The sequence below is a fragment of the Pseudomonas sp. JUb42 genome (genome assembly GCF_024807945.1).
In the GTDB taxonomy this organism is placed as follows: domain Bacteria; phylum Pseudomonadota; class Gammaproteobacteria; order Pseudomonadales; family Pseudomonadaceae; genus Aquipseudomonas.
Genome location: NZ_JANUFD010000002.1, coordinates 109,504 through 566,795, shown reverse-complemented (window position 1 = coordinate 566,795; position 457,292 = coordinate 109,504). Strand labels below are relative to the sequence as shown.

Annotated in this window: 422 protein-coding genes, 4 tRNA genes and 2 pseudogenes (2 of these 428 only partly in view); 253 read left to right on the top strand and 175 right to left on the bottom strand. The window is 59.3% G+C overall.

Annotated elements, in window-relative coordinates:
* Positions 1-481, bottom strand: partial view of a glycolate oxidase subunit GlcE gene (gene glcE / locus M2401_RS06465; protein WP_259100806.1) — the 5' end (the start) only. It extends 572 nt beyond the left edge of the window; only the first 481 of its 1,053 coding nucleotides appear in the window; its start codon is at positions 479-481; its stop codon lies beyond the left edge, outside the window.
* Positions 481-1,980 carry a glycolate oxidase subunit GlcD gene (gene glcD / locus M2401_RS06460; RefSeq protein WP_259100804.1) on the bottom strand — a complete coding sequence of 500 codons (1,500 nt, stop codon included), beginning with the start codon at positions 1,978-1,980 and terminating at the stop codon, positions 481-483. Before glcD ends, glcE begins: the two co-directional genes overlap by 1 nt.
* Before the next feature lie 228 nt (positions 1,981-2,208).
* Here glcD and maiA point away from each other — a divergent pair, with 228 nt between their 5' ends.
* Together maiA and hppD are read left to right on the top strand one after the other, a co-directional pair.
* Positions 2,209-2,844 (top strand): maleylacetoacetate isomerase, encoded by a 636-nt coding sequence (gene maiA, locus M2401_RS06455; protein WP_259100802.1) that lies wholly within the window; start codon positions 2,209-2,211, stop codon positions 2,842-2,844.
* Between the two features lie 144 nt (positions 2,845-2,988).
* Entirely contained in the window at positions 2,989-4,065 is a 1,077-nt protein-coding gene (gene hppD, locus M2401_RS06450; protein WP_259100801.1) for a 4-hydroxyphenylpyruvate dioxygenase, read from the top strand.
* A 118-nt stretch (positions 4,066-4,183) separates the two neighbouring features.
* Here hppD and M2401_RS06445 read toward each other — a convergent pair whose 3' ends face one another.
* Entirely contained in the window at positions 4,184-4,966 is a 783-nt protein-coding gene (locus M2401_RS06445; RefSeq protein ID WP_259100800.1) for an IclR family transcriptional regulator, read from the bottom strand.
* Positions 4,967-5,091: 125 nt separating this feature from the next.
* On the opposite strand from M2401_RS06445, the gene hmgA reads away from it, so the two are divergent.
* Positions 5,092-6,408, top strand: coding sequence for a homogentisate 1,2-dioxygenase (hmgA, locus tag M2401_RS06440; protein ID WP_259100798.1), 1,317 nt, complete (start codon positions 5,092-5,094; stop codon positions 6,406-6,408).
* Positions 6,405-7,700, top strand: a complete 1,296-nt coding sequence (gene fahA / locus M2401_RS06435; protein WP_259100796.1) for a fumarylacetoacetase — start codon at positions 6,405-6,407, stop codon at positions 7,698-7,700. The genes hmgA and fahA overlap by 4 nt, the downstream gene beginning before the upstream one ends.
* 142 nt (positions 7,701-7,842) lie before the next feature.
* On the opposite strand, the gene M2401_RS06430 is transcribed toward fahA, so the two are convergent.
* The 4 genes from M2401_RS06430 to M2401_RS06415 all read right to left on the bottom strand — a co-directional run bounded on the left by M2401_RS06430 (position 7,843) and on the right by M2401_RS06415 (position 12,854).
* Positions 7,843-9,300 carry an amidohydrolase family protein gene (locus M2401_RS06430; protein WP_259100794.1) on the bottom strand — a complete coding sequence of 486 codons (1,458 nt, stop codon included), beginning with the start codon at positions 9,298-9,300 and terminating at the stop codon, positions 7,843-7,845.
* Between the two features lie 3 nt (positions 9,301-9,303).
* Complete coding sequence (locus M2401_RS06425; RefSeq protein ID WP_259100793.1) at positions 9,304-10,164, bottom strand: MurR/RpiR family transcriptional regulator; 861 nt, start codon at positions 10,162-10,164, stop codon at positions 9,304-9,306.
* Positions 10,165-11,514, bottom strand: coding sequence for a GntP family permease (locus M2401_RS06420; protein WP_259100792.1), 1,350 nt, complete (start codon positions 11,512-11,514; stop codon positions 10,165-10,167).
* Between the two features lie 353 nt (positions 11,515-11,867).
* Positions 11,868-12,854 (bottom strand): GlxA family transcriptional regulator, encoded by a 987-nt coding sequence (locus M2401_RS06415; protein ID WP_259100791.1) that lies wholly within the window; start codon positions 12,852-12,854, stop codon positions 11,868-11,870.
* 173 nt (positions 12,855-13,027) lie between these two features.
* Here M2401_RS06415 and M2401_RS06410 point away from each other — a divergent pair, with 173 nt between their 5' ends.
* Entirely contained in the window at positions 13,028-13,708 is a 681-nt protein-coding gene (locus M2401_RS06410; RefSeq protein ID WP_259100790.1) for a DJ-1/PfpI family protein, read from the top strand.
* Positions 13,709-13,714: 6 nt separating this feature from the next.
* Here M2401_RS06410 and M2401_RS06405 read toward each other — a convergent pair whose 3' ends face one another.
* Positions 13,715-14,329, bottom strand: coding sequence for a TetR/AcrR family transcriptional regulator (locus tag M2401_RS06405; RefSeq protein ID WP_259100789.1), 615 nt, complete (start codon positions 14,327-14,329; stop codon positions 13,715-13,717).
* Positions 14,330-14,514: 185 nt separating this feature from the next.
* Between M2401_RS06405 and M2401_RS06400 the strand changes: the two genes are divergently transcribed.
* The 7 genes from M2401_RS06400 (at position 14,515) to M2401_RS06370 (ending at position 22,738) form a co-directional block, all read left to right on the top strand.
* A complete protein-coding gene (locus M2401_RS06400) occupies positions 14,515-15,633 on the top strand; it encodes an MBL fold metallo-hydrolase (RefSeq protein WP_259100788.1) in 1,119 nt (372 codons plus the stop codon).
* A 526-nt stretch (positions 15,634-16,159) separates the two neighbouring features.
* The gene (locus M2401_RS06395) at positions 16,160-17,428 is read left to right on the top strand and encodes an OprD family porin (RefSeq protein WP_259100787.1); all 1,269 of its coding nucleotides are present in this window, start codon (positions 16,160-16,162) and stop codon (positions 17,426-17,428) included.
* Between the two features lie 424 nt (positions 17,429-17,852).
* Complete coding sequence (locus tag M2401_RS06390; RefSeq protein ID WP_259100786.1) at positions 17,853-18,827, top strand: TRAP transporter substrate-binding protein; 975 nt, start codon at positions 17,853-17,855, stop codon at positions 18,825-18,827.
* A gap of 67 nt (positions 18,828-18,894) precedes the next feature.
* Positions 18,895-19,422 (top strand): TRAP transporter small permease, encoded by a 528-nt coding sequence (locus M2401_RS06385; protein ID WP_259100785.1) that lies wholly within the window; start codon positions 18,895-18,897, stop codon positions 19,420-19,422.
* The gene (locus tag M2401_RS06380; protein WP_259100783.1) at positions 19,423-20,703 is read left to right on the top strand and encodes a TRAP transporter large permease; all 1,281 of its coding nucleotides are present in this window, start codon (positions 19,423-19,425) and stop codon (positions 20,701-20,703) included. It abuts the gene before it with no gap.
* A gap of 148 nt (positions 20,704-20,851) precedes the next feature.
* The gene (locus tag M2401_RS06375) at positions 20,852-21,727 is read left to right on the top strand and encodes an aldose 1-epimerase (RefSeq protein ID WP_259100782.1); all 876 of its coding nucleotides are present in this window, start codon (positions 20,852-20,854) and stop codon (positions 21,725-21,727) included.
* 69 nt (positions 21,728-21,796) lie between these two features.
* The gene (locus M2401_RS06370) at positions 21,797-22,738 is read left to right on the top strand and encodes a LysR family transcriptional regulator (RefSeq protein WP_259100781.1); all 942 of its coding nucleotides are present in this window, start codon (positions 21,797-21,799) and stop codon (positions 22,736-22,738) included.
* Between the two features lie 170 nt (positions 22,739-22,908).
* Here the strand turns inward: M2401_RS06370 and M2401_RS06365 are convergent, their stop codons facing one another.
* Both M2401_RS06365 and M2401_RS06360 read right to left on the bottom strand, forming a co-directional pair.
* On the bottom strand, positions 22,909-23,586 hold the full coding sequence (locus M2401_RS06365; RefSeq protein WP_259100780.1) for a response regulator: 678 nt from the start codon (positions 23,584-23,586) through the stop codon (positions 22,909-22,911).
* On the bottom strand, positions 23,561-26,950 hold the full coding sequence (locus M2401_RS06360) for an ATP-binding protein (protein ID WP_259100779.1): 3,390 nt from the start codon (positions 26,948-26,950) through the stop codon (positions 23,561-23,563). The genes M2401_RS06365 and M2401_RS06360 overlap by 26 nt, the downstream gene beginning before the upstream one ends.
* Before the next feature lie 389 nt (positions 26,951-27,339).
* Here M2401_RS06360 and urtA point away from each other — a divergent pair, with 389 nt between their 5' ends.
* The 9 genes from urtA to M2401_RS06315 all read left to right on the top strand — a co-directional run bounded on the left by urtA (position 27,340) and on the right by M2401_RS06315 (position 36,116).
* Positions 27,340-28,584, top strand: a complete 1,245-nt coding sequence (gene urtA / locus M2401_RS06355; RefSeq protein ID WP_259100778.1) for an urea ABC transporter substrate-binding protein — start codon at positions 27,340-27,342, stop codon at positions 28,582-28,584.
* A 179-nt stretch (positions 28,585-28,763) separates the two neighbouring features.
* On the top strand, positions 28,764-29,681 hold the full coding sequence (gene urtB, locus M2401_RS06350; RefSeq protein ID WP_259100777.1) for an urea ABC transporter permease subunit UrtB: 918 nt from the start codon (positions 28,764-28,766) through the stop codon (positions 29,679-29,681).
* 10 nt (positions 29,682-29,691) lie between these two features.
* Positions 29,692-30,858, top strand: a complete 1,167-nt coding sequence (urtC, locus tag M2401_RS06345; RefSeq protein WP_259100776.1) for an urea ABC transporter permease subunit UrtC — start codon at positions 29,692-29,694, stop codon at positions 30,856-30,858.
* Positions 30,855-31,613, top strand: coding sequence for an urea ABC transporter ATP-binding protein UrtD (gene urtD / locus M2401_RS06340; RefSeq protein WP_259100775.1), 759 nt, complete (start codon positions 30,855-30,857; stop codon positions 31,611-31,613). The genes urtC and urtD overlap by 4 nt, the downstream gene beginning before the upstream one ends.
* Before the next feature lie 18 nt (positions 31,614-31,631).
* On the top strand, positions 31,632-32,321 hold the full coding sequence (gene urtE, locus M2401_RS06335; protein WP_259100773.1) for an urea ABC transporter ATP-binding subunit UrtE: 690 nt from the start codon (positions 31,632-31,634) through the stop codon (positions 32,319-32,321).
* 149 nt (positions 32,322-32,470) lie between these two features.
* Complete coding sequence (gene fmdA / locus M2401_RS06330) at positions 32,471-33,700, top strand: formamidase (RefSeq protein ID WP_259100772.1); 1,230 nt, start codon at positions 32,471-32,473, stop codon at positions 33,698-33,700.
* 182 nt (positions 33,701-33,882) lie between these two features.
* Positions 33,883-34,230: a zinc ribbon domain-containing protein gene (locus tag M2401_RS06325; protein ID WP_259100770.1), complete on the top strand. Its 348-nt coding sequence runs from the start codon at positions 33,883-33,885 to the stop codon at positions 34,228-34,230.
* A gap of 104 nt (positions 34,231-34,334) precedes the next feature.
* On the top strand, positions 34,335-34,805 hold the full coding sequence (gvpU, locus tag M2401_RS06320; protein WP_259100769.1) for a gas vesicle accessory protein GvpU: 471 nt from the start codon (positions 34,335-34,337) through the stop codon (positions 34,803-34,805).
* A 210-nt stretch (positions 34,806-35,015) separates the two neighbouring features.
* Positions 35,016-36,116: an XAC2610-related protein gene (locus M2401_RS06315; RefSeq protein ID WP_409033880.1), complete on the top strand. Its 1,101-nt coding sequence runs from the start codon at positions 35,016-35,018 to the stop codon at positions 36,114-36,116.
* Positions 36,117-36,309: 193 nt separating this feature from the next.
* Here M2401_RS06315 and M2401_RS06310 read toward each other — a convergent pair whose 3' ends face one another.
* On the bottom strand, positions 36,310-36,672 hold the full coding sequence (locus M2401_RS06310; RefSeq protein WP_259100767.1) for a response regulator: 363 nt from the start codon (positions 36,670-36,672) through the stop codon (positions 36,310-36,312).
* Positions 36,673-36,754: 82 nt separating this feature from the next.
* Positions 36,755-38,146: an ATPase domain-containing protein gene (locus M2401_RS06305; RefSeq protein ID WP_259100842.1), complete on the bottom strand. Its 1,392-nt coding sequence runs from the start codon at positions 38,144-38,146 to the stop codon at positions 36,755-36,757.
* A gap of 265 nt (positions 38,147-38,411) precedes the next feature.
* On the opposite strand from M2401_RS06305, the gene M2401_RS06300 reads away from it, so the two are divergent.
* Positions 38,412-39,338 carry a Gfo/Idh/MocA family protein gene (locus M2401_RS06300; RefSeq protein WP_259100765.1) on the top strand — a complete coding sequence of 309 codons (927 nt, stop codon included), beginning with the start codon at positions 38,412-38,414 and terminating at the stop codon, positions 39,336-39,338.
* A gap of 199 nt (positions 39,339-39,537) precedes the next feature.
* Here M2401_RS06300 and M2401_RS06295 read toward each other — a convergent pair whose 3' ends face one another.
* The 3 genes from M2401_RS06295 to M2401_RS06285 all read right to left on the bottom strand — a co-directional run bounded on the left by M2401_RS06295 (position 39,538) and on the right by M2401_RS06285 (position 41,555).
* Complete coding sequence (locus M2401_RS06295) at positions 39,538-39,780, bottom strand: hypothetical protein (RefSeq protein ID WP_259100763.1); 243 nt, start codon at positions 39,778-39,780, stop codon at positions 39,538-39,540.
* A 168-nt stretch (positions 39,781-39,948) separates the two neighbouring features.
* Positions 39,949-40,650, bottom strand: a complete 702-nt coding sequence (locus M2401_RS06290; RefSeq protein ID WP_259100761.1) for a DUF3053 domain-containing protein — start codon at positions 40,648-40,650, stop codon at positions 39,949-39,951.
* 278 nt (positions 40,651-40,928) lie between these two features.
* On the bottom strand, positions 40,929-41,555 hold the full coding sequence (locus tag M2401_RS06285) for a dimethylsulfoniopropionate lyase (protein WP_259100759.1): 627 nt from the start codon (positions 41,553-41,555) through the stop codon (positions 40,929-40,931).
* 152 nt (positions 41,556-41,707) lie between these two features.
* Here M2401_RS06285 and M2401_RS06280 point away from each other — a divergent pair, with 152 nt between their 5' ends.
* From M2401_RS06280 to M2401_RS06265, 4 genes are all read left to right on the top strand, one after another.
* Positions 41,708-42,508, top strand: coding sequence for a hypothetical protein (locus M2401_RS06280; protein ID WP_259100757.1), 801 nt, complete (start codon positions 41,708-41,710; stop codon positions 42,506-42,508).
* Positions 42,509-42,754: 246 nt separating this feature from the next.
* Positions 42,755-43,501 (top strand): SDR family oxidoreductase, encoded by a 747-nt coding sequence (locus tag M2401_RS06275; protein ID WP_259100756.1) that lies wholly within the window; start codon positions 42,755-42,757, stop codon positions 43,499-43,501.
* A gap of 152 nt (positions 43,502-43,653) precedes the next feature.
* Positions 43,654-44,505, top strand: coding sequence for a DJ-1/PfpI family protein (locus tag M2401_RS06270; protein ID WP_259100754.1), 852 nt, complete (start codon positions 43,654-43,656; stop codon positions 44,503-44,505).
* A gap of 49 nt (positions 44,506-44,554) precedes the next feature.
* Complete coding sequence (locus M2401_RS06265; RefSeq protein ID WP_259100752.1) at positions 44,555-45,037, top strand: nuclear transport factor 2 family protein; 483 nt, start codon at positions 44,555-44,557, stop codon at positions 45,035-45,037.
* Between the two features lie 33 nt (positions 45,038-45,070).
* Here M2401_RS06265 and M2401_RS06260 read toward each other — a convergent pair whose 3' ends face one another.
* Positions 45,071-46,018, bottom strand: coding sequence for a GlxA family transcriptional regulator (locus M2401_RS06260; RefSeq protein ID WP_259100750.1), 948 nt, complete (start codon positions 46,016-46,018; stop codon positions 45,071-45,073).
* 185 nt (positions 46,019-46,203) lie between these two features.
* Between M2401_RS06260 and M2401_RS06255 the strand changes: the two genes are divergently transcribed.
* The 3 genes from M2401_RS06255 (at position 46,204) to M2401_RS06245 (ending at position 49,193) form a co-directional block, all read left to right on the top strand.
* Positions 46,204-46,623, top strand: a complete 420-nt coding sequence (locus M2401_RS06255) for a Rid family hydrolase (protein WP_259100748.1) — start codon at positions 46,204-46,206, stop codon at positions 46,621-46,623.
* A gap of 122 nt (positions 46,624-46,745) precedes the next feature.
* Positions 46,746-48,200, top strand: coding sequence for an MFS transporter (locus tag M2401_RS06250; RefSeq protein ID WP_259100746.1), 1,455 nt, complete (start codon positions 46,746-46,748; stop codon positions 48,198-48,200).
* A gap of 63 nt (positions 48,201-48,263) precedes the next feature.
* Positions 48,264-49,193 (top strand): SdiA-regulated domain-containing protein, encoded by a 930-nt coding sequence (locus tag M2401_RS06245; RefSeq protein ID WP_259100744.1) that lies wholly within the window; start codon positions 48,264-48,266, stop codon positions 49,191-49,193.
* A 46-nt stretch (positions 49,194-49,239) separates the two neighbouring features.
* On the opposite strand, the gene M2401_RS06240 is transcribed toward M2401_RS06245, so the two are convergent.
* Positions 49,240-51,744 carry a DUF4214 domain-containing protein gene (locus M2401_RS06240; protein ID WP_259100742.1) on the bottom strand — a complete coding sequence of 835 codons (2,505 nt, stop codon included), beginning with the start codon at positions 51,742-51,744 and terminating at the stop codon, positions 49,240-49,242.
* A gap of 99 nt (positions 51,745-51,843) precedes the next feature.
* Positions 51,844-52,641, bottom strand: coding sequence for a phosphodiesterase (locus M2401_RS06235; protein ID WP_259100741.1), 798 nt, complete (start codon positions 52,639-52,641; stop codon positions 51,844-51,846).
* Positions 52,642-52,741: 100 nt separating this feature from the next.
* Here M2401_RS06235 and M2401_RS06230 point away from each other — a divergent pair, with 100 nt between their 5' ends.
* Both M2401_RS06230 and M2401_RS06225 read left to right on the top strand, forming a co-directional pair.
* Positions 52,742-53,647, top strand: a complete 906-nt coding sequence (locus M2401_RS06230; RefSeq protein ID WP_259100740.1) for a DUF6508 domain-containing protein — start codon at positions 52,742-52,744, stop codon at positions 53,645-53,647.
* A gap of 351 nt (positions 53,648-53,998) precedes the next feature.
* Positions 53,999-54,328 (top strand): DHCW motif cupin fold protein, encoded by a 330-nt coding sequence (locus tag M2401_RS06225; RefSeq protein WP_259100739.1) that lies wholly within the window; start codon positions 53,999-54,001, stop codon positions 54,326-54,328.
* Here the strand turns inward: M2401_RS06225 and M2401_RS06220 are convergent, their stop codons facing one another.
* Positions 54,329-55,237, bottom strand: a complete 909-nt coding sequence (locus M2401_RS06220) for an alpha/beta fold hydrolase (protein ID WP_259100738.1) — start codon at positions 55,235-55,237, stop codon at positions 54,329-54,331.
* Positions 55,238-55,410: 173 nt separating this feature from the next.
* On the opposite strand from M2401_RS06220, the gene M2401_RS06215 reads away from it, so the two are divergent.
* Entirely contained in the window at positions 55,411-55,890 is a 480-nt protein-coding gene (locus M2401_RS06215) for a MarR family winged helix-turn-helix transcriptional regulator (RefSeq protein ID WP_259100737.1), read from the top strand.
* Here the strand turns inward: M2401_RS06215 and M2401_RS06210 are convergent.
* The 3 genes from M2401_RS06210 to M2401_RS06200 all read right to left on the bottom strand — a co-directional run bounded on the left by M2401_RS06210 (position 55,882) and on the right by M2401_RS06200 (position 57,630).
* Positions 55,882-56,292, bottom strand: a complete 411-nt coding sequence (locus M2401_RS06210) for an ester cyclase (RefSeq protein ID WP_259100736.1) — start codon at positions 56,290-56,292, stop codon at positions 55,882-55,884. The two genes, M2401_RS06215 and M2401_RS06210, sit on opposite strands and share 9 nt — an antisense overlap.
* 307 nt (positions 56,293-56,599) lie before the next feature.
* The gene (locus M2401_RS06205; RefSeq protein WP_259100735.1) at positions 56,600-57,205 is read right to left on the bottom strand and encodes a TetR/AcrR family transcriptional regulator; all 606 of its coding nucleotides are present in this window, start codon (positions 57,203-57,205) and stop codon (positions 56,600-56,602) included.
* A 101-nt stretch (positions 57,206-57,306) separates the two neighbouring features.
* Positions 57,307-57,630: a cupin domain-containing protein gene (locus M2401_RS06200; RefSeq protein WP_259100733.1), complete on the bottom strand. Its 324-nt coding sequence runs from the start codon at positions 57,628-57,630 to the stop codon at positions 57,307-57,309.
* A gap of 203 nt (positions 57,631-57,833) precedes the next feature.
* On the opposite strand from M2401_RS06200, the gene M2401_RS06195 reads away from it, so the two are divergent.
* The 4 genes from M2401_RS06195 to M2401_RS06180 all read left to right on the top strand — a co-directional run bounded on the left by M2401_RS06195 (position 57,834) and on the right by M2401_RS06180 (position 61,311).
* A complete protein-coding gene (locus M2401_RS06195) occupies positions 57,834-58,592 on the top strand; it encodes a creatininase family protein (protein ID WP_259100732.1) in 759 nt (252 codons plus the stop codon).
* A gap of 119 nt (positions 58,593-58,711) precedes the next feature.
* Positions 58,712-59,317, top strand: coding sequence for a hypothetical protein (locus tag M2401_RS06190; protein WP_259100731.1), 606 nt, complete (start codon positions 58,712-58,714; stop codon positions 59,315-59,317).
* Positions 59,318-59,392: 75 nt separating this feature from the next.
* A complete protein-coding gene (gene chrA / locus M2401_RS06185) occupies positions 59,393-60,607 on the top strand; it encodes a chromate efflux transporter (protein WP_259100730.1) in 1,215 nt (404 codons plus the stop codon).
* Between the two features lie 455 nt (positions 60,608-61,062).
* A complete protein-coding gene (locus M2401_RS06180) occupies positions 61,063-61,311 on the top strand; it encodes a hypothetical protein (protein ID WP_259100729.1) in 249 nt (82 codons plus the stop codon).
* A 165-nt stretch (positions 61,312-61,476) separates the two neighbouring features.
* Here the strand turns inward: M2401_RS06180 and M2401_RS06175 are convergent, their stop codons facing one another.
* Both M2401_RS06175 and M2401_RS06170 read right to left on the bottom strand, forming a co-directional pair.
* Positions 61,477-62,382, bottom strand: coding sequence for a DMT family transporter (locus M2401_RS06175; RefSeq protein WP_259100728.1), 906 nt, complete (start codon positions 62,380-62,382; stop codon positions 61,477-61,479).
* Positions 62,373-63,029 carry a glutathione S-transferase family protein gene (locus M2401_RS06170; RefSeq protein ID WP_259100727.1) on the bottom strand — a complete coding sequence of 219 codons (657 nt, stop codon included), beginning with the start codon at positions 63,027-63,029 and terminating at the stop codon, positions 62,373-62,375. Before M2401_RS06170 ends, M2401_RS06175 begins: the two co-directional genes overlap by 10 nt.
* A gap of 83 nt (positions 63,030-63,112) precedes the next feature.
* On the opposite strand from M2401_RS06170, the gene M2401_RS06165 reads away from it, so the two are divergent.
* Complete coding sequence (locus tag M2401_RS06165) at positions 63,113-64,000, top strand: AraC family transcriptional regulator (protein WP_259100726.1); 888 nt, start codon at positions 63,113-63,115, stop codon at positions 63,998-64,000.
* A 123-nt stretch (positions 64,001-64,123) separates the two neighbouring features.
* A complete protein-coding gene (locus M2401_RS06160; protein ID WP_259100725.1) occupies positions 64,124-66,661 on the top strand; it encodes an HWE histidine kinase domain-containing protein in 2,538 nt (845 codons plus the stop codon).
* A 43-nt stretch (positions 66,662-66,704) separates the two neighbouring features.
* Here M2401_RS06160 and M2401_RS06155 read toward each other — a convergent pair whose 3' ends face one another.
* Positions 66,705-67,088, bottom strand: a complete 384-nt coding sequence (locus tag M2401_RS06155) for a RidA family protein (protein ID WP_259100724.1) — start codon at positions 67,086-67,088, stop codon at positions 66,705-66,707.
* A 253-nt stretch (positions 67,089-67,341) separates the two neighbouring features.
* On the opposite strand from M2401_RS06155, the gene M2401_RS06150 reads away from it, so the two are divergent.
* The gene (locus M2401_RS06150; protein WP_259100722.1) at positions 67,342-68,253 is read left to right on the top strand and encodes an AraC family transcriptional regulator; all 912 of its coding nucleotides are present in this window, start codon (positions 67,342-67,344) and stop codon (positions 68,251-68,253) included.
* Between the two features lie 189 nt (positions 68,254-68,442).
* On the opposite strand, the gene M2401_RS06145 is transcribed toward M2401_RS06150, so the two are convergent.
* Positions 68,443-69,456, bottom strand: a complete 1,014-nt coding sequence (locus tag M2401_RS06145) for an NADP-dependent oxidoreductase (protein ID WP_259100720.1) — start codon at positions 69,454-69,456, stop codon at positions 68,443-68,445.
* Positions 69,457-69,546: 90 nt separating this feature from the next.
* Between M2401_RS06145 and M2401_RS06140 the strand changes: the two genes are divergently transcribed.
* From M2401_RS06140 to M2401_RS06110, 7 genes are all read left to right on the top strand, one after another.
* Entirely contained in the window at positions 69,547-70,101 is a 555-nt protein-coding gene (locus M2401_RS06140) for a TetR/AcrR family transcriptional regulator (RefSeq protein WP_259100719.1), read from the top strand.
* A 377-nt stretch (positions 70,102-70,478) separates the two neighbouring features.
* Positions 70,479-71,027 (top strand): nuclear transport factor 2 family protein, encoded by a 549-nt coding sequence (locus M2401_RS06135; protein WP_259100718.1) that lies wholly within the window; start codon positions 70,479-70,481, stop codon positions 71,025-71,027.
* Between the two features lie 52 nt (positions 71,028-71,079).
* Positions 71,080-71,793 (top strand): SDR family oxidoreductase, encoded by a 714-nt coding sequence (locus tag M2401_RS06130; protein ID WP_259100717.1) that lies wholly within the window; start codon positions 71,080-71,082, stop codon positions 71,791-71,793.
* Positions 71,794-71,804: 11 nt separating this feature from the next.
* Entirely contained in the window at positions 71,805-72,110 is a 306-nt protein-coding gene (locus M2401_RS06125; protein ID WP_259100716.1) for a putative quinol monooxygenase, read from the top strand.
* Between the two features lie 507 nt (positions 72,111-72,617).
* Complete coding sequence (locus tag M2401_RS06120) at positions 72,618-73,043, top strand: MarR family winged helix-turn-helix transcriptional regulator (protein WP_259100715.1); 426 nt, start codon at positions 72,618-72,620, stop codon at positions 73,041-73,043.
* Positions 73,044-73,339: 296 nt separating this feature from the next.
* Entirely contained in the window at positions 73,340-73,636 is a 297-nt protein-coding gene (locus M2401_RS06115) for a hypothetical protein (RefSeq protein ID WP_259100714.1), read from the top strand.
* A 47-nt stretch (positions 73,637-73,683) separates the two neighbouring features.
* Positions 73,684-73,941: a hypothetical protein gene (locus tag M2401_RS06110; RefSeq protein WP_259100712.1), complete on the top strand. Its 258-nt coding sequence runs from the start codon at positions 73,684-73,686 to the stop codon at positions 73,939-73,941.
* Between the two features lie 402 nt (positions 73,942-74,343).
* On the opposite strand, the gene M2401_RS06105 is transcribed toward M2401_RS06110, so the two are convergent.
* Together M2401_RS06105 and M2401_RS06100 are read right to left on the bottom strand one after the other, a co-directional pair.
* Positions 74,344-75,666 (bottom strand): OprD family porin, encoded by a 1,323-nt coding sequence (locus tag M2401_RS06105; RefSeq protein WP_259100711.1) that lies wholly within the window; start codon positions 75,664-75,666, stop codon positions 74,344-74,346.
* A gap of 590 nt (positions 75,667-76,256) precedes the next feature.
* Positions 76,257-76,847: a TetR/AcrR family transcriptional regulator gene (locus tag M2401_RS06100; RefSeq protein WP_259100710.1), complete on the bottom strand. Its 591-nt coding sequence runs from the start codon at positions 76,845-76,847 to the stop codon at positions 76,257-76,259.
* A 102-nt stretch (positions 76,848-76,949) separates the two neighbouring features.
* Here M2401_RS06100 and M2401_RS06095 point away from each other — a divergent pair, with 102 nt between their 5' ends.
* Both M2401_RS06095 and M2401_RS06090 read left to right on the top strand, forming a co-directional pair.
* Entirely contained in the window at positions 76,950-77,699 is a 750-nt protein-coding gene (locus M2401_RS06095) for an SDR family NAD(P)-dependent oxidoreductase (RefSeq protein WP_259100709.1), read from the top strand.
* A gap of 44 nt (positions 77,700-77,743) precedes the next feature.
* Positions 77,744-78,631, top strand: a complete 888-nt coding sequence (locus tag M2401_RS06090) for an SDR family oxidoreductase (RefSeq protein ID WP_259100708.1) — start codon at positions 77,744-77,746, stop codon at positions 78,629-78,631.
* 302 nt (positions 78,632-78,933) lie between these two features.
* Here the strand turns inward: M2401_RS06090 and M2401_RS06085 are convergent, their stop codons facing one another.
* Positions 78,934-79,338, bottom strand: coding sequence for a helix-turn-helix domain-containing protein (locus tag M2401_RS06085; RefSeq protein WP_259100707.1), 405 nt, complete (start codon positions 79,336-79,338; stop codon positions 78,934-78,936).
* 103 nt (positions 79,339-79,441) lie between these two features.
* Here M2401_RS06085 and M2401_RS06080 point away from each other — a divergent pair, with 103 nt between their 5' ends.
* Entirely contained in the window at positions 79,442-80,170 is a 729-nt protein-coding gene (locus M2401_RS06080; RefSeq protein ID WP_259100706.1) for an SDR family NAD(P)-dependent oxidoreductase, read from the top strand.
* 204 nt (positions 80,171-80,374) lie between these two features.
* On the opposite strand, the gene M2401_RS06075 is transcribed toward M2401_RS06080, so the two are convergent.
* Positions 80,375-81,259, bottom strand: coding sequence for a LysR family transcriptional regulator (locus tag M2401_RS06075; RefSeq protein WP_259100705.1), 885 nt, complete (start codon positions 81,257-81,259; stop codon positions 80,375-80,377).
* Positions 81,260-81,338: 79 nt separating this feature from the next.
* Between M2401_RS06075 and M2401_RS06070 the strand changes: the two genes are divergently transcribed.
* Entirely contained in the window at positions 81,339-82,049 is a 711-nt protein-coding gene (locus tag M2401_RS06070) for an SDR family NAD(P)-dependent oxidoreductase (RefSeq protein ID WP_259100704.1), read from the top strand.
* Positions 82,050-82,102: 53 nt separating this feature from the next.
* Positions 82,103-82,378 carry a tautomerase family protein gene (locus M2401_RS06065; protein WP_259100702.1) on the top strand — a complete coding sequence of 92 codons (276 nt, stop codon included), beginning with the start codon at positions 82,103-82,105 and terminating at the stop codon, positions 82,376-82,378.
* Positions 82,379-82,426: 48 nt separating this feature from the next.
* On the opposite strand, the gene M2401_RS06060 is transcribed toward M2401_RS06065, so the two are convergent.
* From M2401_RS06060 to M2401_RS06040, 5 genes are all read right to left on the bottom strand, one after another.
* Positions 82,427-83,413: an NAD(P)-dependent oxidoreductase gene (locus M2401_RS06060; RefSeq protein ID WP_259100700.1), complete on the bottom strand. Its 987-nt coding sequence runs from the start codon at positions 83,411-83,413 to the stop codon at positions 82,427-82,429.
* Positions 83,414-83,426: 13 nt separating this feature from the next.
* On the bottom strand, positions 83,427-84,743 hold the full coding sequence (locus tag M2401_RS06055; protein ID WP_259100697.1) for an MFS transporter: 1,317 nt from the start codon (positions 84,741-84,743) through the stop codon (positions 83,427-83,429).
* A 60-nt stretch (positions 84,744-84,803) separates the two neighbouring features.
* Complete coding sequence (locus M2401_RS06050; protein ID WP_259100695.1) at positions 84,804-85,769, bottom strand: sugar kinase; 966 nt, start codon at positions 85,767-85,769, stop codon at positions 84,804-84,806.
* Positions 85,762-86,559, bottom strand: a complete 798-nt coding sequence (locus tag M2401_RS06045) for a sugar phosphate isomerase/epimerase (protein WP_259100693.1) — start codon at positions 86,557-86,559, stop codon at positions 85,762-85,764. Before M2401_RS06045 ends, M2401_RS06050 begins: the two co-directional genes overlap by 8 nt.
* 106 nt (positions 86,560-86,665) lie before the next feature.
* Positions 86,666-87,649, bottom strand: coding sequence for a LacI family DNA-binding transcriptional regulator (locus tag M2401_RS06040; RefSeq protein ID WP_259100840.1), 984 nt, complete (start codon positions 87,647-87,649; stop codon positions 86,666-86,668).
* A 367-nt stretch (positions 87,650-88,016) separates the two neighbouring features.
* Between M2401_RS06040 and M2401_RS06035 the strand changes: the two genes are divergently transcribed.
* From M2401_RS06035 to M2401_RS06025, 3 genes are all read left to right on the top strand, one after another.
* Positions 88,017-88,397, top strand: a complete 381-nt coding sequence (locus tag M2401_RS06035; RefSeq protein ID WP_259100690.1) for a hypothetical protein — start codon at positions 88,017-88,019, stop codon at positions 88,395-88,397.
* Positions 88,398-88,425: 28 nt separating this feature from the next.
* Positions 88,426-88,860: a DUF1810 domain-containing protein gene (locus tag M2401_RS06030; RefSeq protein ID WP_259100688.1), complete on the top strand. Its 435-nt coding sequence runs from the start codon at positions 88,426-88,428 to the stop codon at positions 88,858-88,860.
* 133 nt (positions 88,861-88,993) lie between these two features.
* Positions 88,994-89,446, top strand: a complete 453-nt coding sequence (locus M2401_RS06025) for a hypothetical protein (RefSeq protein WP_259100686.1) — start codon at positions 88,994-88,996, stop codon at positions 89,444-89,446.
* A gap of 12 nt (positions 89,447-89,458) precedes the next feature.
* Here M2401_RS06025 and M2401_RS06020 read toward each other — a convergent pair whose 3' ends face one another.
* Positions 89,459-89,902 (bottom strand): hemerythrin domain-containing protein, encoded by a 444-nt coding sequence (locus M2401_RS06020; protein WP_259100684.1) that lies wholly within the window; start codon positions 89,900-89,902, stop codon positions 89,459-89,461.
* 200 nt (positions 89,903-90,102) lie between these two features.
* Here M2401_RS06020 and M2401_RS06015 point away from each other — a divergent pair, with 200 nt between their 5' ends.
* From M2401_RS06015 to M2401_RS06000, 4 genes are all read left to right on the top strand, one after another.
* The gene (locus M2401_RS06015) at positions 90,103-90,753 is read left to right on the top strand and encodes a hypothetical protein (RefSeq protein ID WP_259100683.1); all 651 of its coding nucleotides are present in this window, start codon (positions 90,103-90,105) and stop codon (positions 90,751-90,753) included.
* A 224-nt stretch (positions 90,754-90,977) separates the two neighbouring features.
* Positions 90,978-91,727: an N-acetylmuramoyl-L-alanine amidase gene (locus M2401_RS06010; protein WP_259100682.1), complete on the top strand. Its 750-nt coding sequence runs from the start codon at positions 90,978-90,980 to the stop codon at positions 91,725-91,727.
* Between the two features lie 54 nt (positions 91,728-91,781).
* Positions 91,782-92,162, top strand: a complete 381-nt coding sequence (locus tag M2401_RS06005) for a lysozyme inhibitor LprI family protein (RefSeq protein WP_259100681.1) — start codon at positions 91,782-91,784, stop codon at positions 92,160-92,162.
* Between the two features lie 450 nt (positions 92,163-92,612).
* The gene (locus M2401_RS06000) at positions 92,613-93,041 is read left to right on the top strand and encodes a response regulator (protein WP_259100680.1); all 429 of its coding nucleotides are present in this window, start codon (positions 92,613-92,615) and stop codon (positions 93,039-93,041) included.
* Between the two features lie 154 nt (positions 93,042-93,195).
* On the opposite strand, the gene M2401_RS05995 is transcribed toward M2401_RS06000, so the two are convergent.
* From M2401_RS05995 to M2401_RS05980, 4 genes are all read right to left on the bottom strand, one after another.
* Positions 93,196-93,582, bottom strand: coding sequence for a hypothetical protein (locus tag M2401_RS05995; protein ID WP_259100679.1), 387 nt, complete (start codon positions 93,580-93,582; stop codon positions 93,196-93,198).
* Between the two features lie 206 nt (positions 93,583-93,788).
* The gene (locus tag M2401_RS05990; protein WP_259100678.1) at positions 93,789-95,162 is read right to left on the bottom strand and encodes a hypothetical protein; all 1,374 of its coding nucleotides are present in this window, start codon (positions 95,160-95,162) and stop codon (positions 93,789-93,791) included.
* Positions 95,159-95,659 carry a hypothetical protein gene (locus M2401_RS05985; RefSeq protein WP_259100677.1) on the bottom strand — a complete coding sequence of 167 codons (501 nt, stop codon included), beginning with the start codon at positions 95,657-95,659 and terminating at the stop codon, positions 95,159-95,161. Before M2401_RS05985 ends, M2401_RS05990 begins: the two co-directional genes overlap by 4 nt.
* 444 nt (positions 95,660-96,103) lie before the next feature.
* Positions 96,104-96,346 (bottom strand): helix-turn-helix transcriptional regulator, encoded by a 243-nt coding sequence (locus M2401_RS05980; RefSeq protein ID WP_259100676.1) that lies wholly within the window; start codon positions 96,344-96,346, stop codon positions 96,104-96,106.
* A 124-nt stretch (positions 96,347-96,470) separates the two neighbouring features.
* On the opposite strand from M2401_RS05980, the gene M2401_RS05975 reads away from it, so the two are divergent.
* Entirely contained in the window at positions 96,471-96,713 is a 243-nt protein-coding gene (locus M2401_RS05975; RefSeq protein ID WP_259100674.1) for a hypothetical protein, read from the top strand.
* A 137-nt stretch (positions 96,714-96,850) separates the two neighbouring features.
* Here the strand turns inward: M2401_RS05975 and M2401_RS05970 are convergent, their stop codons facing one another.
* A complete protein-coding gene (locus tag M2401_RS05970; RefSeq protein WP_259100672.1) occupies positions 96,851-97,099 on the bottom strand; it encodes a helix-turn-helix domain-containing protein in 249 nt (82 codons plus the stop codon).
* 109 nt (positions 97,100-97,208) lie between these two features.
* Between M2401_RS05970 and M2401_RS05965 the strand changes: the two genes are divergently transcribed.
* Positions 97,209-97,460, top strand: a complete 252-nt coding sequence (locus tag M2401_RS05965) for a hypothetical protein (protein WP_259100671.1) — start codon at positions 97,209-97,211, stop codon at positions 97,458-97,460.
* Positions 97,461-97,747: 287 nt separating this feature from the next.
* On the opposite strand, the gene M2401_RS05960 is transcribed toward M2401_RS05965, so the two are convergent.
* The 11 genes from M2401_RS05960 to M2401_RS05910 all read right to left on the bottom strand — a co-directional run bounded on the left by M2401_RS05960 (position 97,748) and on the right by M2401_RS05910 (position 112,284).
* Positions 97,748-99,160, bottom strand: coding sequence for a lipid II flippase MurJ (locus M2401_RS05960; RefSeq protein ID WP_259100670.1), 1,413 nt, complete (start codon positions 99,158-99,160; stop codon positions 97,748-97,750).
* A gap of 8 nt (positions 99,161-99,168) precedes the next feature.
* Positions 99,169-99,990: an acyltransferase gene (locus tag M2401_RS05955; RefSeq protein ID WP_259100669.1), complete on the bottom strand. Its 822-nt coding sequence runs from the start codon at positions 99,988-99,990 to the stop codon at positions 99,169-99,171.
* Positions 99,987-101,405, bottom strand: coding sequence for an O-antigen ligase (locus M2401_RS05950; RefSeq protein WP_259100668.1), 1,419 nt, complete (start codon positions 101,403-101,405; stop codon positions 99,987-99,989). The genes M2401_RS05955 and M2401_RS05950 overlap by 4 nt, the downstream gene beginning before the upstream one ends.
* Positions 101,405-102,505 (bottom strand): glycosyltransferase family 1 protein, encoded by a 1,101-nt coding sequence (locus M2401_RS05945; RefSeq protein WP_259100667.1) that lies wholly within the window; start codon positions 102,503-102,505, stop codon positions 101,405-101,407. Before M2401_RS05945 ends, M2401_RS05950 begins: the two co-directional genes overlap by 1 nt.
* Positions 102,489-103,712 (bottom strand): glycosyltransferase family 4 protein, encoded by a 1,224-nt coding sequence (locus M2401_RS05940; protein WP_259100666.1) that lies wholly within the window; start codon positions 103,710-103,712, stop codon positions 102,489-102,491. The genes M2401_RS05945 and M2401_RS05940 overlap by 17 nt, the downstream gene beginning before the upstream one ends.
* Positions 103,713-103,715: 3 nt before the next feature.
* Positions 103,716-104,996 (bottom strand): beta-galactosidase, encoded by a 1,281-nt coding sequence (locus tag M2401_RS05935; RefSeq protein ID WP_259100838.1) that lies wholly within the window; start codon positions 104,994-104,996, stop codon positions 103,716-103,718.
* Between the two features lie 266 nt (positions 104,997-105,262).
* Positions 105,263-106,444 (bottom strand): glycosyltransferase, encoded by a 1,182-nt coding sequence (locus M2401_RS05930; protein ID WP_259100665.1) that lies wholly within the window; start codon positions 106,442-106,444, stop codon positions 105,263-105,265.
* Between the two features lies 1 nt (position 106,445).
* Positions 106,446-108,437: an exopolysaccharide transport family protein gene (locus tag M2401_RS05925; protein ID WP_259100664.1), complete on the bottom strand. Its 1,992-nt coding sequence runs from the start codon at positions 108,435-108,437 to the stop codon at positions 106,446-106,448.
* Between the two features lie 15 nt (positions 108,438-108,452).
* Positions 108,453-109,259 (bottom strand): polysaccharide biosynthesis/export family protein, encoded by an 807-nt coding sequence (locus M2401_RS05920; protein WP_259100663.1) that lies wholly within the window; start codon positions 109,257-109,259, stop codon positions 108,453-108,455.
* 131 nt (positions 109,260-109,390) lie between these two features.
* The gene (locus tag M2401_RS05915) at positions 109,391-110,845 is read right to left on the bottom strand and encodes a mannose-1-phosphate guanylyltransferase/mannose-6-phosphate isomerase (protein ID WP_259100661.1); all 1,455 of its coding nucleotides are present in this window, start codon (positions 110,843-110,845) and stop codon (positions 109,391-109,393) included.
* Positions 110,845-112,284 (bottom strand): undecaprenyl-phosphate glucose phosphotransferase, encoded by a 1,440-nt coding sequence (locus M2401_RS05910; protein WP_259100659.1) that lies wholly within the window; start codon positions 112,282-112,284, stop codon positions 110,845-110,847. The genes M2401_RS05915 and M2401_RS05910 overlap by 1 nt, the downstream gene beginning before the upstream one ends.
* A gap of 434 nt (positions 112,285-112,718) precedes the next feature.
* Here M2401_RS05910 and yegS point away from each other — a divergent pair, with 434 nt between their 5' ends.
* Positions 112,719-113,633, top strand: a complete 915-nt coding sequence (gene yegS / locus M2401_RS05905) for a lipid kinase YegS (protein WP_259100657.1) — start codon at positions 112,719-112,721, stop codon at positions 113,631-113,633.
* A gap of 92 nt (positions 113,634-113,725) precedes the next feature.
* Here the strand turns inward: yegS and M2401_RS05900 are convergent, their stop codons facing one another.
* From M2401_RS05900 to M2401_RS05890, 3 genes are all read right to left on the bottom strand, one after another.
* Positions 113,726-114,385 carry a response regulator transcription factor gene (locus M2401_RS05900; protein WP_259100655.1) on the bottom strand — a complete coding sequence of 220 codons (660 nt, stop codon included), beginning with the start codon at positions 114,383-114,385 and terminating at the stop codon, positions 113,726-113,728.
* A complete protein-coding gene (locus M2401_RS05895) occupies positions 114,382-115,275 on the bottom strand; it encodes a sensor histidine kinase (RefSeq protein WP_259100836.1) in 894 nt (297 codons plus the stop codon). Before M2401_RS05895 ends, M2401_RS05900 begins: the two co-directional genes overlap by 4 nt.
* A gap of 418 nt (positions 115,276-115,693) precedes the next feature.
* Positions 115,694-116,158 carry a hypothetical protein gene (locus M2401_RS05890; RefSeq protein ID WP_259100654.1) on the bottom strand — a complete coding sequence of 155 codons (465 nt, stop codon included), beginning with the start codon at positions 116,156-116,158 and terminating at the stop codon, positions 115,694-115,696.
* Between the two features lie 546 nt (positions 116,159-116,704).
* Here M2401_RS05890 and M2401_RS05885 point away from each other — a divergent pair.
* Complete coding sequence (locus tag M2401_RS05885; RefSeq protein ID WP_259100653.1) at positions 116,705-117,634, top strand: chemotaxis protein CheV; 930 nt, start codon at positions 116,705-116,707, stop codon at positions 117,632-117,634.
* Positions 117,635-117,701: 67 nt separating this feature from the next.
* Complete coding sequence (locus tag M2401_RS05880; protein WP_259100652.1) at positions 117,702-118,508, top strand: MOSC domain-containing protein; 807 nt, start codon at positions 117,702-117,704, stop codon at positions 118,506-118,508.
* A 172-nt stretch (positions 118,509-118,680) separates the two neighbouring features.
* Here M2401_RS05880 and M2401_RS05875 read toward each other — a convergent pair whose 3' ends face one another.
* On the bottom strand, positions 118,681-120,609 hold the full coding sequence (locus tag M2401_RS05875; RefSeq protein ID WP_259100651.1) for a transglycosylase SLT domain-containing protein: 1,929 nt from the start codon (positions 120,607-120,609) through the stop codon (positions 118,681-118,683).
* 303 nt (positions 120,610-120,912) lie between these two features.
* Between M2401_RS05875 and M2401_RS05870 the strand changes: the two genes are divergently transcribed.
* Positions 120,913-122,829 (top strand): ATP-binding cassette domain-containing protein, encoded by a 1,917-nt coding sequence (locus M2401_RS05870; RefSeq protein WP_259100650.1) that lies wholly within the window; start codon positions 120,913-120,915, stop codon positions 122,827-122,829.
* A 123-nt stretch (positions 122,830-122,952) separates the two neighbouring features.
* Here M2401_RS05870 and M2401_RS05865 read toward each other — a convergent pair whose 3' ends face one another.
* Positions 122,953-123,396, bottom strand: coding sequence for a universal stress protein (locus M2401_RS05865; RefSeq protein ID WP_259100649.1), 444 nt, complete (start codon positions 123,394-123,396; stop codon positions 122,953-122,955).
* Positions 123,397-123,497: 101 nt separating this feature from the next.
* Here M2401_RS05865 and M2401_RS05860 point away from each other — a divergent pair, with 101 nt between their 5' ends.
* The 7 genes from M2401_RS05860 (at position 123,498) to M2401_RS05830 (ending at position 131,971) form a co-directional block, all read left to right on the top strand.
* Entirely contained in the window at positions 123,498-123,935 is a 438-nt protein-coding gene (locus M2401_RS05860; RefSeq protein WP_259100648.1) for a hypothetical protein, read from the top strand.
* A 694-nt stretch (positions 123,936-124,629) separates the two neighbouring features.
* The gene (gene fadB, locus M2401_RS05855) at positions 124,630-126,777 is read left to right on the top strand and encodes a fatty acid oxidation complex subunit alpha FadB (RefSeq protein ID WP_259100646.1); all 2,148 of its coding nucleotides are present in this window, start codon (positions 124,630-124,632) and stop codon (positions 126,775-126,777) included.
* Positions 126,778-126,798: 21 nt separating this feature from the next.
* Positions 126,799-127,974: an acetyl-CoA C-acyltransferase FadA gene (fadA, locus tag M2401_RS05850; RefSeq protein WP_259100644.1), complete on the top strand. Its 1,176-nt coding sequence runs from the start codon at positions 126,799-126,801 to the stop codon at positions 127,972-127,974.
* Between the two features lie 100 nt (positions 127,975-128,074).
* Positions 128,075-128,311 (top strand): DUF1653 domain-containing protein, encoded by a 237-nt coding sequence (locus tag M2401_RS05845; protein ID WP_259100642.1) that lies wholly within the window; start codon positions 128,075-128,077, stop codon positions 128,309-128,311.
* 116 nt (positions 128,312-128,427) lie between these two features.
* Entirely contained in the window at positions 128,428-131,034 is a 2,607-nt protein-coding gene (gene topA, locus M2401_RS05840; protein ID WP_259100640.1) for a type I DNA topoisomerase, read from the top strand.
* A gap of 106 nt (positions 131,035-131,140) precedes the next feature.
* Entirely contained in the window at positions 131,141-131,662 is a 522-nt protein-coding gene (locus M2401_RS05835) for a DUF6586 family protein (RefSeq protein WP_259100638.1), read from the top strand.
* A gap of 75 nt (positions 131,663-131,737) precedes the next feature.
* Positions 131,738-131,971 carry a hypothetical protein gene (locus tag M2401_RS05830; protein ID WP_259100636.1) on the top strand — a complete coding sequence of 78 codons (234 nt, stop codon included), beginning with the start codon at positions 131,738-131,740 and terminating at the stop codon, positions 131,969-131,971.
* A 182-nt stretch (positions 131,972-132,153) separates the two neighbouring features.
* Here the strand turns inward: M2401_RS05830 and sulA are convergent, their stop codons facing one another.
* Both sulA and lexA read right to left on the bottom strand, forming a co-directional pair.
* The gene (sulA, locus tag M2401_RS05825) at positions 132,154-132,627 is read right to left on the bottom strand and encodes an SOS-induced cell division inhibitor SulA (RefSeq protein ID WP_259100634.1); all 474 of its coding nucleotides are present in this window, start codon (positions 132,625-132,627) and stop codon (positions 132,154-132,156) included.
* 10 nt (positions 132,628-132,637) lie between these two features.
* Positions 132,638-133,246 (bottom strand): transcriptional repressor LexA, encoded by a 609-nt coding sequence (lexA, locus tag M2401_RS05820; protein WP_259100632.1) that lies wholly within the window; start codon positions 133,244-133,246, stop codon positions 132,638-132,640.
* A gap of 250 nt (positions 133,247-133,496) precedes the next feature.
* On the opposite strand from lexA, the gene M2401_RS05815 reads away from it, so the two are divergent.
* The 3 genes from M2401_RS05815 (at position 133,497) to M2401_RS05805 (ending at position 136,065) form a co-directional block, all read left to right on the top strand.
* The gene (locus M2401_RS05815) at positions 133,497-134,213 is read left to right on the top strand and encodes a TetR/AcrR family transcriptional regulator (protein ID WP_259100630.1); all 717 of its coding nucleotides are present in this window, start codon (positions 133,497-133,499) and stop codon (positions 134,211-134,213) included.
* Between the two features lie 76 nt (positions 134,214-134,289).
* On the top strand, positions 134,290-135,288 hold the full coding sequence (gene nagZ / locus M2401_RS05810) for a beta-N-acetylhexosaminidase (RefSeq protein ID WP_259100834.1): 999 nt from the start codon (positions 134,290-134,292) through the stop codon (positions 135,286-135,288).
* A gap of 9 nt (positions 135,289-135,297) precedes the next feature.
* Positions 135,298-136,065, top strand: a complete 768-nt coding sequence (locus M2401_RS05805) for an S-methyl-5'-thioinosine phosphorylase (RefSeq protein ID WP_259100628.1) — start codon at positions 135,298-135,300, stop codon at positions 136,063-136,065.
* 241 nt (positions 136,066-136,306) lie between these two features.
* On the opposite strand, the gene M2401_RS05800 is transcribed toward M2401_RS05805, so the two are convergent.
* The 3 genes from M2401_RS05800 to mfd form a co-directional block, all read right to left on the bottom strand.
* Positions 136,307-139,051, bottom strand: a complete 2,745-nt coding sequence (locus M2401_RS05800; RefSeq protein WP_259100626.1) for a DEAD/DEAH box helicase — start codon at positions 139,049-139,051, stop codon at positions 136,307-136,309.
* Between the two features lie 70 nt (positions 139,052-139,121).
* On the bottom strand, positions 139,122-139,646 hold the full coding sequence (locus M2401_RS05795; RefSeq protein WP_259100625.1) for a peptidoglycan binding protein CsiV: 525 nt from the start codon (positions 139,644-139,646) through the stop codon (positions 139,122-139,124).
* 11 nt (positions 139,647-139,657) lie between these two features.
* A complete protein-coding gene (gene mfd, locus M2401_RS05790) occupies positions 139,658-143,110 on the bottom strand; it encodes a transcription-repair coupling factor (RefSeq protein WP_259100624.1) in 3,453 nt (1,150 codons plus the stop codon).
* Positions 143,111-143,356: 246 nt separating this feature from the next.
* Here mfd and M2401_RS05785 point away from each other — a divergent pair, with 246 nt between their 5' ends.
* Positions 143,357-144,820: a glyceraldehyde-3-phosphate dehydrogenase gene (locus M2401_RS05785; RefSeq protein ID WP_259100623.1), complete on the top strand. Its 1,464-nt coding sequence runs from the start codon at positions 143,357-143,359 to the stop codon at positions 144,818-144,820.
* A 261-nt stretch (positions 144,821-145,081) separates the two neighbouring features.
* Here M2401_RS05785 and M2401_RS05780 read toward each other — a convergent pair whose 3' ends face one another.
* A complete protein-coding gene (locus M2401_RS05780; protein WP_259100622.1) occupies positions 145,082-146,383 on the bottom strand; it encodes an MFS transporter in 1,302 nt (433 codons plus the stop codon).
* 527 nt (positions 146,384-146,910) lie between these two features.
* On the opposite strand from M2401_RS05780, the gene sthA reads away from it, so the two are divergent.
* The gene (sthA, locus tag M2401_RS05775; protein ID WP_259100621.1) at positions 146,911-148,305 is read left to right on the top strand and encodes a Si-specific NAD(P)(+) transhydrogenase; all 1,395 of its coding nucleotides are present in this window, start codon (positions 146,911-146,913) and stop codon (positions 148,303-148,305) included.
* 42 nt (positions 148,306-148,347) lie between these two features.
* Here the strand turns inward: sthA and M2401_RS05770 are convergent, their stop codons facing one another.
* Both M2401_RS05770 and M2401_RS05765 read right to left on the bottom strand, forming a co-directional pair.
* Entirely contained in the window at positions 148,348-149,070 is a 723-nt protein-coding gene (locus M2401_RS05770; protein ID WP_259100620.1) for a glycerophosphodiester phosphodiesterase, read from the bottom strand.
* Between the two features lie 49 nt (positions 149,071-149,119).
* A complete protein-coding gene (locus tag M2401_RS05765) occupies positions 149,120-149,707 on the bottom strand; it encodes a PilZ domain-containing protein (RefSeq protein ID WP_259100619.1) in 588 nt (195 codons plus the stop codon).
* Positions 149,708-149,809: 102 nt separating this feature from the next.
* On the opposite strand from M2401_RS05765, the gene M2401_RS05760 reads away from it, so the two are divergent.
* The 3 genes from M2401_RS05760 (at position 149,810) to M2401_RS05750 (ending at position 153,070) form a co-directional block, all read left to right on the top strand.
* Positions 149,810-151,060 (top strand): lipoprotein-releasing ABC transporter permease subunit, encoded by a 1,251-nt coding sequence (locus tag M2401_RS05760; protein ID WP_259100618.1) that lies wholly within the window; start codon positions 149,810-149,812, stop codon positions 151,058-151,060.
* A gap of 7 nt (positions 151,061-151,067) precedes the next feature.
* The gene (lolD, locus tag M2401_RS05755; RefSeq protein ID WP_259100617.1) at positions 151,068-151,751 is read left to right on the top strand and encodes a lipoprotein-releasing ABC transporter ATP-binding protein LolD; all 684 of its coding nucleotides are present in this window, start codon (positions 151,068-151,070) and stop codon (positions 151,749-151,751) included.
* A 74-nt stretch (positions 151,752-151,825) separates the two neighbouring features.
* Entirely contained in the window at positions 151,826-153,070 is a 1,245-nt protein-coding gene (locus M2401_RS05750; protein ID WP_259100616.1) for a lipoprotein-releasing ABC transporter permease subunit, read from the top strand.
* Between the two features lie 17 nt (positions 153,071-153,087).
* On the opposite strand, the gene M2401_RS05745 is transcribed toward M2401_RS05750, so the two are convergent.
* Together M2401_RS05745 and M2401_RS05740 are read right to left on the bottom strand one after the other, a co-directional pair.
* Positions 153,088-154,440 carry a heavy metal sensor histidine kinase gene (locus tag M2401_RS05745; RefSeq protein ID WP_310504113.1) on the bottom strand — a complete coding sequence of 451 codons (1,353 nt, stop codon included), beginning with the start codon at positions 154,438-154,440 and terminating at the stop codon, positions 153,088-153,090.
* A complete protein-coding gene (locus tag M2401_RS05740; protein ID WP_259100614.1) occupies positions 154,440-155,120 on the bottom strand; it encodes a heavy metal response regulator transcription factor in 681 nt (226 codons plus the stop codon). Before M2401_RS05740 ends, M2401_RS05745 begins: the two co-directional genes overlap by 1 nt.
* Before the next feature lie 151 nt (positions 155,121-155,271).
* On the opposite strand from M2401_RS05740, the gene M2401_RS05735 reads away from it, so the two are divergent.
* Both M2401_RS05735 and queF read left to right on the top strand, forming a co-directional pair.
* Positions 155,272-155,787 (top strand): cupredoxin family protein, encoded by a 516-nt coding sequence (locus M2401_RS05735; protein ID WP_259100613.1) that lies wholly within the window; start codon positions 155,272-155,274, stop codon positions 155,785-155,787.
* A 46-nt stretch (positions 155,788-155,833) separates the two neighbouring features.
* Entirely contained in the window at positions 155,834-156,664 is an 831-nt protein-coding gene (gene queF, locus M2401_RS05730) for an NADPH-dependent 7-cyano-7-deazaguanine reductase QueF (RefSeq protein WP_259100612.1), read from the top strand.
* A gap of 104 nt (positions 156,665-156,768) precedes the next feature.
* Here the strand turns inward: queF and M2401_RS05725 are convergent, their stop codons facing one another.
* Together M2401_RS05725 and M2401_RS05720 are read right to left on the bottom strand one after the other, a co-directional pair.
* Positions 156,769-157,032: a DUF4404 family protein gene (locus M2401_RS05725; protein WP_259100611.1), complete on the bottom strand. Its 264-nt coding sequence runs from the start codon at positions 157,030-157,032 to the stop codon at positions 156,769-156,771.
* 113 nt (positions 157,033-157,145) lie between these two features.
* Positions 157,146-157,781, bottom strand: a complete 636-nt coding sequence (locus tag M2401_RS05720; RefSeq protein ID WP_259100609.1) for an HAD family phosphatase — start codon at positions 157,779-157,781, stop codon at positions 157,146-157,148.
* A 212-nt stretch (positions 157,782-157,993) separates the two neighbouring features.
* Here M2401_RS05720 and M2401_RS05715 point away from each other — a divergent pair, with 212 nt between their 5' ends.
* On the top strand, positions 157,994-158,695 hold the full coding sequence (locus M2401_RS05715) for a VacJ family lipoprotein (protein ID WP_259100607.1): 702 nt from the start codon (positions 157,994-157,996) through the stop codon (positions 158,693-158,695).
* A gap of 75 nt (positions 158,696-158,770) precedes the next feature.
* Here M2401_RS05715 and M2401_RS05710 read toward each other — a convergent pair whose 3' ends face one another.
* Positions 158,771-159,070, bottom strand: coding sequence for a PilZ domain-containing protein (locus tag M2401_RS05710; RefSeq protein WP_259100605.1), 300 nt, complete (start codon positions 159,068-159,070; stop codon positions 158,771-158,773).
* 260 nt (positions 159,071-159,330) lie between these two features.
* Here M2401_RS05710 and rssB point away from each other — a divergent pair, with 260 nt between their 5' ends.
* Positions 159,331-160,512: a two-component system response regulator RssB gene (gene rssB, locus M2401_RS05705; RefSeq protein WP_259100603.1), complete on the top strand. Its 1,182-nt coding sequence runs from the start codon at positions 159,331-159,333 to the stop codon at positions 160,510-160,512.
* A complete protein-coding gene (gene rssC / locus M2401_RS05700) occupies positions 160,512-160,997 on the top strand; it encodes an anti-sigma factor antagonist RssC (protein WP_259100600.1) in 486 nt (161 codons plus the stop codon). Before rssB ends, rssC begins: the two co-directional genes overlap by 1 nt.
* Before the next feature lie 120 nt (positions 160,998-161,117).
* Here rssC and tal read toward each other — a convergent pair whose 3' ends face one another.
* On the bottom strand, positions 161,118-162,050 hold the full coding sequence (gene tal, locus M2401_RS05695; RefSeq protein WP_259100598.1) for a transaldolase: 933 nt from the start codon (positions 162,048-162,050) through the stop codon (positions 161,118-161,120).
* 150 nt (positions 162,051-162,200) lie between these two features.
* Positions 162,201-163,211, bottom strand: a complete 1,011-nt coding sequence (gene dusA, locus M2401_RS05690; protein ID WP_259100597.1) for a tRNA dihydrouridine(20/20a) synthase DusA — start codon at positions 163,209-163,211, stop codon at positions 162,201-162,203.
* A 103-nt stretch (positions 163,212-163,314) separates the two neighbouring features.
* On the opposite strand from dusA, the gene M2401_RS05685 reads away from it, so the two are divergent.
* Positions 163,315-164,439 carry a tyrosine-type recombinase/integrase gene (locus M2401_RS05685; RefSeq protein WP_259100596.1) on the top strand — a complete coding sequence of 375 codons (1,125 nt, stop codon included), beginning with the start codon at positions 163,315-163,317 and terminating at the stop codon, positions 164,437-164,439.
* Here M2401_RS05685 and M2401_RS05680 read toward each other — a convergent pair whose 3' ends face one another.
* Genes M2401_RS05680 through M2401_RS05650 form a run of 7 tightly spaced genes read right to left on the bottom strand, consistent with a single transcriptional unit; the run spans position 164,440 to position 168,178 of the window.
* Entirely contained in the window at positions 164,440-164,715 is a 276-nt protein-coding gene (locus M2401_RS05680; protein WP_259100595.1) for a pyocin activator PrtN family protein, read from the bottom strand.
* Entirely contained in the window at positions 164,712-166,352 is a 1,641-nt protein-coding gene (locus tag M2401_RS05675; protein ID WP_259100594.1) for a DNA cytosine methyltransferase, read from the bottom strand. Before M2401_RS05675 ends, M2401_RS05680 begins: the two co-directional genes overlap by 4 nt.
* Positions 166,349-166,756: a hypothetical protein gene (locus M2401_RS05670; protein ID WP_259100593.1), complete on the bottom strand. Its 408-nt coding sequence runs from the start codon at positions 166,754-166,756 to the stop codon at positions 166,349-166,351. The genes M2401_RS05675 and M2401_RS05670 overlap by 4 nt, the downstream gene beginning before the upstream one ends.
* 52 nt (positions 166,757-166,808) lie before the next feature.
* Complete coding sequence (locus M2401_RS05665) at positions 166,809-167,135, bottom strand: pyocin activator PrtN family protein (RefSeq protein ID WP_259100592.1); 327 nt, start codon at positions 167,133-167,135, stop codon at positions 166,809-166,811.
* Positions 167,125-167,265 (bottom strand): hypothetical protein, encoded by a 141-nt coding sequence (locus M2401_RS05660; protein WP_259100591.1) that lies wholly within the window; start codon positions 167,263-167,265, stop codon positions 167,125-167,127. Before M2401_RS05660 ends, M2401_RS05665 begins: the two co-directional genes overlap by 11 nt.
* A gap of 25 nt (positions 167,266-167,290) precedes the next feature.
* Positions 167,291-167,575: a phage antirepressor KilAC domain-containing protein gene (locus tag M2401_RS05655; protein ID WP_259100590.1), complete on the bottom strand. Its 285-nt coding sequence runs from the start codon at positions 167,573-167,575 to the stop codon at positions 167,291-167,293.
* A 9-nt stretch (positions 167,576-167,584) separates the two neighbouring features.
* Positions 167,585-168,178, bottom strand: a complete 594-nt coding sequence (locus M2401_RS05650) for a hypothetical protein (protein WP_259100588.1) — start codon at positions 168,176-168,178, stop codon at positions 167,585-167,587.
* Positions 168,179-168,536: 358 nt separating this feature from the next.
* Between M2401_RS05650 and M2401_RS05645 the strand changes: the two genes are divergently transcribed.
* Positions 168,537-169,820 (top strand): hypothetical protein, encoded by a 1,284-nt coding sequence (locus M2401_RS05645; RefSeq protein WP_259100586.1) that lies wholly within the window; start codon positions 168,537-168,539, stop codon positions 169,818-169,820.
* 49 nt (positions 169,821-169,869) lie between these two features.
* On the opposite strand, the gene M2401_RS05640 is transcribed toward M2401_RS05645, so the two are convergent.
* Positions 169,870-170,511, bottom strand: coding sequence for a S24 family peptidase (locus tag M2401_RS05640; protein WP_259100585.1), 642 nt, complete (start codon positions 170,509-170,511; stop codon positions 169,870-169,872).
* 101 nt (positions 170,512-170,612) lie between these two features.
* On the opposite strand from M2401_RS05640, the gene M2401_RS05635 reads away from it, so the two are divergent.
* The 6 genes from M2401_RS05635 to M2401_RS05610 all read left to right on the top strand — a co-directional run bounded on the left by M2401_RS05635 (position 170,613) and on the right by M2401_RS05610 (position 174,900).
* A complete protein-coding gene (locus M2401_RS05635; RefSeq protein WP_259100584.1) occupies positions 170,613-170,846 on the top strand; it encodes a hypothetical protein in 234 nt (77 codons plus the stop codon).
* Between the two features lie 330 nt (positions 170,847-171,176).
* Positions 171,177-171,695 (top strand): phage regulatory CII family protein, encoded by a 519-nt coding sequence (locus M2401_RS05630; protein WP_259100583.1) that lies wholly within the window; start codon positions 171,177-171,179, stop codon positions 171,693-171,695.
* 140 nt (positions 171,696-171,835) lie between these two features.
* Positions 171,836-172,087, top strand: coding sequence for an ATP-binding protein (locus tag M2401_RS05625; RefSeq protein WP_259100582.1), 252 nt, complete (start codon positions 171,836-171,838; stop codon positions 172,085-172,087).
* A gap of 39 nt (positions 172,088-172,126) precedes the next feature.
* Positions 172,127-172,345 carry a TraR/DksA family transcriptional regulator gene (locus tag M2401_RS05620; RefSeq protein WP_259100581.1) on the top strand — a complete coding sequence of 73 codons (219 nt, stop codon included), beginning with the start codon at positions 172,127-172,129 and terminating at the stop codon, positions 172,343-172,345.
* Positions 172,335-174,551, top strand: coding sequence for a VapE domain-containing protein (locus tag M2401_RS05615; RefSeq protein ID WP_259100580.1), 2,217 nt, complete (start codon positions 172,335-172,337; stop codon positions 174,549-174,551). Before M2401_RS05620 ends, M2401_RS05615 begins: the two co-directional genes overlap by 11 nt.
* A complete protein-coding gene (locus tag M2401_RS05610) occupies positions 174,544-174,900 on the top strand; it encodes a hypothetical protein (RefSeq protein ID WP_259100579.1) in 357 nt (118 codons plus the stop codon). Before M2401_RS05615 ends, M2401_RS05610 begins: the two co-directional genes overlap by 8 nt.
* A gap of 479 nt (positions 174,901-175,379) precedes the next feature.
* Here the strand turns inward: M2401_RS05610 and M2401_RS05605 are convergent, their stop codons facing one another.
* A complete protein-coding gene (locus M2401_RS05605; protein ID WP_259100578.1) occupies positions 175,380-175,727 on the bottom strand; it encodes a hypothetical protein in 348 nt (115 codons plus the stop codon).
* Between the two features lie 81 nt (positions 175,728-175,808).
* Here M2401_RS05605 and M2401_RS05600 point away from each other — a divergent pair, with 81 nt between their 5' ends.
* On the top strand, positions 175,809-176,159 hold the full coding sequence (locus tag M2401_RS05600) for a phage holin family protein (protein WP_259100576.1): 351 nt from the start codon (positions 175,809-175,811) through the stop codon (positions 176,157-176,159).
* Positions 176,160-176,199: 40 nt separating this feature from the next.
* Here M2401_RS05600 and M2401_RS05595 read toward each other — a convergent pair whose 3' ends face one another.
* Entirely contained in the window at positions 176,200-176,943 is a 744-nt protein-coding gene (locus M2401_RS05595) for a hypothetical protein (protein WP_259100575.1), read from the bottom strand.
* A gap of 35 nt (positions 176,944-176,978) precedes the next feature.
* Here M2401_RS05595 and M2401_RS05590 point away from each other — a divergent pair, with 35 nt between their 5' ends.
* From M2401_RS05590 to M2401_RS05450, 29 genes are all read left to right on the top strand, one after another.
* The gene (locus M2401_RS05590) at positions 176,979-177,296 is read left to right on the top strand and encodes an HNH endonuclease (protein WP_259100574.1); all 318 of its coding nucleotides are present in this window, start codon (positions 176,979-176,981) and stop codon (positions 177,294-177,296) included.
* A gap of 182 nt (positions 177,297-177,478) precedes the next feature.
* Entirely contained in the window at positions 177,479-178,006 is a 528-nt protein-coding gene (locus tag M2401_RS05585; protein WP_259100573.1) for a P27 family phage terminase small subunit, read from the top strand.
* Positions 177,969-179,801: a terminase large subunit gene (locus tag M2401_RS05580; protein WP_259100572.1), complete on the top strand. Its 1,833-nt coding sequence runs from the start codon at positions 177,969-177,971 to the stop codon at positions 179,799-179,801. The genes M2401_RS05585 and M2401_RS05580 overlap by 38 nt, the downstream gene beginning before the upstream one ends.
* 187 nt (positions 179,802-179,988) lie before the next feature.
* Positions 179,989-181,260 (top strand): phage portal protein, encoded by a 1,272-nt coding sequence (locus tag M2401_RS05575; RefSeq protein ID WP_259100832.1) that lies wholly within the window; start codon positions 179,989-179,991, stop codon positions 181,258-181,260.
* A complete protein-coding gene (locus M2401_RS05570) occupies positions 181,257-182,228 on the top strand; it encodes a S49 family peptidase (RefSeq protein WP_259100571.1) in 972 nt (323 codons plus the stop codon). The genes M2401_RS05575 and M2401_RS05570 overlap by 4 nt, the downstream gene beginning before the upstream one ends.
* A 62-nt stretch (positions 182,229-182,290) precedes the next feature.
* A complete protein-coding gene (locus M2401_RS05565) occupies positions 182,291-183,610 on the top strand; it encodes a phage major capsid protein (protein ID WP_259100570.1) in 1,320 nt (439 codons plus the stop codon).
* A 54-nt stretch (positions 183,611-183,664) separates the two neighbouring features.
* Positions 183,665-183,892, top strand: a complete 228-nt coding sequence (locus M2401_RS05560; protein ID WP_259100568.1) for a hypothetical protein — start codon at positions 183,665-183,667, stop codon at positions 183,890-183,892.
* 2 nt (positions 183,893-183,894) lie between these two features.
* Complete coding sequence (locus tag M2401_RS05555) at positions 183,895-184,446, top strand: hypothetical protein (protein ID WP_259100566.1); 552 nt, start codon at positions 183,895-183,897, stop codon at positions 184,444-184,446.
* Between the two features lies 1 nt (position 184,447).
* Positions 184,448-184,768 carry a phage head closure protein gene (locus M2401_RS05550; RefSeq protein WP_259100564.1) on the top strand — a complete coding sequence of 107 codons (321 nt, stop codon included), beginning with the start codon at positions 184,448-184,450 and terminating at the stop codon, positions 184,766-184,768.
* Entirely contained in the window at positions 184,761-185,231 is a 471-nt protein-coding gene (locus tag M2401_RS05545; protein WP_259100562.1) for an HK97-gp10 family putative phage morphogenesis protein, read from the top strand. The genes M2401_RS05550 and M2401_RS05545 overlap by 8 nt, the downstream gene beginning before the upstream one ends.
* A 5-nt stretch (positions 185,232-185,236) precedes the next feature.
* The gene (locus M2401_RS05540; RefSeq protein ID WP_259100560.1) at positions 185,237-185,584 is read left to right on the top strand and encodes a DUF3168 domain-containing protein; all 348 of its coding nucleotides are present in this window, start codon (positions 185,237-185,239) and stop codon (positions 185,582-185,584) included.
* An 8-nt stretch (positions 185,585-185,592) separates the two neighbouring features.
* A complete protein-coding gene (locus M2401_RS05535; RefSeq protein ID WP_259100558.1) occupies positions 185,593-186,099 on the top strand; it encodes a phage tail tube protein in 507 nt (168 codons plus the stop codon).
* Complete coding sequence (locus M2401_RS05530; protein WP_259100557.1) at positions 186,077-186,541, top strand: phage tail assembly chaperone; 465 nt, start codon at positions 186,077-186,079, stop codon at positions 186,539-186,541. The genes M2401_RS05535 and M2401_RS05530 overlap by 23 nt, the downstream gene beginning before the upstream one ends.
* A gap of 23 nt (positions 186,542-186,564) precedes the next feature.
* A complete protein-coding gene (locus M2401_RS05525) occupies positions 186,565-186,864 on the top strand; it encodes a hypothetical protein (RefSeq protein ID WP_259100556.1) in 300 nt (99 codons plus the stop codon).
* A gap of 219 nt (positions 186,865-187,083) precedes the next feature.
* Complete coding sequence (locus M2401_RS05520; RefSeq protein WP_259100555.1) at positions 187,084-188,532, top strand: hypothetical protein; 1,449 nt, start codon at positions 187,084-187,086, stop codon at positions 188,530-188,532.
* A gap of 60 nt (positions 188,533-188,592) precedes the next feature.
* Positions 188,593-191,865 (top strand): tape measure protein, encoded by a 3,273-nt coding sequence (locus M2401_RS05515; protein WP_259100554.1) that lies wholly within the window; start codon positions 188,593-188,595, stop codon positions 191,863-191,865.
* Complete coding sequence (locus tag M2401_RS05510) at positions 191,865-192,215, top strand: phage tail protein (RefSeq protein WP_259100553.1); 351 nt, start codon at positions 191,865-191,867, stop codon at positions 192,213-192,215. Before M2401_RS05515 ends, M2401_RS05510 begins: the two co-directional genes overlap by 1 nt.
* Positions 192,212-192,895 (top strand): phage minor tail protein L, encoded by a 684-nt coding sequence (locus M2401_RS05505; protein WP_259100552.1) that lies wholly within the window; start codon positions 192,212-192,214, stop codon positions 192,893-192,895. The genes M2401_RS05510 and M2401_RS05505 overlap by 4 nt, the downstream gene beginning before the upstream one ends.
* A gap of 2 nt (positions 192,896-192,897) precedes the next feature.
* Positions 192,898-193,656 (top strand): C40 family peptidase, encoded by a 759-nt coding sequence (locus M2401_RS05500; protein ID WP_259100551.1) that lies wholly within the window; start codon positions 192,898-192,900, stop codon positions 193,654-193,656.
* Positions 193,656-194,246, top strand: a complete 591-nt coding sequence (locus M2401_RS05495) for a tail assembly protein (protein WP_259100550.1) — start codon at positions 193,656-193,658, stop codon at positions 194,244-194,246. The genes M2401_RS05500 and M2401_RS05495 overlap by 1 nt, the downstream gene beginning before the upstream one ends.
* Positions 194,247-194,255: 9 nt before the next feature.
* Complete coding sequence (locus M2401_RS05490; protein ID WP_259100548.1) at positions 194,256-197,564, top strand: host specificity protein J; 3,309 nt, start codon at positions 194,256-194,258, stop codon at positions 197,562-197,564.
* 2 nt (positions 197,565-197,566) lie between these two features.
* On the top strand, positions 197,567-197,869 hold the full coding sequence (locus M2401_RS05485; RefSeq protein WP_259100547.1) for a hypothetical protein: 303 nt from the start codon (positions 197,567-197,569) through the stop codon (positions 197,867-197,869).
* Positions 197,869-198,732, top strand: coding sequence for a hypothetical protein (locus M2401_RS05480; RefSeq protein ID WP_259100546.1), 864 nt, complete (start codon positions 197,869-197,871; stop codon positions 198,730-198,732). Before M2401_RS05485 ends, M2401_RS05480 begins: the two co-directional genes overlap by 1 nt.
* A 52-nt stretch (positions 198,733-198,784) precedes the next feature.
* Positions 198,785-199,453: a hypothetical protein gene (locus tag M2401_RS05475; RefSeq protein ID WP_259100545.1), complete on the top strand. Its 669-nt coding sequence runs from the start codon at positions 198,785-198,787 to the stop codon at positions 199,451-199,453.
* Between the two features lie 2 nt (positions 199,454-199,455).
* Complete coding sequence (locus tag M2401_RS05470) at positions 199,456-200,004, top strand: tail fiber assembly protein (protein WP_259100544.1); 549 nt, start codon at positions 199,456-199,458, stop codon at positions 200,002-200,004.
* A 72-nt stretch (positions 200,005-200,076) separates the two neighbouring features.
* Positions 200,077-200,622 carry a glycoside hydrolase family 19 protein gene (locus M2401_RS05465; RefSeq protein WP_259100543.1) on the top strand — a complete coding sequence of 182 codons (546 nt, stop codon included), beginning with the start codon at positions 200,077-200,079 and terminating at the stop codon, positions 200,620-200,622.
* On the top strand, positions 200,619-200,972 hold the full coding sequence (locus M2401_RS05460; protein ID WP_259100542.1) for a hypothetical protein: 354 nt from the start codon (positions 200,619-200,621) through the stop codon (positions 200,970-200,972). The genes M2401_RS05465 and M2401_RS05460 overlap by 4 nt, the downstream gene beginning before the upstream one ends.
* The gene (locus M2401_RS05455) at positions 200,969-201,226 is read left to right on the top strand and encodes a hypothetical protein (RefSeq protein WP_259100541.1); all 258 of its coding nucleotides are present in this window, start codon (positions 200,969-200,971) and stop codon (positions 201,224-201,226) included. Before M2401_RS05460 ends, M2401_RS05455 begins: the two co-directional genes overlap by 4 nt.
* A gap of 168 nt (positions 201,227-201,394) precedes the next feature.
* Positions 201,395-202,189: a DNA adenine methylase gene (locus tag M2401_RS05450; protein ID WP_259100540.1), complete on the top strand. Its 795-nt coding sequence runs from the start codon at positions 201,395-201,397 to the stop codon at positions 202,187-202,189.
* 93 nt (positions 202,190-202,282) lie between these two features.
* Here M2401_RS05450 and M2401_RS05445 read toward each other — a convergent pair whose 3' ends face one another.
* Both M2401_RS05445 and M2401_RS05440 read right to left on the bottom strand, forming a co-directional pair.
* Positions 202,283-203,194 (bottom strand): hypothetical protein, encoded by a 912-nt coding sequence (locus M2401_RS05445; protein WP_259100539.1) that lies wholly within the window; start codon positions 203,192-203,194, stop codon positions 202,283-202,285.
* 294 nt (positions 203,195-203,488) lie between these two features.
* On the bottom strand, positions 203,489-204,496 hold the full coding sequence (locus M2401_RS05440; RefSeq protein WP_259100538.1) for a phage antirepressor N-terminal domain-containing protein: 1,008 nt from the start codon (positions 204,494-204,496) through the stop codon (positions 203,489-203,491).
* 1,129 nt (positions 204,497-205,625) lie between these two features.
* Here M2401_RS05440 and M2401_RS05435 point away from each other — a divergent pair.
* Together M2401_RS05435 and M2401_RS05430 are read left to right on the top strand one after the other, a co-directional pair.
* Positions 205,626-206,378 (top strand): hypothetical protein, encoded by a 753-nt coding sequence (locus tag M2401_RS05435; protein WP_259100537.1) that lies wholly within the window; start codon positions 205,626-205,628, stop codon positions 206,376-206,378.
* 11 nt (positions 206,379-206,389) lie between these two features.
* Positions 206,390-206,746, top strand: coding sequence for a hypothetical protein (locus M2401_RS05430; RefSeq protein ID WP_259100536.1), 357 nt, complete (start codon positions 206,390-206,392; stop codon positions 206,744-206,746).
* 77 nt (positions 206,747-206,823) lie between these two features.
* Here the strand turns inward: M2401_RS05430 and M2401_RS05425 are convergent, their stop codons facing one another.
* The gene (locus tag M2401_RS05425) at positions 206,824-207,513 is read right to left on the bottom strand and encodes an SOS response-associated peptidase (protein WP_259100535.1); all 690 of its coding nucleotides are present in this window, start codon (positions 207,511-207,513) and stop codon (positions 206,824-206,826) included.
* Positions 207,514-207,612: 99 nt separating this feature from the next.
* Between M2401_RS05425 and M2401_RS05420 the strand changes: the two genes are divergently transcribed.
* Both M2401_RS05420 and M2401_RS05415 read left to right on the top strand, forming a co-directional pair.
* Entirely contained in the window at positions 207,613-208,044 is a 432-nt protein-coding gene (locus tag M2401_RS05420) for a LexA family transcriptional regulator (RefSeq protein ID WP_259100534.1), read from the top strand.
* A complete protein-coding gene (locus M2401_RS05415) occupies positions 208,031-209,311 on the top strand; it encodes a Y-family DNA polymerase (protein ID WP_259100533.1) in 1,281 nt (426 codons plus the stop codon). Before M2401_RS05420 ends, M2401_RS05415 begins: the two co-directional genes overlap by 14 nt.
* 252 nt (positions 209,312-209,563) lie before the next feature.
* Here the strand turns inward: M2401_RS05415 and M2401_RS05410 are convergent, their stop codons facing one another.
* From M2401_RS05410 to M2401_RS05380, 7 genes are all read right to left on the bottom strand, one after another.
* Positions 209,564-210,706: a helix-turn-helix domain-containing protein gene (locus M2401_RS05410; RefSeq protein WP_259100531.1), complete on the bottom strand. Its 1,143-nt coding sequence runs from the start codon at positions 210,704-210,706 to the stop codon at positions 209,564-209,566.
* A gap of 865 nt (positions 210,707-211,571) precedes the next feature.
* Complete coding sequence (locus M2401_RS05405) at positions 211,572-212,312, bottom strand: hypothetical protein (protein WP_259100529.1); 741 nt, start codon at positions 212,310-212,312, stop codon at positions 211,572-211,574.
* Positions 212,313-213,203: 891 nt separating this feature from the next.
* Positions 213,204-214,208 (bottom strand): HEPN domain-containing protein, encoded by a 1,005-nt coding sequence (locus M2401_RS05400; RefSeq protein ID WP_259100527.1) that lies wholly within the window; start codon positions 214,206-214,208, stop codon positions 213,204-213,206.
* Entirely contained in the window at positions 214,201-214,743 is a 543-nt protein-coding gene (locus tag M2401_RS05395; RefSeq protein WP_259100525.1) for a hypothetical protein, read from the bottom strand. Before M2401_RS05395 ends, M2401_RS05400 begins: the two co-directional genes overlap by 8 nt.
* Before the next feature lie 665 nt (positions 214,744-215,408).
* Positions 215,409-215,750 carry a type II toxin-antitoxin system RelE/ParE family toxin gene (locus M2401_RS05390; RefSeq protein ID WP_259100523.1) on the bottom strand — a complete coding sequence of 114 codons (342 nt, stop codon included), beginning with the start codon at positions 215,748-215,750 and terminating at the stop codon, positions 215,409-215,411.
* The gene (locus tag M2401_RS05385) at positions 215,740-216,012 is read right to left on the bottom strand and encodes a type II toxin-antitoxin system Phd/YefM family antitoxin (RefSeq protein WP_259100522.1); all 273 of its coding nucleotides are present in this window, start codon (positions 216,010-216,012) and stop codon (positions 215,740-215,742) included. Before M2401_RS05385 ends, M2401_RS05390 begins: the two co-directional genes overlap by 11 nt.
* Positions 216,013-216,248: 236 nt before the next feature.
* Positions 216,249-216,965 (bottom strand): MBL fold metallo-hydrolase, encoded by a 717-nt coding sequence (locus M2401_RS05380; protein WP_259100521.1) that lies wholly within the window; start codon positions 216,963-216,965, stop codon positions 216,249-216,251.
* Between the two features lie 201 nt (positions 216,966-217,166).
* Between M2401_RS05380 and selD the strand changes: the two genes are divergently transcribed.
* Together selD and mnmH are read left to right on the top strand one after the other, a co-directional pair.
* A complete protein-coding gene (selD, locus tag M2401_RS05375) occupies positions 217,167-218,201 on the top strand; it encodes a selenide, water dikinase SelD (RefSeq protein WP_259100520.1) in 1,035 nt (344 codons plus the stop codon).
* Entirely contained in the window at positions 218,201-219,301 is a 1,101-nt protein-coding gene (mnmH, locus tag M2401_RS05370; RefSeq protein WP_259100519.1) for a tRNA 2-selenouridine(34) synthase MnmH, read from the top strand. The genes selD and mnmH overlap by 1 nt, the downstream gene beginning before the upstream one ends.
* A 35-nt stretch (positions 219,302-219,336) precedes the next feature.
* Here the strand turns inward: mnmH and M2401_RS05365 are convergent, their stop codons facing one another.
* The 13 genes from M2401_RS05365 to M2401_RS05305 all read right to left on the bottom strand — a co-directional run bounded on the left by M2401_RS05365 (position 219,337) and on the right by M2401_RS05305 (position 233,022).
* On the bottom strand, positions 219,337-220,392 hold the full coding sequence (locus M2401_RS05365) for a permease (protein ID WP_259100518.1): 1,056 nt from the start codon (positions 220,390-220,392) through the stop codon (positions 219,337-219,339).
* An 81-nt stretch (positions 220,393-220,473) separates the two neighbouring features.
* Positions 220,474-221,199, bottom strand: coding sequence for a GntR family transcriptional regulator (locus tag M2401_RS05360; RefSeq protein WP_259100517.1), 726 nt, complete (start codon positions 221,197-221,199; stop codon positions 220,474-220,476).
* Positions 221,200-221,210: 11 nt separating this feature from the next.
* Positions 221,211-222,506, bottom strand: a complete 1,296-nt coding sequence (locus M2401_RS05355; RefSeq protein WP_259100516.1) for an amidase — start codon at positions 222,504-222,506, stop codon at positions 221,211-221,213.
* Entirely contained in the window at positions 222,503-223,630 is a 1,128-nt protein-coding gene (locus tag M2401_RS05350) for a M20 family metallopeptidase (protein WP_259100515.1), read from the bottom strand. Before M2401_RS05350 ends, M2401_RS05355 begins: the two co-directional genes overlap by 4 nt.
* 21 nt (positions 223,631-223,651) lie before the next feature.
* A complete protein-coding gene (locus M2401_RS05345) occupies positions 223,652-224,359 on the bottom strand; it encodes an ABC transporter ATP-binding protein (RefSeq protein WP_259100513.1) in 708 nt (235 codons plus the stop codon).
* Positions 224,360-224,362: 3 nt separating this feature from the next.
* On the bottom strand, positions 224,363-225,136 hold the full coding sequence (locus M2401_RS05340) for an ABC transporter ATP-binding protein (RefSeq protein WP_259100511.1): 774 nt from the start codon (positions 225,134-225,136) through the stop codon (positions 224,363-224,365).
* Positions 225,133-226,290 (bottom strand): branched-chain amino acid ABC transporter permease, encoded by a 1,158-nt coding sequence (locus M2401_RS05335; protein WP_259100509.1) that lies wholly within the window; start codon positions 226,288-226,290, stop codon positions 225,133-225,135. Before M2401_RS05335 ends, M2401_RS05340 begins: the two co-directional genes overlap by 4 nt.
* Before the next feature lie 2 nt (positions 226,291-226,292).
* Positions 226,293-227,228 carry a branched-chain amino acid ABC transporter permease gene (locus M2401_RS05330; RefSeq protein WP_259100508.1) on the bottom strand — a complete coding sequence of 312 codons (936 nt, stop codon included), beginning with the start codon at positions 227,226-227,228 and terminating at the stop codon, positions 226,293-226,295.
* A gap of 67 nt (positions 227,229-227,295) precedes the next feature.
* Positions 227,296-228,465: a branched-chain amino acid ABC transporter substrate-binding protein gene (locus tag M2401_RS05325; RefSeq protein WP_259100507.1), complete on the bottom strand. Its 1,170-nt coding sequence runs from the start codon at positions 228,463-228,465 to the stop codon at positions 227,296-227,298.
* 547 nt (positions 228,466-229,012) lie between these two features.
* On the bottom strand, positions 229,013-230,116 hold the full coding sequence (locus M2401_RS05320; protein ID WP_259100506.1) for a M14 family metallopeptidase: 1,104 nt from the start codon (positions 230,114-230,116) through the stop codon (positions 229,013-229,015).
* A gap of 67 nt (positions 230,117-230,183) precedes the next feature.
* Complete coding sequence (locus M2401_RS05315) at positions 230,184-231,023, bottom strand: phytanoyl-CoA dioxygenase family protein (protein WP_259100505.1); 840 nt, start codon at positions 231,021-231,023, stop codon at positions 230,184-230,186.
* A gap of 5 nt (positions 231,024-231,028) precedes the next feature.
* On the bottom strand, positions 231,029-231,808 hold the full coding sequence (locus M2401_RS05310) for an ABC transporter substrate-binding protein (protein ID WP_259100504.1): 780 nt from the start codon (positions 231,806-231,808) through the stop codon (positions 231,029-231,031).
* Between the two features lie 38 nt (positions 231,809-231,846).
* Entirely contained in the window at positions 231,847-233,022 is a 1,176-nt protein-coding gene (locus tag M2401_RS05305; RefSeq protein ID WP_259100503.1) for a M20 aminoacylase family protein, read from the bottom strand.
* 200 nt (positions 233,023-233,222) lie between these two features.
* Between M2401_RS05305 and M2401_RS05300 the strand changes: the two genes are divergently transcribed.
* A complete protein-coding gene (locus M2401_RS05300) occupies positions 233,223-234,137 on the top strand; it encodes a LysR family transcriptional regulator (protein ID WP_259100502.1) in 915 nt (304 codons plus the stop codon).
* Between the two features lie 149 nt (positions 234,138-234,286).
* On the opposite strand, the gene argE is transcribed toward M2401_RS05300, so the two are convergent.
* The 9 genes from argE to M2401_RS05255 all read right to left on the bottom strand — a co-directional run bounded on the left by argE (position 234,287) and on the right by M2401_RS05255 (position 242,270).
* Positions 234,287-235,432, bottom strand: a complete 1,146-nt coding sequence (gene argE / locus M2401_RS05295; RefSeq protein WP_259100500.1) for an acetylornithine deacetylase — start codon at positions 235,430-235,432, stop codon at positions 234,287-234,289.
* Positions 235,433-236,107 carry a DUF1028 domain-containing protein gene (locus M2401_RS05290; RefSeq protein ID WP_259100498.1) on the bottom strand — a complete coding sequence of 225 codons (675 nt, stop codon included), beginning with the start codon at positions 236,105-236,107 and terminating at the stop codon, positions 235,433-235,435.
* A 118-nt stretch (positions 236,108-236,225) separates the two neighbouring features.
* On the bottom strand, positions 236,226-237,158 hold the full coding sequence (locus M2401_RS05285) for a glyoxylate/hydroxypyruvate reductase A (RefSeq protein WP_259100497.1): 933 nt from the start codon (positions 237,156-237,158) through the stop codon (positions 236,226-236,228).
* The gene (locus M2401_RS05280; RefSeq protein ID WP_259100496.1) at positions 237,155-237,601 is read right to left on the bottom strand and encodes a type II 3-dehydroquinate dehydratase; all 447 of its coding nucleotides are present in this window, start codon (positions 237,599-237,601) and stop codon (positions 237,155-237,157) included. The genes M2401_RS05285 and M2401_RS05280 overlap by 4 nt, the downstream gene beginning before the upstream one ends.
* Positions 237,602-237,616: 15 nt before the next feature.
* Entirely contained in the window at positions 237,617-238,231 is a 615-nt protein-coding gene (locus tag M2401_RS05275) for a glutathione S-transferase (RefSeq protein WP_259100493.1), read from the bottom strand.
* A 27-nt stretch (positions 238,232-238,258) separates the two neighbouring features.
* Entirely contained in the window at positions 238,259-239,290 is a 1,032-nt protein-coding gene (locus tag M2401_RS05270) for an NAD(P)H-quinone oxidoreductase (RefSeq protein WP_259100491.1), read from the bottom strand.
* Positions 239,291-239,303: 13 nt separating this feature from the next.
* Positions 239,304-240,428: an ABC transporter ATP-binding protein gene (locus M2401_RS05265; protein ID WP_259100489.1), complete on the bottom strand. Its 1,125-nt coding sequence runs from the start codon at positions 240,426-240,428 to the stop codon at positions 239,304-239,306.
* A 28-nt stretch (positions 240,429-240,456) separates the two neighbouring features.
* Positions 240,457-240,882: a RidA family protein gene (locus M2401_RS05260; RefSeq protein WP_259100488.1), complete on the bottom strand. Its 426-nt coding sequence runs from the start codon at positions 240,880-240,882 to the stop codon at positions 240,457-240,459.
* A gap of 137 nt (positions 240,883-241,019) precedes the next feature.
* On the bottom strand, positions 241,020-242,270 hold the full coding sequence (locus M2401_RS05255) for an NAD(P)/FAD-dependent oxidoreductase (protein WP_259100487.1): 1,251 nt from the start codon (positions 242,268-242,270) through the stop codon (positions 241,020-241,022).
* Between the two features lie 318 nt (positions 242,271-242,588).
* Here M2401_RS05255 and M2401_RS05250 point away from each other — a divergent pair, with 318 nt between their 5' ends.
* The 5 genes from M2401_RS05250 (at position 242,589) to M2401_RS05230 (ending at position 248,076) form a co-directional block, all read left to right on the top strand.
* On the top strand, positions 242,589-243,563 hold the full coding sequence (locus M2401_RS05250; RefSeq protein ID WP_259100486.1) for a LysR family transcriptional regulator: 975 nt from the start codon (positions 242,589-242,591) through the stop codon (positions 243,561-243,563).
* Between the two features lie 416 nt (positions 243,564-243,979).
* Positions 243,980-245,503 carry an amino acid ABC transporter permease/ATP-binding protein gene (locus M2401_RS05245; protein WP_259100485.1) on the top strand — a complete coding sequence of 508 codons (1,524 nt, stop codon included), beginning with the start codon at positions 243,980-243,982 and terminating at the stop codon, positions 245,501-245,503.
* A gap of 34 nt (positions 245,504-245,537) precedes the next feature.
* The gene (locus M2401_RS05240; protein ID WP_259100484.1) at positions 245,538-246,410 is read left to right on the top strand and encodes a phytanoyl-CoA dioxygenase family protein; all 873 of its coding nucleotides are present in this window, start codon (positions 245,538-245,540) and stop codon (positions 246,408-246,410) included.
* Between the two features lie 27 nt (positions 246,411-246,437).
* Positions 246,438-247,271 carry an ABC transporter substrate-binding protein gene (locus tag M2401_RS05235; protein ID WP_259100483.1) on the top strand — a complete coding sequence of 278 codons (834 nt, stop codon included), beginning with the start codon at positions 246,438-246,440 and terminating at the stop codon, positions 247,269-247,271.
* 58 nt (positions 247,272-247,329) lie between these two features.
* Complete coding sequence (locus M2401_RS05230) at positions 247,330-248,076, top strand: class II aldolase and adducin N-terminal domain-containing protein (protein WP_259100482.1); 747 nt, start codon at positions 247,330-247,332, stop codon at positions 248,074-248,076.
* Between the two features lie 229 nt (positions 248,077-248,305).
* On the opposite strand, the gene M2401_RS05225 is transcribed toward M2401_RS05230, so the two are convergent.
* Complete coding sequence (locus M2401_RS05225; RefSeq protein WP_259100481.1) at positions 248,306-249,448, bottom strand: alpha-hydroxy acid oxidase; 1,143 nt, start codon at positions 249,446-249,448, stop codon at positions 248,306-248,308.
* A 226-nt stretch (positions 249,449-249,674) separates the two neighbouring features.
* On the opposite strand from M2401_RS05225, the gene M2401_RS05220 reads away from it, so the two are divergent.
* From M2401_RS05220 to M2401_RS05155, 14 genes are all read left to right on the top strand, one after another.
* Positions 249,675-250,859, top strand: coding sequence for an MFS transporter (locus tag M2401_RS05220; RefSeq protein WP_259100480.1), 1,185 nt, complete (start codon positions 249,675-249,677; stop codon positions 250,857-250,859).
* A gap of 403 nt (positions 250,860-251,262) precedes the next feature.
* Positions 251,263-252,264: an ATP-grasp domain-containing protein gene (locus M2401_RS05215; protein ID WP_259100479.1), complete on the top strand. Its 1,002-nt coding sequence runs from the start codon at positions 251,263-251,265 to the stop codon at positions 252,262-252,264.
* A gap of 67 nt (positions 252,265-252,331) precedes the next feature.
* Positions 252,332-253,477: a trypsin-like peptidase domain-containing protein gene (locus tag M2401_RS05210; protein WP_259100478.1), complete on the top strand. Its 1,146-nt coding sequence runs from the start codon at positions 252,332-252,334 to the stop codon at positions 253,475-253,477.
* Positions 253,478-253,536: 59 nt separating this feature from the next.
* The gene (locus M2401_RS05205) at positions 253,537-254,673 is read left to right on the top strand and encodes a phosphoribosyltransferase domain-containing protein (protein WP_259100477.1); all 1,137 of its coding nucleotides are present in this window, start codon (positions 253,537-253,539) and stop codon (positions 254,671-254,673) included.
* Entirely contained in the window at positions 254,663-255,421 is a 759-nt protein-coding gene (locus tag M2401_RS05200; RefSeq protein WP_259100476.1) for a trehalose phosphatase, read from the top strand. Before M2401_RS05205 ends, M2401_RS05200 begins: the two co-directional genes overlap by 11 nt.
* The gene (locus tag M2401_RS05195; RefSeq protein ID WP_259100475.1) at positions 255,414-256,505 is read left to right on the top strand and encodes a cysteine protease StiP family protein; all 1,092 of its coding nucleotides are present in this window, start codon (positions 255,414-255,416) and stop codon (positions 256,503-256,505) included. The genes M2401_RS05200 and M2401_RS05195 overlap by 8 nt, the downstream gene beginning before the upstream one ends.
* Positions 256,505-257,452, top strand: coding sequence for an HpcH/HpaI aldolase/citrate lyase family protein (locus M2401_RS05190; protein ID WP_259100473.1), 948 nt, complete (start codon positions 256,505-256,507; stop codon positions 257,450-257,452). Before M2401_RS05195 ends, M2401_RS05190 begins: the two co-directional genes overlap by 1 nt.
* The gene (locus M2401_RS05185; protein WP_259100471.1) at positions 257,449-258,204 is read left to right on the top strand and encodes an HAD family hydrolase; all 756 of its coding nucleotides are present in this window, start codon (positions 257,449-257,451) and stop codon (positions 258,202-258,204) included. Before M2401_RS05190 ends, M2401_RS05185 begins: the two co-directional genes overlap by 4 nt.
* Positions 258,205-258,206: 2 nt before the next feature.
* Positions 258,207-258,794, top strand: coding sequence for a TerD family protein (locus M2401_RS05180; RefSeq protein ID WP_259100468.1), 588 nt, complete (start codon positions 258,207-258,209; stop codon positions 258,792-258,794).
* Positions 258,791-259,957 carry a TerD domain-containing protein gene (locus M2401_RS05175; RefSeq protein WP_259100466.1) on the top strand — a complete coding sequence of 389 codons (1,167 nt, stop codon included), beginning with the start codon at positions 258,791-258,793 and terminating at the stop codon, positions 259,955-259,957. Before M2401_RS05180 ends, M2401_RS05175 begins: the two co-directional genes overlap by 4 nt.
* A 48-nt stretch (positions 259,958-260,005) precedes the next feature.
* Complete coding sequence (locus tag M2401_RS05170) at positions 260,006-260,455, top strand: tellurite resistance TerB family protein (RefSeq protein WP_259100464.1); 450 nt, start codon at positions 260,006-260,008, stop codon at positions 260,453-260,455.
* Between the two features lie 44 nt (positions 260,456-260,499).
* Complete coding sequence (locus M2401_RS05165) at positions 260,500-261,498, top strand: TerC/Alx family metal homeostasis membrane protein (RefSeq protein ID WP_259100830.1); 999 nt, start codon at positions 260,500-260,502, stop codon at positions 261,496-261,498.
* A gap of 31 nt (positions 261,499-261,529) precedes the next feature.
* Positions 261,530-262,105: a TerD family protein gene (locus tag M2401_RS05160; protein WP_259100462.1), complete on the top strand. Its 576-nt coding sequence runs from the start codon at positions 261,530-261,532 to the stop codon at positions 262,103-262,105.
* A gap of 35 nt (positions 262,106-262,140) precedes the next feature.
* Positions 262,141-262,719 carry a TerD family protein gene (locus M2401_RS05155; protein WP_259100460.1) on the top strand — a complete coding sequence of 193 codons (579 nt, stop codon included), beginning with the start codon at positions 262,141-262,143 and terminating at the stop codon, positions 262,717-262,719.
* A gap of 185 nt (positions 262,720-262,904) precedes the next feature.
* On the opposite strand, the gene M2401_RS05150 is transcribed toward M2401_RS05155, so the two are convergent.
* Positions 262,905-264,158 (bottom strand): VWA domain-containing protein, encoded by a 1,254-nt coding sequence (locus M2401_RS05150; protein ID WP_259100458.1) that lies wholly within the window; start codon positions 264,156-264,158, stop codon positions 262,905-262,907.
* A gap of 197 nt (positions 264,159-264,355) precedes the next feature.
* Positions 264,356-265,480: an AIM24 family protein gene (locus tag M2401_RS05145; protein ID WP_259100456.1), complete on the bottom strand. Its 1,125-nt coding sequence runs from the start codon at positions 265,478-265,480 to the stop codon at positions 264,356-264,358.
* A 488-nt stretch (positions 265,481-265,968) separates the two neighbouring features.
* On the opposite strand from M2401_RS05145, the gene mqo reads away from it, so the two are divergent.
* The 3 genes from mqo to M2401_RS05130 all read left to right on the top strand — a co-directional run bounded on the left by mqo (position 265,969) and on the right by M2401_RS05130 (position 268,934).
* Positions 265,969-267,621 carry a malate dehydrogenase (quinone) gene (gene mqo, locus M2401_RS05140; protein ID WP_259100454.1) on the top strand — a complete coding sequence of 551 codons (1,653 nt, stop codon included), beginning with the start codon at positions 265,969-265,971 and terminating at the stop codon, positions 267,619-267,621.
* 145 nt (positions 267,622-267,766) lie between these two features.
* Entirely contained in the window at positions 267,767-268,198 is a 432-nt protein-coding gene (locus M2401_RS05135; protein ID WP_259100452.1) for a universal stress protein, read from the top strand.
* 76 nt (positions 268,199-268,274) lie between these two features.
* Entirely contained in the window at positions 268,275-268,934 is a 660-nt protein-coding gene (locus tag M2401_RS05130; protein WP_259100450.1) for a hypothetical protein, read from the top strand.
* Between the two features lies 1 nt (position 268,935).
* Here the strand turns inward: M2401_RS05130 and M2401_RS05125 are convergent, their stop codons facing one another.
* The 9 genes from M2401_RS05125 to M2401_RS05085 all read right to left on the bottom strand — a co-directional run bounded on the left by M2401_RS05125 (position 268,936) and on the right by M2401_RS05085 (position 277,843).
* Positions 268,936-270,249, bottom strand: a complete 1,314-nt coding sequence (locus M2401_RS05125; protein WP_259100829.1) for an MFS transporter — start codon at positions 270,247-270,249, stop codon at positions 268,936-268,938.
* A gap of 399 nt (positions 270,250-270,648) precedes the next feature.
* Complete coding sequence (locus M2401_RS05120) at positions 270,649-270,873, bottom strand: DUF3077 domain-containing protein (protein ID WP_259100448.1); 225 nt, start codon at positions 270,871-270,873, stop codon at positions 270,649-270,651.
* Between the two features lie 365 nt (positions 270,874-271,238).
* Positions 271,239-271,994 carry a histidine utilization repressor gene (gene hutC / locus M2401_RS05115; protein WP_259100446.1) on the bottom strand — a complete coding sequence of 252 codons (756 nt, stop codon included), beginning with the start codon at positions 271,992-271,994 and terminating at the stop codon, positions 271,239-271,241.
* The gene (locus M2401_RS05110; RefSeq protein WP_259100827.1) at positions 271,991-272,791 is read right to left on the bottom strand and encodes an amino acid ABC transporter ATP-binding protein; all 801 of its coding nucleotides are present in this window, start codon (positions 272,789-272,791) and stop codon (positions 271,991-271,993) included. The genes hutC and M2401_RS05110 overlap by 4 nt, the downstream gene beginning before the upstream one ends.
* A 106-nt stretch (positions 272,792-272,897) precedes the next feature.
* Positions 272,898-273,569, bottom strand: coding sequence for an amino acid ABC transporter permease (locus M2401_RS05105; RefSeq protein WP_259100444.1), 672 nt, complete (start codon positions 273,567-273,569; stop codon positions 272,898-272,900).
* Positions 273,566-274,225, bottom strand: coding sequence for an amino acid ABC transporter permease (locus tag M2401_RS05100; protein WP_259100443.1), 660 nt, complete (start codon positions 274,223-274,225; stop codon positions 273,566-273,568). Before M2401_RS05100 ends, M2401_RS05105 begins: the two co-directional genes overlap by 4 nt.
* Before the next feature lie 68 nt (positions 274,226-274,293).
* Positions 274,294-275,133, bottom strand: a complete 840-nt coding sequence (locus M2401_RS05095; protein WP_259100442.1) for a transporter substrate-binding domain-containing protein — start codon at positions 275,131-275,133, stop codon at positions 274,294-274,296.
* 147 nt (positions 275,134-275,280) lie between these two features.
* Positions 275,281-276,657 (bottom strand): FAD-binding oxidoreductase, encoded by a 1,377-nt coding sequence (locus M2401_RS05090; RefSeq protein WP_259100441.1) that lies wholly within the window; start codon positions 276,655-276,657, stop codon positions 275,281-275,283.
* A 4-nt stretch (positions 276,658-276,661) separates the two neighbouring features.
* Positions 276,662-277,843 (bottom strand): alpha-hydroxy acid oxidase, encoded by a 1,182-nt coding sequence (locus M2401_RS05085; RefSeq protein WP_259100440.1) that lies wholly within the window; start codon positions 277,841-277,843, stop codon positions 276,662-276,664.
* 321 nt (positions 277,844-278,164) lie between these two features.
* Here M2401_RS05085 and M2401_RS05080 point away from each other — a divergent pair, with 321 nt between their 5' ends.
* Positions 278,165-279,127 carry an isopenicillin N synthase family oxygenase gene (locus M2401_RS05080; RefSeq protein WP_259100439.1) on the top strand — a complete coding sequence of 321 codons (963 nt, stop codon included), beginning with the start codon at positions 278,165-278,167 and terminating at the stop codon, positions 279,125-279,127.
* Between the two features lie 37 nt (positions 279,128-279,164).
* Here the strand turns inward: M2401_RS05080 and M2401_RS05075 are convergent, their stop codons facing one another.
* From M2401_RS05075 to M2401_RS05060, 4 genes and pseudogenes are all read right to left on the bottom strand, one after another.
* The gene (locus M2401_RS05075) at positions 279,165-280,004 is read right to left on the bottom strand and encodes a hypothetical protein (protein ID WP_259100438.1); all 840 of its coding nucleotides are present in this window, start codon (positions 280,002-280,004) and stop codon (positions 279,165-279,167) included.
* A gap of 246 nt (positions 280,005-280,250) precedes the next feature.
* Complete coding sequence (locus M2401_RS05070; protein WP_259100437.1) at positions 280,251-280,601, bottom strand: hypothetical protein; 351 nt, start codon at positions 280,599-280,601, stop codon at positions 280,251-280,253.
* A 249-nt stretch (positions 280,602-280,850) separates the two neighbouring features.
* A pseudogene (locus M2401_RS05065) lies at positions 280,851-281,042 on the bottom strand (helix-turn-helix domain-containing protein); the annotation flags it as partial.
* A 430-nt stretch (positions 281,043-281,472) separates the two neighbouring features.
* Complete coding sequence (locus M2401_RS05060) at positions 281,473-282,669, bottom strand: amino acid aminotransferase (protein WP_259100433.1); 1,197 nt, start codon at positions 282,667-282,669, stop codon at positions 281,473-281,475.
* 356 nt (positions 282,670-283,025) lie between these two features.
* On the opposite strand from M2401_RS05060, the gene uvrB reads away from it, so the two are divergent.
* Complete coding sequence (gene uvrB / locus M2401_RS05055) at positions 283,026-285,041, top strand: excinuclease ABC subunit UvrB (RefSeq protein ID WP_259100431.1); 2,016 nt, start codon at positions 283,026-283,028, stop codon at positions 285,039-285,041.
* Positions 285,042-285,191: 150 nt separating this feature from the next.
* Here the strand turns inward: uvrB and M2401_RS05050 are convergent, their stop codons facing one another.
* Positions 285,192-286,682 (bottom strand): DHA2 family efflux MFS transporter permease subunit, encoded by a 1,491-nt coding sequence (locus M2401_RS05050; protein ID WP_259100825.1) that lies wholly within the window; start codon positions 286,680-286,682, stop codon positions 285,192-285,194.
* A gap of 49 nt (positions 286,683-286,731) precedes the next feature.
* The gene (locus tag M2401_RS05045; RefSeq protein WP_259100429.1) at positions 286,732-287,787 is read right to left on the bottom strand and encodes an HlyD family secretion protein; all 1,056 of its coding nucleotides are present in this window, start codon (positions 287,785-287,787) and stop codon (positions 286,732-286,734) included.
* A 251-nt stretch (positions 287,788-288,038) separates the two neighbouring features.
* Between M2401_RS05045 and gltX the strand changes: the two genes are divergently transcribed.
* The 9 genes from gltX to M2401_RS05000 all read left to right on the top strand — a co-directional run bounded on the left by gltX (position 288,039) and on the right by M2401_RS05000 (position 293,185).
* Positions 288,039-289,520 (top strand): glutamate--tRNA ligase, encoded by a 1,482-nt coding sequence (gltX, locus tag M2401_RS05040; protein WP_259100427.1) that lies wholly within the window; start codon positions 288,039-288,041, stop codon positions 289,518-289,520.
* Positions 289,521-289,755: 235 nt separating this feature from the next.
* Positions 289,756-289,831: transfer RNA gene (locus M2401_RS05035), tRNA-Ala, on the top strand.
* Between the two features lie 92 nt (positions 289,832-289,923).
* Positions 289,924-289,999 (top strand) — tRNA-Glu (locus M2401_RS05030).
* Positions 290,000-290,052: 53 nt separating this feature from the next.
* Positions 290,053-290,128, top strand: a tRNA-Ala gene (locus M2401_RS05025).
* Between the two features lie 45 nt (positions 290,129-290,173).
* Positions 290,174-290,249 (top strand) — tRNA-Glu (locus M2401_RS05020).
* 210 nt (positions 290,250-290,459) lie between these two features.
* Entirely contained in the window at positions 290,460-290,999 is a 540-nt protein-coding gene (locus M2401_RS05015) for a TetR/AcrR family transcriptional regulator (RefSeq protein ID WP_259100426.1), read from the top strand.
* Between the two features lie 193 nt (positions 291,000-291,192).
* A complete protein-coding gene (locus M2401_RS05010) occupies positions 291,193-291,642 on the top strand; it encodes a thioesterase family protein (RefSeq protein ID WP_259100425.1) in 450 nt (149 codons plus the stop codon).
* A gap of 28 nt (positions 291,643-291,670) precedes the next feature.
* Positions 291,671-292,630, top strand: a complete 960-nt coding sequence (locus M2401_RS05005) for a tRNA-dihydrouridine synthase (protein ID WP_259100424.1) — start codon at positions 291,671-291,673, stop codon at positions 292,628-292,630.
* Positions 292,631-292,744: 114 nt separating this feature from the next.
* Complete coding sequence (locus tag M2401_RS05000) at positions 292,745-293,185, top strand: Hsp20 family protein (protein WP_259100423.1); 441 nt, start codon at positions 292,745-292,747, stop codon at positions 293,183-293,185.
* A 115-nt stretch (positions 293,186-293,300) separates the two neighbouring features.
* Here M2401_RS05000 and M2401_RS04995 read toward each other — a convergent pair whose 3' ends face one another.
* A complete protein-coding gene (locus tag M2401_RS04995) occupies positions 293,301-296,189 on the bottom strand; it encodes a GGDEF domain-containing phosphodiesterase (RefSeq protein WP_259100421.1) in 2,889 nt (962 codons plus the stop codon).
* 85 nt (positions 296,190-296,274) lie between these two features.
* Entirely contained in the window at positions 296,275-297,150 is an 876-nt protein-coding gene (locus tag M2401_RS04990; RefSeq protein ID WP_259100419.1) for a LysR family transcriptional regulator, read from the bottom strand.
* 147 nt (positions 297,151-297,297) lie between these two features.
* Between M2401_RS04990 and leuC the strand changes: the two genes are divergently transcribed.
* The 5 genes from leuC to M2401_RS04965 all read left to right on the top strand — a co-directional run bounded on the left by leuC (position 297,298) and on the right by M2401_RS04965 (position 302,474).
* Positions 297,298-298,722 (top strand): 3-isopropylmalate dehydratase large subunit, encoded by a 1,425-nt coding sequence (gene leuC / locus M2401_RS04985; protein WP_259100418.1) that lies wholly within the window; start codon positions 297,298-297,300, stop codon positions 298,720-298,722.
* Positions 298,723-298,732: 10 nt separating this feature from the next.
* Entirely contained in the window at positions 298,733-299,371 is a 639-nt protein-coding gene (leuD, locus tag M2401_RS04980) for a 3-isopropylmalate dehydratase small subunit (protein ID WP_259100417.1), read from the top strand.
* A 140-nt stretch (positions 299,372-299,511) separates the two neighbouring features.
* Positions 299,512-300,594, top strand: coding sequence for a 3-isopropylmalate dehydrogenase (leuB, locus tag M2401_RS04975; RefSeq protein ID WP_259100416.1), 1,083 nt, complete (start codon positions 299,512-299,514; stop codon positions 300,592-300,594).
* A gap of 55 nt (positions 300,595-300,649) precedes the next feature.
* Positions 300,650-301,762, top strand: a complete 1,113-nt coding sequence (asd, locus tag M2401_RS04970) for an aspartate-semialdehyde dehydrogenase (RefSeq protein ID WP_259100415.1) — start codon at positions 300,650-300,652, stop codon at positions 301,760-301,762.
* 355 nt (positions 301,763-302,117) lie between these two features.
* Positions 302,118-302,474: a hypothetical protein gene (locus M2401_RS04965; RefSeq protein ID WP_409033879.1), complete on the top strand. Its 357-nt coding sequence runs from the start codon at positions 302,118-302,120 to the stop codon at positions 302,472-302,474.
* Between the two features lie 19 nt (positions 302,475-302,493).
* Here the strand turns inward: M2401_RS04965 and M2401_RS04960 are convergent, their stop codons facing one another.
* Positions 302,494-303,123 carry a pyridoxamine 5'-phosphate oxidase family protein gene (locus M2401_RS04960; protein ID WP_259100414.1) on the bottom strand — a complete coding sequence of 210 codons (630 nt, stop codon included), beginning with the start codon at positions 303,121-303,123 and terminating at the stop codon, positions 302,494-302,496.
* Positions 303,124-303,330: 207 nt separating this feature from the next.
* On the bottom strand, positions 303,331-303,927 hold the full coding sequence (locus M2401_RS04955) for a glutathione S-transferase (RefSeq protein ID WP_259100413.1): 597 nt from the start codon (positions 303,925-303,927) through the stop codon (positions 303,331-303,333).
* Between the two features lie 191 nt (positions 303,928-304,118).
* Between M2401_RS04955 and M2401_RS04950 the strand changes: the two genes are divergently transcribed.
* The 5 genes from M2401_RS04950 to M2401_RS04930 all read left to right on the top strand — a co-directional run bounded on the left by M2401_RS04950 (position 304,119) and on the right by M2401_RS04930 (position 309,215).
* The gene (locus M2401_RS04950; RefSeq protein ID WP_259100412.1) at positions 304,119-305,111 is read left to right on the top strand and encodes a 2-dehydro-3-deoxygalactonokinase; all 993 of its coding nucleotides are present in this window, start codon (positions 304,119-304,121) and stop codon (positions 305,109-305,111) included.
* A gap of 1 nt (position 305,112) precedes the next feature.
* Positions 305,113-305,730, top strand: coding sequence for a 2-dehydro-3-deoxy-6-phosphogalactonate aldolase (locus tag M2401_RS04945; RefSeq protein ID WP_259100411.1), 618 nt, complete (start codon positions 305,113-305,115; stop codon positions 305,728-305,730).
* Between the two features lie 46 nt (positions 305,731-305,776).
* On the top strand, positions 305,777-306,925 hold the full coding sequence (dgoD, locus tag M2401_RS04940) for a galactonate dehydratase (RefSeq protein ID WP_259100410.1): 1,149 nt from the start codon (positions 305,777-305,779) through the stop codon (positions 306,923-306,925).
* Positions 306,926-307,036: 111 nt separating this feature from the next.
* The gene (locus M2401_RS04935) at positions 307,037-308,344 is read left to right on the top strand and encodes an MFS transporter (RefSeq protein ID WP_259100409.1); all 1,308 of its coding nucleotides are present in this window, start codon (positions 307,037-307,039) and stop codon (positions 308,342-308,344) included.
* A 58-nt stretch (positions 308,345-308,402) separates the two neighbouring features.
* Positions 308,403-309,215: an IclR family transcriptional regulator gene (locus M2401_RS04930; protein WP_259100407.1), complete on the top strand. Its 813-nt coding sequence runs from the start codon at positions 308,403-308,405 to the stop codon at positions 309,213-309,215.
* Positions 309,216-309,347: 132 nt separating this feature from the next.
* On the opposite strand, the gene M2401_RS04925 is transcribed toward M2401_RS04930, so the two are convergent.
* Positions 309,348-310,400 (bottom strand): NAD(P)-dependent alcohol dehydrogenase, encoded by a 1,053-nt coding sequence (locus tag M2401_RS04925; RefSeq protein ID WP_259100406.1) that lies wholly within the window; start codon positions 310,398-310,400, stop codon positions 309,348-309,350.
* Positions 310,401-310,578: 178 nt separating this feature from the next.
* On the opposite strand from M2401_RS04925, the gene M2401_RS04920 reads away from it, so the two are divergent.
* Entirely contained in the window at positions 310,579-311,532 is a 954-nt protein-coding gene (locus M2401_RS04920) for an AraC family transcriptional regulator (RefSeq protein WP_259100405.1), read from the top strand.
* A 24-nt stretch (positions 311,533-311,556) separates the two neighbouring features.
* On the opposite strand, the gene M2401_RS04915 is transcribed toward M2401_RS04920, so the two are convergent.
* Positions 311,557-313,212 (bottom strand): electron transfer flavoprotein-ubiquinone oxidoreductase, encoded by a 1,656-nt coding sequence (locus tag M2401_RS04915; protein WP_259100404.1) that lies wholly within the window; start codon positions 313,210-313,212, stop codon positions 311,557-311,559.
* Between the two features lie 540 nt (positions 313,213-313,752).
* Between M2401_RS04915 and M2401_RS04910 the strand changes: the two genes are divergently transcribed.
* The 9 genes from M2401_RS04910 to M2401_RS04870 all read left to right on the top strand — a co-directional run bounded on the left by M2401_RS04910 (position 313,753) and on the right by M2401_RS04870 (position 321,098).
* Positions 313,753-314,502, top strand: a complete 750-nt coding sequence (locus M2401_RS04910; RefSeq protein ID WP_259100403.1) for an electron transfer flavoprotein subunit beta/FixA family protein — start codon at positions 313,753-313,755, stop codon at positions 314,500-314,502.
* Between the two features lie 2 nt (positions 314,503-314,504).
* The gene (locus M2401_RS04905; RefSeq protein WP_259100402.1) at positions 314,505-315,434 is read left to right on the top strand and encodes an electron transfer flavoprotein subunit alpha/FixB family protein; all 930 of its coding nucleotides are present in this window, start codon (positions 314,505-314,507) and stop codon (positions 315,432-315,434) included.
* Positions 315,435-315,608: 174 nt separating this feature from the next.
* Positions 315,609-316,436, top strand: a complete 828-nt coding sequence (locus M2401_RS04900) for an ABC transporter substrate-binding protein (RefSeq protein WP_259100401.1) — start codon at positions 315,609-315,611, stop codon at positions 316,434-316,436.
* Between the two features lie 10 nt (positions 316,437-316,446).
* Positions 316,447-316,800, top strand: a complete 354-nt coding sequence (locus M2401_RS04895) for a DUF4398 domain-containing protein (RefSeq protein WP_259100400.1) — start codon at positions 316,447-316,449, stop codon at positions 316,798-316,800.
* Complete coding sequence (locus M2401_RS04890; protein WP_259100399.1) at positions 316,797-317,612, top strand: OmpA family protein; 816 nt, start codon at positions 316,797-316,799, stop codon at positions 317,610-317,612. Before M2401_RS04895 ends, M2401_RS04890 begins: the two co-directional genes overlap by 4 nt.
* Before the next feature lie 219 nt (positions 317,613-317,831).
* Positions 317,832-319,271: a PLP-dependent aminotransferase family protein gene (locus M2401_RS04885; RefSeq protein ID WP_259100398.1), complete on the top strand. Its 1,440-nt coding sequence runs from the start codon at positions 317,832-317,834 to the stop codon at positions 319,269-319,271.
* 109 nt (positions 319,272-319,380) lie between these two features.
* Positions 319,381-320,088 carry a translation initiation factor 2 gene (locus tag M2401_RS04880; RefSeq protein ID WP_259100396.1) on the top strand — a complete coding sequence of 236 codons (708 nt, stop codon included), beginning with the start codon at positions 319,381-319,383 and terminating at the stop codon, positions 320,086-320,088.
* A 90-nt stretch (positions 320,089-320,178) separates the two neighbouring features.
* Complete coding sequence (locus M2401_RS04875) at positions 320,179-320,436, top strand: YkgJ family cysteine cluster protein (protein WP_259100394.1); 258 nt, start codon at positions 320,179-320,181, stop codon at positions 320,434-320,436.
* Positions 320,437-320,492: 56 nt separating this feature from the next.
* Positions 320,493-321,098: an START domain-containing protein gene (locus tag M2401_RS04870; RefSeq protein WP_259100391.1), complete on the top strand. Its 606-nt coding sequence runs from the start codon at positions 320,493-320,495 to the stop codon at positions 321,096-321,098.
* Between the two features lie 177 nt (positions 321,099-321,275).
* Here M2401_RS04870 and gltA read toward each other — a convergent pair whose 3' ends face one another.
* On the bottom strand, positions 321,276-322,565 hold the full coding sequence (gene gltA, locus M2401_RS04865; protein WP_259100390.1) for a citrate synthase: 1,290 nt from the start codon (positions 322,563-322,565) through the stop codon (positions 321,276-321,278).
* Positions 322,566-322,915: 350 nt separating this feature from the next.
* Between gltA and sdhC the strand changes: the two genes are divergently transcribed.
* From sdhC to brnQ, 11 genes are all read left to right on the top strand, one after another.
* Positions 322,916-323,302: a succinate dehydrogenase, cytochrome b556 subunit gene (sdhC, locus tag M2401_RS04860; RefSeq protein ID WP_259100389.1), complete on the top strand. Its 387-nt coding sequence runs from the start codon at positions 322,916-322,918 to the stop codon at positions 323,300-323,302.
* A complete protein-coding gene (sdhD, locus tag M2401_RS04855) occupies positions 323,296-323,664 on the top strand; it encodes a succinate dehydrogenase, hydrophobic membrane anchor protein (protein WP_259100388.1) in 369 nt (122 codons plus the stop codon). The genes sdhC and sdhD overlap by 7 nt, the downstream gene beginning before the upstream one ends.
* A gap of 3 nt (positions 323,665-323,667) precedes the next feature.
* The gene (sdhA, locus tag M2401_RS04850; protein ID WP_259100387.1) at positions 323,668-325,440 is read left to right on the top strand and encodes a succinate dehydrogenase flavoprotein subunit; all 1,773 of its coding nucleotides are present in this window, start codon (positions 323,668-323,670) and stop codon (positions 325,438-325,440) included.
* Between the two features lie 11 nt (positions 325,441-325,451).
* Positions 325,452-326,156, top strand: a complete 705-nt coding sequence (locus tag M2401_RS04845; protein WP_259100386.1) for a succinate dehydrogenase iron-sulfur subunit — start codon at positions 325,452-325,454, stop codon at positions 326,154-326,156.
* A gap of 245 nt (positions 326,157-326,401) precedes the next feature.
* Positions 326,402-329,233 (top strand): 2-oxoglutarate dehydrogenase E1 component, encoded by a 2,832-nt coding sequence (locus tag M2401_RS04840; protein WP_259100385.1) that lies wholly within the window; start codon positions 326,402-326,404, stop codon positions 329,231-329,233.
* A gap of 41 nt (positions 329,234-329,274) precedes the next feature.
* Entirely contained in the window at positions 329,275-330,510 is a 1,236-nt protein-coding gene (gene odhB / locus M2401_RS04835; RefSeq protein WP_259100384.1) for a 2-oxoglutarate dehydrogenase complex dihydrolipoyllysine-residue succinyltransferase, read from the top strand.
* Positions 330,511-330,682: 172 nt separating this feature from the next.
* Positions 330,683-332,119, top strand: coding sequence for a dihydrolipoyl dehydrogenase (gene lpdA / locus M2401_RS04830; protein ID WP_259100383.1), 1,437 nt, complete (start codon positions 330,683-330,685; stop codon positions 332,117-332,119).
* A 191-nt stretch (positions 332,120-332,310) separates the two neighbouring features.
* Complete coding sequence (sucC, locus tag M2401_RS04825) at positions 332,311-333,477, top strand: ADP-forming succinate--CoA ligase subunit beta (protein WP_259100382.1); 1,167 nt, start codon at positions 332,311-332,313, stop codon at positions 333,475-333,477.
* Positions 333,477-334,358 carry a succinate--CoA ligase subunit alpha gene (sucD, locus tag M2401_RS04820; protein WP_259100381.1) on the top strand — a complete coding sequence of 294 codons (882 nt, stop codon included), beginning with the start codon at positions 333,477-333,479 and terminating at the stop codon, positions 334,356-334,358. Before sucC ends, sucD begins: the two co-directional genes overlap by 1 nt.
* A gap of 203 nt (positions 334,359-334,561) precedes the next feature.
* The gene (locus tag M2401_RS04815) at positions 334,562-335,971 is read left to right on the top strand and encodes a GAD-like domain-containing protein (protein WP_259100380.1); all 1,410 of its coding nucleotides are present in this window, start codon (positions 334,562-334,564) and stop codon (positions 335,969-335,971) included.
* Between the two features lie 301 nt (positions 335,972-336,272).
* Positions 336,273-337,586 (top strand): branched-chain amino acid transport system II carrier protein, encoded by a 1,314-nt coding sequence (gene brnQ, locus M2401_RS04810; protein ID WP_259100379.1) that lies wholly within the window; start codon positions 336,273-336,275, stop codon positions 337,584-337,586.
* Positions 337,587-337,658: 72 nt separating this feature from the next.
* Here the strand turns inward: brnQ and M2401_RS04805 are convergent, their stop codons facing one another.
* Entirely contained in the window at positions 337,659-337,910 is a 252-nt protein-coding gene (locus M2401_RS04805; protein WP_259100378.1) for a hypothetical protein, read from the bottom strand.
* 329 nt (positions 337,911-338,239) lie between these two features.
* Between M2401_RS04805 and htpG the strand changes: the two genes are divergently transcribed.
* Both htpG and M2401_RS04795 read left to right on the top strand, forming a co-directional pair.
* Positions 338,240-340,144, top strand: coding sequence for a molecular chaperone HtpG (htpG, locus tag M2401_RS04800; RefSeq protein ID WP_259100377.1), 1,905 nt, complete (start codon positions 338,240-338,242; stop codon positions 340,142-340,144).
* A gap of 88 nt (positions 340,145-340,232) precedes the next feature.
* Complete coding sequence (locus M2401_RS04795) at positions 340,233-340,964, top strand: dienelactone hydrolase family protein (protein ID WP_259100376.1); 732 nt, start codon at positions 340,233-340,235, stop codon at positions 340,962-340,964.
* Between the two features lie 201 nt (positions 340,965-341,165).
* Here the strand turns inward: M2401_RS04795 and M2401_RS04790 are convergent, their stop codons facing one another.
* From M2401_RS04790 to M2401_RS04765, 6 genes are all read right to left on the bottom strand, one after another.
* A complete protein-coding gene (locus M2401_RS04790) occupies positions 341,166-342,026 on the bottom strand; it encodes a pirin family protein (protein WP_259100375.1) in 861 nt (286 codons plus the stop codon).
* Positions 342,027-342,040: 14 nt separating this feature from the next.
* Positions 342,041-342,442 carry an OsmC family protein gene (locus tag M2401_RS04785; protein WP_259100374.1) on the bottom strand — a complete coding sequence of 134 codons (402 nt, stop codon included), beginning with the start codon at positions 342,440-342,442 and terminating at the stop codon, positions 342,041-342,043.
* Positions 342,443-342,701: 259 nt separating this feature from the next.
* Positions 342,702-343,922 carry a beta-ketoacyl-ACP synthase I gene (fabB, locus tag M2401_RS04780; RefSeq protein ID WP_259100373.1) on the bottom strand — a complete coding sequence of 407 codons (1,221 nt, stop codon included), beginning with the start codon at positions 343,920-343,922 and terminating at the stop codon, positions 342,702-342,704.
* A 10-nt stretch (positions 343,923-343,932) separates the two neighbouring features.
* Positions 343,933-344,448, bottom strand: coding sequence for a 3-hydroxyacyl-[acyl-carrier-protein] dehydratase FabA (fabA, locus tag M2401_RS04775; protein WP_259100371.1), 516 nt, complete (start codon positions 344,446-344,448; stop codon positions 343,933-343,935).
* 222 nt (positions 344,449-344,670) lie between these two features.
* A complete protein-coding gene (locus M2401_RS04770; protein ID WP_259100369.1) occupies positions 344,671-346,605 on the bottom strand; it encodes a response regulator in 1,935 nt (644 codons plus the stop codon).
* Positions 346,602-347,540 (bottom strand): ABC transporter substrate-binding protein, encoded by a 939-nt coding sequence (locus M2401_RS04765; protein WP_259100367.1) that lies wholly within the window; start codon positions 347,538-347,540, stop codon positions 346,602-346,604. Before M2401_RS04765 ends, M2401_RS04770 begins: the two co-directional genes overlap by 4 nt.
* Positions 347,541-347,715: 175 nt before the next feature.
* Between M2401_RS04765 and M2401_RS04760 the strand changes: the two genes are divergently transcribed.
* From M2401_RS04760 to M2401_RS04725, 8 genes are all read left to right on the top strand, one after another.
* A complete protein-coding gene (locus tag M2401_RS04760) occupies positions 347,716-348,741 on the top strand; it encodes an NAD(P)H-dependent glycerol-3-phosphate dehydrogenase (RefSeq protein ID WP_259100366.1) in 1,026 nt (341 codons plus the stop codon).
* Positions 348,742-348,824: 83 nt separating this feature from the next.
* Entirely contained in the window at positions 348,825-349,115 is a 291-nt protein-coding gene (locus tag M2401_RS04755) for a DUF4389 domain-containing protein (RefSeq protein ID WP_409033881.1), read from the top strand.
* On the top strand, positions 349,112-349,570 hold the full coding sequence (gene sixA, locus M2401_RS04750) for a phosphohistidine phosphatase SixA (protein WP_259100362.1): 459 nt from the start codon (positions 349,112-349,114) through the stop codon (positions 349,568-349,570). Before M2401_RS04755 ends, sixA begins: the two co-directional genes overlap by 4 nt.
* 60 nt (positions 349,571-349,630) lie before the next feature.
* Positions 349,631-350,074 (top strand): hotdog fold thioesterase, encoded by a 444-nt coding sequence (locus M2401_RS04745; RefSeq protein ID WP_259100360.1) that lies wholly within the window; start codon positions 349,631-349,633, stop codon positions 350,072-350,074.
* Between the two features lie 118 nt (positions 350,075-350,192).
* Entirely contained in the window at positions 350,193-351,011 is an 819-nt protein-coding gene (locus M2401_RS04740; protein ID WP_259100359.1) for an alpha/beta fold hydrolase, read from the top strand.
* On the top strand, positions 351,008-351,862 hold the full coding sequence (locus M2401_RS04735) for an alpha/beta hydrolase (RefSeq protein WP_259100358.1): 855 nt from the start codon (positions 351,008-351,010) through the stop codon (positions 351,860-351,862). The genes M2401_RS04740 and M2401_RS04735 overlap by 4 nt, the downstream gene beginning before the upstream one ends.
* 241 nt (positions 351,863-352,103) lie before the next feature.
* The gene (locus M2401_RS04730; protein WP_259100357.1) at positions 352,104-352,898 is read left to right on the top strand and encodes a DUF4892 domain-containing protein; all 795 of its coding nucleotides are present in this window, start codon (positions 352,104-352,106) and stop codon (positions 352,896-352,898) included.
* 203 nt (positions 352,899-353,101) lie between these two features.
* A complete protein-coding gene (locus tag M2401_RS04725) occupies positions 353,102-354,145 on the top strand; it encodes an AI-2E family transporter (RefSeq protein ID WP_259100356.1) in 1,044 nt (347 codons plus the stop codon).
* Positions 354,146-354,320: 175 nt separating this feature from the next.
* Here M2401_RS04725 and xopAW read toward each other — a convergent pair whose 3' ends face one another.
* The 3 genes from xopAW to M2401_RS04710 form a co-directional block, all read right to left on the bottom strand.
* Complete coding sequence (gene xopAW / locus M2401_RS04720; RefSeq protein ID WP_259100355.1) at positions 354,321-355,247, bottom strand: EF-hand domain-containing protein; 927 nt, start codon at positions 355,245-355,247, stop codon at positions 354,321-354,323.
* 113 nt (positions 355,248-355,360) lie between these two features.
* Positions 355,361-356,422, bottom strand: coding sequence for a HAMP domain-containing sensor histidine kinase (locus tag M2401_RS04715; protein WP_259100354.1), 1,062 nt, complete (start codon positions 356,420-356,422; stop codon positions 355,361-355,363).
* The gene (locus M2401_RS04710) at positions 356,419-357,174 is read right to left on the bottom strand and encodes a response regulator (protein ID WP_259100353.1); all 756 of its coding nucleotides are present in this window, start codon (positions 357,172-357,174) and stop codon (positions 356,419-356,421) included. Before M2401_RS04710 ends, M2401_RS04715 begins: the two co-directional genes overlap by 4 nt.
* A gap of 458 nt (positions 357,175-357,632) precedes the next feature.
* Between M2401_RS04710 and M2401_RS04705 the strand changes: the two genes are divergently transcribed.
* From M2401_RS04705 to M2401_RS04690, 4 genes are all read left to right on the top strand, one after another.
* Entirely contained in the window at positions 357,633-357,860 is a 228-nt protein-coding gene (locus M2401_RS04705; RefSeq protein WP_259100352.1) for a DUF3077 domain-containing protein, read from the top strand.
* 575 nt (positions 357,861-358,435) lie between these two features.
* Entirely contained in the window at positions 358,436-360,460 is a 2,025-nt protein-coding gene (locus tag M2401_RS04700) for a hypothetical protein (protein WP_259100351.1), read from the top strand.
* A gap of 330 nt (positions 360,461-360,790) precedes the next feature.
* The gene (locus M2401_RS04695) at positions 360,791-363,055 is read left to right on the top strand and encodes an autotransporter outer membrane beta-barrel domain-containing protein (RefSeq protein WP_310504108.1); all 2,265 of its coding nucleotides are present in this window, start codon (positions 360,791-360,793) and stop codon (positions 363,053-363,055) included.
* 128 nt (positions 363,056-363,183) lie between these two features.
* Positions 363,184-364,650 (top strand): hypothetical protein, encoded by a 1,467-nt coding sequence (locus tag M2401_RS04690; RefSeq protein ID WP_259100350.1) that lies wholly within the window; start codon positions 363,184-363,186, stop codon positions 364,648-364,650.
* Positions 364,651-364,761: 111 nt separating this feature from the next.
* On the opposite strand, the gene M2401_RS04685 is transcribed toward M2401_RS04690, so the two are convergent.
* From M2401_RS04685 to M2401_RS04665, 5 genes are all read right to left on the bottom strand, one after another.
* A complete protein-coding gene (locus M2401_RS04685) occupies positions 364,762-365,877 on the bottom strand; it encodes a fimbrial protein (RefSeq protein ID WP_259100349.1) in 1,116 nt (371 codons plus the stop codon).
* 50 nt (positions 365,878-365,927) lie between these two features.
* Entirely contained in the window at positions 365,928-368,444 is a 2,517-nt protein-coding gene (locus tag M2401_RS04680; RefSeq protein WP_259100347.1) for a fimbria/pilus outer membrane usher protein, read from the bottom strand.
* A gap of 37 nt (positions 368,445-368,481) precedes the next feature.
* The gene (locus M2401_RS04675; protein WP_259100346.1) at positions 368,482-369,237 is read right to left on the bottom strand and encodes a molecular chaperone; all 756 of its coding nucleotides are present in this window, start codon (positions 369,235-369,237) and stop codon (positions 368,482-368,484) included.
* Between the two features lie 111 nt (positions 369,238-369,348).
* Positions 369,349-369,900: a fimbrial protein gene (locus tag M2401_RS04670; RefSeq protein ID WP_409033878.1), complete on the bottom strand. Its 552-nt coding sequence runs from the start codon at positions 369,898-369,900 to the stop codon at positions 369,349-369,351.
* A gap of 432 nt (positions 369,901-370,332) precedes the next feature.
* Positions 370,333-375,318 (bottom strand): RHS repeat-associated core domain-containing protein, encoded by a 4,986-nt coding sequence (locus M2401_RS04665; protein ID WP_259100345.1) that lies wholly within the window; start codon positions 375,316-375,318, stop codon positions 370,333-370,335.
* 383 nt (positions 375,319-375,701) lie between these two features.
* On the opposite strand from M2401_RS04665, the gene M2401_RS04660 reads away from it, so the two are divergent.
* The 7 genes from M2401_RS04660 to M2401_RS04630 all read left to right on the top strand — a co-directional run bounded on the left by M2401_RS04660 (position 375,702) and on the right by M2401_RS04630 (position 393,037).
* The gene (locus M2401_RS04660; RefSeq protein ID WP_259100343.1) at positions 375,702-377,483 is read left to right on the top strand and encodes a hypothetical protein; all 1,782 of its coding nucleotides are present in this window, start codon (positions 375,702-375,704) and stop codon (positions 377,481-377,483) included.
* Positions 377,484-377,528: 45 nt separating this feature from the next.
* On the top strand, positions 377,529-379,943 hold the full coding sequence (locus M2401_RS04655) for a hypothetical protein (RefSeq protein ID WP_259100341.1): 2,415 nt from the start codon (positions 377,529-377,531) through the stop codon (positions 379,941-379,943).
* Between the two features lie 43 nt (positions 379,944-379,986).
* Positions 379,987-382,371 carry a hypothetical protein gene (locus tag M2401_RS04650; RefSeq protein WP_259100339.1) on the top strand — a complete coding sequence of 795 codons (2,385 nt, stop codon included), beginning with the start codon at positions 379,987-379,989 and terminating at the stop codon, positions 382,369-382,371.
* A gap of 65 nt (positions 382,372-382,436) precedes the next feature.
* Positions 382,437-384,731, top strand: coding sequence for a hypothetical protein (locus M2401_RS04645; protein WP_259100337.1), 2,295 nt, complete (start codon positions 382,437-382,439; stop codon positions 384,729-384,731).
* Positions 384,732-384,792: 61 nt separating this feature from the next.
* Positions 384,793-387,693, top strand: a complete 2,901-nt coding sequence (locus M2401_RS04640) for a hypothetical protein (protein WP_259100336.1) — start codon at positions 384,793-384,795, stop codon at positions 387,691-387,693.
* A gap of 22 nt (positions 387,694-387,715) precedes the next feature.
* Positions 387,716-388,228, top strand: a complete 513-nt coding sequence (locus M2401_RS04635) for a hypothetical protein (protein WP_259100334.1) — start codon at positions 387,716-387,718, stop codon at positions 388,226-388,228.
* Between the two features lie 93 nt (positions 388,229-388,321).
* Positions 388,322-393,037 (top strand): RHS repeat-associated core domain-containing protein, encoded by a 4,716-nt coding sequence (locus M2401_RS04630; RefSeq protein ID WP_259100332.1) that lies wholly within the window; start codon positions 388,322-388,324, stop codon positions 393,035-393,037.
* A 119-nt stretch (positions 393,038-393,156) separates the two neighbouring features.
* Here the strand turns inward: M2401_RS04630 and M2401_RS04625 are convergent, their stop codons facing one another.
* Positions 393,157-393,432, bottom strand: coding sequence for a response regulator transcription factor (locus tag M2401_RS04625; protein ID WP_259100330.1), 276 nt, complete (start codon positions 393,430-393,432; stop codon positions 393,157-393,159).
* A gap of 304 nt (positions 393,433-393,736) precedes the next feature.
* On the opposite strand from M2401_RS04625, the gene kdpF reads away from it, so the two are divergent.
* The 6 genes from kdpF to M2401_RS04595 all read left to right on the top strand — a co-directional run bounded on the left by kdpF (position 393,737) and on the right by M2401_RS04595 (position 401,748).
* On the top strand, positions 393,737-393,826 hold the full coding sequence (gene kdpF, locus M2401_RS04620; RefSeq protein WP_259100328.1) for a K(+)-transporting ATPase subunit F: 90 nt from the start codon (positions 393,737-393,739) through the stop codon (positions 393,824-393,826).
* A gap of 8 nt (positions 393,827-393,834) precedes the next feature.
* A complete protein-coding gene (gene kdpA / locus M2401_RS04615) occupies positions 393,835-395,529 on the top strand; it encodes a potassium-transporting ATPase subunit KdpA (protein ID WP_259100326.1) in 1,695 nt (564 codons plus the stop codon).
* A gap of 10 nt (positions 395,530-395,539) precedes the next feature.
* The gene (kdpB, locus tag M2401_RS04610) at positions 395,540-397,606 is read left to right on the top strand and encodes a potassium-transporting ATPase subunit KdpB (RefSeq protein ID WP_259100324.1); all 2,067 of its coding nucleotides are present in this window, start codon (positions 395,540-395,542) and stop codon (positions 397,604-397,606) included.
* A gap of 148 nt (positions 397,607-397,754) precedes the next feature.
* Positions 397,755-398,327 (top strand): potassium-transporting ATPase subunit KdpC, encoded by a 573-nt coding sequence (kdpC, locus tag M2401_RS04605; RefSeq protein ID WP_259100322.1) that lies wholly within the window; start codon positions 397,755-397,757, stop codon positions 398,325-398,327.
* 18 nt (positions 398,328-398,345) lie between these two features.
* Positions 398,346-401,003 carry a sensor histidine kinase KdpD gene (locus M2401_RS04600; protein ID WP_259100321.1) on the top strand — a complete coding sequence of 886 codons (2,658 nt, stop codon included), beginning with the start codon at positions 398,346-398,348 and terminating at the stop codon, positions 401,001-401,003.
* A 55-nt stretch (positions 401,004-401,058) separates the two neighbouring features.
* A complete protein-coding gene (locus M2401_RS04595) occupies positions 401,059-401,748 on the top strand; it encodes a response regulator (protein ID WP_259100319.1) in 690 nt (229 codons plus the stop codon).
* 27 nt (positions 401,749-401,775) lie between these two features.
* Here the strand turns inward: M2401_RS04595 and M2401_RS04590 are convergent, their stop codons facing one another.
* Positions 401,776-402,807 carry a patatin-like phospholipase family protein gene (locus M2401_RS04590; RefSeq protein ID WP_259100317.1) on the bottom strand — a complete coding sequence of 344 codons (1,032 nt, stop codon included), beginning with the start codon at positions 402,805-402,807 and terminating at the stop codon, positions 401,776-401,778.
* A 153-nt stretch (positions 402,808-402,960) separates the two neighbouring features.
* Between M2401_RS04590 and M2401_RS04585 the strand changes: the two genes are divergently transcribed.
* From M2401_RS04585 to M2401_RS04560, 6 genes are all read left to right on the top strand, one after another.
* The gene (locus tag M2401_RS04585) at positions 402,961-403,239 is read left to right on the top strand and encodes a hypothetical protein (protein ID WP_259100315.1); all 279 of its coding nucleotides are present in this window, start codon (positions 402,961-402,963) and stop codon (positions 403,237-403,239) included.
* Between the two features lie 292 nt (positions 403,240-403,531).
* Positions 403,532-404,449, top strand: coding sequence for a MoxR family ATPase (locus M2401_RS04580; protein WP_259100312.1), 918 nt, complete (start codon positions 403,532-403,534; stop codon positions 404,447-404,449).
* A complete protein-coding gene (locus M2401_RS04575) occupies positions 404,446-405,402 on the top strand; it encodes a DUF58 domain-containing protein (RefSeq protein ID WP_259100309.1) in 957 nt (318 codons plus the stop codon). The genes M2401_RS04580 and M2401_RS04575 overlap by 4 nt, the downstream gene beginning before the upstream one ends.
* Positions 405,399-407,390 carry a DUF3488 and DUF4129 domain-containing transglutaminase family protein gene (locus M2401_RS04570; RefSeq protein ID WP_259100307.1) on the top strand — a complete coding sequence of 664 codons (1,992 nt, stop codon included), beginning with the start codon at positions 405,399-405,401 and terminating at the stop codon, positions 407,388-407,390. Before M2401_RS04575 ends, M2401_RS04570 begins: the two co-directional genes overlap by 4 nt.
* A 137-nt stretch (positions 407,391-407,527) precedes the next feature.
* On the top strand, positions 407,528-408,295 hold the full coding sequence (locus M2401_RS04565; RefSeq protein WP_259100305.1) for a CHAD domain-containing protein: 768 nt from the start codon (positions 407,528-407,530) through the stop codon (positions 408,293-408,295).
* Between the two features lie 86 nt (positions 408,296-408,381).
* A complete protein-coding gene (locus tag M2401_RS04560) occupies positions 408,382-409,176 on the top strand; it encodes an acyl-CoA thioesterase II (protein ID WP_259100304.1) in 795 nt (264 codons plus the stop codon).
* A 136-nt stretch (positions 409,177-409,312) separates the two neighbouring features.
* Here M2401_RS04560 and M2401_RS04555 read toward each other — a convergent pair whose 3' ends face one another.
* The 3 genes from M2401_RS04555 to M2401_RS04545 form a co-directional block, all read right to left on the bottom strand.
* Positions 409,313-409,486, bottom strand: coding sequence for a hypothetical protein (locus tag M2401_RS04555; RefSeq protein WP_259100302.1), 174 nt, complete (start codon positions 409,484-409,486; stop codon positions 409,313-409,315).
* A gap of 87 nt (positions 409,487-409,573) precedes the next feature.
* The gene (locus tag M2401_RS04550; RefSeq protein WP_259100300.1) at positions 409,574-411,055 is read right to left on the bottom strand and encodes a methyl-accepting chemotaxis protein; all 1,482 of its coding nucleotides are present in this window, start codon (positions 411,053-411,055) and stop codon (positions 409,574-409,576) included.
* Positions 411,056-411,154: 99 nt separating this feature from the next.
* Complete coding sequence (locus tag M2401_RS04545; RefSeq protein ID WP_259100299.1) at positions 411,155-411,973, bottom strand: TatD family hydrolase; 819 nt, start codon at positions 411,971-411,973, stop codon at positions 411,155-411,157.
* A gap of 184 nt (positions 411,974-412,157) precedes the next feature.
* Here M2401_RS04545 and M2401_RS04540 point away from each other — a divergent pair, with 184 nt between their 5' ends.
* From M2401_RS04540 to greB, 4 genes are all read left to right on the top strand, one after another.
* Positions 412,158-413,585 (top strand): transglycosylase SLT domain-containing protein, encoded by a 1,428-nt coding sequence (locus tag M2401_RS04540; protein ID WP_259100296.1) that lies wholly within the window; start codon positions 412,158-412,160, stop codon positions 413,583-413,585.
* Positions 413,586-413,684: 99 nt separating this feature from the next.
* Positions 413,685-414,119, top strand: coding sequence for a DoxX family protein (locus M2401_RS04535; protein WP_259100293.1), 435 nt, complete (start codon positions 413,685-413,687; stop codon positions 414,117-414,119).
* A 353-nt stretch (positions 414,120-414,472) separates the two neighbouring features.
* A complete protein-coding gene (locus tag M2401_RS04530) occupies positions 414,473-414,781 on the top strand; it encodes a class I SAM-dependent methyltransferase (RefSeq protein WP_259100291.1) in 309 nt (102 codons plus the stop codon).
* Positions 414,782-414,838: 57 nt separating this feature from the next.
* Positions 414,839-415,318 carry a transcription elongation factor GreB gene (greB, locus tag M2401_RS04525; RefSeq protein WP_259100288.1) on the top strand — a complete coding sequence of 160 codons (480 nt, stop codon included), beginning with the start codon at positions 414,839-414,841 and terminating at the stop codon, positions 415,316-415,318.
* 120 nt (positions 415,319-415,438) lie between these two features.
* Here greB and M2401_RS04520 read toward each other — a convergent pair whose 3' ends face one another.
* The gene (locus M2401_RS04520) at positions 415,439-417,949 is read right to left on the bottom strand and encodes an ABC transporter permease (protein WP_259100285.1); all 2,511 of its coding nucleotides are present in this window, start codon (positions 417,947-417,949) and stop codon (positions 415,439-415,441) included.
* Positions 417,949-418,632: an ABC transporter ATP-binding protein gene (locus M2401_RS04515; protein WP_259100282.1), complete on the bottom strand. Its 684-nt coding sequence runs from the start codon at positions 418,630-418,632 to the stop codon at positions 417,949-417,951. Before M2401_RS04515 ends, M2401_RS04520 begins: the two co-directional genes overlap by 1 nt.
* Before the next feature lie 10 nt (positions 418,633-418,642).
* On the opposite strand from M2401_RS04515, the gene M2401_RS04510 reads away from it, so the two are divergent.
* The 3 genes from M2401_RS04510 (at position 418,643) to M2401_RS04500 (ending at position 420,676) form a co-directional block, all read left to right on the top strand.
* Complete coding sequence (locus M2401_RS04510) at positions 418,643-419,248, top strand: arylesterase (RefSeq protein WP_259100278.1); 606 nt, start codon at positions 418,643-418,645, stop codon at positions 419,246-419,248.
* Positions 419,249-419,313: 65 nt separating this feature from the next.
* Positions 419,314-419,595, top strand: a complete 282-nt coding sequence (locus M2401_RS04505) for a hypothetical protein (RefSeq protein WP_259100275.1) — start codon at positions 419,314-419,316, stop codon at positions 419,593-419,595.
* Positions 419,596-419,713: 118 nt separating this feature from the next.
* The gene (locus tag M2401_RS04500; protein WP_259100272.1) at positions 419,714-420,676 is read left to right on the top strand and encodes a L,D-transpeptidase family protein; all 963 of its coding nucleotides are present in this window, start codon (positions 419,714-419,716) and stop codon (positions 420,674-420,676) included.
* Positions 420,677-420,880: 204 nt separating this feature from the next.
* On the opposite strand, the gene oprI is transcribed toward M2401_RS04500, so the two are convergent.
* A complete protein-coding gene (gene oprI, locus M2401_RS04495) occupies positions 420,881-421,132 on the bottom strand; it encodes an outer membrane lipoprotei OprI (RefSeq protein ID WP_045491971.1) in 252 nt (83 codons plus the stop codon).
* Between the two features lie 587 nt (positions 421,133-421,719).
* Between oprI and M2401_RS04490 the strand changes: the two genes are divergently transcribed.
* Positions 421,720-422,001: a GNAT family N-acetyltransferase gene (locus M2401_RS04490; protein ID WP_259100265.1), complete on the top strand. Its 282-nt coding sequence runs from the start codon at positions 421,720-421,722 to the stop codon at positions 421,999-422,001.
* 71 nt (positions 422,002-422,072) lie between these two features.
* Here M2401_RS04490 and M2401_RS04485 read toward each other — a convergent pair whose 3' ends face one another.
* On the bottom strand, positions 422,073-423,149 hold the full coding sequence (locus M2401_RS04485) for a 3-deoxy-7-phosphoheptulonate synthase (RefSeq protein WP_259100262.1): 1,077 nt from the start codon (positions 423,147-423,149) through the stop codon (positions 422,073-422,075).
* Positions 423,150-423,368: 219 nt separating this feature from the next.
* On the opposite strand from M2401_RS04485, the gene M2401_RS04480 reads away from it, so the two are divergent.
* The 5 genes from M2401_RS04480 (at position 423,369) to cysB (ending at position 427,336) form a co-directional block, all read left to right on the top strand.
* Entirely contained in the window at positions 423,369-423,704 is a 336-nt protein-coding gene (locus M2401_RS04480) for a thioredoxin (protein ID WP_259100260.1), read from the top strand.
* 31 nt (positions 423,705-423,735) lie between these two features.
* Positions 423,736-424,692, top strand: a complete 957-nt coding sequence (locus tag M2401_RS04475; RefSeq protein WP_259100258.1) for a putative 2-dehydropantoate 2-reductase — start codon at positions 423,736-423,738, stop codon at positions 424,690-424,692.
* 36 nt (positions 424,693-424,728) lie between these two features.
* Positions 424,729-425,634, top strand: coding sequence for a 5'-nucleotidase (locus tag M2401_RS04470; protein WP_259100256.1), 906 nt, complete (start codon positions 424,729-424,731; stop codon positions 425,632-425,634).
* Positions 425,635-425,729: 95 nt separating this feature from the next.
* Positions 425,730-426,224, top strand: coding sequence for a universal stress protein (locus M2401_RS04465; protein WP_259100254.1), 495 nt, complete (start codon positions 425,730-425,732; stop codon positions 426,222-426,224).
* 137 nt (positions 426,225-426,361) lie between these two features.
* Complete coding sequence (gene cysB / locus M2401_RS04460; RefSeq protein WP_259100252.1) at positions 426,362-427,336, top strand: HTH-type transcriptional regulator CysB; 975 nt, start codon at positions 426,362-426,364, stop codon at positions 427,334-427,336.
* A gap of 151 nt (positions 427,337-427,487) precedes the next feature.
* Here the strand turns inward: cysB and M2401_RS04455 are convergent, their stop codons facing one another.
* Positions 427,488-428,222 (bottom strand): phosphoadenylyl-sulfate reductase, encoded by a 735-nt coding sequence (locus tag M2401_RS04455; RefSeq protein ID WP_259100250.1) that lies wholly within the window; start codon positions 428,220-428,222, stop codon positions 427,488-427,490.
* Between the two features lie 149 nt (positions 428,223-428,371).
* Here M2401_RS04455 and thrH point away from each other — a divergent pair, with 149 nt between their 5' ends.
* Positions 428,372-428,989 carry a bifunctional phosphoserine phosphatase/homoserine phosphotransferase ThrH gene (gene thrH, locus M2401_RS04450; RefSeq protein WP_259100248.1) on the top strand — a complete coding sequence of 206 codons (618 nt, stop codon included), beginning with the start codon at positions 428,372-428,374 and terminating at the stop codon, positions 428,987-428,989.
* A gap of 195 nt (positions 428,990-429,184) precedes the next feature.
* Here the strand turns inward: thrH and pabB are convergent, their stop codons facing one another.
* The 4 genes from pabB to M2401_RS04430 all read right to left on the bottom strand — a co-directional run bounded on the left by pabB (position 429,185) and on the right by M2401_RS04430 (position 433,777).
* Complete coding sequence (gene pabB, locus M2401_RS04445) at positions 429,185-430,528, bottom strand: aminodeoxychorismate synthase component I (RefSeq protein ID WP_259100245.1); 1,344 nt, start codon at positions 430,526-430,528, stop codon at positions 429,185-429,187.
* 183 nt (positions 430,529-430,711) lie between these two features.
* The gene (locus M2401_RS04440) at positions 430,712-431,698 is read right to left on the bottom strand and encodes an alpha-L-glutamate ligase-like protein (RefSeq protein ID WP_259100818.1); all 987 of its coding nucleotides are present in this window, start codon (positions 431,696-431,698) and stop codon (positions 430,712-430,714) included.
* The gene (locus M2401_RS04435) at positions 431,698-433,236 is read right to left on the bottom strand and encodes an inactive transglutaminase family protein (RefSeq protein WP_259100241.1); all 1,539 of its coding nucleotides are present in this window, start codon (positions 433,234-433,236) and stop codon (positions 431,698-431,700) included. The genes M2401_RS04440 and M2401_RS04435 overlap by 1 nt, the downstream gene beginning before the upstream one ends.
* 4 nt (positions 433,237-433,240) lie before the next feature.
* Positions 433,241-433,777 carry an ATP-dependent zinc protease gene (locus M2401_RS04430; protein ID WP_259100239.1) on the bottom strand — a complete coding sequence of 179 codons (537 nt, stop codon included), beginning with the start codon at positions 433,775-433,777 and terminating at the stop codon, positions 433,241-433,243.
* A gap of 252 nt (positions 433,778-434,029) precedes the next feature.
* Between M2401_RS04430 and M2401_RS04425 the strand changes: the two genes are divergently transcribed.
* The 5 genes from M2401_RS04425 to prpF all read left to right on the top strand — a co-directional run bounded on the left by M2401_RS04425 (position 434,030) and on the right by prpF (position 440,887).
* On the top strand, positions 434,030-434,737 hold the full coding sequence (locus M2401_RS04425) for a GntR family transcriptional regulator (protein WP_259100236.1): 708 nt from the start codon (positions 434,030-434,032) through the stop codon (positions 434,735-434,737).
* The gene (gene prpB / locus M2401_RS04420; RefSeq protein ID WP_259100233.1) at positions 434,734-435,621 is read left to right on the top strand and encodes a methylisocitrate lyase; all 888 of its coding nucleotides are present in this window, start codon (positions 434,734-434,736) and stop codon (positions 435,619-435,621) included. The genes M2401_RS04425 and prpB overlap by 4 nt, the downstream gene beginning before the upstream one ends.
* 179 nt (positions 435,622-435,800) lie before the next feature.
* Positions 435,801-436,928, top strand: a complete 1,128-nt coding sequence (gene prpC / locus M2401_RS04415; protein ID WP_259100230.1) for a 2-methylcitrate synthase — start codon at positions 435,801-435,803, stop codon at positions 436,926-436,928.
* Between the two features lie 75 nt (positions 436,929-437,003).
* Positions 437,004-439,589: a Fe/S-dependent 2-methylisocitrate dehydratase AcnD gene (gene acnD / locus M2401_RS04410; RefSeq protein ID WP_259100227.1), complete on the top strand. Its 2,586-nt coding sequence runs from the start codon at positions 437,004-437,006 to the stop codon at positions 439,587-439,589.
* Between the two features lie 122 nt (positions 439,590-439,711).
* The gene (gene prpF / locus M2401_RS04405; RefSeq protein ID WP_259100224.1) at positions 439,712-440,887 is read left to right on the top strand and encodes a 2-methylaconitate cis-trans isomerase PrpF; all 1,176 of its coding nucleotides are present in this window, start codon (positions 439,712-439,714) and stop codon (positions 440,885-440,887) included.
* Between the two features lie 152 nt (positions 440,888-441,039).
* Here prpF and M2401_RS04400 read toward each other — a convergent pair whose 3' ends face one another.
* A complete protein-coding gene (locus M2401_RS04400; protein ID WP_259100222.1) occupies positions 441,040-441,858 on the bottom strand; it encodes a pyruvate, water dikinase regulatory protein in 819 nt (272 codons plus the stop codon).
* Positions 441,859-442,041: 183 nt separating this feature from the next.
* Here M2401_RS04400 and ppsA point away from each other — a divergent pair, with 183 nt between their 5' ends.
* The 8 genes from ppsA to M2401_RS04360 all read left to right on the top strand — a co-directional run bounded on the left by ppsA (position 442,042) and on the right by M2401_RS04360 (position 450,161).
* Positions 442,042-444,417, top strand: coding sequence for a phosphoenolpyruvate synthase (gene ppsA / locus M2401_RS04395; RefSeq protein WP_259100219.1), 2,376 nt, complete (start codon positions 442,042-442,044; stop codon positions 444,415-444,417).
* A 107-nt stretch (positions 444,418-444,524) separates the two neighbouring features.
* Positions 444,525-445,511: an alpha/beta fold hydrolase gene (locus tag M2401_RS04390; RefSeq protein WP_259100216.1), complete on the top strand. Its 987-nt coding sequence runs from the start codon at positions 444,525-444,527 to the stop codon at positions 445,509-445,511.
* 170 nt (positions 445,512-445,681) lie between these two features.
* Complete coding sequence (gene rraA / locus M2401_RS04385; protein ID WP_259100214.1) at positions 445,682-446,170, top strand: ribonuclease E activity regulator RraA; 489 nt, start codon at positions 445,682-445,684, stop codon at positions 446,168-446,170.
* 11 nt (positions 446,171-446,181) lie between these two features.
* A complete protein-coding gene (locus tag M2401_RS04380) occupies positions 446,182-447,177 on the top strand; it encodes a zinc transporter ZntB (protein WP_259100211.1) in 996 nt (331 codons plus the stop codon).
* Between the two features lie 89 nt (positions 447,178-447,266).
* On the top strand, positions 447,267-447,512 hold the full coding sequence (locus M2401_RS04375) for a CrfX protein (RefSeq protein ID WP_259100208.1): 246 nt from the start codon (positions 447,267-447,269) through the stop codon (positions 447,510-447,512).
* A 2-nt stretch (positions 447,513-447,514) separates the two neighbouring features.
* Positions 447,515-448,339: a mechanosensitive ion channel family protein gene (locus M2401_RS04370; protein ID WP_259100205.1), complete on the top strand. Its 825-nt coding sequence runs from the start codon at positions 447,515-447,517 to the stop codon at positions 448,337-448,339.
* 87 nt (positions 448,340-448,426) lie between these two features.
* The gene (gene sigX, locus M2401_RS04365) at positions 448,427-449,017 is read left to right on the top strand and encodes an RNA polymerase sigma factor SigX (RefSeq protein ID WP_259100202.1); all 591 of its coding nucleotides are present in this window, start codon (positions 448,427-448,429) and stop codon (positions 449,015-449,017) included.
* 106 nt (positions 449,018-449,123) lie between these two features.
* Entirely contained in the window at positions 449,124-450,161 is a 1,038-nt protein-coding gene (locus tag M2401_RS04360) for an OmpA family protein (RefSeq protein WP_259100198.1), read from the top strand.
* A 201-nt stretch (positions 450,162-450,362) separates the two neighbouring features.
* On the opposite strand, the gene M2401_RS04355 is transcribed toward M2401_RS04360, so the two are convergent.
* The 6 genes and pseudogenes from M2401_RS04355 to M2401_RS04330 all read right to left on the bottom strand — a co-directional run.
* Positions 450,363-451,070, bottom strand: a complete 708-nt coding sequence (locus M2401_RS04355; protein WP_259100195.1) for an ABC transporter permease subunit — start codon at positions 451,068-451,070, stop codon at positions 450,363-450,365.
* A gap of 68 nt (positions 451,071-451,138) precedes the next feature.
* Positions 451,139-452,047: an extracellular solute-binding protein gene (locus tag M2401_RS04350; RefSeq protein WP_259100192.1), complete on the bottom strand. Its 909-nt coding sequence runs from the start codon at positions 452,045-452,047 to the stop codon at positions 451,139-451,141.
* Positions 452,048-452,131: 84 nt separating this feature from the next.
* Positions 452,132-452,884: a uroporphyrinogen-III C-methyltransferase gene (cobA, locus tag M2401_RS04345; RefSeq protein WP_259100189.1), complete on the bottom strand. Its 753-nt coding sequence runs from the start codon at positions 452,882-452,884 to the stop codon at positions 452,132-452,134.
* The gene (locus tag M2401_RS04340) at positions 452,881-455,643 is read right to left on the bottom strand and encodes a nitrate reductase (RefSeq protein ID WP_259100186.1); all 2,763 of its coding nucleotides are present in this window, start codon (positions 455,641-455,643) and stop codon (positions 452,881-452,883) included. Before M2401_RS04340 ends, cobA begins: the two co-directional genes overlap by 4 nt.
* Before the next feature lie 29 nt (positions 455,644-455,672).
* Positions 455,673-456,875: pseudogene (locus tag M2401_RS04335) on the bottom strand (NAD(P)/FAD-dependent oxidoreductase); the annotation flags it as partial.
* Between the two features lie 384 nt (positions 456,876-457,259).
* Positions 457,260-457,292, bottom strand: partial view of a bifunctional protein-serine/threonine kinase/phosphatase gene (locus M2401_RS04330; protein WP_259100183.1) — the 3' portion only. 1,626 nt of this gene lie beyond the right edge of the window; only the last 33 of its 1,659 coding nucleotides appear in the window; the start codon falls outside the window, past its right edge; it ends in the stop codon at positions 457,260-457,262.

Below are 457,292 nucleotides of genomic sequence, written 5' to 3'. Positions count from 1 at the left end.
ACAGGCCCAGGCAGCCAAAGCTGCCGGTGAGCAGGCGCGACAGGTCGTATCCGGCGACGTTTTTCATCACCTGGCCGCCGAAGTGCAGGTGCTTGCCCAGGCCGGTAATGACCCGCGTACCCAGGACGAAATCCCGCACCGACCCAGCCCAGGGCCGCCGTGGGCCGCTCAACCCTGCCGCGACCATGCCGCCCACCGTGGCGTCTTCGAAGGTCGGCGGCTCACACGGCAGCATTTGCCCGGCGGCATCGAGCACTGCGCACAGTTCGCTTAACGGCGTACCGGCCCGTGCGGTGATCACCAGCTCGCTCGGCTCATAGTTCACGATGCCGCGATGGCTACGGGTATCCAGCACTTCGCCGGCGACTTCACGGCCGAGAAAGGCCTTGCTGTTACCGCCCTGGATGCGCAGGGGCGTGGCGTTTTCCAGGGCGTCACTGACCTGCTGCAAGAGCTGCTGGCTGGCATCGAAGTCGGTCATCAGAAACGCTCCAGTTCCGGGAAGGGCAACTGGCCCTGATGGATATGCATGGCGCCGAACTCGGCACAGCGATGCAGGGTAGGGATGTTCTTGCCGGGGTTGAGCAGGCCGAGGGGGTCGAAGGCCGCCTTGACCGCATGGAACAGGGTCAACTCGTCGCTGTTGAACTGGGCGCACATCTGATTGATCTTCTCCCGTCCAATACCGTGTTCGCCGCTGATACTGCCGCCGACCGCGACGCACAGTTCGAGGATCTTGCCACCCAAGGCCTCGGCGCGCTCCAGCTCGCCAGGCTGGTTGGCATCGAACAGGATCAGCGGATGCATATTGCCGTCACCGGCATGGAACACATTGGCCACGCGCAGGCCGTATTCCCGAGCCAGCTCGGCAATGCCATTGAGCACCGCCGGCAAGGCCCGGCGCGGGATGCTGCCGTCCATGCAGTAATAATCCGGCGACAGGCGCCCGACTGCCGGGAAGGCATTCTTGCGCCCGGCCCAGAAGCGCACGCGCTCGGCCTCGTCCCTGGCCTGGCGTAACTCGGTCGCTCCGGCCGCGGTCAGTACCGCGCGCACCCGCTCACAATCGGCGTGCACATCAGCTTCGACGCCATCGAGCTCACATAACAGGATGGCCTCGGCATCGACCGGGTAACCGGCGTGGATAAAGTCCTCGGCGGCGCGAATCGCCAGGTTGTCCATCATTTCCAGGCCGCCCGGAATGATCCCGGCGGCAATGATCTCGGCCACCGCGTGCCCGGCGTTTTCCACGTTGTCGAAAGCCGCCAGTAACACCTTGGCGACCTGGGGCTTGGGCAGCAACTTGACCGTGACTTCGGTGATGATGCCGAGCAGGCCCTCGGAGCCGGTGAATAGCGCCAGCAGGTCGAAGCCAGGGCTGTCCAGCGCGTCGGAGCCCAGGCTCAGGTGCTCGCCTTCGATGGTGAGAACGTCGACCTTGAGCAGGTTATGCACGGTCAGGCCGTACTTGAGGCAGTGCACGCCACCGGCATTTTCCGCAACATTGCCGCCAATGGAGCAGGCGATCTGCGACGACGGGTCCGGTGCGTAATACAGGCCGTAGGGCGCAGCGGCCTGGGAAATTGCCAGGTTGCGCACGCCCGGCTGAACCCGTGCCAGGCGCGCATCCGGGTCGATATGCAGGATTTGGTTGAAGCGTGCCATGACCAGCAGCACGCCCTTTTCCAGGGGGAGGGCGCCGCCGGACAGCCCCGTGCCAGCGCCTCGGGCGACCACTGGCACCCGACGCTGATGGCAGAGCCTGAGCAGAACCTGCACTTCTTCCATATGCCGGGGCAGGGCCACCAGCATGGGCGTGGTGCGATAGGCGGGCAGGCCGTCGCATTCGTAAGGCCGCAGTTCCTCGGGGTTGGCGAGGATTTCCAGGGCGGGCAGATGCTGGCGCAGGTCATCGAGGAGCTGCTGTTTATCGACGTCCGGCAGTACGCCGTCCAGTTGTTCGTCGTAAAGAATATTCATGGCGGGCGGCTGACCCTGTGTTGTTCTTATGGGGTGCAGCATAGCTGGCCCTAATCCTGTGGGACCGGCTTTAGCCGGGAATACGCCTTCCCGGCTAAAGCCGGTCCCACAGATATCACCCATTCAAAGGACTGTGTGTTGCTTGACACCGCCCAGCCAATCCCGCAACTTACGTATTGCGTAAACGATTTACGATAAAAACAACAAGCGCTCGAGCAGGCACGATCCATGGACCTCTTCACCTATTACCGCTCAACCTCCAGTTATCGCGTGCGCATCGCCCTGGCCCTCAAAGGCCTCGACTACCAGGCGATCCCGGTCAATCTGCTTCGTGACGGCGGCGAACAGCTCAAGCCCGAGTACCGGGCGATCAATCCCCAGGGCCGGGTGCCGAGCCTGCGCACCGAGGCGGGCAGGGTGATCACCCAGTCCCCGGCGATCATCGAATACCTGGAAGAGCGTTACCCCGAAGTGGCCCTGCTGTCGTCAGACCTGATCGTGCGGGCGTCCCAGCGTGCGGTGGCGGCTCTGATCGGCTGTGATATCCATCCGCTGCACAATGTCGCGGTACTCAATCGCCTGCGCGGCATGGGCCATGACGAAACCGAAGTGATCGCCTGGATTGCTCACTGGATCAGCGAAGGCTTCAATGCTGTCGAGCAACTGATCGGTGATGACGGCTGGTGTTTTGGTGCGTCCCCCAGTGTCGCAGATGTCTATCTGTTACCGCAGCTGTATGCGGCCCGCCGTTTCAATGTCGAACTGAGCGCCTGTCCGCGGATCCTGCGGGTCGAGCAATTGGCCCTGGCCCACCTTGCCTTTCAGCAAGCCCATCCGGATGCACAATCCGACAAGCCGGCGTAGTCTCTGTCTTATGAAAAGTTTTGGTCTGCAACTGATCTTCGGTGATTTCCTCGCCCGCAGCGTGCGAGGGATCCCCTGTGCGCCGCCCGCAGGAATGTGAGTTTCGCCACCGCGCTTTCCCACTTTCCTGCAAGGAGCCAGACCATGGCTGATCTATACGAAAATCCGATGGGCCTGATGGGTTTCGAGTTCATCGAATTCGCCTCACCGATCCCCAATACCCTTGAGCCCGTGTTCGAAATCATGGGCTTTACCAAGGTCGCGACCCACCGTTCCAAGAACGTCAGCCTGTATCGCCAGGGCGCGATCAATATCATCCTCAATAACGAGCCCCACAGCATCGCGTCCTACTTTGCCGCCGAGCACGGTCCTTCGGTATGCGGCATGGCATTCCGCGTCAAGGACTCGCAAAAAGCCTACAACCGGGCGCTGGAGCTGGGTGCACAACCGATCGAAATCGCCACCGGGCCGATGGAGCTGCGCCTGCCGGCGATCAAGGGTATTGGCGGCGCGCCGCTGTACCTGATCGACCGCTTTGGTGAAGGCACCTCGATCTACGATATCGATTTCAATTTCATCGAAGGCGTTGACCGTCATCCGGTCGGCGCGGGCCTGAAATTCATCGACCACCTGACCCATAACGTCTATCGCGGGCGCATGGCCTATTGGGCGAACTTCTACGAAAAGCTGTTCAACTTCCGCGAGATTCGCTACTTCGATATCAAGGGCGAATACACCGGCCTGACCTCCAAGGCCATGACCGCGCCGGACGGCATGATCCGCATCCCGTTGAACGAGGAGTCGTCCAAGGGCGCCGGGCAGATCGAAGAGTTCCTCATGCAGTTCAACGGTGAAGGCATCCAGCACGTGGCCTTCTTCACCGACGACCTGATCAAGAGCTGGGACGCCCTCAAGGGCATGGGCATGCGCTTCATGACCGCGCCGCCGGAGACTTATTACGAAATGCTCGAAGGCCGCCTGCCCAACCATGGCGAGCCGGAAGCCGAACTGAAAAGCCGCGGCATCCTGCTTGACGGCTCCTCCGACAGCGGCGAACGCCGGTTGCTGTTGCAGATATTCTCGGAAACCCTGATGGGGCCGGTGTTCTTTGAGTTCATCCAGCGCAAGGGCGATGACGGTTTTGGCGAGGGTAATTTCAAGGCGCTGTTCGAATCCATCGAACGGGATCAGGTGCGGCGTGGGGTGTTGGCGACCGAATAAAACAGGCCATTGGAGCGAGTTGTGGGAGCGAATTCATTCGCGAATACAGTGGATATTCACCGACTTTACCGGCCCCTTCGCGGATGAATTCGCTCCCACAGTAGATCATCGCGAGCGGTTATTGCGTACCGCCCATCCGCGCACTGATCATCTGCGCCGTCGCTCGCAACCGCTGGGCGGCATCGTTCTGGCGCGCGTCGGTAAAGACCGACGCCGAGCCTACTACCGTAATCACTCCAGCCAGCTTGCGGCCCATGCTGAACAGCGGCGACGACACGGCATTGACTCCGGCCATCAGCAGTCCGTGAATCTGATGCACGCCGGTTGTGCGGATGTCCTCGCGGTGCTGCTCGACATCCTTGAGTTGCGCAGCTGTCAGCACGGCCGACTCGATGTCGCGCAGGCCGCCCGTCTCATGGGCGCCGAGGAAGGTGTCGAACACCAGCCCGGTGGACGAGCCCAGTAGCGGCAATACCGAACCGACCTGGGTCACCAGAGTCACGGCACCGCTGGACGGCTCGACGTAAACCACGGTGGGCCCCTTGTTGCCCCACACCGCCAGGAAGCAGGTTTCATTGAGTTCGTCGCGCAGGGCGGCCAGATGCGGGGCGGTGATTTTCAGCACGTCCAGATGGCCCAGCGCCGCCAGGCCGACATACAACGCCTCGCGGCCCAGCCCGTAGTGATTGGTCACCGCGTCCTGCTCGGCGAAACCGCTGGCGATCAACGCCTGCAGATAGCGGTGTACCTTGCTCGCGGGCATGTCGACGTGCTCGGCCAGTTTCGACAGCGAGGTCGAGGGCGCAAGTTCCGCCAAGGCTTTGAGAATGCCTACGCCAACTTCGGCGGACTGGACCTTTTGCTGGCGCGGGCCAGGGGGGAGAGCGATGTCGTCAGTCATGAAGAACGGTGCGCCGGTCTGGAAAGGCTGCTTTATAGCTTGACCCGCTTTCAAACTCAAATTACGTTATTCGTAATCTGTTTACGATAAATGCAATTTCATCTGGAAAATAACAAGAGGTCGAGATGTTCAGTCATCTATCCAGCGACTCGCCGAACGCCGAAATCAGTTACCAGAGCGGCTTCGGTAATCAGTTCAGCAGCGAGGCGCTTGCCGGTGCCTTGCCTCAGGGCCAGAACTCGCCACAGCGTCATCCGCTTGGGCTGTATGCCGAGCAGTTTTCCGGCACCGCCTTCACCGTGCCGCGCAGCGAAGCGCGGCGCACCTGGCTGTATCGCATCACACCGTCGGCCGCGCACCCGCAGTATCAACCCTTGGCCCGGCAGATCGTCGGGATGGAGCAGGGGCCGATCACGCCCAATCGGCTGCGCTGGAACGCCTTCGACATTCCCGCCGAACCTACGGATTTCCTCGATGGCCTGCTCGCCCTGGCGGCCACCTCGGCGGCGGATCAGGCCGATGGTGTCAGCGTTTATGTCTATCGGGCCAATGCCTCGATGCAACGGGCGTTTTTCAATGCCGATGGCGAGTGGCTGATCGTGCCGCAGCTTGGGCGTCTGAGGATCATCACCGAGCTGGGCCTGCTGGATATCGCCCCGCAGGAAATTGCCGTGCTGCCCCGTGGCCTGAAATTCAGCGTCCAGTTGCTCGATGCCACGGCCAGGGGCTATGTCTGCGAGAACCATGGCTGCGCCCTGCGCCTGCCGGATCTGGGGCCCATCGGCAGCAATGGCCTGGCCAATCCACGGGACTTCCTGGCGCCGGTTGCCTGCTTCGAAAACCGTGCCGAATCTGTGCCGCTGGTGCAGAAGTTTCTCGGTGAGCTGTGGGAAACCCGCCTCGAGCATTCGCCCTTTGACGTAGTGGCCTGGCACGGCAATAACGTGCCCTACAAGTACGATCTGCGCCTGTTCAACACCCTCGGCACGGTCAGCTACGATCATCCTGATCCGTCGATTTTTACCGTGCTGACCTCACCCGGCGCCGTTCATGGTCAGGCCAACGTCGACTTCGTGATCTTCCCGCCGCGCTGGATGGTGGCGGAAAACACCTTCCGGCCGCCCTGGTTCCACCGCAACTTGATGAACGAATTCATGGGCCTGATCGACGGCGCCTACGACGCCAAGGCCGAGGGTTTTATGCCCGGCGGTGCCTCGCTGCACAACTGCATGAGCGCCCATGGCCCGGACAACGCCACGGCAGAAAAGGCCATGGCGGTGGAGCTGGCGCCGCACAAGATCGAGCAGACCATGGCCTTCATGTTCGAGACCGGCAAGGTGCTGCGTCCCAGCCGCCACGCCCTGAGCTGCGGGCAACTGCAAACCGACTACGATGCCTGCTGGAATGGCATGGCGAGAACTTTCAAGGAATCCGCGTTATGAGTCAGATTTTTCCGCGCAGCTGGGTGGCTTCGGCCAACGGCCATCCCGACTTCCCGCTGCAGAACCTGGCCCATGGCGTGTTCAGCCGGGGCGACCTTGGCCCTCGGGGCGGGGTGGCCATCGGCGAGATGATCTTCGATCTGCAAGCGGCCCTGGCCCATGATCTGTTTACCGACGAAGCACGTACCGCAGCCGAAGCGGCAGGCGCCGATCATCTCAATGGCTTCTTTGCACTCGGCGCGGCACACCGCCAGGCTCTGCGCCGGGAATTGCTGGCGCTGTTCGATGAGGCCAGCCCGCACTTCGAGCGTCTGCTGGCCCTGAGCCCGGCTCTGCTGCACCCCATGGGCGAATGCCGCATGCATCTGCCCGCTCAGGTTGGCGACTACACCGACTTCTACGTCGGCATTCATCACGCCACCAATGTCGGCAAGCTGTTCCGTCCGGACAATCCACTGCTGCCCAACTACAAGTACGTGCCTATCGGCTATCACGGTCGCGCCTCGACCCTGCGCCCAAGTGGCACTGAGGTGAAACGCCCCTTTGGCCAGACCCTGGCGCCGGGCCGGGAAGTGCCGGATTTCGGCCCCTGCAAGCGCTTGGACTACGAGCTGGAAATGGGCGTGTGGATCGGTCCCGGCAACCCCGATGGCCAGCCTATCGTGATCGGCGAGGCGGCCAGCCATATCGCCGGTTTCTGCCTGCTCAACGACTGGTCGGCCCGGGACCTGCAAGCCTGGGAGTACCAGCCGCTGGGGCCGTTTCTATCGAAGAGTTTCGCCACGACGCTGTCGGCCTGGGTGGTGACTCCCGAGGCACTGGCGCCGTTTCGTCGCGCGCAGCCGCCGCGTCCGGACGGTGACCCGCAGCCGCTGCCTTACCTCTTTGATGCGGCAGACCAGGAGGGCGGGGCGCTGGATATCGAGCTGGAAGTGCTGCTGCAGACCGAACAGATGCGCGCGAAGGACCTGCCGCCACAGCGCCTGTCCTTGAGCAATACGCTGAATATGTATTGGACGGCGGCGCAACTGGTGGCCCATCACAGCGTCAATGGCTGCGTGCTGCAACCGGGCGACCTGTTCGGCACCGGCACGCTGTCAGGCCCGCAAGCGGGGCAGCATGGCAGCCTGCTGGAGATGACCGAAGGCGGCAAACAGGTGGTCGAACTGGCCAGCGGCGAAAGCCGACGCTTTCTGGAGCATGGTGACGAAGTGATCCTGCGCGCGCGCTGCAAGGGCGATGGGCAGGTCTCCATTGGGTTTGGTGAGTGTCGCGGGCGGATTGTCGGATAAGGTCGCAAGCAAAGTCTTTGGGAACGGTTAAGGGAGCCAATGGTGGGAGCGGATTTATCCGCGAAAAGGTCATGATCGTGCAGACTTCTTCGCGGATAAATCCGCTCCCACAGCAGCGGCTTCTACAAGGGAAACATACTGCCTAACGAAACCCCTCGCGCAACGACCCCGACCGGGGCAGAAACCGCCCCTGCCGCTCACCCCGGGCCTGGCCATCGGCATAGCTCAAGTGGCCATTGACCCACACCGCATCAATCCCTGCCGCTGCCCGCTTGGGCTGTTTGAAGTCGGCGATATCGATCACCCGTTCGGCGTCGAACAGCACCAGGTCGGCATGGAAACCTTCACGAATCAGCCCCCGCTCATGCAGGCCGAAGCGTGCTGCCGACAGGCCGGTCATCTTGTGCACGGCGCGGTGCAGGGGGAACAGGCCCTTGTCCCGACTGAAGTGCCCCAGCACCCGTGGAAACGCACCCCATAGCCGGGGATGGGGAAACGGATCTTCCGGCAGGCCATCGGAGCCGATCATGCTCAGGGGATGGCTGAGGATGCGTTCGACGTCCTGTTCGTCCATGCCGTAGTACACCGCGCCGGCCGGTTGCAGCTGGCGGGCAGCGTCGATCAGAGGCAGTTGCCAGTCGGCGGCGATTTCCTGCAGGTCGCGGCCGCTCTGTTCAGGATGTGGAGTCGACCACGTGATGGTGATGCGGAAGGCATCGGTGACCTGCTTGAGGTCCAGGGTCGAGGAACTGGCGGCGTAGGGGTAGCAATCGCAACCCACCGGGTGACTCTGCGCGGCCTTTTCCAGGGACGCGAGCAATTGCGGGCTACGGCCCCAGTTACCGGCGCCAGCACACTTGAGGTGGGAAATGATCACTGGCGCCCTGGCATGGCGACCGATGCTGAAAGCTTCATCCATGGCCTCGAGCACCGGCTCGAATTCGCTGCGCAGGTGGGTGGTGTAGACGGCACCGAAGGCGCCCAGTTCTTCGGCCAGTTGCGCCACCTCCGTGGTCTCGGCAGAGAAGGCCGAGGCGTAGGCCAGACCGGTGGAGAGGCCCAGGGCACCCTCTTCCAGGCTGTCGCGCAGCTGCTCGCGCATGGCGGCAATTTCGTCAGGGCTGGCACTGCGAAACAGGTCATCCATATGGTTATTACGCAGGGCAGTGTGGCCTACCAGGGCCGCGACATTTACCGCCGGACGTGCCTCGTCCACGGCATTGCGATAGTCACGAAAGCGCGGGTAGACAAAATGCTGTTGCGCGCCGAGCAGGTTCATCGGGTCCGGCGGCGCACCTTTGAGGCTGACCGGCGAGGCGCTGATGCCGCAGTTGCCGACGATCACTGTGGTTACACCCTGGCTGATCTTGGCGAGCATGTCGGGCTGGCGGATCACCACCGTGTCGTCATGGGTGTGCACATCGATAAAGCCCGGCGCCAGGACCCGGCCAGCCGCGTTGATTTCCTCGGCTGCCGACGCATCGTCGAGGCTGCCGATGCGCTGGATGCGGCCATCATGAATCGCAACATCGGCGTGAAAGCCCGGCGTATCGCTGCCGTCGATGACCAGTGCGTCGCGAATGATCAGGTCATAAAGCATGGTTCAGTCTCCAAGCGGCAGGCCGTCGTCACCGCCGCGATAGTCATCGAGGGCCAGCTTGATGCGCCGCAGCCGCTCCTGATTGTCCTCGGGGGCCAGCAGCGCCAGTTCCGTGGCCAGCACGTCGATGGTCAGCAGCATGCCGTAACGCGCCGCCGTGGGTTTATAGATGAAATTGGTTTCGACGATCTGCAACGGCAGCACCACGTTGGCCAGTTGCCCCAAGGGCGAGTCGGCCTGGGTGATGGCGAGGATCCTGGCGCCGTAGCTCTTGGCCAGGGTTACAGCTTCCAGCAGTTCCGGGGTCAGGCCGGTCAGGGAGCAGACCACCAGGCTGTGTTCCGGGCCCAGAGTGGCGGCGATCAGACGCATCATTACCGGGTCGCGACAGGCGGCGATGGGATAGCCCAGGCGCACCAGGCGGGTCTGCAATTCCTCGCTGCACAGGCTCGAACAGCCGCCCATGCCGAGGGCGTGGATCATTCGCGCATCACGCAGGATGGCGGCCGCGGCCGCGAAACGCGCCTCGTCAAAACCGGCCAGGTGCTGACGCAAGGTGGCTTCGATATCGCCGACGATCTGGCGGAAAAACGCCGACTGCTCGGGCGCCTGTTCCGGGGTGAGAAAGCGGCTACCGACGCTGCTGGCCTGGGCCAGTTGCAGGCGCAGATCGCGCAGGTCACGACAGCCGATGCTGCGGGCAAAGCGCGACAGGGTCGCACTGCTGACTTCGGCGCGGCCGGCCAGATCGTCGAGGCTGGCACTGGCGGCGAAGGCCACGTCGCTGAGGATCAGCCGGGCAATCCGGTTTTCCCCGGCGCTGAACGAGTCCTGGCGTGCGCGGATCTGGTAAAGGATGTCCACTCAGAGCACCTGCGCCAGGCCCAGGGTGAGGGCGAAGGCCACCACTGAAATCAGGGTTTCCAGCACCGTCCAGGTCTTGAAGGTCTGTGCCACGGTCATGTTGAAGTACTCCTTGATAAGCCAGAAACCACCGTCGTTGACGTGGGAAAAAATCACCGAGCCGGCGCCTGTCGCCAATACCAATAGCTCCGGGTGGGGATAGCCAAGGCCCATGGCGACCGGCGCGACAATCCCCGAGGCGGTGGTCATCGCCACGGTGGCAGAACCCGTGGCGACACGCATCAGCGCGGCGAACAGCCAGCCCATGAGCAAGGGCGACAGATGAAAGTCCTGGGCCAGGCTGACAATTTCGTTGGTCACCCCGCTGTCGACCAGAATCCTGTTCAACCCGCCACCGGCGCCGACCAACAGGGTGATGCTGGCGGTGGGGGCCAGGCATTCGTTGGTGAATTTCAGGATCGAGTTGCGATTGAAGCCTTGGGCAATGCCCAGGGTCCAGAAGCTTAACAAGGTGGCCAGCAGCAGGGCGATTACCGAGTTGCCGATGAACAGCAGAAAGCTGTTGAATCCACTGCCCGGCGTACTGATCAGGTTAGCCCAGCCACCCAGCAGCATCAGCACCACGGGCAACAGAATGGTGGCCATGGTCAGGCCGAAGCTGGGTAGTTGCTGACGCGGTTCGCGATCAAGAAACTGCTTGGCCAACGGGTTTTCGTCGGGCAGTTGAATGCGCGGCACGATGAACTTCGCGTAGATGGGCCCGGCAATGATCGCCGTAGGGATACCGATCAGGATCGCGTAGAACAACGTCTGCCCCACTGAAGCCTGATACGCCTGCACCGCCAGCATGGCCGCAGGGTGTGGCGGCACCAGCGCATGCACCACCGACAGACCGGCGACCATGGGCAGGCCAACCATCAGGATCGACACGCCAACACGCCGCGCCACGGTAAAGGCAATCGGTACCAGCAGCACGAAACCGACTTCGAAAAACAGCGGCAGACCCACCAGAAAGGCGATGCAGACCATGGCCCAGTGCGCATTGCGCTGACCGAAGCGGTCAATGAGTGTGCGCGCCACCTGCTCGGCCCCGCCGGATTCGGCCATCATCTTGCCGAGCATGGTGCCCAGCGCCACCACCAGGGCGATATGCCCCAGGGTCTTGCCGACCCCGGTTTCATAGGAGGCGACCACGCCACTGGCAGGCATCCCGGCGACCAGCGCCAGGCCGACGGAGACCAGAGTAATGACAATGAACGGATTGAGACGGTAACGGGCAATCAACACGATCAGGGCGATGATCGCGATGGCGGCGTAGACCAGCAGCGAAATACCAGCGGAGGGCGGCATGGAGCGATTCCTTGCAGAGAGTGGAGGGCGAAAGACTCGACGCAGACGGGGTTCAGCCCATCGGTGCAGAGGCGCTTCGGGTAAATCTCGGCAGAGGTGTCGCTAAAGCTTGCTGATACAGGGTGTGAGTGGGGCAAGGGCGATAACAGGCGTGCATTGTTTTTATCTCTGTTTTCGTGATGAAAACAAATTACACTAAATGCAAAATAAAAATCAATTTATGAAATTAATTTTCTTTCTGTGAAAATGATTTCCGTTGTGGGAGCCGCCTTGGTGGCGATCGAGTGCGAAGCGCTCGCAAAATCGGCGTCGACTGACCTGCCATTATCGCCAGCAAGCCGGTTCCCACGAACTCAATCCTGCACCGGCACACTAAACCGCTCTCGATACGCCTGTGGCGTCACCGCCACGCTGCGTAAAAAGCAGCGGCGCAGGGTTTCTTCGCTGCCGAAACCGCAGCGGGCGGCGATGCGCTTGAGGGGCTGATTGCTGTCGGCGAGCAGGCGTCGCGCGGCCTCGACCCTTAGTTGTTCGACGGCGCGGGCCGGAGTATTGCCGGTCTGGGCATGGTAGTGGCGGACAAAGCTGCGCTCGCTCATGCCGGCCTGGGCGGCGAGGGTGGTCACGGACAGATCCCCGGCGAGATTGTCCAGAATCCAGGCATGCAACTGGGCAAAACGATCATCGTTCTGCCGGGCGTGCAGTTGCTGCGACAACGCCATGCTGAACTGCGCCTGGCCTCCCGGTCGCTTGAGAAATACCACCAGATCCCGGGCCACCGCCAGGGCCAGGGCATGGCCCAGATCGGCTTCGACCAGGGCCAGGGTCAGGTCAATCCCGGCGGTGACTCCGGCGGAGGTCCAGAAACGACCATCATTGATAAAGATCGGGTCCGGCTCGACCTCCAGCGTCGGATGCCGCTGGGCCAATAGTTCACAGCTGTTCCAGTGCGTGACCACCCGACGCCCATCAAGCAGGCCGGTGGCCGCCAACAGGAATGCGCCGGTACACACCGAAGCGACGCGTCGGGCCTGACGGGCATGTTCGAGCAGCCACTGCTGCAACCGGCTGTCGGCGACAGCCGCCTCGACACCCCGGCCACCGGCTACCAGCAAGGTATCGCAAGGCAGTTCCGGGCCGGGCAGGGGCGCAGTCTGCAGGCCCAGACCCGCTGACGAAATCACCCCTTCGGCCTGGGCGGCGACTACCTGGGTCAGATAGGGCGTGTCCAGGCCAAGCTCCTGCGCCCGCAGATTGGCCGAGGCCAGCACCTGCAAAGGGCCGGAAATATCCAGCAGCTGCACGTTGGGGTAGGCCAGTAGATAGACGACTCGGGACATGGCGTTGATTCGCTTTGGCGTGAAAAGTGGGTCTTGTGGCGTACCCGCCAAATCCTCGCAGGATAGAGTTTGGTTGTCTACACGAGCCCTGTGGGACCGGCCTTAGTCGGGAAGGCGGTCTCGCGGCCGAAGGGGCTCCTGCGACAAATCCCATTCCAATCCGAGAGGTATTTATGACTATCAATATCGGCCTGCTGGTCTTCCCCAACGTCCAGCAACTAGACCTGACCGGTCCCTACGAGGTTTTTGCCAGCGTGCCCGATATCAAGGTGCACCTGCTGTGGAAGACCCTCGAGCCCATCGTCTCCAGCACCGGGCTGACCCTGCTGCCGACCTGCACCTTCGCCGATTGCCCACCGCTGGATGTGATCTGCATCCCTGGTGGCCTGGGCGTCGATCCCTTGCTTGAAGACTCGCAAACGCTGGCGTTCGTCCAGCAGCAGGCAAAGACCGTGCGCTACATCACCTCGGTCTGCACCGGGGCGCTGGTACTGGGTGCGGCGGGGTTGATGCACGGGCGGCGGGCGACTACCCATTGGGCTTCGCAGGAACTGCTGCAAGCCTTTGGCGCGACCGTGGTGCATGAGCGAGTGGTGCGGGACGGCAATATGATGACGGGCGGCGGCGTGACGGCGGGTATCGATTTTGCCCTGACCCTGCTCGCCGAGCTGTTGGATGATCACCTTGCTCAGGTGGTGCAACTGCATCTGGAGTACGCCCCGCAGCCGCCTTTCAACGCTGGCCATCCGTCCACGGCTCCGGCCGAGGTGCTGCAAAGCACCCGGCAACGCGGGGCTGCGGTTCTGGCCAATCGTCAGGCCATCGTCGAGCGTTGGTTGGCGCGGCAGGGGTAAGGCCGTTTACCTGGGGATTTCGTACCAACCCAGAAACATGTCCAGGGTCGCTTCCAGCACTTCGTCCTGGCGCGCTTCGGACAGGGTCGGCTCGTTCAGCGTGACCTGAGGCCAGAACGAGAAGGCCTTGAGCAGGGCGTGCAACTGATGGGCGGCGAAGCTGGGGTCCACCGGCTTGAAACGGCCGTCCTTCTGCGCATCCTGAACCCAGGTGGTGAAGCGTTCTTCGCGCTGGTTCAGGCGATTGACCCAGACTTGGGCGCGGTCGGGGGAATGGATAGTCGCGCCGATGGCCACTCGGGCCAGATCAAGGAAGTTGCTGTCGCTGAGGGTGTTCATCTTGACCCTCAGCTTGGCGCGCAACTGGCTGCGCAGGGATTCGCCGGGCTGGTAGGCAATCTCGTTCTGCTCATCGGCCAAGGACCACAGGCGCATGAGGATTTCGGCGAACAGCTCTTCCTTGCTCGGGAAGTGGTTATAGACGGTACGTTTGGAGACCCCGGCGGTGGCAGCGACCTTGTCCATGCTGGTGATTTCGAAGCCATTGCTGCGGAATTCGGCAATGGCAGCCTGGACGATGGCTTCGCGTTTACGGTCGGTGAGGCGTTCCGGGGCTTTCATAAGACTCTGCTTCAAACATGCGTTTCGAGAAAAATTACACTCAGCAGTTTACTTGCTGACGGCGATGATGCAAGCTATAAAAACTACACTGTGTAGTGTAATGCATTGTTACATTTCTTCAGGTCGGCAAACGAGCGAAACTCGACCGGCGATCTGAAGTGCAGGCACCCAGGAGTCCGCAGCGCATGGCCACGATAAAACGCACCCCCGACGCCCCTCAATTGCCCACCCTGCAACAACAGAACGGGCGCTATCGCAACCCTGCGCCGATGAGCCCGTCGGGCTTTCTCAGAACCCTGGGCATCTTCTGGGACATGACCTTCAACAAACCCAAACACACCCGTCCAGCGGGCAAGATCCCGGTCCAACCGCTGTCGCGCCAGCAACTGCTGGCGGCCCCGGACAACACTGTTTATCGCCTCGGCCATTCCACTGTGCTGCTCAAGCTGCGCGGCCAGTTCTGGCTGACCGATCCGGTCTTCGCCGAGCGCGCCTCGCCAGTGCAATGGGCCGGGCCGCAGCGTTTCCATCAGCCGCCCATTAGCATCGAAGAGCTGCCGCCGATTAAGGCGGTGATTCTCTCGCACAACCATTACGACCACCTCGACCATATGGCGATCAAGGCCCTGGAGGCCAAGGCTGAGCACTTTCTCGCGCCGCTGGGCGTGGGCGATACCCTGATCGAGTGGGGCGTGCCGGCCGAGAAGGTCTCGCAGCTGGACTGGTGGCAATCGGCGGAGATTGGCGGCATGCGCTTTGTCGCTACGCCATCGCAACACTTTTCCGGGCGCAGCCTCAGTGATGGCAACCAGACCCTGTGGGCATCCTGGGTCATGCTCAATGGCAACCAACGGATTTTCTTCAGCGGCGACACTGGTTATTTCGACGGCTTCAAGCGTATCGGCGAGCAGTACGGGCCGTTTGATCTGACGCTGATGGAAACCGGTGCCTACAACGTCGAGTGGCCCAATGTGCATATGCAGCCGGAAGAAACCCTGCAGGCGCATATCGACTTACGTGGCCGCTGGCTACTGCCGATCCACAACGGCACCTTCGACCTGTCCATGCATACCTGGCACGAACCCTTCGACCGCATCCTGGCCCTGGCCTGGGAGAAGAATATTGCCGTGACCACGCCGATGATGGGCATGCCGTTCTACCTGCAATTTCCCAATCAGGGCGAGACCTGGTGGAAGGGCGTGGATCAGCAGGCCGAGGATGTGCTGGAACTGGCCCCCGCCAATGAGACGTCGGACCATGGCTGCCGTCGCTGGCGCATGCGCAGGGAAGGGCGACACGCATAACCGGAAAAAACCCGCCAAGGCCTGGCGGGTTTTTTTTTGCCTTGAGGTTGCGGTGTTCCGTTCGCCATTGCCCGGCCTAGACGCTTTGCTTAGTTAGACCAAGGCCACGGCCAATTTAAGTAGCAAGCTTGCTATTGCGGTCATTCATCGCCAAAGGTGCATTTGCCGTTTTTCCCTGTTTGACAGCAGCCCAATAGCTGTCAATAATCCCTGAAAATGTTGTACGACGACGTATAACGACAATAAAAATAAAATAACAGGGAATGTCACCATGACCATTGAGTCCTCTGTCAGTGTTGCACCTTCTGTCCCCGGTAGTTCTCTTTCTCGCTTTAATTCTTCTCTATCCCGCCCGCTGATCCATCGCTATTCACGGCTGTTATGTAGCCGCGATTCTGCCTTCGGTTAGTTTCGACCGTCGACTTCGGTGCCCTGAATAACAGGGTCATCAAAATCTTTCTATTACCTGTCGCTTATTAATAACGACAGCAGGGTTCGCTTTGTCTAAAAAAGGAGCACAACAATAATGACAACTCCCACTACTCGTTCACTGGTTCTTCTGGGTGCCAGCGGCATGGCGCTGTTCATGCCTATGTTGAGCCAGGCCGAAGGTTTTCTGGAAGACAGCAAAGCCACGCTCAACCTGCGCAACGCCTACTTCAACCGCAACTTCACCAACCCGGCCTACCCGTCGAGTCGGGCGCCGCAGAACTACGCCGAGGAATGGACGCAGAACTTCATTCTCGACGCCAAGTCCGGCTTCACTCAGGGCTGGGTCGGTTTTGGTGTCGACGTACTCGGGCTGTATTCGCAGAAGCTCGATGGCGGCAAGGGCACCGGGGGCACGCAACTGCTACCGATTCACGATGACGGGCGCCCGGCGGACAACTTCGGCCGTCTGGGCGTGGCGCTCAAGGCCAAGGTCTCCAACACCGAACTGAAGGTCGGCGAGTGGATGCCGGTGCTGCCGATCCTGCGTTCGGACGATGGCCGTTCCCTGCCGCAGACTTTCCGCGGCGGGCAGATCACCTCCAAGGACATCGCCAACCTGACGGTCTACGGCGGTCAGTTCCGTGGCAACAGCCCGCGCAACGACGCGAGCATGGAAGACATGTCGATGAACGGCAAAGGCGCCTTCACCTCCGACCGCTTCAACTTCGGCGGCGGTGAGTACAGCTTCAACGACAAGCGCACGCAGATCGGCGTCTGGTACGCGCAACTGGAAGATATCTACCAACAGGAATTCCTCAACCTGCTGCACAAACAGACCTTCGGCGACTGGACCCTGGGCGCCAACCTGGGCTACTTCATCGGCAAGGAAGACGGCCGCAAACTGGCCGGGGAAATGGACAACAAGACCCGCTACGCACTGCTCTCGGCCAAGTACGGCGGCAGCACCTTCTACGTCGGCCTGCAACGCCTGACCGGCGACAGCGCGTGGATGCGGGTCAACGGCACCAGCGGCGGGACCCTGGCAAACGACAGCTACAACGCCAGCTACGACAACGCCCAGGAACGCTCCTGGCAGTTGCGCCACGATTTTGATTTCGCCGTGTTCGGTGTACCGGGCCTGACCCTGATGAACCGCTATATCAGCGGCGACAACGTGCACACCGGCACCATCACCGACGGCAAGGAATGGGGACGCGAGTCGGAACTGGCCTACGTGTTCCAGAGTGGCACGTTCAAGAATCTCAGCCTGCGCTGGCGCAACTCCAGCATGCGCAGGGACTTCAGCACCAACGAGTTTGATGAGAACCGGATCTTTATCAGCTATCCGATTTCGTTGCTCTGAGGAGCATTTGCCCTGCCCGACAGTGACGGTCGGCAGGGCAGAGTTTTGTGGGAGCGAATTCATTCGCGAAAGCGGTGTTACAGGCGACGAAGATGCATCGAATGTACCGGCCCCTTCGCGAATGAATTCGCTCCCACAGAATGAGCTCCCACAGTTAGCGCCCCCGCAGTATTTGTTTCTGGTCTCGTTAGACTTCGATATGAAAGCTGTTGTGTAACTAATTATTTCCGAAACTTGGCAGTTGTAACAGGATTGATACGCTCAATCTTGACAAGAACCTTATTGGCCGTGGCTGCAACCTTGGTCAATCAAGTGAACCAGTTCAATACGTGCCACGTTGACAAACTTCCGCACCCGTCAATAATCCACTGATGTCATACGACAACGGATGACGCACATAAAAATAACAACACCGGAGATATCCATGGACTTCAAACGCACCTTCCTCGTCGCTGCACTTCCCCTCGCCATGTGCCTGGCGGCGTCGGCCCAGGCCGAGACCAAGATCAAGTTCGCCGAAATCCATCCCGCCGGTTACCCCACCGTGGTCGCCGAAAGCAATATGGGCAAAGTCCTGGAGAAAGAGAGCAAGGGCGATATCAGTTTCAAGATGTTCGCCGGCGGCGTGCTCGGCTCCGAGAAAGAGGTGATCGAGCAGGTGCAACTGGGTGCCATCCAGATGGCTCGGGTCAGCCTCGGGGTAGTCGGGCCGGTGGTGCCGGAAGTGAACGTATTCAATATGCCGTTCGTGTTCCGTGACCAGGCCCATATGCGCAAGATCATCGACGGCGAGATCGGTCAGGAGATCCTCGACAAGATCACCAACTCCGATACGAAAATGGTCGCCCTGGCCTGGATGGACGGCGGCACGCGCAACCTGTACACCAAGAAGCCGGTGCGCTCCCTTGCCGATCTCAAGGGCATGAAAATCCGCGTTCAGGGCAACCCGCTGTTCATCGACACCATCAATGACATGGGCGGCAACGGCATTGCCATGGACACCGGGGAAATCTTCAGCGCCCTGCAGACCGGGGTGATCGATGGCGCCGAGAACAACCCGCCAACCCTGCTCGAACACAACCACTACCAGAACGCCAAGTACTACACCCTGACCGGGCACCTGATCCTGCCGGAACCGGTGGTCATGTCCAAAACCACCTGGGACAAGCTCAAGCCCGAAGAGCAGGCGCTGGTGAAAAAGGCCGCGCGTGATGCGCAGATGGAAGAGCGCACCCTATGGGACGCCAAGTCGGCCAGTGCCGAAGAGAAGCTCAAGGCCGCAGGCGTGGAATTCATCACGGTGGACAAGAAACCCTTCTTCGATGCCACCCAGCCGGTGCGGGACAAATACGGCGCGCAATTCGCCGAGCTGATCAAACGTATCGACGCCGTTCAGTAAGCCTGTCTCCCCTGACGCCTCTGCACGCCCGGCCCCGCGCCCGGCGTGCTTCTTACGGTGAAGCCTGATGAAAAACACGCTGCTACGCCTCAACGACAAGATCTACATGGCTTGTATCTGGGTCGCCGGTCTGGCGGTCCTGACTATCTCGCTGATCATCCCCTGGGGCATTTTCGCTCGCTACGTACTGGGCTCTGGCTCCGGCTGGCCGGAGCCCACGGCGATTCTGCTGATGATGGTGTTTACCTTTATCGGCGCCGCCGCCAGCTACCGAGCCGGTGCGCACATGGCGGTGGCCATGCTCACCGACCGCATGGAGCCGCTCGTCCGCCAGCGGGTCAGCATCCTGACCCAGGTCTTCATGGCAATCATCTGCCTGTTCATGACCATTTGGGGCATCAAGCTGTGCGCCGCCACCTGGAATCAGTTCCTGGGTTCGTTGCCTGCGCTGCGCGTCGGTGTCACTTACCTGCCGATTCCCGTGGGTGGTTTCCTGACTTTGATCTTCGTCCTGGAAAAGCTCTTTCTGGGCGACCAAAGCAATCGCCGGGTCGTGCGTTTCGACCTGGTAGAAGAAAGCGAAGGGGCGGCATAAATGGATGCGTTCATCCTGTTGGGCAGTTTTATCGCGCTGATCCTCATCGGCGTACCGGTGGCCTTTGCCCTGGGCATGTCTGCGCTGATCGGCGCTTGGTGGATCGACATTCCGTTCTCGGCGATGATGATTCAGGTCGCCGGGGGCGTGAACAAGTTCTCCCTGTTGGCGATTCCGTTCTTCGTCCTGGCCGGGGCGATCATGGCCGAGGGCGGCATGTCCCGGCGTCTGGTGGCGTTTGCCGGGGTGTTGGTGGGGTTTGTCCGTGGCGGCCTGTCCCTGGTCAATATCATGGCCTCGACCTTCTTCGGGGCGATTTCCGGTTCATCCGTGGCTGATACCGCCTCCGTAGGTTCGGTGCTGATTCCGGAGATGGAGCGCAACGGTTATCCCCGGGATTTTTCCACGGCGGTGACGGTCAGCGGTTCGGTGCAGGCCTTGCTGACACCGCCCAGCCATAACTCGGTGCTGTACTCCCTGGCAGCGGGGGGCACCGTATCGATTGCCTCGCTGTTCATGGCCGGGATCGTTCCGGGCCTGTTGATGAGCGCCTGCCTGATGGTGCTGTGCCTGATCTTCGCCAGGAAGCGCAACTACCCCAAGGGTGAAGTGATTCCTCTCAAGCAGGCGCTGAAAATCTGCGGCGAAGCCCTGTGGGGCATGATGGCCATGGTCATCATCCTCGGCGGCATTCTCTCGGGGATTTTCACCGCCACCGAGTCGGCAGCGATCGCTGTGCTCTGGGCGTTCTTCGTAACGATGTTCATCTATCGCGACTACAAATGGCGCGAGCTGCCCAAGCTGATGCATCGCACAGTGCGGACCATTTCCATCGTCATGCTGCTGATCGGCTTTGCCTCCAGTTTCGGCTACATCATGACCCTGATGGAGATCCCGGCGAAGATCACCACCATGTTCCTGACCCTGTCGGATAACCGTTATGTGATCCTCATGTGCATCAACGTCATGTTGCTGCTATTGGGCACGGTGATGGACATGGCGCCGCTGATCCTGATCCTGACGCCGATCCTGATGCCGGTGATCCTGGGCATCGGCGTCGACCCGGTGCAGTTCGGCATGATCATGCTGGTCAACCTGGGCATCGGTTTGATCACGCCGCCGGTGGGCGCGGTGCTGTTCGTCGGCTCGGCGGTGGGCAAGGTCAGCATCGAGTCCACGGTCAAGGCGCTGCTGCCGTTCTACGGCGTGCTGTTCATTGTGCTGATGCTGGTGACCTATATTCCGGCGATTTCGTTGTGGTTGCCGCATCTGGTTTTGTAATTGTTATCTTGATGAGTCTGGCTTTGCAGGAGCGAGGCTTGCCCGCGAAGGCGTTGTTTCTATCTCGAAATATAGGTCGGGTGTACCGGCCTCTTCGCGGGCAAGCCTCGCTCCAACGATCTTCATGCTGTTTAGGAAAATCTCATCCATGCCTCGTCTACCCCCGATCATCACCCTGGAAAACAGCATCACCCGCCTGACCCTCTCTCCTGAAACCGGCGGCAGTATCGTCAACTGGCTGGCCCTGGAAGGCGGTCACTGGTTGTTGCGTCACAGCAGCGAGGGCGACCGGACCGAACGCTCGCCTCGGCGGCTGGCCTGTTATCCGTTGCTGCCCTGGTCCAACCGTATTGGTCGTGGCGGTTTCCAGCAGCCCGATGGTTGGCTGGCATTGCCCGCGAACAGTCCGGGCGATCCGCTGCCGATCCATGGTAGTGCCTGGCAGCAAGCCTGGACGCTGGTCGAGCAGGACAGTTTGAGCGCCACCCTTGAGCTGGAGTCTACCCGGCCATTCTCCTATCGGGCGCGTCAGCGTTTCGAGCTGGAGGGCGGGGCGCTGCGCATCAGTTTGCAGGTCACTCATCTGGGTGAAGGCGCCGCCTGGTATGGTCTGGGCTTACACCCTTATCTGCCGCGCACCCAACACACCCGCCTGCAGGTGCGGGCCGGGGGCGTATGGTTGTGTGACGGTGACGGGCTGTCGGAGCGCCTGAGCGAAATACCGTCCGAGTGGAACTCCAAGCACAGCAACCCTCTACCGAGCACGGTGGATAACGCTTTCACCGAATGGGATGGCGAATGTCTGATCACCCAGGCTGACGCCGGTTATCAGCTATACGGCCAGGCCCGTGGCAGCGACTGCTTCATGCTGTTCTGCCCGCAGGGCAAGGACTTCTTCTGTTTCGAGCCGGTCAGTCATCCGGTCAATGCCCACCATTTGTCGGGCCGGCCGGGCCTGCGCTTATTGGCGCAGGGGCAGCAGGCCAGCCTGGAATGGAGCCTGACTTATCTGAGACTGGCGTGATTGCATTTTGATGTTATCGTGGGGACGGACTAGCCGATTTTCGGCTGCCGTGTCCATGAGGCGACTCTCATGCAAAACAATAATGCGAATGCTTTGAGAAAGCTGGATGTGCAGGACTTCCTGGTGTTTGCTGCGGTCTTCGAGCAACGCAACCTGACCCTGGCTTGTGATGCCCTGCATCTGAACCCATCAGTGGCCAACCACTGCCTGAAGAAACTGCGCATGCATTTTCAGGATGAGCTGTTCATCTGCACGCGCAACGGCATGCGCCCGACGCGCAAGGCCACGGCCATGCGCAGTCATGTGCAGTCGATCCTGCACCATATCGAATCCTGTGAGTCCGGCCTGAGCATGTTCGACCCGGTGCAGCGCCAGACCATGTTCACCGTCTACGCCCCGGAATACTTTGAGCTGCTGGTTCTGCCGCACCTGATGCGTAATTTCATTGGTTCAGGCTTCGACGTGACCGTGGAAGTACGCACCCTGGAGAAGCAGCTACCGGTAGGTGGCCTGCGCGATGACTATCTGGACCTGGCCCTGTGTTTTGGCCCGGACTTCCAGGATATCCCTACGGGGCTGTCGAGCCAGGTGCTGCTGGAGGACGATCTGGTCTGCGTGATGGATCGCAAGACTGCCTCCCACAAACCGGCCATCGATGTCGCCACCTTCGTTTCCCGACCCCATGTCTACCCCGTGCCCTGGACCTCCGACACCAATCTGGTCGACACCTGGCTGCAGAAACACGGTCAGGAACGCCAAGTGGTGGCCCGGGCCAACAGCTATGCAGCGGCCCTGCAGATGCTGCCTGACACCGACCTGATCCTGACCCTGCCGCGACGCATTCAGACTTTGCTTGGCAACGAGCCGTGGCTGGCGGTGTGCGAGCTGCCGGTGGACCTGCCGGGTTTCACTCTGGACATGGTCTGGAGTGAACATGCCGACAGCGACGATGCCAATGGCTGGTTTCGCGAGCAGGTGATCAAGGTGTGTGCCGAGCAGGGGCTTATTTAGAGTTCGGTGGATGGCAGCCTATCAAAACATCCTAACTAACTGAAATGGCTCTATTTTCTGTGGGAGCGAGGCTTGCCCGCGAAGCAGTCTCTGTGGTGTGTCAGATGTACCGAGTTATCGTTCTTCGCGGGCAAGCCTCGCTCCCACAGGATATGGGTGTGTCAGCAGCTCTACACCCGTTCCGTCATCGCCGCCAATGCCACTGACGTAGCCGCAGTGCGCGTCTCGACGCCCAGCTTGATGTAGATATGCTCCAGATGCTTGTTCACCGTGCGCGGGCTCAACTGCAGGATGTCGCCTATATCCTTGTTGGTCTTGCCGCACGAAACCCAGCGCAGCACTTCGATTTCCCGTTCGGTGAGTTGAAAGCGGCTCGACAGCTTGCCGTAGGCGGGTTTGTCGTCGAAGCCCAGGCTCACGGACTGCGAGGCCTGACGCGCGGCCTGGAGGATACGCGCGGTGCGCAGGTGCGAGGCGACCCGGGCCAGCACTTCATTGCACTGGATCGGCTTGGTCACGTAGTCGATGGCCCCGGCTTCGAAGCCTTTGACCACATGCTCGCTGTCGGTCAGGGCGGTCATGAACAGCACCGGGATATTCGCCGTTTCGGGTTGGGCCTTGATTCGCCGACAGGTTTCGAAACCGTCCAGCCCCGGCATCAGCGCGTCGAGCAGGATCAGGTCGGGACGGCGGCGCTGGATGCGGTTCAGCGCACTGTTGCCGTCCAGGGCCACCAACACCATGTAGCCCGCTTCGTCGAGGGCATCGGAGAGCAGCGCCAGGTTGTCCGGGGTATCGTCGACGATCAGGATCACGCCGTTATCAGTAGGTTGAGTCTGGGTGTCCATTGAGGGCCTCCTTGAGTTGCAGGCTGAGTTCATCCAGGCGAAAGCCCTTGGCAAGTTGGCGCAGGTCGGCGACGAAACCGGCGCTGGCGCTGCTGTCGCGTTCGATGGCGTCGAGTTTCTGCTGGATCCCGCGCACATAGCCCAGGCCGCAGAGTTCGTAGAGGTCTTCCAGATCCTGGCGCGGCGGCAGGTGCCAGGGCGCCTTGATCTGCGGGGCAGGGCGCAGTTGATGGCGCCAGTTCAGATGCAGGTGCTGCTGGATGCGCTCGAGCAGCTGCGGCACATGCACGGGTTTGGCCAGGTAGTCGTTGCAGACCTGGGGCAAGCCTTCGCTGAACGGGTTAGCGTTGGCCGAGAGAATGATGATCGGCGCCAGGGACAGGGCATTGCGGCGGATCAGGCGACTGGTTTCCCAACCGTCCATGTCCGGCATCGACAGGTCCATGAGAATCAGGTCCGGGTGCAGCAGCGAGACCTGGCGGATGGCCTCCTGACCGTTGGCCGCTTCTGCAATATCAAAGCCCAGAGGGGCGAGCATGCCGCTGATGATTCGTCGGTGTTCGATATGGTCGTCCACCACCAGTATCAAACGCTGCGGGCCGACGTAGCCGATCACGTCATGCTCGACATGGATCACCGCCTTGGGCACCCGGACTTCCGAGAGAAACAGCCGCACCTGAAAGCGCGTGCCTTCGTCGGGCTGGCTGGTCACCGACAGCGCGCCGCCCATCAGCGAAGTGAGCATGCGGGTGATGGTCAGGCCCAGGCCCACGCCGTTGTCCTGACGCACCAGGCCACCGCGCTCGAAGGGCTGAAAGATCCGTTCGATCTGCTCCGGGGCGATGCCGATACCGGTGTCGATGATGTCGAAGATCGCCGTTTCCCGGCGATAGCTGACCCGCAGGCAAACCTCACCGCTGTCGGTGAAATTCACCGCGTTGCCCAACAGATTGATGAGGATCTGCCGCACCCGCTTTTCGTCGCCGCGCACCACCGCCGGCATGCGCCCGAGCAGATCCAGACGAAAGCCCAGGCCTTTCTCCCGGGCGGTGGGGGCGAACATCTGCTCCAGGTCGTGGAGGAATTCCTGAAAGAGAATTTCCGAAGGCTCCAGACGCAGCTTGCCGGCTTCGATCTTGGCGACGTCGAGCAGACCATCGATCAAGGACAGCAAGTGCGAGCTGCTGCGCATGATGGTGGCCAGGGAGTCCTGATGCCGCGCCGGGGTGGCGGCGTCGCGTTGCAGGATCTGGGTAAAGCCGAGGATGCTATTGAGCGGCGTGCGCAGCTCATGGGACAGCCCGGTGACATAGCGGCTCTTGGCGGCATTGGCCGCCTCCGAGGCTTCCTTGGCCTGTTGCAGGGCCTGGTCGGTCTTGAAGTGGGCGTCGATTTCCTGCATCAGCAACACGGTCTGGCGCTCGGACTCTTCCAGGGCCACGCGGCGGCTTTCACGGGTCAGGATCACCCACCAGGCGAGGATCCCGGCGAACACGCAGAGGGTGAAAAACGCCTTGAGAAAGGCCAGTTGCAGGGTGTGATGAACCTGCGGCGACTGGTCGATCAGACCATGGGCAACCTGGCTGTAGATCAGCGCCAAGGCCCCGGAAAGCATCAGCACCAGCATGCTCATCAAGCCCAGATATTGCGCCAGACGGGTATGCAGGTACTTGCGCGGCAGGTGCGGTAACAGGCGGCTGACCAGGTCCTCGAACTGCATGGACAGCCGCGCGCGGCTCTTGCACTGGTCGGCGCAACGGGCATCCAGCGAGCAGCACAGCGAACAGATCGGCGAGCCATAGGCCGGGCACCACGCCATGTCCGGGGTCTCGAAGGCGTTGCTGCACAGGCCGCAGTGCAACGTGTTCTGCGGGCCGGTAGGAAATAGCAGCTCCGGCGCACTGGTGCGGGCAATGTAGTAGCGGCCCTTGGTCAGCCAAGCGATCAACGGCGCCACTACCAGCGCGGTGCACAGGGAAATCAGTGGCGGAGCGGCCTGGGCGAGGGCGCCGAATGCACCGAAGTGGGCACAGATGGACAGCAATGAGGCCACCGCCATGGCGCCGACGCCCACCGGGTTGATGTCATACAGGTGCGCGCGCTTGAACTCGATATGTTTTGGCGACAGGCCCAGGGGCTTGTTGATCACCAGATCGGCGACCAGGGTGCCGATCCAGGCAATAGCCACGTTGGCGTACAGGCCCAGCACTTGCTCGATGGCGTCGAACACCCCCAGCTCCATGAGAATCAAGGCGATGGCGACGTTGAACACCAGCCACACGACGCGTCCCGGATGGCTGTGGGTGACCCGGGCAAAAAAGTTCGACCAGGCCAGGGACCCGGCGTAGGCGTTGGTCAGGTTGATCTTGATCTGGGAAATGATCACGAACAGGACCATGGCTGCCAGCGCCCACTCCGGCGAGGCGAACACATAACGGAAGGCCACCAGGTACATCTGGGTCGGCTCGGCAGCGCGCTCGATGGGCACTTCATGTTGCAGGGCGAGAAAGGCCAGGAAGGCCCCGGCCATGATCTTCAGGCCACCGGGTATGACCCAGCCGGGCCCGGCCATGAGCAGGGCGGTCCACCAGCGGCGGCGGTTGCGCCGGGTCTTTTCCGGGAGGAAGCGCAGGTAGTCGACCTGTTCGCCGATTTGCGTGACCAGGGACAGGGCGACGCTGAACGCCGCACCAAAGAACAGCAGGTTAAAAGTGCCGCCTTCGCCTTCGCGCCCGGAAAAACTGGGGAAATCACCGAAGGCACTGGGATTTTTCCAGATCACGAACACGTACGGCACGATCAACAGGGTCAGCCATAGCGGTTGCGACCACATCTGCAGGCGGCTGATCAGGGTGATGCCGTAGGCCACCAGGGGGATGACGATGATCGAGCAGATGACATAGGCCAGGGCCAGAGGGATATGGAAATACAGCTCCAGGGCCAGGGCCATGATCGCCGCTTCCAGGGCGAAGAACAGGAAGGTGAAGCTGGCGTAGATCAGCGAGGTAATGGTCGAGCCGATATAACCGAAGCCCGCGCCACGGGTCAGCAGGTCCATGTCCACGCCATAGCGCGCGGCGTAGTAGCTGATCGGCAAGCCGGTGAGGAAGATCACCACCATCATGGCAATGATCGCCCACAGCGTATTGGTGAAGCCGTAGCTCATCACCAGTGCGCCGCCGATGGCCTCCAGCGCCAGAAACGACACCGCGCCCACGGCGGTATTGGCGATACGGAATTCCGACCATTTGCGAAACGACTTGGGGGTAAACCGGAGGGCGTAATCCTCCATGGTCTCGTCGGCGACCAGGCTGTTGTAGTCACGGCGAACCTTGACGATGCGTTGAGAGCCGGAAGGTCGCACTTGGGTGATTCCTGAGGGAGTGGGATCGAGCAGCAAGGTTCGTGCCTGGCAAGAGCTTGGAGTCGGCACATGACTCCCATGCGGTGAATTGTGGGAGCGAATTCATTCGCGAAAGCGGTCTTCCAGACAATAAAAGTGCGTTGGCTGCACTGGCCTCTTCGCGAATGAATTCGCTCCCACAATTTCTGCGGCATGGGCAAAAAACCGCCAGCGCGCACAGGCGCAATCATGCCCAAACCAATAGTTCCCCACCCTACGTCAAATGACGTACGCCGCTACGTCATGGTGCGTATACCCGCTTTTGCGGGTCGCCCCCATGCTTGCTCCAACCCCGCGACCGGGCCTTGACCGGCTCGGTCGTGGCGAACCACAAGCACAGGAGCGGCAACATGGATTTACGACTGACGGGCGCGAAACGTTTGTTCCCTCGGCGGCTGGCGTTGGGCGCGGCTGCGCTCTCGCTGATTGCCGCCGGGGTGTTCAGCCAGGTGACCATGGCCGATGACGCCAACACCACTGGGCTGGCGGTAACCCCCACCGAAGTGACGGTCGGCCAGCTGCACTCGGCCACCGGCACCATGGCCATTTCCGAGACCGGTTCGATCCAGGCCGAACGCCTGGCCATCGACCAGATCAATGCCTCGGGCGGTATCCTCGGTCGGCAGATCAAGGTGATCCAGGAAGATGGCGCTTCGGACTGGCCGACCTTCGCGGAGAAAGCCAAGAAGCTGCTGGTCGGCGACAAGGTCGCCACCGTGTTCGGCTGCTGGACCTCGGCCTCGCGCAAAGCGGTGCTGCCAGTGTTCGAGAAGGAAAACGGCCTGCTCTACTACCCGACCTTCTATGAAGGCCTGGAACAGTCGAAAAACGTTATTTATACCGGCCAGGAAGCCACCCAGCAGATCCTCGCCAGCCTCGACTGGATCGCCAAGACCAAGGGTGCCAAGTCCTTCTACCTGATCGGCTCGGACTACATCTGGCCGCGCACCTCGATGAAGATCGCCCGCAAGCACATCGAAAACGTTCTGCACGGCACTGTGGTCGGGGAGGACTACTACCCGCTGGGCAACACGCAATTCGGCTCGCTGATCAACAAGGTCAAGCTGAAAAAGCCTGACGTGGTCTTCGCCGCCGTAGTCGGTGGCTCCAACGTCGCCTTCTACAAACAGCTGAAAGCCGCCGGCGTCACCGCCGAGAAGCAGAACCTGCTGACGCTGTCGGTAACCGAGGATGAACTGCTGGGCATCGGCGGCGAAAACATGGCCGGCTTCTACGCCTCCATGAAGTACTTCCAGAGCCTGGACAATCCCAACAACAAAGCCTTCGTCGAAGCCTTCAAGGCCAAGTACGGCAAGGATTCGGTGATGGGTGACGTAACGCAGGCCGCCTACCTCGGGCCATGGCTGTGGAAAGCCGCCGTCGAGAAAGCCGGCAGTTTCGACGTCGACAAAGTGGTCGCTGCATCCCCAGGCATCGAACTGAAAACCGCGCCTGAAGGCTACGTGAAGATCCACGAAAACCATCACCTGTGGAGCAAGACCCGCATCGGCGAAGTCCTGCCCAACGGCCAGTTCAAGGTGGTTTACGAGTCGGATCTGATTGAGCCGAATCCATTCCCTAAAGGTTATCAATAACAGCAGATATGACCTGATAGGGGGCAATTGTGGGAGCGAATTCATTCGCGAAAGCTGTAGTTCAGACGGCGAGGACGCATTGATATACCGGCCTCTTCGCGAATGAATTCGCTCCCACACAATTCGCCCCACATAGGTCAATCGTGCCGCTCATCACCTCAACCTCGGAGACCATCATCATGCAATGGCTATCGGAATTTGGCGCCATCGCGGCCATGCAGGGGTTCAACGGGCTTTCCGTGTTCTGCGTGCTGCTGTTGATGGCCCTGGGACTGGCGATCATTTTCGGGCAGATGGGTGTGATCAATATGGCCCACGGTGAATTCCTCACCATCGGCGCCTACACCACCTACATCCTGTCCAGCCTGACCCTGCACTTCATGCCGTCGATGCAGCCCTACTACTTTTTCTTCGCCATCGCGCTGTCGTTCGTGGTGGCCGGTGCCATCGGCTGGGTGGTGGAGTGGGCGATGATCAGTCGCCTGTACCACCGCCCCCTGGACACCCTGTTGGCAACCTGGGGTCTGTCGCTGTTCATGCAGCAGGCCTTCCGCTCGATCTTCGGTGCCCGTGAGGTCAGTGCCACGCCGCCGGAGTGGCTGATGGGCGCGGTGAATGTCAGCGACACCATCGAGATCCCGCGCAACGGCCTGTTCGTCATGGGCCTGACGGTGCTGCTTACCGCGACCATCTTCCTGATGCTCTACCGCACCCGCTGGGGCCTGCATGTGCGCGCCACGGTGCAGAACCGGGTGATGAGTCGCGCCGTGGGGATCAATACCCGCAAGGTCGACCGCATGACCTTCGCCCTCGGCTGCGGCGTCGCCGGTGTCGCCGGTGCGGCCTTCACCACCATCGGCTCCACCGGCCCGACCGCCGGCTCCCTGTACATCGTCGACACCTTCCTGGTGGTGGTCTTCGGTGGCGCGCAAAGCCTGCTCGGCACCATTGCCTCGGCCTTTGCCATCGCCCAGACCCAGTCGATCTCGGAGTTCTTCATGAGTGGCTCCATGGCCAAGGTGCTGACCCTGTCCACCGTGGTCCTGATCCTGCTGATGCGCCCGCAAGGGTTGTTCGCAAGCAAAGTTCGTAAATAGGAGCAGGCAGATGAATGCGTTAAACAAACTCCTCGGCGGTCGGCAGGGCGTGATTGGCCTTGCGGTGCTCGCGGCGCTGATCTTTGTGGTGTTCCCGCTGTTGCTCGACGCCTTCCGCCTGAACATGGTCGGCAAATACCTGACCTACGCCTTCGTCGCCGTGGGCCTGGTGCTGTGCTGGGGCTATGGCGGCATTCTCAGCCTTGGCCAGGGCGTGTTCTTCGGTCTGGGCGGCTACTGCATGGCGATGTTTCTCAAGCTCGAAGCCTCGGACCCGCAAAGCACCAAGATCCAGTCTACCCCCGGCATCCCGGACTTCATGGACTGGAACCAGATCACCGAGCTGCCTGGCCTGTGGATGCCCTTTCACAGCTTCACCTTCACCGTGTTTGCCGTGGTCGCGGTGCCGGTGATCATGGCCCTGGTGATTGGCGTGGCGATGTTCAAGCGCCGGGTGGGTGATGTGTATTTCTCCATCGTCACCCAGGCCATCGCCCTGATCCTCACCGTGCTGATCATCGGCCAGCAAGGCCTGACCGGTGGCGTCAACGGCATCACCGACCTCAAGACCCTGCTCGGCTGGGACATCCGCACCGACAGCGCCAAGCTGGTGCTGTATTTCATCAATGCGATCCTGCTGTTCGGCTGCATCCTCATCGGCAAATTCATCCTCGCTTCCAAGCTCGGTCGCCTGCTGATGGCCATGCGCGACAAGGAAGAGCGGGTGCGCTTCTCCGGCTATGACGTGGCCAGTTTCAAGATCTTCGTCTATTGCGTGGCCGCCGGTTTCTCGGCCATTGGCGGGGCGATGTTCGCCTTGCAGGTGGGGTTCATGTCGCCGTCCTTCGTCGGCATCGTGCCGTCCATCGAGATGGTGATCTTTGCCGCCGTAGGCGGGCGTATGTCGCTGCTCGGTGCGGTGTGGGGCTCGCTGCTGGTCAACTACGGCAAGACCTACTTCTCCGAATCCTTCCCGGAACTGTGGCTGTACCTGATGGGCGGGCTGTTCATCGCCGTGGTCATGTACTTCCCCAACGGCCTGGCCGGTCTGTGGGAAAGCCACGGGCGTAAATGGCTGGCGCAGATCAGCAAATCCAGGACGCCCCCGGCGCCGCTGCCGACTAAATCTGCCGAGGCTGCCAAGCCAGTGGCGCCTGCCCTGGAGACTCAACCATGAGCGCCGTCGGCTTCCAGATGAACAAACCGGTATTGGCCATCGAGGGCCTGACCGTGTCGTTCGACGGCTTCAAGGCGGTCGATTCCCTCAACCTGTATATCGACCGCAACGAAGTGCGGGTAGTGATCGGCCCCAACGGCGCAGGCAAGACCACGGTACTTGACCTGATCTGCGGCAAGACCCGCGCCACCAGCGGCAGCATTCAGTTCGACGGTCGCGAACTGACCGGCATGCGCGAGTACGACATCGTCCGCGCCGGGGTAGGGCGCAAGTTCCAGACCCCGTCCATCTACGACAACCTCACCGTGTTCGAAAACCTGGAAATGTCCTTCCCCAAGGGCCGTACCGTGTTCGGCGCGCTGTTCTTCCAGCGCACCGCGCAAGTGGTGGCCAGGGTCGAGGAAGTGGCGGCGGATATCTTCCTCGGCGAGCTGTTGCAACAGCAGGCCGGGCTGCTGTCCCACGGCCAGAAGCAGTGGCTGGAGATCGGCATGCTGCTCATGCAGGACCCGGAACTGCTGATGCTCGACGAGCCTGTGGCGGGCATGAGCGTCAGCGAGCGGGCGCAGACCGCCGACCTGCTCAACCGCATCAGTCAGGGCCGCTCGGTGCTGGTCATCGAGCACGACATGGAGTTCGTCAAGAGCATCGCCCACAAGGTCACCGTGCTGCACCAGGGCAAGGTCCTGGCCGAAGGCAGCATGGAGTCGGTGCAGAAGAACCCGAAAGTCATCGAAGTCTATCTGGGCCACTGAGCCATCAAGGAGCACGGCATGTTCACTATCAGTCAACTGGCCTGCGGCTACGGCCAGAGCCAGATCCTCCATGGCCTGGACCTGAGCGTCGAGAAACGCGAGATAGTCGCGGTCATGGGCCGCAACGGCATGGGCAAGACCACTCTGTTCAAGAGCCTGATGGGCATCCTGCCGCAGTGGGCCGGGCAGGTGAAGGTCGAAGGCGTGGACGTCTCGGCCATGGAGACCCATTCCCGGGTCGAGCACGGCATGGCCTATGTGCCACAGGGGCGAATGATCTTCCCGGCCATGAGCGTGCTGGAGAATATCCAGACCGGCCTGCCTGCGTCGGCCAGAGGCATTGTGCCTGAAGACCTCTACGCACTGTTCCCGGTGCTCTACGACATGCGCGGTCGCCGTGGCGGCAACCTCTCCGGCGGCCAGCAACAGCAATTGGCGATCGCCCGCGCCCTGGCGACCAACCCCAAGGTCCTGCTGCTGGACGAACCCACCGAAGGCATCCAGCCGTCGATCATCAAGGACATCGCCCGCACCCTCAAAGAGATCCGCAACCTGCGCGACCTGACCATCGTCGTCTCGGAACAGGTGCTGTCTTTCACCCTGGATATCGCTGACCGCTTCCTGGTCATCGAGAAGGGCCGCTTCGTCGTCGAAGAGACCCGGGCCAATGTCGATGAAGCGACGATCAGTCGGTATCTCTCGGTTTAACGAGCAAGTTGAAACTTTGTTGTCTGTGCTGGCCTCTTTGCGGGCAAGCCTCGCCCCCACAAAGTGTGGGGTCTGTGGGAGCGAGGCTTGCCCGCGAAGGGGTCACCCAAAACCCATCGGTTTGAACCTCAACCTCAAGGAGCAACGCCATGACCGAAACCCTGATCAAAGTCGACCTCAACCAGCCGGTCACCGAGAACGAGCAGATCCACAACCGCTGGCACCCGGATATCCCCATGGCGTGCTGGGTCAAGCCGGGTGACGACTTCATCCTGGAAACCTACGACTGGACCGCCGGCGCCATCAAGAACGATGACGACGCCAGCGATGTGCGTGACGTCGATCTGTCCACCGTGCACTACCTGTCCGGCCCGGTCGGCGTGCATGGCGCCGAGCCGGGCGACCTGCTGGTGGTGGACCTGCTGGATATCGGCGCCCGTGCCGATTCCCAGTGGGGCTTCAACGGTTTCTTCTCGAAACAGAACGGCGGCGGTTTCCTGACCGATCATTTCCCGTCGGCACAGAAGGCCATCTGGGACTTCAAGGGCATGATGACCAGTTCGCGGCACATTCCCGGTGTCGAATTCGCAGGCCTGATCCACCCCGGCCTGATCGGTTGCCTGCCCGATCACAAGATGCTCGCCGAGTGGAACAAGCGCGAACAGGAACTGATCGACACCGACCCGACCCGCGTGCCGCCTCTGGCCAACCCGCCCCATGCCAAGACCGCGCACCTGGGCAAGCTCAAGGGGCCGGCCCGGGACATGGCCGCCGCCACCGGCGCACGCACCGTGCCGCCGCGCGAGCATGGCGGCAACTGCGATATCAAGGATTTGTCCCGGGGCTCCAAGGTGTTCTTCCCGGTCTATGTCGATGGCGCCGGGCTGTCGGTGGGTGACCTGCACTTCAGCCAGGGCGACGGCGAAATCACCTTCTGCGGCGCCATCGAAATGGCCGGCTGGGTGCATATGCGCGTCGAGCTGATCAAGGGCGGCATGGCCAAGTACGGCATCAAGAACCCGGTGTTCAAGCCCAGCCCCATCGTGCCCAACTACAACAAATACCTGATCTTCGAAGGTATCTCGGTGGACGAGCAGGGCAAGCAGCATTATCTGGACGTCAACATTGCCTACCGCCAGGCTTGCCTGAATGCGATCAACTACCTGACCAAATTCGGCTATTCCCCGGCCCAGGGCTACGCGCTGCTCGGCTCGGCACCGGTGCAGGGGCATATCAGCGGCGTGGTGGACATCCCCAACGCCTGCGCGACCCTGTGGCTGCCTACCGAGATCTTCCAGTTCGACATCAACCCCAACGCCAATGGCCCGACCAGGTTCATTGACGGGTTGGTTGATTTGCCGATTGCCTACGATTTGTAGGCTGTACACGTTCTAAAGCCAGAGCGCTGCAAAAGGTGGGAGCGAATTCATTCGCGAAGGCTGCATTCCAGGCAATACAAATACATCGAATGTATTGACCTCTTCGCGGATAAATCCGCTCCCACAGGTTTACCTTTGCAGACAACACGGTGCCAGGAAACCGAATAGTCAGGAGCCTTTCCATGCCCATGTACGAATACGACTGCCCCAGCTGCGGCGATTTCACCGCCCTGCGTCCCATGGCCGAAAGCGGCCTGGCCTGTGCCTGCCCCGAATGTGGTACTTCGAGCATGCGCGTGATCCTCTCGGCGCCGGGCCTGAGCACTGTTTCAGGGAATAAACGCCGGGCCATCGAAACCAACGAACGCAGCGCCAACGCGCCCAAGACCGTCGCCGAATATCAGGACAGCAAACGCCACCCCAGCGGGTGCAGCTGTTGCGGGCCGAGCAAGCCTGTGGCGCCCAGTAAAACCAACCCCCATGCCCTCAAAGGCAAGGCGGCCGGCAGACCCTGGATGATAAGCCACTGAGACAGATCGACTCGCGATAGTCATGAGCAGCGGCTATGGTTGGTATTCGTCCGGTCCGATGTTTGGCTTGGGCTCATTACTTTGCATGGCAAGGAGCTTTGAAAATGGCAGATGAAGATCAAGTACAACAATCACAACCGTTGCCCGGCCAGAATCACGATGACGTGATCGCCCAGTTCAAATGGCAAGGCAAGCAGATTGACTGGTTGTTGCAGTGGCTTGTGAAATTTGTCGCCAACACCAAGGTTGAAATGGGTATCACCCTGTCAGTGGGTGGCAACCTGGTGTCCGGTCATCTGATTTCCCACGACGCCTACTTCGAACAACTGGCCGAGGATATATCTGCGCCGTTCGGCAAGTTCCATAACGGCACAGATGCCTCGATGAAGGAAATGATCCTGTCCTTCAGACCCGGCGAGTCGGCGGAAGATACCCCGGCGTTCCACTTTATCCACTTGAAAGACTGCAAGACCTACTCGACCAACCAGGACCCGATCTGCGAAGCCGGCACCCTGTGGCGTGGGCGGATTGCGGCGGTGGACGGCTTTACCATTGGCCGTATCGTCAGGCAGTGATGAGTTGAATCACCCGAAGCCCTGGCCGTTGCCGGGGCTTTTTTATTGGGCCGGATCGCACAACTTATGTGGGGCCGGCGTTAGCCGGGAAGACAATATTGAAGGCTATAAAAATGCACCGATCATGCCGACGCCTTCCCGGCTAAAGCCGGTCCCACGAGGGGTCATCAGAAACCAATATACTGGGCAAAACAAACAGGAGTTCTTGTCGTGCCAGGTTCGATCATTAAACGGCTGTTGAGCAATAGCGCAGTGTTGTTTGGCGTGATATTTCCGCTGCTGGCCTCGGCGGCCCCGGAGCCTGATACCTATGGGGAAATGGACTCGGCAAAGTTCGAAGCGGCCGCTAAAACCACTTACAGCCTGCAGAAGTTTTCCGACAAGTACCGGGCAACCCTGGAAGTCTCCAGTGACGACGATGTATTTCGCCCCGGAATCATCAAGGTCTACGACCAGAAAAGCGGCGCGGTGCTGATCCAGGTGCAGTCTGACGAAATGGTGCTCGATACCAACCCCAAGACCGATGAGGTCAAGGCCAACGTCCATGAGCTGCCCTACGGCGAGCAAAGCGTGTTGATTTACGAGGATTTCAACTTCGACGGCATCAAGGACCTGGCCCTGATGGACGGCCAGAACAGCTGCTATCACGGCCCATCCTTTCAGGTGTTCATTGGCAACAAAGATGGCTTCACCCACAGTGATTCCTTTACCGATCTGGCCCAGAACTACTGCGGGATGTTCGGCGTCGATAACAAGACTCGGCAATTGAGCGTGATGACCAAGGATGGCTGCTGCCTGCATGAAATGGCCACCTACAGTATCCGCAACGGTGAGCCCTATGAAGAAACCCATACCGTGATCGACCAGACCTCACCCTCAGGTTTGATCGAGGAATCTCATTCGCAGAACAAAAACGGCAAAATGGTGGAAATCAATCGCACCATCTGGGAGGACGACGAGCAGCGCAAGATACTGCTGGCGTTCAAACTGGCGCCGTCGGGCAAGAAGATTGTCCTGTTTACTCCCGCAACCAGCGACTCGGTGTATTACGCCGCGGTCGATGGCAAGAGCGAGGTGAGCCTGGTCTACCCCGAGTCCGATGTCGAACAGTTCGACTATGACAGTGCCGGGCATGTTCTGAGTTTTGTCCGTGGCGACACCACCTATCGCATTCTTGGCGATAGCCGGGGCGCGCCGAACAGCATGCAGGTGGTGATACGCGGCAAGGTGACCGAGCTGAAATTGCTGCCGGAACCGGCACAGGGGTCGCTCGATGATGTAGCGGCGGCATTGAAGGCTGTTGCGCAATAAACGCCAGCTTGCTGGCTCTTCGCAAACATCGCAAAACGTCCAACTGGATCACCGAAACTCGGTGGGAGCGAATTCATTCGCGAACGCGTGATTACAGACGATAAAAATGCGTCGGATGTGATGCCTATTCGCGAATGAATTCGCTCCCACCAGATTTACTCCTTCCCACTGTCAAGTGTCCTCTGAGCAAGAGTCAATCCGGACTAACAATGCCTCGCACTTTATTGATCACCTCGTCGATATCAAATGGCTTTTGCAGTACATCGATAAACAGATCACTTCTTTCCACGCCCATATGCGCCTGGGCGCCGCTCATCAGCACCATGGGCGTCTGGCTGTGGCCGGGGCGCAGCCTGACGGCTTCGGCGAATTCCACGCCGGTCATGCTCGGCATCATGAAGTCGGTGATGATCAGGTCGGGGCGCTCGCGATCAATGATCTCCAGGGCTTTGAGCGGGTTACCGGCGGTCACAGTCAGATAGCCCTCTTCTTCGAGCGCAAAGCTCAAGATATCGGCAATCAGATACTCGTCGTCAACTATCAATACGGTCGTCATAAAGCGCTCGCTCGACAGAGCACTTGCACAACCCGCGATGACCACGGTAACGGTGGTGTGGACCTGGGTACCGATGACATCTTCAGACCTTTTTCACATCTAGCCCGGATTCGCCAATGACAACCTCCAGAAGGGAAGGGTCGTATGCGCTGTCTCGTATCTTCAGAATGGAGAGCTGTCGCTTAAGTTCAGATCCTTCATGGGCAAACCGGACCAGCAGCAGGTTATCGACAAGGCTGGACAGATCCGGTGCCGGTGCATCGATATTGCCGCCGAAAATGCTTTCCATCTCCCAGGATGCGATAACGGTAACGCCACGCGAGCGCAGTTCACCCATCAACGCGGTAAACATATCCAATACGCGGGTTTTATCCGCCGCCACGCGAGTCATGCCGCCCAGGCTGTCGATGAACACCCGCTTGATCCGGTAGCGGTCGACCGTCGCCAGCAGTTCGTATGCCAGCTTGTCGATAAGCCCTGCGGTAGAGGGGTGCCAGGACAGATGCAGCGCCCCGCTGGATTCCAGTGCCTTGAAATCATGGCCCATGAAACTGGCCTTGAGTCTCAGCCTTTGGGGCGACTCATAAAAGCCAAAATGCAGACCTGGTTCTTCAATGGTGGAGGCGCTGAGGAACTGCAGGCCAAAACAGGTTTTGCCCGCGCCCGACGGCCCGTACACCAGCGTAATGGACGAGTCCGCCAGGCCACCGCCGATCAAGCCATCCAGGGTCTTGATACCGCTGCTCAAGCGGGTGATGTCTTCGTTATCTTCATGGGATGGCTGGACGTGCACGCTTTCTATGCGGGGATAGACGGTGATGCCATTGGAGGTGATCTCAAACTCGTGGATGCCGGAAATCGCACCACTGCCACGAGTCTTGCGCAGTTTGATACGACGCACCGTGCGCGGTCCGATGGACTCTTCGCCCAATTCGATAACACCATCGACCATGGTGTGCTCGGGGCTGCCGTCGTCGAGCTGCGAGCTGGTCAAGAGAAGCACGGTACAACCGGCAAAAGCGGCGTGACCCTGCAGCTCAGAGATGAATTTCTTGGTATCCAGGGGCGACTCTGCCTTCGAGCGCGCATTCAGCAGCCCGTCAAGAATCATCACCGTGGATTTATGCCGGCTGATCTCTCGGCGCAGCAACTTCACGACTTCGTCCAGGCCATCGTTTTCCAGGGTGTCGAAGGCACTGACAAACTGGATCTTCGCGCCAATTTCGTTTTTGTCGAAAAAGCTCAGCGTCGACATGAACTCGAATAAACGATCATGGGGTTCGGCCAGCAGCGTGGCGAACAGAACGTGGCCACCATTCTTTACATGGTTGAAGCCGAGTTGATTCGCCAGAATGGTTTTGCCTGATCCCGGACGACCTTGAATGATGTAAGAGGCGCCAGCAACGAGTCCGCCTTTGAGTAGTGTATCCAGTCCTTCGATGCCACTATGAAGGCGCTTGAGCTGATCCAAAATTGAGCCCTCTGCCGGTGCTGACCGGCGCGTGTAAAGGTGCGAGCTTCTTCGCAAAAAGGTACGGCCTTGTATTGTTGCCGGTTTATCGGCGTTTTCCAAGCAAGGTCGCAGAACGAAGATGTGCACCAGACCAGAGCGTACGCCTGCCAGTAAGTTCAACTCGTGGGACCCATTCGGCTTTAATAGCGCAGAGGTATTTCTCTTTCCGGTGATTTACGTCTAGTTTGATGCCCCGACATAAATACAAAAAACTCAGGAGACATTGATGCAACCGATTCGTCTCGGTCTGGTGGGCTACGGCAAGATCGCCCAGGACCAACACGTTCCCGCTATCCGCGCCAACGCCGCGTTCCAGCTGGTAGCCGTTGCCACTCAGGGGCAGCCCTGCGCCAGGGTGGAGAACTTCACGTCCCTGGGGGAGCTGCTGGCAAATGGCCCTGAGGTTGATGCGATTGCCTTCTGCACGCCGCCGCAAGGCCGTTTCGCCCTGGTACAGCAGGCTCTGGCCGCCGGTAAGCACGTATTGGTAGAGAAACCGCCGTGCGCCACCCTGGGCGAGGCGATGGCCTTGGTCAGCCAGGTTGAGGCGCAGGGTGTCAGCGGCCTGTTTGCCTGGCATTCGCGTTATGCGCCGGGCATCGAAGTTGCTCGGAACTGGCTGGCCACGCGCACCCTGCAAAGGGTGCAGATCGACTGGAAGGAAGATGTGCGCAAATGGCACCCTGGCCAGACCTGGATCTGGCAGCCCGGTGGCCTGGGCGTCTTCGATCCGGGCATCAATGCCTTGTCCATCGTCACCCACTTGCTGGCGCTACCGCTATTCGTTGAGTCCGCCGCGCTGCGTGTGCCGGATAACTGCCAGTCGCCCATCGCCGCCAGCATCAAGATGTCGGACGCGCAGCAACTCGATGTGCGTGCGGAGTTCGATTTCGACCACGGTCATGACGAGCTTTGGAGCATTGAGATTCGTTGCGCCGAAGGTGTCCTGCGGCTGGACAATGGCGGTGCGCTGCTGAGTATCGACGGCGTGGCTCAGGCGGTGTCGGAGGAGGGCGAATACGCGGCGGTGTACCGGCATTTCCAACAGTTGATTGGCGACAAGGCCAGCGACCTGGACCTGCAACCACTGCGGCTGGTGGCGGACAGTTTTTTTGTCGGCAGCCGGACGTTGGTTGAGGCGTTTTACGATTGATTGTGGCAACGCACCTTTTGTAGGACTGGCTTTAGCCGGGAGGATGTCCTCGCGGCTGAGGCTGTTGCTTACTAGAGCGAAGGTGGGGCGAATTGTGGGAGCGAATTCATTCGCGAATGCGGTATTTCAGTCGCTGAAAATGCATTGCATGCCGCTTTCGCGAATGAATTCGCTCCCACAGCCTCAACCCCGACCTGGCCTAACCGTTAACCAGCTCCCCCTGCCCAATCATCCAGCGAATCATCTGTTTCAAGGGAATACGATGGTGCCGAACCAGGCACCAGGCTGCCTGTTCGTCGCCATACAGTTCGACGTAGCGGCTAAGCAAGAGGTGGCGGCCATCGTCGGCCAGGCGTAGTTCGATTTCGCGGCAATGCAGCGAGTCCTGGCTGGGCGTGCGGACTCTGCGGTGCAGCACCAGGGCGTGGTTTCTACTGGTCATGCGGGGATCTCGGCGGGGATTGCCGAGGATCCTGCCTGGCTTTTCTTGCCAGGGAATTTCCGGATTATCGCCTGTCGGTCGCTTTATTGCCGGGTTGCAATATCGCGATTGATAATCGGCACAAAAAAAAACGCCGGAAACGGGTTCCGGCGTTTTCATGAGCGTCGATCAGCGACCGAGCATGACCGTCTGCAGGCGCGTTTGTGCCTGCTGCACATTCTTGGCCTGGACGGTGAGGTCCTGCAGCAGCGTGTTCAATTCTGTCTGCACTTTCGGATCGCTGACTTTGACGATTGCGCCATTGATCTCGATCTTGTCTTTGTGCGCAGTCACATAGTCAGCAATTTTCAAGCTGCTATCGAAAGTGCTGTTGATCTGCGGCAGGATCTCCTTGAAGGTGTTGGCCGGCAGGCTCACGGTCTTCTCATAGGCCTTGTCGTACACCACTTTCAGGTCATCCGGCTGCTTGAGCTGGGCATGGGCGGCGTCGGCCTTGGCCTGCTCTGTGGTGAGCTGCGTGCCCATATCATTAAGGCCGGTCTGGATCTGCTTGAAGTCGTCGCGATGGGCGATCACGTCATTGAGCGAGCGCACGGCACCTTTTTGAATAAGGCCGTTGAGGGGTTTCACCGAGTTATCCATACCGGTATTGAAGTCAGTAATGATCGCGTATTGAGTGGCGTAATCACCGAACGACTTGGCTTCTTCCGGCGTCAGTTTGGGCACCCGTACGCCTGGCTTGTCGATGATGCGGGTCTGCAGGAACTGCGAGAAGGCAGCGCGCTGTTCCGGTTCCTTGTTACCGCAGGCGGCCAGTACCAGTGGAAGAGCCAGGACCAGCAGCAGGTGGGGGCGAAGCATGAACTTCATGTAAGTAATCTCCAGAGTACGACGATAACGACAGGCACAGATCGCCCCTGCCCAGGGTGCGCAGGCTTAAAGCGTGAGCTGAGATAAGCAGACCCTGTGATGGCTTTTCAGTTCACTGCCGACTGCTTTGTAACGGATTGTTTTACCAAAGCATCGATTTAATCAAAAAATCGCAACTATATGAATTGCAATGAGCTTTTTTGTAGGAGCAGCCAAAGGCGGCGAACCGGTGCTGGCAGATATATCGCTTTCGCAGCCTTCGGCAGCTCCTACAGGGGTTATCCGATCAACCCCCACAACGCCCAAAGCGGCCTGTCCAGTGACTTCATGGCATGCCGACAGTTTGCCGGGTTGAATACCACGCCATTGATACCCGGCGTCCACCATCCTGCGTCCTCCCGAAACCATTCTCCGGGGGACAGCACCAGATAGAACTCGGTCGGCGGATGTTGATGAAAGGGATAGGCCACATGGGGTTGCAGCAGCGAAAGTCCCAGGGCCATGGTTGTGCAGTCGATGGGCGCGCCGGGACCGACCAGCCAGCTATTGCGGTGCCGGGATACGAAGTGGTTGTCCTGATCGCGCTGGGCCTGCCGCGAACGCCAGCGCAGGGCAGGCAGTAGCGCCAGGAAGTGCTCGATCAATGTCGAACTCTGCGGGCTGTGGGTAGCCAGGGTATCGATCGCCGAAGCCAGATCACCGTGAAAGTCCATCGGCAATGACTCCCCAGGTGCTGCTTCGCTGGCTATCGAAAGGACCGCCTCAGACAGCGCCCGTTGGCATAAGCCGAGGTCTTGCGCCGCGATGCCACTGGCCTGCCCATGCTGTGACAGTTGCGAGCCAAGTGCTGCGAGCAAGCCATAAGCACTGCTCAGAAGAGGCTCATCATCGATTGCTTGAGTCATGCAGTAGCTCCAGTAAAGCACTGGCCAGTGCGGCAGATTAACGTGGAATGAGAGTGTGGATTTGTGAACTCGAGCAGACGCCTGAATATGAGTCAAAGCGAAGGCTGATGCTACTGTAAGAGGCGTGTTCTCATCGTCATGATGCCGTTCATATGAACCCAATCGATCTGTTGTCGTTTCAACGCATCATCAACGCCCACGGCAAGCCCGAGGGCGCGGCGTATTTCGATGAAGAAGAAAGCATCGTGCATGACCTGTTTTGCGAGCGCATCGTGTTCCAGACCAACTATATGGACAACTGTACCTACGCGGTCGATATCGCCGAGGGTGGAATTCGGGTGCGCAAGACGCGGCTGGATAACTATAACCGCGGCCACAAGGCGCAGATGATCGATGACGAAATGGATGACGAGGACTGGGCGGAGCTGGAGGGGCTTTGGCAGCGCCTGTCCAAGGACCTGGACACCCAAGAGCAGGGGCCGCAGCCCGATCTGGCCGAGACCCTGAGCGAGCTGTTTTATGGCCTGTTCGACGAAGCGCAGGCGCAGATCCTGATTCAGAATATCCCGGCGGCAACCGGGCAGAGGGATTGGGTCTGGACCCAGGTCGCGGCAGCATTGGCCGGGACCCAGCAGTTGGCGCAGTTCGAATGGAAGGAGTGGCCTTCCTGTGGCGTCGAGGCCGTCAATGCCCTGGCACCGCTGCGCAAGTCGGGAATCGAAATCCCTGCACCTGACGATAAGACCATCGCCGCCGTCAACCGCGCCAGCGATTGGGAGCGGGCACTGCTGCGCTACTTCAACGCGCAACTGGAGGCCCATGATTTGAAGCTGTTGGCGTTGGGCGCGCATTTCGATGAATACCAGACCTTTACCTGCCTGCCCATGAATGGCCTGGGGCTGGTCAATGCGCTGGAACTCATGGGCAAGTTGGGGATTGTCTACAAGTATTGAGTCATTCAAAGCTGTCCTGACATCGTGCGCTCGCACCGCATGTGGGAGCGGCTTAAGCCGGGAAAACTAAGGCAGGATCAATGCATTTCTGTTGCCCATCAAATGTCTTCCCGGCTAAAGCCGGTCCCCCATGGGTCTGCATATTATCTCGCGATGGCGTGACGTATTTTGAGGGTTATACGTCCTTTGAGCCATCTGCCTCGAGTTCCATAATCTGCGCAAATCAAGCAGAAAAAGGAACACAGGATGAGACTCAAGAATAAGGCTGCGCTGATCACCGGCGGCACCAGTGGTATTGGTCTGGCGACCGCAAGACTCTTCATTGCCGAAGGTGCCCGAGTAGCGGTTACTGGTCGTGATGAGTCGCTATTCGAGCAGGTGCAAGCCGAGCTTGGCGAGAACGCACTGGTGCTCAAGGGCGACGTGCGTTCCATCGAGGACATGCAGGCGATTGCTGCTCAGGTGAAGGACAGGTTCGGTGGCCTGGATATCGTCTTTGCCAACGCTGGCCGGGCTTTTCCATCGGCGGTCGGTGATATCGACGAGGCGCTTTATAACGAGATCATGGACATCAACGTCAAAGGCGTGGTGTTCACCCTTCAGGCGGTACTGGCGGATTTGCGCGATGGCGCCTCGTTCATTCTGAATACCTCCTTTGTCGCCCAGACCGGCAAGCACAACATTTCCCTGACCGCTGCGGCAAAGGCCGCCGTGCGCTCCCTGGCACGCAGCTGGTCGTTCGAGTTCCTCCACCGCAGGATCCGCTTCAACGCCATTGCGCCCGGCGGCATCGACACGCCGCTGCTCGGCAAATGGGGCATGCCGGACGCCGATCTTCAGCAGTTCAAGAGCGAGTTCGCCAGATTCGTCCCCGTGGGGCACATGGGCAAGGCCGAGGACATTGCCTATGCGGCGCTGTATCTGGCCAGTGACGAGTCCTCTTATGTAGTCGGCAGCGAACTGGTTGTCGACGGCGGCGCCTCGCAACTTTAAGTCCTCGGCTTCTGATTCCAGAGCCGGACGCGTCATCGCAACTTAATGCAGATATTGATCACGCCCCGCCACGCTTTTAGTTGTGGTGGTTGTTCAATCGTGCCTGACCCGGCGGTATTTCCAGGGCGGGCGAAGAGCAAGGAGAAGTTATCTTGACCGACAATAACGATAACAGCGGCGAGTCGCTCGCCAAGGCCGGCCATTCCCGCCGTAGTATTCTCAAGTTCGGCAGTGTCGCCACCGTCGGTGCGGTACTGGTCGGCAGCGGTTTGCTGGGCCAGGCCAGCTCGGTTCTGGCCCAGACCGCAGGCCGGGCAGCGGAGCTGGCTCCCAGTGATCCGCTGAATATCCTGATCGTCAATTACGACGGCGGCACGCTGCTGGATTTCGCCGGTCCCAGCGAGATTTTTCACCGCCTGCCCAATACCAACGTTCGCTATGCCAGCCTCAAGGGCGGCAACGTGACCCTGGAGTTCGGCGTCGTGTATGGCAGCACCGAGCGCCTGGCCGATATTGAGCGGACCGACGTGCTGTTGGTCCCCGGTGGCTCTGATCTGTCGGCGCCGATGGGGCCGGAGTACCAGGCGCAGATTCGCCGTCTGGCTGAGAGCGAAAGGCACATTACTTCGGTATGCAACGGCTCACTGGTGCTCGCTGCCACCGGCATTCTCAACGGCAAACGTAGCGCCTGCCATTGGGCCTTCATCAACAAACTGGCCGAATACGGCGCCATCCCGGTGGCGGATCGCTTCGTCGAAGACGACAACGGCCGCTTCATGAGCGGCGGCGGGGTGACGGCGGGCATCGATTTTGCCTTGCGTGTTGCCGCCAAGTTACGCGGTCAACAAGCCGCCGAATTCACCCAGCTCGCCATCGAATACGACCCCGCGCCGCCATTCCATTCCGGTCATCCGCGCGAGGCCCGGCCAGCGGTCATCGCCATGGTCGACAAGGAACTGCCGGGCGCGTCCAAGGGGCTTGCACGTATCCCCGGCGTTCGCTGACACCGCGTGCGGTCATCCGCAATCTAAACAACCAGACTGGACACTCCCTATGCGCTCCACCTTTGCCAAACTGATATTAATACCTGCCATTGCCGCGCTTGCCGTAACCTCTTTCAGTGCTTGGGCAGGAGGTCCGCAGCCATCCACCGAAGCTGCGATCAAGTCGGAAAACGCCCGTTGGGCCGAGGCCTTCAAGCAAGGCGATTACCAGGCCATCGGTCGCCTCTACACCGCCGACGGCGCCCTCTTGCAACCGGGAGGGGAGCGGGTCATAGGCCCGGCGGCAATCGTCAGCTACTTCGCCCAGGGTTACGCGGGGAAAACGCCGGATACGGTGTCTTTCAGTGACTTCGAGTTCTACGGTAGTGATGAGGTCGTAACAGAAGTGTCGAACGCCTCAATCCGCAGCCGCGATGGCCAGTTGAAAGTGCGCGCCAAGCAGATTCTCATCTTCGTCAAACGGGATGGCGCCTGGAAACTTCATCGTGATATGTGGAACGACAACAGCCTGCAGCAGCAGACTGGTCGCTGATCCACAAGGGCTGATGCCATGAGCGCTGATGGATCAGCGCTCATCACTCAATCGGCTCTCGCGCCGGATCGATTGCGGCGGATGCCCATGCAGTTTGATGAAGGCCCGGCGCATTCGCTCCGGATCGGTGAAACCTACCGCCAGGGCAATCTGCTCGATCGGCTCACTGCCATCCTTCAGGCGCAGGCGCGCGGCTTCCACTCGCAAGCGTTCGACCGCCTTGGCCGGGGTTTCCCCGGTTTCCCGGCGAAATGCCCGGCCGAATTGACGGGGGCTCAAGCGCGCCGCGTCGGCGAGTCGCTCCACCGGTAGCGCTTCGGCCAGATGCTCCCTGGCAAAGTTCAGGGCAATGCGGATGCGGTCCGATTCCGGTTCCATTTGCGACATGGCCGAGAATTGCGATTGCCCCCCAGGCCGGCGATAGGGAACGACCAACAGCCTGGAGACCGCGCGGGCAATATCTGCCCCCATATCCCGTTCAATCATGGCCAAGGCCAAGTCAATTCCGGAAGCAATGCCCGCCGAGGTCCAGATAGCCCCGTCTTCGGTGTAGATACTGTCACTTTCGACTCTGGTCAACGGGAAGCGCGTCTGTAATTGAGTCGCGTAGCGCCAGTGCGTTGTTGCTCTGCGACCGTTCAGCAAACCGGTTTCTGCCAGCAGGAAAGCCCCTGTACATACGCTGCCCACCCGCGACGCCCGGTTCGCCAGCTCGCTGGCTGCGGCGATGTTGTGCGGTGCCGACATCGGTGCGATATCCCCGCCGATGAACACCAGGGTGTCAAAAGTGCTCATGCCTGCCGCCGAGGTCTCGATCAGCAAACCGCTATTGCCGGGAACCGGCCCTCCGGCTCCGGAGATGACATGCAGTTCATAGGGGGAGTGAGCAACAGCTGTGGATACCAGATTGAACGTCGAAAGTGGCCCGCCAAGATCCAGCGCGTCATGGCCACGGCAAACAAAGAATCCAACTCGATGCATGATGAAGTAACTCTAGGCCCCGGGGAAAACCCTCGGATGAGTCATGGTAAATCATTCTTTTTGGTGCAGTGATTGGCGGTCCGGTGTTTGTCCGGAAATGAGGGAAAAACGTCGTTTGTGCCTGTGCGAATCAAACTTACAGTTGCTACCCGTTCGATGTACACAACATAACAAGGGCAGCTGACATGACCAAGAAAGTGCTTGAGATCCCTGCGGATCACCCGATGTTTGCCGCGACCCATGGCGGCTATGAAAGTTATGGCTACTCGCCGGCCGTGCGCGCTGGCAACCTGCTTTTTATTGCCGGCGAAGTCGGTTTTCGCGCCGATGGCTCGATTCCCGAAAGCGCTGCCGAGCAGACCGAAGTGGCTCTCGAACGGACCAAAGAAGTGCTGCGCTTGCAGGGGCTGACCATGGCCGATCTGGTCGAAGTGGTGAGTTATCACGTCAACCTGAAAGACACGGTGAACGAGTTCCTGCCGGTAAAAGCCCGCTACACCGAAAAGCCGTTTCCGGCCTGGTCGATCATTGGCGTCGAGGCGCTGGCCTTGCCTGAACTGAAAATTGAAATCCGCAGCGTCGCGGTTTTCCCCGAAGGCAAATAATCAGAGATCTGGTTTGGCAGGGCAGGAGCTTGTGCAGCCGAGCGGCACGTTTGTGGCAATCCCCCTGAACTCCTTCATTAACCGCCCACTCTCAACTTCACTGCACAGTGCGAGTGGCGACGATGGAAGCGCAAACAGATATCGGCCAGCAACGCGGCACGTTGTACGAAACCGATCTTCCGGCACGCCTGGACCGCCTGCCCTGGGGGCGGTTTCATAGCTTGCTGGTGTTTGCCCTCGGCATTACCTGGCTGCTCGATGGTCTTGAGGTAACGTTGGCAGGTTCCGTGTCCGGGGCGCTTAAGAGCAGCCCCGGCCTGCACATGAGCAACTTCGATATCGGGCTTGCCGGTGGCGTGTATATCGCCGGCGCGGTGCTCGGCGCCTTGTTTTTCGGCTGGCTGACCGACCGCCTCGGGCGGCGCAAGTTGTTCTTCATCACCCTCTGGCTCTACGTTGGTGCTACGGCGGCCACGGCGTTTTCCTTCAATCTGGAAAGCTTTCTGTTGTTTCGTTTCCTCACCGGCATGGGCATCGGTGGTGAGTACACGGCAATCAATTCGACCATCCAGGAATTTACCCCGGCGCGTTTTCGCGGCTGGGTCGACCTGACCATTAACGGCACCTTCTGGCTGGGCGCCGCCCTGGGTGCGGGCGGGGCGATTGTCCTGCTCGACCCGCAGGTGGTAGGCGGCGACCTGGGCTGGCGCCTGTGTTTCGGTATCGGTGCGGCGCTTGGCCTGTTGATCCTGATCATGCGTCTGTGGCTGCCGGAGAGCCCGCGCTGGCTGCTGATCCACGGCCAACCCGACGAGGCGCGGCGTATTGTCGAAGACATCGAGACACGTTTGCGCGAACAGGGCCATGATCTTCCTGCGGTGACTGGCGAGCCCCTGCGTCTGCATGCGCGCAGTCATACGCCACTGAGCGAGGTCTTTCACACCCTGTTCGTCAGTTTCCGACGCCGCGCGTTGGTCGGCATGACGTTGCTCACCGCCCAGGCATTTTTCTATAACGCCATCTTTTTCACCTACGCCCTGGTCCTTACCGACTTCTACCAGGTGCCCGCCGAGCATGTCGGTTGGTACGTGTTGCCGTTGGCATTGGGTAACTTCTGCGGGCCGTTGCTGCTCGGCCGCCTGTTCGACGTGATCGGGCGGCGGATCATGATCAGCCTGACCTACGCGATCTCCGCCGTGCTGCTGAGCATCAGCGGCTATTGCTTCGAGCAGGGCTGGTTTGACGTGACGCAACAAGCCATCGCCTGGATGGTGATTTTTTTCTTCGCATCGGCCGCCGCCAGCTCGGCCTATCTGACCGTGGCCGAGACCTTCCCCCTGGAAATCCGCGCTCTGGCGATTGCTGTGTTCTACGCCTTCGGCACTGGCCTGGGCGGCATCATCGGGCCGCTGTTGTTTGGCGAACTGATTCAGAGCCAGCAGCGCAGCAGCCTGTTTGTCGGCTATCTGATCGGCGCATTTCTGATGATGTCGGCGGCGGTGGTGCAGGCGATCTGGGGCGTGGCGGCGGAGCGCCAGTCACTGGAGCAGGTGGCGCGGCCGTTGTCACAGGCGTGACACAGCCTAGGTCGCCGACCGACGGTCTTGTACACTGGCTCGATATCCCCGCGAGCCACCCTCATGCGCCTCAAGTCCCAAGGTCGTTACCTGTTGATCGGGTTATTCACGGCACTCGTTATTACATTGGCGTTCATCGGCCAGTCCCAGCGTTTCTTCGAGCTGGCCTGGTTCTACCTGAACCAGACGTTTACCGGCGGGCCTGAACATTCCCTGGGGCTGGCCGACTATCGTGCGGTCATTCAGGGCAAGCCTATCGAAGGGCTGGCGGACGTGTCGGCGCTTACCTTCGACCCGCAACGCCAGACTCTGTTTACCGTAACCAACAAGCATTCCGAACTGGTCGAGCTGTCACTGGACGGCACGATTCTGCGGCGCATCGCCCTGGTCGGCTTTGGCGACCCTGAAGGTGTGGAATATATTCGGCCCGGCACCTTCGTGATCAGCGATGAGCGCCATCAGCGTTTGATGTCAGTGCAGATCGACGACCGTACGACATCGCTGGATGGCGCAACGGCGGGGCAGATGGTGCTGGACCTGGGTGGTCGCAGAAACCGTGGCTTCGAGGGTCTGGCCTTTGATCGTGCGCGCAATCGTCTGTACGTTGCCAATGAACAGTCGCCGATGTCGATCTATGAAATCAGCGGTTTTCCCGCCACAGGGGATGCGCCGCCCGAGATTCATATCGTGCAGAACCCTGGCCGTGACGCGGACCTGTTCATGACCGACCTGTCGAGCCTGGATTTTGATCAACGTAATAATCACCTGCTGGCCCTGTCGGATCAGTCGCGCCTGCTGGTGGAGTTGGGCGCCGATCACAAGCCGGTCGGCACATTGGTGCTGCGCAGTGGCTTTCACGGCCTGAGCCAGACCGTCCCCCAGGCCGAGGGTGTGGCGCTGGATGACGATGGCACTGTGTATCTGGTGAGTGAGCCGAATCTTTTTTATGTGTTCAGGAAGGCGGGGGAGGTTGGGCAGGGCTCGCGGAACTGAAGTCTTACGCGCCCGGTTGGGCGCGCAAGAGTTAACCACGCGGGGTTTAAAAGCTCAGCGCAGTGCCACTGGTATGCATCGTCGACAGATCGACAGTGCCAGACAGCTTGACCACGATATCGTCGGTACTCAAGGCCGTGGTTGTCTTGTTGAGCACGATATAAGTGTCGGTGTCGAACTGGAACCAGCTTGCTTGTTTGGCCGGGCTGGAAGCCGCCGTAGTCAGGGCTGCGAGCAAATCACCAGCGCCCGTTACATCGACTTTAGTACTCTGAAAAGTAATCCCGCTGGTCCCGAAGTCAATCTTGTCGGTCGCGGAAAAGTCCGTGATGGTGGTGTATTGCAGCGTCTGAGAAGTCGAAATGTTTTTCAAGGCCGCAATCGAGACGTTTACGGTATCAGCCCCCCCATTGGTAGTGACAGTGGCGCCGCTGGAATTGGCGACCGTGGAGGTCTCCAGGATGAAAGTGTCATCCCCCGAACCGCCGAGCAGCGTCATTGCCGACTGGCCACCTGTAGCGGTTGCCGCTATTACTTTGATCGTTAGCTGGCCCGTAGCCTGGGAGGCATCGACCTTGGTCAGTTGCGAGGCGGCGCCAGCACTGATACTGCCCTGGGCCTGTACCGTCAGGGAGTAAATTTGATCGCCGGTAATTTCGATCGTTTTGGCGGAATCATCCGTCAGATTCAAGCCATTGAAACTCCCAGCCTGGCCGCCCGAGGCGATCTTTAGGGTTTCGATACCCTGTACGGTCAGTGCACCGAGCTGATTCGACCCACTGCCGTTGTAGATCAGATTCAGTACGTCACTGCTGCCGTTAACGCTGGCACTGTCGAAGTTCAGTATTGTGTGAGAACCGGACGAACCACTAAGCACGGTGAGGCTGAAACCATCTGCCGTTTCGATCACGTTATTCAGTGTGGTAGTCGCGACTTTCGTGTTGTTCAAGATCACGCCGGTAAACGCGGAATTGCTCAACTGCGCAAAATCCTGAGTAACGGTCGTGCTCAGCCCTGTCAGGTCCAGCACTTCGAAACTCTTGAACGCCGCCCCATTTGTGCTGTTGATCAAGGTGGCCGACAGCGTATCGATGCCAGCGCCACCATCAATCACGGCTGTATCTGCGACCGGCACGGTGCCAACGACCGTGTCATTGCCTTTACCGCCAGTGAACGTCTGAATATTCCCGCTCAAAGCGACAGTCAATCCACCACTGTTGGCCGAGGCATCAATCGTGCTGCCATCGAAGCCCACGGTACTGCCCAGGTTGACCTTGCCCGCACCTGTCACGGTCAGTGCTGCCTTGGAGGCATAGTCGCTCGACACCAGTGTGGCGGTCAGATCGCTGGCTGCATTGATCGTGGCCGTGGTGATGGAGTTGGTAGCACTACCAGCCAGGGTGATCACGCCGAGGGTATTGGCCGCACCCGAGGAGGTGATGGTGGCCGTCGAGGCCGCGCCATTGACGTTGGTAACGGTGGTTTGTCCGATCAAGACGGTGTCTTGAAGGCCGCCATCGAGCACAAGGCTGACGGTGTCATTGGCATTGGCCATGGAGAATTGCACGTTGGCCACTTGTGTCGATTTGTCACCGAGCAAACTGACTGTTGCACCGGTGGTCAGATTGACGAATTGCAGACCGCCGCTGGCTGTGGATACGCTACTGGTTACATCGGTGATGCCCGTTCCAGATACGTCGTAGGTGGACAGCTTGCCGCTGATGTTTTGATCGCGTATCGACAGTTTTTCGACATTGCCGATGGTTAGACCGGGCAGCGCCGTGTTGCCTGTCCCGGTGACGGTAATCGACAGCGTATCGGTGCCCGCACCGCCGTCGATCTTGTCGGCTGCGGCGAGCGTGCTGTTGGCCGGTGTCGTGGTATCGATCACGCCAACGAAAGTGTCGTTGCCCGCGCCACCGGTAAAATTGTCGGTTGCCGTGGTAAAGGTAAAGACGGTATCGCCCGTTGGCGCCGACGGGGTCGTGGGGGCAGTGGGAGTCGTCGGGCGCACACCCGTGGCATCGGCCACGGAGTTGTTCAGCGCCGTGGTGGCATTGCTCACCGAGCCCGGCGTCGCATCCACACCGGCCAGATAGGCACGGCCATAGGCGGCTGGTTGCGCGCCGCTGTAACCGGCGATTTCTGCTGCGGTATCGACTTGTGCGGTAAACACATTGGCCATGGCCAGCTTGTTGGCGACCGAAGTAGCATCACCGGCACCAGCCTGATTGAGGATTTCCCATGCCGCCTGGGCCTGGGTGATGGCGCCGCTGTCGAGCTGATTCATCCAGTAGCTCAGGCCAGTACTTTCCGGCAAGCGGTTGAACAGATTCAGATAAATGGCGCTGATTTTCTGCGCACTGGGCAGGCCACCAAAGAGGTTGGTGGACTCGGTCGATGCGGCGAAACCGGCAATCGCAACGACCATGTTGCCGCCTGCTGCATTGACCTGACTGGCCCAGTAGTTCAACCCTGTAGGGTCGGCAGGGCGGCCGAAATAGGCGATATAGAGCTTTTGTACTTGATCCATGTAATCTGCAACGGCCATCTCTCGGTATCCTGAGCGAGTCTGAAAGTTAAGGGCAAAACGCTATCAAGATGTCGGATAACTGGCAAGTTGAAGGGACGACCGGACCTGACCCGGCTATCAGGCGAAGGGTAATGGCCCACGGAAATTGCCGATGGGCACCCAGTGGGTAATCAACCCCGTGTCAGGCTTCCAGTGATGCAACAACAAGGCGGGTGGCTCAACAAAGGAAGCTTCCAGCGCATCGGCTTGCAGCCTCAGGGCAATGGCGGTGGTGGTACTGGGGGCGGTGCACAGCAGGGAGCCGCCGAAGCGCAGTTGCATGGCACGGTGAATATGCCCGCACACGATTCGCTCGACCGCCGGATAGCGCTCGACCACCTGCGCCAGCCGCTGGGCATTGCGGCAGGCGTAGGTATCGATGTAGGGAATGCCGCTGAGGAACGGCGGTTGGTGCAGCATGATCAGAGTAGGGCGCTCGGGTTCCTGTGCCAGGGCCGCTTCAAGCCAATGCTGCGCCGCTTCGCTCATGTCGCCGTGATGCTCGCCGGGCACGGTGATGTCCAGGCCAATGATCCGCACCGGTCCGAGGCCTGACTCAACGAAGTGCAACGGCCCGTCGCCTGCTGCGCTTTGGGTTTGGGCGAAAGCAGATCTGAACAACGCGTGGTCGTCATGATTGCCGGGAATCAGCAGTAACGGTTGCTTGATTTTTGCCAGCAGCGCTTGCGCCATTTCATACTCGGCCGGTAGCCCTTCATCGACTATATCGCCGGTAATGATCACGACATCCGGGCAGGGGCGCAGAGCGTCAAGATGCTCAATGGCTTGCTCGCACATGGTGTTTGAGTCCACCAGGCCCTGATACAGGACGCCACGGGGTCTGATATGCAGGTCTGACAATTGGGCGATGAGCACTTAGTGTCCTCCAAGGTTTTCGGGGGCATTATTGGTCTTTCAAGTCATGGCGCCTTTCGCTGGCACGGCTTGCCACTCTATGTTCAGGGACGTTGCGATGATGAAACTTGTGCGCCGGATGAAGGCATTTTTCGCTCCCGCAGGGTGCACTGATGTACAGCTTGGAGTCACCGTATCGACAGCGTCGCTGTCCGCCATGTCTCCACCGGCATGCCCTCCATTAGGGTCGTCCGCTGAACCGTTGCGCAATCGTTATATGACGTATATCGCCCAGGCAGAGAGGCTTGCCATACCCTTGGTCGATCAAGCGCTACGAGAGACCGGGCAGCACTTGGCCAGGGACCTGCTGGCCAAGGCCATGGATCTGGGCAGCAGCAAAGCCCAGGAATTCTCCCCGGATATCTACTGGCTGGTCCAGAGCGCGGCGCTCGCTTCGCTATATGCCGATGGCCCGCAATCGAATGAATTTGCCGCTTATCGCGAGCATGTTCATTACTACAAGGACATGGCACCGACCACTGCCCGGGTCTGGGCATTCGACCTCTACGTCATTGCCCGCCTGCCTGAAGATCCGGCGCGGGATGAGGCGCTTCTGGCTCGCCTTGCGAGCTTTGTTCGAGAGCCAAACGAGCCCGTCCCTCAAGCAGCGGATATCGACGAATTGCTGCTCTACATCCCGCGTTTATATCCCGATGGCGTTGCCATCAAGACCTATGAAGTTCGTGAAGGCACCTATTGGCCGGACTATGACGCTGCGGTTGTCGGCTTCTATAAACTGCTGGCCAAGGAGTGTTGGGAAGATGTGCAGTACAACCTGCATGGCGCCGGAACCATGCTGAAAAGTCCGGCCTATATCGCCCAGGCCAATCTTGCTGAAATACAAAGCATGCTGACCTGGTGTACCAGAGGCGAGCGCTTTTGCGATGGGCATTGGGGGGCGATGATCGAGCAGGGGAGTGTGCTGCAGATTCTGCAGAGACTGGCGGTGCTGCGCGCGCAGATGTGAGCTGTCGCGCAGCTCCTGCAGATATCGCACTCCAATTGTGGCCAGGAGCCAACCGTGGGAGCGAATTCATTCGCGAAGGCGGTGTTCCAGGCGATGAAGATGCGTCGAATGTACCGGCCTCTTCGCGAATGAATTCGCTCCCACAAGATTGCTCCCTGCCCCGGTTAGTGTTTATGCGTGACAGCGCGGCGTCGTAGACGGGGCGGGATCTCCCACCCAACACTCGCCAACACCTTGGCGCCTACCCAAGCATTCATGCTGTATGCCGTGAAAGCAGCGTATCTGTGTCTACCGCCCACATCGCCCTGATTGCTACGGTCCCCCTCCATCGTTATTCAATGAGAGGCAGGCATGGAACTCACTGGCATTCCCTTCGGCACCACCGACTGGTCGACAATCGAGGCCGTCCCCCATCCCGGCGAGACCGGCACGGCCTTTTGGCGTACCTGCCAGTTCGGCTCGATCCGCGTGCGCATGGTCGAATACAGCCCCGGCTACCTGGCCGATCACTGGTGCTGGAAGGGCCATATCCTGCTGTGTCTGGAAGGTGAATTGCATACCGAGCTTGAAGACGGCAGACAATTCGTCCTGACTGCCGGGATGAGCTATCAGGTGGGCGACAAGGCCGAAGGGCACCGGTCGTTTACCGCGAGCGGTGCCAAGCTGTTTATTGTCGATTAGTCACATGGCAATGAAATCGCGCACCGCCTGAATGGTTTGCGTCGGCGCTTCTTCCATCAGCCAATGCCCCGCCCCTGGAATCACCACTTCCTTCACATTGTCTGCGGCGTTGCGCATCACGATCGCCTCGTTGCTGCCGAAGGACTTCTCGCCGCCCACCGCCATCACCGGCATGGTCAAGTGCTTCTGCATGACCGGCTTATTGTCGATTTCATCCTGGCGAATACTGCGGAACTGGGCGAAGGCCGCATGCATGGCGCCGGGGCGGGCGTAGAGTTTGGCGTAGTGCTTGCGCGTGCCTTCATCGATCTTGCTGGGCGTGCCGGCGAACTCATTCCAGAAGCGGTCAAGGTAGATGCGCTCACGCCCGGCCACCAGGCGCTCCATGTCCGGGCCGCCGAAATCGAAGTGCCACAGCATCGGCGAGCGCACGATGTCGTTCCACGGCGTGATGCCGGGCACCGGCGCATCCATCACCACCAGGCGATCAGTGCGTTGCGGATAACGCGCGGCATAGGCGAACGCGACCATGGTGCCGATGTCATGGCCGATGATCACCGAGTGCTCGATCTTCAGTACGTTCAATACCTCGCGTATATCACCGGCCTGGGTCCTCTTGTCATAACCGGCCTGGGGGATCGACGACAGGCCCATGCCCCGCAGGTCCGGCACCACCACCGTATGATCCCGCGCCAGATCGGCCGCCAGCGGCGCCCACATATCGCCGGTATCACCGAAGCCATGCAACAACACCACGGCCGGACCTTTACCGCCGACGCGAACGTGCATCGTCGCACCTTCGACGGCGATGTCCCGGGTTTGAAAGGCCGCGGGAAAAGGCGTTACGTCAGCATGGGCCTGACCGCTCAGGGCCATTAGTGCGAGAGCGCTCAACAGATAGCGGGTCATGACGGTGGCTCCAGTCGTGCAAGTGGGGGGCGGGCGGTGCTGGAGGGAGCGTAGACGCATTCCGGATGAACGGCGCATTACTTGATTTCGGCTGAGCGTGGATGCTTCGGCGGCGCCTGCGTATATTCATGCCAATGCCGCTTTTTGCGCTTCATCTGCCTTGAGGAACAGCCTTGTCTATCCCGGTAAAACCCGCTCAGCACTCTTCCCAGGCACCCCAGGCCGAACAGGTCGCTGAGCAACTGCGCTCAATCATTGGCACTCTGGTGCGCAAGGTCCGCGGCGAAGCCCAGACCCCTTCATCAGCTCAGTCGGAAACCCTGGGCTTCATCGACCGCAACGGCCCCGCCAGCATCAGCGAGATGGCTGCCTTTCGCCACGTCAAGCATCAGAGTATGCGCCTGGTCATCGACCAACTGGAGTCCCAAGGCCTGGTCGAGCGCGCACCTGACCCTGCCGATGGCCGCAAGCAACTGATCAGTCTGACCGACCTCGGCCGCGTTACCCTTGCGCAGCAACGCAATCAACGCAGCCAATGGCTGGCCGACCGGCTGCAGCAAAAGACCACCACGGCAGAGCTGCAGACCCTGAGCGATGCGGTCCACATCCTCGAGCGACTGGTAGCCGACGACGAAGCCGGGCCATCACGCTGAGCGCAAGGCGGCGAGTGCGCTGCCCAGCGAGTTGATCCCCCAGTGCTCGATGTATTGGCCGTCGCGAAGGCGCACGATATCCATCACCTCGATGACCACCTGGCGCCCGGTCGCCGCGATCCCCAATAACTCGCCAGTATGCTGGCCGGTGATGCGCTTGCGGGTCGTGACCTTGTCCCCCTCTGCCACCTGATCCAGCACCTCGACCTGCAAATCTGTCAGCCCCGCATGCAGCACATTCTTGAACGTATTCCAGAGACCTTCACGACCTTGAGGCTGACCCGAGGGCGCGCTGTGATTGACGAAATCCTCGTCGACCAACGCCTCGAACGCCTCGCGCCGACACTGGGCGATGACCTCCTGATTGAAGCGTTGGACGATGGTTTTGTTTGTTGTGGACATGGGGGCACCGTTGAGAGGAGGGTGCAATAAATATACAGTTGGACTGTATAAATGTAACTCGCTCATTAAGGCAATCATCGGACGGGGGGGGGGAGCAGTTTTCTTCGATCTGGCGCTCTCACGCAGCTAACACACTCTTATCAAACATCGCCGAATACAACGAATCGTCGAAACACAGTGGGATTCATCCGCGAAGAAGGTGGTGTAGCCGATGCAGCTTTCGCGAATGAATTCGCTGCCACAGAATCCGCTGCCACAGGTTATGCGTCCGGTCCTCGTCAAGGGTTTGCCGTGCGATCGCGCAGTGTCACTCAGCCGCCCAGCGCTGCACACCAAGTGCATGCAGCAACTGACTCAAATGCTGATTGAACACCGCCCCCGGATCTTCCTGAATCACGGCAAACGCCATCATCCCTTCCGCTGCGCCAAAGATGATCGGCGCGGCGACGGCACCGGTCATAACGGAGTCAACGCTGCCGTCTTTGCGGCCCAGATCCCAGGTGTCGGCAATCCATTGAATGTTCTGCCGAGAAAACACCCGCACCTCTTCCATGATCTCTTCGGGCAGTGCATTGCGTTCAACGGCCAGCATCAGCCCCAGGCACAGGCGGCCGCCGTCGCGCAGGGTGCGCACGAACAGCTGCATATAGTGATACAGACGGCTATCGGCAGTGGGGTGCTGGTCGATTTCGGCGAGGTTTTCCCGGTTATTCCGGTTATAGAGCTGCATGGCATAAAGGGTCAGGGCATTTTTCGATTCGAAGTGGCTGTACAGGCTGGCCGCCTTGATGCAAGCCGCTTCGGCCAATTCGCGCAGGCCCAGAGCGCTGAAACCGCGATCCTGCAACAGATCGACGGCCAGATGGGTCAAGGCTTCCTTGCGTGAACCGGGAATGTGCGCGGATTTTTTCATGGTGCTTTTCCAGGTTTGGTCGATGCAGGAAGAGGGGAGGCGCATGGTACAAGAAATCGCCTCGGCAGCGGGCGGGCCCACTCGCTGCCGGGGCGCAGACGTCAGGCAACCAGGGTGATGCCACCGTGATGGGCAACGAAAAACGTCGCGTCGGTCAGGGCCTGTGCGTCGTGGGAGTCAGAGGTATCGAGCAGCAGCGTATCACCGGCATTCAAGATCACATCACCGAAGCGAATCGTCCCTTCCAGCATCAGGATCTGCTCCCAGCCATTATGTTCGTGCAGCGGAAAGCACGTGCCCTTGGCGAACTTGAGGAAAAAGCTGCCGTCACCGTGCTCGCCGCCGACGTTCCAGACGTTCGAAATCTGCATGCCTTCGTAACCGGCACTTTCCCATGTACGTGCTGCTTGTCTGTCCAGAATCATGATCAGTCACCCGCAATAATTAATGGATGTCAGCACTGCTAACGAACGTTAGGTTGTGTGTTTGCAAGAGAGCTGTCAACTGCTTTTTTTAATGATGCTGTTGCTGCAGGTCGCTGCCGACAACGACTTCATCCTCTGTTATATCTGTGCCATGGCGCCCGCAACTCCGCGCGCCGCCCATTCCTGCCAGCACAGAGGCGTAGATGCTTTTACATCGATCGACCTGGATTGAAATCGAACAATTCCTCACTCACAGCCGCACCATCGTCGTGCCCATCGGTTCCAACGAGCAGCACGGTCCCACCGGTATGTTGGGCACCGACTGGATGTGTCCGGAAATCATCGCCCACGAGGCTCAGGCCAACGCCAATATCCTCGTTGGCCCCACCTTCAATATCGGCATGGCGCAGCATCACCTGGGCTTCCCCGGCACCATCTCCCTGCGCCCCTCGACCTTTATCGCCGCCATCGGTGACTGGGTCCGCTCCCTGGCCGGTCACGGGTTCGAGAAGATCCTGTTTCTCAACGGCCATGGCGGCAATATCGCCACCATCGAAGCCGCGTTCTCCGAACTGTACGCCGAAGCCAGTTTCGCCCGACGCCCGGCAGGCTTTGCCTTGAAGCTGTGCAACTGGTGGGATCTGGAAGGCGTGCACGCCCTGGCCAACCAGCAATTCCCGGTCGGCCACGGCAGCCATGCCACGCCTTCGGAAATCGCCATCACCCAATGGGCCTACCCGGACTCGATCAAGACCGCTGACTATCAGCCGCAAATCGCCCCCACCGGCCCCATCCGCGAAGCCCTGGACTTCCGCGCGCGCTTCCCCGATGGCCGCATGGGCTCCGACCCGGCCCTGGCCACCCCGGAAAAAGGTGGCGAACTGGTCAAGCTGGCGGCGCAAGGTCTGGTACAAGCGGTTGATACGTTCAGCCGGGAAGTGGCGCCGCAGCGAAACGCCTGAACTGCCAAGTCGGTCTCATCCTCGGTGTCTTGTGCCGTGCCATCAGTTGCTCAATCTGTGAGCGACGGGTATTCAAGACGCCGACAAAAAAACTTGCGCCCGATAAACAGGAGTTACCCGTGACGAATGACCGTTCCCGCGCCTGGCTGTTTGCCAGCCTGCTCGCTCTGCCCATGCTTGCCCATGGCGCCGCCGCCGAGAAAACCGAGCCTGCCGAGAGCAAATGGTCAAAGACCTTTCACGTCTACGGCTCCACTGCGGTGGACGGCGGCGAGTGCGTTGCCGGGGACGCCACCAAGGAAGGCATGGACGGTCGCGCTTACGTCTACCTCAAGGACAGCAAGACCCGCCAGCCGCGCTGGATGACCGCTATCCCGCTGGCGGACGCCGACATGTACCAGAACCGCGCCACCCATTGCTTTACCATGGGTGGTTCGCTGTTCGTATTGGTCCAGACCGATACCAATCAGGCGACTTCTCTGTCGCAGACGCTACTGAGCGTGACGGAGTTGTCCCCGCTCACCGGGAAAATAATTAGCAGTCAGGACGCGGATATTCCCGGCATAGACGATGCGTATTCGGCCTGGGTGGACAAGGGCAGCAAGGGCTTTCATGAGGAGGGCGGGCAAATCCGCATTGCCGGGCAGTATTTCCTGATGGAGAACTCCGAGAAACGTATGCCGTTTACCTTCACGGTCGCGGCGCATCCGGCGAAAAAACCGTGATCAGCGCGGCTGCATCCTCTATAAGCGAGCGGTGATTACACACATCTGAAATAGCCGCCTTGAGGAGCCCGTGTCGTGTCAGTCAACAGCATCAAGGCAGCTGCGCCTGATTCCGCCTGGGCGGTGTTCCTGATCTTCCTGCGCCTGGGGCTGACCTCTTTCGGCGGACCGATTGCGCATCTGGGCTACTTTCGTGAAGAGTTCGTCACCCGACGCCAATGGCTCAACGAACGCAGTTATGCCGATCTGGTGGCCCTCTGCCAATTCCTTCCCGGCCCGGCCAGCAGCCAGGTCGGCATCGGCCTGGGGCAGTCACGCGCCGGCTTTGCAGGCGCCATCAGCGCCTGGGCAGGGTTTACCTTGCCTTCAGCGGTCATCCTCGCTCTGTTCGCTCAGGGGTTGTCGATCTGGGGCGGCGCTTTGCCAAACGGTCTGTTGCACGGCCTCAAGATAGTCGCCGTCGCTGTGGTCGCGCAGGCTGTATGGGGCATGGCGCGTAATCTTTGCACTGACGTGCCTCGCGTAACGCTCGCCGTATTTTGCGCCTGTGCCGCACTCCAGTGGCCCGGTGTGGTGGGGCAGATTGGCGTGATTGTCTGCACCGCCATCATCGGTTTGTTGCTGTTCAAGCCCGCGCATCCACGGATTGAAGCGCCGATGTCGTTTTCAGTCAGCCGCAGGGCAGGGCTGATAGCGCTTTCGCTGTTCTTCGGGCTGTTGATCGGCCTGCCGTTGCTGATTCAGCTGTGGCCCTCGCGAACCCTGGCCATTGCGAATGCCTTCTACCGGGTGGGCTCATTGGTGTTTGGTGGCGGCCATGTCGTGCTGCCGTTGCTGCAGTCCGCCACGGTTGCCAGCGGCTGGGTAGCCAATGACACCTTTCTGGCGGGGTATGGCCTGGCCCAGGCTGTACCGGGCCCGCTCTTCACTTTCGCCGCATTTCTCGGTGCATCCATGAACGCGCCGCCATCTGGCTGGGCAGGTGCCATGGTTTGCCTCGTCGCGATTTTCGCGCCGTCATTCCTGCTGGTGATCGGCGTATTGCCATTCTGGGAGCAACTGCGTCATAGCGTTCGCATGCAAGCCGCCCTTGCCGGTGTCAACGCAGGCGTGGTCGGACTGCTTCTGGCGGCCTTGTATAACCCGGTCTGGACGAGCGCCATCATGCGGCCACTGGACTTTGGCCTGGCACTGATCGCCCTGGTGGCCTTGATGTTCTGGAAGATCCCGCCCTGGGCGGTCGTGCTCGGTGGTGGCATGTGTGGATGGCTGCTTGGTGCGGTTGGTTGAGACAGGTGCTCAGGCCAGTTTGCGCTGGCTCTTATCAAACAATGCAGAACCTGTGTAATTGCTGGAACTGTGTGGGAACGGCTATCCAATGCTGATAACTCCGGATTCTTGCAGATCATGATTTCACTGGGCGAGCGCGCTGCCGCGCAATTGAAACTGGCTGCTTGAGACAGGGCTGGCAAGGCCAACAGGCTCAGCAGAAATAGCCGGGCGACAGGAGGGGGATTGATCAACATGGCGAGTCCATCATGATCGAGCGCGAAGTTTAGATGGTCTGATCACAATTCAATTGCGTCTGCTTATCAACCGATTTAACGCGGTTTTTTGTCGGACCCAGACACCCAGCCCCGCACCCACTCACCAAATAAATTGAACGGCATTTGAAAGCATTCGCCTAATGAACAGCTTGGGGATACTCCCACAGGCAATGTGCAAATACGGGCATAGTCCGAGAGGTGGTTAACGTGGCTAAAGACGACAAGAAAAGCAAAGGCGACGCTTCGAAAGCCAGCAAGGAATTGAAGGATAAAAAGTCATCACCGGCCAAGAAAGCGGCTGCGGCCTCGGCTCTTTCGAAATCCTCCGAGAAGAAAGACAAGAAAAAAGACGTTGAGCCAAAGAAATCTGCAAAAAAAGCTGACAGCAAGCCAGATAAGGCCAAGAAGTCAGACAAGGCAGAAAAGACTGCGAAAAAGAAAAAGTGACGCCTGCTGCCTGCCAGGGCTCTACGCCCTGGCTTCCCCAACGTATTCATCATCGCCACGTTGAAGTTGATGATGAAAAGCGCAGTCCAGAGGATTGCAGTCACAAACATCGGTAACCCTTTATACGGCTGGGGGACGCTGCTGCCAGAACCTCTGCGCCTTTACTCAGCCTGCCTCTGACAACGCCTGCACTTTCTCCGGTGGCTTGATCGAACCGATATAGACCGCAAAGATCGTCAGTAACGCTCCGCATGCCTGGAGTGTCGAGCTGGCCTTGCCGAGAAAGGTTACGTCGATGAAATACGTGATCACCGGCTCCAGCAGCAAGATCAATCCCGCCAGCCCCAGGCTGATCGCACCGATCGAACGGTTGACCAGCAGCCATCCAACAAACTGCACCAGCACCCCGTAGATAACCAGCATCACCAACGTCTGGGTGTCGACGATCGCTAGGCTCTCGTCATTGGCCATCGCGTAACCGAGCAACACCAGGGCTGCGCAAATGCTCAGGTTGAGCATCTGGGCAATCGTGTCACCGCCCCCCTCAGGCAATTGCGTGTTGATTTTCAAAAAGTAAACGCAGATGGCGTAGGCCAGGCCCGACAACACGCCAAATACGATGCCCTTGATACCCACTGAGCTGGTCATCTCGGGAGCGACCAGCAAGTACAGCCCACCGAAGGCGAGGGTGATGGATATCAGGAAATAGATCGAAGGGCGTTCCTTGAGCAAGCACATGCCCAGCACGGTCATGAAAAATACCTGGCAGTTGGTCAGGATGGAGCCGATACCCGGCCCCACCACATAGATACTCTGATGCCACAGGACCAGATCGATGGCCAAAAATACCCCGGCCAAGCCGGTGTACAGTCGCGCGCGATGGCTTTTGAGCAGGACCGGAATCCGCCGGACCTTGAGCAACAGGAAAAACAGGATTGAAGCGAACAGCATCCGATAGAAGCCGGCCCCTCCAGCCCCGATATGGGCGAATGCCACTGTCAGCGCCGAGAGGCTGAGCATCAATCCACCGACCGTCAACTCGATAATGGCACGGTTGTTTTTCACCGACATGTGTCCTCCCTTTCCTGCACGCCCACCTCCTCTTCAGCCGCTTTAGCCAGCCATTGTTGAACCGGCCCGTAAGCCACCACCTGATCCACATAGCTTTGCAGGGTTGGCGGCACGCTGATCCCGTAGCGGCGCAAGCGAAACACCACAGGCGCGAACATCGCATCGACGATGCCGAACGGGCCGCACAGGAAGGTGGTGGACCGGCTCGCCGCTCGCAGGTCTTGCCAGATGGAAAAAATCCGCACTATCTCGCCTTGGGTTTCTACGCTCAAGTCGCCGGCATCGTCACCTGTGCCCAGGCCGAATGACATCTGCGTGCGCAGATGGGTAAAGCCTGAGTGCATCTCAGCGGCTGCGGCACGCGACAATGCCTTCAGCCGTAAATCCTGTGGCCACAAGTTGCTATCGGGGCAGGCTTCGGCCATGTATTCACAAATGGCTAGGCTGTCGTTGATCACCAGGTTGTCCAGCAACAGCACCGGGACTTTGCCTGAAGGCGAGTATTTGCCGATCTGGCGTGGCGTATCAGGCTGTTCCAGTTTGATGTGAATCGTGTCGAATGCTGCATCTGCGGTGACCATGACCAGCCACGCGCGCAGCGACCAGGAAGACTTGTTGAAGTCCCCTATAACCAGTTTCAGTGCCATATCCGTTCCTAGCGCCTGTGATGAGATAGGTGCTAACTTTACGACCGCATTTTTCAGCCGTATTGCACAAAACTGGACAGGTCATGGACAAGACAAAAGGCCGCACAGGCGCTCTCGATAAGGATTTCGTGCGTTTCTGGCGTATTCCCGAAGGCAACTGCGAGCTGTTGTCCGCACGCTACACCACGCAGTCTTTTGGCCGCCACTCCCACGACCGTTATGCGCTGGGCGTGATAAGCAGCGGTGTTGAAAAACTCTACTACCGTGGCAGCTATGCCCTGGGTGGGGTCGGCAGTGTTGTGACCATCACGCCTGGGGAGATCCACGACGGCCTGCCCGGGCATGACAATGGCTGGATGTACCGGATGCTCTACCTCGATCCGGACTGGGTGAATTGCAGGGTGTTCCAGGGACGTGTGGCCAGCGATCACGTGCATCTTTTTCAGCAGGCGATCCATACAAATCCGGTCTTGGCCCAGACCTTCCTGCAGCAACACCAGATGCTCGAACAGACGCCGCCCGGCCTCGAGCGCGAATCGATCCTGCTGGACCTGGTGTGCCAGGTGTTCGAGCGCAGTGGTGCCACGGCCTCATCGGCCCTGCCCGCAGAACAGCAGGCGGTAAGGTGCATCAAGGACAAGCTGGAAGAAGAGTTCGACCAGGACATCTCACTGGAGGCCCTGGCACAGCTGGTCAACCTGGAGCCGCTGTACCTGATCCGCGTGTTCAAAAAACACGTCGGCGTCTCCCCCCACAGTTATCAGATCCAAAAGCGCATCGCCCAGGTGCAGCAACTCCTGCGCGCCGGTGTCAGCCTCGCCGAGGCGGCTTTTGCCTGCGGCTTCTTTGATCAAAGCCACATGACGCGGGCTTTCAAGAAAGTGGTTGGCATAACCCCTGGCAATTTCCGTAATAGTGGGGAGTTTTTCGTGGGGCGCAAGGATTTACGACACGTCAGGGGTGATGAATGATCGCCAAACAGACGCTCGGTCCTGCGCAGCGTAGACTCGCGAGTGAATGCTTGATAAACACCCTATTCGCTTGAGGTTTAAAGGCGGTCCTCAGGCAGCCTCTTCTATAACCGGCGTAGCCTGATGAACCCTCAATCCCGCGTAGACCTGACCAATTGTGATCGCGAAGCGATACAGATTCCAGGCAACATCCAGCCCCATGGTTGTCTGCTGGCTTGTGATGTATCAGCCACTATTGTCATTCGCCATTCTGAAAATGCTCAGGGCATGCTGGGTCTGCCAGCCGATCTTAACGGCCAACGGCTCGAGACGATTCTGGGGGCCGAGGCGGCTCATACCATTCGCAACTCACTTGCTCGAACCAAAGAGGGCGGGCGAACTGCGCTCAGTTTTGGCCTGAGCCTTGCGGCGGGGCAGACCTTCGACGTGGCCGCCCATAGCTTCAAGGGGGTGGTGATCCTTGAGTTTGAACCATCAAGCGCGAGTATTGCCGAGCCCATTGAACTGGCCCGCACCCTTATCTCCCAAATTCGGGAGATCGACCAGACCGAGACACTGTTTCGCGACACCGCTCGTCTTGCACGCGCCATGCTCGGCTACGACCGGGTGATGATCTATCAGCTCGGGGCTGATGGCGCCGGTAAAGTCGTGGCCGAGTCCAGGCGGCGCGATCTCGAAAGCTTTCTGGGTCAATATTTTCCTGGGTCGGATATCCCGCAGCAGGCGCGAGCCCTCTACCTGCGCAACCCCATTCGCATCATTTCGGATGCCAAATTCAAGGCAGTGCCTCTATCGCCGGTGCTGGACTTATCCGGTGAGCCACTGGATTTGTCCTATGCGCACCTTCGCAGCGTTTCGCCGATTCACTGCGAGTACCTGTGCAACATGGGCGTAGGCGCCTCGATGTCGATTTCAATCATCATCAACGGGGTGTTGTGGGGGTTGATAGCCTGTCATCACTACGCACCGCGCATCCTGAGCATGGGCCAACGTGTCGCGGCTGAAATGTTCGGCGAGTTTCTTTCCCTTCATATCGAAACGCTACGCTCCAGGCAGACGCTGGAAGCTGCAGCCCATGCTCGTCGATTTCTCGACACACTCCTTTACGACGCCAGTCACGCGGGTGACGTCGGGGAGCTGCTGCGCTCACGCTTGTCCGAATTCAAGAAGTTGATCCCGTGCGACGGAGTCGGCATGTTGCTGGAGGGCCGGTGGGCCACCCAGGCGCTGACGCCGCCCCAGGCAGCGATACCGTCGCTGTTGCAGTTGGCCGAAGGTGTTGCTGAAGGCCAGACGTGGGCCTCCAACGGCCTCTCGATGACACATGCTCCGGCCAAAGACTATGCAGCCGACGTCTCTGGCGTTCTGATCATTCCGATGTCGCAGCTGCCCAGAGACTACCTCATGCTGTTTCGCAAAGAGGTGGTCGAGACCCTCGACTGGGCGGGCGATCCGAACAAGACCTACGGCACCGGCACTCACGGTGAACGCTTGACGCCCCGTAAGAGCTTTGCCGTGTGGAAAGAAACGGTCCATCAGCAATCGTTGCCCTGGACGGAACAGGACAGGCAGTTTGGTGAGGCTATTCGGACCGCGATCGTCGAAGTGGTGTTGCGTAACAGTGAGCTGCTTTCCAACGAGCGCTCAAAGGCTGCCGTGCGCCAGCGGATGCTCAATGAAGAGTTGAACCACCGGGTCAAGAATATCCTTGCCTTGATCGGCGCGCTGGTGGCGCATCCCACCGCGGAAAGCCAGACCCTCACAGGTTATGTCGCGACGTTGACGGGGCGGATCCAGGCACTGTCCATAGCGCATGACCAAGTCGTCAGGGGCGATGGCGGTGGTCGTCTTTCTTCGCTGCTTGATGCCGAGCTTTCACCTTATCGAACATCGCCTGACTCCATTCAGTTGAGGGGGCCGAATGTGGTCTTTGATGCCCGGGCTTATTCCGTCATGGCGCTGGTGCTGCATGAAATGTCGACCAATGCTGCGAAGTACGGCGCCCTGTCGCGGGAAAGCGGCAAGCTTTCAGTTGAATGGACGATTGATGCAGGCGGCGCGTGCGACATCGCCTGGCGCGAAAGCGGCGGCCCAATCGTGCACATCCCACACAAGCGCGGCTTTGGTAGCGTCCTCATCGACCGCAGCATTCCGTTTGACCTTGGCGGTACAAGCGCCATCGAGTACTTGCCGGAGGGCATCAAAGGCTTTTTCAGGATACCCGTCCGACACCTTTCGCTAGTCGACGTCGTTGAGGCCCCCCATGCAGAAGAGACCGTTGCTGCTAAGGAAATAGGCGGCGAGCGTTTAGCCAACACCCGTGTCCTCATCCTTGAGGATCAGCTGGTCATTGCCGTTGGACTTGAACAGATGCTGGCCAACGCAGGTATCGACGAAGTCTTTACCGCCAGTTCCGAGACGGAGGCACTCAGGCTGATCGCCACACAACAATTGGATGTCGCTGTGTTGGACGTCAATCTGGGGACAGGGACCTCAATGACCGTCGCAGAAGAGTTAATGCGCCGGCAGATACCGTTTCTCTTCGCGACCGGATACGGCGACAGCATCAGCATCCCGGTACACTTCAAGCAAGCCCCTGTCCTGCAAAAACCCTACGACGCCGCATCGGTGCTCAGGCACTTGCAGAATTTGCTGTCTTAACCCGGGGTTTGAGACTGGCGCGCAAAGCCGCCTCTACAGGGTGCTACAGCCCGAAAGTAGCTTCAATTTCGATATTCAGGTCCGGCGAAAACAACCTGGAAACCTCGACCAGGGAGCTGGCAGGAAAATGACCTTCATAATGCTGCGCCAGCACCTTGCGCAGTTCACCTGCCTGGCTGAAGTCGGTGATGAAGATAGTCACTTTAAGGAGTGAAGACATATCCGTGCCCTCATCGACAGCGACGGTTTTAATCTGCGCCAAAATGGCATTGGCCTGCTTTTCCAGGCTCTGTCCCTGGGCCTTGGTGCCGAAGGCAGTGAAGCCTGACAGATACAGCGTATTGCCGTTCTTTACCGCATGGGAATAAGGCCCCACGGCAGCAGGAAGTGTTGCGTAGGTTTTACGTTGGATAGAAGTGCCTGGCATATGAGTGCTTCCGAATTTTAAGGGGGTAGGGTGCCTGAAACTTCATGAAGTCAAAGGCTTGATCAATAGCTGTTTGAAGTGTCTATTCTCTCAGAGGCTGATAGCGGGCAATAGTCACGTTTCTCTATGATGACTGCCTGATTCTCTAAGTAGTGAGTTTTCAATATCCTGAGCTCGCCTGCGTATGTCATAATTTTTCCAGTCACGTGCAAGCCCAAGTCTTTTCCTGATTGATATGCCGGGGTAATAGTTGGTGAGGAACTACCGTTTTGCAGTTGAAGATGGCCGCGTGGCGCTCAGGGATATATTACTTGGCCTTCTCCCTGAAGCGGGTCGATTGCAAACGCCTATAGAGGGGTTTGCACTGCACCGCTATGACCATGCCGATACGGCAAAGCCGCATTTCTACAATCCGATACTTATCGTCGCCGTCCAGGGTAAGAAGTGGGTTCGTATCGGTATCAAGGATCTTTCATTTGGGGAGCACAACTGTTTTATCGCCGGTGTGAACATGCCCGTCACCAGCTGCTTGCTGGAAGCGACCCCGGAAACCCCCTATCTGTCGATGTCCCTGGACTTGGACAGGTCTTTGATGGCCGCTTTAGCGGCAAAAACTCCACAACCGAGCGACTACAACGCCAACACGGCAGTGGGCGCTGCGGTGCAGGAACTCGGCCCGGAATTGCTTGATGCCTTTTTACGCATGCTTGAATTACTCAATAAACCCGAGCAGGCGAAAATGCTGGGCGCGCTGATATACCAGGAAATTCACTACAGACTGCTTACAACACCCTTTGGGCATCAGCTGCGTCTGCTGAATACGGTGGGCGCGCAAAGTAATAAAATTGATCAGGCGATCTTGTGGCTGCGGGAGAACTACCATGAAACGCTACAGGTGGATAAATTGGCGGCAAAACTGAATATGGCATCGTCTACGTTATATAAGTATTTCAAGGAAGTCACGACACTCAGCCCTCTGCAATATCAGAAGCGCCTGCGCCTGAACGAGGCGCAGCGCCTGATGCTGGTTGAGAACTGCGATGTCATCCAGGCCGCGCTAATGGTCGGCTATGAGAGTGTCAATCAATTTGGTCGTGAGTATAAACGGCTGTTTGGCGAGCCGCCCAGAAAGAATGTTTTGAACATAAAGACTGGCAGGCGGTAGTGATGGGTGGCTATTGGCCCTTGAGCAACGCCTGTCCAGAGCGAAACCAAGTCAGAAGCTGGGGCCAGCACTCGGGCAGAGCTAGACAGAGTCTCAGTTGAGTACGCGGCCCCGGCATTGTCCATACTCCTACGACCTTTGCCCGATGCACCAGCCACCAAACGCTCGAACCTTGCGCAACAACTCCTATTAATCAACCCTCAGCACAATCTTCCCGCGAATATGCCCGCGCGCCGCGCGCTCATGGGCTTTAGCCGCATCCGCCAGCGCAAAGCGACTGTCGATCACCACGCGCAACGTCCCGGCATCGAGCAAACGGCCGACCTCTGCCAGCTGCGCACCGTTGGAACGCACCTGAGTCGCCGACACCGCAACGCCCAACTGCGACGCTTCCTCAGCACCGGAAAAGCCCAAGGGAAAGATCGGGAACAACGCGCCGCCGCGTTTGAGTGTGCGCAAAAAGCGCCCCGTATTTGGCCCGCCCACGGCATCAATGACCAGGTCAATATCGCGCACCACCTCTTCGGCGTCGGTCTGGGTGTAGTCGATAAACTCATCGGCACCCAACTCGCGCAAGAACGCCTCGTGCTCAGCCGAAGCCACCGCAATCACCCGCGCCCCCCGCCATTTGGCGATCTGCACCGCCAGATGCCCCACGCCGCCGGCCGCTCCATTGATCAGTACCGTCTTGCCTTGCAAGGGCACCGGTTGGTGCTTCGCGGGTTGCAGCGGGTTGGGTTCGTCATGGCCCAGTTCGATCATGAATTGCCACGCCGTCAGCAACGACATGGGCGCTGCGGCGGCGTGTTGGTGATCGATACCCGGCGGTTTGAGCGCAAGCTCCGTGGCGGGCACGGTGACGTACTCGGCATAGGCTTTACTCGGCCCGAAGCTGGGGAAACGGACCATTGCGTACACCTCGTCACCGACGCTGAAGCCGCTGACATCATCGGCCAGCGCCTCGACCACGCCCGAGATATCCGTGCCGAGGATGACCGGGAAGGGCACCTGCGGTTGCCATTCAGGCGGCAGCATCTTGTAGCCGTCGCGCAGATACCAGTCAGGAGGATTGACCCCGACCGCGTGCACCCGAACCAGCACTTCACCCGGCTGGATCTCGGGCCTAGGCGCGTCTTCGTAGCGCAACACCTCAGGACCGCCGAATTCATGTTGTCGCACTGCTTTCATTGTCTTGCCGACCATTGCTTTCTCCCTATCCAGGCATCGGATATGATTAACGGAACATAGCTCCGAATATACGGATCGGTGTTCCGTTTAGTCAAGAAGGCATTTATGAGAGCTGACGCGCAGAAAAATTACGCCCATATCCTGACCGTCGCCCGCGACGTGTTCACTGAGCAGGGCGCCGACGCCTCAATCCGCGATGTCGCGCGCAAAGCCGACGTTGGCCTGGGTACGCTGTACCGCCACTTCCCGACCCGGGAAGCGTTGTTCGAAGCCTTGCTGCGCAGCAGCTTCAACACCTTGGAGAGGCGCGCCGACGAGCTGCAAAGCCTGGAGCCCGCCGATCAGGCACTCGTGACCTGGCTGCGCGAAATCGTCGAAATCGCCTGCAGCCTGCGCGGCGTCATCGCCGCCATGGTCGCCGCCATCGAAGAACCCGACTCGGCGCTGCATGCCTCGTGCGTCACCATGAAAGCGTCCGGCACACGACTGCTGGAACGCGCCCAGGCGCAAGGGCTGGCACGCAGCGATATGGATGGGGCGGATCTGTTTGCGTTGGTGGGGGCGCTGACCTGGATACAGGATCAGCCATCGCTGGTGGAGCGGGGGGAGCGCTTGTTCGGGATTATTTCGGGGGCGATTTTGTTGGGTGGGGCTGTCTGAGGCAGTGTCCTGAACGGCACTCAGTACGGGACCATCAACGATCGAAGGCGGTTGTTTTCGACCCCTAGCGGACCCTGCTATCACATGCCATGCGCATCATCCTTGCTTGCGTTCTGGAACAAAAAACAAATGAGCGATTGACTGGTGTGCATATACACATATGATGGTTGTCATGAATATGTTCACCGGACCCGATCTTAGCCATTGCCTCGCAGAGCGGCGCACTGCGAGATGCCTCACTCGTCTTTACGATCGATATTTGGCTGCGGTGAATTTGTCAGTAGCGTCTATGGGGCCACGTTGCTGACAGTCATACCCGGAATCTGATTTTATTTATATGTGTAATTACACACTAGTAGTCGCACTGGAGGTTGAAAATGAATGCTTTTCCAAGAGCGGGGAGCGGTGCAGGTGTTGACCCGGCGGATCGAGTCAGCGCCATCGATTTTGTGAACCGAGTGAACTGGTGGTTCGAAACCTGGGATGTGGAATCGATGCTCGATGCGTTTCTGCCCGATGCAGTGGCTTATCACTTTCACGGCACGATCAGCGGACATGAGGAAATGCGACATTTCTTTGCTCACGACTATCCGTACCTGATTCCAGGCGTGAGCCGCCACGCCACCAATCACATCGTTGATCAGGACGAGGATGGTGTAGTGGTGCGTTACCAAAACTTGCTCGTGCGCTACGCATCGCCCGAATCCGCTGCTGCCCTCCAGGCCGGTGAGGTCATGAACAGCCCGGACGATCTGCCAGGGATCTGGCTTTACTCACCGATGGTTGATCGTCTGCGGCGCACTGACACCGGCTGGAAGATCACCGAGCGCTATATCGGCGGCTCAACCACAAATTCCCGTCTGGATCCACCCGTTAAGTCTGCGATCGAAGTTGCACCATACCTCCCTAAGGTCCCGAGCATTTAACCCATCTACCCCGGGGTAAATGCCCCGATCTTTCCCAGAAAAGGAGTATTCAATGAACATCGCAGGATCTGTGGTTTTTGTAACGGGTGCCAATCGCGGCATCGGGTTGGCTTTTGCGAAGTTGGCTTTGGCAAAGGGCGCTTCCAAAGTCTATGCAGGGGTTCGCAATGTTGAAGGTTTCAACGCTTCGGGGATCATCCCCGTGCAAATCGATGTCACCGATGAGGCATCGGTCGCTGCTGCTGCAAAGCTGTGCCAGGACACGAACGTGCTGATTAACAATGCTGGCATCGGTATTGTTCAGGACGGCGTACTGGCGTCGAACATGATCGAATTGTCTCGCCACCTGATGGATACCAACACCTTCGGCATCGTGCGAACTGGCCAGGCGTTTGCGCCGATTCTGGCCGCCAATGGCGGGGGGGCCGTGATCAATGTGCTGTCTGATGTTACCTGGTTCAGTTTGCCGACGATTGCGGCGTATGCAGCGTCCAAGGCCGCTGCGTGGAGTGTGACCAATGCCTTGCGCCTAGAGCTCAGGGCTCAACAGACCCATGTACTTGCGGTACACGTGGGGTTTGTTGATACCGATCTTACTCAGGGCTTCGATGTGCCGAAAATCGAGGCCCATGAGGTTGCTCGTGCGGCGTATGAAGGTCTGGAAGAAGGGGCGCTGGAAGTCCTGGTTGATGAAGGCACCCAGTTCATCAAGACCACTCTGTCGCAAACCGAAGCGTTCTATTTCAACCCGCCACAGTTTGCCTGAGGATAATGACCATGAGCGACGCACCTTACATTCTTCTGGTAAACGCCCGAGTAAAACCAGAGTTTTTGGCGCAGGTTCTGAGGGCTGCGGCGGTCACGCTGGCGCATACTTTGAAAGAACCGGGTTGCGTCGCGTTTTACCAAACGGCCCATACGCAGGATCCTGAGCATCTGTGCTTCTTCGAGTATTTCGCTTCGAAAGCAGCCCACGCCGAGCACTTGGAAAAGCCTTATACCAAAGCATTTTTTGAACTGCTGACGGACAAGCTCGTCTCCCCACCTGACATACAGCAACTGACGCCGGCCCATATTATGTGATTTGCGCGTCACGCTTTCCGTCTGGTTGGCACGGCGGATGCTGAGGAGCTGGCGGGTTATTGCCAGATGGTATTCAGCGGCTTGTGCGTCGAGGTTGCCGCTGGAAGTTCGCGAGCAGACCTCCAGAGCAGCCCAAGACTGGCGCTTGCAGGTCTGACTGAGCTCTGGAGCGGAGCGAGGCGAGCTTAAGAAACGGCTATACCAAGTTGGCTAGAGTTAGCGGCTTGCCTGGGTTGATCGCCTTCACTGAAAAAGCCCGGTAGGCATCGGCATGTTATTTGCCGACAGAGCTCAATCAAATTATGGCGGAACTCTCATGACCGATTAGATTGTGCGGGCCAGGGTGTCCTACAAACCTTCGAGAGTCAGCTTCTGGTCACGTTATGGCTCCCACTAAGGCAACTATCGACCCATGGCGGAGCTTGCCGCAGCTCTAGCGTTTCAACTGAACAGCGAAGAGCAGAGTTAAAGATTGACTGATGTGCTTATACACATAATATGGCTCTCATGAAGAAAATTACTGGACCTGATCTTTGCCATTGCCTCGCCGCCAGGCGCAATGCGAGATACCTCACTCGCTTTTACGACAGACACCTTGCTGCCGCGGGCCTCTCGGTGTCGCAATTTTCGCTGCTTGCGATGCTGGCCGAGCATTCGGATATCTCGATCTCGGACCTCACCGAGATCATGGTGATGGAGCGAACCACATTAGTCAGGGCACTCAAGCCGCTGCAATCGGCAGGCTTTATACACAGCCGCGTTGAAGGGCCACGCTCGGCTTTACGCTTATCCCTTTCTGCTGAAGGCCAGGCAAAGATCGAGCATGCGCAGCCGTATTGGGATTCGGCTCAAGAGGAGCTTGAGGAGCAGATCGGGGTGGATAGAGCGATAGCCATCCGTGCTTCATTACTGGCCGTGGTGCCTGGAATATGATTTTTTGATTATGGATGTGTAACTGCATACTGATTTGCCCTCAGCTTTGTATGTTAAGTATAAAAGCGTTTCCGAGATTTGGAGCTGGGAGGGTGGGGCAATCTTACCCAGAACTCAAAAGCCAATATTGCGGAAAACGGTTGCCGCTTCCGGTCAAAACTTGCCGTAGATGACGCACTGCGTGCTGACGAACACTATGTAAATCCGCTATATAGAGTCTTTTATTTGGTATTGTGGTTGGCATGCTAAGTGCTTCATTTCAATGTGTTCAACTAGAACTCATTTGATGGTCATACATGACTTATGTACCCGTTGTTAAACTGCCTGAAATTTTCACGCGCAGCTTTTTATCGTCTAACGAAATCGAGGTCAATATGTTGATATCGCAAACACCAGCCGCCCGCGTGACGGGTGCGACCGTCACCCGGATGCTGGAGCAAAAAAGGGCTGTCGATCAGATTCGCGATCCTGGATCCGCTGTTGCACGCTTAAATATGGTGCATAAGTGGGCAGATATATTCGCGGCGACAAGTACCCCTACAGAAACAGATGTGTCCAATCTCAAGCCGCCGACATTTCCTATCGAAGCCTGATTGGAAGGCGTGTCAGTACCACAGCCCTAATTACCCAGAGAACCTATATGACCAGTATCAGTTCGGCCAGCACCCTGATCTATTCTCGCCCGATAAACGAAAAGGACATACTCAATGTAAAACCAGGGAGCATAAGCAGCTCTCAGCCATTACTGCGAAACGGCATTCCGGTACTATCGCCAGAAAAATCTGCGCCTTTACTTTCGGTTCCTACTCAAGAGCAGCAGGCGTCGGCCAAACAGGTTGAACGGCAGCAAGAAGCATACGCCAGAATGCGCGTATTAAGTTTCGTGAAAGTTAGCTAGAGAAAGATGATCTGTTTGCATCATCTTTTTTGTGGCGAGGAGTAAAAATGGAAAACCGGTGATCGTTAATCAGGCGGGGCTCGTTAGTGTTTTAGTGAGGGCCCCCTTGAAAGATGCGTAACGGTAGATCGCGGCGTGCGATGAAGGAATCTCTTCCAGGTAGTCAATAACCGCAACTGCGGTTTCACCCGCGCTGCACCGGAGTAGCGAATGGATGAAGCTTTGTAGCGTATCAAAAATTACCCGGCCGCATTCGATGTCGCTGATTAGCAAGAACCAAACGCCTGCGAGGCTATGCTCTCGTTACATTCGTCTGGATAGACAAGGCTAATGATGAGGTGATGGAAATGGAAAAAATCTGGAGTCTCGATCAGACTCCAGATTTGTACCGCGCTACTTTCTTTACAGAATGGAAATCGGGTAGTCGACAATCAGGCGAAATTCATTAACGTCGCCCTCGTTCTCGTCAGTGTTGGCACGGTGGAATGCCTGACGGATACGGAACGACAGGTCTTTGGCCGGACCGGTCTGGACCACGTACTTGGCTTCGATGTTCGTCTCGTGGTGGCTGCCGTCTGCCCCATAAAGGCCGGTGTAAGTACTATTGGACGGCGTGTGTGTACCATCAATGTTGGTACCGCTGATATAACGAGTCATGAAACTCAGGCCCGGTACACCATAGGGTGCCATGTTCAGGTCATAGCGAGCTTGCCAGGATCTTTCGCCGGGGGCGTTGAAGTCGGAGTACTGGATAGAGTTCGCCAGAAAGATGGAGTCACCACCTCGGTTATTGTCGCCGATACCAATGTAGTCGAATGGCGTGTCGCCATTAACTTTTTGGAATGCCAGGGTCAGCGTATGCGCGGCCAGGAATGAGTACGCGGCGGACAACGAGTAAGCAGTGTTGCTGATATCGCCGGCTTTTTTACTGCCGGTGTCGGTGGTGCGGTAGATATTGAAGTCAAACGCCAAGGCCTGATTGTCGGTCAGCGGCAAGGCATAATTCACGTTACCGTAGTACTGGTTCCAGACGTCTTCGAGTTTGTTGTAGTAGAAACCGACGCCCAGATTGTCAGTCACGGCATATTTGCCGCCGCCATAGGTCGCCGATTTTGCCGTTACGCCAGCATAAAGTGCCCAGATATCGCCATCCCGGTTGGTTTCATCCTGGCTGGTGCCCGAAGTAAAACGGCCCGCCTCGACATCAAGACCTTTGATCTCGCTGCTCTGCAGGCTGACACCGCTTGCGGTCTGCGGCAACAGGCGAGAGCCGCCAACAGCAAATACCGGATTCTGCGGCTGCATGTCGCCGATTTTCAGCTCGGTTTTCGATACCCGGAATTTGACCGCGCCGCCAGCTTTGCCAAAACTGTCTTCGTTCTTGCCATTGCTGCTGGTCACCAGGTTGCCTGACCCGGAGTACTTATCGGAGCCGTCAAGTTTAAAACCGACGTAACCAAAGGCATCAAAGCCAACGCCGATCAAGCCCTGGGTATAACCGGAACTGAAAACGCCCCAGAAACCCTGGGTCCAATCTTTGTCGTCGACACTGCCGTTTTTCTTGTCGCGATTGTAATAGTAGTTCCGTGCTTTCAAGTCCAGCTTGCTACCTTCAACAAAACCGCTGGCTTCAGACTGGTCGCTGACGAAGGCAGCGGCTGTTGCCAGTTGGGTGCTTGCCGCCGTAACGGCCACGGCGATGGCGCTCCACGTTAATACTCTCATGCTGTTGACGCTCCTTTAGTCTCGGGAAATATAACTGTCCATCCGTCTAGATGCGGAGGTTCATTTTTGGTGAGGTTGAACTTATAGCACGAGGGATTTCAGCGCGGATAGTTCAAAAAGCAGTATTTTCATTCAATTATTTATGGGGGTGATATCGAGCATCGCATTATTAATATCAGCTCCATATTTTTACCCAAGATCAAGCCGACAAATTGATTGGTAGTTGCCCTCATAAGAACATGGCGCTATTCTCTTCGTGCTGCCGCCTATTCGGTAGTCGGGCTTGGTAACCCGTTTAACATCGGCGCAATAGTGGCCGTATCTCATCTGCGGTCACTATTGCGTTTGTTTTATGGCGGCTGCGTATTAGAGGCCCAGTCCTGCCGGTTCCCATGTCCCGGTTTACCAACTGATGCGTGGTCGCCACCTTATTATCCCTAAGTCTTATAATAGGGAGCGTTCTTTCAAGTGACGAGAGGTTGGTACAAGTATCAGAGTGCTCGTTCTACCGTTTGCTCAAGGGACGAGCCGCCAGGTTGCCAATCCAATAACTTGCGTGCAAGGGGCGCGTAATCGTGCACCTGCCGTGTTTAGCCCCACAGTTCGCTAAGCCCCGCCAAGGCCAAATGCGCGCTGCTCTGCAGCCCGGTTCGTGAAGTGCCCGCGGCAGCTTGTACACATAACCCACTGAATACCAGCTGCACGTAGTCGGCGAGCTGTGCTGCGTCTGCGGTATCGACCAGATTACCGTTGCTCTGTCCTTTCTCGAACAACGCCGTCAGCAACGCCGATACCCGACTGCGACGCCTGACCAATTCGTCGCAGACGTCCTGACTGGCAATACCGCTCGCAAGCCCTGATTGCACGAGCAGACACCCCGGCGGTTCATCGGGATCGGTCAGCCATTCAATCGCGCCGAACAGCATTCGCTCAGCCGCCTCACGGGCGGTAGCGGCAGTCAGTAGCGAGTCCTTGTGATGGCTGCGCCGCTCGTCATAGCGCTCCAGTACCGCATCAAACAGCCCGCGTTTACTGCCAAAAGCGAAATAGACGCTGGGCGCGTTCATGCCCATGGCCTTGGTCAGTTCAGCCATGGATGCACCGTCGTACCCGAGCGTCCAGAACACCACCATGGCTTGGTCGAGGGCCACACCCTCGTCGAATTTTCTAGGCCGTGGCAATTTCGCAGCTCCTTTAATTTAGCGATCATTCTATTTAAACCTTGACCGGGACGCCAGTCGCTCATAATTTATCGATCACTACATTAAGAAGAGGCAACGATCATGACTCATCAGCTGCTCGGAAAAGTCGCGCTCATCACGGGAGGAAGTTCAGGTCTGGGCCTGGCCACGGCCAAGCGATTCGTCGCCGAAGGCGCGAGCGTATTCATCACCGGGCGTCGGCAGGATGAACTGGACAAGGCGGTTGCCGAGATTGCTGGCGACATTACTGCCGTGCAGGCGGACTCGTCGAATCTGGCGGATCTGGATCGGCTGTATGAAACCATCGCGGTCAAGAAAGGTCGGCTGGATATTGTTTTCGCCAATGCCGGCATCCTTGAAAAAGGCGCGGTCGGCGATATATCCGAAGACTCGGTTGACCGCCTGTTCGATATCAACGTCAAGGGCCTGGTCTTCACCGTACAGAAGGCGTTGCCGCTACTGGTCGATGGCGGCGCGATTTTGCTTACGTCATCGATGGTCGCCAGCAAGGGGTTACCGGGTAACAGCATTTATGCCGCAACCAAGGCATCCATCCGCAGCTTGGCCCGCGGCTGGATGGTCGATCTGAAAAGCCGCAGGATCAGGGTCAACGCCATCAGTCCTGGCGCTATCGAAACTCCCGGCCTCAAGGGTGGCGCAGACGCCGATGCTGTCCAGGGCATGTTCGACCACTTCGCCTCGCTGATCCCGGCAGGACGTGTCGGAGAGCCGGATGACATCGCGAAAGTTGCCGTGTTCTTGGCGTCCGATAACGCCAGTTACATCAATGGTGCAGACATCGCCGTCGACGGCGGCTGGACGCAAGTCTGAGCGCGTTATCGCTTTGAAATTCCACAGAACACAAGGCAAACGCAATGAGCAAATTACTGGTTACAGGCGCAACCGGCGAACTGGGATCGCTGACTGTCGACGCTTTGTTGAAGCGCATCGATCCTGAGCAGGTTGTCGCCTTGGTGCGCGATCCTGCCAAGGCCGCCCGCATGGCTGAACAGGGTGTCGACGTCAGGCGTGGTGACTACTTTGACCTGGACTCACTGATCCGCGCATTTCAGGGCGTGGATAAAATACTGCTGGTCTCGACGGTGGCGTTTACTAATCGAATCACTCAGCACCTGAACGTCATCGAGGCCGCAAAAGCAGCAGGCGTCAAACACATCGTCTACACATCGATTCAGCGTAAGCCAGGTTCGACGTTGGAGATTTCGATGATCACGCAGTCCGATGAAGCGACCGAGGAAGCCTTGATCGACAGCGGTCTGTCCTACACGATTCTGCGCAATTCGCTGTATCTGGACGTGCTGCCTTTCATGTTGGGCAGTGATGTATTGGAGCGCGGGGTGCGAATGACCAAAGGTGATGGCAGGGCAGTGATCGTCGCACGCTCCGATCTGGCAGAGGCCAATGCCGTGGTACTGACCCAATCAGGGCATGAAAACAGGACTTATACGCTTGGCGCGAGCGAGTCCGTTTCCTTTGCCGATATTGCGGCAGAGCTCTCCAGGATAAGCGGGAAGTTGGTGGCGTTCATCGAAGTTTCGGCCGAAGAGCTTGCTGAAAGAGTCGAAGCGGCTGGATTGCCGAGACCGGCTGCAGACTTTATCAGTGAGTGGTCAAATGCGGTCTCAACAGGGGAGTTTGCTGAAATCACCAAGGAATTGGAGGGCCTGATCGGGCATGAGCCGGTCAGCTACAAAACATTCCTTCGACGAGCTTATGAGGCCTACGCTACATCGCGACACTAACGAGCGTCTTTGCGAATAGGTACTGACCGAGGCCGGGATCGATGTCCTGCCAGTGCTATCCATGATTGAAGGGTGGGGACAAAACATCTAGGGGATGGCTGGCGTTATCATGCGGTTCTCCGATGCCGAGACAGGCACCGCGCCGTTAGCTCGGCGATCATGCTGGTGTCTGCAGTTGCTGTACTGCTAACTATTCACTGACCAGAAGCATTGTCATGATGTTGAACAGCGCTGTGCGTGCCGCTGAGGAAATCGCCTGCGCAGATCTGAGCCAGCCGATCAGGGTCGACGGCAAAGACCAGTCATTGCTGCGGATTATCGGCCGATAGCTGCGGCAATTCGGTTGCCCTGCCATCGTAGCTGGCCTGTGCTTTTTCCATGCTTTGGCCGTGCTCCGTTGCCCATGCAACCAATACAACGAATGGGTCTTTCAACGTATGCCCCAGCGCCGTGATCGAGTATTCGACCGCGATTGGGGAGGATGCGATGACACGGCGATTGACCAGGCCGTTTCTTTCGAGCCTGCGCAGTGCCTCTGTCAACGCCTTGTGAGTGATGGGCGCGAGGCGCCGCTTGATTGCGTTAAAGCGCGCAGGCTGGCTACACAATACCGTAAGTATCAGGACCGACCATTTGTTGGCGATCTGTTCAAGCACCGGCCGCGTCAGGTTGATTTCTGCGAGCGGAGAAGTGTCTTCCAAGGCCATTGCGGTTTCCATCTGTATATCTAGGGTAGGGGAGGTGCGTAATTGACCCTAAATATACGGCGTGTATCTTCTTTGCTTCCAGTCAAATTGCAGTCAGGTTCATATGCTAAAGCTCGAAGGAAAGGTCGCACTGATTACAGGCGGCAACAGTGGTATTGGTTTGGCCACTGCTCAGCGTTTCGCCGAACAGGGTGCCCATGTGTTTATTACAGGGCGCCGTCAGGCTCAACTTGATGAAGCGATTGCATCGATCAAGGGGCAGGTTGATGCGGTGCAGGGGGATGTTACTTGCGCCGAAGACCTGGACAAGTTGTTCGAATCCATTAAGGCAAAGGCCGGACGGCTGGACATTCTCGTGACTTCGTCAGGCGTCGCTGCTTATGCCACGCTGGATGCAACGACACCTGAGCACTTTGATCAGACCTTCGATGTGAACGTACGAGGGATGGTGTTTACCGTGCAGCGGGCTGTGCAACTTATGTCTGAAGGCGCAAGTATTGTCCTGGTGGGTTCTATTGCAGGTTCGATCGGTAATCCGGGTTACGGAACATACTCCGCGACAAAGGCTGCGGTGCGGTCTTACTCACGAACCTGGGCGAAAGAGCTGGCTGGGCGTGGCATCCGTGTTAACACCGTAAGCCCGGGCCCGATCGATACCCCGATGATGGATGGCGCGAGCGAAGAGGTGAAGCAGGGGCTGACCAGCATGATCGCGATGAACCGGTTAGGTGCTCCAGATGAAGTTGCAGGCGCTGTACTTTATCTGGCATCCGCCGACAGTTCGTATGTGACAGGTGCCGAGTTGGTTGTCGATGGCGGGTTCATGACCTGAGACTCCAGAGCTACCACTCTCGCCCGAGCAAATCGCCGCGCTCGCTCCTGCCGACAGTGACGTATGCGGTTTGCTGATCAGTTGCTCGAACCGACGCCTGCGGGATATGAAAACTTTTGTTGTGCCCGCGCCTATGCTGGCTTTTTAAGCTGAAACCTCAGACCTTCCGTGCAGAGCACGCCTTATGCGGCGCAGTTTTGGTACTTACTCAAAAAGGCCATGTTCCTGCTCAAACATGTCAGCTACCTCATTGGCCACAACACGAATAGATGCGTCTTTTCGATCACGACTGCGGGTCAGTAGAAACACCTCCCGGCTGGAGGGTACTACGCCAAGATCGCATATCCGCAGTGTCGGGTCTGTGCGCCCGATATAGTGAGGAATCAAGGCCAGTCCGATACCAGACCGGGCTGCCACGGCATGGAGAGCCTGATCCTTGGCGCGAAAAGCGATGCGGGCGCGGGGGAAGTGCCGGGTCACCCATTTTTCCTGGGACAAATAAGCATCGGCCTCATTGAAGCCAATCAATACCAGGTTACCCCCAGCTTCGACCGCGCGACAGGCCTCGCCCGTCCCATAGAAACCGTATCCGACAGTGGCCAGCGGACGCGCGATGATCTCGCCGTCCTTGGGTCTGTCGAAGCGGATCGCAATATCCGCTTCATGTCTGTCGAGACTGACAGAGCGCAGGGCGGGGGAAAGATCTATGTCCAGCTTAGGGTAACGGGCTGTCAACACAGGCAGGCGCGATATAAGAAAGCCACTTGAGAGACCGGGCGAGGAGCTGATTCTGACAAGGCCCGACGGGGCACCGTCCTGCATTCCTCGGCCAAGAATTTGGGCCGCTTGCTCCATGTCACTTGCCGCTTCAAGTGCATGTGTACCCGCCAGAGTCAGGGCATAGCCATCAGGGCGGCGCTCGACGAGCTTCTCGCCAAGGCTATCCTCCAACGAGTGGAGTCGGCGTGCGATTGTCGCATGGTTGACCGATAGCACTCGCGCTGCGGCAGACAAGCTTCCGTGCCGGGCCAGCGCCAAAAAAATTCTGACATCCTGCCAATCGAGGTCTGTGCGTTTTTGATCAGTCATTGATCGAAGATAGGGAATTTTCGATCATCTGACAACGCTTTATCTTTCGCTCACCCAACGAGCATGAAGGAGTTAAGCGATGTCAAACATCAAGAAAGTTGCGATCGTCACCGGCGCCTCACAGGGGATGGGTGAAGCTATCGTCAACGCCTATCGGGCCAGGGGCTATGGAGTCGTCGCCACGTCGCGTTCGATCCAGCAGTCTACCGATCCGGACCTGGTTACCGTTGCGGGTGATATTGGCGATCCCGAGACGAGCAAGCGGCTGGTAGCAGCGGCGCTCGAGCGGTTTGGCCGTATCGACACGTTGGTGAACAACGCCGGCATTTTCATCGGCAAGGCGTTTACGGACTACACAGAAGAAGATTACCGCTTGAAGTTGAAGACTAATCTCGACGGTTTCTTCTTCGCCACCCAGGCAGTCATTCCGGTGATGCTGGAGCAAGGCAGCGGCCACGTCGTCCAGATCACCGCCTCTACGGCAGAGTTCGCCAGCTCCCGTTCGCCCGCCTTCATTGCCATGTTGACGAAAGGCGGCATGAACTCCGCCACCAAGAGCCTGGCGATCGAATATGCCACCCGCGGCATTCGCGTGAACGCCGTTGCTCCTGGCGTCATTCGCACGCCGATGCACAACCCGGAAATTGTTGAGCAGTTAGCAGCCTTTCACCCCATGAATAAGCTGGGCGAAGTCGAGGATATCGTGCGCGCGGTTCTCTACCTTGAAGATGCTTGCTTCTCGACCGGTGAAATCCTGCACGTCGACGGCGGCCTGATTGCCGGCCGTTGATTCCATCAGAGGAGAGCGCCCTCGGCGCTCCTCGTCGCCCTTGGATAACATCTATGCCAATCGTAAATATCCTTGTCACCCGCGAAGGCACCTCACCGGGTGCGGACCGCACCACTGTCGACCAGAAGGCAGCAGTCTATAAGGGCATCGCCGATCTGCTCTTCAACGTCATGGGTAAACCCCGTGAAGACACAACCGTGATCTTCCATGAGCACGAGATCGATGACATAAGCCAGGGCGGGCTGCCGCTGGCGGTTTATCGTAGGTTGGTTGACGCAAAAATATCCAGCGTCGACTCAATACCCGACTGGCCCTCGCGACTGGCCTGAGCCCAATCGCGAACGGCCAGGCTTCAACGTGAAAGCCAGCCTGCCCGGTCAGCGTTTGACTGACCAGGCATCCGGATTTACCAGATTCGCCGGCCGCTCGCCATTCAAGGCGCTGAGCAGATTGTCCACCGCACAGCGTGCCATCGCCTCACGGGTCTCAAAGGTTGCCGAGCCCATGTGCGGGGTGGCCACCACATTATCCAGTTGCAACAGCGCAGACCCTTTGTCCAAAGGTTCATGCCCAAACACATCCAGCCCCGCCGCGCGAATCCGTTGATTACTCAACGCATCAATCAGCGCCTGTTCGTCCACAACCTTGCCACGGGCAATGTTGATGAAGATCGTCTCCGGGCGCATCAGCGCAATTTGCTCGGCGCCGATCAGACCCTCGGTTTCTGCCGTCAGTGGTAACGTCAGGCAGACGAAGTCCGCTTCTTTGAGCAAGTCCTCAAGGCTTCGATACTCGGCATTGAAGCGGGCTTCAACGGCAGGCTTGGGCGAGTGGCTGTGATAGAGGATCGGCATGCCGAAGCCGAAATGGCCGCGCTGCGCCAGCGCTTCGCCAATTCTGCCCATGCCGATAATGCCCAGCTTTTTGCCGTGAACATCACTGCCAAAATGCGCAGGACCGATGTTTTGCGTCCATTGACCGCTGCGTACCAGGTTGGCGAGCTCGACCACACGCCGAGCAGTGGCCATGATCAAGGCAAAGCCGGTATCGGCCGTAGTTTGGGTGAGGACATCCGGGGTGTTGCTCAGCAGGATGCCGCGCTTTGTCAGGTAATCAATGTCGTAGTTATCGACGCCCACCGAGACGCTTGAAACCACTTTGAGCCTGGGCGCCAGATCCAGCAACGCGGCATCAAGCTTCAGGCTGGCGCCAAGCAAGCCATCGGCCTTGTGCAACGCATCACGCAGGCAGGCCAGGCCAGCGGCGGACTTGGGGTCATCAATCAACGTGACCTCAGTGTGTGCCTGCAAACGTTGCATCAGCGGTGCCGAGAGTTTTTTGTACAGTACAACATGGTTGTTCATGGGTCGGTTCCTTTCAGGAGTGCGCAGGGGCACGACGAACACTCGAATCATCCTGCAAGGGCTGCGGCTTATTGTCCGGCTTGAGCAGCAGCGTCAGCACCACCGAGACCAACAAAGCCCCGCTCATGAACAGATACGACGCACTCAGTGAACCGGTGGCCCCATTGAGGTAGCCCACCAGGTAGGAGCCGGCAAACGAGCCCAGTGCGCCAAGGCTATTGATAAGCGCCATGGCCCCACCCGCAACGTTGGCCGGCAGAATTTCCGGGACGATGGCAAAGAACGGACCATAGGGTGCGTACATACACGCGCCCGCGATCACCAGCAGTGAGTATGACCACCAGAAATGCTCGGTACCCAAGGCATACGAGCCATAAAATGCCACGGCAGCCAGCAGTAGTGGTGGCCAGACGAACGCCTTGCGTTTTTGCAATTTGTCCGACGCCCAAGACACCAGGATCATGCCGATAACGGCGGCCAGATAAGGCAACGCCGAAAGCCAGCCGGCCTCCACCATATCCATTTGCATGCCTTTTTTGATGATGGTCGGCAGCCACAGCACAAAGCCGTACACACCGATACTCCAGCAAAAATATTGGGCGGCCAGCAACAGCACCTTTGGCGAGCGGAATGCTTCGGCATAATTTTTTACCGGCTTGATGCCAACCTGCTCGGCGTCCAGTCGGGCCTGCAACTCATCCTTCTCTTCAGCCGTCAGCCACTTGGCCTGGGCCGGACGTTCGTCCACCAACCGCCACCAGATAAATGCCCAGATCACTGCTGGCAAACCTTCTACGATGAACATCCAGCGCCAGCTGAAGTGCGCTACCAGATAACCCGAGACCACCGACATCCACAGCATGGTCGTTGGGTTACCCAGGATCAGCACAGTGTTGGCCCGTGAGCGTTCGGCTCGCGTGAACCAGTAGCAGAGGTATACCAGCATGGCCGGCATCACGGCGGCCTCGACCACGCCAAGCATGAAGCGGATACCGATTAACATATAGGCGTTAGAGACAACACCGGTCAGGGTGGCCAGGCCGCCCCAGAGAATCAGGCTGACAAAAATCAGCTTTTTCACGCTTTTCTTTTGCGCGTAGATCGCCCCCGGCACCTGAAAAAAGAAGTAACCGAGAAAGAACAACGCCCCGAGCAATGAGGACATGCCAGGGGTGATGTGCAGGTCTTCGGCCATGCCCGACGCCGCCGCGAAACCGTAGTTGGCGCGGTCCAGGTAAGCCAGACTGTAAGTGATGAATACGATAGGCATGATCAGCAGCCAGCGGCGTTTGAGGCCGCCAGGCCGGGTGGTATCGAGTAGCTTTGCCATGTCAGGCTCCAGTGTTGTTATTGTTGAGCAGGTGGTGAATGACGCAGCCTCCCAAAAGGGTCAGGCGGTTTGTGTATGTGACATTTGCGCAAGCTGCGCCGCCTGCAAGGCAGCGCGGGTGGGCAGCCCTTCCATATCGCCCCGGCTTTGCACCGCCAGGCTGCCAATCCAGTTACCACGCGCGGTAGCCTGTGCAAATCCGAGATTTTCCAGTAACGCGCTGATCACACCGACGGCAAAACCATCTCCTGCGCCCACCGTGTCTACGACCTGCGCCACAGGCTGGCCGGGCACGAAAGCTTCAGCCAATTCAGTGCGGTAATACGCGCCACTGGCGCCGAGTTTGATCACTACAGCTTCAACCCCCTGGTCCAGATAGAACCGGGCGATGTCCGCCGGCGTGTCAAAACCCGTCAGCAACTGGCCTTCAGCCAAACCCGGCATTACCCAATGGGCCAGGCTGGCAAGGTGATTGATCTCGCGGATCATGATGGCCTCACTCGACCACAGCGACGGCCTCAGATTGGGGTCGAACGACACGCTGCGCCCGGCCTCACGCATCTGCCCCATCAGCTCCCGGGACAGCGCACGGCAGCTGTCGGAAAGAGCAGCCGGAATACCGGTGGCGTGCAGATGGCGCGCCGTGAGCAGCCTGGGGACAAGGTCGTCAACGCAGAGATGGCTGGCCGCCGAGCCGCGGCGGAAGTATTCGACGACCGGATCTGCGCCTCCAAGCTCCAGTGATTTGAACTGAAAACCGGTGGGATGGCGCGAATCGACGGTCACGTGCTGACAGTCCACGCCTTCCTGCCGAAGACTGTCAGTGACGAATCGCCCCATGGAGTCGTTGCCGACCCGGCTCAGCCACGCCACGTTGAAACCCAGCCTGGACAAACCGATAGCGACGTTACTGTCGGCCCCGGCGATTCGTTTTTCGTAATGACGGACTTGCGCCAGATCACCGGGTTGCTCAGCGACCAGCATGGTCATGGTTTCGCCGAACGAAAGGATGTCGATATCAGACATGACTGGCCTCCCCAGCACGGTGAACGGGCTGTTGATGGTCGAGGCCGGCGAGCAGTGCGACCTGTTCTCGCGTCACGCCAAGCAGGTCATCACCTTGTAGCGGGTATTCCACAGCACGGGGCAAACCTTGCGCGAAGTGCTCGAACAGCCGTTCCCAGAGTTGCAGGTCGGCCGGTTCTGGTGGCAAAGCGATCAATTTGCCAGCCGGGTTGCGGCGGACGGCTTTGCAGTGGACGTACTCGACATAACGGCCCAGCTGCTGCGCAGCGCCCATCACGGATTGTTCCTGCCAGAGCCAGTTACCAATATCGAACGTCATGCCGATGGGCAATTTAAGCCCCTGTACCGCGCTGAAAAAAGCCACGAGTGGCTCGATTCGACCGCCTTGCGCGGTTTGGTCGTTCTCCACCAACAGACGAACATCGTGGCGCGCCAGGTGCTCCGCCAACTGCGCAAGATCACAGTGCTCGGAAAAATACCCCAACGACACCTTGAGCCATGCTGCGCCACAGGCGATGGCGCGATTGAGGGTAGGTTCCAGCTCAGGATTAACCTGAGTCTGCCCTTGCAGCCACAGCTCGAGTGGCGCCGAGTACAAGCATTGCAGACCCTGTGCAGCGATCTGCTCGGCCATTGCGTAAAGATCCTCATCGACAAGCAGTTCTTCGCGCACCTCGATTCGCGTCACACCAGCCTCGCCCAACAGCGGAATAAAACTGGCCTGACCTCGTTCGCGAACCAGGTCGGCACCAAAGGCACCCAAGCTAATGGCAACGGGGTATTGATTCATTATTGTTGTCCTCTGAAACCGGTTTCATTTTTATTTGAATGGGCAGCATTACAAAAGTTCGTATAAATCCTGGCGGTAGACCTGCGGTATTAAAGGGGGGAGGGCGTCAGTGGACCGGGCGTGTAGAACCGCGCACGATCAGCTGTGCAGCAAAGTCGTAGGTTCGCGCCGGCGCCTGATCACCCGCCAGACGCTTGAGCAGACACTCAAACGCCGTGACGCCTATCTCATGAGTGGGCTGAGCAAGTGACGTGATGCCGCTTCCAACCAGCGGGTACCAATCCAGCTCATCGAGGGCGATCAGCCCCACCTCGGCAAACAACGGGCAGCCAAGTTCATGCAGCCGACGTGTGGTAATCAGCGTCGCCACACCATTACCTGTGAAGATTGCCTTGGGCCCGTGGCCGCTGGCCGCCAGGAATGCCTGCAACCGAACTTCCAGCTTGTCACTGGTTTCACAGACCTGCCCACGCATGTCCGAACGCAGCGCTATTTGCGCCATGAACGCCTCGACGCGCTCGATCCGCGAGCTGGTGCCATCCTGCGGTTCAGTCACCAGCAGAATGTCGCGATAACCCGAGGCGTGTAGATGGTCGAGGGCTTGCCTGACAGTTGCGATGTTGTCCAGCCCGACCAAATCGCTGTGCAATTCATCGACCTTGCGATCAACCAGAACCATTGGCAGTTCGTGATGCAGTTCGCGCAGTTCATCCAGGTGATGGCCGAGCGTGTTCACGATCAGCCCTTCGATGTTGTAGGAGCGCAACGCCGCCAGATGCAGGCGCTCCTGCTCATCGTCGCGATCAGTGTTGCACACCACCAGGCTGTAGCCGTGTTTGCGGCACGCGGTTTCTACGCCATGCATGACGGCAACGGAATAAGGATTGCGGATGTCGGCCATCAGCATGCCGATCAGGCGAGTACGCCCGCGCTTGAGCCCTCGCGCCATCTGATTGGGGCGATAACCGAGCGTATCGATAGCCTGTTCGATACGCCGGGCAATGGCGACAGACAGCAGTTGACGGTCATCACCGATAAACCGGGAGACGCTGGCCTTGGATACGCCCGCCAGATCAGCGACGTCATTCATGGTCACGCGTGCACGGGAAGAAGATGCTGGAAAACTGTTCACGGCCTGGTCCTTTTTGGTCTTGTCTGCAGGCTTGTACGGTTAGAGCATTGCGGCTCTGAAACCGGTTTCAGGAAACACCAAAGCTCGCCCATCGTCAATGCACAAGCGGATAAAAAGATGGATCGGAGGCCTCGCAAGTTGGTCAATATCTGCCATCACTTACCGAACCGTTTACATCCGTCACACTCAAAGGTGGTCTATCCGCTCAAATTTCACCGATCAAGAAGACGGAGTAGTCTCTGTGAAATCGTTATTCCACGGAAGTCGACGGGCCCTAACACTCGGCGTATTTGCTATGGCGATACAGCTTTCTGGTTGTGTTGGCATGTTCAATAAAGACCCACACGAAATCGCGCAATCCTGGGTGGGCTTTAACGTCAACTCATTGCTGCAGCAATGGCATGGCGACGGTTCAGAAGCTTTCCAGAACGGCAATGAAACAGGCTACTACTGGAGCTTTGGCGTCAACGGTGGTTACGTCAACACCTCTCACCAAGAGGCCCAGGGCTATGGCGGTAATGGCCAGATGGTCATGGGTGAAGTGGGGGGCGGTTACTACAAACCGGCGGTCAGCTATTGCGAGCTGACGTTCTACACCGATGGCTCGGGTACTATCACCCGCTACTCCCTGAAGGAGTACGACCACAATAACTGTGCGCGATACGTGAACAGTTGGGGCAGTCCGAGGGACAGCCGACACTCTTGAGGCGCCTGCCGGGTGCGGAGGGCGAGTCGTGAGCGATATGTTCGATTTGGGTCGTTTCGTCGAAGCACAGACCCCGGTCTTCAGCCGGGTACTGGATGAGTTGAGCGCTGGGCGCAAAGCGAGTCATTGGATGTGGTTTGTGTTTGCGCAGTTGCGCGGGCTCGGGCATAGCGAAATGGCCAAGCGTTTCGCCATCTCGGGGCTGGCTGAGGCGCGAGCGTATTTAGAGCACGATGTGCTGGGGCCACGGCTTGAGGAGTGCGTTAAAATCCTGCTAAGCCATTCTGAAAAGAGCGCCACCCAGATACTCGGTTCGCCGGATGATATGAAGCTGCGCTCATGCCTGACGCTGTTTCTGGCTGCCCATCCTAAATCTCCGCTGTATCAGCAGGCACTGGATCAGTTTTATTCGGGAGCGGTAGATGGCCGAACGGTTGCTCTGCTTCAAGGTCAGAATGGCTGAATTCATGCGCAGCAAGAATCCCTTTAACCACGGATAGTTGCGCTCAGTTGCACCAAAGCCCTGATCAACACGTTGGGGCTAGGTCAGTAGAAGGACGCCATTTTGCGTCCGCTAACAATCAGGGAAAGATGTCATGCGCTACCGTGAACGAAGCGACGAACATGCCGAGCGATTCCAGCAGGCGATCGCCAATCACCTCGGCATCACTGCTGAGGAACTGGACGAGTGGGTCGTATTGGAGCAGGAAGAGTTTACTGACGAAGGCGAGCTTGTCAGCCATTTCCTTGAGTTCGACAAGAATACACCATCGGGCATTCTGGCTCGGGTTGGACTGCCCCAGGACGGCACGAAAGTGAAGTATCTGGAACCAGGCAGTATTACCCTTCTTGATGATGACGTGCCCAGCCTGGGCAGCGCAGAGGGGGCTGAACCTTTGACGCAGGTCAGCGCAGCGACGTATCAGCCGTCGTCTTTTCCCAAAGTCGTGAAGTGGCTATTTATCAGCTTGCTAGTCGCGGTGAGTGCAGCCGCGGCAACGGTTGCATGGATCCTGCACTCTTTGGGCCCGATGCCTTCTTTTGGCTGATTATTGGTGGCATCAGGTGGGGGCGATCTGCTCCTGATATTCGGCCAGGTATTGTTTGGCCAGCGCTGTTTTTTGGCTTTCATCGAGCAGCTTGCCTGCTGCCTGGAAGAACTTCTGTTCTTCTTCCTTTAAATGATGATGCACCTTGTGCGTGAGTTTTTTGGCCGTCACTAACCAGGCAGGGCTCGACATCTCGGTCTCATCAAGCGTCTCCATCATTTCGTCCATTTCATGATGTTCTGAAATGGCATGCCGGCTCAGGTCAATACCGTTGTCATGGGCCATGAGGGGTATGTAAAAACAGCGTTCCTCCGCCGTTTCATGCGCCTGTAGCTCGGCTTTCAACCGTTCGTAAGCTTCTTTACGTTCGATGTTGTCACCATGAGTCACCGTCAATGCATCGGCATAGCCGCGCTGGCGATCGTGGCTTTCTCGCAGGGCTTCAAAAATGTTCATGATAAGTCTCGATTGCGCGTGAGTAGTGTCAGATAGACACAAGCCAGCGCAAGGGGTTCATGCTTTCGATGACACAGCCTTTCAATCCCTTAGTGGTGTGCGATTAGAGATTTGCTCGTTCTTGCAAATCGTTCATAGCGGCTTGTGCAGCGCGGCAAATTAATGAGAAAAAGCGCACTCACTCATCAATTAACGCGACCATGCCCATCAACTCGATTCAGGCGCAGAAGTTCAAGCGGTGCTGCCTTCGCTGGACCTTGTTTACCCTTGGCATGGCCGTCCTGTCATCGGCCTTTTCGCTATGGCGTGACTGGATCACCACCGATCCCCTTGACGTGCCGATCACGCTGTCTCAAGCGCAAATCATTGATGAGTCGGTGGAGATCCGCGCGCCAGACTATACCCAACTCATTATCCGTTTCACGGGCCTGAACCGACAAACGCTGAACACATTGGCGGCCTTCGACAAGGCTCATGTCCTGCCGCCTGTTACGGTGCAGTGGAAGCTGCTCACGCCTGATGGCGTAGTGATCGATCAAGGCGATGCGCACACGGGCAAGGTTGACGGATGGGCGAGTGATTTCGTCGATCATGAACTGGGCACGATTCATTACCCGCAACCTACCGGCCACTACCGCTTTCAGGCCCAAGTGGTGTCCCCTGACCCTGCGTATAGCCAGATTAATGCGCACTTGATGCTGGATGCCCATGCCAAAAGTGCAAGCGACTGGCGGTTCGAATTACTGTTCTTCGCAATGTACGCGCAAGTGTTGGTGATATGGCCACTGGGTGTGTTGAGCGGCATTTTCATGATCTACAACGCTGTGGCGTGGTGGCGATTTCGCGGATAGGCAGTCAGGTTGAGGCCTGCTTACCCGTTCGATTTATATACGGTAGCCTTGCACGAGGCCAAGACAGCAGGTCTGTTCAGGAAGGCGGATCAAGAGGGACATTCATTAAAAATCTGCGATTCCTGGCTTAACCAATCCAAGACTTGGGATGCATCCCCCAACTTTCGAAGGCCGGAATTCGCTACACTGCAAGCCGTACTGTCAGCGCCATTCAGGCGCAATGCATGTTGGATACGCCTCTGCGCTCTGATCGATGGCGCTCTATCAACCAACACCGTCGGCTAAATACAATGCTCAAAGTGCGGACTTCGAGAATTATTCCGTTTGTTTTCATATTGTGCACCTCGCCCTGCTACGCAGACCGGGTCATTGTCGATGCGGGACATACACCTGCTCACCCAGGTGCAACGGGGGCAAGCGGCAGGGTCGAGCATCTTTACAACTTGGATCTAAGCGCGGCAGTTGCACACGATCTTCAGGCCGACGGTGATCGCGTCACGCGTACAGGTGCCGACGATCGAGAAATCACCTTAGCCGACAGACCTAATGCCGAACCGGGCGCGAACCTGTTCGTTTCAATTCACCATGATTCGATGCAGCAGGCGTGGATCAACGCGGGTCGCCGTCGAGAGTTCAAGGGATACTCGATTTTCGTGTCGACACTGAATCCGCATTATCAACAAAGCCTCGCCTGCGCAAAGGCCATTGGTGAGAAGCTGCTCGCGGCTGGCGAAATGCCCTCTCTTTATCATGCTACGCCGATCAAAGGCGAAAACCGGCCGCTTATTGATCAGCGACTCGGTATTCACCGTTTCGACGATCTGATCGTGCTCAAAACGGCTCCGATGGCGGCTGTGCTTGTTGAAGCGGGTGTTATTGCCAATCCCGACGAGGAACCACGCCTACAGAACCCCGCGACGATTGCGAAAATCGCAAATGCAATTTCGCAAGGGGTCGTTGCTTGCCAGCCTTGATAGGCAGGAATATCTCTACTCAGCCAAGAATTTCAACCAAGAGAAGTGAGAGTGATGATGAAGAAAATCGCAATTGTCCTGATGGCTGTCGTTTTCCCCCTTGGGGCACACGCTGCAGGGTGTGCCAAGCCCCGTAATGCGTTCGATCAGGTTTATTGTGCAGGCAACCTGTTCTCGCAGGCTGACCGCGATCTGAATCAGGAGTACACCGGCCTGCGTAAACATCTCAATCCAACGCAGCAGACTTCGCTGAAAACTGGCCAACTCGCCTGGATCAAGCAGCGCGATAATCAATGCAGCGAAGAGAAGCCGAGCGGCTACTTTGTCAATCTGGACTGTGCGGTAGATATGACCCAGAAACGCATGGCATTCCTGCAGGAACGCGAACGCGAGTGCACCAGTACCGGCTGCGTTGAGTCGAAGCTCGGCGAGTAAGACCGCGACAGACCTCGTAACCCACGGGGTCATTTCCCCGCAGCTGCGGCGCCCGATTTCCAGCAGAGCGTCGCGCAACCGATCATTCTCGACGAGGGATAAGGGCGCTGCCGCTGTCGCGAGGTTATCAGTGGCTGCCCGTAATGCGCGTTGTATAGAGGCGACGAGACGAGGGATGCCAAGGCAGTATTGGACGCTGGTATTGCTTTTGGTGCAGTGACCTGGGGCTATAACCGCGCCGACGTATTGCTTGCCGGGCAGCCATCGAGAGTCTTTTGGAATCCTGCGGATCTTGCCCGGATAATTGACCCTATCCAGTGAACATATCGCTCAACCTGGAGTTAGCCGGCCGTGGTTTTAATCGCCAAGCTGTTTGCGGGTGCGAAGGTTCCGTTTGTCGGGACCCCGCGTTCGGTTTGAACGCACCCTTGATCGCTGGCTCACATGAACATGAATGAGCACACAGTAGTACCGTCAAAAGTGCCCTTGATCCTGCTGGTCGAAGACGACTGGGTTATCAACGGATTAATTCAGGACATCCTGGAATTTGAAGGGTTTAAGGTGCATGCGGTCGACACTGCGGACGAAGCCTGGCAGTTTTTGCTGGCAGACTCTTGCCAGGTTGATCTCATTTTCTCCGACATCCATTTCCCGGGTCTGCTGAGCGGTATCGACCTTGCGAACCTGACTTACGGGCGATGGCCTCACCTGCCTATCATCCTTTCTTCGGGAAGTCGGTACCCACAGCCGCTGGCGAGCGGCTGCTCTCCTGTTTTTGTGTCTAAGCCCTGGCATTCCATGGCCATAGGCGCCGTGTGCCGACATGTCTTGGCCAGGAGGCCGATACGGGGGATCGCGAATGAGCATATCCGTCAGTAACGGGTAGTCGGCAAGCGGTGAATGACAAAGGGGCGCGATAGCTGCGAATCTTCTTTCGCATAACGCCTGCGTTGTGCGACGGCACTGCCCCCCGTAACATCAACAGCCGCTATTCAAGAGCAACAAGAACGGTACAACAAGGCCCGATTGTAATCTATGTAGGGAACGCAATACCCACTGCACATACTGCGGCTGCCTTCAGAAGGTCAGGCGTCATGCTGTGTCCTTTATCTACCATGCAGTTGGCAATTTTAAGCGGTTGCATTGGATACCTTTTACAGCAGTCTGCAAGCTCATATGCAATTGTCCCTATGCCGTTAACTAAAAGACAGGTTACAAATGGAGTTAATTGTACGCCGAATCGGGTGGTTTTAATGCTTGTCGTTACCCCGTTATAGGTAAGCTTGGCGCTTGCATTTAGATGTCCGTATACGGATACGCAAAGTTCGGTAATAATTTCCTCGCCAGCTATTTCACATAACACCTTGAGGGAGTACTCCGATCCCTCGTCATCGGAAAGCTCTATCGTCAAAATATCCATACTCTTCTTCCTTTAAAGTCTATCCGCCCGGGACTACAGGCATGTCGTAATTGTAGCTGGCTGATGGAGTAGCATGGGAAGCGTTAGTCGTTAAAAAGCTGAGGCCCCTGACTGAAATTGAATGCCATAGTCCGACGGGTAGCGTATTTCGTATATATTAACGCCTGCGACGTCTCGTTCGCCGCTCACGTTTAGACGGGTTCAAGTTAGGTGCCAGCTAACAAAGCGTCTTTAATTCTTTTTAATGCCTTGTTTCTCAGCTGATCTCGTTTGCTGAATGACAAACATTCAGACATCTTTGAGCATCTAAACTCCGACACCTCGTCTATCCATTGATGAATTCGAGCATCAACAAGCTTTTCCGCCAAGTCACTTGCGTCTGGCGCTAGATTCAAGTCGGCGAACCGTCCTCTAAAGGGCAGACGCATCCTGAGATCTAGATCATTCCAATCCGTCCATAAACTCACGTCGCAGTTCTCACTCTTTGAACATAAGATGGCAAGATCCTTTAGTTTGGACATTTCGTTTTGGATTTCATCCGAAAGCATCATGGTTGACGACCTTGTGGTATCGACTGCGAGCAGCCAACCATTATCAGAGTTTGAGGCCGTCTGTGCATACGCAAGGATTGTCTTAAGTCTTGAGTACGCTCTTATAATTGTTTCTTGCGGGGTGAAAGATATTCGCTCCAAGTCGCCAGGCCAATTGCTAAGAGAGGAGTAATCTCTCACAATGATTTTTAGTGGTCTGGGAGACTCTTTGGCATATTGTGGGAGGCTCGTCAGTTCGGCATCCAATGCCTCCAATGTTGTAGAGAGGGTTTTATCATTCCCCCCAATGCTGTTCATATAAATATTAAGGCGGGCCGTGCTCTGAAAAGAGCTGACGGCTTGCTTTATACTTGCAGCTAAACCTCCGCCACCGGCCGAACCAGATACCGATAATCCGAGTGATTTCTTTTCTTCTTCTGAGGTGCCCGATATTTCAAGCACCGCTTTTATGATTGCTCCGGGCTGGATGGTAGCGACGAAACCGGTGCCACACTGCCTGTAAAATTCTGCGATATTAGACTTCGCTAAGTCTAGATGCTTGGAGGTCAAGGTTACGGCTCCCCCCGTGATTAGTTTTTCGTCGTTCTGATTGTTCGTGGTAGTTGTTACGATCAAAGTCGGTTTTGTTTTAGGGGCCGCGAATGTAGGACCTCGAATTACTTCGGCAAAAACCGATAAATAGGTTGACGTTGATTTTAAGTTGGTTGCGTGAACGAAGTCGGTTGATGCCGAGTAAGATCCCGTGATGGACTTAAAGCTGGCAGACGCTGAGACCTCTAGTGTTTTTTGTAGTGATTCATTGTCTACCACCTTTTCATAAGTTATTCGTTTGTCATTGTAATCAAGTGTCACTGTGTCGAAGCTTACGCATATAGAATCCGATTTTTCTGCTGCTTCGATATTCCACCCTTGGCCCAGAACGACGGGATTATAAGCAGGGAAGTCCACGAGCATCGGTGTTGTATCGGCATACAGATTTTGAATGACTGATAATGTTATTCCAGTAATAAAAGTGCTTGACTTATTCATTTTGGAAGCATCTCCGTCAAACATGCATCCAAAGCTTCGTTTCTGTCTATCTCCGTGGGAATTCGTTGTTCTGAAGCTCTTATTTCGCCGCTCACATTAATTTTGCCTTCACCACCACAGCCATGCCCATTACACCACGCTCGTCCAACGACAGCATTGCTATCCTGGCTAACAAGCGATACACCTGACCTGGTTGGAGTATCCCCTCCGGTCCGAACGACGCTTCCGGTGCCGGGAACTAATTGCCAACCAGCATTTGCTGGCATGGAAAAAGAAGTGTCTTTGTTTTCTATGCCAACGCAACCCTTGAACGTCTCGTTATGCCCAGGTGGGCAGCCTTCAGCTATTGATAATGTTCTCGGACGAGAAGACGATAACTTGAGTTCAGTGAGGCGGTTAGCGACGCAGCTTTTTATTTTTTCGGACGTAGGGTCGTCCGCATAAATTGTCCCGCTCATCGACACGCTTATTGTCAATAAAGCAGTCATGATTTTCATAAGATCACCCTTGCGAAATATTATTTTACTTGGCTTCCAGGGCTGACTACGTGCTCTCAGGAATGGGTTTAGCCCATCACGCAAATTTCGTCCAGGGCCGCTCGTCTATGTTGGGATATCTATTCCCCTTGCGGCAGAGCAACCGAAGGCACACGAGAGGGTCCCGTTCGTAATAATGACGGGTTATTCGGAAAGCCCGCGTCGACTGCCGAGGGGGAGTATTGATCGGTTATGTGTCGAGTCTTTTTACAAAGCTGAATTCAAACGCTAATTAGTTGTAACGGAAATGGACGAACGACTTCAAACGCCGTTATTTGAGTTCCATATAACTTATTTGCGTTGATTTGATGGTTTTTGTCAGTCGCTCGCTGTCATATTGAGTTACTTGTCCGCTTCCATCCAATGGTTTGGTAAATGAAAGGTGGATACGCTCCTCAGCAAAAGTCACTCGGCAGCCGTACCCTCTACCCGCCGAAGCATCCCACCCCAATCCGCCCCCAACACCCGACACACATCCATAAACTCAATCACATCCAACCGCCTTTCCCCATTCTCAGTCTTCGACACAAAAGACTGCGGTCGCCCGAGCTTGGTCGCCAATTCCTTCTGCGTCATGCCTGCCGCATTGCGCGCTTCCAGCAGGAGCGTCAGCAGGAATTGGTAGCGGGTGTTATGGATGCTTTTCACGTGGGGGATGCCGTTCAATGGTCCGGCAATCTAATTAAACCTAAATTGGGATTATCCCAAAATGGGTTTTTGGTTTAGAATGGCTACTGAGGCTGATCATGAATTCGCTACACAGGAGTCAACCATGGAAGAAGTCAACGCAATCACCCGCCAGCAGGTCGCCAGCGCCATGTACGCCCACATCATGCGCAACTGGGAAGACCTCCCCGAGGAAAGCAAATGTGCCTTGGGTTTCGACTGTGTGCCAGGCGGTGAAGGAGAGGAGCGAGCGCTACGGCATATGGCCCGTCTGTTTATCGAGTATGCCGAGGTGTCGTTTAGCCGGGCGTTGGCGGCACGGCGTCGGCGGCTTGGGTTGGAGGCTTGAGCCTGTTTGAAGCTGCTAGGGGCATGACGGGCTGCCACTGCAATTTCAGAGCCCCGGCATGTGTGTCGGATATTCGGGCCTCTTCGCGGGCAAGCCTCGCTCCCACAGGGGATTGGGATAGAGGTTTGGCATTGTGATCAGGGTGTCAGCAGCGCTGCTTCGTACTCTTCAACGAACTGCGGCAGGGTGTAGCCGAGTACAGCGCAGAGGTCGCGCAATTGGACCAGGTCCAGGCGGCGCAGGCCGGTTTCGACGTCGCTGATGTAGGACTGTGGGCGGCCCAGGGCTTTGGAGCAGTCGTTCTGGGTCAGGCCGGTGTTGCTGCGGATGGCCTTGAGCAATTTGATCAGGACCTGATGTTCGTTTCGGTAGATGGCTTTGGTCATGGGTGCTGCTCGTGATGGAACAGCGACTTACGCTATAACTGGTTTTCAGATATCTGATATTCAGATATTGTTGTGCTGTATTTGTTCAAACGGTCAAGGAGGCCAAAGGATGCAGAGTCGTAAAGCACGCATTCAAATGAATCGACACGAAGTGGCGAGTGCCATGTACACCCACATCATGCACACCTGGGAGGATCTCCCCGAAGACAGCAAACGCGCCCTGGGCTTTGACTGTGTGCACGGCAGTGAAAGCGAGGAGCGGGCGTTGCGGCATATGGCGCGGTTGTTTATCGAGTATGCGGAATTGTCGTTTGGCCGGGCGTTGATGGCGCGGCGGCGGCGGTTGGGGCTGCATAGGTAGAGGGCTCCCACATGGATTGCATTTCATGTGGGAGATCCCGCCCCGTTTACGACACCGCACTGTCACGCAGCAAACACTAGCCGAGGCAGGGAGCAAATCTTGTGGGAGCGAATTCATTCGCGAAGAGGCCGGTACATTCGACGCATCTTCATCGCCTGGAACACTGCTTTCGCGAATGAATTCGCTCTCACAGAGTCTTTGTGATTCAGTAAGTTGCGCGTTGTTTGATGAACGGTGGGGTGGTACGTTCGCAGCCTTCGGCGGCTCTTACGGGGATTGCATTCAGGTCATTGGCTGTTGCGCCACGGCTTTAGCCACAGGGCAAGGCCCACCAACAGGATCAGGCCGTAGCTGCAGCTCAAGCCCAGTTGCAGCCAGATGTTGTAGATCGGATGCAGTGCTACGGCGGCGAGCAGCATGACGACTGCTCCCAACGCCCACTGACTGCGCCACGGCACAACCCTCAATAGTTCCTGCCGCCGCATCAGCAGCAATCCGGTGACGATAGCCCCTGCCAGTGCGGCGATGGCGATGCCGATCAGCCCGAGGAAGAACGGCAGCACGGCCAATAGCAGCGCATTGCACAGGCTGCCGAGCAGTTCGCAGTTCAGCGGCATGCGGGTATCGCCTGCGGCGTAGGCGTAGCGGGCCAGCAGTGCGTTCCAGGCGCCAAACATCAAGGGCACGGCAAACCAGGCGAGCAGTTCCGGCAACGGGCCGTCGTGGGTCTGGTTGGGCAGGAGCAGGGCGACCAGAGCGCCTGCCGCGCCAATGAGCCCGGCGACGGCGGGCAGGGTGAGGAGGGTGGCGCTGGCCAGGCCTTTGCGCAGCAGGAGCAGGCGTTGGTCGCCAGCGCTGCCGCTCATCAGGCCGAGCAGAACCTGGTTGAGGCTCATCAGGGCAATCAGCGGCAGGTTGATCAGTTTGCGGGCCAGGTTGATCCAGGTGACGGCACCTTCGCCGAGCAGGGACGCGACCATGCGTTCGAGCAGGGCCAGGCCCTGGCTGGCGAGGTTGCTGCTGAGCAGCGGGCCGATGCGTTGCAGCAGTTCTTTGCTGGCGCCGGGTTCGCTGTGCCAGTGCCAGGGTTTCCAGCCCAGTCGAAACAGCGTTGGCAGGAGGACGCCGGGCATTAGCAGGCTGCCGAGCACGCAGGCGCTGGCAAGGCCCGTGGGCGTGGCGGCGTGATGGCTGATGGCGAGGTAGAGCACCGGCGGCAGGTTGAACAGCAGCGAGCCGAGCCCGGCGAGGACAAAGCGCGAATGGGCCTGTAACGGCACGCAGAGCAGGCCGTGGAGCAGAAAGCCCGGTGCGCACCACGCCAGCCAATGCAGGCTGTTGCCCGCCAGCAGGTAGCCGCTGTCATCCAGGCCGGGGCCGACGGCGCGCACCCATAGCGGTGCGCCGAGGCTCAGCAGCAGGCTGATGCCCAGGCCGCAGAGCAGCAGGCGCGGGGCCAGGGCGCCGAGCCAGCGTTGCTGTTGCCCGGCATCGCGCTGTTGATAGAGCGGCAGGGCGGCGGCGCTGAGCAGGCCGGCGGCCAACGCCATGCGCAGGGCTTCGGGGAGGAACATCGAGACGAGGAAGGCATCGCTCTGTGCCCCCGCGCCCCAGGCCGCGACCAATAGCCACTCACGGGCAAAACCGGCGGCCAGGCCGGTGAGGGTGGCCAGGGTCAGCCACAGGGTCGATCCGAGCATGGCGCGGCTCAATGGAACAACGTGAACAGGCCTTTGCCGCCCACTTTGTAGTTGAGGCCACGGGCGCGCTCGCCTTTGATTTCGGCGTTGGGGCCGCTGACGATGGCGTAGGGCGGTATCGGTTTGGACACCACGCTGCCACCGCCCACCACTGCGCCTTCACCGATATCGGCGCCGAAAGACAGCAGCGCGCGGCTGCAGATCCAGGCGTAGTCGCGGATGAAGACCGGCCCGCCCACGGCCCAGAACTCCGGCGCTTGCAGGTCGTGACCACCGGCGATGATCAGCACATGTGAGGCGATGGTTACGTGATCGCCAATGACCAGGCCACCGCGTGCATCGAGCTGACAGTGCCAGCCCACGGTGCTGTCGTTGCCGATGCGCAGGCTGTCGACGCCGAGTATTTCGGTGTTGCGCCATACCGACGAGCCCTTGCCGATTTTCGCGCCGCCCAGGCGCAGCCAGGCCAGGCGCACGTTATGGCTGGGAATCTTGCAGATCAGGATGTTGTAGGCCTGCTCCCAGGTGCGCAGCATGCGGTCGCGCAGGGTTGGCCAGTTGATGCCGTACAGCGGGATCAGCGGGCCGAGGGTCTCGCGGCTGAGCAGTTTGTAGAAGCGCCGGGCCAGGGGATGGTCGATGCGGGTTTCGATGTTCAGGTAGCTGATGAAGGACAGGGTGCGGTTTTTCAGCGGCTGCTCGAAGCACACTTCGTTGTCGAGCATCCATTGGTAGGCGGCTTGCAGTTCGTCCAGGGGCACGGCCATTTTCTGTGCGTAGTCGGGCAGCGCCAGGCGCAGGTCGTGGGAGTGCAGCATGCGGTGCTTCATGATTGGATTCCCATATCGGTGCGGGCAGCAGGAGTGGCGTAAGGCCGGACTACGCCGCTGGCCTTGAGGCGTTTGGCTTCGTGCAGGTTGATGCCCAGAAACAGCCAGAACAGCGCGACCAGCACGGTGGTGAAGCTGAAGTAGTGGTCGAAGACGCCGCTCAGCAGCGCCGCTCGCAGCCCGGCCAGGGTGCCGAGCCACAAGGCGTTGTCGTGGCTCAGGCGGATGCGCCCGCGGGCCGGGCGGGTTTCATTCCACCAGCTCCAGATCACGGCGATGTACAGCAGCATGCCGGGGATGCCGATCTTGTAGACGAAGTTCAGCCATAGGTTGGAGATGCCGAACAGCGTCGTGCCGGGCACCGGCGGGTCGATCTTGAAGCCGATGCCGAGGGGGAATTGGGCGACGGCTTCGGGGAAGTGTTCGTACTCGAGGAAGCGAATCGCGGTACTGGTATCGTCCTGGGTGAACAGGCCGAGCAGGCGCTCCTGCAACGGCGGGTAGAACATCAGCAGCAGCGCACCGGCCACGGCACCGGCCATGAGGATGCGGCCGACATGGGGCACGCGCTTGGCCGCCATCATGATCATCACCACCATCAGGCTGACCAGGGCGCCCCGGGAGCCGGTCAGCAGCAGGCCGATGCTGCCCAGTATCGCCACTGACAAGCCCAGCGACCGCGCCCAGCCGCTGCGGGTAATGCCGTAGCAGAAGGCCAGGGGCAGCGTCAGGGCCATGGCACCGCCCGCGACGTTGGGGTGCATCCACGGTGAGCCCATGCGTGTCGACAGTGCCGAGAGGCTGTCACCGAGTACGCCAATGCCACCGTAGCCGAGGGCGCCAAGGATCGGTGTCATCGCTGTGGCGCTGCGGTTGACCAGATACACCGGGATCGACAGCAGCAACAGCAGCAGCGTGCCAGCCATCATCGAGAAGACCATGCGGTCCAGGGTCTGGGCATTGATCAGCAGGCGCGGCACGAGGAATAGCGCCGACAGATTGAACAGCCAGCGCACCCAGTTGATCGGGCCGTTGCCCTCGGCAGTGATCATCAGTTGGCCGACGACAAAGGGCAGGGCGGTGTAGAGCATGAGGATGAACAGCCAGCGCTCGGTGCGCATCATCGGCGGCACCCGGGGCGGGTCGCCGAACATGTTGTGGGCCAGGTAGGCAGCCCAGGTCAGCATCAGCAGGGCTTCGGATACCGTGGTGCGAAAGCCGATATTCATGGTCGCGTAGGGCAGGAAGCAAGCAATCAGGCCGAACAGCAGCAGGCCGCGCACGGGTTGACGAATGATGGTGATGCCCGCGCCCAGGCCGGCCATCGCTACCAGCACCACGGGGGCCGGCAGCAGCCAGAACATCAGGCTGAAGATCAGGGCCAGAAACAACCCCGTGGGCAACGCAATGGGCATCAGCGCAGTTCCTCGAGCAAGACATTGAAGCGTTGCTTGAACGCATCGAGGGCGTAGTTTGCCGCCCAGTCCTCTAGGGGCTGGGGATCTTCCGGGGCGGCGCTCGCCAGTTGGCCCATCAGGCGTATCAGTGCGGAGCTGTCGGTGGGAGAAAAGCGCGGGCTGTGTGGCGGGCTGATCTCGTCGAGGGAGGATCCGCTGGCCACTGCCACCGGGGTGCCGACGCTCAGGGCTTCGATCACCGGCAGGCCGAAACCCTCGCCACGGGACGGATGCCACAGGCGCCCGGCGTGACGGTACACGGCGTGCAACTGCGCATCGCTGAGGTCGGTGAGGGCGTGCAGGCCCGGCAACTGGCGCTGACTCTCGGTCAGGCAGGCATCGCCGCCGACCAGGACCAGGTCCGGGGTAGAGGGAAATTGCATGCGCGCGCTCTGCCAGGCATCGACGAACCAGGGAATGTTTTTGCGCGGTTCACGCGTGCCGACACACAGCCAGTAACCCTCGGGCAGTTGCAGGTCGCTGATATCCGCCGGTTCGCCGACGAAGCCTTCGACCAGCAATGGCAACACCCGCAGCTTTGCGTTGGCCGACGGAAACAGCCGCCGCACTTCGCTGGCGGTGTACTCGGAAGCGACCCAGACCCGGTCGGCCACGCGCAGGGACCAGGCGATCGACAGGTAATCAGTGAACCGGTAGAAGGCCGCCTTGAGTCGCGAACCGTGGCTGTTTTTCTGGGTCAGTTGGAACACGTCGTGCAGTTGCAGCACGTAGCGCATGCCCGCCGGTTTGCGGCCGATGGGCAGGCCCATATTGAGGTTGGCCATGTAAATCTCGATTTCTGCATCCTGCAACGCGGTGGGCAGGAAGCAGGCTTCGAACCCCAGGCGATCCGGCAGGCGGTGCACGGCATTGAGCGGCGTAGAGCTGCGTGGGCAGTGGATCAGGCGGCGGATCGGGTGATCGAAAGGCGCCACACCGAACAACTGCAGTCGCACGTCGGGGTGGGCGCGCAGGGCGTGTTCCAGGGCGAAGTTCTGCCGGCCGATACCGGTGGTGGCGTAGCCCGCAGCCGGGCGGTAATCAAGTCCGATATGCATAGTTGGCCGTTTCCTTGGCTGGGGAGAGACGGGTATAGATGGCTTCCAGTTGCCGGGCCGACACGGCCCAGTCATGGGTCGCGCGCACGTAGGCACGGCCAGCTTCGCCGACCTGTTCCAGGCGTTCCGGGCGGTTGAGGCTGCTGGCGATGATCCGCGCCAGTTCGGCAGGGTATTCGCTGCCCAGGTAGTGCTCACCGTTGATCACCGCAAGGCCCGAGGCGCCCTGTTCGGTGGTGACCACCGGCAGACCTGCGGCCATGGCTTCCAGTACCTTGAGCTTGGAGCCGCCGCCCTGGCGCAGGGGCGCGAAGAAGATCGCCGTCTGGTTTTGCAGTACGCGCAGGTCGGGGACGAAGCCCAGCCAGTCGATGCGCGGATCGGTCCAGCGCTCACGCCATTGTTCGGGCAGGGCAAAGCCGCCGATACTGAAGCGCACGTTGGGCGCCAGTTGCCAGACGTGCGGCATGATTTCGTCCAGTGCCCATTCCACCGCATCGACATTGGGGCCGTATTCGTAGTTGCCGATAAACAGCAGGCGCTGGCTGGCGCGGTCCGGGCGCACCTTGGCGTAGTAGTCGCAGTCGACGCTATTGACGACGACGGCGGTAGTCTTGGCGCTGAGCCGGGCCAGGCCGCGGGCGTCGTCTTCGCTGACTGCAATCAGCTCACTGGCCTGACGCAGCACGCGGCTTTCCCAGCGCCGGTAGCGCCAGCGGTCATAGCGGGCGAACAGCCCGGCCCAGTTTGGCAGCAGGCTGTAGGAGGCGGCGCCGAGGGCTGATTCGATATTGTGCTCGGCCAGCACGAAAGGCTTGTGGGCCTTTTGCAGTGGCCGTTCGAAGGGCTGAAAACCGTAGCTGTGCTGGATCTGGATCACGTCCCAGTCCTCTGCCAGCAGTTGCTCGAACGTGTGCTGCAAGTCCGGGGCGAAACCATTGACGCTGGCCAGCATCGGCGGCGTGGCGAAGGCCACGGCGAGCAGGGTGCGGGCGCTGCGCAGGGGGCGGCGGGGCAAGACGATCAGGCGCTCCAGCCAGGGTTCCAGGGCGGCGCGGGTGGCATCGTCCAGGGCGACTTTGGATTGCACCAACAGGGTGATCCGGTGGCCACGGGCAGCGAGGTTGCGCAGCAAATGATATTCCCGGGTCTTGCCGCCGCTGGTGGTGGGCCAGGGCAGATAGGGCAACGTCCAGAGGATGCGCATGGCTCAGGGCCTCCACTCAAGAATTTGCAGGCTGGGTTTGAGCACCACGGTAATGCCCTGTGTCGCAGCCAGAGGGGTATGGGTGCCGCGCAACGGGTCGTGCACCGTCCCGGCCTTGATCCGCGGGAAGTTCAGGGTGGTGCCGTTGGCGCTCCACAGCATCAGCAGCTTGCTGCCGTCTGGCTTGAGCCAGGGGATGGCGTAGAGGTCATCGGGCAGGTTGCTGACGCCGGGCGGGTCATCGGGGATCAGGTTCGGGCCGGTGACGTCGAGGAAGTTCTTCAGCGCGGTATAGACCGGCTTCGGGTTGCCCGCCAGGTCCAGCAGGCCGTAGCCCTGGTCCCGGGCGCTGGCGCGGGTGTCGAGGTCACTCAAGTTAAACAGGAAGATGCGCTGGAAATCCATGGCGGCCATCAACGCCAGGCGGCGCAGGGTGAAGTCGGCCTGACCATTGACGCCAATGATTGCCTGCATTTCCTTGGGTCCGGCATAGCTGGACCAGCCCCACTCGGTGGCCCACACCTGTTGCACGCCATTGTTGTGCAGCAGTTCGTTCATGGCCCCGGCGCGGACCAGAAAGTCGCGGTCCGGCGGCGAATCGCCTTCGGGAAATTCCGAATAAGGGTGGTAGGCGGCGACGATGTTCTGCGAGCCGAGACCGCCATCGACCAGGGTTTGCAGCATATAGCCCGGCGTGCTGTGCATCTGGCTGTAGTAGGCCATGCCGGCGGTGACGATGGTGGTTTCCGGCACCGCAGTGCGCAGAGCGGCGGCGCTGGTGGTGAGCAGGCGGCCGTAGGCGGCGGGATTTTCCTTGGGCAGCCAGACGATATTCGGCTCGTTCCATACCTGCCAGTTGCCGACCTGCGGATAACGCTTGGCCAGGGCGACCATGCGCGAGGCGAACACGTTGTAGTCCTTGGGCGGGTACTGGTCGCGGCTGGCCGCCTTGGCCGGGGCACTGCTGGCAAAGGGCGCCGAGCCGACCAGATAGGCCAGGGTGTGGTAATTGTGTTTGGCGGCCTCGGTCATGGCGGCGTCAAGGTCGGTGAGGTCGTATTGCCCCTCTTTGGGTTCGATGATCGGCCAGTGGATGGTCTGGCGTACCCAGGTCAATCCAAGCCTGTCGAGCTGTTCCATTTGCAGGCGATAGATGTCTGCGGGGAAATACTGGAACTGCACGTTGACCCCGAGAAAGTCTTTCCAGGCGATGGGGCGCGGGCCTTTGAGCACGGTTTCGGCATCGGCGCTGCTGATACCCAGGAACAGCAGGGCGACGGCCATCAGGCCATTTCGCCAGCTATTGGCCTGGTGTGGTGTCGAGTTCTGCGGTGTCGAATTCTGTGGGAGCGAATTCATTCGCGAAGAGGCCGGTACATCCGACGCATTTGTGTCGTTTGTTACACCGCTTTCGCGAATGAATTCGCTCCCACAGAGTGCCGCGAATTGTGCGACGCGGTCTGTCAGGTCAACCGCGTCAGGGCATTCGCGGGCAAGCCTCGCTCCCTCAGGGCCGCCATGGTTCAGCAGGAGATCGCGATACCCTTCCATCAGTTATCCCCCTCGCAAGCCAGCTCAAACAATTGGCGAAAACGTTCCGCCGTACGGCTCCACACCCGTTCTTTGGCCAGGCTGGCGGCGCGGTCGGCCCAGGTGCGGGCCAGTTCCGGGTTGGCGCACAGGGTGCTCAGGGCCTGGGACAGCGCATTGACATCGCCTTGGGGAAAGATCATGCCGTTGCCGTGGGCGACTTCTTCGGCGAAGGAGCGGGCATCGGAGGTAATCGCCCCGCGCCCGCAGGCCACCGCCCAGGACAGCGCGCCACTGGTGCCGCGCAGCTTGCCCAGCAGCTTGAGTTTGCTCGACTCGCGGTACGGCAGCACCATCACATGATGGGCCTGGATGGTCGGCGCGATATGTTCGGCGGGCAGGTCGAGCTGCCAGTCGATCGAGCCGCTCAGGCCCAATTGGCCGATGCGCTCGCGCAATTCGTCGAGGTAGCTGCCGGAGGGGCCGAAGGCCATTTCCGGTTCGCTGCCCCCGGCCAGGGTCAGGCGCACCCGCTCACGCAGGGCGGGCTGCGCGCTGATGCAGTCGGCCAGGGCGTCGAGCAGGTCTTCGATGCCTTTGCCGCGATAGATAAAGCCGAAATACAGCAGGCGCAGGGGCTCCAGCGGTGGCAGGGGCAGGGGGGCGATGTCGAGATTGCCATGGGGGATCACCGCCATCTGCGCCTGGGCCAGGCCCATGCGTTCGCGCAATGCGGCACTGCCGGCGTGGGTCAGGGTGACCAGCCGGGTCATGCCTCGGGCCACCTGACGTTCTTCATGCAGGCACAACGGGTCACTGAGCACTGTGGCGACTTGGGGCAGCGGCGATGGCAGTTTGCCCGCTATGGACAGCGGCCAGGGCAGGCTGGCGCGACGCCAGACCAGCCGTTCCGGATCGTGCACCGTGGCCGTCAGCGGCAAGTGCGCAAAGCGCTGGCGCAACGCGCGCAGGGCATGGAACTCAGCCAGACGCCCGCCACCGAGTTCGGCATGGACCAGGTCGATGCCTTGCCAGTGGATCTGCGCCACATGGCGTTCGGCCTCGTGCGGGTCGTTGCCGATCCCGGCCAGGGGCGTGCTGATCTGCACCCCGAGCTTTTGCAGGGCCAGCTTGAGATGCCCGGCATAGTCGGCGATGCCGTTCTGTTCCGGTGGCAGCGGAGCGAGCAGGGCAATGTGCATATCACCCCCGGCGGAAACGGTTGAAGTAGTTGAGAACGCGCTCCGGCACTTCGAAGCGACGAAGATTGAGGACAACGCCATCGACGCGTTTGAACGCGGTATTGAGGGTGTTCAGGGCGATTTCCAGGGCTGGCACCGTGGTTTTTTCTGCGCGAATGACCAGGATGATTACGTCGGCTTCACGCAGCAGGACGAAGGCTTCCTGATTGCTGAAGAAGCTTGCCGCGTCGATCAGCAGGATCTCGCCGGGGGCTGCCGGGCCAGGGCCTTCAGTGCGGACCTGGTGGCCGTGGTCTTCGAACAGCGTGCGCATGTGTTCGATGACAAAGCTCACGCCATCGCCGTGGTTCAGCGAGGTCATGCCCACCGCCAGTCCGCGCTCGGGCACCTGGCCCAGCGGCAGAATGCCGTATAGCCGGTAGAGGCTGGCGGTGAAAGCGCTGTTGCGTTGCGGTTGGCTGCCCTTGACGTCGGGCAGGGTGCTCCACACCGACACGCCGAAGCGGCTCTCGATCTTGTCGCCGTCATGGATACGCTGGTCGAGCAGGTAGAAGAAGTACATCGCCAGTAAGCCGATGGCCAGGCTCAAGGGGAACGCCAGCACCACCATCAGCATGCTTTTCGGGAAGACCCGGCTGGGGTTGAGGGTGGCCTCTTCGATAATGGCGATGTTGCTGATCTGGCTCTTGTCCAGTTCACGGTCGATGCGGGCTTTTTCCAGGCTGTCGGTGTACAGGGCGTAGCTTTTTTCCGTGGCGCTGAGTTCGCTTTGCAGACGCGACAGCTCGGGCTCAAGGCTCAGGGCCAGTTGCCGGTCTTTCTCCAGTTGCGCCAGTTGCAGGTTCTGTTGTGTCAGTTGCGTCTGCAGGCGGGCGTAGCTGGTCTGTTGGTCGGCCAGTACGTTCTGCATACGGTTGTAAATCGGGTTGGGAGTGATGTTTTCCGTGCGCTGCACGGTGGCTTCTTCTTTGTTCAGCAGCGCCCTGAGGTTCTTGATTTCTTCGTTCAGGGCCAATACCGGCGGTGCCTGTTCCTTGAAGGAACGCAGCAGCTCCTGACGTTCGACTTCCTTGCCGTTGATGCGATTTTGCAGGTCCTGACGGTTAGGGTTTAGGGCCAGTTCGCGACCGGCAGAAACCGTTTTCGATTGTTTGCCCAGTTGTTGCTGGAGCATGTCCAGGCCGGCCTTGGTCGAGGCGATGGCGCGGATGGTGTTGTTGCGTTCGGTGCGCAGGTCGTTCAGGCCCTGGGAGGTATCGGCCAGGCGCTGACTGATGCTCACGGCGCCGAGCTGGTTCAGATAGCCCTGGATCTGCTGCTTGTGATCGACGATTTCGGCCTGGCTGTCCTTGACCTCGGCTTCGTAGAAGGCATACAGGCTGACCCGGCCCAGGGTCTGGGTGCGCTGGATCTGATATTGCTCGACCCAGGTGCGCAGCACGGTCTGGGCGACCACCGGATCATTCCAGACGAAACGCAGTTCCATCACCGCCGATCCCGGATCGTGATTGACCTTGAAGTTCTTCTCCAGATCTTCGGCCATGTGGTCTTCCGGCGAGCGCTTTTCCACCAGACCGATCAGTTGCAGGAAGCCGTGGCCGATGTCCAGCACGGAGCCGATGGCGTCCTTGATCAGGCGTTTGGTCGAGGCGAGAAAGCCCGTCTGTTGCGGCACCTGGGACAGCTCGGTGAGGTACTTCTCGGCCACCGTACGCATGATCGGGCGCCCGGTGAGCATGCGTTCTTCGTCGAGGATCGGGTCGCGCTGGGCGCTGGGGATGACGATGGCCTGGCGGTCGGAGAACTCGATCGGCACGGTGCTGCTGTCACGGCCGGGCTTGACCAGCAGCAGCGCCGTGGACTCGTAGCGGCTGGGCAGGAGGAAGGCGCCAAGCAGAATGATGATGAAGGACACCAGTACCGTTGCCTTGATTTCATCCTTGAAGATAAAAAACAGGCGCAACAGGTCGCGGAATGAACGGATATTAATCATGTCTGAGTCCCTGACTTATTGGCCGCTGCTGCGCAAGTTGTAATTCACACCGAAGCCCAGCGATTTGGCGAAGGGGATCAGCTGATTGAAATACAGGTCCACGCCTGCCGCCTTGTTGCCCACCGAGGACTTGGGCACGAACACCACATCGCCACGTTGCAGCAGCACTGGGGCCGTGGGGCCGCCGGCCGTACCTGCCCAGAGCAGCTTGCTGTAGTCGAAGAAGTAGGTTTTGTAGAGGCCGTTGTCTTCCTGACGCAGCAGGGCGACCAGGCTGGCGTCGGCATCCGGGGAGACGCCACCGGCGCCCATCAGCGCCTGCTCCAGAGTGGTGGCAACCGTGGTGGGCAGGGCCACCGGGTTACGCACGGCGCCGCCGATAAACACCGTGTTGCTCGGCGTCTGGGTGATATTGATGGTCAGGGCGGTCTCGCGATAGACGTGTTGCAAGCGGTCTTCAAGACCGGCAATCAACTGCGGCACGGTCAGGCCCGCCGCAGGCACCGAACCGATATAGGGGTAGGAAAAGGTGCCGTCATTGAGCACCTGGAACAGGGTCAGCTCATAGATGGAGTTTGCGGTGAACGCCGAGATCGACGGCGCCTCGCCGGTATTGCGCACGATCCGTAACGTGTCACCGGGACGGATACGCGTCGGTGGCAGGGGCTTGCCCGCCAGGGCACGACCGGCTTCCTGCCCGGCTTTGATCACTGCATCGTCCTCGGGCACGCCAATGCGCGCCGGGGTGTTGCAGGCACTGAGCATCAGCATCGCCAGTGTCAGCCCTACAGGCAACAAAATGCCCCTTGCTCTGTCATGCATGATTACCACTCCCTGTCGGGTAAAACATCATGTCGGCAGTTACGTTGCAGCGTGTTGCAATAAAACGCCCGGATACGTGCCAATGCGACAGGCCTCGGCCCGTCAGACCCGTATCCGGGCAGAAAACCCCGTCAGGTCTTGGCCGCCTCGGCAGGCACACGGCCGTAGATATCGGTAAAGCGCACGATGTCGTCCTCGCCCAGGTACTCGCCGCTCTGCACTTCGATCATCACCAGGTCGATCACCCCCGGATTGACCAGGCGATGGGTATGGCCGGGTTTGATAAAGGTCGATTCGTTGGTGTCGAGCATGAATTCGCGCTCGCCATTGGTGACCTGAGCCATGCCGCTGACCACGATCCAGTGTTCGCTGCGATGGTGGTGCATTTGCAGTGACAGCGAGCCTTGCGGGCGCACGACAATGCGTTTGATCTTGAAGCGTTTGCCTTCCTCGAGCACGGTGTAGGTGCCCCACGGCCGGGTCACGGTGCGGTGCAGGCGATAGGCGTCGTGGCCCTGGCGCTTGAGTTCCTGGGCGATCAGCTTGACCTCCTGGCTGCGCTTGCCGTCGGCAATCAGCAGCGCATCGGGGGTGTCGATGATGATCAGGTCGTCCAGGCCGATGGCGCCGACCAAGCGTTTGGAGTCGATGTAGCAGTTGCTGACGTCGTACAGCACGGTTTGGCCATTGCACTGGTTGCCATTGGCATCGGCCGGGACCAGTTCGCGCAGGGCCTGCCAGGAGCCGATATCGCTCCAGCCCAGTTGGCAGGGAATCACCGCGACTTTCTGCGAGCGTTCCATCAATGCGTAGTCAATGGAAATGTCTTCGGCCAGGGCAAAGGTGTCGCTGTCCAGCTCGATCTGCAGTTCGCGCTGGCCCTGTTTGGTCGCGCTATTGCTCAGGCAGGTGTCCACGGCGGCCAGTACTGTTGGGGCGTGCTCGCTCAGTTCACGCAGCAGCACATCGGCGCGCATGCAGAACATCCCGGCATTCCATAGATGCAGGCCGCCATCCAGATAGCTTTGCGCGGTGGCGGCGTCAGGTTTTTCGACAAAGCGCGCCACCTGATGGCCGTTATGGGCCAGCGCCGGGCCCTGTTCGATATAGCCGAAGCCGGTCTCGGCCTTGGTCGGGCGGATGCCAAAGGTTACCAGCCAGCCCTGATCCGCCAGGGCGCGGGCGTCCTGTACGGCCTGGGTGAAGGCGGGCAGGTCGCTGATCAGGTGGTCGGCGGGCAGGATCAGCAATTGCGCGTCGTCACCGTACAGGCGGGAGACGTGCAGGGCCGCCGCGGCAACGGCCGGCGCGGTGTTGCGGCCAAAGGGTTCGAGGATGAAGTCCAGCTGGCAGCGGCCTTTGTTGAGCGTGCGGTAGTCGTCCATCGTGCGGAAATACACTTCACGATTGGTCACGGTCAGCAACCGGTCGACGCCGGGCAGGCCGGTGGCGCGCAAGAAGGTTTTTTGCAGCAGGCTTTCGCCATCGGGAAGACGCATGAACGGCTTGGGCATGGCTTCCCGCGAGACTGGCCAGAGTCGGGTGCCGGAGCCGCCGGCGATGATGCAGGGGATGAGAGTACTCATCAGTAGGCCTCGCGAGTGAAGAGCACTGCCGGAACAGTGCGCAGAAGGATGTATATATCGAACCAGACGGACCAGTTTTCGATGTACTCAAGATCGAACTCCACGCGTTTCTCGATCTTCTCCACGGTGTCTGTTTCACCACGGTAGCCATTGATCTGGGCCAGGCCGGTAATGCCTGGCTTGACTCGATGGCGTGACGTGTACTCCTTCACCGCTTCCTCAAACAGAATCCCGGCCGCCTTGGTGGCGGTGGCGTGAGGGCGTGGGCCGACCATGGACATGCTGCCGGCGACCACGTTGAACAACTGGGGCAGTTCATCCAGGCTGGTCTTGCGGATAAAGCGGCCGACCCGGGTAACCCTGGCGTCGCCACGGGTGGTCTGTTTCTCCGCAGTCGCATCGGCCTGGTGCTGATGCATCGAGCGGAATTTGCACACCTGAATCAGGCGGTTGTTGTAGCCATAGCGCTTCTGCCGGAACAGCACGGGGCCGGGGGAGTCCAGCTTGATTGCCAGGGCCACCACCAACATGATCGGCGACAACAGCAGCAGCGCCAGGGATGAAAACACAATGTCCTCAGCGCGCTTGAAGAACGGCGACCAGCCGCTCAGTGGCATGTCCGAAGCATTGAACATCGGTAGCTTGGCGACTTCGGTGATGCGGTTGTGGGCATGGCGGAAGGCGATCATGTCCGGCACCAGCAGCACGTTAACCGGCAGCCGCCGCAGTTCGCGGATGATGTAGTCCATGCGGTTTTCCGCAGTCCAGGGCAGGGCCACCAGTACCTGGGTGACTTTCTCTTCGCGAATCAGCCGTTCCAGATCACTGGAGTTGCCCAGCATCGGCAGATTGGCCACGGTTTTGGGCAAACGGCCGATACGGTCGTCAATGAAACCCGAGACGCCGGAGCGGATGTCCTGGTTTTCCAGCATGTATTCGGCCAGGCGCTGACCGTTTTCCGTGGCGCCGAGAATCACCGCGTTCTGCAGGAAAAAGCCCTTTTTCATCTGATGCTTGAAAATGGCCAGCATGCCGACGCGCTCGACGTAGAAAAGCCCCAGGCTGGCGATGAACCAGACCACCAGTTGGTCAGGAGTGATGAAGATGAACAAGTTCAGGGCCTGGTGCATGAACAGCAGCATGACAAAGGCCGCCGACCAGGCAATCAGGATCAGGCGCAGGCGCAGGGCGTTGCTGAATACGGCTTCGGAGTACAGCCCAAGGGCCTGGAACAGCAGGACGCAGACAAAGCCGAAAAATGTCAGGGTGAAGTAGTAGGTGTCCGGGGGCGTGGCTGTGTTGGCGTCATGCCAGAGTGCGAGAATCAGCAGGCCCGGGACCAGTGCTGTGATGCCGTGCATCAAGCGCACGCCGAAGAGGAAGTATTCGATCAGGCTGGTACGTGTGAGCAAAAGACTGTCAACAGGTTGCAACCGCATAATGCTCCCCCCACTGCTTCGATCCATGAATGGCGCCGGGTGCCAGCTCCCGGAATCCAGACGCACGCATCAACTAAAGTCAATAAAATGACTATTTTTACGATTTTGTTAAATGTAGACGTTATTTTGTCGTGTCGAGTGTTTTTGCAGATTAATTTTTACGTGTGTTGTCAGGAAATTAATATTTGCGCCAAGGTACTAATGACTTAGTGAGTAGGAGTTTTCCACTCAGACAGCGGGAAAAGGCACTCAAACGGGTGTCTGGCTTGAGTAAAGCTGATGGAACAGCATCTGTCACATGGCTGGACGGATGAAGTGGATCCCGTTTTCATGATGGCCCAATGATTGCGGGGATTACTTTTTTCGTTGTATGGCTTTTTTCATGGCGGCTGCGGTCCACATCGCAAGCAACGGATTCTCCAGAGGGAGCGGTAATGAGCGAGCGCAGGGCAATTCTGATTCTTCACGGTAAACAATCCCTCAACGAAGAGGTGCGCGAGGCGGTCAACGCCAAGCGCAAGCAAGGTTGGGATATCGATGTACGCCTGACATGGGAGGGCGGCGACGCTCAGCGTCTGGTGGCTGAGGCCCTGGCTGCCGGGCATCGGCACATCATTGCCGGCGGCGGCGACGGCACGTTGCGCGATATCGCCGAAGCCATGGCCGGGTCAGAAGCGTCGATGGTGGCGATGCCGCTGGGTACGGCCAACGACTTTGCCCGTTCAGCCGGTCTTGGCCTGCTGCCAAAATCAGCGCTGGACCTGCTAGATGCGCCGGTTCACAGCGTCGATCTGGGGGCGGTAGACGGTAATCTGTTTCTGAATATGGCGACCGGCGGGTTCGGTAGTCAGGTGACCGCCAATACCTCTGAGGATCTGAAGAAGGTGCTGGGGGGCGCGGCCTATCTGTTTACCGGTCTGTCACGTTTCAGCGAGTTGCGCGCCGTTCATGGTGAGCTGAGCGGCCCGGACTTTCACTGGAGTGGCGAGTTATTGGCACTGGGTATCGGCAATGGCCGTCAAGCCGGTGGCGGGCATGTGCTTTGCCCTACAGCGCTGATCGATGATGGCCTGCTGGACGTCAGTATTCTGCCTGCGCCCAAGGAACTGGTCGGCACCCTCAAGGGGCTGCTGGAAGGCGGCCTCGGGTTGGACAATATGTTCGTCCGGGCGCGATTGCCCTGGGTCGAGTTGAAGTCGGAGCAGGGGCTGGATATCAATCTCGACGGCGAGCCGCTGTCCGGTGAGCATTTACGCTTTGAAGTACGCAGCGGGGCGTTGCGCATGCATTTGCCGAACCATTCGCCGTTATTGAAGCGGCATGCGCAGCAACAACACATCGCTCCCTGAATCGATGTCGACCCGTAGGACCGGCTTTAGCCGGAAGGGCAATCTCGCGGCTGAAGCCGCTCCTACGGTTTGCTGAGGAACTATCTGACCACTCAATCATCCAGACTGATGATCTGTTCACGCACGCAGAACAGTACCAACCCGGCAACGTCGTAGATCTGCAGGCGTTTCATGATCTGCGAGCGGTGGGTTTCCACGGTCTTGATGCTCAAGCCCAGGCCGCTGGCGATTTCCCGGGTGGATTTGCCGCGCACGATCAGGCGCAGGATTTCCAGCTGGCGACCGGTCAGGTTGTGGTTTTCGATGGCTTCAGGCTTGTTTGCCTGCACGCTGGTCAGGGCCTGGTTGATCACCGTGTGGGCGATGGCCGGGCTCAGGTAGCGCTCGCCGTTGCGCAGGGCTTCGAGGGCCTGTTCCAGCTCAGTGGCGGTGGCATCCTTGAGCAGGTAGCCGTGGGCGCCCATCTCCAGAGCGCGCATGATCAGATCCGGCTCGGTGTGCATCGACAGGATCAGCACCTTGCTGTCAGGCAGCACGCCGCGAAGTTTTTCCAGGGCATCGAGACCGTTGGTATCGCGCATGGAGATGTCCAGCAGGATGATGTCCGGTTGCAGTGTCAGTGCCAGCTCCGAGAGCTGACTGCCGTCGGCCGCTTCGCCGATCACCGCGTAGCCAGGGATATCCGCTACCAGGGCGCGCACGCCGGCCCTGATCAGCGAATGGTCGTCGATCAATAGCAAATTGCAGGTCATGTTGGCTTCTTGTTCGTGTGGGCTCTTTCATGGGCGCGTGGTGCCCAGGGGAACAGCACGTTGATCTGCGTGCCACGGCCGGGCTCGCTGTGCACCGACCAGGTGCCACCCAGCAGCGCGACGCGCTCGGCCATTCCGGCCATGCCGCGCTGGCCTTGCTGGCCGGGATTGGGCGCCGGGTCGAAGCCCAGGCCATCATCGGTCACCAGCAGGGTCAGGCCCTCGGGCAGACGTTGCAGGCGTACCAGCAGGTTCTTGGCATGGGCGTGGCGCAGCATATTGGTCACTGCTTCCTGGGTGATGCGAAAGGCCGCAATCGACATCTCTTCGGGAATTCCCGCCAGACGCTGATGGCATTCCAGGCTCCAGTGCACCTGGCTGTCGGCCAGGGTGCGCAGCAGATGGGCGCGCAGGCTGGCTTCAAGGCCCAGGCTGGCCAGCTGCCGCGGGTTGAGGATGGCCGACAGGTCGCGGACCTTTTCCAGGGTCTCGTCCAGGGTATTGGTAAGCTGAATGCTGTAGGTGCACAACTCTTCAGGCAGGCGCCGTTGCAGCCATTCGCACTGCATCTTGGCGGCGGTGAGCATCTGGCCGATATCGTCGTGCAGTTCGCGGCTGAGCCGGTGACGCTCGGTTTCCTGCACTTCGAGCATGCGGTCGGCCAGCTCCTGAGGCTGGAATTTGATCGAGTGGTCGGTGCGTAATTGGCTATGCAGGATGCTGGCAAGGGCGGCCAGGTTGAGCAGCAGCAGGCTCACTGGAAACTCTGAAGATGTCAGATAAAGCGCGATATTGCCTGCAATAGAACCGATACACAGGACAGCTGTGAGCCAGCGGGAGTTTTTCGTACTGAGCGGCCAAAGCCTTGAATATCGGGTGCTGACGTGCATAGCGGCTGGAGCCATCGGGTGGTCACTGCGGATAACCTGAATCAATCATTTCAGGTCAATGTCAGTCGCTGTGTCTTGGCACAGTTTCCGGAAAGCCGTGATCAATTCTCGGGTCGTGATATTACCTCAATGTTGCAACAATTCATCATATGATCGTATTAAATAAGACTATCAGTTAATCCGCCAAGCATTATCGAGAACTTATCTTGTCCGGCTGATCAAAAGTTTTGGTTCACTGCTATTGTTTTGAGTGGGCTAGATTCAGCCCGACTTATCGATATGTCTTCCGGCATTGGCAAGCAGGCTAATCATAAACTTGCTATTTCATGTCGTGATTGACGTCGATACAGCGTTATAACGGGTTGAAATGTCGTTTTTGGATAAATGCTGCGGGCATTGTTGCGCTAAGACGCGGCCCTCAGGCATGGGGCTGGCAGGTCAGGCTGTCGCTTTGCGACTGGCTGGCCCAGGCCTGTGGGCTGTCGAGGCCGCACTGGAAAGCCAGGCGTTCAAGCAGTTCGCGTTGTTCGCTGTCATCCAGCGGCATCTGCCCGCTGCGTCGATCAATGAACTCAATCTGCCAGGCCAGCAGGGTGATGCAGCTTTTCAGAGTATGCAGGGGGTCGCCTTGCAGGGCGACGCGGGGGCAGGCGGCGTCCAATAGATCGTGCAGTTGCCGGGTAAATGCGGCGATGCGTTCGACGCAGGCGACGTCTGCCTTGACTGTCAGATTGCGCAGCGATGCCAGCAGGCAATCGATTGCGTCGCGGTCATCAGCGATGAGTTCCAGATGCGCCAGGCACTCCTCCGAGCGCAATAGCAGGGTCTCGGATTCGCTGAGAAATTCGCAGTGTTCCTGCTGCCATTCTTGCTCGTTCAGCATGCTTCATCTCCACACGTCATGGATGGCGACCGACTTGGCGGCGCGGCGAGTGGCTGGAAGTTAATGCGGATTTCAAAGGAAAGTCTGTAGGACGATTCCGATTGTTGCCAGCTAATGGCATTCTGCATTGCAGCACTATTGCTAAGTGATGGCGTAATGATATTGTTTGCGAGCATTATGTGTTCTGCACAGGCAAGCATGGCATCAGCGGCGCCCTGTCGAGGACGCTTGAAGGTGTTGCTCGATTGGCTGGCCGTGAACGCAAACAAAAGCCTGACTCCATTCATGCAATGAGAATGGCGTCACAATAATGGCTATTAGATATTGGGAATATCGGGTCAGCCCCGATTGCTGGTAAGGCGTACCCCTAGGGGCAGTAAGGCCCACGCACTGAGCGTGTAGGTCGGAAGACGGATGCCAGTAGAGCATGATGTTAATGTGACATCAATGGGCTGGCGTGGCATTTTATAACAATTAAGGTCCGGCTGCTTTCAGCCGATAACAGGTTAGCGGACTCAACTGTATACCTCGCTTCAGGAGCTCTAAATGGCTGGCATTCTCGACTCGGTAGATCAACGCACACAGCTGGTGGGCGAGAATCGCCTGGAAATCCTCATGTTTCGCCTGGCCGGTCGACAGCTGTTCGCGATCAACGTGTTCAAGGTGCAGGAAGTCCTGCAACTGCCGAAACTGACCCTGATGCCCCAGCGTCATCCATTCGTTTGTGGTGTAGTCAACCTGCGTGGCCAGACCCTGCCGGTGATTGACCTGTCCCAGGCCATTGGCATGCGTCCTTTGGTGCCGGGTGAGAACAGCACCATTATCGTCACCGAGTACAACCGTTCGGTGCAGGCGTTCCTGGTCGGTGGCGTGGACCGCATCGTCAACATGAACTGGGAAGCGATCATGCCGCCGCCGACCAGCGCCGGTCGCCAGCACTACCTGACGGCCATCAGCAAGGTCGATGACCAGTTGGTTGAGATCATTGACGTCGAGAAGGTCCTGGCTGAAATCGTTCCTTACAATGCCAAGGTCTCCCGCGAAAAGCTCGAAGACCCGGTACTGGAACAGGCTCGCGGTCGGGAAATCCTCCTGGTCGACGACTCCAAGGTGGCTCTGTCTCAGCTCAAGGACACCCTGTCCCAGCTTGGCGTCAAGCTGCATACCGCCAGCGACGGCCTCAAGGCCCTGAATATGCTCAAGGCCTGGGCTGACAGCGGTGTGGTCATGACCGACAAGCTGCTGATGGTGTTCACCGACGCAGAAATGCCGGAGATGGACGGTTACCGCCTGACCACGGAAATTCGTGACGATCCGCGCCTGCGCAGCCTCTACGTGGTTCTGCATACCTCGCTGTCGGGCAGCTTCAACGAATCGATGGTGAAAAAGGTCGGCTGCGACAACTTCCTCTCAAAATTCCAGCCGGACAAGCTGGTCGATGTGGTGCGTGAGCGCATCATGCTGGTCAACGCTTGAGTATCAGCCCGACCTGTCATTAAGCTGCGACTTGCTTGTCGCAGCTTAAATTCTCAAGGATCAGGTCATGCATCTCAGTGCGCTCTATCGTTTCCCCCTTAAGTCATGCAAGCCCGAGCCGTTGCAGCAAGCAGCGTTCGATGGCCTCGGCCTGGCCGGGGATCGACGCTGGATGCTGGTGGATGAAGCCAGCGGACGCTTTTTCACCCAGCGCGCGCTGCCGCAGATGTCGCAGCTGGCGGTGTTGTGGAATGCCAAAGGCGGCGTGACCCTCTCGGCGCCGGGGCTTTCTCCCCTGGACGTGCCTCTCCCGCAAGATATCGAAACAAACCTGCGCGGTGTGACCGTGTGGCGCGATACCTTGCGCGTGCCCGATGCCGGTGACGAGGCGGCCCGTTGGGTCAGTGAGTTCCTCGGCAAGCCGACGCGTATGGTTCATTTGCCGGACGAGCGCGCGCGCTGGCTGCCCAGCGGTTACGGCGCCATCGAGGACCGCGTGAGCTTTGCCGATGGCTTCCCGCTGCTGTTGATTGGCCAGGGCTCCCTGGATGATCTGTCGTCACGCATCGGCCGGCCTCAGGAAATGTTGCGCTTTAGGCCCAATCTGGTGGTGGAGGGGGCCGAGCCTTTTGCTGAGGACAGCTGGAAACGCATCCGTATCGGCACCATGGAGTTCCGCCTGCTCAAGGGCTGCTCGCGTTGCATTCTCACCACCATCGACCCGGCGACCGGCGAGCGCAATGCCGACCGCGAACCCTTGACCACCCTCAAGACCTATCGCGAACGCGAAGGCGAGATCTGGTTTGGGCAGAACATGGTCAATGACGGGCCGGGTGTGCTGGAGGTGGGGATGGAAGTGGTGGTGTTGGAGTAAGCATCGCCCAGTTGTAGGTGGCAGCCCTGTGGGGGGCGAATTCTGTGGGAGCGAATTCATTCGCGAAGAGGCCGGTACATTCGACGCATCTTCATCGCCTGGAGCACTGCTTTCGCGAATGAATTCGCTCCCACAATTCGTACTACCGGGTCACGTCAGAAGTGACTCGACATCACAAGTCATCAAAAAAACGCTCATGCCAATCCACCAGCGGTTGCGGTGAGTTGAGCTTCTGCCCGTAGATCACCGAATACGACAATACGTTCTGTACGTACTGGCGGGTTTCGTCGAACGGGATGCTCTCTACCCAGACGTCGAAGGCCAGGTGGTTGGCGCCCTTGAGCCACTGACGGACGCGGCCGGGACCGGCGTTGTAGGCGGCAGAGGCCAGGACGCGGTTGCCGTTGAACTGGCTGTGCACCTGGCTCAGGTAGGCGGCACCGAGCTGGATGTTCTTGTCCGGGTCCAGCACCTGCTCGGAAGAGGCGAGGGGGATGCTGAACTTGCGCGCGGTTTCCTTGGCCGTGGCCGGCATCAGCTGCATCAGGCCGCTGGCGCCAACGCCGGAGCGAGCGTCGTCCATGAAGGCGCTTTCCTGGCGGGTAATGGCAAATACCCAGCTCGAGTGCAGGCCACGCACACCGGCCTCACGAACCAGGGTCTCGCGGTGGGCCATGGGGAAGCGGATATCCAGGTCATCCCAGTACTGTGCCTGGCTGATGGTACGAATCGCCGGGAAGTACCATTTCAGGTCGTAGGCCAGTTTGGCCTGGGCGACCATTTCGTCACGGTTGAACTGGCGGCTGGCGTAATACCATTCGCGGCGGCCATCCACTACCTGGCCGCGATCATGAAACTCCAGGGCGCGACGAATACCGGCGGTATTGCGCACCTTGGTGATGGTGGCCTGACTCAGCAGCAGCGGTTTGTTCAGCAACTGATACGGGCTTTGCGTACGGTCGGCGGCGAGGAAGCCGTAGAAGTCGCGCTCCTTGGCCACACCCTTGTACAGGCTCGGGATCAGCGGATTGTTTGGCTGGGCCAGTTCCAGGGCGCGGGCCTCCCAGTATTTCCAGCGATTGGTATCGGCCAGGTCCTTGGGCAGGCGGCGGGTCAGCTCGTAGGCATCTTCCCAGCGGCCCAGGCGCAACAGCAGGCGCAGACGCCATTCGGTGACGGTGTTGTCGCGCAGGTCCGGGTCATATTTGGTCATGATTTCCAGAGCCCGATCGTCGTAACGGCGGGCCAGAGTCAGACCAATTTCCTTGGCAATGGCGACTTGCTCCTCGCGGGAGAAGTGCAGGCGTACGGCATAGCCGTCGAGCATTTCCAGGGCTTTTTGCGGGTCCTGCTTGGCCAGGCGACGCAGGCCGAGGCCGACCACGTCGGACATGGCTTCATCCACCGGGGCGAATTGCGCCGGGTTGTTGAGCATGTCGGGCTTCTGCGCCACGGCGATCAGCAGGCGGCCTTGTGGCGCCAGGCTGTTGAGGCTGTTGACCAGCGCGTTGGCCAGGCTGTAGTTGCCTTCCTGGGCGGCCAGCTTGGCGCGCTGCCAGCGCTTTTGCTCGGTCAACTGGCCTTCGGCGGCCCACTGGCCGAACAGGCCGTCACAGGACGACGGCAGGGTCTTGCCGGTCATCCACAGTTTTTCGGCGTTGGCATAGCCTTCGGCGCGCTGGTTGTGGCTCATCTGGTACTGACCGTAGAGGCAGTCCAGTTCGGTGAAATTCATTTTCACGTCGTAATACTTGGCGAAGGTGTCCCAGTCGCCGCGGTCAGCCAGCCAGCGCAGCCACTTGAGCTTCATCCAGTTGGCCTGGGGCAGGTCGCCATGATCGGCAAGGAACTTCTCGATTTCCTCGTTGCTGGCGGTCTTCAGGCGCGCCGTCAGCTCGTCATATTCCAGATAGGGTTGCAGCGGGTAATCGGCCAGCGCCGCGCTGTACATGCGCATCGGACCGGTATCGCCCTTGGCCAGAGCGCGTTTGGCTTCGTCGTAGTATTGGCGCTGTTGGTTGAGATCGGCTGCCTGGATGGTCTGGGCAGCGGTTGCCGAGAGAAGCAGGCAGGAAAAAAGACTGAGCAAACGACTGCGCATGAGACTTCCGAGCAGATGAATCGTGAAAAGTGGCGCTAGCTTAGCCTTTTGCAGGGCGGGGGCGAAAGCACCGTTGACCGGGCGCAGAGCGCCATTCGCAGGAGCGAGGCTTGCCCGCGAAGGCAATGGCACGTGCGGCACATCTTTTGCGATCGGAAAATCGCCTTCGCGGGCAAGCCTCGCTCCCACAGGATTCGGGGTTGTCTGAGGGGCATGTCGTACCGAAATAAACCGCCGGTATAAAAGAAGGCTTTCGCGCACGATATCTCAGGTAGAATGCGCGCCCGGTTTTTGGAGAAGCTCATGACCCTGCTCAAATTCAGCGATGTGTCCCTTGCGTTCGGCGCCATGCCGTTGTTGGACAAGGTGTCCTGGCAGATCGCCCGTGGTGAGCGGGTGTGCATCATCGGTCGTAACGGCACTGGCAAGTCCAGCATGCTGAAGCTGGTCAAGGGCGTTCAGAAGCCCGATGACGGTGCGGTCTGGCGTGCGCCGGGCCTGAAGATCGGCGAGTTGCCCCAGGAACTGCCGGTGGCTGACGCCCGCACCGTGTTCGACGTGGTAGCCGAAGGCCTGGACGGTGTTGGCGCCTTGCTCGCCGAATACCATCACCTGGCGCAGAACTGCGTCACCGAAGAAGACCTGGACAAGCTGATGCACGTGCAGCAGGCGCTGGAAGCCCGTGACGGCTGGCGCTTGCAGCAACTGGTCGACAGCACCCTGAGCCGCCTGCAACTGCCGGCCGACAAGACCCTCGCCGAGCTTTCCGGCGGCTGGCGTCGCCGCGTGCTGCTGGCCCAGGCTCTGGTTTCCGAGCCGGATCTGCTGCTGCTCGATGAGCCGACCAACCACCTGGATATCGGTGCCATCGCCTGGCTGGAAGAAGCGCTGAAGGATTTTCAGGGCGCTGTGCTGTTCATCACGCATGACCGTTCCTTCCTGCAGAACCTGGCGACACGCATCCTCGAACTGGATCGCGGCGGCCTGATCGACTGGAACGGCGACTACGCCAGCTTCCTTGTACACAAGGAAGCGGCCCTGGCGGCCGAGGAGACCGCCAACGCGCTGTTCGACAAGCGCCTGGCCCAGGAAGAAGTGTGGATCCGTCAGGGCATCAAGGCGCGCCGCACTCGTAACGAAGGCCGCGTGCGTGCCTTGAAGGCCCTGCGTGTCGAGCGCAGTGACCGCCGTGAGCGCACCGGCAAGGCCAATATTCAGCTGGATACCGCCGACAAGTCCGGCAAGCAAGTCATGTCCCTGGAAAACGTCAGCTTTGCCCATCCGGGCGGGCCGATGCTGATCAAGGACTTCTCCATGGTCCTGCAGCGCGAAGACCGCATCGGCCTGCTGGGTGCCAACGGTACTGGCAAGACCACGCTGCTCAAGCTGATGCTGGATAACCTGCAACCGACCAGCGGTAAGGTCGAAGTGGGTACGCGTCTGGAAGTGGCTTACTTCGATCAGTTGCGTCACCAGCTCGATCTGGAAAAAACCGTGATCGACAACGTCGCCGAAGGTCGCGACTTCATCGATATCGATGGTCAGAGCCGCCACGTGCTGAGCTACCTGGGCGACTTCCTGTTCAGCCCGCAGCGTGCCCGTACGCCAGTCAAGGCGCTGTCCGGTGGTGAGCGTGCGCGTCTGCTGCTGGCCAAGCTGTTCAGCAAGCCGGCCAACCTGCTGGTCCTCGACGAACCGACCAACGACCTCGACGTGGAAACCCTGGAGTTGCTCGAAGAAGTGCTGTCGGCGTTCAAGGGCACCGTGCTGATGGTCAGCCACGACCGGGCATTCCTCGACAACGTGGTCACCAGCACCCTGGTCTTCGAAGGCGAGGGCAAGGTTCGTGAATACGTCGGCGGTTATCAGGATTGGCTGCGCCAGGGCGGTTCGCCGCGTCTGCTGGGTGTGACCGACACCAAGTCGGGCAAGGCCGAGCTGGCCAGCGCCGTGGTCGAGGCGGTGCCGGTGCCTGCCCAGGAGATTCCGGTGGCGTCGGCCAAGAAGAAACTCAGCTACAAGCTGCAGCGCGAGCTGGAAGCATTGCCGGGGCAGATCGACGAGGTCGAGAAGCAGATTGCTGCCCTGACCGCCGAGATGGCCGCGCCAGGCTTCTATCAGAAGCCGGCCGAGCAGACCGCCGCGACTCTGGCGCAACTGGAAAACCGCCAGGGTGAGCTGGATGCCCTGCTGGAACGCTGGGCTGAGCTGGACGAGTAAGCGATAAAAAAGCCCGATCGATGATCGGGCTTTTTCTTGGTTGTTGCGGTGATCCATGTGGGACCGGCTTTAGCCGGGAAATCGCCTTCCCGGCTAAAGCCGGTCCCACATCACGCAGTGCGGTCAGTTGGTCGGTTTGATCAGCCGCACCGCCAGCACATCACAAGGCGCGCCATGCAGCACGTCATTGGCGGTGGAGCCCAGCAGCAGAGACAGGCCGTGTCGGCCATGGCTGCCGACGACGATCAGGTCGCAGTGGTGTTCCTTGGCCAACTGGTGGATTTCCTGGCGCGGCTGGCCGTAGGTCAGGTGGCTGTCGCCCGCCTTGACGTCCGGGTACTTGAGCTTGATCGCCTCAAGCTTTTCCTTGGCCTGGTCGAACTGCTGCTGTTGCAGTTGCGACAGGTCCATCGGCACATCGCCACCAAAGGCCATGGCCATGGGCTCGACGATATGCACCAGGGACAGCTTGGCGTCGTTGGCCTGGGCCAGCTCCCGACCGCGCTTGATCACAGGGTCGCATTCTTCGGTCAGATCAACGGCGACCAGGATATGTGTGTAGGGCATGAGGAGTTCCTCCGGGGAATTGCGTTGATATGAGTATGGCTCTTTCATGCATAAACTGGCAGGCCATTGTTTTCGTTGTTTTAAGGCAAGGACATAGACATATGACGGTCTGGATAGTGCTGTCAATCATTGGCGTCATGTTGAGCCCGCTGATCTGGCTGCGGCCGTCGCGGCGACAGAATGGCAGGATGGCCCTGCGCCTGGAAGCCCGGCGTATGGGCATGGGCATGCAACTGGCGCCCCAGGAGTGGCCGCACTGGTTGCCGGTGGCGCCGCCGAGCCCCTGCCCGCAACTGCATCTGCCGCGACGCAACAAGGGCAATAAGCCTTGGGCCTATTGGCAGACCGAGCCTGGGACCTGGGTCAATCGCTGGCGTGAACCCTGTGAGAATGAGGCGCTGCTGGCGCAATTCAGCACATTGCCGGCCGACGTGTACAAGGTCGAACTGGATGAGCAGATGATTGCGCTGTACTGGGCGGAGCGGGGGGAGTCGGAAGTATTGCAGCGTATTGCTGCGGTGCTGAAAGCCCTGGCCTGAGGCCGCCCTCTGGAAAATATGCAAAACCGACCGAATCACCGCAACTCTGTGGGAGCGAATTCATTCGCGAAAGCGGTATGACGTACGATAAAAATCTATCGGATGAATCGGCCTCTTCGCGAGTGAATTCGCTCCCGCAGGATGTGCCCGCCAAATCCCGGGCATTAAAAAGCCCGATAACAACATCGGGCTGGGGTTGGCCAGGCAGGCCGATAATTCTGTAGGCGTTCCGGGAGGGCAGGCGATGCAAGGTTGCCGTGAATCCCTCGCTGAAGCAGTGCGCTGAATGTAGACCTTCTGCTCTGTTTTGTCGCGTATTGCCGAATAAATTTTCATTTATGTTCCTCGGCGGTGCAAAAAGTCGTGCGGACTTTGCCCTACACTTTTCGTTGTGGTCAGGCTTTGAGGCCCGTCCACGGGAGGCGAAGGGGCTCTATTACCCTGGGTGATACTGCTGCATATGCCCGGATTTATGGCCGTTCTGTCGAATTGACAATTCGTCTGTTTTGGCTGAAGGTGTGCGTACCCAAATCAAACGGGCGTATGAATTGAGCGTTTGGCTGTCAGACGGCTCTTACAGAACCCGGTACCACGTCAGCGGGTGTGCATGGTGATTTGGCGGTGACGTCTTAGTCTCGCCGGACGCTAGCGTTCGACGTGCATTGTTCAGCTTCCATATCGTGGAGATCAGTTGATGATTTACGAAGGTAAAGCCATCACGGTTAAGGCTCTTGAAAGTGGCATCGTCGAATTGAATTTCGACCTCAAGGGTGAGTCCGTCAACAAGTTCAACCGCCTCACCCTCAATGACCTGCGCCAGGCTATCGAAGCCATCAAGGCTGACGCATCGGTCAAGGGCGTGATCGTTACCAGCGGCAAGGACGTATTTATCGTCGGCGCCGACATCACCGAGTTCGTCGACAACTTCAAGTTGCCGGATGCCGAGCTTGTTGCTGGCAACCTGGAAGCCAACAAGATTTTCAGCGACTTCGAAGACCTTGCGGTCCCGACCCTCGTCGCGATCAACGGTATCGCCCTGGGTGGCGGTCTGGAAATGTGCCTGGCGGCGGATTTCCGCGTCATGTCCAGCACGGCCAAGATCGGCCTGCCTGAAGTCAAACTGGGTATCTACCCTGGCTTCGGCGGCACCGTGCGCCTGCCGCGCCTGATCGGTGCCGACAATGCCATCGAATGGATTGCCTCCGGCAAGGAAAATCGCGCCGAAGACGCCCTCAAGACCGGCGCTGTAGACGCTGTCGTCGCTCCCGAGAAGCTGCGTGAAGCGTCCCTGGACCTGATCCAGCGCGCCATTTCCGGCGAGTTCGATTTCAAGGCCAAGCGCCAGCCGAAACTGGACAAGCTCAAGCTCAACGCCATCGAACAGATGATGGCCTTCGAAACCGCCAAGGGCTTCGTCGCCGGCCAGGCTGGCCCGAACTACCCGGCCCCGGTCGAGGCGATCAAGACCATCCAGAAAGCTGCCAACTTCGGTCGCGAAAAAGCGCTGGAAGTCGAAGCCGCCGGTTTCGTCAAAATGGCCAAGACTTCGGCTGCCAAGAGTCTGATCGGCCTGTTCCTGAACGATCAGGAGCTGAAAAAGAAAGCCAAGGTCTACGACGCCATCGCCAAACCGGTGAATCAGGCTGCCGTGCTCGGCGCCGGGATCATGGGCGGCGGTATCGCCTATCAGTCGGCTGTCAAAGGCACGCCGATTCTGATGAAGGATATCCGCGAAGACGCCATTCAACTGGGTCTGAACGAAGCCTCGAAACTGCTGGGCAGCCGCGTCGAGAAAGGCCGTCTGACCCCTGCGAAGATGGCCGAAGCGCTCAACGCGATTCGTCCTACGCTGTCCTACGGCGATTTCGGCAATGTCGATCTGGTGGTTGAAGCCGTGGTCGAGAACCCCAAGGTCAAGCAGGCAGTACTGGCTGAAGTCGAAGCCCAGGTCGGTGAAAACACCATCCTCGCTTCCAACACCTCGACCATTTCCATCAGCCTGTTGGCCAAGGCCCTCAAGCGTCCGGAAAACTTTGTCGGCATGCACTTCTTCAACCCGGTGCACATGATGCCCCTGGTGGAAGTCATCCGAGGCGAGAAGTCCAGCGAAGAAGCCGTTGCCACCACCGTGGCCTACGCCAAGAAAATGGGCAAGAACCCGATCGTGGTCAATGACTGCCCGGGCTTCCTGGTCAACCGCGTGCTGTTCCCATACTTCGGCGGTTTCGCCAAGCTGGTCAGCGCTGGCGTGGACTTCGTGCGCATCGACAAGGTCATGGAGAAGTTCGGCTGGCCCATGGGCCCGGCGTACCTTATGGACGTGGTCGGCATCGACACCGGCCACCACGGTCGCGACGTCATGGCTGAAGGCTTCCCCGACCGCATGAAGGACGACCGTCGCTCGGCCGTGGACGTGCTCTACGAAGCCAAGCGCCTGGGCCAGAAGAACGGCAAGGGCTTCTATGCCTACGAAACCGACAAGAAGGGCAAACCGAAGAAAGTGGCCGACGCCGCCGTACTCGAAGTGCTCAAGCCGATCATCTACGAGCAGCGTGAAGTCACCGACGAGGACATCATCAACTGGCTGATGATCCCGCTGTGCCTGGAAGTCGTGCGCTGCCTGGAAGACGGCATCGTCGAAACCGCCGCCGAAGCCGACATGGGCTTGATCTACGGCATCGGTTTCCCTCCATTCCGTGGCGGTGCGCTGCGCTACATCGACTCCATCGGCGTCGCTGAGTTCGTTGCCCTGGCTGACCAATACGCTGATTTGGGCGCGTTGTACCACCCCACCGCGAAGCTGCGTGAGATGGCCAAGAATGGCCAGAGCTTCTTCGGTTAAGCGTCCTTGAGGAGTAATTTTATGAGTTTGAATCCAAGAGACGTCGTGATTGTCGACTTCGGTCGCACTCCGATGGGCCGCTCCAAAGGTGGCATGCACCGCAATACCCGTGCCGAGGACATGTCCGCGCACCTGATCAGCAAGCTGCTGGAGCGCAACAACAAGATCGATCCGGCCGAAGTCGAAGACGTGATCTGGGGCTGCGTCAACCAGACCCTGGAGCAGGGCTGGAACATCGCCCGCATGGCCTCGCTGCTGACCCAGATCCCGCACACCTCGGCGGCCCAGACCGTCAGCCGTCTGTGCGGCTCGTCCATGAGCGCGCTGCACACTGCCGCGCAGGCGATCATGACCGGCAACGGTGATGTGTTCGTCATCGGTGGTGTCGAGCACATGGGCCACGTCGGCATGATGCACGGTGTCGATCCGAACCCGCATATGTCCCTGTACGCGGCCAAGGCCTCGGGCATGATGGGCCTGACGGCCGAGATGCTCGGCAAGATGCACGGCATCACCCGTGAGCAGCAGGACGCCTTTGGCGTGCGTTCGCACCAGTTGGCCCACAAGGCCACGGTCGAAGGCAAGTTCAAGGACGAGATCATCCCGATGCAGGGTTATGACGAGAACGGTTTCCTCAAGGTCTTCGACTACGACGAAACCATTCGCCCGGAAACCACCCTGGAAAGCCTCGCGGCGTTGAAGCCGGCCTTCAACCCGAAAGGCGGTACAGTGACGGCCGGTACTTCCTCGCAGATCACTGACGGCGCTTCGTGCATGATCGTCATGTCGGCCCAGCGTGCCCAGGACCTGGGGATCCAGCCGATGGCGGTGATCCGCTCCATGGCCGTGGCGGGTGTGGACCCGGCGATCATGGGTTATGGCCCGGTCCCTGCTACGCAGAAAGCCTTGAAGCGTGCCGGCCTTGGCATTGCCGATATCGACTTCTTCGAGCTCAACGAAGCTTTCGCTGCACAGGCCCTGCCCGTGCTGAAAGATTTGAAAGTGCTCGACAAGATGAACGAGAAGGTTAACCTGCACGGCGGTGCCATTGCCCTGGGTCACCCGTTCGGTTGCTCCGGCGCCCGTATTTCGGGCACTTTGCTTAATGTCATGAAGCAGAATGGCGGCAACCTCGGTGTTGCAACCATGTGCATCGGTCTGGGCCAGGGTATTTCCACGGTCTTCGAGCGGGTCTGATTCGTTCGAGTGACACAAGCCGGGGCCAGGTGCCCCGGCTTTTGTATTTTTGTAAAAAAATAAATTGAAGTTTTTTTTCGTGTCTTGTGAGGGCCGCAATATGAAGTTACAGCCAGGTCTCTACCGCCATTACAAAGGCCCCGAGTACCGCGTTTTCAGTGTCGCCCGACATTCCGAGACCGAGGAAGAAGTGGTTTTCTATCAAGCCCTGTATGGTGATTACGGCTTGTGGGTACGGCCGTTGAACATGTTTCTGGAGTCAGTCGAGGTTGACGGCGAACAAGTGCCGCGCTTTGCTTTGGTCCAGGCCGAACCCAGTCTGTTTTCCAAGGGTTGAGGCGAGTTCGCACAACAGCCTGTGCTTGACCTCACCTTGTAGCCACTATATATAGCGGGGCCTCGACATCTGGCTCCAACTGTCATTCATATCTAGATTCAGGAATTTTCTGATCCATGGGCAAATCGCTGGTCATTGTGGAATCCCCGGCTAAGGCCAAGACCATCAACAAGTATTTGGGCAACCAGTACGTGGTGAAGTCGAGTATCGGCCATATCCGAGACCTGCCCACCAGCGGTTCGGCCAGTGCCGCCAAAGAGCCTGCTGCCAAGCGTGGCAAGGCCGCCGTGGGCGAAGGTCCGGTACTGACGCCTAAAGAGAAGGCTGCCAAGCAGCTGGTCTCGCGCATGGGCGTCGATCCTGAGCACGGCTGGAAAGCCAAGTACGAGATCCTTCCCGGCAAGGAGAAGGTGATCGAAGAGCTGCGCCGTCTCGCCAAGGATGCCGACACCATCTATCTCGCAACGGACTTGGATCGCGAGGGGGAAGCCATTGCCTGGCACCTGCGCGAAGCCATCGGTGGCGATGACAGCCGCTACAAGCGCGTGGTGTTCAACGAAATCACCAAGAAGGCCATCCAGGAAGCGTTCTCGCAGCCCGGCGAGCTGGATATCGATCGGGTCAACGCCCAGCAGGCGCGGCGTTTCCTCGACCGTGTGGTCGGCTACATGGTCTCGCCGCTGCTTTGGGCGAAAATTGCCCGTGGCCTGTCCGCTGGTCGTGTGCAATCGGTGGCGGTGAAACTGGTCGTGGAGCGTGAGCGCGAGATCCGTGCGTTCAACCCCGAAGAATATTGGGAAGTCCACGCCGATCTGGGCACCGCCAAGGGCGCCAACGTGCGCTTCGAAGTGGCCCGCGAGAACGGCGAAGCCTTCAAGCCGCTGAACGAAGCCCAGGCCATGGCAGCGCTGGAGAAGCTCAAAGCCTCCGCCTACAACATCGCCAAGCGTGAAGACAAACCGACCAGCAGCAAGCCGTCGGCACCCTTTATCACCTCGACGCTGCAGCAGGCCGCGAGCAACCGCCTGGGCTACGGCGTGAAGAAGACCATGATGATGGCTCAGCGCTTGTATGAAGCGGGCTACATCACTTACATGCGTACCGACTCCACCAACCTCTCAGCCGATGCCGTGAGCATGGCTCGTGACTACATCGAGAACGAATTCGGCAAGAAGTACCTGCCGGAGTCGCCGAACGTCTACAGCAGCAAAGAGGGCGCCCAGGAGGCGCACGAAGCGATTCGTCCGTCCGACGTCAACACCCACCCGAGCAAGCTGACGGGCATGGAGCGTGACGCCGAGCGCTTGTACGAGTTGATCTGGCGCCAGTTCGTGGCCTGCCAGATGCCGCCTGCGCAATACCTGTCGACCACCGTCAGCGTCATGGCCGCAACCTTCGAGCTGCGCGCCAAGGGTCGTATCCTCAAGTTCGACGGTTACACCAAGGTGTTGCCGCAGATAACCAAGCCGGGCGACGACGATGTTCTGCCTGACATGGCCCAGGGCGACAACCTCAAGCTGATTAAGCTCGATCCGACACAGCACTTCACCAAGCCGCCTGCGCGTTACTCCGAGGCAAGCCTGGTCAAGGAAATGGAAAAACGCGGTATCGGCCGCCCATCGACCTACGCGGCGATCATTTCGACCATCCAGGACCGTGGCTACGTGGCGTTGCACAACCGCCGCTTCTACTCCGAAAAGATGGGCGATATCGTCACCGAGCGTCTGTCCGAGAGCTTCTCCAACCTGATGGACTACGGCTTTACCGCCGGTATGGAAGAGAACCTCGATGATGTGGCCCAGGGCGAGCGTGACTGGAAGAGCGTGCTCGACGAGTTCTACGGTGACTTCAAGAAGAAACTCGAAGTAGCCGAAGCGCCGGACAGCGGCATGCGCGCCAACCAGCCGGTCATGACCGACATTCCGTGCAAGGTCTGCGGTCGTCCGATGCAGATTCGTACTGCGTCCACCGGTGTATTCCTCGGTTGCTCGGGCTACAGCCTGCCGCCGAAAGAACGCTGCAAGGCCACGGTCAACCTCACCCCTGGCGACGAGATTGCCGAGGATGACGAGGGTGAGTCGGAATCTCGCGTACTGCGTGGCAAGCATCGTTGCCCGATCTGCAGCACGGCGATGGACGCCTACCTGCTGGACGAGAAACACAAGCTGCACATCTGCGGTAACAATCCGGATTGCTCCGGCTATGAGATCGAAGAGGGCACCTACCGCATCAAGGGTTACGAAGGCCCGAGCGTTGAGTGCGATAAGTGCGGCGGCGAAATGCAGCTCAAGACCGGCCGTTTCGGCAAGTTCTTCGGCTGCACCAACTGCAAGAACACCCGCAAGTTGCTGAAAAGCGGCGAAGCGGCGCCGCCGAAGATGGACCCGGTGAAGATGCCAGAACTCAAGTGCGAGAAGGTCGACGACACTTATATCCTGCGTGATGGTGCTTCGGGTCTGTTCCTGGCTGCCAGCCAGTTCCCGAAAAACCGCGAGACCCGTGCACCGCTGGTCATGGAGATCGTGCCGCACAAGGCTGAGATCGATCCTAAGTATCACTTCCTCTGCGATGCACCGCAGAAGGATCCTGACGGTCGTGCAGCGGTGATCCGCTACAGCCGCAAGAGCAAAGAGCAGTATGTGCAGACCGAATTGGAGGGCAAACCGACTGGTTGGCGCGCCTTCTTCGACGGCAAGGCCTGGCAGGTTGAAGACAAGCGTTGATCGCTGACCGGTTAAATGGCTGAATGGACCCTCGGTGTACCCGTTACACCGAGGGTTTTTTATTTCAGGGGTGTGCTCGTCCCCCAACTTTAATGAGGCTGCCGCCATGGCCCACGAACTCTATACCCGCACCAACCAGAAGATTTACTTTGCCGGCCTCTCCCTGGAGGCCCTGGGCAAGGCTCAGGAGGGGCGGGCGATCAACTCTCAGGCGTTGTTGCAAGCCGAGCGCGAATCGGCCCTGTTCCACCTGTATGGCGCCTTGCTGGGCTTGTGCCATGAGATTGCCGGCTTTTATCGCCTGCCCCAGGCCAATTCCCCGCGTGCGGAAGACCTGCTGACGCCGGAAGTCCTCAAGACAGTGCAGATTCCGGAAATGGCCGAGCTGATCGAACTGGCCGGGCAGTCCGAGACCTGGCTGGCACGCCTGCTGAGCGCTTATCGCTCGCTGTACCTGCCGCCGAGTGCGCCGAAGAAGCCGAAAGGCGATGTCACTCAGCCGTTGATCGTTGCGGTCAATCTGGACGATGAACCGGAAGTGGAATTGACCCGCGAAGAGCTGGAAAGCTGGCGCCAACAGCTCAAGGGTCTGGCAATACGCTTCCGTGAAGGCTTGAGTGAATGCTGAGGCCGGACGACTACCGGGGTACGGTCAGGGACAGTGAGCTGCTACAATGCGCGCCTTTCGCGGAGAATTGTCCTGATGCCCACCTCTTTTCTTGAAATTGTCGAATTGCCTGACGGCCGTATCGAGTTGCGTCGCGCCGAAGACGAGGGCGCCTTGGTGACCCTTAACTTCTCCGAAGACGCCAAGGTTTTCCTGCACGGCCAGCATGTTGAAGTCGCCAAGGCGATGTTGAGCATGGGCGTGCAGATGGCTGGGCGTCTGGCAGAAGGCGATATCGAGAAGGACGGCGGGCCGCGGGTTTTGCACTAAGTCTACTGGCACCGCGCTCTTTTAACGTGCGGCTATAGATTTGAAATAAAACTCGTGGGAGCGAATTCATTCGCGAAAGCGGCGGCTCGGGCGCTGGAGATGCGTTGAGTGTACTGGCCTATTCGCGAATGAATTCGCTCCCACAATTCGCTCCCACAATTTGCCCCGGCGCTCGCCAGCTATTAGCCCAATCGAATATTCAGACTCTGCGCATCGCCGATTCGCGCGGCGGTGATCAGTTGCTGGCGCGAGGTTGAGTTGAGCGGGTTGATCCAACTGACCACGGTGTGGCTGCGGCCCAGGCGCAGGACTTCACGGGTCAGTTCCAAAGCGCTTTGAGTGCCACGGGGTTGCAGCAGCAGGATTCGCTCGCGATTGAGGCCGGCGTCCCGCAGCCAGGCCTGGGTCAGGCTCGATGGCGGCGCAATCAGCGTCAGCCAGCGCGAACCCTGGTCCTGGCTCAGTTCGCGCAGGACCGGAGCCATCAGGCTCAGGCAGCTCCCCGCCGCGCCGCGCAATGACAGCTCACTGAACACTTCCGGCTCGTTGGGCCAGTTTGTCTCGACCACGTCTTGCAGGTCCGGGGCGATAATGGGCTGGGCCATGAATACCTCGAACAGTGGCAGTTGGGCATGCGGTGCTTGGAGGAACTGCATAAACGTCTCCTTAACGGCGAATGACGCCGACACTCAAACCTTCGATCACCAGTTCCTGCTCCTTGAGGTTGACCTCAATCGGCGCGAAGTCGGGGTTCTCGGCAATCAACCAGACCTTGCTGCCTTCGCGCTTGAAGCGCTTGACCGTCACCTCGTCACCGATGCGGGCGACGACGATCTGGCCGTTGCGGGCCTCACGGGTGGTGTGTACGGCGATCAGGTCGCCGTCAAAGATACCGACGTCCTTCATGCTCATGCCGTGCACCCGTAACAGGTAATCGGCACTGGGATGGAAAAACGCAGGGTTGATGTTGCAGGATTCTTCTATGTGCTGTTGAGCGAGGATCGGCGCACCGGCGGCGACACGGCCGATGATCGGCAGGCCGGCTTCCTCGGCCTTGGCTTCGAAGCCGGGGATGCGAATGCCACGGGAAGCACCCGGGGTCATTTCGATGGCGCCTTTACGGGCCAGGGCCTTGAGGTGTTCTTCCGCCGCGTTGGGGGACTTGAAGCCCAGCTCCTGAGCGATCTCCGCGCGAGTAGGCGGGTAGCCGTTGTCTTCGAGGCAGCGTTTGATGAAGCCCAGAATCTCGGCTTGGCGTGGCGTCAGTTTGATCATGTCGGGCGCTCTGTCTTTTTATACAGTGACTGGGATTATATACAGTGAACGCGCCTTGGCAATCGTCGTTTTCGATCCGTTGGTCGGCGCAACGTTATGACGCCTCGTTCAAGGGGGCATGCGGCAGTCTGCAGTGCCCGTCTTGTATGGTTGAATACGTGACTGCGCGGCCAGATAATGAACAGCCGGGCTTGACAATCCACCTGTATGATACGTATGTTTCAAACAAGTGTTTGTCAGGCAGAGACCCATGGCCCAGTCGGAAACCGTTGAACGCATCCTCGATGCAGCTGAGCAGCTGTTCGCAGAAAAAGGCTTTGCCGAAACTTCATTGCGCCTGATTACCAGCAAGGCCTCGGTCAATCTGGCGGCGGTGAACTATCACTTTGGTTCCAAGAAGGCGCTGATTCAGGCAGTGTTCTCACGCTTCCTCGGGCCGTTTTGCATCAGCCTCGATCGCGAACTCGAGCGCCATCAGGCTAAGCCTGAACACAAGCCGACCCTGGAAGAACTGCTGGAAATGCTCGTGGAGCAGGCTCTGGCCGTGCAACCGCGCAGCAATAACGACCTGTCGATCTTCATGCGCCTGCTGGGCCTGGCCTTCAGTCAGAGTCAGGGTCACCTGCGGCGTTATCTGGAAGACATGTACGGCAAGGTGTTCCGCCGCTACATGACCCTGGTCAACGAAGCTGCACCGCGTATCCCGCCCATCGAATTGTTCTGGCGTGTGCACTTCATGCTCGGTGCTGCGGCGTTCAGCATGTCCGGGATCAAGGCGCTGCGCGCCATTGCCGAGACCGATTTCGGCGTCAATACTTCCATCGAACAGGTCATGCGCCTGATGGTGCCGTTCCTCGCCGCTGGCATGCGTGCCGAAACCGGCGTGACCGATGCCGCGATGATCTCCGCGCAACTACGCCCGCGCAGCAAAAGCACCTCCAGTGCGCCGAGCGTCGCCAAGGCCTGAGATTGCACCTGACTCAATGATCAAGCACCATGCCCGGATTGTTTTGGTAGGGTGAGTTACAGATATGAGTTCTGGCCTGCAAGGCTCGCTGATGGTGGATGTCGCCGGTACCTGGCTGACTGCTGAAGACCGTCAATTCCTGCGCCACCCCGAAGTGGGTGGCCTGATCATTTTTGCCCGCAATATCGAGCATCCGCGTCAGGTTCGTGAGCTGAGCGCGGCCATTCGTGCCGTTCGCCCGGATCTGTTGCTGGCGGTGGACCAAGAGGGCGGACGCGTCCAGCGCCTGCGCCAGGGCTTCTTGCGTCTGCCAGCGATGCGGGCGATCGCCGATAACCCCGATGCCGAGCAGCTGGCCGAGCATTGCGGCTGGCTGATGGCGACTGAGGTACTGGCCGTGGGCCTGGACCTGAGTTTCGCCCCGGTGCTGGACCTGGACTATCAGCGCAGCGCCGTCGTCGGCAGCCGCGCCTTCGAAGGCAACCCTGAGCGCGCTGCGCTGTTGGCCGGTGCCTTTATCCGTGGCATGAACGCTGCTGGCATGGCCGCGACCGGCAAGCATTTCCCTGGGCACGGCTGGGCCGAAGCCGATTCCCATGTGGCGATTCCGGTCGACGAACGCAGTCTGGCGGACATTCGCGCCAATGACCTGGTGCCGTTCGCCCGCTTGAGCAACCAGCTGGCGGCGGTCATGCCTGCCCATGTGATCTACCCGCAGGTCGATGCCAGCCCCGCCGGTTTCTCCCGTCGCTGGTTGCAGGACATCCTGCGCGGCGAGCTGGGCTTTGACGGGGTGATCTTCAGTGATGACCTGTCCATGGCCGGTGCCCATGTGGTCGGTGATTCCGCCAACCGTATCGAAGCGGCTTTCAGCGCCGGTTGCGACATGGGTCTGGTCTGCAATGACCGCGCCTCTGCCGAACTGGCCCTGAGTGCGGCCCAGCGCCTGAAAATCACTCCTTCGCCGCGCATTGCGCGCATGCGCGGCCAGGCCTATGCCACCACCGAATATCGCCAGCACCCACGCTGGCTGGCCGCGCTGTCTGCACTGCGCGATGCCCAACTGATTGATTAAGGATTACCCATGACTGTTTACGCGATTATCGGCGGCACTGGCCTGACCCAGCTCGATGGCCTGCATATCCGCCAGTCCCTGCCGATGAATACGCCCTATGGCGCGCCGTCGGGGGATATTCAGCTCGGTGAGTACGCTGGGCGCGAGGTGATGTTTCTCGCTCGCCACGGCCATCCGCACCGTTTTCCGCCGCATCAGGTGAACTACCGGGCCAATATCTGGGCCTTGAAGCAGGCGGGTGCCGAAGCCATTCTGGCAGTGAACGCCGTGGGCGGGATTCATCCGGCCATGGGCACCGGGCATTTCTGCGTGCCCCATGACCTGATCGACTACACCAGCGGGCGCCAGCACACCTTCTTCGCTGACGATCTGGAACAGGTCACCCATATCGATTTCAGCTACCCCTACAGCGAAGCGCTGCGGGCGCGTCTGATCGCGGCGCTGGCGGCGGAAAGTTGCCAGTTCAGTGATCGCGGCGTGTACGCCTGCACCCAGGGCCCGCGCCTGGAAACCGTGGCCGAGATCCTGCGCCTGGAGCGTGATGGCTGCGATATCGTCGGCATGACCGGTATGCCCGAGGCGGCATTGGCTCGCGAGCTGGAACTGGAATACGCCTGTCTGGCCCTGGTGGTGAACCCGGCGGCGGGCAAATCGGCGGCGGTGATTACCATGGCCGAGATCGAACAGGCGCTGCATGACGGTATGGGCAAGGTCAAGGCGACGCTGGCGCGGGTGCTCTCCGCCTACCCGTTGGAGCGAGGCTTGCCCGCGAACTGAACGCTGCGGTCTTTCAGATACCCGGCGTCGTTTCCTTCGCGGGCAAGCCGCGCTCCCACAGGAGTCAGCGATACCGGGCAATCGTGCAGCAAGCACTGAACCCGTTGGAGCGAGGCTTGCCCGCGAACTGAACGCTGCGGTCTGTCAGAGGCACCGCGTCGTTTTCTTCGCGGGCAAGCCACGCTCCCACAGGAGTCAGCGATGCGGCGCAATCGTGCAGCAAGCCTCGCTCCTATAGGAATTAGCGCTTGGCTTTCTTTGGTGGCAACGGCAGTGGCGCAAACAGCGCCGCGATATCTTCGCTTTGCAGCTTCCAGTCGCCGGTGCTGCGGCCATCGAGTACGCCTGCGGCCAGTGCTGACTTTTCCTGCTGCAGGCGCTGAATTTTCTCTTCCACCGTGCCCCTGGCAATCATCTTGTAGACGAACACCGGCTTTTCCTGACCGATGCGATAGGCGCGGTCGGTGGCCTGGTTTTCTGCGGCCGGGTTCCACCACGGGTCGTAATGGATCACGGTGTCGGCGGTGGTCAGGTTCAGGCCCGTGCCGCCAGCCTTGAGGCTGATCAGGAAGATCGGCAGCTTGCCTGCCTGGAAGTCATGCACCGGGGTGCGGCGATCGCGGGTGGCGCCGGTGAGCAGGGCGTAGCCGATATTGCGCTGTTTCAGCTCGGCCTCTATCAGGGTCAGCATCGAGGTGAACTGGGAGAACAGCAGGATCTTGCGACCTTCGGCGATCAGTTCCTCGATCATCTCCATCAGGCTCGCCAGCTTGGCCGAGCTGCCGTGGCGCGGGTTGATCGGCGTGTCGTTGACCAGGCGCAGGTCGCAGCAGACCTGGCGCAGCTTGAGCAGGGCTTCGAGGATGATGATCTGGCTGCGGGCCACGCCCTTGCGGCTGATTTCGTCGCGAACCTTCTTGTCCATGGCCAGGCACACGGTCTCGTAGACATCGCGCTGTGCGTCGTTGAGATCGACCCAGTGGATGATCTCGGTCTTGGGTGGCAGCTCGGTCGCTACCTGTTCCTTGGTTCGGCGCAGCAGGAACGGCTTGATACGGGCGTTCAGGTGATGCAGGCGCTCGACGTTGCCGTGCTTCTCGATGGCACTGCGGTAGTTGCTGTTGAATTCCTTGCTGCTGCCCAGCCAGCCCGGCATCAGGAAGTGGAACAGCGACCACAGCTCGCCCAGGTGGTTTTCCAGTGGTGTGCCGCTCAGGCACAGGCGTTGCCGCGCATTGAGCTCACGGGCGGCCTGGGCGGCCTTGCTGTTGGGGTTCTTGATGTACTGGGCTTCGTCGAGAATCAACACATGCAGCGGCTGCCTGGCGAGGATTTCGACGTCCCGGGGCAGCAGGGCATAGGTGGTCAGAATCAGGTCGTAGTCGGTCAGGTTGGCCAGGTCCTGATGGCGATTGGCGCCGTGCAGGGCGAGCACGCGCAACTGCGGCGTGAAGTGTTCGGCTTCGTCCATCCAGTTGGGGATCAGGCTGGTGGGCATCACCGCCAGGGCCGGGCGATCCAGGCGTCCGGCCTGCTTCTCGATCAGGAGGTGGGCCAGGGTCTGCAGGGTCTTGCCCAGGCCCATGTCATCGGCCAGCACACCGCCCACCTCCAGCTCGCGCAGGGCCTGCATCCAGCTCAAGCCTTCCAGTTGATAGGGCCGCAGCGTAGCGTTGAGGTCGGCAGGGACGCTGACTGCGGCGTCCTTGATTGAAGCCAGGCGGTCGGCGAACTGCCTTACCCGGTCACCGCCTTGCCAGGTCAGCGGGATCTCATCCAGCTCGGTCAAGCGCGTGGCGTCGGCGTTGTTCAGGCGTACCGAGGTATTGCCGTCTTCGCGCCAGTAGAAATCGCCGAGGGTGGCCAGTACCGGTTTGAGTCGGCCGTAGGGCAGGGCGACCTGTACCGGACCGCCGCCGCGTTGGGTGAAATGGTTGAGCTGGACCAACAACTGTTCGTCGTCACGGCGCTTGGCGATACCGGCGGCGCTCATCAATTCCGGATGGCTGCGCAACAGGTTGATCAGGATCGGCAGCAGGCTCAGGCGTTCGCCGTTGACGATGATGCCCAGCTCCAGGTCGAACCAGTCGCGCTGCGGTTCTTCGTCGACCACCGCATACCATTCTTCGACCGGGGTGACATCGAAGGCGAAGTGCTCATCGATCTCGATTTCCCAGTTCTGCTCCTGCAGGCGCGGCAGGTCGTTGAGCACGAAGTGCAGCCAGGCCTTGTCGTTGGGCAGCTCGAACATGTCCCCGGCGCTGTCGGGCAGGGCCTTGCTCTGCCGTGTGGCGACCTTGAAACCCAGGTCATGCAGCATCTGCCGGTACTGGCGCTCGATCTCGCCCTGGCGACGGATGCGCAGGGTTTCGGTTTCCCGGTGTTCGAGAATATCGCTCTTCTGGTTGACCAGATCACTGCCCAGGGAACTGACCAGCACGCTGACATTGGCCGTGCCGATGGCGTAGTGCCCGGCATAGTTGAACGCCAGCGCGGCACGATGCTGCATATGTCGCTGCATGCGGCCGTTACGCGGTTCGTAGGCACTGAACTCGATGCTGGCCAGGATCAGCCGCGGGCGCGGGATCAGGGTGTCGACCAAACGTTCCGGCAGCACCGGGGCCGGCTCGATACGTCGGGCTATCGCTGCGCTCAGGGCATGGTCGATGGCGGCCATGACTTGCGCCTGATTCTGCGGCTGTTGCAGGAAGTACAGGGCGGCGGCGGCGTGCTTGCAATTGCTGCCCACCGGGCAGGTGCAGCGGCAATTGAGGAAGGAGGTGAATTTGTCCGGGTCGCGGAATTTCAGGGTCTGTCGATAGCTGTTGCTACCTGAGCCTTCGCACACTGTGCTGACGGTCCCGGCATCGATCTCCTTGAGCCTGATGCGTTGTTGTCGGGCATAGCTCTGCCCGCGCTCAAGGGTTTGAGCGGTAAAGAATTGCGTCCAGGCCGAGGCCAGGACTTTTTCAAGGATGGACGACACCGTTCAGAACAGCCCTACGCCGAAGCGATACACAAAAGGGCAAGGAGCGCCCAGTGCGCTCCCTGATGAATTACAGGGGCGAGACTTTCACCAGCATGGCCAGGCTGCCGTTGTCCATAAAGGTCAACTCGCCGTTCTTGACCCGTGCGCTCTGGCTCATGCGTTCGCTGCTGAGCAGCACGCCGTGGGCATCGAGGCGGTTGACCCAGAACTCGGCGGCGATGTCGGTAAAGCGCGACAGGCCCAGGCTCAGGGTGCCCTCGATGGGAAAGTGGCCGAATTGCTCCTGGCCGCTGCTGATGGCCATTTTAACCGGATCGGCCTTCAGCTCCTGTTGCCAGGCACGATGCAGCAGCACCTGGTACTTGCCACTGGCGGTGAGCTTGTTGGCCATTTCGCCCAGCGCCGGGCTGCGTTCGTTCTCGGCGCTCAAGTGACTGGCGTTGGCCGACCAGTTCTCCGGCGCGTACTGCAAGGGGGCCGCAGGTTCGTCGAGCTGGCGGAACAGGATCATCTCGACCTGATAGTTGCCATCGGCGAAAGCCGCAGGCGCAATCAGCACCAGCAGCAGGAACAACGGGCGGAGCAAACGCATGGGTGAATCCTTCAAGCAGTTTTCGGGGTCAGACGTTCCAGCAGTGCTTCAAGGTTGTTGAAACGCTCTTCCGGGCGTTCCATGGGCACCATGAACTTGAACTGCGTGGCTCCTTCGAATTTATAGCGATTGGGCTGGCCCTGGATCAGCTTGATCAGGGTCAGCGGATCTACTGGAGTATCGGCGGCGAATTCGATTCGTCCACCCTGCGGCCCGGCGTCGATTTTCTTGATGCCCAGTTGCTCGGCCTGCAATTTGAGCAGGGTCAGGCGCACCAGGTTCTTGGTCGGTTCCGGTAACAGGCCGAAGCGGTCGATCATCTCCACCTGCAGATCCTTGAGACCCTCTTCATCCGCCGCGTTGGCGATGCGCTTGTAAAGAATCAGCCGCGTATGCACATCCGGCAGGTAGGCTTCGGGAATCAGCGCCGGCAGGCGCAGGTTGATTTCCGGACCGCCGCCCAGCGGCTTGTCGAGGTTCGGCTGTTCACCCTTGCGGATGGCCTTGACCGCGCGCTCGAGCATTTCCATATACAGGGTGAAACCCACCGCCTGGATCTGCCCGCTCTGACCGTCGCCCAGCAGTTCACCGGCGCCACGGATTTCCAGGTCGTTGGTGGCCAGCACGAAGCCGGCGCCGAGGTCCTGGGTATTGGCAATCGCTTCCAGACGCTTTTCAGCATCGGTGGTGATCTGCTTGCGTGGTGGCGTCAGCAGGTAAGCGTAGGCCTGGTGGTGACTGCGCCCGACCCGGCCGCGCAACTGGTGCAACTGGGCCAGACCGAACTTGTCGGCACGCTCGATGATGATGGTGTTGGCGCTCGGCACGTCGATGCCGGTCTCGATGATGGTCGAGGCGATCAGCACGTTGAAGCGCTTGTGATAGAAGTCGCTCATCACCTGTTCGAGGTCACGCTCGCGCATCTGCCCGTGCCCGATGCCGATCCGGGCCTCGGGCACCAGTTCGGCGAGGTCGGCGGCGCATTTCTCGATGGTCTTGACGTCGTTGTGCAGGTAGTAGACCTGGCCGCCGCGCAACAGCTCGCGCAGCAGGGCTTCCTTGACCGTGCTCTTGTTCTGCTCCATGACGAAGGTGCGCACCGACAGGCGCCGGGCTGGCGGCGTGGCGATGATTGACAGGTCGCGCATGCCCGACACTGCCATGTTCAGCGTGCGCGGAATTGGCGTGGCGGTCAGGGTGAGAATGTCGACTTCGCTGCGCAGGGCCTTGAGCTGTTCTTTCTGGCGCACACCGAAGCGGTGTTCTTCGTCGATGATCACCAGGCCCAGGTTCTTGATCTTGACATCGTCCTGCAACAGCTTGTGGGTACCGATGACGATATCGATCTTGCCTTCGGCCAGGTCGGCCACGGCCGCGTTGACCTCTTTGGTCGACTTGAAGCGGCTCATCACTTCCACGGTCACCGGCCAGTCGGCGAAGCGGTCGCGGAAGCTGTTGTAATGCTGCTGGGCGAGCAGGGTGGTGGGCACCAGGATCGCCACCTGACGGCCACCGTGCACGGCAATGAATGCGGCGCGCATGGCCACTTCGGTCTTGCCGAAGCCAACGTCGCCGCAGACCAGGCGATCCATGGGCTTGGGTGCGAGCATGTCGGCGCGCACGGCATCGATGGCGGTCTGCTGGTCCGGGGTCTCTTCAAAGGCGAAACCGGCGCTGAACGTGGCGTAGTCCAGGGTCGGGTCGGCAAAGGCATAGCCTTCCCGGGCGGCACGACGGGCATAGATATCCAACAGCTCGGCGGCGACGTCGCGGACCTGTTCGGCGGCCTTGCGCTTGGCCTTCTGCCAGGTCTCGGAGCCCAGGCGATGCAGCGGCGCCAGTTCGTCGTCGCTGCCGGTGTAGCGGGCGATCAGGTGCAGGCTGGACACCGGCACGTAGAGCTTGGCTTCGTCGGCGTAGGCCAGAGCGAGGAACTCGGCGACCTGGTTGTCCACTTCCAGGGTGATCAGGCCCAGGTAACGGCCGACACCGTGGTCGATATGCACCACCGGCGCGCCTTCGCGCAGCTCGGTAAGGTTTTTGATCACCGCGTCGTTGTTGCCGCCGTCGCTGCGTTTCTCCCGGCGGCGACGCTGCATGACGCGCTGGCCGAACAGCGGGCTCTCGGCAATCAACGCCAGGGCCGGGTCTTCCAGCACCAGGCCTTCGTCCAGCGGTGCGATGGTGATCGACAGGCGTTCCTTGCTGCTGACGAAATCCTGCCAGCCGTCGACGGTCTTGGGTCGCAATTTCAGGCGTTCAAGCAGTTCCAGCAGTACTTCCCGGCGACCGGCGGATTCGGCCGTGAACAGGATGCGGCCGGGGAACTGGTCGAGAAAGTTCGACAACGCCGCCAACGGTTGCGTGGCCTTGGCCTCGATGGCCAATTCCGGCAATGGCTGCGCCGGGAAGCGCTCGCGGCCGCCGCCCGCTTCGACGTCCTGCTGGCTGGCGACGACGCGCGGCCAGTTTTTCAGTCGGGCGAAGCAGTCTTCCACCGGCAGGAACAGCTCATTGGGCGGCAGCAGCGGGCGTTCCGGGTCGTAGCGGCGCTCTTCGTAGCGGTTGCGCACGTCGTTCCAGAAGTTCTCGGCAGCCTGCTCGATGCCCGGCAGGGAGAACACCTGGGTGTCCTGGGGCAGGTAGTCGAACAGGGTCGCGGTGTCTTCGAAGAACAACGGCAGGTAGTACTCGATACCGGCCGGGGTGATGCCGCTGCTCAGGTCCTGGAAGATCGGGCTGCGGCGGAAGTCCACGTCGAAGCGCTCGCGGAAACGCGCCTTGAAGCGCGTGACTTCTTCCTTCTGCAGCGGGAACTCCCGGGCCGGGAGCAGGCGCACGGAGTCGACCTTGTCCACGGAGCGCTGGTTTTCCGGGTCGAAGGTGCGCAGGGTTTCGATTTCGTCATCGAACAGGTCGATGCGGTAGGGCAGCTTGCTGCCCATGGGAAACAGATCGATCAGCGCACCGCGGACGGTGAACTCGCCGTGCTCGTAGACCGTGTCGACGTAGCGGTAGCCACTGGCTTCCAGGCGCGTACGCATGGCCTCGACATCCAGCTTCTGGCCCACATCCAGGACCAGGCTGGTGCCCAGCAGGAACTTGGTCGGGGCCAGGCGATGCAGGGCCGTGGTGATCGGCACTACCAATACGCCATGTTCCAGCTCCGGCAGCCGGTACAGGCTGGCGATGCGTTGGGAAATGATGTCCTGGTGCGGCGAGAACAAGTCGTAGGGCAGGGTTTCCCAGTCCGGAAAATGCAGGACCGGCAATGTCGGGGCGAAGAACCTCAGCTCCTGTTCCAGGCGCTCGGCGCTCTGGCTGTCGGCTGTCAGGAGCAGGGTAAAACGCTTGGCGGCGCTGGCAGCCTCGGCAATGGCCAGGCTGAGGGCGGCACCGGGCAGGTTGCCCCAGTGTTGTTTGCCTGCGGCGGCAGGAAGAAGCGGTAGACGCAGAACGGGCACGGAAGATAAAGCTCCAGGCGTTGCGACAGGGGCCGCGATTGTACCGGTGGAAGGTCAGGGCTGTCAGTCAGCCTGAAACTTTACGCTGTTTTCAGAATGTTTGTGTGGGCGAAAAGCAGCGGATCTTATGAAGGACAGCGCTGTCACAAGGGGGTGAAAATTATGTAGTGCCGTCAGATCTGATAGCCGTGCATTGCTCATAAACAAAGGCGCGGTCATAATGTAGCCCCTTTTTTCAGCCCCTACATGTGGAAGGTTCCCGTGACTCAGAAGCCCGACCAGTGTCTTGGTGAGTGGATTGATCGTGAAGCGCTCGCCGAAGCGATGATTCCTCTTATTGGACAGCTCTACCGCAATAACAATGTGGTGAGTTCGATCTACGGCCGTAGCCTGATCAACCGTTCAGTGATCGCGATTCTCAAAGCCCACCGCTTTGCCCGTCATCGCCAGTCCGATGCGAGTGAGTTGTCCGTCCACGAGACTTTCCCGCTCATCAAAGCGATGAGCGAGCTCAAGCTGGGTGCCGCTTCGGTGGACCTGGGCAAGCTGGCCGTGAAGTTCAAGTCCGAAGGCAATGGCCGCAGCGCCGAGCAGTTCGTCCGTGACGAACTGGCCGATGTAGTTGGCCAGCAGAACGCCAATGCCCGTAAAGGCACTGACGTTGTGCTTTACGGTTTCGGCCGTATCGGTCGCCTGCTGGCGCGTATCCTGATCGAGAAGACCGGTGGCGGCGACGGCCTGCGACTGCGTGCCATCGTCGTGCGCAAGGGCGCCGAGAACGATCTGGTCAAGCGTGCCAGCCTGCTGCGTCGTGATTCGGTGCACGGTCCGTTCGATGGCACCATCACCATCGACGAAGCCAACAACACCATCACCGCCAACGGCAACCTGATCCAGGTGATCTACGCGAAGAACCCGACCGAGGTGGATTACACCCAGTACGGCATCAGCAATGCTCTGCTGGTGGACAACACCGGTGTCTGGCGTGATGCCGACGGCCTCGGCCAGCACCTGGCCTGCCCAGGCGTCGACCGCGTAGTCCTGACCGCGCCGGGCAAGGGCAAGCTGAAGAACATCGTCCACGGTATCAACCATGGCGAAATCACTGCCGATGACAAGATCATCTCGGCAGCGTCCTGCACCACCAACGCCATCGTGCCGGTGCTCAAGGCAATCAACGACAAGTACGGCATCGTCAACGGTCACGTTGAAACGGTTCACTCGTACACCAACGACCAGAACCTGATCGACAACTTCCACAAGGGCGATCGCCGTGGCCGCAGCGCTGCGCTGAACATGGTTATCACCGAGACCGGTGCTGCCACTGCCGCCGCCAAGGCCCTGCCTGAGCTGGCCGGCAAGCTGACCGGCAACGCAATCCGCGTGCCGACGCCCAACGTGTCCATGGCCATCCTCAACCTGTACCTGGAAAAGAACACGACCCGCGAGGACGTGAACGAGTACCTGCGTCACACTGCGCTGTACTCCGACCTGCACAAGCAGATCGACTTCGTCAGCTCTCAGGAAGTGGTATCCACTGACTTCGTCGGCTCGCGTCACGCCGGTGTGGTCGATGCCGAAGCCACCATCGCCAACGATAACCGTGTTGTCCTGTACGTCTGGTACGACAACGAATTCGGTTACAGCTGCCAGGTGGTCCGCGTGATGGAAGATATGGCGGGCGTTAATCCACCAGCCTTTCCACGGTAAAAGCAGCGGCTGGCTTCGAGCTGCGGGCTGCAAGATGAAATGAAAACGCCCCGACTGTTGCCAGTCGGGGCGTTTTTTTTGCTGCGAAGTAGCCTTGTGGGAGCGAGGCTTGCCCGCGAAGAGGCCGGTACATCCAACACATAATCCGGCCCTGAAATACCGCCTTCGCGGGCAAGCCTCGCTCCCACAGGCAAAATGAACCGCTCATAAAAATGCCCCGACTGTCACCAGTCGGGGCATTTTTGTGTGGCTGGAGCTGAATCAGCCAGCAGCGACAGCGTTTTGTGCCGCCTTGTGTGCCTGGCCGCCCTTGCGGAACAGGACCAGGGTGGCGATCAGGCCGAGGATGGCGGCGCCACTGAGCCAGATGCCCGGTGCTGCCTTGTTGTCCAGGACGTGGATCAGATAGGTACAGGCCGCCGGAGTGAAGCCGCCGAAGGTTGCGGTCGCCAGGCTGTAGGCCAGGGAGAAGCCGGTGGTGCGGACTTCAATCGGCATGATTTCGGTCAGGGAAACCACCATCGCACCGTTGTACGAACCGTACAGGAACGACAGCCACAGCTCGACGATCAGCAGGTTGGCGAAGCTTGGGTTGGACGTCAGCCAGGACAGCGCCGGGTAGGCGGTGATGATGGCAAGGATGGTCGCGGCCAGCAGCAGCGGCTTGCGGCCGATCTTGTCGGACACGGCGCCCATTACCGGCAGCCAGATGAAGTTGGAAATACCGACGCATACGGTTACCAGCAGGCTGTCCAGGTCAGACAGGTGCAGTTCGTTCTTGCCGAAGGTCGGGGTGTAGGCAGTGATCAGGTAGAAGGACACAGTGGTCATGACCACCAGCGCCATGCCGGCGATGACCAGGCCGAAGTTCTGACCGATGGACTTCATCACTTCGCCCATGGTTGGGCGATGCTTGGCGGCGCGGGCTTCGAACTCGGGGGTTTCTTCCAGGGAGCGACGGATAACGAAGATCGCCGGAACGATCATGCAACCGATCAGGAACGGCACGCGCCAGCCCCAATCACCCATTTCCGCCGGGCTGAGCCAGTGGTTCAGGCCAACACCGAGCAGACCTGCGAAGACCACGGCAGCCTGTTGGCTAGCCGATTGCCAGCTGACGAAAAAGCCTTTGCGGCCCGGTGTGGAGATTTCTGCCAGGTAGACCGAAACACCACCCAGTTCGACACCGGCGGAGAAGCCTTGCAGCAGGCGGCCGACCAGGACCAGGATCGGTGCCGCAACGCCGAGCGTTGCATAGCCGGGGACGCAGGCAATCAGCACCGTACCCATGGCCATCATGGCCAGGGTAACGACCAGACCTTGTTTGCGGCCGTGGCGGTCGATGTAGGCGCCGAGGAAGATGGCACCCAGTGGGCGCATCAGGAAGCCGGCACCGAAGGTCGCCAGGGACAGCATCAGGGATGCGAATTCGCTATCGGCAGGGAAGAAGGTCTTGGCAATGGCCGTGGCGTAAAAGCCGTAGACCATGAAGTCAAACATTTCAAGGAAGTTGCCGCTGACAACGCGAAATATCGCCTTGCCTTTGCCCGTATTCGAGGCCATTTTTATTTACTCACTCAGGCTGTATCGATAGGTGCCGTCATCGTTTCAGCACGCACTGAAACGGCGCCAGCCCCTGTGGAATCCGTTGTATTTATGTTCCTGATTTGGCTCGGCCAAGGCTCCCTGCCTGCGCACAAGACATAGATGTAACAATATGTGTAATAGTGGCTAAAGACAACCATTACTGGTCGGATTTGGCCGTTATGTCGCCCCTTGCCTGAGTGGCGTGCTTGGTTATTACAGGGGTTGAAATACGCTTTCTTGAAGGCTGGGTGGTCAATTGCAGGATTTTTGGCGATTTGTGCCGATAAGCGTTCTATGATTCGCCGCAACCGGCTTTTCGACCGATGGCACGTCACAGACCGCGTGGTAAACAGTGGCTTGTGACACGACCAAGGGTTAATGTTCGGCGCTTTGGCGCAGGTTTAGACTGCGCCTCGAAATTTCGATCCTTCATGTCGCTGGCCGCGACATGATTTAGCCAGAGCTGCCAGAGTGGCGCCTCGGCCTGTTCTAAAGGAGTACGCATGGCTGTCTACAACTACGACGTAGTGGTATTGGGTTCCGGCCCTGCCGGTGAAGGTGCGGCAATGAACGCCGCGAAGGCGGGACGCAAGGTTGCCATGGTCGACAGCCGTCGCCAGGTCGGCGGCAACTGCACCCACCTTGGTACCATTCCTTCCAAGGCATTGCGTCATTCGGTCAAGCAAATCATCCAGTTCAACACCAACCCGATGTTCCGGGCCATTGGCGAGCCGCGCTGGTTCTCGTTCCCCGATGTATTGAAAAGCGCCGAGGAAGTCATCTCCAAGCAGGTGACTTCGCGCACGGCCTACTACGCCCGCAACCGGGTCGATGTGTTCTTCGGTGTCGGCAGCTTCGGCGACGAGCGCACCATCAATGTGGTCTGCGGCAACGGTGTGATGGAAAAACTGGTGGCGAACCAGATCATCATCGCCACCGGCTCGCGCCCGTATCGCCCTGCCGATATCGACTTTACCCACAAGCGAATCTACGACAGCGACACCATCCTCAGCCTCAACCACACCCCGCGCAAACTGATCATCTACGGCGCGGGCGTCATCGGTTGCGAATATGCGTCGATCTTCAGCGGCCTGGGGGTGATGGTTGAACTGGTGGACAACCGCGAGCAGCTGTTGAGCTTCCTGGACTCGGAAATTTCCCAGGCCCTGAGTTATCACTTCAGTAACAACAACGTCATGGTTCGCCATAACGAAGAGTACGAGCGTGTCGAAGGCCTGGAAAACGGTGTGATCCTGCACCTCAAATCCGGCAAGAAGATCAAGGCGGACGCCTTGCTCTGGTGCAACGGCCGAACTGGCAACACCGACAAACTGGGTCTGGAAAACGTCGGCCTCAAGGCCAATGGTCGCGGTCAGATGGAAGTCGATGAAACCTACAGCACCAGCGTGCCGGGTATTTATGGCGCAGGCGATGTGATCGGCTGGCCGAGCCTGGCCAGTGCTGCCTACGACCAGGGTCGTTCGGCGGCGGGTAGCGTGGTCGACAACGGCAGCTGGCGTTTCGTGAACGACGTGCCGACCGGGATCTACACCATTCCCGAGATCAGCTCGATTGGTCAGAATGAACACGAACTGACCCAGGCCAAGGTGCCTTACGAAGTGGGCAAGGCCTTCTTCAAAGGCATGGCGCGGGCGCAGATTTCCGGGGAACGGGTCGGCATGCTGAAGATCCTGTTCCACCGCGAAACCCTGCAAGTGCTGGGCGTTCATTGCTTCGGTGACCAGGCGTCGGAGATTGTTCACATCGGCCAGGCCATCATGAACCAGCCGGGCGAGGCCAACTCGCTGAAGTACTTCGTCAACACCACGTTCAACTACCCGACCATGGCCGAAGCCTATCGGGTAGCTGCTTACGACGGCCTCAACCGGCTTTTTTAAGCGGCTCCGGCCGGTGGCCTGAGCCGGCCGGGGAGACCGATTTCAGCGATTCCCGAGGGTGGAAGTGGCCAAACCGGGAAAGTCTGTAATCAGGCTGTCTACGCCGAAGTCGGCGAGCCTGCGCATCAGCGCGGGCTCGTTGACTGTCCATACCGACACATGCAGGCCCTGATTCTGTGCTTTCTTCAAGCGCTCCGGGGTGCACAGCGTCCAGTTCAACGCCAGAATCTCGCAACCGTAGTTCTGCGCAACTTTCAGCGGGTCCAGCCAGGCATATTCCGCCACCAGGCCACGGGAGATATCCGGGGTCAGCTCCTGGGCGGCGCGTAGCACTTCCCGCGAGCTCGAAGTGATGGTTACCTTGTCCAGCAAACCATGGCGCTGAACCATTTCGCGGATGGCCAGGACGGTGGTGGCGGCACGGGTGCGCGAGGCGCTTTTGACTTCCAGCTGCCAGTGCTCGAAATCGCACTTTTCGAACAGCTCTTCCAGGCGCGGAATCGGGCAGCTGTTGACCCAGCCCGGCCCGCCTTTGCGTGCGTCATAGGTCACCAGATCGGCGCCCAGGTGCTCGACCACCTTGCCACGGCGGTCGGTGGTGCGCTTGAGGGTCGGGTCGTGGATCACCATCAGCTCGCCGTCGCGAGACAGGTGCAGGTCCAGCTCGCAACGTCGTACGCCGTGCTTGAGACACTCCTGAAAGCTAGTGAGGGTGTTTTCGGGGGCTTCGCCTTTGGCGCCGCGGTGGCCGTAGATAAGGGTCACATTTACTCCTGGAGGCGGTGAGGCGCCGGTTGTGCACAATCTGGTCGATTCAATCGGGTTGCGGTTTTTCTTTTTCCAGTGCCTCGCGGCGCGCCTGGGCCTGGCGTTGCAGAATATGCCGGGCGAGCAGTTGGCGCTGGGTGTCGGGCAGGTCGATGAAATCGGTGCCGACATCAAAGCCGCCATCAGGTCTGCGCGAGCAGCGAATGACCTTGGCCTGCACCATCAGGCCCGACGCCTGGGGCATGAGCACCATCTTGAGCGACAGCAGGCCATCGACCGGCAACAGGACCGGCGAGCGAAACTGCAGGCCGCCTTCGGAAATGATCACCGGCTGCGGTGCACCGATATGGCCCATGATGGTCTGCGCCATGACTTTGCTGAGCAGGTCGATACGCTTGCTCAGGGCCTTGAGGAAGCTGTTCATGACCCTGTCGCGCTCATCCAGCTGACGCAGCAGGTGCTGGGATTCGAACTCGCTGATGTGCAATTCGCTGAGCAGATCAAACATGATCGAACGGCTCTGCACCTGGCTCGGATCCTGTGCTTCTTCATCCGTCAGCAGGTGAATTTCCAGTGCGACACTATCCTCGATACGGTAGTATTCGCGGCGTTCTTCTTCATCTAATGTCGACATGGTGAACCCATGGTGGCGGCGGTGGTCAGAGTGTTTTGAGTTTAAAGCGCTACGATTGGACCTGCTACAAGGACTTTCCCATTCCCTCGAACAAGCCACCACATGTTCAGACCTCTTTTTGTATTCATTGGCACGCGTTATACCCGTGCAAAACGCCGTAACCATTTCGTATCTTTCATTTCCTTGACTTCCATGATCGGCCTCGCCCTCGGTGTAGTGGTGATGATAGTCGTGTTATCGGTCATGAATGGTTTCGATCATGAAATGCGTACCCGCGTCCTGGGCATGGTGCCCCACGCCACCATCGAGGCCGGCGAGCCGATCAACGACTGGCAGGCCTTGGCCGCCAAGATCAAGCAGACCCCACAGGTCGAGGCGATCGCGCCTTTCACCCAGATGCAGGGTTTGCTGACCAACAATGGCAAGGTGCAGAAGATCCTCCTTAATGCCATCGACCCTGTGCAGGAGCGTAAAGTTTCGATCATCGATAACTTCATGCAGCAGGGGAAGCTCGATGACCTGGCCCCCGGCGAGTTCGGCGTAGTCCTGGGCGACAAGGCCGCGAACAAGCTGGGCGTGGTGCTGGGCGACAAGGTGACCTTCGTCGCGCCGGAAGTCACCGTCACACCGGGCGGGATGTTCCCGCGCATGAAGCGCTTTACCGTGGTCGGTATCTTCCATGTCGGCGCCGGTGAGCTGGATGGTTACCTGGGCATCACCAACCTCAGCGACCTGGCCCTGATGAAGCGCTGGAAGCCGGACCAGGTTCAGGGCGTGCGCCTGAAATTCCAGAACCTGTTCGATGCGCCACGGGTTTCCTGGGAAATCGCCCAGCGCCTGGGCGAGCACAATTACTACGCCCGTGACTGGACCCGCACCCACGGCAACCTGTACCAGGCCATCGGCATGGAGAAATCCATGATCGGCCTGTTGCTGCTGCTGATCGTGGCCGTAGCGGCGTTCAACATCATTTCGACCCTGGTCATGGTGGTCAACGACAAGAAGGGCGATATCGCCATCCTGCGCACCCTGGGCTCGACGCCGGGTCAGATCATGGCAATTTTCATGGTGCAGGGCACAGTGATTGGCGTGGTCGGCACCCTGATCGGCGCGGTCATCGGCATCTTTGCCGCCCTTAATGTCAGCGCGGCGATTGCCCTGCTGGAAAAGGCCATCGGCCACAAGTTTCTCAATGCGGACGTGTACTTCATCGACTATCTGCCGTCGCAACTGATGGCCCAGGACGTGTTGATGGTTTGTGGCGCCGCCTTGATCCTGAGTTTCCTCGCCACCCTGTACCCCGCCTGGCGTGCGGCGCGCACCCAGCCGGCAGAGGCGTTACGTTATGAGTGAGTCGGGCATGAGTGATAAAGCAGTTCTGAGTTGCCGCAACCTGGGCAAATCCTATGAGGAAGGCCCGGAGTCAGTAGTGGTGTTGTCCGGCCTGCAGCTGGAACTGCATCCAGGCGAGCGCGTGGCGATTGTCGGCAGTTCGGGCTCGGGTAAAAGTACTTTGCTCAACCTGCTCGGCGGCCTCGACACGCCGTCCCAGGGCAGCGTCTGGCTGGCCGGCGAAGAACTTTCGGCCCTGGGCGAAAAAGCCCGTGGCCTGCTGCGCAACCGCGCGCTGGGCTTCGTCTACCAGTTCCACCATTTGTTGCCTGAGTTCACCGCCCTGGAAAACGTGTGCATGCCGCTGTTGATCGGCCGCACGGCGATCCCTGAGGCGCGCAAGCGGGCCACGGCCCTGCTGGAGCGGGTTGGCCTCGGTCATCGCCTGGCGCACAAGCCATCGGAGCTGTCCGGTGGTGAGCGTCAGCGCGTGGCGATCGCCCGGGCGCTGGTCAACCAGCCGGGGCTGGTGATGCTCGACGAGCCTACGGGTAACCTCGACCACCATACCGCCCAGGGCATTCAGGACTTGATGCTTGAGCTGAGCACGTCCTCGCGCACGGCGTTTCTGGTGGTGACCCACGATATGAACCTGGCCACGCAGATGGATCGCGTGTTGCGTCTGGAAGACGGGCGTCTGGTCGCGGCCTGATTGCCTTTGCCCGGCGTGCTATCCGCGCCGGGGCTGTCCTTTTTTTCACGGTGCTTTTTTCACGGGCTTCACGAATGTTCAGACCGTTAGCGATATTCATTGGTACGCGCTACACCCGCGCCAAGCGTCGCAATCACTTTATTTCGTTCATTTCGATGACCTCGATGATCGGCCTGGCACTGGGTGTGCTGGCGATGATCGTGGTGTTGTCGGTGATGAACGGTTTCCAGCAGGAAATGAGTTCGCGAATCCTCGGCATGGTGCCCCACGCGGTCATCGCCGGTGTCAAGCCGGTCGACGACTGGAAACCGGTAGCCGCTGCGGCCATGAAGAACCCGGAAGTGACGGCGGCGGTGCCCTTCACCGAGATGGACGGCATGCTCTCCTACAAGGGCGCGATGCAGCCGATTCAGATCAATGGCATCGACCCGGCCCTGGAAAGCCAAGTGTCCATCGTCACCCAGCACATCGTCCAGGGCCGCCTGCAGGACTTGCGTCCCGGCGAGTTCGGCGTGGTGCTGGGGGAAATCACCGCGCGGCGTTTCCGCCTCAATGTCGGCGACAAGCTGACCCTGATCGTGCCCGAGTTGAGCGCTGCACCCGGCGGTATCACCCCGCGCCTGCAACGCCTGACCGTGGTCGGGATCTTCCGGGTCGGCGCCGAGCTGGATGGCTCCATGGGCCTGGTCAACGTCGCCGATGCCGCCGAAATCCAGCACTGGCAGGCCAATCAGGTGCAGGGCGTGCGTCTGGCGCTGAAAGACCTGTACGCCGCGCCTCAGGTGTCGTCAGCCATCGCCACGGGGCTGGGCGCCGATTATCGTGCCGATGACTGGACCCACACCCAGGGCAGCCTGTTCAGTGCGATGAAAATGGAAAAAACCATGATCGGCCTGCTGTTGCTCATGATTGTCGCGGTGGCGGCGTTCAATATCATCGCAACGCTGATTATGGTGGTGAACGACAAGGGCGCGGATATCGCCATCCTGCGCACCATCGGCGCCACGCCTCGGCAGATCATGACCATCTTCATGGTGCAGGGCACGGTGATCGGTGTGATCGGCACCTTGATCGGTGGCATTCTCGGGGTAATTGCGGCAATCAACGTCAGTGCGATGGTGGCCTGGGTCGAGCGAGTCAGCGGCCAGCACATCTTTACCTCTGATGTGTACTTCATCAGCAACCTGCCGTCGGACCTGCAAACCGGCGACGTGGTACTGATCTGCAGCGCCGGCTTTATCCTCAGCTTCCTCGCCACGCTTTATCCGGCCTGGCGTGCTGCGCAGATCGAGCCGGCGCACGCACTGCGCTACGAGTAATCACGCGGCGGTTTTGCTCAGGCAGGAAGCTCGATCAGGAAGCGCGTAGTGCCCACCGCGGACTCGCAGCGAATGCTGCCGCCGTGGGCACGAATGATCGACTGAGTAATCGCCAGGCCCAGACCGGCATGTTCAGTGCCTTCCTGGCGCGCCGGATCGGCCCGATAAAAGCGGTCGAACAGGCGCGGCAGGATCTCCGGTGCGATGGTCGAGCCGTCGTTGCTGATGCTCAACTCCACCCCTTTGGCCGTCTGCGCCATCTTCATTGTCACCGAACCTCCCGACGGGGTGAAGCGCAGGGCGTTATCCAGCAGATTGGATAGCGCCCGGCGCAGCATGGTGCGGTCGCCCTGCAACGTAGCCTGTCCCTCTCTTAGCAACTGAACTTGAGCCTCTTCGGCCAGCGGCGCGAAAAACTCCAGCAAGGCATCGGCTTCGTCTGCCAGGTGCAGGCTCTGCCGCGCCGGGGTGAGCAGGCCGTGATCGGCCTTGGCCAGATAGAGCATGTCATTGACCATCTGCGCCATGCCTTGCAGCTCTTCCAGATTGCCCAGCAGCGCCTCGCGATAATCCTCCACGGCCCGTGGCCGGGTCAGAATCACCTGGGTGTGGGTCAGCAGATTCGACAGCGGCGTACGCAGCTCATGGGCGATATCGGCGGAAAACGCCGAGAGCCGCTGAAAGGCATCGTCCAGGCGGGCCAGCATGGCGTTAAAGGCCTGGGTCAGTTCGGCGAGTTCACTGGGCATTTCGTTATCGGGCAGGCGCGTGGTCAAGGAGCTGGCCGAGACACTGGCGGCAATCTCACTCATCTGCCGCAACGGCCGCAGGGCGCTACGGGTCGCCCAGACCCCGAGCAGGGCGGTGGCCAGTGCCGACAGGCCGACGGTCAGCCAGATCAACTGCTGCATGCGTTGCAGGAAGTGCTGGTGATGGGTGATATCCAGCAGCAGCGTCAGTTGCGGGGAGTCGGCCGCGTCCGCTTGCAGGGGCACGTTATAGGTGCGGTAGGCCACCTCGGCGCTCATGAACGTATGCAGGCCGGAGTGGCTGGACAGGCTGCGCGGCGGGTTGGAAGAGCTATCGAACCATAGCGTGCCATCGGCGCCATTGACCCGCAGGGCCAGGTCCGGCTGGCGGCTGAGTTCGTGCTCTATGCGTGGTTGGCGCTGGGCGAAGTCCGCTGCGGTATGCACGTCTTGCAGCAGCGGACGCAGGATTGCCAGCTTGCTGTCGAGCAGTTGCTGATCGAGTTCGATGAAATGGGCTTCGCTGGCCTGATTGAACAGTACCCCGGCCAGCAGCGAGACCACCGCAGTAGCGGCGGCGAACAGCAGGGCCAGGCGGCTACCGAGGGACAGGCGGGCGATCATGCCGGGCGTTCTTCGAGGACATAACCCATGCCGCGTACGGTGTGGATCAGTTTGTTGCTGAAATCGTCATCGATCTTCAGGCGCAGGCGGCGGATCGCCACTTCGATCACATTGGTGTCGCTGTCGAAATTCATGTCCCACACTTGTGAGGCAATAAGAGACTTGGGCAGCACCTCACCCTGACGGCGCAGCAACAGCTCCAGCAGGTTGAACTCCTTGGCGGTCAGGTCGATGCGCTTGCCGCTGCGTTCGACACGCCTGCGCAACAGATCCAGGCGCAGGTCGGCCAGTTGCAGGCTGGTTTCCTGCGGGGCGCTGCTGCCCCGGCGCAACAGGCTGCGGACCCTGGCCAGCAGTTCCGAAAAGGCAAACGGCTTGACCAGGTAGTCGTCGGCGCCCAGTTCCAGGCCGCGAACCCGGTCTTCCACGGCATCCCGGGCGGTCAGGAACAGCACCGGTGTGTCCAGCCCAGCGCTGCGCACAGCCTGAAGAATCTGCCAGCCGTCGCGCCCGGGCAGCATGACATCGAGAATCAGCAGGGCATAGTCGCCGGTCAGGGCCATGTGCTGGCCGGTGATGCCGTCGCTGGCCAGTTCGGTGCTGAAACCGGCTTCACTCAGGCCCTGATGCAGGTAGTGGCCGGTCTTGGCTTGATCTTCGACGATCAGTAATTTCATGGATGACTCGTGGCTGGTCGCAATGGGGCTTTATACGCGGACAGCGCAGGCAAGGCGTCAAGCTGACAAAGTTGTAATCTCGCCGTCAGGTGACTGCCAGTCCCCGGCTATTAATCTCAGGCCATGATTGTCGCTCATTTGGAGAAAAACCATGAGATTGCTTGCATGCGCCATGTTGGTCGCTGGGTTGTTGTCTGTCAGCCTGCCGTCCCTGGCTTCATCAGCCACTGGCTTTGCGTTCGGCCATGCCGCGCCGGCCAGCCAGGCCACCCGTACCATCGAGCTGACCCTGGGCGACATGTATTTCGAACCCAAGGCGGTTGAGGTCAAGGCGGGCGAGACCGTGCGTTTCGTATTGGTCAACAAGGGGCAGTTGTTGCATGAGTTCAACCTGGGTGACGCGGCGATGCACGCCCATCACCAACAGGAAATGCTCAAGATGGTGCAAAGCGGCATGTTGACGCCCACCGGTATGCAGCACATGGATAGCGGGCATGGCGATATGCCCGGTATGAAACATGACGACCCCAATAGCGTATTTGTCGAGCCGGGCAAGACCGCCGAGCTGACCTGGACCTTCGCCAAGGCCGCCAATCTTGAGTTCGCCTGCAATATTCCGGGGCATTATCAGGCGGGGATGGTCGGGCGGCTGACAATTGATGACTAGAAGGCTATAAACTGCGCGGTCTATTTCGTTGCAATCCAGGTCCCGTATGCATCCCGCAGCCGAACACTCGCCGCTGGGCAAATCCAGTGAATACATCGCCACTTACACGCCGTCCCTGCTGTTCCCCATTGCGCGCGCCGCGAAATGGGCTGAACTGGGCCTGACGGCGCAGACCCTGCCGTATCAGGGTGTCGATTTCTGGAACTGCTATGAGCTGTCCTGGCTGCTGCCGTCGGGCAAGCCGGTGGTGGCTATCGGTGAGTTCAGCATCCCGGCAGACTCGCCGAATATCATCGAGTCCAAGTCCTTCAAGCTGTACCTCAACTCCTTGAACCAGACGGTGTTTGCCGATCGCGCGGCCTTGCAGGCGACGCTGGAGGCGGACCTGTCCGCCGCCGCAGCCAAGCCAGTGAGCGTGCGGATTCGCGACCTGGCCGATATCGAGGCTGAGGGCGTGGCGGCAATGCCGGGTGCCTGTATCGATGAACTGGATATTCAGGTCAGCAGCTATGATCGGCCGCAGCCTGAGCTGTTGCGCTGTGATGACTCACGGATTGTCGAAGAAAGCCTGCACAGTCACCTGCTCAAATCCAACTGCCCGGTGACCAGTCAGCCAGATTGGGGCAGTGTGGCGGTGGAGTACCGCGGCGCGGTATTGGATCACGCCAGCCTCCTGGCCTATATCGTCAGCTTCCGCCAGCACTCGGATTTTCATGAGCAGTGTGTGGAGCGGATCTTTCTCGACCTGCAACGTCTGCTCAAACCGGAGAAACTGACGGTGTATGCGCGCTACGTGCGCCGTGGCGGGCTAGATATCAACCCCTATCGCAGCACCGAAGCGCTGGTGGTGGATAACCGCCGGTTGGCGCGGCAGTAAGCACTGACAGAGGTGTGTTCGTTGGAGCGAGGCTTGCCCGCGAAGGCCTTGGTGCGGTGTTTCAGGTTTGCTTCGCGGGCAAGCGTCGCTCCCACAGATGCGGCCTAGACGCCGATATTGCCCAGAGTCATCACGATATTGCGCAAGGCGCCGGCGATGGCCGGGTGTTCTACCTCAAGGCGTTCGATGACCAGATTGACTTGATCGACCAGGTTGGACTCCTTGGTGGCCGCTTCCAGTTCGATTTCCGATTTGATCTGAGCCATCAGGGTCAGCAGGTTTTGGCGTTCTTCTTCGGAAAGTGGCGGATTTTGATCCAGTTGCTCGCTTAAAGCGTTGAGTTGGTCTTGTAGTTCGCGGGCAGACATGCGGTGCTCCTTCAATGATCAGTCAATCCATGGACCTTGGCCTGAGGCGAAAAGTCCATACAGGGGTTAAGACTAATCCACTCCGGGGGCGAGCGCATGATGTTGATCAGCAATCAGGGCTTTTCGCCCTTGCTGCGGCGCAGGGCGATATCGCTCAGGCAGTATTCCAGTTCGCCCAGGTGATCGATCACCGAGTGCACACCGAGCTTGTACAGCTGCACCGTAGCCTGGCCGCGCAGGTGTTCGCGTTCACTCTGGGGCAGGGCCTGCCACCGCTCCGGCGACAGCCCGCACAAGGGCCCGCAGGACGCCAGGCCAATGGTCCAGAGACCGGCGTTGAGCCCTGATTGCAGCAGGCGTGGGTCACCGCTGATGAGCACGCAGCCATCCAGTTGCGCCACCTTGAGTTCAATCAGCGCCTGCCAGCAGGCATCCGGCGCGGGCCAAGGGTTGCGGGCCGGGGGGGCGGCCTTGATCCAGATCGGCAAAGGTGCGGCCAAGGTTTGGGTTACCGACTCAGGCAGCTCATCCAGCCAGGCGCAGGGAATCTGCTGGCGGCTCAAACCTTGCAACGCATTCAACGCGCCGGGTGTGGCTTCGGCCTGGGATTGCAGCTCCCGGGGCGGTTGCCCGGGTGTTGCTTTGATAATCTGCCGTGCTGCCTGTGCGCCAAAGTCGACCAGGCAACCGCTCAGGCCGAAAAGCAGCGCGGTGAAAGCGGGCAGGGGAGCGGCGGCAGGTGCGAGCATGGTCATCTCTTGGAAAAAAATACCTCTGCACGCTACGGGACCTGGATGACAGTGGCGTGACCACGGCAAGTCAGATATTTAAACGCGGTTTGTTCAATTGACAGGCTTGAGCTTGCGCTAGTCTGCCTAATTACTCGCAGAAGGCTTTATACTTCGCGGCAACTTGAAGGGGCATGGCGCTCGCTTCGTACTGATAACTAGGAGTGTCGGCTATGCCCTTGACCGGTGCAGGCTTTTTCAATCGTCTTGCGCAACTGAGCTTTTGCGCAGCAGTAGCGCTGGTTCCCCTGGCCGCCCAGGCTGCAGACGAAGATCCATGGGAAGGCGCCAACCGCCTGATCTTCCGCTTCAACGACACCGTCGACACCTACGCCCTGAAACCCATTGCCCAGGGCTACCAGTACATCACCCCGCAATTCGTGGAGGACAGCGTACACAACTTCTTCCAGAACATCGGCGATGTAAAAAACCTCGCCAACAACGTCCTGCAGGGCAAGCCGGCGGCGGCTGGTGTTGATACTGCACGCCTGATTTTCAACACCACTTTCGGTCTGCTGGGCTTTATCGACGTGGGCACCAAGATGGGCCTGCAGCGCAGTGACGAAGACTTCGGCCAGACCCTGGGTCGCTGGGGCGTGCCGAGCGGTCCTTACGTAGTATTGCCGCTGCTGGGCCCAAGCACCGTGCGTGACGCGGTTGCCAAGTACCCGGACAGCTACACCGGTCCGTACCCGTACATGAACGACATGTCGGCCCGCAACACGATGTTCGGCATCAATTTGGTGGATACTCGTGCCAGCCTGCTGTCGGCTGAGCGCCTGATCACCGGCGACAAATACATCTTCATCCGCAATGCCTATTTGCAGAACCGTGAGTTCAAGGTTCAGGACGGCAACGTCAAAGACGATTTCTGAGTCGTGATGGCATAAAAAAGGCGACCCGAGGGTCGCCTTTTTTTGTCAGAAATTGTGAACCCGTTCCGCTTTCCCTCACTTCATGGCGAGAATATTCAGGCCCAGTTTCTGTGCACCTGCGCCGTCGTCAGTGAGCCAGACGACTTCAGTATCGGCTTCCAGACCACGTAATGCCGGGTGGTCGGAGTCGATACGCACGCTGACCTTGTCGCCGACCTTGAACGCCTTGGGCGCCTGAACCTGCATGCCCGAGCTCGATAGATCAATGCATACGGCAGGAATGATCTGGCCTGCATACAGCAGGTTGATGTCGGCATCAACGCGCATACGGATGTAATCTCGTTTTTCTTCGTAGTTGCGATCATTGGAGCTCATGATGCGTCCTTCACTTTTCATTGCTGATTTATGGGTTCTTATAACTCCCGGCGATTTGCGATGTAAAGACACAGGGCTAGGGTAGCCGCATGCTTGAAACGCCCGGCGGATGGGAGTACCGTCTGCGCCTTGAAGGGCACCTCTGAAACTTCGACGCAATGGGATCCAAAGTACGATCCCCGAAGTGACCGAGAGGCTAGAAGCGAATCCAGTAGACGGTCGGCCGTCTACGCCAACCTACTCTGGCGCCGTTTGCCCACATGCAAAAAACCAGTGCCACGCTACTGATAATCGATGACGACGAAGTGGTGCGCGCGAGTCTCGCCGCCTATTTGGAAGACAGTGGCTTCGACGTCCTGCAGGCCAGCAACGGCATCCAGGGCGTACAGATATTCACGCAGGAAAAGCCGGATCTAGTGATCTGCGACCTGCGCATGCCGCAAATGGGCGGGCTTGAGCTGATTCGTCAGGTGACTGAAATCGCCCCGGAAACGCCGGTTATCGTCGTTTCCGGTGCCGGTGTCATGAACGATGCGGTCGAAGCCTTGCGCCTGGGTGCTGCCGATTACCTGATCAAACCCCTGGAAGACCTCGCAGTGCTCGAGCACTCGGTTCGTCGGGCGTTGGATCGTGCGCGCTTGCTGGTCGAGAACCAGCAGTACCGCAAAAAGCTGGAAACGGCCAACCGTGAGCTGGAAGCCAGCCTGCACCTGTTGCAGGAAGACCAGGACGCCGGTCGTCAGGTGCAGATGAACATGCTGCCGACCAGCCCGTGGAGCATCGACGAGTTTCAGTTCGCCCACGAGATCATTCCGTCGCTGTATTTGTCCGGCGATTTCGTCGACTACTTCCGTGTAGACGAACGCCGCGTGGCTTTCTATCTGGCGGACGTGTCCGGGCATGGTGCTTCTTCAGCGTTCATTACCGTGCTGTTGAAGTTCATGACCACGCGCCTGCTGTTTGAATCCAGGCGCGGGGGCACCTTGCCGGAGTTCCAGCCTTCAGAAGTGCTGGGGCATATCAACCGTGGCCTGATCAGCTGCAAGCTGGGCAAGCATGTGACCATGGTCGGTGGGGTCATTGACGAGGAAAGCGGCAAGTTGACCTATGCGGTTGGCGGCCATTTGCCACTACCGGTTCTGTACACTCCGGGTGAATCCCGTTACCTTGAAGGCCGTGGCCTGCCGGTGGGGCTGTTCAACGAAGCGACTTACCAGGATCATGTACTGGACTTGCCTGAGTCCTTTAGTCTGACATTACTCTCAGATGGCATTCTGGATCTTTTGCCCGGTGATACACTCAAAGAGAAAGAAGCCATTTTGCCTGAACTGGTGAAAACGGCGGGCGGCAGCCTGGATGGTCTGCGTGAGATTTTTGGATTGGCCACGCTAGGGGAGATGCCGGATGATATCGCCTTGTTAGTGTTGAGCAGGAACCTTTAATGAGTACCGGTAGAATCCAGTTTGCCGAGCAGGAAGGCACCTTTGTCCTGAAGTTCGTGGGTGAAGTACGTCTGACACTGTGCTCGGCTTTGGATGCGACTATCGAGCGAATCTTCACCGCGTTGAATTTTTCGACCGTGGTGATCGATTTGACCGAAACCCGCAGCATTGACAGCACAACCCTTGGCCTGCTGGCCAAGCTCTCCATTTTGTCTCGTCAGAAGGTCGGGCTGCTGCCCACCGTTGTCACCACCCACGAAGACATCACGCGACTGTTGCAGTCCATGGGCTTCGATCAGGTGTTCAACATCGTCGATCGACCGATCCCGCGCCCAGAGTGCCTGACGGACCTGCCGTCCCAGGACCAGTGCGAAGACGTGGTCAAGGCCAAGGTACTGGAAGCGCATAAAATCCTCATGGGCCTGAACGACTCCAATCGTGAGGCGTTTCATGATCTGGTCAATGCTCTGGAAGGGCAGCGCTAGAACAGCTCTGCGCGTTACCTGTAGCAGCTGCCGATCATGATCATGTTATGGATGGATGCCAGATCAACAGGCACAAAAAAGGGCGGCACCCGCAAAGGTGCCGCCCTTTTTGTTATGCACTCAAGCCTTTGCGGAAAGCAGCGCTTCGAGTTTTTCCTGGTCACGGGCGAACTGACGGATGCCTTCAGCCAGTTTCTCGGTGGCCATGGCGTCCTCGTTCGAGGCCCAGCGGAACTGGCTCTCTGTGAGCTTCTGCGCCGCCTTGGCTTCACCGGTGGTGCCTGGAGTCAGTTTGCGCTGCAGGGTTCCAGTGTCTTCGGCCAGCTTGTGCAACAGGTCTGGGCTGATGGTCAGGCGATCGCAACCGGCCAGTTCTTCGATCTGGCTCAGATTACGGAAGCTGGCGCCCATGACCACGGTCTTGTAGTCATTTTTCTTGTAGTAGTTGTAGATGCGGGTGACCGACTGTACGCCCGGATCTTCAGCGCCTACATAGTCCTTGCCCTCGGCCTTCTTGTACCAGTCGTAGATACGACCGACGAAGGGTGAGATGAGGAACACGCCGGCTTCGGCGCAGGCTACGGCCTGGGCGAAGGAGAACAGTAGGGTCAGGTTGGTCTGGATACCGTCTTTTTCCAGACGCTCGGCGGCACGGATGCCTTCCCAGGTCGAGGCCAGCTTGATCAGGATGCGCTCGCGACCGATACCGGCTTCGTCGTACAGGCCGACCAAGCGGTTGGCGCGGGCGTAGCAGGCTTCTTCGTCGAACGACAGGCGGGCATCCACTTCAGTGGAAACACGGCCCGGCACGACCTTGAGGATTTCCTGGCCGATGGCTACACCGAAACGGTCGCAAGCCAGGCCGATATCGCCCTTGCTGCCGGCGAACGCGGCTTTCAGGCGTTCGGCGTTGCTTTCGCTGGACGCCGCCTTAAGCAGCAGGGACGGGTTGGTCGTCGCATCGACGGGTTTGATCTTCTCGATGGCAGCGAAATCGCCAGTATCTGCGACAACCGTGGTGAATTGTTTGAGTTGTTCCAGCTTGGAAGTCATGAGCGTGCTCTGTCCTATAGGTTGAGTGACATTACCCCAGCGTTATCGGTCGCTCAAGGCTGAAACCGACAACGGCATAACTGATTCTCGTGGCGCGCTTTTGCGCAAACGCAGACAGGGTTGGAGCCCCGTGCTCGCAACTTGTTCCCTTCACCGGCCTTCGAGCAGTTGCGCCGCCTGATCCAACAGACCGAGAGGGTCGTCGGTCTTGTGGATATCCACCGACAGCAACTGACGGAAACGCCGCGCGCCAGGGAAGCCCGTGCCCAACCCCAGCACATGACGGGTGATGTGATGCATGGCGCCGCCTGTGCGCAAATGCTCGGCGATATAGGGCCGCAATGCCGACAGCGCCTCGGCCCGGGAAATCACCGGTGCCGAACTGCCAAACAGCTGCTGATCGACCTCGGCCAGCAGATACGGATTGTGATAAGCCTCGCGCCCGAGCATCACACCGTCGAACACCTTCAAGTGCTCGTGGCATTGCTCCAGGGTCTTGATCCCGCCATTGAGAATGATCTCCAGGTCCGGGAAGTCCGCCTTCAGACGCGCGACTACATCGTAGCGCAACGGCGGAATATCGCGATTCTCCTTGGGCGACAGCCCCTCAAGAATGGCAATCCGCGCATGCACGGTAAAACTCGTGCAACCGGCCTCGTGCACCGTGCCGACGAACTCGCACAACTGCTCATAACTGTCCCGACCGTTGATGCCGATGCGATGCTTGACCGTGACCGGGATCGACACCGCATCGCGCATGGCCTTGACACAATCAGCTACCACCTGAGGATGCCCCATCAATACCGCGCCGATCATATTGTTCTGCACCCGGTCGCTGGGGCAACCGACATTCAGGTTGACCTCGTCATACCCGACATCCTGCGCCATCCGCGCACACGCCGCCAAATCCTCCGGCACACTGCCACCCAACTGCAACGCCAGCGGGTGCTCATCCTGGTGATAACGCAGAAAACGCTCGCTATCGCCATTGAGCAGCGCACCGGTGGTGACCATCTCGGTGTAGAGCAGGGTGTGCTTGGAGAGCAGACGCAGGAAGAAGCGGCAGTGACGGTCCGTCCAATCCATCATGGGTGCAACGGAGAACCGTCGAGACACTGAAAGCCTTGTACTGTCTGGGCTGGAGGCGATATTTGGTAACATATTGGTCAACGTGTTTGTACCACTTTTTAGGGCGATTTCGGACGTTTTTTGAGGGTGGTTGGTACAATGTACCAACCCACAACGGACGTGTACCAATTTCAAAATGGCAACGATTAGACCCAGAAAACGTGCTGATGGAACGATCAGCTATACGGCACAGATTCGAATTCACCGCGACGGACAGCAAGTCTATCAAGAGAGCCAGACCTTCGCCCGAAAACAGGCGGCCAAGGGCTGGATTACACAACGTGAAGCGGAGCTTGCTCAGCCTGGCGGTGTCGAGCGAGCGAACCGCAAAGGCTCCACGATCAAGGAAATGATTGATCGGTATCTGATTGAAATGGAGAAGGTGCGGCCGCTGGGCAGAACCAAGCGAGCCACTTTGACCGCAATCAAGGGCACCGAGCTGGGGAGCGTGGCCGACCAGGATATTACCTGTCAGCGCCTGGTCGATTACGCCATATGGCGAATGAGTGAGGAGGGCGGCAAGGTCCAGCCCCAGACAATGGGGAATGACCTGGCGCATCTTGGCTCGGTTTTGGCCATCGCGCGCCCAGCGTGGGGATACCTGATTGATCCCCTCGCCATGCCCGACGCCAGGCGGGTGCTCAAGAAGATGGGCTACAACATGCACAGCCGCGAACGTGATCGGCGCCCCACACTCGACGAGCTCGACAGGCTACTCACGCATTTTCAAGGCATCCAGTCTCGCCGACCTACCTCAATCAATATGCTCAAAATGACAGCCTTTGCCCTGTTCTCTACCCGTCGCCAGGAGGAGATAACGCGGATCCGCTGGGCGGACCTGGATGAAGTCGGATGCCGTGTTCTGGTGCGGGATATGAAGAACCCAGGCCAGAAAATCGGCAATGACGTGTGGTGTCATTTGCCGCCGGAAGCTTGGGCGATACTCAAAAGCATGCCGAAGAAGTGCAAGCAGATCTTTCCCTATAGCGCTGAATCAACGTCGACCTCTTGGACACGGGCCTGCCAATTTCTGGCTATTGAAGATTTGCACTTCCATGACCTTCGTCATGAAGGGGTAAGTCGATTGTTTGAAATGAATTGGGATATCCCTCGGGTGGCCAGTGTATCCGGCCACCGTGACTGGAATTCGCTCCGGCGGTACACGCACCTGAGAGGAAATGGCGATATCTACGCGGATTGGTCGTGGCTGGATAAAGTAGTGAAGGCGCCCGTTAAGCTGGGCGCCCTCACCCTGAAGTGATCAGCCAGCTCGACGCATACCGTTGAGCTGGTTGCATTCCTTGATTGCATCCTCGCGCCGAGCGTCGAGGTATGCAGCCAAGTCCGTTATGTGAATCCCTTTAGCGCTCTTCTGGCTTGGTTCCAGACGGGTGATCGGGATCTTGATCTGACCTGCCAGCACCTTGCGCTGGAACATCTCCGGCGTCAGGTGTGAAAAGTAGTCTTTGCAGACGCTGGCAAGCGGGATGACGGCCTGGCCGTTGTATTGGGCCATCAGGACAAAGGCTGTGTTCATGCCGCGACCTCCCCAACATCATCCTGCGCAATATTCGCCCTTACGAGTGCCGCAGCCACTGGCGGGCAAACGCTATTCCCCACCATTCGCACCTGTGCCTTCTTGCTGAGCCTGGTCCCGTCTGCCAACCGGTCATGTATGTAGTCGGCCGGAAAGCCCTGGGCCGCGTACAGCTCATGGGGCTCAAGCATGCGCATGCCGATATCGGCAATCCGCCACGGCTCGCCTTTGATCATCACCAGTCCCATGCGGTCATGGGTGGTGATGGTGTGCAGCGGGTCGTGCAGGGACTGGCCGCTGATCTGGCCGTAGTACTTGATCAGGAAGGCCTGGACCAGAGCCGCCTTGCCGCCACCGCCTGCGGTCACGGTGTGCAAGGGTTCATTAGCGGAGTGGCCGATGCTGTTGCCAAAGTCTCGCTGGATATGAGCAGTCACCAAGGCGTTATGGTCGATGGTAGTGACGGTAGGCGGCGGGTTATCCAGGCTGCTGCCCGGGCCGCTGTAGTTGCCGCCGTAGTGTTTGGCGAGGAATGCGGTCACCAGAGCGAAGTGGCCGCCTTTTACCTCGGCGCAGATGGTGCGCAGGGGCTCGTCGGCGGGCATATTGCGCTGGCTGCTGCCATTGGCATGCTCGGTGATGAAGACAGCCTTGTGTTTGACGATGTAGGGTTTCGGTGACTCGAGCACGTAGCGCTTCAAGCCACGGGCAATACGCTGCAGCGTTTTCTCGGCAATGGGTTTCTTGCGCGGTGCGAAGATTGAGCGGAATGGGATCGACCAGTCGATGATGTCACCTGCAGTACGCCAGGGTTTGAGTCGTCCCTGCTTTACTGCGTCGCTGTCGGGATGACCGTGGGTGGGTGCTGGCCAGACGATGGGCATGTGATCGCAACGGTTGATCATGAACAGCCGTTTACGGGTGGTGGCAGCTCTGTAATCACAGGCACGTAGTTCGGCCCAGTCCACGGCGTACCCTTGTCGCTGCAGCGCGTTCACGAAGCTTCTGAACGTACGGCCTTTCTGTGCGGGCACCGGCCGGCCGTCCTGGCCTAGAGGTCCCCAGGTCACAAACTCCTCGACGTTCTCCAGCATGATCACTCTCGGTTTGATAGTCGCGGCGTAGCGCAATGCGACCCAGGCCAGACCGCGAATCAGTTTGCTCACAGGCTTGCTGCCCTTGGCCTTGCTGAAGTGCTTGCAGTCGGGGCTGAACCAGCACAGATCAACCGGTAATCCGTTGGCTATTTCACGCGGGTCCATCATCCATACGGACTCACAGTAATGACGGGTGCGTGGGTGATTGGTGGCGTGCATGGCGATGGCGTCCATCGCGTGGTTTACGGCGACATCCACCGGGCGCCCCAGACCCATTTCGATACCGGTCGATGCACCGCCACCACCTGCAAAGTTATCGATCAGCAGGCCCTCGAAATTCATCGGCAGTTGCTGATGTGTCCGGTAGGTGTTGTGAGGTAACGCGGCAGCGGCTTTGCTTCCCAGAACAAGCTGCGCGGGCAAGCGGGTCGTAAGGGGCAGCAGTTCACCCCGGGTAGCGGCACTGCGCGGCCTTTGTTGTGCAGCGTGTACCCCATAAGCGTCATGAGCCCGGATCTGCTTCAACTGAACCTGGCTCATGCGGCATCCCCCATTTCAATGGGAGCCAACAGGCTGGCAATGATCAAGGTCTTGTTGCGCAGGGTAATGGTGGCGTCGACCTGGGATTGATCGGCTGGCAGAGCGCGGAATGTTTCCGCAGCAACTGTCAGCTTGGCCGCGACCTGCAGCAAGGTCTTGCGCTCTTCCTCGCCCATGCGAGATCGGGCGTCGACGGTTTCACAATGTCCCCGCATACGCCAGTTGAGGCGGCGGGCGTTACCCAGCGCCTCTTTCAGTCGCTTAACGGCTTGCTCGTGTGCGGCCTGTTCAGCATGTCGGCCCTGGATTCGTCCGTCGCTTCGGCCACACAGGTAGCCGATCCAGTACAGCAATGCGCTGGCTAGGATCAGAGAAACAAGGCTGTAGATTTGATGCGTTTCCATAGGTGTGCTCCTTGGGTTTACTTCGCTTGGCTGGTGGTGGCAGCGTTCGCGGTCAGTGGTCTTGCTCCGTGGTTTCGGGGTGCAGCTGGGCCATGGTTTCGTCGGCGCGATAGGCGCGAATGTCGATCAGCGCGGCGACATGGCGGATGTGCACGTATTTGGGTGCCTTTCGGCTGGTGTCCAGTGTGGTGATGGGCAACTGAATACGGCCGCTATTGAGTTCGGCGATAAACGAGTGCTCGTTGAGGTTGCGGAAGTACTGCACGCGCAGCTTGTCCAGGGGGATCAGCACATCACCGAAGGTGCGATACAGCAGCTCGATGGTGACCGGCTCCGGGGCGGGCAGCAGGCGCAGTGGTGCCTGGTTGTTATTGCTCACGGGGTTGGCTCTCCTTGCGTTTCTTCCTTGCGGGGTGGTTCCAGGCGTTCAGGCAGTGGCGCTTCACCAGTTCGCGCAGATGCTCCGGCACCTCAAGCAGCGCGGCGTTGCGCTGCTCTCGGGTCTTCATTGCAACAATCTGGCGAGCGAATTCCCTAGGCCACATCTCGGTGGTCTGCCGGTGGTGGCGGCAGATCAATGCCAAGCTGTTCGGCGAGCCAGGGCATGCCTGCCTGCCGCACCCGAGTGGACTGGCTGTACTGCAGGCCGAGTTCCGGGTGATACCAACGGCCTTCCTTGACGATCAGGTAAGCGCGGTCGCGAGTGGGGTAGGCGGGCAGGTTGCGGTCATTAAGCAATCGCTTGGCACGCATCTGCGTGATCAGTTGCTGTCGACCGAGGCCAAGGTAAGTGGCTGTCTGGGCGAGCGATCTATCCATCTGAGCCCCCTACGCCGCATGCTCTGCAGAAGCATTGCTGCTGATCAGATGCCCGATGGACTCCAGCACCAGGTCAAACACGTAGCTGTCCACGCCATACACGGTGAAGCACTGGGTATGCATGGGATGTTCACCCGAACCCACTATCGCCGTGACGCCCTGTCTGGAGCGAGTGCGGTGCAACGCTATGAGAATGGGTCGACCCATACCCAGATCAAGGCTGCCGAAACCGCCATTGGTGATCAGCGTGCGCAGTTTGCGCACGTGTTCGCCAGGGACCTTTTCTGCAGCCTGCTTGCGCTTTGTGGTGAGGGTAGGAGGCGACTGATCGCAAGGATCTATACGCCCGTTGGCAACGTTTTCGACAAAAGCCGCCAACAGCATTTCGATGCGTTTGGGCTGTTTCTTCAAGGTCGTGCTGTGCCGCTGACCCTGCATCTCGACGGTGAAGGTTGTCGCGTTGGCGGCACGCTCGACAGTGAGCTGGTAAGGGATTTTCTCTGCAGCCTGCAGAGAAAAACACTTGTGGTTGAAGGTGCCATTGAGATTGGCCTGAGCCTTGAATAACGGGAGGGACTGCTTTTCGACAAACCAGAGATTCATGCGGCCTGCCCTCCGTTTTTGCTAGGGGAGGCGCAGCGTGATGGCTTTGGAACAAGTATCGGTTGGCCGTCGCGAAAGATGACCGAACTGCGGGTGGTGTGCTGCAGCTGCTTGATCAGGTTCGGGTTGTGAAGGCACGTCGGGTGGATGTGCAGGGTTGCGGAGGTGTGCATTGGGTTTGCCTCGCTCTGTGGTGGAGAGATAGCAAAAGATAACCTTTGAGGTTAATAAGTCAATAAAAAACTACCAAAATGGTATTTTATAGTCGATGGCTCGATTTCCCTTCATTTCATGCTGGACACGATAGTGGCGAAGTAATAGCTTTTGTATCTGGTTCGGCCAATAAATGGAGTTTCAAATGGCATCCCCTCTCGCAGACCTTGATGAACTGGTACTTAAATGTCGAGACAAAAAAGCTAAAAGCTACATTCGCGAAGCAGTCGCGTGCTATAAGTCAGGAGCGTTTAGGTCCGCAATTGTTTCCACTTGGATTGCTGTTGCTTTTGATGTTATTGATAAATTTAAAGAATTATCCCTTGCTGGAGATAAGGCGGCAGAAGCGGAAATTATTGAGTTTGAAAGAGCTAGGGTCGCGAATGATATTGCCTCTTCATTAAAGTTTGAGCGCGAGCTTTTGACAAAGTGCAGAGATAAATTGGAAATCATATCGCACGTAGAATTTGTTGATTTAGACAGACTTCAGCAGGATCGAAATAGGTGTGCTCACCCATCACTCACGGCTGATAGTGAGATATTCAACCCTTCTGCGGAACTTGCTCGAGTTCATATTAGATCAGCGGTAGATCATCTGTTGCAGCATCCTCCGGCTCAAGGGAAATATGCTCTTGGTTTATTGCTTTCTGAGGTTGATTCTGAATACTTTCCGATTGAATTGGATAGGGCGCTTATTATTCTGAAAAATGGCCCATTGTTAAAGGCGAGACAGTCCCTCGTAACAAATTTCTTAGTGATGTTGTTAAAAAAAATATTAAAAACTCACGGCAGCGCAAAGGAGGTTTCGCGATGCCTGACTGCGTTAAGTGCTGTGGAGGTCATGTATCATGGGTGTTATGATGAATGTTTGTCTGAAAAACTGCCCAACATAATTAGAAGCCTCGAAGCAGGGGAGTTGCACCGGGTGTTACCATTGTTAATCGGACCCAATGATTGTTGGGAGCTGCTCGATGATGATGTTCAGCTCAAAATGTCTGCGTATGTTGAGGATCTTCCCTCTGAGCGGTTTGATCAGATACCAAGTCTAGTGGGTCACATTCATTTGGCCGCGAGTGTAAAATCGCGGATCAAAAAGGCAACGAAGCAAGAGCTTATTGATTCTCCGTTTATTGAAGATGATGGTGTTGTCAGTAAAGTGGTTGAGGAATATATTGGTTCTGGAAGTTTTGCTAGTGCTAATAATCTAGCCTCGGCCGTTATACGCTATGCAAGCTTGTTTTCTAAACAGCAAATCGAAAATGTGATCCGCGCTTGTGGAGATAATGATCAAATAACCTACAGTCGTGGTATAGGCAGCGTTATAAAAGCGCTGAGGTTAAATGCTAATGCCACTCGCGGAGAAGTGGATACCTGGCTTAAAGAAGTTAAGCTTCCTGAGTATGTAGAAGGGGACGAACCAAAGGAATAACGAAATTGCCCCCATCTCTAGATTAGATGATTAGGGATGGTTTCTTATATTATAAATTAGTGATTCGCCATTTTGCTCTCCCGCAAATCTTCCACTCGGAAGACATTCGTATAATTCTGTCAGGCCAAGCGTTATTAGTTGCGTACAAAAATTTCTCCTCTCCTTCATGCCTTAGTTGTCGTACTATCATTCTTCCGGTGGTTTCATTCACAACAGCAACGTAATTACCAGCGACTACTTCAGCTGAAGGATCAATGACGATTTTGTCGCCTTCGCTGAAGACTGGATCCATACTTATACCCTCAATTAGATATACGAATGCAGTCGGAGCAGTCAATCCAGGCGGCTGAAGCCATTCGGTTACAGAGCTTAAATCGAGTGTAGACGGGGCTTTGCACCACTCTGTAGCAGCGATGGCATCCAGAACAGGCAAAATTTGTGCGTTGCAGGCCGATTGCTTTGTTGATTTGCCGCCCTCATTAGGGAAATCAAGAGAACCAGGTGATAGGTCCAAGACCGATTCGATCTCCCGCGCGATTTTGTTTCCAATACCTTTTGTAGGGTTTTTCCCTCCAAATGCGCTCACCTGCGCCGGAGCCTTCCCTAAACGATCGGCAATGTCTGTGAGGCGGAGCTTTCGTTCGGCCAGGATGTGACGAAAATTACGGAGGCGAGTGCTGGAAATATTCATGTGCTGATTCTGGCGTGGTTAACCTTTAGGGTGAATGTCCTTTTTGGTATTGTTTTTATTAACCTTTACGGTTAACATTTAGCTTCGATTAGGGGACACACATGAAATTGCGCGAATACATAGACATGCTGAATCCGGAAGCTCTGATCGAGTACGCCGCGCGCTGCTCGATCGCAGTTAATTACCTGAGGTTGCACGTGAAATATGCGAGCAAAAACCCAAGTGTTCCGCTGATCAAAGCGTTGGCGAGCCAAAGCGAAGGCTATGTCTCGCTCGCCGAGGTTCTGGAACATTTCGGTCTAACTGAGGAGAAATCAAAACGTTCGGCGGCATAGCTAGAAAAAAGGCGACCAATAGGCCGCCCAGTTCCCCCGACACACACCACCACAGTGCTGCCGGGTCGCGACGAAGGAAGCGGGAGCACACCACGTACAGACGTTTCCTTTCATCGCGCTTTTCAGGATCACGGATGACCCTGAGTTGCTGCCGTCTCCACCACAGATAGGGCAGCTGTTGCGCCAGGGATGAACAACGGAGTGTTCGCCCCGGCACGGTGCCGGTTTCGATCTTGAGAATCTGACCGGCGTATTGGGCCTCTCAGCCACGCGGCAAATGTACCACCACTGCATTCCGCGCGGCACTGGCAACATGCAAGGATTAATGCCATGAGCCGAACAGCTCTGAACTGCGTTGATCGGGCGAAACGGGAAGTTTTGCCACTCGATCTGGCGCTCTACCACGCCGCACGGGACTACCCCGGCGGTGCTGCTGCCATCGCCGTCACCACCGGCCGGAATGTCAGCACTCTGCAGCACAAGCTGTCGCCCACTCACCCGAGCCACATCGTGAATATCCAGGAGTTCGGCGAGATCCTTGAATTGACCAAGGACCGACGGATTCTGGACGCCGTTCACGCACTGGTCGGCGACACGATCTGGCAGGAGCTGGCTGAGGCTTACACCGATGACATGCCGGAAACCCTGACTTCGGGTATCGCCTTGTTCTTCCATCAGGTCGCGGATCTCTCTGATACCTGGGCGAAGCACATAGGCGACGGGAAGGTTAGCGGCAATGAATTGGCAGAAATCCGGCAGCAGGTTTTCCGCGGTATTCAGGCTTTGCTCGGGATGTACAACCGAGCCTGCTACGTGAACCAGACGACTCGGGGGACTGACCGTGAATAGATCAGCCCGCGAGCCTGGTTCAGGTTTAGCCGACGTAGGTTTTGAGCAACAGCTGTTTGCTCAAAAGTTTCAGGGGGTGAGCGTAACGCCTATCTCCCTGGAACATCTTCAAAAATCTCTCTCATACGAGGTATTACAAAATGAAACCACTCATCGTCGTTGGACCACAGGGTTGTGGCAAAACTCAGCTCGCTCAAACCATGGCCGAATTCTTCGGCTGCGAGCACATCGTGGATCCGCTCGAGAGCCACGATCCTCTGCCATCGGGAACTTTGGCTCTGACAAATGTGGAACCGATTTTATCCGGGAATCCGCGCGTACTGTCATTCGATGCCGCCGTGTCGCAATTAATCGCCGCCGGGAAAATTGCGGCCGATTGGCATCCTTCCTGACCTCATTGAAACAAGGCTTTTCAGCGTGGGAGGTGGCACATGGCTGACCACGCCGACTTTGCCAATGACCTGACCCTGAAATACATGGAACTGGGCCTTGCCACACGCCGCCCGGCTAACTCCGATGAGGCGACGCGGTTCTGTGTCGATTGCCAGGGGCTGATTCCCTGGCAGCGGCGCTTCGCCGTGTTGGGCTGCATGCGGTGTGCGCAATGCCAAACAAAACTGGAGCTGAAAGGAGCGGGTCATGCTGGATGACGTGTTGAAACAGTTTGCCGATTGCGGCCTGGAGCCCGAGCAGCCCCTGGTGTTCGGCAAATTGACGCGGTGCAGAACGTCACTGGATAAAGGAAGTGAAAAGAACGGCTGGTATGTGGCACATGAGTACCTGACCGCGAAGGGCGAGACGCTGATTTTCGGCAGCTTCGGTGACTGGCGATCAGGCGATACCACCAAGATCAAGGTCAAGGCCGGGAGGATGACGGCGGAAGAGCGCGAGGTGATGCGTGCGCGCCAGGATGCTGCCAAGCGCAGGGCTGCGGACGTCGCAGCGAATCGTGCGCGAAGAGCAGCTGCGCGAGCAGCCGGGTTGTTCCAGCGCATGCCGGAGAAGGGGACAAGCGACTACCTGCAGCGCAAGCAGATCGTTGGCTTCCGCGTGCGGTATGCGCCTCGATCAGGAGCCGTCCTTGTTCCAATGAGCAATGTCCGCGACCAGATTGTCGGTCTGCAGGTGATCTTCCCGTGCGTACAGGAGAATACCGGCCGGGATAAATCCTATTGGCCATACGGCCTGTCAAAGGATGGCGCGTTTCACCTGATTGGTCCGGACCCCGAACCAGGAGAACCGCTGCTGATCTGTGAGGGGTATGCGACGGGGGCTAGCTTGCACATGGCGACATCGGCTGCGGTTGCCATTGCTTTTGACGCAGGCAATTTGCTGTCGGTTGCCAAAGTGATGCGCGATCGTTTCCCCGGCAGACCTTTGATTATCTGTCGTGATGATGATTGGAAAACCAAGCGGCCTAACGGCGAGCCTTGGAACCCTGGTGAAGAGAAGGGCGGTAATGCCGCGCTTGTCGTGGGCGGCCAGGTTGTGGGGCCAATTTTCACTAGCGAGCGGGAAGACAAGTGGACTGACTTCAACGATCTGCACTGTCACGAAGGACTCGAAGCAGTACGTCGGCAAGTCATGGCGTTGGTGAGGCCGCCTGCTGCCGGAGGCTGGAAGAATCAGTTGGCCCGAACGGAAGGCGGCAGTCTGATCCCGCATATGCAGAACGTAGAGTTGATCTTGGGTAACGATGAACGCTGGGGTGGTGTCATCAACTACTGCGCCTTCAGTTCCAAGATCGTCAAGCTCAGAGCTGCGCCCTACGGTGGTGACACTGGCGAATGGGCTGACATAGACGATGTGCGCGTGATGAAGTGGTTGGCCCAGTATTACAACTTCCGCGTCAAATCATCCAGCGTTATGGAGGCGGTCAGTGTGGTCGCCCATGATCACCGCTTCCACCCCGTGCAGGATTACCTGAGCCGCCTGGAGTGGGATCGCGTTCCGCGATTGGACACCTGGTTGACTGAAACCCTGGGCGTTGCCGCCAACGAATATTCAGCCAAGGTCGGCAAACGTTGGTTGATTTCTGCTGTAGCACGAGCGATGGAGCCCGGTTGCAAAGCTGACGCGGTAATGATCCTGGAGGGTGGGCAGGGGGCGGGCAAGTCCACAGCCTTGAGCATCATCGGCGGCAAGTGGTTTATGGACACCCCGTTCAACCTTGGGGACAAGGATGCCTTTCAGGCGATTCGGGGCAAATGGATTGTCGAACTGGGCGAGCTGGACAGCTTCAACAAGGCAGATACCACCAAGGCCAAGCAGTTCTTCTCTGCGTCAGTGGACACCTATCGCGAAAGCTATGGGCGCAGAACCTGCGACGTGCCACGCCAGTGTGTTTTTGTTGGCACGACCAATCAGGATGAATACCTGAAGGACGCTACTGGTAACCGCCGTTATTGGCCGGTTGCGTGCACCTCAATCAATCTCGATAGGCTGCGGGAGATCCGTGATCAATTGTTGGCCGAAGCAGTGTTTTGTTTTGAAGCGGGCGACCGCTGGTGGGTCAATCGTGACGAAGCGCCTTTGTTCACCGCTGCGCAGGAAGAGCGCTTTGTGGTGGATGAGTGGGAAGGGCCGATTCTTGCCTGGCTGGAGGAATCACAGATCGGCGAGACCACGACGGGCAGTGAGCTTCTGAGCCAGGCACTGAAGCTGGATTACGGTCACTGGGGCAAGCCGGAGCAGATCCGTGTGGGAGCGATTATGCATCGGCTGGGCTGGAGGCGTGTTCGCTTGCCTGCGCTATTCAAAAGCGGCAAGCGGCCATGGGCTTACAAGCGCCCTGAAGGCTGGGGCGGCGCAGGCCCGCTGAAGCGAAATGAAGTTGAGGAGCCGTGCTTTGATTAAGCGTATCGATGAAATGCTCAAGCTCTGGGCCGAGGACCTGCACAGCGATCATGAAATGCTGTCAGGGAGCGGGAATATGATTGCGATGTTGATGGAGTATAAAGGCGAGCTGATCAGGGGGACACGAGGAAGCCGGGTTTTGCTCGATGAGTCTGCTGATATCGAATTGATCGTGAACAAGCACCTGGATGCGCGTCTCAGCGTCGTGGTGTGCGAGCATTACTGCAATCACGATAGTAATCTCACCCAGAAGCTGAGGTTCTGCAGATGCAGTCTCAAGACGTACTATCAGCGGCTGCATGAGGCGCATGAGTGCATAGCAGCGCTGCTGATGAGAAAGGTGGCTTGATGCGTTATCTTTTGGCCCGTGGCGGCCGGCTATTGTCCCGGTTGACCCAAGTCGATTCACGTCGTGGGTCAGCTACAAGCCGCGCAATACGTACGTGTCCCACCGTCCCAGCCAAAAACCTCGCGCACATATGCGTGTGTCACATGCCCGTACACACGCGCGCACCGCGCTAGCGTGTATTTATATATCTCTACATGTGGAGAACTTATTAATAGATAGGACAGTGGGGCAGAGCCTTGTACTCAGGGGCTCTGCACTGACCCATCGACTTGCAGTGAGTATGGGTCAGTAGGACAGCGCCTTTGGCGCTATTGCCGAAGGGGTGTATTCACCGACATTGCCTAGGCGTAACACACCTATTCATGGGTGGCGTCAAAACAGGCTTGATGCCAGGAAAATCCACCTGTAAAAAGTACCCATCTTCGATAGGTGCGACAGCGAAAAGCGCAAAAACAGACCGGCCCAATGGGCCGGTTTTTTTATGGCTCGTTCGCGGGCTGCTGGTTTTCTGAGACTGCTTTGGCTTTTTGGTTTTGGCCATACCAATACGCTGCCAGACCAATGCCACAACCGGCATAAGCGATGGCGTTCCAAATGTTCAGGAGCAGCCAAAGCACATCGTGCCGTGTTAGCGGCGCGTCACTGATTCCAAATCCAATGACGTTCGTGATTGACGCCAATCCCACGGCTATTGCTGATAGGACCGCTGTCCCACGGTACAAAAGCGTTTTTGCTTCAGCCCGTTGGGCATGTGTGAGCCTCACATAAGTGAAAACCACCGACCCTATCGCCGCCACAATTTGAAATCCGCTAGCCAGAGTAATCATCACAGCTCCTTGATCGAAAGGAACTGATGATATTCGACCGATATGCCCGCGAACAGATGGGCCTGAGTGCAGGAGCAAGCAATGACTGATGAGCAACAAGCCCTGGTTGAAATGCCAATCTGGACAGTAATTATCCTTGCCCTGGTGGGCGGAGTGTCTGGAGAGATGTGGAGGGCTGACAAAGACGGTATACGCGGTTGGCCACTCATCAGGCGCCTGGCCCTTCGATCGGGCGCCTGTGTTGTCTGCGGATTGACCAGCATGATGTTATTGGTCGCTGCGGGGGCGTCGATGTTGATGGCGGGCGCGTTAGGGTGTTTGACTGCAATGGCAGGGGCGGACGTTGCCATCGGGCTGTATGAACGGTGGGCGGCTAGGCGGTTGGGATTGAACCGGAGAGCGGCTCGTAGGGGGCCTCCCGGAGCGGGTTGACCGGCTTGAAGAGCATTCAAGCCGTGTCAGCATATGGCGATTAGCCCAGATAATGGCCTTTAGAACTCAGCATTTTTTTCTCCCTTTCCTGCCGAGCAGTCATCTCCTCACTCGATTCGGGGAGGTAGAACTTATCATCAGTGTCAGGCGTGAGAGACATGGCGAACATTGCCAACAAGAATAAGTTGAATGTTCCAAAGGTACCCCTGATCAGAGCCGTAATCCAAAAACCCTTCAAGCTGTACAGCAGCGTCTGTGCGGTCTGGGTAAGTGATTGCAGATCGTCGTTGCCGAGGACTAGCATATTGATAACGAACATCAATACCAGGCCGAATCCGATATTCATGTTGGTCCTATGATCGTTCTTCGTCTCCTCCTGCTTGTCGAGCTGATCAATGATTAGCTTGTCCCTATCGATCAGCGCCTTATGGCGAACAATAGTAGCGTCACGCAGATTGTGATTTATGTCCTCTTTCGTAGGTGAGAATTGCTGACGAATCATCGAGACGATAAACAATGATACGTGACGTAGGACTGGGAAAAATAATGCCATGAGAAACGCAAATATCCCGAGGAACACCAGCGCGGCCGCTGCATTGACCTCGGGGCTGTCAAGGCTCCCGAAGGATTGCAGCAAGTTCTTTTGATAGAAAATCACCAGGCATGAATCGAGCGCCAATATAAATGAGCTCAGCAACATGAAATGCCGAAACTCAACTGCTTTGTCGACGAAGGTAGTGCTGGTGGTGATGACTTTGGCAATCGCGGAGTTGGGATCAGACATGGGCATCTCGATAGTGGCGAGGTTGAGGGATGTTCGTGGCTGTAGGTAATAAGTCGCACAATCAGGGCTCCCCCTACAACTACCGCTGGCAAAAAGCCCGCGAAGGCTGGCTCCGCAAGCACCCACTCTGTGCTCGCTGCCACCAAGGCGGGATCGTGGAAGCGGCCTGCATCGTCGACCACATCATCCCCCATCGCGGAGACATGGAGCTGTTCTGGGATCGCCGCAACTGGCAGTCGCTCTGTGGCCCCTGCCACAACTCCTACAAGCAGCGCCTGGAGAAGTCCGGGCGCGAGGCGGGGTGCGATCTGGGCGGTCGGCCGGTGGATCCTTGGCACCACTGGAATCGATGAGGGGTCGCACCAAAATGGTGCTGTCGAGACGCCCCCGAAGCTGCAGGGCAGGGGGGTATTCAAAGTTTTTCGCAAATTTCGTCTAGACCGATGTCCCCCCTAGGCTCGCAAAATGCGGGAAAAATGAGGGGGCGGGGGTATCGAGGATGGGGTTTGTGCTGTTCAAAATTCAAGGAGGATTCATGTCCGGCAATGCCAATTCCGGTCGCCCTGGCTTGCCTGCCACGCTGCATTTGCTCAACGGCAACCGGAGCAAGAAAAACGTCGATGCTTTGCTCGACGAACTGAAAACACCTGCGATTCCGGCCGAAGCGCCACCGATGCCTGACTGCCTCACACCCGAGGCCATCGTCGAGTGGCAGCGCCTGGTGCCGGATCTGATCCTGCTGGGTCTGATTTCCAAACTCGACATGATGGCGCTGGCCAGTTACTGCGAAGCCGCTGCGGACTGGATCCGCTTTCGGCGCAAGATCGCCGAGGCCAATGCCGCCCAGGATGACAAGGGCGACGTGCAGACCTTCGCCACCGGCGCGAAACAGATCTCGGTCTTGCGCCAATTGGCCAACGACGCGGAAAAACGCGCGAACGCCGCTGGCGCGCTGTTCGGATTCTCGCCGTTGACCCGGCGCAACTTGAAAGTCACGGCGCCGCCGCAAGGTGAGCTGTTCCCCCATGAGCCACGAGACGCCGCCGCCAAGTACTTCAGTTGAGCCGGACCGGGCCACGGATTTCGCCAAAGCGGTCAACAAGAAGCAGATTGTCGCCGGTCCTGATGTACGCAATGCCGCCCGACGCCACTTGCGTGACCTCAAACTTGGCCCGGAGCGCGGGCTGGTGTGGGATCCCGCTGCTGCCCGGTTCGCCATTGGCTTTTTCGAAGATGTGCTGTGCCTGAACGGCGGCGAGTTTGAAGGCATGCCGTTTGTGTTGGCACCCTGGCAGGCGTTTATCGTCGGTAGCCTGTTCGGCTGGAAGCGCGCCAATGGTTACCGGCGCTTCCGTACCGCATTTATCGAGACTGCCAAAGGCTCTGGCAAAAGCCCGCTCGCCGCTGGCATTGGCCTGCTTGGGCTGGTCGCCGATAACGAGGCTCGCGCCGAGGTATATGCCGCTGCGACCAAGCGCGATCAGGCGATGATCTTGTTCCGCGATGCGGTGGCGATGGTCAAGCAATCGCCGTCGTTGACCAGTCGCGTCGTGATGTCGGGCCGGGATGAAAAGGTCTGGAACCTGTTCTATCCCAGCACAAACTCGTTTTTCAAATCCATCAGCGCGGACGACGGCCAGTCCGGCCCGCGACCCCACGTGGCGCTGCTGGACGAGATCCACGAGCACCGCAATGCAAACGTCGTGAACATGGTGCGCGCCGGTACCAAAAGCCGCCGTCAGGCGCTGATCGTGATGATCACCAACAGTGGTTCGGACAAAAACAGTGTTTGCTGGGACCACCACGAGCTGGGCTCGCGGATTTGTAAGGGAGAGGTGGAGAACGATGCGTTTTTCGCCTTCATCTGCAGCCTGGACAAGCGCGACGACCCGTTCAAGGACGAAAGCTGCTGGGCCAAGGTCAACCCGAGCCTGGACTTCATTCTCGAAGGCCAGACCGATGGGATTCCTGGGCGGCAGTACCTGCGCGAGCAGGTCGATGACGCACGCGGAATGCCGAGCAAGGAATCGGTGGTACGTCGCTTGAATTTCTGCGAGTGGACCCAAGCGACCTCGCCGTGGATCTCCTGGGAGATCTGGAGCCAGGCCAGCCAGCGCGTGCCCATGTCGATGCTGCGCAACCGCGCCTGCGTCGGTGGCCTCGATCTGGCCAGCACCACTGACCTGACGGCCTTCGTGCTGCTGTTTTATCCGACGTATGAGGATCCGCACTGGCGACTGCTGCCGTACTTCTGGATCCCCGACCACGAGCTGGAAGAGCGCGAGCGGCGTGACAAGGTGCCGTACTCGGTATGGATCAAGACCCGCGATCTGGAGACAACGCCGGGCCGGGCGATCAGCAAGCTCCATGTACTACGCCGTTTGCAGACCATCTGCGGCTACTTCGATGTGCGCAAGATTGCCTACGACAGCTGGCGAATCGAGGATTTGGTGCAGTTGATGAGTGAACACGACATCACGTTGCCCACCATGGTCGGCTTTCGTCAGGGCACCAAGTCCATGGGGCCTGCGGTGGATGAGTTCGAGCGGCGGTTATTGGGCATGGAAAGCCCGCCTGCCGAGGTCGTCGATACCGGATCAGAGGGCGGCCAATTGGTCGGAGATGTACCGCAGCAGACCATCGAAACCCTGCGCCATGACGGCAACCCGGTCATGACCTGGTGCGCCAGTAATGCGGTGACGACCAGCGACGCCGCCAATAATCGCAAGGCCGACAAGTCCAAAGCCACTGGCCGGATCGACGGCATTGTCGCGGCCATCATGGCCACCGGCATCAGCGGTTCGGTATCAGCGGGCGGCAACAGCAAATCCATTTACGAAGAAGGGGTCGGGATATGACGTTAATCGCTTTCGCGGCATGGCTGGTTGGCGCCTTGGGCTTCGGCCTGTTGATTGGTGGAGTCGCCCTGATACATGTGCCAACGGCTTGCATCACTGCCGGTATCTGTCTTTTAGGCTGGGCATTTCTGGCGGATCGTGCGTCCGCCCGGCTGCAGCACAGACCCAAGCCAGGAGGTGGGTGAGTATGTTTTTTAGCAAACTCCTGAGTGCGGACGAAGGTCTGGTTTCGGATGGCAAGACCGGCTTCTGGCAAAGCCTGATCGGTTCCGGCCGGGCTGCAGCGGGCGTCATGGTTACGCCCGATAGCGCGTTGGCCCTGACGGTCTTTCAGAACTGCGTGACGCTGCTGGCCGAGAGTGTCGCCCAGTTGCCACTGGAGATGTACCGGCGGCTGGGGGAGGGCAAGCGCGAGCAGGCGATTCACCATCCGCTGTACGACGTGCTGCGCTATCAGCCTAATCCGTGGCAGACACCCTACGAGTACCGCGAGCATTCCCAGCTGGCGGCGGGAATGCGCGGCAATGCGTTCAGCTTTATCGAACGCACCGACAGTGGCGCCGTGAAAGGGCTTTACCCGCTGCACAATGACAAGGTGCAGGTGCTCAAGGGTGCAGACATGCTGCCCTGTTACCGCATCGGCGGGCACGATCCATTGCCCATGCGCTTGATTCACCATGTGCGCTGGCACACCAAGAATCACTACACCGGTTTGTCGCCGATCGAGCTGCATGCCGACGCGGTGGGTCTGGCCCAGGCGGTGCGGCAATACGCGGGCAAGTCTTTTGCCAACGGTACGGCCGTCAGCGGTGTGATCGAACGGCCCAAGGAGGCGCCGCCGATCAAGGATAGGGCGAGCATTGATCGCATCCTGGATCAGTGGGGCGAGAAATTCGCCGGGATCGATAACGCCAAGAAAGTCGCGATGCTGCAGGAGGGCATGACCTTCAAGCCCGTGTCCATGAACAACGTGGACGCCGAGCTGCTGGGCATCCTCAAGGCCACCGGCATCGACATCGCGCGGATCTACAAGATCCCGCCGCACATGGTCAACGACTTGGAGAAGGCCAGCTACAACAGCCTGGAACAGTTGCTGATCCAGTACGTGATCTTTGCGCTGATGCCATGGGTGAAGCGACACGAGCAGGCCATGATGCGCGACTTTCTGCTGCCCGCCGAGCGTAAGGAATACTTCATCGAATTCAACCTCTCGGGCTTGCTGCGCGGCGATCAGAAGAGCCGCTATGACGCCTATGCCGTCGGGCGGCAATGGGGCTGGCTGTCGATCAACGACATTCGTCGCCTGGAGAACATGCCGCCTGTGGCCAGCGGCGACAGCTACCTGCAGCCCTTGAACATGACTGACGTGACCAAAGTCATTCCGGACCCCAACAACCCAGACGTGCGCGCTCAGCTGGAGCAGCAGCGTGACGATATCCTGAGGATGCTTGCCGCATGAAACACCATCTACGGGCTGCCAGCCTGCTGTTCAACCAGCCGCTGCTGACCACGCCGGACATGCTCGATCTGGCCGTGCGTTGGGCCAATCAGACCATGAGCCTGAACATCATCAATCTGCACACCAATGGCTTCAGCGGCGCGCAGATGATGTTCGACGACGATGACCGCGAAAGCCTGGCAGGCCGCCGGGAAGAGCAGCGTCGCGCGGCCATTGCGAAATCGGGTACCGATGTAATCCCGGTCAGCGGCGTGTTGGTCAGTCGCGGCAGCCACTTGGCGGCGTGTGAAACCATGACCAGCTATGAGGATCTGCGTCGCGCCCTGAACAGGGCGGTAGCTGATCCCATGGTCGAACATATCGTTCTCGATATCGACAGCCCCGGCGGCAGCGCCGTGGGGGCATTCGAGCTGGCCGCCGATATCCGCGCCGCGACTCGGATCAAGCCGATTACCGGCCTGGTGAATTTCATGGCGTATTCCGGCGGCTACCTGATCGCGGCGGCATGCACCGAGGTGGTAGTCAGCCAGACATCGGGCATCGGTTCTATCGGCGTGATCGGCAGCCATATGGACCGCTCGAAAATGGCCGAAGGTATGGGCGTCAAGGTCACCACAGTATTCGCCGGGGCGCACAAGAACGATCTCAGCCCCCACGAACCTATCAACGAGCAATCGCTGCAGGTGCTCACAGAGATCGTGCAGGAGAGCTACCAGATGTTTACCACCCAGGTAGCCGATTACCGCAACCGTGACGTGGTGGAAATCATCGCCACCGAAGCGGCCTGTTATCGCGGTGCCAAAGCTATCGAGATCGGCTTGGCAGACCGTCTGGAGGCGCCGCAGCAGGCCGTGGACAACATAGCCCGGGCCGTGAGCCTCAACCGGCAGCAGCGCCACGGCAACGAGCAAAGCCGACAACGTATCCGCGTACAGGCTTCGGCCTTCGCCATTCAATCCCGACTCTGACCGCGTTCGCGGCAGTACATCTCGACCGCCAATTGGCGGTTTTTTTTCGCCCAGGAGGCAGCATGTCCCTAGTGACCCAATTGCGTAGCGAACGCGCGAAACTCAACGAGCAGATCCAGGCGCTGGCCCGTATCGAAGGCGAGGGCGGTGCGCTCAATGCCGAGCAGCTGAAACAGTTCGAACAGCTCGGCGTCGATTTCAACGTGCTGACCGATAAGCTCAGCCGCGCCGAGGTGGCCGAACGCATCGCCACTGAGAGCGCTGTGCCGGTGGACGAAAGCGCTCAGGGCATTGCCAGCCCGCCGAATGGCAGCCGTATCAGCGGCCCGTTTACTGACAAGCCGATTCCCGGCGCGAACATGGCACGCATGGCGCGAGTGCTGGCGGCTTCCCGTGGCGATCAGCACGCGGCTGCCAAGCTGGCTCATGACTCGGGTTACGACCCGGCCATCGCCATGGCGCTCAGCACCGTGACACCAGGGGCAGGCGGTGTGCTGGTGCCCCAGAGTTTTTCCAGCGAGGTTATCGAATTGCTGCGACCCAAGTCGGTGGTGCGCAAGCTGGGTGCGGTGTCCCTGCCGTTGCTCAACGGCAATCTCACCGTGCCCCGGATCAAGGGCGGTGCGGTGGTGGGCTATATCGGCACCGATGAAGATATGCCGGTGACCGATGTCCAGTTCGACGACCTGAAGCTGTCGGCCAAGAAACTGGCGGCACTGGTGCCCATCAGCAACGACCTGCTCAGTTATTCCGGCACCAACCCTAACGTGGATCGGCTGGTGGTCAATGATCTGACCGCTTCGGTGGCCCTGGCCGAGGATCTGTCGTTCATTCGCGGCGCCGGTACCGGCAACCTGCCCAAGGGCCTGCGTTTCTGGGCGCCGGATTTCAACGTAATTATCTGCCCTCCCGACAAGGAGCTGCACATCGTTGAAATGGCTCTGTCGTCGATCATTCTTCGCCTGGAAGAGGCCAACTCCGGTATCCAGATGCCCGGCTTCATCATGGCGCCGCGTACCAAACGCTGGCTAGCTGCTCTGCGTGACGGCAACGGCAACAAGGCATATCCGGAGCTGGATCTGAATCTGCTCAAAGGCTTTCCGGTGGCGACCACTACTCAGGTGCCGATCAACCTGGGCAACGATGGTGATGCCTCGGAAATCTACTTCGCTGATTTTGCCGACTGCTTTATCGGTGAGGACGACGCCATGGTCATCGATTTCAGCAAGGAGGCGACTTACAAGGACGCCAACGGCAATGTCGTCAGCGCCTTCCAGCGCGACCAGACCCTGGTGCGGGTGATCGCCAAGCATGACTTCGGCCCACGCCACGTTGAATCCATCGCCGTACTGACCGACGTGGTCTGGGGCAAAGGCCTGTAAGCCAACGCATGGCCCGGCCTGCCGGGCTTCTCTGCCACTTCACCGAGAACAATCATGAGCAAGACCATTGTTACCTTCGCCAAAAACTGGCGTGGCTACGCGGCGGGCGAAACCGCCGGTTTTAGCGATGCCACCGCTACCGCATTGATCGATGCTGCTTATGCCGAGGAGACAGGCAAGAAAGGCAAACGACCGCCAAGACCAGCAACGAAGCCGCTGGAGAGCAAGCCAGACTTGCCCTTGGTAAAAGTCGATACAGCTGACGATGACGAGAAACCCTGACCATGGCGCGCAGGATTGCGTATACCGGTGATCCGGTGCTCACCCTGGAGGAGGTCGCGCGGCAATGTCGGCTGGACGTCGAGGATCTGCAAGCGGAACTGATCGAGACCGTGATCATTCCCGGGGTCACTCAGCAGGGTGAGGTTCTGTCGGGCGCGGCGATCCGTACCGCTGAATATGAAGAGCGCTGGCCGCCGTCTCGTTGCTCCGGCCATGCGTTGGACATGGGGCAGGCCAACGAGATTATCGACATCTCGCATATTGCTGACGATGGGACTCCGCAGTCTTTGGAGGTCGTGACTCGCCTTCAGGAGGAGGGGCGTGAAACGCGTTTGTACTTTCCAGCCGGGCGTCCGGTCGGAGAATTGCTGATCCGCTATCGCGCGGGGACGGATCTTGAACGCTACCCCGGCGTGCGCTGTTGGCTGTTGATGCATGCGGCCACCGCGCACGAGTTTCGGGAAACGTTGATCTCAGGCCCAAACCTGTCGGCATTGCCTGATTCATTTCTCGATTCGTTGCTGGCCGATATCACCGTGCCGCCGAGGTTCTGATATGCGTGCAGGCAAGTTGAATCAGCGTTGCGCCCTGTATCGCGCCGAGCGCGCCAACGATGCCCTGAACGGCGAACAAACCCGCTGGGTAGAGGTGCGCAAGTTCTGGGGTGAGATCAGGGCTGTCAGCGGACGTACGTGGCTGTCGGCCTCTCAGGAGCAATCGGAAATCACTGTCGAGATCTACTCGCGGCCTCTGGCTGTCCTCGCTGGCATGCGGGTGACTTACGGCTCAGATACTTTCGAGGTGGTAGCGCCGTTGCTCAGTCGGTCCTTGAATCAACTGCAGATGATGTGCAAGACGGTGAAAGCCCATGGCTGAGATTTCCATTCAACTGCTCGGCCTGGACGATCTCAAGGCTGACTTCGAACGGCTGGCCAAGGCGACTGGTGACAAGATTGTTCGAGATGCAGTCATGGCTGGTGCGCGACTGGCCCGGGACAAAGTCCGGCAGGCGGCGCCGGTGCGGACTCGCAAGCTGCAGAAGAACATCACGGTCACCCGTGCCCGGCAGAGCGAAACCCCCGGCGGCGCTACGGCCGGCATTCGGGTCAAAAAGCCCAGCGGCAAGACAACGCGGCCGCTCAAGCGTAAAAGCCGCCCGGGCAAACGACTGAAAACCGAATATGCCGCTCCCTTCTACTGGAAGTTTCTCGAACTGGGCACCTCGAATATGCGCGCGCATCCGTTCATTCGCCCCACCTGGGACGGCAGCTTGTCTCAGATCGAGCAGCGTGTCCGCGAGAAGCTGGTCCAGGGCATCGACAGCGCCATTATCGGATAACTCTCATGATCGAAATTGCAATTGCTGCACGCCTCGGGGCGCTGGCGGGCGGTCGCGTGTACCCGGAAATAGCCCCAGAGGGTGCCGGTACCCCGCGCATCACCTGGCTGGGCGCCGGTACCGTCACTGGCTGGGTGCTGTCTGGTTGGGACGGCTCCGAGCAGGCCACGCTGCAGGTGGACTGCTGGGCCGATACCAAGCTCCAGGCCATCGAGCTTGGCGGGCAGGTGTTTGAAGCCATGGCCGAACCCGGCCCCGGCTTTACCGTAGGCCATGCCCAGCGGCTTGCGGATGACTACGAATCAGACACCCGGCTGCACCGGGTGAGCTGGGAATTCACGCTACAACCATAGGAGGCTCTATGCCAAAGCAAACGGCAACCCAGGCCAAGTTCGTCAAGACGCAGGGCACGCAGCTCGGCGTCTCCAAGGCCACAACCCTCGATCCCACTGACGCCACTATCGAATGGGCCGACCTGTCGGTGACCATCAAGCAGCCGCAGTTTCAGGGCGGTCAGTCCGACGAAATTGAGGTCACCACCCTGGCTAGCGAAGCCAAGGAATTTACGGTCGGTCTGGCGGACAACGGTACCTTCACCATGAGCGGCAACTGGAAGGCCGACGATGAGGCGCAGACCGTGTTGCGGGCTGCTCGGGACGATGGTGATCCGCGTGCCTTCAAATCGGAATTCGTCGATGGTAGCAAATCCACTTTCCTCGGTTTGGTCACCCAGTTCACTTGGGACGCCGCGCCCAACGGTACGGTAAATGGCACTTTCAACGTTCGCATCACCGGTTCAGTTACGTTTACGGTACCAATTATTCCACCGGTAGGAGGGGGCAGCCATGAGCAGAGCAAAGGTCGCTGAATCGAGTTTGCGCACTCTGGCCCTGGACCCGCTGCGCAACTTCAAGCACGAAGTAGTAACGGTCCCGGAATGGCTCGACGCCAAGGTCACCGTCCGCGCGCTAAGTGCTGGTGACTGGCTTGAGTACCGGCGCCGTGCCGTTGAGCTGGTAGAACAGGCGCGTATTGATGCCGGGCTCAGCCCGCAACATGCGACAGGCGATAACGAAGAGACGACTGAGCCCGCAGTAGAGTTTTCATCGTCCACGCTTTACGCCTTTGTCCTGGCCCGGACGCTGTTCGATGAAAAGCGCCTCCGTGTGTTTGAGGACGACGACGTACCGGAGATCGCCGAAGCCTTCAGCCCCGTTCATGACCGGCTGGTGGGCAAAGCCTTTGAGCTGAGCGGCGTCGAGATCGGCGCCGAGTCCTCCGATCCGGTGGACATAGCGGGAAACGTCTGACGGAGGAGCCAGAGCTGGCATTTATGCTGACCCTGGCCCTCCGCCTGGGCATGACTCTGCAGGACCTTCGCGAGCACATGAGCGCCGAGGAGTTGCTGCTATGGATGGCCTACAACCGCGATTCGCCATTGAGTGATGCGCGGGGCGATATCCAGGCTTCGATCATTGCGGCATCGGCGTTTCAGGCTCAGGGGGCGAAGATCACGGCGCTGGATTTGTTACCGAAGTGGCGGTCAGAGTCCGATGAACATGAAATTGAAGAGCATGAGGCAAGTGAGGGGGAGGCTTTGTTCAAGGCTTTCTTGATTGGCTCAGCGCAATAATAACTCTGTTAATCAACGACTTGTTTTTGTGATGTCAAACTATTGGCTTTACTAAAATATTTCCCTCTCTGTCGGGTGGACGAATTCTGAAACGTCACCCATGCTCCTTTTGTCCTGAACAAAACCAATGCACCAAACCGTCTTGGCTTTCGCTAGTCGGTGCCGGTGCATATCGAGTTTTGAAGGGAGTGCAACTTACTATGAAAAGGGGAGATGTCTATGAAGTATTTGATGCTGGTGCTTGCAGCGTTCTTGTGTGGTTGTGTTGGTAACTCACCCTTTCGGATGGATGAGTCTTCAGGTTGCGAACATTCAAGTGGTTGCGGGAAACCGTATGAAATAAATGATGGTTATGATATTGCCTTTTTTGAGTTTTCCGAGAGAGGTCATGATTTTAATCCGACGCAGACAAGCGCCCTGTTGAAAAGGATCAAGGCGGCGTCGGATAAGGAGGATATAGCCTTAGTTGTATTCGTTCATGGATGGAGACATAATGCATCTTCAGAAGATGAAAATGTCAAGAGCTTTAATAAAGCCCTTGCCCGTATAGTCAAGTCAGATGCTGCTAAAGGCAAAAAGCTTATTGGTGTGTACGTAGGTTGGAGAGGGATGAGTTTTCATGGGCTTGAACTGGAAGGTTTGACCTTCTGGGATCGAAAAGCCACTGCCGAACAGGTAGGAAGAGGGGGGGTTAACGAGCTCTTTCTGAATCTTGAGCATATTGCGGCTGCAAAGCCAAAGAACTTCATGTTAACTATTGGGCACAGCTTTGGTGCCGCAATAACCCTCACAGCGTTGCATGATACATTGCTAAGTAAAATGATGGCGATAGAACGGGGGGAACAAACCAAGTCATTCGGTGATGGTGTGGTTTTGCTTAATCCTGCAATTGAGGCCAATCAGGCGTTACTGTTGAAAGAGCACAGTATGAAGATTGGCGCTATGGGAAAGACAGTACCCTCGGTAATGTACGTCGTTAGCTCCAGAGCTGACTGGCCTACTAACTTTGCTTTCCCCATTGGGCAGAAGATGGGGATAGATGTGAGGACGAGTCAGGTGGATATACATCGGCGTTACCAAGGTCGTGATTATGTTATTTCGGAGAAAGATCTGGATTCGCAGACAGTTGGTAATTATGGGATGTTTACTACCAGCGTTATGAGTGACGCAGATCTGGAAAAGGTCGAGCTAAAATCACTTCAGGCAGTTGAGGTTATACGGCCTCATACAGTTATGGCGGCTATGGCCGCTATGGCGGTTGAACCTGCTAACAATTCCGCCATGATTGCTAATGAGGTCAATAAGTTCTCAAATAGCTATTACACGCTAAAAAAAGGCAGCCTTGCTGATTGGAAGCTAGAGGATAGGTGCTCTAGTGATAATGATAAGTTTGGAGTCGATTCATTTCCGTGTTCGCTAACTGATCCGATTGATTTTATTTCAGTGCCTGAATCATTTATCAGTGGTCATAACGATATTTTCGGTGATAGCGTGGTTTCACTTCTTTCTACTATTGTTATGAAGTCCTTGGTGGAGAAAAATCAAGATGCTCAGGTAGTAGAATATTGTGCCAAAAACGGTATTTTTTCATTCGAGCAATGTTTCTCCTATTACTACGATGTAAATAGAGTTTTAACTGTTGCGGAAGAGTACGCAGCTGCGAATTGAAACCCTCTAACGTTTTCCCAACCCGCCTCCGGCGGGTTTTTTTCGTCCGGAGAAAACCAAATGTCAGGCAACACCCTGCGTTCTCTGATCGTCAGCGTCTCGGCGGAAACGGGTGCATACCAACGAGAGATGGCCCGCGCCGCGAGAACCGGGCAGAGCTATCTGCGCACCATTGGCGATGGCAACCGGCAAGCCGCTGCAGGTTGGCGATCCCAGCAGGCGGCGATCAATGCGCAGAATGCTGCGATGGGCTCGCTGACCAGCACCGTTGGCAGTTATGCCAGTGCCATGCTCGGTGCGCTGGCGGTCAGCAATCTTTTGTCCCAGGCCGACAGTTGGAATCAGGTCAACTCGCGCTTGAAACTGGCCTCGCTAAGCACCGATGACTTTACCCGCAGCCAGCAAGTGCTGTTCGCCATCAGCCAGAAGACCGGCACTGCATTCAGCGATAACGCCAAGCTGTTCAGCCTGTCGGCGGGCTCCATGCGCGACTACGGTTATTCCTCGCAAACCGTCCTGCAGGTAACTGAGGCCTTAGCGCTCGGCCTGCAGATCTCCGGTGCGAACGCGGCGGCGGCATCCTCCGTCATCACCCAGTTCTCCCAGGCACTCGCCCAGGGCGTGCTGCGCGGTAACGACTTTGTCGCGGTCAACGCCAACGGCGACCGCGTTATGCGCGCTTTGGCAGCCGGGATGGGCGTTGCGCGAAAAGACCTCAAGGCAATGGCCAATGAAGGCCTGCTGACCATTGAAAAGATCGTTCCAGCCCTGGTCGGCCAGCTTGGCGTCCTGCAGCAGGAATATGCGGCGATGCCCAGTTCCATCAGCGGCTCCATGACTGGCCTGTCGAACGCATTTCAGCGGTGGGTTGGGGATGTAGATGGCGCGACCGGCACCACTCAAGGTCTGTCCAAGGCCATAGGCGTCGTCTCGGAGAACATCGATACCCTGGCCCAGGTGGCGGCAGTCGCGGGCATCGCGATACTGGCCCGCAAGGCTACCGGCGTTACCTCGGCGCTGATCGCCCAGGCGGCGGCTACTCGCGCGGCTCAGTCTGCAGAGATGGGTCGTGCCCGTGCCCAGCTCGATGTCACAGCGATCCTCGTCCGTAAAACCGCAGCCGAAGTGATCGATGCTCGCGCTCAGGTCGCAGCGGCCATTGGCACGCAGCAGCACGCGGCTGCACTGAGTCGGCTGCGCCTAGCCCGGCTCGCCGATCTGCAGGCGACTCAAGCCCACACGGCGGCCCAGGTCGCCAACGCCCGGGCCAGCTCACTCATGGGTAACGCGACACGGGGCCTGCTGGGTCTGGTGGGTGGGCCGTTGGGGTTGGGCTTTATGGTCGCGGCCACGGCGGCCAGCTTTCTGTTGTTTCGTGATGGCGCGGACAAGGCCGCGCAGGCGTCGGTCGACCTGCAGAAGCCGATACAGGAACTACGCAGTGAATGGGAGGCTCTTGGCGCCGCCCAGCAACGGCCGATCCTCGCCAAGCTGGCGCAGGAACAAGAGCAGGCCAAGAGGGCGGCCGCTTCAATTCTGGCGGATATGCGCGCCATCGCTCAGGGGCCAAGTGGCGACTACCTCGGCGGGAGTAACTTTTCTGCGAATCAGTATCAGCGTGCCGCAGCCGCCGGGAATTTCGGGCGGGGGATCAAGGGCGGTATCGATATTGACTCTGCCACTCAGAACCTGATCAACGCTATCGGCACCACGGAAGAACTACAAGGCAAGCTGGAAGGGCTCGCGGCTCAGTACCACACAACGGTCCAGCGGATCCATGCGGCGCGGGAACAGACGTCTTTGCTGACCAGCATTATGGGGTCTGCCCAGACCGCCGCTGAGGGGTTGGGCTCTGGGCTGGGGACTATTCGCGGTCCTGATGCCTCAATGGTCAAGTCCTGGGAGAAGCGCATTGAAGCGCTCAATGAACGGACTGCAAAACTCAAGGATCCGTCCGAGCTGGGCGAGATCAATCGCCAGGCTGAACGTGACAACCTCGGGCAAAGTGCCAAGGGCCAGCAATTACTGGAGCAAGCCCAGGCCGCCGCAAAACTAGCAGATGCCAGCACAGCAGCGCAAAAAGCCCAGGAAGAGCTGGCCCGCAAAGCCAAGGAAGCGGCGGCCGCAGTTGAGCGCGAAGCCCGGCAGCTGCAGGACAATTACAGCCGTACCCTGCGCAGCCTGAACGAACAGGTCGAGATGCATGGTCGCAAAACAGAATTGGCCAAGGTCGAATTCGAGACCCGTGAAGGCCAGCTAAAGCAGCTTGATCAGGCGAAGAAAACCGAGCTTGAGCGGGCTGCGATTGCCCTCGACCAGTTGAATACTCAGAAGTCCTATAAGGACCTGATGTCCGACCTGCAAAAGCAGGAGGACAGCCTGCTGGTCTCGACCCGCAAGCGCTATGAGGAACTGGCCAGGCTACAGAGCCAGGGCGGCTTATCAGCGGATCAGTATCGAGCCGGTGCCGATGCCATTTCCAAAGCCTCGATCGCTGAGGCTCCCAAGTTTGGAGGTCTTGATCCGTCGGTGGGGGGACCGATCGGCGAGATGATCAAGGCGGCCGAGGCCGAGGCCGAACTGAAAGCCTGGAATGAAAAGCAGCTGGCCATGCAGGCCGAACTGCATGCGCAAAAGCTCAGCAGCGAGCAGGAGTATCTGGATCGGGTGGCGGAGATCCACGAGATCAATCAGCAGAAACTGTCTGATATCCAGGGCAGCTACAAAGTGGCGATGTTCAGCACATTCAGTGAGCTGGCGGGCAATGCGGCGGAAATGGTGGGCAAGATCGCAGGTGAGCAATCAGGTGCCTACAAGGTGCTGTTTATGGCGCAGAAAGCCTTTGCAGTCGCCTCCATCATCATGAACGCGCAGATCGCGGCAGCCAAGGCCCCGGCTGAACTGACGGTTCTCGGCGGCATTCCAGTCGGCGCAGCGATTCTTGCAGCGGGTTACGCCAACGCAGGCATGGTCGCCGGTATGACCTTGGCGGGTATGGCCCACGACGGCATCGACAGCATTCCCAAGGAAGGCACCTGGCTGCTGCAGAAGGGTGAGCGTGTGGTTGATGGGCGCACCAACCGCGACCTCAAGCAGTTTCTCAGCAAGACCCCTGAAGCGGCCAATCAAGGCGAGACTGCGCCACAGATCCACATCACGATCAATGGCGATGGCTCCGACGGCACGGTCGATTCGACCCAGGGCTACGAAGCCATGGGACACGCGCTGTTGGCGACGGTGAGGGCCGAGATGCCGAAGATCGCGCGCGGGGTAATCATCAGCGAAAAGGGCCAGAACGGATTGCTTGATCCCAATAACAGGAGGGCCGGTTGATGGTCGAAGTCTTCATCTGGTCGCCGCGCGTGAGTTCCAGCGGCGACACCCAGGCCAACTTGCTCACTTCGCAGTTCGCCAATGGTTACAGCCAGCGATTGTCAGTGGGCATCAACAATCTCGCCGCAACCTGGTCGGTGTCGTTCACCGGTACCGAGACGTACCTGCAGCCGATTCAGGATTTCTTTGTCCGGCATAAGAGCGCTAATCATTTTTTGTGGACGCCACCGATGGCCAGGCAGGGGGCATTTATCACCACGGGTGGTTGGCAGCTGCAGCCCCATGGGGGTAGGAAATTCACCCTGACCACCACCTTTCAGCAAGTCTTTAACCCGCAGGCCGAACCATGATTACTGCCGATGACCAGAAGCTTGAGCCGGGCGCACTGATCCAGTTGATCGAGCTGGACGGCGAGTCGCGTGGCATGGGCATGTTGCGCTACCACGCTCACCAGCAGGCCGAGCCGATTTTCTGGAAGGGCGAGCGCTATGAGCCGCGCCCATTCGAAACCGCAGGCTTTGGGCGTGGTATGGAGGGCAACACCTCGATGCCGACGCTGAAAATCAGCAACCTGGACGGCCTGATAACGGCTTTGTGTTTACAGTTCCAGCACCTATGCGGCATCCGCCTGATCGTGCATCAGACTTATGCCAAATACCTGGACGCCGTCAATTTTCCCGGCGGCAATCCGGATGCGAGCACCCAGGAGCGGCTGGACATTTCCTATATCAACCAGCCCACCAGTATCAGCCGGACAGAAGTGGTTTTCGCCTTGGCGCCGCCCACAGCAGTGAAAGGCCAAAAGCTCCCCGGCGGCCAGATCATGAACCGCTGCGAGTGGTGTCTGTGGGGCGAGTATCGCGGCCCGGACTGTAACTACACCGGTAGCCTGATGTTCGATGCTGATGGTAACCCCGTGGACAACCCGGCGCTGGATCGTTGCGGCGGGCGTATCAGTGATTGCGAGAAACGCCACGGCAAAGGCAACCCGCTGCCTTTTGGTGGCGCGCCGGGAGCATCAATGATTTGAGATTGAACATGAATAACACGTTGCTGAAACAGATCCAGCGCCATGCTGCCGAGCAGTATCCCAAGGAATGCTGTGGCGTGATCATCGAAGAGAACGGCACGCAACAGTACGTCCCCTGCCACAACGATGCCACGACTCCCAGTGAGCATTTCATCATCAACCCCCATGACAAGGCTGCAGCTGAGGATCGCGGTGAGATACTGACCATTGTCCATAGCCATCCCGACGTTTTACCGCAACCGAGCATGGCCGATCGGGTCAGTTGTGAGTTGCACGAGCTGCCCTGGTGCATCGTCAGCTGGCCTTCCGGGGAGTACTTTGAGTTCGCTCCGAGCGGTTATCAGGCGCCGTTGATCGGCCGCGAATTCGCCCACGGCCTGCTCGATTGCTATGCCTTGTGCCGGGACTTCTACTGGCGTGAATGGGGGCTGGAGCTGCCGAACTTCCCCCGTCGTGACGGCTGGTGGAAAACCGGCGAGAGCTTGTATGAGCGCTACTACCAGCAGGCTGGATTCTATCCCGTCACTGAGCCGCAGTACGGCGACATGCTGGTAATGCAGATCGATGCCCAGGCTCCAAATCATGCAGGGGTCTTCCTGGGCGATGTAGGCCTCAACACCGAGCCGGGTCTACACCCGGTCAAGTACAGCTTCATTCACCATCGCTACAACAAAAAATCCAGCCGCGACGTATATGGCGGGATGTGGGCCGACTGCACGCGGCTGATGCTTCGGCATAAGTCTGTTTCGGAGGTGCGCTGATGGCCGCGTATGTCAGCGACTTTCCGCCTGTGGTCGAGGTTCGGCTATACGGAGTTTTGGGCACGCGCTTTGGTCGGGTTCATCGGCTAGCGGTTCGCTCCGGGGCTGAAGCGGTGCATGCCTTGTGCGTGATGGTGCCTGGCTTTCGACGCTTTCTGCGCCTGTCTGAAGAGCGCGGCCTGGTTTTCGCGGTATTTCGTGGCAAGCGCAATCTTCCGGAGGAGGAATTGAGCATGCGCTGTGACAGCAACGAGCCGATTCGTATCGCGCCGATTGTTGTGGGCAGCAAGTCTGGCGGGCTGTTCGCGGCCATAGCCGGAGTCGTCCTGATGGTCGTCGGGGCCTACACCGGTCAGTTCCAGTTGATGGCCGCTGGTGCAGGCCTGCTATTGGGGGGTGTGGCAACAATGATGTCGCCGTCGCCGGGCAGCCTGCTGAACAAGGAAGAGGAGGGCAATAAGCCTTCGTATGCGTTTGGCGGCGCGGTCACGACCACGGCTCAAGGCCGCTGCAAGCCGCTGCTCTACGGCGAGCGCGACATCGGTGGCGCCATCGGTTCGGCCGGGATCTACGCCGAAGACCAGCAATAAGGACTAACCATGAACAACGCATCCAGTGCGCACGTCGACGGACGTCAGCGCAACCGTTCGGCTGCGCCGGTTTCAGGCGCCAAGGGTGGTGAGCAGAAGCCTCATCAACCCTATAAGGCTCCGGACAGTGCGCTATCCATCGCCACGGCCAAGCTTCTGTACTTTCTGAGCGAAGGCCCCATAGCTGGCCCTGTGGATGGGCTTCGCTCGGTCATGCTCGACGGCACGCCGCTCATTTCACCGGATGGCAGTGAAAATTTCCCGGGCAGCCGCTGGGATTTCCGGCCAGGCACTGTCGATCAGGATCACATGGCCGGATTCCCGGCTGTGGAAAATGAGATCACCCAGGGCTTTCCGGTGGAACTGAAGTCGGATAGTCCCTGGACCCGTGGCATCAATGATCCGCAGTTATCAGCGGTACGTATCCGCTTGTCCTGGCCGCAGATCTGGCAGGTGCTTCCAAACGGGGATCAGATTGGCTACCAGATCGATTACGCCATTGATCTGTCGGTGGATGGCGGCAGCTACCTGCCGTACCTCAGTGCGACGCTCAACGACAAGGGCACCAGCGAATATGAGCGCAGCCATCGTATCGAGTTGCCAGCAGGGTTCAGCAGTGCCCTTGTGCGGGTGCGCCGCCTGACCCCAAATCGCAACGACAGCAACATTGCCGACATGATGCGAATCAAAGGGCTGACCGAAGTCATCGATGCCAAGCTGCGCTATCCCAATCTGGCGGTCGGAGCCATACAGTTTGATGCCTCGCAGTTCCAGAACATTCCCAAGTTCAGCCTGCGCGCCCGGGGGCGGATCATCCGCGTACCGAGTAACTATGATCCCGAAAGCCGCACCTATGTGGGCAACTGGGATGGCACCTTCAAACTGGCTTATTCGAACAACCCTGCCTGGGTCTGGTACGACCTGGTTTTGCACCGCCGGTATGGCCTGGGGCGGCGGATCACTGCCGATATGGTGGACCGCTGGACCCTTTACGAGATCGGTCGCAACTGCGATGTGATGGTGCCTGACGGTAAGGGCGGCACTGAGCCGCGGATGACCACCAATGTCTATATCCAGGATCAGATTGAGGGCTATGCGCTGCTGTCGGACCTGGCCAGCGTGTTCCATGGCAGCAGCTGTTGGAATGGCTCGATGGTCACCATGGTGGCCGACTTTCCCGGCAGCGATGACGGCTATGTGTTCACCCGTTCCAACGTTATCGGTGAGTTCGAGTACAGCGCCGCAGCCTGGCCGGACCGGCACACCCGCGCCAAGGTGTCGTGGGACAACCCGGCCAATGACTACAAGACCGAGCAGGCTGCCGTCACCAATGATGAGCTGATCAGCATCCTCGGCCATCGCCAGCTGGACGTTTCTGCCTTCGGCTGCACCTCGGAAGGCCAGGCCATGCGCCATGGCGTCTGGGCGCTGAAATCCGAGCAGTACGAGAGCTGGTCGGTGTCGTTCACCACCGGCATGGAAGGCCGCAACATCGAGCCGGGACATATCATCTGCGTGGCCGATGAGCTGTTCTCGGGGCGAACCAACGGCGGGCGGATTGTCGCCGCCACCACGCGGGTCATCACTCTGGACATGGATGCACCGGTCCAGCCCGAAGATCGCTTGATTATCAACCTGCCCAGCGGCAAGCCGGAGGGACGCATTGTCAGATCGGTGGACGGGCGGAAGGTCACCGTCATGGCGGCTTATTCCGAAGAGCCGCAGGCCGAATGCAGCTGGTCGGTAGAGAGCGCGGATCTGGCGGTCATGCGTTACCGGGTGCAGACCATCGAGCCGCAAGGCCTGCACCAGTACAAGATCACGGCGGTGCAGCATGAATCGCAAAAATACGACGCCATCGACAATGGCGCACGGATCGATCCGCAGCCGATCAGCATCATCCCGCCTGGCGTGATGCCGGTACCGACCAATATTGAAATAACCTCGCGCGACGTGATTTCCCAGGGTATCGCCATCACCACCATGCGCATCAGCTGGAATGCGGTAGAGGGTGCCGTGGCCTACAACGTCGAGTGGCGCAAGGACAGCGGCAACTGGATCCGTCTCCCACGTACCGGCAGCCTCGGCGCCGAAGTCGAGAATATTTATGCCGGGCGCTACCTGGCCCGGGTCAGTGCGATCAACGTCATGGACGTGGCTTCCGTCTGGGGCAACAGCCTTGAAGTCCTACTGGGAGGCAAAACCACGCCGCCGCCCGTGGTCTCGTTTCTGCGAGCCAGCAGCAAGGTATACGGCATCAATCTGGAGTGGGCATTCCCGCCGGGCGCGGAGGATACCCAGCGTACCGAGATCTGGCAGAGCGCAACCCCAAGCCTTGAGGATGCCAGGAAGCTTGCCGACTTTGCTTATCCCCAAGCGCGGCATTCGATTGAGGGACTGATGGCTGGGGCACGCTTTTTCTTCTGGGCGCGTTTGGTAGATCGGACCGGCAATATCGGTGGTTGGTATCCCGATGGAAACGGGGTCGATGGGCAATCCAGTACAGAGCAATCGGACTACGAAGAATACTTCGCAGGCCAAATCGGCGAATCCGCCCTCGGCCAGCATCTCACCGACCGTATCGATCTGATCGATGGCCCGGCCGATCTGCCCGGTTCGGTCAACGGCCGCCTGCAGGTGGTGTCCGGCGAAGTGGAGGCGATCTCCGAGCGGGTGGAGGGCGTGTTTGCTCAACTCGACCCGCCGCTGGCCGGTGATGAAGACGGCAATGCCGGTGACAGCCGGGCCTTTGTCGGCGTCTGGTCCGAGCAGTCGGCGCGGATCGAGGACGGGATCGCCATGGGCAAGCGGGTGGACACGGTGCAGGTGTCGGTGGATGAAACCAGCGCAGTGGTTCAGGAGGTCAGTCAGGCGGTGGTCGACCTGGAGGGCAAGGCCTCGGCCATGTGGTCGGTGAAGTTGCAGCTCAATCAGGACGGCCAATATGTGGCGGCCGGCATCGGCCTGAGCATCGAGAACACCGACGCCGGTTTGCAGAGCCAGTTCCTGGTCAGCGCCGATCGCTTCGCCGTGGTCAACAGCATGGACGGCGGTGCGATCACAGCGCCTTTCGTGGTGCAGAACGGTCAGACCTTTATCCGCCAGGCCCTGATTGGCACCGGCTGGATCACCAACGCCATGATCGGCGAATACATCCAGTCCAATGACTATCAGCCCGGATACCGGGGCTGGCGGCTCGACAAGGCCGGGGTCATGGAGCTTAACGGCAGCAGCGGCAACGGCCGCATGCGCATCACCAACACCTCCGTCCAGCTGTTCCATCCCAACGGCGTGCTGGGCATCAACCTGAGTTTGTAGCCATGACCGGTCTTTATATTACCGACGCGGCGGGCCGGGTCATGGTGGACATGACCATGAAGATCAGCCAGACCATGGGCAGCGTAGACACCTATGGTGCCAATGGCGCGACCACCATTCCATGGCCGCCGCCTGGCAAGACCGCCTATTTCATCGTCGTGCCCCTTGCCGACCTGCAGCGCGAAAAAGGCAAGCGTCCAGGCGTCACGTTGTCCGGTAATACCTTGTCCTGGAGCTATTCCTATCCCACTAACGGCTGGGGTTATTTCTCGGCCAATTGCCGGATCTACTACGGGTACTACTGATGCCATCCTTGATCGTCCACAAGGACAACGGCGAGCTGTTGTTCGACACCAACCGGATTTGTTACGGCCTGGTTAAAAGCGGCTACCTGGTCGCGGGGGAGATCTGGCCGCGCAAATATCTCAGGGGATCGAACGTTGATCCCAACGAAGGTGGCAGCTATCAGGATTCATTCCGGGAGGGCGACCGGATGTTCACTATTAGCGTGTCCAACGTCCAGTCCCCAGTCGTGTTTATCGTCGGCAAAGGCTGCCTGCAGGGCAGCTGGCGCAGTGGTGACAGCATCACCTTCATGTACAGCGCAGTGGATGCGGGGACGAAGGCCTATGTTTTCGACCTGATGGCGGACAATTTGCCGGGCTCGCCATTCCTGAAAACCTACACAGAACAGGGCGTATGCACCTTCAATTCGCTGCAACCGCCGCTGAACATTGAGGCAGCCATCCAGGCGCCTGGTCCGGGCGGGCTGGATATCTACGGCCGTTACCCGTCGCCCCATAACGGGGGATGGTGGGAAGTGGTGCGCCATCAGCAGGCCCACCTCGATCCCCAGGCGCATTTCGTCACCAACGTGAATCTTGCCGGTGGCGTCGAATATGCGGCTTGCCTGCCCTGGTCGAGGACCTGCATGGGGCATTGGGCGCCGCAGCTTACCGGCGTTAACACCCTGGCCGTGGGGATGATCGAAGGCGCGTATGGGCGGGTTGGCGGTATCAGCTTTATGTTTGCGCCTGCAGGTGCGACCACCCAGGTGACCAGCTCCACCGCCATCACTATTCCCGGCTCCGTTGACCGCTTGCCCACCGACCGCTATCCCCAGGCATTGGTGGTGCGAACGAGTAGCCTGCCGTTTCCCTATCGCTGAATCCGAACACTCAAACCAACCCGCCCCGGCGGGTTTTTCATTGGAGAAAATCATGACGCAACAGATCATCGAACTGGGCCAACTGCCCGACGGCGCGGGCGGCGACACCAACCGCAGCGCCAATGTGAAGTGCAACGAGAACTTCACCGAGCTGTACGAAACAGTGGCCGAGAAAATGGCCGAGAAGGGAGCCAACAGCGATATCACCTCGCTCTTGGGCCTGACTACGGCCCTGAGCGTTGCCCAAGGCGGTACCGGCGCGAAGGATGCGTCCGAGGCCCGCGAACAACTGGGTGCTGCCCACAGCGGCAAGAACGAAGACATCACCGAACTGACCGGCCTGACCACGGCCTTGAGTGTGGAGCAGGGCGGTACCGGCGCCAAAACGGGCGCCGATGCCTGCCACAACATAGGCGCGATGGCCCTGGCGGGGGTCAACCTGTCTGTAGGCACCATTCTGCGAAATGGCGATATGCCCCACATCGCCGCCATCGATGCCGACCGAAGCGTAATGGGACCTTTGATGTTCTCCAATGCGGGAAACATCAACGCCTCAGCCGTCATCACCTTCCATCGTGACGGGCATTTCGGCTGCCACTTCGGCATCGATACCGATAACCAGCTCAAGGTCGGCGGCTGGTCCATGGGCCAGGTCGCGCACAAGATCTTCCACGGCGGCAACAGCACCCGCGCCGCCGATGGCACGTTGAAGGTGGTGTGAGCATGGCCAACGCAGCAATCAACATCCTGGGCGATGGCTCGATCTGTGACATTTGTGCGGTGAATGGCTGTGTGAGCGATATCGTCGTTACGCGCACGCAAGTAGGGACCTATCAGCTCGAAGGCACCCTGGGCCTGGTTCCGCCTCCGGATGGTTGGGGGGTGGTGACCAATCCCATGGATGAGATCACTGCCAGTGTTCATTTCGCCGACGGCATCCTTACTCTGCAGACCGAAAGCGTCAATGGGAAACCCGCCGACATCATCAGCAGAGTAACTCTGCATATTCTGGTGAAGGATCAAGCCCCTCCCGAAATCCCCACGCTTTCATCGTCAGTGCTGCAGACAATGGCCGATGCGCAATATGCGCGCCTCAAAGGCCAGGCGGACGCTCAACTGCAGTTTTTGCAGGACCTGCTGGATATCGGCGCAGGCTCGCCCGAGATTGAAGCTCAGGTGCTGGATTTGAAACGCTACCGGGTAGCGTTGCGCAATGTCAGCAGCCAGCGGGGGTATCCGTCCACCATCGAATGGCCGCTGATGCCTGAGTGAAATCGATCCACCATCCCTAGTTTGCTCAATCAAGCCCGCATCTCGCGGGCCTTTTTTTGTCTGGAAAAGAACATGTCTATCACCCAGGCGCAGCTGTTGCGCATTCTTCCTCACGCCCGCCCAGTTGCGGGCGTTTTTGTACCTGTCCTCAACACCGCGATGGGGCATTACCAAATCATCACTCCCTCGCGCACCGCCGCCTTTGTTGCCCAGATCGGCCATGAGTCAGGGCATCTGCGTCATGTACGCGAGCTGGGTAGCGATGCCTACCTGAGCCGATATGACACCGGCCGGCTGGCTGCGCGCCTCGGCAACAGCCCGCAAGCTGACGGCGATGGCCAGAAATACCGGGGTAGGGGCCTGATCCATATCACCGGCCTGGATAACTACACCGCTTGCGGTGAAGCCCTGGCGCTGGATCTGATCAATCATCCCGAACTGTTGGAGATACCGCAGCATGCTGCAATGTCTGCAGCCTGGTATTGGTGGCGGCATGGTCTGAACAGTCTGGCGGACAGGGGCGATTTTGAAACCATCACCCGGCGAATCAACGGCGGCCTGAATGGTTATGACGACCGTAAGGCCCTATACGAGCGGGCCATCGAGGTGCTGATGTGAGCCCGCTGATTTGGCGGGGGGCCATCCTCCTGACGCTTGGCGCAGCCCTCGGTAGTGGGATGACTGCTCGCCATTACCGCACGCAGCTCGATGCTCTTCAGGACCAGCTCAGTAACGCCGTTACTGCTCGCGACAATCTGAAAGCCCTGACGCATGAGCAGGGACTCGCATTGGGGCGGTTGGTGCAGGCGGGAAGGGACCGAGAACGGCTCGCCGCGCTGGCGATGCAGCAAGCCAGGGAGGAGGCCAGGTCCGACTATGAGGCGGCCAGCCGGTTGCAACTGGAGCGCACCGGCGGTGACCCGGCCCGGGCCGCTGCTTTCGTTATCGATCAAGAGTTGGGGCTATGAAGATGCTGATTGCCGGATCGCTGCCGCTGTTGGCCAGCTGCATGGCGACGGTTCCCGAGGTTCGCACCGTTCGTGTGGAGGTACCGGTGCAAGTGCCTTGTCGGATGCCGGTGGTTACCGTCCCGGTCTTCGCCACGGCGGGATTGGTGAAAACCGATGCCTTGGAGGTGAAGGTCCGCGCGCTGCTGGCTGAGCGGTGGCAAAGGATCGCTTTTGAAAAGGAGTTGGTTGCTGCCCTTGCGGCTTGTGAATAGCAGCTGCAGCAGCTAATCAAAGGGAGCGGCAGGCCACGATGCGCCAACATCTCAGCCTGCCACCTAACCCGCAGAACCTACCTGCAAGTCCGGCCTAGGGCTCCCGCTTTGTGCACAAAGCATGCGGAGTCTACCGCCTGTCATTTTTATGTGAAGGCTTGCTTACAAATGTATCAACCCATTATCCCCTGGCTCGGCGGCAAGCGCCGTCTGGCCGATCGTCTCATCCCTCTTTTCCCACCCCATGAATGTTACGTCGAGGTCTTCGCCGGAGGTGCCGCGCTTTACTTCCTCCGTCCCCAGTCCGCGCCCGTTGAGGTGCTGAACGACATCAACGGTGACCTGATCACCCTTTATCGCGTGGTTCAGAACCACCTGGAAGAGTTCGTCCGCCAGTTCAAATGGGCACTCAGCTCACGGCAGATCTTCGAATGGCAAAAAATGACCCGTCCAGAAACCCTCACAGACATCCAGCGCGCCGCAAGATTTTTCTACCTGCAGCACCACGCTTTCGCCGGAAAGGTATCGGGCCAGACATTTGGCACCGCAACCACCGCACCGGCAATCAACCTGCTACGGATCGAGGAGAACCTGTCCTCAGCCTGGCAGCGTCTGGCGGGTACCTACGTCGAGAACCTGCCATGGCTCGACTGCGCAGAGCGCTACGACAGGGCACACACTTTCCACTACATGGACCCGCCTTATTGGCAGACCGCTGGCTACGGCATGGACTTCCCTTTCGAGAGTTACCAACGGATCGCCGACTTCATGCGTTCATGCAAAGGGAAGGTCATGGTCAGCATCAATGATCACCCGGATATCCGCCGGGTCTTTGAAGGCTTTCATGTCGAGGCTCTGGATATTCGGTATACCACTGCCAATCAGCGGCTGAGTAAGGCAGAGGTGACTGGGGAGCTGGTGGTCATGAACTGGCAACCGGAGGCATTGGGCAGGTTGTTCTAAACTGAATAGCTGCTCAAATTTTAAACGCCAAGATAGCGACTCTCCCTAGAGTTGCTATCTTGAACAAACCTTCGGGTGCTGATCAGTGGAAGGTTAAAGGACTAGAGGTACTGGATTGATATCAGACCATATACCATTTATTAAAGCATAATAGTTCCATTCGGTGCCCGTTTTTACTCCAAATATAAAGGCTCCTGACGTCGTTGATAGTATCCCAGGTAACGCTGCTTCTGTCGCGGTCCTGACGGCTCCCGCTATTATTCCAGCCTCGGCATCATCTTTTCCGGCCGTTTTCGCTAAGTGAGTTGCAGTAGCAACCATAGCGTTTATCGTGTCTGCAGAAGCCCCTTTCTCTTTATATATACCCCATAAGCTATCTGCTGCAAATGGAAAATCAGGTAACCTTTCAATCATAATATTCCTGGCGATACTTACCAATGCCTCTCCTTTACCAGCAATATAATTTTGAGAGCCAGGTCTTTCAGTTACTGAAACCCTTCTTCTGCTTTCGGGTGCTGTTCGTTTAAGCGCTGTATGCTCCGCGACGTCTCGCTTTTCGGCGCCGCTACGTCTATCGTGACTCACACCAACGTCTGCAGCAATATGAAGAACATAGGTGTCAGTTACGGTGAATCTGCAGCCGCTTAACTCAACGGTTATAAAGAAATTATGGTCTGATTCATATGCGTCACGACGAACGCAGGTAACCTGCTTTGCTGCATAATTCAGTAAATAGACTTGTGTCCAATCATGTCCATCCTGTTTGGACAGTTCCCATCGTGATTCCCCTGCTTTTTTTGCGCTCACATATATCGAGCCGCCGTGGCCCAGCCCTTTAATTCCGCCTAATAAAACTCCCCTTCCGCTTACTTGCTTGATTTTAACTTTGTCACTTTTCAATAGTTCCCAGAAAATAAGATTATCTCGTTTGTCCTCGCTTCCGGATGAACTGGAACTGTCGTCGCTGCTTCTGACTTCATCTTCTTTTTTAGCAAGGGGTATCATATGTTGAGCTCCAAAATTGATTGTTGCAGGCTAGTACATTTAAGCGTTCGCGCAAGGTGGGAATCCCGCCACGGGCTACTATTAGTTTTTTGGTTACTGTATCTGTCCGCCAGAGCTGCGGGCGTGCAGAATTGGGGGCGTTGGGCGACGCTAACGGACAGGCTTCGGAGCCTCGCACAACATGGGTTTGTTCGTCAGTCCGCCCCGGCCGAGCTCAGAGGACGCCGTTGAACATCCTGATAATCAGCTGGCGAGAGCTCGTTGCGGCGGTTTTTTCAAAGCCGCGATCTTTGGTCAACCCGTCTTCAAGCGTTCTCCGATGGCGCACAGCAACTGCGGAAGCAGCGTCACATCTGCGCCGTCGCTTTCACGCACCCAGCGAACCACATTTTCTGGCGTGAATACGCCCGCGTTCTGCGGCACGGGAGAAAACTGTGGGGTGCCGTCCTGCGAGAAGGTAAACAGCCAGCGTTGGTTGCGTATCAAAAGCCAGGGCAGATTTTTGGCGATCTCTTGGGCACGAGCCTCGTCCCATTCAACGGGCTCCAGACCAGCATCACGCATCTCTCCTCTCGCTCGTGCCAGATAGTCGAGAGTGGCATTGGCGCTCTCCAGGCGAATATAGGCATCAGGTGACGCTTCGAGTGCATGCCCGTCATTGTTCAGATTGGCCAACCACAGCCTCAGACGCTCCGTATAGTGGGGAGGGGCCATCAAATAGGCCCGGTTTAATCCGGCCTGATTGATCGTGATACGTCGTCTCCCGATGATTTGCTGTGTAAGCCGCATATTCTCTGGCAGCGATTGAAGTAAGGTCTCGGTGTCCCTGAGGCCTAATGCCGCTGCGACGTCGGTCGCGACATACCAGCATTCGCTGCCGATAGCCCTGAAGCGAAAGCGATGGCCTTCGTAGACCAGGTTCACTGCAGGTGCCGTGCATGCCCGATGATTTAGCCAATATTTCCAAAGCACCTCATCACAGCCGTTCTGATAGGTAATGAGGTTTTTACGTACGGATACCTTCACCGCACCCAGATCGATTGCCATTAGCCATGCGGCTAACTTGTTGAGTGATAGACACTGCATTGAACACCGGCAGTCGTTGTAGGTTATGGAAAGTTTAATCAGAGTGCTCTTGAATCTTTTCAGTGCTTCTCTGATGGCAGGACTTCGCGACTCCAGACCTATCCCCTCGAGTATCGGAACCAGAGGCACATATGGAGTTTCCTGATGTTCCACAAGCAGAAGCTGCTTGGAGTGAAATTCAATCACATGGTGAGCAGCGGCATAATTCATAGGCATGAAAGCCTCTCTACTTAAATGTTGATAGAACAAGCTATATTGTTGTTGGTGTCATATGAACACCTTTCATTAGGTGTCTCTGTCGAATTTACCTAGCCCTTGAGCGCAGTCAATAAATTTAATTTTGAGTCGAAAGTTGAGATGGTTGAAGTAGGTGATCGATATTTGTGTCTTTCTGTTTCTAGAATTGAGTTCAAGAGAACGATAGCCGCTGTTTAGGGCGGTGAGCACTGAAAATTCCTCAGGTCGAATGTCGCTGATAAAAAGAAGATTCCTACATGTAGGTGCTTGACATGAAAAAGCCTATAGGGTTGTCGGACATTACTGACCCAATCTGTCGGAGTTTGCTGCGGTGACTGTCGGATCATGAACCAATTAGAAACTTGGACATTGCGTATTTCTAGTCGTATGCACAGGTCGCAGATTGCTCAGTCTCACTGGTGAGCCAAAATGGTAAGTGATTTGCAGGATGCAGTTAATTAATTGATATATGATAAGGTGGCCTTACACTTTGGTTATGACGATTTGTATGTTTTAAATGTGTTTTTATCGTGAAAAAGACCATGGAAAGATGCTTGACCATCCTTAATTGTCCGCTAGTATTTAGTCAGAAGTTATTACGCCGCTCTCCAGTCAGAGACATGGCTATGAATAGTCTAATCAGTACGTCCCGATTTGCAGTTTTTCGTATTTTTCTCGCATCAATTTCATTAAGCTTTGCTGCGTTTTCTGCAGAAGAATCGGTGAGTTCGGTATTTAAATCATCCCTGCCGATGGTGACTATTGAGAGTGACAAGAGGATTGGCTGCGTAAGCCAACACACTGAGCGTCATTCTTCAGCCGAAACAGCGTTAAGAAATAGAGAGCCTAATTGCTGCGGGCAATGTACGACTCAAGGCTCCAACAAACAAGGCTGTTGGCTAAACCAGAATGGTCAAAATTATTGCTCGCCGTGTGAGCGGTGATTGAAATGATATCTAAAATAAAGCTCGTCCATCTGTTTATTTGTGGGGTACTGGCTTCATGCTTCAGTACCGCCCCAGATGGTCCGACCACGCCGCCCCCACAGTGCTCAGTTAGCCCGCCCGACAAATACTTGGTTGAGAAAACCAAGGTGTCTTCGGTAAAGATGGACTTGGATCGATTTGTTATGATTTCAGGATCGTCGGAGAAAGACTTTCATGAGAAAGTTGAGCAAGTCTATCAAGAGGTGCCTGATAAAGATGTCGTCTGTGCTATGTTACTTCAAACCGTTTCCTGTCTGAGCTCCCAAAAGAGAAGCGACCGTCAGATCAGTGACTTTCGTAATTACCTTGAAGGCACACGCTCTTGTCATGCTGTCGAAAAAGCGGTCGTGACGGTTGATAATATCGTTCAGTTTATGCCTGAGGACGCTATCTCTTATAAAAAGGCACCGGTGGTGTTTGATTTGTTTATACGTAATTCTGGGGATAGCCCTGCGTTTATTACAAAAGTAAGGGTCTACTTTGACGAAAGTACAAGAAAAGAGAGTGGACGGTTGCCTGCTGATATGCAGCAAGTTTCAGCAGTGTATACTATCGCTGTTGATGCCAAAGGGGCCAGAGTAACGGGTGCACAACTTGATACACCAGCAATGGCTTATTACCCCAGTCCCGGCTCAAAAGTCCTTATTGTTGATTCTCCGATTTCACAAACGCTTCCGCCTAGATCTACGGATAGATTTAGAATAAAAATTTCTTTTCTAGAAGATGCGGAACTTCGTGGCCCCTTAAAAGAGGTCCGTGCCGATGTCGAAGTCAATGGCGAACAAGCTGTGGAATCAAAACTAATAAATCTCGTAGAGTCTCGCCCTTGTATGCGGTACTACGTTTCAGGCGTACAAAAAGAAATTTGTAAATAACGGAGCTAATCATGAATATATCGTGTGGTTTATTGCTCATTGTGCAAACGACTCTGATTTGTGGCTGCTCTATGCCAACAAAAAAAATCGATTCGACGTGCAGCGTCTCAGTACCGGAAACTTATAAAGGTGACCGGAAGGCAGCGTTGGAGGTGGCGGCAGACCTCACGGCCTTTGCAAAAGCGCCTATCAACGCGAGCCTGAAAACTGAGATTTCAAGCACCGTCAATGCTACCTTTCAAAAGATAAGTGAGTCGTACGCTGCGTGTGCAATGTTAAACCAAACCTATGTATGCATCTCTGATGAAGGGCGAGCAAGGGAATATATGGCGTTTATGCGTGAAACACGCCAGTGCATTAAAGGATAAAGCATCATAGGTGTTCCGGTACGAGCCCATTGGCCGCCTTGTTTAAATCCTTATGCCCGCCAAATGGAATCAAACCGTCAGCGGGACTCGGATATCAACAATGATGCTCCTTGATTACGAACATTCCCCACCGCTTTGCCCACGACATACCACTCAAAGTCGTCTACCGGGCGGCTATGTAGTGCGATCTGCAGTGCTCGTTCGGTCGAGAGGCTTCGCTCAAGCCATTCCCGCGCGTGCTCCGGCCCAAGCACCACCGGCCGCCGATCATGGATATCAACCATCCCCGCATCACTGGCATCCGTGATAATCACAAACCCATCCCCGTCATGCGGTTCCAAACCCGTATGCACCTGAGCCAGCGCAGCAAAAAACATCGGCTCGCCACTTTTCAGCCTGATGAAGTAGGGCTGTTTCTTCTTCGGATCGTCAGGATCCTTCACCCATTCAAACCACCCATTTGCTGGTGCCAAGGCCCGGCCATTGGGCCATAGCTGCTTGAAAAACTTCCCCGTAGCCACGGTCTCAACCCTGGCGTTGATGGGGTCAGGCCGCTTGCCCTTTGCCCAGAACGGGCTCCATCCCCATTTGACCTTGTCCACTCGAATCCCGCCCTCAGCGGGGCGGATGATCTCTACGCGAGTCGAGGGCGCCACGTTGTAGCGGTTGATCTCTTCGTGGTCGTAGCCGTTGATAACCACCAGGTCCAGCGCGAGTTGGCGCAGGTAGTGGTCCATGGTTTCGTAGATCGAGTAGCGTCCGCACATGATGTCACCCGTCGAAATTTCCTACACAGGACATTGACCACAAGCGGCCTTCGTCGTTAACTGTATATGCATACAGTTATCAACTACAAGGTTCGCATCATGAGCGTCACCATCCTCGGGCCGTTGTCGGCCAGCGGCGAAAAATTCCCGCTTCACTCGTTCCAGGTTCCGGCCGGCTTCCCGTCGCCGGCTGCCGATCACATCGAAAAGCACATCTCCCTGGACGAGCTGTTTGAGCTTCGTGCGCCGCATGTTTACCTGGCCAAGATCGAAGGTGACAGCATGCAAGGGGCGGGGATCTATGGCGGCGATCTGGTGATTGTAGACCGCAGCCGGTATGCCGAGCATGGCGACATCGTGATTGCCGCGCTCAACTCCGAACCGGTCTGCAAGCGCCTGCACATGCGCGATAACGTCTTCATCCTGAAATCCGAAAACAGCAAATACCCACCGCGACACATCCTGGAGGGCGATGACCTGATCATCATCGGCGTGGTCAGGTTCAGCGTGCGCGACCATGACAAAACCTGAGCCGGTTTTTGCGCTGATCGACTGCAACAGCTTCTACGCCAGTTGCGAGCGAGTCTTTCGGCCGGACCTGGCCAGAACGCCCATTGTGGTGTTGAGCAACAACGATGGTTGTGTCATCGCCCGCAGTTACGACGCCAAGCCCTTCGTGAAAATGGGCGCGCCGTACTTCCAGATTAAAGACGTGCTCCGCCAGAACGGCATTATGGCCTTCAGCAGCAACTACGCGCTGTATGGCGACATGAGCGAACGGGTCATGAGCGTCATCGAATCCATGGTGCCTGCCGTGGAGATCTACAGCATCGACGAAGCCTTCGCCGACCTGAGCGGCATACCGGGCGATCTGACAGCGCTGGGGCGCCGCATCCGCAGCAATGTTCAGCGTTACGTCGGCATCCCGGTCGGGGTAGGCATTGCACGCACCAAGACCTTGGCCAAGCTTGCCAACCACACCGCGAAGCGCTTGCAAGCCCAGACGGGAGGTGTCGTGGATATCTGCGACCCGCACAAGCGCGACTGGGTGCTGCGCAATACCGCCGTCTCCGAGGTCTGGGGCATCGGCCGCAAAATGAAAGCCCATCTGGAAGCAATGAAGATCCTGTCGGCGATGGACCTGGCCAAGGCCGACCCGACGATGCTGCGGCAAAAGTTCAGTGTTGTTATCGAAAAGACTGCTCGGGAGCTGGCTGGCACACCCTGCCTGGAGCTGGGCGAAGAAGAACCACCCAAGCAGGAGATCTGCAGTAGTCGAATGTTCGGCAAGCGCCTGACCGACATCGCGCCCATCAAAGAGGCAGTGGCCACCTACACCGCCCGCGCCGCCGAGAAGCTTCGAGCCCAGGGCTCACTGTGCAAAAAGATGCGCGTCAGCATCCGCACGGGCATGTTCAACCCCGACGAAGCCAAATATGCGCAAGGCGCGCTGGTGGAACTGCCGTACCCCACCAATGACACGCTGATGATGACGCGGGCCGCCACCACTGCGGTGGATAGGGTTTTCAGGGAAGGTTTCCGGTACAGCAAGGCCGAAGTGCTGCTGCTCGATCTGCGGCAGCCGTGCGAGTTTACCGACGACTTGTTCGCCGTGACCCAGCCACAGACGAGCGACCGGATCATGAGCGTGATGGATGAGATCAATGGCCGCTGGGGCAGGGGAACTGTTCGTTCTGCTACCGTTCCGGCGGCGCCGGATTGGGGAATGCAGCGCAATCTGATGAGCCAGAGCTACACGACACGGATAGATCAGCTGTGGACCGTGAAGTGCAATTGACCAAATCAAATGCGCGCGGCCCCCGGTAAAAAGGGTCGGCTGGCTCGAGACTGCCAATTGACGGGGTGCCTTTCCTGCAGGTAGTAGTCCTGCTCACGGTTGATTTTGTTCTTGATCAATCTAGGTCTGCTTTCTGGACCTAAAGTCGTCTTCAATTTCACCTTATAGGCCCCACCGGCTCCTTGTGGTAGCAAATGCTCAGTTTTTCGGATCTTCGCTCATCGGCCATGGATCAGTGCGTGGGTAAAGGATTTAGTTCTCCAGATCTAGAACGTCATTGAAACCTAATGATATTTTTTCTTCTTGGATTTCAACCGGTATTTCTAATTGCATAGGCTTGCGAAGCTGGTCTGACAGTATCTTAACGCCAAGGGATGTTAAACCCTGTGGTGGCCTCTCCAATAAAATCTTTTCTGTAGATATTGTCTCGCCGGTCTGGATTTTTCCAATGTTGAATACAGCTACGATAGCGTCCGCTTCTAAAGCAATTGACACGGCTCGTCGTGAGGAATTGTAATATTCTGGTATTTGAATATTGTGATAGAGACTTAGGCTTTGGATTGGAGCAGCCAGGATTTCATTCTCGGTTATTAACCCGAGATTCTCTAGTCTAGGTGCTGATAAATATATTCGAACATCGTCGGCAAAGTTGGTGCCGATATTTGTCAGTAGTAATCTGATAGGGAGAAGTCCGTTTTGTTGCTGATGATATAATCCTATCTCTCTAAAATAGTCTTCGTTGTCTCTATTCATGCGTGGTATAAAGTTTAAGTAAGCGTCAGTTCTTTGTCGTGGTGCACTATAGTCTGGCCAGTTTTTGAAATCTTCAAGTTCATAGTTTTTATATGAAAATGTGATCTTTTGTATTGGTGTATTATCGAGTGAAATTATTTCTAGTTTTAAGTCGGGTGCATATACTTGTGATTCAGCTATCCTAGCCTCCCCCATCTTTGCTATTTCGTCCGGTTTGGCAATTGCCGTAGCCGATCCACGTCGGACATAAACAACATCAGGAATAACCTTGCCGTACTGCTGCTTTGCAAATATTGGACGTTCTTGTTTCAAGATCGTATATATACCCAGTTTCACACCTTTGTAGAACAGTGAGCGGTAGGAAAAATGCACAGGGGCGTTTGTTTTTCCGTTGATGAACTGTTGCAGCCGAGCATCATCAAGGTCATTATCTAACCCAACGAGTTCCTGATTGTCATTCACTCCAATCAAGATATATGCAGTTTCTTCTCTCCATGCATTTGAAAATGCCAAAATATCCTTGAGTAACTCTCCTTTTTCTTCTGGTGTAGCACCGTCGTGTGGGTATTGTTGAACCTTATAGTCGAGCGCTGCACCCTCACCTTTGTAAAGTAACATGTCAATTAGTTGGTCGTCGTTCATGCTTTCTCCGTGTCTGATTTAGGTGCTGCTAAGTCATCTATAGAACGTGAGGTTTTGGGTGGAGCAGCGGTGCTAGCGACTGCAGTAATTTGGTTCTTGAAGCTATGGACACAGACTATTTGCAATGGTTATTAGGATGTTTAGATAAAAAAATCAACCTTTTAGGTTCTCCAATTTGCGGGCTGGAATATAAAAATGAACCTACTTTTGAAACTTTATTTTGTCCCCTGCGTAGCTCGGTAGGTAGCTGTACATTTGTTAACGAAGCCTGCATTTTTTCCATGGCGGCAGTGCTACGATGTGCTAGATAATTTCGCACCGCTTTTGTGGTATCGATTATCGCATATTGAGATTTTGGCATTCCATTAAATAGTGCTTTATGCGTTGAGCTTAGCCACTTGCCTGCAAGTTCCTTTATATGGTGTTCATGCGTGAAAGCGAAGTTAAAATTATTTGGATCTAGTATTTTTCTAATGTGTTCGAGGGTTAGATGTGAGTTGATTTTGATTCTAAAAGCCCTTGGTCAAGTGCTCGCTTTGCGTGTTCGTCAAGCGAAGTAGTTGTAAAGCTTATATTTAGCTGCCCGGAAAAATTTCTTGAGTCTTTGTTAATATAGGCAATGAAGAGGTCGCTTATGAAACCCTCTAATAGTATTGAAGCACCTAGAAATGTATACTCCGCTAGCAGGTTTTTTTGCGCAATACTCATTTGCGTGTTCTCCACCGCATTGTATACATCGCGCACTTAATTGAGTCCTCGTAAGAAGTCATTCTTGATGTTCGAAGGGTCGGCTGTACGCATATGGGCTCCTATAGTTTGTTATATATTTATGTGTTTAAATTCATTTAATTCTGCTGCTGGGATGCTAGGTAAGTCCCATGTAAAACCATGTTTGAGCATTGGAGTCGAATATTACTCCGTCACCTGTCGAGTAGTTTTTCGTAATGTCTCTGAGGTTGCTTTCGTCGGTTTCAAATATTGTAAATCTCCAGGATTTACTTGCAAGGCATTTTCTATTTTCATCAAGCATTTCCATCTCCATTTCATATTCGCCACATGTGAGATAGAAGTTTTGTGAAAAAATTTTATTTATGTTATCTAGAGTTTTCGGTGATAAGGTTGGTCTCATCAAAATTTGTGGAGAAGTCGTAAAAGTGCCGATGGTTGGCTCTGCAATCTCTCTTCTGGCTGCTGATATTATTTCGCTCATCGCTTTTTCTTCTATGCGTTTTAATTTGTGGTGAAAGCCAAACGTATGAGTTGTCTCCTCGCCGGGTTTCAAGCTGATTGAGGAGAATAAAGAGGGGAATTGCGCATCAAAAGTACGGAAGAAATTTCTGACTGGAATGGTGCTGGAGCTGCCATCACGTTTCAAAGTGATAGTAATATCTTTGACCCTAATCGTCACGCCTCCATTGTTGATTAACGTTATCGACTGTTTTAAATTAGTGTATCCCCATTTGTGCGAGAGCATTACTCCATCTTGCGTTTCTATTGTTAGCTTTCTTCCCTTCCATCGGTTACGTATCGCGGGAAGTATCGAGATAATGAATGAGGCGAGCGAAACGATCAGTGCCCAGAATTTCATATCGCTTATAATTTCCATGATGGTTGCCTCAGTATTTCGTCTTTAGTATCACTAATCAGGTTTTCATAACATTATTGTATATAACAATTCTGCCGTAAAAGCGTCGTAGTTGCTGGAGAGGGTTTAAGATTTCTGTTCGATTTAATCAAGGTGGTATCATTGCAAACTTTAGCAATATTAGCTTTGGTACTAAGTCCTTTAGTTGCCATCAATAGCCATCCTTTGGTTATAGCTGCTAGCGATGTGCTAGCATGTCGGCTGATTGCAGACTATACCAACCAGACACTCTCGCCAAGGTGGTAGGTCGCCTCTGGCCTATAGAGGTAGGGATTGAGCAGTCGTTAGGCAGCCAGAGCCAGAGATGTGTCGTCGAGGATGATCCCTGAAGGTGGGAGCCGCAGCCGTTCAATAAAGTCGATTTGGAGGGGCTAGGCGGTACAAAATGGTACGAAAGACTTATGAGATGATTTCGCCCGACAAGTAAAAGGCCAGCTCAAAGATTGGTTGCAATCTAGCATGTGACTGGATAGGCCCAACCGATGCTACCGTCGTTGAGGGGGGAAGAACGGCTAACCTGCGGAGAGCATTTGATTATGGCTGGGATAGAGGCGTGCCACGATAGCGCAGGCGAGCAATATGAGTGAAAACTATTTTTTGTATAGAGGCATTTTGGAAGAAATAGATACCTAGGCTGAGCTGGTAGCAACGGAATAGTGCTTTCTTTATTTTTTGACGGTTGCTTAATATTTGCTTAAATGGTGAGGCAGTTTCTGCTAGCTTATTGATTTTAAATCATAAATTTTACATGTCGTCGCAATCCATCTTAATGATGATGGCCCGCCACGCCTCTCCCTAGAATCTGACGTGGGTGGCGAGTAGCAGACGCAGGTTACTTTTTTAATCAGCTGCTCAATGCCCTGCTTTACCCTGAGTGTTTTTGTTTTTGATCGCGTCGAGGCTGTGAATTATTGTATTGTGAACATCGCCGATATCTACGTTTTCTTCAAATGTGTCAGCTACGTGCTTTCTAAGCTCTGCAACAGTAGTACATCCTTTGAGTAGCGCATTTCGGACGTACGAAAGGCTACGGGAAGTGCTGAAAATCATGATGTGGTTGAATAAGTTAAGATCGTACTTTGTGAAGTCCGAGTTTCGGAAGCCATGGTGGACGGAATCGTTTCTCATTATTCGTATTTTTTCAAGCGAGCTCGTAATCTCTTTTTCCCAATAATTATAGCTCGGGTGGTTGGACAAATTAGAAATCATGGCTTTGGAAATTGTTGGCTTTCGTATGCCATTGGGGAATCCTAAAAACCACCTGGCCATGCTGGTAATTTTATCAGACTCGGTTTCGTTGACCAGGGCCTCTAGGGCAAAGCAGTGAAAAAGAATTTTTAGCTGCTTATTATTTTCGTGTCTGCTATTTCTCATCCAGTGAAGGTACTTGATGAAACGATTGCTTAAGTCATTATTTTGTTCGAGAAGATAGTTTACTATGTCGTATGTCTGGGTGTTGCCTTGGGCGACAACGAACATCATTGATGTTTGGTTCTCGGGGTCGACAAAAGGTTCGATGTCTCCTGTATCCACGTTTTTCACATATCCGATAGCAGAAGTCTGCATTGAGGAAATCGCAAATTCTGAAAATTTCAAGTCCAGGATCAGTGAAAATCTGTCATCGCTCTCCGATATAGCTTCAGATGCTGTGTTGCATTCAACAATTGTTGCAATTCTAGCGCTAAAAGCATATCTGTTAAAGTCGACCTGGGCCAGCAGCGCTGACTGTTTCAGTATTTCGATTTCAGCAGGGTTGTCTGAGGTGGCGGATCTCATTTCTACCGAGCCATATACTTGAGTTGATGGCAAGTTAATGCTGGTCGAGTCCAAAATTTTTAATACAAGGAAGTTAGCCAAGTTTTACACCTGCGATTACGTTCACTAGCTTTTGAAGTGCGATAGCACGAAGTTTGGCGGTGCCTCGAGGTTGAAGCCTGAGGTTGTGTGATGATAGGTATTGGCAAAGTATAGCTGTAGTTGGGTAGTTTTTATTGTTTAGGCAAAACTCTGTAATGGTGGTTAGGTATTCGGGTGGTAACTTAAGTTTCAGTAACCTTGCACAGATGTTTTCAGCTTGATTGTGGAGGTTTCTCGATTGGTAATATCTTAGTTGGTACCACTCAATTTCTCCTTTTTCGCTTTTTTGAGAGTCTATTAAAAGTCTATCAAATTTCTCAACTCCCTTGCTGTCGAATAATGCAATTGATAAGGTGTAGCCCAATCTTATTGTGATGGCGTTTGAAGCTTTTAAATTGTATAGTTTTTCAAAAATAAACTTGGCTTCGAGATATCTTTGTTTCTCAATCAGATAGTTTATAAAGATGGTCGTATGCTTTGCATATTTTCTGTCTGAAGGGAGTGTTTCATAAAAAATTCGTTCGGTCGGTTCCAAATCTAGAGCTCCATTCTATGATTTTGTTGTGTCATATTTTATCGATGTGTTGACGCGGAAACTATCATGACCTTGCGCTTAAGGGAAGAAAGACTGCGACGATACTTTTGTGGGACCAGGTATGGTTATTCAGCGGGAGCAGAGAGCACGTCCTGGATGGAGTCTGATTGGTTTTATCGGGGAAATGATTTTGTCAGAGGTAGTGGTACATAAGTGGTACAGGAAAAATAATAGTGCCTTACAGGTCTTTATATTCAATACTCTACGGTAAAGCCTGTCCAATCCATCATGGGTGCGACGCTGAAGCGTCTGGAAGGCTCAGGCCTTGTGTTACGTGGGCTAGCGGTAATATTTGGTGGCATTTTCGTCATTCGTTTTGTAGCAAAAATAACCCGTTTTCAGCAGTTTTTTGGCGTCGTTGCTGAAATTAAGCACTCGAAATCGGCAATGTAGCAACGGGGAATAGGGAACGATCACGCGACGCAAGAACAAAAACGGTGAGCGAAGTACTCGGCGCAGGTCAGGATACGGCGTAGCGGTGTCATAGTTTATCAGGAAGGCAGGAGCTTTGATCGCAAGCAAGCGGCACAGCGTGACGCAAACGAATGGAAACCGGGCTGGTTTCTCCGGGGGGTATCGAGCAAGCAGCCCCTGCGCTGAGGGCGCTACCTGTCGAACATCAAGCAGTAATGGATCAACTGATCTTCCACGCTCTGCTTCTGCGCCAGGATCAGGCCAACCACGACCAGCTTCTCGGGTTCGAAGCATTCATAGAAGATGCGGTAGCCGTCATGGTTCAGTTCTCGATATTGAGTGATACCGAACAGACTGGCTTGCGGGCTGATGGGGTAGGCGAGGGGATTGCTGGATAGCAGGCCTTCAACCTCCAGGATCAAGCGGGAGAGTTTCTGCTCTGCGCCGTTGTTCCCGATGTGCGGCTGGAGGTGTGTGATCTGGGAGTAAAGGCTTTGTTCGGCGGTTGAAGCGTATTGAATCTTAAACTTCACCATCGGTTTCCTCTTGGTATCGATGGCAACGCTGGGCCAGTCGACTCAAGAGGGTATCGCTCGAAATGAGCTTTCCCTGCTCCTTGTCGCGTGATGCGAAGGCCATCAGCTTGATCAAAGCGACGGCTTCATCCCGACGCTTGCGCTCTGCGTATGACTCGATCACATAGGCCGGCAGGCCATTCTGGGTAACCACCATGGGCTCAGAAACGTCCAGCGTCGCTGCGTTCTTTTTCAGGTAGCTGATAGTTTCGACTCGCATAAGTCGGTGCCTCTGATCATTCGTAATTAAGCCAAGCCGACCCGCTCATGGGGGGCGGTGCTGGTCCTGACGGTGAGGATTGGTCTGATAGTAGTCCAAATTCAGACCACGGTAAACGGCGTTAAAACGCCAGGCGTTCTCTCCGTGCAGGGAATGCTCATGTGTATTTTCAGTAACGCTACCGGGAAGCCAGGCACTCTAAAAACGCCGCTGCAAGCCTTAAAAACGTCCGCCCTTCACTTAAACCACTCATCAATCATCCCCTTCAAGCGCTCCCCGGAGAAACTCGCAAAGTGCCCGCCATGCACGGTACGCACCGGCAGCTTCCGCAAGCGCTGCAGACTATTGGCATAGTCGTTGAGGTCGGAGTGGTAGGCGTCGTCGATCAGGGGACCGTCGTAGATGATGTCGCCGCTGAACAGGGTCTGGGTGCTGGCTTCCCACAGGCTGATGCCGCCGGGTGAGTGGCCGGGGGTGTGCAGGACTTGCAGTACGCGGTCGCCCAGGTCGATGACATCGCCTTCGTCGATCAGGCGGGTGGCCGGTGCGGCCTTGACCTGGTACTCGGTGTAGCACAACGGGCCGTCCGGGTGGGCTTCGAACATCTCGTCGCCAACATAAGGATCGGCCAGTGTCGCGGCCCGGGTCGGCTCAGCGAGGATATGGGCTTCGGCCGGGTGCACCAGGCGTTCGCTGAATTCGTGATGCCCGGCGATATGGTCGAAATGGGTGTGGCTCGCCACTGCCAGAAGCGGTCGCTCGGTCAGCCAGGGCAATTGCTCGCGCAGGCTGACCACGCCCGACCCTGTGTCGATCAGTACGTCGCGGTCGCGGCCCTGTAGGTGCCAGAGGTTGCAGCGATAAAACGGGCGTATCCACGGCTCGTGGATCAGGCTGACGCCGTCGGCGCGTTTGTGCACTGCAAACCATTGGTCACGGGTAATGATTTTCACGGTTCTGCGCTCTGGCGGGGTAGGGGGATGCGGCCCATAGACGGTGACGGACCAAGGAAACAACTGTAGCAGGCCCAGGTACAGGAACGCCGCAAGTCTCAGGGTGATCGGCAGGCCTCAGCCCTGCCGCAGGGCGCATTCATCAAGGCACATTCCCCGCTCTGATAGAATGCTGCCCCTCGATAGACAAAGGGGTATCCCATGAGCGAACCGGTCCGTTTGACCCAGTACAGCCACGGCGCCGGTTGCGGCTGCAAGATCTCGCCCAAGGTGCTGGAAGTGATCCTCGCCGGCAGTGGCGCGCAGAACCTCGATCCGCGACTGTGGGTGGGCAATGCTTCGCGCGACGACGCGGCGGTGTATGCCATCGATGAGGAACGCGGCGTGGTCTCCACGACTGACTTCTTTATGCCGATCGTCGACGATCCCTATGATTTCGGCCGCATTGCCGCGACCAACGCCATCAGCGATATCTACGCCATGGGCGGTGATCCGATCATGGCCATCGCCATTCTTGGCTGGCCGGTCAATCTGCTGGCTCCGGAAATTGCCCGTGAAGTGATTCGCGGCGGCCGCGCCGTCTGTGATGCTGCCGGAATTCCACTGGCGGGCGGGCATTCCATTGATGCGCCGGAGCCGATCTTCGGTCTGGCGGTCACGGGCCTGGTGGAGAAGCGTTTCATGAAGCGCAACGACACGGCCACCCTCGGTTGCATCCTGTATCTGACCAAGCCCCTGGGCATCGGCGTGCTTACCACTGCCGAGAAAAAAGGCCTGCTGCGTGACGCCGATGTGGGGCTGGCCCGGGATCAGATGTGCACCCTCAATACCGCAGGAAGCCGCTTCGGCAAGCTGGCCGGGGTCAAGGCGATGACCGACGTCACCGGTTTTGGCCTGCTCGGTCATCTGGTGGAGATGGCCGACGGCAGCCAGTTGAGCGCGCGCATCGAGGCCGGCGCCGTACCGCGTCTGGCCAGTGTCGATTATTACCTTGAACAGGGCTGCGTACCGGGTGGCACCCAGCGCAATTTCGACAGCTACGGCGAGCGCATCGGCCCGTTGACTGAGGGGCAGAAAAATCTGCTCTGCGATCCCCAGACCAGTGGTGGCCTGTTGGTAGCGGTGGCGCCGGAGGGCGAGGCGGAGTTCCTGCAAGTGGCCGCCGGGCTGGGCCTGGCTTTGCGTCCCATCGGCACCCTGAACGAGCGACAGACCCATGCCGTCGAGGTGTTCTGATGCGCGATAACAGCGCCGACCTGCAGCACATCTTCCTCAACGACATCCCGCTGATGGACGTGCGTGCGCCAGTGGAGTTCACCAAAGGCGCTTTTGCCCAGGCCATCAATCTGCCGCTGATGAACGACGCCGAGCGCGAGGCGGTTGGCACTGCCTATAAGCAGCTGGGGCAGCAGAGCGCTATCGAACTGGGTCACCGCTTGGTCAGCGGTGATATTCAGCAGGCACGGATCGAGGCCTGGGCCGAGTTTGCCCGGCGCCAGCCTGAAGGTTATCTGTACTGTTTTCGCGGTGGCCTGCGCTCGCAGATCACCCAGCAGTGGCTCAAGGATATTGCCGGTGTCCCGTACCCTCGGGTGCTGGGCGGCTACAAGGCGATGCGGACCTTTCTCATCGAGACTACCGATCAGGCGGTGCAAGCGTGTGAGCTGTTACTGGTTGGCGGTTTGACTGGCTCCGGCAAGACCGAGGTGCTGGTCGAGTTGGACAATGGCCTGGACCTTGAAGGCCACGCCAACCATCGCGGCTCCAGTTTCGGCAAACGTGTCAGCGGGCAACCGGGGCAGATCGACTTCGAAAATGCCCTGGCCGTGGACATCCTCAAGAAGCGCCATCGCGGCGCCGAGACTCTCGTGCTCGAGGATGAAGGCCGTGCCATCGGCAGCCGTGCGGTGCCTTTATCGCTGTTCCGGCAGATGCAAGCCGCGCCGATGGTCTGGCTGCAAGACAGTGTCGAGCACCGCGTGGAGCGGATTCTCAAGGATTATGTGATCGACCTCTGCGCCGAGTTCATCACGGCCCATGGCGTGGAAGCCGGATTCAGTACCTTTGCCGAGCGACTGCGCCAGAGTCTGGCGAGTAATCTCAAGCGCCTGGGCGGTGAGCGCTATCAGCGCCTGGCGGCGATCATGGACAGCGCTCTACAGGTACAGAAGACGACGGGGCAGGTGGATGGCCACCGGCAGTGGATCGAAGTCTTGCTCAACGAATACTACGACCCGATGTACGCCTACCAGCGCGACAGCAAGGCCAAGCGCATCGAGTTTGCCGGCGATCATGGGGCGGTCAGGGAGTATTTGCGCCAGCGGCGCCGTGCCTGATGCTCATCTGGACCGTTGGATCACCTCGTGCTTTGCTACAGCAACAACCCACCCACAATCCCGCTGACAATGCCCACCAGCATGGTCAGCAGCGCCACGGCCACCAGCACCCGGCTATCAAAGGATTTACGCAGCATCAACAGCGATGGCAGGCTGACGCTCGGCAGGGTCATGAGCAACGCCACTGCTGGGGCGGTCCCGAGGCCCAGGCCCATGAGGGTCTGCACGATGGGGATTTCCGCCGCCGTAGGGATTACGAACAGGGTGCCGACAATCGCCAGGGGCACCAGCCACAGCCAGCCATTGCCCATGGCGCCGTCCACATGGGGAAACAGCCAGACCCGCGCTGCGCCGAGAATCAGCACTGCCAGCACATAGATCGGGATGGTAGTCCAGAACAGCTGCCACAGGGTGCGCATCCAGCGCGTCAGCAGGCTGCTGTTATCTGCCGCGCTGGCAACCTCGACGGCCTCGACGGCGGCTTCCGGCAGGATCTCTGGTCGAGAGATGCGCTGGGCGAATAGTGACACGCCCAGCACCAGCACGAGCCCGGCCACCAGGCGCAGGGCGCTGAATTGCCAGCCGAGCACGAAGCCCATGAAGATCAGGGTCGCGGGGTTGAGCACCGGGTTGGCGATCCAGAACGCCAGGGCCGCACCCACCGACACATTCTGCCGCCGCAACCCGGCCGCCACCGGCGCCGCGCAGCAACTGCACATCATGCCCGGCAGGGCGAACAGGCCGCCGCGTAGGGTGGAGCCAAAGCCGGCTTTGCCAAAGACTCGCAACAACCAGTCCCGAGGGATCAACACCTGCACCAGCGAGCCAAGGATCACGGCCAGTACCGCAGCTTTCCAGATCGCCAGGAAATACACCTGGGCATAGGCCAGGGCGGCCGCGATGGGCGAAGCCGGGTTGTCATTGATGATCGAGCCGCCAATGCTGTGGCTGTCTGCGGCGACGAAAGACTTGAGGTAATACGGCGACCACTTGACGTAGTACAGGCCGATCACCGCCACCAGCAGGAACAACACCGGTTTGTACCAGAAGGCCCAGGAGCGGGACGAGGAGGAGAGCGACTGGCTGGGCATGGCGAGGATCCGTGGCGTAGACAAAGGGCCATGATACGCCATTCGCGCAATTGCCCAGCCCAGTCTATGCAGACAGCGAGATTACAGCGGTTTCACTTCCTCACTGCGCACACGAGCGCTGTGCAACATATGCAGGGTGATCTTGCGCACCTCGGCCTTGCTCACTTCGATGTGCGCCTTGATCAGCCGTTGGGCTTCTTCCGAGCGGCGTTGCAGGGCAGCGTTGAGGATCTGTGTATGTTCGGCGTAGGTGGTGTCGATTCGCGCCTGCTGGGTGAAGTCGAGGCGGCGGATAACGCGGATCTTGTCGGACAGCTCGGCGTGAATACGCGCCATCTGGGCGTTACCGGCCAGGTTCAGCAGGCTGGCGTGGAACTGCTCGTCGAGGAGGATCAGCTCGTGGGCATCGCTTGAGCGCAGGCTGGGTGCTACGTCCCAGATCGCCAGCAAGGCCTGCAGGGTTTCCTGTTGGCCCGGGGCGTTGTGTTCGCAGATGCGCTTGAGGGCGGTCTGCTCCAGCACGATGCGCACGTCGTAGAGTTCTTCGAAAAAGGTGAAGTCGAACGGACGCACTTGCCAGCCGGCGCGAAAATGCACTTCCAGATAGTGCTCCTGTTCCAGGCGAAACAGGGCCTGACGCACTGGCGTGCGGCTGGCGTTCATGCGTTTGGCAATCTCGCCTTCGCTGAAGCGATCTCCGGGCAGCAGGCGGAACTCGAATATGTCCTGCTTGAGCTGGGCATAGATGCGTTCAGCGAGACCTTCCGGGCGTTCTTTGCCGGGGGCTGACGCGGAGGCGAGTTGCATGTTCAGTCCTTCTATTGTTTCAGGTGTTGTTCTGCCCAATGGCACAAAGCCAGGGTCTGCGCATCGCTGCCTTCGGGGCCGATCAACTGTACGCCCAGTGGCAGTCCCGCCGGACCAACGCCCGTCGGCAGTTGCAGGCTCGGCAAGCCGAGGGCGCTCCATGCCCGGGAGAACAGCGGATCACCGGTGCGTTGCAGACCGGCTTCGGCCTCACCGCAGGCACTGGGGGTAAGCAGCAGGTCGCAGTCGGCAAACACCAGCGACAGATCACTGCGCGCCTCGGCGAGGCGGGCGTGATTGTAACGGTTTTGCGCGAAGTCGATCTGCTCGCCGATGGCCAGGCGCTGGCGCAGGTTGTCGCTCAACAACTGCGGATGGCAGAGACGTTCAAAGGCCAGGGCCTTGAAGGCTTCGGCCCACATGATCAGGTCGTGGACTTCGACCAATGGTGTGAAGCTGGCGGGCAGCTCGATATCGACCACCTCGGCACCGGCCTGGCGCAGGTGTTCAGCCGCTAGTTGCAAGGTCTCGCGGCTGCTGGTAGCGGCGGCATGCCAGTTGGGGGTGCGGCACAGGCCGATGCGCGGTTTGCTGCTTACATGCAGTTCGCGCCAATGGGGCGCGTCGGCCATGACCGAGGTCAGCAGGGCGACATCGGCAACACTGCGGCCAAAGCCGCCAATGGTGTCCAGTGACTCGCTGAGGCTTTTGACCCCGGCGCGGGGGATCAGGCCGAAGCTCGGCTTGAAGCCCACCACGCCGCAATAGGCGGCGGGGCGAATGATCGACGCGGCGGTCTGGGTGCCCAGTGCCAGCGGCACCATCTGTGCGCCCACCGCCGCCGCCGAGCCGCTGGACGAGCCACCCGGCGTGTGCGCCGGGTTATGCGGGTTGCGGGTCGGGCCGGGGGTAAAGGTGGCGAACTCGGTGGTCACCGTCTTGCCCAGCACGATGGCCCCGGCCTGCCGGCACAGGGCAACGGCAGCGGCATCGGCCTGGGGTTGCTGCCTGTTATAGATCGGCGAGCCGTAGGTGGAGGGAAAGTCCTGGGTGTCGAACAGGTCTTTGACCGCCAGCGGCAGGCCATGCAGCGGGCCAGTGATGGGGCCGGCGTCGAGGGCGCGAGCCTGGGCCAGGGCGGCCTCGGCATTGAGGGCGCACCACGCCAGCACCTGGGGTTCGCGCTGGTCGATCTGTTGCAGGCAGGCCTGGAGCAGGCGTTCGGCGCTCAGGCTGCGTTGTTGCAGCAGTCGTGCGGCTTCGCTGGCGCTCAGGCGGACCAGATCGTCGTCGTGCCAGCCGCTCATGGCTGGCACCAGTCGAGGATCATGCGCTGATAAAGCTCGCAGGCCTTCTCGATTTTCGCCACTTCGCAGTACTCGTCTGTCTGATGCGCCAAGTGGGTTTCCCCCGGCCCGAGTATCAGGGTCGGCGGATTGCCCAGCGGTGCCAGCAGGGCTGCGGCATCGGTGAAATAGGTCACGGTGCCCGGCGTTTGTGTGGTTCCGCCCAGGGCCATGACCCGCTGCACCCAGGGCGACTCGGGCGGGGTGTAGACCGGTGGCAGGTCGATCATGATTTCCAGTTTGATGTCATTTCCCAGCAGTGTTTGTAACGTCTCCTGGATCTGCGCATGGGACTGCCCGGCGACGCTCCGGATGTCGATGGTAAGTTCGGCGGCATCGGGCACCGAATTGACATTCAGGCCGCCTTTGATCAGGCCGACGTTGAGGGTCGGGCTGCCCATCTGCGGATGCGGCGGGTAGTCGAAGGTAAAGGCTTGCAGGGCCAGCGCGGCCTTGGCGATCTTGTACACGGCGTTGTCGCCATGCTGCGGCATCGAACCGTGGGCGGTGATGCCCGTGGCCTTGGCCTTGAGCCACAACGCGCCTTTATGTCCGACCAACGGATTGTTGTAGCTCGGTTCCGCTACCAACAAGGCTCCGGCCGGTTGCAGCAGGCCCGGTTGTTCGGCCATGTGGAAGGCACCTTCGCAACCGGTTTCCTCGCCTGCGGTGATGATCAGCGTAACCCCTGCGGTCCCGGCCAGTTGCGGGCTGCAGGCGATGGCAGCGCAGACGAACGCGGCGACACCGCCTTTCATATCGCTGCTGCCGCGTCCGTAGAGCTTGCCGTCGACGATATCGCCGCCGAACGGCGCCTGGGTCCAGGGCGCATCGCCCAGGGGCACCACATCGACATGGCCGGTGAAGGCCAGGGGCAGGCCTTTGTCACTGTCGCCGATACGCGCGATCAGGCTGGCGCGGCCGGGCGTCAGCTCGGTCAGGGTGCAGTGGAATCCGTAGGGTTCGAGCAGTTGCGCCAGGTAGCGGGTGCAGTCGGACTCATCACCCGGAGTATTGCCGGCGTTGATGGTGTTGATCCTGACCAGCGTCTGGGTCAGCTGTACCGGATCGAGATTGAGGTTCATCACATGGACTCCTGGTAGAGGTCAGCCGAAATAGGCCGCCTGGACTTCGTCGTTTTCGCTGAGGCTGCGCGCATCGCCCTGGGCGACCATGCGCCCCTGGGACAGCACGAAGCCGTAATGAGAGATCGCCAGCGTCTGGTGCACGTTCTGTTCCACCAGCAGCACGCTGATACCCAGTTGGGCGATGTCGGCGATGATGCGGAAATTTTCCTTCACGTACAGCGGCGACAGACCCAGGGACGGCTCGTCAATGATCAGTAAGCGCGGTTTGGCCATCAGCCCTCGGCCAATGGACACCATGGCCTGCTCGCCACCGGACATGGTTCCCGCCAGTTGCTCGCGACGTTCCTTGAGGCGCGGGAACAGCTCATAGACCTCGTCGGCACGCCGGGCGATTTTCGCCGCATCGCTGATCTGATAGGCGCCGACGCGCAGGTTTTCCGCCACCGTCATCTTCGGGAAGATCTTGCGCCCTTCGGGTATGCAGGCGATGCCCTTGGCGATGATACGGTGGGTCGGCAGGCCCAGCAGGGACTCACCGTTGAACAGAATCTCGCCGCGATTGGGCGGGGTCAGGCCGAGGATCGAGCGGATCAGCGTGCTCTTGCCCGCGCCGTTGGCGCCGAGGATGCAGGTGATATGGCCTTCTTCCAGTTCCAGGGAGAGGTCATGGATGACGTCGATGCGGTCGTAGGCGGTGGCGATGCGTTGGACACTCAGAAGGGACATGGCTCACTCCTTGCCCAGGTAGGCAACCTGGACCTGCGGGTCCTTGATGATGTCGGCGTAGGGGCCCTCGGCGATTTTCTTGCCATAGTTAAGCACCACGCAGCGTTCGGAGATTCGTTGGATCAGGTTCATTTCATGCTCGATCAGGGCGATGGCGAAGGGCGCCACGCTTTGCCGGACCTTGAGCACATCGTCCATCAGCTCGTTGGTCTCGTCGTGGGTCATGCCCGCCGACGGTTCGTCGAGCAGCAACAGGCGCGGTTCGCTGATCAGCGCCCGGCAGATTTCCACCCGGCGCCGGTCCAGCATGCTGAGGTTGAGGGCCGGCTCCCAGAGCTTGTTGGCCAGCCCGGCATTGAAAGTCTGTAACAGCTGGTGCACGCGCTCGACCATCTCGCCGTGCTGGCGCTTGAAGGCCTGGCGGCGGAACAGGTTGAACCACAGGCTTTCGTCGAGGTGACGGGTATTGCCGATCACCACGTTGTCGAACACGGTCAGGGGCAGCGACAGGCGCAGGCGCTGAAACGTGCGGGTGATGCCGTGGCCGTAGACCGTCTGTGGCGAGCGGCCGCTGAGGTCTTCGCCGCCAAAGCGCACGCTGCCGGCACTGGCTTTGTAGAGCCCGGTGATAACGTTGAAACACGTGGTCTTGCCCGAGCCGTTGGGCCCCAGCAGGGCGAGGATTTCCTGGGGCGCGATGTCCAGATCCAGGCCGTCCAGTGCGGTAAGGCCGCCAAAACGCATGGTCAGGCCGCGAGTCTGCAACAGTGGTTTCATGATGGGCGCCCCGGGAAGAATTGACGAACCTTGCGCGGCAACAGGCCTTGCGGGCGGAACAGCAGGATGGCGATCACCAGCAGGCCGTAGAGCAGGAAGCGGTATTCCTGAATGGATTGCAGTTTCTCCGGCAGGATCATGACGATGGCCACCGCCGGAATGATTCCCCACGGATTGCCGATACCGCCCAGGATCACGATCGAGACCAGGATCAGTGAGTCACCGAAGGTAAAGTTGTTGGGCGCCACATAGCCGGTCATCAGGCCATAGCTGGCACCGGCGACGCCGATCAGGAAGTTGCCGAACACAAAGGCCATGACCTTGGTGCGGGCGATGCGAATGCCGAACGCCGACGCCGAGATCTCGTCGGTGCGCACCATGTCCATGGCCACTCCCAGCCAGGAGCGCTCGAGACGGCGAACCATCCAGAAGGCCGCGGTGCAGAGGATCAGCGCCAGGATCACGAAGTTGGCATAGAAGGAGATTTCACTGTCGCCCCATTCCAGGCTTTCGCCCAGGTCGATACCGAACAGGGTCATGCTGGGGATGCGCAGGCCTTGCGGGCCGCCGAAGCTGTCGTTGACCTCCATAAAGGTGCGAAACAGGATGCCGAAGGCAATGGTGACCAGTGCTGCGTAGTGCCCGCGAGTGCGCAGCACCGGCAGGATCAGCAGCGAGCCCAGGGCGGCGGCGACCAGCCCGGCGATAAGGATCGCCAGCAGATCCGGCACGCTGCTGTGCAGGGCCAGCATCGCGGCGGTGTAGCTGCCGATGCCGAAGAAGGCGGCGCCGGCAAAGTTGACGATGCCGGCATAGCCGAACTGCACGTTAAGGCCCAGGCAGGCAACGCTGTAGATCAGTACCGTGGCCAGCAGCAACAGGGCGAAGTGCTCGTCATGGAACACCGCGAGCAGGATCAGCACCCCGGCAATGCAGCCCATGCCCAACAGGCGCGGCTGCCCGGCGGCACTGCTACCCAGGGAGCGGGCCAAGCCCAGGCGACCCGAGAGCAGCGTAACGATGATGATGGCGATGCCGAGGAAGAGGATTTCGAGCTGGCTTTCGGCGTGCAGCAACGCCCAGGCGGCCACAAAGACCAGGCCCAGGGCGGCCAGCAGCAGGCCGCGAGACGGTTTGGAAAAGAATGTGCTCATGGTCAGACTCGCTCACTGCTGCGTTCGGCGATCAGGCCGGTGGGTTTCCAGGCCAGCAGGACAATCACCACCACGAAGGCGAAGACGTCCTTGTAGGCACCCTGGAAGCCGGGAATCAGATGCGGCAGGGCGACGGCGCCGAAGGTCTGCAATGCGGCGAAGAGAAAACCGCCGAGAATCGCCCCGTAGAAGTTGCCCAGGCCGCCGAGAATCGCGGCGCAGAAACCGATCACGCCCAACAGCAGGCCGACGTTGAAGTTGATTTCGTTGTAGTACAGGCCGTTCATCATCCCGGCCATGGCCGCCAGGGCCGAGCCGAGGGCGAAGGTCAGCAGCACGATGCGTTCGAAGTTGATGCCCATGACCCTTGCTGTCTCGCCGTCCTGGGCCACTGCGCGAATGGCCAGGCCCAGCTTGCTGCGATTGATCAACTGGTGGACGCCGAAGATGGTCAAGGCGCCCGCCGCCAGCAGGATCGCGCTGTCGGCGCGGATCGCCAGGCTGCCCAGGTGCCAGGTCGCGGTGGGCAGCAACTGCGGAAAGGGTTTGGAGTTGGAGCCGTCGGGGAAGAACAGGCGAATGCATTCGCGCAGGACCAGGCCGAGCATCAGGGTGATGAGCAACAGGTTGATCGGCGGTGCGTTGCGCAGGGGCAGGATCAGAAAGCGCGCGACCAGGGCGCCGAGGGCTGCGGTCACCGAGAGTGCGGCGATCAGCATGATCAGCAGTTGCAGCCAGGGATTGCTGATGCCGATGGCCTGTGCGCCAAGGTAGGCGCTGAGGCCGGCGAAGCCACCGATCATCAGCACATCGCCATGGGAAAACTTGATCACGTCGAGCACACCGAAAAACAGCGTGAAGCCCACCGCAACCATCGCGTAGATCATGCCGAGCATCAGCCCGTTGACCAGGTATTGACTGAGAATTTCCAGATTCATTGGCAAGGCCCGAATACAGGTGAGTCAGGGCTGCGCCGTAGCGGGCGCAGCCGGTCATGCGCGTGGCTTACAGGCCCTTGAGCTTGCGTGCACCGCTTGAGTATTCGCTGTCCTGCCAGGGCACCCATTTGCCGTCCTGCACCACATAACTGGTGATCAGCGGCACGATGTTCTGGCGATGATCGTCGAAGGTCACCGGGCCGATCATGGTGCTGGCGTCCTTGGTGTGGTTGAGTTCGTCGCGCACCTTGCGCCGGTTCGGCCCGACCTTGTCGATGGCGTCCATCAGCAGGTTGGTCGCGACAAAGGCGAACGGCCCGTAGGCTTCGGCGGGCTGGGCGTATTTCTGCTCGGCATAGGCGGAAAAGAAAGCCGGGCCCGCCGCCAGTTTTTCCCAGGGGGCGCCTTCGATGAACGACAGCGACCCTTCGGCCAGGGCTGCGCCGGTGCCTTCAATGTAAGCGTCCGACTTGATCCCCGAGGTGCCCTCGAACTGTGCCTCGATACCCAGCTTCTCCATTTGCGAGCGGATGCGGATGCCGATGGGTGTCAGGCCGCCGAAATAGATCACTTGCGGCTTGAGCTGTTTGATCTGGGTGAGTTCGGCGGTGAAGTCCTGCTGATCGGCGGTCACGCCGAAGGTGCCGACAATCTTGCCGCCAGCCTTTTCCAACGCTTCGCTGAAATACTTGTTGTGGCCCTTGCCATAGTCGGTGGTGTCATGGATCACCGCAAAGCTCTTGTAGCCATGCTCGACCATGAACTTCGCCGCTTCCTGGTTCTGGTTGATCATGGTGCCGTTGACGCGATGCACTTCCTTGAAGTCGTTGGCGTAGGTGATATCCGGCAGTACCGCGCCCCAGACAATCACCGGCAGGTTGAACTTGTGATAGACGTCGACCGCACTCATCGCCACGGCCGAACAGAAGTGGGTGATGCCGCCGACGATGTCCTTGTCCGACGCGATCTTGGTGGCGATCTGCACGCCGACGTTGGGTTTGCACTCGTCGTCCAGGGACACCAGTTCATATTCATAGGGGCTGTCGGTCTTGGCGTTGTGCTGCTTCACGGCCAGCTCACTGGAGTTGCGACCGCCCAGGCCGATGGCCGAACTGCCACCGGTCAACGGGCCGACAAAGGCGATCTTGACGACATCCTTGGCCAGCGCGAAAGGCGCGGTGAACAGGCAGGCCGAGAGAAGGGCAGGCAGCAGCGCAATGGTGATCTTGGTACTCATGACGTCTCCTGGGGAATAACCGCGCCGGCGGATGTCGGCTGTTTTATAGAAATACTATCTTGTATACAAGATGGTATTTATTAGAAAGCAACAAGGGTGCCAGGCCAGGTGTCTGGGTGTGGGAAGCAGTGTCCAGGGCTGAGCAGGTTGGGTGCAGGGGTATTCCGGGAAGAAGGAAGTTGCGGTTTTTGTCGACGAAACTGTCGCCAGGAAGGGCAATCGGGCACCGCTTTAGTGCCGGTGGTCGACGCTGGTGCTTGGGGTAGTCGACTTAGGTGTGGGCGCCGCCTTGGTCGCGATCGAGTGCGCAGCGCTCGCAAAAATGCCAGCACCTGATCCGACGCCATCGCCCGCGGTATCTCTGATACAGCGCTTTCGTGCGTAAAAAATTGACCGTAGGACCGGCTTTAGCCGGGAGAGCGTCGTTTGCCTCACAGGCGTCCTCCCGGCTAAAGCCGCTCCTACGGAATCGCTCTCCAATTCATATAGTTGCGCCGTGTTCAACAGGCGCGAGGATGGTGCCGGGGCGGTGGTCTGGGTGGGAATATCAACGTTTGCCCAACGCCTCCAACGCCCGCTCCCAAACCTGTCGCGTACGCAACCACACGACGTCCTGCCAATCCCTGTCGGCCGGGTAGAACTGTTCCAGCAAGCCGCGCTTGATCGAGTGCCCGGTGTCGTCGCAAGGATCGCCGTGCAGGTGCAGCCACTGGTCATCACGCAGGTGGCGGTGTACCTCGGGGCCGGGGTAGGTGCCGCACTCGATGACGAAAGGCATCAGTTGCACATTCGGCAGCGCTTCGATCAGCGCCTGCGAGGTGTAGCCGGTGGAGGTGGCCGCGACGCCGGTATCGCTGACAGTATTGGCGCCGGTGATCAGGGTGTAGAGCCAGGGGCCGAACAGGGCCTGGGCGGCGGGCAGGGCGGGGTAGGCGGCCTGGGTGATGGTCATCAGCATCGGGTGGCCGTAGTCACCGGCACCGGTATGCAGGTCGAAGGTCATGACCACCTGAGCATCGGCCAGGTGCGTGGCGATGATCTGGCGCAGGGTGCGATTCGACCAGCTGGCCTCGACGCCGCCGAAGAACAGGCCATCGGCGAACTGGTATTGCCCGGCTTCGACGATCGACATCAGTCCCGGCCAGCCGTGCTCTTCAATAAGCGCGGCGAAGCGTGCATCGGCCTGGTCGCGCTGCGGGCCGTGGAGCTGGGTGCAGCTGTAGATGTCATGCACCGCCGCGTAGGCAGGGTTGACGGGCAGCGCTCGGCTGAAATCGAGGTAGTTGCGATTGAGGTCGATATTGTCTTCGTTGACTCGGCGCATCCAGGCGGTGCCCCAGGGGTTGATCAGGTGGATCATCAGGATGGCCACGTCGTCGGGCAGGGGGCGGCCCTTGAGTGCTTCGAGCCAGATGCTCTGGCAGTCGGAGCCGTAATAACCTTCCACGCCGTGAGTGCCGCTCAACGCCACCAGCAACCGTTTGGCCTTGGGGTTTCCCAGCAGTGCCACATCGGTGCTCAACTCCTCGCCAAATGGCCCGGCCAGAGGATGGGCATAGCGGGTCAGGGTGGCTCCTGCAGCCGTGGCCGCCTGGAGAAAGCGCTCACGCAGGACACGGTAGCTGGGGCTTGCAAGGAACGGGCTGGGCATGGCGGGATCTCGCAGATGAACTAAAAGTGGCGTCTGGGAATTCTACAGGTGCTGGCCATGCCCAGGGTCAGCCGAGCAGCAGTGGAAATAATGGATGGTCCATCACCGCGCCGTCGGCCAGGGTTTCACGCAGCCCCGGAAACTCCGGCGAAGTCACCCACGGCCGTGGCGCATGGCGTACGTCGTCACCCAGCAGGCGCACCGAGAAAGCCCGGCGTCTGTAGTTGCCGTCGACGCCGGCGGATGCATGCAGGGTCAGCATATTAAAGCAGACCATGTCGCCGGGTTGCAGCGCCCAGCCGAGGATGGGGAAGTCCTCGCGGTGCTCTTCGATCTTTGGTAGGTCAGCCAGGCTGCCTTCGGCAAACCACTTGGCCTGGTTGTCCATGAACGAGCGCGGCATCAGCCACGGCCCCAGATGGGAGCCCGCGACAAACTCCAGGGTCGCGGCCCGGCTGACCGGGTCTACCGGGATCCAGAAGCTGATGGTGTCGGCGCCGCTGATGTTGTAGTAGGGCTGGTCCTGATGCCAGGGCGTGCGCTGGCGGGTATTGGGTTCCTTGACCAGTACATGATCGTGGTAGAGGCGTATCTGCTGGCTGCCGAGCAGGCGCTGGGCGATGGAGGCCAACGCCGAATCATGAATGAAGCGCTTGTAATGGGGGTTGTCCTGCCAGTTGCAGAAGTCCTCGAAAAACCAGCCCGGGTCATCGGCACTGCTCGCGACTTTGGCCCGGGGGCTTGGCCGGGCAAGGTTCTGTTCGATGCCGGCCTGCAGTTCGGCGACTTGCGCGGCCGTGAAGGCGTTGCGTATGCACAACGCGCCATGCTCGCGGAAGAAACGCTGGGCATCGCTGCCCAGATCATTGGTCGAAAAATCGCCATCGGTCAGCGCGAATCTATTCATCGCGGTCACTCACCCGAAACGTCGTAGCTGAAGTATTTACTGGCGATACGCTGGTATTCGCCGGAGGTATGCAGGGCGGCGATAGCGCTATCCAGTTGCGTGCGCAGGGTTGCGTCGTCCTTACGGATACCGATGGCGACGCCGTTGCCGATGATGCTCTTGTCGGTAATCGGCTCGCCGGCAAAGGCGAAGTCCTTGCCCTGGGTTTTTTGCAGCAGGCCGCTGTCACCCTGAGCCGAGGCCTGGAACGAGGCGTCCAGGCGTCCCGAGGTCAGGTCGGCAAAGACCTGGTCCTGGGTCTGGTAGGACTGGATGGTCGCTCCGGCCGGTGCCCATTCGCTCTTGGCGTAGCTTTCCTGCAACGAGCCCTGCACCACGCCAATGGACTTGCCCTTCAGTGCCGCCGGGGCCGGTAGTAGGCCGGAGCCTTTCCTGGCGATCAGCGAGGACGGCGCCACATACAGGCGTCGGCTGAAGTCGACCTGCTGACGGCGCGCAGGGGTGTCGCTGAAGGCCGACAGAATGCCGTCGAACTTGCGCGCCTTGAGGCCCGGAATCATGCCGTCGAAGGTCTGTTCGACCCACACGCAGCGGGCTTTGAGTTGCGCGCACAGGGCGTTGCCCAGGTCGATATCGAAACCGGCCAGGGAGCCGTCCGGCTGTTTCTGTTCAAAGGGCGGGTAGCTGGGGTCGACACCGAAACGGATGACCTCGGCAGCCTGGCCCGAGGAGGCCAGCACCAGCCCGCTGATCAGAGCGGCGTATTGCAGATTGATTCGCAGCATTTGAGGCCTCGTGAAGGTCGACAGGGTAGGTGAAGCAATCAGCTGCGTGGCGCCAGGTAGGCCTGGGTCAGTTTGATCCAGTAACCGGCACCGCGCATGAGTATGTCGTCGTTGAAGTCGTAGCGGGGGTCGTGAATCATGCAGCTCTGCTCACCCTCGCCATTGCCGATGATCAGGTAGCAGCCGGGCCGCTCGCGCAGGAACCAGGCGAAATCTTCGCTGCCATTGAACGGCGCAATATCGGTCAGCACTTGCTCATCGCCCAGCCAGTCCCGCGCGACTTGAGTGGCGAACTCGGTCATGGCCGGGTCATTGATCAACAGCGGGTAATCGGCGCTGTAGTGCACCTCGGCGCGGGCCCCGAAGGCGTCTGCCTGGGCGTGGATAAGATGTTTGATGCGGGCCTCCAGGCTGTCGCGCACGGCGTTGTTCAAGGCGCGCACGGAGATCAGCATGTCGGCGCTGTCAGGGATCACATTGGAGGCCTTGCCGGCAGTAATGGAGCCGACAGTAATCACGCTCATTTCCTGAGGTGAGACGTTGCGCGAAACGATGGTCTGCAAGGCCATGATGATGCTTGCGCAGACCACCACCGGATCGACGCACTGATGGGGCATGGCGCCGTGGCCGCCGTGGCCGTGCACCGTGACTTTGATCTGATCGGCCGAGGCCATGAACGCGCCGGCGCGAAAGCCCAGCTTGCCAGCAGGGTAACCGGGCATGTTGTGCATGGCGAACAGGGCGTCACAGGGAAATTGTTCGAGTACACCCTCCTGGATCATCCGCCGGGCGCCGGCCAGGCCCTCTTCGGCAGGCTGGAAGATCAGGCGCAGGGTGCCGTCGAATTCGATGTCGTCGGCCAGCACCCTGGCCGCTGCGAGGAGCATGGTGGTATGGCCGTCATGTCCGCAGGCGTGCATCTTGCCGGGAATCTGGCTGGCGTAGGGCAGGCCGGTCTTTTCCAGGATCGGCAGGGCATCCATGTCGGCACGCAGGCCCAGGATCCGGGAACTGCTACCCTTCTTCAACGTACCGATAACGGCGGTTGCGGCAATTCCGCGGTGTACCTCGTAACCCCACTGCTCAAGACGCTCGGCCACCAGGTCGCTGGTGGCGTATTCCTCGTAGCCGAGTTCGGGATGCGCATGGATGCGCTGGCGCAATTCGCGCATCTGCGCGTCGATGGTCTGCAATTTCTGCTGGAGGTGCGGCATTGGCAGGATTCTTCCATAGTCTGGGCGTGGCCGTGCATTGGCGGCCTGAACCGCTGCTTCACGCGCTCCACGGCGGAGCAGGCGCTTTGTTCTGGGGCGCCAATGCGGCGTCGCGTGGCCCAGCATAGGCGCGTGGGCCGGGGCCAAAAAGGCAATTGGCGTTGAACGCGGCAACCCAGGGTTAACAACGGCAGGTATCCATGAAGTTCTATCAACTCAACGCCCTGGTGGCTGTCGCCGACGCAGGCAGTATCCGTGGTGCGGCCAAGCGTCTGGACACCTCGCCAGCGGCGGTGACCAAGGCCGTGCAGAAGCTGGAAAGCGAGATTTCCCTGCAACTGCTGGTGCGCAACACCTCGGGCATTGATTTCACCGAAGCGGGCAAGCGCCTGCTGGTCCAGGCGCGGTTGCTGGTCGCGCAGATGGACAGCGCTACTCATGTGGTGGCCGACTGCAAAGGTGAATTGACCGGACGGCTGTCGGTGGCGGTCACGCCCTGGCTGGCCATGACCCTGTTGCCCCAGGTGATGGTGAAATTTCGCCAGCAGTTTCCCCATGTGCAACTTGAGCTGCACGAAGGCCTGCATTCGATTGCCTATCCACGGCTGCGCGATGCCAGCCTGGACCTGTTTATCGGGCGACTGGACAGCCAGTGCTCCAACGTCGATCTGAACTACGTGCCGTTGTTCACCGCAGATTGCGCCGTGGTGGCACGGCGCGGACATCCACTGGCGGATTGCCGCTCTCTGGACGAACTGGCCTTTGCCGACTGGATCATGTCCGCCCGCCACGATGGCGAGTTCGTCGCCCCGGGCCACGTGCATTTTTCCCACTCGCTGTCGATTACCCTGAGCCTGCTTCGCGATACCGATATGCTCAGCATCTTCCCCTGGCCTCTGGTGGAAGTCTGCGCCCAGCGCGAGGGTTTGTGCACGTTGCCCCTGCGCGATCCGGTGGGCAGCGCTCTGGTCGGCGCGATCAGCCGCAGCGGCCAACCCTTGCGCCCGGCTGCGGAAAAATTTCTGGCCTGCCTGATCGACACCATCGAGTTGGAAATGAATGCACCGCAGTCGCCTTATCGGCGGATGCTGCAGACGGTGGAGTGGGTGAGTTGAAGGTGATCGTCGTTGGCGCCGGGCTTGCCCGCGAAGGTAATATTCCGATTGATGAAGATGCATCGGATGTACCGGCCTATTCGCGGGCAAGCCTCGCTCCCACACGATTTATGTTTGTCGCATTTTGTGGGAGCCGGCTCCTACGGGATCTACCGCAACGCCAGGATCAACCGCTCCAGCATCCGGTCACAGCCCTCAAGCTGTTCGACACTGACAAACTCATCCGGCTTGTGCCCCTGATCCATGCTCCCCGGCCCGCATACCACGGTGGGAATACCGGCGGCGTCGAACAGGCCGCCTTCGGTGCCGAACGCCACGGTGGTGAATTCGCTTGAGCCGCAGCACTGGGCGATCAGTTTGGCGGCTTCGCTCTGGGCATCGGTAGCCAGGCCGGGATAGGACGACAGCTCGGAGAAACGGATACCGCTCGCAGCATTGACCGCCTGCATTTTCGGCACCACCTGTTGCTGTGCGTAATCCTGCAATTGCCGGGCGACGTCCTTGGCGTTCTGGTCGGGAAGGGTGCGGATCTCAAAATCGAAGCGGCAGTCTGCGGGGACGATATTCAGCGCTTTGCCGCCGGTGATCACGCCGGTCTGTACGGTGGAGAAGGGTGGATCGAAGCGCGGGTCCTGCAGGTGCTCGGCGCGCAGGCCGGAGCCGATGCGGCCGAGTTCGCCGATCAGCTCGGCGGCATACTCGATAGCGTTCACCCCTTGCGGCGCAAAGGCGGAATGGCAGGCGGCACCGTGTACGTCGCAGCGCATCGCCAGCTTGCCTTTGTGGCCGAGCACCGGCTTGAGTTCGGTGGGCTCGCCGATGATGCACAACGCCGGTTTATGCGGGCGCTGAGCCAGTTCGGCGAGCAGGCTGCGCACGCCCAGGCAGCCGACTTCTTCGTCATAGGACAGGGCGATATGCACCGGCATGCGCAGCGGCTGGGCCAGCAGTGCCGGGACGGCCGCCAGTACGCAGGCGATATAACCCTTCATGTCGGCGGCGCCACGGCCATACAGCTTGCCGTCCTTTTCGCTCATCTCGAACGGCGGCACCGTCCACGGCTGGCCATCCACCGGCACCATATCGGTATGCCCGGACAGCACCACACCGGGCCGATCATCGCTGCCGATGGTGGCGAAGAGATTGGCCTTGCTGCGTTCGTCATTGAAGATCAGCTCGCAGGGCACCTGATGACGGGCCAGGTAGTTGCGCACGAAGTCGATCAGTTGCAGGTTGGACTCGCGGCTGGTGGTATCGAAGCCGATCAGTGCGGCCAGAATCTCCTTGCTATTCATTCACTCGTCTCCCGGTACGCCATAGCTTGGTGCCTTGGTCGGGTCGAGGGCGCGGGTGAGGTAGTCCTGCATCTGCGGCTTGTAGTCGGTCCAGAGTCCGGCCAGTACGCCCACCGGGTCTTGCTCGGCCCAGTCGACGCGCAGGTCGATGATCGGCCAGCTCACATCGCCCACCACCTTCAGCGCTGCCGAGTGCACCGGGCCGGCTTCGCCACCGGCGGCAAGCGCGGCCTGCATGGCGGCGATCAGGCGATCGGCCAATGGCCCACCGGTAGTTTCAAAGGTCTTGACCAGGGCATCGATGACGCGGCTGTCAGCCAGCATGTTGCCTGCGCCGACGCATTGCTCTCCGGCGACCGCGTGGTAGCAGCCCAGAGTCTGGCTGCCGCTGAAGAACGCGGTGTTGCCTTGGCTGTCGATGCTGGTGACTTGGCGGAACTGGCTGTACCTGTCGTACGTCGGCACTGTGGCCAGGGCTTGTTCCGGGGACTGCCCGCTTTCCAGTTGATCCAGTACATGGCTGCCCAATGCCGGCAGTGTGATGTTCTGCGTCGACACCGCTCCCACGCCGGGACGCAACCAGGGGCAGCGAGCGCCCACGGCAATGCTCGATGAGCTGATGGCGATGCCCAGCTGGCCGGTTTCGGCACAACGGCCGATGATTGAAAACGTCATGGTCTGTGATCCTGTCGGGTACTGACCGCCATGATGGAATGGCACGACCGATCCGGTAAAACAGCCTTTGCCGGGGTTCTGCATCAGGATTTCCGATGCAGGTCCGCTATCCGGTTTTTCAGTAGCCGCGGGCCGGATCAACCTGATGCAGTACGGCCTCGCCACGGCCCAGGCGCAGGATATTGTCGGCCACTTGCCGGGCGGCACTGGCGGGGATGGCGATCGAGGCCAGATGCGGGGTGATCAGCACATTGTCCAGTGCCCAGAGTGGATCTTCCGGGGGCAGGGGTTCGCGGTCGAACACATCCAGGGTCGCTTCACCGATCTGCCCGCTGATCAGAGCGTCAGTCAATGCCTGCTGATCGACCACGGCGCCACGGGAGACGTTGATAAAGCAGGCACCTTTGGGCAGCAAAGCCAGGCGCTCGGCATCGAGCAGACCGCGGGTCTGTTCGGTCAGGGGCAGCATGACCACCAGAATGTTGCTGCCGCCAAGAAAACCGTCCAGCGAGTCCATGCCGTTCACGCAACTGACGCCGTCGAGTTGTTTTGGCGACCGCGACCAGCCCCGCACATCAAAGCCCTGACGCGCCAGTTCCAGCGCTGCATAGGAGCCCAGTTCGCCCAAACCCAGCACGCCGACCCGGACACTGGCAGGCAGGCGCGGATGCAGATAGTGCCAGCGGTGTTCCCGCTGGGCGCGTTCGAAGGCCGGAATGTCGCGGGCATAACGCAGTACGGCAAACAGCACATAGCTGGCCATCATGCGGCCCATGTCCGGATCGGAGACGCGGGTGATGGGCACGGCAGGCAGGTCATCGCGCTCGACCAGGGCATCGACGCCCGCGCCGAGGTTGACCAGCAGTTTCAGGTTGGGGAAGCGTGCGAAGAAACCGTGGGGCGGCTTCCACGTCAACACGTAGTGCACGCTGTCCGGGTCTTCGATCTCATCGTCGCGGCAGATATGCACGCCCGGCAGCAGCGGTGCGAGCAGGGCGCGCCATTCGGTGAAACTGTCGAACTGACTTTGGAACACCAGGGTCGAGGTCATGCTTTGTGCTCCAACAGTTCGGCCACCGCCGTCAGCGCCAATCGATAACCCAGGGCGCCGAGCCCGGCGATCACCCCGGTGGCGGCCTTGGACACGTAGGAGTGATGACGGAAACTCTCGCGCTTCCAGATATTGCTCATGTGCGCTTCGATGATGGGGCCGTCGAAGGCCAGCAGGGCGTCGAGAATCGGTACCGAGCTATAGGTCAGGCCAGCGGCATTGATGATCACGGCGTCGGCGTTCAAGCGTGCTTCCTGAATCCAGTCGACCAGCACGCCTTCATGGTTGCTCTGGCGAAACTCCAGTTGCAGGCCCAGCTCGCTGGCATGGCGCTGGCAGCGTGCTTCGATACTGGCAAAACTTTCGCTGCCATAGGTGCCGCTCTTGTCCAAACCGTAGAGGTTGGCGTTGGGGCCGTTGAGGAAAAATACGGTGCGGGGCATGACGGACTCCAGGGCTTACTCAAAAGGGCGGGTGGCGACCATCGCCGGATGCTGATCGAATTCGGCAAACCAGGCGGCGGTGGCCGGGTGCCCGGCGCGCCAGTTCAGGCTGGCAAAGCGAAAATCCAGATAGCCCAGGCCGCAGCCAAGGCTGATCAGGCCGATATCATCGGGAACATGGCTGAAGTGCGGCGCTTGTTTCTCGATTTCCGCGAGGGCGGCCCAGACCTTGGTCAGTTGTCCGTCGAGCCAGCCATCCCATTGCTTGTCGGCGGGCCGGGCGACCGTTTCGTAGCGGGCCAGCATGGCAGCATCCAGCAGGCCATCACCGAGAGCCTGGCGGGTCAGGCTCAGCCAGCGTGGCTGGCCTTCGCGGGGAAACAACGAGCCAACGGCCTGGCTGTCGAGGTATTCGCAGATCACTCGACTGTCATAGAGCATCAGGCCATCGGCAGTCTGCATGGCCGGAACCTTGGCCAAGGGGTTGAAGGCGGCGATGCGCTCATCGCGGCGGACCGGATGGGCAGCCGATTCGAGCTTTTCGATCCGCTCGCTCAGCCCCAGGCAATGGGCGCTGACCATGACCTTGCGCACGTAGGGCGAGGTTGGGGCGAAATACAGTTTGAACATGGGCGCATTACGCTCTTGGGTGTCGGATTAAGGGGCCGGGTTGATCAGCAGCACCTTGCCGAGATTGGCATTGCTTTCCAGCAGGCGATGGGCATCGGCGGCACGCTCCAGAGGCAGACGGCTATGGATCAGCGGGCGCACCTGACCCGACGCCAGCCACGGCAGCAGGTTTTCCTTGATGCACGCTGCCAGGCGCGACTTCTCGGCGCTGCTCTTGGGGCGCAGGGTGGAGGACGTGAGGCTCAGGCTCTTGCGCATCAACAGTTGCAGGTCCAGTTCGATCTTCGCCCCTTGCAGGAACGACAGGCTGACGTGGCGCCCACCCGGAGCCATGGCTTCCAGATTGCGCGCTACATATGGACCGCCGACGTTGTCGAGGACGACATCGACGCCGCGCCCTTCGGTGCATTGGACGATCACTTCGACGAAGTCTTGCTCATGGCGATCAACCGCGCGCCAGACGCCAAGCGCCGTCAGCATGGCGACTTTCTCTGCGCCACCGGCAGTGGCAATGACCCTGGCCCCGGCGGCATGGGCGCACTGCACGGCAAAGCTGCCAACACCGCTGGCGGCACCATGGATCAACACGATGTCGCCCGCCCGCAGACGGCCCAGCTCGAACAGGTTATGCCACACGGTAAAGGCCGCTTCAGGCACGCCAGCGGCATCTTCCAGGGGCAGACCCGCGGGCACGGGCAGGCAATGCGTTGCCAAAGCCACGCAATATTCGGCGTAACCGCCACCATTAAGCAGGGCCATGACCCGATCACCGGGGACGAAATCGCTGACGCCATTGCCCACGGCCATGACCGTGCCCGCTGCTTCCAGGCCCAGCACATCGGTAGTCCCCGGCGGTACCGGCATGCCGCTGCGCTGCATCAAATCCGGACGGTTGACGCCGGCGGCCGCCACCCGAATCAGTATTTCGCCCGCCTGGGGTTGTGGCATCGGCCGCTCGACGCTCTGGAGCACGTCGGCTGTTCCCGGTTCGCGAGCAATAACGGCGCTGATGATTTCAGGCAGCAGGCTATGGCTGACAGGATGTTGGATAGCGGTCATGGGGTACTCGGATTCAAGGGATAGGCAAGACAGCGGCGGCAAAGGCGCAGATGCCTTCGCTGGCGAAACTCAGGCCGGCGGCGCAACCGACCGGCCAGCGGGTCAGGGCATCGGGGCCGGACTGACGTACGAACAGGCGGTTCTGGCCCAGGGCCGGAACGTCCAGATGAATGTCGACGTGATCACCCTGGAACACATGGCTGACCACGGTGGCGCTGAGCAGGGTGTCCGGCCCCAGTGGGGCAAGACGAATGCTTTCCGGGCGCACATAGATATTCACGCGCGCGCCGACTTCTGCATGGACTTGCTCGGCCGGCAGGCGCAGGGTGATGTCAGCCATGGCCAGGACCACCCGGTCGTCGCGACTCAGGTAGCGCCCGGCGAGGATATTGACGTCGCCGACGAAGCTGGCCACGAACGGGTCCCGGGGGCGGCGATAGAGAGTGTCCGGAGTACCGATCTGCAGCACATGCCCGGCGCACATGACCACCACCCGGTCGCTCATGCTCAGGGCTTCACTCTGTTCATGGGTCACGAACACCGTGGTCACCCCCAGCCTGCGCTGGATGTCCTTGAGTTCGTTGTGCATCGACAGGCGCAGACCTTTGTCCAGGGTCGAGAACGGCTCGTCCAGCAGTAACACCTTGGGCCGGATTACCAGAGCCCGTGCCAGCGCCACGCGCTGTTGCTGGCCGCCGGAAAGCTCCTGGGGGTTGCGCTGACCAAAGCCCGGCAACTTGACGATGGTCAGAGCCTGCTCGACCCGCTCGGCTATTTCGGCCTGGGCCACACCGCGCCTGTGCAAGTCGTAACCGATGTTCTGCGCCACGTTCATATGGGGCAACAGAGTGTTGTTCTGCAACACAAGGCCGATTTCCCGCTCATGGGGTGCAAGCTCGCCGAGCCGCTGGCCGTCGATAAAGACCTCGCCGGTGTCGGCTTCGACAACGCCGGCCATCAGTTTGAGCAGGGTGGTTTTGCCGCAACCAGACGGCCCCAGCAACGTGATGAATTCACCTTGGTGAATCTTCAGCGAGACCTCGTGCAGGGCGATGGCGTCCCCGAAGCGCTTGAGCACCTTGTTCAATTGCACGGCCACGATCGCAGGTTCCGGGTTCCTGAGCTGGGCAGTTGCCATGGGCGCTCCTTTGCTTGAGGGAAGGATTTCAGGCGCCGGTCCAGTCGTCCGGAATCACCGCGATCACGTCGATTTCCATCAACCATTGCGGTTGACCGAGACCGGAAATCACCAGGCCGGTGGAGATAGGGAATACCCCCTTGAGCCATTTGCCGACTACCTGATACACCGGCTCGCGATAGCGCGGGTCGATGATGTAAGTGGTGGTTTTGACGATGTGGGACAGGTCCGAGCCTGCCTCTTCAAGCAGTTGCTTGACGTTTTTCATGGCCTGCTCGGCCTGGGCCGCCGGGTCGCCGAGGCCGACCAGATTGCCGTCGAAGTCCGTGCCGATCTGGCCACGCACATAGACCGTGTTGCCAGCGCGTACGGCCTGGCACAGGTCGTTGTCCAGGCTCTGGTTGGGGTAGGTCTGCTTGGTGTTGAACATGCGGATACGCGTGTGGGTTGGCATGCCGTGAGTCTCTCGAATAAGTGAATGGGCCAAGCTTCACATTGCCCCGGCTTTGCCGAAACCAGCATTTGGGCAGGGCAATGCTTAGGAAAAACCGAAGCCCGGGATTGGCCAGTCGCGCCACCCCGGGCGCGGTATCAGGACGGCTTGTAGGCCATGTAGTCGTTTTGCAGGACGATGTGGTCGGCGATGTATTTCGCGTCGTGCCACACACCGTAGATAAACGACGACGCACGGTTGACCAGGTTGGGCAGGCCGAGGAAGTAGATGCCGCTTTCGGCGCAGATCCCGCGCTTGTGGAAGGGCTCGCCCTTTTCGTCGAAGGCGTTGACCTGCAGCCAGCTGAAGTCGAATTTGAAGCCAGTGGCCCAGAGGATCGTGGTGATACCGGCCTGCTCCAGATCCAGGCTCAGGACCGGGTTGGTCAGGCAGTCTGGATCAGGCAACAGCGCCCAGGCGTTGGGTTCTTGCGGGAACGGCAGGCCGTTTTGCTCGATATAGGCATCGGCGTCGCGCAGTACATCGAAGTACGCCTTGTCGCCTTCAGCGATGTTGGCGGCCAGGCCCGGTTCGAATTCCATGACACCGTTGTTGCACGACTTGGTCAGGCCAACCAGAGTGATGCCTTGATGAGCCAGACGACGGAAGTCCACGGTCTTGCCGCCCTCATAACCGCTGACGGCAAAGGCCACATGCTTCTTTTTCGGCGTGATGCGTACTTCGTCCCACAGGCCCAGGGCACCCAGCCACCAGCAGTAGTCGCGACCGCGATACGAGCGAGGAGGGCGATAGTGTTCACCCACCGACAGGTACACGGTCTTGCCGGCCTTTTGCAGCTCTTCGGCGATCTGCGAACCGGACGCACCGGCGCCCACCACCAGTACCGCGCCCTCGGCCAGTTGGCCCGGATTCTTGTAGGTGCAGGAGTGCAGTTGCTGGACCTTGACCTGCTCGGAAACGATATTCGGCATGGCCGGGCGCTGGAACGGGCCGGTCGCTGCGACCACGTTGGCTGCTTCGATGATGCCGTCCGACGTGGTCACCTTGAAACCGGGGCGACCCGCGTGGCGCTCGACCTTGAGCACTTCGACGCCGGTGCGGATCGGCGCCTTGAGCATGTCGGCGTAGGCTTCGAAATAGTCAGCCATGCGCTCTTTCGGCGGAAAGACTTCCGGGGAAATGTTGCTGAATTTCATGCTCGGAAAGCGATCGTGCCAGGCCGGGCCGTTGGCGACCAGGGAGTCCCAGCGCTCCGAACGCCAGCGTTCGGCGATGCGGCTGCGCTCCAGAACAATGTGCGGCACACCCATGAGTGAAAGATGCTCGCTCATCGCGACACCCGCCTGGCCTGCGCCGACCACCAAGGTGTTAATTGTTTCAACTGACATTTGAATTTCCTAAAGAGAATCGACCTTGATCGGTTTCGCCGATGCCATGGCACCGACAGCACGTCGAGAAGGCACAGGAGCCTTGCAGACTTCATTCATCCACGGCGGCCAGTGTGATCAAGGGTGGTTCTGATAGGAATTCTGCTTTTTGAACGTAGAGCTTAGGAAAAACCGAACCCCGCTTGAGCCTGTGGAACGGGATGATTGCATCTCGTCGCGTGCAGCGGCGTGCGCGGACTTCCCGGCATGAACTCTGCAACGTGGTCAATTCAGGGCTGGCACAGTTTTTCGTCAACCCGTTCAGATGTGGAGGGCTTCATGCTCAGTCGTATTACTCAGCGCCAGCTGGAATATTTCGTCGCGTCCGGGGAGGCCGGCAGCATCAGCGCGGCGTCGGAACGCATTCATGTGTCGTCACCTTCTATATCGGCGGCGATCACCCACATGGAGGCCGAACTGGGCATTCAGTTGTTCATCAGGCATCACGCCCAGGGCATCTCCCTGACGGCAGTGGGGCGTCAGGTCATGCAGGAAGCCAAGCTGATCCTGGAGCAGATGAGCAACCTTTATACGATTGCTTCCGAGTCGCTCAACACTGTGCGTGGGCCATTGCGCGTGGGTTGCCTGCACTCACTGGCACCGATGATCACCCCCGAGCTGGTGTTCGGCTTCGGTCGAGCCTTTCCGGGAGTACGCATCACCCAGGTGGAGGGTGATCACGAGCAGTTGCTGGAAAAACTACGCAGTTCCGAGATCGATATTGCCCTGACTTACGACCTGGTCAGCAGCGCCGATATCGACTTCCAGCCCCTGGCCAAGCTGCCGGCGTATGTCATGGTCGGTGACTATCATCCCCTGGCCAATATGCCCGCAGTGACTACTCAGGACCTGGAAAACTATCCCATGGTGCTGCTGGATATCCCCTGGAGCCGGGAGTATTTCCTTGGCCTGTTCACCCAGACCGGCACCACGCCGAACGTGGTCATGCGCTCCAGCAATCTGGAAACCGTACGGGCCATGGTCGGTAACGGCGTGGGCTTTACCATTGCCAACGCACGGCCCAAGGGCAACATTTCCCAGGACGGCAAGCGCCTGATCCGCATTCGTCTGTCCGGTGATCTGCGGCCCTTGCAGCTGGGGTATGCCACGGCCAACAACGCCCAGTTGTCTAGGGTGGTCTCGGCTTTTACCGAGCGTTGCCGCATGTTCGTATCCGACCAGTACATCCCCGGCATGGCCGCGCCGAGCTTCTTTGATCCCCACACCGTACGGGCGAGCGCCGATATCGGCTGAGCCGCCTTGCACCACTGTCGATCATCCCTCGTAACAACTTCTGCTTCGGATTTTCTCGCCCCAGTTGTAAATCAGAAACGAATTTAAGCAACGGGCCCGAGCCTGCAGACTTTCAGCAAGAGACAAGCCAAGGACGACCATGGACGCGCCGCACCAATGTGCGGCGCCCGCGCGGAGCGTGGAATGGTTGGTGCGCCTTTGTGGGGCGATTCGTCGGCAGGCCAGTCAGGTGCACAAAACGGCCCATGAAAACGCCGTGGCGCTGCATCGGTTCTGCCTACGCACTGGTCCAGTTAATCCTAATTGACCGTGAATGCCTCTGTCCCCGAACCTCGTTTCAACGGTGCATACCGTCAGACGTGTTCGAGTGGGGCGTCCGGTTGCACTTTCTGATTTTTTTGTTGAGCGCTGCGACGATGACATTCGACTGGAATTACATGTTTGGTTTGCTGGCCGATGCCGAGTTCTGGCGAGCGACCTGGACCGTTATCAAGCTGAGCTTCGTGACCTGGGTGCTGAGTATCGGCCTGGGCTTCTTCGTGGCCCTGGCCAAGCAGTCGAAACGTGCGCTGCTGAACGGTCCGGCCCGCGCCTATATCTGGCTGTTTCGCAGTCTGCCGCTGCTGGTGCTGCTGATCTTCGTCTACAACATTCCCCAGGCATTTCCGGCCGCGTCGGTGGTGCTGGGCGACCCGTTCTGGGCCGGTCTGCTGGCCATGGTCCTGTGTGAAACGGCTTATGTCGCAGAGATCCATCGCGGCGGTCTGCTGTCGATTCACAAGGGCCAGGCCGAGGCGGCGCGGGCCCTGGGCCTGAAGTTTCTCGGCACCCAGTGGCGCGTGGTGATTCCCCAGGCCCTGCGGGTAGCCCTGCCGTCCCTGGCCAACGAATACATCTCTATCGTCAAACTCAGCTCCCTGGTCTCGGTGATCTCCCTGACGGAAATTCTCATGGTCGGCCAGCGCCTGTATTCACAGAACTTCCTGGTCATGGAGACCATGGCGGCGGTGGCGTTCTATTACGTGCTGATCGTTACGGTGTTCGACTACCTGCTCAAGCGTCTGGAGAAGTTTCTCGACGTCAATCAGCGCAACGTTTCTCGCGTACCGGATGCCGAAGTTCTGGCCCTGGCCACCCAGCAACGTGCGGTGGTGCAGCGTGCGCCGAGCAGCGAGCCACAGGTCCCGGCGCTGCAGGCCAGCCGTCTGCACAAGGCCTACAACAACGTGGAGGTGCTTGGCGCGGTCAGCCTGCAGATTCAGCCCGGTGAAGTGGTCTCGGTGATTGGCCCGTCCGGCTCGGGCAAGACCACCCTGATTCGCCTGCTCAATGGCCTTGAGCAGATCGACAACGGCGACATCAAGATCAATGGTCAGCCGTTCATTCACCTGAGCAGACAGGGCGCTTCGCTACCGCAATATGTGGAGCACGCCGAGCATCGCCTGAACATCGGCATGGTGTTCCAGAGCTTCAACCTGTTCCCCCACCTCACCGTGCTCGACAACTTGCTGATGGCGCCGCGTTACCACCGCCTGGGCCGTATTGAAGAGCTCAAGCAACAGGCCTACGCCCTGCTGCACAAAGTGGGAATGCTCGATCACGCCTGGAAGTACCCGCATCAACTGTCCGGTGGCCAGCAGCAGCGCGTGGCGATTGCCCGGGCCCTGATGATGCGTCCGCAGATCATGTTGTTCGATGAGCCGACCTCGGCCCTGGATCCGGAGAAGGTCAACGAGGTGTTGCAGGTCATCGAGGCGCTGGCGAAGGAGGGCATCACCATGGTGATCGTCACTCACGAGATGAATTTCGCTTTCAAGGTTTCCGACCGGATCGTCTTCATGGAGAAGGGCCGCGTGGTTTGCGATGACAAACCCGAGGTGCTGCGCAGCGGCCACAACCCTCGCGTCGAAGCGTTCCTCAAAGATGTATCGCTGGCATGACCCTTAATTTTTCAGGTTGCAGGAAGAGCAGAACATGATCGAGCAATGGCAGGTTGAGCAATTTCACCGGGACGGCGTCCTGGTGGTAGAGGGGGTGCTGTCGGCTGAGGAAGTGGCAGCCCTGCAACACGACTTCGACCAGTGGGTAGAGGAGAGTCGCGGCCATGAGCAGGGCTGGGGCGAAACCATCGACGGTCGTGCGCGCTTCGATCTGGAAGGCGACCACCGCGCAGATCATCCGTCGTTGCGTCGGGTCAGTTCGCCGACCGAGATTTCCCCGGCCTACCGGCAGGTCGCGTTGCAGTCGCGCATGGCCGCGATTGCTGCGCAGTTGATCGGCGCTGGCGGCACCCGTTTCCATCACAGCAAGATCAACTCCAAGCTGCCCCACACCGCGACTCAGGTGAAGTGGCACCAGGACTTTCTGTTCACGCCGCACAGTAATGACGACATCGTCACCGCGCTGTTAATGGTCAGCGAAGTGACCCCGCAGAACGGCCCGCTGAACGTGATCCCGGGTAGTCATAAAGGCCCGCTGTGGTCGCACTGGCATGAGCAGCGCTTCACCGGTGCGGTGGACGATCAAGTTGTCGAAGAGCATTGCCAGGAGCCGGTTGCCTGCTTCGGCCCGGCCGGTTCCGTGTGCTTCATGCACACACGTTTGTTGCACGCTTCAAGCCCTAACGAGACCGAGCTGCCGCGCACTCTGTTCATCAGCGTCTATGCCGCTGAAGACGCGCTGCCATTCGGCGAAAACCCTCTGCCCAGCCAGCACTCCGGCCTGATGGTGGCCGGTGAGGAAAGTGGCCTCGTGCGTTCTACGAGCAATCAGATGCGCTTGCCGCAGAAGCCTCGCGGCGCCTCTTTCTTTGTGCAACAGGCTGGCCAAGACCAAGCCACTGCCTAATTTCTCTCAACCTTGCGGGTATTCAAAATGACAGCGATGCACAAGTTGGTTCGTCCTATTGCCCTGAGCCTGATCGGCGCAGCGGTGGCGATGACTTCATTGGCGGCCTCGGCCTTCCAGCAGGATGGCAAGATCGTCGCCGGTTCCGACGTGACCTTCTTCCCCTACGAGTACATGGACAACAATCGCCCGGCCGGCTTCGATATCGAGTTTCTCGACGGTCTGGGCAAGGTCATGGGGCGCAAGGTGGAAACTGTCGATACACGCTTCCCCAACCTGATCACCGGCCTGCAGGGTGGCCGCTTCGACGTCACTAACTCGTCGATGTACATCACCGCCGAGCGAGTGAAAGTCATCGACATGATCCCTTACCTCAAGAGCGGCGAATCCATCCTTGCGCTCAAGGGCGGCGAGTTCCAGCCCAAGCGTCCGGAAGACTTCTGCGGCCATAAGATTGGTTCCATGGCCGCCACTTCCTGGCTGGCGCAGATGAACAAGCTCTCGGCTGAGTACTGCGTCAAGAATGGCCTCAAGCCGATCGCGATCAGTGAGTACGCCACCGACCCGCAAACCACCCAGGCCATGCTCGCTCACGCCGTTGAAGCGCAAATCACCGACGCCGCCGTGGCCCGTGGCGTGGTCGACAAGCTCGGCGGTCGCGTGGTGATTTCCTCTGACAGCCTGATCTATCCGGTGCTCAACGGCTTTGGCGTGAAGAAGGGCAACGACGAGGTCAAGAAGGCTCTGGTCGACGCCCTGGCCAAATACCGCACCACCCCTGAATACGCGGCGCTGCTGAAGAAGTACAACTTCCAGGCACCGACCGATGAAGACATCGCCACCCTGATGCCTAAACCCTGATTAGCGCTTATAGCGTGTGCCGCACTCCGGTGCGGCCACGTCCTGCGGAGAAAGATTCATGTCGTTAACTTTAGAAGAGCAGGCCGTCGAAAAGCAGGCTCGCGTCGATCTTGCGGCGACCTTCCGTATCGTTGCCCACCAGGGCATGCATGAAGCGGTGGCCAACCACTTCAGCGCCGCAGTCTCGGCGGACGGTAAAAAATTCCTGATCAACCCGAAGTGGAAACACTTCTCGCGGATCCGCGCCAGTGACCTGCTGCTGCTGGATGCCGATGATCCGGCCAGTGCCGAGCACCCGGACGTTGACTCCACCGCCTGGGCCATTCACGGGCAGATTCATCAGCGCCTGCCGCAAGCTCGCGCAGTGCTGCATCTGCACCCGGTCTACACCACTGCGGTGGCCTGTCTGGCCAAGCCCCAGGTGCTGCCCATCGACCAGAACACCGCGCGCTATTTCAACCGTGTTGCCGTGGACGAAATGTATGGTGGCATGGCCGACACCGAGGCCGAAGGCGAGCGTCTGGCCGGGCTGCTGGACGGCAAGAGCCGGCTGCTGATGGGTAACCACGGGGTCATGGTGATTGCGCCGAACATCGGCGAAGCCTTCGACGATATCTGGACCCTGGAACGGGCCTGCCAGATCCTTGTCACGGCATGGTCGACCGGTCAGCCGTTGCGTGTGCTATCAGACGACGTCGCCGAAAAAACCGCCAAGGGTTGGGAAAAAATCACCGACTTCTCTCGTCGTCATTTCGAAGAAATGAAACAGCTGATGATTGATGCCGATCCTTCGGTTCTCGACTGACAGGGCAAGGCCTGCAGGAGATCCCGCCTTTTCTACGATAGCAGCGAACACTTGGAAGCGGGGCTGGAACAAATCGGGTGGGAGCGAATTCATTCGCGAATGGGCCAGTACATCCGACGCATGAGTATCGTGTGAAATACCGCTTTCGCGAATGAGTTCGCTCCCACTGGTTTTGGTTTGGCACATCGCGTCGGTCTTTCGCCCGGATGCTGACGTCTGCCACCTGGCGTCAGTGCCTGAGCAGGATATCGCGATTGACCTCGCGGATATCGGTCCTGCCGCAGAATGCCATGGACAGGTCAAGCTCGTTCCTGATCAGCTCAAGCGCCTTACTCACGCCTTGCTCGCCAAGAGCGCCCAGCCCGTACAGCATGGCCCGGCCGATATAGGTGCCTTTGGCCCCCAGAGCGATCGCCTTGAGCACATCCTGGCCCGAACGAATGCCACCATCCAGATGCACCTCGGCGTAGCTGCCCACCGCTTCGACTATTCCCGGCAGTGCTGAAATCGACGATGCCGCGCCATCGAGCTGGCGTCCGCCATGGTTGGACACGATGATCGCGTCGGCGCCGGCTTCCACCGCCAGGCGGGCGTCGTCGGGGTCCTGGATACCCTTGACGATCAGCTTGCCGCCCCAGCGCTGCTTGATCCACGCCACATCCTGCCAGGACAGGCGCGGGTCGAACTGATCCCGGGTCCAGTCGACCAGGGAACTGATGTTATCGACGCCTTTGGCGTGGCCGACGATATTGCCGAACTGGCGATTGCCGGTTCGCAGCATGTTCAGGCACCAGCGCGGTTTGCTGGCCATATCGGCGATAGTGCGCAGGGTCGGTTTGGGCGGGATAGACAGGCCGTTCTTCTTGTCCTTGTGCCGCTGGCCGAACACCTGCAGATCCATGGTCACCACCAAGGCTGAGCAATGGGCATTGCGCGCACGTTCGATCAGGTCTTCGACGAAGCTTCGATCACGGGTCACGTAGACCTGAAACCAGAACGGATGATGTTCAGTCCCGTGAGCCACCGTTTCGATGGAGCAGATGCTCATGGTCGACAGGGTAAAAGGTATGCCGAACTTCTTCGCCGCCCGCGCCGCCAGAATCTCGCCGTCGGCGTGCTGCATACCGGTAAGCCCGGTCGGGGCAATGGCCACCGGCATGCTTACCGGTACACCGACCATGCTGCTGGCGGTGCTGCGCTGAGTAATGTCGAACGCCACGCGCTGACGAAACTCCAGACGCTGAAAGTCCGCCTCGTTGGCACGGTAGGTGTATTCGGTCCAGGAGCCGCCATCGACATAGTCATAAAACATCCGCGGCACCCGCTTGCGCGCGAGCCTGCGCAGGTCTTCGATACAGGTAATTTCAGCCATGGAATCCGTGAGCCTGAGTGGGGGGAGCCTCAAGCTTCACACCGTACAGAGCCGCACGAAACGAGCATTTATGGCAGGTAGTGGTTAGGCAAAAGTGAAGCGCTGGCGTGCCTCTCGCCAACCGAGCGAATAGATGCAGCTTTGCTAATCCTTACTCCGCAACTGCGCTAACCAAGCCTGCCCATGGCCGTGCTAAAAAAGTCATCTCCCTTTCTGGATGGCTTCAATGGACAGTTTGCCCCCGGCTAAACGTGGCACTCACTTCGGCGCGTTCTGTATCGCCAGTTTTCTGCTGTCGATTGCTTACGGCTCGACCTTTCTCTTGTCGTTGCTGGTGAGTTCCTTTGGTGGCAATGAACGCAATGCCGGGCAAGTCTTTGCCGTGGCAATGCTCAGTACGCTGGTCACGGTGCTGTGCTCCGGTCATGTCTTGCAGCGTTTGGGTGCCCCGCGTTGCATTGCGTTGGCGGCGTTGTGTCTGGTCGTTGCGTCGTTGGGGTTTGCCCTGGTGCCGGGCCTGGGCATCGCGCTGTTGATCTGTGGCTTGCTGCTGGGTATCGGCTGGGGGCTGTTTTATACGGTCGGGCCGATCATGGTGGCCGGGATGGTCGAGCCTGCCCGGCGCACTCACTGCTTTGCACTGCTGTCGGGCAGCATGTTGACGGGTATTGGCAGCGGTCCGTTGGCGGGCAAGTTGGCCGGGTATTTCGGGCTGCCGGTGCAAGCGGCTTTTTTCTGCGCGGCCATTGCTGCGGTTTTGGGTGGCGCTTATTTCTGCTGGCTGGACGCGCGGGGTGGCGAGTCGGCGCACAGGCCTGCGACCCCGGTGCATATCAGTTTTGCATCTGCCGCTCTGGTACTGCGTTCGCGCTCGGCCTTTTCCATTGTGATGGTGGGTCTGGGCGGTGCGATCTTTGGTGGCCTCGGCAGTTTCCAGACCAGTTATTGCGCCACCCTCGGCCTGGACTACTCGCTGTTCTTCACCGGCTTCATGGGTGCGGCCATCGGTTGCCGCCTGTTTGTGTCCGGATGGCTGGTCAAGCGCAATCCCTTCGCCGCCTCGGCGGTTTTGACCACCTTCATGCTGATCGCCGTCAGCGGTTTTGATATCTGGGTCCACGACAGTTTCAGTTATGTATTGACCGCTGCCTTGCTTGGCGTGGGATACGGCTTGAACTATTCAGTGATCAACGGCCTGGCTGCCAATGAAGCGCCTGCGGGCCTGACCGCACAGGCACTGCTGCTGTTCAGCCTTGCCTATTTCATCGGTGTATTTGGCTTTCCTTTCATTGCAGGGAAGGTGATTGCCGACAGTGGCGTGCATGGAATGTTGCTGGGGGTGGGGGCGATCGCCGTGCTGGTGTGGGTTTTGAGTGTCGGGCGTTGGGTGCGCGCGGTGGTGCGGGAATGATTTGCGGGGCCGACATTTGAATTGGAATGTGGTCCCGTGGGAGCCGGCCTGCTGGCGATAGCGACCTGACAGGCGACATCTTTATTGAATGATCCACCGGATCGACAGCAAGCCGGCTCCCACATATTTGCGCCTGACGCGCAATGGTGTAGAGGCGATATGCCACTCCTGCCAACTCATACCGCCTACAAAAACTGTGTACCCGTTCTCTTTCGTTCGGGTTACGTTTTGAAACTATTGTTTACCCGCCGTGTACTAATACACGCCACTGGTTGGACTTTGCCTTAGGCATAATGGCGCCCTTTAGCGTGTCCGTCCGCCATCCTTCAAGAGATGCCCACTGTTCTCGGGGCCCGCCTTGACCTCGTCTTCATCCATTCGCATGCCTGAAAGGTGCTTTTCAATGATCTGGTTTCTCGAAGGGCAGGCCTCTCAGCGCGACGTCATCATTGGCGCCCGCGATGCTTTGCCGGCGGGAACGCGGATTGTTGCGTCCCATCGACGTGATCGACCGGAGATCACCGGCGAGGCCGATCTGGCATTGCAGGAGCCCGAGGACCGTGAAGAACGCCTGGCCTGGGTGATCGAAACGGCGCGAGCCCATTCAGTAAAAGTAGTGGTCGCCGGGCGGATTGGCGGTTCCTACGAAGCCCATCGCGGCGACTTCGAAGCAGCTGGCCTGGCGCTGGTGACCGGCGGCAGCTCTGCGCGCACTTTCGAGCTGGTAGACGACAAGAGCCTGTTCACTGCCGAGGCAGAGCGGGTCGGTCTGGCCTGCGTCCCGGCGATTACCGTGACCAATGCCCAGGAGCTGACCCGGGCCTACGAGAGCCTGGCGGCCCTTGGCGAGGTTTGTATCAAGCCCACCGTGGGTATCTATGGCCAGGGATTCTGGCGTTTCCAGGATGGAATCGATCCATTTCGCTGCTTTGCCAACCCGGATGCCCGTGAAGTCGATTTCGCCGCCTACCTGCAGCTCTACCAGACCCAGGCAGACCGCCCGGCGATGCTGGTAATGCCTTATATGGCGGGGCCGGAGTGCTCTGTCGATATGGTCTGCGAGGCGGGGCGGGTAGTCGGGTTCGTCGGCCGCCGCAAGCAGGGCGTGCATCAGACCTTCGAGCGCGACAGCGCGGCGGTGAGGCTGGCGCTCAGAGCGGCAGAACACTTTGGCTGCGACGGCATCGTCAATGTGCAGACCCGTGACGATGCCGAAGGGGTGCCGCATCTTCTCGAAATCAATCCGCGCTATTCCGGCGGCATCGGCTACACGCGCGCGACCGGCATCAACCTGCCGGGAATCTTCGCCACGCGCCGTCTGGGCTACGCTGAGCCGGTCAGTGCCTGGATCGATGGCGTGCGGGTCAAGCCGATCACCGTTGCAGTCACGGTCCCGGCCTCATGATGTTAATCGATAGATCAACGACGCAGCGCAGTATTGACGCGCACATTCATACTCATGGAGTGAGAGCATGCTTCTGGCAACAGGCGCCAATGCGCTTTTAGCGTCAGCCGACACCGGCTGGACGCTGGAGGTCGATCAAGCGGCGGCATTCGGTGCTTCTGCGGCCATTGCCTTGTTGCCGATGGATGACAAGCGCCAGCCCAAAGGTACGCCTGCGCTGTTCCATACGCCGCAAGCCGAGTGGATGGAGTGGAGCGGGGAACCGGCGAAAATCGGTTGCCAGCTCAAGCTGGGCAAGCTTCCAGCGGGCAGTGACCGTGTCCTGCTGGTGGTCTACAGCTTTGCTGCGATTGGCCCGGTCAGTGAATTGGGCGGCTTGCGTCTGCAAGTGGACGGGACCATTGAGCACCATCTCGATCTGCGCAACAACGGCGAGGCGGCAATCATCGTCGGCGAGTTCTACCTGCGTGGCGGGCAATGGAAGTTTCGCGCGCTGGCGGAAGGCTCGGCCTACGGCCTGGCGGCCATGGCACGGCGCCTGGGCATCACCATCGATGATGGCAACCCTGAGCGCCGCGGCCCCGGTCATGATCGTGCCCGCCCCGGCGATGGTTCCGGTGGCGCAACAGGCACCGGTTTCGCCGTTGCAAGCGGTGTGGTCCTGACCTGCGCCCATGTGATCGAGGGGATGCAGAACATCCATATCAGCTCATTTAACGGCCGCTACCCGGCAGAACCTGTCATGGTGGACAGTCGCAATGACATGGCACTGCTCAGGGTCCAGGGTGTCAACCTTGAACCGGTGCGTTTTTCTGAAGGGCCGGGCTGTTCGCTGGGCGATTCCGTCGTCGCTATTGGTTACCCGCTGTCCGGCCTTGCCGGGGGTGGCACTCATGTGACCCAGGGCGGTGTGTCCGCGCTGTTCGGGTTGCATAACGATTCGAGCCTGTTGCAGTTCACCGCGGCGATTCAGCCGGGGTCCAGTGGCAGTCCGTTGTTCGACTCCGCCGGCGCGGTGATTGGCATGGTCACCTCATCAGTGCCGGATGCGCAGAACATGAATTTCGCAGTGAAGTCCAACCTGCTGCTGTCGTTTCTCGATGCCTGCCACATCACAGCAACCAAAGACTTAGAAAAACCGTCACTCAATGCCGCCGATATTGCTCGTCGGGTCCAGCCGTCGCTTTGGAAGGTCGAGGCGCGCAATCACTAGAACTGTTCACTGTTTATCGCGCACCTCAGTTACATCACCATCGGCCACAGGGAATCAGTATGGAGCTCACTATCACGAGCCAGAAGTCGACCAAGCTCAGCGTCTCGCTGTTGCGTGGATCGCTTCACGTCGACGTAGATCCATCTTCGATTGCACCCGAAAGCCTGTTTGGCTTTGCAGAGCGGCGTAACCCGAAACGCGCATTTCTTTTTGTATCCCGCGTGCTGGGCAAGCACATTCCGGTCAAACCGACGGTGATGCAGGCCAGCTACGAGAAGCTGGCGGCCAAGATCCCGGACGATCTGCCCGGCCCGGTGCTGATCATCGGCATGGCCGAAACCGCCGTGGGTCTGGGGGCCGGCGTGCATCGCGCTTATAGCGCCACCCGGCCCGACAGCCTGTATATCGTCAGTACCCGCCATCCCGTGGGCGAGCAGATGTTCGCCCGCTTCGAGGAAGAACACAGTCACGCCAGCGCGCACCTGATCCATATGCCGGTGGATCCTGCCATCCGCGAAATGATGCTCAATGCGCGTTCGCTGGTATTGGTCGACGACGAAGCCTCCACCGGCAAGACCTTTATCAACCTGCACCGGGCCCTGGCCGACGCGGGCCTGAGCAAGGTCGAGCGGGTCGTGACCTGCGTGCTGACCGACTGGTCCGCAGGGGCGGTGTCCAGTTCCATTGGCGCGAGTGCCGATCAGGTCTCGCTATTGCGCGGGGCTTATCACTTCATCGAAGATCCGGACGCGCTGCTGCCGGAAATGCCCGAGACCGGCACCGTCGCCGTGGGGGAGTGGCTCATTGATCCGTGCAATGACTGGGGGCGCCTGGGCGTGCGTTCGGTGGCCGACACCCTGGCGCCGGATCTTCAGATCAAGCCGGGCGAGCGGATTATCGTGCTCGGCACCGGCGAGTTCGTCTGGAAGCCGTTTCTCCTCGCCGAACGCCTTGAACGGGCCGGCGCCGACGTGCATTTCAGCTCCACCACCCGCTCGCCCATCGCCATCGGCCATGCGATTCACCATGCGCTGTCCTTTTCGGACAACTATGGCCTGGGCATCGTCAACTTCCTTTATAACGTCGCCCCCGGACAGTTCGACCGGGTGTTGATCTGCAGCGAAACCGATGCCCTGGCGGTACCGACCGCGCTGATCGAAGCACTAAACGCCGAGGTGATCGTCGATGGCCGCTAATCGCCCCCTCGCTTTGGTCGATCTCGACGACACGCTGTTCCAGACCGGCCGCAAAATGCCGGAAGGCAGCCCGCGCCACCCAGCATCGTTCGACGTCAACGGTGGCGTCAGCGGCTATATGAGCGACGTGCAGAAAAGCTTTGTCGAGTGGCTGCTGGCGACCACCGACGTCGTACCCGTTACCGCCCGCAGTGCCGAGGCTTTTGGCCGGGTACACCTGGGCTTCAATCGCGGTGCGGTATGTTCCCACGGTGCGGTGATTCTCAACCCGGACGGCTCGGTGAATGGCGATTGGCACGCGCTGATGGGCGAACGCCTCGAACCCTATCAGCAGCGTCTGCCCGCACTGTGCGCCGATGCCTTGCAGCTCGGCGAAGCGCTGGGTATGTCCCTGCGTGGCTGGGTGGTCGAGGAGGCCGGGCAGCAGCATTACGTGGTGATCAAGCACAACGATGGCAGTGATACCGACCTGCTGCGGGTACTCGAACACATTCGCGGGCGTGGCCTGCTCGGCGGCATGCATGTGCACAGCAACGGCAACAACCTGGCGCTGCTGCCCGATGGCCTGGCCAAGCGCGTTGCCGTTGAGCATCTGCTGGAACTGGATCGCGCCGTCAATGGCACGCGGCCGGTGCTGGGCTTCGGCGACAGCATCACCGACCTGGGCTTCATGGATTTGTGCACGTTCTGGTCGACCCCGGCGCGCAGCCAACTGGCCGCCATGGTCAAGGACGCTCTCCATGGATAACTCACTGGCGCAACTCAATACCGTGGGCAGCGGCAGCTACCTGCCTGCCGATGTGCATTTCCTGCTGCAGCCGGTCGATATGGTCATGACCGACGTGCTTGAAAAAGAGCGGCTGATCCAGAGCAGGCAGAAGCATTACTCCGAGATGATCAGTGAGGAGTCGGCGCCGTCGGCTACCCATATGGCCCTCTATGAGCGGGCCATGACCCAGAACGCTGCGCGCATGGCGGCCGATGTGCAGGCGCTGGCGTTGGCGCTGGATGCTGAATATCGGGGGCCGGGCATTGCTCTGGTGTCGTTCGTGCGCGCCGGGCTGCCCCTGGGCGTGCTGTTGCGTAGGGCCTTGGTCGAGCGCGGCCGCGATGCCCAGCACTACGGCATCAGCATCGTGCGTGATCGCGGTATCGATACGGTCGCCCTGGAATTGATCATTGCCCGTCATGGCGCCGAGAACATCGTCTTCGTCGATGGCTGGACCGGCAAGGGCGCCATCGCCGGGGAAATCCAGCGCAGCCTCGCGGGCGACCTGCGTTTTCCCTCGACACCGCGTCTGGTTGTGCTGGCCGATCCCTGCGGTCGCGCATGGCTTGCGGCATCGTCCGACGACTGGATCATTCCGTCGGGGATTCTCGGCGCTACCGTATCCGGTCTGGTCTCGCGCTCGATCTGGCCTGCCGCAGGCGGCCTGCATGGCTGCGTCATATACAAACACCTGCAGGAGCATGACGTTACCGTCGACTTTATCGAGCGCATTGAGGCGGCGCGCCTGACGGTGGATGTGGCGCCAACCCGACCATGGAACCAAGAACAGGCCCTGGCCCTGCAAGCCTCGGCCTTGAGTGTAGTGGCTGGCCTGGCCGATCGATTCCAGATTGCCAATCTGAATCGGGTGAAGCCGGGCATTGCCGAGGCCACCCGCGCGGTGCTGCGCCGCGTTCCTGACCGGGTACTGGTGCGTGATCGCGCCGACCCGGACGTGCAGTTGCTGATGCACCTGACAGGTCTGGCCGGTATCGACGTGGAAGAGGCCGGTGCTGCACTCGGCCCTTACCGTGCAGTGACCATCATTCGGAGTGTGAGCTGATGAAGCGAATTTCTCCCTACGCCCTGGGCGCGACGCTGTACATGCCCGCCACCCGGGAAGACATCCTCGATATCGTCCTGGGCCAGAAGTTGCCTGAACTGCGCTCGCTGGTGATTTGCCTGGAAGACGCCGTGGCCTTCACCGATGTCGACACGGCCTTGCAGAACCTGCGCGACCTGCTGTTGCGCATCGAAGCAGGGGGCGGGCGTCCGGCCAATGGGCCTCTGGTGTTCGTACGGCCTCGGGATGTCGAGATGGCCGCAGTGCTGAACGACTGGCCGCTGATGTACCTGATCGACGGCTTCGTGGTGCCCAAGTTGACCCTGGCATCGTTGCCCGCCTGGGCCAGCGCGGTGTCGGACCCACGCCTGGCGCTGATGCCGACGCTAGAGACGCGCGAGGTCTTCAGCCCTAACGCCATGGTCGAGCTGGGCCAGGCATTGGCCCAGACCCTGGGCGAGCGAATCATCGCCCTGCGCATCGGCGGCAACGACCTGATGGGCTGCCTGGGCCTGCGCCGCAATCCCAACGTGACGTTGTATCAAACGCCCATGGGCTACGTGATTCCCATGCTGGCCGGGATTCTCGGCGCCCAGGGGTTTGCCCTGACGGCGCCAGTCTTCGAGTCCATCGCTTCACCTGCGCTGTTGCTGGAAGAGCTGGAACTGGACCTTTCCCACGGTCTGGTGGGCAAGACCGCCATCCATCCGGCACAGATCAGCCTGATCCATGAAGTACTTCGCGTCGGCATTGAGGAACTCAATTGCGCCCGGTTGATTCTCAATGAGTCTGCCCCGGCGGTTTTTAAGCACAACGACGCGATGTGCGAGCCAGCCACCCATTTCAATTGGGCGACGAAAATTATCGAACGGGCGCAGTGGCATGGGGTGAAACAAACCGATGTCAGTCTTATGGAACCCATTCGCCTGGCCGAGGTAGGTCGATGACACAAGAAATGCTTGAAGCAGGCCCCGATGGGGCGAAGGTACTGTCGGTGTTCGACTTCGACGGCACCCTGACCACCCGGGACAGCTTCGTCCCGTTCCTCAAGTTTGCCTTCGGCAATCGCGCGTTTGCCTGGCGGATGGTGCGCATGTTGCCCTCCGCCCTACGCTACCTGGGGAAAGGTCTGACACGAGATGAATTAAAAGCGAACTTGATCGCCAACTTCCTTACCGGCATAAAAGTCGATTGGGTCGAGCAGAAAGCCGTGGAGTTCCGCGCACGCTTCTGGTCGCGGCTCATGCGCCCGGCGGGCGTGAAGTCGGTAGCGGGGGAGTTGGCTTCAGGGGCTCAAGTGACCATTTGCTCGGCCTCGCCCAGCCTGGTCCTCAAGCCCTTTGCCGAGCACCTGGGGATCAAGCTGATCGCCACTGAACTGGAGGTGGTCGATGGCTATCTGACCGGGCGCCTTAGCGGCAACAACTGCCGCTGCGAAGCCAAGGTGCTGCGCCTGGAGGCGGTCTACGGCCCCCTCACGCAGTACCGCCTGCGGGCCTGGGGTGACACCCGCGGCGACCACGAACTGCTGGCCGCCGCCCAGGATGCCCACTGGCGGCACTTCCATCCGGCCTGGCAGCGCGGCCGCCTGCGTATCGCCAGGATCGGCAGCCGGGTCAAACCGGGGGAAGCCACGCAGAATTCGGTAACAGGTGTCCCTGGCGTTGGCCAGGGGCCGAATGATCAACAAGGAGCGTAACAATGGCATTGACACTCACCAAGAACCAGACGATTTCCCTGGAGAAAACCGCAGGCAGCAGCCTGAGCAAAATCTCCCTCGGCCTGGGCTGGGACGCCGCAAAAAGCGGTTTCTTCGGCAAACTGATGGGCAACGGTGGCGAAATCGATCTGGATGCATCCTGCATTCTGTTCGACGAACAGCTCAAGCCAGTTGACCTGGTCTGGTTCCGCCAGTTGCAGTCCAAGGACGGCTCGATCCAGCACTCCGGCGACAACCGCACAGGCGAAGGTGATGGCGACGACGAATCCATCGCCGTTGACCTGAGCCGCTTGCCGGCCAGCGTCAAATACCTGGTATTCACCGTCAACAGCTTCACCGGGCAGAACTTCGAGAAAGTCGAGAACGCCTACTGCCGCATTTCCGATACCGCTGCGCGCAAGGAACTGGCCCGTTTCAACCTGTCCGAGAAGGGGGGTCATACTGGTATCGTCATGGCCAGCCTGAGCCGTGGCGCGGGCGGCTGGGACTTCAAGGCCGTCGGTGTGACCACCAATGGCCGTACCGCCGACGATCTGGTCAGCCTGGCGGTCGAGGCCGTGCGCTCATGACCTCCCTGGTACCGGGTGGCAATGCGCCGGTAGCGACCGGTTCATTGCGCGTCGACGTGGCCTACAGCCCGCTTGCAGGGGCCGATATCGACGTTTCCGCGTTTGCCCTGAATGGCGACGGCAAGGTTCGCGGCGATCAGGACATGTGCTTCTACGGCCAGCCCAACGTATTGGGTGGGGCTGTGCAGCTGACCGACGCTGCTGCCGGGCGTGCCACCTTCAGCGTTGACCTGAGCCGCCTCGACGCGGCTGTAGAGCGTGTCGCCCTGACGGCGACGATCCACGAAAACAAAGCCAGTTTTGCCGGTGTCTCGACCCTGAGCATCGCCGTGGCCGGTGATATCGACGCGCAGATTCCTACCAGTGGCATGCAGGAAACAGCGCTGATTCTTGGCGAGTTCTATCGCCGCCAGGGCGCCTGGAAGTTTCGCTGCGTCGGCCAGGGCTTTGCCGGTGGCCTGGAGCCATTGGCCAAGCACTTTGGCGTCGAAATCGCGGCCCCGGCCCCAACGCCGGTCGCCGCGCCGCAGCCTGCACCCGCGCCCGCAGCACCCAAGGCCACGGTCAGCCTGAGCAAGGTCACTCTGGACAAGACCCGTTCCTCCATCAGTCTGGCCAAGACCGCTGCCGGTTTTGGCGAAATCAAGGTCAACCTGAACTGGAACCGGGGCAAGTCCGGCGGTGGCTTCTTCTCCAAGAGCAAGTCCATCGACCTCGACGTCGGTTGCCTGTTCGAGTTGCAGGACGGCTACAAGGGCGCGGTGCAGGCCCTGGGCAATGCCTTTGGCGACCTGAAGAACGAGCCCTACATTCAGTTGATGGGGGACGACCGCACCGGCTCGGTTTCCGACGGTGAGTGGCTGCATATCAACGGCCAGAAATGGAGCGAGATCCGCCGCATCCTGGTCTTTGCCTTCATCTACGACGGTGCGCCGAACTGGCGGGAAACCGACGGTGTGGCAACCATCTTCGTGCCAGGGCAACCGGAAATCGAAGTACGTCTGAACGAGGAGGGCGGGCGTCTGGGAATGTGCGCCATCGCGTTGCTGGAAAACGACAACGGTGCCGTGAAGGTTACCCGCCGGGTCGATTTCCACAAGAGTCATTCGCCCATGGACCAGGCTTACAACTGGGGCATGCGCTGGTCTGCCGGCTCCAAATAAACCGTTGATTTCGCGAGGCAGACCGCCTCGCTTTCCGAGGATTGCATCATGTTGGAATGGCTCAAAACCAATGCCGCAAAGGCGCGTGAAGCGCTCACCACCGAAGTCTCGAAGTTCAAGAATAAGAACTTCATGGAAGCCACTGCTGCGGCCTGCGCGATGATCGCGGCGGCCGACGGTGAAGTCTCTTCGTCCGAGAAAATGAAGATGACCGGTTTCATCAACAATTCGCCTGAGCTCAAGGTGTTCAACCTGAGCGACGTGATCAAGGCGTTCAACGACTCGGTCAGCAAGTTCGAGTTCGACTACCAGATCGGTCAGGCCGAAGCGTTGAAAGTCATCAACAAGATCAAAGGCAACGACGGCGCGGCGCGTCTGTTGGTGCGGGTCGCCTGCGCCATCGGTGCATCCGATGGCAATTTCGACCAGAAAGAAAAGGCGGCCTGCCGCCAGATATGCCTCGAGCTGGGTCTGAACCCGGCTGATTTCGAACTTTAAGGTACTTAGTCTTGGATACGCAGATTGGTTTTCCCCCTCTGACGATGGCGGTTTTCGTCGGGATGGCCGTTGGCGCCATGTTGCTGGATATGATCACGCACCGTGGCGACAAGCCGGTGTCCCTGGCCAAGGCCTCGATCTGGTCGATCTTCTGGATCGCCCTCTCCCTGGCCTTCGCCGGCTTCCTCTACGTCCAGCACGGCCCGGAAGTGGCCAGCCTGTTCGTCACCGGTTATGCCCTGGAAAAGGTCCTGAGCGTCGACAACCTGTTTGTCTTCATGGCCATTTTCGCCTGGTTCAAGGTGCCTGACGGCCTGCGCCACCGCGTGCTGTACTGGGGCATCATCGGCGCCATCGTGTTCCGTGGCGTCTTCGTCGCGATCGGCACTGGACTGCTGGCCTTCGGCCCGTGGGTCGAGGTGATATTCGCCGTTATCGTGGCCTGGACCGCCATCATGATGCTCAGGGCCGGTGGTGATGACGAAGAAGAGGAAGACTATTCCACTCACCTGGCCTACCGCTTCGCCTCCAAGCTGTTCCCGGTCTGGCCGAAGCTGCACGGTAACCAGTTCTTCGTCAGCCGCAAGACCCTGGAAGGTGAAATCACCAAGCCGGAAAACGCCGGCATGAGCCTGGCAGCCAAGGGCGCGATCTTCGCCACTCCGCTGTTCCTGTGTCTGGTGGTCGCCGAAGTCTCGGACGTACTGTTCGCCTTTGACTCGGTCCCCGCCGTCATCGCCGTGAGCCGTGAGCCGCTGATCGTTTACTCGGCCATGCTTTTCGCCATCCTTGGCCTGCGCACCATGTACTTCGTTCTCGAGGCGCTCAAGCGCTACCTGGTCCACCTGGAAAAAGCAGTGATCGCGCTGCTCTTCTTCATCGCCATCAAGCTGGGCCTGAATGCGACTGACCATTTGTTCCACCATGGCTACAGCATCAGCGCCAATACCAGCCTGCTCATTGTCATGGTGGTACTGGTCATTGGCATCGTTGCCAGCCTGATCTTCCCGGCCAAGGAAGACTCAGAGACCGAAGCGAACTGATCCTTAATCACAAGTAAAGGAGTTGTTGAAAATGGCATTGTCTCTTCAGAAAGGTGCAAACCTCTCCCTGTCGAAAACCGACCCGTCCCTGTCCAAGCTGCTGATCGGCCTGGGCTGGGATCCACGGGCGACTGACGGTACCGAGTTCGACCTCGACGCCAGCGCATTCCTGCTGAGCAGCAGCGGCAAGGTGCGCAGCGACGCAGACTTCATCTTCTACAATCAGCTCAAAAGTGCTGACGGCTCCATCGAGCACACCGGTGACAACCGTACCGGTGCCGGCGATGGCGACGATGAACTGCTCAAGGTCGACCTCAGCCGCGTTCCGGCCGATATCGACAAAGTTGTGTTCACCGTGACCATTCACGAAGCCGATGCGCGCAAGCAGAACTTCGGTCAGGTCGGTGGCGCCTTCATTCGCATCGTCAATGAAGTAACCGGTGCCGAGGTCGTGCGTTACGACCTGGCAGAAGATGCGTCCACCGAAACCGCAATGATTTTCGCCGAGCTGTACCGCAATAACGGCGAATGGAAATTCCGCGCGATCGGCCAGGGCTATGCCGGCGGCCTGAAAGCAGTAGCCAACTCGTTTGGCATGAATTTCTAAACACACTTTCCAACCCACGATCAAGGAATAAGACCATGGCTGTAAGTCTGTCCAAAGGCGGCAACGTCTCGCTGTCCAAAGAAGCACCAGGCCTTTCTGAAGTAACTGTCGGCCTGGGCTGGGATGCCCGCGTTACCGACGGTCAGGAATTCGACCTCGATGCTTCGGTGTTCGTTGTTGGTGAAAGCGGCAAGGTCCTCGACGATGCCAGCTTCATTTTCTACAACAACAAAAAATCCGCTGACGGTTCCATCGAGCACCTGGGCGACAACCGTTCGGGCGCTGGCGACGGCGACGACGAGCAGGTCAACGTTAAGCTGACCGGCCTCGCTCCCCTGGTGAAGAAGCTGGTATTTGCTGTCACCATCCACGATGCCGAAGGCCGCAAGCAGAGCTTCGGTCAGGTCGGCAACGCCTACATCCGTGTGGTGAACAAGGCTGACGGTAAGGAACTGGCGCGCTACGACCTCAGCGAAGACGCCTCCACCGAAACCGCGATGATCTTCGGCGAGCTGTATCGCAACGGCGAAGAGTTCAAGTTCAAGGCCATCGGCCAAGGCTTTGCCGGCGGCCTGAAGCCATTGGCTGAAGCCCATGGTGTGGCAATCGGCTAAACCCGAGCTGCGACGAAAAAGCCCCTGCATGTCAGGGGCTTTTTTATTGCTGTTGGCAGCTGATTCAGCGCCTGCGAATTGTGGGAGCGAATTCATTCGCGAAGGCGGTAGTGAATTCACCGGCCTCTTCGCGAATGAATTCGCTCCCACAGGTTTTACCCATCCAAGCGTCGTGGGTGATCGTCCTAGAAGATAATTCCCTTGGCCCTGGCCTCCTTGAGCCATCCCGGAAACTCCGCCATCAGCTTGTCATACAGCGCTTCTTCGCTGATGTCGTGCAGGTCGTCGAGGGCAAAAAATCCACAGTTATCGACCACCCGGCCCTCCATGGTGTCGAGCTTTTCCAGGATGCCGTAGCTGTTGCCGCCGATGCCGACGAACTGCCAGAACACCGGCAGCTGTGCCGCTTCGACGATCAGTTTGGTAATGGCCCTGTTTTCGTGAACCCCACCGTCGCTGATGAACATCACGTACACCGGCGTGCGATCGCCTGACTGCTTGTAGTAGTCGATGACCTGGCGAATGACCTTGGGCTCGTCGTTGATCCGTTGGCCGACGCTCCAGTTGCGCCAGCCGCCGTCCTCGGTGTTGATGTAGTCCTGATGGTTGCCCAGGGATACCGCCGACAACTGGCAGGACTTGGCACCGAAGGCCCAGCAATCGAGTTCGCCATCGTCATCGAAATGCACAGCCATGGGCAACAGGCGATTCACCACCTCCTGCACCCTGCCACGGGAATACTGGCCGTTCATGGAGCCGGAGGCGTCCAGCACCAGGGCGACGCGGGCCTTGACGTTCGCCAGCTGATTTTTTTCCAGACTGACCTGGGCTTTCTTGGCCAGGCTGACCAGATGTGGGGCGGCTGCGGCGATTTTCTTTTCCAGGGAAATCTTTACCGGGGCAGGGGCTGCTACAGGCGCGGCTTCAGCGACTTCGCCGCCAAAGTGCCGGACCAGCGCGTCGAGGCCTTCGTTGAAGCCTTGCAGGTTGGCCTGCACGCGCCAGACGCCGTCCTTGCGATAGATATCGGTGACCATGATGGCTTTCTCGCCAGCAAAGTCCTGACCGCGGAACTCACAGGTCGCCAATTCGCTGCCGTTGGCGCCTTTGATCGCAAAGCGGCTGGCCGTCAGGTCCTTCATCGCGCCGTTGCCATCAATCGAGGCGGTAAATACCAGGCGCTCAATGGTCTTGGGCAAGGTCGCCAGATTCAGCCCGAACTCGCCGCCGTTGCTCAGGCGCACGCTGTTGCAGGGGCTGGTGGGCTGGTTGAAAAAGACCATGTATCGATCATCGGACAGCTTGCCGGCGGCATCGACGCCAAAGCACACGTAGTCGATCACATGGGGCGAATTCAGGGTGATGGCGAGGGTGAAGCTCAACTGGTCGCCCGGAAGGATGCTCGACAGAGGCAACCTTTGTCCTTGGGTAATCTGCATGGGTCGTCCTTTTGGTTGTTTTGAGACTCAGTCTTATGGGCCGAATTGTGGGAGCGAATTCATTCGCGAAGACTGTAGTTCAGACGCTGAAGATGGATTGATGCACCGTCCTCTTCGCGAATAAATTCGCTCCCACAAGGAGCTTCATATCACAAGGTTAAGTTGTGTCTGATGAGAGCCCATGCGCTGGCGTATGTTCAGTTACGCCCGCCAATAATGTCCCCCAGCCCGCCCAGCACCGAGCCCTCACCCTGACGCTGTCCGCCACCCTGCGGCGCGGCGGCCAGCATCCGGCCGGCCAGGCGCGAGAAGGGCAGGCTCTGCAGCCACACGGTGCCCGGCCCGGTCACGGTGGCGAAGAACACGCCTTCGCCGCCGAACAGCATGCTTTTGAGGCCGCCGGCCTTGCGGATATCGAAATCCACCTCGGCCGTCATCGCCGCGAGGCAGCCGGTGTCGACATCAAGGCGCTCGCCCGGAGCCAGGTTGATCTTGCGGATGGTGCCGCCCATATGCACGAAGACCAATCCGTCACCCTCGAGTTTTTGCAGGATGAAGCCTTCGCCGCCAAACAGGCCGGTGAGGATTTTGCGCTGAAAGTGCATACCGATGGACACGCCCTTGGACCCGGCCAGGAAGCTGTCTTTCTGGCAGATCAGCTTGCCGTTGTAGTCACTCAGGTGCAGGGGCAGGATGGTGCCGGAGAACGGCGCGGCGAAAGCGACTATGCCTTTGCCCGGCGCCTGTTGGGTGAACACCGTGGTGAACAGGCTTTCACCGGTGACCAGGCGCTTGCCTGCGCTCATCAGCTTGCCCATGAAGCCTGACGCGCTGGCGCTGCCGTCGCCGAAAATGGTCTCCATCTCGACATCCGAGGTCTTGTACATCATTGCCCCGGCCTCGGCGATGGCGCTTTCGCCCTGATCCAACTCCACCTCGACGAATTGGGTTTCCATGCCGTGGATCTTGAAGTCGAGACCCTCGGTCCATTGACCGGAGCCAAAACCGCTCGACGCGACATCACTGCTGGCCCTTACCGCTGGCGCAGCAGAGGGCACTGGCGGTGCTGCAGGAAGATTGGCCGCGCCAGCGGGCGGGGCGCCGGGCTTGGGATAGATCATTGATTGCGGCGGCGTGGGCAGCGGCGTGACGCCATCCTTTTTCATCGGCCGAATCTCGCTGTTCTCGTAGATCGGCTGCCAGTCGGCCATGCCCGGCCGCCAGCACCAGCCACCCGGATTCTCCCTGGCGGCGAGCCTGGCTTTCTCCAGATCCAGTGAATTGAGTACGGTGTTGCCAGCAACGATGGTCCAGACAGACATGTTTCAACTCCATGCAATTGCCTTTCGAACCGGCGCAAGGCGTCGGGTTCGCAAGGATCGGCTATTTCTCTGCTTCAGCACCTTATCACCGCAACCTTTGACGGGAAGTGTAGAAGCACCCCGTTCGTTCGTCTTTACAGGGGACACAGCCGACAACACGGCAAATCCGCTCCCATATCCGGTCATCGAAGGGTTGCTGAAAGCTTTCTGCTGTAGTTTCCGTTTCCGCGGCGGGTTCTATACACTCCACGGCCGCACTCGTGCGGGATAGAACGATGTAGTGTCACTCAAGCAGCTGAAGCCAATGATTAATAAGAAGTCAGCGCAGGGGAACATCACCGTGAGGTCAAAAAACCCCAATCGGCCTTGTATGTCCATCCTCTGGTCCACGCTGGCGTGGGAGATGTGTCGACGGTAGCGATTACCGGCAGCACGGTTCCTGCTCCTGCTGATGGCGGGCGGATGGCGATTTATCATATGGAACAAGCATGTTTAAAACAGTGAACACGGCCCTGCTGGGCCTGGCGATGTCGATGGCGCTTACGCCGTCGCAGGCTGCCGAAACCAAGAAAGTCGATGTGCTGCTGATCGGCGGCGGGATCATGAGCGCCACCCTGGGCGTCTGGCTCAATGAACTGGAACCGGGCTGGACCATGGAAATGGTCGAGCGCCTCGACGCTGTCGCCGAAGAAAGCTCCAACGGCTGGAACAACGCCGGTACGGGTCACTCGGCCCTGGCCGAGTCCAACTACACCCCTTACGGTAAAGACGGCAAGATCGAAATCGCCAAGGCGATCGAGATCAACGAGGCCTTCCAGGTCACTCGTCAGTTCCTGTCCTGGCAGGTCCGCTCGGGCGTGTTGAAGAACCCGCATTCCTTCATCAATTCCACTCCGCACATGAGCTTCATGTGGGGCGACGATAACGTCAAGTTCCTCAAAGAGCGTTACGAGGCACTGCAGCGCAGCCCATTGTTCGCTGGCATGCAGTACAGCGAAGATCAGGCGCAGATCAAGCAGTGGGTTCCGCTGATGATGGAAGGGCGTGATCCCAACCAGAAAATCGCCGCGACCTGGACACCGCTCGGCACCGACGCGAACTGGGGTGAAGTCACTCGCCAGTACGTTGCCGCCCTGCAGACCAAGCCTAACTTCACCCTGAAGTTGTCGAGCGAAGTCGAAGAGATCACCCGCAACAAAGACGGCGGCTGGCACGTCGAATACAAAAACCTGAAAGACGGCACCACCCACGGCACTGACGCGAAATTCGTGTTCGTCGGCGCTGGCGGCGGCGCGTTGAAGCTGCTGCAGAAATCCGACATCCCTGAAGCCCGCGAATACGCAGGCTTCCCGGTCGGTGGCTCGTTCCTGGTGACCGATAATCAGGACATCGCCATGCAACACATGGCCAAGGCTTACGGTATCGCGTCGACCGGCGCTCCGCCCATGTCCGTACCGCACCTGGACACTCGCGTGCTGGACGGCAAGCGCATGATCCTGTTCGGGCCATTCGCGACGTTCTCCACCAAGTTCCTCAAGCAAGGCTCTTACCTTGACCTGCTGTCGACCACCACGACCCATAACGTGTGGCCGATGACTCAGGTAGGCGTTGAGCAGTACCCGCTGATCGAGTACCTGGCAGGTCAGTTGATGATGTCGGATGACGACCGCTTCAATGCGCTGAAAGAGTACTTCCCCCACGCCAAGAAAGAAGACTGGCGCTTGTGGCAGGCCGGTCAGCGCGTGCAGATCATCAAGCGTGATCCTGAGAAAGGCGGTGTGTTGAAGCTGGGTACCGAGGTTGTGTACTCCGAAGACCGCACTATCGCGGGTCTGCTGGGTGCCTCCCCAGGTGCTTCGACCGCGCCACCGATCATGATCGATGTGCTGGAGAAGGTCTTCAAGAAAGAAGTCGCGACGCCTGCCTGGCAGGAGAAGATGCGCCAGATCGTGCCGAGCTACGGTACCAAGCTCAATGGCTCGCCCGCACGCGTTCAGCAAGAGTGGGACTACACCGCTGACGTCCTGCTGCTGAGCAAGCCTCCGGTGATCGACGCGGCGGCCTACCCGGCTGCCGGTGCAGCTCCGGCCGCACCCGTCAAGAAAGCTGAAAGCAACCCAGCGGCCGACATGGCGCTGTAAGTTGTAACGCCAACGCTGGGGCTTCATGCCCGGCGTTGGTGTATTGGCTATACCCCTCGATAAATCCCCGCTTCAATTGATCCCGGTCAAGTTCACCGCTCGTCAGCGTCCTATGTTGACTCCATAGCCCTTATGGAGAAACGACATGCGCAAAGTCCTGATTGCCTACGACGGTTCCGAAGCCTCGAAACGTGCCTTGCAGTACGTCATCGACTTCACCGGCTGCCTGGCTCGCCCATTGGAAGTCCATGTGGTCAACGTGCAGAACGGCCCGGTGATCTATGGCGACTACATTACCGGCAACCTCATCGAGCAGATCAACGATGGCCTGCTGGCAACGGCGCAGCGTGCTCTCGATGAAGCCGGGGCGCTTCTGAAAGCGGCCAATGTCAGCTATGAATTGCACCCGGCCATTGGCAACGTGCCGGAGCAGATCGAGTCGGCGATACGCCAGTTGAGCTGCGATACCGTGGTCATGGGCACCCGTGGCCTGGGCAGTATCGGCGGCTTGCTGCTGGGCTCGGTGGCCAACCGAGTGATTCACGATGTCTCGGTGCCGGTGGTGCTGATCAAGTAATCCTGAGACAGCCGGGGTTTTTCATTGGTAGCATTGGGCTATTAGCGATATTCGATCGCTCAGGAAGCCCGCATTCATGCTCAATAAACTGATCCCGGCGCTCATCGTCAGTGTGAGCGCGCTGTTCAGCGCGCCTGCTGCCCAGGCGGCCGACATTCTGTTCCAGAACTATGCCTATGACGCGCCCTACGACAGCTTCAAGTCGGTCAAAGGCTATTACGACTGCTCCGAGCAGATGGGCATCAAGGCCCTGTGCCTGGATAACGTCGAGTTCGTCGGCCACAGATTCAGCGCGGCCCTGACCTTTATCAGCGACAAGCTGAACATGGTGTCGCTGATCAGCATCTTCGACAAGGACCTCTACGCCCACACCCTCGACGAGCTGGGCAAGAGCTACCGGCTTTCGGCACTGAGCGATGCCAGCAACCAGCTGGACATGTTCAAGCTGGCCGCCTCGACCTCGGGCGCGGTGTATGCGAGCAAATTCAAGGAGTTTGAAGACACTGCAATCAAGTCGGGCTCATTGACCTACAGCTTTGTCGACATTGACCTGGCCACCGCCGACAAGAAAAAAAGCTACCGCGACATGGACGCCTTCTTTGCCGATGCCCCGGCCAATTTCCGCGCCGTAGAACTGCTGGTGATTGGCCTGACCAAGGAAACGCCGCTGCTGATCCGCTTCTCCTTCCCCAAGCTCGATGCCAACAAGGCCATCGAGATCCTCAAGAAACGCTGACTCAGACCACCGGTTTGGTCAGCAGGCGCAGGCCGCTGGCCACACTGCCCACAGCGGCGAAACAGGCGCCGATGCTCAGGGCCAGTACTGGCCCGTGCTCGCCGGAAATGCCAAAGCTCAAGGCCACCAGTGCAGCCCCGGTGGCCTGGCCGATCAACCGCGCCGTGGCCACCGTGCCGCTGGCGCCGCTGGCGCGATGGCGCGGGGCGCTGGTCATGATGGCTTTCTGATTGGGCGCCTGGAAAAAACCGAAGCCCAGGCCGCAGAAAATCGTGCGAATGCAGATTTCCAGGGCGCTGGGGTCGGCCGGCATCAGTGCCAGAGAGACCATGCCGCCACTGAGCATCGCCAGGCCGATCCCGGCCAGCAGACCGGCGGGATAACGGTCGGACAAACGCCCGGCCACCGGCGCGATCAGGGCCACTACTACTGACCAGGGGGTCATCAGGAAGCCGGTCTGTACCGGGTCGCGACCCAGTACGGTTTCAAAGAAAAACGGCAACGACACGAATGCCAGGCCCTGGGTGGCGAAGGAGCAGAACGCGGTGAGGGCGGAGAGGGCAAACATCGGCCGCTTCAACAGATCCAGCGGGAACATCGGCGCCGGATGGCCAACCTCGCGACGCAGCATCAGTGCGCCTGCGACGAGAAACACCGCCATGGCAATCAGCACGCTGCTCAGGGAGCCCAGTTGCGCGGCCTGACTGAGGCCGAAGATCAGCGCGCCAAAGGTGATGACATTGAGCACCGCCGTCAGTCGGTCAAAGGTCAGGGTGCCGGGTTTGGTCACGGGCAGCGAATTCCAGCCGAAGACCAGGGCGAACAGGCCGATGGGCAGGTTGATCGCAAACAGCCAGGGCCAGTTGGCCACCGACAGCACCAACGAGGCGATAGTCGGCCCGGCGGCGAAGGACGTGCCGACCACCAGAGCATTCATGCCCAGGCCACGGCCAAGGCGTTCGTGGGAAAAGATCGAGCTGATCAGTGCCGCGTTCACGCTCATGATGGCGCTGGCGCCGATGCCTTGCAGTACGCGGGCGATGGTCAGGGTCGGCAGCGACCAGGCCAGGGTACACAGCAGCGACGAGACCACGAACAGCATCAGGCCGCCGAGATAGACCTTACGATGTCCGACAACGCCACCTAAAGCGGCGAAGGGCAACAGGGTTGCGACCGCCGCCAGTTGATAGGCGTTGATCACCCAGACCGACGCCGCCGGGGACGAATTCAAATCCGCAGCGATGGCCGGCAGCGCCGTGTTGGCGATGGCGGTATCCAGGGTGGCGAGGGCAATGGACAACAGAATTGCGACCATCCCGCGAAATTCGCGTGGGGTCAGTTTCTGCGAGGCGACAGGGGTATGTGAGGCGGGTTGAGCCATGGCCGACAACACTCCGGGGCATGTAACGCGGGCAGTGGCCTGCAAACGCAGGCGGCAGAGCGATCGTGCCGGTTCGAGTGGGGTGATGCAATCATATTTCCCATTACGGCGAGCAGTGCGGGATTTTTGGTCGGTCCTATGGGGTTTTTTGATCGTTGGCGCGAGGCCTGCCCGCGAACGCGTATTTTCAGCCTCAGAGAATGCGGTGGATGTACCGCCCTCTTCGCGGGCAAGCCTCGCTCCCACGGGATCTGTGTCGGGTCCTGTAGGACCGGCTTTAGCCGGGAGGACACCCTCGCGGCTAAAGTTGCTCCTACGTGCGTTCGCGGTGATTCAGATGCTGCGCGTCACCCCCTCAACCCGGCTCAATAACCGATCCACCTTGCCCCGCGCTTCACCGATCAGGTGCACGCCGCTGAAGGCCAGGTCGCGGTGGGGGCCGTTGAGGCTGTCGCCGCTTTCATAGACGGTGGCTGAGGCGTAGCGCATCAGGTCGGAGATTTCCAGCAGCTCTTTTTCAATTTCGGCCAGGGTTGGCGCTGTTTTGTCGATGGTCATTATATTTTTCCAATGGTGAGGCCACCGGAAACTCGCTGCTAATCGAATCGGGGGTGGCGGCTTTGTCGCGGGTTAGCAGACCGGTGGAAAACATACAAAAGACCGGCGCACCCGAGGATGCCCCACGCAAAGCCGCCATAAAGGCGGTACTTGCGCTGTATGTTGTTAACCAAGCGAGCTGCTAAACCCGATCACTGAGTTTCAGCGACCGGCGCAGACTAGAGAGGTCATTTGAGCAGCGCAATACGCTCGGGATTGTCTCGGAAACTTCACGCAGCAGAAAGAGAAAGGTCCTGCGAAAACCGGCCTTTTCGTGACCTCAAGTAACGGCTGGCAGCTCAGTTGATGGGTTTTTGTGGGAGCAGTCAGCTATCGCGATGCGCCCCGGTCACCGGCAAACGACTGCCCAACCGATAGCGTGAGGAGGGGTGCAGCAGACGTACGTAGGTCACCACTTTGCCGCTGTTCCAGGTGCGGCGCAGCAGGACCAGGCAGGGTTCGTTGCTGTCGATCTGCATCTGTCGGCTTTCGTCGCCATTGGGGTGGCTGGCTTCGACGATATGTTCCATTTCATCCGGGCGGATGACTTGCAGCAGGTACTTGGCGGCCTGCAGCCGGTCGCCGAACGACTGGCTGAGAAAGTCCGGGACCAGTTCCGGATTGACGTAACGGTCTTCCAGTTGCACCGGCACGTCTTCTTCGTAATGCACGCACAGCAGATGAAACACCGAAGCGCCGGTGGGCAGGGCCAGGGCGGCGGCGATGGACATGGACGCCGACTCGCGGCCCAGGTGCAGCACCTGACAGTTGTAGCGATGGCCCCGGGCGAGGATTTCATCGGCAATATTGGTGATACGCAGCAGGTTGGACTGCGGCTTGCTCGCGGCAACAAAAGTGCCGACCCCGGCTACCCGCACCAGCTGGCCTTCGTCAGTCAGCTCGCGCAGGGCGCGGTTGACGGTCATGCGCGACATGCCCAATTCCTGCACCAGGCGGTTTTCCGAGGGGATCAGGTCCCCCGGCTTCCATTCGCCACGGCCCAGCTTGTCCTGCACAAAGTCCTTGGCGCGCCGGTACAGGGCTTGCGGGGCAGGTTTGTTCAGGCCGGGCGGGCTGCTCATGTCAGGCTTGCCTCGGGGGCGTCGGTCCAGAACGCATTGCGGTCCAGATAGTTCTGCAGGAACTGCTGCAAGCGCGGGTGCTCGTTGTTATGGAAGATCGCCTGCGGCGTGCCACGGGCGACGATCTGGCCCTGATCGAGAAACACCACCGAGTCGGCGACCTGGGCGGCAAAGCCCATTTCGTGGGTGACCACGACCATGGTCATGCCTTCTTTGGCCAGGGTCTTCATGACCTGCAGCACTTCGCCGACCAATTCCGGGTCCAGCGCCGAGGTGGGTTCGTCGAACAGCATGATGTGCGGTTCCATGGCCAGGGCGCGGGCAATGGCCACACGCTGTTGCTGGCCGCCGGACATCTGCGCCGGGTAGGACGCCGCCTTGTGCGCCAGGCCGACCTTGTCCAGCATCGCCATGCCCTTGGCCGTAGCGTCGGCGGCGGACAGCTTGCGCACCCGGCGCAGGGCCTCGCAGACGTTGCCCAGGGCGGTCATGTGCGGCCACAGGTTGAACTGCTGGAAGACCATGCCGATATTGCGCCGCACCTGGTTGATCCGCGACTGCGGCGCGCGCTTGCGGCCTTTGCCGGCTTGCGCCAGCCAGCCCAGCAGTTGGCCTTCGATAAGGATTTCGCCTTCGTCGTACTCTTCGAGAAAGGCCATGCTGCGCAGCAGGGTGGATTTGCCCGAGCCGGACGGGCCGATCAAGCACATGACTTCGCCCGGATGCACCTCAAGGTCGATGCCCTTGAGCACGCGCACGGTGCCGAAGCTTTTACCGACCTTGTTCAGCGTCAGCATGGGCGCACGGTCAGCGGGAAGTTGCTCGCCAGTTTTCATCGCTTCACCTTGTTGCACGGCGGCGCTCACAGGCACCGGCCGGGAAATGGTTTGGATACTGCTCATCTCAGTGCGCCTGCCGGTTCATGAAGCGGCCGACGCGTTTTTCCAGGAACATGCCCAGCCGCGAGCACGCCTCGACCAGCAGCAGATAGCCGACGCACAGGGCTAGCAGGGTTTCGACGAAGGCAAAGGTTTCCGAGCCGATGCCGGTCATGACCATGGTCAGTTCCGGGATGGTGATGATCGACAGCACGGCGGTTTCCTTGCACAGCACGGTCACCATGTTGACTAGGGCGGGCAGGATCAGCACCAGCATCTGCGGCACCTGAATGCGCAGGATCGCCTGCATCGGCGTGATGCCCAGGCATTGCGCGGCTTCCAGCTGGCCACGGGGGATCGACTCGAAGCCGCCGCGGAAGATTTCGGCGAAATACACGCTGCCATACACGCCCAGGCCGAGAATCCCGGCGGGAATCGGCTCCAGGCTCAGGCCGAAGGCCGGGCCGCCGTAGTAGAGCAAAAACAGCTGGACCAGAAACGGCGTACTGCGGATCACCTCGATAAACACCCGCAACGGCGCGCGGATGAAGCTGTTACCGAAAAACTGGGCGACGGCGATCAGCATGCCCAGTGCCAGGCCCAACGCCACGCCGCTGCTCCAGGTGCCGAGGGTGACGAGAAAGCCCGAGCCGATATCGCCAAGGTGGTCGGTGATGATTTTCGGGTCGAAGATCATGCGCTTTTCTCCTTCATGCGCCGTTCCAGCACCCCGCCGAAGAAGGCCAGCGGGATATTGATCAGGCAGTAGAAGCCCGCGAGCATGAGGTAGTCCTGTACGAACATGTAGTCACTGGCCGCCAGGTTCTGCGCGGTGCGGGTCAGGTCGGCCAGGCCCACCACCGAAACCAGGGACGAGGCCTTGATCAGCAGGATCATCTCGTTGATCAGCGCGGGCAGGGTCAGGCGCACGGCCTGGGGCACGCGGATGCGCAGCAGCATCTGCCCGGCGCTCAGGCCCAGCAGGCCGGCTGCTTCCAGCTGGCCGCCGGGGATGGCGAGGAAGCCGCCGCGCATGATCTCGGCGATATAGGCCCCGGCCGCCAGGGACAGGCCGGTAATGGCCGCCACCTCCGGGGACACGTTGGGCAGGCCGATACGCGGCAGGAAGTAGTAGATCAACAGCAGTTGCACCAGCAGCGGAATGCCGCGGAACACGAAAATGTAGGCCCCGCCCAGACGTCTGAGCAGTGGCGAAGGTGACAGCCGCAGGCTGCCCACCAGTATGCCGATGACAAAACCGCACACCAGGGCCGCCACCGAGACCTTGAGGGTCACCAGCAAGGCGTCGACCAACAGCGGCAGGTTTTGCAGCAGCAAGGGCCAATCGAACATGGGGTTACTCCAGCATCGACCGACAGCGGCCCAGGGCCAGGCGCTGCCGATCGAGGGTCAAGGCTTGCTTACCAGGTCGGGGTGAAGTCAGCTTTCGGCACGTCCATTTCGGCGCCCAGGTATTTCTTCTGCAGGGCGGCGAGGCGGCCGTCGGCGTGCATTTTCAGCATGGCGGCGTCCAGGGCGGCGATCAGGCTGTCGGCATCGGCGTCCTTGCGGCCCAGGTAGGCGAAGTAGGATTTCTTGCCGAATGGCGGCTCGACCACGCGGTACAGGTTGCTCTTCTGGCTGGCGACGAAGGAGATGTTCGGCAGCGAGTTGGCCACGGCGACGATGCGCTTGGCCGCGAGGTCGGCGTAGGCCTGGTTGTTGTCGACGTATTCCTTGATGGTGACTTCTTTGGGCAGGGTCTTGGCGAAGGCTTTCAGTTCTTCCAATTGCGCCGAGCCTTTGCCTGCGCCGACGGTCTTGCCGGAGATGTCTTCAGGCTTCTTGATGCTGTCGTCCTTGGCGCCGACCATCAGCGAGACGGTGGCTTCGGCCACGGGCAGGACGAAGTGGTAGCGTTCCTGGCGCGCCTTGGTTTCGATGATCGGGCCGGCGACCACGTCGAATTTCTTCGCTTCCAGGCCAGGCAGCACGCTCGGCCATGGCAGGTCGAGGAACTTGATCTTGACCCCCAGTTCCTTGCCCAGCTGTTCGAACAGCTCGGCGTTCAGGCCCTTCTGCTTGCCTGCTTCAAGGTAGTCGAACGGCGCGAACTGCATTTCAGTGCCCACCACCAGCTCACCGGCTTTCTTCACATCGGCCAACTGATCGGCATGGGCCGCCAGCGGCAGGATCGCCATGGCCACGGCGATACTCAGGCTTTTGACAGCTTTGGTACTGAACAGGGAATCGAGTTGCATATGCGGTAACTCCTTCGTCTCAGTGAGGCTCAAATTGTGTGGGGGTCATGCCTGTTGAAGCTGGATTTGACTCGCAAGGATTCTTCTGGCGGGTGATATGAAGCAGTTAGCGTGCCATACCGGTATATACAAGCTGGGCTTTTGCCATCAACCGAGGATTTTCCCCGGATTGAGAATGCCCTTGGGGTCGAAGCTGGCCTTGAGTTGACGCATCACCGCCAGTGCCTCGGCGCTCACCGAATGGTGCAGGAACTCGCGTTTGAGCAGGCCGATGCCATGTTCAGCCGACACCGCACCGCCCAGTTCACCTACGGCGGTATAGACCAGTTCTTCGATTTCCAGGATCGGTGCCGGTTGCGGCAGGCTGTTGCAGTCCACGGTCAGGTGCAGGTTGCTGTCACCGATGTGGCCGAAATACACACTGTGGTTGCCCGGCCAGCGCTGATCCAGGCGCTGGCGACACATCTGCGCGAAGTCACCGATCTGGCCGATGGGCAGGCTGATATCGAAGTTCAACGGGGCCAGGCGCACCGGGAACTCGCCGGTGGCTTCGCGGATTTTCCACAGGGCCCGGGCCTGGGTATGGGAGGCGGCGAGGATGGCGTCGGCCACTTCCCCGGCCTGCATGGCGGCTTCCACAGTCTGCTCCAGGGCCTGGCGGCTGCCGGCGCACTCGAGCAGCACATACAGCGGGTATTCGTCGGGCATCGGTGCCACGGGGTTTTCCAGCCAGGACACGCCCATGCGGAAGAAGTCCTGCCACATCAGCTCGTAGGCCTGAGGCGTGCCAACGTCGCGCTGCACCCGGCGCAGCAGGCTTACCGCGCTGGCGTAGTCGGGCAGGGCGCAGAGCAGGGTAGTGGTCTCGCCGGGTTGCGGGGCCAGCTTCAAAACGGCGCGGGTAATCACTCCAAGAGTGCCTTCGCTGCCGATGAAGCACTGTTTCAGGTCATAGCCGCAGTTGTTCTTGATCATCTTGTTCATCAGGTTCAACACCCGGCCATCGGCCAGGACCACTTCCAGGCCCAGCACCAGCTCGCGGGTCATGCCATAGCGAATCACCGCGTTGCCACCGGCGTTGGTGGCGATGTTACCGCCGATCTGACAGGAACCTCGGGCGCCCAGGTCCAAGGGAAAGAGGAAGCCTGCGCCACTGGCGGCCTGTTGAATCTCCTGCAACGTAGTACCGGCCCAGACACTGATGGTCGCGGCGGCGGCGTCGATTTCCTCGATGCCGTGCAGGCGTTCCACGGACAAGGCGATATCCGCTGTCGTGGGAATGGCACCCCCGGCCAGCCCAGTCATCCCGCCTTGCGGCACCACCGATTGCCCGGCGTCGTTGCAGATACGCAGGGCGATGCTGACCTGCTCGGTGGTGCGGGGCAGCAACAGGGCGGCGGCGCAGGCCGGCGCGTGACCGGTCCAGTCGCTGTAATGCCGTTGGCCGATGGCCTCGCCGGTCAGCACCTGGGCGTCACCCAGGGCGGCGCGCAATTGGTCGAGGGTCTGTTGCAGATCGCTCATCGATTCAGCTCACGGTCAAAGAAGTAGAAAAGTCGGCACGCAAGGCATCCAGCTGCGGCTGGCCGAGCAAGGACAGCGCCAGGCGCAACTCGTTGGCCAGCAGGTCCAGGGCATGCCCGGCTCCGGCCTCGCCACCGACGGTGACGCCATACAGGGTCGCCCGGCCAAGCAACACGCCGTCGGCGCCCAATGCGCAAGCCTTGAGGATATCCGTACCGCGACGGATACCGCCATCCAAAAGCAGGCTCAGCTTGCCTTTGGCCACGGCAGCGATGGCGGGCAGGCAGTCGACAGTGGCCGGAACCCCGTCGAGTTGGCGGCCGCCATGGTTGCTGATCACGATGCCATCGAGACCGAGGTTCACGGCCTTTTCCGCGTCTGCCGGGTGCAGTACGCCCTTGAGCAACAGTTTGTGCGGCCAGCGCTCACGCAGGCGGGCCAGTGCGTCCCAATCCAGCGCGGTGTCCATTTGCGCACCAATAAAGTGCGCAGCGCCCGCCGCAGTGCGTTGATTCTTCGGCAGGTAGCGCTCGACATTGGCGACCCCCGGCATGCCCTGGGGCCACAGCGCCTGCCGCAGCCAGCGCGGATGGCATAGCACATCGAACTTGTTGCGCAGGCTCAACTGGCGGGGGCGGACGAAGTTACGCCTGTCCCACTCGCGATTGCCGAGCAACACTGCGTCACTGGTCAACAGCAGCGTCGTGCAGCCCACGGCGCTGGCGCGTTGCAACAGGTCTTCCTGAACCTTGGGGTCGCGCAGGCAATACAACTGGAACCACAGATTGACCTCGGGCACCGCAGCGACCACTTGTTCCAGAGAACTGGTGGACACGGTGCTCAAGGTAAACGGCAGGCCCCTCGCGGTAGCGGCCCGGGCCAGATGAATGTCGGCGTCGCGATGGAGCATGGCGTTGTAGCCGGTGGGGCCGATGGCCATGGGCAGCGGCAGATCCTGATTGAGCAGGGTGCGGCGGGTGTCCACGCCGGTACAGGGCACCAGAGTGCGCGGCAGCAGGCGGATATTGGCAAAGGCCTGGCGATTGCGCGTGAGGGTTATTTCTTCTTCGGCGCCACCGGCCAGGTATTCCCAGGCGAAATTCGGCAACCGTCGCTGCGCCATGGCTGCCAGTTCAGCGATGCTATGGGCGTGGCGAAAGTCGGGGCCTGGGTGGTAGCGGCGCATTGAGTATCCTTGATTGGATTGAATTGAAATTCTGCAGTCTCTGTCACCGCGCTGTTACTAACAAACACCGCACAGTGTGGGAGCGAATTCATTCGCGAAGAGGCCAGTACAGTCGATGCATCTCGTTGTCTGAAACACCGCTTTCGCGAATAAATTCGCTCCTACAAAATCTCATTCCAGATCATGAGGTTGAGCGGTGTCTGATAAGCGTGAGCCCGTTCAGGCATCTCATCCCCAGCAAGCGGCATGCCGTAAAACAAGGCGGCACAGGAAATGCTTGTGCCTGTATAGACCACTTGCTTTAACCCTTCAGGAGTCAGCATGACCGCCAGCGCAAATCTGCCCTTGATTGATATGACCGGTGTCCGGGAGGGAAATCCGGCCAGTATCCAGCGAGTCGGCGAGGCCATCCGCCTCGCCTGCTGTGAGACTGGCTTCTTCTATATCGTCAATCACGGCGTGCCCCAGGCGGTGATTGATCGGGCCATGGCGGCGGCCAGGCGCTTTTTCGCGCACCCTGTTGAAACCAAGCGTCAGGTGGCGGTGAACAAGCGCCATCGCGGCTGGCATGCACTTGGCGGCGCCCTGATGTACGAAGCGACCAAGCCCGATCACAAGGAGTTCTTCAGCATGGGCCTGGAGCTGCCCGAAGACGATCCGGCCGTATTGGCGGGGGAGGCGTTGCGTGGGCCGAATCAGTGGCCGGACTTCATGCCCGAACTGCGTGAGGCACTGGAGCTGTACTACAGCGAAATCGGCAAGGCCGGTGCTGACCTGCTGCAAGCGGTAGCGGTGGGGCTGGGTATCGAGCAGGATTTCTTCGTCAGCAAATACACCAAGCGCCTGCAGCGCACGCAGATGGTCTATTACCCGCCGCACCCGCCGACCGCCGAAGCCGACCAGTTCGGAGTCGCGCCCCATACCGACTACGGCTGCATCACCTTGCTCTATCAGGACGACAGCGGTGGTTTACAGGTGCGCGAACTGGCCAGTAACCGCTGGATTGACGCGACGCCCATCCCTGGCAGCCTGGTGGTCAATGTCGGCGACCTGCTGGCGCGCTGGTCCAACGATCGTTTTCGTTCGACCCTGCACCGGGTGATCAACAAGTCCGGGCACGAGCGCTATTCCATCGCGACGTTTTATGACCCGACCTATGGTGCGGTCGTCGATCCCTGCGATCTGGGTATAGACGCCGCCGACAGCCAATATCCGGCGGTAGCGGCGGGGGATTACATTCTCAAGCGTATCGATGACTCCATGGCTTATCGCAAGAAAGCCTGAGTGAATAGGGGGCCGTAGTACGGGCCCTTATTCAGGTTTACTGGGTTCTTGGTGTCTTCATGGCTTTATGGCTGGTGCGTCGCGCCCGTCGCTGATTGAACTTCAAGATAAGTTTGGTCACGGCGCTGCCTTCATGGGGGTCGCCAAAGTGGAAAATCGCCGTGGCTCTTTTTATATCGGGGCTGCAGGGCTTATTGGCATGCAAGGAACGGTAGCCCCAGAAGATATACAAGTTGCCCGGCTTGAGTTGCAGTTGTCTGGGTTTGAGCAGTTTATGCTTGATCATAGCGTTGAGCAGCTTGCGACTGAATGAATTTTGCAGCAGCATCTTTTCAATCAGGTTGAACAACACCATGCCTCGGGTTTTTCTGATATTGGCAAAGACCATCAGGTCACCGCGCTCTTCGCCCTCAGACGGGATAATGATCGGGATCAATAAGGTCACCAGACTGGCGTCGTAGTGGAAACAGCCCGACTCACGTTCGCCCTGATTGCCTTGCACGCAGCGCAGGACCGGCCAGATGGTATCGCTGGCGGGTTTGCGGCCGGCCGCATGTTCATAGAGCCGGGACAACATCTGTACCAGGTTCGGGTTGTCCCAGAGCTTTGCCAGCAGACTCCTGTTAAGCAGGTCCTTGCCATGCAGGGCAAAATATTCCCCTTGGTAACGTTGGGCGCTGGTATCGGCAAACGCCACCAGTTCATTCAGTTCGTTGGCAGTAATGACATTTTCCAGGCAGGCAAAGCCCTGGTTATCAATGTCCTGGATGATGTTGCCCAGATCGCTCTGTCTGTTAAGGGGGTAAAAATCTCTGGCGGATAATCCGCTGTCTGGCGGGAGGGTCATTGCTTGAGAATTGATTGCCAAGTCTTCCATGTCTCGAACCTCAATAGTGGGCAAGATCAAGTGTGAGTCTTTATTGGCAGGGTTGTTTAAAGAGGGCGCGGCGTCAATGGCTATCGAGCAAAAAATACGGTATTAGACGGGCGGGTAACAGGACTGTTTCAATACTGAGAAAAGCCGATGTTTCTCTATTGCGATAATGTTCGGCGTGCGTTTTCTGGCGTCAGAAAAGACGGGCAGGTACCGGGCTGCCAAAAGCAGAAACTATTGCGCGAGAGGCTAATGGTCTCTTTTGTTTAATAACGCTACTTGAGTGAATTCCTCCAGGGAGTTCTGTCTCCAGTTCTTCGGATCGTTGATGTAGTGGTTGAGCATCCAGAATATACTGGTGGCCTGTTCGTCCTCGGCGTGTTCGGCAATCTCGAAGCCCATGTAACGCAGCACTTGGGCGGTGCTCATGCATTCATAGCTGGGCCTGCCGAGAATAAAACGGAGGTCTTTGGTCAGCTCCATATTTGGAGATTTCATAATGGTCTTTTGCAACTCCTCCAGCGTCGATGGAGCAAACGAGTTGACGTCTTCTCGCAGAATCCTTTCAATCAGCTCCCTGGGAAATAATACATACTTCATTTCTTCTCCCGACAACCTGTGCGCCTGCGTTTTTTATTAGAAGCCTGCTCGCCGCGTTAGTTCAGCACTTCAGCGGTCATTCGTCAGATCACGCACCATAACTATACATTCGAATGGATTGGTTTTTTCTATGCAAAGTACGTATTAGATGAACGGCACGGACTTGTTGCCGTAGAGGACGGCAGGAGGGCGTCGCTAGGGGTGCCAGCGATGTAAAAGGCTTTCGTGGATGCGTGGTTCGCTACTTATCCCGACTAACACATAAACGACATCGACGCCGACGCTGTGTACCATCGCCAGGTAATCGGCACGGGGCAGGCGAAGACCCTGTTCATAGTGGCCCTGGGCATTAGTCTTGACGCCACCTATCTCCGCAAGCGCTCGCTGGGAGAGACCAAGCCTGCAGCGTTCGGACCTTAAGCGAGCACCGAGCGTAACCATGGTCATCGTTACCTGTAGTTATTTTATCGAGGGGCGAAAAGTACAACTAAAGCACAGCCAGAGACTGCTTGATGATTGCTGCACCCGGTTTTTCCGGTTGGATGTCAATGTGCCACCCTCTACTTGAATGGTCAAATAAATCGGAAGGTCAGACAATACCGAGGTGATTGTGTGTGATCCAATACATAGTGGTTGGAAATATTTTGTTCTTGCAGGATTTTGAAAAGGCCTGAATGTTGTTAGTTATTAAAGGGTTGTGCATTTGGCGCGGGTACTTGTATGGCGTGTTGTGAGTATGATGGGTTTTCGTTAGTTTTATTGGATCCAATTTTGGAAATAGAGGATTTTTAGAACTCGCCGCAGCAACCGTGCTCATAAAAAAGGGGAAGCCAATTTTCATCGACTTCCCCTTTTTGTCCATCCGTACCGCTTAGATCACCTGAATGATCGCCTTGGTCACGACGTCGATATTACTGTTGTTCAGCGCGGCAACGCAGATACGGCCGGTGTCGAGTGCGTAGATGCCGAACTCGTCACGCAGGCGGTGGACCTGGGCGGTGGTCAGGCCGGAGTAGGAGAACATGCCGCACTGACGGCCGACAAAGCTGAAGTCCTGGCCTTTCGGGTTGTTCGCCAGGCGCTCAACCATGGCTTCACGCATGGCCTTGATGCGGGTGCGCATCTCGCCCAGCTCGGCTTCCCAGGTGGCACGCAGCTCAGGGCTGTTGAGCACGGCGGCGACGATGGTCGCACCGTGGGTCGGCGGATTGGAGTAGTTGGTGCGGATCACGCGCTTGACCTGGGACAGCACGCGGCCGGTCTCTTCCTTCGAGGCGGTAATGATCGACAGGGCGCCGACACGTTCGCCGTACAGCGAGAAGGATTTGGAGAACGAGCTGGAGGCGAAGAAGGTCAGGCCGGAGTCGGCGAACAGGCGCACGGCGGCGGCGTCTTCGTCGATGCCATCGCCAAAGCCCTGGTAGGCCATGTCGAGGAACGGCACATGGCCCTTGGCCTTGACCACTTCCAGGACCTTTTTCCAGTCGGAGGCGGTCAGGTCGACGCCGGTCGGGTTATGGCAGCAGGCGTGCAGCACGACGATGGAGCCGTCCGGCAGGTTCTGCAGGTCGGCGAGCATGCCGGCGCGGTCCACGTCGTGGCTGGCGGCATCGTAGTAGCGGTAGTTCTGCACCGGGAAACCGGCGGTTTCGAACAGCGCGCGGTGGTTTTCCCAGCTTGGGTCGCTGATGGCGACGACGGCATCAGGACGCAGTTGCTTGAGGAAGTCTGCACCGATCTTCAGTGCGCCAGTGCCGCCCACCGCCTGGGTAGTCAGCACGCGACCGGCAGCGATCAGCGGCGAGTCAGCGCCCAGCAGCAGTTTTTGCACGGCCAGGTCGTAGGCCGCGATGCCGTCGATCGGCAGGTAGCCACGGGGTGCGTGTTGAGCGACGCGAATCTTCTCGGCTTCGGCAACGGCGCGCAGCAGCGGGATTTTCCCGGCTTCGTCACAGTAAACGCCAACGCCAAGGTTGACCTTGGTTGTTCGGGTGTCAGCGTTGAATGCTTCGTTAAGGCCAAGGATAGGATCGCGAGGTGCCATTTCGACAGCGGAGAACAGGCTCATTTTGCGGCGGCTCTGAGTGGGGGAGTGAAGGGGTGCAACGCTCCGGCCGAATGCACTAGAGCGGTGCGCAAACGGGGACCTAGTATAGAGAGCATCGGCGGTGGGGGCGACAGGGTAGAGGGCGTTTTTTCAGGGTTTTTCGGTTTATTTGTCGATCACTGGGCAGATTGCGCCGCAGCTTTCGATCAACGGGTGCAATGCGTCGCTTGAAAGGTGAACATGACGGCACCATTTGTAGTCCACCACACTCCCATCTTGTAAGCCTGCTCCCCATGAGGAGCCGAGGCGACGGAGTGGTCATCTCGTTTTCCTACGTCCTTCGACGGCGTTTGCGGCGACGAAAAAAGAGGTCCGTTATGTCCGAGTTTCAACTGGTAACCCGTTTCCAGCCTGCCGGTGATCAGCCGGAAGCCATTCGCCTGATGGTCGAGGGGATCGAGGCCGGGTTGTCGCACCAGACCCTGCTCGGCGTGACCGGCTCGGGCAAGACCTTCAGCATCGCCAACGTCATTGCCCAGGTGCAGCGCCCGACCCTGGTACTGGCGCCAAACAAAACCCTGGCTGCTCAGTTGTACGGCGAGTTCAAGGCGTTCTTCCCCAACAACGCCGTCGAATACTTCGTCTCTTATTACGACTACTACCAGCCCGAAGCCTATGTGCCGTCGTCGGACACCTTTATCGAGAAGGATGCCTCGATCAACGACCATATCGAGCAGATGCGCCTGTCGGCGACCAAGGCGCTGCTGGAGCGCAAGGACGCCATCATCGTCACCACGGTGTCGTGCATCTACGGTCTGGGCAGCCCCGAAACCTATTTGAAGATGGTCCTGCACGTCGATCGCGGCGACAAGCTCGACCAGCGGGCGCTGCTGCGCCGTCTGGCGGACCTGCAATACACCCGTAACGACATGGACTTTGCCCGGGCAACCTTTCGTGTACGGGGTGATGTCATTGATATCTACCCGGCGGAATCGGATCTGGAAGCGATCCGCATCGAGCTGTTCGACGACGAGGTGGAAAGCCTCTCGGCCTTCGACCCGCTGACCGGGGAAGTCATCCGCAAGCTGCCGCGCTTTACCTTCTACCCCAAGAGCCACTACGTGACGCCGCGGGAAACCCTGCTCGACGCCATGGAGGGGATCAAGGTGGAGTTGCAGGAGCGCCTGGAGTACCTGCGCGGGCAGAATAAACTGGTCGAGGCCCAACGTCTGGAGCAGCGCACCCGCTTCGATCTGGAGATGATCCTCGAGCTGGGCTACTGCAACGGCATCGAAAACTACTCGCGCTACCTGTCTGGCCGCCCGGCCGGGGCGCCGCCGCCAACGCTTTACGATTACCTGCCGCCGGATGCCTTGCTGGTTATCGACGAATCCCACGTCAGCGTGCCCCAGGTCGGCGCCATGTATAAGGGCGACCGCTCCCGTAAGGAGACCCTGGTGGAGTACGGCTTCCGCCTGCCGTCGGCACTGGATAACCGGCCCATGCGTTTCGACGAGTGGGAGGCGGTCAGCCCGCAGACCATTTTCGTCTCGGCGACCCCCGGCAATTACGAGGGTGAACACGCCGGGCGCACGGTGGAGCAGGTGGTGCGGCCTACCGGCCTGGTCGACCCGCAGATCGAAATCCGGCCGGCCCTGACCCAGGTCGATGACCTGCTGTCGGAGATCCGCAAGCGCGTGGCCCTGGAAGAGCGTGTGCTGGTTACCACCCTGACCAAGCGCATGTCCGAAGACCTCACCGATTACCTGGCCGACCACGACGTGCGCGTGCGCTATCTACACTCGGACATCGATACCGTGGAACGGGTGGAAATCATCCGCGACCTGCGCCTGGGCACTTTTGATGTGTTGGTGGGGATCAACCTGCTGCGCGAAGGCCTGGATATGCCCGAGGTGTCCCTGGTGGCGATTCTCGATGCCGACAAGGAAGGCTTCCTGCGTTCCGAGCGCTCGCTGATCCAGACCATTGGCCGCGCGGCGCGTAACCTTAATGGCCGGGCGATCCTGTACGCCGACCGCATCACCGGCTCCATGGAGCGGGCGATTGGCGAAACCGAACGCCGTCGTGACAAGCAGATCGCCTTTAACACCGCCAACGGCATCATCCCCAAGGGGGTGTTCAAGGACGTTGCCGACATCATGGAAGGCGCCACCGTCCCCGGCTCCAACAGCCGCAAGCGCAAAGGCATGGCCAAGGCCGCCGAGGAACAGGCTCGCTACGAGAACGAACTGCGCTCACCGAGCGAGATCACCAAGCGTATCCGCCAGCTGGAAGAGAAGATGTACCAACTGGCCCGGGACCTGGAGTTCGAAGCAGCGGCGCAGACCCGGGACGAGATCAGCAAATTGCGCGAGCGGTTGTTGGCGGTCTAGGTTCGCTGGGGTTTGCGCCGGGTGCGAATTATCGGAGTGTTGTGGGAGCGAATTCATTCGCGAAGACGGTAATCCACGCGAAGGGATGCAATGGCTTTACCGGCCTCTTCGCGGATGAATCCGCTCCCACAGGGGCAATCCCCATTTGCTTTAATGTCCGGCGGTGCCCTTGGCGCCCGACGGCAACGCCTTGGTCAACAACACCGCAAACATGCTGATCCCCAGCGTCAAGCCAACAAAATGAAAGGCATCGTTATAGGCCATGATCGATGCCTGTTCGTGGACGATCTGGCTCAATCTGCCCAGTGCTGCCGTGTCGTTGCCCAGGCGCTCGCCGAGCTGAGACAGGCGTTCGGCCACTTGCGGGTTGGACGGCACGATGGATTCGCGCAAGTAGTCGAAATAGGTCTTGGTCCGGGCATCCAGTAGCGTCGCCAACAGGGCGATGCCGATGGCGCCGCCGAGGTTGCGCAGGATGTTGAACAGGCTCGAGGCGGAGCCGGCGTCCTGGGCCTGGATATAGGTGGTGGCGATCAGCGAGATGGTCACCATGATCAACGGTTGGCCCAGCGCCCGGACCAGTTGGATATGGTTGAACTGCGTTCCGGCGAAATCCAGGTTGAGCACCCCGGAAGCGAAGCTGGCAAAGCCGAACAGAGCAAAACCCAGGGCGCACAGCAGTTTGGGCGGCACGAATTTCATCAATTGCGGCACCAGGGGGATCAGGAACAGCTGCGGCACGCCCATCCACATGATCACTTCGCCGATCTGCTGGGCGTTGTAGCCCTGAATCTGCGCCAGGTACAGCGGCAGCAGGTAGATCGAGCCATACAGGCCCACGCCCATGCCGACGCTGGCGATGCTCGACAGACCGAAGTTGCGCGTGCCGAGGATGCGCAGGTTGATCAGCGGCTTGTCCCTGGACAGCTGGATGATCACGAAGGCGATCAGGCAGAGCAGGGCGGTGCTGCCCAGGGTGACGATCAGGTCGGATTCCAGCCAGTCCTTGCGGTGACCTTCTTCGAGAAACACTTGCAGGCAGCCCAGGCCCACGCCGAGGGTGACGATCCCCGCATAGTCGGTGCTTTTCAGTAGCTCCCAGTGCGGTGCCTTTTTCTCCAGGCCATAGAGCAACCCGGCAATCATCAACAGGCCGGGCGGTACGTTGATATAGAAGATGTATTCCCAGCCGAAGTTTTCCGTCAGCCAGCCGCCGAGGGTGGGGCCGATGGAGGGTGCGAAGGTGGCGGTCATGGCGAACAGGGCCATGCCCTTGGCGCGATGGCGGTCCGGCAGCTTGATCAGAGTCATGGTGAAGGCCAGCGGGATCAACGCACCGCCGGTAAAACCCTGCAAGGCGCGGAACACAATCATGCTTTCCAGGCTCCAGGCCATGGAGCAGAGCAGGGAGGCGGCGAGAAATCCCAGGGACACCCACACCGCCAGGCGCCGCGCCGACAGCAGCTGCACCAGCCAGGCGGTGAGGGGGATCATGATGATTTCCGCCACCAGGTAGGAGGTGGAAATCCACGAGCCTTCTTCCAGAGTGGCCGACAGCGCACCCTGGATATCCTTGAGCGAGGAGTTGGTGATCTGGATATCCAGCACCGCCATGAAGGCGCCGAGCATGGCGCTCATCACGGCAATCCAGTCGCGTCGGCTCGGCTCGTCGACCGGCCGGATCAGTTCGTCACCGGCCACTGGCAACGTCGCGATCAGGCTTGATATTGATCTTCGCGGTCACCGACATGCCGGGGCGAATCCGCCCGCGCAGGGGGTTATCGGCGGCGAAAGTCAGCTTGACCGGAATACGCTGCACCACCTTGGTGAAGTTGCCCGTGGCGTTGTCCGGTGGCAGCAGGCTGAACTGCGCACCGGAAGCGGCGAACAGGCTGTCGATACGGCCTTTAATCGGTGTATCGGAGTAGGCGTCGAAGATCAGCTCGGCGCTTTGTCCGATCTGCATATGGCCGATCTGGGTTTCCTTGAAGTTGGCCTGAATCCAGATGTCCTCATCGGGGACGATGGATAGCAGGTAGGCACCGGCTGCGATGTATTGCCCGGTACGGGCTGCGCGCTGGCCGATCAGGCCGCTGATGGGCGCACGGATTTCACTGCGCGCAAGGTTCAGTTCGGCCTGGGCCACGTCCACCTTGGCGCTGGCAACCAGCGTATCCAGGCGCTTGACGTCGGCACTGAGGATATTGACCTGCAGGCGCTGGCTTTCGGCGTCGGCCTGGGCCTTGGTCACTTGCGAGCGGGCGATATGGCTGTCGGCGGAGAGGGTGCTGACCCGCTCTTCGGAGACGAAGCCCGGCTTGCGCAGGGCCTCGACCCTGGACAGGTCCAGTTGCGTGCGACCCAATGTCGCCTGGCTCGCCGCCACCTGGGCCTGGGCCGAGGTGATCAGGCTGGCCTGCTGCGTCAGCTTGCTCTGGGCCTGCAGACGCTCGGCCTCGCGGGTCGCCAGAGCGGCCTGGGCCCGTTCCAGGGTCAGGCGAAAATCATCGGGCTCAAGCCGCACCAGCAACTGGCCTTGCTCCACATGCTGGTTGTCCTGCACCAATACCTGCTCGACCCGCGCGCCCAACTGGCTGGAAATACGGGTGATCTCGCCCTGAACGTAGGCGTTGTCGGTGGTTTCGACGAAGCGGCCCTTGAACCACCATTGGGCGAAGAAAGCGCCGGCGATCAGCAGCACCAGAATCAGGAAGATGGACAGGCGAAGTTTGAGTTTGGCGGGCATGGCGACTCTTATTATTTTCGGAGCAGGTCCTATGGATGTAGGAACCGGCTCATTCCCAATCATGGGTATGGATATGTTTCATCTCGAAACATTAGCAGCGTTTGCGACTGGCCTATAGCTATCGTTGTCGTAATGACTGCAATTGATATTCCGGTATTCAGTGCCGCAGATGCGATTGCCCTGCGGCGCTGGAGCGGCAAGCCCCGGCCCTGTTAAGATTCACGGCTTGTTTGACCTATCCGGAATTATCCATGACCACCGTTCGCACTCGCATCGCGCCCTCGCCAACTGGCGACCCCCATGTCGGCACGGCTTATATCGCACTCTTCAACTACTGCTTCGCCAAGCAGCATGGTGGCGAGTTCATCCTGCGCATCGAGGACACCGATCAGTTGCGTTCGACCCGCGAGTCGGAGCAGCAGATTTTCGACGCCCTGCGCTGGCTGGGTATCGAGTGGAGCGAAGGCCCTGACGTCGGCGGCCCCCACGGCCCGTACCGGCAGAGCGAGCGCGGCGATATCTATCAGAAGTACGCGCAGCAACTGGTCGACCTGGGCCACGCCTTCCCTTGCTTCTGCACCGCCGAAGAGCTGGACCAGATGCGCGCCGAGCAGATGGCCCGCGGCGAAACTCCGCGCTATGACGGTCGTGCCCTGTTGCTGTCGGCCGAAGAAGTGCAGCGTCGCCTGGCTGCCGGTGAGCCTCATGTGATTCGCATGAAGGTGCCAAGCGAAGGCGTCTGCGTGGTGCCGGACATGCTGCGTGGCGAAGTCGAGATCCCGTGGGATCGCATGGACATGCAGGTGCTGATGAAGACCGATGGCCTGCCGACCTACTTCCTGGCCAACGTGGTCGACGATCACCTGATGGGCATCACCCATGTGCTGCGCGGCGAAGAGTGGCTGCCGTCGGCGCCGAAACTGATCCTGCTCTACGAATACTTCGGCTGGGACAAGCCGCAGTTGTGCTACATGCCGCTGTTGCGTAACCCGGACAAGAGCAAGCTGTCCAAGCGCAAGAACCCGACCTCGGTGACCTTCTACGAACGCATGGGCTTCATGCCCGAAGCGATGCTCAACTACCTGGGCCGCATGGGCTGGTCGATGCCGGACGAGCGCGAGAAGTTCTCCCTCGCGGAAATGGTCGAACACTTCGACCTGTCCCGCGTCTCCCTTGGCGGACCTATCTTCGATATCGAGAAGCTGTCCTGGCTCAACGGCCAGTGGCTGCGAGAGCTGCCGGTGGAAGAGTTCGCCAGCCGCCTGCAGACCTGGGCACTGAACCCCGAGTACATGATGAAGATCGCCCCGCACGTGCAGGGCAGGGTGGAGACCTTCAGCCAGGTCGCGCCGCTGGCCAGTTTCTTCTTCGCCGGTGGCGTGACCCCGGATGCCAAGCTGTTCGAGCACAAGAAGCTCTCGGGCGATCAGGTGCGTCAGGTCATGCAGTTGATCCTGTGGAAGCTGGAATCCCTGCGTCAGTGGGAAAAAGATGCGATCACCGGGTGCATTCAAGCGGTGGTTGAGCACCTGGAGCTGAAGCTGCGTGACGCCATGCCGCTGATGTTCGCTGCCATCACTGGCCAGGCCAGCTCGGTGTCGGTGCTCGATGCCATGGAGATCCTCGGCCCGGACCTGACCCGTTTCCGCCTGCGCCAGGCCATCGAGCTGCTCGGTGGTGTGTCGAAGAAAGAAAACAAGGAATGGGAAAAGCTGTTGGGTGCCATTGCCTGACGCTGAGGCGCCTGCGGATGCTTCGCGGGCAAGCCTAGCTCCTACGGTTAAATGTGTATCCGTTGGAGCGAGGCTTGCCCGCGAACAGAAGGAGGGCGCGCTGGCTGTTTCAGCCTCGGATTTGCGGGGGCTGCGGGTAAGTGATTGTTATCCCGACGAAAAACTTTAAAAAAAGTTGAAAATAAATTTGACAGACCCCGGCCTCGGCCTTAACATGCGCCCCGTCCACTGATGTGGGGCTTTAGCTCAGCTGGGAGAGCGCCTGCATGGCATGCAGGAGGTCAGCGGTTCGATCCCGCTAAGCTCCACCAAATTTAAGGTTTCAAGGTTAAGCTACACTGCCTTGAAATGTTAAGTACCAAGTGTTTCGGAACCAGCACCGAACACGGTACGCAAAAGGTTTGTCCCCTTCGTCTAGTGGCCTAGGACACCGCCCTTTCACGGCGGTAACAGGGGTTCGAGTCCCCTAGGGGACGCCAAGTTACAAGAAGCAGCGCCGCAAGGTTCTGCTCCGCCGCGAGGCGATAAATCCGGGGCTATAGCTCAGCTGGGAGAGCGCCTGCATGGCATGCAGGAGGTCAGCGGTTCGATCCCGCTTAGCTCCACCAATTTTTGCCAGGGTTCACATCAGTGAACCTGACTGAAGGTTTTGCGTCCCCTTCGTCTAGTGGCCTAGGACACCGCCCTTTCACGGCGGTAACAGGGGTTCGAGTCCCCTAGGGGACGCCACGATTTCTCGCTCTGCGAGACCAAGGGTCATTCGATTATTGAATGGCCCTTTTGTTTTTCTGGGGTTTTAATTTCCCTCTCTCCTGCCTATCCCTCTCTGAGCAATCTGCTGACTGGCCGCCAACTCGCTCCAGCGGCCGTAAATTCAAATTTTGCCTTGCCAATTGTTATGACGAATATAATATTACCCGTGTAATTTGGGAGGCAAGCATGAACGACAAGAAAGCCCAGACCCGTGAACGTATCCTCGAAGCCGCCAGTTGCGCGCTGATCAGTCGCGGCCCGGCTGACCCCAGCGTCAGCGAAATCATGGGCGCTACCGGCCTGACCGTTGGCGGCTTCTACGCGCATTTCGACAGCAAGGAAGCCTTGATGCTTGAGGCGTTCAGCAGCCTGTTGCAGCAGCGACGCAACCTGGTGGCACAGATCGACGGGCAATTGCCAGGCGATGAGCGCAGGGCGCTGGTGGCAGCGTTCTATCTGTCGCGCAAGCACCGTGATGACCCCCACAGCGCTTGCCCGCTGCCATCCATGGTCGGTGAACTGACCCGCCTGCCCGAGAGCTTCCAGAGCGTACTGTACGAGCATCTTGAACTGATGATGGCGCAATTGGCGTCGCGCCCTGAAGAGGCCGACAAGGTCCTCGCCGATGTTGCCCTGATGCTCGGCGGCATGGCCCTGGCCCGGGCGTTGGGCAGCAGCGAGCTGTCAGATCGAGTGTTGCGGGCGGCGAAGTCGGCTGTGGTCTGAGGCAATCCGTTACACTGACCTTTGATTCGGGAACGAAGTGTGGGAGTGGATTTATCCGCGAAGGCTTCAGCTCAGGTGCGGAGCATGCGTAATGTGTATGGGATTTTCGCGAATAAATTCGCTCCCACTGAATTCGCTCTCACATGAATCTGGTCCCATATAAATTCAAATGGTTTGTGTAGCGGGAGCAAGCATGGTCTGGGATTTGGCAACACCATTCGTTATCGATCTGACGGTCATGGCGCAAGATATCGATGGTCTGGGGCACGCCAATAATGCGGTGTATGTCAGCTGGCTGGAACGTTGCGCGTGGCGTCACTCCCAGCGCCTGGGCCTGGACCTGACGGTCTATCGCAATCTGGACCGGGCCATGGCCGTGGTCCGTCATGAGGTGGATTACCTGGCGGCGGCCTATGAAGGCGATGAGCTGCAACTGGCCACCTGGATCGTCGACTGGGACCAGCGCCTGCGCATGACTCGCCGCTTCCAGCTGCGCCGGGCCAGCGATGGCGTGACCCTGCTGCGGGCGCAGACCACTTTTGTCTGTATCGAACTGTCCAGCGGCAAGCCCAAACGCATGCCCGCCGAGTTTATCGAGGGCTACGGTCAGGCGATTGTTTCCAAGCCGATCACCACTGAGTAAACTGCCGGACTTTTTTCGAGTGTGACCCATGCAAATTGCTCTGGCGCCCATGGAGGGACTGGTCGACGACATCCTGCGTAATGTGCTGACGCAAGTCGGCGGCATTGACTGGTGCGTGACCGAATTCATCCGGGTGACCGAGCGCGTGATGCCGGCCAGCTATTTCTACAAGCTGGCGTCCGAGCTGCACACTGACGCCAAGACTGCCGCTGGCACACCGCTGCGCCTGCAACTGCTGGGCTCCGACCCGGTGTGCCTGGCCGAGAACGCGGCGTTTGCCTGCGAACTCGGCGCGCCGGTGCTGGACCTGAACTTCGGCTGCCCGGCCAAGACCGTCAACCGTTCCCGCGGCGGGGCGATCCTGCTCAGGGAACCGGACTTGCTGCACGATATCGTCAGCCAGGTGCGTCGGGCTGTGCCCAAGGACATTCCGGTCACCGCGAAGATGCGCCTGGGCTACGAAAACACCGACGGTGCCCTGGATTGCGCCCGGGCTCTGGCCGATGGCGGCGCGGCGCAGATCGTCGTGCACGCGCGGACCAAGGTCGATGGCTACAAGCCGCCGGCGCACTGGGAGTGGATCGGCAAAATCCAGGAAGTGGTCAAGGTGCCGGTGATCGCCAACGGCGAAATCTGGACCGTGGATGACTGGCGTCGCTGCCGGGAAATCTGTGGCGCGCGGGACATCATGATCGGTCGCGGCCTGGTGGCGCGACCTGATCTGGCCCGGCAGATTGCTGCGGCACAGGCCGGGGAAGAGGTCACGCCCATGACCTGGGCCGAGCTGCAACCGATGCTGCACACCTTCTGGCGCCGCTGCCTGGAGAAGCTCAACGAGATCCAGGCGCCGGGACGTCTCAAGCAATGGGTGGTGCTGCTGACCAAGAGCTATCCCGAAGCCGTGGTGCTGTTTGACGCGCTGCGCCGCGAGACCGATTGCACGCGTATCGGTCACTTGCTGGGTTATCGGATGCCGGAAGCGGCTTGAAAAAAATCTTCGAAAAAACGCTTGAAATACATGTGGTGGTCCCTATTTAGGGGTTACGCGATGCCGAATTCGGGTTGCGTTATTAACTACCTCGCTGAATTTCAGGAGATACACATGACTGCTGCATTTTCCCTCGCTCCACTGTTCCGTCACTCCGTTGGCTTTGACCGTTTCAACGACCTGTTCGAATCGGCCGCCCGTAACGAAACTGCTGGCAGCTACCCTCCCTACAACGTCGAGAAGCACGCTGAAGATCAGTACCGCATCGTCATCGCGGCAGCAGGCTTCCAGGAAGATGACCTGGAGCTTCAGGTCGAAAAGGGCGTCCTCACCGTGACCGGCGCCAAGCGTGAGAACAGCGCGGAAGGCGTGACCTTCCTGCACCAGGGCATCGCCCAGCGTGCGTTCAAGCTGTCGTTCCGTCTGGCTGACCATATCGAGGTCAAGAGTGCGGGCCTGTCCAACGGCCTGTTGAACATCGACCTGCTGCGCCTGGTGCCGGAAGAGGCCAAGGCCAAGCGCATCCCGATTGCGGGTCAGAAGACCCTTTCGTAATACCCGCCAGCTAAGGCCGCTCCTGTGGGACCGGCTTTAGCCGGGAAGGCATTGGTACAGTCGCTGAATTTCAGCTGCCTGTAACAGCGCTTTCCCGGCTGAAGCCGGTCCCACTTTATTGGCGGCTGCGCAACAACTGCGCGAACTCATCCGTATTCAGCGGCTCGCTGAACAAATAGCCCTGATACAGGTAGCAGCCCAGTTGTTCGAGAAACTCCAGCTGTTCGGGTTTTTCCACGCCTTCGGCGATCACGATCAGATTGAGGCTCTGGGCCATGGCGACGATGGCGCGGATGATCTCGGCGTCGTTGGGGTCGGTGGTGGCGTCGCGGACGAACGACTGGTCGATCTTCAGGGCGTCTACCGGCAGGCGCTTGAGGTAGGTCAGGGACGAGTAGCCGGTGCCGAAGTCATCCATGGCAAAGCTGATGCCGAGTTTTTTCAGGCGACGCATTTTTGCGATGGTGTCGTCCAGGTTCTGGATCACCACGCCTTCGGTGATTTCCAGCTTGAGCAGGTTACTGGGCACGCCATTGCTGCTCAGGCTGCGTTCGACCCGCTCGACGAAGTCGTTCTGGCGGAACTGCCGGGGGCTGATATTGACGCAGAGCTTGAAGGCCTGCGGGTCGATCAGGTTGTCCCGCAATAGCTGTCCGCAAGCCTTGCAGGCTTCCTCCAGGACCCAACTGCCCACTTCCAGAATCATCCCGCTTTCTTCCAGGACCTCGATGAAGCGGGTCGGCGGCAGGGTGCCGTTTTCCGGGTGGAGCCAGCGCAGCAGGGCCTCGGCACCGATGATGCGGCTGCCGCGCGCATCGACCTGGGGTTGGTAGTTGAGCATGAACTCGCCCCGCACCAGGGCCAGGCGCAGATCGTTTTCCAGGCGCAGGCGGTCGCTGGCGGCCTTCTGCATGCTGTTCTGGAATAGCTGGGTGGTGTTTCGCCCCGAATCCTTGGCGCGGTACAGGGCGATATCGGCGCGCTTGAGCAGGTCGGCCGGGTTGGAGCCGTGATCGGGAATCAGGGCGATACCCATGCTCGGCGTCACCTGCAGGCGTTGGCCGTCGAGGAACATCGGCTCGGCAAGGATCTCGCGCAGGGTATTGGCCAGTTCGTAGACCTGCTCGATGACTTCGCTGCGGCTGCCGTCCAGTTCACTGAGCAGCACCACGAACTCGTCGCCGCCCAGGCGTGCCACAGTGTCTTCCAGGCGTACGCTGGCTTCCAGACGTGCGGTGACCACTTTCAATACGGCGTCACCCACCGGATGGCCGAGGGAGTCGTTGATGTGCTTGAAGTGATCGAGGTCGAGGAACAGCAGGGCGCCACGCCGGTCATGGCGTTTGAGCAGCTCGATCTGCTCGCTCAGGCGCTCCATCAGCAGGGCGCGGTTGGGCAGGTTGGTCAGGGGGTCGTGATAGGCCAGGTGCTCGATCTGCGCCTGGGCGTTCTTCAACTGCGTAAGGTCGCGGGCGGTGATGAGCAGGCAAGCGGTCTCATTGAGGATGATCGGCTCGATGGACAGCTCCACGGATAACGATTCGCCGTTCTTCTTGCGACCGATCATTTCCCGGTGATGGACCCGGCCCTTGTCGCGCAACTCTTCAAGCATCTGCAGGCGCTGTTGCGGGTCGGCCCAGATGCCGACTTCCCGGGCAGTACGGCCGATCACGTCGTCCGGGGTGTAGCCGGTCAGGCGGCAGAAACCGGTGTTGATCTCCAGATAGCGGCCGGTCTCTTCCTCGGTGATGGTGATGGCGTCGGGGCTGGAATAGAACGCCTTGGCGAATTTCTCTTCGCTGGCCTGCAGGGCGGCCTGGGCCCGTTGCTGCTGGCTGATGTCGCGCAGGGTGGTGACGATGCAGGGTTGTTCGTCGACCACGATCAGACGGCTGCTGACCAGACAGGTCAGATCCTCACCGGCTTTACTGCGCAACACCACTTGCAGGTTGTTGACTTCGCCTTCGTCGATGATCTGCTGGTTGCGTTTCAGCCGCTGCAAGGGGTCGGCCCAGAAACTGGTCTGCTTGACGTCCAGGCCGATGATTTCCTCGGCCTTCCAGCCGAATACCTGGCTGAACGCCGGATTGATCTCGATGAATTCACTGGTGGCGAAGTGGGTGACGCAGACCGGGTAGGGGCTGACCTGAAACAGGCTGGCGAACTTCTCTTCCGAAGTCTTCAGGCGTTTTTCCCGTTCGACCTGCTCGGAGATATCGAGCAGGGTGCCGGCCATGCGCAACGGCTGGCCGCCGGCGTCCAGGTGCAGACGGGCGCGGCAGTCCAGGTAACGCACCGAACCGTCTTTGAGGGGCAGGCGATAGGTCAGTTGCTGGTTGCCGCCTGCGCCCTGGCGCATTCCGTCGTAGGCCAGGCGCAGGTTATCGCGTTCGGACAGGCAGGCCTGGGCGAAGAAGGCGTCCATGGACTCGTGGAACGGCTCGGCAGGCAGGCCATGCAGTTCGGCGGCGCGGCCGGAGCAATAGAGCATGTCGCTGGGGATGTGCCAGTCCCAGATGCCCATCTGCGCCGAGTCCAGGGCCAGGTCCAGGCGCTCCTGACTGTCTCTGAGGGCCTGCTCGGTGTGTTTGTGCTGGCTGTTATCGAGAAACGAGCCGAGCATGTAGAGGCCGTCATGCAGTTCGATCCGCTGGACGTAATAGGTGCCTTCCAGACTGCGGCCGTCACGGGTCTTGAGTTGCACGTCGAGGCTGGCCTGGGCTTCGCTTTCCAGAGCCAGGGCAATGAGTTGCTGGCGCTGCCGGGGATCGGACCACAGACCCATCTGCAGGGTGGTGCGGCCAATAATCTCTTCCGGCCGCCAGCCCAGCAGGGTTTCCACGTGCTGGTTGACCGCGCAGACCAGGCCATCCTCGAGGCGGGTGAGCAGCACGAGGTTGGGACTCAGGTTGTACAGGGTCGCGAAACGTTGTTCCGACGACACGTCCGGGCCCGATGCCTGGCCGGGCAATTGAAAGGTGCGGCTGTCCAAGGGGTTGGGCATTTGATCACGAGCCTTATAGGAAAAAGCTGGTAAGACGATCGTTGAGGCAACCACCTGGGTCGCGCTACAGCACGCTGCGCTCGTGTTATGGGGCCTGTTGTGCATCCAGTAATGCCATGAAGGCCCGTGCCGCATTCGAGAGTGTCCGCTCGGTATGCAGAATGTAGCCTAGCTGGCGGGTCAGTTGTATCTCCGGCAGCGGAATACGGGCGACCTGCTCATCGAGCATAGTACGCGGAAGCACGCTCCATGCGAGGCCGATGGAAACCATCATTTTGATGGTCTCCATATAGTTGGTGCTCATGGCGATATCCGGCTTGAGGCCCTGGGCTTCGCAGAGGCCTTTGACGATATGGTGGGTAAAGGTGTTTTCGCCTGGGAACACCGCCGGAAAGCGCACGATATCCGGCAGGGTGATCGGCCCGCTGTTGGCCAGGGGGTGCTCGGGGGCGCAGACAAAATCCAGTGGGTCATCCCACACCGGCACCGCCCGCACCAGCGTGTGGGGCTCAGGCGCCAGGGTGATCACCGCCAGCTCGGCGCGGCCATGGAGGATTTCTTCGTAGGCCACCTCCGAGTCGAGGAACTGGATATCCAGGGCGACCTGGGGATAGCGACGAGTGAACTCCCTTAATAAAGGAGGCAGCCGGTGCAGGCCAATGTGATGGCTGGTTGCCAGAGTCAGGCGACCGCTCACTTCGCCGGTCAGATTAGTCAGCGCCCGGCGGGTGTCATCCAGCACGTTGAGGATCTGGTAGGCCCTTGGCAGCAGGGCCCGGCCGGCCTCGGTCAGGCTGACTTCCCGGCCCAGGCGATCGAACAGGCGCACGCCCAGTTGCTGCTCAAGACCGGCGATGCGCTTGCTGATGGCTGGCTGGGTCAGGTGCAGGCGTTCCCCGGCGCCGGAGAAGCTGCCGGTCTCGGCGATGGCAATAAAGGCATTGAGATTGGCCAGGTCCATGGTCGAATTCCAGTTAGTTATCCAAAGCATAAAAATTATGAATTTGAGTTATTTAAGCATATTTCATACGATCACCCCCACAAGCCAAGGGGTCATCGAACTTCGAGCACCCAAGGCATAGAAACAAGCTGATGAGGAAACCGTCTGATGGCCGGCAAAACGCTCTACGACAAGCTTTGGGATTCGCATTTGGTCAAGCAGCGCGACGATGGGTCGGCGCTGATCTACATTGACCGCCATATCATCCATGAAGTGACTTCGCCCCAGGCTTTCGAAGGCCTGCGCCTGGCCAAGCGCAAACCCTGGCGTGTCGACAGCATCGTTGCCACGCCGGACCACAACGTGCCGACGACGCCGGAGCGCAAGGGCGGTATCGAGTCCATCGTCGATCAGGTATCGCGCCTGCAGGTGCAGACCCTCGACGACAACTGCGATGAATATGGCATTACCGAATTCAAGATGAATGACCCGCGTCAGGGTATCGTTCACGTCATCGGCCCGGAGCAGGGCGCCACCCTGCCTGGCATGAGCGTGGTCTGCGGCGACTCGCACACCTCGACCCACGGCGCATTCGGCGCCCTGGCCCACGGCATCGGTACTTCGGAAGTCGAGCACGTGCTCGCCACCCAGTGCCTGGTCGCCAAGAAAATGAAGAATATGCAGGTTCTGGTCGAAGGCAAGCTGCCCTTCGGCGTGACGGCCAAGGACATCGTCCTGGCCGTGATCGGCAAGATCGGTACCGCCGGTGGTAACGGCCATGCCATCGAGTTCGCCGGTAGCGCGATCCGTGACCTGTCCGTCGAAGGCCGCATGACCATCTGCAACATGTCCATCGAGGCCGGTGCCCGTGTCGGCATGGTGGCCACCGATGAAAAGACCGTCGAATACGTCAAGGGCCGTCCGTTCTCGCCCAAGGGTGCTGAGTGGGACTTGGCTGTAGAAGCGTGGAAGGACCTGGTATCCGACCCGGACGCGGTGTTCGACACCGTGGTCGAGCTCGACGCGACCCAGATCAAGCCGCAGGTCAGCTGGGGTACTTCGCCTGAGATGGTGCTGGCCGTTGATCAGAACGTGCCGGACCCGGCGAAGGAAGATGATCTGGTCAAGCGTGGCTCCATCGAGCGCGCCCTGAAGTACATGGGCCTCAAGGCCAATCAGGCAATCACCGACATCCAGCTGGACCGCGTCTTCATCGGCTCCTGCACCAACTCGCGGATCGAAGACTTGCGAGCGGCGGCGGACGTGGCCAAGGGCCGTAAAGTCGCCTCGACCATCAAGCAGGCCATCGTCGTACCGGGCTCGGGCCTGGTCAAGGCGCAGGCCGAGCAGGAGGGCTTGCACGAGATCTTTATCGAGGCCGGTTTCGAATGGCGTGAACCGGGCTGCTCCATGTGCCTGGCGATGAACCCTGATCGCCTGGAGACGGGCGAGCATTGCGCGTCTACTTCCAACCGTAACTTCGAAGGCCGTCAGGGCGCCGGTGGCCGTACCCACCTGGTCAGTCCGGCGATGGCGGCAGCGGCCGCGATCAACGGTCGTTTCATCGACGTTCGCGATTTGATGCAGCACTAAGGAGCCCAACATGAAAGCCTTTACTCAGCACAGCGGCCTTGTCGCTCCTCTGGATCGTGCCAACGTCGACACCGATCAGATCATTCCCAAGCAGTTCCTCAAGTCGATCAAGCGCACCGGTTTCGGTCCGAACCTGTTCGACGAGTGGCGCTACCTGGACGTGGGCCAGCCTTACCAGGACAACTCCAAGCGTCCCCTGAACAAGGACTTCGTGCTCAACCACGAACGCTATCAGGGCGCCAGTGTTCTGCTGGCCCGGGAGAACTTCGGTTGCGGCTCCAGCCGTGAACACGCGCCGTGGGCCCTGGAGGAATATGGCTTTCGCAGCGTGATCGCGCCGAGCTATGCCGATATCTTCTTCAACAACAGCTTCAAGAACGGCCTGCTGCCGATTATCCTCAGCGACGCCGATGTCGATGAGCTGTTCCAGCAGGTTGAAGCCAACCCCGGCTACCAGTTGAATATCGACCTGGCCGCCCAGACCGTGACCCGGCCTGATGGCAAGGTGCTGAGCTTCGAAATCGATGCATTTCGCAAGCACTGCCTGCTCAACGGCCTGGACGATATCGGCCTGACCCTGATGGACGCCGACGCCATCGCCACGTTTGAAGGCAAGCATCGTGCGACCCAGCCGTGGTTGTTCCGGTAAGAGGTCCTGACCCGGACATTGTTGTGGGAGCGGATTCATCCGCGAAGACGTCAGTACACTCAACACTAAAGTGACTGATAGTTCGCCTTCGCGAATAAATTCGCTCCCACGGGATTTTGTGACTTCAGCAAGAGGACTTTATGAGCAAGCAGATTCTGATTCTCCCAGGTGATGGTATTGGTCCGGAAATCATGGCCGAAGCGGTCAAGGTGCTGGAGCTGGCCAATACGAAATATCAACTGGGCTTCGAGTTCAGCCACGACGTGATCGGTGGCGCGGCCATCGACAAGCATGGCGTGCCATTGGCCGACGAGACCCTGGAGCGGGCCCGTGCTGCCGATGCCGTGCTGTTGGGCGCCGTGGGTGGGCCGAAGTGGGATGCGATCGAGCGTGATATCCGTCCTGAGCGTGGTCTGCTGAAGATTCGTGCCCAACTGGGCCTGTTCGCCAACCTGCGTCCGGCGATTCTCTACCCGCAATTGGCTGACGCGTCGAGCCTGAAGCCGGAAATCGTTGCCGGTCTGGATATCCTCATCGTTCGCGAACTGACCGGTGGTATCTACTTCGGCGCGCCACGTGGCACCCGCGAGCTGGATAATGGCGAGCGTCAGGCTTACGACACGCTGCCGTACTCGGAAAGCGAAATCCGCCGTATCGCCCGTGTCGGTTTCGACATGGCCCGTGTGCGCGGCAAGAAGCTGTGCTCGGTGGACAAGGCCAACGTCCTGGCCTCCAGCCAGCTGTGGCGTGAAGTGGTCGAGCAGGTGGCCAAGGATTACCCGGACGTCGAGCTGAGTCACATGTATGTCGACAACGCGGCGATGCAACTGGTGCGTGCGCCGAAGCAGTTCGATGTGATGGTTACCGACAACATGTTCGGCGATATCCTCTCCGACGAAGCGTCGATGCTCACCGGTTCCATCGGCATGCTGCCATCGGCGTCCCTGGATTCGAACAACAAGGGCATGTACGAGCCTTGCCACGGTTCGGCTCCCGACATCGCCGGCAAAGGTATCGCCAACCCGTTGGCGACCATCCTGTCGGTGTCGATGATGCTGCGTTACAGCTTCAACCAGCACGCTGCTGCCGAAGCCATCGAGAAGGCCGTGAGCCTGGTGCTGGATCAAGGTCTGCGCACCGGCGACATCTGGTCTGAAGGCAAGGCGAAGGTCGGCACTCAGGAAATGGGTGATGCCGTAGTCGCCGCGCTGCGGAATCTGTAATATTTGCGGCCCGCCCTTGAGGCGTGGCCCACTTTTTGTAAAAGGTGTAGTTGCGATGAAACGTGTAGGTCTGATCGGTTGGCGTGGCATGGTAGGTTCCGTGCTCATGCAGCGGATGCGCGAAGAGCAGGATTTCGATCTGATCGAGCCGGTGTTCTTCACCACGTCCAATGTCGGTGGCCAGGCCCCTTCAGTGGGCAAGGATGTCGCACCCTTGAAGGATGCGTACAACATCGACGAGCTGAAAACCCTCGACGTGGTTCTGACCTGCCAGGGTGGCGACTACACCAACGAGGTGTTCCCCAAGCTGCGCGAAGCCGGCTGGCAGGGTTACTGGATCGATGCCGCCTCGTCCCTGCGCATGCAGGACGACGCCGTGATCATCCTCGACCCGGTCAACCGCAAGGTGATTGATCAGCAGCTGGACGCGGGCACCAAGAACTACATCGGCGGCAACTGCACCGTCAGCCTGATGCTGATGGGCCTGGGTGGTCTGTTCGAGGCCGGTCTGGTCGAGTGGATGAACGTCATGACGTATCAGGCGGCCTCCGGTGCCGGCGCGCAGAACATGCGTGAACTGATCAAGCAGATGGGCACCACCCACGCCGCCGTCGCAGATGACCTGGCCAACCCGGCCAGCGCCATCCTCGACATCGACCGCAAGGTTGCCGAGGCCATGCGCAGCGAGTCCTATCCGACCGAGAACTTCGGCGTGCCATTGGCTGGCAGCCTGATTCCCTGGATCGACAAGGAACTGCCGAACGGTCAGAGCCGCGAAGAGTGGAAAGGCCAGGCCGAGACCAACAAGATCCTCGGTCGCTTCAAGAGCCCGATCCCGGTCGACGGCATCTGCGTGCGCATCGGCGCCATGCGCTGCCACAGCCAGGCGTTGACCATCAAGCTGAACAAGGACGTGCCGATCGCCGACATCGAAGGCCTGATCGCCTCGCACAACCCTTGGGTCAAGCTGGTGCCAAACCACCGCGAAGCGAGCATCCAGGAACTGAGCCCGACCGTCGTGACCGGCACCATGAGCATCCCGGTGGGCCGTCTGCGCAAGCTGAACATGGGCTCGCAATACCTGGGCGCCTTCACCGTGGGCGACCAACTGCTGTGGGGCGCGGCCGAGCCGCTGCGTCGCATGTTGCGGATTTTGCTGGAGCGTTGATTCGCTTTTGCCAGGTTCAAAAAAACGCCCCTCATTGAGGGGCGTTTTTTTTTGCTGAGTCAGGCACCGACAGAAGTCTTTACTATCAAAACGCTAGACTTCGAGGCGTAGTCAATCTGGGCACTTCTCATCTCTGCGGCGAGGAATGTCCTTGATCGAAGGGATCGCAGATTTTCCGATATTTACGTCTGTTAGCGATGTGATTCTGCACCAATAACGGCGTAAAAGGTTTGCTTGGGAGTAAGCAGGATGCCGCTCCGGCCCTCGTTTGATTGCGCTGTTTCGATGAGGCCACCCCAACCGCTCCAACCCACCAGCTATGCTCAATCCAATTCTCGACGACAGTGGAAAAGTCATGACGGGCAGGCTGCTGGTGCTGTGGCGGCGTTACAGGGCGTTGCTGGACAAGGACCTGAACAAGGAGGTTTTTGAAAACCTCAAGAACCTGTTGGTCTGCGCCTTTCTGTTTGCCGCCGGGACCAGTGCCCTCCATGACGAGGCTTCGCTGTTCATGGGCTTGTTCGTCTCCAGTGTGGCGGGCTGGGGATTGATCGTGATCTCGGGGCTGCTTCTGTTCATGAATATCTGCGATGGCCTGCGCAAACTGGCTTTGCTGCGCTATCACCTGATTCTTCAGGTGTTGCTGTGTGTGCTTTATATCGTGGTGGCGGTGCGGATCGTCGAGATGGTCTGGGGGTTCAGGACGCAGTAGTGGCTCGCAGCAACGTCGATCAATACAAGGTATCGGCAATACGCCCCGGCAAAGCCTTGTCGTAGGCCTCGCCGTCGATTTCCGCTGCCGAGATATCCTTGAGAATCTGCCCCGCCGTCGGCAGTGCGCTGCGCTCTATCTGGCGGGCGACGTCCCACAGGCCGGCGCGGATCACCGCTCGGCTGCACTGGAAGTAGACGCTGGTCACGTTGATGCGCAGTACGGTTTTCGGTAACTGACCCTTTACCGCAAAGCGCGCAAGCAGCTGCGGCTCAACGCAGATCTGTGCGGTGCCGTTGACTCGCAGGGTTTCACCGACCCCCGGCACCAGAAACAGCAGAGCCACGCGCGGGTCGTCGATGATGTTGCGCAGCGTGTCGAGGCGGTTGTTGCCGCGTCGGTCCGGCAGATACAGGGTGTTCTCGTCTTCGATGTGCACGAAGCCCGCCTGATCGCCCCGGGGGGAGGCATCAAGCCCGCCGGGGCCGGACGAGGCGAGGATGGCAAAGGGCGCTGCTTCTATAAAGGGCCGGTAGGCAGGGTGAATGTGATCGACTTCTTTCACCAGCGACGGCCGGGCCACCGTGCCGTACAGCGTTTCCAGGGCTTCGGTGGTGGTTACGTACGAGCTGTGGTCGAGGTTGGTCATGTTTGCTCCTGTCAGGCTACGTACTAGCCTACCGAACCCATGGTGCTTTTGTGAGCGCGAATTTTGTGGGAGCGAATTCATTGGCGAATGCATTATTCAAGACACAGAGATGCGACGACTGTACCGGCCTCTTCGCGAATAAATTCGCTCCCACAGATTTCTCCCATGCTGCGGAGTGATTGCTGTGCTAGCCAAGCCCATAGCAGCTTATTGCATGGGATAACGCATAAATGCCGGATGCTGTTCCAGCAGCGCGGTGTGCTGTTGCAGGCGAGGAAAGGCCTCGGCCTTGACCACGGATGCAATCATCAACTGGGTAAAGGACCAGGCCACCGCCGCCGTCAGGCTGCCCTGGGTCAGGCTAGGGCTGTCCGGCAGGCGTTTTTCCAGTAAGCCATAGGCCGCCAGCAACTGCCCGGTGACCCGATCCAGCCATGGCTCGTGGAGTTTCTCGGCCGGGCGCAGGTTGTGCTCGTAGACGATCTGCACGCTTTTCTCACACGCCGCCAGGGCCAGGCCGGTCAGTTCCAGGTCCTTGGCGCGGGCGTCGGGCTGTTGCGGGAACAGCTTGTGCGAAGCCGGTGCCAGGGTCTCGAAGTAGTCGAGTATCAGGTTGGAATCCATCAGCAGCGTGCCGTCATCCAGCAGCAGGGTTGGCGCCTTGACCACCGGGTTGATCCGCGAGAACTCGGCAAAGGTGCTGAACACCGACAGCGCCTGGTGTTCGAATTCTACGCCGTAGAGTTCCAGGGAGATGGCCACGCGCCTTACATAGGGCGAGTCGAGCATACCGATCAGTTTCATGAAGCCTCCATTCATCATTGTGTTTAACGCTGCCTACTCTATATCAAGGGCGCAAATCAAAGCACGCCGAGCAAAAATAAGTATCCCAAAATATGGGATTGATATTTACATATTGAGATAATTCGCCGATCAGGTTTATAGTCTGCCTCGCACCCACTGCTTGAATATCCAATTACAAAAAGGTGAAAGCGATGCAGGCGCACTTGATTGCGCTCGATTGGGGGACAACCTCCCTGCGGGCATATCGACTTGGCGAACAAGGCCAGGTCCTGGAACATCGCTCGCTGTCTGCGGGCATCATGCAACTGCCGTCGAACCCCCGCGCCATTGGCGGCGTGATGTGTGCCGACGGTTTTGAACTGGCCTTCGACGAGGCCTGTGGTGACTGGCTCGACGCTCAGCCGGATCTGCCGGTGATTGCCTGCGGCATGGTCGGCAGCGCCCAGGGCTGGCGCGAGGCCACTTACCGCGAAACCCCCGCCAGCGTGGCTGGCCTCAGCGAGGCCTTGCAGGTCGTGCGCAGTCGGCGCGGCGTCGACGTGCATATCATTCCCGGTGTCTTGCAGCGCTCGCTCCTGCCCAATGTCATGCGCGGCGAAGAAACCCAGGTACTGGGCGTCCTGGCCAGTCTGGCAGACGTCGAAAAAGCCCAGCCGCTGTTGATCGGCTTGCCCGGCAGCCATTCGAAGTGGGTGCGGGTGGTTGATGACAACATCGTCCATTTCGATACCTTCATGACCGGCGAGGTCTACGCTGCGCTCTGTGCCCACACCATTCTTGGCCGGACCATGCAGCGCGGCGCCGAGTTCGCCGCTGAAGCCTTTGATCGTGGCCTGCAGATAGCGCTGTCAGCAGAAGGCGCGGCCGGGCCACTGTCGACCATCTTCAGTACCCGCACCCTGGGCCTGACCAGGCAGCTCGACGCCACGGCCCAGGCTGATTACTTGTCTGGCCTGTTGATCGGTCATGAGCTGGCCAGCCTCGCCGCCTTGCTGTGGCGCAATCACGAACAACTCCCCGCTGTGGTCCTGATCGGCAGCGACGCCCTGTGCCTGCGCTATGGCCGGGCTCTGGCGGCCTGCGGTTTTGCCCAGGTCCGCGTGGCGGCCCAGGCCACCGAGCGCGGCCTGTGGCAGGTCGCGGTCCAGGCTGGCCTGCTGGCACCTATTGAAGAAGAGGTCTGAAATGCTCAAACAAGCACTGACACAAAACGGTCTGGTCGCGATCCTGCGCGGCCTGCGCCCGCAGGAAGCCGAAGCCATCGGCACGGTGTTGTACGACGCCGGGATCCGCGTCATTGAGGTGCCGCTCAATTCGCCACAGCCTTACGACAGCATTCGCCTGCTGCGGTCGCTGTTGCCCGCTGATTGTCTGATCGGTGCCGGGACGGTGCTGACCCCGGAACAGGTCAGTCAGGTCAAGGATGCAGGCGGCCAGGTGATCGTCATGCCCCACAGCGATCCGGTGGTATTGCGCGCGGCCAAGGCGGCGGGGTTGTTCCTGTCTCCGGGCGTCGCGACACCGACCGAAGCTTTCGCCGCCCTGGCCGAAGGCGCCGATGTACTGAAGATGTTTCCCGCCGAGCAAATGGGTCCAGCGGTGGTCAAGGCCTGGCTGGCGGTCTTGCCGGCGGGCACGGTGCTGCTGCCGGTGGGGGGCATCACGCCAGACAACATGGCGCCGTTCATCAGCGCCGGGGTCAAGGGTTTCGGCCTGGGTTCGGGCTTGTTCAAACCGGGCATGAGCGCCGCGCAAGTGGGTGCCAGCGCCGAGGCCTATGTGGCCGCGTGGAATAAACAATAGTGATCGATGCCTGCGGGCATCTCTATCGAACAAGAGAGCATTCGTTATGAAAATCACCAAACTCACCACTTATATCGTGCCGCCGCGCTGGTGCTTCCTCAAGGTCGAGACCGACCAGGGCATCACCGGCTGGGGTGAGCCAGTCGTCGAGGGCCGCGCCCATACCGTGGCGGCCGCCGTGGAAGAACTGTCCGATTACCTGATCGGCAAGGACCCGCGCAATATCGAAGACATCTGGACTGTGCTCTACCGCGGCGGCTTCTATCGCGGTGGCGCGGTGCACATGAGCGCCCTGGCCGGGATCGACCAGGCCCTGTGGGATATCAAGGGCAAGCATCTGGGCGTGTCGGTCAGCGACCTGCTCGGCGGCCAGGTGCGCGACAAGATCCGCGTCTACTCGTGGATCGGTGGCGACCGTCCGGCCGACACCGCCCGTGCCGCAAAAGAAGCAGTGGAGCGCGGTTTCACTGCGGTGAAGATGAACGGCACCGAAGAGCTGCAATTCCTCGACACCTTCGACAAGGTCGACCTGGCTCTGGCCAACGTTGCGGCAGTGCGTGATGCCGTAGGCCCGAATGTCGGCATCGGCGTGGACTTCCATGGCCGGGTGCACAAGCCCATGGCCAAGGTGCTGATGAAAGAGCTGGACCCCTACAAGCTGATGTTCATTGAAGAGCCGGTGCTCAGCGAAAACTATGAAGCCCTGAAAGAGCTGGCGCCCCTGACCAGTACGCCGATTGCCCTGGGCGAGCGGCTGTTTTCGCGCTGGGACTTCAAGCGCGTGCTCAGCGAAGGCTACGTCGACATCATCCAGCCGGATGCTTCCCACGCCGGTGGCATCACCGAAACCCGCAAGATCGCCAATATGGCCGAGGCCTACGACGTCGCCCTGGCCCTGCATTGCCCGTTGGGGCCGATCGCCCTGGCGGCCTGCCTGCAACTGGATGCGGCCTGTTACAACGCCTTCATTCAGGAGCAGAGCCTGGGCATCCACTACAACGAGAGCAACGACCTGCTGGACTACATCAAGAATCCTGAGGTGTTCGACTACGACAAGGGCATGGTCAAGATCCCCAATGGCCCGGGCCTGGGCATCGAGATCAACGAGGAGTACGTCAAGGAACGCGCTGCCATCGGCCATCGCTGGCGCAACCCGATCTGGCGTCATGCCGATGGCAGTTTTGCCGAGTGGTGATGGCCTGATCGTCGCGCCCATCCTGGATTGGAATTAGGCCTCGTTGGGTCTGGTTTCAGTCAGGTTCATCGCTATTACCGACCTCAATAACCATAAGAAGAGGCAAACCCCATGCAGACACGCACACTTGATAGCGCGGCGTTGGCTACGCCGACGCGCAAGCGCTTCTTCATCATGGTCCTGTTGTTTATCACCGTAGTGATCAACTATCTGGACCGCAGCAACCTGTCCATCGCTGCCCCGGCCCTGACCAGTGAACTGGGCATCGACCCGGTCCACGTCGGCCTGGTGTTCTCCGCTTTCGGCTGGACCTACGCCGCCATGCAGTTGCCCGGTGGCTGGCTGGTAGACCGGGTGCCGCCGCGCATCCTCTATACCGCCGCCTTGGCCCTGTGGTCCCTGGCCACGGTGATGCTCGGTTTTGCTGGCAGCTTTGTTGCGCTGTTCGTCCTGCGCATGGCTGTCGGTGCCCTGGAAGCCCCGGCTTACCCGATCAACAGTCGCGTGGTCACCACCTGGTTCCCTGAGCGCGAACGGGCTACGGCCATTGGTTTCTATACCTCCGGGCAGTTCGTCGGCCTGGCGTTCCTGACGCCGGTCCTGGCCTGGCTGCAAGCCACGTTTGGCTGGCACATGGTCTTCGTCAGTACCGGTGTCATCGGGATTGTCTGGGCGGCGATCTGGTACATGGTTTACCGCGAGCCACGGGACTTCAAAGGCGTTAACGCCGGGGAGATCGATCTGATCCGCGAAGGCGGCGGGCTGGTGGATATCCAGGCGGACGTCAGCAAGAAGCAGCAAGGCTTCAGCTGGGCAGACCTGGGCATCGTGCTGAGCAAGCGCAAGCTGTGGGGCATTTACCTGGGGCAGTTCTGCCTCAACTCGACCCTGTGGTTCTTCCTGACCTGGTTCCCCACCTATCTGGTGAAATACCGTGGCATGGACTTCATCAAGTCCGGTCTGCTGGCCTCGCTGCCGTTCCTTGCGGCCTTTGTCGGTGTGCTGTGCTCGGGCTTCTTCTCCGACTGGCTGATCCGTCGCGGTTACACCGTGGGTTTTGCGCGCAAGTTGCCGATCATTGCCGGGCTGCTGATTTCAACGTCCATCATTGGCGCCAACTTCGTTGAGTCGACACCGCTGGTCATTGCTTTTCTGGCCCTGGCGTTTTTCGGCAACGGTCTTGCATCGATCACCTGGTCGCTGGTCTCGACCCTGGCCCCGGCGCGTCTGTTGGGCCTGACCGGCGGCACCTTCAACTTCATCGGCAATCTGTCGGCCATTGCCACGCCCATCGTCATCGGTTTTCTCGCCACGGGCGACTCGTTCGCCCCGGCCATTACCTATATCTCGGTGCTGGCATTGATTGGCGCGCTGTCCTACATCCTGCTGGTGGGCAAGGTCGAGCGTATTGAGTTGTGACATCAGCCCGGGCTGGCGGCGATAATGCCGTCAGCTTTTTGATCGGATAAGGCGTGATATGCAGCTTGAACCCCCGCAACCCGAATCCCCTGCGGCAGCGCCCACGGGCACCCAGACCCTGCTGCGCGGCCTTGGCGTGATCCAGGCCGTGGCCAGTGGCGCCCGGGACCTCAAGGAAATCGCCCGGCTGATCGGCACTACCCGCAGCACCACCCATCGCCTGGCCAGTTGCCTGGTGGAGGAGCGTTACCTGCGGGTATTGCCTCAGGTCGGCTATCTGCTGGGGCCGAAACTGATCGAGCTGGGCTTCCAGGCTCGCGAAGAAGTGCCCCTGGCCATGCTGGCGCGGCCGTATCTGGATCACCTGTCGGAGCTGACTGGCGACACCGTGCACCTGGCCGTGCGTGATGGCGATGAAGTGCTGTACCTGCACAAGAACCCTGGCCGCAATGGCCCGGAGATGCGCTCGCGGGTCGGTCATCGCATGCCCCTGGCCCGTACCGGCATCGGCAAGGCGTTGTTGCTCGACAGCAGTGAAGCGGAATGGCAGCGCCTGTATCAGGTCAGCCTGCCAGCAGGCGGGCGCAATCCGCTGTGGCCCAGCCATGAGGAGCAGTCCTGGGAACAGGTGCGTGAGCGCATGCTGGAATATGTGCAGGGCGGTTATGCCTTCGACCTGGAAGACAACGAACCGTCGATCCGCTGCGTCGCGGCGCCGATTCGTGATGCCAGCAAGCAGATCATTGCCGGGATCAGCATCGCCAGTACGGTGCCGTACATGCCGCTTGAGAAGATGGCCGAGTTGGTGCCGCTGATCAAGGAGACGGCAGGGCGGTTGTCGGCGGAGTTGGGGGGGGGAAGACGTCTGTAGCCTTATGGGGGTCATTGTGGGAGCGGATTTATCCGCGAATGCAGCATTCCAGACGATACGGATGCATCGAATGTACTGTCTTCTTCGCGAATGAATTCGCTCCCACAGGATTCGACCTTATAGGGTCGAAGGTCAGGCTTTCAATGTGGCCATATCTATCACAAAGCGATATTTCACATCACCCTTGATCACGCGTTCGAATGCGTCGTTGATATTGCGGATATCCAGCATCTCGATGTCACAGGTGATGTCGTGCTCGGCGCAGAAGTCGAGGACTTCCTGGGTTTCTGCCAGGCCGCCGATCATGGAGCCGGCCAGTACCCGACGCTTCATCACCAGGTTCACTGCGTGCACCGGCGGGTTGATCGGTTCGATCAGGCCAACCAGGATATGTACGCCGTCGAACTTCAGGGTGTTGAGGTAGGGGTTGAGGTCGTGTTGCACCGGAATGGTGTCCAGCAGGTAGTCGAACTGCCCGGCGGCGGCCTGCATCTGCTGCTCGTCGGTTGACACGATCACATGGTCGGCACCCTGGCGACGGGCTTCTTCGGCCTTGGCCTGGGAACGGGTGAACAGGGTCACTTCGGCGCCCATGGCCTTGGCGAACTTGATGCCCATATGGCCGAGACCGCCCATGCCCAATACGCCGACCTTGTCACCGGCCTTGACGCCGAAGTGCTTCAGTGGCGAATAGGTGGTAATGCCTGCGCACAGAATCGGCGCGGCGCTGGCCAGGTCGAGCTTGGCCGGAATGCTCACGACGAAGCGGTCGCTGACTACGATGGCGCTGGAGTAGCCGCCCATGGTCAGGCTGCCGTCGATGCGGTCGTGCCCGGCATAGGTCTGGGTCGGGCCTTCGACGCAGTATTGCTCCAGGTCCGCCGTGCAGGCTTCGCAGGTGCGGCAGGAGTCGACCAGGCAGCCGACGCCGACCAGATCACCGACTTTGAACTTGCTGACATTGGCGCCGATAGCGGTGACCTTGCCGACGATTTCATGGCCTGGCATCAGCGGGTAGGTGGCAAACCCCCACTCGTTGCGCGCCTGGTGGATATCCGAATGGCAGACGCCGCAGTAGAGGATCTCGATGGCCACATCGTCGGCCCGTGGGGCGCGGCGTTCGAAGGTCATGGGGGCCAGGGGAGCGGTCGATGTCTGGGCGGCGTAACCGATGGCTGTGTACATGATGAACCTCGCTAATGTGTATCAGATTGAAGGCGGCCATTGTCCGGCAGGCTGCCCGTACTGACGATGATGATTCCTCCGAGTGTCATGCCTATTCCTCCGGCGCCCGTTGCCAGATGAGCGCCACGCGGGGCAGATCTGCGATGATAGGGCTGTCTAATCCTCTGCCGGGTCTTTCATGTTGCAGTCCTACCATTCCGACGCCAATGCCGCCCTTGTCGCGCTGATCAAGCCCTTGGCCACGCGGCCGGGTTTTGTGGCGACACGCTTGCCCCAGGTCAACGTCGTCTCCCTCTATACCTATGTCGCCAGCAGCCCGCAGATCTACGAGCCGAGCCTGATGATCATCGCCCAGGGTGGCAAGTTCGCGACCCTGGGCACCCGTACCCTGGACTACGGCGCCGGGCATTACCTGGTACAGGCGCTGTCGGTGCCGTTCATGTGCGAGACCTTTGCCACGCCCCAGGAGCCGCTGTTCGGTGTGTCGGTGGCGATCGACCGGGTGGTGCTGGGCGAGCTGGTCCAGGCTTTGGGCGAGGAGCCGGACCAGATAGTCGAGGCGCAGACGCCGGAGTCCATGACCTCGGTGGTCCTCGATACGGCCATGCGCGAGAGCCTGGAGCGCTTGCTGCGTTGTCTGCACGATCCGCGCGAATGTCAGGCCATGGGCCAGGCGCGGCTGCGTGAGGTGTTGTATGCCGCGTTGCGTGGGCCGCAATCCGGGGTACTGCGGGCATTGGTCACCCAGCAAAGCCATTTCGCCCGTGTTGCCGGCTCGCTGGCTTATCTGCATAGCCATTTTTCCGAGCCGCTGAATGTCGAGACCCTGGCGCGTCAGGCAAACATGAGTGCTTCGACCTTCCATGAGCATTTCAAGCGCAGCACCCTGTTGTCGCCGGTGCAATACCTCAAGCGCCTGCGCCTGCTCAAGGCTCAGCATCTGTTGATCGTCGAAGGCTTGGGCGTGGCCCAGGTGGCGTTGCGGGTCGGCTATCAGAGCACGTCGCAGTTCAGTCGCGAATATAAACGCTACTTTCAGCGTAATCCGGGGGAGGAGGGTAGTCGCGCTGCCATGTTTATCGCAGACAGCAAAAAGGCCCCCGAAGGAGCCTTTCTCGCAGCACATGGCTGATAGCTCGAATAAAAGCTGTCCCTCTTACATATTAGGGTACGTCGGCCCGCCTGCGCCCTCCGGGGTGACCCAGGTGATGTTCTGGGACGGGTCCTTGATGTCGCAGGTTTTGCAGTGCACGCAGTTCTGCGCGTTGATCTGGAAGCGCTTCTCGCCGTCTTCCTTGGTCACTACCTCATACACACCCGCCGGGCAGTAGCGCTGGGCCGGCTCGTCATACAGCGGCAGGTTGGTGCCGATCGGGATGCTCGGGTCGGTCAGCTTCAGGTGGCACGGCTGTTCTTCTTCGTGGTTGGTACCGGAGATGAACACCGAGCTGAGCTTGTCGAAGCTGAGCTTGCCGTCGGGTTTGGGGTAGTCGATCTTCTTCGAGTCGGCCGCCAGTTTGAGGCAGGCGTAGTCCGGCTTGGTGTCGTGCAGGGTAAACGGCAGTTTGCCCGCGAAGATATTCTGGTCGATGAAGTTGAACGCACCGCCCATGATCGCGCCGAACTTGTGCAGGGCCGGGCCGAAGTTGCGGCTGCCGAACAGCTCTTCCTGCAACCAGCTGCCCTTGAAGGCCTGAACATAGCTATTAAGGGTGTCGCCGCCTTCGTTACCGGCGAACAGCACGTCGGCGATGGCTTCAGCGGCGAGCATGCCGGATTTCATCGCGGTGTGGCTGCCCTTGATCTTGGCGAAGTTCAGGGTGCCCAGGTCGCAGCCGATCAGCGCGCCGCCGGGGAAGACCATTTTCGGCAGCGAGTTCAGGCCGCCTTTACAGATGGCGCGGGCGCCATAGCTGATGCGCTTGCCGCCTTCCAGGTACTGCTTGATCACCGGATGGTGCTTGTAGCGCTGGAATTCGTCGAACGGCGACAGGTACGGGTTGCTGTACGACAGGTCGACGATCAAACCCACCACCACCTGGTTGTTTTCCAGGTGATAAAGGAAGGAGCCGCCCATGTTGTCGTCGTCCAGCGGCCAGCCGGCGGTGTGAACCACCAGGCCCTGTTCATGCTTGGCCGGGTCGACTTCCCAGATTTCCTTGAGGCCGATGCCGTAGTGCTGCACGTCTGACTCGTCGTCCAGCTTGAAGCGCTTGATCAGTTGCTTGCCGATATGGCCACGGCAGCCTTCGGCGAACAGCGTGTATTTGCCGCGCAGTTCCATGCCGGGGGTGTACAGGCCTTCCTTGGGGTTGCCTTCGCGGTCAACGCCCAGGTCACCGGTAATGATGCCACGCACGACACCGTTGTCGTCGAACAGGGCTTCCTGGGCGGCGAAGCCGGGGTAGATCTCCACACCCAGGTTCTCGGCCTGCTGGGCCAGCCAGCGGCACAGGTTGCCCAGGGAGATAATATAGTTGCCATGGTTGTGCATGGTCTTGGGTACGAACAGGTCCGGCACCTTGGTGGCGCTGTCGGCGCTGCGCAGTACATAGATGTCATCGCGCTTGACCGGCGTGTTCAGCGGTGCGCCGAGTTCCTGCCAGTTGGGAAACAGTTCGTTGAGGGCGCGGGGTTCGAACACTGCGCCGGACAGAATGTGGGCACCGACTTCCGAGCCTTTCTCCACCACGCAGACGCTGATCTCTTGACCGGCATCGGCTGCTTTTTGCTTCAGGCGGCAAGCGGCAGAAAGCCCGGCGGGGCCGGCTCCGACGATGACCACGTCGAATTCCATGTATTCGCGTTCCACAGGCTATCTCCTACTCAAGGCTCTACGGTGTTTTTTTATATGACGCATAAAAAGCGACGTATGAAGGGTGGTTGGCCCAAACGTCATTACACAAGGGGCGCATTATATCTACACCACCCTTGCGGTCCAATACAAACGTTTGTTTGAATTAGCTGCAAGCCTGATAAATCATAGAGGCGGGGCTCGTGACTGGCAGTTTTGTCGTATTGACCAGAAAAGGCGTTCCGGTCAAGATACGGGCGGTTTTGCGCTTATTGGGTGTTTGTACCGCGCCTGGCTGTTGATCCAGGAACACCTCTAAAGACATTGCGAGCCGCGTGACAGACCAGCCTCACCCCTTGCGGGGCGGCAGGGGGATGAAGTTTACACACCCTTGTGGTCTACGGCTGTGATTGCTGGATGCGGACGGATGTTTTTGCCGAATTCCCCCTTCAGCAAGCACGAATACAGTGTTTTCAGAGGTGTTCTTTACACTGACGCGCATTCATCGCCTGGCTGATGCCGGGCGACTTCTTTTCACCGGAGAGAAACGAGGAATCCATGAAGGTTCTTGTAGCTGTCAAACGTGTGGTCGACTACAACGTCAAGGTTCGCGTCAAAGCGGACAACTCCGGCGTTGATCTGGCCAACGTCAAAATGTCGATGAACCCTTTCTGCGAAATCGCCGTGGAAGAGGCCGTCCGCCTGAAAGAGAAAGGCGTAGCGACCGAGATCGTCGTCGTTTCCGTCGGCCCGACCACTGCTCAGGAGCAACTGCGTACCGCACTGGCACTGGGCGCTGACCGCGCCATCCTCGTTGAATCTGCTGACGAACTGAACTCCCTTGCCGTGGCCAAGCTGCTCAAGGCCGTGGTCGACAAGGAACAGCCTCAGTTGGTGATCCTGGGCAAACAAGCCATCGACAGCGACAACAACCAGACTGGTCAGATGCTGGCAGCCCTGAGTGGCTACCCGCAAGGCACTTTCGCGTCGAAAGTCGAAGTGGCCGGTGACAAGGTTGCCGTGACCCGCGAAATCGACGGCGGCCTGCAAACCGTTTCCCTGAGCCTGCCAGCGATCGTGACCACAGACCTGCGTCTGAACGAGCCACGCTACGCCTCGCTGCCGAACATCATGAAAGCCAAGAAGAAGCCTCTCGAAGTGCTGACTCCGGACGCTCTGGGTGTCTCCACGGCCTCCACCACCAAGACCCTGAAAGTCGAAGCGCCGGCTGCCCGCAGCGCTGGCATCAAGGTCAAGTCGGTGGCTGAACTGGTCGAGAAACTGAAAAACGAAGCGAAGGTGATCTGACCATGACTATCCTGGTAATCGCTGAACACGACGGCAAGACCCTGGCTCCGGCCACCCTGAATACCGTGGCTGCTGCCGTTAAGATCGGTGGCGACATCAATGTACTGGTGGCTGGCGCCGGTGTGGCTGCTGTGGCTGACGCAGCGGCGAAAATCGCCGGTGTGGCCAAGGTGCTGCTGGCGGACAACGCTGCCTACGGCCATCAACTGCCGGAAAACGTTGCGCCGCTCGTTGCCGAGTTGGGCAAAGGCTACAGCCACATCCTGGCTGCCGCGACTTCCAACGGCAAAAACATCCTGCCGCGGGTTGCCGCGCAACTGGACGTTGACCAGATCTCCGAGATCATCTCGGTAGAAAGCGCCGACACCTTCAAGCGCCCGATCTATGCCGGTAACGCCATCGCCACCGTTCAGTCTTCGGCTGCGGTCAAGATCATCACCGTACGTGCCACCGGTTTCGACCCGGTAGCCGCTGAAGGTGGTTCGGCTGCGGTTGAAGCGGTTGCGGCTGCTCACGACGCAGGCAAATCGTCCTTCGTGGGTGAAGAACTGGCCAAGTCCGATCGTCCGGAGCTGACCGCTGCCAAGATCGTCGTTTCCGGCGGCCGCGGCATGCAGAACGGCGACAACTTCAAGCACCTGTACGCCCTGGCGGACAAGCTGGGTGCAGCGGTCGGCGCTTCCCGCGCTGCGGTCGATGCCGGTTTCGTACCGAACGACATGCAGGTCGGCCAGACCGGCAAGATCGTCGCGCCTCAGTTGTACATCGCCGTCGGTATCTCCGGCGCGATCCAGCACTTGGCCGGTATGAAGGACTCCAAGGTGATCGTTGCGATCAACAAGGACGAAGAAGCACCGATCTTCCAGGTGGCTGACTATGGCCTGGTTGCTGACCTGTTCGAAGCGGTGCCTGAGTTGGAAAAGCTGGTTTAACGCAGGACCGGCTTTAGCCGGGAGAGCATTCTCGCGGTTAAAACCGCTCCTGCAGAACGCCCTCCGGCTTATAAATCACCCGTTCTTTCGGGGAGCGTGGAATCCGTGGCTTGCCACGAGGTCCCATGTTCCTCGGGAACGGGTTTTTTATTGCGTTAAATAAAGGAAGGATTCATGGGCCAGGTAAAGCCGTTGCCAGCATTGATGCTAGGGCTTTTGTTGTTGCCGTCGTTGCTGTTTGCCGCAGGCAAGTGTGAGCGGCTGATCGTGACGGGCAGTCCGGATGCCCCTCCTTATTTATGGCGGGATCCCGCAGATCCTAAACGCCTGATCGGCGCCAACGCCGATGTCCTCAAACAGGTGGCAGGGGAGTTGGGTATCAAGGTCGAGCTTCTGTACGGTGGCAAGCGCAGTCAGGCTCTGGATGAAGTGCGCAGCGGACGCATGGATCTGCTGGCTGATGCGCCTCTCAATGTCGAAGAGCTGGAGGCTCTGGACTATATCCATCCGCCCATCATGCGTAACGAAATCATGGTCTGGACCCGACGGACACAGGCTGCACCCTTCAACCTGCTGATCGACTTGAAAGGGCACCCGGGAGCCATTTCTGAGAAGACCCGGCTAACCCGTTCCTTTGAAGGTTCGGCGCAGGAGCATCTGACGCTGGAACGTGTGCCCAATCTTGCCCAGGCTTTTCAGAAACTGATGCTGGGTCAGGTTGAATATGTCCTCGCCGGACACTACGCAGGTCTGGCGTTGAGCCAGACCCTGGGCTTCGCCAACGACTTGATGCCCCAGCCGTTGCCTCTGGACAAGCCTGGTTTTTATCTGGCGCTGTCGTTCAATTCCGCCTGCAACGACCCGTGGTTGCGCGGACAGTTGGCGAAAAAGATGACAGAATCCTCCGCCTCCGGGCTGTCGGACGCAGCGGTCAAGCGCAACCTTGATCTCTGGAAGGCTCAGTTGCAGCAAGCTGGCAGCAGCAGTGTTCTAAATAAGTAGGAACGTTTTTGTGAGTATCCGCCCTCTATTCGCCGCCCTGGCAGTAGCCAGCCTGGCCGGTTGCGCCAGTGATCCGGCGCCCACCGAACAACTGAAATTGACCGAGCAGGCCCTCGAGCAGGCCAAGGCTGTCGGCGCCACCGATGACCAGGACGATCTGCAGATGGCTCAGGCCAAATATGCCCAGGCGCGTTCCGCCATGCTTGGCAAATCCTACAAGGATGCGCGCATGCAGGCCGAAGAGGCTGAGCTGGATGCGCGCCTGGCTGAGGCCAAGGTGCTGGTGGCCAAGAGTGAAGAGCAGTTGCATCAGCTCGATACCCGACTCAATCGCCTGCATAAACAGTTGGGGAGTGCGCAATGAATCGCGTTCCTTGCTTAATCAGTGTGTGTTTATTGCTGGGTTCGGCCGGACTGTACGGTTGCGCCGGGCGTCAGGACAGCGATCAGGCTTTGCGCCAGGCCGGTGCCGATTTCCAGAAAGTGAAGGAGGATCCTGATGTGCTGCGCAGCGCGCCACGGGACGTGATTCGTGCCGGTGAACTGCTGAGCCGCGCTGATCGTCTTTCCGGTTACCTGGGCAGCAGTACGGATGTCAGTCACTACGCATACCTGAGCAGTCGTTACAGTGCCATTGCCCGGGAGCACAGTCATCTGCTGCTCAATCAGGAAGCCCTGGCCAAACAGGAACTGGAGCGTCAGCGTCTGCAACTGGCATTGCGTGAAGCCAAACTGGCCAGTGCCCAGCGCCAGGGGCAGTGGCTGGAAGACCAGATTGTCGCCCTGGCCACGACCCAGACCGATCGCGGCCTGGTCCTGACTCTCGGCGATACGCTGTTTGATACCGGTCAGGCCGAGCTGAAAACATCGGCCAATCGCACGGTGCTGAAACTGGTGCAGTTCCTTCAGCTCAACCCGGCGCGCATCGTGCGTATCGAGGGTTATACCGACAGTACCGGTGACAAGGACGAGAACCTGCAACTGTCCAAGGATCGGGCTCAGGCCGTCGCCGATGTGCTGACTGATCTGGGAATCGCTGAAAAGCGTATTCAGGTGCAGGGTTACGGCGATGACTTTGCCGTGGCGGCGAACACTTCCGAGCGTGGTCGGGCGATGAATCGTCGGGTCGAGATCGTTTTTTCTGACGAAAAAGGCCACTTGGGCGCTGCTCGCTGAAAAAAAATCAAAAAAATCCCGGCCTCGGAAGCGACGCCGGGATTTTTTATGCGTAAACACCCTGCATATTGGCATATTTGCCATAAATTATTTTTTGGCAATGCGCAATAGTGCTAGCCCTGCGTCAAACTGTCCCAGTACACTTCGAAACTATTGAGGTAAATTAACGACTGTTTTCATTTTGGAAACCTGCTGTCGGCAAGGATCGAGGCCTGGGTCATGACTAATCTTTTGCTTTATCAACGCATCTCTCAGCAGTTGGCCGAGGACATTCGTCGGGGTGTTTATCAGCCCGGCGAGCGCGTGCCTTCGGTGCGCAAGATGAGTTCGCAGCTAAACGTCAGTCATGCCACAGTGCTGCAGGCTTATGCCAACCTGGAAGACCAGGGATTGATCCGGGCGCGGCCGCAGTCGGGCTACTATGTGCACCAGACGCCCGCCTTGACGGCGCCGACTCCCGATATTGCGCGGGTCGAGCGGCCTGGCCTGGTCACCCGCAGCAGCATCATTCAGCAGGTGTTGGTGGAATCCCGCCGCGAGGGTGTGTTTCCCCTGGGCGCCGCTGTGCCTCATGTCGATTACCTGCCGGTGCGGGCCTTGCATCAGCAGATCGCCAAGGTCACCCGGTTTCAGAGCCCGCGGGCCTTCAGCTACATGTTCAGCCCCGGTTTTGAGCCGTTGCGCCGTCAGGTCGCGATCCGCATGCGCGATGCCGGGGTAGTGGTCGATCCGTCCGAAGTGGTCATCACCCACGGTTGCGTCGATGCGCTGCAGATGTCGCTGCGGGTTCTGACTCGTCCGGGCGACCTGATCGCAGCGGAGTCGCCGACCTATTACGGCCTGCTGCAACTGGCCGATTTGCTGGGCCTGAAGGTTATCGAGATCCCCAGTGATCCGGTCACCGGTATCAGTCTGGAGGCCTTGCAACTGGCGGCCAACCAGTGGTCGATCAAGACGTTGGTCCTCACCTCGCGCCTGAGCAATCCCCTGGGCAGCACCATGCCCGAAGAGCGGCAGAAACACCTGCTGCGCCTGGCTTCAGACTTCGATATCCAGATTGTCGAAGATGATATCTACGGCGAACTGATGTTCGAGCAGGGTCGTACCAAGTCGCTCAAGTCCTTTGATCGCCTTGGCCGGGTGATCTATTGCTCAAGCTTTACCAAGACCTTGTCTCCCGGCGTGCGTATCGGCTGGATGATTGCGGGCAAGTATCAGGCGGATATCCAGCGCCTGCAGACGTTCACGACTCATTCTGCCTGCAGCGTGACTCAAATGGGGGTGGCGGCCTACCTGGAAAATGGCGGTTACGACCGGCACCTGCGCTTTATCCGACAGGAATATCGGAAAAATCTCAGTGCCTTCCAGTTGGGTGTGCAGCAGCATTTCCCCGAAGGTACGCAGATGAGCAGGCCGCTGGGCGGCTTTATCCTGTGGGTCAGCCTGCCGGGACGGGTCAATACCCAGGAGCTGCATGTGCGGGCGCTGGAGCAGGGCATCAGCATTGCGCCGGGGCTGATCTTCAGTAATACCGAGCAGTTCAACCACTGTATCCGCCTCAATTGCGGCATCCCGTGGAATCGCGAGGCAGACCGGGCGTTGATGACGTTGGGTATGCTGGCCAAGCAGCTTTGCCATGAGGCTGCGCACGCTTATTGATCTTATCCGCAGGGGCGCGGTCACTATCTTTGCAGGTTGTTTTTTTGCGTCTTGTCAGCTGGCCTTCAACAGGCCAGCATATGGCCCTCTGCCGTTGTCAGTTTTGCCTATGAATGTTTCCCGTTTTGCCGGATTGTTGATCATTGCCCTGCTGAGCGCCTGTGATGCTCAGCAGCCGCCTGTGCCCAAGCCCAAGACCGAAACCCCCGCAAGCGCGCCCCAGGCCGCTGCCGAGGCGCCTGCGGCTCCTGTGCAGGCGCTGCCGCCCGTTGCTGTGGCACCCGTGGTCGAGGCTGAGGTGGAGCAGACGCCGGTGGCCAAGGTGGCGCCTACCGTAGAGGACCAGGCTCCCGTGCATGAGCTCAAGCCCAATGTGCCTGTAGTCCCGGTAGTGGCTGCCAAGTCTGCGCCGGTCAAGGCTTCGCCGATCAAGGAAGCCCAGGTCAAGGCTGATGCGCTGAAGTTGCCAGCTCCCAAGGCCACGTCACAAGCCTCTACGGCGACGCTCAAGCGTGAGCCCGTGGTCAACAAAAGCAAGCCCGCCAGGGAAGTGGTCAAGGACACGCGCCTGAGCCAGCCCAAGCTGGACCTGAGCCTGCCACCGGAACTGGTGCAGCAGATGACCCCGCCCAAAGGGGTCATTACGGCGCCGCACAAGCCGATCCTGCCGCCGATGTTCAGCACCAAGGACGCCAGCGACAAAGAGGCGTTCCAGCTCAATGGCCGCTTGTTGAGCAATGAGATGCAGCTGCAGATGCGTAACAATGATCGGCATGAGATCGAAGGTGCAGCGCTGGATTTCAAGTTCAAGCAGTAAAGCCTGTGCAGTTCATCGTGCTGTTTTCAAACGGCCGTTTTAGCGGGTAATATCCTGCGTCTCGTCTTTTTCAATGAAGGTTTGTGTCTCATGGACTGCCGTTCGGGATGTGGTGCCTGCTGCATCGCGCCCTCCATCACTTCGCCCATTCCCGGCATGCCAAATGGCAAGCCCGCCGGAGAACGTTGCCTGCATCTGTCGGTCGAACTGCTGTGCAATCTGTTCGGCAAGCCCGAGCGCCCGGCGGTCTGCGGGCGCTTTGTCGCGGCCGAGGATGTCTGTGGCAGCAATCAGGCGGATGCCATTCGTTTGATCGGTTGGTGGGAGAAGGCCACGGCAGTTGCCTGAAAAACATATTTCGGCGGAATTGATTGGCTGGAACTTCGACAATAAGGAATACAACAATGAGTTCGCTGCATCGAATAGCGCTGGCCTGCGGTCTGACTGTATTGGTGGCTGGGGTGGCTCAGGCCGAAGACTGGCAGGTGGCCAAGGACGAAGACGGGATCAAGGTTTCTCTGAGTGATGTGGCCGGTTCCAAGTACAAGGCCTATCGCGGTGAGACAGTGATCAACGCCAGCATGGCCAAGGTCCGCAGCTTCCAGGAGGATGTGGCGGGCGCCTGCAAGTGGATTCACGAGTGCAAGAGCCAGAAGGCGCTCAAGCGCGAGGGTGATCAGGTCTGGACCTACACCCAGTTCAACACGCCATGGCCGGTCACCCCGCGGGATTCGGTGCTTTTGGTGACCAGTGTCAACGGTGCTGATGGCAGCCTGACGCGCAAGCTGGAAGGGCAGCCCAAGTACATTCCTGAAGAGTCCGGCTTCGTGCGCGTAGCAGCCGTGGATGGCTTCTGGAAGTTCGTGCCCAAGGGGCCGAACCAGACTGCTGTGACCTATCAGGTGCACACCGAGCCGGGCGGTAGCGTGCCGTCGTGGCTGGCCAACAAGTTCGTTGTCGATGCCCCGTTCAATACCTTGAAGGCGTTGAAGGAAGTGGCTGAGAAGTAGGGTTGGGCAGAGGTGTGGCAGGAAATACCTGTGTTGGAGCGAGGCTTGCCCGCGAAAGTCTCGACTAGGTGTGACTGACTATCGCCTGACTCGGTTCGCGGGCAAGCCTCGCTCCAGCGAGGGGCCGGCAATAAAAAAGGCTGCCAATCGGCAGCCTTTTTTGTGCGTTCGAGTCGCTTATTTGCGCTTGTCGAGTGGCACGATGTCGCGAGGCTCGTAGCCGGTGTACAGCTGGCGTGGACGGCCAATCTTGTACGGGCTGGAGAGCATTTCCTTCCAGTGCGAGATCCAGCCGACGGTCCGCGCCAGGGCGAAGATCACAGTGAACATGCTGGTTGGAATGCCGATCGCCTTGAGGATGATCCCCGAGTAGAAGTCGACGTTCGGGTACAGCGAGCGCTCGATGAAGTAAGGATCGGTCAGGGCGATCTCTTCCAGGCGCATGGCCAGTTCCAGCTGCGGATCGTTGTTGATGCCAAGCTCGCGCAGGACTTCGTCGCAGGTCTGCTTCATCACCGTGGCGCGTGGGTCGCGGTTTTTGTAAACGCGGTGACCGAAGCCCATGAGCTTGAACGGATCGTTCTTGTCCTTGGCCTTGGCGATGAACTTGTCGATGTTGGAGACATCACCGATTTCATCGAGCATGGTCAGTACGGCTTCGTTGGCGCCGCCGTGTGCCGGGCCCCACAGCGCGGCGATGCCGGCTGCGATACAGGCGAACGGGTTGGCACCCGAGGAGCCCGCCATGCGCACGGTGGACGTCGAGGCGTTCTGTTCGTGGTCGGCGTGGAGGATGAAGATCTTGTCCATCGCGCTGGCCAGTACCGGGCTGATCGGTTTGATCTCGCACGGGGTGTTGAACATCATGTGCAGGAAGTTCTCGGCGTAGCTCAGGTCGTTGCGTGGGTACATCATGGGCTGGCCCATGGAGTACTTGTAGACCATCGCGGCCAGGGTCGGCATCTTGGCGACCAGGCGGATCGCGGAGATTTCGCGGTGCTGCGGGTTATTGATGTCCAGCGAGTCGTGGTAGAACGCCGACAGGGCGCCTACAACACCGCACATGACGGCCATCGGGTGGGCGTCGCGACGGAAACCGTTGAAGAAAGTCTTCAACTGCTCGTGCACCATGGTGTGGTTTTTCACGGTGACGACGAATTGTGCCTTCTGCTCGGCGTTTGGCAGTTCGCCATTGAGCAGCAGGTAGCAGGTTTCCAGGTAGTCGGACTGGTCAGCCAGCTGTTCGATCGGGTAGCCGCGATGCAGCAGGATGCCTTTGTCACCATCGATGTAGGTGATCTTCGACTCGCAAGAGGCGGTCGACATGAAACCAGGGTCGAATGTGAAGCGGCCGGTGGCGGTAAGACCGCGTACGTCAATTACGTCGGGACCTACGGTGCCGGTCAGAATGGGCAGCTCGACGGGGGCAGCGCCCTCGATGATCAACTGCGCTTTTTTGTCAGCCATATGGCCTCCTATTTATGCTTCAAATCATCAGACAGACCCCCCACGCAGGGCCCGCATCACTATAGTGAGATAAATCCTAAAGTCAATTTGCTTAAAGTCTTGCTACAGAAGGCTTTGAAGCCCTGTTTTTGTCGAATTTCCCTGCCATTTACGCCTTTTGTCCCGCTAATGCAATCCGCTATTAGGGGGAGGCCTGCGCGTTGTCATTAGTTGGCTAACTGTCTATACTCGCCGTCCGACCGCCAGTGGCTTTTGGGCCTGTTTTACTGGGGGTCGTCACTCCCTGGGTGGTGGGTACCTGACCAGTGCACTTCCCAACAACTTGCCCTGATTGTTAGGGGCTCTTCAGTGTGAAAAAAGCCGTGAAAAGCCAACGACCTGTAAACCTAGACCTAAGGACCATCAAACTCCCCATCACCGGCGTAACGTCATTTCTTCATCGCGTCTCCGGCATCATTCTCTTCCTGGGCCTTGCCATCATGCTTTACGCATTGAGCAAGTCGCTGGGTTCCGAGGAAGGTTTCGGCGAGGTGAAGGCATGCTTGACCAGCCCTCTGGCCAAGTTCGTTGTGTGGGGTCTCCTGTCCTCCTTGCTGTATCACCTGGTGGCGGGCATTCGTCACTTGATCATGGATGCGGGTGTCGGTGAGACGCTGGAAGGCGGACGACTGGGCTCGAAAATCATCATCGCCGTTTCCCTGGTGCTGATCGTTCTGGCAGGAGTTTGGATATGGTAACCAGCGTTACGAACCTCTCGCGTTCGGGCCTCTACGACTGGATGGCGCAACGCGTCTCCGCTGTCGTGCTCGCGGCTTATTTCATTTTCCTGATCGGATACGTGGTCGCGCACCCTGGCATCGACTATGCCCAGTGGCACGGCCTGTACTCCCATACTGCAATGCGCATCTTCAGCCTGCTGGCTCTGGTCGCTCTGGGCGCTCACGCCTGGGTCGGCATGTGGACCATCGCGACTGACTACCTGACGCCGATGGCGCTGGGCAAGTCTGCGACTGCTGTGCGTTTCCTGTTCCAGGCTGTTTGCGGCGTTGCGATGTTCGCTTACTTCGTCTGGGGTGTGCAGATTCTTTGGGGTATCTGATTCATGTCTAGCATAAATACACTTTCATTCGACGCCATCATCATTGGCGGCGGCGGCGCTGGCATGCGTGCAGCACTGCAACTGGCTGAAGGCGGCCACAAGACTGCCGTAGTCACCAAGGTGTTCCCGACCCGTTCCCACACCGTATCGGCCCAGGGTGGCATCACCTGCGCCATCGCTTCGGCAGATCCGAACGATGACTGGCGCTGGCACATGTACGATACCGTCAAGGGTTCCGACTACATCGGCGACCAGGACGCTATCGAATACATGTGTCAGGAAGGCCCGGCTGCGGTCTTCGAACTGGATCACATGGGTCTGCCGTTCTCGCGTACCGAAACCGGTCGCATCTACCAGCGTCCGTTCGGTGGTCAGTCCAAGGACTTCGGTAAGGGCGGTCAGGCTGCACGTACCTGCGCGGCATCCGACCGTACCGGTCACGCGCTGCTGCACACCCTGTACCAGGGCAACCTGAAGGCAGGCACCACCTTCCTCAACGAGTACTACGCAGTTGATCTGGTGAAGAACCAGGACGGCGCATTCGTTGGCGTGATCGCGATCTGCATCGAAACCGGCGAAACCATGTACATCAAGGCCAAGGCCACTGTACTGGCAACCGGCGGCGCGGGCCGTATCTATGCCTCCACCACCAACGCCCTGATCAATACCGGTGACGGTATCGGCATGGCGCTGCGTGCCGGTGTACCTGTACAGGACATCGAAATGTGGCAGTTCCACCCGACTGGCATCGCCGGCGCAGGTGTACTGGTTACCGAAGGCTGCCGCGGTGAAGGCGGTTACCTGATCAACAAGCACGGCGAGCGTTTCATGGAGCGTTATGCTCCGAACGCGAAAGACCTCGCAGGTCGCGACGTTGTTGCCCGTTCGATGGTTAAAGAAATCATCGCCGGCAACGGTTGCGGTCCTAACGGCGACCACGTAATGCTGAAGCTCGATCACCTGGGCGAAGAAGTACTGCACAGCCGTCTGCCAGGCATCTGCGAACTGTCCAAAACATTCGCTCACGTTGACCCGGTTGTCGCGCCAGTCCCTGTAGTTCCAACCTGCCACTACATGATGGGCGGCGTAGCCACCAACATCCACGGCCAGGCCATGACTCAGGACGCCAACGGCGTTGACCAGATCATCCCTGGTCTGTTCGCGGTAGGTGAAGTGGCCTGCGTATCGGTTCACGGTGCCAACCGTCTGGGCGGCAACTCGCTGCTCGACCTGGTGGTATTCGGTCGCGCTGCCGGCCTGCACCTGGAAAAAGCCCTGACCGACGGCGTTGAATACGCTGAGGCCAGCAACACCGACATCGAAGCTGCCCTGAGCCGTCTCAACAGCCTCAACGAGCGCACCGAAGGCGAAGACGTCGCCAGCCTGCGTCGCGAGCTGCAAAACTGCATGCAGAACTACTTCGGTGTGTTCCGTACCGGCGAATACATGCAGAAAGGTATCGCTCAACTGGCCGACCTGCGCGTTCGCATTGCAAACGTCAAGATCAACGACAAGTCCCAGGGTTTCAACACCGCGCGTATCGAAGCGCTGGAGTTGCAGAACCTGCTGGAAGTCGCCGAAGCCACTGCCGTTGCTGCAGAAGTGCGCAAAGAGTCCCGCGGCGCTCACGCTCGCGAAGACTTCGAAGATCGTGACGATGAAAACTGGCTGTGCCACACCCTGTACTTCCCAGGCGAGAAGCGGGTTACCAAACGTGCAGTCAACTTTGCGCCGAAGACTGTACCGGCGTTTGAACCGAAAATTCGGACCTACTAAGGGTGGCTGCTATGTTGAAAGTCGAAGTTTATCGTTACAACCCCGACAGCGACTCGGCGCCTAAAACCCAGGTGTTCGACGTTGATACCGGTGGCAAGGATCTGATGGTTCTGGACGTGCTGGCCCTGATCAAGGAACAGGACGAAGGTTTCTCCTATCGTCGCTCGTGCCGTGAAGGCGTGTGCGGTTCCGATGGCATGAACATCAACGGCAAAAACGGCCTGGCATGCATCACGCCGCTGTCCGCCGTGGTCAAGAACAACAAGCTGGTCGTGCGTCCGCTGCCTGGTTTGCCAGTTATTCGTGACCTGGTCGTCGATATGAGCATCTTCTACAAGCAATACGAGAAGGTGAAGCCATATTTGCTGAACGACACTCCGGCTCCGGCCATCGAGCGTCTGCAAACTCCGGAAGAGCGCGAAAAGCTCGATGGTCTGTACGAGTGCATTCTGTGCGCCTGCTGCTCGACTTCGTGCCCGTCCTTCTGGTGGAACCCGGACAAGTTCCTCGGTCCAGCTGCACTGCTGCAAGCCTACCGTTTCCTGGCTGACAGCCGTGACAACAAGACCGCCGAGCGTCTGGCTTCCCTGGACGATCCGTTCAGCGTATTCCGTTGCCGCGGGATCATGAACTGCGTGAACGTTTGCCCCAAGGGTCTGAACCCTACCAAGGCAATCGGCCATATCCGCAACATGCTCCTGCAAAGTGGCGTCTGATTCAGATTCAACTGTTGCACCGTAAACCGCTGTACCTGTAACTCCTGTGGCGCAGGCTCGAGCCGGCGCCACAGTATTAACTTGAGCAGTAGCTCACAAAGCTGCGGCTCTTATTTGACGTAATTGAGACCAGCAGGGGCATCCGGGCTGGTACCCGGACTATCTGCGTGATTCCTTTCAGCTTGATTTTTCGAGGCTGTGGGGCGTTTTCGCCGGTGGTGTCCCCTAACCGAGGGTGACCAAGCATGCAAGAAAGCGTGATGCAGCGCATGTGGAACAGTGCCCACCTTTCCGGTGGTAACGCTGCCTATGTGGAAGAGCTCTACGAGCTCTACCTGCACGACCCTAACGCTGTGCCAGAAGAGTGGCGCACCTACTTTCAGAAGCTGCCAGCTGACGGCAGTTCTGCCACCGATGTATCGCACTCGACGATTCGCGATCATTTCGTGTTGCTGGCGAAAAACCAGCGCCGCGCTCAACCGGTATCGGCCGGGAGCGTGAGCAGCGAACACGAGAAGAAGCAGGTCGAAGTCCTGCGTTTGATCCAGGCTTACCGTATGCGCGGCCATCAAGGCGCCAAGCTCGACCCGTTGGGTCTGTGGCAGCGTCCTGTTCCCGCCGACCTGTCGATCAACCACTACGGTTTGACCAACGCCGACCTGGACACGACTTTCCGCGCAGGTGACTTGTTCATCGGCAAAGAAGAGACCAGCCTACGCGAAATTCTCGAAGCGTTGCAGCAGACATATTGCCGCACCATCGGCGCCGAGTTCACCCACATCGTCGATTCCGAGCAGCGCAACTGGTTCATGCAGCGCCTCGAAAGCGTGCGTGGGCGTCCTGCTTTCTCCGCCGACATCCAGGCTCACCTGCTGGAGCGTGTCACCGCTGCCGAAGGCCTGGAAAAATACCTGGGCACCAAGTACCCGGGCACCAAGCGTTTCGGTCTGGAAGGTGGCGAAAGCCTGATCCCGATGCTCGACGAGCTGATCCAGCGTTCCGGTTCCTACGGCACCAAGGAAGTCGTCATCGGCATGGCCCACCGTGGCCGTCTGAACGTTCTGGTCAACACCTTCGGCAAGAACCCGCGCGAGCTGTTCGACGAGTTCGAAGGCAAGAAGAAGGTCGAGCTGGGTTCCGGTGACGTCAAATACCACCAGGGCTTCTCGTCCAACGTCATGACCGCAGGCGGCGAAGTCCACCTGGCCATGGCGTTCAACCCGTCTCACCTGGAGATCGTTTCTCCGGTGGTCGAAGGTTCGGTACGTGCCCGCCAGGATCGTCGCAACGACTCCGTTGGCGACAAGGTTCTGCCGATCTCCCTGCACGGTGATGCTGCCTTCGCAGGCCAGGGTGTGGTTCTGGAAACCTTCCAGATGTCCCAGACCCGCGGCTTCAAGACCGGCGGTACCGTGCACATCGTCATCAACAACCAGGTCGGCTTCACCATCAGCAACCCACTGGACGCGCGCTCTACCGAGTACGCCACCGACGTTGCCAAGATGATCCAGGCACCGATTCTCCATGTGAATGGCGATGACCCTGAAGCCGTTGTGTTCGTGACCCAGCTGGCCATCGACTACCGCATGCAGTTCAAGCGTGACGTGGTAATCGATCTGGTCTGCTACCGTCGTCGCGGCCACAACGAAGCTGACGAACCAAGCGGCACCCAGCCGTTGATGTACCAGCAGATCACCAAGCAGCGCACTACCCGTGAGCTGTATGCCGAGGCACTGGTGAACTCCGGCGCTCTGACTGCCGATGCCGCTCAGGCTCAGGTCGACGAGTACCGCAACGCCCTCGACAACGGCATGCACGTTGTGAAGAGCCTGGTCAAAGAGCCCAACAAGGAACTGTTCGTCGACTGGCGTCCATACCTGGGCCATGCCTGGACCGCGCGTCACGACACCAGCTTCGACCTCAAGACCCTCCAGGAACTGTCGGCCAAGCTGATGGAACTGCCGGAAGGCTTCGTGGTTCAGCGCCAGGTGCAGAAGATCTACGAAGACCGCCAGAAGATGCAAGCCGGTGGCCTGCCGATCAACTGGGGCTATGCCGAAACCATGGCATACGCGACGCTGGCCTTTGAAGGCCATCCGATCCGTATGACTGGCCAGGACATTGGCCGTGGTACGTTCTCGCACCGTCACGCCGTTCTGCACAACCAGAAGGATGCAAGCACTTATATCCCTCTGCAGAACCTGTATGCCGGTCAGCCACGTTTCGACCTGTACGACTCCTTCCTTTCGGAAGAAGCGGTACTGGCCTTCGAATACGGCTACTCGACGACCTCGCCAAACGCGCTGGTCATCTGGGAAGCCCAGTTCGGCGACTTCGCCAACGGCGCCCAGGTCGTGATCGACCAGTTCATCACCAGTGGCGAGCACAAGTGGGGCCGTCTGTGCGGTCTGACCATGCTGTTGCCGCACGGTTATGAAGGCCAGGGTCCGGAGCACTCCTCCGCACGTCTGGAGCGTTACCTGCAACTGTGTGCCGAGCACAACATTCAGGTATGCGTGCCGACCACGCCGGCGCAGATCTACCATCTGCTGCGTCGCCAGGTGATTCGTCCGCTGCGCAAGCCGCTGGTTGTCCTGACTCCGAAGTCGTTGCTGCGTCACAAACTGGCAATCTCGACCCTGGAAGATCTGGCTCACGGTTCGTTCCAGACCGTCATCCCGGAAATCGATACCCTCGATGCCGCCAAGGTGACTCGCCTGGTTCTGTGCAGTGGCAAGGTTTACTACGACCTGCTGGAAAAACGTCGTGCCGAAGGCCGCGAAGATATCGCCATCGTGCGTATCGAGCAGCTGTATCCGTTCCCGGAAGACGACCTGATGGAAGCCATCGCTCCGTACGGCAACCTGACCAATGTGGTCTGGTGCCAGGAAGAGCCGATGAACCAGGGCGCCTGGTACAGCAGTCAGCATCACCTGCGTCGCAGCATCGGCAACCACAACCGCAACCTCGTTCTCGAGTACGCCGGTCGTGATGCTTCTGCAGCACCCGCTTGTGGTTATGCATCGATGCACGCCGAGCAGCAGGAAAAACTGCTGCAAGATGCCTTCACTGTTTAACGCCTTCGCGCATTAGAAACCGAATTAAGGAATTACAGATAATGGCTATCGAGATCAAAGCCCCCTCTTTCCCGGAATCCGTTGCCGACGGCACCATTTCCACCTGGCACAAAAAGCCGGGCGAGGCGGTCAAGCGTGATGAACTGCTGGTCGACATCGAGACCGACAAGGTTGTTCTGGAAGTACTGGCCGAAGCTGACGGCGTACTGGCATCGATCGTGAAAGGCGAGGGCGAGACCGTCCTGTCCAACGAACTGATCGCTACCCTGGACGCTGGCGGCACCGCATCGGCTGCTCCTGCCGCCGCTGCTGCTGCTCCAGCTGCTGCACCGGCGCAAGCTGCTGCCGCACCTGCTGCCGCTGACGACGACGCAGTTGCCGCGCCTGCTGCCCGCAAGCTGGCTGAAGAAAACGGCATTAACCTGGCCAGCGTCAAGGGCACGGGTAAAGATGGCCGCGTGACCAAGGAAGACGTGGTCGCTGCCGTTGAAGCGAAGAAATCCGCACCAGCTGCTGCGCCTGCCGCCAAGCCTGCCGCTGCCGGCGCTGCTGCTCCTGTGTTTGCCGCTGGCGACCGCACCGAGAAGCGCGTACCGATGACCCGCGTTCGTGCCACCGTGGCCAAGCGCCTGGTTGAAGCTCAGTCGAACATGGCGATGCTGACCACTTTCAACGAAGTCGACATGACCGAAGTCATGGCCCTGCGTTCGAAGTACAAGGATCTGTTCGAGAAGTCCCACAACGGCGTACGCCTGGGCTTCATGTCGTTCTTCGTCAAGGCTGCAACCGAAGCGCTGAAACGCTTCCCGGCAGTCAACGCCTCGATCGACGGTGCCGACATCGTCTACCACGGCTACGCTGACGTTGGCGTTGCGGTTTCCAGCGACCGTGGCCTGGTGGTTCCGGTCCTGCGCAACGCTGAGCAGATGAGCCTGGCTGAAATCGAAGGCGGCATCGCTGCCTACGGCAAGAAAGCCCGTGACGGCAAACTGTCCATCGACGAGATGACTGGCGGTACCTTCACCATCACCAACGGTGGTACTTTCGGCTCGATGATGTCGACTCCGATCGTCAACCCGCCTCAAGCGGCCATCCTGGGCATGCACAACATTCTGCAGCGTCCTATGGCGATCAACGGTCAGGTTGTTATCCGTCCGATGATGTATCTGGCTCTGTCCTACGATCACCGTCTGATCGATGGCAAAGAAGCCGTGACCTTCCTGGTTACCATCAAGAACCTGCTGGAAGATCCGGCTCGTCTGTTGCTGGATATCTGATGAGGCAGCCCCGAGCTGCGAGCGACGAGCTTCAAGATAGAAGCGGTTCGCTCGCTGCCCGGGGCCTGTACGTTGCACTCAATGAAATGGTCGCATGCCGAATCCGCAGGACACCGCGGACCGGCTTGCAGCTCGCAGCTTGAAGCTCGCAGCTAAAGAGGAACTCTTTTTTATGTCCCAGAAATTCGACGTAGTAGTGATTGGCGCTGGCCCTGGCGGTTATGTCGCCGCGATCAAGGCTGCACAACTTGGTCTGAAGACTGCCTGCATCGAGAAGTATCAGGACAAGGAGGGCAAGCTGGCCCTGGGCGGTACTTGCCTGAACGTAGGTTGCATTCCATCCAAGGCGCTGCTGGACAGCTCCTGGAAGTTCTACGAAGCCAAGAACGGTTTCGCAGTACATGGTATTTCGACTTCCGAAGTGAAAATGGACGTGGCCGCGATGGTTGGCCGCAAGTCCCAGATCGTCAAAGGCCTGACTGGCGGCGTTGCCAGCCTGTTCAAGGCTAACGGCGTCACTTCCCTGCAAGGCCACGGCAAACTGCTGGCCGGCAAGAAAGTCGAGCTGACCAAACCTGACGGCACCACCGAAGTCATCGAAGCCGACAACATCATCCTGGCTTCCGGCTCGCGTCCGATCGACATTCCACCGGCTCCAGTCGACCAGAACGTCATCGTCGACTCCACCGGCGCCCTGGAATTCCAGGCTGTGCCTGAGCGTCTGGGTGTTATCGGTGCTGGCGTTATCGGCCTGGAACTGGGTTCGGTATGGTCGCGTCTGGGTTCCAAGGTGACCGTTCTGGAAGCTCTGGAGAAATTCCTGCCAGCCGCTGACGAAGCCGTTGCCAAGGAAGCTCAGAAGACTTTCACCAAGCAGGGTCTGGACATCAAGCTGGGCGCTCGCGTCACTGGCTCGAAAGTCAACGGCAACGAAGTTGTCGTCAACTACACCGACAAAGACGGTGAGCAGAACATCACTTTCGACCGCCTGATCGTTGCTGTCGGCCGTCGTCCTGTGACGACTGATCTGCTGGCTGCCGATAGCGGTGTCGATATCGATGAGCGCGGCTTCATCTTCGTCAACGATCAGTGCGAGACCAGCGTTCCTGGTGTCTACGCGATCGGTGACGTGGTCCGTGGTCTGATGCTGGCACACAAAGCCTCGGAAGAAGGCATCATGGTGGTTGAGCGCATCAAGGGTCACAAGACCCAGATGAACTACGACCTGATCCCATCGGTTATCTACACTCACCCGGAAATCGCGTGGGTTGGTAAAACCGAGCAGACCTTGAAGGCCGAAGGCGTTGAAGTTAACGTCGGCAGCTTCCCGTTCGCGGCCAGCGGTCGTGCAATGGCAGCCAACGACACTGGCGGTTTCGTCAAGGTCATCGCTGACGCCAAGACCGACCGTGTACTGGGTGTACACGTCATCGGCCCGGGCGCTGCAGAACTGGTTCAGCAGGGCGCGATCGGCATGGAGTTCGGCACCAGTGCCGAAGACATCGGCATGATGGTCTTCTCCCACCCGACGCTGTCCGAAGCGCTGCACGAAGCAGCCCTGGCTGTGAATGGCGGTGCCATCCACATCCAGAACAAGAAAAAACGCTAAGAAAGAAAACCACGACGGACTGCCCGTCGTGAGCCTTGCGAGCAAGACTCACCGCGGAAGGTCCGTTGGACTCGACCTCCCGGTGACTGCAGGAATCTTCCTGCAATCATCGGGACAAGCGGTCACAGGTGGTGCGGCACCCACGATGTGCAGCACCGAATGCGCAGTACCTAACGAAGACGGTAATAAGCATGAATCTCCACGAGTATCAGGGTAAGCAGCTGTTTGCTGAATACGGCCTGCCAGTTTCCAAAGGCTACGCAGTCGACACCCCGGAAGCAGCAGCAGAAGCTTGCGACAAAATCGGCGGCAGCGAGTGGGTTGTCAAAGCCCAGGTTCACGCTGGTGGCCGCGGTAAAGCGGGCGGCGTGAAGCTGGTTCGCAGCAAAGAAGACGCAGCAGCGTTCGCTTCGCAGTGGCTGGGCAAGCGTCTGGTCACTTACCAGACTGACGCCAATGGTCAGCCAGTCACCAAGATCCTGGTTGAATCCTGCACCGACATCGCCAAAGAGCTGTATCTGGGCGCTGTTGTGGATCGTTCCAGCCGTCGTATCGTGTTCATGGCTTCCACCGAAGGTGGTGTGGACATCGAGAAGATCGCTCACGACACTCCTGAGAAGATTCTCAAGGCCACTATCGATCCACTGGTTGGCGCTCAGCCATTCCAGGGTCGCGACCTGGCGTTCCAACTGGGTCTGGAAGGCAAGCAAGTTGCCCAGTTCGCCAAGATCTTCGTTGGTCTGGCCAAACTGTTCCAGGATCACGATCTGGCCCTGCTGGAAGTGAACCCGCTGGTGATCAAGGCTGACGGCGATCTGCATTGCCTCGACGCCAAGATCAACATCGACGCCAACGCCATGTACCGTCAGCCTAAGCTGAAGACTTTCCACGATCCGTCGCAGGACGATCCGCGCGAAGCGCACGCTGCCAAGTTCGAACTGAACTACGTAGCCCTGGAAGGTAACATCGGCTGCATGGTCAACGGTGCTGGCCTGGCCATGGGTACCATGGACATCGTCAACCTGCACGGCGGCAAGCCAGCCAACTTCCTCGACGTAGGTGGTGGTGCTACCAAAGAGCGCGTGACCGAAGCCTTCAAGATCATCCTGTCCGACACCAACGTCGCTGCAGTACTGGTCAACATCTTCGGCGGCATCGTTCGTTGCGACATGATTGCCGAAGGCATCATCGGTGCAGTGAAAGAAGTCGGCGTGAAAATCCCGGTTGTTGTTCGCCTTGAAGGCAACAACGCTGAACTGGGCGCTAAAGTACTGGCAGAAAGCGGCTTGAACATCATCGCTGCTACCAGCCTGACCGACGCTGCTCAACAAGTCGTTAAAGCTGCGGAGGGCAAATAATGAGCGTCCTGATCAATAAAGACACCAAAGTTATCTGCCAGGGCTTCACCGGTTCGCAGGGTACTTTCCACTCCGAACAAGCCATTGCCTACGGCACCAAAATGGTTGGCGGCGTGACTCCAGGCAAGGGTGGCACCACTCACCTGAACCTGCCTGTGTTCAACACCGTTCGTGAAGCAGTAGAGCAAACTGGCGCTACCGCCAGCGTGATCTACGTTCCGGCTCCTTTCTGCAAAGATTCGATCCTGGAAGCTGCCTTCGGCGGTATCAAACTGATCGTCTGCATCACCGAAGGTATCCCTACCCTCGATATGCTGGATGCCAAGGTCAAGTGCGACGAGCTGGGTGTTACCCTGATCGGCCCTAACTGCCCAGGCGTCATCACTCCGGGCGAGTGCAAGATCGGCATCATGCCAGGTCACATTCACTTGCCAGGCAAGGTCGGTATCGTGTCGCGTTCCGGCACCCTGACCTACGAAGCTGTCAAGCAGACCACTGACGCCGGTTTCGGTCAGTCGACTTGCGTCGGCATCGGCGGTGACCCGATCCCGGGCTCGAGCTTCATCGACATCCTGAAACTGTTCCAGGAAGACCCGAAGACCGAAGCGATCGTCATGATCGGCGAGATCGGCGGTTCGGCTGAAGAAGAAGCGGCTGCCTACATCAAGGCAAACGTGACCAAGCCAGTCGTTTCCTACATCGCTGGTGTGACTGCCCCTGCGGGCAAGCGCATGGGCCATGCGGGCGCAATCATTTCCGGCGGCAAAGGCACTGCAGACGAGAAATTCGCTGCTCTGCAAGACGCTGGCGTGAAAACCGTGCGTTCCCTGGCAGATATCGGCAAAGCCCTGGCTGAGCTGACCGGTTGGGCTGTCAAGTAAGCTTCGGCTGACTGACTCGCAACCAGCAAAGGCCACCTTCGGGTGGCCTTTGTGCATTCTGGGCCTATGCAATTCTCCGGGTAGGAGCGAATTCTGTGGAAACCAACTCAGTCAGAGCGAATATGTGGGAGTGAATTCGCTCCCACAGGTTTAGCGTTCATGCTAATACGTGACACAGATACCTCGCCCATCAGGAGGAACCCGTGTCCGGTCTCATCCAGTTGCAAGCCTTCGTCACCGCCCATCCGCCCCATCCCGACAATCAGCGCCCGACAGCCGTCCAGCTGGCCCGTTATGCCGAGCTATTGCCAGCCCCATTGCTGGAACTCTGGCGCGAGCATGGGCTTGGCTACTATGGCGAGCGCCGGTTGTGGCTGCTGGTTCCGGAGCAATGGCAGGCGGTCGTGGATCAATGGGTGTCCCACGGTGAGGACGAAGTCCCCCGTATTCCAATCCTGATGACGCCGTTTGGCACGCTGTTGTACTACCGCAAGCTGAGCGATGAAGACGAAGACATTTCGGCGTTGAATATCTTCGATCAGACTATCGATCAGCTGAGCTGGGATCTGCTGGAGTGCTTTAACGAGCAGTTCACTGACGAAGACGGGTTCGACGATCTGGTGTCGTCAGCCGATTACGAGCACGCCCGGCAAACGGCTGGCGTACTGGCCGCAGGGCAGGTGTACGAGCCGGATCAGTTGCTGAGCGCCATCCTCAGACGTTTCACTCGCAAGGACGCCCAGACGCTGTTCCTTGAGCAATTCGAGATCATGCAGGCCTGCGCGGCCTTTGATTTCCCGTCACCCGGCACCCTGTTGCAAGCATTGCCTGATGGGCTGCGCACCGATATTCAGGCTCTGGCAGCGCGCATCGAGGGCTATCCCCAGGGTTTGTACCTCAGCGCCTATCTGTGTCGCTACCATCTGCTGATGCTGGGGGCGGACGGGCTGTGCAGATTGCTGTGCTGGACCACTCACCCCAAGGACATGCGCACCGAGTCGCCACGCCTTTACCTGGGCCGTTATCGGCTGGATCAGTCGGCAGAAGGGGACGCCCTCGTGACCCTCGCGCTGGACAAGGACGACGATGTGGATCGAGAAATTGCTGCCGACCAGATGTTTTATCTGAGCGGGGGCGAGCAGACCATGCTGATTCGCACAGAAGACCTGGAGGATGTCGCCACCGCCCTGGACTGGAACGAGTCGGTGGAGCATCCGGCTTATCCCCTGCGCAAGGTCGATCTGGCCTACTGGATTCCGGACGACGATCGGGAGCGCCCGACACCTTCTCGGGCAAGACTGCCGGTGGCGCTGCGGCAGTTACTGCGCAGTGAGCCTTTGCAGGTGGTGATTACCCAAGTGGATACCCCGGACGATGAGCTGGAAGAAGTCATGGTCACGGCGCGCGTAGAACACAATGGCGGCAGACCGGCGAGCATGAATATGCCCATGTGTTCGCCTGCCGGGTCGGTCAAGGCGCTATATGGCTGGGTCTGGGAAGAGGGGCAGAGCAGTGTCAGGCTCGGTTTGTCCCTGACCTCGGATGGAGAAACGGCCGAAGCGCGGTGGCCGCAGGTTGGGGATGTGCTGGTTTCGCGCAAGCCAGATTCATGATGTGTCAGCGGTGCCAGCCTATTCGCGGGCAAGCCTCGCTCCAACGTTAACATCCTTGAAAGTCCCCTTTTTTCAGGGGATTTTCTCGTATTTCGCCACAAAAGCGGGCGCTTTTCGGTGATATTGCCCTGTATTAGTGCAATAAATTGCCGAATTGGTTAGGCTAGCCGCCATTTTGTGCCTACCGGCCCTCACAAGGGGTCGTTGCACAGGCCGGGCTTGTCCTAAAAGGGCAGGCAGTATTTCCCTTACCCATTGGGAAGTCGCTCTCTAATTCCGATTTGGCAGTGTGGTTTTCTCGATGAAAGTGTTGAAAGGTCAGGACATCCTGGCACTTGGTTTTATGACGTTTGCCCTGTTCGTCGGGGCTGGCAATATCATCTTCCCTCCCATTGTCGGCTTGCAGGCCGGGCCCCACGTATGGATGGCAGCCTTGGGCTTTCTGGTGACGGCCGTAGGTCTGCCGGTGATCACCGTGGTTGCCCTGGCCAAGGTCGGTGGCGCCATGGACAGCCTGAGCAGCCCCATCGGCAAGGTCGCCGGTGGCATTCTCGCCGCAGTCTGCTATCTGGCAGTAGGGCCGCTGTTCGCCACACCGCGTACGGCGACGGTGTCCTTTGAGGTGGGCCTGGCGCCTCTGACCGGCGAAAGTCCGCTGGCGCTGTTCATCTATAGCGCGGTGTATTTCCTGCTGGTGTTCTGGATATCCCTCTATCCCGGCCGCTTGCTGGACACGGTAGGGCGTTTCCTCGCGCCGCTGAAGATCATTGCCCTGGCGGTGCTTGGCATTGCCGCCTTTGCCTTGCCAGCGGGCGAGATCGGCGTGGCAGAGCCTGCCTACGTCGCCGCTCCCTTTTCCCAGGGCTTCATCAATGGCTATCTGACCATGGATACTCTGGGTGCCCTGGTCTTTGGCATTGTCATCGTCAATGCCATCCGTTCCCGTGGCGTCGAGTCGCCCCGGCTGATCACCCGTTACGCGATCATTGCCGGGTTGATTGCCGGTCTTGGCCTGGCGCTGGTCTATATCAGCCTGTTCCGCCTTGGCTCCGGCAGTCATGCCGTGGCAGCAGGGGCGAGCAACGGCGCCGCGGTGCTGCACGCCTATGTGCAACACACCTTCGGTTCGTTGGGCAGCGGTTTTCTCGCGGTGCTGATTTCCCTGGCCTGCCTGGTCACGGCAGTGGGCCTGACCTGCGCCTGTGCCGAGTACTTCAGTCGTGTGCTGCCGCTGTCCTACAAGACCTTGGTGATTCTGTTGGCGGCATTCTCGCTACTGGTCTCGAATCTGGGTCTGACCAAGCTGATTCAGTTTTCCATCCCGGTGCTGACGGCCATCTACCCGCCGTGCATCGTTCTGGTGGCCTTGAGCTTCTGTAAGGATTTCTGGCATTCCCAGGGGCGCATCGTCGCGCCGGTAATGTTGGTGTCGTTACTGTTCGGAATAATCGATGCGCTGAAGGGCGCAGGGCTTGGCGAGCATCTGCCGCAAGTCGTTGCGCACTTGCCGCTGAGTGATCAGGGCCTGGCGTGGCTGGTGCCGGCGTGCTTTACCCTGATCGTGGCATTTGTGTGTGACCGGCTGTTAGGCAAGCGTAGCGAAGTAATGGCTTAGTCTGCCTGCTTAACTAACAAGGCCCGCAAATAGCGGGCCTTGTTGTTTGAATACTGCTTGGTCTGTTGAAGGCTAGTTGCTGGTTTTCGGGGCTTGGCCCTGGGCTTCCTGCGCGCGCTGTTGCGCGGCTTCGGCGTTCTTTTGCGCAGCTTCCTGACTTTCCTTGGCCGCGTCGTTTACCTTGTCCTGTGCTTTCTGCATGGACTCCTGCGACTGCTGTGCAGCGTCATTGGCTTTTTTCTGAGTATCGTCGGATTTCTTGTCGCACGCGGCAAGACCCAGGGTGGCAGACAGCATCAAGGCATAAGCTAAAGTGTTACGCATGGGGTGTTTCTCCTTATTGAGTAGCTACGTGCCTTTCGAGCCTTGTCTTTTTAATTAAGTTCAACCGGATGTTCATCGCCCGCAATTAACTGTTTCAGCCGCGTTACGGCGCAAACAATAGAAACCCTGTAGTGAATATGTATCGCGACGCGCTCGGACAATACCCAGGAAGTGCCACGAGGCCCTGCGCGACCCGCGATCCGGCAAATCTGCTTTTTCCTGCTCTTGAAATCTCCTGCCCAGCCCCCACCTTGTTGTCATCCCGCCGTTCGGCAAAGGCAGACGCCGTTGTCGTATGACTTACACCATCCAATTGGAGTTTGATGACCATGAGTGTGGAAACTCAAAAGGAAACCCTGGGCTTCCAGACCGAGGTAAAGCAGCTGCTGCACCTCATGATCCATTCGCTGTATTCCAACAAGGAAATCTTCCTTCGCGAATTGATCTCGAACGCCTCTGACGCCGTCGATAAACTGCGCTTCGAAGCCCTGGCCAAGCCAGAATTGCTCGAAGGCGGCGCCGAGCTGAAAATCCGTGTGACCTTCGACAAGGATGCGAAAACCGTCACCCTCGAAGACAACGGCATCGGCATGAACCGCGACGATGTGATTACCCATCTGGGTACCATCGCCAAATCCGGCACTGCCGATTTCATGAAGAACCTGTCCGGTGATCAGAAGAAAGATTCGCACCTGATCGGCCAGTTCGGTGTGGGCTTCTACTCCGCTTTCATCGTTGCCGACCGCGTTGACGTGTACAGCCGTCGTGCCGGCTCCCCGGCCAGCGAAGGCGTGCACTGGTCCTCCAAGGGCGAGGGCGACTTTGAAGTGGCCAACGTCGAGAAGGCCGAGCGTGGCACCCGTATCGTCCTGCACCTGAAAAGTGGCGAAGACGAGTTCGCTGACGGCTACCGCCTGCGCAACGTCATCAAGAAGTACTCCGACCATATCGCCCTGCCGATCGAGCTGCCTAAAGAACAGGCCGCTGCCGAAGGCGAGGCTGCCCCGGAAGTGGAATGGGAAACCGTCAACCGCGCCAGCGCGTTGTGGACCCGTCCACGCACCGAGGTCAAGGACGAGGAATACCAGGAGTTCTACAAGCACGTCGGCCACGACTACGAGAACCCACTGAGCTGGAGCCATAACAAGGTCGAAGGCAAGCTGGAGTACACCTCGCTGCTTTACGTGCCGGCCCGCGCGCCGTTCGACCTGTATCAGCGTGAAGCACCGCGTGGCCTGAAGCTGTACGTGCAGCGCGTGTTCGTCATGGACCAGGCCGAGTCGTTCCTGCCGCTGTATCTGCGCTTCATCAAGGGCGTGGTCGACTCCAATGACCTGTCTCTGAACGTCTCCCGGGAAATCCTGCAGAAGGACCCGATCATCGATTCGATGAAGACGGCCCTGACCAAACGCGTTCTGGACATGCTGGAAAAACTGGCGAAGAACGAGCCTGAGCAATACAAGGGCTTCTGGAAGAACTTCGGCCAGGTCATGAAAGAAGGCCCGGCCGAAGATTTCGCCAACAAGGAAAAAATCGCCGGTCTGCTGCGCTTTGCCTCGACGCATGACGAAGGCGGCGAGCAGGTTGTGGCCCTGGCCGAGTACCTGGCTCGCGCCAAGGAAGGTCAGGACAAGATCTACTACCTGACCGGCGAAACCTACGCCCAGGTCAAGAACAGCCCGCACCTGGAAGTCTTCCGCAAGAAAGGCATCGAAGTGCTACTGCTGACCGACCGTATCGACGAGTGGCTGATGAGCTACCTCAGCGATTTCGACGGCAAGGGCTTTGTTGATGTTGCGCGTGGTGATCTGGACTTGGGCAAGCTGGACTCGGAAGAGGACAAGAAGGCTCAGGAAGAAGTCGCCAAGGACAAGGAAGGTCTGGTCGAGCGCCTGAAAACCGCACTGGGCGATGCTGTCGCCGAAGTACGGGTTTCCCATCGCCTGACCGATTCGCCAGCGATCCTGGCCATCGGCGAAGCGGATCTGGGCCTGCAAATGCGCCAGATCCTCGAAGCCAGCGGGCAGAAAGTGCCGGATTCCAAGCCAATCTTCGAGTTCAACCCGGCTCACCCACTGATCGGCAAGCTGGACGCCGAGCAGAACGAAGAGCGTTTTGGCGACCTGTCCCACATCCTGTTCGATCAGGCGGCCCTGGCCGCAGGCGACAGCTTGAAGGATCCGGCCGCATACGTGCGCCGTTTGAACAAGCTTTTGGTTGAATTGTCGGTTTAAATCGATGCCCTGAACAGAACCCGCTTCGGCGGGTTTTGTTTGTTTAGCGTTTGTCCTTTCCAATCATTCAATGAGTCAGGAGTCAGCAATGAGCAACGTTACTGTGCGTTCCGTGGTTTACCAGATCGATGGCCAGCCGTATGAGAGCCGTCTGGTGTTTGATTCTGCCGACACCACTTCGTCGCGCCCCGGGCTGTTGATGGCGCCGAACTGGATGGGTGTCAGTGAAGGTGCGGAGAAGATCGCCAAGAAGGTTGCGGAGCAGGGTTATGTGGTGCTGTTGGCCGACCTGTACGGGCAAAACGTGCGTCCGTCCAACAATGACGAGGCCGCTGCGGCGATGATGCCGTTGAAGAACGACCGTCAATTGCTGAACGTGCGGACCAAGGCGGCCCTGGCCCAGCTCGTGGCGCAGACCGACGTTGCGGTGGATGCCGACAAGATCGCTGTGTTCGGCTTCTGCTTCGGCGGCTGCTGCGCTCTGGAACTGGCCCGTACTGGTGCCAATCTCAAGGCTGCGATCTCGTTCCACGGCACCCTGGACACGCCAAACCCGAGCGATGCCAACAATATCAAGGGCAAGGTCCTGGTCCTGCACGGCGCGTCCGACCCGTTGGTGCCCAAAGAGCAACTGCCAGCGTTCGAGGAAGAGATGAATGCAGCGAACGTGGACTGGCAACTGCTTAGCTACGGCGGCGCATTCCACTCCTTCACCGACCCGCATGCCAATGTTCCGGGCATGATGATGTACGACGAGAAAGTCGCTACCCGCGCATTCAAGTCCATGCATAACTTGCTGGATGAAGTGTTCAAGGGTTGATTATTTTGCCCTTGCCCTTGCCCTTGCCCTTGCCCTTGCCCTGGCTTGGGTAGAGGCGAACTGTGGGAGCGAATTCATTCGCGAAGGGGCCAGATCAGTCGATGCACATTCATCGTCTGCAATATGGTTTTCGCGAATGAATTCGCTCCCACAAAATTTGCTCCCTCAATCAGTTTCCACAGCTCACCTACAATCGTTTCTCTAGCGCTTCACGGGTAACTCAATCCTGCCCGTTTCCCCCGGCACGGTCGGCCACTCGCCCGCTGCCCAGCGTTGCCGTGCCTGGTCGATCAGGGCCGGGTCGCTGGCAACGAAATTCCAGTTCATCCGCCTTGCCCCGTCCAGGGCTTCTCCGCCGATCAATACCGCGTGGCATTCGCTTTCGGCGCTGAGGATCGCTTCCTGGCCGCTGTCCAGCACGATCAGGCTGCGAGGTTCTACCGGTTGACCATCGACGGAGGCTTCTCCCTCCAGCACGTACAGCGCGCGCTCGGCATGTTCTGTGGGGATCAGCAGGGTCGTAGCGGTCTGCAGGTGCAACTCGGCATACAACGTGCCTGAGAGCACCGGCACCGGGGAGGTCAGACAAAAGCCGCTGCCGGCGATCATGCGGATGCGGATACCCAGGTTGTCACTGGTCGGCAGGCTGGCTGCCGGGTGATGGCTGTAATGCCCCGGCCCTTGCTCGTGGTCCTTGGGCGAAGCCAGCCAGATCTGCAGGCCGTGCATGCGCGAGCCTTTGGCTACCAGGTCTGCGGGCGTGCGTTCGACGTGGGCGATGGCGCTGCCCGCAGTCATCCAGCTCACTTCGCCGGGCAGTACCCGCTGATCGCTGCCGAGGCTGTCCTTGTGCAGCAACTCGCCTTCGAACAGATAGGTCAGGGTCGACAGGCCGATATGCGGGTGTTGGCGGATATCCATGCCGCTGCCTGCCGGGTAGTCCGTTTCCAGCATATGGTCGAAGAACACGAAAGGGCCGACGCTGCGGCACTGTGCTGACGGCAACGGGCGCAGGATCGGCTGGCCTTCGACGTCTTCGGCGCGGGGTTTGATGATCAGCATGCTCGGCTCCCTGGTCAGGCCAGCTGGGTCTGGATGGTGATTTCGGCGGTGGTCATCAGTTTATGCACCGGGCAGCGGTCAGCGATACGGTGCAATAGCGTGCGCTGATCTTCAGTGAGATTGCCTTCCAGCGTCAGCTCGACGTTGAGGCTGTATTTGCCTTTGCGCTCTTCGCTGTCGTCATGACTGACCGCGACGCGAATGCCCGTGAGTGGGATGTCATGTTGCCTGGCGTAGAGCTTGACGGTCAGGGCCTTGCAGGCGCCCAGTGCTGCATCGAAATAATCATGGGGCGAGGGCGCCGAATCTTCGCCGCCCAGGGAGACCGGCAAGTCGGTGGCGAGGGTATGGCGCTCGTTGATGTCGACGCTATGGCGAAAGCCTTCGCTGGAGGTACTGTTGACGATGACGGACATGGAGGCCTCTGGGGTTGCGCAATTATTCGAAATGAAATGAGTCTTTGTGGCTGGTGTGTACCATGTGGGAGCCGGCTTGCTGGCGATGGCGTCGGACCAGGCACTGACATCTTTGCGAGCGCTTCGCACTTGATCGCCAGCAAGCCGGCTCCCACAAAGTCCCATCTTGAACCGCTGTGCTATTTCCTGCAGGCACAAAAAAGGCGCCTGTTGGGCGCCTTGATTGTAGTGCTGCGATGGCAATGACTTACCAGTGCGATTATTTACCAGACCAGCGCTTCATGATCAGCGTGGCGTTGGTGCCGCCGAAGCCGAAGCTGTTGCTCATGACCTGGTCAATCTTCGCATCTTCGCGAGTCTTGGTCAGGATTGGCATGTCAGCCACTTCCGGGTCCAGTTCGTCGATGTTGGCCGAGCCAGCCATGAAGTTGCCTTCCATCATCAGCATGCAGTAGATCGCTTCGTGAACGCCGGCGGCGCCCAGGGAGTGACCGGACAGGCTCTTGGTCGAACTGATGGCCGGAGCGTTGGCGCCGAACACTTCACGCACACCTTTCATTTCCGCGACGTCGCCGACCGGAGTCGAGGTGCCGTGGGTGTTGAGGTAGTCGATCGGGCCTTCGGTGGTAGCCATGGCCATCTGCATGCAGCGGATGGCGCCTTCGCCGCTTGGCGCAACCATGTCGTAGCCATCGGAAGTCGCGCCGTAGCCGACGATTTCCGCGTAGATCTTGGCGCCGCGGGCCAGAGCGTGTTCCAACTCCTCGACCACCACCATGCCGCCACCACCGGCGATGACGAAACCGTCACGCTTGGCGTCGTAGGCGCGGGAGGCTTTTTCCGGCGTTTCGTTGTACTGGGTCGACAGGGCGCCCATGGCATCGAACAGGAATGACTGGCTCCAGTGCTCTTCTTCACCGCCGCCGGCGAAGACGATGTCCTGCTTGCCCAGCTGGATCTGTTCCATGGCGTTGCCGATGCAATGCGCGCTGGTGGCACAGGCCGAAGCGATGGAATAGTTCAGGCCCTTGATCTTGAACGGCGTGGCCAGGCAGGCGGAAACCGTGCTGCTCATGGTCCGGGTGACGCGGTACGGGCCGACACGCTTGACGCCTTTTTCGCGCAGGATATCCAGCGCTTCCATCTGATTCAGGGTCGATGCGCCACCGCTGCCGGCGATCAGGCCGGTGCGCGGGTTGGACACTTGCTCTTCGGTCAGGCCGGAGTCAGTGATGGCGTCTTTCATGGCCAGGTAGGCGTAGGCCGCTGCGTGGCCGACGAAGCGATAGATTTTGCGATCGATCAGCTCTTCGAGGTTGAGGTCGATGGAGCCGGAAACCTGGCTGCGCAGACCCATTTCGGCATATTCCGGATTGAAACGGATGCCAGGGCGGCTTGCACGCAGGTTGGCGGAGACGGTGTCTTTGTCATTGCCCAAGCAGGAAACAATGCCCAGACCAGTGATAACGACGCGGCGCATGCGAATACCCTTAGAAATTTTCAGTGGAAGTGAACACGCCGACCCGAAGGCCTTCGGCAGTGTAGATCTCGCGGCCATCAACGCTCACCGAACCATCGGCAATGGCCAGGTTCAGCTTGCCGCGCAGAACGCGCTTGATGTGAATGTTATAGGTGACTTTCTTGGCGGTCGGCAGGACCTGGCCAAAGAATTTCACTTCGCCCGAACCCAGGGCGCGGCCGCGGCCCGGCAGACCCTGCCAGCCGAGGAAGAAACCGACCAACTGCCACATGGCATCAAGGCCCAGGCAGCCCGGCATGACCGGGTCGCCTTCGAAGTGACAAGCGAAGAACCATAGGTCCGGGGTGATATCCAGCTCGGCGACCAATTCACCTTTGCCGAACTTGCCGCCTTCTTCGCTGATATGGGTGATGCGATCGACCATCAGCATGTTGGGGGCGGGCAGTTGCGCGTTACCTGGGCCGAAAAGCTCGCCGCGACTGCAACTCAGCAATTCTTCCCGGGTAAAGGCGTTTTGTTTGGTCATGCGAGCTCCTCAATAGTCATGTGCGGCAGGGAGGGGGTCATGTGCCCGGCCTCCGGTCCTTGCGTGCTTCAATCACAGGGACTTGGCGATCAGCCTACCCATAGACTATTGCGTTGTAGTGAAAGTCACAGCACAGGGAAAATGAAAGTACACCTGTGCACTGAAATTTGTCGTCCAGCAGACGGCTGGGGTCGATCCGGTTGCCAAGACTGCCGCAATTTATCATTTATCGCCAGTCGCAGATGCTTGAAAGGCAAGCCAACGCTGTAAAACCTGCTGCAAATCACTGCGTTTGAAGGGTTTGGCCAAATAATCATTCATGCCCGCCTGTAAACAGGCGTCGCGGTCGCCGTACAGGGCATTGGCGGTCAGGGCGATGATTGGCAGATTCTCCAGATGTGCATGCTGGCGGATCAGGCGCGTGGCCTGATAACCATCCATGACCGGCAGTCGGCAATCCATCAGTACGGCGCCGTAATCACCTGCTTCGACCATGCCGACAGCCTCGGCGCCATCGCCTGCGACACTGACTTCCAGGCCCAGGCTGCGCAGCATGGCTTCGATGACCGTGCGGTTGACCGGATTGTCCTCGACCAGCAGAACGTGGGCGTTGCGCTGGGTTTCATAAGGGCCGCTGACGGTTATGCCGGGGGCATTGGGCGGGCGTTGCACCAGGGTCAGGGGGATGTCCAGGGTGAACACCGAACCCAGGCGCTCTTCACTCTGGGCGCGCAAGGTTCCGCCCATGCGCTCAGCCAGGGTGCGGGCGATGGGCAGGCCCAGGCCGGTGCCGCCATAGCGCCGGGAGATCGAGCTGTCGGCCTGCTGGAAGGCGTTGAACATAGATTCCAGGCGCTGCGCAGGAATACCGATACCGGTGTCGCGCACGGTGCAGATGAAGGTGATCTGATCGTCGGCGTTGCGGCACCAGTTGGCATGGATGCGTACGCTGCCGACTTCGGTGAATTTCAAGGCGTTGCCGACCAGATTGACCAGAATCTGCCGGATACGTGTCGGATCGCCTTGCACGGTGAAGTCTTCCAGACCCGGCTGTATATGCAACGCCAGGGTCAGCCCGCGCTGTTGGGCATCATGGTGAAAGGCCTGAGTCGTGGTGTTGATCAACTCCACCAGATTGAAGACGATCGTTTCCATTTCCATGGCGTTGCGCTCGATTCGCGAGAAGTCGAGGATGTCGTTGATTACCCGTAGCAGGTGTTCCGTGGACTCGGTGGCAAGGGCGGCATATTCGCTCTGCTCATCGGTCATTTTCGTGGTTTCGAGCAATTGCAGCATGCCCAGTACACCGTTCATGGGTGTACGCAGCTCGTGGCTCATCATGGCCAGGAAGTCGGACTTGGCCGTGTTGGCACGTTCGGCCTCTTCACGGGTGCGGATCAACTGATCGATGGCGCGTTGCTGTTCATGACTGGCGCCTTCCAGATCCCGCGCCAGATTGTTGATATGCCGGGCCAGATCACCCAGTTCGGCGTCCTCCGGTACGGGCAGCGGGGTCGTGTAGTCGCCCTGCTGAATGGCCTTGACCGCTTCGCCCATCTCGCTGATCGGCTGCGACAGGCTCAAAGCCAGACGCCGCGCCAGGATATAGGTGAAGAGCAGGGCGAACAGCGCGAGGATCCCGGCTTTGAACAGGATTTCCTGCTGGCGTTGGCTGAAGGCGTCGTTGGACATGCCCACCAGCACCCGGCCCAGATAATCCCCGGCGGGCGAACCGGCGGTTTCGTCTGAACTGGCGTTGCTGAGGAAGTCTTTGCCGAGCTTGATCCGTTGCGAGCGGATCGGCGCCTGGAAGACTTCCACTTGCTTGGGATTACTGCCGTCGGCGCTCGGCTGTTCGACGTACACCAGCACGTTATTGGCCCGGTCCTGAATTTCCAGGAAGCGCACATGGGGAGTGGACAGGGTGGCGCGCATCAGGCTGTTGAGCACTTCATCGTTGCCGACGATCACGCCATATTCCGATGCAGGGGCCAGTTGGTTGGCGATCAATTGACCGGTGTGATTGAGTTCCTGGCGCAGGTCCTGGATTCGCACGAAAGTAAAGAAACTGATCAGCAGCAGGGTCAGCAGCAGTGCCGGGCCGAGGCTGATGATTTGCGTGCGGGTATTGATGTCCCAGCTTCGCTGCAAGGTCATGGGCGACGCTCTCCTTGCGCCAGACTGGCTGCCAGGGCCGCCTCGTTGATCGGCGCCAGGCCCAGGGAACTCGCCACCTGGGGGTTGCTCATGACCTTGAAATGGTTGGGGTAGAGGGTGCGTGGCCAACGCTGCGGCGCCTGTTCGAGCAGGTCGCTCAGGGTGTTGATCCAGTCCGTCTGATCACTGTAGGTGCTCGCCAGGCTGCCCGCCTTGATAAAACTGGCCGTCGGGCCGATCAGGGCCTGCTGATCAGCGTAGGCACTGAGCGTCAGGTTTTTCATTGTCAGCGCGTTATACAGCTGCGGGTCGTTGAGCCCCAGCAGTACATCGCTGCGTTTGAGCAGCGTCTGCAACGGGCGGATGTCCTCGGTGAAATCCCAGGGTTGGGACATGACGCGCATGCCCAGGGCGGTGGCGGCATGGCGCAAGTCGTTGAGCATGAACTGGCTTTCCTTGCCGAACAGCACGCCTATTTGCCGGGCCTTGGGCAGTAGCTGGCGAATCAGGCGCAATTGCCGGGCAGGTGGCGGGTCGCGCCAGATCAGGGTCAGGTTCGCCGCCCGCTGTTCGTCCAGATACTGATGAGCCTGCAGGCGGTTGATGCGCAGCACCAGGGTCGGTGGCCCGCCGCTGTTGCTCAGTCGCCATTCAAGACTGGCGGGGTCGAGGAGGATCAGGCGGGTGTCGACAGGGATCAGCTGCGGCGACGGTAGCTGTGCGGTGATGACGTAGCGCACCGTATCCTGCTCGCGGTGCTGGCGCAGCTGCGCGACGAAGTCCTGCACCTGGGGGCCGTCTTCGACGCTGGTCAGCAAGATATCGGCAGCCTCGACTGGTGCCGTGAACAAAAACGCCACGGCGACAACAGCCAATGCCCTGGCGCGGCGTGCAATAACGCCGCCCTGGCGCCTGTGCGAACGAGGTTGTGTCATTGCCGTCGCGTCATAAGAGAACATTCGCACAAGGAAGGCAGCACTTTATTGTGGGACTTTGCGCTGCATGTTACCCGAGGCGAGACCTGCCTTGGCAACGTTTGCGCTGGCTGCCGCAGCCATGCTCCGTATAATGCGGCATCGCCAGATGAGTTGGCTCACGATGGAGTGGTTCATGACCACACAACAACCTGTAGCGGTTCTGGGCGGCGGCAGTTTCGGTACGGCGATAGCCAATCTGCTCGCGGAAAATGGTCATCAGGTCCGGCAATGGATGCGCGACCCCGAGCAGGCCGAGGCGATCCGCGTCAATCGCGAGAACCCGCGCTACCTCAAAGGCATCGCCGTGCGCCCGGAAGTCGAGCCGGTCACTGACCTGCCTGCGACCCTTGACGCCTGTGAGCTGATCTTCGTCGCCCTGCCGTCCAGCGCCCTGCGCGCGGTGCTCGATGCCCATGTCGACAGGCTCGAAGGCAAGATGCTGGTCAGTCTGACCAAGGGCATTGAAGCGAAAACCTTCAAGCTGATGAGCGAAATCCTTGAAGAGATCGTGCCCAAGGCGCGTATTGGTGTGCTGTCCGGCCCTAACCTGGCGCGGGAAATCGCCGAGCACGCGCTGACGGCCACCGTGGTTGCAAGTGCCGACGAAGGCCTGTGCAAGGCGGTCCAGGCGGCGCTGCATGGCCGCACCTTCCGCGTGTATGCCAGTGCTGACCGCTTTGGCGTCGAGCTGGGCGGGGCGCTGAAAAACGTCTACGCAATCATTGCCGGCATGGCAGTGGCGCTGGGAATGGGTGAGAACACCAAGAGCATGCTGATTACCCGCGCGCTGGCGGAAATGACTCGCTTCGCTGTCAGCCAGGGCGCCAATCCCATGACCTTTCTTGGCTTGGCCGGTGTCGGAGACTTGATCGTTACCTGTTCTTCGCCCAAGAGCCGCAACTATCAGGTGGGTTTCGCCCTGGGCGAAGGGCTGAGTCTGGATGAAGCCGTCAGCCGCCTGGGTGAGGTCGCTGAGGGCGTCAACACTCTCAAGGTGCTCAAGGCCAAGGCGCAGGAGCTTAATGTCTATATGCCGCTGGTCGCGGGGCTGCATGCCATTCTGTTCGAAGGTCGTACGCTCAATCAGGTCATCGAGCTGTTGATGCGCGCCGAACCCAAGACTGACGTCGATTTCATTTCCACTGCCGGTTTCAATTGAACCGGTTGCAATCCTAGGGAGAGACACTCTTGAACGAGTCGAAATTCAAGCAGCACGAATCGGTCCTGCTGCGCATCGTCTGGATGCTGGTATTTCTGGTGATCTGGTACCTGGCCAATCTGGTCCTCGGTGTCGTAGTGGTGGTGCAATTGGGTTATCGCCTGTTCTACGGCGCACCCAGCGCCAGCCTGATGAGCTTCGGAGACAGCCTGAGCCAGTTCATGGCCCAGATCGGCCGGTTCGGCACCTTTCATACCGAGCAGAAGCCCTGGCCGTTTGCCGACTGGCCGACTGCACGCGCGCCTGAAGGTGAAGCACCGCATCGTGTGCCGCCTGCGCCGCATCCGGTGCGCGACGAAGAGCCCAAGCTGTGAAGGTCTGGGTCTTGCGCCACGGCGAAGCCCAGGCCAATGCCCGTAGTGATGCCGAGCGTGAGCTGACCGAGCATGGCCGTTCGCAGGTGATCGGCAGCGCCGCCCATCTGCTGGGCAAGCCGCTGGACCGGATCATCGCCAGCCCCTACGTGCGGGCGCAGCAGACCGCCGAGTTGGTCCGCCAGGCCCTGGGTTTCAGCGATCCGATCAGTACCGTGCCCTGGCTGACCCCGGAAAGCGACCCGAAAAAGGTCCTGCAGCAGTTGGACCTGTACGCCGACGAACAGATTCTGCTGGTCAGTCATCAGCCGCTGGTGGGCGTGCTGATCGGCTTGCTCGTCCACGGCAGTTTTCAGCACGCCCAACCCATGGGTACGGCCAGTCTGGCCGAACTTGAGGGCGATTTTCCCCTTGCCGGTGCAATGCAGTTGCTTAGCGTCCGCCACGCGGGATAGCTTTGCCGACTCGATCAATGCGCCCACGGTAAGGGCGCATCAAACAAGAAAGGACTGAACATGAGTGTATGGCGTCAAACCCCGGACATCGACCAGCTCAACGCGATGCAGAAGAACACCATCGGCGAAGTGCTGGATATCCGTTTCGAATCCGTCACCGATGACTCCCTGACCGCCAGCATGGTGGTCGATCAGCGTACCCATCAGCCATACGGGCTGTTACACGGCGGTGCTTCGGTGGTGCTGGCCGAGACGGTTGGTTCCACGGCCAGCTATCTGGTCATCGACACCAGTCGCTTCTATTGCGTCGGCCTTGAAGTCAATGCCAACCACCTGCGTGGTCTGCGTAGCGGCAGGGTCACTGCAGTGGCGCGGCCGGTGCACATCGGTCGCATGACCCACGTCTGGGATATCCGTCTGACCAGCGATGATGGCAAGACCAGCTGTATTTCCCGGCTGACCATTGCCGTTGTGCCGCTGGGCGAAGAGCCACCTGCCCGATAAAAGCTGCAAACAGGACAGGTAATGGCCGGAGTGTCGTCATTGATGGCACTTCCAGTCATTGCCGTGCTTCAGGCGGCTGCGCACAATCGCCACAGATTCAGCAATCGGGTGTGCCAGCATGTCGCAGCAAGTATTTTTCGCCCACGCCAACGGCTTCCCCTCGGCCACTTACGGCAAGCTGTTCGCTGCGCTGGCGCCGGACTACCAAGTCGCCCATCTCGATCAGCACGCCCACGATCCGCGTTTTCCGGTGGACGACAACTGGCTCAACCTGGTCGACGAGCTGATTCATCACTTGCGCGAGCAACCGGGGCCGGTGTGGGGCGTGGGCCATTCTCTGGGCGGGGTTCTGCATTTTCATGCGGCGCTGCGTTGCCCGGAGTTGTATCGCGGGGTGGTGATGCTCGATTCGCCGGTGCTGACCCTGGCCGATCAACTGATGATCCGCATGGCCAAGCGCTTTGGCTTTATCGACCGCATCACCCCGGCCGGGCGTACGCTGGGGCGACGTGAAGCCTTTGCCGACCTGGAATCGGCCCGGCGCTATTTCGCTGGTAAAACCCTGTTCCGCCGTTTCGATCCCGAATGCTTCGATGCCTATCTGCAACATGGCTTGCAGGCCGATGGTGATCAGTTGCGCCTGCGCTTCAACCCGGCCACCGAAATCAGCATCTACCGCAGCGTGCCCCATAACCGCCCGGCGAGCGCTCAGCAGCTCAAGGTGCCGCTGGCGATGGTCCGCGGCGAAAACAGCCGCGTGGTGTTGCCCCATCATGCCGGCTCGGTGAAACGCCTGCCCGGTGGCGAATACCTGTCGATGCCCGGCGGCCATATGTTCCCCCTGGAATGCCCCGAGGACACCGCGACCATGCTCAAGATGCTATTCAGTCGCTGGGATGATCGTGCGCAAGCGCGTAAACAGGCGCGCAGCGCATGAGCCTGGCCGTCGAAGAAGTACGCCTGAACCTGGGGCATATCGAGCTGGCCGCCCATTTATTCGGCCCTGAAGACGGTCAGCCGGTAATCGCCCTGCATGGTTGGCTGGACAATGCCAACAGCTTTGCGCGCCTGGCGCCTCACCTCAAGGGCCTGCGTATCGTTGCCCTGGATCTGGCCGGGCACGGGCACTCCGGTCATCGTCCGCCGGGGGTGACCTATAACCTCGCCGATTATGCCTATGACATCGTGCAGGTGGCCGAGCAACTGGGCTGGCAGCAGTTCTCTTTGCTGGGCCATTCCCTCGGCGCGATTATCTCGGTGATCCTCGCCGCTTCGCTGCCTGAGCGGGTCACCCGTCTAGCGCTGATCGACGGCCTGATGCCCATGACCGGCGAGGCCGACAGCATGGCTGAGCGCATGGGCCGGGCCTTGCAGGCCCAGGCAGCGTTGGCGGACAAGCGCAAACCGGTCTACCGCGATCAGAGCCATGCCGCTGAAGTGCGTATGCGCGGCGTGGTGGCGGTCAGTCGCGAGGCGGCGCAACTGCTCGCCCAGCGCGGCCTGATGCCGGTGCCCGGTGGTTATACCTGGCGCAGCGACAGCCGTCTGACGCTGCCGTCGGCGATTCGTCTGACCCGCGAGCAGGCGCTGTCTTTTATCGATAGCGTGCGTTGTCCGACCCAGTTGATCGTCGCCGCCGAAGGCATTCTGGCGCAGAACCAGACACTGCTCGCGGGGTTGCCTTTCAGCGTCTCGACCCTGCCAGGCGGGCACCATCTGCACTTGAACGAGGAGGAGGGCGCACGCTCTGTTGCAGACTGTTTCAATCGCTTCTTTGCCACTCCTTGACTTGCACTGGGCAACTGTCGAGGCTGGGCGGGTTGATATTGGAGACTGCCCTGATGGATCACCCCCACGCTTACGCTTATTCCCTTTTTTGCTTGTCCTCGTTATGAACACATTTATTACGCGCTGCCGTACCGCTGTTGGAGCGAGGCTTGCCCGCGAAGAGGGTCTTTTTTCCAACACAGTTTCTGTGAAACAGACATCGCTTTCGCGAGCAAGCCTCGCTCCTGCAAAGAGAGTGCGCATGCTCCTGTGCCTGGCCCTGTTCAGCCCGACACTCTGGGCCGCCGATCTGCCCGGCAGTCAGGACCTGCCCAATATTCCCCGCCTGACCGACGCCGAAATCGTCGACTACCGTGCCCCGGCCGAGCTGGAGCGCATCTACCCCATGGGCTCGGTGCGCAAGATCAGCGGCCAGTTGCGTTTCGATGGCCAGGTCAGCGCCCATGGCAGCCTCACTTCCGTGACCTACCAATTGCCGATCGAGCACAGCGCCGATGAGGCCTTTACCCTGGCCCGGCAAGCCCTGCACACACAGGGCGCCGAGCTGCTGTTCTGGTGTCAGGCGCGCGATTGCGGGGAAAGCAGCCTGCTGGCCAACGAGGTCTTCGGCAATGCCAAGCTGTTTGGCTCCGACAATGAGCAGGCCTACCTGCTGCTGCGTCTGGCTGCGCCTCAGGACAACACCCTGGTAGCGCTCTACAGCATTACCCGTGGCAATCGCCGGGCTTACCTGCACGTCGAACAATTCGTCGCTTCTGCACCTCTGGGGGAGTTGCTGCCAACCTCAGCGACCCTGCTGCGCCAGCTCAAGAGCACTGGCAGCCTGCCGTTGCCACGGCTGGACGGCGCGCCTTCCGATACCTGGGCGACTTTGCTGTCCCGTGGCCTGAATCTGGACAGCACCCTGCGCATTACTGTGGCCGGAGCCCAGGCGCCAGCGTGGCGGGATGCGCTGGTGGCCAAGGGCGTACGTGCCGCGCGGCTTGAGCTGGGGGCCGCTGACAAGCCGGGCCTGGTGTTGCAGGTGATTCCGTAGGCTATCCAGTGCCTGTAGACGTGAATCCTGTGGGAGCGAATTCATTCGCGAAGAGGCTGGTACATTCAACGCATCCTGAGCGACTGAAATACCGTTTTCGCGAATGAATTCGCTCCCACCTCGCTCCCGCAATGGGTTTGCGTGCCGCCCTGACGCGCATTTGCCGTTATGCTCTCTATCTACGCCCTCTGAATGGAATCCCCATGTTCAATAATGATCGCCTGCTGGTGCAGATTCTGCTGCTGGGGCTGCTCGGAGCCTGTGTCTGGGTCATGTTGCCGTTCTGGTCGGCGTTGATCTGGGGAGCGGTGCTGGCCTTTGCCAGCTGGCCGCTGATGCGCGTACTGACCCGTTGGTTGAACGGCCGCGAGTCCCTGGCTGCGCTGATTCTGACCCTCTGCTGGATCCTGTTGGTGGCGCTGCCTCTGGTCTGGCTCGGCTTCAATCTGGCCGACCATGTGCGCGACGCCACCGTCTTTATCAAAAACGTTCAGGTCGACGGCTTGCCGGATCCGCCCTCATGGCTGGGCAGCATTCCGCTGGTCGGCGAGCGCCTGGTCGGTTACTGGAACAGCATCGACCAGCAGGGTGCGGCGTTGATGGCCAGTATCAAGCCGTATCTGGGCGAAGTGGGTAACTGGCTGCTGGCGCGCAGTGCGCAGATTGGCGGCGGCATCGTCGAGCTGACTCTGAGTGTCATCTTTGCCTTCTTCTTCTATCGTGACGGTCCGCGCTTGGCGGCGTTTGTCCTGAGCCTGTTGCAACGCCTGATCGGCGAGCGCGCCGAGTATTACCTGGACCTGGTGGCCGGTACGGTGCAGCGGGTGGTCAATGGCGTGATCGGCACGGCGGCGGCGCAGGGGCTGCTGGCGTTGGTCGGCTTCCTGATTGCCGGGGTGCCGGGGGCGGTAGTGCTGGGGATCGTCACCTTTCTGCTCAGCCTGGTGCCCATGGGCCCGCCACTGGTGTGGATTCCGGCCACGGCCTGGCTGGCCTGGCAAGGCAACTACGGGATGGCGATTTTCCTCGGGATCTGGGGCATGTTCATCATTAGCGGCGTGGACAACGTGCTCAAGCCGTACCTGATCAGCCGGGGCGGCAACCTGCCATTGGTGATCGTGCTGCTCGGGGTGTTTGGCGGTCTGCTGACCTTTGGCTTCATCGGTCTGTTTATCGGCCCGACCCTGCTGGCTGTGGCTTATAGCCTGCTGATCGATTGGGTGCACAGCGAAAGGCCGCTGCGCTGACGCTATTGCAGGTATTGCCAAATCTGTAAGGCCGAACCCTGTGGGAGCGAATTATGGGAGCGAATTCATTCGCGAAAGCGGTATATCCGGCGACGAAAATGCGTCGAATGCACTGGTCTTTTCGCGAATAAATTCGCTCCCACAGAATTAGCTCCCACAAAAGTTGTTCAGTCAGTTATGCGGCAGTATTGAGATACTTGCCCACCGGCTTGCCACCTTCTGTGTCATAGCGCTGGCTCAGGGCCGCGACCATCCGGCTCAGGGCCTGGGCGGCGGCGTCCTTGCTGCTGGCGCTGTTACTTGAGTCAGACGTGCTGGCAGCGGTCGAACTGGTGTTGCCGGTCTGATTGGGTTGCAGCGCAGTCAGCAGTTCGTTGAGATCGACACTGCCGCTGCTGTCGGCATCCAGAGCGCTGAACAGGCTGTCGGCATCGGTGCTGCTGGTCGAGCTCGTCGAGCTGGTGCTGCTGGTTGCGCTGCTCGAACTGGTGCTGCTCAGGGCGCTGGTTAATTCGCTGCTGGTGATGCTGCCATCACCGTCGCTGTCGATGGCGCTGAACAGCTGCGAGGCGTCACCCTGGCTCGATGGCGGCGGTGGCGGTGGATCCTTCGGTTGCAGGGCGGCGGTCAGTTCGTCAAGGCTGACGGTGCCGTCCTTATTGGTGTCCAGGGCATCGAACACTTGCGAGCTGTCAGCGCTGCTGCCTGCGCTCGTCAGGCCTGCGGTCAGTTCGTCGCTGCTGATCGAACCGTCACCGTCGCTGTCCAGCGAACTGAGCAGGTCGTCGGCCATATCGGTGGCCGGGCCGTTACCGCCCTGTTGCGGTGGCTCAATGGCAGCCAGTTCGTCGCTGCTCAGGCTATCGTCGTCATCGCTGTCCAGGCTGCTGAACGCCTTGCTCAGGCTGACCGTGATGCCATCCTTGGGATTGGACGACAGGGACGCGCTGAGCTCGTCCTTGCTGATGCTGCCGTCGCCATCGGTATCGAGTTTTGCCAGCAATTGTTCCTGGAACTTCTTGCTGTCCACGCTCGTGGTCGAACTCGTGCTTGAACGGGTGTAGTTCGAGTAGCCACTGCTACCACTGACGCCGCTGATCATAAGACTGACTCCCCTCAGAGTAAAAATGGACCGGTGCGAGTCCACCGGCTTATGCAGAATCTGTCCGGGAGTTGTCCTGCGTATGGGGATTTTGTATCGCGGATGTTACCGGGCTAGAGCCGTGGCAGATCCAGGGTCACGGTCAGTCCGCCACCTGGCGTCTGGCTCAGGTGCAAGTCACCGCCCATGCGCCGTGCGGCTTCGCGGGCGATGGTCATGCCCATGCCGACGCCACCGGAATTTCGGTTGCGTGAGCCTTCCAGGCGGTAGAAAGGTTCGAACACGGTTTCATGAAACTCCAGCGCGATGCCGGGGCCGTTGTCGCTGACGATCACCCGCAGCCGCTCGGCGCTGTCCTGGATCTCGACATTGGCATTGCCTGCGTAGCGCAGGGCGTTGTCGATCAGGTTGTTCAGGCACGAGCGCAGGGCCATGGGCTGGGTCTTGAGCGGTTTGCATTCACCGCTGTATTGCACATCGTTGCCGTTGTCCTGGGCGTTTTCGGCCAGGGACTCGATCAGCGCCTGGATATCGAACAACTGCACGACTTCACTGGTGCGTTGCTCGTTGAGGTAGGTGAGGGTGGCATCGAGCATGCCGATCATGTCGTTGAGGTCCTGGCTCATCTGGTCGTGCAGGCGCAGGTCGTCGATCTGTTCGACCCGCAGCTTCAGGCGCGACAGGGGCGTGCGCAAATCATGGGACACCGCCGCGAGCATGCGTCCGCGTTGCTGTACCTGGTCGCGGATCCGTTCCTGCATCAGGTTGAAGGCCAGGGCGGCCTGGCGTATCTCCCTCGGGCCGCTGACTTCCAGGGGCGGGCTGTCGAGGCTTTCGCTGAGGCGCTCGGCAGCCTCGCTGATGCGCCGGGACGGCCGACTCAGGGCTTTGGCGCCAAACCAGGCGACCACCACCAGGGTCACCAACTGGAAGCCAAAGGGCACCAACGGCCCGCGAATAGCCATCAGCCAGGTGCCCTCCCGGGGCGGCGGGCGTGAGGGATCGAAGGGGCGTGGCGGCGGATTGCCCGACATATGCGGTGGTGGCGGCCCCGGCGGCGGAAAGCCCGGGCCGTAATTGACGAACCAGATAAACGCCATGATGTGTGCCAGCACGATCGCCAGCATCGCCCCGCCGAAAAGACGGGCGAACAGGGTGTCGAAGGTGCGTATCAACCGATATCCCTGACGTCGAACAGATAACCTTCGCCGCGCACGGTTTTGATCAACTGCGGTGAGCGCGGGTCATCGCCGAGCTTCTGGCGCAGGCGCGAGACCAGCAGGTCGATGCTGCGGTCGAAGGCTTCGATGGAGCGACCGCGAGCGGCGTCGAGCAGTTGCTCGCGGGTCAGTACCCGCCGTGGGCGCTCGATGAATACCCGCAGCAGGCGGAATTCGGCGTTGGACAACGGCACCACCAGGCCTTCGGGCGAAGTCAGTTGGCGCAACACGCTGTTCAGGCGCCAGGCATCGAAACGGATGATGGTGCGTTGCTCGCTACGGTCGTCGCGGACCCGGCGCAGCACGGTCTGGATACGTGCCACCAGTTCCCGTGGTTCGAATGGCTTGGCCATGTAATCGTCGGCGCCCAGTTCCAGGCCGATGATGCGGTCAGTGGGTTCGCAGCGGGCGGTGAGCATCAGGATCGGGATATCCGACGAGCTGCGCAGCCAGCGGCACAATGACAGGCCGTCTTCGCCGGGCAGCATCAGGTCCAGCACCACCACGTCGAACACTTCTTCTTCAAGGGCCTGGCGCATTTCCTCGCCATTGGTCACGCCACGGCTCTGGATATTGAAGCGGGCCAGGTAGTCGCAGAGCAGCTCGCGGATCGGTACGTCGTCATCGACGATCAGGGCGCGGGTGTTCCAGCGCGGCTCGGTGAGGGGAGTGCTGTCGTCGGTGGGCGAATCGGAAGGTGTCTGCATGCTGGGACTGCTGCCTGGTGATGCCGCCATCACTGGCCGCTATTGAAGATCAACGCTGCTGGCATATTAGTTCGCCAGCAGGCGCGGCGAAAGGCTGATTTGTCGAGGTGTCGGGGGTATGTTGGAAATGTATCGGTTTTGCTACATGACTGATCCGGTTGCCGCACAAAACGCAGACATAGGTAGGAGTTGCCGAAGGCTACGAGTAGGTCTATCCGGCACACCGCTTTCGCAGCCTTCGGCAGCTCCTACAGAATTTCATTCCAATGTAGAGGATTGGCGTTGGTTTATGGGGCTGCTTGCAAGACGTATCTCTTTCTGAGGTGTGAAATGTCTGAGAACGTCCTCACGGCTTGCATCAGCTCTTTTCGTTCCCTAGTCTGCGCCGGTCGCTGAAGACTCAGCGGCCGGGAGTAGCGGCCCGAATTTGGTTGGAGTTTTTTGATTGGAGTTTGACCATGACCAACCCGAACCCTCCACACCCCTTCAAAGCCAACGACCAGCTCAGCGACGAGGAAATCCTGATCCATGTCGACGACCTGTTGCGCTGGATCGGCGCCACCGTCTACGAGTGTGCCGACAACAGCGTGGGCGCCGAGCGCGACCTGGCGTTTTCCGCGCTGCATAAAGCGCAGTTGGCCCGCACGCTCATGGATATCCTGATCAACCGCTGCTCGCCAGCCTGATAAATCACCACAGGAGATCCCGCCCCGTCCACGACGCTACGCTTTCGCGCAGCAAACACTTGGCTGGGGGCGTAAATAGTGTGGGAGCGAATTCATTCGCGAAGAGGCCGGTACATCCGACGCCTATTTAGCGTCTCAACACCGCCTTCGCGGATAAATCCGCTCCCACAGTGTTTCGGTGGTTCAGCAGGTTTTTGCGTTGTTTGACAAGAGCCAGCTTGCCCGCGAAAGGATCAGCGTATCCAACCTGTTTTCCAGCTGGAACTATCGGCAATGCTATTAGTTAGCCAGTAAGTGTGCATGCTTTGGCGATAAGCCACTTATTTTAGTCTTAAAGTGCTATTGCTGTGGACGAGCACGTACCCATACGCCTGAAATAACAATCTGTCTAGCTAGTAGTTCTATCAGTATCGGATATCCCGCATCTGCTGTTCAATTCAAGTTGAGAATGTTGATTTAACTACCAACTTCGATGGCTGCGTTTTGTGCATTTATTTGCACAGAACTGAAGGCGGGCTTACGGCTGGCTGTATGGCTACTTGAGCAGCTACGACAATGAACGGGAGACAAGAGATATGGCAAGTTCAACAAAAAAATTGACGTTGGAAGAGATACAGAAGGCCCGCAACGAATACCTGCTGGCGAGACGACAGCGCGCCGGAGCGCTCAAGGCCGACATCGCCATGCCGGATGTCCCCGGTATCATTGATGCAAGTGACGGGACCTTGAGCGCCGACGCAGTGCGTGCCCCTCTTGACGTGATAATTCCAGAATGGGATCAGTATGCAGACTTCACAGGGGATCAGGATGTCGTTTCTCTGGAATGGGCGCCGGGACATAATCCCGCCCCAGGGGATTTCAAGGTGGTTGCCGACAAGACCCTTACGGCACCGATTGATCCTGTCGTCGATTTCCCGGTTACCCTCCATGTGCCTGTGGCCGAGATGTCGCCGGATGGCCCCTACACGCTGCGTTATCACATTTTGACGGCAAACGGAGAGGATGCACGTTGTGCCAATATCCCGATCATCTGCGACAGCATGCCGCCCTGGAAGCATTATGAGCCAGGCAAGATGGTACTTCCCGTTACTCAGTTGACCGATGCGGAACTGGCGACCATGCCTAACGGTATGGTCGCCAAACTGGCTGACTATGCCCATGCGGACTGGCAGGCGGGAGACAAGGTTGCGTTCTATTGGATCGCTGCGCCTTTGGATCCGGACAAACTGCCACTCCCGGTGAATGTCGCTGGTGTTTCGGGCGCTGTCGCCCCTGAGGTGACTTACCCGCTTGCCACCCTGCAGCTTTCGGAAGACAAGGACTATTACGCCGTCTACATCTTGATGGACAAGGCTGGAAATCGCAGCCCTCTGTCTGATTTTGTCAGGGTGGATGTTGCTTTGGGGCCGCTACCCTCCGGTTTGCAGCTTCCGGTAGTCCCGCTGGCACCGTCAGACGGTGAGGTCAATCAACCGGATGCAACGGCTGGCGTGTATGTACACATTCCGTCTTTCAGCAACTACAAACCAAGGGACCGGATCGAAGTCACATGGGGGACCCACGTGCTGGACAGCGAGGAAATCGGTGCCGCCCCGACTTTCCCGTTCCCGGTCAAGGTGCCGTCGCCGGTATTGGTTGGCCAATATAATTTGCAGACCGGAGGGGCTCAGCCGACCAATGTGAGCTATCGGGTGTTGCGCGGGAAAGTGCCGTCTGCCGAGCAGGCGATCACTATCGACGTGGACTTGTCATATATTGGCCCGGTCAATCCAGACTGGCCAAATCCGATCAATCCTGCATTGCCAGAGCCTCAGGTGTTTGGCAAAAAATCCAACACCCTCAACGTCCTCACGCGTGCGGACGTCAATGAGAATGCCGAACTGCGATTCGATCTCTACGCTCCTGTGAATGAGGGCGAGGTCATCGACTTCTACTGGGGCAGTCAGCTGGTCACGGAGGCTCAATACACTGTGAAGCCCGGAGACAGTGCAGGTGACCCGATAGTGAGGGAGATTCCTTGGCTTACCATCAAGAACGAAGGCAATAACCCGGCCTTGCCCGTTTACTACAGCATTCACGCCCCAGGCTCCGAAAACGAACAGCATTGCACAACCATCTATGTCGACGTGGATGTTGTAACCCTCGTGCCGGAGGCGCCGGTTTTCGAGGGAACCAACCCTGCCAATGGCTGGCTGACCTGTGTCTCGCTCTACGCGGACCCGGCAAACCCGGATCCACTGGAGCCTGCAGTTCGAGTCAGGGTCCCGGATCTTTCGCAGCATCTGGTGCCTCCCGCTACGGTCACGGTTACCTGGACCGCGCTATCCGGACGCACAGGAGAAACACCGATTCCTGGGGCCGAAAAAACTGAAGACATTGTTCTGGATGCCACAACAGTGAAGGGTTTCTTGTGGCTGGTCCAACCCTATACGACCTATATCCTGCCCACCTACGATCCGGCTGGTGCCGGGAACACCGGACGAGGCCGGATCAAGTATGAGTTCATCAAGGCTGGCGAAACTATTACTTCAGATACCACTGAGGCAGTAGTTGCCATGTATAACGCGGGCGGTTCATGCCCGATACCGCCCACCCCCTGACGTTTGAAATCAACAGGGTTACAGATCTTGATGTCAGTAACCCTGTCATGTAAAGGCAAGGCGAGCGGCCGCCGGGTTAAGGCATATTGGCTATAACGTGCGGACAGGCTATTGCCAAATAATCCTGTGGCTAGGTGGTTGAGGTGTTCGGATTTTACTAGTGTGATTGGTAATGCATATTTGTTGTGGGAATAATCCTTCCGACGCTTAGGAATATTCCTACATAGTATCTATTGTGATTGATGTAGTCTCGCCGCCTGCCTGAAGAGGGGTTTCGACTGTAAGAAGTCCCACTTTTTTGCTTCTTATTCCCACTATTCAAGGTGTGCTATGTTTTTGAGGGCTCCATTTGACCTTAACTCTACAACCCGATGGTTGCAGGCGACGGCGCTTTTGCCGGTGTTGTGTTTTAACGGTTATACCTGGGCGATTCCTGTTCCTGACCGATTGGAAATCGATGAATCGACACTGTTGCAGGACTATCGGATTGGAGGCAGTGGTGAGTTGATCTCCAACGGCGCAACGACTTTACAAATAACGACGTTAGCCGGTGCCAAGCTGACGTTGAATAACACAACGACGACCGCGACCGGCAGCAATAATGCAGCCATTGATCTGATCGATGCCGTAGCGACTATCAACGGCAGTACCGTGCGCGCCGAAGGCGCGGGCATCAGATTGGGTAGTACGCTCAATACCGGGCCCGGGACGACCGCCAATGTCATTGCAAGCACTATTATTGGCGGCACTTTTGGCATCAATGTCGGATCGCGTGGCAATTTGATCCTGCAAAACACCACAGTGACAGGCACTGATAGTGGCAGCCGGGGCATTGTGGTCTTCGATGCCTCGGTCGCGGCCACTGGCAGTTCCATCACCGGTCAGCAAAATGGTCTTTGGATGCGGGCCGGGCCGGCTGGCAGGCTGCCTCCGCAGGTCTCGCTCGATTCCACCCATGTCGAAGGTATCGACGGGGCCGCCATTTTGATCGGCGCGGGCGCGAATAACCCTACCACCGCCAATCTCGACATCAGCAACGGCTCAACCCTGAAAGGGGGCAACGGCAACGTCATAGAGCTTGTGGGCAATTCGACAGGCAATATCAATGTCAGCACCAGTCAACTGGCCGGCAATATCCAGATCGAGTCTGGCAGCACCGCGAATCTCGGCTTCAAGCAAAGCAGCCTGAGCGGTGACATCATTGCCGAGTCCGGCGGCACCGCCAATGTCGCACTGGACAATTCGCAGTTCACTGGCCGGTTGATCAACACCAGCAGCGTGGCCCTCAATAATGGTTCGCAGTGGGTGATGGTGGATAATGGCAGCGTGACGAATCTGGCCATGAACGGCAGCTCGGTCAAGTTCGGTGATCCGGGCGCGTTTTATCGCTTGTCGGTGGCAAACCTGTCCGGCAACGGCACCTTTTTGATGGACGTCGACTTTGGCAAGGCGCAGAGCGATTTCCTCGACATTACCGGCACTGCCACTGGCAACCACTCGCTGCTGATCGGCAGCACCGGTACCGATCCGCTCAATGACACCAGTCTGCACGTCGTTCACGCTGCTGCGGGCGATGCCCGTTTCTCGCTGCTGGGTGGCCCGGTGGATCTGGGCACCTGGTCTTATGATCTGGTCAAGCAGGGCGACAACGACTGGTACCTGGATACTTCGACCAAGACCATCAGCCCCGGTACCCGCACGGTGCTGGCGTTGTTCAATACCGCGCCGACTGTATGGTATGGCGAGCTGAGCACCCTGCGCACGCGCATGGGCGAGTTGCGTATCAATGGCGAACGCTCCGGCGGCTGGATGCGCACTTACGGCAACAAGTTCAACGTCGCCGATGCCTCCGGTTTTGGCTACAAGCAGGTGCAGCAGGGTATTTCCCTCGGCGCTGATGGCAAGTTGCCGATGGGCGACGGGCAATGGCTTGCCGGGGTCATGGCCGGGCAGAGCAAGTCCGACCTGGATCTGGATCGCGGCACCAATGGCAAGGTCGACAGCTACTACGTCGGTGCCTACAGCACCTGGCTGGATAGCGACACCGGTTACTACTTCGACGGTGTGCTGAAGTTCAACCGCTTCCAGAACAAGGCCAAGGTCAACCTTAGCGATGGCACCCGGACCAAAGGCGATTACAACAACTCGGGTGTCGGTGCGTCCCTTGAGTTCGGTCGCCATATCAAACTGGACGATGGCTACTACGTCGAGCCTTACACCCAGTTGTCAGGGGTGGTCATCGAGGGCAAGGACTATCAGCTGGACAACGGCATGCGCGCCGAGGGTGACCGGAGCCGCTCACTGCTGGGCAAGGTCGGTGCTACCGTCGGGCGCAACTTTGACCTGGGCAAGGGGCGTACGGTGCAGCCCTATGTGCGCGCGGCCGTAGCCCATGAGTTTGTCAATAACAACGATGTGCAGGTCAACGATAATGTGTTCCACAACGACCTGTCGGGTACGCGGGGCGAACTGGGCACGGGTATCGCTGTAGCGCTGTCCGACAAGTTTGAGGTCCACGCCGATTTTGAGTACAGCAATGGCGACAAAATAGAGCAGCCTTGGGGCGCCAACGTGGGCATCCGCTACAACTGGTAGCGTCAGTCTGTATCGAACGGAGTACTAGCATTTCTGCTAGTACCTCCGAGCTTGAGAACAGTGTTTACTCAAAGTCTGCGGCCCGATGCAATGTCGAGTGCCAATCAGCTTTGAATGGGAGAGTATCCATGACATGGCTATCCGGTTTAATGAAACAGTTCAGACTAAGAGCATTTTCTTCCACGGATGACGAGAGTACTTCGCTTGAACCGCCGGTCGTTCCCGCACTACTTCCCGATATACCCGACGGTGAGCCCAATCTGCTGCCGCGCAGCGCCTGGCTGGCACCGTTGGAGGTGGAAATTCCTCCGTGGCTGAACTCCAATCCCTCTGCCGCCTATCCGGAACATCTTTGGGTATATTGGGGAAGCGACGAGATCGAGCACAAAACCTTTACCCAGCCCGTGGGGTCGGCTGATCTGATTATTTGGGTTCCCCCACAACGGCTCAGTGAAGGGCTGCATCAGTTGAGCTATAAGGCCAAGACATCCAATGCTGAGGAAGCGAACTCAAGGATCTTAACTATCACCATCGACAAGACGCCGCCAATCCTGGTCAACGAGGGGCCGCTGATATTTCCACCTGCGGTCGTCAGTGGTGGCGTTACGGAACAGTACCTTAATGACAATAACGACCAGGTACTGGCCGAAGTTCCGGATTATCTTTCACCCAAACCGGGCGATGTGATTACCTGGTATTGGAGTAGCAGCCCGACCGGTTCTGAGATTGCCGGGAGCAGGACGCTGGTATTGGCGGACATCGGTCAACCCATAATGCTCCCCTTTGCAGGGCAACTGATTCGTGACAGGGGTGATGGCACTCGCTACGGTTTTTACCGGATTGAGGACCGTTCAGGTAATGACAGCCCGAGATCGCTGGCTGTTCAACTGCAAGTCTCAGCCCAACCCGTCCCCCGTGTTTTACCCGCCCCCACCATCAGCGAGGCCTCCGGCAACACCCTCAACCCCCTTAATGCGATCAGCGGTGCCACGGTGGTCATTCCCGCTGCTGCCGTCATTAAGCCCGGTGAAAAGGTCTTTGTGCAGTGGGCGGCGCCCGGCAGCGTGGGTTCCCACCGCGCCGAAGTGCCGGCAGGCCAAAGGCAATACAAAGTGCCCGGTGACAGGGTGCCGCAGCATTTCGGCAAGTCCATACCGGTGTATTACGAAGTGGAAGAAAGTGGCGTCGTCGAGCCGCATGTCTCAGTCACCCGCAACCTGGCGGTGTCGCGGATAACCAGTGGCTGGCCGACGGTGCAGTGCGACAAGGTTTCCGGTTCGCAGCTCGACCTTTCAAGCTTCACCGGTGATGCCAATTTCACCCTGGAGCGCTGGTCGTTCATGGCGGCCGGTCAGTATGTCAATGTGGCAGTGGCCGGACTTGAAGACAGCACTGATCGCAATCTGACTATCCCCGTATTGACGGATTACCAGGTACCGCAAGCGGGTGCTCCCATCGGTGCAGGACGTATCGCTAAAACCGAATTAATGCGCTTCAGGAGGGATCTGTTGATTGCGGTTCAGGTCGAAGTGAGCTTCAACGAAAAACAGGACTATCAGACTTTTCCTTCGTTGACAGTGAGACTGGTTGACTGATGACTGGCGCCTGAAACGCTTGCGATACACCTGATACAACCTGTCGTCTTCTTCGCGGACAAGCCCTTTTCCAACCCGTTGGAGCGGGGCTTGTCCGCGAAGACGCGCCGCTTATTGATAGGTCATGGTAAAGCTCAACGCGCCTTTGGCCAGACCGGGGCGAACGGTATTGCTGGCGCCGGTCTGGTAGAAACGCGCACTGAAATTCAGTACGGTATTGCCGGGTGTGATGGTGACCATAGGGATTTCTGCCTGTAGCGGGACAGGAGTGATGCCGTCGCCGTGCATAATCTGAATACCCATCCCCTGTGCCGTGGAGTCAGTGGTAAGGCTGAAGACGCCGCTGGTCGTCGGCCCCACAGGTACCGAGCCTTTTACCCCGTCAAGCTGGATATTGGCCGTGGTGTCGTGCCCGCCGACGGTATCGGTATCGCAGTTATTCAAGGTGATCGTGAAGGGCACTGCCGCAGTGGTGTAGCCGGGCCCGGTGAAATCACTGGCCTTCCACTCGCCCAATTGCACCGGGTCCGCGCTGACCGGATTGCCGCCCACGCTGCATTGGGCAGGGATGATGGTGCCGGTCAAGCCATACCTGAGTACATTGCCCAGAGTGGAAAAGGTTCCGGAGAACAGTTCGCTGCCGTCCAGCAAATTGGGGCCTGGCGCAATCGGGCCGGTTTTTACCAGGGTGAGGTAGTTATTCAGGTGACTGACGACGATTGGCGAAATTATGTTCCGCTGGTTGATCCCCAGAAACGGTACGATGGGCCGGCCTGTGACGGGCGTGAAGGTGTTCGCCATCCCGGGCCTGCCATCGAACGGGAGCTCCAGTTCAATCACGACACCGACCCCCGCAATGTTGGTCTGCAGGACCTTGCCCGTCACGTCGCCGCCATTGATCGGGTCCACTTGCCCAGGATAGATCGGCACTGAGGCACGCATGTCAGCCTGAAGGAGTAAGGAGCTATCGTTCCAGCAGTGCAGGGAATGGTTTACCGGCTCATTCGTGCGATCAAATACGTGGGCCGTACCGATGACTGTACCCACCCGCGCGTCTCGGGGAATGTATAGCGTGCCGACATTACGGGTAAAGACCTTCAATCCAGGGGTGCTCTCCCAGTAGCACCCTGGCGGCGCAACTTTCGTCTCATTGGCCATGGCTGCGGCACTCTGACACGCCGCCATGACAACTGCGCCTCTGGCCAGCAGGTTCAGGGGGTGCTTCATGGCGATGTTCCTGAAAGGCCGGGTATACGCGCGCCCGGCAAGTGGGGGGATTAGCGGCATGTCAGTTCCTCGATTCGGTAGCCTTCGCTTTCGGGCATGTTCGCCGGGTCGATTGTCAGTCGACATTGCGGGGTGCTTTGTTCACCCCAGCGCACGTCCAGGGTCTGCGGGTGCTTGTCGGTGGCCAGCAGGACTTGCCCGCCCTGGCCGACGACACCCATGACCTTGCCCTGGGCATCACTGACCTGTGCTCCGAAGGGCAGCGGCTGGCCCTTGAGGGTGCGAGCCGTGATGACCAGGCGGGTGACGGTGCGCGCGGGGAAGGTGGTCTTGACCACGGCGCCACGACCGGGCACTACCTGGGCGCTGCCGTTGTCGATCTCCACTTCCGGGCCCAACTGTTCGGTGTTGAGGGCGATCTGGTTGTAACGATAGGGGCGCAGGTAAGGCACCAGCGCATAGCCACGACTGTTGGTCTTGACCCCTGTTGTGTTCTGCACGCCGACCCCCTGGATGTCCGGCACCTGCACCAGGCCGATGGTTTCGCCCAGGTTGGGCCCCAACTCGATGCCGTCGGCATGCAGTAACACGGCGCCACTGGCATTGATCGAGGTCGTGGAGTAGTCGTTGCCCCGAGTGAAACCTGCGCCGACGTTACCGAAGCTCGCTTGATAGCCCGCCGACAGCGCTGCGCTTTGCTGACGCCCGTCATTGCTGCTGAGGCTGGTGCGATAACTGAGGCGGTTTTCGTCGAGGTTGCCGCTCAGGCTCGCGCGCTGGCTGTGGCGGTCGCCGTTTTTTTGCAGGTCGAAGCTGGCGTTGCTCGAGTGCCCGAAGTCCAGGGGTACCGACACGCTCAGGCCGATTTGCCGGTCCTGGTCGCGGTCGCGGTTGTTACTCAACGACTGCGAGGCGTAGAGGTTGTAGGTCACACCGCCATACTGGGTGTTGAAGTTGAACTGGAATTGCCGCTGTTCATGGTCGCTGCGCCAATAGTCCTGATGGGACAGGGTCAGGCTCAGGCTACTGCGCGCGCCCACACGTTGGTGGACCGAAGCCTCCAGGCGACTGCGGCGGCTGCCGCTGAAGTCAGTGCTGCGGCTGCGTTGACGCAGGGCTTCGTCGAAGTCCCGGTAACCTTCGGTGGAGTAGCGGTAACCGGCGAAGCGCAGGTTGGTACTGGTACTGAAGGATTTGCCGTACTTGATCGCATAGCTCATGCCCTGCACCTTGGGTTCGTCGGGCTGCTCGATGTCGGCGCTGGAGTGGGTCAGGTCAAACGCCAATGCGCCCACCGCACCCAGGTCCCGGGCGATACCCAGGGTGCCGGCGCGATAGAAGTCACTGGCCATCAGGCCACCATAAAAAGTCGACCCCCATGCCGTACCGGCGGCCAGGGTGCCTTGCCAGAGCCAGGGTTGTTCGGTTTCGTTGGCGCCGTTGTAGCGGCCCAGTGCGCCGCTGTATTTCCAGACGCCCTCGCGCAGCAGATTGCTGATGGTGGAGTAGAGTTGGGTGAAGCGTCGGACCTGACCGTCGGCCTCGGTCAGGACAACTTCCAGTTCGCCGTTGCCCGCAGTGGTCAGGTCGTCGATTTCATAAGGCCCGGCGCTGACGTAGGTGGAGTAGATCGGATAACCGTTCTGCAGCACTTCCAGCTTGGCCCGGCTTTGTGCCACGCCGCGTATCACCGGGGCATAGCCTTGCAGGGTATCGGACAGCATTTCCTGATCGGACCTGATCAGCGCACCCTTGATTGGCAAGCTTTTAAAGACCTCGCCGCCCGTGAAGGTTTCGCCGAGGGTCAGGTTCGCCCGTATGCCGGGCAGATCACGTTGGGCATAGGCATAGGCGCGGGTCCATTGACGCTTGCCGTGTTCGTCATGGCGCATGCTCTGGTTGCTGCGCAGTCGCCACGGGCCCAGGTTGATGCCGCTGTTGAGGTACAGGTCGTCGCTGTTGCGGCTGCCGCCGCGCCCTCCCGAACGTTGCTGGGCCGACGCCTGATAGCTGACAAAGGCGGCGTTGATGCCATAGTCCCAGAGTTGCGGATCGATGCGGCCAATGGTGTCACGGCGCATGGCGATCTGCGGAATGGACAGCGACAACAGCAGCTTGCTGCCGTCGAAATCGCTGCGGGCATCAGGGATAAGCCGCCGCAGATCGACGCAGGACTGCTGCAGCAGGTCGGGCTGCTCAAGGCTTTCCAGGCGTACGCCCATCTGCTCAAGCAAGGTTGGCGACAGGCACGGCAATAAACCCTCGCCTTCGGGGTTGGTGTCAAAGCGGATTTCCCGCTGGCCGAAATACCGGGCGTTGACCTGGATGTCGACCCAGTAGGTGCCGGGGCCAACATCTTGAGTATTGGCCAGGGAATCCAGGGCCAGGGCTGCGGCATCGCTGGCGTACTCGGGGCCCTGGCGTAGAAAGCCGGACTGGAACTGCACCGCTTGCGCGGCCAGCGTCGGTTTGCTTTCAAACAACAAGGCACCGCCGCTGCCAATCAGCAGCAGATGCACAAAACGCAGGCGATCAGGTACGCGCCCGCGTCCGGGTAATAACGTCATGTTGAATTTCCTGGGAGTGAGCGCAGCTGGCGCTGCCTCAGGGGGTCAGCTGAACCGGAACCGTCAGCGGCACGCTGTAGCCGCCGTAGTCGTTGATTGCGGAAAACACCACTTGCAAACCGGGTTTGGCTTTCATGCCTTTGAGGTCGTAGGACTGAGTGCCGAGAGGGCCGAGCATGGCGGCGTTCTTGAGCTTGAGCGTCTGGCCATTGCCGGTGACTTCCAGGCGGATGAAGGACACATGGAAAGGGCCCGGATTGGTGGCGACCAGTTGCGTTTTACCGGCCACCTCCTTGACGCTCCATTGCAGGTCCTTGAGGCGCGAGGTGGGGTTTTCCTTGAGCTGAGCGGGGCGGTAGAAGAGTTTCAGGCGAGTGCGCAGGGCGATGTTCAAGACATTGCCGTCGCTGGCCTCGGCCTGGGGGATCTCCTGGACATTGAAGTAAAACAACGATTCGCGATCGCTGGGCAGGCTGTTGGGCAGGCCATTGATCTGCACCTGCTGGTTCTTGCCGGGATCAAGGCGAAACAGCGGTGGCGAGGGGACGAAGGGCACCACGGTGGTGGCGTCATCGGCGGCGGTATTGACCCAGGTCTGCACTGCAAACGGGCGGTTGCTGGGGTTGCTGACGATGACGGAAGCACTGCGTTTGTCGCTGCCGAAGACGATACGCGTGGCGTTGACAGTCAGGGCCGCGTGGGCGGCGGGAAGATAAGCGGTGAGCATGAGCAGGGTCATGCAGGCACCGAGGGCGGGCCTGGAAATCGCCCGTTGCGGGGTCGAGCCGATCATGGAAAGTTACCTTGTACATCCGGGCCTCTGCAGGCGCCCGGATGTATTGAAAAGATGCTCTTGTGGCCGACGCCATCAGCACCGGCCACAAGGGATGTCAGGAGGCGGCTGTCAGTTGACGGCCACGACAAATTGCACGTCCGCCGAGGCAGTGCCTGGCGTCACGGTGGCAGCGGTAGAGCGGTAGTAGGCGTTGAACAGCATGTCGGTCACGCCATTTTCGATCAGGGCATAGTCTGCGGATTCGGTACCCGGAGCCACGTTGACGCCGGTTTTATCCTTGAGGGTGATCACCACGCCACCGGCGCCATCGGCGGTCGGGGTGACGGCAAAGTAGGTGCCAGAGGTATCGGCGGCCCCGTTGAAGGTGACTTTGGCCACGTCATTGGTACCGGTCAGGCCGCAGTTGCCATTGTCCGTCAGGCGCAGGGCAAAGCTTTTTCCGCTGTATTCCTGACCAATGGCGGTGAAGCGCGAGGCTTCGATGGTGCCCATCTTCACCAGATTGCCAATGGCTCCGTCGCCCGGGTTTACAACTTCGATGGGGCAGGTGCTGCTGGTGATCTTGCCCTCGAAGTTGATGGTGCCGGTATTGGCGATTGCCGAAGTGCCGGCCAGGGCAGTAGTCAGACCGATGAACAGGGCGCAGAGATGTTTTTTCACGTTAGAACCTTTTAATGTTGGATTTTGTTACATGGTGTTAATATGTAACTAATTACCGCAAGAAGTGGATTGGATTGTGCTGCGTGTCATGACGGGCGGGATTGTAGATGGGGAGTTTTTATTAATAAAGCCGATTTGATTTGAAGTTGATGACGGTTAGTGTAGGAAAATTCCTTTTATTGTTTTTTAGCTGTGGTTGTTTTTGGGTTTTTGTGATGTGGTGGCTGAGATATAAGTTTACAAAGTCGTGTCTTGGGTTTTTTGAAGTTTTCAAGGGCGTGGATTATGCGCCATTGATCGCCTTTCATTGCACCCTCTGCGCACGAAGGCGTCGCCTGCTTCGTCATTGTCTTAACAGTCTGTGGGGCTTGATTAAAACCAAATAAAAAAGGCGAAATTTAGATGGCTAAATTTCGCCTGGAAGTAATGGTGCTAGCTTCTGGCGGAGTATTTTATCTGATCTTTCCAATCGCCAAATGCAACGGCTCTCGTCCAGAAATCCCCCGTGTTTGGTTCTGCCCTTCTTGCTAGCCCTGTTGTTTGTACTGCAGGCCATCGACCAGCGTTTGATGTGGGTGCCATCGAAGTGCCTGTAGTTGCTGACCCATTCGAAGTTGCTGAAGCTACACGTCTGGAGGATTTTGTTTTATTTACAGGTTTGGCTACCTTCACTTTCGTTTGTCGAATTTTCCGTGTTTGAGTGGCGACGGAGGGGGTGTCGAATGAAGTCTGCGTCCCTGCGTCCATTTTACCGTTGCCAAAAGGGTTCTTGAATCTGTTTGGCACTAGACCGCTACCGTCTTCGATGACTGCCGCTGAAGCTTTTGCTGTCGCCGCTAGTTCCGTTGCCGCCAGCGCCCCCTTCACCGCCCCCTTCACCGCGCTTTTCAAAAAACCGCCGAAAATGTCAAATGGCAACGATGCAATCCCCAGTCCCATCGCTATCTTGCGGGATGTTTCGTCCCCGGTGGCGACGCCGTAGGCTTCGGCTCCCGTGGCGGCGGCGCCCAATACGGTGCCGGTGGCCAGTGCGGCGGTGGCGACTGTCGAAGCAGTGGCGGCGGTGGTCGTTATGCCCAGGAACGTCACCGAGGCGCCGAGGGCAGGTGTTGCGGCGCCGAAACTGGCCACGGTGAGCGCGGCCGTAAAGCCAGTCGTTACCACTCCCACGGCGACCCAGACCCAGTCCATGAAACCACCGCCGCCACCCGTCTCGGCAGGCAACGGATTCTCAGGATATCGCCGCGGCCGGCCGCTCAGGCCGGCGGCCTGATGGCCGGTGGGGTCGCGCAGGGCAATGGGGTTGCCCAGGCAGTAGGTGTAGGGGTTGAGCCCGCCGGCGCCGAACGGGCTGAGGGAGTCGGGGCTGTGAAAGCGCATCAGGCTCGGGTTGTAGGCCCGGTAACCGTTACCCAGCAGGTACCAGCCGTTGTCCGGGTCGCGAACCTCGCCGTTGAAGGCCAGTTGGCTGAGCAATTCTTCATCGCTATGGCGTTCGCCGTAGGCGTTGTACACCGCCGTACGCAAATCGTTTTGCTGACTTTCACCCAGTACGCTGTTGTTCGCGTCGGTGAGCAGCAGCAAGGTCTGATTCGGGTCGTCCGTCTGCTGCTGGCCCAGCGGCTGATCACCCAGGTAAAGGTACTGGGTCTGCCGACCGTCCTGAACGCTGCCACTCAGTTGATGCTCCTGATAGAAGCGCAGGATTTCACTGGCGCTGCCGCTTCTGGAGGTGACCAGATGGTCGTGGCTGTCATAGCGGTATGCGCTGACTTCCTGACCGACCGGACCGACGCTCAGCAGGCGGTTCTGGCTGTCGTAGGTCAGCTTCTGGCCGCGTTCATCATGTTCCTGATTGCCGTTATCGTCATAGGTGAAGCTGGGGTCAGGCGTTGCTCGTGGCGGGGTATATGTGATGCCCGCCAGTTGGCAGGGATCGTCAGCGGCATAGTTGAATTGAGCCCGCTCGGTCGTCTTGTCGACGAAGGTCGCCAGACTGTTTTTCAGATTATCCAGGGCATCAAAGGTGAAGATCTGTCGGACGATTTGCCGACCCAGCGCATCCCTGGGCAAGGTGCTGCTGTCTTCCGAGCACTCGTGGCGGGTCAGGCGGCCACGAGGGTCGTAGTGGAAGACCTCCTTCAGCAGCGTTTCGCCGCCCTGTTGCAGATGTCGGCTTTCCAGCAGCCCATCGATCTGCCAGACCTGTTCCAGAGTCCGTGCCGGCTGTGCACCTGCGGTCAGGGTCCTGAGGATTTCCCGGCCCTGATCGTCGTACTCAAGCTCGGTGAGCAGCGTGGTCCTCGCAGCCTGATCAAGGGTTGTGATGCTGCTCACCTGGCTCAATTCGTTGTAGTCCAGCGTGACCTGTATGCGCCCCTGTTCAAGGATATGAAGCCGGCCTTGCAGGTCATAGCGGTAGAGTGTGTCCTGGCCCGGCGCAGCGTCCTGCTGGAAGTCAGTGCGTTTAAGCGCCCGGCCTTGCAAGGAGTTGACATACAGGGTTTGCCAGACCTCGTCCTGCTTGTCGCGCCAGCTTTCGCTGCGCAAGCGGTTGAGCGAGTCGTAGTCGTAAGTGCGCACGCCCTGTTCGTTGCTGGCACGGGTCAGGCGCGCGCTGGTGCGGTCGTAGTTGAATTCGGCGCTTTCGTCCGGTGCACGGCTTGCTACGGGCTGATCAGTGAGCAACAGGTTGTAGTCGAATTCGAGGGTGTCACCGGCGGCGGTGGTCCGGCTTTTGACTTGAGATCGATCGCCATCATAGGCGTAGCCCTCGCTGCGCGGGCCGACCTTGACCCGGGTCAGGCGTTGCAGCCCATCAAACTCCTGCTCCCCGGCCAGGATCCGGGTAACGCCATCGGAGAATAGAACGTTCAGGGCCGTCGGTAACTCAGCGCTGCTGTGGAGGGCGTAGTCACGGCTGACGACGCTGCGGTCGGGCAGCGTGCTGCTGACCAGGCGCGACCAGGCGTCATAGCTGAACGTTGTGACGTGACGCAACTCGTCGCTTTGTTCGGTGCAGCGGCCCAGGCCGTCATACAGGTACGTCTGGGTGCCGAGCACTGCGTTGTCCGCTGTCAGGCTCATGACTCGATCGGTCTTGCCGAACAGGTTCAGCCAGGCTTCGCTGCGACCGCTGACGGTAGGGGACTCGCCGGTATTTTGCAGCCACGTGCGTAGTATCGGACCGGATTCAAACGTACCGATGGGGTCGAGGTCCTGATGGCTCTCGACACCGCTGGCATCGGTCACACAGCATCGCTGGCCCCAATCGTCGTAGGCATAGTGGCTGGACAGGGCCAGCTCCTGGCCTTCCAGCCAGTCATGGACCGTTTCCTCTTGCAGGTTATTCCAGCTGTTATAGCGCGCGGCATAGGTTTGCCTGAACCGACCGGGACTGGCCTCGTCAACGTGATCGCTTTCTGCGAAAACTGCCCGGCCAAGGCCATCGACCACGGTGCGGGTGGTGACGTTGCGTGCATTGATCAGCACCTGCTCGGCCGTTTCTCCGGCATTGGCGCAGAGCAAGTATTGATACTGGCGGCTGGCCACGAATTCGGTATCCGGTGCCACGGTCTCGCGCACCAGCCGATTGAGCGCGTCGTACTCATAGCGGGTTTTCACGCCTTGCGCTTCGATCAGCAGGTCCTGGCCGTTAAACAACGATTTTTGGCGCAGCACGGTGCTGCTCACGTTGTCGAAATCGGTGCTCAGGGTTTCAGTGGCCTCCAGCACCTGTACACCGAGTTGCGGGCTGAGCAACGTGGCGTAGTCGTAGGTGCTGATGGTGGATTGGCCGTTGAGGGTGCTGGTCCGGCGTTGAACGTGCCCGTGCAGGAGCGGCTGATCGGGCAGGTCGAAATACTCCATGCGGATCTGTTGCAATTGCGACTCGCCAGATTCGGCATCCAGTTGCACCAGGGTCTCGCTGAGCGGCACCAGCCATTGCGACAGCGGGCTTTGCTCCAGCGCTGGCAGCGCGCTATATCGATAACGGGTACAGAGCGTGGGGGCGCCGCCCTGAGCCGATGGGGCGGGGCTGGTGGTTTTGTCCTTGAGTTGCCGGACAAAGCCTTCGGGGTCCTCCGGGCAGCCATCGCCGCCCTCTGCCGGGTACCAGGTACTGGTCTCGACAATGCCGTCAGCGCGGGTGTGGGTCAGCGGGTTGCCATGGCGGTCGTAGGTATTGCTGACGGTTTCGCTGCGGATGCGATTGGTGCCTTCCTCGCGCCAGGTGGTCTTGATTTCCCTGGGCATCTGGCAATCGCTGGGCTGATCTTTATAAGGTTTTCCCGACTCGATGTTGTAGGTGGTTTCCACGGTCTGCACGTTGTTGTTCTGGGTGGTGACTTCCAGGGTCTGCAGATGCAGGCGATTGAAGGTGCGTTCGATGCTGCGCACCACCTCGCCATCAACGCCACCTACCCACAGGCTTTCGGTGCAGACGTAGTCATAGTCACTCGTATAGTGTTTGTAGAGATTGTCCAGGCCGTCGTTGTCCCAGGTAATACTCAGGCCCGCGCCGAGAAAGTTGTACCGACGGTTCTGGTTGTTGCCATAGGTGTAGCGCACATCAACGGCGGGTTGTTCAAGGCCTGGGTAAATGATGTGGCGGGTGACCCGTGGCAGCGGCATCAGCCCGCTGCTGTCCGGGAACTCATGCCCGGTGTCCAGATACCAGATCTCTTCGCGTGCACCGGTGGGGGTGTGGACTTCCTTGATGCAGAGTTGGTTGTCCTGCTCGAAGTCGTAGGTGAAGCGCCAGGATGCCTCGTTCTCGGTGGGCAGGGTAATCCGGCTGACCCGGTAATCGGAGGTGCTCAGAGACATGACGAAACGCGCCAGTGGCCCGCCCTCGGGGCCGGAGAAGGGGTGCAGCAGTACTTCGATGGAGTAGCCTTCGCGCTTCAGACTCATGAGCGTCTGGCCCAGTTCATCCGTGACCGAGCGCAGGATCTGCCGGGTGCTGCTGAACGCCTGATAATCCAGGTCGAGCCTGTGCCCGGAGGCCGCATAGATCTGCACCGGCAACGCCACGCGATTTTCTATGCTGCCGCGTATTTCCAGGATTTCCACCATCCCCGACTTGTGCACTACGCGAAAATGGCGGTCGTCCTGTCTGTAAAAACGGAAGCTGTCGAGTTTCTGTTCCTCCATTTTCAATTGAATGCCGTTGTCGTCTGTCACCTTGTAGGTTTCGCCGGTGCTCAGGGACAGTATCTTGCTGCCGATGTCGTACTGCGACAGTTGCAGGCTCCATCCCAGACCGTAGCCGCTATCCTGTGTATTGAGCGGGCTATAGGCCATTCCCAGAGCCAGGCCGGGGCCGCGCAGATCATTGCCGAGCAGGTCAGGCAAGTTGATTGACACGTTATAGAGGCCGGTGCGCGGGTCGACACCGCTGTTCAAGCAACTCATGAAATTAAGCGCGTTGGAATGTACGGAGGTTGAAGTGGTCATGGGTTAGACCTCGAGTGAATAATAACGGAACAATTACAAGCGCTTTGTCGATAACGTCGCAAGCGTGTCAATACTTTATTGATGATCAAAATATGTTCTCTAGTGCCAAAGGGGATAACCACCCGGTGATGGCTTTATTGGCGCGGCATCTCTGATACACGATAACAGTCGGTGGGCACTTGGCAACCTAGTAGTTCTGCTAGTAGGCACGCACTGTCTGAGCGCGTAACAATAGGTCAGGCAGCGAAGGTGTATTTGGCTGTGACATGCGGTAGTTCAATGGATACAGCGTGTTATCGAACTAATTGATGGCACTATAAAATCAGGCAGGAGTTATATTCATGGCATTCGCTTTGCCACCGCCTCAGGTTCCGGATCTTAAACCGGCCAACTATATCGATATGGATGAGTTGGGCAATGCCGACCTGCGTACTTATGTTGACTATCCGGGAATAAAGGTCGGCGACCGCTTCTGGGCGCGTTGGTGGGGTTGCGGTGCGCAGGGGCAAGCGGAGGACTATGTCGACACGTTGACCGAGGTCGATGGAAATCTGGACCCTGTCAAGGGTATGCCGGTAGACATCGAGAATGCATTGCTCAGGGCGCTGGATCAGGGCTGGGTGTTCTATTCCTACGTGATGGAAGACACCAACCAGCCGGATGACAGGGGTGAAGAATCGCTGCGCCGGTTCTTTTACATCGGCAAGCGGGATACGTCGGCGAGCGCTCTGGCGGTGCCACAATGCCGGGAGTCCCATGCCCTGAATATTGATCCTGGTTTGACCGGAATTAGCGATGTGACGTTCGTGACCCCGCCATACCGCGCCATGCAGGCAGGGGACAAGGTGACGCTGCAGCTGGATCTGTACTTTGCCGACGGCAGCAAGTTTGCCACGGTTTTCGAAGGCAATCCCCTGACCGAGGCCGAGGTAGGGCAGCCCATTGAGTGGTCGATCGAGTACACCAACTTCATGTTCATCGCTGACGGCCATGCGTTTGTGCGCTACGCCATCGAATATGCCGACCCCACTTCGACCACTGAGTCGGCAACCCAGAGACTGGAAGTCGTCAGCCCCTCTGCGGCGTTATTGCCTGCCCCGACCATCAAGGACTTCAGCGGTGGCGAGCTGGACCCGGAGGCCTACCCCGCCGGTATCAAGGTGCAAGTCGAGCTTTACCCCGGCATCCAGGTCGACGATGACGTGGTCTTGTATGCGAGCGCCGACACCCGCGAGGTTAAAACCCTGCGGGTCGACCCGACAACCATCGCCAGCCAGGTGCTGCAATTTACCCTCGACTCCGCCTGGTTATCGGCCAACAACGGCAAGTCTCTGGAGCTGGTGTATCAGTTCGCCAGAGTCGGTCATGCGGGCACATCGCAGCCCTTTTCCGTGATGCTGCGCAAGCCCCTGAACCTGCCGTTCCCCATTGTCGAGCGCGCAACTGTTGTAGGCGAAGGCGAGGGGACGATTCCTGCGGGCAATGTGATCAATGGCGTATACATCCGCGTTCCGGACGAGGCGGTCATAGGTGCGGACGATACCGTGCAAATGCACTGGGACGGCTTTGGCAGCACCGGCAGCCATGTCGCCGATCCTTCGCTGGCCGATTCCAGGCGTTTTTTTATTCCGGGTGCTGCGGTGCCGGCCAACATGGGCAAGCACGTGAGGGTTTACTACCGGGTTACTCCCCTTGGAGGGGCTGGCGGTTCTTCGAGCGTCTTCGATTTGCAAGTGACACCCATGGAAAGCGGTTGGCCGACCATTCAGTTCAGGCAGCCACCTGCGCAAAACAACGAGATTTCCCTGGCACAGGTCCCCGAGGCAGGCGCTGTGCTGGAGTTGGCCTCCTGGTCTTTTATGGCAGAAGGTCAGCGCGTTCGAATCAGGGCTGCCGGCTTGCCGGCCACTGACGGAAATGGCACCGAGGATATGCGTATCGGTGCTGCCGAGAGGGTAACCGAGGACGAGTTTTTCGAAGGACGTTTATCGGTCAAGTTGACCAGGGCTTTCCTGGGCGGCCTGACACTCAACCACCAATTCAGAGTAACGGTAGAAACCAGCTTTGACGACGGCAACGATTACCGGCCGTTCCCCAACATCAATATAGTGCTGCGGCAATAACGTGGGTCTGTAGTTAATTATCATATTTTGGCGGAGGGTCGTGTCATGGCCGGTTATTCATTGGAAGACTTGTTGAGATGGATGAGGGAGGCGGACATTTATAAGGTGATGTGGGGTTGGGATGCAATTGCTGCAATAAGTCGTGATAAAACCAATATCCTGTTATTGCAAGAGTACATTGCCCGCTTTACCAATAATTCATACTTTGAGCCGGTCTCCGGGGAAGTGCCAGTGGTTGCAGGCAATTGGCAAGAGCATTTTCACCATTTTATTCTGGATGCGCCACGCCTGTCGTTTGAAAATGCCGATATTAGCAATTCCAAGGCGAAGTTAACGTGCACCATTCTTGGCGGTACCCAGGTGACTATGAAGTACGAGGTTAACGTCTGGCTGGCGGAGAGGGTGGTTGATATTGACCCGCTGCAGGGGCCGAAATTATTCCTCGACTTGGATCTCATCAATGTCCCAGGTAATGTCGAAAGTGACGGGCGCATATACCTGGACTTGCAGGATAGTGACAATTTCAGGTTGACAATTGGAGAGTCTGAGAATGAACAGGCGATGGGAGGAAAATTTTTCCAGGAAAAATTCAATGAACTGGATCCGGATCAACAGATATGGGTCATGGGACGTATCGAGCCTGGTGCTGATGAAGTCATGCGACCACAGTTCTTTAAACTCAGGACAGATGCCAGTGACCAGGCGTCTCGTGACCCGCGTGCTCCCAGCTTTGGTGACGGTGCAATTCTGATTTTTATATGCATGGTTGGGGGCAAGGCCGGAGCGATTCCCGCAGATGATTACCGATATTTGATTCCGGATGATGCGGGCGGCGATTATTCCGCAACAGTGTTATTTGGTCGGGAAAGAGGAAGTTTGGGAATACTGTTAGACAGTGTCGCCGATATTATTAATAGTCATGATTTTGCGTATGACTATGATGAGGGCGGACATTTAATATCGGCGACCGCAAAGAGCGGTCTGCTCACTGTTGCCGCGTGGCAGTATCCAGTACCTGTTAATCCCATTGATCCCAATGATCCTGTCTTCTTGGTTAAAGTTGAGGTGGGTGAGTTTACATTGCCTGCTGATAGCAGCCATCCTCTTGTAATTCGGTGGAACGACAGTGAATTGTCAGCTGTAATGGAGTGGCAAACGAGGGCGGTAGTCCCCACTACCTTTTCTGCTGAGGGACATGAGGCTACGACGCAGAATGTCCTCTATGTACTTACCCTTCGTGCGGCCTATGAGCTTGTCGACAATGGTGTAGAGCCTGTACTTCTTCGTTGTACCGCTTTTTCAGTCGAAAAGCACACTGAAATTATTGAAGCTGGCAAGGGGGCAGGGACAAGTGATGTCTGGAAAGAGGTGTTCATACCCATCGCTGCAGGGATTGCCTATGCGATGTTTCATGATGTCCTTGTAAGAACGGTTATAGAGCTTGCCTTAAGGTTAGATTTTTCGGTAGCGGCTACTGTTGATCCATTCATACAAAAGCATATTCGACTCAACTTCGGAAAAGCCCTTGAGGGAGATATTATTCGCGCACCTCGAGATATCGGCTTTTTTGGTCGTATCAACCCGACCCGTACCAGTTTTCAGATCAGCCCGCTGCAACCCCTTATGGCTGTCGGCGGCAGTCAGCAGTTCAGCACCGAGCCGGCTGTGAACGGCCTGATCTGGACAGTGGCGGCTTTACCAGATCAGATCGGTGATATCGGCGATATTAATGCGTCAAGCGGGCTTTATCAGGCCCCAGCCGCGAGTGCCATTGAAGGGCGTTTTGTCCGGGTGCGGGTCACTGCCACTGATAGCGCCAGCGGTTATAGCAGCTCGGCGCTGGTGACGGTGCTGGTCAATGAGTTGACGGTCAATCCATTGATTCAACGATGTGACGCTGGCGGTTCTGTGGAGTTGAAGGCGGGTGCGCTGGGCGGCGGGGAGCTGGACTGGGAAATAAAGAACCCGGTGGAAGGTGAGAGTGGCTGGTTCGATCCTATTGAGCTGCCTGAGGGCAATCGCCGTTACGTGGCTGCACCGGCACCGGTGGAGCCGGTTAAAACCTATGTGCTTGATGAGATAGAGGTCACCCATACCGTCACGGGAGTAAAAAAATCGGTATGGGTCCTGGCAAGCCAGAAAGCGCCAATGCTCAAGTTAAAACCCCTGACGGAACAGACGCCCCTTCCCTCCGGCCAACTGCGATTGGAGGCGAACTTGAATGGACACAGAACTGCCGAATGGAGTTTGCCAATGGGAGGTCCTGGCTCGATCACCCGCGATGAGGAAGGTTATGGACTTTATATCGCCGATCCGCAGGCTGTCGACCGTTTTGTATTGATCTTCGCGAAATGGGACACGGCTGTGATCGGCATTGTTGAGGGGCATATTATTTTGCCGCTGCCGCTGGATGGGTTCCCTGCGGAACTTGAGCTGATGAAGGCTGCGCCAGGAAATTAACGACGCTTATTTATATCCATCGGGATCGCCAGGAGGTGATGTCATGGCCGACAATTCTTTGCAGGGTATTCTGGGCTGGATGAAAAACCCGCAGAGCGAAGTGATGTGGGGCTGGGATATCATTGCTGTTATGGACCGCCGCAAGATTAATGGCCTGTTGCTTCAGGACTATATTGCGCGTTTTTCCAGTGAGGCCTATTTGTCGCCCATCACTGATGCCGTGCAGGTCGTCCATGATCAATGGAAGGAATATATCCATGACTTTCTGCTGGATGCACCGCGTCTGTCTTTCGAACAGGCCACTTCGAATAATACCAGGGCGACACTGGCCTGTTTGATCATGGCTGGCGTCCAGCTAACGATGAAGCGTGAGTTCGGCAACTGGCTGGTGGAAAGGGTCGTTGAGATTGATCCCTTGCAAGGGCCGAAGTTATTCCTGGATCTGAATCTTGCCGAGGTAGCGGGTATCGTCGAAAGCGATGGGCGGATCTATCTGGATTTGCAGCACAGTGACAATTTTCGGTTGACCTTTGGCCCGACCGAGCAAGAACAACAGGAAGGCGGGCGTTTGTTCAGGGCAATATTCAATGCCTTGCCACCTGAAAAACGTATTTGGGTATTGGGACGTATCGAGGGCGGTACCGATACATTCATGCCACCGCAGTCCTTCGAACTTCGAACACAGGCCAATCCTCAGGGTTCCAGTGATCCCCATGCTGACAGCCATGGCGACGGTGCGGTATTGCTACTTATCAGTACGGTCGACAGCAGGGCTGGCGGGACGCCCCCTGATGATTATCCGTATTTGATTCCGGATGATGTCGACCAGGATTACTCTGCCGCCGTCTTGTTCGAACGAGAACAAGCCTGCGTCGGGACACTGGTGGAAGGTGTTGCGGCTATTATCCAGAGTCACAATTTTATATATGCCTACGACGGGCGTGGGCACCTGGCCTCGGCAACAGAAACCGCTGGTCAGATTACGGTTCCCGCGTGGCAATACTGGACGACCCCCATTCCAACTCTTGATTCGACATTCATCATCATAAAAGTTGAATTGAGTGCTTTTACATTGCCGGTAGATGAGGCTCATGCTTTCGTCATTAGATGGGACGCAAGTCACTCTTGCGCGGTCATGGATTGGCAAACAAGGGGCGTGGTAACCAGTGTTTTTTCAACGGAAGGGAAGCCGCCTGTTACCAGTGCGGTGGCTTATTCAATTGTGCTATCGGCGACCTATGAACTCATGGATGACGGCGTGGAACCGGTAACCTTACAGCGCACCGCTTTTTCAGTCGAGAAGCACTTTGAAGAGGTGGGAGATGAAGGTCGAGCGGCCGAGCGCAGTGGCTGGGCGATATTTATACCCATCGCCATGGGACTGGTATTCGCGGCGTTTCATGATTTTCTGGTGAAGTCCGTTATTGAGCTGGCGCTGAAAACCCGGTTTGCCGTTTCCTCGGCTATCGGGCCTTTTATACAAGAGCACGTGAAACTCAATTTCGGCAAGGCCCTTGAGGGAGACGCCATTCGTGCTCCCCGGGATATCGGTTTTTTTGGCCGTATCAACCCGACCCGCGCCAGTTTTCAGATCAGCCCGCTGCAACCTTTGATGGCCGCTGGTGGCACTCAACCATTTACCACCGAGCCGGTTGTAAGCGGCCTGACCTGGACAGTAACGGCTTTGCCAGGCTGCAGCGGGGATATCGGCAGTGTTACAGCGAACGGGCTTTATCAGGCCCCTGCCGCAAGTGCCATCGAAGGGCGTTTTGTCCGGGTGCGGGTCACCGCCAGCGAAAGTGCCAGCGGTTATAACAGCTCGGCGCTGGTGACGGTGCTGGTCAACGGGCTGACGATCAATCCATTGATTCAACGATGTGACGCTGGCCGTTCAGTGGAGTTGAAGGCGGGTGCGTTGGGCGGCGGCGAGTTGCGCTGGGAAATAAACAACCCGGTGGAAGGTGAGAGCGGTCGGCTCGAACCCGGTGAGTTATATGAGGGTGATCGCTGTTACGTGGCTGCACTGCGGGTAACCGAAAAAACCTATGTGCTGGATGAAATAGAGGTCACCCATACCGCCACCGGAGCAAAAACATCGGTGTGGGTCCTCGCGGTTCAGAAAGAGCCGATGTTGAAATTGAAACCCTTGACGGAACCGGCGCCTCTTCCCCCCGGACAACTAAGATTGGAGGCGATCTTGAATGGGCACAGAACTGCCGAATGGAGTTTGCCGATGGGCGGCCCCGGTTCGATCAGTCTCGACAACGAAAACTATGGGCTTTATTGCGCAGATCCGCAGGCCAGCGAACGTTTTGTATTGATCTTCGCGAAGTGGGATACGGGTTCTATAGGCATCGTTGAGGGGCATATTATTTTGCCACTGCCCATGGACAGGTTCGCCGATGAACTTGAACTGCTGTGTACCTGACGCAGAGATTAATTAAATACACCAATTGAAGTTAATAAGTATGGATATTACCTGGAGGTTATGTCATGGCCGGTTATTCGGTGGAAAGTCTGTTGGCGTGGATGAAGGATACACCCCGTCTGTTCGGTTGGGATGGTGTGATGGCGGTCAGCAGTGACAAGGTCAATGCTGTGTTGCAACAGGGTTACAAAACCCAGTTGAGTGAGGGGATTACTCATCAAGTGCCGAGTGGGCATATCGATATTGCCGATACCGATATTTCATATTACTTCTCCCATTTCATATTGGGCGCGCCGGTGTTGTTGTTCGAGTCCGGGTCTTTTGATATTCCCACGTTCCCGGTTCAGATGCCGATCGTGTCGGGAGTACTGACCCAGGTGGAAACGATACTGGGCGTCGCCCGTGTCTTGCGGCTGTCCGCTTATGAACCGACAAACGGGCCGCTGTTGCGTCTGCAATTGCGGTTAAGCAGCGAGGCAGGAAAGGTCGACGTGGACCTGGCCCTTGGCGAAGAGCCGGTGTTGCTGTTTCCGGGAGCGGAGCACGAGAAAGAGCGGATCGGTGAGTTTTTCCAGGCATGGTTGCGTCATCCCGATAACGAGGGACGGGTCTATCCATTAAGCGTATTTACCGAGCAGGGCAACGCGATGTTGGCGGTGCGCAGGGTCGATATCCGCACGCAACTTGAGGATGCCAACAGCAGCCAACCAGAGAAAAAGGGCGCTGTATTGTTCTTCCTGACCACGGAGTACGGCGTGACAGGCGCGTTTCCCGGCAACGAAGGGGATATCAGGTACTTGATTCCCAACGATGCACAACCGGTTTATTCGGCGACCTCGCTGTTTTCCCAACCTGTGCTCTACCGCGCGGCATTCGGCAATTCGGTGCTGCAATTGCTGGAGGGCGCCGAGTTTCGCTTCGACAAGGAACCCGCCGAACCGTTACGGCAGATGACCGCCCTTGCCGGCAGTTTTCAAGTGGCTGCCGGTCATTATCGGGGCACTGAGTATGAGTTTCAGTCCGAGCCGTTCACGGTTTCGGCGGCCGGCGGTCAGCAACCCTTGACTGTGACGTTCGAGTCGGCCAAGGCGAGCCAGACCTGGCAGTTCCCCTGCACGGTGACGTTCAGCTACAGAGCCGTGGGCGGTACGCAATGGACGCCTCTTACCGCCAGCTTCAATGTCAGCCTTCGGCATGAGTTTCTGCTGTGGGCCGACGAGAGCGGGGCGCGAGCCCTGGAGGGGCAGCTCTTCAGCCCTTATGGCGATGACCAGGAAGTGACCCCGGTATCCGGCCTTCCGGGCAATCTTGACCCTCTGTTGCTGCAGCAAATCAAAGGGTTCATTGCTTACACCATCAAGGGCGCGCTGCTCGAACGCTTCAGTCAGACCCTGAACACAACGGCCACCGAAAGCTTCGTGGAGCAATGGACGCTGGCGGGCGAGCAGCGCGTACAGCCGTTGGTCAAGGCCCTACCCCATGACCTGGCGATGTTCGGCCAGGTGGGGGCTGCTCAGGATGGGTTGCATATTGTCGAGCAAAGCCCGCTGCTGCTGGCCGGGGCCAGTTTGCAGTTCACTACCGAGCCGCCTGGCCAGGGCCTGCGCTGGTCACTGGAAAATGCTCCCGGCAGCGAGGGCAACCCAGGGACCATTACTGCTGATGGGGGCCTGTATCGCGCGCCACCGGCGCACACCATGGCCCAGGGACTGCATCGGGTGCTGGTGGTCGTCAGGGATGCCAGCAACCGGGTCGCGACTGCGTTGGTCACGATCCAGGCCTACGGCGTCAGCATCGATCCTTTGATCGAGGTGTGTAACTACGGTGAGAGCGTGACCTTGACTGCCGGAGTTCTGGGCGATGGCGTGCCGCAGTGGTCCATCAAAAATCGGGTGGAGGGGGAGAGTGGCGAGCTGATTGGTGACGATCCGCAGGGCGATCGCACCTACGTCGCCCACGGTGACGTCTCAGGAAAGAGCTACGTACTGGATGAGATAGAAGTTCGCGACAGCCTCAGCGGCCAGGCGCGATCAGCCTGGATGTTGGTTATCCAGAGCAAGGGCGTGGGGCTGCACGTCAGACCCAGGGCCGACGCCAGTCCAGTGGCAGGGCAAATCCAGCTGGAGGCGGTGATCAATGGCACCGTTCAGCCCGACACGCAATGGCGCCTTGGCGCCGACAGCCCAGGGGAAATTTCCACCACCGGTGGTCTCTACATCAGCGATCCGCTGGCGCCCCAGCGTTTTGTGTTGATTCTGGCTGAGGTGGATATCCCGACCTTCGGCCGCTTCGAAGGCTATTTGATCCTGCCGCTGCCATTGAATGACTTCCCTGATGTGCTGGCGGCACTGGGCCAATAAATGAGGGTGCAGCCGCCGTGCTGCCCACAGGAGGAACACCATGGCAAATTTAAATACCTTATTGGAGCGCATGCGTCGGGGCTCCGTCACCCAGGGCTGGGGTGCCGTTGCGGCGTTCAGCCGCAGCAAGCTCAACCATTTGCTCGAGCAGCAATTTATAGAGCGCTTCCAGCACCTGTCCTTTTTCCCGTTCTTCATGGGTGAAGTGGCGCTGGATGACCGGCGGACCCACGTTGCCCGCCTGAGCCGTATCGAGCTGGGCGCGCCGTTGCTGTCGTTCATCACTGCATCGATGCAGGATTCCCGGGCCCTGTTGACGATGAATATCGTGTCCGGCGCTTACGCCGTTGAGCATCAAAGCGCAGGTGTTTCGACGGAGATTGCTTCGGTGCTGACGATCACCGAGCCGATGGGTTACCGACTGGAAATGCAGATCGACCTGTCCATGGTGGTGGGAGAAATCGACCGTCGGGGCAAGGTACACATGGACCTGGCCAAAGCAGTGAGTTTTCGTTGCAATCTGGCGGGTCCGGATCTCGATGACCCGGCTAACCGGCGCCTGGCTGATTTCTTCGCAGCGGAGTTCAAGACGCTGTCGCCCGATCGCAGCGTGTTTCAGTTGGGCATGCTCGACTTCAAAAGCTACAACGAGCTGTCGCCTACCCGTTTTCGGGTGCTGACCCAGGCGGCAGATGGTTCCAGGGTCCGGGGCGCAAAGAATTTTGGCGATGGCGCTGTGGTGGTGTTTATCCGTCTGCGCGCTAACACGGGCGACGGAAACTATCCCCCAGCCGGTGACTTCCCGTTCCTGATCCCGAATGACCAGGTCAATGGCGCCGATAAATACTCGGCTTCGCTCGTCCTCAGCGAAGAGATGTTGGGTTATGTGGGCGAGGATCCGCCGCAAGTGGTCAACAGTCTGCTGTTTCCTGGCGCCAACAAGTTCGAGAAGGTCGAGCAGCATACGCCTCGCGATCTGGCCATTTTCGGCAATATCGCCCCCACCCAGACCAGCTACCGCCTGGAACCGTCGTTCAAGAGCATCAAGGCCGGGCAGACGCAGACATTCACCCTGCGGGACTGGCAAGGGCAGGCGGTTCAAGCCAGCAGTTGGCAGGCCGTCAGCCTGCAGAGCCATAGCGCAGAGGGGCACGGCAGCATCAGCAACGGGCTTTACAGCGCGCCCTCGGCCACGATTATCGGCCGTGACACGCTGCGGGTCATGATCACCGCCACCTACAACCACGAGGGCAGGACGCACACCGTCCTGGCCCTGCTGCTGGTGGCGTTCGATGAGATGGTGGTGGCGCCGCGGGTTGCGACCAGCCTCGGTGGCAGCCAGGCCCGACCGCTGTCATTGAGCGCCTCGATGCTGGCCGGCGGCGCAGTGAGTTGGGCGTTACGCGGGGCGGAGTACGGTGAGCTGAGCGAGGTCGGCACTGGCGCGGTATTTACCCCGGATGCCCGCTCCGGGAGAAAGGGCCTGCTGGTCCAGCAGGTCGAGGCGCAGGGGGTAGAGAACCAGGTGGTATCGCTGCTGCTGATCAATAGCCAGCAGCAACTGCGCGTCGACCCACCCTATGTGCCACGGCTTGGCCGGTCCACGACCGTACAGTTGCAGGACGATTCGTCGTTGTTGCCGGGGCTTGAGCGGCGCTGGAAAGTCATTGGCGGCGGCGGCAGTGTCGATGAGCAAGGGCTTTTCACCACCGCTGCGGACGGCATCAGCGCCAGCAGCGTGGTGAGCTGTGAAATTGTGCGCAATGGCGTGGTGTTTGCCAGTGGCTATAGCGTCGTTGATGTATCCGAAGTGATCGAGGAGCCTACCTGGGAAGAGTTGGCCATGTTCATCGTCCAGGTGCCGGGTGGTCAGGAAAGTGGGAAAAGAGGTGAGTTGTACGCCAACGGCTATCAGCAACTGCGCGTGAAGGTTTCCACCCAGACCATGGCTGTCGACGGGGTGTATTACGCGCTGAGCCCCTTAGAGCAAGCCTCGATGCGCCTGGCGGAGTATCCCAGCGGCAACAAGGTTGATTTCCTTGATGGTAAGGATGAAGGGATTGCCGAGGATCTGGAGGGAGAGCGGGCGTGGCGCGTAAACCTGCAACGTAACCGTTTCGACCTGGCGGGATCCAATGTGGCGAGCGGGCAATTGACTAATGCCCCGCCCCCACCCCTTGAACAGATATTTTATTTGCACACCCGGCATGACCCGAATTCTTCCCAGGACTTTGAGGCCACTTTCCAGGCTGATCGGACTTTGCGTTGGCACAATTCCACCGATTATACCGATCAGCACGCCAAGATAACCGTCACCCCGAAACGGCCACCTAATTATGAGGCGAGCAATTACCACTTCGATTTGAAACGCGTCTCCCCGCTGAACGGCCCTAATGGTGAACCGTCTCCTGAGCCGCCAAGTTCAGGTCCGGAAGATGATCCTTTCGATCTTGAATTGCAGACCATCGATTACTGGAAACTCGGCTGCAAACACCCGGACACTAATGAATCCATGAATTTCATGACCTTGGAGTTTCTACCGGAGTCGGACAACGACGCGATTAATACGTCCATGATTCTATGGGAAAGTGAACAGATGGCGGAAATCATGTTCAGTTGGACGGGCTATATTTTTCGGGAGATAAAAAAAGAGTCGGAAGAACCCGTTCCGCCTCCGCTAAAGATCAGTTTTGATGATGCCATCAAGGACGTTGTCAGAAACGAATCGCTGGATATTGATGTTCACTCGTCGTTCGAACAGGGCAAGCTGGTGATCAGCCTGCATCGTTCGGACCGGATTCCTTATATCCGCTCAGGGAATGCCGCGCGAGACAAGTTATCGAAAAGCTTGATCGTGCTGCTCAGGGATCAGCAGGGTAATGCTCATTGCCGGAAAATCTCGTTTCGGGCTGGGAGCACGGGCGAACGTAATCGACTTATGCATACGCTGTTTACACCATGAGCAATACTAGAGGATATTTATCATGAAGCTGTTCAATCAATCGCTGGCGGGATTGTTGCTTGTCGCCGGCCTGGCAAACCCGTTATATGCCGACACTGCATCGCCTGATACGAAACAGGCCGTGCGTTATCTGGAACTGGCGGAGAAGGTTGATGATAACGGGGTTGGCACAGGGAAGACTTGCAGGATACCGGCTACACAGTCCTTAACTATCAATCTGAACAATGACGATGAGGATACATATGACTGTACTAATGATGAGCATGACTACTTTAAGTTGGATAACGTTCGTTCCGCCGTTATCATAACCTTTGGAGAGGAGGCGTGTAATAGTGGCACTATTAACGGTTGGGAGTTCGAACTGAGAACCATCATCGACCCTATCACTACGCCTTGGATATCTTTGATAAAGCTCAAGGATCGGCTGCGGGGAGATATCATTTCACGTGGTGTCAGGCTGGAGAGGAGCCGTCAAGGTGGAGACGGTGGCGATGAATTGACTTGCGTGAAGATTAAAGTTTCAGACCCAGGCTAATACACCTGTCGTGGTTAATATCCACGCCCGGCACGAATTGCCAAGTTTAAAATAACTACCTGGTTATCCAGTGATTGCTGTGAGTACCTGATCATGACTATTTCAACGTCCGTACATTCCAACGCCTTCAACTTCATGAGTTTTTTGCAGAATGGTGTCGACCCCCGCACCGGGCAATATACGGTGTCCATCACCTTGCCCGAGCTCAAGACCAACCAATTACGTGGTCCAGGCATGCCCCTGACCCTGAGTTATAACCCGCTCAATAATCAGGACAGCGGCTACGGCTTGGGCTGGAATCTGCAATTGTCGCAGGTTGCCAATAACATCGTGTCCCTGAGCAGTGGTGAAACTTTCCAGGTCACCGGGACGGAATCCGGTAGCACGCGCCTGCTGATGAAGGAGCAGAAAATTGTCGGTTTCCGCCTCTACAAGCAGGACGACACGCATTACCGATTGGTGCATAAATCCGGACTGGTGGAAATTCTTGAGCTGCGTGGCAGTAGCGGCAATCAGGTGGCGTTGCCGGTGCGTATCCTGGCCCCTGAAGGGCACGGCATTACCCTGGAATACCGTGCTTTCAACAGCAGCTACCAGATCCTGAGCTCGATCAAGGACGATTCAGGCCAGACCCTGCTCAGCCTCAGTCGCGAGGATTTTCAGGTACTGATCGAGCTGCACGCGGCAGACGGGCCGCCGGTGCCGTTCATCATGAACCTGGCCACCAGCCATCGATATGCAACCGAGATCGTCCTGCCTGTCGAGAATCAGGCGTCCTGGCGTTTTACCTATGCCGAGCAGCTCGGGCTGATGTGCATGGAGACGGTGGACACGCCTGCCGGTGGCCATGAGCGGATTTTCTATCAGGACGACGGCCATCCATTTCCCGCTACCAGTGGCCGCGATCCGTTGCCACGGGTGACCCGGCACCTCAGCGAACCGGGCTTCGGCCAGCCGCAGATCGATGTGCTCTACGCCTACAAGGACAATCTGCAACGTGAGCGCAACTTTCTTGGCGCGGGCCTGCCTGTCTCCTGGGATGAAGACGGTCAGGACAATCTCTACAAGCACGTGGGCGCATACGAGTATCACTGCACCGAAACCCTGCACGTCGCTGATCAGTCGGAGCCGGTGCGCACCATTAAACGGGTGTTCAACCAGTTTCACCTGCTGACGCGGGAGACCACGACCCAGAACGATAACGAGAAGACGCAGGAGACCCATTATGGGCTGAAGCCGGACACGCACTTTGAAAATCAGGATCCTGATTGCCAGTTGCCCAAGGAGGTCATCACGACCTGGCGGGTCAATAACACCTCGCGGTTTCGCAGCGAGACCGTCAGCAGCCGCTACGACATCCACGGCAATCTGGTGCAGCAGACTCAGGCCAACGGTGTCGTCGAAGAAAGCAAATGGTACCCGGCCGAGGGCACAGATGGTTGCCCGCCGGACCCTGAAGGGTTTGTCCGCAACGTGCAGGAGAAAATAGTCAGGCCCGCTGCCTCCGAGCATGGCCAGGCCCCGACGCTGTGCACCCGTTATCGCTACATGGCCTTGCCGGCGATCACCGGCAGTCAGGGCAATGACTGGCTGACGGCAGAGAGTGAGAAATTGGTAAAGACCTCCCCTGGCGCCGAGGAGGAGCTGCAAAACAGCCTGTTCGAGTACATCAACGACCCCGACGACGCCTTTGCCCATGGCCGCATCGAACGCCAGACCCTGACCATGGGCGGCCTGGCCACCACCACCGGCTTTGAGTACGACACGCTGCTCAGCCCGATCTTTGGTGAGAGCGTGCAGCGCACTGTGCAGACCCTCACCGGGTTTGATGGCGAGCAGAAAGTCATCACACTGGAGCACTCGATGCTCACCGGGGAGCCATTGCTCAATCGCGACGACAATGATGTGGAGATCCGTTACGCCTACGACAGCCTGAGGCGCGTGGTGCGTGAGACCGTTGCCCCCGGCACCGACGATGTAGCGTCGCGCAATTACGAGTATTTCCTTTGCGCCACTGTCGATGACCAGGCCGAGCAATGGATGTTCGATGTCAAAGAGGTCAAGACGTGTACCCGCTTTGATGGCCTTAACCGAGTGGTCTACGAGGAACGTGCCGACGCCGATAATCCTGCGCAGCCCGATACGCCACGCCAGACCTACAGCGCACGCTATGACGGGTTGGGCAATTTGAGCGAAGAGACCGAATTCGACTGGCTCGATGAACAGGCCCTGGCACTCAAGACGGTCTATGAATACGACGACTGGAACGAGCAATACAGCGCGACCGGCCCGGACGGCGTCAAGAAGGTGGAACAGACCGATCCCATCGGTACGATCAATTCCCGGGGGCCGATTCAGGAAAGCTGGAGTGAAGACAGCGCCGCCCCGTCAACCCAAAGCGGGAAGACGGTCACCTGGCTCAATCTGTTCGAAAAGCCGACCCGCATCGAGCGCCGGAACCTGGACAACGCCGTGATCGGCCTGAGCCGTTATGACTATGACGGGTTGGGTCGCAGCATCAATGAAGTTGTCGGGCTGCCCGTTAAAGAGCGCGTTACGGTTTACGCCTACGACGCCTTCGATCGCGTCGTACAGACCAGCCTGCCCGTGAGCGCCATCGTGCGCCGGGAATATGCCGCCCACAGCAGCGAAGACCTGCCTGCCTCGATCAGCGTCGAACACAACAGCACTACCTATGTGCTGGGCACCCAGGCGTTCGATGGCCTGGATCGCCTGGTCAAATCGGTCGTGGGTGGCCGCGAGCGCGTCATGCGCTACGACCCCGGCATGCTCGAACCGAAAACTGTCACGACCCCCGGCGGGCAGGAGATCGCCTACGAGTACCGGCCGCCGTTGGGGTCCGAGCCGCTGCAACGCCGTTTACCCGGCCCTGACAATGTCATTGCCGATTACCAGTACGACTCCCGTGATGCCCGGCTGCTGCTGTGTGAAGAGCAGGGCGAACAGTTGCAACGCGAGTACTTCAGTACCGGCGAACTGAAAAGTGAACGGCGCGTGAGCCTGGACCAACACGGCAAGAAGCTTGCCGATTACACCATGGCGTACCGCTACAGCCGCCTGGGGCGCCTGCTGAGCTACACCGATGTGCTGGGCCAGGAGCAGACCTATGAGTACGACGGGCAGGGGCGGTTGGAGTCCACCACGCTGAGTACTATCCGCTCTACGTTCACATACGATGGCCTGGGCCGCATGGCCAGTTTCGAAACCCGTGACAGCGACAGCGGACAGAGCCTGAAAACCAGCCTGGAATACGATGCCCTCGACCGGGAAATCCTGCGCACCTTTGATCTGAACGGCGTACAGCAGCAACTGGAGCAGGTGTATGACGACATCGATGACATGACCCGGCGTACCCTGCGTGAGGGCGCACAGGTCATCCGTAATGAGGCATATCAATATGATCGGCGTGGACGCTTGACCCAATATGACTGCACCGAAGGCGAGCCGCCGGTGGATCCTTACGGTAACGCCATTACCCGGCAGGTGTTCATTATCGATGGAATGGATAATCTGACTTCGGTCCTCACGACCTTTGCTGGAGGAAGTAATGTCGCCCGTTATCTTTATGAGAATGGCGACCCTGTGCAACTGAGCAAGATCACCAACAATAATACCGGCGCAGGTTATCCCGCCGAGATCATTCTGCAGTACGACCTGGACGGCAACCTGACCCGCGACGAAGCCAGTCGCAGCCTCGCGTATGACGCCCTCAGCCGCTTGATCGAAGTCGGTACTCAGCCTTCAGGCAGCCAGTACCGTTATGACCCGCTCGATACGCTCAGCGCACAAACCCGTGGCGGCGAACAGGACCGGCGTTTCTATCGGGACGGCGAACTGGCCAACCAGATCCGGGGCAGCCAGAACAGCACGTTCATCCGTGGCGGCGACACCCTGCTGGCGGAGCGCCAGACAGGCATCGACAACGCCACCTTGTTACTGGGCATCGACGATAACAACAGCGTTCTGCGTGAAGTCAGCGAAGACGTCACCAGCACCAGTGCCTACAGTACCTACGGTTATCGCAGCGGCCCGGCGCCGGCCATGGGCAAACTGGGTTTCAACGGCGAACTGGCTGAAGCCGACAGCGGCTGGCAACTGCTGGGAAACGGTTATCGGGCATATAACCCGCTATTAATGCGCTTTCATAGCCCGGACAGTGAAAGCCCGTTTGGCGAGGGAGGGGTGAACAGTTATGCGTATTGTGAGGGGGATCCGGTGAATTTTACGGATCCGACGGGACATAGTATTGGTACATTTTTCTCAGGTTTAGCCCGAATTGTCACCCGCGCGAAAACGACCGCGTCGAAGATAGCGAAGAACATTCCGGCGGAATTAAAAGCGGTGCCTAAGGGTAAAACGGTAGCAAAATTACACCGAGTTAAACCTCAGGACCTTGCAGATGTTAAAGAGGTATTTGACGTGAGTATAAAAAGAGGGAAAAGTGGATATAATCTATTGAAGGAACAGGTGTCTGAGGCTATCAAGTACACGAATGCCACTGATTCGAGTGTCGACAGCCAAAAATGGTTTATTGACGCGACTGATTCGGTCGCTAAAAACTTGAATGATGCCTATGGTGCGAACACATCATATAACTCTCTTAGAGCAAACCTTACAAAGCCTGGCATCACGAGTGAGGCCAGGAGAACTAATGCGGCTGCGCGGTCTGGTAAGCAGGTTGTCTCTGAAGTTAGCTATAGTCGGAAAACTCCCCTGTCAAATGAAGTAACTAAACAACGATTGGAAATGGATCGTGCTGCCAAAAATATTGCCAGGCGAAATAACTGATGCCTCATAAGTGTTCTGTATTTTTACAGTGTGTCGGGCATGAGCGGAAATGCAATTTTGCCGCTCATGTTCAGAATAGGCTGCCCTATTGTTCTGGGTTTATTAGTCGTATTTTATTATCAATGCAACACAATCAACCCCTGATCAATCGCCTTCACCAATGCCGCCCGCAACGAGTTAACCCCGAACTTGCGGCGAATATTGCATAAGTGAAAGTTTACCGCGGCCTCGGTTCTACCCAAAATGCGGGAGATTTCCCAGGCGGATTTGCCCAGGGCCGCCCATCGTATGACTTCCTGCTCCTTGACGGTTAATTGCACAGCGGGGGTGGTCTCGATCTGTTTCGCCTGCCAGGCGATATCGAATGCGCCGGTTTTTCTCTGATAAGTGTTCATGGCTAGTCCTGCGCCGGAGGAAAGGCCCACACGATAACGCCACGTAACGATTCTGAAACCTGTCAAAACTATCAGGAGGCACAATGATGGCGTTGCTCGACCAGGGCCCGGAACTACTTGTCCACGGCAATTCTAGTCGGTTTTTTTAACCGGTCGGTGAGCCGCCGACGCCCGGCCACGGTGCTGTATCGCAGAAATTTACGCCATCTTTACGCCTTGCCCGGGGCCTCGCTCTCGTTCCTTTACGCCCCTGCTGCGGACAATTGCTCACACGCGGCAATCGCCGCAGCGACGGAGAGTTTCGATGAACGTTCTGGATGGGGTGTCACTGCTGTTGGCGGCAGGGCTGTTCGTGTACTTGTTGGTGGCGCTGCTGCGCGCCGGCCGGGTCTAGGAGGCGCCATGCACAGTTATGACTATCTGTTGATCCTGGCCTTTCTCGCCCTGGTATTGCTGCCCGCGCCCTGGCTTGGGCGTTTCTGGTTCCGGGTGATGGAAGGCGAGCGCACGCTGCTGACGCCGCTGCTCGGCCCGCTGGAGCGGGTGTGTTATCGGCTGTCGGGGGTTGATCCCAAGGTCGAGCAGAACTGGAAAACCTACACCCTGGCCTTGCTGATCTTCAACCTGGCGGGCTTTGTCTTGTTGTTCGCCATTCTGCTGTTGCAGGACGTGCTGCCGCTCAACCCGCAGAAACTGCCGGGCATGGAGTGGTCGCTGGCGTTCAACACGGCCATGAGTTTTGTCACCAATACCAACTGGCAGAGTTACAGCGGCGAGGCGTCCCTCAGTTACCTGAGCCAGATGGCCGGCCTGACCGTGCAGAACTTTGTCAGCGCCGCCACGGGCATTGCCGTGCTGGTGGCGTTCTGTCGCGGGATCGGCCGTCGTTCAACCCAGCATTTGGGTAACTTCTGGGCCGATATGACCCGTGCCACCTTGTATGGCCTGCTGCCGATCTGCATCGTGCTGGCGCTGTTCCTGGTCTGGCAGGGTGTGCCGCAAACCTTCGCTCACTATGTCGATGCCGTGACCCTGCAAGGCGCCGACCAGAGCATCCCTCTGGGCCCGGCAGCCAGCCAGATTGCCATCAAGCAACTGGGCACCAACGGTGGCGGTTTCTTCGGCGTCAACTCGGCGCATCCGTTCGAGAACCCTACGGCCTGGAGCGACCTGTTCGAACTGGTGTCGATCCTGCTGATCCCGGCCGCCCTGGTGTTCACCTTCGGTCACTACGTCAAGGACCTGCGTCAGAGTCGCGCGATCATCGCCTGCATGGTGCTGTTGCTGGCCATCGGCGGCGCCGTGTCGCTGTGGGCTGAATACCAGCCCAACCCGACCCTGAACATTGCCAATGTCGAACAGACTGCACCGCTGGAAGGCAAGGAAACCCGCTTCGGCACCACCGGTACGGTGCTCTGGGCCACGGCGACCACCGCCGCGTCCAACGGCTCAGTCAACGCCATGCACGACAGTCTCAACCCCCTCAGTGGCATGGTCGCCCTGGCCAATATGATGGTTGGCGAGGTGATCTTTGGTGGCGTCGGCGTGGGCCTCAACGGCATGTTGCTGAACGTGCTGATCGCAGTGTTCCTCGCCGGCCTGATGATCGGCCGCACCCCGGAATACCTGGGCAAGAAGATCCAGGCCTACGAGGTCAAGCTGCTGGTGGCAACCCTGCTGGTGATGCCGGTGGGCGTGCTGGTGCTGGGTGCTGTCGCGGCGAGCCTGCCCGGCCCGGCCGGCGCGGTGAGCAACCCTGGTGCCCATGGTTTCAGCCAGTTGCTCTATGCCTACACCTCGGCCACGGCCAACAACGGCTCGGCGTTCGGCGGTTTCAGCGCCAACACCACCTTTCACAACCTGATGCTCAGCCTGGGCATGTTCCTCGGCCGCTTCGGCTACATCCTGCCGGTCATGGCCCTGGCGGGCAGCCTGGCGCTGAAGAAACCCGCACCGCTGGGCCTGAACAGCTTCCCGACCCACGGCACGCTGTTCGTCACCCTGCTGACCGTAACCATTTTGCTGGTGGGCGGCCTGACCTTCCTGCCGACCCTGGCATTGGGGCCGATTGCTGAACACCTGAGCCTGGGTTTCTGAGGACACGATGATGAATATGCAGACTCCTGTTGCGAAACAACCTGAGCAACCCGCTGTTGCGCCATCAGCCAAGACTGCCATCGCTGATCTGTGGCGCCCGGCGCTGATCCAGGCCTTTGTCAAGCTCGACCCGCGGCAGTTGCAACGCTCGCCGGTGATGCTGGTGGTGGAGCTGACGGCGATCCTGACCACGGTGCTGTGCGCCATTCCTGATCCGGCCGTGCCGACTTCGGTGGCGTTGCAGATCGCCTTGTGGCTGTGGTTCACCGTGCTGTTTGCCAACTTCGCCGAAGCCTTGGCCGAAGGTCGCGGCAAGGCCCGGGCCGACAGCCTCAAGGCTGGCAGCGAAGGCCTGAAAGCGCGGCTGCGCGAGAGCACTGGCGCATTTCGGGTGGTCAATGCCACGACCCTGCGCAAGGGCGATGTGGTGCGGGTCGAAGCCGGGGAAATGATCCCCGGCGACGGCGAAGTCATCGAAGGCATCGCGGCGGTCAACGAAGCGGCGATTACCGGGGAATCGGCGCCGGTGATCCGTGAGTCGGGGGGCGATCGCTCGGCGGTCACCGGCAATACCCGGTTGGTTTCGGACTGGTTGCTGGTACGTATCAGCAGCAATCCCGGCGAATCCACTCTGGACCGCATGATCGCTCTGGTCGAAGGCGCCAAGCGGCAGAAGACTCCCAATGAAGTGGCGCTGGATATCCTGCTGATTGGTCTCACCCTGATCTTCCTGTTGGTGGTGGTGACCCTGCAGCCGTTCGCCCGTTTCTCCGGGGGCAGCCTGCCCTTGGTGTTCCTGGTCGCGCTGCTGGTCACGCTGATTCCTACCACCATCGGTGGTTTGCTCTCGGCCATCGGCATCGCCGGGATGGATCGCCTGGTGCGCCTGAATGTGATTGCCAAGTCCGGCCGCGCCGTGGAAGCGGCGGGGGACGTGCATGTGCTGTTGCTGGACAAGACCGGCACCATCACCTTCGGTAATCGCCGTTGCAGCGCGGTGTATGCCGCGCCCGGTGTGACCGCCAAGGAGCTGGCTGAAGGTGCTTTGCTGGCGTCCCTGGCTGATGACACTGCCGAAGGTAAATCGATTGTCGAGTACCTGCGCGAGCTGCACAGCTTTAACGAGCCGTCGTTGCAGGAACTGACCGCCGTGCCATTTAGTGCCGAGACTCGGCTGTCCGGCGTCGACCATGGCGAGCGCATCTATCGCAAGGGCGCAGTGGATTCGCTGCTGAGCTTTGTCGGCATGCAGCGCAGCGATCTGCCATTGCCCCTGTCCAGGGAGATCGACAAGATCGCCAAGACCGGCGGCACGCCGCTGCTGGTCTGTGTCGGACACAAGCTGCTGGGCGCCATTCACCTCAAGGATGTGGTCAAGCCCGGTATTCGCGAGCGTTTTGCCGAGCTGCGCAAGCTGGGTATCCGCACGGTCATGGTCACCGGTGACAACCCGCTGACTGCTGCGGCCATCGCCGCTGAGGCGGGGGTCGATGACGTATTGGCCGAAGCCACGCCGGAGAAAAAACTGGAGCGCATCCGTCAGGAGCAGAACGACGGGCGCCTGGTTGCCATGTGCGGCGACGGCGCCAACGATGCCCCTGCCCTGGCCCAGGCGGACGTCGGCATGGCCATGAACGACGGCACCCAGGCCGCGCGGGAAGCGGCCAATATGGTCGATCTCGACAGCGACCCGACCAAGCTGCTGGATGTGGTGCAGATCGGCAAGGAACTGCTGGTCACCCGTGGCGCCCTGACCACGTTCTCGATTGCCAATGACGTGGCCAAGTACTTCGCCATCCTGCCGGCGTTGTTCGCGGCGATTTATCCGCAACTGGGCGTGCTCAACATCATGCAACTGGCCAGCCCGCAGAGCGCGATCCTCTCGGCCATCGTCTTCAACGCCCTGATCATCGTCGTACTGATCCCCCTGGCCCTGCGCGGCGTGCGAGTGCAGGCGGCGAGTGCGGCGGCATTGCTGCGCCGCAATCTGCTGATCTACGGCCTGGGCGGGATTGCCGTGCCGTTCGTGGGGATCAAGCTGATCGATATGCTGCTGACCGGGTTGCATCTGGTCTGAGGCCGTCGAAGGCGCTGTAAACGAATTGTGGGAGCGGATTCATCCGCGAAAGGGCCAGTACATTCAACGCATTGTTATCGCCAGAAATGGCCTCTTCGCGAATGAATTCGCTCCCACAGGTTGAGTATGTTTTTTGAGGAGTTCCATCATGTCGACTGTACTGCGTCCGGCCCTGAGCCTGATTGTGTTGATGACCCTGATTACTGGCGTGGCCTATCCGCTGGTGGTGACCGGGATCGCCCAGGTGGCGTTCCCCGCACAGGCCAATGGCAGCCTGATCCATGATGCCAGCGGCAAGGTCCGTGGCTCTGAGCTGATCGCCCAGGCCTTTACCGGTGATGAATGGTTCCATTCGCGGCCATCGGCCGGGGCTTTTGCCACCGTTGCCAGCGGGGCCAGCAACCTGGCACCGAGCAATCCGGCCTTGGCCAAGCGCGTTGCCGATGATGCCGCCAGTGCTTTCGTAGCGGGTCAGGGCCCGGTGCCCTTGAGCCTGTTGACCACTTCCGGCAGCGGTCTCGACCCGCATCTGACGCCTGCCGCCGTGGCCTATCAGAGCGCCCGCGTCGCTGCGGCCCGGCATCTGCCCCTGGCCCGCGTGCAGGATCTGATCGACGACAACACTTATCGTCCCCTGATCGGGCCACCGGTGGTCAATGTGCTGACCTTGAATAAGCAGCTGGATGAGTTACCGTCTGCGCAACGTAGCGCCCAGCTGTAATCAATGGAGAGCATCAAGTTGAGTGATTCCGGCCGTGCCGATGCCTTGTTGGCGGACCTGCCCAGGGAGGGCCGTGGGCGGCTCAAGGTGTTTCTCGGCGCAGCACCGGGGGTAGGCAAGACCTACGCCATGCTCCAGGCCGCCCACGCGCAGTTGCGCCAGGGCACGCGGATCATCGCTGGCGTCGTCGAAACCCATGGCCGCGCGGAGACCGAGGCGTTGCTCGGTGGCTTGCCGCAACAAGCCTTGCTGCGCTCGGAATACCGTGGCGTGACCCTGGAGGAAATGGACCTGGACGGCTTGCTCAAGGCCGCGCCAAAACTGGTGCTGGTGGATGAACTGGCCCACAGCAACGCCCCCGGCAGTCGCCATGCCAAGCGCTGGCAGGATATTCAGGAACTGCTCGCGGCAGGCATTGACGTCTACACCACTGTCAACGTCCAGCACCTGGAAAGCCTCAATGATCAGGTGCGTGGTATCACCGGCGTGCAGGTGCGCGAGACTCTGCCCGACTGGGTGTTGCAGGAAGCCTACGAACTGGTGCTGATCGACCTGCCACCCCGCGAGCTGCTGGAGCGCCTGCGCGAGGGCAAGGTCTACGTGCCGGAGCAGGCGCGGGCGGCCATCGATGCGTTTTTCACCCAGACCAATCTCACCGCCCTGCGTGAGCTGGCGATGCAGACGGCGGCGGCTCAGGTCGATGACGATCTGGCTCAGGGTTATCGGCAACTGGGGCAGGACGCTCCGGCCGTGCGCGGACGGCTGTTGGTGGGGATCGACGGCGATGCCCAGGCCGAGCGTCTGGTGCGCCATGCCAGCCGGGTGGCGCAGCGACGGCATCTGCCGTGGAGTCTGGTGCATGTGGATAATGGCCGGGTCCTGGACGAAGTGGCGCGCATGCGTCTGCAAAATGCTCAGCAACTGGCCGAACGCCTCGGTGGCGAGGTGATTCTGCTGCGTGCGGGAGAGGTGGCGAAAACCCTGATCCAGCACGCCGCTGAACGCCGCGCCAGTCTGGTGCTGGTCGGTCAGTCACGACCGCGTCTGCGCCGGCGGCTGTTCGGCGGTGGCCTGGCGGCGCGGCTGTTGCGCGATGCCCATGGCCTGGAAATCAATGTGCTCGACAGCGAGGCACGCGCGGACCAGCCGGTGGCGCGCTCGGCGCGGCAGCTGGTCTGGTTCGACTATGCCCTGGCGCTGATCGCCACGGTGCTGGCCAGTTGTCTGGCCAAGGCGGTGGCGGAATTTCTCGCGTTGCCGAATATCTCTCTGGTGTTCCTCGCCGCCGTGCTGCTGGTGGCGGTGCGCAGCAGCCTGGGGCCGGCCCTGGCCTGTGCGGCATTGTCGTTTCTGGCGTATGACTATCTGTTCATTCCGCCGACCTTTTCCCTGAGTATCCAGCGCGAAGAAGACGTGCTGACCCTGCTGTTCTTCCTGCTCATGGCGGCCCTGACCGGTAATCTGGCCGCTCGCCAGCGCCGCCAGTTGCAGGCCCTGCGCGATACCCAGGAGGAAACCAGCGAGCTGCTCGATCTGTCGCGCAAACTCACCGCTGCTACGGACCGTCAGGCGGTATTGAGCGCAGCGGCGCAGCATCTGGGTGGTTGGCAGGAGCTGCAGGTGTGCCTGCTGGAGCGCGATGGTCAGGGTGGCTGGAAGTCGGCAAGCGACGGCTCCCTGCAATTGTCCGAGCCTGAACGTGCCGCCGCCGATTGGGCCTGGCAGCACGATCAGGCCGCCGGCCATGGCACGGGTACCTTGCCGTCCGGGCGTTGGTGGTGGTGGCCGTTGTCGGCGGAGGAGGGGCCACTGGCGCTGCTGGGTGTCTGCCCCCGTGATGGTCAGGCATTCACCGCGCAACGCCGTCGCTTGCTCACGGCCCTCAGCCAACCCTTGGCCCAGGCCCTGGCGCGGGCACAGCTGGCCGAGGAACTTGAAGCCGCGCGGTTGCACGGTGAGACAGAACAGCTGCGCAGTGCGTTGCTGGCCTCGGTCTCCCACGATCTGCGTACGCCGCTGACTGCCATGCGCGGCAGCATCGACAGCCTGTTGGCCCTGGGCGAGGCGATTCCACGGGAGGACCGTATCGAGTTGCTGGAAGGCACCCGCGACGAAGCCGAGCGTCTGGATCGCTATATCCAGAACCTGCTGGACATGACCCGCCTGGGCCACGGCGCCCTGAAATTGGCCCGTGACTGGGTATCGCCCGGCGATATCGTCGGCAGCGCCCTCAATCGCCTGCGCGCGGTGCTCGCGCCATTACAGATGATGACGCGCTTGCCTCAAGACTTGCCGCTGCTTTATGTACACGCTGCGCTGATCGAGCAGGCATTGGTTAATGTGCTGGAAAACGCTGCGCGCTTTTCGCCAGTGCACGGACGACTGGCCGTTGAAGTGGCGGTCGGTGACAGCGAGGTGTCCTTTGCCGTCAGCGATGAGGGACCGGGCATTCCCGAAGCCGAGCGGGCGAAGATTTTCGATATGTTCTACACCGCTGCCCGGGGTGATCGCGGTGGCCAGGGGACGGGGCTGGGTCTGGCGATCTGCCAGGGCATGGTCGGCGCCCACGGCGGGCGCATCAGCGTGGCAGAAGGCATTGATGGGCGCGGCACCTGTATCACCCTGCACCTGCCCTTGCCGACCCAGCCGGAAGATGAAACGGAAAGCCATTCATGAGCCGTGATTGCGTTAGGCTAGCAGCTCTTTTTCGACTGACAAGAGCGCGGCCAGCATGAGCCAGACCTCCACCCTTCTGGTGATCGACGACGAGCCGCAGATCCGTAAATTCCTGCGCATCAGCCTCGCGTCACAGGGCTACAAAGTGCTCGAAGCCGCCACCGGCAACGAAGGCTTGAGCGTGGCGGCGTTGAACAAGCCCGATCTGGTGGTGCTTGATCTCGGCCTGCCGGACATGGACGGCCAACAGGTGCTGCGCGAACTGCGCGAATGGTCGGCGATACCGGTACTGGTGCTGTCGGTGCGGGCCAGCGAAGCCGAGAAGGTTCAGGCGTTGGACAGCGGTGCCAACGACTACGTGACTAAGCCATTCGGAATTCAGGAGTTCCTGGCGCGGATCCGCGCACTGCTGCGCCAGGTTGGCGGGGGCGAGCAAGTGCCGTCGGCGTCGGTGTTCGGCCCGCTGACCGTTGACCTGGCCTTTCGCCGGGTGCTGCTCGATGGCGTCGAAGTCAGCCTGACCCGCAAGGAATACGCGGTACTGGCGCAACTGGCCAGGCATCCGGGGCGGGTCATTACCCAACAGCAACTGCTCAAGGAAATCTGGGGCCCGACCCATACCGAAGATACCCACTACCTGAGAATCGTCGTCGGCCATCTGCGGCAGAAACTCGCCGATGACCCGGCGGTGCCACGCTTTATCGTCACCGAGGCGGGAGTGGGTTATCGGTTGTTAGAGCACTAGATCCCGCCGAGCAGTTCAATCACCTGATCAGCGCCCATGCTCCTTCTCATACCGATCCAGGGTATCGCTGGCAATCTCCCGGCCCAGGGCGATCAACTCCGGGGCTTTGTAGAACTCGAAGAACCGGCACACCCTTTTCGGCACGTTGATCAGGATATCCGGCGGATAACCGGCGATCTTGTATTGCGCCAGGGACGTCTGCATGACCTCGAAGCTCTGGTTGATCAGGTCCAGCAGCGACGCCGGGCCGACGTTATCGACGATAAACGAGCCCGCAGCCGACCTCGGCGCGCCAGCAGCCTGCGGGGCGGCGGCGGGTTGCTGGTCGAGTGGGTCGGCTGAGTCCTCGCCGGGCCAGGTGGCGGCGACGGTTTCTATCTGCAACAGCTCCGGGTTCAGCGGGTCGAGCTTGCGCCGGAACGGCAGGCGCGAACCCAGGGAGCCCATCAGGCTGTCGAAGCGTCGCTTGACGGCGGGGGTGCGCTCGATCACCGGCAACTGGTACTGGCCCTGATTGGTGGCGTTGAGATTGACCGCAACGATCAGGTCGCAATGGGCTGAAACCACCGGCACGATCGGCAGCGGGTTGAGCAGGCCGCCATCGACCAGGGTGCGATTGCCCTGAATGACCGGGGTAAACAGGCTGGGAATGGCTGCCGAGGCGCGCATGGCCTGATGCAGGTTGCCTTCCTGGAACCAGATTTCCTGCTGGTTGGTCAGGTCCGTGGCCACGGCCGTATAGGGAATGCGCAGGTCTTCGATATTGATCTCGCCGACGATCTCGCGAATCTGCCCGAAAACCTTTTCCCCGCGGATGGCTCCCAGGCGGAAGCTGACGTCCACCAGACGCAGCACGTCGAGGTAGTCCAGGCTCTCGATCCACTCACGGTATTCGCGCAATTTTCCAGCGGCATAAACGCCGCCGACCACTGCCCCCATGGAGCAACCGGCAATGCAGGCAATGTCATAACCCCGCCGTTCCAGCTCTTCGATCACACCGATATGCGCATAACCACGCGCGCCGCCGGAGCCCAGCACCAAGGCTATTCTTTTGCTCATCGGTCCTCTCCTTTTGCGATCGCCCCACCATACCTGTAATAGAGCGCGAGAGACCATGAAAACGGTTACTCTTGGCGGCTGTTATCACGGCACTTTTGCGTGGCGGCATCGTCAAACTCGCACACTGGATTTTTATTCGTTGAGGAACACCCCATGAAAGCCTGGATCTGCCTGCCACTCATTCTTCTGTCCCTGGCCGGATGCGCCGGAAAAACCGGTTACCGTGAGAGCTGTGGTTCGCAACTGGATGCCGCCTGGCATGAGCTGGATCTGGCCAAGGCCGAGGGTTTTGCGGGTACTGTCAGCTACTCCAAGGCCCTGTCGCTGTTGACCGGCGCCAAGACCCAGCAGCAGTTCGAAGCCTTTGAAGGCTGCACGGCCAAGGCCGAGAAAGCGCGCTTCTACATCAAGGAATCCCGCGCCGGGCGATAAGTCTGTTGCGGCATGACGCTTCGCCAATTTTTGGGTGCGCCGATTGTGCGAGGGACTTGTGGGAGCGAATTCATTCGCGAAAGGGCTTGTACATTCGATACAGCTTCATCGTCTGTAAATGCAGCCTTCGCGAATGAATTCGCTCCCACAAGATTTCCTGCCACAAATTCCTTGTGCATTCTCAACTCTTACCGATCTGCCATCATTTCCATCGCTGCTCTGGTGAAAACGCCTACGCTGACCTTAAAGTGGTCTGGCATTTTCCACGGCAGTCGCCTGTAGAGGTTTAGCGATGGGCAGAAAACTCGATGAATGTCTGAACGCCATCAATGAAGTGGTGTTAGGCAAAGAGCCTCAGGTGCGCCTGGCGTTGACCTGTCTGCTGGGCGGCGGACACTTGTTGATCGAAGACTTGCCCGGCATGGGCAAGACCACCCTGAGCCATACCCTGGCGCGGGTGCTGGGCCTGAGCTTCCAGCGTATTCAATTCACTTCTGATCTTTTGCCCGGCGATATTCTCGGCACTTCGGTATTTGACCGGGACACCGGACAATTCATCTTTCATCCGGGGCCGATCTTCGCCGAACTGGTGTTGGCCGATGAAATCAACCGCGCCACGCCGAAGAGCCAGAGCGCGCTGCTCGAAGCCATGGAAGAGGGCCAGGTGACCATCGAAGGGGCGACCCGGTTGCTGCCCGATCCGTTCTTCGTCATTGCTACCCAGAACCCGTTCAGCCAGGGCGGTACCTTTGCCTTGCCCGAATCGCAACTGGACCGCTTCCTGATGCGCTTGTCTCTGGGCTATCCGGCCCGGGCCGCCGAGAAGGCGCTGCTGCTGGGCGAGTCCCGGCGTGATCTGCTGCCACGCATGCAGCCCTTGCTCGACCATGCCGAACTGGCGGCCCTGCAGGCCCAGGCGCGGCAGGTACGGGCCAGCGATGCGCTGGTCGATTATGTGTTGCGTCTGGTCGATGCCACGCGCAGCCAGCCGCAGTTTGCTTATGGTCTGTCACCCCGCGCCAGCCTGGCGATTCTTGCGGCCGCGCGGGCTTGGGCCTTGCTGGCCGGGCGCGATTATGTGATCCCCGAAGACGTCCAGGCGATTTTGCCCGCCGTGATCGGCCATCGCCTGCGCGAGCGTTCCGACCCGACCGGGCATGGTGGCGGAGCGCTGGTGCAGTGGCTGCTGCGTGAGGTGTCAGTGCTTTGATCGAACAGTTCAAACCGCGCTGGCAACGCTGGCTGGTTCGGCGTATTCCCCCGGCGTCACGCATCGAACTCAACCATCGGCGGATTTTCATCATGCCGACCCGGGTGGGTGGCACCTATGCACTGGTGCTGTTTCTGATGCTGCTGGTGGCGATCAACTACCAGAGCAGCCTGGCTTACGCCCTGACATTCCTGCTGATGTCCGTGGGCCTGCTGGCGATCCTGCACACCTACCGCAATCTCAGTGGTTTGGTGCTTAGTGCCGGGGCGGCGCGTTCGGTGTTCGTCGGCGAGCCGGTGCAACTGCGCCTGCGCCTGGAAAGTGCCGGGCAGGCCCATCAGGCCATTGCCCTGGGCTGGAGCATCGAACAGTTGCAGCAGGCCGATGTCTCGGCCAAGGGCTTGACTGAAGTGGAGATGACCCTGCCAGCCATGCGTCGTGGCTGGCTGCGAGCGCCACGTCTGCGGGTCGAGAGTGTTTTTCCCCTGAGTATCCTGCGCGCCTGGAGTTGGTTGGATCTGGAGCAGACGGTGCTTATCTACCCGCGCCCCCTGGCCGGGACCATGCCCCTGCTCAAGGGCGCCCAGCCCCACCGCGAAGACGAAGGCCAGGCCACACCGGGGCAGGGCGTCGATGACTACCAGGGCCTGCGGGCCTATCAGCCAGGGGACAGTCGCCGGCGCCTGCACTGGAAGGCTTATTCCCGGGGGCAGGGCTTGTATATCAAGGATTTTGCCGACCTCAGTGGTCATGACCTGTGCCTGGATTTCATGGCTCTGGCCGGTGATATCGAAGAACGCTTGTCGCGCCTGAGTTACTGGGTGCTGGAACTGTCCCACCGGCAACAGCCGTTTGCCCTGCGTCTGCCTGACTTCTTGTCCCGGGTCGACAGCGGCGACGCCCATCGCGAAGCCTGCTTGCGTGCTCTGGCGCTGTACGGGGTGCGCTCGTGAACACCAAGGCCAGCCAGGGCACGCCGATTCCCCGCACCAGCCTGACCTGGCTGCTGCTGGCACAGGCGTTGGTCATCGTGCCGTTTTTGCAGCACTTGCCTGTATCGATAATCCTGCTGTGGCTGGGCTGCACCTTCTGGCGGGTGCAGATTTTTCGCATGCGCGCGCGCAACCCCGGCACCTGGGTCAAATCGGGGCTGTTGGTAGGGACCGCGGGCGGTGTGTATCTGGCTCGGGGCAGTCTGGTTGGGCTTGACGCCGGGGCGGCGCTGCTGATTGCTGCGTTCGTCCTGAAAATGCTGGAAATGCAGACTCGTCGTGATGCTCTGGTGCTGATCTTTCTCGGCTTCTTCTGCGTGGCCGTGGGCTATCTGTTCGAAAGTGAGCTGCTCTGGGGAGTGTTTACCCTGCTGCCGGTCTGCACCTTGTTGGCGGCGCTGATCGGCCTGCATCAGTCCGACCTGTCCAGCGGCGCGAGCAGCACTCTGAAGCTGGCGGCCAAGCTGATGATGCAGGCCGTGCCATTGATGTTGCTGCTGTTCCTGTTCTTCCCGCGCCTGGAGCCGCTGTGGTCGTTGCCGCAACCCGGTGGCAAGGCGTTGACCGGGTTGTCCGACAGCATGACGCCTGCGGATGTCGCCGAGCTGAGCAAATCGCCGGCGCTGGTCATGCGTGCCAGTTTCAGCGGGCCGTTGCCGCCCCGTAATCAGCTGTACTGGCGGGCTCTGACCCTGGAGCAATTCGACGGTCGGCGCTGGTCGCAATCAGCACGGGCCCAGACCGTGCAACTGCCGGACTGGCGCAAGTACGGCGAACCCCTGAGCTATAACATCGTCCTGGAGCCGTCCGGGCGACCCTGGCTGCTGGCTCTGGATACCGCCGAAAACGCCCAGGCGGATGTCAGGCAGATGAGCGACTTCCGTCTGCAACGCAGGCGCCCGGTGGATCAGGCATTGATGTACGACCTGCGTTCCTGGCCCGACGCCGTGCGGGATGCGCAGCTGACCGAGAATATTCAGCGCCAGGACCTGCAATTGCCCGCTAAGGGCAACCCCCAGGCCAGGCAGTGGGCCGCTGACCTGCTGCGCCGCTATCCAAAGCCTGATGCGTTGGTCAACGCCATGCTCGAGTATTTCAATCGCGAGCCTTATCACTACACCCTGAAACCGCCGACCCTGGGCGCCGATACGGTGGACAGCTTCCTGTTCGACAGTCGCGCCGGTTTCTGTGCTCACTATGCCGGGGCCATGACCTTCGTCCTGCGTGCAGCGGGGATTCCGGCGCGGGTAGTGGCCGGTTATCAGGGCGGCGAATGGAACGAAGGCGGGCAGTACCTGACCGTGCGCCAGTACGACGCCCATGCCTGGGTCGAATACTGGCAGTCCGGGGTTGGCTGGCGCAGCGTCGATCCAACGGCTGCCGTCGCCCCGCAACGTATCGAACAGGGTCTGGAGCAGGCCCTGGCGGCGGACGAGGACTTCCTGCAGGACTCGCCCATGTCGGCCTTGCGCTATCGCAACGTGGCCTGGCTCAACGCCTTGCGCATGGACTGGGACAGTCTCAATTACGGTTGGCAACGCTGGGTTTTGGGTTATCAGGGGCAGCAGCAATTGCAGGTGCTCAGTCGCTGGTTCTCCGGCTTCGATGCGCCGGTATTCGGCGCGGGGGCGCTGCTGATCCTCGGAGCCATGGCTCTGTGGCTGCTCAAGCCCTGGCAGCGTGAAAGCGACTCGCAGTTGCGTCTGTTCAATGCGTTTGAACGCTTGCTGGCGCGCCATGGTCTGCATCGTTTACCGGGGGAAGGCGCCGAAGCCTTCGCCCGCCGTGCCGTTGCGCAGTTTCCGCAGCAGGCCGATGCCATCGAGGATTTTGTCGGCGAGTTCCAGGCCCAGCGCTACGCCGGACAATCGACCTCGGCGGCGCAGTTGCGGCGTAGCCTGAAACGGTTGCGGCGGCGGTTGCCGTGGCGGCGTTCGGTCGTTAAGTGAGTATCAATGTCAGGTTGTTGGAGCGAGGCTTGCCCGCGAACCTTTCAGCGCGATTTGCCGGGTAAACCGGGTTATCGTTCTTCGCCGGCAAGCCACGCTCCCACGGGAATTTATCGTTGCGATAAGGGGTATCGAAAATGTCTTCACGGGTTGACCATCTGGTCGCCGAGTTCGTCGCGCTCGAGGTCAAGCTGCTGGCGTGTCATGCCCGCCTGGCCGCGTCCACCGACAGCGAGGCGCTGCACGATCTGCGCACCACCGTGCGCCGCCTGCGCAGCGTGCTGCGGCCACTGCGCGGGCTGCCCGGCGTCGATCAACTTGAGGAGGCGGCCAAGGCCGTCGGCCATGTGACGACGCCGCTGCGCGATATGCAGGTGCTCGAAGCTTTTCTGGCAAAAAAAGGCCTGAACGAGGCTGCACAACGCCGTCATGACTTTCTGCGCCAGGCCTGCCCGGCGGTGGCGACTTCAGCCGAACTGAATCGTCTGCTTGGCATGCTCGATCAGTTCCCCGGCTTTGTCCGCGTGCAACAGCGCCAGGGCCTTATGCGCGGCCTGGGCAAGCGTATCGGCAAGCGTCTGCACAAGCAGTGGAAGCAGCTGGAGCAGGCGATTGCCGATCCGGCCCATGACCGCCATCGCCTGCGCCTGTTGATCAAGCGCGTACGCTATGCCGCCGAGGCCTATCCCGAACTCAGTCACTCATCTAAAGCCATTACGACCCGCCTCAAGGCCGCCCAGAGCGCCCTGGGCGACTGGCACGATCATTTGCAGTGGTTGGCCCAGGCCGGGCAGCAACGCGATCTGGCGCCCTGCATTGCTGGCTGGCAGCTGGGTATTGTGCGGGCCGAAGGCAAGGCCGATGAGGCTCTGAAACGTTTGCACAAGGCGTGTTTTGCCGATTGATTGGCGGATATGGAACCTATGGCCGGGCAGGTCTGCGGTTAAGATCATGGGAATAATCCTACAAACCTTTCCGCCTTGGGGTGCCCATGACGTTTTCCGAATTGATCGATGCCGTACGCCAGAACCCGCTGGACGTCACCGTGCCCGCCGAATGGGGGCAGGGAAGGGCCAGTTTCGGCGGACTGATGGCGGCCTTGCAATACGAAGCCATGCGTCTGCAGGTGGCCGAGGATCGGCCGGTACGCTCCCTGGCAATTACCTTTGTCGGCCCGGCCGAACCGGGTGTACCGATCGCTTTTGAGGTGGACGTGTTGCGCGAGGGTAAGGCGGTCAGCACCTTGCTCGGCCGGGCGATGCAGAACGGTCAGGTGATGACCCTGATTCAGGGCAGCTTCGGCGCACCCCGGGAATCAGAGATCGAAGTCGACTCCGTGGCGGCGCCCGTTTTCAAAAGTCTGGAAGAGAGCTTCCCGCTGCCCTTTCTCGAAGGAGTGATGCCGTCCTACCTGCGCTTCATGGACGTGCGCTGGGGGCTGGGCGGCGTGCCGTTCAGCCACACCCCGTCGCCCGCCATTGGTGGTTACGTGCGCTTTCGCGAGATCGAGCAGCAGCCCATGACCGTGGCCCATTTGTTGGCGCTGGTCGACACCTGGCCACCGGCAACCTTGCCCCACCTCAAGCGCCCGGCGCCGGGCAGTACCCTGACCTGGACCATCGAGTTCCTTCAGCCGATGCCGGCTCTGGATACCCATGACTGGTGCCAGTACCAGGCCGTGATCGAGCATTCACGCCATGGCTATGGCCACACCGCAGCGGGGCTGTGGGCGCCCAATGGCAAGCAGATTGCGATCAGTCGGCAGACGGTGACCGTGTTTGGCTAGCGCTTGTTTGAGTGGATCGAACGCTGTGGGAGCGAATTCATTCGCGAAAGCGGTATCACGTATATAAAAAATGCGTTGGCTTTACCGACCTCTTCGCGGATGAATCCGCTCCCACAAATCGAGACCAGTCTGCGGGTCAAGAGTTGTTCGCCGCACTGCTTCGGGAAGCCAACGCCGCCGCCAGACTGATCAAACCAATAGCCAGCGACGGCAGGCTACGCGACAGTGCGCCGTCGGCCAGCAACAGGATGGCGAGAGCAAACAGTGGCACTGCCAGCGGGTTGCGGGAGTTGAAAAATAGCATGGCCATGGCAGTTCTCTTCAAGACATCGAGTGATGCCTTGAAGAATACGCATGATTCTCATTCGTCGCGAATCGAGCCTGACTATCGTCGCGATTAGAGTTTCAATTGGCCGATGGCTTTGCTCAGCTCACCGGCCAGGGTGGCCAGTTCGCCACTGGTATTGGCTGAGTCGACGGTCTGGGTCACGGTGCGTTCAGTCACGTCACGGATACTGACCACGGCGCGGTTCATCTCTTCGGCCACCTGACTCTGCTGCTGTGCGGCAACGGCGATCTGTGTGTTGCTCTCGCGCATCTGCGCCACCGCACCGGCGATGGCGGCCAGGGCTTCCCCGGCTTCCTTGGCCTGTTGTACGCATTCGTCGGCCTTGAACGAGCTGTCCTGCATGAAATCCACGGCATCCCTCGTACCGGCCTGCAGCGCCGAAACCATGGTGGTGATTTCGTCGGTGGAGCTCTGCACACGTTTGGCCAGGTTGCGCACTTCATCGGCGACCACGGCAAAGCCACGGCCCATTTCCCCGGCGCGTGCAGCTTCGATGGCGGCGTTGAGGGCTAGCAGATTGGTCTGCTCGGCGATGCTGTGGATCACATTGACCACGCCATTGATCTTCTGGCTGTCTTCGGCCAGGCGCTGAATCATTTCGGCGGTCTGTTGTACGCCGCTGGACAGCCCGGCGATGGACAACTGCACGCGGTCGACCACGGCCTTGCCGCCACCGGCCAGGTTGTCGGCGGTCTGGGACTGGTCGCGGGTGGTGTTGGCATGCTGGGAAATATGGAAGACGGTGGCGCTCATCTCATTGATCGCGGTGGCGACCTGATCGGTCTCGCTCTGCTGGCCGAGCATGCCACGACGGACGTCACTCATCCCCGACGCCAGGTGTGCAGCGCCCTGGTCGAGGCGCGAGGCGGTCTGCGCCACGGTATTGACCACGCGCTGATAACCGGCCTGCATGGCGTTGAACGCCTTGGCCATCTGGCCGACTTCATCTTCGCTGGACAGGGGCACGCGAGCTGAAAGATCACCGCTTTTCTCGACGTGCAGCATCACGTCCTTGAGGGTATTGAGATGGCTGAGCAGGAAGCGGATCAGCAACTGTGAAGCGCCGAGCATGGCCAGCATCAGGATAAACACGCAGACCGCATAGTTGACGAAGCGGTTCTCCAGGACCTGGCTCAAGCTGGGGGCAAAGGCCAGTACGGCGACGCGCTGATTGTCGCCACGGCTGATGACATTGGCACCGACCAGATGGGTATCGCCGCTGTGGATCGGCTGAGCCAGCTCAATCCAGTCCCGGCCGCTGGCCAGTTCTGTCAGGGGTTGATTATTGAAGCTGGGCGCCTGGCCCTGGGTGAAGACCAGAATATTGCTGCCGGTCGGCAGGGCCTGGGCGGCGGGCAAACTGCCGAGCAGGCGGGCCTGGGACTGGGCTGAGTCGCGGGCATCATCGAACCTGGCATTGTGTTCCAGCTGCAGGGCGTAGAGCACGAGGAACAGGGTGGTGATGAAGGCGACTGCGTTGACCGCCCAGAACTTGTACTTCAGCGAAATGTTGCTAAGCCATGAGCCCATAATTGGTCTTCTTTTGATAAAGCATTGATAGACATGCGGCAAGGTGCCATCAGGGTGACGCAATCTTCAGGATATCTGTTGATTTGCGTCAAGAAGGTGTCATTTGTTGCCCTCGGGCAGTTTCGGCAGCAAAAAGAATGCCTGTGCGCAGGCGCTGCTGTGTTCGGCCAGATCTTCCAGGCTTTCGCCGCGATGCAGCGCCACTTCGCGCAGTACTTCGGGCAGGTAGGCCGGTTCGTTGCGACCGTTCTTCGGTTTTGGCCGCAAAGTGCGCGGCAGCAGGTAGGGCGCATCGCTTTCCAGCATCAGGCGGCCACGGGGAATATTGCGCACCAGCGGGTGCAGGTGAGTGCCGCGGCGTTCGTCGCAGATCCAGCCGGTGATGCCGATATGCAGGTCCAGGTCCAGATAGCTGAACAGCGCTTTTTGCTCGCCGGTAAAGCAGTGCACGACTGCGGCGGGCAGGCGGTCGCGGTAGTCGCGCAGGATCTCCAGCAGGCGCTGGTTGGCGTCGCGCTCGTGGAGGAACACCGGTAATTGCAGCTCGACGGCCAGGGCCAGGTGCGCTTCGAGGACTTTTTCCTGCTGCGGGCGCGGGGAAAAGTCCCGGTTGAAGTCCAGGCCGCATTCGCCCACGGCGCGCACGCGTTTTTCTTTTAGCAAGGCATGCAACTGTTTCTCGCTTTCACCGGTCCAATCGCTCGCTGAATGCGGGTGGATACCGGCCGTAGAGAACAGTCGCAGAGCGGATTCGTCCAGCTCCAGGCAAGCCTGCAAGGCCTGTTCGCTGCCCTCGACACTGGTGCCGGTGACCACCAACTGACTGACCCCGGCGGCATAGGCACGGTCGAGTACCGCCTGTCGCTGGGAGGCAAAGCTGGGGTTGGTCAGGTTGACGCCGATGTCGATCAGTTGCATGGTGCTACCTCAGGCCTAGAGCCACCAAGCATATCAGAGCTTGGGTTACAACAAGAAAATGCTGTCAATTCAACGAATTGAAAACAGCCGTTGCAACGCTCTCGCAAGACTTCGCTCTAAGTGCACCAGTCGTTTGTTCCCTTTTTTGCCTGTTTTTCCGTCCGGCATCTCCCTGGAGAAGTGAATGACCCGAGCCGCGCTTTTGCCCATGATTTGTCTTTCGGCATTTTTACTGCCGCTGCCTGCCTTCGCCGTGACCGCTGGCCCGGTCCAGGCTCAGCATGCGACTCAGGTAAGAGACCTTGCCGCCATTCGCAGCAGCAAGGTACTGCGGGTGCTGGTCAATCAGAGCCGCAACAGTTCCGGTGACGTGCAGGGCCAGGAAATCGGCGTCGAATACCATCGCCTGCAGGCCTTTGAGCAATACCTCAACAGCCATGCCCGTGATGGTCAGCGCGTGACCTTCAAGGTCGTGCCCAAGGCCAAGAATCAACTGCTTGGCGCACTGGAAAGAGGCGAGGGCGATCTGGTTGCACCAGGCGAACTGCTGGATGTGAGCACCGCCCAGGGCGTCGAGGCCAGTGCGCCAATCATCAGCCACGTCCCCATGGTGCTGGTGGGGCTTAAGGGCCAGGCGTCATTCAAGCGCGTCGAGCAGCTGTCGGGTCGTACGTTGAGTTTGTCCACCGGCAGCGCGGCCGATGAGGCCGTGCATCAGTTGAATCAGAAGCTGGCCCTGCGCAAGCTGGCGCCGGTCAAGATCGAATGGGTCGACCCGAGCCTGGCGGTGGAAGACGTGCTGGAGATGGTCCAGGCCGGGATCTATCACTTGACGGTGGTCGAGCAGCCGATTGCCGAGCGCTGGGCCAAGGTCATGCCCAAGCTGCGGGTCGATCGCGCGCTGACCCTGGGCACCAGCGCCAATATGAGCTGGTTCGTACGCCGTGATGCGTCGCAGTTGCGCGACACCATCGATACCTTCCTCAAGGGTTATCACGCCCCGGCCAATCAGGATGTCGCCTTTGAGCGCGTCTACAAACGCCTGTATCAAGTGCATAACCCGTTGGCTCGAGAGGATCGTGCGCGGCTGGAAAAAATCCGCCCGATGTTGCAGCGTCATGCCGATGAGCAGGGTATGGACTGGCTGAATCTGGCGGCACTGGCGTTCAAGGAGTCGGCACTCGATCCCGGCGCCAGAGGCAGTGGCGGCGCTACCGGATTGCTGCAGATTACCCCGTCGGCGGCCCAGCGGGTCGGCGTAGGCAATATTCAGAGCGCTGACGATAACGTTCAGGCCGGCGCCCGTTATCTGGCACTGATTCGCCGCAAGTTTTTCTCCAGCCCCAAGGTCAACGAGCGTGAGCGCATGGCCTTCGTTCTGGCCGCCTACAACCTTGGGCCGGAGCGGGTCCAGGGCATGCGTGAAGAAGCACGCAAGCGCGGGCTCAATCCCAATCAGTGGTTTTTCCAGACCGAACGGGTCGCCATGGAGCAGGCCGGGATGGGTGTGGTCAGCTACGTCAATAGCGTCAACAAGTACTACTTGGCCTTCGACCATGAACGGGACTCTCTGGAGTCGGATCCGCCCGGAAAAGCACTGATACGTAAATGATCGATTTATTCGATGTTAATGCCGGGATTTTTGCGATATTCATATGAGTTAATTCGATTATTATGGCGCCACTCTCTGCACTCAAACGGAATTAACGCCATGAACACTCTGATCAAAACTGTACTGAACACTCGCGCCGGCTACGGCATCACTGTATTGCGCATCATCGTCGGCATCCTGCTGATGGCTCACGGCAGCCAGAAACTCTTCGGCTTCTTCGGCGGCTACGGCCTGGAAGGCACCGGCCAGTACATGGCCAGTCTGGGTCTCAATCCCGGCTACCTGATGGCGCTGATGTCCGGCAGTGCCGAATTCTTCGGCGGCCTGGCCCTGTTCCTCGGTCTGCTGGCGCGCCCGGCGGCACTGGTGGTGACCATCATGCTGGCGGTGGCGATTCTTACCGTACACATCCATAACGGTCTGTTCATGGCCAACAATGGCTACGAATACGGCCTGGCGCTGATGGCGGCGACCCTGGCCATCCTTATCGAAGGTGCGGGTCGGTTCTCGGTGGATGGGGTTATCGCCAAGTAAGCAACGCAACACTATTAAGCTCCCACAGGTGAATGCTTGCGGGGGCTTCTTTGTCTTGGGGAGTGCCCGGATCCGTTGGAGCCGGGCTTGCCCGAGAAAGCCTCGGCGCGGAGCTTCTGACGGATCGCATCGTCAATTCGCGGGCAAGCCGCGCTCCAACAGAGTGTGTGCTGTGTATTCGCTCCATTTGACAACCCCTCATCGCCTTCTCTAGGATGCTGATCTTGCGCCGATTTAAACAACTACTTGCGGGGCGCCAGGTGGGTGAGAACCCATCGAAATACCGCTAAAGCGTTGGTCCGGTGTCGCCTCTCACCGCTGCCCAGCGGAACCCTGAGGCAGAGAAACCACCCATGAGCACCCTGCGCCCCCTCGTTCGTCTTTCCCCGTTCACTTCTCCGCTGCAACGTCGCAACCCGAAAATCCTTCTCGGTGGCTCCCATCAGCCCACGCTGTTGCGCTATCTCGATGGCTGGCCCAAGCGCAAGGGCCGTCCCCACGCTTTTTTGATCCAGTTCGTCGATAACTGGCAGCCTCTGGCCAACTTCGCCAACGACCAGTTCGACCTGGCGGTGATTCAGGCGCCGCAGCCCGAGCATCTGGAAGAAGTGGTTCGCCAACTGGTGCGTATCGCGCGTCAGGGTTTGATCACCCGCGGTTGACGTTGTTCTTTCTCGAAATACTATGTCGGCCTGCGTTGCCAGGCTGGGGAAAGACCTTTGAGCACCAACATCATCACTCAGGAAGGGCATGCTGCCCTCAAGCAGGAACTGGATTACCTGTGGCGCGAGAAACGCCCGGACACCACGCGTAAGGTGACCTGGGCCGCGTCCCTGGGGGATCGCAGCGAAAACGCCGATTACCAGTACAACAAGAAACTGCTGCGCGAGATCGACCGCCGCGTGCGCTACCTGCGCAAGCGCCTGGAAGATGTGCGGGTGGTCGCCTATTCGCCGGAGCAGGAAGGCAAGGTTTTCTTCGGCGCCTGGGTCGAGGTGGAGAACGAAGAGGGTGAGATCAAGAAATTCAGGATCGTTGGCTATGACGAGATCTACGGGCGTAACGACTACATCTCCATCGACTCACCCATGGCCCGTGCGTTGCTGAAGAAGGAAGTCGGCGACGAGGCGCTGGTGCAGATCCCGACGGGGGAGATGCTGTGGTGGATCAATGAGATCAGTTACCCGAAAACCCCATGATTATTTGACGTGAAATGAAATACCTGCGAGAGCCGGCTTGCTGGCGATGGCGGTGTGTCAGTCAACGAAATATTGACCGACACACCGCTTTCGCGGGCAAGCCCCACTCCCACGGCTACTTCAACCGTCGCGCAACACGGTCAGCGGGCTGACATTCAATGCCCGACGCGTGCCGAATACTCCGGCACCACCCACCAGCAAGGCACCGATCACCGGCAGCAACAGCAGCCAGGCATGGGGATGCCAGTGCAGGTCGAAGGCAAAGCGGTACAGCACGAAGCTCACCAGTTCACAGCCCAGTGCCGCCAGCAGGCCACTGGCCGCGCCGAGCAGGCCGAACTCGATGCGCCGGGCCTTGATCAGCAGAGTGCGTTCGGCACCCAGGGCACGCAGCAGGGCGCCCTGGCGGATGCGCTCATCGAGGGTCGCCTGCAGGCCGGAAAACAGCACTGCCAGACCCGCCGCCAGCACGAACAACAGCACGTACTGCACCGCCAGCGTCACCTGGCCGAGGATGCTGCGCAGCTGTTCGAGCAACGCCTGTACTTGCAGAATGGTCACCGCCGGGTAGGTCCGGGACAGCTCGACGATGGCCTGATCGTTGCCTGGCGCGAGGTAGAAGCTGGTCAGGTACGTGGTCGGCAGATCCTGCAGGGTGCCGGGCTGGAAGATCATGAAGAAGTTCGGTTGAAAGGTATCCCAGTTCACTGTACGCAAACTGGTCACCACCACTTCCCGGGTCATGCCGCCGATGACGAAACTCATATGGTCGCCCAGCTTGAGCTGGAGGCTTTCTGCCAGTTTGGCCTCCACCGACACACCTGGGACGGCATCGGCCGCCGGGGTTGCGGCATTCCACCAGCTGCCCGCCGTGATGGTGTTGCCTTCCGGCAGGTCGGCGGCCCAGGTGAGGCTGAGGTCGCGCTGGGTGGCGTTCTCCCCACGGGAATCCTTGGTCACGAACTGGCTGACCGGGGTGCCGTTAATGGTGATCAGTCGCCCTGGGATTACCGGATATAACGGCGCCGAATGACTGGACAGATGGCTCAGGCGCTCGGCGAAGTTGTCTTTGTCCGCCGGCAGGATATTGAGCACGAAATAGTTGGGCGCGTCCTTGGGCAACTGATTCTGCCAGGTGTCGAGCAGCTCGCCGCGCAACAGGGCGATCAAGCCCATGGACAGCAGGATCAGGCCGAATGCCAGGGATTGCCCGGCGGCCGCCAACGGATAGCGCAGCAGTTGTCCCAGGCCCAGGCGCCAGGGCAGGGAAGCGCCCATCAGCAGGCGGCGCAGGCTTTTCAGCAGGAGCAGCATCAGGCCGCCGAGAATCAGTGCCGCGACTACGCCGCCACCGAGCAGGGCGAAAGTCAGCACCAAGTCCAGGCTCAGGCGCCACATGATCAGGCCCAGAGCCAGCAGAGCGGTGCCGTAGACCAGCCAGGAACTGGGCGGAATCGGCAGCATGTCGCGACGCAACACCCGCAGTGGCGGCACCCGCCCCAGAGCCGCGAGAGGCGGCAGGGCAAACCCGGCTAGGGCTACCAGGCCGGTGCCGATCCCGGCCAGGGCAGGCAGCAGGCCACCTGGCGGTACGGAAGCGGGCAGCAGGCCTTCGAGCAGATAGAACAGACCCAATTGAGCCAGCCAGCCGAGTATCGCGCCGCTGAGGCTGGCCAGGACGCCGAGAATCGCCAGTTGCAGGCTGAACAGGGTCAAGGCTTCGCCACGGGACAGGCCCAGACAGCGCAGCAGGGCACTGGCATCGAAGCGGCGACTGGCGAAACGTGATGCCGACAGCGCCACAGCGACACCGGCCAGCAGCACCGCGACCAGACTGGCCATGTTCAGATAGCGCTCAGCCTTGCCCAGCGCGCCGCCGATCTGCTGGTTGCCGTCGCGGGCGTCGCGCAGGCGCTGGTTGGGCGCCAGGCCCGGCTCGATGGCCTTGTTATAGGCCGCCAGCGCCGGGGCCGGGCCGCGCCACAGCTCGCGGAAGCTGACCCGGCTGCCCGGCTGGACTACGCCTGTGGCTTGCAGATCCGCCAGGTTGATCATCACCCGCGGGGTCAGGCTGTAGAAATTGCCCGCGCGGTCCGGTTCGTAGGTGAGGACCCGGGTCAGGGTCAGGGTCTTGGAGCCGACGTCGATGCTGTCGCCGACTTTCAGGTTCAGCGCGGCGAACAGGCGCGACTCGGCCCAGGCTTCCCCGGCCTGCGGCTCGCCACCGGCAGTTTCTTGCTGATACGGCGCGGGGGCGCTTTTCAGTTCGCCGCGTAACGGATAAGCCTGGTCCACGGCCTTGACGCTGGTCAGCTGAATACCGGTATCGGTGGCGATTACGCTGGAAAACTCCACCGTTTGCGCATGATCCAGGGCAAGTTTGCTACCGGCCTCGATTTGCTCGGCTTTTGCCGGGCTGGAGCCTTCCAGGACCAGATCGGCGCCGAGAAACTCAGTGGCCCGCAGCAACATGGCGCCATTGAGCCGGGCACCGAAGTAGCCGATGGCGGTACTGGCAGCCACAGCCACGACCAAGGCGAAAAACAGCACCCGCAGTTCCCCGGCGCGGGCATCGCGCAACAGCTGGCGGCAGGCGAGGGTGAACAGGCGCAGCAACGGCAATCGGGCCATCAGGGCTCCAGTGGGGTGGCCAGGCGGCCACCTTCAAGGCGGATCAGGCGGCGGCAACGGTGCGCCAGGCGCTCATCGTGGGTCACCAGCACCAGAGTGGTCTGGCGTTCCTTGTTCAGTTCGAACAGCAGGTCGCTGATCCGTTCGCCGGTATGGCTGTCGAGGTTGCCGGTGGGTTCGTCGGCAAACAATACCGCAGGATCAGCGGCAAAGGCCCTGGCCAGGGCGACGCGCTGTTGTTCGCCACCGGACAGCTGGCGCGGGGTGTGGGTCAGGCGTTGGCCGAGGCCGACCCGTTCCAGCAGATTGCGCGCGTGTTCCCGGGCATCCTTGCGGCCCTCCAGTTCCATGGGCAGCATGACGTTTTCCAGGGCATTGAGGCTGTCGAGCAACTGGAACGACTGGAACACGAAACCGACATTTTCGGCCCGTACCCGGGCGCGCTGGTCTTCGTCCAGCTGGCTGAGATCACGCCCGGCCAGTATCACGGAGCCGGCGCTGGGCAGGTCGAGACCGGCGAGCAGGCCGAGCAGCGTCGACTTGCCGGAACCCGAGGCGCCGACGATGGCCAAAGAGTCGCCCTTGTTCAGTTCCAGAGAGAGTTCGTGCAGGATGGTCAGATCACCTTCGGTGCTGGGAACCACTTTGCTGAGGTTTCGGGCACTGAGAATACTTTCACTCATGGAGAATCCGATGCGTGCGTGGTTTTTAAGTGCAGGCCTGATGTTATGGCTGTTATCGCAAACAGCGGCGGCGGGCACGGTGCTGATCGTTGGCGATAGTATCAGCGCGGCTTTCGGCCTGGATACCCGCCTTGGGTGGGTATCGCTGCTTGAGCAGCGGCTCAAGCAGCAAGGCTTCGACGATAAGGTGATCAATGCCTCGGTCAGCGGCGATACCAGTGGTGGAGGCCAGGCGCGGCTGCCAGCGCTGCTTGCAGAGCACAAGCCGGACCTGGTGATCCTCGAACTGGGTGGCAATGACGGCCTGCGCGGGCAGCCGCCTGCACAATTGCAACAAAACCTTTCATCGATGATCGACAGCTCCAGGGCAGCGGGAGCCAAAGTGCTGTTGCTGGGCATGCGTTTGCCACCGAATTACGGTGCCCGTTACACCCAGGCGTTTGCGGCGGTGTACGGCAGTCTGGCCGAAGAGAAGAAGATCGCTCTGGTGCCGTTTTTCCTCGAGGGCATTGGCGGGATTCCCGAGTTGATGCAGGCCGATGGGCTGCATCCGGCGGTGGCGGCCCAGGGCAAGTTGCTGGATAACGTCTGGCCGACGCTTAAACCCCTGCTTTAACACCTCTGCAGGCTTTTCTAGTCGGGGGCTTTCGGATAATGTGGCGCCCCGATTTGGAGCCCCTGATGCCACGTCCCGCCTGGTCCCTGTATGCCTATCAACTGATCGAGCCTGACGAGCAGCTCGACCTGTTCGCCTGCCAGGAAATCAAGGTGCATGTGGTGGCACGACAGCTTGAGCTGGGCGGTTCGGTGGATCGCACGTTGTGTGGCACCCTGTTGCCCGCACAGCCACGCTGGTCCGGGGTGGCTGCCGAAGCCCTGCGCGACGAGCGTTTCTGCCCGTTGTGCAAGGCGATTCTCGATGCCCAGCGCCGCGGCATGAACCCGATCTGGCCGGAACTCTAGTCCCAGGGCCCGGGCCCATCATGAAACTCTTGTCAGGCAACACTTTGCTGTCTCCCTGCGGGCGAGAGGCGGTGTACAATTCGCTACTTTTCCCTCTTTTGTCCCAAGGATTTCCCGGATGTTGTCGCGCATTCCAGCCGTTACCCGCTGTCTGTCGTTCGCTGCACTGTGTGCGGTCGGTCCCGCTTCGGCCCTGGAATTCCCGCTGCCGCCGCCCGGTGAAGACATCATCGGCCAGGTCCAGACAATTACCGCTAAATACGAAGATACCTTCGCCGATATCGGCACCAAGTACGACCTGGGCTACCTGGAAATGATCGCCGCCAACCCGGGCGTCGATGCCTGGCTGCCGGGTGCGGGCACCCAGATCGTCCTGCCGACCCGCTTCATTCTGCCGCCGGGCCCGCGTGAAGGCATCGTCATCAACCTGGCCGAATACCGCCTCTACTACTACCCGAAAGGGCGTAACGTGGTGTACACCTTCCCGCTGGGCATCGGTCGCGAGGGCTGGGGTTCACCGGTTTCCACCACCAAGATCACCGCCAAGACCCCGCGCCCGACCTGGACGCCACCGGCTTCGGTACGCGCCGAGCACGCTGCCGACGGCGATATCCTGCCTGCGGTGGTGCCGGCCGGTCCGGACAACCCGCTGGGCCCGTTCAAATTCGGCCTGGGCCTGCCGGGTTACCTGATCCACGGTTCCGACAAGAAGTTCGGTATTGGCATGCGCACCAGCCACGGCTGCTTCCGCATGTACAACAACAACGTACTGGAAATGGCTGACATGGTTCCGGTCGGCACTACCGTGCGCATCATGAGCGAGCCGTACAAGTTCGGTCGCAGTGGCGGCAAGGTCTTCCTTGAAGCCCATGCGCCGCTGGATGACAACGGCAACCCGTCGATTGTCGACAAGCACACGGCAGTGATCAACGCCCTGCTCAAGCGTGACGATCTGTCGACCAACCTGCGCATGAACTGGGATCAGGTGCGTGACGTGGTGGCGGCCGAGGACGGCATGCCGGTTGAAATCGGTGAGCCGGGCGCTGCTGTTGCGGCACAGCCGCAGGTAATCCTGCAGTAACCGCCTTCTGAATTGGAACTTGGACTTGTGGGAGCCGGCTTGCTGGCGATAGCGGTATAACAGGCGACATCTTTATCGGATGTGCCGCCGTCATCGCCAGCAAGCCGGCTCCCACAGGGGCTGTATTGGCAGTCAGTAAAAGCCGGGCAAAAAAAAGCCGACCCGTAAACGGGTCGGCTTATCAGCAATAATCCCGAGGGATTCTTACTTGCGGCTAGCCTTGTCGAGCATGCGCAGAGCGCGCTCGTTGGCTTCGTCAGCAGTTTGCTGAGCTTTCTGAGCAGCAGCCAGAGCTTCATCAGCCTTACGATAGGCTTCATCAGCACGAGCTTGTGCACGAGCTGCTGCGTCTTCGGTAGCAGTCAGACGAGCTTCGGTTTCTTTGGATACGCTGCTGCAACCGGTGGCCAGAACTGCGGCCAGAGCCAGAGCAGAGAATTTCAGAACGTTGTTCATCGTGTTCCCCTTCAAGGACTTTTCAATCAAATTAGTCATCTCTCGAAAGTGAGAAAATGACCGGCGTACATACTACCCATTGTTTGTAGTAAGTAAACTGACGAAGCGCAAGAAGCCCACAATTTCTTGGGTTTGAAAGCCTTCCGACAGACTTTTCATGCGCTTTGTATGAAAAATATCCAGCCTGCTCCGCCCGGCACGGGTGTCTGGAAGGAACGTGCTAAATAGTGGCAATGTGCATTAGTCATTGCCCCGCGCCATGAGTTCCGGGCGTGTGCGCATGAACAGACTTTCCCTGTTTAGCTGAACAATCGGTGACTTTCAAATCAGCGTAGCGTCTCAATCGGCAGTCCCGGCAATGTTCGTTGCAAAGTGTCCGGTCAATCGGATATTCGGTCGTGCTCTTTTACGGTCGCTGCGCTTGAGCATATTCACAAATGACGCCTACTATTTGCAGGTGCTGTTTTGTTGGAGATTCACAGGCTCGTCTCGGTGTCCAAAACAGGCACGGGGTGGCGTAGATGTTCCTTCGCCGGAAAAACATCGGTAAGGTAGGGGTCAAATTCCAAGACCCGCGAGGAGTAATGATGAGCGAGGCGCTGTCGATCCACCATGATCAGACCGGTCACCAGTTCGAAATCAGCATAGATGGTCATCGTGCCTACCTGACTTATATGGACCTGGGCAAACAGACTCTGGACATCTATCGAACCTTTGTCCCCAATGCTCTGCGGGGCCGGGGGATTGCGGCGGCGCTGACCGAACAGGCTCTGGACTATGCCGAGAGCATGGGCTACACCGTCATTCCTTCGTGTTCGTATGTCGAGCGTTACATGGAGCGTAATCAGCGTCAGGCGGCGAAGATCTGACATATTGATTGCAGGCTGCAACTGAATGAAAAACGCCGAGCAGATGCTCGGCGTTTTTGTGTGCGCGTTGATCAGGTGCGTTCGCGCTTGGGCAGAACGTCCTTGAGCTTGGCGTGCATGCCGCGCAGGGTTTTCTCGGTGCTGTCCCAGTCGATGCAGGCATCGGTAACGGAGACGCCGTACTGCAACTCGGACAAATCCTTGGGAATCGCCTGGCAGCCCCAGTTCAGGTGGCTTTCAACCATCAGGCCGATGATCGAGTTGTTGCCTTCCAAGATCTGGTTGGCGACGTTTTCCATGACCAGCGGTTGCAGGGCCGGATCCTTGTTGGAGTTGGCGTGGCTGCAGTCGACCATGATGTTCGGGCGAATCTTCGCTTTGTTCAGGGCCTGCTCGCAGAGGGCGACGCTGACCGAATCATAGTTTGGCTTGCCATTGCCGCCGCGCAGGACCACGTGACCATAGGCATTGCCCTTGGTAGTGACGATGGACACGCCACCTTCCTGGTTGATGCCGAGGAAACGGTGCGGGCTGGAAACCGACTGCAGGGCGTTGATCGCCACTGTCAGGCCACCATCGGTGCCGTTCTTGAAGCCGACGGCCGAGGACAGACCGGAAGCCATTTCCCGGTGGGTCTGGGATTCGGTTGTGCGCGCGCCGATGGCCGACCAGCTGATCAGGTCCTGCAGATATTGCGGGGAGATCGGGTCGAGGGCTTCAGTGGCGGTAGGCAGGCCCATTTCAGCCAGGTCCAGCAGCAGTTGGCGGCCGATATGCAGACCGTCCTGGATCTTGAACGAGTCATCCAGGTACGGATCGTTGATCAGGCCTTTCCAGCCCACGGTGGTGCGCGGTTTTTCGAAGTACACGCGCATGACCAGGTACAGGGTGTCGGACACCTCGGCCGCCAGGGCCTTGAGGCGCTCGGCGTACTCGTGGGCTGCCTTGATATCGTGGATCGAGCACGGGCCGATCACGATGAACAGGCGATGATCCTTGCCATCGAGGATGTTGCGGATCACTTCGCGACCCTTGCTCACTGTGTGCAAGGCGGCGTCGGTCAGGGGGATCTCGCGTTTGAGCTGATCCGGGGTGATCAGCGTCTCGTTGGACGAGACGTTAAGGTCGTTAATCGGTAGATCGGCCATCGTGTTACTCATCAGGTCACGGGTGCTGGCCGGCAAGGGACCCCTGCGGTGGAGCCCAGCATGATTGAGCGCAGCGGGGAGCGGAACCTTAGCGCGTTACCCCATTGCTCTTCAATGGGCAAGCTCGGCTTTTGCGCCAACGGCAGGGCATTGGCGCCAGTATTTACAACCGTAACCCCGGCAACGGATAGTAGCGGTTCAATCCGGGGAGTCTCATCGTTGAAACAGCTGGAACTGACCGACCTCGACATCGATCGTCAATTGCTGGACCTGCCGGGCACCTCGTTGCTTGTTTTTACAAGTCTGGGTTGCACCAGCTGCCGATGGGCACGACAGTATCTGCCAACCCTGGCGCTGCCGCTTGAGCGCCTGTGCTGGATCGACGCCGCCGACAACGGCGGTGCTGTGGAGCGCTATGAAGTGTTTCATCTGCCGGCGCTGTTCGTCATTCGCGACGGCGACTTCTATGGTCCACTGCGTGCGCCACTGACGGCCCAGGGTATCGATCAGGGCTTGCGCGAGGTATTGCAGGCCGAGCCGGACGAACTGCCCTGAGGGGCACCGAACAGGTTAAGGAATGAGTGACATGACGACTGCTAGCAAGAAGCCGCGTATTGGCATCATCGGTACGGGCGCCATCGGCGGCTTTTATGGGGTGATGCTGGCCAGGGCCGGGTTTGACGTGCATTTCCTTCTGCGCAGCGAATTCGAGGCCGTGGCGCAGAACGGCCTGCGGGTCGAGAGCGCGGTGCATGGCGAACTGCTGCTCAATCCGGTTCAGGCTTATGCATCGGCCGCTGACATGCCGCCCTGCGACTGGTTGCTGGTCGGCGCCAAATCTACCGCCAATGTCGAACTGGCACCGCTGATCGCCGAGGCTGCGGCCCCGGATGCGAAGGTACTGGTCCTGCAGAACGGTCTGGCCGTGGAGGATCGTCTACGCGCCGCCTTGCCGGACTCCCTGCATGTGTTGGGTGGCCTGTGCTTTATCTGTGTACACCGTCTGGCTCCCGGCGTGGTTGCGCATCAGGCTTTTGGTGCAGTCAATATGGGCTATCACAGCGGGCCGACGGCGAATGCCGACGCCCGTCAGGCGATTGTCGAAGAGGGCGCGGCGCTGTTCAAGGCGGCGGGTATCGACTCACAGGCCATGCCGGACCTGCAGCAGGCGCGCTGGCAGAAACTGGTGTGGAACGTGCCGTATAACGGCCTGTCGGTCTTGTTGCAGGCCAGTACCTCGGCGCTGATGACTGACAGCTACAGCCGCGAGCTGATTATGGACCTGATGAACGAAGTGGTGGCCGGTGCCGAAGCCTGCGGCCACAGCATGCCCGAGGGCTACGCGGCCAAGCTGTTTGCCACCACCGAGCAGATGCCGGACTATTGGCCGAGCATGTACCACGACTTCCGCGAGAAGCGTCCCCTTGAATTGGACGCCATCTATTCCCGGCCCCTGGCAGCGGCCCTGGACGCCGGGCGTGACATGCCGAAAATCCGCGCCCTGTTCCAGACTCTGGCCTTTATCGACTTTCACAATATCTGAGGCGCCTCGCTTCATGGGCGCACGGGAGGAATGCTTATGGCAACGGTATCAGGCAACAAACTGATCCTGGCGATTTCCTCCCGGGCCTTGTTCGACCTCGGCGCCAGCCATGGGGTATATATGGCTGATGGCGTCGAGGCCTACCGCCAGTATCAGATCGAGCATGAAGACGAGATCCTGCAACCCGGCGATGCCTTTCTGCTCGTGGAAAAACTGCTTAACCTCAACAAGCGCCTGAAGCAGGCACGGGTCGAGGTCATTCTGGTTTCACGCAACAGCGCCGACACCGGCCTGCGCGTGTTCAACTCGATCCAGCACTACGGTCTGGATATTTCCCGCGCGGCGTTTGTCGGCGGGCGCAGTCCCTATCCCTATCTGGCGGCCTTTGGCTGCCATCTGTTTCTGTCGACCCATGCCGAAGATGTGCGCAGTGCCCTGGATGCCGGATTTGCTGCGGCAACCATTCTCTCCGGTGGCGCTCGCCGGGCGGCCAGTGATGAGCTGCGCATTGCCTTCGATGGCGATGCCGTGCTGTTTTCCGATGAGTCGGAGCGGGTCTATCAAAGTGATGGTCTGGCAGCGTTCCAGCTCAGCGAACGTGAGTCGGCCCGGGAACCGTTGCGTGGCGGGCCGTTCAAGCCGTTTTTGGCGGCACTGAATCATTTGCAGCGTGAGTTTCCCGAAGACTCCGGGCCGATCCGTACCGCCCTGGTCACTGCTCGCTCGGCGCCGGCCCATGAACGGGTCATTCGCACCCTGCGTGAATGGGATATCCGTCTGGACGAGTCGCTGTTCCTCGGTGGCCTGGATAAATCGCCGTTTCTCGAAGCCTTCGCCGCCGACGTGTTTTTCGACGATCAGCCCGGCCACTGCGAGCGCGCCCGCGAGGTGGTCGCCACCGGTCATGTGCCCCACGGCATCAGTAATGAAATCAAGGTTTGAAGTGCGTCAAAGCTCGGCGGCACGGGCCGTCGCAGTTGGTGGGGCGCTGCTAAGCTGAAGCAATCTCCGCCAAATCTGGCTGTCTGGGAGGTCGTATGATTCGTTCGATGCTGTATGCCACGGACCTTGGCCTGTATGCGCCGTATGTCATGCAGCACGCGCTGGCACTGGCACGAACCTTCAAGGCCGAGCTGTACGTCATTCATGTGGTCGAGCCCATGGGGTTGTTCGCCGAATCGGTCCTGCAAAGCTACCTGAGCGAGGATGCGCTCAAGGAATTGCGCAGCCAGGGTCTGAGCACGGTGCTGGAAGGGATCGAACAACAGGTTCTGGATGGTTTTCGCGACGAGTTGGGGGATGGCCATCAGGACCTTGAGTTGATTCGCAGTGTGCGGGTCGTGCAGGGCGATCCGTCGAAGGTCATTCTTGAACAGGTAAGCCGTCTGGCCGTGGATTTGCTGGTCGTCGGCAGCCACAGTCACGGCACGGAAGGAGATACACCGATCGGGCGTACGGCTGCCAGGGTTCTGCAGCTTTCGGAAGTTCCGGTCTACATGGTGCCCATGGTGCAGAACCGGATGCGCGGATAGTCGAGAGCAGAAGTGAAATCGGGCGTGCCATTACGCCGTAAAGATGATAAAAAGTTCTAGATTTATTCTTCTGACCATTAATCCAGTTATATACCGTCGCTGATGCCCCTGGCGTCTACCTGCTTTGAGGGATACATATGAAGCTTCAACAACTGCGCTACATCTGGGAAGTGGCGCACCATGACCTCAACGTCTCCGCGACGGCTCAGAGCCTTTACACCTCTCAGCCCGGCATCAGCAAGCAGATCCGTTTGCTCGAAGACGAACTGGGGGTCGAGGTCTTTGCCCGCAGCGGCAAGCATCTTACCCGTGTGACCCCGGCCGGTGAGCGCATCATCACCACCGCCGGCGAGATTCTGCGCAAGGTCGAGAGCATCAAGCAGATTGCCCAGGAGTTCTCCAACGAGAAAAAAGGCACGCTGTCCATCGCCACCACCCACACCCAGGCGCGTTATGCCTTGCCGCCGGTGATCAGCAATTTCATCAAGCAATACCCTGACGTCGCTCTGCACATGCACCAGGGTTCGCCGATGCAGATTGCCGAAATGGCCGCTGATGGCACCGTTGATTTCGCCATTGCCACCGAGGCGCTGGAGCTGTTCGGTGATCTGGTGATGATGCCGTGCTACCGCTGGAACCGCTGCGTGGTCGTGCCCCAGGGCCACCCGCTGACCAAACTGCCGAAACTGACCCTGGAAGTGCTGGCCGAATACCCGATCGTGACTTACGTATTCGGTTTCACCGGTCGCTCCAAGCTCGACGAAGCCTTCAGCCATCGCGGCCTGACGCCGAAAGTGGTATTCACCGCAGCCGATGCTGACGTGATCAAGACTTACGTACGTCTGGGCCTGGGCGTGGGGATCGTCGCCAAGATGGCGGTGGACGCCAAGCTCGATTCCGACCTGGTGGTACTCGACGCCAGCGACCTGTTCGAGTCCAGTGTGACCAAGATCGGCTTCCGCCGTGGCACTTTCCTGCGCGGTTTTATGTGCGACTTCATCGAGAAGTTTGCCCCGCACCTGACCCGCGAGGTCATGTCCAAGGCCATCCAGTGCCATAACAAGCAGGAACTGGAAGAGCTGTTCGACGGGGTTGAACTGCCGGTGCATTGATGCTCAGGGAGCGAGTTGCCTGAGTCTATCCGTTGGAGCGAGGCTTGCCCGCGAATGGCCTGATGCGGTGTACCTGCAAGCCCGCGTTGCCTGATTCGCGGGCAAGCCTCGCTCCAACGGCCAGTTTGCTGTGCGACAGCGTGATTCTTTATCAACCCTTGGCAATCATATTCCCGGCATGCAGACCGCATTCCTTCTGGGTGGCTTCTTCCCACCACCAACGACCTTCGCGCTCATGCTGGCGCGGCAGTACCGGACGGGTGCAGGGTTCGCAGCCGATACTGATGAAGCCGCGTTCGTGCAGGCTGTTAAATGGCAGTTCCAGCATGCGGATATACGCCCACACGTCTTCACTGCTCATCTGCGCCAGCGGGTTGAACTTGTACAGCGGGCGCTCGGGCGTCGAGAAGGCGCCGTCGATTTCCAGTACCGCCACTTCACTGCGGGTGCTCGGGCTCTGGTCGCGGCGCTGGCCGGTGGCCCAGGCTTTCACCGTTGAAAGCTTGCGGCGCAACGGTTCGATCTTGCGCACGCCACAGCATTCGCCATGGCCGTCCTTGTAGAAACTGAACAGACCCTTTTCTTTGACGAAAGGCTCCAGCTTGCTCTGGTCCGGCGAGATCAGCTCGATGGCGATCTTGTACTGCTCGCGCACCTGCTCGATGAAGCGATAGGTCTCCGGGTGCAGGCGGCCGGTGTCGAGGCTGAAGACCTTGACGTTCTTGTTGATTTTCCAGGCCATGTCCACCAGCACGACGTCTTCGGCGCCGCTGAAGGAGATCCACAGCTCATCGCCAAAATGCTGGAAGGCCAGCTTGAGGATGTCCTGGGGGGATTTGTTGGCATAGGTCGCGGCGAGTTCAGCGACGTCGAATGGTTGGTTCATCAGGCGGTTTCCTGGTCGAGAAGCGGCGCTTAAGCGCTCGATATGCCGGCGATGGTAACAAAATCCTTCGCTGATTTGGCCGACTTGCCGTCTCTAGGCTAAAGTGCTGCCTCTTTTTTCAGCCTGCTGATTCAACCAAGGAGTGTCTTGTGGAAATTGCCTGTCTCGACCTGGAAGGTGTGCTGGTCCCGGAAATCTGGATCGCCTTTGCCGAGAAAACCGGTATCGAGTCTCTGCGTGCAACCACGCGGGACATTCCCGACTACGACGTGCTGATGAAGCAGCGTCTGCGCATCCTCGACGAGCATGGCCTGAAACTGGCCGACATTCAGGAAGTGATTGGCACCCTCAAGCCGCTGGACGGCGCCATCGAGTTCGTCAACTGGCTGCGTGAGCGCTTCCAGGTGGTGATTCTGTCGGACACTTTCTACGAGTTCTCCCAGCCGCTGATGCGTCAGCTGGGCTTCCCGACCTTGCTCTGCCATCGTCTGATCACTGACGAAACCGACCGGGTTATCAGCTATCAACTGCGTCAGAAAGATCCCAAGCGTCAGTCGGTATTGGCCTTCAAGAGCCTGTACTACCGGGTGATCGCCGCAGGCGATTCGTACAACGACACCACCATGCTCGGTGAGGCCGATGCGGGCATTCTGTTCCATGCCCCGGATAACGTGATCCGTGAATTCCCGCAATTTCCTGCGGTGCATACGTTTGAAGACCTGAAGAAGGAATTCATCAAGGCGTCGAATCGGGATCTGTCCCTCTAAAAGATATTTCCCTCATGAGAGCAATGTGGGGGAGCCAGGTGGTAGCTAACTCAGTGGGAGCGAATTTATTCGCGAATCGGTTTTTCAGCCGGCGCCTGTACTTTGAATGTACCGGCCTCTTCGCGAATGAATTCGCTCCCACAATTCGCTCCCACAGATCAAGCCCGCCATCCGATCCGCTGTTGATGTCGTCGTTCAGAGGTTCTGCAAGGTTTCCAGCAGTATCCGCACCTTGGTAAACGACTCCTGATACTCTGCCTCGCAGTCCGAGTCGGCGACGATGCCGCCGCCGCCCCAGCAGGACACCTGACCGTCCTTGACCAGCAGGCTGCGGATGGCGATGGAGCTGTCCATTTCGCCACGCACATCCAGATAGATCAATGATCCGCAATACAGGGCACGGCGACTGGGTTCCAGTTCGTCGATGATCTGCATGGCGCGGATTTTCGGTGCGCCGGTGATGGAGCCACCGGGAAAGCTGCCGGCAATCAGGTCGAGGGCGTCGTGGTCGGCGGCCAGTGTGCCGGTCACGCTGCTGACCAGGTGATGCACGTTGGGGTAGCTTTCCAGGCTGAACAGCTCGGGCACTTTCACCGAGCCGATGCGGCAGCTGCGGCCCAGGTCGTTGCGCAGCAGGTCGACGATCATCAGGTTTTCCGCGCGGTCCTTGGCACTGGCCAGCAGCTCGGCGGCATAGGCGGCGTCTTGCGCAGCATCGCGGCCACGGGGGCGGGTGCCCTTGATCGGCCGGGTCTCGACCTGGCCCTGGCTGACTTTGACGAAACGCTCTGGCGACAGGCTCAGCACCGCATCGTTACCTTCCAGGGCCATATAACCGGAGAAGGGCGTCGGGCAGGCCACGCGCAATGCGCAGTAGGCTGACCACGGATCACCCTGGCAATTGGCCTGGAAGCGCTGGGTCAGATTGACCTGATAGCAGTCGCCGGACTGGATGTACGCTTGGATGTTCTCAAAGGCGGCGCGGTAGTCATCAGCGCTGATGCTGGTCTGGAACGGGCCGTCCAGCTTGAAACTGACTTGATTTTGCGATGCCGGGGCGCTGAATAGCGTCAACAGGTGCTGTCGCTGGGTTTCTGCAAGGCTCGGGTGAAACACCAGTTGCGAGGTCTGCTGCTGGTGATCGCTGATCAGCGCCCAGGCATAGAGGCCAAGCCGCGCCTGCGGCAGTTGCAAGTCATCCACGGCCTTGCTCGGCAGCGGTTCCAGGCGTCGGCCGAAGTCATAGCTCAGGTAGCCGATCAGGCCGCCGGCGAAGGGCAGCTCGCAGTGCTCGGGCAGTTGCGCTTCGCCCAGCAGAGCCAGGGCCTGGCGCAGGTGCTCGAGAAAGTCGGCGCCGCTCTCGTCATTGTCGACACCCAGTTGCTGTTCGGGCCAGGCGCTGAGCAGATCGTAGCGACCCCGTTCAGCCGTCGGCCGACCACTGTCGAGCAGCACCGCGCCCGGTGCATGGCGCACTCGCGAGAAATAATCGGCGGGGTTGCTGTGATAGGGCAGCGGATGGACGGAGCAGGTCGGCATTTAGGCAAAATCGGTCAGCAGAACGCGGGTGGCGATTGTAGTCCGCTTGGGTGGGATCGGGAAATGTTGGTGTTTAGTGATAGGCATAACCTGTGGGACCGGCTTTAGCCGGGAAGGCGTAGACAGGGCCGGTGCATTTTTATCGTCTGTCACATTGCCTTCCCGGCTGAAGCCGGTCCCACATTACTGCGCGGTGACATGGGGCACATGCCCAAACAGCTCCTGCACAAACCTGACCCGCTCTTGCGGCGTTTCCGTACGGCCTTCCAGGGCCAGTTGCTCAATACGCGCTTCCACCGCCTGGGTCCTGTGGGTCAGGCCGCAGTCGTTGGCGATCTGGATATTCAGGCCGGGGCGGGCGTTGAGCTCGAGGATCAGCGGACCTTTTTCCTGGTCCAGCACCATGTCGACACCGATATAGCCCAGGCCACAGAGCTCAAAGCATTCAGCGGACAGCTGCATGAAGCCGTCCCAGTCAGGCAGTTGCACGCCGTCCACGGTCTGGGCGGTATCGGGATGTTTGCGGATGATGTTGTTCAGCCAGGTGCCCTGCAGGGTGATGCCAGTGGCCAGGTCGACACCGACGCCGATGGCACCCTGGTGCAGGTTGGCCTTGCCGTGGGACTGGCGGGTCGGCAGGCGCAGCATGGCCATGACCGGGTAGCCCATCAGCACGATGACGCGGATATCCGGCACGCCTTCGTAGCTGATGCTCTTGAAGATCGGGTCTGGAGTGACGCGGTATTCGATCAGTGCGCGGTCGCGGTGGCCGCCCAGGGAATATAGGCCGGTAAGGATGCTGGAGATCTGGTGTTCGATTTCGCTGTGGCTGACGATGCGCCCGGAGATAGTGCGAAAGCGCTCCTCGAAGCGATCGGCGATTACCAGAATGCCATCGCCGCCTGCGCCCATGGCCGGCTTGATCACGAAATCATTGTGGCCGTCGATGATCTGGTCGAGACGGTCGATTTCCTTTTCCGTGGAGATCACCCCGTACATCTGCGGCACGCGGATCCCGGCCTGGATGGCGCGCAGCTTGGTGGTGATCTTGTCGTCGACAATCGGGTACAGGCTGCGCTTGTTGTACTTGAGCACGTAGTCGGCATTACGCCGGTTGATACCCATGATGCCCTTGGCCTCAAGGGCCTTCCAGGTCTTCCACCAGCCGATCATTTGCCTTCCTCTTCCTTGATGAAGGCCTTGAAGCGCATCAGCTCGGTGAGGCGGTAGCCGCGATAGCGACCCATGGCCAGCATGAAGCCCACCAGAATCAGCAGCACGGCCGGGAAGGTAAAGACGAAGTAGGTCAGCTCCGGCACGCTCATGATCAGGTGCGCCAGGGACGCGGCGAACAGGGTGCCGATGGCGACTTTCATGGCATGGCTGGCGCCGCGTTCTTCCCAGGTAATGGACAGGCGTTCGATGGTCATGGTCAGAATCACCATGGGGAACAGTGCCACCGACAGGCCGCGCTCCAGGCCGAGCTTGTGGCTGAACAGGCTGATGGCGGCGATCAGCACCACGACAAAGGTCAGCACCACCGACAGGCGCGGCAGCATCTGCAACTTGAGGTGTTCCAGGTACGAGCGCAGCGACAGGCCCAGGGCGGTGATCAGGGTGAACAGCACGATGCCGAAGCCCAGTTGGGTCTCGCGGAAGGCCAGGGCGATCAGCACCGGGGTGAAGGTGCCCAGGGTCTGCAGGCCGATCAGGTTGCGCAGGATCAGGATCACCAGCACGCCGATGGGGATCATCACCATGATCATGAAGGTCTGCTGGGTCTGCAGCGGCAGGCCGTACAGTGAATAGGAGAGGAAGTCGGCGTCGGAGTTTTCGTCGGTCAGCTTGGCCAGGCGGATGGCGTTCATTTCGCTGTTATTGAGGCTGAAGTTGACCGTGGCTTTCTTGCCGCCTTCGACGGTGATCAGGTTCTCGTCGCCGATCCACCACAGCAGGCGGTCTTCGGGCAGGCCCTGGGCGCCGGTGTCCGGATTGAAGTACAGCCAGTCCTTGCCATTGAAACTGCGCAGCCACAGTTCCGGAGTCTGCGGCTGATCGGCGACCAGGCGGATGGTATGGACCTTTTCCATCGGCACGTGGGCGATGGACAGCAGCAGTTCGGTGATGCGCGCCTTGTTCGGCGTCGAAGTGTCCCCGGCCAGCAGCAGCTTGACGTTGTCATCACTGAGGGTGTTGACCCGCTTGATGGCTTCGCCGATGAAGGTCTCGACGTCCGCCGAGTGCTGGCGGATCGGGGCGAGCAGAGCTTCGGCGGCGATTTTTTCCGGGCCATCGATGATCATGCTGTCGCGGAAAATCGGCCCCTTGGTGCGCGGCTTGTCGCCGTTATAGCGCTTGGTCAGGACCAGGCGGTAATAAAGCGTCTGGTTGCCGCTGGCGCGCCGGGCCGACCAGGTGACCTTGCGGTTGCCGTCGATGCGGTTGACGCTGACCCCGTAGTTATTGGAGATGAAGCTTTCGTTGAGGCTGATGTAATCCCGGGCCAGGGGTGGCACGAACATCTGGATCTTCACCGGGTCCTTGGCGCTGGCGACGAACTCGACTTTGGCGTCGATGTTCCACAGGTCGTCGGTTTCGTCTTCGGTCACCGGAATGCCCAGCACGACGATCTGATAGGCCGTGATGGCGATGCCCAGGGTGACCAGGACGGCAATCAGGATTTTCAGATGCAGGTTGAGAGAACGCATGGATTTACTCTTTGGGCCTGGCAACAGGAGGGCAGCTCGGTTTGCCCTTTGAATATTTCAGGCTGGGATCGACCAGGGCGTCGAAGCGCTTGAGCGCCTCGGAGCCAATCAAAAGCGGGTATTGGAATGCACTTCGGTCGGTCAAGTTCACTTCCAGCGTGCGTAAAACTTTGCCCATGCACACATCCAGGCTGATCACCGGGCGGGCGCTGTACTTTTTCTCGTCATCGGGGCTGTAGTCGTCGGCCCGGCGCTTGATCTTGCTCAGGCGCTGCAGCGGGCGTTCGATGGGGTGCTGGTGGGCGTCGTCGATGGCCAGATAGAAGCGCACCCAGCCTTCGCCGTCGCGAGTGAAGTGGGTGATATCCCGGGCACTGAGGGAAGCGGTGTGGGCGCCGGTGTCGAGCTTGGCGGCGACCTGCAGGTCGATATCGGCGAGTTCTGCGTATTCGTTCAAACCGTAAACGGTCTTGTCGGCGGCTTCGCCGGTGCCGGCCAGCAGCATCAGGCAGAGCAACGAAAAGGGGGTTATGAGTCTCATAGATCCTGGCGCGGTGAGGGGCGCAGCCCTCGATAGTGATCGGTTATACCGTTCATTTGGCTCGATCGAAGCGGGCCGGATTCTAGCACGGTGGTGCCGGGCTGCCAGGTTCCACGGAGTGGCAAGTGTTTAAAAAGGTTTCTCCTGAAAAGCCTTGGTATTAGACGATTGTCGACAATGTTGATTTTTTCTTTGACTGATTCTAGTGGTATAGCTAGATTTGTCGGTATTGATCTTCAAGGTGTCGACAATATGTTGGGTGAGGTAGAAAGCCCGTTAAACGGCCATGACGAATCGGAGACCTTGTCCGAAAACGTCTTTCGGCGTATTCAGGCGGCCATCGTCAAGGGCGAGATTGCCCCCGGCAGCAAGATTTCCGAACCGGAACTGGCGCGCACCTACGGTATCAGCCGCGGGCCGTTGCGCGAGGCGATCCATCGTCTGGAAGGCCAGCGCCTGCTGGTGCGGGTCCCTCATGTAGGCGCCAGGGTAGTGTCCCTGAGCCACGCCGAGTTGATCGAACTCTACGAAATTCGCGAATCCCTCGAAGGCATGGCCTGCCGCCTGGCTGCCGAGCGCATGACCGTGGAAGAAATCGACGAATTGCGCCGGGTCCTCGACACTCATGAGCGTGACGCGGCGTTCCAGGCCGGGCTGGGCTACTACCAGCAGGAAGGCGATTTCGACTTCCACTACCGGATCATCCAGGGCAGCGGCAACCGCACCCTGAGCCAGATGCTTTGCGGCGAGTTGTATCAACTGGTGCGCATGTACCGCATTCAGTTCTCCAACACGCCCAACCGCCCGCGCCAGGCTTTTGCCGAACACCACCGCATTCTCGACGCCATCGCTGACCGTGATGGCGAACTCGCCGAATTGTTGATGCGCCGCCACATCGGCGCTTCCAAACGCAATATCGAGCGGCATTACCAGGCCGTTCCAGACCGAGGTGAAAAATGACCAGAAGCACTCCCGGCCAGCGTTTCCGTGACGCCGTCGCCAGCGAACAGCCCCTGCAAGTCGTCGGCGCCATCAATGCCAACCACGCCCTGTTGGCCAAGCGTGCCGGTTTCAAGGCGATCTATCTGTCCGGTGGCGGCGTCGCAGCCGGCTCCCTGGGTGTGCCGGACCTGGGTATTACCGGTCTCGATGATGTGCTCACCGATGTGCGACGCATTACCGATGTCTGCGACCTGCCGTTGTTGGTGGATGTCGATACCGGTTTTGGTTCGTCGGCATTCAACGTTGCGCGCACGGTTCGCTCGATGATCAAGTTCGGCGCGGCCGCAATCCATATCGAGGACCAGGTCGGCGCCAAGCGCTGCGGCCACCGTCCTAATAAAGAGATTGTCTCCCAGCAGGAGATGGTCGACCGCATCAAGGCCGCCGTCGATGCCCGCACCGATGACAGCTTCGTGATCATGGCGCGCACCGATGCCCTGGCCGTGGAAGGCCTGGAATCGGCGCTGGAACGGGCCGAAGCCTGCATCGAGGCCGGTGCCGACATGGTCTTTCCGGAAGCCATCACCGAACTGGACATGTACAAGCTGTTCGCCGCCCGCGTTCGCGCGCCGATTCTGGCCAATATCACCGAATTCGGCGCCACGCCGCTGTACACCGTGGACGAACTCCGTAACGCCGATGTGTCCCTGGTGCTGTATCCGCTGTCGGCGTTCCGTGCCATGAACAAGGCGGCGGAAAACGTCTACGGCGCGATCCGCCGCGATGGCTCGCAGAAGAACGTGATCGACACCATGCAGACCCGCATGGAACTGTACGACGCTATCGATTACCACACCTTCGAGCAGAAACTCGATGCGTTGTTTGCGCAGAAAAAAGGCTGACGCAAGTCGGTGCGACGCATTATGAGGACCGTATGTGGGAGCGAATTCATTCGCGAAGAGGCCAGTGACTGCAATGCATCTGCATTGACTGGAATACCGCTTTCGCGAATGAATTCGCTCCCACAGTTCCAGAAAAATGAATTGCCGATTCCCTAACAAATTCAAGATTGGAGACAGCAATGGCTGAAGCAAAAGTATTGAGCGGCGCTGGCCTGCGGGGCCAGGTCGCCGGGCAGACGGCGTTGTCCACCGTAGGGCAGGCCGGTGCCGGATTGACCTATCGCGGCTACGACGTCCGTGAACTGGCCGCCGAAGCACGTTTCGAAGAAGTCGCCTATCTGCTGCTCTACGGCGATCTACCGAGTCAGGCCCAGCTGGATGCCTATCTGCATGAACTGCAGGGCCTGCGTGATTTGCCGCAAGCCTTGAAGGAAGTGCTGGAGCGGATTCCCGCCAGCGCCCACCCTATGGATGTCATGCGCACCGGTGCCTCGATGCTCGGCAACCTGGAGCCTGAAGAGGATTTCAGTCAGCAACTGGCCGCGACCAACCGCCTGTTGGCGGCGTTCCCGGCGATCATGTGCTATTGGTATCGCTTCAGCCACGAAGGCAAGCGCATCGAGTGCGTGACTGACGAGCCCTCAATTGGCGCGCACTTCCTGCACCTGCTGCTGGACAAGAAACCTAGCGAGCTGCACGCCAAGGTCATGGATGTGTCGCTGATTCTTTACGCCGAGCACGAATTCAACGCCTCGACCTTCACCGCTCGGGTCTGCGCTTCGACTCTGTCGGACCTGTTTTCCTGCATCACCGCCGCCATCGGCAGTCTGCGCGGCCCGCTGCATGGCGGCGCCAACGAAGCGGCCATGGCCATGATCGAGCGCTTCAGCTCGGTCGAAGACGCGGTCAAAGGCACCCTCGGCATGCTTGAGCGCAAGGATAAGATCATGGGCTTCGGCCACGCGATCTACAAAGACTCCGACCCGCGCAACGAGGTGATCAAGGGCTGGTCGAAAAAACTCGCTGACGAAGTGGGCGATACCGTGCTGTTCCCGGTCTCCGAAGCCATCGACAAGACCATGTGGGAGCAGAAGAAACTGTTTCCCAACGCCGACTTCTACCATGCCTCGGCGTACCACTTCATGGGTATCCCGACCAAGCTGTTCACGCCGATCTTCGTCTGCTCGCGCCTGACCGGCTGGGCCGCCCACGTTTTCGAACAGCGTGCCAATAACCGCATCATTCGTCCAAGCGCCGAATACATCGGCGTCGAACAGCGCAAGTTCGTGCCCATCGAACGTCGCTGACCGGGGGAGGGGAGCGCTGCGAACCACGGCGCTTTCCATCCATCCTCTGCCACTACCGTGATCGAGCCCTGTGCCATGAATTCTGAATACCGCAAGCTGCTGCCCGGCACCCGCCTGGATTACTTCGACGCCCGCGCGGCTGTCGAGGCGATCAAGCCTGGCGCCTATGCCACCCTGCCATACACCTCCCGGGTACTGGCGGAAAACCTGGTGCGCCGCTGTGATCCGACGACGCTCAAGGCGTCCCTGAGCCAGTTGATCGAGCGCAAGCGCGATCTGGACTTCCCGTGGTTTCCGGCCCGGGTGGTCTGCCACGACATTCTCGGCCAGACCGCTCTGGTCGATCTGGCCGGCCTGCGTGACGCCATCGCCGAGCGCGGTGGTGATCCGGCCCAGGTCAACCCGGTAGTGCCGGTGCAACTGATCGTCGACCATTCCCTGGCCGTGGAGTGCGGCGGCTTCGACCCGGATGCCTTCGCCAAGAACCGCGCCATTGAAGACCGTCGCAACGAAGACCGCTTCCACTTCATCGACTGGACCAAACTGGCGTTCAAGAACGTCGAAGTGATTCCGCCTGGCAACGGCATCATGCACCAGATCAACCTGGAGAAAATGTCGCCGGTGGTGCAGGTCCGTGAAGGCGTGGCCTTCCCCGACACCCTGGTCGGCACCGACAGCCACACCCCGCATGTCGATGCCCTGGGCGTGATCGCCATTGGTGTCGGTGGCCTGGAAGCCGAGAACGTGATGCTGGGCCGCGCCTCGTGGATGCGCCTGCCGGACATTATCGGCGTCGAACTGACCGGCCAGCGTCAGTCCGGCATCACTGCCACGGACGTGGTCCTGGCCCTGACCGAGTTCCTGCGCAAGCAGAAAGTGGTCGGCGCCTGGCTGGAGTTTTACGGCACCGGTTCGGCAAGCCTGACCCTGGGTGACCGCGCGACCATTTCCAACATGGCCCCTGAGTACGGCGCCACGGCGGCGATGTTCTCCATCGATTCGCAAACCATCGACTACCTCAAGCTCACCGGCCGCGAAGACGAGCAGGTCGCCCTGGTTGAGCTGTACGCCAAGGAAACCGGGCTGTGGTCCGATAGCCTCAAAGACGTTCAATACGAGCGCGTGCTGAGCTTCGACCTGTCCAGCGTCGTACGTAACATGGCGGGTCCGTCCAACCCCCACGCGCGGGTTGCGACCAGCGATCTGGCGGCCAAGGGCATTGCCGGGCAGTGGACCGAAGTGCCGGGGCAGATGCCCGACGGCGCGGTGATCATCGCGGCCATCACCAGTTGCACCAACACCAGTAACCCGCGCAACGTGATTGCCGCCGGTCTGCTGGCGCGCAATGCCAATCGCCTGGGCTTGACCCGCAAGCCGTGGGTCAAGTCGTCCCTGGCGCCGGGCTCCAAGACCGTGGCGTTGTATCTGGATGAAGCCGGCCTGACTTCCGAGCTGGAGCAATTGGGCTTTGGCGTAGTGGCCTTTGCCTGCACCACTTGCAACGGCATGTCCGGCGCCCTGGATCCGCTGATCCAGAAGGAAATCATCGACCGCGACCTATACGCCACGGCCGTGCTGTCGGGTAACCGCAACTTCGACGGACGTATCCACCCGTACGCCAAGCAGGCTTTCCTCGCTTCGCCGCCGCTGGTAGTGGCCTATGCGATTGCCGGGACCATCCGTTTCGATATCGAGAAGGATGTGCTGGCGGTGGTCGACGGCAAGGAAATTCGCCTCAAGGATATCTGGCCCAGCGACGAAGAAATCGATGCGGTGGTCAAGGCATCGGTCAAGCCGGAGCAGTTCCGCCAGGTCTATATCCCCATGTTCGCGATCCAGGAGGCCGGGCCTGCGGTGCCGCCGCTGTACGACTGGCGGCCGATGAGCACCTATATCCGCCGTCCTCCATACTGGGAAGGCGCCCTGGCCGGGGAGCGCACGCTCAAGGGCATGCGCCCGCTGGCAGTGCTGCCGGACAACATCACCACCGACCACCTGTCGCCGTCCAACGCCATCATGTTGAACAGTGCCGCCGGTGAGTACCTGGCGAAAATGGGCCTGCCGGAGGAGGACTTCAACTCCTACGCGACTCATCGTGGCGACCACCTCACCGCCCAGCGTGCGACCTTTGCCAACCCGCAACTGGTCAACGAAATGGCCGTGGTCGATGGCCAGGTGAAGAAGGGCTCCCTGACCCGCATTGAGCCGGAAGGCACGGTCACGCGGATGTGGGAAGCCATCGAAACCTATATGTCGCGCAAGCAGCCGCTGATCATCATTGCCGGTGCCGATTACGGCCAGGGCTCGTCCCGCGACTGGGCAGCCAAGGGCGTGCGTCTGGCCGGGGTCGAGGCGATTGCCGCCGAAGGCTTCGAGCGTATCCACCGCACCAATCTGGTCGGCATGGGCGTGCTGCCCCTGGAGTTCAAGTCGGGGGTCAACCGCCTGACTTTGGGTATCGACGGCAGTGAAACCTTCGACGTGATCGGCAAGCCGACACCCCGCGCCACCCTGACCCTGGTGATCAACCGCAAGGACGGCGAACGCCTGGAAGTGCCAGTGACCTGCCGTCTGGATACGGCTGAAGAAGTGTCGATCTACGAGGCGGGCGGCGTGTTGCAGCGCTTCGCCCAGGACTTCCTTGAGTCGTCAGTGGCTTAGGTAATTGCTCGTTGGAGCGAGGCTCGCCCGCGAAGCTGTTGCTGCGGTTAGCCAGCCATACCGGGTTACCGTTCTTCGCGGGCAAGCCTCGCTCCAACAACTTTTGAAAGGACAAGATTTCCATGGCTTATCCGGCACAAATCAAGATCCCCGCCACCTATATGCGTGGCGGCACCAGCAAAGGCGTGTTCTTCAGCCTGCAAGACCTGCCCGAGTCCGCCCAGGTCCCCGGTCCTGAGCGCGATGCCCTTTTGCTACGAGTGATCGGCAGCCCCGATCCCTACGAGAAGCAGATCGACGGCATGGGCGCGGCCACCTCCAGTACCAGCAAGACAGTGATCATTTCCAAAAGCATCAAGGCCAATCACGACGTCGATTACCTGTTCGGCCAGGTCTCCATCGACAAGCCCTTCGTTGACTGGAGCGGCAACTGCGGCAATTTGTCTGCTGCGGTCGGGCCATTCGCCATTAGTCAGGGTTTAGTGGACGCCAGCCGTATTCCCCAGAACGGCGTGGCGGTGGTGCGGGTCTGGCAGGCCAATATCGGCAAGACCATCATCGCCCATGTGCCCATCACCAACGGCGCGGTGCAGGAGACCGGTGACTTCGAGCTGGATGGCGTGACCTTCCCGGCGGCAGAGGTTCAACTGGAGTTTATGGACCCGGCTGCGGACGAAGAGGGCGCAGGCGGTTCGATGTTTCCCACCGGGCAACTGGTCGACGACCTGGAAGTGCCCGGTGTCGGTACGCTCAAGGCGACGATGATCAATGCCGGGATCCCGACCATCTTCATCAACGCGGCCGATATCGGCTACACCGGCGCCGAGCTGCAGGGTGATATCAATGGCGACGGCAAGGCCCTGGCCATGCTGGAAACCATCCGTGCCCACGGCGCCCTGTGCATGGGCCTGATCAAGCACCTGGACGAAGCGGCTACCCGCCAGCACACGCCCAAGGTTGCCTTTGTCGCGCCGCCGCGGCAGTACGTATCGTCCAGTGGCAAATCGGTAGACGATGCCGATCTGTTGGTACGGGCGGTGTCCATGGGCAAGCTGCACCACGCCATGATGGGCACCGCAGCCGTCGCGATCGGCACGGCTGCGGCGATCCCCGGCACCCTGGTCAACCTCGCGGCAGGCGGCGGCGAACGCAGCGCCGTACGCTTCGGCCACCCCTCGGGCACCCTGCGCGTCGGCGCCCAGGCCGATCAGGTCAATGGCGAATGGAAGGTGCTCAAGGCGGTGATGAGCCGCAGTGCGCGGGTGTTGATGGAAGGGTGGGTGAGGGTGCCACTCTAACCTGCGGGGCTGTGGGGTGGTGGTTGTGGGAGCGAATTCATTCGCGAAGAGGTCGGTACATTCGACGCATTTTTATCGTCTGAAACACCGTCTTCGCGAATGAATTCGCTCCCACACAATCCATCTTTAATCGATTTTCAAAACTCAGATGATTACTTGAACCGGCGCTCAACCCCTTTCTCGACCAATACCTTCGCCGAGATCTCCTCCACCGAGAAGTGCGTGGAGTTGATATTGGGGATGTTCTCGCGGCGGAACAGGTTTTCCACTTCCCGCACTTCGAACTCGCACTGGGCATAGCTGGAGTAGCGGCTGTTGGGCTTGCGCTCGTGGCGAATGGCGGTCAGGCGATCTGGGTCAATGGTCAGGCCGAACAGTTTGCTACGGTGGGTCTTCAGCGCGGCAGGCAGTTGCAGGCTTTCCATATCGTCTTCGGTCAGCGGGTAGTTGGCCGCGCGGATGCCGAATTGCATGGCCATGTATAGACAGGTAGGGGTCTTGCCGCAGCGCGAAACACCGACGAGGATGATGTCGGCCTTGTCGTAATAATGGGTCCGGGCGCCATCGTCGTTGTCGAGGGCGAAGTTCACTGCCTCGATGCGCTCCATGTAGTTGGAGTTGTGACCGATGGAGTGGGATTTGCCCACCGAATAGGAGGAGTGTGAACTAAGCTCCTGCTCCAGCGGCGCCAGGAAGGTTGAGAAAATATCGATCATGAAACCGTTCGAGGTGGCCAGGATCTCGCGTATTTCCTGGTTGACGATGGTGTCGAAAATGATCGGACGCACATCGTCCCTGTCGGCGGCGTTGTTGATTTGTTGTACCATCGCCCGCGCTTTTTCGACGCTGTCGATGTACGGCCTCGTGAACTTGTTGAACGTGATGTTTTCAAATTGTGCCAACAGGCTCTGGCCCAGGGTTTCGGCAGTGATGCCGGTGCCGTCGGAGATAAAGAACGCAGATCGTTTCATTTGTGCTCGGGCCTTAAGCTGGTGGCGAATGTTGGCTATCATAGGCGCGCTTGCGGGCCTGGACAGTAGGCATTCTTGCTTATTTCCAGGGTCCGGGCCACACACCTGCAGGGCCGTGTTGCATGGCGGTTCGGCAATTTGAGCTTTTCCCAACAACACACACAGTTAAGTGGAGAGATCACCTTGGTAGAGTACGTAGTTTCCCTCGATAAGCTCGGCGTCCATGATGTGGAGCACGTGGGAGGCAAGAACGCATCCCTCGGCGAAATGATCAGTAACCTTGCAGGCGCTGGCGTTTCGGTCCCTGGTGGCTTCGCCACTACAGCTCAGGCCTACCGTGATTTTCTGGAGCAGAGTGGTCTGAACGATCAGATCCACGCTGCGCTGGACGCTCTTGATGTCGACGACGTCAACGCCTTGGCCAAGACCGGCGCGCAGATTCGTCAGTGGATCATGGAAGCCGAGTTCCCCGAGCGGCTCAACGCCGAAATCCGTACCGCCTTCGCCGAACTGTCGGCAGGCAACCCGGATATCGCCGTGGCCGTGCGTTCTTCCGCCACTGCTGAAGACCTGCCTGACGCTTCCTTTGCCGGTCAGCAGGAAACCTTCCTGAACATCCGCGGCGTTGAAAACGTCATCCGTGCGGCCAAGGAAGTCTTCGCTTCCCTGTTCAACGATCGCGCCATTTCCTACCGTGTACACCAGGGTTTCGATCACAAACTGGTGGCTCTGTCCGCTGGCGTGCAACGCATGGTTCGCTCTGAAACCGGGACTGCGGGTGTGATGTTCACCCTCGACACCGAGTCGGGCTTCCGTGACGTGGTGTTCATTACCGGTGCCTACGGCCTGGGTGAAACCGTGGTCCAGGGTGCGGTCAATCCGGACGAGTTCTACGTCCACAAAGGCACCCTGGAAGCCGGCCGTCCGGCCATCCTGCGCCGCAATCTGGGCAGCAAGGCGATCAAGATGATCTACGGCGACGAGGCCAAGGCCGGTCGTTCGGTCAAGACTGTCGACGTCGATGCCGCCGAGCGTGCGCGTTTCTGCCTCAGCGATGCCGAAGTCAGCGAGCTGGCCAAGCAGGCGATGATCATCGAGAAGCACTACAAGGCGCCGATGGACATCGAGTGGGCCAAGGACGGTGACGACGGCAAGCTTTACATCGTCCAGGCGCGTCCCGAAACCGTGAAGAGCCGTTCTTCGGGCAACGTCATGGAGCGCTACCTGCTCAAGGAAAAGGGCACCGTACTGGTCGAAGGTCGTGCCATTGGCCAGCGTATCGGCGCTGGCAAGGTGCGCATCATCAAGGACGTGTCCGAGATGGACAAGGTCCAGCCAGGCGACGTCCTGGTCTCCGACATGACCGACCCGGACTGGGAACCGGTCATGAAGCGCGCCAGTGCCATCGTCACCAACCGTGGCGGTCGTACCTGCCACGCGGCGATCATCGCCCGTGAGCTGGGTATTCCGGCCGTGGTCGGTTGCGGCAACGCCACTCAGCTGTTGAAAGATGGCCAGGGCGTGACCGTTTCCTGCGCCGAGGGCGATACCGGCTATATCTTCGAAGGCGAACTGGGCTTTGACATCAAGACCAACTCGGTCGATGCCATGCCTGACCTGCCGTTCAAGATCATGATGAACGTCGGCAACCCGGACCGGGCTTTCGACTTCGCCCAGTTGCCCAACGCCGGTGTCGGCCTGGCGCGCCTGGAATTCATCATCAACCGCATGATCGGCGTGCACCCCAAGGCGCTGTTGAACTACCCGAACCTGCCGCTGGAAATCAAGGAAAGCGTCGACAAGCGCATCGCGGGCTACGACGATCCGGTCGGTTTCTATGTCGAGAAACTGGTCGAGGGCATCAGCACTCTGGCCGCCGCATTCACGCCGAAGAAAGTCATCGTGCGCCTGTCGGACTTCAAGTCCAACGAATACGCCAACCTGATCGGCGGCAAGCTCTACGAGCCGGAAGAAGAGAACCCGATGCTGGGCTTCCGCGGTGCTTCGCGTTACATCAGCGAAAGCTTCCGTGACTGCTTCGAACTCGAATGCCGCGCCCTCAAGCGCGTACGCAACGAAATGGGGTTGACGAACGTCGAAATCATGGTGCCGTTCGTCCGTACCCTGGGCGAAGCCAGCCAGGTCATCGACCTGTTGGCTGAAAACGGCCTCAAGCGCGGCGAAAACGGCCTGCGCATCATCATGATGTGCGAATTGCCGTCCAACGCGATCCTGGCTGAAGAGTTCCTCGAGTTCTTCGACGGTTTCTCCATCGGCTCCAACGACCTGACCCAGCTGACCCTGGGCCTGGACCGGGACTCGGGGATCATCGCTCACCTGTTCGACGAGCGTAACCCTGCGGTCAAGAAGCTGCTGGCCAATGCCATTCAAGCGTGCAACAAGGCCGGCAAGTACATCGGTATCTGCGGCCAGGGTCCTTCCGATCACCCGGATCTGGCGCGCTGGCTGATGGAGCAGGGCATCGAAAGCGTTTCCCTGAACCCCGATTCCGTACTGGAAACCTGGTTCTTCCTGGCTGAAGGTCAAGCTCCGGCCTGATCACGCAACACCGTAAGTCGCCGACCCGCCCAGGCTGTTTAGCCTGCGTGGGTCGGCCTTTTTTCGCAGGGTGGTTTTCCGGCTGCCCGTTTTTACGCAAGAGCTCTATGCAAAGCAGCAGCACTCTTTTTCCCGTGGCCTTGATCAGCGCCGAACGTTGCGGCGACCTGATCGAGGACGTATATCGCCTCAAACCCGCCAACAGTCCGGACTACAGCGTGGAGCTTGCGGTCACGCGCCTGGGCCTGTTCGAGCATCCCGATCAGCGCGGCGTGCCGGTCATTCTGCTGCACGGCAGCTTTTCCAACCGCCGCTTCTGGTATTCGCCAAAGGGCATCGGCCTGGGCGCCTATCTGGCCCGGGCCGGGTTCGATGTCTGGATCCCGGAAATGCGTGGTCATGGCCTGTCGGCGCGCAACCAGGCGTATCGTTCCAACCGCGTGGCGGACTACGCGCGTTACGACTTGCCGGCCATTGCCGCCTTCGTCCGCGAGCAAAGCGGGCAGATTCCGCACTGGATCGGTCACTCCCTGGGCGGCACCACCCTGGCTGCGGCGTTGGGCGGGCAATACCTGGGCGCGCCGGGCGCAGCTTCCGTGGCGCTGTTCGGCAGCCAGGTCAGTCGCACCTACTGGCCGCTGAAAGTGCCGCCGGTGCAGTGGTCAGGCCGTCTGCTGCTCAAGCCCTTCGAGCATATCTCCGGCCCGCGTTTCAAGCGTGGTCCGGAAGACGAGCCGATCGGCCTAGTGCTGGAAAGCATGCGCTGGCATGGCCTTTTTGGCCGCTTCGGCGATGCCCACGGCAACTGGTGGACCGGTCTGAAGGATGTCGAGGTGCCGGTACTGGCGGTGGCGGCAGTGGGGGATGAGCAGGACCCGGAATGGGCCTGCCGCAAGTTGTTCGAACAGATAGGCTCTGTCGAGCGGAAATTTGTCTGCCTGGGTCGCGAGCACGGTTTCAGCGAAGACTTCGGCCATGTGCAGATGCTGGTGAGCAAATCGGCGCAAACCGAGGTCTGGCCGCTGGTCGCTGACTGGCTGCGGGAGCGTTCGACGGTGGCCGAAGACACGTTGCCTGAGGCTGCGGCGGGTTGAGACGTTTGAACGATTCCGCTGGGGCAGAGCAGGGGCTAAGATGTGACGAGTCAGGCAGCTTTGGTCACGAAAGTGACCACTTTCATATTATTGTCTGACAGGCACCGTTCAACTTGGTCGCGCTAGGCTACTCTTCTGTGCCTGCGATCTTCACCTGACAGGAGTTAACCATGCATTACATTACGCCCGATCTGTGCGATGCCTACCCGGAACTGGTCCAGGTGCTCGAACCCATGTTCAGCAACTTTGGCGGCCGCGATTCCTTTGGCGGTGAAATCGTCACGATCAAATGCTTCGAAGACAACTCCCTGATCCGCGATCAGGTGGCACTCGACGGCAAGGGCAAGGTGCTTGTGGTCGACGGTGGCGGTTCCCTGCGCCGCGCCCTGTTGGGTGACCTGTTGGCCGAGAAGGCCGCACACAATGGCTGGGAAGGCATGGTGATCTACGGATGCATCCGTGACGTCGATGTCATTGCCCAGACCGACCTGGGCGTCCAGGCTCTGGCCACCCACCCGATGAAGACCGACAAGCGCGGCATCGGTGACCTCAACGTGGCCGTGACCTTCGCCGGTGTTACCTTCCGTCCGGGTGAGTATGTCTACGCCGACAATAATGGCGTCATCGTTTCACCATCGCCTCTGACAATGCCGGAATAAGCGAAACCTGAATGTTTGACGAAACAAACGCGCAATGGGGGCTGGTCCACGCCCTGGTACTGGACGGCAAAGGCGGGGCACGTTTCATAGCTCGTACCGATCTGCAAACCCTGCAATTGCAGCCGCACGAAAGTGTCTGGCTGCACTGGGATCGCAGTCATCCGCAAACCCACACCTGGTTGCGCAGTGCCAGTGGCCTGAGTGAATTCGCCTGCGACCTGCTGCTGGAAGAAAATACCCGCCCGCGCATGCTGTCGCTGCCCGATGAAGAACTGCTGCTGTTCCTGCGCGGGGTCAATCTCAACCCCGGTGCCGAGCCGGAAGATATGGTCTCGGTAAGGATCTTCGCGGCGGCCCAGCGGGTCATTTCCCTGCGTCTGCGGCCATTGCGCGCCACGGACGAACTGATCGAAAAATTCAACGAAGGCAAGGGGCCGAAAACTGCCTCCGAGCTGATTCTTTATCTGGCGCAATACCTCACCGACAAGGTTCAGGCACTGGTCACCGACCTGACTGAATCCATCGATGACGAAGAAGAGAAGATCGACGCCGACGAGCGGTACGAGCCGGATCACGGCAAAATGCTGCATATCCGCCGTCGTGCGGCCGGTCTGCGACGCTTTCTTGCCCCGCAGCGGGACATTTACGGTCAGTTGACGCGCTGCAAGTTGCCCTGGTTCGTCGCCGATGACGGCGATTACTGGAACGAACTGAACAACAGCCTGACCCGTTACCTCGAGGAGCTTGAGCTGACGCGGGAGCGGGTAGGGCTGGTACTGGAATCCGAAGACCGTCGCCTCAGTGAGCGCATGAGCCGGACCATGTACCGCTTCGGCGTGGTCACCGGGATCTTCCTGCCCATGAGCTTCCTCACCGGCCTGTTGGGTATCAATGTCGGCGGCATTCCCGGATCGGGCAGCCCTTATGGCTTTCTGGTCGCTTGCATGATGATGGTCGCGGTGGCGCTGGGGCAATGGTGGCTGTTCAGAAAGCTGCGCTGGGTATGACGGTTACATTTTTTATGCGTTACCGGATGACTCATTTGTGACTCGCCTGAAATCGGCCACGTCTCCCAGTGACATTGCGTGAGGTGCCTATGCACGATCCGTTCGAAGAATCACTGCGTGACATGCTCAACTCGTCATCCTCCAGCCGGGATGACGATGCGTGTCTGGGGCGAGTTCTCAAGACCGCCAACCGCCAGGTCGGTGCCGGTGTGCTGTTCAGCCTGCTGGGCCGCTGGTCCCAGGCCATGATGATTGCCCTGAACAATGGTTCAGCGCATATCGCCCCGGTTTCCCGCCGCAAACAGAACAACCGCCCTGTCGATAAGGCTGAGTGAATATGGAATTGAATCTCTGGACACAGAGCCTGGTTGCCGCAATGACAGCATTGTGGACCAAAGTCGCAAACTTCATCCCCAACCTCTTCGGTGCCCTTGTGGTGGTGCTGCTGGGGTTCGTCGTAGCCAAGCTGCTCGATACTTTGTTGTCCAAGCTGCTTGCCAAACTGGGCCTGGATCGCCTGATGGGCGGCACTGGCCTGACCAAGCTGATAAGCCGCGCCGGTGTACAGGTGCCGATATCGACCCTGATCGGCAAGATTATCTATTGGTTCGTCCTGCTTATTTTCCTCGTGTCGGCCGCTGAGTCCCTGGGGTTGGAGCGGGTTTCCGCCACCCTCGACATGCTGGCGCTGTACCTGCCTAAGGTGTTCGGCGCAGCCCTGGTGCTATTGGTGGGGGTGCTGCTGGCACAACTGGCCAATGGCCTGGTGCGCGGTGCCGCTGAAGGTGTGGGCCTGGATTATTCAGCGGGCCTTGGGCGAATCGCCCAGGGCCTGGTCATTATCATCAGTATTTCGGTGGCTATCAGTCAGTTGGAGGTCAAGACTGACCTGCTCAACCATGTGATCGTCATCGCGCTGTTGACCGTTGGTCTGGCCGTCGCCCTGGCGATGGGCCTGGGCAGCCGTGAACTGGCGAGCCAGATACTGGCCGGGATTTATGTGCGGGAGTTGTATCAGGTTGGGCAACATGTGCGTGTGGGAGGGGTCGAAGGGCAGATCGAAGAAATCGGTACGGTGAAAACTACGCTGCTGACAGATGACGGCGAACTAGTGTCATTGTCCAACCGTATTCTTCTTGATCAACAAGTGAGCAGCCGATAGGCCGCTAACCTGTTAAGCTATGCCGCCACGAATAGCCGCACATCCGCGCCGTGGCGGCCAATGACCTGACTGTCGGCACGACTTGTTTTGAATAACCCCCAACCGCTATCGATGCGCTATGACCCCCGCGAACTCTCTGATGAGGAGTTGGTGGCGCGCTCGCACGTTGAACTATTTCACGTGACGCGGGCTTACGAAGAATTGATGCGTCGCTATCAGCGAACCCTTTTTAACGTCTGTGCACGATATTTGGGGAACGATCGCGATGCTGACGATGTCTGTCAGGAAGTGATGCTTAAGGTGTTGTATGGCTTGAAGAATTTCGAGGGTAAATCGAAGTTCAAAACCTGGCTCTACAGCATTACCTACAATGAATGCATCACTCAGTACAGAAAGGAACGGCGAAAGCGTCGGTTGATGGATGCTTTGAGTCTGGACCCTCTTGAGGAAGCGTCGGAAGACAAGACGCCAAAACCTGAAGAGAAGGGCGGACTCGATCGCTGGCTTGTGCATGTGAACCCGATCGATCGGGAAATTTTGGTGCTGCGTTTTGTCGCAGAACTGGAATTTCAGGAGATCGCAGACATAATGCACATGGGCCTGAGTGCCACGAAAATGCGCTACAAACGAGCACTTGATAAATTACGTGAGAAATTTGCAGGCATTACCGAAACTTAACTCGGAGCAAAGATCTCTAACGAGCAGGCAAATCTGTTAGACTTGCCGATGAGTTGTCCCCCGGTATGCGGGACTGCTTCACAATCACCAGATGGGGATTTAACGGATGAAACTGAAAAACACCTTGGGCTTGGCCATTGGTACTATTGTTGCCGCGACATCGTTCGGCGCTCTGGCTCAAGGCCAAGGCGCAGTCGAGATCGAAGGCTTCGCCAAGAAAGAACAGTACGACAGCGCCCGTAATTTCAAAAATAACGGCAACCTGTTCGGCGGTTCGGTTGGCTACTTCCTGACTGACGACGTTGAACTGCGTCTGGGCTACGACGAAGTGCACAACGTCCGTAGCGATGATGGTCGTAACATCAAAGGCGCAGACACTGCCCTTGATGCTCTGTACCACTTCAACAAGCCAGGCGACATGCTGCGTCCATACGTCTCGGCCGGTTTCTCCGACCAAAGCATTGGCCAGAATGGCAGCGGCGGTCGTAACCGTTCCACCTTCGCCAACGTTGGCGCTGGTGCAAAACTGTACTTCACCGAAAACTTCTACGCCCGTGCTGGCGTTGAAGCTCAGTACAACATCGACCAGGGTGACACCGAGTGGGCACCTAGCGTTGGTATCGGTGTGAACTTCGGTGGCGGCTCCAAGAAAGTTGAAGCTGCACCGGTTGAAGCGGCTCCAGCCGTATGCTCCGACAGCGACAACGATGGCGTTTGCGACAACGTTGACAAGTGCCCTAACACTCCAGCCAACGTAACTGTTGACGCTAACGGCTGCCCAGCTGTTGCTGAAGTTGTTCGTGTTCAGCTGGACGTGAAATTCGACTTCGACAAATCTGTTGTCAAGCCGAACAGCTACAGCGACATCAAAAACCTCGCTGACTTCATGAAGCAGTACCCACAAACCACCACCACTGTTGAAGGTCACACTGACTCCGTCGGTCCTGACGCTTACAACCAGAAACTGTCGCAGCGTCGTGCTGACGCAGTTAAACAAGTTCTGGTTAACCAGTACGGTGTTGGCGGCAACCGCGTTCAGTCCAAAGGCTACGGCGAAACCCGTCCTGTTGCTGACAACGCAACTGATGCTGGCCGCGCGGTTAACCGTCGCGTAGAAGCTGAAGTAGAAGCTCAAGCTAAGTAATTAGCCCGCTTCAATAGAAAAGCCCGGCTTAGGCCGGGCTTTTCTTTGACTGCGATTTAAGGTGGCACTTCTATACGGTTTGGACCTGTGGGACCGGCTTTAGCCGGGAAAGCATTGGCAGGATCGACAGATCTCTATCGCCTCTGACATTGCTTTCCCGGCTAAAGCCGGTCCCACGTTCGTCAGGCATGAAGCAACCTTCTACAGGTTTTTGCGTGACTGCCCATACACCGACAAGCACCACAACGGAAAAGGCAAGGTCACCAGCAACAGCAGCCAGAGCAAGGCGTAGACCGCGTTGACCCCGTCATTCTGCAGGTTGACGAACAGCTTCACGGGGATGCCCTGGGGGAAGTAGGCAAAGACCATGACGATGCCGAATTCACCGATGATGCGTACCCAGGTAATCGCCAGGCCCGCAGCCAGCGCCCGTGCCGCCAGGGGCAGCGTGACCCGGTAAAAAGCGGCCCGTCGCGAGCAACCCAGCCCCCGTGCAGCCTCTTCCAGGGTGTGTGGCACCGCTTCGAAGGCTGTCCGCGCCGCCAATACAAAGTAGGCAATGCCGCCGTATAGCTGCGCGAGGATAAACGCCCCGACATTGTTATTCAGTAGCAGGCCCAGGCGTGCCAGGGGTTCACCCAGGGTGCCATAGGGACCAAACGCCGAAATCAGCAAAATGCCCATGGCCAAAGGCGGCGTCAGCAGGGTCATCAGCACCAGTATCTCGACCCCGCGCTTGAGCGACGAGTTGCTACGCGCCAGCCACAGGGCCAGGGGCGTTCCAAGCAGGATAATCAAGACCAGGGACAGTGCACTCCAGCCCACTGAGACACCGATGGCACTCCAGTCGCCATAGGCCAGGCGAAAGTCTTGCCAGGGCGTTTCCCGGATAAGCGCCAGGAACGGCAAGCACAACAACAGGGCGGCGGGCAGGCTGAGCCAGGCACTGCTGGCTCGTTGCGTGAAGGCGTTCAGGGCTACAGCGCCTCACCCTTGGGCTTGCCATAGCCATTCTGTTCGAACAGCTTCTGTCCAGCAGGCGAGAGCATGAAATCGACAAACTTTTGCGCCTGCCCGCCATCCGGCGCGTTCTTCAGCACGGCGGCGTAGAACACCAAGGGTTGCGGAGTGAGGGTCTGGGTCTTGCCGGTACCATCAGTGATCGACAGGCTGGTGGTGTTGTACCAGTCCTTGGCATAGACCGGGTTGCTCAGGTTGATCTCGTCAGGCAGCGCCACATAGGGCAGCCTGGCCGACAAAGTGGCGCTTTCATAACCAGAAGCCGCGTCGAGCTGGCCGGATTCCAGACGGCTCAACAAGCCGCCCTCGCCGAATACCTGCTGCGGGTTGCGCACGTCGCCGAGCAGTTGCTGTGCCAGGCCAGGCTGCTTGTAGTATTTCTCCGCCAGTTGCACGGTGAAGATAATGTTCTGGCCCTGGGGATCAGTGGCGGCATCGGTACGACCGAAGCGCAGGCCGGGTTGCTGCAGGACTTTCCACCAAGACTGGCTGTTGCTGGCAAAGTCAGCCGCGAATCGGCTTTTCGGGTTGTAGGCAATCACCATGCGGGTGCTGGCGACGGGAATGGCGTGATCCACCAGACCGGCTTTCTGCAGGATCTCGATCGGGCCGGGAGTAATGGAGACAAACACATCTGCAACGGCTTTCTTCGATGCCAGCAGGCGCGCCAGGCCATAGGCGCCTTCGCCCTGGCCCTGGTAGTCCAGATGCTCGGCTTCGGCAAAGGCTGGCCCCAGGTGTTTGTCCATCACCACGCCCATGGAGCCAGCGTAGGCAACACGGATCGCGTCGGCGGCACTGGCATTGATCGAAAAGGCCAGAGCGGCGGCGCCCAGAGCCAGGGGCCAGGTGTGTTTAATCATCATGCGGTCTTACCACGCTATATTGATTTATATATAGCGCGCGATATTAGCCTGATGGCATGGTGAGAAAAGCCCTTTGCAGGGCTTTCAGGCACAAGATGACAAAGATTGGGAGCTGGGCGATAACACCTGTCCGCTGGCCGCTACTGCACCGATGACCAGAATGGCCGGGCTCTTCAATTCGAAGTCTGCGGCGTCCTGCTGCATAGCGGCCAGTGAGCTGCGGCATTCGCGCTGATGGGGCAGGGAAGCGTTCTCGATCATGGCCACGGGAGTATCTGGGGCCATGCCACCGGCCAGCAGGCTGTCGCGGATCTCGCCCAGCTTGGCGACGCCCATGTACACCACCAACGTCGTGCCGCCCTTGGCCAGAGCCTGCCAGTCCAGTTGGCTGTCATCCTGAGTGTGAGCAGTGACCAGGGTCACGCCGCGACTGATCCCGCGCAGGGTCAGGGGAATGCCGCATTGAGTCGCCCCGGCCAGTCCGGCGGTAATGCCATTGACCACTTCCACCTCGACGCCATGGCCACGCAGCCACTCGGCTTCTTCGCCGCCCCGGCCGAAAATGCACGGGTCGCCGCCCTTGAGCCGGACCACGCAGCGCTTTTGCCGCACATAACGCAGCATCAGGCGATGGATAAAGGCCTGGGGTGTCGAGCGGCAGCCGCCGCGTTTGCCCACCGCAATGACCCGCGCATCGGGGCAATGTTGCAGTACGGCGGGGTTGACCAGATCGTCGATCAGCACCACATCGGCTTCGTTCAAGGCACGCACGGCCTTGAGGGTCAAGAGTTCGGGATCACCGGGACCTGCACCGACCAACCAGACTTTCGCACTCATGACGCACTCCTCACTGTGATCGGCGCTGCGGCCGTCAGCAGACGCTTGATTTCCGGCACGCAGGAACCGCACAGGGTCCCGCAGCCCAGTTGGCCTTTCAATTGATCCAGATCCATGCCGCGCTCGATACCGCCCAGCACGGCCGCTTCGCTGACGTTTTTGCAATTGCACAGGGTCTTGCCGCTGGCTGCTGGCTTGCTGCTCTTGCCCGGTGGCGTACTCAGCGGGGCCAACAGCCAGCGACGCAGGGATTCGTCGACCCGGCCTTCCTGCCAGAGCCCTTGCAGCCAGTGCCGGGCGGCGGTTTCCCCGGCCAGGCGGATCGCAGTGATGCGCCCGTTATCGAGGCGGATGCGTTTGCCCACCCCGTGTTTGCCATCGTCGTAAGCCATGACCGAGCTGCTTTCCAGGCCCAGCGCCTCGTCGATCTGTTGCAGCCACTCTGCTGCGGGCGCTTCGACACTGGCAGCGCGGATCAGCAGGGCCGGGCGCTCTCGTCCGACCAGGCTGAGGCTGGCGTAGGCAAAGGCGTCACACAGGGGGCGAATCTTCTGTAAATGACGCTGCACATCACCCTCGATCAGGATGAACAACTGCCATGGCAATTCGACCCGCTCCAGGCGCACGCCGGAGTGCTTCAGTTCCGGCTGCTTGGAGATGGCGTCATAGGCCGGTTGGGTCAGTACATTGACCCCACCCTTGAGGAAGCGCTCGCCCCAGTGCATCGGCAGAAAGGCCTGGCCGGGACGTACGCCCGGATCAGCGACGACGGGCACGATCAGGCTGGCCCGGCGGCTGTGCAGGCGCACCAGGTCACCGGCCTGCAAGCGATGGCGCTGCAGTTCATCAGGATGCAGGCTCAGCACCGCTTCGCTGACATGGCCGAATGATTGCGCGGCCGTACCGGTGCGGCTCATGCCGTGCCACTGATCGCGCAGGCGGCCGGTGTTGAGGGTCAGGGGATAGCGCGCGTCGCGCAGTTCTTTGGGCGCCTGATACGCTTCGCTGATAAAGCGTGCGCGCCCCGACGGCGTCGCAAAGATACCGTCCTGATACAGGCGTGTCGTGCCGTTTTGCGCGCCTTCGGGGAAGGGCCATTGCTGCGGCCCGCGTTGCTCGATCAGCTCATAGCCGAGACCGCTCAGGTCCAGATCGCGGCCGCGGGTCAGCTGTTTGTATTCATCGAACAGCGCCTGGGGCGAGGCGAAATTCAACAGGGCGGGGCTGCCGGGGCGTAGACGCTCCTGCAGACGCTGGGCGAAATCCACGGTGATGGCCCAGTCAGGCCGAGCCTGGCCCGGTGCCGGAATCGCTTTACGCACCCGCGACACCCGCCGCTCGGAGTTGGTCACGCTGCCTGCTTTCTCGCCCCAACTGGCGGCGGGCAGCAGCAGATCGGCGAAACGGGCGGTTTCGGTGGTGTGAAAGGCTTCCTGCAAGACCACGAACGGGCAGGTATTCAGCGCCTGCTGCACCTTGAGTTGGTCCGGCAGCGACTGAGCCGGGTTGGTGCAGGCGATCCACACGGCCTTGATGGTGCCATTGGCCATGCCGTCGAACAGTTCGATGGCGGACAAGCCAGGTGTATCCGGCAGCTCAGGTACCCCCCAATAGGCGGCAACTTCAGCGCGATGTTCGGGGTTGGCGACTTCACGATGCCCTGGCAACAGATTGGAGAGACTGCCGGTTTCGCGGCCGCCCATGGCATTGGGCTGACCGGTCAGGGAGAACGGTCCTGCGCCGGGGCGGCCGATCTGCCCGGTGGCCAGGTGCAGGTTGATCAGCGCGCTGTTCTTCGCGCTGCCGGACGTCGACTGGTTCAGACCCATGCACCACAGCGACAGAAAGCTTGGCGCCTGACCGATCCAGCGCGCGCAGGTCAGCAGATGGTCCAGGGAAATGCCGCAGAGTTCGGCGATTTTTTGCGGCGGGTAGTCGTGGACCAGGCTTTTCAGCTCGGCATAGCCCTCGGTGTGAGCCTCGATAAAGTCCTGGTCGATCCAGCCTTCCCACATCAGCAGATGAAGAATCCCATGGAACAGGGCGACATCGGTGCCTGGCAGAATCGCCAGATGCAGGTCGGCCAGCTCGCAGGTATCGGTGCGGCGCGGGTCGATCACGATGATTCTCATCTCGGGGCGCCGGCTTTTGGCTTCTTCCAGGCGACGAAACAACACTGGATGGGCGTAGGCCATATTGCTGCCGACGATCAGTACACAATCGCTCAGCTCGATATCTTCGTAACTGCACGGCGGGGCGTCGGCGCCGAGGCTGCGCTTGTAGCCGACCACCGCCGACGACATGCACAGGCGTGAATTGCTGTCGATATTGTTGGTGCCGACCACGGTCCGCGCCAGTTTGTTGAAGGCGTAGTAGTCCTCGGTCAGCAACTGGCCGGAGATATAGAAGGCCACGCTGTCCGGGCCGTGTTCGTGGATGGTCCGGGCGAAGAGGCTGGCGGCATGATCCAGAGCGGTGTCCCAGTCAGTGGCACTGCGGGGCAGTGACTTGCTCAGGCGCAGTTCCGGTTGCAGGGCTCGGGCGCTGAGATCGCCGGTCAGGTGCAGGCTCGCGCCCTTGCTGCACAGCTTGCCGAAGTTGGCCGGGTGCTGCGGATCGCCGCTGACACCGAGGATTTTCTCGTCGTCGTGTTCGATCAGAACCCCGCAACCGACGCCGCAATAGCAGCAGGTCGAGGCAGTAGTGCGGGTGTCCGTTGCTGGCACCAGGGTCAGGGGGGGTGTGCTTGGCAGTCCCATCACGCGGCTTCCCCGATTGCGACCGGCCAGTCCTGACCAAACATCAAATGATCGCGGATTTCAGCAATGGAGCGACCTTCGCGAATCAGCTGCATGTACCAGCCGCCGTCAACGGTGTCGCCATACAGGCAAGCGCCGACCAAGACGTCGTTGCGGATGACCAGTTTCTTATAGATCCCACTGAAGGGATCACGCAGGGTCAGGCTCTCGGTGCCTTCGCCGCCCATGAAGTCTCCGGCGGAGAACAGGTCGATGCCGGTGACCTTGAGCTTGGTCGAGGTCACCGAGCCCTTGTAGCGGGCGAAGCCCAGTTGCGCCAGGTGATTGGCGCAAACCTTGGCCTGCTCGAACAGCGGCGCCACCAGGCCATAGGCAATCCCGCGATGGCTGGCGCATTCGCCAATGGCATAGATGCGCGGGTCGTAGGTTTGCAGGGTGTCATTGACCAGAATGCCGCGCTGGCACTGCAGCCCGGCCTGCTCGGCCAGTTCGGTGGTTGGCCGGACCCCGGCAGCCATGACCACCAGGTCGGCGGCGACTTGCTCGCCATTGGCGAACTGCACAGCCTTGACCCGACCCTGATCGTCGCCCAGCAGGGCCTGGGTCTGTTCGTTGAGGCGAAAATTCAGGCCGCGACTTTCCAGCGCGTTCTGCAACAGCAGGCCGGCAGTCATGTCCAGCTGCCGCTCCAGCAGCCATTTGCCGATATGCACCACGGTGACGTCCATGCCGCGCAGCTTGAGGCCGTTGGCGGCCTCAAGGCCCAGCAGGCCGCCGCCGATCACCACGGCGTGACGGTGGGTCTTGGCGGTGTGGATCATGGTGCGGGTATCGGCGATGTCGCGATAGCCGATCACACCGTCGAGGCTATGGCCCGGAATCGGCGGAATAAAGGGCGTGGAGCCGGTGGCGATCAGCAGGCGGTCGTAGTGGGCCTGGGTGCCATCATCGGCAATGACCAGGCGCCGGGCCCGGTCGATCTTCACCACCCGACGGTTGAGCAGCAGCTGGATATTGTTATCCAGATACCAGCCTAGGTCGTTGAGCACGATATCGTCGAAGGATTGCTCTCCGGCCAGGACCGGCGAGAGCAGGATGCGGTTGTAGTTTGGGTGCGGCTCGGCACCGAATACCGTGATGTCGTAGAGGTCGCCGCTGAGCTTGAGCAGCTCTTCCAGGGTACGTACGCCCGCCATGCCGTTGCCGATCATGACCAGTCTGGGTTTTTTCATGGGTCTCTCCGGGCCTGCTCGACAAATTCCGCGCAAACAAAAAAGGCGTCCTGCCAGTTGCCTGGCAGGACGCCTTTGTCCTGTCCCGTTATCTCGGGAGGCGCCGCTTTCTTCGTTGAAAGCGAGCGCGATGTAGTTCTCTGCAGTTGGCTATGCAGCGGTTGTGCCAAGTGTCTATTGGTTGCGTTTGAGGGGGCGGGCGCAGGTGCTGTGTCAGGGTGCAACGTTGTGGGACCGGCTTTAGCCGGGAAGGGGCCAATGCAGCCGCCAGATTTCCCTTATCTTAAAGTCCCTTCCCGGTTGAAGCCGATCCCACATTAAAATCGCGTTGTTAGACATTGCTTGCACCATTGCGAGGCTTTTTGCACCGGATTGGCGCAATCCTCAGCCCTTGAGCAACCACACCATCAGGATCAT

Excerpts from the sequence above, each read along its gene's own strand:
- M2401_RS05875 (WP_259100651.1), bottom strand. The coding sequence starts at position 120,609 with ATGCGCAGTCGTTTGCTCAGTCTTTTTTCCTGCCTGCTTCTCTCGGCA.
- brnQ (WP_259100379.1), top strand. The coding sequence starts at position 336,273 with ATGAAAGTGTTGAAAGGTCAGGACATCCTGGCACTTGGTTTTATGACG.
- M2401_RS05670 (WP_259100593.1), bottom strand. The coding sequence starts at position 166,756 with ATGGAAACGCATCAAATCTACAGCCTTGTTTCTCTGATCCTAGCCAGC.
- M2401_RS04730 (WP_259100357.1), top strand. The coding sequence starts at position 352,104 with ATGCTCCTGTGCCTGGCCCTGTTCAGCCCGACACTCTGGGCCGCCGAT.
- M2401_RS06075 (WP_259100705.1), bottom strand. The coding sequence starts at position 81,259 with ATGACTGATCAAAAACGCACAGACCTCGATTGGCAGGATGTCAGAATT.
- M2401_RS05330 (WP_259100508.1), bottom strand. The coding sequence starts at position 227,228 with ATGAATCTGGAAATTCTCAGTCAATACCTGGTCAACGGGCTGATGCTC.
- M2401_RS04760 (WP_259100366.1), top strand. The coding sequence starts at position 347,716 with ATGACCACACAACAACCTGTAGCGGTTCTGGGCGGCGGCAGTTTCGGT.
- M2401_RS06200 (WP_259100733.1), bottom strand. The coding sequence starts at position 57,630 with ATGATTCTGGACAGACAAGCAGCACGTACATGGGAAAGTGCCGGTTAC.
- M2401_RS05870 (WP_259100650.1), top strand. The coding sequence starts at position 120,913 with ATGACCCTGCTCAAATTCAGCGATGTGTCCCTTGCGTTCGGCGCCATG.
- M2401_RS06195 (WP_259100732.1), top strand. The coding sequence starts at position 57,834 with ATGCTTTTACATCGATCGACCTGGATTGAAATCGAACAATTCCTCACT.
- M2401_RS04560 (WP_259100304.1), top strand. The coding sequence starts at position 408,382 with ATGACGTTTTCCGAATTGATCGATGCCGTACGCCAGAACCCGCTGGAC.
- M2401_RS05335 (WP_259100509.1), bottom strand. The coding sequence starts at position 226,290 with ATGAGCACATTCTTTTCCAAACCGTCTCGCGGCCTGCTGCTGGCCGCC.
- M2401_RS06090 (WP_259100708.1), top strand. The coding sequence starts at position 77,744 with ATGAGCAAATTACTGGTTACAGGCGCAACCGGCGAACTGGGATCGCTG.
- M2401_RS04590 (WP_259100317.1), bottom strand. The coding sequence starts at position 402,807 with ATGAGCAAAAGAATAGCCTTGGTGCTGGGCTCCGGCGGCGCGCGTGGT.
- M2401_RS05885 (WP_259100653.1), top strand. The coding sequence starts at position 116,705 with ATGGCTGGCATTCTCGACTCGGTAGATCAACGCACACAGCTGGTGGGC.
- M2401_RS06050 (WP_259100695.1), bottom strand. The coding sequence starts at position 85,769 with ATGTCTGATATCGACATCCTTTCGTTCGGCGAAACCATGACCATGCTG.
- M2401_RS05090 (WP_259100441.1), bottom strand. The coding sequence starts at position 276,657 with ATGAGCGATCTGCAACAGACCCTCGACCAATTGCGCGCCGCCCTGGGT.
- M2401_RS05470 (WP_259100544.1), top strand. The coding sequence starts at position 199,456 with ATGGCCAACGCAGCAATCAACATCCTGGGCGATGGCTCGATCTGTGAC.
- M2401_RS06310 (WP_259100767.1), bottom strand. The coding sequence starts at position 36,672 with ATGACGACCGTATTGATAGTTGACGACGAGTATCTGATTGCCGATATC.
- M2401_RS05060 (WP_259100433.1), bottom strand. The coding sequence starts at position 282,669 with ATGAGCCTGTTCTCCGCTGTCGAAATGGCACCTCGCGATCCTATCCTT.
- M2401_RS05550 (WP_259100564.1), top strand. The coding sequence starts at position 184,448 with ATGCGTGCAGGCAAGTTGAATCAGCGTTGCGCCCTGTATCGCGCCGAG.
- M2401_RS05975 (WP_259100674.1), top strand. The coding sequence starts at position 96,471 with ATGGAAGAAGTCAACGCAATCACCCGCCAGCAGGTCGCCAGCGCCATG.
- fadA (WP_259100644.1), top strand. The coding sequence starts at position 126,799 with ATGAGTTTGAATCCAAGAGACGTCGTGATTGTCGACTTCGGTCGCACT.
- M2401_RS06385 (WP_259100785.1), top strand. The coding sequence starts at position 18,895 with ATGAAAAACACGCTGCTACGCCTCAACGACAAGATCTACATGGCTTGT.
- M2401_RS05155 (WP_259100460.1), top strand. The coding sequence starts at position 262,141 with ATGGCTGTAAGTCTGTCCAAAGGCGGCAACGTCTCGCTGTCCAAAGAA.
- M2401_RS06230 (WP_259100740.1), top strand. The coding sequence starts at position 52,742 with ATGAAACTTGTGCGCCGGATGAAGGCATTTTTCGCTCCCGCAGGGTGC.
- M2401_RS05175 (WP_259100466.1), top strand. The coding sequence starts at position 258,791 with ATGACCTCCCTGGTACCGGGTGGCAATGCGCCGGTAGCGACCGGTTCA.
- M2401_RS06250 (WP_259100746.1), top strand. The coding sequence starts at position 46,746 with ATGGAAGCGCAAACAGATATCGGCCAGCAACGCGGCACGTTGTACGAA.
- M2401_RS05280 (WP_259100496.1), bottom strand. The coding sequence starts at position 237,601 with ATGCCCCGCACCGTATTTTTCCTCAACGGCCCCAACGCCAACCTCTAC.
- M2401_RS04770 (WP_259100369.1), bottom strand. The coding sequence starts at position 346,605 with ATGACCTTGCAGCGAAGCTGGGACATCAATACCCGCACGCAAATCATC.
- M2401_RS05750 (WP_259100616.1), top strand. The coding sequence starts at position 151,826 with ATGTTCAGACCGTTAGCGATATTCATTGGTACGCGCTACACCCGCGCC.
- M2401_RS05940 (WP_259100666.1), bottom strand. The coding sequence starts at position 103,712 with ATGCGCATCCTCTGGACGTTGCCCTATCTGCCCTGGCCCACCACCAGC.
- M2401_RS05445 (WP_259100539.1), bottom strand. The coding sequence starts at position 203,194 with ATGATACCCCTTGCTAAAAAAGAAGATGAAGTCAGAAGCAGCGACGAC.
- M2401_RS06065 (WP_259100702.1), top strand. The coding sequence starts at position 82,103 with ATGCCAATCGTAAATATCCTTGTCACCCGCGAAGGCACCTCACCGGGT.
- fmdA (WP_259100772.1), top strand. The coding sequence starts at position 32,471 with ATGACCGAAACCCTGATCAAAGTCGACCTCAACCAGCCGGTCACCGAG.
- M2401_RS04505 (WP_259100275.1), top strand. The coding sequence starts at position 419,314 with ATGCCACGTCCCGCCTGGTCCCTGTATGCCTATCAACTGATCGAGCCT.
- M2401_RS05880 (WP_259100652.1), top strand. The coding sequence starts at position 117,702 with ATGCATCTCAGTGCGCTCTATCGTTTCCCCCTTAAGTCATGCAAGCCC.
- M2401_RS06420 (WP_259100792.1), bottom strand. The coding sequence starts at position 11,514 with ATGCCGCCCTCCGCTGGTATTTCGCTGCTGGTCTACGCCGCCATCGCG.
- kdpC (WP_259100322.1), top strand. The coding sequence starts at position 397,755 with ATGTCGACTGTACTGCGTCCGGCCCTGAGCCTGATTGTGTTGATGACC.
- M2401_RS05465 (WP_259100543.1), top strand. The coding sequence starts at position 200,077 with ATGTCTATCACCCAGGCGCAGCTGTTGCGCATTCTTCCTCACGCCCGC.
- M2401_RS06155 (WP_259100724.1), bottom strand. The coding sequence starts at position 67,088 with ATGCCAGGCACTTCTATCCAACGTAAAACCTACGCAACACTTCCTGCT.
- M2401_RS06140 (WP_259100719.1), top strand. The coding sequence starts at position 69,547 with ATGAGAGCTGACGCGCAGAAAAATTACGCCCATATCCTGACCGTCGCC.
- M2401_RS06395 (WP_259100787.1), top strand. The coding sequence starts at position 16,160 with ATGACAACTCCCACTACTCGTTCACTGGTTCTTCTGGGTGCCAGCGGC.
- M2401_RS04535 (WP_259100293.1), top strand. The coding sequence starts at position 413,685 with ATGAACACTCTGATCAAAACTGTACTGAACACTCGCGCCGGCTACGGC.
- kdpF (WP_259100328.1), top strand. The coding sequence starts at position 393,737 with ATGAACGTTCTGGATGGGGTGTCACTGCTGTTGGCGGCAGGGCTGTTC.
- M2401_RS06125 (WP_259100716.1), top strand. The coding sequence starts at position 71,805 with ATGAGCGACGCACCTTACATTCTTCTGGTAAACGCCCGAGTAAAACCA.
- M2401_RS06135 (WP_259100718.1), top strand. The coding sequence starts at position 70,479 with ATGAATGCTTTTCCAAGAGCGGGGAGCGGTGCAGGTGTTGACCCGGCG.
- glcD (WP_259100804.1), bottom strand. The coding sequence starts at position 1,980 with ATGAATATTCTTTACGACGAACAACTGGACGGCGTACTGCCGGACGTC.
- M2401_RS06295 (WP_259100763.1), bottom strand. The coding sequence starts at position 39,780 with ATGACCAGTAGAAACCACGCCCTGGTGCTGCACCGCAGAGTCCGCACG.
- M2401_RS04565 (WP_259100305.1), top strand. The coding sequence starts at position 407,528 with ATGTCTTCACGGGTTGACCATCTGGTCGCCGAGTTCGTCGCGCTCGAG.
- M2401_RS04490 (WP_259100265.1), top strand. The coding sequence starts at position 421,720 with ATGAGCGAGGCGCTGTCGATCCACCATGATCAGACCGGTCACCAGTTC.
- M2401_RS05105 (WP_259100444.1), bottom strand. The coding sequence starts at position 273,569 with ATGATCTTCGACCCGAAAATCATCACCGACCACCTTGGCGATATCGGC.
- M2401_RS05045 (WP_259100429.1), bottom strand. The coding sequence starts at position 287,787 with ATGCCCGCCAAACTCAAACTTCGCCTGTCCATCTTCCTGATTCTGGTG.
- lpdA (WP_259100383.1), top strand. The coding sequence starts at position 330,683 with ATGTCCCAGAAATTCGACGTAGTAGTGATTGGCGCTGGCCCTGGCGGT.
- M2401_RS06260 (WP_259100750.1), bottom strand. The coding sequence starts at position 46,018 with ATGCATCGAGTTGGATTCTTTGTTTGCCGTGGCCATGACGCGCTGGAT.
- M2401_RS06060 (WP_259100700.1), bottom strand. The coding sequence starts at position 83,413 with ATGAACAACCATGTTGTACTGTACAAAAAACTCTCGGCACCGCTGATG.
- uvrB (WP_259100431.1), top strand. The coding sequence starts at position 283,026 with ATGTCCGAGTTTCAACTGGTAACCCGTTTCCAGCCTGCCGGTGATCAG.
- kdpB (WP_259100324.1), top strand. The coding sequence starts at position 395,540 with ATGAATATGCAGACTCCTGTTGCGAAACAACCTGAGCAACCCGCTGTT.
- M2401_RS05250 (WP_259100486.1), top strand. The coding sequence starts at position 242,589 with ATGCTCAGTCGTATTACTCAGCGCCAGCTGGAATATTTCGTCGCGTCC.
- M2401_RS05455 (WP_259100541.1), top strand. The coding sequence starts at position 200,969 with ATGAAGATGCTGATTGCCGGATCGCTGCCGCTGTTGGCCAGCTGCATG.
- maiA (WP_259100802.1), top strand. The coding sequence starts at position 2,209 with ATGGACCTCTTCACCTATTACCGCTCAACCTCCAGTTATCGCGTGCGC.
- M2401_RS05015 (WP_259100426.1), top strand. The coding sequence starts at position 290,460 with ATGAACGACAAGAAAGCCCAGACCCGTGAACGTATCCTCGAAGCCGCC.
- M2401_RS05505 (WP_259100552.1), top strand. The coding sequence starts at position 192,212 with ATGATTACTGCCGATGACCAGAAGCTTGAGCCGGGCGCACTGATCCAG.
- M2401_RS05520 (WP_259100555.1), top strand. The coding sequence starts at position 187,084 with ATGAAGTATTTGATGCTGGTGCTTGCAGCGTTCTTGTGTGGTTGTGTT.
- M2401_RS04920 (WP_259100405.1), top strand. The coding sequence starts at position 310,579 with ATGTTGCAGTCCTACCATTCCGACGCCAATGCCGCCCTTGTCGCGCTG.
- M2401_RS04375 (WP_259100208.1), top strand. The coding sequence starts at position 447,267 with ATGCACGATCCGTTCGAAGAATCACTGCGTGACATGCTCAACTCGTCA.
- M2401_RS05070 (WP_259100437.1), bottom strand. The coding sequence starts at position 280,601 with ATGAAGTATGTATTATTTCCCAGGGAGCTGATTGAAAGGATTCTGCGA.
- M2401_RS04945 (WP_259100411.1), top strand. The coding sequence starts at position 305,113 with ATGCTCAAACAAGCACTGACACAAAACGGTCTGGTCGCGATCCTGCGC.
- M2401_RS04925 (WP_259100406.1), bottom strand. The coding sequence starts at position 310,400 with ATGTACACAGCCATCGGTTACGCCGCCCAGACATCGACCGCTCCCCTG.
- M2401_RS04705 (WP_259100352.1), top strand. The coding sequence starts at position 357,633 with ATGACCAACCCGAACCCTCCACACCCCTTCAAAGCCAACGACCAGCTC.
- gltX (WP_259100427.1), top strand. The coding sequence starts at position 288,039 with ATGACCACCGTTCGCACTCGCATCGCGCCCTCGCCAACTGGCGACCCC.
- M2401_RS05490 (WP_259100548.1), top strand. The coding sequence starts at position 194,256 with ATGAACAACGCATCCAGTGCGCACGTCGACGGACGTCAGCGCAACCGT.
- M2401_RS05710 (WP_259100605.1), bottom strand. The coding sequence starts at position 159,070 with ATGAGCTCCAATGATCGCAACTACGAAGAAAAACGAGATTACATCCGT.
- M2401_RS05215 (WP_259100479.1), top strand. The coding sequence starts at position 251,263 with ATGATCTGGTTTCTCGAAGGGCAGGCCTCTCAGCGCGACGTCATCATT.
- M2401_RS05740 (WP_259100614.1), bottom strand. The coding sequence starts at position 155,120 with ATGAAATTACTGATCGTCGAAGATCAAGCCAAGACCGGCCACTACCTG.
- M2401_RS05080 (WP_259100439.1), top strand. The coding sequence starts at position 278,165 with ATGACCGCCAGCGCAAATCTGCCCTTGATTGATATGACCGGTGTCCGG.
- M2401_RS05650 (WP_259100588.1), bottom strand. The coding sequence starts at position 168,178 with ATGAATCTCTGGTTTGTCGAAAAGCAGTCCCTCCCGTTATTCAAGGCT.
- M2401_RS05165 (WP_259100830.1), top strand. The coding sequence starts at position 260,500 with ATGGCGGTTTTCGTCGGGATGGCCGTTGGCGCCATGTTGCTGGATATG.
- M2401_RS05945 (WP_259100667.1), bottom strand. The coding sequence starts at position 102,505 with ATGCATATCGGACTTGATTACCGCCCGGCTGCGGGCTACGCCACCACC.
- M2401_RS05010 (WP_259100425.1), top strand. The coding sequence starts at position 291,193 with ATGGTCTGGGATTTGGCAACACCATTCGTTATCGATCTGACGGTCATG.
- M2401_RS05235 (WP_259100483.1), top strand. The coding sequence starts at position 246,438 with ATGACAGCGATGCACAAGTTGGTTCGTCCTATTGCCCTGAGCCTGATC.
- M2401_RS05485 (WP_259100547.1), top strand. The coding sequence starts at position 197,567 with ATGACCGGTCTTTATATTACCGACGCGGCGGGCCGGGTCATGGTGGAC.
- M2401_RS04910 (WP_259100403.1), top strand. The coding sequence starts at position 313,753 with ATGAAGGTTCTTGTAGCTGTCAAACGTGTGGTCGACTACAACGTCAAG.
- M2401_RS05910 (WP_259100659.1), bottom strand. The coding sequence starts at position 112,284 with ATGCGGTTGCAACCTGTTGACAGTCTTTTGCTCACACGTACCAGCCTG.
- M2401_RS04550 (WP_259100300.1), bottom strand. The coding sequence starts at position 411,055 with ATGGGCTCATGGCTTAGCAACATTTCGCTGAAGTACAAGTTCTGGGCG.
- M2401_RS05805 (WP_259100628.1), top strand. The coding sequence starts at position 135,298 with ATGACTGTTTACGCGATTATCGGCGGCACTGGCCTGACCCAGCTCGAT.
- M2401_RS05525 (WP_259100556.1), top strand. The coding sequence starts at position 186,565 with ATGCTGACCCTGGCCCTCCGCCTGGGCATGACTCTGCAGGACCTTCGC.
- M2401_RS06275 (WP_259100756.1), top strand. The coding sequence starts at position 42,755 with ATGAGACTCAAGAATAAGGCTGCGCTGATCACCGGCGGCACCAGTGGT.
- fabB (WP_259100373.1), bottom strand. The coding sequence starts at position 343,922 with ATGCGCCGCGTCGTTATCACTGGTCTGGGCATTGTTTCCTGCTTGGGC.
- M2401_RS04755 (WP_409033881.1), top strand. The coding sequence starts at position 348,825 with ATGCTGGTATTTCTGGTGATCTGGTACCTGGCCAATCTGGTCCTCGGT.
- M2401_RS04935 (WP_259100409.1), top strand. The coding sequence starts at position 307,037 with ATGCAGACACGCACACTTGATAGCGCGGCGTTGGCTACGCCGACGCGC.
- cysB (WP_259100252.1), top strand. The coding sequence starts at position 426,362 with ATGAAGCTTCAACAACTGCGCTACATCTGGGAAGTGGCGCACCATGAC.
- M2401_RS05195 (WP_259100475.1), top strand. The coding sequence starts at position 255,414 with ATGGATAACTCACTGGCGCAACTCAATACCGTGGGCAGCGGCAGCTAC.
- M2401_RS06255 (WP_259100748.1), top strand. The coding sequence starts at position 46,204 with ATGACCAAGAAAGTGCTTGAGATCCCTGCGGATCACCCGATGTTTGCC.
- M2401_RS06300 (WP_259100765.1), top strand. The coding sequence starts at position 38,412 with ATGCAACCGATTCGTCTCGGTCTGGTGGGCTACGGCAAGATCGCCCAG.
- M2401_RS06205 (WP_259100735.1), bottom strand. The coding sequence starts at position 57,205 with ATGAAAAAATCCGCGCACATTCCCGGTTCACGCAAGGAAGCCTTGACC.
- M2401_RS04725 (WP_259100356.1), top strand. The coding sequence starts at position 353,102 with ATGTTCAATAATGATCGCCTGCTGGTGCAGATTCTGCTGCTGGGGCTG.
- mqo (WP_259100454.1), top strand. The coding sequence starts at position 265,969 with ATGTTTAAAACAGTGAACACGGCCCTGCTGGGCCTGGCGATGTCGATG.
- M2401_RS05360 (WP_259100517.1), bottom strand. The coding sequence starts at position 221,199 with ATGCAACTCGCCTCCGCGTCAGCCCCCGGCAAAGAACGCCCGGAAGGT.
- M2401_RS04500 (WP_259100272.1), top strand. The coding sequence starts at position 419,714 with ATGTTGTCGCGCATTCCAGCCGTTACCCGCTGTCTGTCGTTCGCTGCA.
- M2401_RS05605 (WP_259100578.1), bottom strand. The coding sequence starts at position 175,727 with ATGATTACTCTGGCTAGCGGATTTCAAATTGTGGCGGCGATAGGGTCG.
- M2401_RS05570 (WP_259100571.1), top strand. The coding sequence starts at position 181,257 with ATGAAACACCATCTACGGGCTGCCAGCCTGCTGTTCAACCAGCCGCTG.
- M2401_RS05365 (WP_259100518.1), bottom strand. The coding sequence starts at position 220,392 with ATGCCCAGCCAGTCGCTCTCCTCCTCGTCCCGCTCCTGGGCCTTCTGG.
- M2401_RS05925 (WP_259100664.1), bottom strand. The coding sequence starts at position 108,437 with ATGATTAATATCCGTTCATTCCGCGACCTGTTGCGCCTGTTTTTTATC.
- M2401_RS05625 (WP_259100582.1), top strand. The coding sequence starts at position 171,836 with ATGAAACCACTCATCGTCGTTGGACCACAGGGTTGTGGCAAAACTCAG.
- M2401_RS06245 (WP_259100744.1), top strand. The coding sequence starts at position 48,264 with ATGCGCCTCAAGTCCCAAGGTCGTTACCTGTTGATCGGGTTATTCACG.
- M2401_RS05200 (WP_259100476.1), top strand. The coding sequence starts at position 254,663 with ATGGCCGCTAATCGCCCCCTCGCTTTGGTCGATCTCGACGACACGCTG.
- M2401_RS05720 (WP_259100609.1), bottom strand. The coding sequence starts at position 157,781 with ATGCTCGCACCTGCCGCCGCTCCCCTGCCCGCTTTCACCGCGCTGCTT.
- M2401_RS05290 (WP_259100498.1), bottom strand. The coding sequence starts at position 236,107 with ATGACGTTTTCAATCATCGGCCGTTGTGCCGAAACCGGCCAGCTGGGC.
- urtA (WP_259100778.1), top strand. The coding sequence starts at position 27,340 with ATGGATTTACGACTGACGGGCGCGAAACGTTTGTTCCCTCGGCGGCTG.
- M2401_RS05835 (WP_259100638.1), top strand. The coding sequence starts at position 131,141 with ATGGCCCACGAACTCTATACCCGCACCAACCAGAAGATTTACTTTGCC.
- M2401_RS04515 (WP_259100282.1), bottom strand. The coding sequence starts at position 418,632 with ATGAGTGAAAGTATTCTCAGTGCCCGAAACCTCAGCAAAGTGGTTCCC.
- M2401_RS04510 (WP_259100278.1), top strand. The coding sequence starts at position 418,643 with ATGCGTGCGTGGTTTTTAAGTGCAGGCCTGATGTTATGGCTGTTATCG.
- yegS (WP_259100657.1), top strand. The coding sequence starts at position 112,719 with ATGAGCGAGCGCAGGGCAATTCTGATTCTTCACGGTAAACAATCCCTC.
- M2401_RS06170 (WP_259100727.1), bottom strand. The coding sequence starts at position 63,029 with ATGGCACTGAAACTGGTTATAGGGGACTTCAACAAGTCTTCCTGGTCG.
- M2401_RS05900 (WP_259100655.1), bottom strand. The coding sequence starts at position 114,385 with ATGACCTGCAATTTGCTATTGATCGACGACCATTCGCTGATCAGGGCC.
- M2401_RS06430 (WP_259100794.1), bottom strand. The coding sequence starts at position 9,300 with ATGCTTTATGACCTGATCATTCGCGACGCACTGGTCATCGACGGCAGC.
- M2401_RS04430 (WP_259100239.1), bottom strand. The coding sequence starts at position 433,777 with ATGAGACTCATAACCCCCTTTTCGTTGCTCTGCCTGATGCTGCTGGCC.
- M2401_RS06220 (WP_259100738.1), bottom strand. The coding sequence starts at position 55,237 with ATGACCCGCTATCTGTTGAGCGCTCTCGCACTAATGGCCCTGAGCGGT.
- M2401_RS04990 (WP_259100419.1), bottom strand. The coding sequence starts at position 297,150 with ATGGACCTGGCCAATCTCAATGCCTTTATTGCCATCGCCGAGACCGGC.
- M2401_RS05095 (WP_259100442.1), bottom strand. The coding sequence starts at position 275,133 with ATGCAACTCGATTCCCTGTTCAGTACCAAAGCTGTCAAAAGCCTGAGT.
- M2401_RS05005 (WP_259100424.1), top strand. The coding sequence starts at position 291,671 with ATGCAAATTGCTCTGGCGCCCATGGAGGGACTGGTCGACGACATCCTG.
- M2401_RS04520 (WP_259100285.1), bottom strand. The coding sequence starts at position 417,949 with ATGGCCCGATTGCCGTTGCTGCGCCTGTTCACCCTCGCCTGCCGCCAG.
- M2401_RS06080 (WP_259100706.1), top strand. The coding sequence starts at position 79,442 with ATGCTAAAGCTCGAAGGAAAGGTCGCACTGATTACAGGCGGCAACAGT.
- M2401_RS04685 (WP_259100349.1), bottom strand. The coding sequence starts at position 365,877 with ATGAAGCACCCCCTGAACCTGCTGGCCAGAGGCGCAGTTGTCATGGCG.
- M2401_RS04900 (WP_259100401.1), top strand. The coding sequence starts at position 315,609 with ATGGGCCAGGTAAAGCCGTTGCCAGCATTGATGCTAGGGCTTTTGTTG.
- M2401_RS04745 (WP_259100360.1), top strand. The coding sequence starts at position 349,631 with ATGAGTGTATGGCGTCAAACCCCGGACATCGACCAGCTCAACGCGATG.
- M2401_RS05555 (WP_259100566.1), top strand. The coding sequence starts at position 183,895 with ATGGCGCGCAGGATTGCGTATACCGGTGATCCGGTGCTCACCCTGGAG.
- M2401_RS05135 (WP_259100452.1), top strand. The coding sequence starts at position 267,767 with ATGCGCAAAGTCCTGATTGCCTACGACGGTTCCGAAGCCTCGAAACGT.
- M2401_RS04545 (WP_259100299.1), bottom strand. The coding sequence starts at position 411,973 with ATGCAACTGATCGACATCGGCGTCAACCTGACCAACCCCAGCTTTGCC.
- M2401_RS04370 (WP_259100205.1), top strand. The coding sequence starts at position 447,515 with ATGGAATTGAATCTCTGGACACAGAGCCTGGTTGCCGCAATGACAGCA.
- M2401_RS05845 (WP_259100642.1), top strand. The coding sequence starts at position 128,075 with ATGAAGTTACAGCCAGGTCTCTACCGCCATTACAAAGGCCCCGAGTAC.
- M2401_RS04790 (WP_259100375.1), bottom strand. The coding sequence starts at position 342,026 with ATGCTGATCATCAAACCCCGCGCCGAAGACGTCGAAGGCCAGCCGATC.
- M2401_RS05965 (WP_259100671.1), top strand. The coding sequence starts at position 97,209 with ATGCAGAGTCGTAAAGCACGCATTCAAATGAATCGACACGAAGTGGCG.
- M2401_RS05405 (WP_259100529.1), bottom strand. The coding sequence starts at position 212,312 with ATGGAAATTATAAGCGATATGAAATTCTGGGCACTGATCGTTTCGCTC.
- M2401_RS06405 (WP_259100789.1), bottom strand. The coding sequence starts at position 14,329 with ATGAAAGCCCCGGAACGCCTCACCGACCGTAAACGCGAAGCCATCGTC.
- sulA (WP_259100634.1), bottom strand. The coding sequence starts at position 132,627 with ATGCAGTTCCTCCAAGCACCGCATGCCCAACTGCCACTGTTCGAGGTA.
- M2401_RS05340 (WP_259100511.1), bottom strand. The coding sequence starts at position 225,136 with ATGAAACCACTGTTGCAGACTCGCGGCCTGACCATGCGTTTTGGCGGC.
- M2401_RS05600 (WP_259100576.1), top strand. The coding sequence starts at position 175,809 with ATGACTGATGAGCAACAAGCCCTGGTTGAAATGCCAATCTGGACAGTA.
- tal (WP_259100598.1), bottom strand. The coding sequence starts at position 162,050 with ATGACTTCCAAGCTGGAACAACTCAAACAATTCACCACGGTTGTCGCA.
- M2401_RS05645 (WP_259100586.1), top strand. The coding sequence starts at position 168,537 with ATGGCATCCCCTCTCGCAGACCTTGATGAACTGGTACTTAAATGTCGA.
- M2401_RS05615 (WP_259100580.1), top strand. The coding sequence starts at position 172,335 with ATGCTGGATGACGTGTTGAAACAGTTTGCCGATTGCGGCCTGGAGCCC.
- kdpA (WP_259100326.1), top strand. The coding sequence starts at position 393,835 with ATGCACAGTTATGACTATCTGTTGATCCTGGCCTTTCTCGCCCTGGTA.
- M2401_RS04645 (WP_259100337.1), top strand. The coding sequence starts at position 382,437 with ATGGCCGGTTATTCGGTGGAAAGTCTGTTGGCGTGGATGAAGGATACA.
- M2401_RS05075 (WP_259100438.1), bottom strand. The coding sequence starts at position 280,004 with ATGGAAGACTTGGCAATCAATTCTCAAGCAATGACCCTCCCGCCAGAC.
- prpF (WP_259100224.1), top strand. The coding sequence starts at position 439,712 with ATGGCTTATCCGGCACAAATCAAGATCCCCGCCACCTATATGCGTGGC.
- rraA (WP_259100214.1), top strand. The coding sequence starts at position 445,682 with ATGCATTACATTACGCCCGATCTGTGCGATGCCTACCCGGAACTGGTC.
- M2401_RS05325 (WP_259100507.1), bottom strand. The coding sequence starts at position 228,465 with ATGAGTACCAAGATCACCATTGCGCTGCTGCCTGCCCTTCTCTCGGCC.
- M2401_RS04655 (WP_259100341.1), top strand. The coding sequence starts at position 377,529 with ATGGCCGGTTATTCATTGGAAGACTTGTTGAGATGGATGAGGGAGGCG.
- M2401_RS04595 (WP_259100319.1), top strand. The coding sequence starts at position 401,059 with ATGAGCCAGACCTCCACCCTTCTGGTGATCGACGACGAGCCGCAGATC.
- M2401_RS05420 (WP_259100534.1), top strand. The coding sequence starts at position 207,613 with ATGAGCGTCACCATCCTCGGGCCGTTGTCGGCCAGCGGCGAAAAATTC.
- M2401_RS04660 (WP_259100343.1), top strand. The coding sequence starts at position 375,702 with ATGGCATTCGCTTTGCCACCGCCTCAGGTTCCGGATCTTAAACCGGCC.
- prpC (WP_259100230.1), top strand. The coding sequence starts at position 435,801 with ATGGCTGAAGCAAAAGTATTGAGCGGCGCTGGCCTGCGGGGCCAGGTC.
- M2401_RS06210 (WP_259100736.1), bottom strand. The coding sequence starts at position 56,292 with ATGTCCACAACAAACAAAACCATCGTCCAACGCTTCAATCAGGAGGTC.
- M2401_RS05210 (WP_259100478.1), top strand. The coding sequence starts at position 252,332 with ATGCTTCTGGCAACAGGCGCCAATGCGCTTTTAGCGTCAGCCGACACC.
- M2401_RS05785 (WP_259100623.1), top strand. The coding sequence starts at position 143,357 with ATGTGGAAGGTTCCCGTGACTCAGAAGCCCGACCAGTGTCTTGGTGAG.
- M2401_RS06045 (WP_259100693.1), bottom strand. The coding sequence starts at position 86,559 with ATGAATCAATACCCCGTTGCCATTAGCTTGGGTGCCTTTGGTGCCGAC.
- M2401_RS04740 (WP_259100359.1), top strand. The coding sequence starts at position 350,193 with ATGTCGCAGCAAGTATTTTTCGCCCACGCCAACGGCTTCCCCTCGGCC.
- M2401_RS06110 (WP_259100712.1), top strand. The coding sequence starts at position 73,684 with ATGACCAGTATCAGTTCGGCCAGCACCCTGATCTATTCTCGCCCGATA.
- M2401_RS05990 (WP_259100678.1), bottom strand. The coding sequence starts at position 95,162 with ATGAATAAGTCAAGCACTTTTATTACTGGAATAACATTATCAGTCATT.
- gltA (WP_259100390.1), bottom strand. The coding sequence starts at position 322,565 with ATGGCTGACAAAAAAGCGCAGTTGATCATCGAGGGCGCTGCCCCCGTC.
- M2401_RS04875 (WP_259100394.1), top strand. The coding sequence starts at position 320,179 with ATGGACTGCCGTTCGGGATGTGGTGCCTGCTGCATCGCGCCCTCCATC.
- M2401_RS04955 (WP_259100413.1), bottom strand. The coding sequence starts at position 303,927 with ATGAAACTGATCGGTATGCTCGACTCGCCCTATGTAAGGCGCGTGGCC.
- leuB (WP_259100416.1), top strand. The coding sequence starts at position 299,512 with ATGAGCAAGCAGATTCTGATTCTCCCAGGTGATGGTATTGGTCCGGAA.
- M2401_RS05560 (WP_259100568.1), top strand. The coding sequence starts at position 183,665 with ATGAGCAAGACCATTGTTACCTTCGCCAAAAACTGGCGTGGCTACGCG.
- M2401_RS05480 (WP_259100546.1), top strand. The coding sequence starts at position 197,869 with ATGCCATCCTTGATCGTCCACAAGGACAACGGCGAGCTGTTGTTCGAC.
- rssB (WP_259100603.1), top strand. The coding sequence starts at position 159,331 with ATGCAAAAAACCAGTGCCACGCTACTGATAATCGATGACGACGAAGTG.
- M2401_RS06400 (WP_259100788.1), top strand. The coding sequence starts at position 14,515 with ATGGCCACGATAAAACGCACCCCCGACGCCCCTCAATTGCCCACCCTG.
- M2401_RS05475 (WP_259100545.1), top strand. The coding sequence starts at position 198,785 with ATGACGCAACAGATCATCGAACTGGGCCAACTGCCCGACGGCGCGGGC.
- M2401_RS05385 (WP_259100522.1), bottom strand. The coding sequence starts at position 216,012 with ATGCGAGTCGAAACTATCAGCTACCTGAAAAAGAACGCAGCGACGCTG.
- M2401_RS05815 (WP_259100630.1), top strand. The coding sequence starts at position 133,497 with ATGGCCCAGTCGGAAACCGTTGAACGCATCCTCGATGCAGCTGAGCAG.
- lexA (WP_259100632.1), bottom strand. The coding sequence starts at position 133,246 with ATGATCAAACTGACGCCACGCCAAGCCGAGATTCTGGGCTTCATCAAA.
- M2401_RS06445 (WP_259100800.1), bottom strand. The coding sequence starts at position 4,966 with ATGACTGACGACATCGCTCTCCCCCCTGGCCCGCGCCAGCAAAAGGTC.
- M2401_RS04965 (WP_409033879.1), top strand. The coding sequence starts at position 302,118 with ATGACGGGCAGGCTGCTGGTGCTGTGGCGGCGTTACAGGGCGTTGCTG.
- M2401_RS05675 (WP_259100594.1), bottom strand. The coding sequence starts at position 166,352 with ATGAGCCAGGTTCAGTTGAAGCAGATCCGGGCTCATGACGCTTATGGG.
- M2401_RS05410 (WP_259100531.1), bottom strand. The coding sequence starts at position 210,706 with ATGAACGACGACCAACTAATTGACATGTTACTTTACAAAGGTGAGGGT.
- M2401_RS05245 (WP_259100485.1), top strand. The coding sequence starts at position 243,980 with ATGACATTCGACTGGAATTACATGTTTGGTTTGCTGGCCGATGCCGAG.
- M2401_RS05935 (WP_259100838.1), bottom strand. The coding sequence starts at position 104,996 with ATGGCCGTCGCCCTGCTGTTCCTGGGTATCAGCAGCGCCGATGCCGAA.
- M2401_RS05000 (WP_259100423.1), top strand. The coding sequence starts at position 292,745 with ATGACTGCTGCATTTTCCCTCGCTCCACTGTTCCGTCACTCCGTTGGC.
- prpB (WP_259100233.1), top strand. The coding sequence starts at position 434,734 with ATGACCAGAAGCACTCCCGGCCAGCGTTTCCGTGACGCCGTCGCCAGC.
- M2401_RS05830 (WP_259100636.1), top strand. The coding sequence starts at position 131,738 with ATGCCCACCTCTTTTCTTGAAATTGTCGAATTGCCTGACGGCCGTATC.
- M2401_RS06070 (WP_259100704.1), top strand. The coding sequence starts at position 81,339 with ATGTCAAACATCAAGAAAGTTGCGATCGTCACCGGCGCCTCACAGGGG.
- M2401_RS05795 (WP_259100625.1), bottom strand. The coding sequence starts at position 139,646 with ATGCGTTTGCTCCGCCCGTTGTTCCTGCTGCTGGTGCTGATTGCGCCT.
- dgoD (WP_259100410.1), top strand. The coding sequence starts at position 305,777 with ATGAAAATCACCAAACTCACCACTTATATCGTGCCGCCGCGCTGGTGC.
- M2401_RS06025 (WP_259100686.1), top strand. The coding sequence starts at position 88,994 with ATGCGCTACCGTGAACGAAGCGACGAACATGCCGAGCGATTCCAGCAG.
- M2401_RS04580 (WP_259100312.1), top strand. The coding sequence starts at position 403,532 with ATGGGCAGAAAACTCGATGAATGTCTGAACGCCATCAATGAAGTGGTG.
- M2401_RS05860 (WP_259100648.1), top strand. The coding sequence starts at position 123,498 with ATGACGGTCTGGATAGTGCTGTCAATCATTGGCGTCATGTTGAGCCCG.
- M2401_RS06165 (WP_259100726.1), top strand. The coding sequence starts at position 63,113 with ATGGACAAGACAAAAGGCCGCACAGGCGCTCTCGATAAGGATTTCGTG.
- M2401_RS05315 (WP_259100505.1), bottom strand. The coding sequence starts at position 231,023 with ATGAATAGATTCGCGCTGACCGATGGCGATTTTTCGACCAATGATCTG.
- hppD (WP_259100801.1), top strand. The coding sequence starts at position 2,989 with ATGGCTGATCTATACGAAAATCCGATGGGCCTGATGGGTTTCGAGTTC.
- M2401_RS05540 (WP_259100560.1), top strand. The coding sequence starts at position 185,237 with ATGATCGAAATTGCAATTGCTGCACGCCTCGGGGCGCTGGCGGGCGGT.
- M2401_RS04960 (WP_259100414.1), bottom strand. The coding sequence starts at position 303,123 with ATGACCAACCTCGACCACAGCTCGTACGTAACCACCACCGAAGCCCTG.
- M2401_RS04340 (WP_259100186.1), bottom strand. The coding sequence starts at position 455,643 with ATGGGACTGCCAAGCACACCCCCCCTGACCCTGGTGCCAGCAACGGAC.
- M2401_RS04650 (WP_259100339.1), top strand. The coding sequence starts at position 379,987 with ATGGCCGACAATTCTTTGCAGGGTATTCTGGGCTGGATGAAAAACCCG.
- M2401_RS06055 (WP_259100697.1), bottom strand. The coding sequence starts at position 84,743 with ATGGCAAAGCTACTCGATACCACCCGGCCTGGCGGCCTCAAACGCCGC.
- urtB (WP_259100777.1), top strand. The coding sequence starts at position 28,764 with ATGCAATGGCTATCGGAATTTGGCGCCATCGCGGCCATGCAGGGGTTC.
- dusA (WP_259100597.1), bottom strand. The coding sequence starts at position 163,211 with ATGTTACCAAATATCGCCTCCAGCCCAGACAGTACAAGGCTTTCAGTG.
- M2401_RS05415 (WP_259100533.1), top strand. The coding sequence starts at position 208,031 with ATGACAAAACCTGAGCCGGTTTTTGCGCTGATCGACTGCAACAGCTTC.
- M2401_RS05345 (WP_259100513.1), bottom strand. The coding sequence starts at position 224,359 with ATGTCCCTTCTGAGTGTCCAACGCATCGCCACCGCCTACGACCGCATC.
- M2401_RS05630 (WP_259100583.1), top strand. The coding sequence starts at position 171,177 with ATGAGCCGAACAGCTCTGAACTGCGTTGATCGGGCGAAACGGGAAGTT.
- M2401_RS06130 (WP_259100717.1), top strand. The coding sequence starts at position 71,080 with ATGAACATCGCAGGATCTGTGGTTTTTGTAACGGGTGCCAATCGCGGC.
- M2401_RS06145 (WP_259100720.1), bottom strand. The coding sequence starts at position 69,456 with ATGGTCGGCAAGACAATGAAAGCAGTGCGACAACATGAATTCGGCGGT.
- M2401_RS06380 (WP_259100783.1), top strand. The coding sequence starts at position 19,423 with ATGGATGCGTTCATCCTGTTGGGCAGTTTTATCGCGCTGATCCTCATC.
- M2401_RS04470 (WP_259100256.1), top strand. The coding sequence starts at position 424,729 with ATGGCAACGGTATCAGGCAACAAACTGATCCTGGCGATTTCCTCCCGG.
- M2401_RS04785 (WP_259100374.1), bottom strand. The coding sequence starts at position 342,442 with ATGTCCGTCATCGTCAACAGTACCTCCAGCGAAGGCTTTCGCCATAGC.
- M2401_RS05230 (WP_259100482.1), top strand. The coding sequence starts at position 247,330 with ATGTCGTTAACTTTAGAAGAGCAGGCCGTCGAAAAGCAGGCTCGCGTC.
- M2401_RS05205 (WP_259100477.1), top strand. The coding sequence starts at position 253,537 with ATGGAGCTCACTATCACGAGCCAGAAGTCGACCAAGCTCAGCGTCTCG.
- M2401_RS04540 (WP_259100296.1), top strand. The coding sequence starts at position 412,158 with ATGACCCGAGCCGCGCTTTTGCCCATGATTTGTCTTTCGGCATTTTTA.
- M2401_RS05635 (WP_259100584.1), top strand. The coding sequence starts at position 170,613 with ATGAAATTGCGCGAATACATAGACATGCTGAATCCGGAAGCTCTGATC.
- M2401_RS04700 (WP_259100351.1), top strand. The coding sequence starts at position 358,436 with ATGGCAAGTTCAACAAAAAAATTGACGTTGGAAGAGATACAGAAGGCC.
- M2401_RS05515 (WP_259100554.1), top strand. The coding sequence starts at position 188,593 with ATGTCAGGCAACACCCTGCGTTCTCTGATCGTCAGCGTCTCGGCGGAA.
- M2401_RS05435 (WP_259100537.1), top strand. The coding sequence starts at position 205,626 with ATGGACTTGGATCGATTTGTTATGATTTCAGGATCGTCGGAGAAAGAC.
- M2401_RS06265 (WP_259100752.1), top strand. The coding sequence starts at position 44,555 with ATGCGCTCCACCTTTGCCAAACTGATATTAATACCTGCCATTGCCGCG.
- odhB (WP_259100384.1), top strand. The coding sequence starts at position 329,275 with ATGGCTATCGAGATCAAAGCCCCCTCTTTCCCGGAATCCGTTGCCGAC.
- M2401_RS05185 (WP_259100471.1), top strand. The coding sequence starts at position 257,449 with ATGACACAAGAAATGCTTGAAGCAGGCCCCGATGGGGCGAAGGTACTG.
- M2401_RS05510 (WP_259100553.1), top strand. The coding sequence starts at position 191,865 with ATGGTCGAAGTCTTCATCTGGTCGCCGCGCGTGAGTTCCAGCGGCGAC.
- asd (WP_259100415.1), top strand. The coding sequence starts at position 300,650 with ATGAAACGTGTAGGTCTGATCGGTTGGCGTGGCATGGTAGGTTCCGTG.
- M2401_RS05305 (WP_259100503.1), bottom strand. The coding sequence starts at position 233,022 with ATGCCGCACCTCCAGCAGAAATTGCAGACCATCGACGCGCAGATGCGC.
- M2401_RS05255 (WP_259100487.1), bottom strand. The coding sequence starts at position 242,270 with ATGTCAGTTGAAACAATTAACACCTTGGTGGTCGGCGCAGGCCAGGCG.
- M2401_RS05920 (WP_259100663.1), bottom strand. The coding sequence starts at position 109,259 with ATGCATGACAGAGCAAGGGGCATTTTGTTGCCTGTAGGGCTGACACTG.
- sdhD (WP_259100388.1), top strand. The coding sequence starts at position 323,296 with ATGGTAACCAGCGTTACGAACCTCTCGCGTTCGGGCCTCTACGACTGG.
- M2401_RS05575 (WP_259100832.1), top strand. The coding sequence starts at position 179,989 with ATGTTTTTTAGCAAACTCCTGAGTGCGGACGAAGGTCTGGTTTCGGAT.
- M2401_RS05535 (WP_259100558.1), top strand. The coding sequence starts at position 185,593 with ATGCCAAAGCAAACGGCAACCCAGGCCAAGTTCGTCAAGACGCAGGGC.
- M2401_RS06120 (WP_259100715.1), top strand. The coding sequence starts at position 72,618 with ATGAAGAAAATTACTGGACCTGATCTTTGCCATTGCCTCGCCGCCAGG.
- acnD (WP_259100227.1), top strand. The coding sequence starts at position 437,004 with ATGAATTCTGAATACCGCAAGCTGCTGCCCGGCACCCGCCTGGATTAC.
- M2401_RS06285 (WP_259100759.1), bottom strand. The coding sequence starts at position 41,555 with ATGACTCAAGCAATCGATGATGAGCCTCTTCTGAGCAGTGCTTATGGC.
- M2401_RS04805 (WP_259100378.1), bottom strand. The coding sequence starts at position 337,910 with ATGCGTAACACTTTAGCTTATGCCTTGATGCTGTCTGCCACCCTGGGT.
- M2401_RS06160 (WP_259100725.1), top strand. The coding sequence starts at position 64,124 with ATGAACCCTCAATCCCGCGTAGACCTGACCAATTGTGATCGCGAAGCG.
- xopAW (WP_259100355.1), bottom strand. The coding sequence starts at position 355,247 with ATGATCAGCGGCGTCAGTGGTAGCAGTGGCTACTCGAACTACACCCGT.
- M2401_RS05960 (WP_259100670.1), bottom strand. The coding sequence starts at position 99,160 with ATGCTCGGATCGACCCTGTGGCTGACCCTGGCCACCCTCACCGGCCTG.
- M2401_RS05915 (WP_259100661.1), bottom strand. The coding sequence starts at position 110,845 with ATGAGTACTCTCATCCCCTGCATCATCGCCGGCGGCTCCGGCACCCGA.
- M2401_RS06105 (WP_259100711.1), bottom strand. The coding sequence starts at position 75,666 with ATGAGAGTATTAACGTGGAGCGCCATCGCCGTGGCCGTTACGGCGGCA.
- M2401_RS05130 (WP_259100450.1), top strand. The coding sequence starts at position 268,275 with ATGCTCAATAAACTGATCCCGGCGCTCATCGTCAGTGTGAGCGCGCTG.
- M2401_RS05955 (WP_259100669.1), bottom strand. The coding sequence starts at position 99,990 with ATGAAGCACCGCATGCTGCACTCCCACGACCTGCGCCTGGCGCTGCCC.
- M2401_RS05100 (WP_259100443.1), bottom strand. The coding sequence starts at position 274,225 with ATGTTCGATTGGCCCTTGCTGCTGCAAAACCTGCCGCTGTTGGTCGAC.
- M2401_RS04475 (WP_259100258.1), top strand. The coding sequence starts at position 423,736 with ATGACGACTGCTAGCAAGAAGCCGCGTATTGGCATCATCGGTACGGGC.
- M2401_RS05260 (WP_259100488.1), bottom strand. The coding sequence starts at position 240,882 with ATGCCAACCCACACGCGTATCCGCATGTTCAACACCAAGCAGACCTAC.
- M2401_RS04795 (WP_259100376.1), top strand. The coding sequence starts at position 340,233 with ATGAGCAACGTTACTGTGCGTTCCGTGGTTTACCAGATCGATGGCCAG.
- M2401_RS05355 (WP_259100516.1), bottom strand. The coding sequence starts at position 222,506 with ATGAGCGGCTGGCACGACGACGATCTGGTCCGCCTGAGCGCCAGCGAA.
- M2401_RS05930 (WP_259100665.1), bottom strand. The coding sequence starts at position 106,444 with ATGCACATTGCCCTGCTCGCTCCGCTGCCACCGGAACAGAACGGCATC.
- M2401_RS06040 (WP_259100840.1), bottom strand. The coding sequence starts at position 87,649 with ATGAATGACGTCGCTGATCTGGCGGGCGTATCCAAGGCCAGCGTCTCC.
- argE (WP_259100500.1), bottom strand. The coding sequence starts at position 235,432 with ATGAATAGCAAGGAGATTCTGGCCGCACTGATCGGCTTCGATACCACC.
- M2401_RS05580 (WP_259100572.1), top strand. The coding sequence starts at position 177,969 with ATGAGCCACGAGACGCCGCCGCCAAGTACTTCAGTTGAGCCGGACCGG.
- M2401_RS05320 (WP_259100506.1), bottom strand. The coding sequence starts at position 230,116 with ATGCCCAGCCCGTTCCTTGCAAGCCCCAGCTACCGTGTCCTGCGTGAG.
- M2401_RS06005 (WP_259100681.1), top strand. The coding sequence starts at position 91,782 with ATGATGAAGAAAATCGCAATTGTCCTGATGGCTGTCGTTTTCCCCCTT.
- gvpU (WP_259100769.1), top strand. The coding sequence starts at position 34,335 with ATGGCAGATGAAGATCAAGTACAACAATCACAACCGTTGCCCGGCCAG.
- pabB (WP_259100245.1), bottom strand. The coding sequence starts at position 430,528 with ATGCCGACCTGCTCCGTCCATCCGCTGCCCTATCACAGCAACCCCGCC.
- M2401_RS05890 (WP_259100654.1), bottom strand. The coding sequence starts at position 116,158 with ATGCTGAACGAGCAAGAATGGCAGCAGGAACACTGCGAATTTCTCAGC.
- mnmH (WP_259100519.1), top strand. The coding sequence starts at position 218,201 with ATGCGCGATAACAGCGCCGACCTGCAGCACATCTTCCTCAACGACATC.
- M2401_RS05350 (WP_259100515.1), bottom strand. The coding sequence starts at position 223,630 with ATGAACCTCAATCTCGATCCGGTACAGCTGACCCAGACGCTGGTCAGG.
- oprI (WP_045491971.1), bottom strand. The coding sequence starts at position 421,132 with ATGAACAACGTTCTGAAATTCTCTGCTCTGGCTCTGGCCGCAGTTCTG.
- M2401_RS05760 (WP_259100618.1), top strand. The coding sequence starts at position 149,810 with ATGTTCAGACCTCTTTTTGTATTCATTGGCACGCGTTATACCCGTGCA.
- M2401_RS05110 (WP_259100827.1), bottom strand. The coding sequence starts at position 272,791 with ATGCTGACGCTGAACAAGGTCGGTAAAAGCTTCGGCACCGTGCGCGTG.
- M2401_RS04455 (WP_259100250.1), bottom strand. The coding sequence starts at position 428,222 with ATGAACCAACCATTCGACGTCGCTGAACTCGCCGCGACCTATGCCAAC.
- M2401_RS05765 (WP_259100619.1), bottom strand. The coding sequence starts at position 149,707 with ATGTCGACATTAGATGAAGAAGAACGCCGCGAATACTACCGTATCGAG.
- M2401_RS06035 (WP_259100690.1), top strand. The coding sequence starts at position 88,017 with ATGTTCAATAAAGACCCACACGAAATCGCGCAATCCTGGGTGGGCTTT.
- htpG (WP_259100377.1), top strand. The coding sequence starts at position 338,240 with ATGAGTGTGGAAACTCAAAAGGAAACCCTGGGCTTCCAGACCGAGGTA.
- M2401_RS04360 (WP_259100198.1), top strand. The coding sequence starts at position 449,124 with ATGAAACTGAAAAACACCTTGGGCTTGGCCATTGGTACTATTGTTGCC.
- M2401_RS04465 (WP_259100254.1), top strand. The coding sequence starts at position 425,730 with ATGATTCGTTCGATGCTGTATGCCACGGACCTTGGCCTGTATGCGCCG.
- M2401_RS06375 (WP_259100782.1), top strand. The coding sequence starts at position 20,852 with ATGCCTCGTCTACCCCCGATCATCACCCTGGAAAACAGCATCACCCGC.
- M2401_RS06390 (WP_259100786.1), top strand. The coding sequence starts at position 17,853 with ATGGACTTCAAACGCACCTTCCTCGTCGCTGCACTTCCCCTCGCCATG.
- selD (WP_259100520.1), top strand. The coding sequence starts at position 217,167 with ATGAGCGAACCGGTCCGTTTGACCCAGTACAGCCACGGCGCCGGTTGC.
- M2401_RS05585 (WP_259100573.1), top strand. The coding sequence starts at position 177,479 with ATGTCCGGCAATGCCAATTCCGGTCGCCCTGGCTTGCCTGCCACGCTG.
- M2401_RS05225 (WP_259100481.1), bottom strand. The coding sequence starts at position 249,448 with ATGGCTGAAATTACCTGTATCGAAGACCTGCGCAGGCTCGCGCGCAAG.
- sucC (WP_259100382.1), top strand. The coding sequence starts at position 332,311 with ATGAATCTCCACGAGTATCAGGGTAAGCAGCTGTTTGCTGAATACGGC.
- M2401_RS04930 (WP_259100407.1), top strand. The coding sequence starts at position 308,403 with ATGCAGCTTGAACCCCCGCAACCCGAATCCCCTGCGGCAGCGCCCACG.
- M2401_RS04380 (WP_259100211.1), top strand. The coding sequence starts at position 446,182 with ATGTTTGACGAAACAAACGCGCAATGGGGGCTGGTCCACGCCCTGGTA.
- hutC (WP_259100446.1), bottom strand. The coding sequence starts at position 271,994 with ATGAGCAGCCCGCCCGGCCTGAACAAACCTGCCCCGCAAGCCCTGTAC.
- leuD (WP_259100417.1), top strand. The coding sequence starts at position 298,733 with ATGAAAGCCTTTACTCAGCACAGCGGCCTTGTCGCTCCTCTGGATCGT.
- M2401_RS05970 (WP_259100672.1), bottom strand. The coding sequence starts at position 97,099 with ATGACCAAAGCCATCTACCGAAACGAACATCAGGTCCTGATCAAATTG.
- M2401_RS06240 (WP_259100742.1), bottom strand. The coding sequence starts at position 51,744 with ATGGCCGTTGCAGATTACATGGATCAAGTACAAAAGCTCTATATCGCC.
- M2401_RS04435 (WP_259100241.1), bottom strand. The coding sequence starts at position 433,236 with ATGCGTTCTCTCAACCTGCATCTGAAAATCCTGATTGCCGTCCTGGTC.
- M2401_RS05085 (WP_259100440.1), bottom strand. The coding sequence starts at position 277,843 with ATGCGCCGCTACCACCCAGGCCCCGACTTTCGCCACGCCCATAGCATC.
- leuC (WP_259100418.1), top strand. The coding sequence starts at position 297,298 with ATGGCCGGCAAAACGCTCTACGACAAGCTTTGGGATTCGCATTTGGTC.
- M2401_RS04555 (WP_259100302.1), bottom strand. The coding sequence starts at position 409,486 with ATGGCCATGCTATTTTTCAACTCCCGCAACCCGCTGGCAGTGCCACTG.
- topA (WP_259100640.1), top strand. The coding sequence starts at position 128,428 with ATGGGCAAATCGCTGGTCATTGTGGAATCCCCGGCTAAGGCCAAGACC.
- M2401_RS04485 (WP_259100262.1), bottom strand. The coding sequence starts at position 423,149 with ATGGCCGATCTACCGATTAACGACCTTAACGTCTCGTCCAACGAGACG.
- M2401_RS04710 (WP_259100353.1), bottom strand. The coding sequence starts at position 357,174 with ATGCAGACACCTTCCGATTCGCCCACCGACGACAGCACTCCCCTCACC.
- fabA (WP_259100371.1), bottom strand. The coding sequence starts at position 344,448 with ATGACCAAACAAAACGCCTTTACCCGGGAAGAATTGCTGAGTTGCAGT.
- M2401_RS05425 (WP_259100535.1), bottom strand. The coding sequence starts at position 207,513 with ATGTGCGGACGCTACTCGATCTACGAAACCATGGACCACTACCTGCGC.
- M2401_RS05865 (WP_259100649.1), bottom strand. The coding sequence starts at position 123,396 with ATGCCCTACACACATATCCTGGTCGCCGTTGATCTGACCGAAGAATGC.
- M2401_RS05265 (WP_259100489.1), bottom strand. The coding sequence starts at position 240,428 with ATGGCAACTGCCCAGCTCAGGAACCCGGAACCTGCGATCGTGGCCGTG.
- M2401_RS05440 (WP_259100538.1), bottom strand. The coding sequence starts at position 204,496 with ATGCCTATGAATTATGCCGCTGCTCACCATGTGATTGAATTTCACTCC.
- M2401_RS05120 (WP_259100448.1), bottom strand. The coding sequence starts at position 270,873 with ATGACCATCGACAAAACAGCGCCAACCCTGGCCGAAATTGAAAAAGAG.
- M2401_RS05270 (WP_259100491.1), bottom strand. The coding sequence starts at position 239,290 with ATGACCGCTATCCAACATCCTGTCAGCCATAGCCTGCTGCCTGAAATC.
- M2401_RS05160 (WP_259100462.1), top strand. The coding sequence starts at position 261,530 with ATGGCATTGTCTCTTCAGAAAGGTGCAAACCTCTCCCTGTCGAAAACC.
- M2401_RS05275 (WP_259100493.1), bottom strand. The coding sequence starts at position 238,231 with ATGTTCAAACTGTATTTCGCCCCAACCTCGCCCTACGTGCGCAAGGTC.
- M2401_RS05565 (WP_259100570.1), top strand. The coding sequence starts at position 182,291 with ATGTCCCTAGTGACCCAATTGCGTAGCGAACGCGCGAAACTCAACGAG.
- M2401_RS04635 (WP_259100334.1), top strand. The coding sequence starts at position 387,716 with ATGAAGCTGTTCAATCAATCGCTGGCGGGATTGTTGCTTGTCGCCGGC.
- M2401_RS05190 (WP_259100473.1), top strand. The coding sequence starts at position 256,505 with ATGAAGCGAATTTCTCCCTACGCCCTGGGCGCGACGCTGTACATGCCC.
- M2401_RS06325 (WP_259100770.1), top strand. The coding sequence starts at position 33,883 with ATGCCCATGTACGAATACGACTGCCCCAGCTGCGGCGATTTCACCGCC.
- M2401_RS05660 (WP_259100591.1), bottom strand. The coding sequence starts at position 167,265 with ATGAAGACCCGAGAGCAGCGCAACGCCGCGCTGCTTGAGGTGCCGGAG.
- M2401_RS05170 (WP_259100464.1), top strand. The coding sequence starts at position 260,006 with ATGTTGGAATGGCTCAAAACCAATGCCGCAAAGGCGCGTGAAGCGCTC.
- M2401_RS05180 (WP_259100468.1), top strand. The coding sequence starts at position 258,207 with ATGGCATTGACACTCACCAAGAACCAGACGATTTCCCTGGAGAAAACC.
- M2401_RS05995 (WP_259100679.1), bottom strand. The coding sequence starts at position 93,582 with ATGGATATTTTGACGATAGAGCTTTCCGATGACGAGGGATCGGAGTAC.
- M2401_RS06410 (WP_259100790.1), top strand. The coding sequence starts at position 13,028 with ATGACTATCAATATCGGCCTGCTGGTCTTCCCCAACGTCCAGCAACTA.
- sthA (WP_259100621.1), top strand. The coding sequence starts at position 146,911 with ATGGCTGTCTACAACTACGACGTAGTGGTATTGGGTTCCGGCCCTGCC.
- urtC (WP_259100776.1), top strand. The coding sequence starts at position 29,692 with ATGAATGCGTTAAACAAACTCCTCGGCGGTCGGCAGGGCGTGATTGGC.
- M2401_RS05530 (WP_259100557.1), top strand. The coding sequence starts at position 186,077 with ATGAGCAGAGCAAAGGTCGCTGAATCGAGTTTGCGCACTCTGGCCCTG.
- M2401_RS05240 (WP_259100484.1), top strand. The coding sequence starts at position 245,538 with ATGATCGAGCAATGGCAGGTTGAGCAATTTCACCGGGACGGCGTCCTG.
- rssC (WP_259100600.1), top strand. The coding sequence starts at position 160,512 with ATGAGTACCGGTAGAATCCAGTTTGCCGAGCAGGAAGGCACCTTTGTC.
- M2401_RS04995 (WP_259100421.1), bottom strand. The coding sequence starts at position 296,189 with ATGCCCAACCCCTTGGACAGCCGCACCTTTCAATTGCCCGGCCAGGCA.
- M2401_RS05125 (WP_259100829.1), bottom strand. The coding sequence starts at position 270,249 with ATGGTCGCAATTCTGTTGTCCATTGCCCTCGCCACCCTGGATACCGCC.
- M2401_RS05735 (WP_259100613.1), top strand. The coding sequence starts at position 155,272 with ATGAGATTGCTTGCATGCGCCATGTTGGTCGCTGGGTTGTTGTCTGTC.
- M2401_RS04735 (WP_259100358.1), top strand. The coding sequence starts at position 351,008 with ATGAGCCTGGCCGTCGAAGAAGTACGCCTGAACCTGGGGCATATCGAG.
- M2401_RS06225 (WP_259100739.1), top strand. The coding sequence starts at position 53,999 with ATGGAACTCACTGGCATTCCCTTCGGCACCACCGACTGGTCGACAATC.
- M2401_RS06095 (WP_259100709.1), top strand. The coding sequence starts at position 76,950 with ATGACTCATCAGCTGCTCGGAAAAGTCGCGCTCATCACGGGAGGAAGT.
- M2401_RS05780 (WP_259100622.1), bottom strand. The coding sequence starts at position 146,383 with ATGGCCTCGAATACGGGCAAAGGCAAGGCGATATTTCGCGTTGTCAGC.
- M2401_RS05300 (WP_259100502.1), top strand. The coding sequence starts at position 233,223 with ATGAAGTTCTATCAACTCAACGCCCTGGTGGCTGTCGCCGACGCAGGC.
- M2401_RS04400 (WP_259100222.1), bottom strand. The coding sequence starts at position 441,858 with ATGAAACGATCTGCGTTCTTTATCTCCGACGGCACCGGCATCACTGCC.
- lolD (WP_259100617.1), top strand. The coding sequence starts at position 151,068 with ATGAGTGATAAAGCAGTTCTGAGTTGCCGCAACCTGGGCAAATCCTAT.
- M2401_RS05145 (WP_259100456.1), bottom strand. The coding sequence starts at position 265,480 with ATGTCTGTCTGGACCATCGTTGCTGGCAACACCGTACTCAATTCACTG.
- M2401_RS06365 (WP_259100780.1), bottom strand. The coding sequence starts at position 23,586 with ATGGACACCCAGACTCAACCTACTGATAACGGCGTGATCCTGATCGTC.
- M2401_RS05725 (WP_259100611.1), bottom strand. The coding sequence starts at position 157,032 with ATGTCTGCCCGCGAACTACAAGACCAACTCAACGCTTTAAGCGAGCAA.
- M2401_RS06415 (WP_259100791.1), bottom strand. The coding sequence starts at position 12,854 with ATGTCCCGAGTCGTCTATCTACTGGCCTACCCCAACGTGCAGCTGCTG.
- M2401_RS04425 (WP_259100236.1), top strand. The coding sequence starts at position 434,030 with ATGTTGGGTGAGGTAGAAAGCCCGTTAAACGGCCATGACGAATCGGAG.
- M2401_RS04680 (WP_259100347.1), bottom strand. The coding sequence starts at position 368,444 with ATGACGTTATTACCCGGACGCGGGCGCGTACCTGATCGCCTGCGTTTT.
- M2401_RS05495 (WP_259100550.1), top strand. The coding sequence starts at position 193,656 with ATGGCCGCGTATGTCAGCGACTTTCCGCCTGTGGTCGAGGTTCGGCTA.
- M2401_RS04390 (WP_259100216.1), top strand. The coding sequence starts at position 444,525 with ATGCAAAGCAGCAGCACTCTTTTTCCCGTGGCCTTGATCAGCGCCGAA.
- M2401_RS04845 (WP_259100386.1), top strand. The coding sequence starts at position 325,452 with ATGTTGAAAGTCGAAGTTTATCGTTACAACCCCGACAGCGACTCGGCG.
- M2401_RS04690 (WP_259100350.1), top strand. The coding sequence starts at position 363,184 with ATGACATGGCTATCCGGTTTAATGAAACAGTTCAGACTAAGAGCATTT.
- M2401_RS05620 (WP_259100581.1), top strand. The coding sequence starts at position 172,127 with ATGGCTGACCACGCCGACTTTGCCAATGACCTGACCCTGAAATACATG.
- M2401_RS06010 (WP_259100682.1), top strand. The coding sequence starts at position 90,978 with ATGTTGGATACGCCTCTGCGCTCTGATCGATGGCGCTCTATCAACCAA.
- M2401_RS06280 (WP_259100757.1), top strand. The coding sequence starts at position 41,708 with ATGAACCCAATCGATCTGTTGTCGTTTCAACGCATCATCAACGCCCAC.
- M2401_RS06020 (WP_259100684.1), bottom strand. The coding sequence starts at position 89,902 with ATGAACATTTTTGAAGCCCTGCGAGAAAGCCACGATCGCCAGCGCGGC.
- M2401_RS06175 (WP_259100728.1), bottom strand. The coding sequence starts at position 62,382 with ATGTCGGTGAAAAACAACCGTGCCATTATCGAGTTGACGGTCGGTGGA.
- M2401_RS06085 (WP_259100707.1), bottom strand. The coding sequence starts at position 79,338 with ATGGCCTTGGAAGACACTTCTCCGCTCGCAGAAATCAACCTGACGCGG.
- urtD (WP_259100775.1), top strand. The coding sequence starts at position 30,855 with ATGAGCGCCGTCGGCTTCCAGATGAACAAACCGGTATTGGCCATCGAG.
- M2401_RS05595 (WP_259100575.1), bottom strand. The coding sequence starts at position 176,943 with ATGTCTGATCCCAACTCCGCGATTGCCAAAGTCATCACCACCAGCACT.
- queF (WP_259100612.1), top strand. The coding sequence starts at position 155,834 with ATGCATCCCGCAGCCGAACACTCGCCGCTGGGCAAATCCAGTGAATAC.
- M2401_RS04885 (WP_259100398.1), top strand. The coding sequence starts at position 317,832 with ATGACTAATCTTTTGCTTTATCAACGCATCTCTCAGCAGTTGGCCGAG.
- urtE (WP_259100773.1), top strand. The coding sequence starts at position 31,632 with ATGTTCACTATCAGTCAACTGGCCTGCGGCTACGGCCAGAGCCAGATC.
- M2401_RS05895 (WP_259100836.1), bottom strand. The coding sequence starts at position 115,275 with ATGCACGTCAGCACCCGATATTCAAGGCTTTGGCCGCTCAGTACGAAA.
- M2401_RS05985 (WP_259100677.1), bottom strand. The coding sequence starts at position 95,659 with ATGAAAATCATGACTGCTTTATTGACAATAAGCGTGTCGATGAGCGGG.
- cobA (WP_259100189.1), bottom strand. The coding sequence starts at position 452,884 with ATGAGTGCGAAAGTCTGGTTGGTCGGTGCAGGTCCCGGTGATCCCGAA.
- fadB (WP_259100646.1), top strand. The coding sequence starts at position 124,630 with ATGATTTACGAAGGTAAAGCCATCACGGTTAAGGCTCTTGAAAGTGGC.
- M2401_RS05285 (WP_259100497.1), bottom strand. The coding sequence starts at position 237,158 with ATGACCTCGACCCTGGTGTTCCAAAGTCAGTTCGACAGTTTCACCGAA.
- M2401_RS04350 (WP_259100192.1), bottom strand. The coding sequence starts at position 452,047 with ATGATGATTAAACACACCTGGCCCCTGGCTCTGGGCGCCGCCGCTCTG.
- M2401_RS05685 (WP_259100596.1), top strand. The coding sequence starts at position 163,315 with ATGGCAACGATTAGACCCAGAAAACGTGCTGATGGAACGATCAGCTAT.
- fahA (WP_259100796.1), top strand. The coding sequence starts at position 6,405 with ATGAGTCAGATTTTTCCGCGCAGCTGGGTGGCTTCGGCCAACGGCCAT.
- sdhA (WP_259100387.1), top strand. The coding sequence starts at position 323,668 with ATGTCTAGCATAAATACACTTTCATTCGACGCCATCATCATTGGCGGC.
- sucD (WP_259100381.1), top strand. The coding sequence starts at position 333,477 with ATGAGCGTCCTGATCAATAAAGACACCAAAGTTATCTGCCAGGGCTTC.
- hmgA (WP_259100798.1), top strand. The coding sequence starts at position 5,092 with ATGTTCAGTCATCTATCCAGCGACTCGCCGAACGCCGAAATCAGTTAC.
- M2401_RS06115 (WP_259100714.1), top strand. The coding sequence starts at position 73,340 with ATGACTTATGTACCCGTTGTTAAACTGCCTGAAATTTTCACGCGCAGC.
- M2401_RS04530 (WP_259100291.1), top strand. The coding sequence starts at position 414,473 with ATGAGCACCCTGCGCCCCCTCGTTCGTCTTTCCCCGTTCACTTCTCCG.
- M2401_RS06370 (WP_259100781.1), top strand. The coding sequence starts at position 21,797 with ATGCAAAACAATAATGCGAATGCTTTGAGAAAGCTGGATGTGCAGGAC.
- M2401_RS05680 (WP_259100595.1), bottom strand. The coding sequence starts at position 164,715 with ATGAACACAGCCTTTGTCCTGATGGCCCAATACAACGGCCAGGCCGTC.
- M2401_RS05450 (WP_259100540.1), top strand. The coding sequence starts at position 201,395 with ATGTATCAACCCATTATCCCCTGGCTCGGCGGCAAGCGCCGTCTGGCC.
- M2401_RS04765 (WP_259100367.1), bottom strand. The coding sequence starts at position 347,540 with ATGACACAACCTCGTTCGCACAGGCGCCAGGGCGGCGTTATTGCACGC.
- M2401_RS04890 (WP_259100399.1), top strand. The coding sequence starts at position 316,797 with ATGAATCGCGTTCCTTGCTTAATCAGTGTGTGTTTATTGCTGGGTTCG.
- M2401_RS05545 (WP_259100562.1), top strand. The coding sequence starts at position 184,761 with ATGGCTGAGATTTCCATTCAACTGCTCGGCCTGGACGATCTCAAGGCT.
- M2401_RS05715 (WP_259100607.1), top strand. The coding sequence starts at position 157,994 with ATGCCCTTGACCGGTGCAGGCTTTTTCAATCGTCTTGCGCAACTGAGC.
- M2401_RS05950 (WP_259100668.1), bottom strand. The coding sequence starts at position 101,405 with ATGCCCATTGCGTTGCCCACGGGGTTGTTTCTGGCCCTGATCTTCAGC.
- M2401_RS04585 (WP_259100315.1), top strand. The coding sequence starts at position 402,961 with ATGAAAGCCTGGATCTGCCTGCCACTCATTCTTCTGTCCCTGGCCGGA.
- M2401_RS04695 (WP_310504108.1), top strand. The coding sequence starts at position 360,791 with ATGTTTTTGAGGGCTCCATTTGACCTTAACTCTACAACCCGATGGTTG.
- M2401_RS05150 (WP_259100458.1), bottom strand. The coding sequence starts at position 264,158 with ATGCAGATTACCCAAGGACAAAGGTTGCCTCTGTCGAGCATCCTTCCG.
- M2401_RS05640 (WP_259100585.1), bottom strand. The coding sequence starts at position 170,511 with ATGAATATTTCCAGCACTCGCCTCCGTAATTTTCGTCACATCCTGGCC.
- M2401_RS04950 (WP_259100412.1), top strand. The coding sequence starts at position 304,119 with ATGCAGGCGCACTTGATTGCGCTCGATTGGGGGACAACCTCCCTGCGG.
- M2401_RS04675 (WP_259100346.1), bottom strand. The coding sequence starts at position 369,237 with ATGATCGGCTCGACCCCGCAACGGGCGATTTCCAGGCCCGCCCTCGGT.
- M2401_RS05310 (WP_259100504.1), bottom strand. The coding sequence starts at position 231,808 with ATGCTGCGAATCAATCTGCAATACGCCGCTCTGATCAGCGGGCTGGTG.
- M2401_RS04840 (WP_259100385.1), top strand. The coding sequence starts at position 326,402 with ATGCAAGAAAGCGTGATGCAGCGCATGTGGAACAGTGCCCACCTTTCC.
- M2401_RS04905 (WP_259100402.1), top strand. The coding sequence starts at position 314,505 with ATGACTATCCTGGTAATCGCTGAACACGACGGCAAGACCCTGGCTCCG.
- M2401_RS05430 (WP_259100536.1), top strand. The coding sequence starts at position 206,390 with ATGAATATATCGTGTGGTTTATTGCTCATTGTGCAAACGACTCTGATT.
- M2401_RS04880 (WP_259100396.1), top strand. The coding sequence starts at position 319,381 with ATGAATGTTTCCCGTTTTGCCGGATTGTTGATCATTGCCCTGCTGAGC.
- M2401_RS04665 (WP_259100345.1), bottom strand. The coding sequence starts at position 375,318 with ATGAGTTGCTTGAACAGCGGTGTCGACCCGCGCACCGGCCTCTATAAC.
- M2401_RS06015 (WP_259100683.1), top strand. The coding sequence starts at position 90,103 with ATGCCCATCAACTCGATTCAGGCGCAGAAGTTCAAGCGGTGCTGCCTT.
- M2401_RS06290 (WP_259100761.1), bottom strand. The coding sequence starts at position 40,650 with ATGAAGTTCATGCTTCGCCCCCACCTGCTGCTGGTCCTGGCTCTTCCA.
- M2401_RS05220 (WP_259100480.1), top strand. The coding sequence starts at position 249,675 with ATGGACAGTTTGCCCCCGGCTAAACGTGGCACTCACTTCGGCGCGTTC.
- M2401_RS04630 (WP_259100332.1), top strand. The coding sequence starts at position 388,322 with ATGACTATTTCAACGTCCGTACATTCCAACGCCTTCAACTTCATGAGT.
- M2401_RS05655 (WP_259100590.1), bottom strand. The coding sequence starts at position 167,575 with ATGGATAGATCGCTCGCCCAGACAGCCACTTACCTTGGCCTCGGTCGA.
- M2401_RS06000 (WP_259100680.1), top strand. The coding sequence starts at position 92,613 with ATGAATGAGCACACAGTAGTACCGTCAAAAGTGCCCTTGATCCTGCTG.
- M2401_RS04625 (WP_259100330.1), bottom strand. The coding sequence starts at position 393,432 with ATGAACACTTATCAGAGAAAAACCGGCGCATTCGATATCGCCTGGCAG.
- M2401_RS04870 (WP_259100391.1), top strand. The coding sequence starts at position 320,493 with ATGAGTTCGCTGCATCGAATAGCGCTGGCCTGCGGTCTGACTGTATTG.